This is a genomic window from Symbiobacterium ostreiconchae, from assembly GCF_055396975.1.
The window spans coordinates 2,902,044-3,359,043 of the sequence record NZ_AP042454.1 but is presented as its reverse complement, the minus strand read 5'-3'; the positions used below and the strand labels follow the sequence as shown (position 1 = coordinate 3,359,043).

General features: G+C 69.8%; 424 protein-coding genes, 6 tRNA genes, 1 other RNA gene, 3 pseudogenes and 2 riboswitches (2 of these 436 only partly in view). Of the genes and pseudogenes, 284 read left to right on the top strand and 150 right to left on the bottom strand.

Annotated features, from left to right (window positions below):
• From ACZ5UM_RS16245 to ACZ5UM_RS16235, 3 genes are all read right to left on the bottom strand, one after another.
• Positions 1-648: the 5' portion of a 3-oxoacyl-ACP synthase gene (locus tag ACZ5UM_RS16245; protein WP_464845386.1), read on the bottom strand. 387 nt of this gene lie to the left of the window's left edge; 648 of the gene's 1,035 nt are visible here — the first part of the coding sequence; its start codon is at positions 646-648; the stop codon falls past the left edge of the window.
• A gap of 22 nt (positions 649-670) precedes the next feature.
• Entirely contained in the window at positions 671-2,209 is a 1,539-nt protein-coding gene (locus ACZ5UM_RS16240; RefSeq protein ID WP_464845384.1) for an o-succinylbenzoate--CoA ligase, read from the bottom strand.
• 105 nt (positions 2,210-2,314) lie between these two features.
• Positions 2,315-3,073 (bottom strand): TetR/AcrR family transcriptional regulator, encoded by a 759-nt coding sequence (locus tag ACZ5UM_RS16235; protein WP_464845382.1) that lies wholly within the window; start codon positions 3,071-3,073, stop codon positions 2,315-2,317.
• Between the two features lie 290 nt (positions 3,074-3,363).
• Here ACZ5UM_RS16235 and ACZ5UM_RS16230 point away from each other — a divergent pair, with 290 nt between their 5' ends.
• The 3 genes from ACZ5UM_RS16230 (at position 3,364) to ACZ5UM_RS16220 (ending at position 6,925) form a co-directional block, all read left to right on the top strand.
• Positions 3,364-3,879, top strand: coding sequence for a hypothetical protein (locus ACZ5UM_RS16230; RefSeq protein ID WP_464845380.1), 516 nt, complete (start codon positions 3,364-3,366; stop codon positions 3,877-3,879).
• 57 nt (positions 3,880-3,936) lie between these two features.
• On the top strand, positions 3,937-5,241 hold the full coding sequence (locus tag ACZ5UM_RS16225; RefSeq protein ID WP_464845378.1) for an ATP-binding protein: 1,305 nt from the start codon (positions 3,937-3,939) through the stop codon (positions 5,239-5,241).
• A gap of 703 nt (positions 5,242-5,944) precedes the next feature.
• On the top strand, positions 5,945-6,925 hold the full coding sequence (locus tag ACZ5UM_RS16220) for an S-layer homology domain-containing protein (protein WP_464845377.1): 981 nt from the start codon (positions 5,945-5,947) through the stop codon (positions 6,923-6,925).
• 82 nt (positions 6,926-7,007) lie between these two features.
• Here the strand turns inward: ACZ5UM_RS16220 and ACZ5UM_RS16215 are convergent, their stop codons facing one another.
• Positions 7,008-7,868, bottom strand: a complete 861-nt coding sequence (locus ACZ5UM_RS16215; protein ID WP_464845373.1) for an Hsp33 family molecular chaperone HslO — start codon at positions 7,866-7,868, stop codon at positions 7,008-7,010.
• Between the two features lie 136 nt (positions 7,869-8,004).
• Here ACZ5UM_RS16215 and ACZ5UM_RS16210 point away from each other — a divergent pair, with 136 nt between their 5' ends.
• The gene (locus tag ACZ5UM_RS16210; RefSeq protein WP_464845371.1) at positions 8,005-8,733 is read left to right on the top strand and encodes a MerR family transcriptional regulator; all 729 of its coding nucleotides are present in this window, start codon (positions 8,005-8,007) and stop codon (positions 8,731-8,733) included.
• Between the two features lie 989 nt (positions 8,734-9,722).
• Here the strand turns inward: ACZ5UM_RS16210 and ACZ5UM_RS16205 are convergent.
• Both ACZ5UM_RS16205 and ACZ5UM_RS16200 read right to left on the bottom strand, forming a co-directional pair.
• Positions 9,723-13,160, bottom strand: coding sequence for a pyruvate carboxylase (locus ACZ5UM_RS16205; protein WP_464845369.1), 3,438 nt, complete (start codon positions 13,158-13,160; stop codon positions 9,723-9,725).
• 323 nt (positions 13,161-13,483) lie between these two features.
• A complete protein-coding gene (locus ACZ5UM_RS16200) occupies positions 13,484-14,422 on the bottom strand; it encodes a hypothetical protein (RefSeq protein WP_464845367.1) in 939 nt (312 codons plus the stop codon).
• A 410-nt stretch (positions 14,423-14,832) separates the two neighbouring features.
• Here ACZ5UM_RS16200 and ACZ5UM_RS16195 point away from each other — a divergent pair, with 410 nt between their 5' ends.
• From ACZ5UM_RS16195 to ACZ5UM_RS16175, 5 genes are all read left to right on the top strand, one after another.
• Positions 14,833-16,068: a metallophosphoesterase family protein gene (locus tag ACZ5UM_RS16195; RefSeq protein WP_464845364.1), complete on the top strand. Its 1,236-nt coding sequence runs from the start codon at positions 14,833-14,835 to the stop codon at positions 16,066-16,068.
• Positions 16,065-19,670, top strand: a complete 3,606-nt coding sequence (locus ACZ5UM_RS16190) for an AAA family ATPase (RefSeq protein WP_464845360.1) — start codon at positions 16,065-16,067, stop codon at positions 19,668-19,670. The genes ACZ5UM_RS16195 and ACZ5UM_RS16190 overlap by 4 nt, the downstream gene beginning before the upstream one ends.
• A 15-nt stretch (positions 19,671-19,685) precedes the next feature.
• A complete protein-coding gene (gene addB / locus ACZ5UM_RS16185; RefSeq protein WP_464845358.1) occupies positions 19,686-23,189 on the top strand; it encodes a helicase-exonuclease AddAB subunit AddB in 3,504 nt (1,167 codons plus the stop codon).
• Positions 23,182-27,408 (top strand): UvrD-helicase domain-containing protein, encoded by a 4,227-nt coding sequence (locus ACZ5UM_RS16180; RefSeq protein WP_464845356.1) that lies wholly within the window; start codon positions 23,182-23,184, stop codon positions 27,406-27,408. Before addB ends, ACZ5UM_RS16180 begins: the two co-directional genes overlap by 8 nt.
• Before the next feature lie 184 nt (positions 27,409-27,592).
• Positions 27,593-29,221, top strand: coding sequence for an aspartate:alanine exchanger family transporter (locus tag ACZ5UM_RS16175; protein ID WP_464845354.1), 1,629 nt, complete (start codon positions 27,593-27,595; stop codon positions 29,219-29,221).
• Here ACZ5UM_RS16175 and ACZ5UM_RS16170 read toward each other — a convergent pair.
• Positions 29,151-29,759: a YkoP family protein gene (locus tag ACZ5UM_RS16170; protein ID WP_464845352.1), complete on the bottom strand. Its 609-nt coding sequence runs from the start codon at positions 29,757-29,759 to the stop codon at positions 29,151-29,153. The two genes, ACZ5UM_RS16175 and ACZ5UM_RS16170, sit on opposite strands and share 71 nt — an antisense overlap.
• Positions 29,719-30,480, bottom strand: coding sequence for a polysaccharide deacetylase family protein (locus tag ACZ5UM_RS16165; protein ID WP_464845350.1), 762 nt, complete (start codon positions 30,478-30,480; stop codon positions 29,719-29,721). The genes ACZ5UM_RS16170 and ACZ5UM_RS16165 overlap by 41 nt, the downstream gene beginning before the upstream one ends.
• 92 nt (positions 30,481-30,572) lie before the next feature.
• Here ACZ5UM_RS16165 and ACZ5UM_RS16160 point away from each other — a divergent pair, with 92 nt between their 5' ends.
• Together ACZ5UM_RS16160 and ACZ5UM_RS16155 are read left to right on the top strand one after the other, a co-directional pair.
• Complete coding sequence (locus ACZ5UM_RS16160) at positions 30,573-30,839, top strand: hypothetical protein (protein WP_464845348.1); 267 nt, start codon at positions 30,573-30,575, stop codon at positions 30,837-30,839.
• Between the two features lie 2 nt (positions 30,840-30,841).
• Positions 30,842-31,762 carry a D-2-hydroxyacid dehydrogenase gene (locus ACZ5UM_RS16155; protein WP_464845347.1) on the top strand — a complete coding sequence of 307 codons (921 nt, stop codon included), beginning with the start codon at positions 30,842-30,844 and terminating at the stop codon, positions 31,760-31,762.
• A 66-nt stretch (positions 31,763-31,828) separates the two neighbouring features.
• On the opposite strand, the gene ACZ5UM_RS16150 is transcribed toward ACZ5UM_RS16155, so the two are convergent.
• Both ACZ5UM_RS16150 and gap read right to left on the bottom strand, forming a co-directional pair.
• Entirely contained in the window at positions 31,829-32,014 is a 186-nt protein-coding gene (locus tag ACZ5UM_RS16150) for a hypothetical protein (protein ID WP_464845344.1), read from the bottom strand.
• Between the two features lie 145 nt (positions 32,015-32,159).
• A complete protein-coding gene (gene gap / locus ACZ5UM_RS16145; protein WP_464845342.1) occupies positions 32,160-33,197 on the bottom strand; it encodes a type I glyceraldehyde-3-phosphate dehydrogenase in 1,038 nt (345 codons plus the stop codon).
• A 337-nt stretch (positions 33,198-33,534) separates the two neighbouring features.
• Here gap and lpdA point away from each other — a divergent pair, with 337 nt between their 5' ends.
• The 6 genes from lpdA to ACZ5UM_RS16115 all read left to right on the top strand — a co-directional run bounded on the left by lpdA (position 33,535) and on the right by ACZ5UM_RS16115 (position 41,563).
• Positions 33,535-34,950 (top strand): dihydrolipoyl dehydrogenase, encoded by a 1,416-nt coding sequence (lpdA, locus tag ACZ5UM_RS16140; RefSeq protein WP_464845340.1) that lies wholly within the window; start codon positions 33,535-33,537, stop codon positions 34,948-34,950.
• A 150-nt stretch (positions 34,951-35,100) separates the two neighbouring features.
• Complete coding sequence (locus tag ACZ5UM_RS16135) at positions 35,101-36,105, top strand: thiamine pyrophosphate-dependent dehydrogenase E1 component subunit alpha (protein WP_464845337.1); 1,005 nt, start codon at positions 35,101-35,103, stop codon at positions 36,103-36,105.
• A gap of 4 nt (positions 36,106-36,109) precedes the next feature.
• Positions 36,110-37,093 carry an alpha-ketoacid dehydrogenase subunit beta gene (locus tag ACZ5UM_RS16130; RefSeq protein ID WP_464845336.1) on the top strand — a complete coding sequence of 328 codons (984 nt, stop codon included), beginning with the start codon at positions 36,110-36,112 and terminating at the stop codon, positions 37,091-37,093.
• A gap of 12 nt (positions 37,094-37,105) precedes the next feature.
• Positions 37,106-38,488, top strand: coding sequence for a dihydrolipoamide acetyltransferase family protein (locus ACZ5UM_RS16125; protein WP_464845334.1), 1,383 nt, complete (start codon positions 37,106-37,108; stop codon positions 38,486-38,488).
• Positions 38,489-38,780: 292 nt separating this feature from the next.
• Positions 38,781-40,196: an ABC transporter substrate-binding protein gene (locus ACZ5UM_RS16120; RefSeq protein WP_464845332.1), complete on the top strand. Its 1,416-nt coding sequence runs from the start codon at positions 38,781-38,783 to the stop codon at positions 40,194-40,196.
• Positions 40,196-41,563, top strand: a complete 1,368-nt coding sequence (locus ACZ5UM_RS16115) for an HD-GYP domain-containing protein (protein ID WP_464845329.1) — start codon at positions 40,196-40,198, stop codon at positions 41,561-41,563. Before ACZ5UM_RS16120 ends, ACZ5UM_RS16115 begins: the two co-directional genes overlap by 1 nt.
• A 99-nt stretch (positions 41,564-41,662) precedes the next feature.
• On the opposite strand, the gene ACZ5UM_RS16110 is transcribed toward ACZ5UM_RS16115, so the two are convergent.
• The 4 genes from ACZ5UM_RS16110 to ACZ5UM_RS16095 are packed head-to-tail and all read right to left on the bottom strand — an operon-like array spanning position 41,663 to position 45,695.
• Positions 41,663-42,559, bottom strand: a complete 897-nt coding sequence (locus ACZ5UM_RS16110) for a response regulator (RefSeq protein WP_464845327.1) — start codon at positions 42,557-42,559, stop codon at positions 41,663-41,665.
• Complete coding sequence (locus ACZ5UM_RS16105; RefSeq protein WP_464845326.1) at positions 42,522-42,935, bottom strand: response regulator; 414 nt, start codon at positions 42,933-42,935, stop codon at positions 42,522-42,524. Before ACZ5UM_RS16105 ends, ACZ5UM_RS16110 begins: the two co-directional genes overlap by 38 nt.
• On the bottom strand, positions 42,917-44,968 hold the full coding sequence (locus ACZ5UM_RS16100) for a sensor histidine kinase (RefSeq protein WP_464845323.1): 2,052 nt from the start codon (positions 44,966-44,968) through the stop codon (positions 42,917-42,919). The genes ACZ5UM_RS16105 and ACZ5UM_RS16100 overlap by 19 nt, the downstream gene beginning before the upstream one ends.
• Positions 44,969-44,999: 31 nt before the next feature.
• Positions 45,000-45,695: a response regulator transcription factor gene (locus ACZ5UM_RS16095; protein ID WP_464845321.1), complete on the bottom strand. Its 696-nt coding sequence runs from the start codon at positions 45,693-45,695 to the stop codon at positions 45,000-45,002.
• A 283-nt stretch (positions 45,696-45,978) separates the two neighbouring features.
• On the opposite strand from ACZ5UM_RS16095, the gene hpdB reads away from it, so the two are divergent.
• The 5 genes from hpdB (at position 45,979) to lipA (ending at position 52,408) form a co-directional block, all read left to right on the top strand.
• On the top strand, positions 45,979-48,696 hold the full coding sequence (gene hpdB / locus ACZ5UM_RS16090; protein ID WP_464845319.1) for a 4-hydroxyphenylacetate decarboxylase large subunit: 2,718 nt from the start codon (positions 45,979-45,981) through the stop codon (positions 48,694-48,696).
• A 6-nt stretch (positions 48,697-48,702) separates the two neighbouring features.
• Positions 48,703-48,960 (top strand): 4-hydroxyphenylacetate decarboxylase small subunit, encoded by a 258-nt coding sequence (gene hpdC / locus ACZ5UM_RS16085; RefSeq protein WP_464845316.1) that lies wholly within the window; start codon positions 48,703-48,705, stop codon positions 48,958-48,960.
• Positions 48,961-49,034: 74 nt separating this feature from the next.
• Positions 49,035-50,339: an MFS transporter gene (locus ACZ5UM_RS16080; protein WP_464845313.1), complete on the top strand. Its 1,305-nt coding sequence runs from the start codon at positions 49,035-49,037 to the stop codon at positions 50,337-50,339.
• A gap of 24 nt (positions 50,340-50,363) precedes the next feature.
• Positions 50,364-51,314 carry a 4-hydroxyphenylacetate decarboxylase activase gene (gene hpdA / locus ACZ5UM_RS16075; RefSeq protein ID WP_464845310.1) on the top strand — a complete coding sequence of 317 codons (951 nt, stop codon included), beginning with the start codon at positions 50,364-50,366 and terminating at the stop codon, positions 51,312-51,314.
• 131 nt (positions 51,315-51,445) lie between these two features.
• Positions 51,446-52,408, top strand: coding sequence for a lipoyl synthase (gene lipA, locus ACZ5UM_RS16070; RefSeq protein WP_464845309.1), 963 nt, complete (start codon positions 51,446-51,448; stop codon positions 52,406-52,408).
• Positions 52,409-52,529: 121 nt separating this feature from the next.
• Here the strand turns inward: lipA and queG are convergent, their stop codons facing one another.
• The gene (queG, locus tag ACZ5UM_RS16065; protein ID WP_464845308.1) at positions 52,530-53,660 is read right to left on the bottom strand and encodes a tRNA epoxyqueuosine(34) reductase QueG; all 1,131 of its coding nucleotides are present in this window, start codon (positions 53,658-53,660) and stop codon (positions 52,530-52,532) included.
• Positions 53,661-53,814: 154 nt separating this feature from the next.
• On the opposite strand from queG, the gene ACZ5UM_RS16060 reads away from it, so the two are divergent.
• Positions 53,815-54,330, top strand: coding sequence for an NUDIX domain-containing protein (locus ACZ5UM_RS16060; RefSeq protein WP_464845306.1), 516 nt, complete (start codon positions 53,815-53,817; stop codon positions 54,328-54,330).
• Here the strand turns inward: ACZ5UM_RS16060 and ACZ5UM_RS16055 are convergent.
• The 6 genes from ACZ5UM_RS16055 to ACZ5UM_RS16030 form a co-directional block, all read right to left on the bottom strand.
• Entirely contained in the window at positions 54,314-54,739 is a 426-nt protein-coding gene (locus ACZ5UM_RS16055) for a (deoxy)nucleoside triphosphate pyrophosphohydrolase (protein WP_464845303.1), read from the bottom strand. The genes ACZ5UM_RS16060 and ACZ5UM_RS16055 overlap by 17 nt on opposite strands.
• Before the next feature lie 74 nt (positions 54,740-54,813).
• The gene (locus ACZ5UM_RS16050; RefSeq protein WP_464845299.1) at positions 54,814-55,641 is read right to left on the bottom strand and encodes an energy-coupling factor ABC transporter ATP-binding protein; all 828 of its coding nucleotides are present in this window, start codon (positions 55,639-55,641) and stop codon (positions 54,814-54,816) included.
• Complete coding sequence (locus ACZ5UM_RS16045; protein WP_464845298.1) at positions 55,613-56,467, bottom strand: energy-coupling factor ABC transporter ATP-binding protein; 855 nt, start codon at positions 56,465-56,467, stop codon at positions 55,613-55,615. The genes ACZ5UM_RS16050 and ACZ5UM_RS16045 overlap by 29 nt, the downstream gene beginning before the upstream one ends.
• Positions 56,464-57,231, bottom strand: coding sequence for an energy-coupling factor transporter transmembrane component T family protein (locus ACZ5UM_RS16040; protein WP_043713923.1), 768 nt, complete (start codon positions 57,229-57,231; stop codon positions 56,464-56,466). Before ACZ5UM_RS16040 ends, ACZ5UM_RS16045 begins: the two co-directional genes overlap by 4 nt.
• A gap of 93 nt (positions 57,232-57,324) precedes the next feature.
• Complete coding sequence (locus ACZ5UM_RS16035; protein WP_464845293.1) at positions 57,325-57,936, bottom strand: ECF transporter S component; 612 nt, start codon at positions 57,934-57,936, stop codon at positions 57,325-57,327.
• A gap of 11 nt (positions 57,937-57,947) precedes the next feature.
• Complete coding sequence (locus ACZ5UM_RS16030) at positions 57,948-58,697, bottom strand: nucleoside phosphorylase (protein ID WP_464845292.1); 750 nt, start codon at positions 58,695-58,697, stop codon at positions 57,948-57,950.
• A gap of 449 nt (positions 58,698-59,146) precedes the next feature.
• Here ACZ5UM_RS16030 and ACZ5UM_RS16025 point away from each other — a divergent pair, with 449 nt between their 5' ends.
• Together ACZ5UM_RS16025 and ACZ5UM_RS16020 are read left to right on the top strand one after the other, a co-directional pair.
• Positions 59,147-60,283 carry an HD-GYP domain-containing protein gene (locus ACZ5UM_RS16025; RefSeq protein ID WP_464845290.1) on the top strand — a complete coding sequence of 379 codons (1,137 nt, stop codon included), beginning with the start codon at positions 59,147-59,149 and terminating at the stop codon, positions 60,281-60,283.
• Positions 60,284-60,310: 27 nt separating this feature from the next.
• Positions 60,311-61,249 (top strand): HD-GYP domain-containing protein, encoded by a 939-nt coding sequence (locus ACZ5UM_RS16020; protein ID WP_464845287.1) that lies wholly within the window; start codon positions 60,311-60,313, stop codon positions 61,247-61,249.
• 68 nt (positions 61,250-61,317) lie between these two features.
• On the opposite strand, the gene ACZ5UM_RS16015 is transcribed toward ACZ5UM_RS16020, so the two are convergent.
• Entirely contained in the window at positions 61,318-61,629 is a 312-nt protein-coding gene (locus ACZ5UM_RS16015; protein WP_464845286.1) for a DUF2325 domain-containing protein, read from the bottom strand.
• Positions 61,630-61,821: 192 nt separating this feature from the next.
• Between ACZ5UM_RS16015 and ACZ5UM_RS16010 the strand changes: the two genes are divergently transcribed.
• The gene (locus tag ACZ5UM_RS16010) at positions 61,822-62,046 is read left to right on the top strand and encodes a hypothetical protein (RefSeq protein WP_464845285.1); all 225 of its coding nucleotides are present in this window, start codon (positions 61,822-61,824) and stop codon (positions 62,044-62,046) included.
• An 86-nt stretch (positions 62,047-62,132) separates the two neighbouring features.
• On the opposite strand, the gene ACZ5UM_RS16005 is transcribed toward ACZ5UM_RS16010, so the two are convergent.
• The 3 genes from ACZ5UM_RS16005 to ACZ5UM_RS15995 all read right to left on the bottom strand — a co-directional run bounded on the left by ACZ5UM_RS16005 (position 62,133) and on the right by ACZ5UM_RS15995 (position 65,244).
• Positions 62,133-62,735 carry a DedA family protein gene (locus ACZ5UM_RS16005; protein WP_464845284.1) on the bottom strand — a complete coding sequence of 201 codons (603 nt, stop codon included), beginning with the start codon at positions 62,733-62,735 and terminating at the stop codon, positions 62,133-62,135.
• A gap of 87 nt (positions 62,736-62,822) precedes the next feature.
• Positions 62,823-63,476: a response regulator gene (locus ACZ5UM_RS16000; RefSeq protein WP_464845283.1), complete on the bottom strand. Its 654-nt coding sequence runs from the start codon at positions 63,474-63,476 to the stop codon at positions 62,823-62,825.
• On the bottom strand, positions 63,403-65,244 hold the full coding sequence (locus ACZ5UM_RS15995) for a GAF domain-containing sensor histidine kinase (protein ID WP_464845282.1): 1,842 nt from the start codon (positions 65,242-65,244) through the stop codon (positions 63,403-63,405). Before ACZ5UM_RS15995 ends, ACZ5UM_RS16000 begins: the two co-directional genes overlap by 74 nt.
• Before the next feature lie 290 nt (positions 65,245-65,534).
• On the opposite strand from ACZ5UM_RS15995, the gene ACZ5UM_RS15990 reads away from it, so the two are divergent.
• From ACZ5UM_RS15990 to ACZ5UM_RS15975, 4 genes are all read left to right on the top strand, one after another.
• Positions 65,535-65,759 (top strand): FeoA family protein, encoded by a 225-nt coding sequence (locus ACZ5UM_RS15990; protein WP_464845281.1) that lies wholly within the window; start codon positions 65,535-65,537, stop codon positions 65,757-65,759.
• Positions 65,760-65,762: 3 nt separating this feature from the next.
• Positions 65,763-67,607: a ferrous iron transport protein B gene (gene feoB, locus ACZ5UM_RS15985; protein ID WP_464845280.1), complete on the top strand. Its 1,845-nt coding sequence runs from the start codon at positions 65,763-65,765 to the stop codon at positions 67,605-67,607.
• Positions 67,608-67,905: 298 nt separating this feature from the next.
• A complete protein-coding gene (locus ACZ5UM_RS15980; protein WP_464845279.1) occupies positions 67,906-68,115 on the top strand; it encodes a hypothetical protein in 210 nt (69 codons plus the stop codon).
• Positions 68,116-68,243: 128 nt separating this feature from the next.
• Positions 68,244-69,719, top strand: a complete 1,476-nt coding sequence (locus ACZ5UM_RS15975) for a GGDEF domain-containing protein (RefSeq protein ID WP_464845278.1) — start codon at positions 68,244-68,246, stop codon at positions 69,717-69,719.
• A gap of 35 nt (positions 69,720-69,754) precedes the next feature.
• Here ACZ5UM_RS15975 and ACZ5UM_RS15970 read toward each other — a convergent pair whose 3' ends face one another.
• A complete protein-coding gene (locus tag ACZ5UM_RS15970; RefSeq protein WP_464845277.1) occupies positions 69,755-70,282 on the bottom strand; it encodes a hypothetical protein in 528 nt (175 codons plus the stop codon).
• A gap of 108 nt (positions 70,283-70,390) precedes the next feature.
• Here ACZ5UM_RS15970 and ACZ5UM_RS15965 point away from each other — a divergent pair, with 108 nt between their 5' ends.
• From ACZ5UM_RS15965 to ACZ5UM_RS15915, 11 genes are all read left to right on the top strand, one after another.
• Positions 70,391-71,026, top strand: coding sequence for a YigZ family protein (locus ACZ5UM_RS15965; protein WP_464845276.1), 636 nt, complete (start codon positions 70,391-70,393; stop codon positions 71,024-71,026).
• A gap of 130 nt (positions 71,027-71,156) precedes the next feature.
• A complete protein-coding gene (locus ACZ5UM_RS15960) occupies positions 71,157-72,149 on the top strand; it encodes a peptidoglycan DD-metalloendopeptidase family protein (protein WP_464845275.1) in 993 nt (330 codons plus the stop codon).
• Positions 72,150-72,170: 21 nt separating this feature from the next.
• On the top strand, positions 72,171-74,018 hold the full coding sequence (gene mrdA / locus ACZ5UM_RS15955) for a penicillin-binding protein 2 (RefSeq protein WP_464845274.1): 1,848 nt from the start codon (positions 72,171-72,173) through the stop codon (positions 74,016-74,018).
• A 250-nt stretch (positions 74,019-74,268) separates the two neighbouring features.
• Complete coding sequence (locus tag ACZ5UM_RS15950; RefSeq protein ID WP_464845273.1) at positions 74,269-74,928, top strand: hypothetical protein; 660 nt, start codon at positions 74,269-74,271, stop codon at positions 74,926-74,928.
• A gap of 113 nt (positions 74,929-75,041) precedes the next feature.
• Positions 75,042-75,118, top strand: a tRNA-Ile gene (locus ACZ5UM_RS15945).
• Positions 75,119-75,123: 5 nt separating this feature from the next.
• Positions 75,124-75,198: transfer RNA gene (locus ACZ5UM_RS15940), tRNA-Cys, on the top strand.
• Between the two features lie 85 nt (positions 75,199-75,283).
• On the top strand, positions 75,284-76,012 hold the full coding sequence (locus ACZ5UM_RS15935) for a nitroreductase family protein (RefSeq protein ID WP_464845272.1): 729 nt from the start codon (positions 75,284-75,286) through the stop codon (positions 76,010-76,012).
• Positions 76,013-76,311: 299 nt separating this feature from the next.
• Complete coding sequence (locus ACZ5UM_RS15930; protein WP_464845271.1) at positions 76,312-77,295, top strand: TAXI family TRAP transporter solute-binding subunit; 984 nt, start codon at positions 76,312-76,314, stop codon at positions 77,293-77,295.
• Positions 77,296-77,333: 38 nt separating this feature from the next.
• Positions 77,334-78,968 carry an ATP-binding protein gene (locus ACZ5UM_RS15925; protein WP_464845270.1) on the top strand — a complete coding sequence of 545 codons (1,635 nt, stop codon included), beginning with the start codon at positions 77,334-77,336 and terminating at the stop codon, positions 78,966-78,968.
• Positions 78,965-79,648: a response regulator gene (locus ACZ5UM_RS15920; RefSeq protein WP_464845269.1), complete on the top strand. Its 684-nt coding sequence runs from the start codon at positions 78,965-78,967 to the stop codon at positions 79,646-79,648. The genes ACZ5UM_RS15925 and ACZ5UM_RS15920 overlap by 4 nt, the downstream gene beginning before the upstream one ends.
• 201 nt (positions 79,649-79,849) lie before the next feature.
• Positions 79,850-81,349 carry an SLC13 family permease gene (locus tag ACZ5UM_RS15915; protein ID WP_464845268.1) on the top strand — a complete coding sequence of 500 codons (1,500 nt, stop codon included), beginning with the start codon at positions 79,850-79,852 and terminating at the stop codon, positions 81,347-81,349.
• Positions 81,350-81,437: 88 nt separating this feature from the next.
• Here ACZ5UM_RS15915 and ACZ5UM_RS15910 read toward each other — a convergent pair whose 3' ends face one another.
• From ACZ5UM_RS15910 to hflX, 3 genes are all read right to left on the bottom strand, one after another.
• Positions 81,438-83,987, bottom strand: a complete 2,550-nt coding sequence (locus ACZ5UM_RS15910) for a transglycosylase domain-containing protein (protein WP_464845267.1) — start codon at positions 83,985-83,987, stop codon at positions 81,438-81,440.
• Positions 83,988-84,149: 162 nt separating this feature from the next.
• Positions 84,150-85,058: a histidine phosphatase family protein gene (locus tag ACZ5UM_RS15905; RefSeq protein ID WP_464845266.1), complete on the bottom strand. Its 909-nt coding sequence runs from the start codon at positions 85,056-85,058 to the stop codon at positions 84,150-84,152.
• An 83-nt stretch (positions 85,059-85,141) separates the two neighbouring features.
• Positions 85,142-86,425: a GTPase HflX gene (gene hflX, locus ACZ5UM_RS15900; RefSeq protein WP_464845265.1), complete on the bottom strand. Its 1,284-nt coding sequence runs from the start codon at positions 86,423-86,425 to the stop codon at positions 85,142-85,144.
• A gap of 391 nt (positions 86,426-86,816) precedes the next feature.
• On the opposite strand from hflX, the gene ACZ5UM_RS15895 reads away from it, so the two are divergent.
• The gene (locus ACZ5UM_RS15895; RefSeq protein ID WP_464845264.1) at positions 86,817-89,411 is read left to right on the top strand and encodes a coiled-coil domain-containing protein; all 2,595 of its coding nucleotides are present in this window, start codon (positions 86,817-86,819) and stop codon (positions 89,409-89,411) included.
• Between the two features lie 127 nt (positions 89,412-89,538).
• Positions 89,539-91,551: a transketolase gene (tkt, locus tag ACZ5UM_RS15890; RefSeq protein ID WP_464848403.1), complete on the top strand. Its 2,013-nt coding sequence runs from the start codon at positions 89,539-89,541 to the stop codon at positions 91,549-91,551.
• A 166-nt stretch (positions 91,552-91,717) separates the two neighbouring features.
• On the opposite strand, the gene ACZ5UM_RS15885 is transcribed toward tkt, so the two are convergent.
• The 4 genes from ACZ5UM_RS15885 to ACZ5UM_RS15870 all read right to left on the bottom strand — a co-directional run bounded on the left by ACZ5UM_RS15885 (position 91,718) and on the right by ACZ5UM_RS15870 (position 94,842).
• Entirely contained in the window at positions 91,718-92,710 is a 993-nt protein-coding gene (locus tag ACZ5UM_RS15885) for a sodium:calcium antiporter (protein ID WP_464845263.1), read from the bottom strand.
• 116 nt (positions 92,711-92,826) lie between these two features.
• Positions 92,827-93,486 carry a YczE/YyaS/YitT family protein gene (locus ACZ5UM_RS15880; protein ID WP_464845262.1) on the bottom strand — a complete coding sequence of 220 codons (660 nt, stop codon included), beginning with the start codon at positions 93,484-93,486 and terminating at the stop codon, positions 92,827-92,829.
• Between the two features lie 107 nt (positions 93,487-93,593).
• Positions 93,594-93,860, bottom strand: a complete 267-nt coding sequence (locus ACZ5UM_RS15875) for a hypothetical protein (RefSeq protein ID WP_464845261.1) — start codon at positions 93,858-93,860, stop codon at positions 93,594-93,596.
• A gap of 82 nt (positions 93,861-93,942) precedes the next feature.
• Positions 93,943-94,842 (bottom strand): LysR family transcriptional regulator, encoded by a 900-nt coding sequence (locus ACZ5UM_RS15870; RefSeq protein ID WP_464845260.1) that lies wholly within the window; start codon positions 94,840-94,842, stop codon positions 93,943-93,945.
• 99 nt (positions 94,843-94,941) lie between these two features.
• On the opposite strand from ACZ5UM_RS15870, the gene leuC reads away from it, so the two are divergent.
• The 3 genes from leuC to ACZ5UM_RS15855 all read left to right on the top strand — a co-directional run bounded on the left by leuC (position 94,942) and on the right by ACZ5UM_RS15855 (position 99,402).
• The gene (gene leuC / locus ACZ5UM_RS15865; RefSeq protein ID WP_464845259.1) at positions 94,942-96,366 is read left to right on the top strand and encodes a 3-isopropylmalate dehydratase large subunit; all 1,425 of its coding nucleotides are present in this window, start codon (positions 94,942-94,944) and stop codon (positions 96,364-96,366) included.
• Positions 96,363-96,974, top strand: a complete 612-nt coding sequence (gene leuD / locus ACZ5UM_RS15860) for a 3-isopropylmalate dehydratase small subunit (protein ID WP_464845258.1) — start codon at positions 96,363-96,365, stop codon at positions 96,972-96,974. Before leuC ends, leuD begins: the two co-directional genes overlap by 4 nt.
• 1,375 nt (positions 96,975-98,349) lie before the next feature.
• Positions 98,350-99,402: a hypothetical protein gene (locus tag ACZ5UM_RS15855; RefSeq protein WP_464845257.1), complete on the top strand. Its 1,053-nt coding sequence runs from the start codon at positions 98,350-98,352 to the stop codon at positions 99,400-99,402.
• An 867-nt stretch (positions 99,403-100,269) separates the two neighbouring features.
• On the opposite strand, the gene ACZ5UM_RS15850 is transcribed toward ACZ5UM_RS15855, so the two are convergent.
• Complete coding sequence (locus ACZ5UM_RS15850) at positions 100,270-101,169, bottom strand: DMT family transporter (protein ID WP_464845256.1); 900 nt, start codon at positions 101,167-101,169, stop codon at positions 100,270-100,272.
• Positions 101,170-101,412: 243 nt separating this feature from the next.
• Between ACZ5UM_RS15850 and ACZ5UM_RS15845 the strand changes: the two genes are divergently transcribed.
• The 7 genes from ACZ5UM_RS15845 to ACZ5UM_RS15815 all read left to right on the top strand — a co-directional run bounded on the left by ACZ5UM_RS15845 (position 101,413) and on the right by ACZ5UM_RS15815 (position 110,571).
• A complete protein-coding gene (locus ACZ5UM_RS15845) occupies positions 101,413-103,722 on the top strand; it encodes a hypothetical protein (protein ID WP_464845255.1) in 2,310 nt (769 codons plus the stop codon).
• Positions 103,722-104,927, top strand: a complete 1,206-nt coding sequence (locus ACZ5UM_RS15840) for an ABC transporter ATP-binding protein (protein ID WP_464845254.1) — start codon at positions 103,722-103,724, stop codon at positions 104,925-104,927. Before ACZ5UM_RS15845 ends, ACZ5UM_RS15840 begins: the two co-directional genes overlap by 1 nt.
• Positions 104,924-105,787 (top strand): ABC transporter permease, encoded by an 864-nt coding sequence (locus ACZ5UM_RS15835; protein ID WP_464845253.1) that lies wholly within the window; start codon positions 104,924-104,926, stop codon positions 105,785-105,787. The genes ACZ5UM_RS15840 and ACZ5UM_RS15835 overlap by 4 nt, the downstream gene beginning before the upstream one ends.
• Positions 105,788-105,926: 139 nt before the next feature.
• A complete protein-coding gene (locus ACZ5UM_RS15830; RefSeq protein WP_464845252.1) occupies positions 105,927-107,585 on the top strand; it encodes a spore germination protein in 1,659 nt (552 codons plus the stop codon).
• On the top strand, positions 107,582-108,682 hold the full coding sequence (locus ACZ5UM_RS15825) for a GerAB/ArcD/ProY family transporter (protein WP_464845251.1): 1,101 nt from the start codon (positions 107,582-107,584) through the stop codon (positions 108,680-108,682). The genes ACZ5UM_RS15830 and ACZ5UM_RS15825 overlap by 4 nt, the downstream gene beginning before the upstream one ends.
• Entirely contained in the window at positions 108,675-109,874 is a 1,200-nt protein-coding gene (locus ACZ5UM_RS15820) for a Ger(x)C family spore germination protein (RefSeq protein WP_464845250.1), read from the top strand. The genes ACZ5UM_RS15825 and ACZ5UM_RS15820 overlap by 8 nt, the downstream gene beginning before the upstream one ends.
• A 58-nt stretch (positions 109,875-109,932) precedes the next feature.
• Positions 109,933-110,571, top strand: a complete 639-nt coding sequence (locus ACZ5UM_RS15815; RefSeq protein ID WP_464845249.1) for a lysoplasmalogenase — start codon at positions 109,933-109,935, stop codon at positions 110,569-110,571.
• Between the two features lie 116 nt (positions 110,572-110,687).
• Here the strand turns inward: ACZ5UM_RS15815 and ACZ5UM_RS15810 are convergent, their stop codons facing one another.
• The 8 genes from ACZ5UM_RS15810 to ACZ5UM_RS15775 all read right to left on the bottom strand — a co-directional run bounded on the left by ACZ5UM_RS15810 (position 110,688) and on the right by ACZ5UM_RS15775 (position 118,738).
• Entirely contained in the window at positions 110,688-112,511 is a 1,824-nt protein-coding gene (locus ACZ5UM_RS15810; protein WP_464845248.1) for a S9 family peptidase, read from the bottom strand.
• 76 nt (positions 112,512-112,587) lie between these two features.
• Entirely contained in the window at positions 112,588-113,421 is an 834-nt protein-coding gene (locus ACZ5UM_RS15805) for a cytochrome c oxidase assembly protein (RefSeq protein ID WP_464845247.1), read from the bottom strand.
• 150 nt (positions 113,422-113,571) lie between these two features.
• Positions 113,572-113,892, bottom strand: a complete 321-nt coding sequence (locus ACZ5UM_RS15800; protein WP_464845246.1) for a cytochrome C oxidase subunit IV family protein — start codon at positions 113,890-113,892, stop codon at positions 113,572-113,574.
• 13 nt (positions 113,893-113,905) lie between these two features.
• Positions 113,906-114,532, bottom strand: coding sequence for a cytochrome (ubi)quinol oxidase subunit III (locus ACZ5UM_RS15795; RefSeq protein ID WP_464845245.1), 627 nt, complete (start codon positions 114,530-114,532; stop codon positions 113,906-113,908).
• 1 nt (position 114,533) lies between these two features.
• Complete coding sequence (ctaD, locus tag ACZ5UM_RS15790; RefSeq protein WP_464845244.1) at positions 114,534-116,420, bottom strand: cytochrome c oxidase subunit I; 1,887 nt, start codon at positions 116,418-116,420, stop codon at positions 114,534-114,536.
• A 51-nt stretch (positions 116,421-116,471) separates the two neighbouring features.
• Complete coding sequence (gene coxB, locus ACZ5UM_RS15785; protein ID WP_464845243.1) at positions 116,472-117,500, bottom strand: cytochrome c oxidase subunit II; 1,029 nt, start codon at positions 117,498-117,500, stop codon at positions 116,472-116,474.
• A gap of 174 nt (positions 117,501-117,674) precedes the next feature.
• Positions 117,675-118,040 (bottom strand): DUF983 domain-containing protein, encoded by a 366-nt coding sequence (locus tag ACZ5UM_RS15780; protein ID WP_464845242.1) that lies wholly within the window; start codon positions 118,038-118,040, stop codon positions 117,675-117,677.
• Between the two features lie 5 nt (positions 118,041-118,045).
• Complete coding sequence (locus tag ACZ5UM_RS15775) at positions 118,046-118,738, bottom strand: SCO family protein (RefSeq protein WP_464845241.1); 693 nt, start codon at positions 118,736-118,738, stop codon at positions 118,046-118,048.
• Between the two features lie 235 nt (positions 118,739-118,973).
• On the opposite strand from ACZ5UM_RS15775, the gene ACZ5UM_RS15770 reads away from it, so the two are divergent.
• From ACZ5UM_RS15770 to ACZ5UM_RS15760, 3 genes are read left to right on the top strand one after another with little or no spacing between them, the layout of a single operon-like run.
• Entirely contained in the window at positions 118,974-119,870 is an 897-nt protein-coding gene (locus ACZ5UM_RS15770) for a heme o synthase (protein ID WP_464845240.1), read from the top strand.
• A gap of 20 nt (positions 119,871-119,890) precedes the next feature.
• The gene (locus tag ACZ5UM_RS15765; protein WP_464845239.1) at positions 119,891-120,319 is read left to right on the top strand and encodes a DUF420 domain-containing protein; all 429 of its coding nucleotides are present in this window, start codon (positions 119,891-119,893) and stop codon (positions 120,317-120,319) included.
• Positions 120,320-120,367: 48 nt separating this feature from the next.
• On the top strand, positions 120,368-120,652 hold the full coding sequence (locus ACZ5UM_RS15760) for a hypothetical protein (RefSeq protein WP_464845238.1): 285 nt from the start codon (positions 120,368-120,370) through the stop codon (positions 120,650-120,652).
• Between the two features lie 56 nt (positions 120,653-120,708).
• Here the strand turns inward: ACZ5UM_RS15760 and ACZ5UM_RS15755 are convergent, their stop codons facing one another.
• The gene (locus tag ACZ5UM_RS15755) at positions 120,709-121,641 is read right to left on the bottom strand and encodes a LiaI-LiaF-like domain-containing protein (protein WP_464845237.1); all 933 of its coding nucleotides are present in this window, start codon (positions 121,639-121,641) and stop codon (positions 120,709-120,711) included.
• Between the two features lie 909 nt (positions 121,642-122,550).
• Here ACZ5UM_RS15755 and ACZ5UM_RS15750 point away from each other — a divergent pair.
• The 5 genes from ACZ5UM_RS15750 to ACZ5UM_RS15730 all read left to right on the top strand — a co-directional run bounded on the left by ACZ5UM_RS15750 (position 122,551) and on the right by ACZ5UM_RS15730 (position 130,472).
• On the top strand, positions 122,551-123,771 hold the full coding sequence (locus ACZ5UM_RS15750; RefSeq protein ID WP_464845236.1) for an ABC transporter substrate-binding protein: 1,221 nt from the start codon (positions 122,551-122,553) through the stop codon (positions 123,769-123,771).
• Entirely contained in the window at positions 123,768-125,867 is a 2,100-nt protein-coding gene (locus ACZ5UM_RS15745) for an ATP-binding protein (RefSeq protein ID WP_464845235.1), read from the top strand. Before ACZ5UM_RS15750 ends, ACZ5UM_RS15745 begins: the two co-directional genes overlap by 4 nt.
• Before the next feature lie 3 nt (positions 125,868-125,870).
• Positions 125,871-127,268 (top strand): sigma-54-dependent transcriptional regulator, encoded by a 1,398-nt coding sequence (locus ACZ5UM_RS15740; RefSeq protein ID WP_464845234.1) that lies wholly within the window; start codon positions 125,871-125,873, stop codon positions 127,266-127,268.
• A gap of 3 nt (positions 127,269-127,271) precedes the next feature.
• Entirely contained in the window at positions 127,272-127,508 is a 237-nt protein-coding gene (locus ACZ5UM_RS15735; RefSeq protein ID WP_464845233.1) for a hypothetical protein, read from the top strand.
• A 1,884-nt stretch (positions 127,509-129,392) separates the two neighbouring features.
• Positions 129,393-130,472, top strand: a complete 1,080-nt coding sequence (locus ACZ5UM_RS15730; RefSeq protein ID WP_464845232.1) for a hypothetical protein — start codon at positions 129,393-129,395, stop codon at positions 130,470-130,472.
• Between the two features lie 467 nt (positions 130,473-130,939).
• Here the strand turns inward: ACZ5UM_RS15730 and gltA are convergent, their stop codons facing one another.
• The 5 genes from gltA to ACZ5UM_RS15705 are packed head-to-tail and all read right to left on the bottom strand — an operon-like array spanning position 130,940 to position 136,736.
• Positions 130,940-132,358, bottom strand: a complete 1,419-nt coding sequence (gltA, locus tag ACZ5UM_RS15725) for an NADPH-dependent glutamate synthase (protein ID WP_464845231.1) — start codon at positions 132,356-132,358, stop codon at positions 130,940-130,942.
• On the bottom strand, positions 132,349-132,483 hold the full coding sequence (locus tag ACZ5UM_RS15720; protein WP_464845230.1) for a hypothetical protein: 135 nt from the start codon (positions 132,481-132,483) through the stop codon (positions 132,349-132,351). The genes gltA and ACZ5UM_RS15720 overlap by 10 nt, the downstream gene beginning before the upstream one ends.
• A gap of 5 nt (positions 132,484-132,488) precedes the next feature.
• Positions 132,489-133,346 (bottom strand): sulfide/dihydroorotate dehydrogenase-like FAD/NAD-binding protein, encoded by an 858-nt coding sequence (locus tag ACZ5UM_RS15715; RefSeq protein WP_464845229.1) that lies wholly within the window; start codon positions 133,344-133,346, stop codon positions 132,489-132,491.
• Positions 133,347-133,361: 15 nt separating this feature from the next.
• Complete coding sequence (locus ACZ5UM_RS15710) at positions 133,362-135,710, bottom strand: thiamine pyrophosphate-dependent enzyme (RefSeq protein WP_464845228.1); 2,349 nt, start codon at positions 135,708-135,710, stop codon at positions 133,362-133,364.
• Between the two features lie 6 nt (positions 135,711-135,716).
• Positions 135,717-136,736 carry a 2-oxoacid:acceptor oxidoreductase family protein gene (locus tag ACZ5UM_RS15705; RefSeq protein ID WP_464845227.1) on the bottom strand — a complete coding sequence of 340 codons (1,020 nt, stop codon included), beginning with the start codon at positions 136,734-136,736 and terminating at the stop codon, positions 135,717-135,719.
• A 1,163-nt stretch (positions 136,737-137,899) separates the two neighbouring features.
• Between ACZ5UM_RS15705 and ACZ5UM_RS15700 the strand changes: the two genes are divergently transcribed.
• Complete coding sequence (locus ACZ5UM_RS15700; protein ID WP_464845226.1) at positions 137,900-138,409, top strand: DinB family protein; 510 nt, start codon at positions 137,900-137,902, stop codon at positions 138,407-138,409.
• A gap of 605 nt (positions 138,410-139,014) precedes the next feature.
• Here the strand turns inward: ACZ5UM_RS15700 and ACZ5UM_RS15695 are convergent.
• Positions 139,015-139,317: a hypothetical protein gene (locus tag ACZ5UM_RS15695; protein ID WP_464845225.1), complete on the bottom strand. Its 303-nt coding sequence runs from the start codon at positions 139,315-139,317 to the stop codon at positions 139,015-139,017.
• Complete coding sequence (locus ACZ5UM_RS15690; protein WP_464845224.1) at positions 139,304-139,690, bottom strand: hypothetical protein; 387 nt, start codon at positions 139,688-139,690, stop codon at positions 139,304-139,306. Before ACZ5UM_RS15690 ends, ACZ5UM_RS15695 begins: the two co-directional genes overlap by 14 nt.
• Before the next feature lie 631 nt (positions 139,691-140,321).
• Between ACZ5UM_RS15690 and pflB the strand changes: the two genes are divergently transcribed.
• From pflB to ACZ5UM_RS15665, 5 genes are all read left to right on the top strand, one after another.
• A complete protein-coding gene (gene pflB / locus ACZ5UM_RS15685; RefSeq protein WP_464848402.1) occupies positions 140,322-142,520 on the top strand; it encodes a formate C-acetyltransferase in 2,199 nt (732 codons plus the stop codon).
• Between the two features lie 12 nt (positions 142,521-142,532).
• Positions 142,533-143,303 carry a pyruvate formate-lyase-activating protein gene (gene pflA, locus ACZ5UM_RS15680; RefSeq protein ID WP_464845223.1) on the top strand — a complete coding sequence of 257 codons (771 nt, stop codon included), beginning with the start codon at positions 142,533-142,535 and terminating at the stop codon, positions 143,301-143,303.
• Positions 143,304-143,553: 250 nt separating this feature from the next.
• Positions 143,554-144,219: a 4Fe-4S dicluster domain-containing protein gene (locus ACZ5UM_RS15675; protein WP_464845222.1), complete on the top strand. Its 666-nt coding sequence runs from the start codon at positions 143,554-143,556 to the stop codon at positions 144,217-144,219.
• Between the two features lie 16 nt (positions 144,220-144,235).
• Entirely contained in the window at positions 144,236-145,510 is a 1,275-nt protein-coding gene (nrfD, locus tag ACZ5UM_RS15670) for an NrfD/PsrC family molybdoenzyme membrane anchor subunit (protein ID WP_464845221.1), read from the top strand.
• A complete protein-coding gene (locus ACZ5UM_RS15665; RefSeq protein WP_464845220.1) occupies positions 145,503-148,610 on the top strand; it encodes a tetrathionate reductase subunit A in 3,108 nt (1,035 codons plus the stop codon). The genes nrfD and ACZ5UM_RS15665 overlap by 8 nt, the downstream gene beginning before the upstream one ends.
• Before the next feature lie 150 nt (positions 148,611-148,760).
• On the opposite strand, the gene ACZ5UM_RS15660 is transcribed toward ACZ5UM_RS15665, so the two are convergent.
• Complete coding sequence (locus ACZ5UM_RS15660; protein ID WP_464848401.1) at positions 148,761-149,327, bottom strand: DUF4256 domain-containing protein; 567 nt, start codon at positions 149,325-149,327, stop codon at positions 148,761-148,763.
• 243 nt (positions 149,328-149,570) lie between these two features.
• On the opposite strand from ACZ5UM_RS15660, the gene ACZ5UM_RS15655 reads away from it, so the two are divergent.
• The 3 genes from ACZ5UM_RS15655 to ACZ5UM_RS15645 all read left to right on the top strand — a co-directional run bounded on the left by ACZ5UM_RS15655 (position 149,571) and on the right by ACZ5UM_RS15645 (position 152,127).
• On the top strand, positions 149,571-150,080 hold the full coding sequence (locus ACZ5UM_RS15655) for a DUF2179 domain-containing protein (protein ID WP_464845219.1): 510 nt from the start codon (positions 149,571-149,573) through the stop codon (positions 150,078-150,080).
• A gap of 186 nt (positions 150,081-150,266) precedes the next feature.
• The gene (locus ACZ5UM_RS15650) at positions 150,267-151,286 is read left to right on the top strand and encodes a hypothetical protein (RefSeq protein WP_464845218.1); all 1,020 of its coding nucleotides are present in this window, start codon (positions 150,267-150,269) and stop codon (positions 151,284-151,286) included.
• Positions 151,287-151,449: 163 nt separating this feature from the next.
• Entirely contained in the window at positions 151,450-152,127 is a 678-nt protein-coding gene (locus ACZ5UM_RS15645) for a protein-tyrosine phosphatase family protein (protein ID WP_464845217.1), read from the top strand.
• A gap of 2,625 nt (positions 152,128-154,752) precedes the next feature.
• Here the strand turns inward: ACZ5UM_RS15645 and ACZ5UM_RS15640 are convergent.
• The 3 genes from ACZ5UM_RS15640 to ACZ5UM_RS15630 form a co-directional block, all read right to left on the bottom strand.
• Positions 154,753-155,616, bottom strand: a complete 864-nt coding sequence (locus tag ACZ5UM_RS15640; RefSeq protein ID WP_464845216.1) for an AraC family transcriptional regulator — start codon at positions 155,614-155,616, stop codon at positions 154,753-154,755.
• 190 nt (positions 155,617-155,806) lie between these two features.
• Positions 155,807-156,214, bottom strand: coding sequence for a hypothetical protein (locus ACZ5UM_RS15635; RefSeq protein WP_464845215.1), 408 nt, complete (start codon positions 156,212-156,214; stop codon positions 155,807-155,809).
• Between the two features lie 921 nt (positions 156,215-157,135).
• A complete protein-coding gene (locus ACZ5UM_RS15630) occupies positions 157,136-158,143 on the bottom strand; it encodes a DUF8189 domain-containing protein (RefSeq protein ID WP_464845214.1) in 1,008 nt (335 codons plus the stop codon).
• 361 nt (positions 158,144-158,504) lie between these two features.
• On the opposite strand from ACZ5UM_RS15630, the gene ACZ5UM_RS15625 reads away from it, so the two are divergent.
• The 14 genes from ACZ5UM_RS15625 (at position 158,505) to ACZ5UM_RS15560 (ending at position 173,567) form a co-directional block, all read left to right on the top strand.
• A complete protein-coding gene (locus ACZ5UM_RS15625) occupies positions 158,505-159,440 on the top strand; it encodes a transketolase (protein WP_464845213.1) in 936 nt (311 codons plus the stop codon).
• 1 nt (position 159,441) lies between these two features.
• Positions 159,442-160,449, top strand: a complete 1,008-nt coding sequence (locus ACZ5UM_RS15620) for a transketolase family protein (RefSeq protein ID WP_464845212.1) — start codon at positions 159,442-159,444, stop codon at positions 160,447-160,449.
• On the top strand, positions 160,449-161,594 hold the full coding sequence (locus ACZ5UM_RS15615) for a RuBisCO large subunit C-terminal-like domain-containing protein (RefSeq protein ID WP_464845211.1): 1,146 nt from the start codon (positions 160,449-160,451) through the stop codon (positions 161,592-161,594). The genes ACZ5UM_RS15620 and ACZ5UM_RS15615 overlap by 1 nt, the downstream gene beginning before the upstream one ends.
• Before the next feature lie 15 nt (positions 161,595-161,609).
• Positions 161,610-162,767 carry an extracellular solute-binding protein gene (locus ACZ5UM_RS15610; protein ID WP_464845210.1) on the top strand — a complete coding sequence of 386 codons (1,158 nt, stop codon included), beginning with the start codon at positions 161,610-161,612 and terminating at the stop codon, positions 162,765-162,767.
• Between the two features lie 5 nt (positions 162,768-162,772).
• The gene (locus tag ACZ5UM_RS15605) at positions 162,773-163,720 is read left to right on the top strand and encodes a sugar-binding transcriptional regulator (protein ID WP_464845209.1); all 948 of its coding nucleotides are present in this window, start codon (positions 162,773-162,775) and stop codon (positions 163,718-163,720) included.
• 42 nt (positions 163,721-163,762) lie between these two features.
• Positions 163,763-164,899 carry a sugar ABC transporter substrate-binding protein gene (locus ACZ5UM_RS15600; protein WP_464845208.1) on the top strand — a complete coding sequence of 379 codons (1,137 nt, stop codon included), beginning with the start codon at positions 163,763-163,765 and terminating at the stop codon, positions 164,897-164,899.
• 11 nt (positions 164,900-164,910) lie between these two features.
• Entirely contained in the window at positions 164,911-166,431 is a 1,521-nt protein-coding gene (locus ACZ5UM_RS15595; protein WP_464845207.1) for a sugar ABC transporter ATP-binding protein, read from the top strand.
• 3 nt (positions 166,432-166,434) lie between these two features.
• Positions 166,435-167,427 carry an ABC transporter permease gene (locus tag ACZ5UM_RS15590; RefSeq protein ID WP_464845206.1) on the top strand — a complete coding sequence of 331 codons (993 nt, stop codon included), beginning with the start codon at positions 166,435-166,437 and terminating at the stop codon, positions 167,425-167,427.
• Between the two features lie 33 nt (positions 167,428-167,460).
• Positions 167,461-168,693 (top strand): S-methyl-5-thioribose kinase, encoded by a 1,233-nt coding sequence (mtnK, locus tag ACZ5UM_RS15585; RefSeq protein WP_464845205.1) that lies wholly within the window; start codon positions 167,461-167,463, stop codon positions 168,691-168,693.
• A 21-nt stretch (positions 168,694-168,714) separates the two neighbouring features.
• Positions 168,715-169,800: an S-methyl-5-thioribose-1-phosphate isomerase gene (mtnA, locus tag ACZ5UM_RS15580; RefSeq protein WP_464845204.1), complete on the top strand. Its 1,086-nt coding sequence runs from the start codon at positions 168,715-168,717 to the stop codon at positions 169,798-169,800.
• Positions 169,797-170,498: a class II aldolase/adducin family protein gene (locus ACZ5UM_RS15575; protein ID WP_464845203.1), complete on the top strand. Its 702-nt coding sequence runs from the start codon at positions 169,797-169,799 to the stop codon at positions 170,496-170,498. The genes mtnA and ACZ5UM_RS15575 overlap by 4 nt, the downstream gene beginning before the upstream one ends.
• A 425-nt stretch (positions 170,499-170,923) precedes the next feature.
• On the top strand, positions 170,924-172,441 hold the full coding sequence (locus ACZ5UM_RS15570) for an MDR family MFS transporter (protein WP_464845202.1): 1,518 nt from the start codon (positions 170,924-170,926) through the stop codon (positions 172,439-172,441).
• 160 nt (positions 172,442-172,601) lie between these two features.
• Positions 172,602-173,069 carry an OsmC family protein gene (locus ACZ5UM_RS15565; protein WP_273379974.1) on the top strand — a complete coding sequence of 156 codons (468 nt, stop codon included), beginning with the start codon at positions 172,602-172,604 and terminating at the stop codon, positions 173,067-173,069.
• Between the two features lie 111 nt (positions 173,070-173,180).
• Positions 173,181-173,567, top strand: a complete 387-nt coding sequence (locus ACZ5UM_RS15560; protein WP_464845201.1) for a DnaJ family domain-containing protein — start codon at positions 173,181-173,183, stop codon at positions 173,565-173,567.
• Between the two features lie 91 nt (positions 173,568-173,658).
• On the opposite strand, the gene ACZ5UM_RS15555 is transcribed toward ACZ5UM_RS15560, so the two are convergent.
• The 26 genes and pseudogenes from ACZ5UM_RS15555 to eutS (ACZ5UM_RS15430) all read right to left on the bottom strand — a co-directional run bounded on the left by ACZ5UM_RS15555 (position 173,659) and on the right by eutS (ACZ5UM_RS15430) (position 193,978).
• The gene (locus tag ACZ5UM_RS15555) at positions 173,659-174,150 is read right to left on the bottom strand and encodes a EutP/PduV family microcompartment system protein (RefSeq protein WP_464845200.1); all 492 of its coding nucleotides are present in this window, start codon (positions 174,148-174,150) and stop codon (positions 173,659-173,661) included.
• A gap of 3 nt (positions 174,151-174,153) precedes the next feature.
• Positions 174,154-175,269 carry an ethanolamine utilization protein EutH gene (gene eutH, locus ACZ5UM_RS15550; protein WP_464845199.1) on the bottom strand — a complete coding sequence of 372 codons (1,116 nt, stop codon included), beginning with the start codon at positions 175,267-175,269 and terminating at the stop codon, positions 174,154-174,156.
• Between the two features lie 18 nt (positions 175,270-175,287).
• Positions 175,288-175,587 carry an ethanolamine utilization microcompartment protein EutM gene (gene eutM, locus ACZ5UM_RS15545; protein WP_464845198.1) on the bottom strand — a complete coding sequence of 100 codons (300 nt, stop codon included), beginning with the start codon at positions 175,585-175,587 and terminating at the stop codon, positions 175,288-175,290.
• 16 nt (positions 175,588-175,603) lie between these two features.
• The gene (locus ACZ5UM_RS15540) at positions 175,604-175,888 is read right to left on the bottom strand and encodes a cupin domain-containing protein (RefSeq protein WP_464845197.1); all 285 of its coding nucleotides are present in this window, start codon (positions 175,886-175,888) and stop codon (positions 175,604-175,606) included.
• Between the two features lie 24 nt (positions 175,889-175,912).
• A complete protein-coding gene (locus ACZ5UM_RS15535) occupies positions 175,913-176,464 on the bottom strand; it encodes a BMC domain-containing protein (protein ID WP_464845196.1) in 552 nt (183 codons plus the stop codon).
• Position 176,465: 1 nt separating this feature from the next.
• Complete coding sequence (locus ACZ5UM_RS15530) at positions 176,466-177,809, bottom strand: 4Fe-4S dicluster domain-containing protein (RefSeq protein ID WP_464845195.1); 1,344 nt, start codon at positions 177,807-177,809, stop codon at positions 176,466-176,468.
• Complete coding sequence (locus ACZ5UM_RS15525) at positions 177,806-178,126, bottom strand: EutN/CcmL family microcompartment protein (protein ID WP_464845194.1); 321 nt, start codon at positions 178,124-178,126, stop codon at positions 177,806-177,808. Before ACZ5UM_RS15525 ends, ACZ5UM_RS15530 begins: the two co-directional genes overlap by 4 nt.
• Complete coding sequence (locus ACZ5UM_RS15520; RefSeq protein ID WP_464845193.1) at positions 178,113-179,036, bottom strand: flavoprotein; 924 nt, start codon at positions 179,034-179,036, stop codon at positions 178,113-178,115. The genes ACZ5UM_RS15525 and ACZ5UM_RS15520 overlap by 14 nt, the downstream gene beginning before the upstream one ends.
• A complete protein-coding gene (eutJ, locus tag ACZ5UM_RS15515; RefSeq protein ID WP_464845192.1) occupies positions 179,033-179,884 on the bottom strand; it encodes an ethanolamine utilization protein EutJ in 852 nt (283 codons plus the stop codon). Before eutJ ends, ACZ5UM_RS15520 begins: the two co-directional genes overlap by 4 nt.
• On the bottom strand, positions 179,881-180,486 hold the full coding sequence (gene pduL / locus ACZ5UM_RS15510; RefSeq protein WP_464845191.1) for a phosphate propanoyltransferase: 606 nt from the start codon (positions 180,484-180,486) through the stop codon (positions 179,881-179,883). Before pduL ends, eutJ begins: the two co-directional genes overlap by 4 nt.
• Positions 180,473-181,315, bottom strand: coding sequence for an ATP-binding protein (locus ACZ5UM_RS15505; RefSeq protein ID WP_464845190.1), 843 nt, complete (start codon positions 181,313-181,315; stop codon positions 180,473-180,475). The genes pduL and ACZ5UM_RS15505 overlap by 14 nt, the downstream gene beginning before the upstream one ends.
• A 40-nt stretch (positions 181,316-181,355) precedes the next feature.
• Entirely contained in the window at positions 181,356-181,637 is a 282-nt protein-coding gene (gene eutM, locus ACZ5UM_RS15500) for an ethanolamine utilization microcompartment protein EutM (RefSeq protein WP_464845189.1), read from the bottom strand.
• Between the two features lie 16 nt (positions 181,638-181,653).
• Complete coding sequence (locus tag ACZ5UM_RS15495) at positions 181,654-183,087, bottom strand: acetaldehyde dehydrogenase (acetylating) (protein WP_464845188.1); 1,434 nt, start codon at positions 183,085-183,087, stop codon at positions 181,654-181,656.
• Positions 183,088-183,496: 409 nt separating this feature from the next.
• A pseudogene (locus ACZ5UM_RS15490) lies at positions 183,497-183,748 on the bottom strand (BMC domain-containing protein); the annotation flags it as partial.
• A gap of 35 nt (positions 183,749-183,783) precedes the next feature.
• Entirely contained in the window at positions 183,784-184,443 is a 660-nt protein-coding gene (gene eutL, locus ACZ5UM_RS15485; RefSeq protein WP_464845187.1) for an ethanolamine utilization microcompartment protein EutL, read from the bottom strand.
• Positions 184,444-184,461: 18 nt separating this feature from the next.
• Positions 184,462-185,478, bottom strand: a complete 1,017-nt coding sequence (gene eutC, locus ACZ5UM_RS15480) for an ethanolamine ammonia-lyase subunit EutC (protein ID WP_464845186.1) — start codon at positions 185,476-185,478, stop codon at positions 184,462-184,464.
• Positions 185,479-185,492: 14 nt separating this feature from the next.
• Entirely contained in the window at positions 185,493-186,869 is a 1,377-nt protein-coding gene (locus tag ACZ5UM_RS15475; RefSeq protein ID WP_464845185.1) for an ethanolamine ammonia-lyase subunit EutB, read from the bottom strand.
• Between the two features lie 84 nt (positions 186,870-186,953).
• The gene (gene eutM / locus ACZ5UM_RS15470) at positions 186,954-187,235 is read right to left on the bottom strand and encodes an ethanolamine utilization microcompartment protein EutM (RefSeq protein ID WP_464845184.1); all 282 of its coding nucleotides are present in this window, start codon (positions 187,233-187,235) and stop codon (positions 186,954-186,956) included.
• Between the two features lie 50 nt (positions 187,236-187,285).
• On the bottom strand, positions 187,286-187,945 hold the full coding sequence (gene eutL / locus ACZ5UM_RS15465; RefSeq protein ID WP_464845183.1) for an ethanolamine utilization microcompartment protein EutL: 660 nt from the start codon (positions 187,943-187,945) through the stop codon (positions 187,286-187,288).
• Positions 187,946-187,963: 18 nt separating this feature from the next.
• On the bottom strand, positions 187,964-188,842 hold the full coding sequence (gene eutC, locus ACZ5UM_RS15460) for an ethanolamine ammonia-lyase subunit EutC (protein WP_464845182.1): 879 nt from the start codon (positions 188,840-188,842) through the stop codon (positions 187,964-187,966).
• A gap of 14 nt (positions 188,843-188,856) precedes the next feature.
• Positions 188,857-190,227: an ethanolamine ammonia-lyase subunit EutB gene (locus ACZ5UM_RS15455; RefSeq protein WP_464845181.1), complete on the bottom strand. Its 1,371-nt coding sequence runs from the start codon at positions 190,225-190,227 to the stop codon at positions 188,857-188,859.
• Positions 190,228-190,251: 24 nt separating this feature from the next.
• Positions 190,252-191,733 (bottom strand): ethanolamine ammonia-lyase reactivating factor EutA, encoded by a 1,482-nt coding sequence (locus ACZ5UM_RS15450; RefSeq protein WP_464845180.1) that lies wholly within the window; start codon positions 191,731-191,733, stop codon positions 190,252-190,254.
• A gap of 129 nt (positions 191,734-191,862) precedes the next feature.
• Positions 191,863-192,453: an ANTAR domain-containing response regulator gene (locus tag ACZ5UM_RS15445; RefSeq protein WP_464845179.1), complete on the bottom strand. Its 591-nt coding sequence runs from the start codon at positions 192,451-192,453 to the stop codon at positions 191,863-191,865.
• Between the two features lie 33 nt (positions 192,454-192,486).
• Positions 192,487-192,825, bottom strand: a complete 339-nt coding sequence (gene eutS, locus ACZ5UM_RS15440) for an ethanolamine utilization microcompartment protein EutS (RefSeq protein WP_464845178.1) — start codon at positions 192,823-192,825, stop codon at positions 192,487-192,489.
• A gap of 187 nt (positions 192,826-193,012) precedes the next feature.
• On the bottom strand, positions 193,013-193,399 hold the full coding sequence (locus ACZ5UM_RS15435) for an ANTAR domain-containing response regulator (RefSeq protein WP_464845177.1): 387 nt from the start codon (positions 193,397-193,399) through the stop codon (positions 193,013-193,015).
• Between the two features lie 222 nt (positions 193,400-193,621).
• Positions 193,622-193,978 (bottom strand): ethanolamine utilization microcompartment protein EutS, encoded by a 357-nt coding sequence (eutS, locus tag ACZ5UM_RS15430; RefSeq protein WP_464848400.1) that lies wholly within the window; start codon positions 193,976-193,978, stop codon positions 193,622-193,624.
• Between the two features lie 346 nt (positions 193,979-194,324).
• Between eutS (ACZ5UM_RS15430) and ACZ5UM_RS15425 the strand changes: the two genes are divergently transcribed.
• On the top strand, positions 194,325-194,762 hold the full coding sequence (locus ACZ5UM_RS15425; protein WP_464845176.1) for a hypothetical protein: 438 nt from the start codon (positions 194,325-194,327) through the stop codon (positions 194,760-194,762).
• A gap of 12 nt (positions 194,763-194,774) precedes the next feature.
• Positions 194,775-194,987 (top strand): annotated as a pseudogene (locus tag ACZ5UM_RS15420) (thioredoxin family protein); the annotation flags it as partial.
• A 26-nt stretch (positions 194,988-195,013) separates the two neighbouring features.
• On the opposite strand, the gene ACZ5UM_RS15415 reads toward ACZ5UM_RS15420, so the two are convergent.
• Positions 195,014-195,727 carry a DsbA family protein gene (locus ACZ5UM_RS15415; RefSeq protein ID WP_464845175.1) on the bottom strand — a complete coding sequence of 238 codons (714 nt, stop codon included), beginning with the start codon at positions 195,725-195,727 and terminating at the stop codon, positions 195,014-195,016.
• 173 nt (positions 195,728-195,900) lie between these two features.
• Complete coding sequence (locus tag ACZ5UM_RS15410; RefSeq protein WP_464845110.1) at positions 195,901-197,361, bottom strand: ISLre2-like element ISSyth4 family transposase; 1,461 nt, start codon at positions 197,359-197,361, stop codon at positions 195,901-195,903.
• Positions 197,362-197,695: 334 nt separating this feature from the next.
• Between ACZ5UM_RS15410 and ACZ5UM_RS15405 the strand changes: the two genes are divergently transcribed.
• Genes ACZ5UM_RS15405 through ACZ5UM_RS15390 form a run of 4 tightly spaced genes read left to right on the top strand, consistent with a single transcriptional unit; the run spans position 197,696 to position 201,701 of the window.
• On the top strand, positions 197,696-199,900 hold the full coding sequence (locus tag ACZ5UM_RS15405) for a molybdopterin oxidoreductase family protein (RefSeq protein ID WP_464845174.1): 2,205 nt from the start codon (positions 197,696-197,698) through the stop codon (positions 199,898-199,900).
• 15 nt (positions 199,901-199,915) lie between these two features.
• Positions 199,916-200,572, top strand: a complete 657-nt coding sequence (locus ACZ5UM_RS15400; protein WP_464845173.1) for a 4Fe-4S dicluster domain-containing protein — start codon at positions 199,916-199,918, stop codon at positions 200,570-200,572.
• A gap of 1 nt (position 200,573) precedes the next feature.
• Positions 200,574-201,503 (top strand): dimethyl sulfoxide reductase anchor subunit family protein, encoded by a 930-nt coding sequence (locus ACZ5UM_RS15395; RefSeq protein WP_464845172.1) that lies wholly within the window; start codon positions 200,574-200,576, stop codon positions 201,501-201,503.
• 15 nt (positions 201,504-201,518) lie between these two features.
• Positions 201,519-201,701 carry a hypothetical protein gene (locus ACZ5UM_RS15390; protein ID WP_464845171.1) on the top strand — a complete coding sequence of 61 codons (183 nt, stop codon included), beginning with the start codon at positions 201,519-201,521 and terminating at the stop codon, positions 201,699-201,701.
• A 74-nt stretch (positions 201,702-201,775) separates the two neighbouring features.
• Here the strand turns inward: ACZ5UM_RS15390 and ACZ5UM_RS15385 are convergent, their stop codons facing one another.
• From ACZ5UM_RS15385 to ACZ5UM_RS15365, 5 genes are all read right to left on the bottom strand, one after another.
• Complete coding sequence (locus ACZ5UM_RS15385; protein ID WP_464845170.1) at positions 201,776-201,901, bottom strand: hypothetical protein; 126 nt, start codon at positions 201,899-201,901, stop codon at positions 201,776-201,778.
• Positions 201,898-202,134 (bottom strand): MoaD/ThiS family protein, encoded by a 237-nt coding sequence (locus tag ACZ5UM_RS15380; RefSeq protein WP_464845169.1) that lies wholly within the window; start codon positions 202,132-202,134, stop codon positions 201,898-201,900. The genes ACZ5UM_RS15385 and ACZ5UM_RS15380 overlap by 4 nt, the downstream gene beginning before the upstream one ends.
• An 11-nt stretch (positions 202,135-202,145) precedes the next feature.
• Positions 202,146-204,116, bottom strand: a complete 1,971-nt coding sequence (locus tag ACZ5UM_RS15375; RefSeq protein ID WP_464845168.1) for an aldehyde ferredoxin oxidoreductase family protein — start codon at positions 204,114-204,116, stop codon at positions 202,146-202,148.
• A gap of 180 nt (positions 204,117-204,296) precedes the next feature.
• A complete protein-coding gene (locus ACZ5UM_RS15370; RefSeq protein WP_464845167.1) occupies positions 204,297-205,481 on the bottom strand; it encodes an iron-containing alcohol dehydrogenase in 1,185 nt (394 codons plus the stop codon).
• A 13-nt stretch (positions 205,482-205,494) separates the two neighbouring features.
• A complete protein-coding gene (locus ACZ5UM_RS15365) occupies positions 205,495-205,974 on the bottom strand; it encodes a hypothetical protein (RefSeq protein ID WP_464845166.1) in 480 nt (159 codons plus the stop codon).
• A gap of 339 nt (positions 205,975-206,313) precedes the next feature.
• Here ACZ5UM_RS15365 and ACZ5UM_RS15360 point away from each other — a divergent pair, with 339 nt between their 5' ends.
• Complete coding sequence (locus tag ACZ5UM_RS15360) at positions 206,314-207,318, top strand: cytochrome-c peroxidase (protein WP_464845165.1); 1,005 nt, start codon at positions 206,314-206,316, stop codon at positions 207,316-207,318.
• A gap of 84 nt (positions 207,319-207,402) precedes the next feature.
• Here the strand turns inward: ACZ5UM_RS15360 and ACZ5UM_RS15355 are convergent, their stop codons facing one another.
• From ACZ5UM_RS15355 to ACZ5UM_RS15345, 3 genes are read right to left on the bottom strand one after another with little or no spacing between them, the layout of a single operon-like run.
• Positions 207,403-208,443: an ABC transporter substrate-binding protein gene (locus ACZ5UM_RS15355; RefSeq protein ID WP_464845164.1), complete on the bottom strand. Its 1,041-nt coding sequence runs from the start codon at positions 208,441-208,443 to the stop codon at positions 207,403-207,405.
• A gap of 21 nt (positions 208,444-208,464) precedes the next feature.
• On the bottom strand, positions 208,465-209,649 hold the full coding sequence (locus ACZ5UM_RS15350) for an ABC transporter ATP-binding protein (protein WP_464845163.1): 1,185 nt from the start codon (positions 209,647-209,649) through the stop codon (positions 208,465-208,467).
• Positions 209,646-210,698: a FecCD family ABC transporter permease gene (locus ACZ5UM_RS15345; RefSeq protein WP_464845162.1), complete on the bottom strand. Its 1,053-nt coding sequence runs from the start codon at positions 210,696-210,698 to the stop codon at positions 209,646-209,648. Before ACZ5UM_RS15345 ends, ACZ5UM_RS15350 begins: the two co-directional genes overlap by 4 nt.
• 309 nt (positions 210,699-211,007) lie before the next feature.
• On the opposite strand from ACZ5UM_RS15345, the gene ACZ5UM_RS15340 reads away from it, so the two are divergent.
• The gene (locus tag ACZ5UM_RS15340; RefSeq protein WP_464845161.1) at positions 211,008-212,051 is read left to right on the top strand and encodes a radical SAM protein; all 1,044 of its coding nucleotides are present in this window, start codon (positions 211,008-211,010) and stop codon (positions 212,049-212,051) included.
• 251 nt (positions 212,052-212,302) lie between these two features.
• Here the strand turns inward: ACZ5UM_RS15340 and ACZ5UM_RS15335 are convergent, their stop codons facing one another.
• The gene (locus ACZ5UM_RS15335) at positions 212,303-213,058 is read right to left on the bottom strand and encodes an alpha/beta hydrolase (protein ID WP_464845160.1); all 756 of its coding nucleotides are present in this window, start codon (positions 213,056-213,058) and stop codon (positions 212,303-212,305) included.
• 70 nt (positions 213,059-213,128) lie between these two features.
• Positions 213,129-213,275, bottom strand: coding sequence for a hypothetical protein (locus ACZ5UM_RS15330; protein ID WP_464845159.1), 147 nt, complete (start codon positions 213,273-213,275; stop codon positions 213,129-213,131).
• 237 nt (positions 213,276-213,512) lie between these two features.
• On the opposite strand from ACZ5UM_RS15330, the gene ACZ5UM_RS15325 reads away from it, so the two are divergent.
• From ACZ5UM_RS15325 to ACZ5UM_RS15310, 4 genes are read left to right on the top strand one after another with little or no spacing between them, the layout of a single operon-like run.
• Entirely contained in the window at positions 213,513-215,297 is a 1,785-nt protein-coding gene (locus ACZ5UM_RS15325; RefSeq protein WP_464845158.1) for an L-lactate permease, read from the top strand.
• A 13-nt stretch (positions 215,298-215,310) separates the two neighbouring features.
• On the top strand, positions 215,311-216,042 hold the full coding sequence (locus ACZ5UM_RS15320; protein WP_464845157.1) for a (Fe-S)-binding protein: 732 nt from the start codon (positions 215,311-215,313) through the stop codon (positions 216,040-216,042).
• Entirely contained in the window at positions 216,039-217,523 is a 1,485-nt protein-coding gene (locus tag ACZ5UM_RS15315; RefSeq protein WP_464845156.1) for a LutB/LldF family L-lactate oxidation iron-sulfur protein, read from the top strand. The genes ACZ5UM_RS15320 and ACZ5UM_RS15315 overlap by 4 nt, the downstream gene beginning before the upstream one ends.
• Positions 217,520-218,245 (top strand): LutC/YkgG family protein, encoded by a 726-nt coding sequence (locus tag ACZ5UM_RS15310; protein WP_464845155.1) that lies wholly within the window; start codon positions 217,520-217,522, stop codon positions 218,243-218,245. The genes ACZ5UM_RS15315 and ACZ5UM_RS15310 overlap by 4 nt, the downstream gene beginning before the upstream one ends.
• A 363-nt stretch (positions 218,246-218,608) precedes the next feature.
• Here ACZ5UM_RS15310 and ACZ5UM_RS15305 read toward each other — a convergent pair whose 3' ends face one another.
• Genes ACZ5UM_RS15305 through sufC form a run of 7 tightly spaced genes read right to left on the bottom strand, consistent with a single transcriptional unit; the run spans position 218,609 to position 224,270 of the window.
• Complete coding sequence (locus ACZ5UM_RS15305; RefSeq protein WP_464845154.1) at positions 218,609-218,923, bottom strand: metal-sulfur cluster assembly factor; 315 nt, start codon at positions 218,921-218,923, stop codon at positions 218,609-218,611.
• Between the two features lie 6 nt (positions 218,924-218,929).
• Positions 218,930-219,235, bottom strand: a complete 306-nt coding sequence (locus ACZ5UM_RS15300; RefSeq protein WP_464845153.1) for a bifunctional 3-phenylpropionate/cinnamic acid dioxygenase ferredoxin subunit — start codon at positions 219,233-219,235, stop codon at positions 218,930-218,932.
• 14 nt (positions 219,236-219,249) lie between these two features.
• Entirely contained in the window at positions 219,250-220,650 is a 1,401-nt protein-coding gene (gene sufB, locus ACZ5UM_RS15295) for a Fe-S cluster assembly protein SufB (protein WP_464845152.1), read from the bottom strand.
• Positions 220,643-221,110 carry a Fe-S cluster assembly sulfur transfer protein SufU gene (gene sufU / locus ACZ5UM_RS15290; RefSeq protein ID WP_464845151.1) on the bottom strand — a complete coding sequence of 156 codons (468 nt, stop codon included), beginning with the start codon at positions 221,108-221,110 and terminating at the stop codon, positions 220,643-220,645. The genes sufB and sufU overlap by 8 nt, the downstream gene beginning before the upstream one ends.
• On the bottom strand, positions 221,100-222,332 hold the full coding sequence (locus ACZ5UM_RS15285) for a cysteine desulfurase (protein WP_464845150.1): 1,233 nt from the start codon (positions 222,330-222,332) through the stop codon (positions 221,100-221,102). Before ACZ5UM_RS15285 ends, sufU begins: the two co-directional genes overlap by 11 nt.
• Positions 222,333-223,481, bottom strand: coding sequence for a Fe-S cluster assembly protein SufD (gene sufD / locus ACZ5UM_RS15280; RefSeq protein WP_464845149.1), 1,149 nt, complete (start codon positions 223,479-223,481; stop codon positions 222,333-222,335).
• A gap of 3 nt (positions 223,482-223,484) precedes the next feature.
• Complete coding sequence (gene sufC, locus ACZ5UM_RS15275) at positions 223,485-224,270, bottom strand: Fe-S cluster assembly ATPase SufC (RefSeq protein WP_464845148.1); 786 nt, start codon at positions 224,268-224,270, stop codon at positions 223,485-223,487.
• A gap of 352 nt (positions 224,271-224,622) precedes the next feature.
• Here sufC and ACZ5UM_RS15270 point away from each other — a divergent pair, with 352 nt between their 5' ends.
• The 6 genes from ACZ5UM_RS15270 (at position 224,623) to ACZ5UM_RS15245 (ending at position 228,632) form a co-directional block, all read left to right on the top strand.
• On the top strand, positions 224,623-225,351 hold the full coding sequence (locus tag ACZ5UM_RS15270) for a helix-turn-helix transcriptional regulator (protein WP_464845147.1): 729 nt from the start codon (positions 224,623-224,625) through the stop codon (positions 225,349-225,351).
• 79 nt (positions 225,352-225,430) lie between these two features.
• Complete coding sequence (locus ACZ5UM_RS15265; protein ID WP_464845146.1) at positions 225,431-225,979, top strand: hypothetical protein; 549 nt, start codon at positions 225,431-225,433, stop codon at positions 225,977-225,979.
• Positions 225,976-226,305 carry a hypothetical protein gene (locus ACZ5UM_RS15260; protein WP_464845145.1) on the top strand — a complete coding sequence of 110 codons (330 nt, stop codon included), beginning with the start codon at positions 225,976-225,978 and terminating at the stop codon, positions 226,303-226,305. The genes ACZ5UM_RS15265 and ACZ5UM_RS15260 overlap by 4 nt, the downstream gene beginning before the upstream one ends.
• A 137-nt stretch (positions 226,306-226,442) precedes the next feature.
• On the top strand, positions 226,443-227,099 hold the full coding sequence (locus tag ACZ5UM_RS15255; RefSeq protein ID WP_464848399.1) for a SanA/YdcF family protein: 657 nt from the start codon (positions 226,443-226,445) through the stop codon (positions 227,097-227,099).
• Positions 227,100-227,155: 56 nt separating this feature from the next.
• Entirely contained in the window at positions 227,156-227,791 is a 636-nt protein-coding gene (locus tag ACZ5UM_RS15250; protein WP_464845144.1) for a ribonuclease HII, read from the top strand.
• 79 nt (positions 227,792-227,870) lie between these two features.
• A complete protein-coding gene (locus ACZ5UM_RS15245; RefSeq protein ID WP_464845143.1) occupies positions 227,871-228,632 on the top strand; it encodes a GNAT family N-acetyltransferase in 762 nt (253 codons plus the stop codon).
• Positions 228,633-228,690: 58 nt separating this feature from the next.
• On the opposite strand, the gene ACZ5UM_RS15240 is transcribed toward ACZ5UM_RS15245, so the two are convergent.
• Positions 228,691-229,629 carry a hypothetical protein gene (locus ACZ5UM_RS15240; protein WP_464845142.1) on the bottom strand — a complete coding sequence of 313 codons (939 nt, stop codon included), beginning with the start codon at positions 229,627-229,629 and terminating at the stop codon, positions 228,691-228,693.
• Between the two features lie 155 nt (positions 229,630-229,784).
• Between ACZ5UM_RS15240 and ACZ5UM_RS15235 the strand changes: the two genes are divergently transcribed.
• The gene (locus ACZ5UM_RS15235; RefSeq protein ID WP_464845141.1) at positions 229,785-230,381 is read left to right on the top strand and encodes an NUDIX hydrolase; all 597 of its coding nucleotides are present in this window, start codon (positions 229,785-229,787) and stop codon (positions 230,379-230,381) included.
• Here ACZ5UM_RS15235 and ACZ5UM_RS15230 read toward each other — a convergent pair.
• Both ACZ5UM_RS15230 and ACZ5UM_RS15225 read right to left on the bottom strand, forming a co-directional pair.
• Complete coding sequence (locus ACZ5UM_RS15230) at positions 230,305-231,195, bottom strand: S1C family serine protease (protein WP_464845140.1); 891 nt, start codon at positions 231,193-231,195, stop codon at positions 230,305-230,307. The genes ACZ5UM_RS15235 and ACZ5UM_RS15230 overlap by 77 nt on opposite strands.
• Positions 231,196-231,318: 123 nt before the next feature.
• Positions 231,319-232,920, bottom strand: a complete 1,602-nt coding sequence (locus ACZ5UM_RS15225) for a peptide chain release factor 3 (protein ID WP_464845139.1) — start codon at positions 232,918-232,920, stop codon at positions 231,319-231,321.
• A gap of 149 nt (positions 232,921-233,069) precedes the next feature.
• Here ACZ5UM_RS15225 and ACZ5UM_RS15220 point away from each other — a divergent pair, with 149 nt between their 5' ends.
• The 3 genes from ACZ5UM_RS15220 to ACZ5UM_RS15210 all read left to right on the top strand — a co-directional run bounded on the left by ACZ5UM_RS15220 (position 233,070) and on the right by ACZ5UM_RS15210 (position 234,998).
• Positions 233,070-233,291 carry a VanZ family protein gene (locus tag ACZ5UM_RS15220; RefSeq protein ID WP_464845138.1) on the top strand — a complete coding sequence of 74 codons (222 nt, stop codon included), beginning with the start codon at positions 233,070-233,072 and terminating at the stop codon, positions 233,289-233,291.
• A gap of 63 nt (positions 233,292-233,354) precedes the next feature.
• Positions 233,355-234,386, top strand: a complete 1,032-nt coding sequence (locus tag ACZ5UM_RS15215) for a serine hydrolase domain-containing protein (protein WP_464845137.1) — start codon at positions 233,355-233,357, stop codon at positions 234,384-234,386.
• 153 nt (positions 234,387-234,539) lie between these two features.
• Positions 234,540-234,998, top strand: coding sequence for a GNAT family N-acetyltransferase (locus ACZ5UM_RS15210; RefSeq protein ID WP_464845136.1), 459 nt, complete (start codon positions 234,540-234,542; stop codon positions 234,996-234,998).
• A 36-nt stretch (positions 234,999-235,034) separates the two neighbouring features.
• Here ACZ5UM_RS15210 and ACZ5UM_RS15205 read toward each other — a convergent pair whose 3' ends face one another.
• The 3 genes from ACZ5UM_RS15205 to ACZ5UM_RS15195 all read right to left on the bottom strand — a co-directional run bounded on the left by ACZ5UM_RS15205 (position 235,035) and on the right by ACZ5UM_RS15195 (position 237,558).
• Positions 235,035-235,334, bottom strand: coding sequence for a spore coat protein (locus tag ACZ5UM_RS15205; RefSeq protein WP_464845135.1), 300 nt, complete (start codon positions 235,332-235,334; stop codon positions 235,035-235,037).
• Between the two features lie 12 nt (positions 235,335-235,346).
• Positions 235,347-235,568 (bottom strand): ferritin family protein, encoded by a 222-nt coding sequence (locus ACZ5UM_RS15200; RefSeq protein ID WP_464845134.1) that lies wholly within the window; start codon positions 235,566-235,568, stop codon positions 235,347-235,349.
• 148 nt (positions 235,569-235,716) lie between these two features.
• Positions 235,717-237,558, bottom strand: coding sequence for a methyl-accepting chemotaxis protein (locus ACZ5UM_RS15195; RefSeq protein WP_464845133.1), 1,842 nt, complete (start codon positions 237,556-237,558; stop codon positions 235,717-235,719).
• Between the two features lie 225 nt (positions 237,559-237,783).
• On the opposite strand from ACZ5UM_RS15195, the gene ACZ5UM_RS15190 reads away from it, so the two are divergent.
• From ACZ5UM_RS15190 to ACZ5UM_RS15175, 4 genes are all read left to right on the top strand, one after another.
• Positions 237,784-238,077 carry a hypothetical protein gene (locus ACZ5UM_RS15190; protein ID WP_464845132.1) on the top strand — a complete coding sequence of 98 codons (294 nt, stop codon included), beginning with the start codon at positions 237,784-237,786 and terminating at the stop codon, positions 238,075-238,077.
• Between the two features lie 120 nt (positions 238,078-238,197).
• Positions 238,198-238,644, top strand: a complete 447-nt coding sequence (locus tag ACZ5UM_RS15185) for a MarR family winged helix-turn-helix transcriptional regulator (RefSeq protein ID WP_464845131.1) — start codon at positions 238,198-238,200, stop codon at positions 238,642-238,644.
• Between the two features lies 1 nt (position 238,645).
• Positions 238,646-240,373, top strand: a complete 1,728-nt coding sequence (locus ACZ5UM_RS15180) for an ABC transporter ATP-binding protein (protein ID WP_464845130.1) — start codon at positions 238,646-238,648, stop codon at positions 240,371-240,373.
• Positions 240,370-242,238: an ABC transporter ATP-binding protein gene (locus tag ACZ5UM_RS15175; RefSeq protein ID WP_464845129.1), complete on the top strand. Its 1,869-nt coding sequence runs from the start codon at positions 240,370-240,372 to the stop codon at positions 242,236-242,238. The genes ACZ5UM_RS15180 and ACZ5UM_RS15175 overlap by 4 nt, the downstream gene beginning before the upstream one ends.
• Before the next feature lie 68 nt (positions 242,239-242,306).
• Here the strand turns inward: ACZ5UM_RS15175 and fliN are convergent, their stop codons facing one another.
• On the bottom strand, positions 242,307-243,125 hold the full coding sequence (gene fliN / locus ACZ5UM_RS15170; RefSeq protein ID WP_464845128.1) for a flagellar motor switch protein FliN: 819 nt from the start codon (positions 243,123-243,125) through the stop codon (positions 242,307-242,309).
• Between the two features lie 176 nt (positions 243,126-243,301).
• Here fliN and ACZ5UM_RS15165 point away from each other — a divergent pair, with 176 nt between their 5' ends.
• Positions 243,302-244,507: an MFS transporter gene (locus ACZ5UM_RS15165; protein WP_464845127.1), complete on the top strand. Its 1,206-nt coding sequence runs from the start codon at positions 243,302-243,304 to the stop codon at positions 244,505-244,507.
• Between the two features lie 6 nt (positions 244,508-244,513).
• Here ACZ5UM_RS15165 and mntR read toward each other — a convergent pair whose 3' ends face one another.
• Both mntR and ACZ5UM_RS15155 read right to left on the bottom strand, forming a co-directional pair.
• On the bottom strand, positions 244,514-244,975 hold the full coding sequence (gene mntR / locus ACZ5UM_RS15160) for a transcriptional regulator MntR (RefSeq protein WP_464845126.1): 462 nt from the start codon (positions 244,973-244,975) through the stop codon (positions 244,514-244,516).
• A gap of 38 nt (positions 244,976-245,013) precedes the next feature.
• The gene (locus ACZ5UM_RS15155; protein ID WP_464845125.1) at positions 245,014-245,784 is read right to left on the bottom strand and encodes a metallophosphoesterase; all 771 of its coding nucleotides are present in this window, start codon (positions 245,782-245,784) and stop codon (positions 245,014-245,016) included.
• A 945-nt stretch (positions 245,785-246,729) separates the two neighbouring features.
• On the opposite strand from ACZ5UM_RS15155, the gene ACZ5UM_RS15150 reads away from it, so the two are divergent.
• The 8 genes from ACZ5UM_RS15150 (at position 246,730) to ACZ5UM_RS15115 (ending at position 254,730) form a co-directional block, all read left to right on the top strand.
• Positions 246,730-247,032 (top strand): DUF1294 domain-containing protein, encoded by a 303-nt coding sequence (locus ACZ5UM_RS15150; RefSeq protein ID WP_464845124.1) that lies wholly within the window; start codon positions 246,730-246,732, stop codon positions 247,030-247,032.
• Positions 247,033-247,086: 54 nt separating this feature from the next.
• Positions 247,087-248,232 (top strand): PQQ-dependent sugar dehydrogenase, encoded by a 1,146-nt coding sequence (locus ACZ5UM_RS15145; protein WP_464845123.1) that lies wholly within the window; start codon positions 247,087-247,089, stop codon positions 248,230-248,232.
• Between the two features lie 583 nt (positions 248,233-248,815).
• The gene (locus ACZ5UM_RS15140; RefSeq protein WP_464845122.1) at positions 248,816-250,093 is read left to right on the top strand and encodes a hypothetical protein; all 1,278 of its coding nucleotides are present in this window, start codon (positions 248,816-248,818) and stop codon (positions 250,091-250,093) included.
• 86 nt (positions 250,094-250,179) lie between these two features.
• On the top strand, positions 250,180-250,641 hold the full coding sequence (locus ACZ5UM_RS15135) for an MBL fold metallo-hydrolase (protein ID WP_464845121.1): 462 nt from the start codon (positions 250,180-250,182) through the stop codon (positions 250,639-250,641).
• Positions 250,617-250,892 carry an MBL fold metallo-hydrolase gene (locus ACZ5UM_RS15130; RefSeq protein ID WP_464845120.1) on the top strand — a complete coding sequence of 92 codons (276 nt, stop codon included), beginning with the start codon at positions 250,617-250,619 and terminating at the stop codon, positions 250,890-250,892. The genes ACZ5UM_RS15135 and ACZ5UM_RS15130 overlap by 25 nt, the downstream gene beginning before the upstream one ends.
• Before the next feature lie 65 nt (positions 250,893-250,957).
• Entirely contained in the window at positions 250,958-251,647 is a 690-nt protein-coding gene (locus ACZ5UM_RS15125; RefSeq protein ID WP_464845119.1) for a response regulator transcription factor, read from the top strand.
• Positions 251,644-253,149 carry a sensor histidine kinase gene (locus ACZ5UM_RS15120; RefSeq protein ID WP_464845118.1) on the top strand — a complete coding sequence of 502 codons (1,506 nt, stop codon included), beginning with the start codon at positions 251,644-251,646 and terminating at the stop codon, positions 253,147-253,149. Before ACZ5UM_RS15125 ends, ACZ5UM_RS15120 begins: the two co-directional genes overlap by 4 nt.
• A gap of 96 nt (positions 253,150-253,245) precedes the next feature.
• Entirely contained in the window at positions 253,246-254,730 is a 1,485-nt protein-coding gene (locus ACZ5UM_RS15115) for a GerMN domain-containing protein (RefSeq protein WP_464845117.1), read from the top strand.
• Between the two features lie 116 nt (positions 254,731-254,846).
• On the opposite strand, the gene ACZ5UM_RS15110 is transcribed toward ACZ5UM_RS15115, so the two are convergent.
• Entirely contained in the window at positions 254,847-256,460 is a 1,614-nt protein-coding gene (locus tag ACZ5UM_RS15110; protein ID WP_464845116.1) for a zf-HC2 domain-containing protein, read from the bottom strand.
• Entirely contained in the window at positions 256,457-256,954 is a 498-nt protein-coding gene (locus ACZ5UM_RS15105; protein WP_464845115.1) for an RNA polymerase sigma factor, read from the bottom strand. Before ACZ5UM_RS15105 ends, ACZ5UM_RS15110 begins: the two co-directional genes overlap by 4 nt.
• 109 nt (positions 256,955-257,063) lie before the next feature.
• On the opposite strand from ACZ5UM_RS15105, the gene ACZ5UM_RS15100 reads away from it, so the two are divergent.
• The 3 genes from ACZ5UM_RS15100 to ACZ5UM_RS15090 all read left to right on the top strand — a co-directional run bounded on the left by ACZ5UM_RS15100 (position 257,064) and on the right by ACZ5UM_RS15090 (position 259,167).
• The gene (locus ACZ5UM_RS15100) at positions 257,064-258,560 is read left to right on the top strand and encodes an excinuclease ABC subunit UvrA (protein ID WP_464845114.1); all 1,497 of its coding nucleotides are present in this window, start codon (positions 257,064-257,066) and stop codon (positions 258,558-258,560) included.
• On the top strand, positions 258,529-258,972 hold the full coding sequence (locus tag ACZ5UM_RS15095; RefSeq protein WP_464845113.1) for a hypothetical protein: 444 nt from the start codon (positions 258,529-258,531) through the stop codon (positions 258,970-258,972). Before ACZ5UM_RS15100 ends, ACZ5UM_RS15095 begins: the two co-directional genes overlap by 32 nt.
• 69 nt (positions 258,973-259,041) lie before the next feature.
• Positions 259,042-259,167, top strand: a complete 126-nt coding sequence (locus ACZ5UM_RS15090; protein ID WP_464845112.1) for a hypothetical protein — start codon at positions 259,042-259,044, stop codon at positions 259,165-259,167.
• Positions 259,168-259,292: 125 nt separating this feature from the next.
• Here the strand turns inward: ACZ5UM_RS15090 and ACZ5UM_RS15085 are convergent, their stop codons facing one another.
• A complete protein-coding gene (locus tag ACZ5UM_RS15085; protein WP_464845111.1) occupies positions 259,293-259,979 on the bottom strand; it encodes a hypothetical protein in 687 nt (228 codons plus the stop codon).
• Between the two features lie 343 nt (positions 259,980-260,322).
• Between ACZ5UM_RS15085 and ACZ5UM_RS15080 the strand changes: the two genes are divergently transcribed.
• The 4 genes from ACZ5UM_RS15080 (at position 260,323) to ACZ5UM_RS15065 (ending at position 265,866) form a co-directional block, all read left to right on the top strand.
• The gene (locus ACZ5UM_RS15080; protein ID WP_464845110.1) at positions 260,323-261,783 is read left to right on the top strand and encodes an ISLre2-like element ISSyth4 family transposase; all 1,461 of its coding nucleotides are present in this window, start codon (positions 260,323-260,325) and stop codon (positions 261,781-261,783) included.
• A 459-nt stretch (positions 261,784-262,242) separates the two neighbouring features.
• Positions 262,243-264,858, top strand: coding sequence for an alanine--tRNA ligase (gene alaS, locus ACZ5UM_RS15075; RefSeq protein WP_464848397.1), 2,616 nt, complete (start codon positions 262,243-262,245; stop codon positions 264,856-264,858).
• A 25-nt stretch (positions 264,859-264,883) separates the two neighbouring features.
• On the top strand, positions 264,884-265,453 hold the full coding sequence (locus tag ACZ5UM_RS15070) for a GNAT family N-acetyltransferase (protein ID WP_464845109.1): 570 nt from the start codon (positions 264,884-264,886) through the stop codon (positions 265,451-265,453).
• A 152-nt stretch (positions 265,454-265,605) separates the two neighbouring features.
• Positions 265,606-265,866, top strand: a complete 261-nt coding sequence (locus ACZ5UM_RS15065; protein WP_464845108.1) for an IreB family regulatory phosphoprotein — start codon at positions 265,606-265,608, stop codon at positions 265,864-265,866.
• A gap of 241 nt (positions 265,867-266,107) precedes the next feature.
• Here the strand turns inward: ACZ5UM_RS15065 and ACZ5UM_RS15060 are convergent, their stop codons facing one another.
• Complete coding sequence (locus tag ACZ5UM_RS15060) at positions 266,108-266,545, bottom strand: CBS domain-containing protein (RefSeq protein ID WP_464848396.1); 438 nt, start codon at positions 266,543-266,545, stop codon at positions 266,108-266,110.
• A 100-nt stretch (positions 266,546-266,645) separates the two neighbouring features.
• Here ACZ5UM_RS15060 and ACZ5UM_RS15055 point away from each other — a divergent pair, with 100 nt between their 5' ends.
• From ACZ5UM_RS15055 to ACZ5UM_RS15035, 5 genes are all read left to right on the top strand, one after another.
• On the top strand, positions 266,646-267,332 hold the full coding sequence (locus ACZ5UM_RS15055) for a rhomboid family intramembrane serine protease (RefSeq protein WP_464845107.1): 687 nt from the start codon (positions 266,646-266,648) through the stop codon (positions 267,330-267,332).
• A gap of 11 nt (positions 267,333-267,343) precedes the next feature.
• Entirely contained in the window at positions 267,344-267,778 is a 435-nt protein-coding gene (gene ruvX / locus ACZ5UM_RS15050) for a Holliday junction resolvase RuvX (RefSeq protein WP_464845106.1), read from the top strand.
• Between the two features lie 56 nt (positions 267,779-267,834).
• Positions 267,835-268,134 (top strand): DUF1292 domain-containing protein, encoded by a 300-nt coding sequence (locus tag ACZ5UM_RS15045; RefSeq protein WP_464845105.1) that lies wholly within the window; start codon positions 267,835-267,837, stop codon positions 268,132-268,134.
• Between the two features lie 87 nt (positions 268,135-268,221).
• Positions 268,222-269,277 carry an endolytic transglycosylase MltG gene (gene mltG, locus ACZ5UM_RS15040; RefSeq protein ID WP_464845104.1) on the top strand — a complete coding sequence of 352 codons (1,056 nt, stop codon included), beginning with the start codon at positions 268,222-268,224 and terminating at the stop codon, positions 269,275-269,277.
• A gap of 89 nt (positions 269,278-269,366) precedes the next feature.
• The gene (locus ACZ5UM_RS15035) at positions 269,367-271,043 is read left to right on the top strand and encodes a peptidoglycan D,D-transpeptidase FtsI family protein (protein WP_464845103.1); all 1,677 of its coding nucleotides are present in this window, start codon (positions 269,367-269,369) and stop codon (positions 271,041-271,043) included.
• 16 nt (positions 271,044-271,059) lie between these two features.
• Here ACZ5UM_RS15035 and ACZ5UM_RS15030 read toward each other — a convergent pair whose 3' ends face one another.
• From ACZ5UM_RS15030 to ACZ5UM_RS15020, 3 genes are all read right to left on the bottom strand, one after another.
• The gene (locus ACZ5UM_RS15030; protein ID WP_464845102.1) at positions 271,060-271,848 is read right to left on the bottom strand and encodes an SDR family oxidoreductase; all 789 of its coding nucleotides are present in this window, start codon (positions 271,846-271,848) and stop codon (positions 271,060-271,062) included.
• Between the two features lie 78 nt (positions 271,849-271,926).
• Positions 271,927-272,250 carry a hypothetical protein gene (locus tag ACZ5UM_RS15025; protein WP_464845101.1) on the bottom strand — a complete coding sequence of 108 codons (324 nt, stop codon included), beginning with the start codon at positions 272,248-272,250 and terminating at the stop codon, positions 271,927-271,929.
• Positions 272,251-272,289: 39 nt separating this feature from the next.
• Entirely contained in the window at positions 272,290-273,399 is a 1,110-nt protein-coding gene (locus tag ACZ5UM_RS15020) for an NAD(P)/FAD-dependent oxidoreductase (protein ID WP_464845100.1), read from the bottom strand.
• 299 nt (positions 273,400-273,698) lie between these two features.
• On the opposite strand from ACZ5UM_RS15020, the gene ACZ5UM_RS15015 reads away from it, so the two are divergent.
• The 4 genes from ACZ5UM_RS15015 to ACZ5UM_RS15000 all read left to right on the top strand — a co-directional run bounded on the left by ACZ5UM_RS15015 (position 273,699) and on the right by ACZ5UM_RS15000 (position 274,023).
• Positions 273,699-273,774: transfer RNA gene (locus tag ACZ5UM_RS15015), tRNA-Phe, on the top strand.
• Positions 273,775-273,779: 5 nt separating this feature from the next.
• A tRNA-Ala gene (locus ACZ5UM_RS15010) sits at positions 273,780-273,855 on the top strand.
• An RNA gene (ffs, locus tag ACZ5UM_RS15005) (signal recognition particle sRNA small type) lies at positions 273,853-273,933 on the top strand. Before ACZ5UM_RS15010 ends, ffs begins: the two co-directional genes overlap by 3 nt.
• Positions 273,933-274,023, top strand: a tRNA-Leu gene (locus ACZ5UM_RS15000). Before ffs ends, ACZ5UM_RS15000 begins: the two co-directional genes overlap by 1 nt.
• 504 nt (positions 274,024-274,527) lie before the next feature.
• On the opposite strand, the gene cimA is transcribed toward ACZ5UM_RS15000, so the two are convergent.
• Positions 274,528-276,099 carry a citramalate synthase gene (gene cimA / locus ACZ5UM_RS14995; protein WP_464845099.1) on the bottom strand — a complete coding sequence of 524 codons (1,572 nt, stop codon included), beginning with the start codon at positions 276,097-276,099 and terminating at the stop codon, positions 274,528-274,530.
• 405 nt (positions 276,100-276,504) lie between these two features.
• Here cimA and ACZ5UM_RS14990 point away from each other — a divergent pair, with 405 nt between their 5' ends.
• The 4 genes from ACZ5UM_RS14990 to ACZ5UM_RS14975 all read left to right on the top strand — a co-directional run bounded on the left by ACZ5UM_RS14990 (position 276,505) and on the right by ACZ5UM_RS14975 (position 282,664).
• Positions 276,505-278,295, top strand: coding sequence for a M3 family oligoendopeptidase (locus ACZ5UM_RS14990; RefSeq protein ID WP_464845098.1), 1,791 nt, complete (start codon positions 276,505-276,507; stop codon positions 278,293-278,295).
• Between the two features lie 235 nt (positions 278,296-278,530).
• Entirely contained in the window at positions 278,531-280,171 is a 1,641-nt protein-coding gene (gene glpA, locus ACZ5UM_RS14985) for an anaerobic glycerol-3-phosphate dehydrogenase subunit GlpA (RefSeq protein ID WP_464845097.1), read from the top strand.
• Positions 280,164-281,450, top strand: coding sequence for an anaerobic glycerol-3-phosphate dehydrogenase subunit GlpB (glpB, locus tag ACZ5UM_RS14980; protein ID WP_464845096.1), 1,287 nt, complete (start codon positions 280,164-280,166; stop codon positions 281,448-281,450). The genes glpA and glpB overlap by 8 nt, the downstream gene beginning before the upstream one ends.
• Positions 281,447-282,664, top strand: a complete 1,218-nt coding sequence (locus ACZ5UM_RS14975; RefSeq protein WP_464845095.1) for an anaerobic glycerol-3-phosphate dehydrogenase subunit C — start codon at positions 281,447-281,449, stop codon at positions 282,662-282,664. The genes glpB and ACZ5UM_RS14975 overlap by 4 nt, the downstream gene beginning before the upstream one ends.
• Positions 282,665-282,990: 326 nt before the next feature.
• On the opposite strand, the gene ACZ5UM_RS14970 is transcribed toward ACZ5UM_RS14975, so the two are convergent.
• On the bottom strand, positions 282,991-283,812 hold the full coding sequence (locus ACZ5UM_RS14970; protein ID WP_464845094.1) for a hypothetical protein: 822 nt from the start codon (positions 283,810-283,812) through the stop codon (positions 282,991-282,993).
• 474 nt (positions 283,813-284,286) lie between these two features.
• The gene (locus tag ACZ5UM_RS14965) at positions 284,287-285,561 is read right to left on the bottom strand and encodes a glycoside hydrolase family 18 protein (protein ID WP_464845093.1); all 1,275 of its coding nucleotides are present in this window, start codon (positions 285,559-285,561) and stop codon (positions 284,287-284,289) included.
• Positions 285,562-285,701: 140 nt separating this feature from the next.
• Between ACZ5UM_RS14965 and ACZ5UM_RS14960 the strand changes: the two genes are divergently transcribed.
• A complete protein-coding gene (locus ACZ5UM_RS14960) occupies positions 285,702-286,484 on the top strand; it encodes a ZIP family metal transporter (RefSeq protein WP_464845092.1) in 783 nt (260 codons plus the stop codon).
• 18 nt (positions 286,485-286,502) lie between these two features.
• Here the strand turns inward: ACZ5UM_RS14960 and ACZ5UM_RS14955 are convergent, their stop codons facing one another.
• From ACZ5UM_RS14955 to ACZ5UM_RS14945, 3 genes are read right to left on the bottom strand one after another with little or no spacing between them, the layout of a single operon-like run.
• On the bottom strand, positions 286,503-287,186 hold the full coding sequence (locus ACZ5UM_RS14955) for a uracil-DNA glycosylase (protein WP_464845091.1): 684 nt from the start codon (positions 287,184-287,186) through the stop codon (positions 286,503-286,505).
• Positions 287,187-287,235: 49 nt separating this feature from the next.
• A complete protein-coding gene (locus ACZ5UM_RS14950; protein ID WP_464845090.1) occupies positions 287,236-288,942 on the bottom strand; it encodes a glycerol-3-phosphate dehydrogenase/oxidase in 1,707 nt (568 codons plus the stop codon).
• An 18-nt stretch (positions 288,943-288,960) separates the two neighbouring features.
• Positions 288,961-290,379 (bottom strand): FAD-binding oxidoreductase, encoded by a 1,419-nt coding sequence (locus tag ACZ5UM_RS14945; protein WP_464845089.1) that lies wholly within the window; start codon positions 290,377-290,379, stop codon positions 288,961-288,963.
• A gap of 200 nt (positions 290,380-290,579) precedes the next feature.
• On the opposite strand from ACZ5UM_RS14945, the gene yhfZ reads away from it, so the two are divergent.
• Positions 290,580-291,482, top strand: coding sequence for a GntR family transcriptional regulator YhfZ (yhfZ, locus tag ACZ5UM_RS14940; protein WP_464845088.1), 903 nt, complete (start codon positions 290,580-290,582; stop codon positions 291,480-291,482).
• Positions 291,483-291,529: 47 nt separating this feature from the next.
• Here yhfZ and ACZ5UM_RS14935 read toward each other — a convergent pair whose 3' ends face one another.
• The gene (locus ACZ5UM_RS14935) at positions 291,530-292,072 is read right to left on the bottom strand and encodes a hypothetical protein (protein ID WP_464845087.1); all 543 of its coding nucleotides are present in this window, start codon (positions 292,070-292,072) and stop codon (positions 291,530-291,532) included.
• 148 nt (positions 292,073-292,220) lie between these two features.
• On the opposite strand from ACZ5UM_RS14935, the gene hflK reads away from it, so the two are divergent.
• The gene (hflK, locus tag ACZ5UM_RS14930; protein WP_464845086.1) at positions 292,221-293,141 is read left to right on the top strand and encodes an FtsH protease activity modulator HflK; all 921 of its coding nucleotides are present in this window, start codon (positions 292,221-292,223) and stop codon (positions 293,139-293,141) included.
• A complete protein-coding gene (gene hflC / locus ACZ5UM_RS14925; RefSeq protein WP_464845085.1) occupies positions 293,138-294,052 on the top strand; it encodes a protease modulator HflC in 915 nt (304 codons plus the stop codon). The genes hflK and hflC overlap by 4 nt, the downstream gene beginning before the upstream one ends.
• 402 nt (positions 294,053-294,454) lie before the next feature.
• On the opposite strand, the gene ACZ5UM_RS14920 is transcribed toward hflC, so the two are convergent.
• From ACZ5UM_RS14920 to ACZ5UM_RS14900, 5 genes are all read right to left on the bottom strand, one after another.
• The gene (locus tag ACZ5UM_RS14920) at positions 294,455-294,898 is read right to left on the bottom strand and encodes a GNAT family N-acetyltransferase (protein WP_464845084.1); all 444 of its coding nucleotides are present in this window, start codon (positions 294,896-294,898) and stop codon (positions 294,455-294,457) included.
• Between the two features lie 13 nt (positions 294,899-294,911).
• The gene (locus ACZ5UM_RS14915; protein ID WP_464845083.1) at positions 294,912-297,764 is read right to left on the bottom strand and encodes a DNA translocase FtsK; all 2,853 of its coding nucleotides are present in this window, start codon (positions 297,762-297,764) and stop codon (positions 294,912-294,914) included.
• Positions 297,765-297,892: 128 nt separating this feature from the next.
• A complete protein-coding gene (locus ACZ5UM_RS14910; protein ID WP_464845082.1) occupies positions 297,893-298,702 on the bottom strand; it encodes an ABC transporter permease in 810 nt (269 codons plus the stop codon).
• A 6-nt stretch (positions 298,703-298,708) separates the two neighbouring features.
• The gene (locus ACZ5UM_RS14905; protein ID WP_464845081.1) at positions 298,709-299,485 is read right to left on the bottom strand and encodes an ABC transporter ATP-binding protein; all 777 of its coding nucleotides are present in this window, start codon (positions 299,483-299,485) and stop codon (positions 298,709-298,711) included.
• A gap of 14 nt (positions 299,486-299,499) precedes the next feature.
• Positions 299,500-300,531, bottom strand: a complete 1,032-nt coding sequence (locus ACZ5UM_RS14900; protein ID WP_464845080.1) for an ABC transporter substrate-binding protein — start codon at positions 300,529-300,531, stop codon at positions 299,500-299,502.
• Between the two features lie 345 nt (positions 300,532-300,876).
• On the opposite strand from ACZ5UM_RS14900, the gene ACZ5UM_RS14895 reads away from it, so the two are divergent.
• The 3 genes from ACZ5UM_RS14895 (at position 300,877) to ACZ5UM_RS14885 (ending at position 302,655) form a co-directional block, all read left to right on the top strand.
• Positions 300,877-301,365 carry a PTS sugar transporter subunit IIA gene (locus ACZ5UM_RS14895; RefSeq protein ID WP_464845079.1) on the top strand — a complete coding sequence of 163 codons (489 nt, stop codon included), beginning with the start codon at positions 300,877-300,879 and terminating at the stop codon, positions 301,363-301,365.
• 127 nt (positions 301,366-301,492) lie between these two features.
• Positions 301,493-302,209 (top strand): CBS domain-containing protein, encoded by a 717-nt coding sequence (locus ACZ5UM_RS14890; RefSeq protein WP_464845078.1) that lies wholly within the window; start codon positions 301,493-301,495, stop codon positions 302,207-302,209.
• Between the two features lie 200 nt (positions 302,210-302,409).
• Entirely contained in the window at positions 302,410-302,655 is a 246-nt protein-coding gene (locus tag ACZ5UM_RS14885) for a hypothetical protein (protein WP_464845077.1), read from the top strand.
• 39 nt (positions 302,656-302,694) lie between these two features.
• On the opposite strand, the pseudogene ACZ5UM_RS14880 reads toward ACZ5UM_RS14885, so the two are convergent.
• Positions 302,695-302,766, bottom strand: a pseudogene (locus ACZ5UM_RS14880) (hypothetical protein); the annotation flags it as partial.
• A 296-nt stretch (positions 302,767-303,062) separates the two neighbouring features.
• Between ACZ5UM_RS14880 and ACZ5UM_RS14875 the strand changes: the two are divergent.
• The 16 genes from ACZ5UM_RS14875 (at position 303,063) to ACZ5UM_RS14800 (ending at position 318,646) form a co-directional block, all read left to right on the top strand.
• Positions 303,063-303,578 carry a hypothetical protein gene (locus ACZ5UM_RS14875; RefSeq protein WP_464845076.1) on the top strand — a complete coding sequence of 172 codons (516 nt, stop codon included), beginning with the start codon at positions 303,063-303,065 and terminating at the stop codon, positions 303,576-303,578.
• Between the two features lie 71 nt (positions 303,579-303,649).
• Positions 303,650-304,567 (top strand): ABC transporter ATP-binding protein, encoded by a 918-nt coding sequence (locus ACZ5UM_RS14870; RefSeq protein ID WP_464845075.1) that lies wholly within the window; start codon positions 303,650-303,652, stop codon positions 304,565-304,567.
• On the top strand, positions 304,564-305,469 hold the full coding sequence (locus ACZ5UM_RS14865) for a hypothetical protein (RefSeq protein ID WP_464845074.1): 906 nt from the start codon (positions 304,564-304,566) through the stop codon (positions 305,467-305,469). Before ACZ5UM_RS14870 ends, ACZ5UM_RS14865 begins: the two co-directional genes overlap by 4 nt.
• Positions 305,470-305,641: 172 nt before the next feature.
• Positions 305,642-306,607, top strand: coding sequence for an ABC transporter permease subunit (locus tag ACZ5UM_RS14860; RefSeq protein ID WP_464845073.1), 966 nt, complete (start codon positions 305,642-305,644; stop codon positions 306,605-306,607).
• Positions 306,604-309,027: an ABC transporter permease gene (locus ACZ5UM_RS14855; protein WP_464845072.1), complete on the top strand. Its 2,424-nt coding sequence runs from the start codon at positions 306,604-306,606 to the stop codon at positions 309,025-309,027. The genes ACZ5UM_RS14860 and ACZ5UM_RS14855 overlap by 4 nt, the downstream gene beginning before the upstream one ends.
• A 62-nt stretch (positions 309,028-309,089) precedes the next feature.
• On the top strand, positions 309,090-309,791 hold the full coding sequence (gene sigK / locus ACZ5UM_RS14850) for an RNA polymerase sporulation sigma factor SigK (RefSeq protein ID WP_464848395.1): 702 nt from the start codon (positions 309,090-309,092) through the stop codon (positions 309,789-309,791).
• A 351-nt stretch (positions 309,792-310,142) separates the two neighbouring features.
• Positions 310,143-310,652: a YqeG family HAD IIIA-type phosphatase gene (locus ACZ5UM_RS14845; protein WP_464845071.1), complete on the top strand. Its 510-nt coding sequence runs from the start codon at positions 310,143-310,145 to the stop codon at positions 310,650-310,652.
• Between the two features lie 116 nt (positions 310,653-310,768).
• A complete protein-coding gene (locus ACZ5UM_RS14840; protein ID WP_464845070.1) occupies positions 310,769-311,653 on the top strand; it encodes a shikimate dehydrogenase in 885 nt (294 codons plus the stop codon).
• Positions 311,650-312,294: a prepilin peptidase gene (locus ACZ5UM_RS14835; RefSeq protein WP_464845069.1), complete on the top strand. Its 645-nt coding sequence runs from the start codon at positions 311,650-311,652 to the stop codon at positions 312,292-312,294. Before ACZ5UM_RS14840 ends, ACZ5UM_RS14835 begins: the two co-directional genes overlap by 4 nt.
• A gap of 24 nt (positions 312,295-312,318) precedes the next feature.
• A complete protein-coding gene (gene aroC / locus ACZ5UM_RS14830; protein WP_464845068.1) occupies positions 312,319-313,497 on the top strand; it encodes a chorismate synthase in 1,179 nt (392 codons plus the stop codon).
• Positions 313,498-313,537: 40 nt separating this feature from the next.
• The gene (locus tag ACZ5UM_RS14825; RefSeq protein WP_464845067.1) at positions 313,538-314,068 is read left to right on the top strand and encodes a shikimate kinase; all 531 of its coding nucleotides are present in this window, start codon (positions 313,538-313,540) and stop codon (positions 314,066-314,068) included.
• Positions 314,068-315,162 carry a 3-dehydroquinate synthase gene (gene aroB, locus ACZ5UM_RS14820; RefSeq protein WP_464845066.1) on the top strand — a complete coding sequence of 365 codons (1,095 nt, stop codon included), beginning with the start codon at positions 314,068-314,070 and terminating at the stop codon, positions 315,160-315,162. The genes ACZ5UM_RS14825 and aroB overlap by 1 nt, the downstream gene beginning before the upstream one ends.
• A 4-nt stretch (positions 315,163-315,166) precedes the next feature.
• Positions 315,167-316,096 carry a pseudouridine-5'-phosphate glycosidase gene (locus ACZ5UM_RS14815; protein ID WP_464845065.1) on the top strand — a complete coding sequence of 310 codons (930 nt, stop codon included), beginning with the start codon at positions 315,167-315,169 and terminating at the stop codon, positions 316,094-316,096.
• A 164-nt stretch (positions 316,097-316,260) separates the two neighbouring features.
• Complete coding sequence (locus ACZ5UM_RS14810; RefSeq protein WP_464845064.1) at positions 316,261-317,334, top strand: isocitrate/isopropylmalate family dehydrogenase; 1,074 nt, start codon at positions 316,261-316,263, stop codon at positions 317,332-317,334.
• 58 nt (positions 317,335-317,392) lie between these two features.
• The gene (locus ACZ5UM_RS14805; RefSeq protein ID WP_464845063.1) at positions 317,393-317,791 is read left to right on the top strand and encodes a hypothetical protein; all 399 of its coding nucleotides are present in this window, start codon (positions 317,393-317,395) and stop codon (positions 317,789-317,791) included.
• A 90-nt stretch (positions 317,792-317,881) separates the two neighbouring features.
• Positions 317,882-318,646 carry a stalk domain-containing protein gene (locus ACZ5UM_RS14800; RefSeq protein ID WP_464845062.1) on the top strand — a complete coding sequence of 255 codons (765 nt, stop codon included), beginning with the start codon at positions 317,882-317,884 and terminating at the stop codon, positions 318,644-318,646.
• A 47-nt stretch (positions 318,647-318,693) separates the two neighbouring features.
• Here ACZ5UM_RS14800 and ACZ5UM_RS14795 read toward each other — a convergent pair whose 3' ends face one another.
• Positions 318,694-319,290 carry a DUF3794 domain-containing protein gene (locus ACZ5UM_RS14795; protein ID WP_464845061.1) on the bottom strand — a complete coding sequence of 199 codons (597 nt, stop codon included), beginning with the start codon at positions 319,288-319,290 and terminating at the stop codon, positions 318,694-318,696.
• A 530-nt stretch (positions 319,291-319,820) separates the two neighbouring features.
• On the opposite strand from ACZ5UM_RS14795, the gene ACZ5UM_RS14790 reads away from it, so the two are divergent.
• The 26 genes from ACZ5UM_RS14790 to ACZ5UM_RS14665 all read left to right on the top strand — a co-directional run bounded on the left by ACZ5UM_RS14790 (position 319,821) and on the right by ACZ5UM_RS14665 (position 348,966).
• Entirely contained in the window at positions 319,821-321,182 is a 1,362-nt protein-coding gene (locus ACZ5UM_RS14790; RefSeq protein ID WP_464845060.1) for a PTS transporter subunit EIIC, read from the top strand.
• 15 nt (positions 321,183-321,197) lie between these two features.
• On the top strand, positions 321,198-322,292 hold the full coding sequence (locus ACZ5UM_RS14785; protein ID WP_464845059.1) for a DUF871 domain-containing protein: 1,095 nt from the start codon (positions 321,198-321,200) through the stop codon (positions 322,290-322,292).
• An 80-nt stretch (positions 322,293-322,372) separates the two neighbouring features.
• Positions 322,373-322,565: riboswitch (cobalamin riboswitch) on the top strand.
• Positions 322,566-322,751: 186 nt separating this feature from the next.
• A complete protein-coding gene (locus tag ACZ5UM_RS14780; protein ID WP_464845058.1) occupies positions 322,752-323,759 on the top strand; it encodes an ABC transporter substrate-binding protein in 1,008 nt (335 codons plus the stop codon).
• A 29-nt stretch (positions 323,760-323,788) separates the two neighbouring features.
• The gene (locus ACZ5UM_RS14775) at positions 323,789-324,805 is read left to right on the top strand and encodes a FecCD family ABC transporter permease (protein WP_464845057.1); all 1,017 of its coding nucleotides are present in this window, start codon (positions 323,789-323,791) and stop codon (positions 324,803-324,805) included.
• Between the two features lie 16 nt (positions 324,806-324,821).
• Positions 324,822-325,646, top strand: coding sequence for a heme ABC transporter ATP-binding protein (locus ACZ5UM_RS14770; RefSeq protein ID WP_464845056.1), 825 nt, complete (start codon positions 324,822-324,824; stop codon positions 325,644-325,646).
• Positions 325,647-325,681: 35 nt separating this feature from the next.
• On the top strand, positions 325,682-326,530 hold the full coding sequence (locus tag ACZ5UM_RS14765; RefSeq protein WP_464845055.1) for a cobyric acid synthase: 849 nt from the start codon (positions 325,682-325,684) through the stop codon (positions 326,528-326,530).
• 95 nt (positions 326,531-326,625) lie between these two features.
• Positions 326,626-326,818: riboswitch (cobalamin riboswitch) on the top strand.
• A gap of 314 nt (positions 326,819-327,132) precedes the next feature.
• Positions 327,133-327,618, top strand: coding sequence for an ECF transporter S component (locus ACZ5UM_RS14760; RefSeq protein WP_464845054.1), 486 nt, complete (start codon positions 327,133-327,135; stop codon positions 327,616-327,618).
• A complete protein-coding gene (locus ACZ5UM_RS14755; RefSeq protein ID WP_011196057.1) occupies positions 327,615-328,346 on the top strand; it encodes an AIR synthase related protein in 732 nt (243 codons plus the stop codon). Before ACZ5UM_RS14760 ends, ACZ5UM_RS14755 begins: the two co-directional genes overlap by 4 nt.
• An 82-nt stretch (positions 328,347-328,428) precedes the next feature.
• Positions 328,429-329,445 carry an ABC transporter substrate-binding protein gene (locus ACZ5UM_RS14750; RefSeq protein WP_464845053.1) on the top strand — a complete coding sequence of 339 codons (1,017 nt, stop codon included), beginning with the start codon at positions 328,429-328,431 and terminating at the stop codon, positions 329,443-329,445.
• A 44-nt stretch (positions 329,446-329,489) separates the two neighbouring features.
• Positions 329,490-330,041 carry a bifunctional adenosylcobinamide kinase/adenosylcobinamide-phosphate guanylyltransferase gene (cobU, locus tag ACZ5UM_RS14745; RefSeq protein ID WP_011196055.1) on the top strand — a complete coding sequence of 184 codons (552 nt, stop codon included), beginning with the start codon at positions 329,490-329,492 and terminating at the stop codon, positions 330,039-330,041.
• On the top strand, positions 330,038-330,991 hold the full coding sequence (gene cbiB, locus ACZ5UM_RS14740; protein WP_464845052.1) for an adenosylcobinamide-phosphate synthase CbiB: 954 nt from the start codon (positions 330,038-330,040) through the stop codon (positions 330,989-330,991). The genes cobU and cbiB overlap by 4 nt, the downstream gene beginning before the upstream one ends.
• Positions 330,992-331,003: 12 nt before the next feature.
• Entirely contained in the window at positions 331,004-331,816 is an 813-nt protein-coding gene (locus ACZ5UM_RS14735; RefSeq protein WP_464845051.1) for an adenosylcobinamide-GDP ribazoletransferase, read from the top strand.
• Entirely contained in the window at positions 331,813-332,862 is a 1,050-nt protein-coding gene (gene cobD, locus ACZ5UM_RS14730; protein WP_273378361.1) for a threonine-phosphate decarboxylase CobD, read from the top strand. The genes ACZ5UM_RS14735 and cobD overlap by 4 nt, the downstream gene beginning before the upstream one ends.
• Entirely contained in the window at positions 332,859-333,443 is a 585-nt protein-coding gene (locus tag ACZ5UM_RS14725; protein WP_375221922.1) for a histidine phosphatase family protein, read from the top strand. The genes cobD and ACZ5UM_RS14725 overlap by 4 nt, the downstream gene beginning before the upstream one ends.
• A gap of 491 nt (positions 333,444-333,934) precedes the next feature.
• On the top strand, positions 333,935-334,273 hold the full coding sequence (locus ACZ5UM_RS14720; RefSeq protein ID WP_464845050.1) for a DUF192 domain-containing protein: 339 nt from the start codon (positions 333,935-333,937) through the stop codon (positions 334,271-334,273).
• 195 nt (positions 334,274-334,468) lie between these two features.
• Positions 334,469-335,596, top strand: coding sequence for a glycine cleavage system aminomethyltransferase GcvT (gcvT, locus tag ACZ5UM_RS14715; RefSeq protein WP_464845049.1), 1,128 nt, complete (start codon positions 334,469-334,471; stop codon positions 335,594-335,596).
• A 40-nt stretch (positions 335,597-335,636) separates the two neighbouring features.
• Complete coding sequence (gcvH, locus tag ACZ5UM_RS14710) at positions 335,637-336,023, top strand: glycine cleavage system protein GcvH (protein WP_011196048.1); 387 nt, start codon at positions 335,637-335,639, stop codon at positions 336,021-336,023.
• Positions 336,024-337,382 (top strand): aminomethyl-transferring glycine dehydrogenase subunit GcvPA, encoded by a 1,359-nt coding sequence (gene gcvPA / locus ACZ5UM_RS14705; RefSeq protein WP_464845048.1) that lies wholly within the window; start codon positions 336,024-336,026, stop codon positions 337,380-337,382.
• Position 337,383: 1 nt separating this feature from the next.
• Positions 337,384-338,844: an aminomethyl-transferring glycine dehydrogenase subunit GcvPB gene (gene gcvPB, locus ACZ5UM_RS14700; RefSeq protein ID WP_464845047.1), complete on the top strand. Its 1,461-nt coding sequence runs from the start codon at positions 337,384-337,386 to the stop codon at positions 338,842-338,844.
• A gap of 153 nt (positions 338,845-338,997) precedes the next feature.
• Complete coding sequence (locus ACZ5UM_RS14695) at positions 338,998-339,831, top strand: lipoate--protein ligase family protein (protein WP_464845046.1); 834 nt, start codon at positions 338,998-339,000, stop codon at positions 339,829-339,831.
• A 20-nt stretch (positions 339,832-339,851) separates the two neighbouring features.
• Positions 339,852-341,087 carry a serine hydroxymethyltransferase gene (locus tag ACZ5UM_RS14690; RefSeq protein WP_464845045.1) on the top strand — a complete coding sequence of 412 codons (1,236 nt, stop codon included), beginning with the start codon at positions 339,852-339,854 and terminating at the stop codon, positions 341,085-341,087.
• Between the two features lie 576 nt (positions 341,088-341,663).
• Complete coding sequence (locus ACZ5UM_RS14685) at positions 341,664-342,890, top strand: IS256 family transposase (RefSeq protein ID WP_464845044.1); 1,227 nt, start codon at positions 341,664-341,666, stop codon at positions 342,888-342,890.
• A 303-nt stretch (positions 342,891-343,193) separates the two neighbouring features.
• Entirely contained in the window at positions 343,194-344,387 is a 1,194-nt protein-coding gene (locus ACZ5UM_RS14680) for an amidohydrolase (protein ID WP_464845043.1), read from the top strand.
• On the top strand, positions 344,387-345,523 hold the full coding sequence (locus ACZ5UM_RS14675; protein ID WP_464845042.1) for an amidohydrolase: 1,137 nt from the start codon (positions 344,387-344,389) through the stop codon (positions 345,521-345,523). The genes ACZ5UM_RS14680 and ACZ5UM_RS14675 overlap by 1 nt, the downstream gene beginning before the upstream one ends.
• Before the next feature lie 533 nt (positions 345,524-346,056).
• Positions 346,057-347,337 (top strand): hypothetical protein, encoded by a 1,281-nt coding sequence (locus tag ACZ5UM_RS14670; RefSeq protein WP_464845041.1) that lies wholly within the window; start codon positions 346,057-346,059, stop codon positions 347,335-347,337.
• A gap of 66 nt (positions 347,338-347,403) precedes the next feature.
• Complete coding sequence (locus tag ACZ5UM_RS14665) at positions 347,404-348,966, top strand: hypothetical protein (RefSeq protein WP_464845040.1); 1,563 nt, start codon at positions 347,404-347,406, stop codon at positions 348,964-348,966.
• 277 nt (positions 348,967-349,243) lie between these two features.
• Here ACZ5UM_RS14665 and ACZ5UM_RS14660 read toward each other — a convergent pair whose 3' ends face one another.
• From ACZ5UM_RS14660 to ACZ5UM_RS14645, 4 genes are all read right to left on the bottom strand, one after another.
• Positions 349,244-349,699 carry a hypothetical protein gene (locus tag ACZ5UM_RS14660; RefSeq protein WP_375221511.1) on the bottom strand — a complete coding sequence of 152 codons (456 nt, stop codon included), beginning with the start codon at positions 349,697-349,699 and terminating at the stop codon, positions 349,244-349,246.
• 6 nt (positions 349,700-349,705) lie between these two features.
• On the bottom strand, positions 349,706-350,359 hold the full coding sequence (locus ACZ5UM_RS14655) for a hypothetical protein (RefSeq protein WP_464845039.1): 654 nt from the start codon (positions 350,357-350,359) through the stop codon (positions 349,706-349,708).
• Positions 350,360-350,431: 72 nt separating this feature from the next.
• A complete protein-coding gene (locus tag ACZ5UM_RS14650; protein WP_464845038.1) occupies positions 350,432-350,776 on the bottom strand; it encodes a hypothetical protein in 345 nt (114 codons plus the stop codon).
• Positions 350,777-350,845: 69 nt separating this feature from the next.
• Positions 350,846-351,490: a class I SAM-dependent methyltransferase gene (locus ACZ5UM_RS14645; protein WP_464845037.1), complete on the bottom strand. Its 645-nt coding sequence runs from the start codon at positions 351,488-351,490 to the stop codon at positions 350,846-350,848.
• Positions 351,491-351,747: 257 nt separating this feature from the next.
• On the opposite strand from ACZ5UM_RS14645, the gene ACZ5UM_RS14640 reads away from it, so the two are divergent.
• From ACZ5UM_RS14640 to ACZ5UM_RS14570, 15 genes are all read left to right on the top strand, one after another.
• Entirely contained in the window at positions 351,748-352,701 is a 954-nt protein-coding gene (locus tag ACZ5UM_RS14640) for a ring-cleaving dioxygenase (RefSeq protein WP_464845036.1), read from the top strand.
• A gap of 13 nt (positions 352,702-352,714) precedes the next feature.
• Positions 352,715-353,371 (top strand): alpha/beta hydrolase, encoded by a 657-nt coding sequence (locus ACZ5UM_RS14635; protein WP_464845035.1) that lies wholly within the window; start codon positions 352,715-352,717, stop codon positions 353,369-353,371.
• 266 nt (positions 353,372-353,637) lie between these two features.
• Positions 353,638-355,377 (top strand): GspE/PulE family protein, encoded by a 1,740-nt coding sequence (locus ACZ5UM_RS14630; protein ID WP_464845034.1) that lies wholly within the window; start codon positions 353,638-353,640, stop codon positions 355,375-355,377.
• Positions 355,378-355,380: 3 nt separating this feature from the next.
• Positions 355,381-356,601 carry a type II secretion system F family protein gene (locus tag ACZ5UM_RS14625; RefSeq protein ID WP_464845033.1) on the top strand — a complete coding sequence of 407 codons (1,221 nt, stop codon included), beginning with the start codon at positions 355,381-355,383 and terminating at the stop codon, positions 356,599-356,601.
• 18 nt (positions 356,602-356,619) lie between these two features.
• Positions 356,620-357,036 (top strand): type IV pilin protein, encoded by a 417-nt coding sequence (locus ACZ5UM_RS14620; protein WP_464845032.1) that lies wholly within the window; start codon positions 356,620-356,622, stop codon positions 357,034-357,036.
• A complete protein-coding gene (locus tag ACZ5UM_RS14615; RefSeq protein ID WP_464845031.1) occupies positions 357,020-357,418 on the top strand; it encodes a type II secretion system protein in 399 nt (132 codons plus the stop codon). The genes ACZ5UM_RS14620 and ACZ5UM_RS14615 overlap by 17 nt, the downstream gene beginning before the upstream one ends.
• A complete protein-coding gene (locus tag ACZ5UM_RS14610) occupies positions 357,405-358,016 on the top strand; it encodes a hypothetical protein (protein WP_464845030.1) in 612 nt (203 codons plus the stop codon). The genes ACZ5UM_RS14615 and ACZ5UM_RS14610 overlap by 14 nt, the downstream gene beginning before the upstream one ends.
• Before the next feature lie 21 nt (positions 358,017-358,037).
• The gene (locus tag ACZ5UM_RS14605; RefSeq protein WP_464845029.1) at positions 358,038-359,609 is read left to right on the top strand and encodes a hypothetical protein; all 1,572 of its coding nucleotides are present in this window, start codon (positions 358,038-358,040) and stop codon (positions 359,607-359,609) included.
• A gap of 19 nt (positions 359,610-359,628) precedes the next feature.
• On the top strand, positions 359,629-360,663 hold the full coding sequence (gene pilM, locus ACZ5UM_RS14600; RefSeq protein WP_464845028.1) for a pilus assembly protein PilM: 1,035 nt from the start codon (positions 359,629-359,631) through the stop codon (positions 360,661-360,663).
• Complete coding sequence (locus tag ACZ5UM_RS14595) at positions 360,660-361,217, top strand: hypothetical protein (protein ID WP_464845027.1); 558 nt, start codon at positions 360,660-360,662, stop codon at positions 361,215-361,217. Before pilM ends, ACZ5UM_RS14595 begins: the two co-directional genes overlap by 4 nt.
• The gene (locus tag ACZ5UM_RS14590) at positions 361,214-361,795 is read left to right on the top strand and encodes a hypothetical protein (RefSeq protein ID WP_464845026.1); all 582 of its coding nucleotides are present in this window, start codon (positions 361,214-361,216) and stop codon (positions 361,793-361,795) included. Before ACZ5UM_RS14595 ends, ACZ5UM_RS14590 begins: the two co-directional genes overlap by 4 nt.
• A gap of 90 nt (positions 361,796-361,885) precedes the next feature.
• On the top strand, positions 361,886-362,437 hold the full coding sequence (locus ACZ5UM_RS14585) for an ECF transporter S component (protein ID WP_464845025.1): 552 nt from the start codon (positions 361,886-361,888) through the stop codon (positions 362,435-362,437).
• A gap of 98 nt (positions 362,438-362,535) precedes the next feature.
• Positions 362,536-363,498 carry a P1 family peptidase gene (locus ACZ5UM_RS14580; RefSeq protein ID WP_464845024.1) on the top strand — a complete coding sequence of 321 codons (963 nt, stop codon included), beginning with the start codon at positions 362,536-362,538 and terminating at the stop codon, positions 363,496-363,498.
• 60 nt (positions 363,499-363,558) lie between these two features.
• Positions 363,559-363,888, top strand: coding sequence for a YtrH family sporulation protein (locus ACZ5UM_RS14575; protein WP_464845023.1), 330 nt, complete (start codon positions 363,559-363,561; stop codon positions 363,886-363,888).
• Positions 363,885-364,361 carry a hypothetical protein gene (locus tag ACZ5UM_RS14570; protein WP_464845022.1) on the top strand — a complete coding sequence of 159 codons (477 nt, stop codon included), beginning with the start codon at positions 363,885-363,887 and terminating at the stop codon, positions 364,359-364,361. The genes ACZ5UM_RS14575 and ACZ5UM_RS14570 overlap by 4 nt, the downstream gene beginning before the upstream one ends.
• A gap of 2 nt (positions 364,362-364,363) precedes the next feature.
• On the opposite strand, the gene ACZ5UM_RS14565 is transcribed toward ACZ5UM_RS14570, so the two are convergent.
• Positions 364,364-365,095: an MtnX-like HAD-IB family phosphatase gene (locus ACZ5UM_RS14565; RefSeq protein WP_464845021.1), complete on the bottom strand. Its 732-nt coding sequence runs from the start codon at positions 365,093-365,095 to the stop codon at positions 364,364-364,366.
• 131 nt (positions 365,096-365,226) lie between these two features.
• On the opposite strand from ACZ5UM_RS14565, the gene ACZ5UM_RS14560 reads away from it, so the two are divergent.
• Positions 365,227-365,628: a hypothetical protein gene (locus tag ACZ5UM_RS14560; protein WP_464845020.1), complete on the top strand. Its 402-nt coding sequence runs from the start codon at positions 365,227-365,229 to the stop codon at positions 365,626-365,628.
• A 52-nt stretch (positions 365,629-365,680) separates the two neighbouring features.
• Complete coding sequence (locus ACZ5UM_RS14555) at positions 365,681-366,046, top strand: hypothetical protein (RefSeq protein WP_464845019.1); 366 nt, start codon at positions 365,681-365,683, stop codon at positions 366,044-366,046.
• Positions 366,047-366,054: 8 nt separating this feature from the next.
• On the opposite strand, the gene tatB is transcribed toward ACZ5UM_RS14555, so the two are convergent.
• The 3 genes from tatB to ACZ5UM_RS14540 form a co-directional block, all read right to left on the bottom strand.
• Entirely contained in the window at positions 366,055-366,276 is a 222-nt protein-coding gene (gene tatB, locus ACZ5UM_RS14550; RefSeq protein ID WP_464845018.1) for a Sec-independent protein translocase protein TatB, read from the bottom strand.
• Between the two features lie 46 nt (positions 366,277-366,322).
• Positions 366,323-367,267, bottom strand: a complete 945-nt coding sequence (locus ACZ5UM_RS14545) for an LCP family protein (protein WP_464845017.1) — start codon at positions 367,265-367,267, stop codon at positions 366,323-366,325.
• A gap of 88 nt (positions 367,268-367,355) precedes the next feature.
• Positions 367,356-367,970: a CBS domain-containing protein gene (locus ACZ5UM_RS14540; RefSeq protein ID WP_464845016.1), complete on the bottom strand. Its 615-nt coding sequence runs from the start codon at positions 367,968-367,970 to the stop codon at positions 367,356-367,358.
• A 190-nt stretch (positions 367,971-368,160) separates the two neighbouring features.
• Here ACZ5UM_RS14540 and ACZ5UM_RS14535 point away from each other — a divergent pair, with 190 nt between their 5' ends.
• Positions 368,161-369,120 carry an RluA family pseudouridine synthase gene (locus ACZ5UM_RS14535; protein ID WP_464845015.1) on the top strand — a complete coding sequence of 320 codons (960 nt, stop codon included), beginning with the start codon at positions 368,161-368,163 and terminating at the stop codon, positions 369,118-369,120.
• A 35-nt stretch (positions 369,121-369,155) separates the two neighbouring features.
• Here the strand turns inward: ACZ5UM_RS14535 and ACZ5UM_RS14530 are convergent, their stop codons facing one another.
• The gene (locus ACZ5UM_RS14530) at positions 369,156-369,641 is read right to left on the bottom strand and encodes a flavin reductase family protein (protein WP_464845014.1); all 486 of its coding nucleotides are present in this window, start codon (positions 369,639-369,641) and stop codon (positions 369,156-369,158) included.
• Between the two features lie 310 nt (positions 369,642-369,951).
• On the opposite strand from ACZ5UM_RS14530, the gene ACZ5UM_RS14525 reads away from it, so the two are divergent.
• From ACZ5UM_RS14525 to ACZ5UM_RS14490, 8 genes are all read left to right on the top strand, one after another.
• On the top strand, positions 369,952-371,292 hold the full coding sequence (locus ACZ5UM_RS14525) for a DNA polymerase Y subunit UmuC family protein (RefSeq protein WP_464845013.1): 1,341 nt from the start codon (positions 369,952-369,954) through the stop codon (positions 371,290-371,292).
• Between the two features lie 5 nt (positions 371,293-371,297).
• Positions 371,298-371,546 carry a DUF6504 family protein gene (locus ACZ5UM_RS14520; protein WP_464845012.1) on the top strand — a complete coding sequence of 83 codons (249 nt, stop codon included), beginning with the start codon at positions 371,298-371,300 and terminating at the stop codon, positions 371,544-371,546.
• A 136-nt stretch (positions 371,547-371,682) separates the two neighbouring features.
• Positions 371,683-374,958, top strand: coding sequence for a DNA polymerase III subunit alpha (locus ACZ5UM_RS14515; protein WP_464845011.1), 3,276 nt, complete (start codon positions 371,683-371,685; stop codon positions 374,956-374,958).
• A gap of 175 nt (positions 374,959-375,133) precedes the next feature.
• Positions 375,134-376,666, top strand: a complete 1,533-nt coding sequence (locus ACZ5UM_RS14510; protein WP_464845010.1) for an LCP family protein — start codon at positions 375,134-375,136, stop codon at positions 376,664-376,666.
• Between the two features lie 169 nt (positions 376,667-376,835).
• On the top strand, positions 376,836-377,282 hold the full coding sequence (locus ACZ5UM_RS14505; RefSeq protein WP_464845009.1) for a Fur family transcriptional regulator: 447 nt from the start codon (positions 376,836-376,838) through the stop codon (positions 377,280-377,282).
• 83 nt (positions 377,283-377,365) lie between these two features.
• Positions 377,366-378,376, top strand: a complete 1,011-nt coding sequence (locus ACZ5UM_RS14500) for a metal ABC transporter substrate-binding protein (protein WP_464845008.1) — start codon at positions 377,366-377,368, stop codon at positions 378,374-378,376.
• Entirely contained in the window at positions 378,376-379,155 is a 780-nt protein-coding gene (locus ACZ5UM_RS14495; protein ID WP_464845007.1) for a metal ABC transporter ATP-binding protein, read from the top strand. Before ACZ5UM_RS14500 ends, ACZ5UM_RS14495 begins: the two co-directional genes overlap by 1 nt.
• Entirely contained in the window at positions 379,152-379,961 is an 810-nt protein-coding gene (locus ACZ5UM_RS14490; RefSeq protein WP_464845006.1) for a metal ABC transporter permease, read from the top strand. Before ACZ5UM_RS14495 ends, ACZ5UM_RS14490 begins: the two co-directional genes overlap by 4 nt.
• A 52-nt stretch (positions 379,962-380,013) precedes the next feature.
• Here ACZ5UM_RS14490 and ACZ5UM_RS14485 read toward each other — a convergent pair whose 3' ends face one another.
• The 3 genes from ACZ5UM_RS14485 to ACZ5UM_RS14475 all read right to left on the bottom strand — a co-directional run bounded on the left by ACZ5UM_RS14485 (position 380,014) and on the right by ACZ5UM_RS14475 (position 382,591).
• Positions 380,014-381,309, bottom strand: a complete 1,296-nt coding sequence (locus tag ACZ5UM_RS14485) for a putative glycoside hydrolase (protein WP_464845005.1) — start codon at positions 381,307-381,309, stop codon at positions 380,014-380,016.
• Positions 381,310-381,400: 91 nt separating this feature from the next.
• Complete coding sequence (locus ACZ5UM_RS14480; protein WP_464845004.1) at positions 381,401-382,027, bottom strand: 5' nucleotidase, NT5C type; 627 nt, start codon at positions 382,025-382,027, stop codon at positions 381,401-381,403.
• 66 nt (positions 382,028-382,093) lie between these two features.
• Positions 382,094-382,591 carry an acyl-CoA thioesterase gene (locus ACZ5UM_RS14475; RefSeq protein WP_464845003.1) on the bottom strand — a complete coding sequence of 166 codons (498 nt, stop codon included), beginning with the start codon at positions 382,589-382,591 and terminating at the stop codon, positions 382,094-382,096.
• Positions 382,592-382,809: 218 nt separating this feature from the next.
• Here ACZ5UM_RS14475 and ACZ5UM_RS14470 point away from each other — a divergent pair, with 218 nt between their 5' ends.
• Positions 382,810-383,652, top strand: a complete 843-nt coding sequence (locus ACZ5UM_RS14470) for an SDR family oxidoreductase (protein ID WP_464845002.1) — start codon at positions 382,810-382,812, stop codon at positions 383,650-383,652.
• Between the two features lie 6 nt (positions 383,653-383,658).
• Here the strand turns inward: ACZ5UM_RS14470 and ACZ5UM_RS14465 are convergent, their stop codons facing one another.
• Complete coding sequence (locus tag ACZ5UM_RS14465) at positions 383,659-385,332, bottom strand: methyl-accepting chemotaxis protein (RefSeq protein ID WP_464845001.1); 1,674 nt, start codon at positions 385,330-385,332, stop codon at positions 383,659-383,661.
• A gap of 265 nt (positions 385,333-385,597) precedes the next feature.
• On the opposite strand from ACZ5UM_RS14465, the gene tdh reads away from it, so the two are divergent.
• From tdh to ACZ5UM_RS14375, 18 genes are all read left to right on the top strand, one after another.
• Positions 385,598-386,641, top strand: a complete 1,044-nt coding sequence (tdh, locus tag ACZ5UM_RS14460) for an L-threonine 3-dehydrogenase (RefSeq protein ID WP_464848393.1) — start codon at positions 385,598-385,600, stop codon at positions 386,639-386,641.
• A 25-nt stretch (positions 386,642-386,666) separates the two neighbouring features.
• Positions 386,667-387,845 carry a glycine C-acetyltransferase gene (locus ACZ5UM_RS14455; RefSeq protein WP_464845000.1) on the top strand — a complete coding sequence of 393 codons (1,179 nt, stop codon included), beginning with the start codon at positions 386,667-386,669 and terminating at the stop codon, positions 387,843-387,845.
• 277 nt (positions 387,846-388,122) lie between these two features.
• Positions 388,123-388,833, top strand: a complete 711-nt coding sequence (locus tag ACZ5UM_RS14450) for a diacylglycerol/polyprenol kinase family protein (RefSeq protein ID WP_464844999.1) — start codon at positions 388,123-388,125, stop codon at positions 388,831-388,833.
• Between the two features lie 4 nt (positions 388,834-388,837).
• Positions 388,838-389,464, top strand: coding sequence for a cation efflux transmembrane domain-containing protein (locus tag ACZ5UM_RS14445; RefSeq protein ID WP_464844998.1), 627 nt, complete (start codon positions 388,838-388,840; stop codon positions 389,462-389,464).
• A 176-nt stretch (positions 389,465-389,640) separates the two neighbouring features.
• A complete protein-coding gene (locus tag ACZ5UM_RS14440; RefSeq protein ID WP_464844997.1) occupies positions 389,641-390,837 on the top strand; it encodes a rhomboid family intramembrane serine protease in 1,197 nt (398 codons plus the stop codon).
• A gap of 85 nt (positions 390,838-390,922) precedes the next feature.
• The gene (gene aroQ / locus ACZ5UM_RS14435; protein WP_464844996.1) at positions 390,923-391,381 is read left to right on the top strand and encodes a type II 3-dehydroquinate dehydratase; all 459 of its coding nucleotides are present in this window, start codon (positions 390,923-390,925) and stop codon (positions 391,379-391,381) included.
• Between the two features lie 3 nt (positions 391,382-391,384).
• Complete coding sequence (locus ACZ5UM_RS14430; RefSeq protein WP_464844995.1) at positions 391,385-392,458, top strand: M24 family metallopeptidase; 1,074 nt, start codon at positions 391,385-391,387, stop codon at positions 392,456-392,458.
• Between the two features lie 70 nt (positions 392,459-392,528).
• Positions 392,529-393,086 (top strand): elongation factor P, encoded by a 558-nt coding sequence (efp, locus tag ACZ5UM_RS14425; protein ID WP_464844994.1) that lies wholly within the window; start codon positions 392,529-392,531, stop codon positions 393,084-393,086.
• A 107-nt stretch (positions 393,087-393,193) separates the two neighbouring features.
• On the top strand, positions 393,194-393,592 hold the full coding sequence (locus ACZ5UM_RS14420; RefSeq protein WP_464844993.1) for a CD1247 N-terminal domain-containing protein: 399 nt from the start codon (positions 393,194-393,196) through the stop codon (positions 393,590-393,592).
• 135 nt (positions 393,593-393,727) lie between these two features.
• Positions 393,728-394,690: a stage III sporulation protein AA gene (gene spoIIIAA / locus ACZ5UM_RS14415; RefSeq protein ID WP_464844992.1), complete on the top strand. Its 963-nt coding sequence runs from the start codon at positions 393,728-393,730 to the stop codon at positions 394,688-394,690.
• Positions 394,687-395,208, top strand: coding sequence for a stage III sporulation protein SpoIIIAB (gene spoIIIAB, locus ACZ5UM_RS14410; RefSeq protein ID WP_464844991.1), 522 nt, complete (start codon positions 394,687-394,689; stop codon positions 395,206-395,208). The genes spoIIIAA and spoIIIAB overlap by 4 nt, the downstream gene beginning before the upstream one ends.
• 16 nt (positions 395,209-395,224) lie before the next feature.
• On the top strand, positions 395,225-395,422 hold the full coding sequence (gene spoIIIAC, locus ACZ5UM_RS14405) for a stage III sporulation protein AC (RefSeq protein ID WP_464844990.1): 198 nt from the start codon (positions 395,225-395,227) through the stop codon (positions 395,420-395,422).
• Between the two features lie 43 nt (positions 395,423-395,465).
• On the top strand, positions 395,466-395,852 hold the full coding sequence (spoIIIAD, locus tag ACZ5UM_RS14400; protein ID WP_464844989.1) for a stage III sporulation protein AD: 387 nt from the start codon (positions 395,466-395,468) through the stop codon (positions 395,850-395,852).
• A gap of 11 nt (positions 395,853-395,863) precedes the next feature.
• Complete coding sequence (spoIIIAE, locus tag ACZ5UM_RS14395) at positions 395,864-397,072, top strand: stage III sporulation protein AE (protein WP_464844988.1); 1,209 nt, start codon at positions 395,864-395,866, stop codon at positions 397,070-397,072.
• Positions 397,073-397,076: 4 nt separating this feature from the next.
• Positions 397,077-397,727, top strand: coding sequence for a stage III sporulation protein AF (gene spoIIIAF / locus ACZ5UM_RS14390; RefSeq protein WP_464844987.1), 651 nt, complete (start codon positions 397,077-397,079; stop codon positions 397,725-397,727).
• A 4-nt stretch (positions 397,728-397,731) separates the two neighbouring features.
• The gene (gene spoIIIAG, locus ACZ5UM_RS14385) at positions 397,732-398,364 is read left to right on the top strand and encodes a stage III sporulation protein AG (protein WP_464844986.1); all 633 of its coding nucleotides are present in this window, start codon (positions 397,732-397,734) and stop codon (positions 398,362-398,364) included.
• Positions 398,365-398,368: 4 nt separating this feature from the next.
• On the top strand, positions 398,369-398,959 hold the full coding sequence (locus tag ACZ5UM_RS14380; protein WP_464844985.1) for a SpoIIIAH-like family protein: 591 nt from the start codon (positions 398,369-398,371) through the stop codon (positions 398,957-398,959).
• 120 nt (positions 398,960-399,079) lie between these two features.
• The gene (locus tag ACZ5UM_RS14375) at positions 399,080-399,907 is read left to right on the top strand and encodes a hypothetical protein (protein WP_464844984.1); all 828 of its coding nucleotides are present in this window, start codon (positions 399,080-399,082) and stop codon (positions 399,905-399,907) included.
• Here ACZ5UM_RS14375 and ACZ5UM_RS14370 read toward each other — a convergent pair.
• Positions 399,844-400,707: a polysaccharide deacetylase family protein gene (locus tag ACZ5UM_RS14370; protein WP_464844983.1), complete on the bottom strand. Its 864-nt coding sequence runs from the start codon at positions 400,705-400,707 to the stop codon at positions 399,844-399,846. The genes ACZ5UM_RS14375 and ACZ5UM_RS14370 overlap by 64 nt on opposite strands.
• Positions 400,708-400,919: 212 nt before the next feature.
• Here ACZ5UM_RS14370 and ACZ5UM_RS14365 point away from each other — a divergent pair, with 212 nt between their 5' ends.
• The 13 genes from ACZ5UM_RS14365 (at position 400,920) to ACZ5UM_RS14305 (ending at position 411,392) form a co-directional block, all read left to right on the top strand.
• Entirely contained in the window at positions 400,920-401,321 is a 402-nt protein-coding gene (locus ACZ5UM_RS14365; RefSeq protein WP_464844982.1) for an Asp23/Gls24 family envelope stress response protein, read from the top strand.
• Positions 401,322-401,333: 12 nt separating this feature from the next.
• On the top strand, positions 401,334-401,879 hold the full coding sequence (gene amaP / locus ACZ5UM_RS14360) for an alkaline shock response membrane anchor protein AmaP (protein ID WP_464844981.1): 546 nt from the start codon (positions 401,334-401,336) through the stop codon (positions 401,877-401,879).
• Positions 401,880-401,894: 15 nt separating this feature from the next.
• The gene (locus ACZ5UM_RS14355) at positions 401,895-402,119 is read left to right on the top strand and encodes a DUF2273 domain-containing protein (RefSeq protein WP_464844980.1); all 225 of its coding nucleotides are present in this window, start codon (positions 401,895-401,897) and stop codon (positions 402,117-402,119) included.
• Between the two features lie 21 nt (positions 402,120-402,140).
• Entirely contained in the window at positions 402,141-402,602 is a 462-nt protein-coding gene (gene nusB, locus ACZ5UM_RS14350; protein WP_464844979.1) for a transcription antitermination factor NusB, read from the top strand.
• Positions 402,574-403,536 (top strand): tRNA (adenosine(37)-N6)-threonylcarbamoyltransferase complex transferase subunit TsaD, encoded by a 963-nt coding sequence (locus ACZ5UM_RS14345; protein WP_464844978.1) that lies wholly within the window; start codon positions 402,574-402,576, stop codon positions 403,534-403,536. Before nusB ends, ACZ5UM_RS14345 begins: the two co-directional genes overlap by 29 nt.
• 34 nt (positions 403,537-403,570) lie before the next feature.
• Positions 403,571-404,431: a bifunctional methylenetetrahydrofolate dehydrogenase/methenyltetrahydrofolate cyclohydrolase FolD gene (gene folD, locus ACZ5UM_RS14340; protein WP_464844977.1), complete on the top strand. Its 861-nt coding sequence runs from the start codon at positions 403,571-403,573 to the stop codon at positions 404,429-404,431.
• A 99-nt stretch (positions 404,432-404,530) separates the two neighbouring features.
• Positions 404,531-405,778 (top strand): exodeoxyribonuclease VII large subunit, encoded by a 1,248-nt coding sequence (gene xseA, locus ACZ5UM_RS14335; protein ID WP_464844976.1) that lies wholly within the window; start codon positions 404,531-404,533, stop codon positions 405,776-405,778.
• Positions 405,775-405,999, top strand: coding sequence for an exodeoxyribonuclease VII small subunit (xseB, locus tag ACZ5UM_RS14330; protein ID WP_464844975.1), 225 nt, complete (start codon positions 405,775-405,777; stop codon positions 405,997-405,999). Before xseA ends, xseB begins: the two co-directional genes overlap by 4 nt.
• A gap of 17 nt (positions 406,000-406,016) precedes the next feature.
• Positions 406,017-406,910 (top strand): polyprenyl synthetase family protein, encoded by an 894-nt coding sequence (locus ACZ5UM_RS14325; protein ID WP_464844974.1) that lies wholly within the window; start codon positions 406,017-406,019, stop codon positions 406,908-406,910.
• An 877-nt stretch (positions 406,911-407,787) separates the two neighbouring features.
• Positions 407,788-408,393, top strand: a complete 606-nt coding sequence (locus ACZ5UM_RS14320) for a hypothetical protein (protein WP_464844973.1) — start codon at positions 407,788-407,790, stop codon at positions 408,391-408,393.
• A 2-nt stretch (positions 408,394-408,395) separates the two neighbouring features.
• Positions 408,396-410,342: a 1-deoxy-D-xylulose-5-phosphate synthase gene (gene dxs / locus ACZ5UM_RS14315; protein WP_464844972.1), complete on the top strand. Its 1,947-nt coding sequence runs from the start codon at positions 408,396-408,398 to the stop codon at positions 410,340-410,342.
• An 11-nt stretch (positions 410,343-410,353) separates the two neighbouring features.
• A complete protein-coding gene (locus ACZ5UM_RS14310) occupies positions 410,354-411,127 on the top strand; it encodes a TlyA family RNA methyltransferase (RefSeq protein WP_464844971.1) in 774 nt (257 codons plus the stop codon).
• A gap of 22 nt (positions 411,128-411,149) precedes the next feature.
• Positions 411,150-411,392, top strand: a complete 243-nt coding sequence (locus ACZ5UM_RS14305) for a hypothetical protein (RefSeq protein WP_464844970.1) — start codon at positions 411,150-411,152, stop codon at positions 411,390-411,392.
• 64 nt (positions 411,393-411,456) lie between these two features.
• Here the strand turns inward: ACZ5UM_RS14305 and ACZ5UM_RS14300 are convergent, their stop codons facing one another.
• Positions 411,457-411,618, bottom strand: a complete 162-nt coding sequence (locus tag ACZ5UM_RS14300; protein ID WP_464844969.1) for a hypothetical protein — start codon at positions 411,616-411,618, stop codon at positions 411,457-411,459.
• Positions 411,619-411,661: 43 nt separating this feature from the next.
• A complete protein-coding gene (locus ACZ5UM_RS14295) occupies positions 411,662-412,174 on the bottom strand; it encodes a hypothetical protein (RefSeq protein WP_464844968.1) in 513 nt (170 codons plus the stop codon).
• Between the two features lie 173 nt (positions 412,175-412,347).
• Between ACZ5UM_RS14295 and ACZ5UM_RS14290 the strand changes: the two genes are divergently transcribed.
• The 20 genes from ACZ5UM_RS14290 to ACZ5UM_RS14195 all read left to right on the top strand — a co-directional run bounded on the left by ACZ5UM_RS14290 (position 412,348) and on the right by ACZ5UM_RS14195 (position 435,335).
• Positions 412,348-413,199, top strand: coding sequence for an NAD(+)/NADH kinase (locus ACZ5UM_RS14290; RefSeq protein WP_464844967.1), 852 nt, complete (start codon positions 412,348-412,350; stop codon positions 413,197-413,199).
• A 131-nt stretch (positions 413,200-413,330) separates the two neighbouring features.
• Positions 413,331-413,780: an arginine repressor gene (argR, locus tag ACZ5UM_RS14285; protein ID WP_464844966.1), complete on the top strand. Its 450-nt coding sequence runs from the start codon at positions 413,331-413,333 to the stop codon at positions 413,778-413,780.
• Positions 413,781-413,796: 16 nt separating this feature from the next.
• On the top strand, positions 413,797-415,587 hold the full coding sequence (locus tag ACZ5UM_RS14280; RefSeq protein WP_464844965.1) for a DNA repair protein RecN: 1,791 nt from the start codon (positions 413,797-413,799) through the stop codon (positions 415,585-415,587).
• Between the two features lie 295 nt (positions 415,588-415,882).
• A complete protein-coding gene (gene spoIVB, locus ACZ5UM_RS14275; RefSeq protein WP_464844964.1) occupies positions 415,883-417,256 on the top strand; it encodes a SpoIVB peptidase in 1,374 nt (457 codons plus the stop codon).
• A 110-nt stretch (positions 417,257-417,366) separates the two neighbouring features.
• Positions 417,367-418,149 carry a sporulation transcription factor Spo0A gene (spo0A, locus tag ACZ5UM_RS14270; protein ID WP_464844963.1) on the top strand — a complete coding sequence of 261 codons (783 nt, stop codon included), beginning with the start codon at positions 417,367-417,369 and terminating at the stop codon, positions 418,147-418,149.
• Positions 418,150-418,227: 78 nt separating this feature from the next.
• The gene (locus ACZ5UM_RS14265; RefSeq protein ID WP_464844962.1) at positions 418,228-420,291 is read left to right on the top strand and encodes a sigma 54-interacting transcriptional regulator; all 2,064 of its coding nucleotides are present in this window, start codon (positions 418,228-418,230) and stop codon (positions 420,289-420,291) included.
• Between the two features lie 263 nt (positions 420,292-420,554).
• Positions 420,555-421,628 carry a Glu/Leu/Phe/Val dehydrogenase dimerization domain-containing protein gene (locus ACZ5UM_RS14260; protein WP_464844961.1) on the top strand — a complete coding sequence of 358 codons (1,074 nt, stop codon included), beginning with the start codon at positions 420,555-420,557 and terminating at the stop codon, positions 421,626-421,628.
• Between the two features lie 17 nt (positions 421,629-421,645).
• Positions 421,646-422,722: a butyrate kinase gene (gene buk, locus ACZ5UM_RS14255; RefSeq protein WP_464844960.1), complete on the top strand. Its 1,077-nt coding sequence runs from the start codon at positions 421,646-421,648 to the stop codon at positions 422,720-422,722.
• Positions 422,723-422,784: 62 nt separating this feature from the next.
• The gene (locus ACZ5UM_RS14250; protein ID WP_464848390.1) at positions 422,785-423,561 is read left to right on the top strand and encodes a bifunctional enoyl-CoA hydratase/phosphate acetyltransferase; all 777 of its coding nucleotides are present in this window, start codon (positions 422,785-422,787) and stop codon (positions 423,559-423,561) included.
• Positions 423,562-423,621: 60 nt separating this feature from the next.
• Positions 423,622-424,689 (top strand): Glu/Leu/Phe/Val dehydrogenase dimerization domain-containing protein, encoded by a 1,068-nt coding sequence (locus ACZ5UM_RS14245; RefSeq protein ID WP_464844959.1) that lies wholly within the window; start codon positions 423,622-423,624, stop codon positions 424,687-424,689.
• Between the two features lie 83 nt (positions 424,690-424,772).
• A complete protein-coding gene (gene buk / locus ACZ5UM_RS14240) occupies positions 424,773-425,858 on the top strand; it encodes a butyrate kinase (protein ID WP_464844958.1) in 1,086 nt (361 codons plus the stop codon).
• Positions 425,855-426,373, top strand: a complete 519-nt coding sequence (locus ACZ5UM_RS14235; RefSeq protein WP_464844957.1) for an NUDIX hydrolase — start codon at positions 425,855-425,857, stop codon at positions 426,371-426,373. Before buk (ACZ5UM_RS14240) ends, ACZ5UM_RS14235 begins: the two co-directional genes overlap by 4 nt.
• Positions 426,351-427,571: an endonuclease Q family protein gene (locus tag ACZ5UM_RS14230; protein WP_464844956.1), complete on the top strand. Its 1,221-nt coding sequence runs from the start codon at positions 426,351-426,353 to the stop codon at positions 427,569-427,571. The genes ACZ5UM_RS14235 and ACZ5UM_RS14230 overlap by 23 nt, the downstream gene beginning before the upstream one ends.
• A gap of 97 nt (positions 427,572-427,668) precedes the next feature.
• Positions 427,669-428,310: a stage II sporulation protein M gene (gene spoIIM / locus ACZ5UM_RS14225; protein WP_464844955.1), complete on the top strand. Its 642-nt coding sequence runs from the start codon at positions 427,669-427,671 to the stop codon at positions 428,308-428,310.
• Between the two features lie 154 nt (positions 428,311-428,464).
• Positions 428,465-429,580, top strand: a complete 1,116-nt coding sequence (gene ald / locus ACZ5UM_RS14220; protein ID WP_464844954.1) for an alanine dehydrogenase — start codon at positions 428,465-428,467, stop codon at positions 429,578-429,580.
• Between the two features lie 250 nt (positions 429,581-429,830).
• Positions 429,831-430,715, top strand: a complete 885-nt coding sequence (xerD, locus tag ACZ5UM_RS14215) for a site-specific tyrosine recombinase XerD (RefSeq protein ID WP_464844953.1) — start codon at positions 429,831-429,833, stop codon at positions 430,713-430,715.
• Positions 430,716-430,845: 130 nt separating this feature from the next.
• Positions 430,846-432,042, top strand: coding sequence for a phosphopentomutase (locus ACZ5UM_RS14210; RefSeq protein ID WP_464844952.1), 1,197 nt, complete (start codon positions 430,846-430,848; stop codon positions 432,040-432,042).
• Between the two features lie 358 nt (positions 432,043-432,400).
• A complete protein-coding gene (locus tag ACZ5UM_RS14205) occupies positions 432,401-432,610 on the top strand; it encodes a YgaP family membrane protein (RefSeq protein ID WP_464844951.1) in 210 nt (69 codons plus the stop codon).
• Positions 432,611-432,934: 324 nt separating this feature from the next.
• A complete protein-coding gene (locus ACZ5UM_RS14200; RefSeq protein ID WP_464844950.1) occupies positions 432,935-433,678 on the top strand; it encodes a GerMN domain-containing protein in 744 nt (247 codons plus the stop codon).
• A gap of 124 nt (positions 433,679-433,802) precedes the next feature.
• The gene (locus ACZ5UM_RS14195; protein WP_464844949.1) at positions 433,803-435,335 is read left to right on the top strand and encodes a hypothetical protein; all 1,533 of its coding nucleotides are present in this window, start codon (positions 433,803-433,805) and stop codon (positions 435,333-435,335) included.
• On the opposite strand, the gene ACZ5UM_RS14190 is transcribed toward ACZ5UM_RS14195, so the two are convergent.
• Both ACZ5UM_RS14190 and ACZ5UM_RS14185 read right to left on the bottom strand, forming a co-directional pair.
• On the bottom strand, positions 435,288-436,838 hold the full coding sequence (locus tag ACZ5UM_RS14190; protein WP_464844948.1) for a hypothetical protein: 1,551 nt from the start codon (positions 436,836-436,838) through the stop codon (positions 435,288-435,290). The two genes, ACZ5UM_RS14195 and ACZ5UM_RS14190, sit on opposite strands and share 48 nt — an antisense overlap.
• Positions 436,835-437,614 carry an ABC transporter ATP-binding protein gene (locus ACZ5UM_RS14185; protein ID WP_464844947.1) on the bottom strand — a complete coding sequence of 260 codons (780 nt, stop codon included), beginning with the start codon at positions 437,612-437,614 and terminating at the stop codon, positions 436,835-436,837. The genes ACZ5UM_RS14190 and ACZ5UM_RS14185 overlap by 4 nt, the downstream gene beginning before the upstream one ends.
• A gap of 162 nt (positions 437,615-437,776) precedes the next feature.
• Here ACZ5UM_RS14185 and ACZ5UM_RS14180 point away from each other — a divergent pair, with 162 nt between their 5' ends.
• From ACZ5UM_RS14180 to ACZ5UM_RS14140, 9 genes are all read left to right on the top strand, one after another.
• Entirely contained in the window at positions 437,777-439,069 is a 1,293-nt protein-coding gene (locus tag ACZ5UM_RS14180) for a D-alanyl-D-alanine carboxypeptidase family protein (protein ID WP_464844946.1), read from the top strand.
• Between the two features lie 181 nt (positions 439,070-439,250).
• Entirely contained in the window at positions 439,251-439,589 is a 339-nt protein-coding gene (gene spoIIAA, locus ACZ5UM_RS14175) for an anti-sigma F factor antagonist (protein WP_464844945.1), read from the top strand.
• Between the two features lie 31 nt (positions 439,590-439,620).
• Complete coding sequence (spoIIAB, locus tag ACZ5UM_RS14170) at positions 439,621-440,070, top strand: anti-sigma F factor (RefSeq protein ID WP_464844944.1); 450 nt, start codon at positions 439,621-439,623, stop codon at positions 440,068-440,070.
• A gap of 7 nt (positions 440,071-440,077) precedes the next feature.
• Positions 440,078-440,845 (top strand): RNA polymerase sporulation sigma factor SigF, encoded by a 768-nt coding sequence (sigF, locus tag ACZ5UM_RS14165; protein WP_464844943.1) that lies wholly within the window; start codon positions 440,078-440,080, stop codon positions 440,843-440,845.
• Positions 440,846-440,906: 61 nt separating this feature from the next.
• A complete protein-coding gene (locus ACZ5UM_RS14160; RefSeq protein ID WP_464844942.1) occupies positions 440,907-441,071 on the top strand; it encodes a hypothetical protein in 165 nt (54 codons plus the stop codon).
• Between the two features lie 128 nt (positions 441,072-441,199).
• On the top strand, positions 441,200-441,760 hold the full coding sequence (spoVAEA, locus tag ACZ5UM_RS14155) for a stage V sporulation protein SpoVABEA (protein WP_464844941.1): 561 nt from the start codon (positions 441,200-441,202) through the stop codon (positions 441,758-441,760).
• Positions 441,761-441,956: 196 nt separating this feature from the next.
• A complete protein-coding gene (lysA, locus tag ACZ5UM_RS14150; protein ID WP_464844940.1) occupies positions 441,957-443,291 on the top strand; it encodes a diaminopimelate decarboxylase in 1,335 nt (444 codons plus the stop codon).
• Between the two features lie 190 nt (positions 443,292-443,481).
• Entirely contained in the window at positions 443,482-445,164 is a 1,683-nt protein-coding gene (locus ACZ5UM_RS14145) for an efflux RND transporter periplasmic adaptor subunit (RefSeq protein WP_464844939.1), read from the top strand.
• Complete coding sequence (locus tag ACZ5UM_RS14140) at positions 445,161-446,366, top strand: ABC transporter permease (protein ID WP_464844938.1); 1,206 nt, start codon at positions 445,161-445,163, stop codon at positions 446,364-446,366. Before ACZ5UM_RS14145 ends, ACZ5UM_RS14140 begins: the two co-directional genes overlap by 4 nt.
• An 86-nt stretch (positions 446,367-446,452) precedes the next feature.
• On the opposite strand, the gene ACZ5UM_RS14135 is transcribed toward ACZ5UM_RS14140, so the two are convergent.
• The 3 genes from ACZ5UM_RS14135 to ACZ5UM_RS14125 all read right to left on the bottom strand — a co-directional run bounded on the left by ACZ5UM_RS14135 (position 446,453) and on the right by ACZ5UM_RS14125 (position 448,264).
• Positions 446,453-447,601 (bottom strand): 5-(carboxyamino)imidazole ribonucleotide synthase, encoded by a 1,149-nt coding sequence (locus ACZ5UM_RS14135; protein ID WP_464844937.1) that lies wholly within the window; start codon positions 447,599-447,601, stop codon positions 446,453-446,455.
• Positions 447,598-448,095, bottom strand: coding sequence for a 5-(carboxyamino)imidazole ribonucleotide mutase (gene purE / locus ACZ5UM_RS14130; protein ID WP_464844936.1), 498 nt, complete (start codon positions 448,093-448,095; stop codon positions 447,598-447,600). The genes ACZ5UM_RS14135 and purE overlap by 4 nt, the downstream gene beginning before the upstream one ends.
• A 94-nt stretch (positions 448,096-448,189) precedes the next feature.
• Positions 448,190-448,264 (bottom strand) — tRNA-Val (locus tag ACZ5UM_RS14125).
• A 142-nt stretch (positions 448,265-448,406) separates the two neighbouring features.
• Between ACZ5UM_RS14125 and ACZ5UM_RS14120 the strand changes: the two genes are divergently transcribed.
• The 9 genes from ACZ5UM_RS14120 to ligD form a co-directional block, all read left to right on the top strand.
• Positions 448,407-451,040 (top strand): CBS domain-containing protein, encoded by a 2,634-nt coding sequence (locus ACZ5UM_RS14120; RefSeq protein WP_464844935.1) that lies wholly within the window; start codon positions 448,407-448,409, stop codon positions 451,038-451,040.
• A 5-nt stretch (positions 451,041-451,045) separates the two neighbouring features.
• A complete protein-coding gene (locus ACZ5UM_RS14115) occupies positions 451,046-451,678 on the top strand; it encodes a site-2 protease family protein (protein ID WP_464844934.1) in 633 nt (210 codons plus the stop codon).
• 87 nt (positions 451,679-451,765) lie between these two features.
• Positions 451,766-452,542: a segregation and condensation protein A gene (locus ACZ5UM_RS14110; protein WP_464844933.1), complete on the top strand. Its 777-nt coding sequence runs from the start codon at positions 451,766-451,768 to the stop codon at positions 452,540-452,542.
• Positions 452,539-453,225 carry an SMC-Scp complex subunit ScpB gene (gene scpB, locus ACZ5UM_RS14105; protein WP_464844932.1) on the top strand — a complete coding sequence of 229 codons (687 nt, stop codon included), beginning with the start codon at positions 452,539-452,541 and terminating at the stop codon, positions 453,223-453,225. Before ACZ5UM_RS14110 ends, scpB begins: the two co-directional genes overlap by 4 nt.
• Before the next feature lie 3 nt (positions 453,226-453,228).
• Entirely contained in the window at positions 453,229-453,948 is a 720-nt protein-coding gene (locus ACZ5UM_RS14100; RefSeq protein ID WP_464844931.1) for an HAD family hydrolase, read from the top strand.
• A gap of 83 nt (positions 453,949-454,031) precedes the next feature.
• Entirely contained in the window at positions 454,032-454,724 is a 693-nt protein-coding gene (locus ACZ5UM_RS14095) for a DUF2953 domain-containing protein (RefSeq protein ID WP_464844930.1), read from the top strand.
• Positions 454,678-455,091 (top strand): GerW family sporulation protein, encoded by a 414-nt coding sequence (gene ytfJ, locus ACZ5UM_RS14090; protein ID WP_464844929.1) that lies wholly within the window; start codon positions 454,678-454,680, stop codon positions 455,089-455,091. Before ACZ5UM_RS14095 ends, ytfJ begins: the two co-directional genes overlap by 47 nt.
• A gap of 91 nt (positions 455,092-455,182) precedes the next feature.
• Complete coding sequence (gene ku / locus ACZ5UM_RS14085) at positions 455,183-456,304, top strand: non-homologous end joining protein Ku (protein WP_464844928.1); 1,122 nt, start codon at positions 455,183-455,185, stop codon at positions 456,302-456,304.
• Positions 456,305-456,307: 3 nt separating this feature from the next.
• On the top strand, positions 456,308-457,000 hold the 5' portion of the coding sequence (ligD, locus tag ACZ5UM_RS14080) for a non-homologous end-joining DNA ligase (RefSeq protein ID WP_464844927.1). The gene runs 246 nt beyond the window's last position; only the first 693 of its 939 coding nucleotides appear in the window; the start codon lies at positions 456,308-456,310; the stop codon falls past the right edge of the window.

Genomic DNA, 457,000 nt, shown 5'->3' with positions numbered 1-457,000 from the left:
GTGGCTGGCCGGGTGGCGGGAGCCGCCCGCGGGCACCCGCACGAAACCGTGGAACGAACCGTCCGTGACGGCCGCGGTGGCCAGCACCCGGGCCTTGCCCGGTCCCCGGCCGACCAGCGCCGCCGCCGCGCCGTCGCCGAAGTTGAACATGAAGCGGGAGCGGACGTTGCCGTAGTCGATCAGGTAGGACTCCCGGCTGGCCCCCACCAGCAGGACGTTGCGCAGGGCGGGGTTGGCGATGAGCAGCGACCGGGCGACGTTGAGGGCGATGGGGCAGCCGGCGCTGACGGCTGCCACCTCGAACGCGGTGGCGGAGGAGAGCCCCAGCTCATGCTGGATCTTGGGCGCCGCCATCCAGACGTAGTAGTCCTTGTGCGGGCTGCCGAAGTAGATCACGGCATCGATGGCCGCCGGGTCCACCAGGTCCAGGAGGGGGCGCGCCGCCCTGACGGCCATGTCGGAGACGTGCTCGTCGGGTGCGGCCCGCCGCTTGGCCTTCAGGCCGAACTTGGCCTCGACGACCTCCCGGGGCAGCCCCGCCTGCTCGGCGATGGCCTCCGCCGGTTCCACCCGGTCGGGCATGTAGACGCTGACGCCCAGCAGGCTCACCGCCGGCGGCCCGGCGGAAGCTGTGGTCTGTCTGTCCACGGGTCGCGTCCTCCTTCTTCGTTCACATGTCGCGGGTGATCTCGGCCAGGCGGCTCTTGACCACCTTGCCCGCCGCGTTGCGGGGCAGTTCATCCAGGATGAAGAACCGCCTGGGGATCTTGTACTTGCCGAGCCGGGCGAGGCAGTGGGCCCTGAGCTCCTCCTCGGTGACCGACGCGCCGGGCTCCAGCAGGACGGCCGCATGGGGCACCTCGCCCCACTCCGGGTGCGGCACGCCGAAGACGGCCGCCTCCACCACGGCCGGATGGGTCTGGATCGCCTGTTCCACCTCGACCGGGTAGATGTTCTCGCCGCCGGAGATGATCATCTCCTTCAGCCGTCCGGCGATGGTGACGAAGCCCTCCTCGTCGATCCGGGCGAGGTCCCCGGTGTGGAACCAGCCGTTCCGGATGGCTTCGGCCGTGGCCTTTTCGTTCTGCCAGTAGGCGGTGAAGACGTTGGGCCCCCGGACCGTGATCTCGCCCACGCCGCCCGGCGGCACGGGCTGCCCGGTGGCCGGGTCGACGACCCGCACCCGGTTGAACGGCGCCGGCCGCCCGATGCTGCCGGGCTTCCGGGCGAAGTCGTCCTCCAGCAGCATGAAGACGGTGGGTGCGGTCTCCGTAAGCCCGTAGCCCTGGCCGAACCGGTAGCCCCGCTCCTGGAAGGCCCGGATCAGCGGAACGGGGCACGGGGCGCCGCCGCTGTAGAACATCCGGACGTGGGAGAGGTCGGGCTTCAGCCGGTCGATGGCCTCCAGCAGCCGCTGGTGTACGGTGGGCACCCCGAAGACCACGGTCACCTTCTCCTCCTGAATCAGCCGTACGGCCTGATCCGGGTCGAACCGGTCGGGTACCACCACCCGGCCTCCCGCGAAGAGCGCCGGCAGGGTGAAGAGGTTGATCCCGCCGATGTGGAACAGGGGCAACAGGGTGATGCAGACGTCATCCGCCCGCAGGTCGATGGTCAACAGGTTGTTGATGGCGTTGAAGAACATGTTGACGGAGTTCAGCACCGCGCCCTTGGGCCGGCCGGTGGTGCCGGAGGTGTAGCAGATCAGGAGCGGCCGGTCCCAGGGCTGGGGGTCCCGCTCGCCCGGCGGCTCCAGCCCGCTCGGTTCGGCGTCCAGCAGCCCGGCCAGGTCCGGCAGCGAGTCCGGCTTGGCCGCGGGCGTGATCCGCACGGGCGGCTCCAGGCCGATGCGGCCGGTCAGCTCGGCGGCCGCGGCCGCGTACTCCGCGCTGCACAGGATCCGCCTGGTGCCGCTGTCCCGCAGTTGATACTCCAGTTCGCCCGGCGTCAGCCGCCAGTTGAGGGGGACCAGGACGAGCCCCGCCCGGGACGCCGCCAGCAGCACCAGCAGGTACTCCAGGCGGTTGCCGCTGTAGATGGCAATCCGGCCGCCGGGCTCCAGCCCCAGCCGGTTCCGGAAGGCCCGGCTGAGGCGCACGACCCGGTCGTGCAGGTCCCGGTAGGTCCACCGCTCCCGGCTGCCCACCAGGGCGACCTTGTCGGGGCGCATCCACGCCTGCGCCTCGACCCAGTAGCTGATCTCGTACACACCGCTCACCTCGCATTCGGTTGGGATGGTCATCCGGGCCGGGCTGCGGGGCCGGGGACCTGGGCCCGGCCCGGTTGGCGACTCGGTGTGGGGCCGGGAGTTGGGCTAGGCCCGGGACCCGGCCTCCGGCTCAGGCCCGGGGGCGTCTGCACCCGGGGCGGCGGGCGGGTCGGCATCCGGCGCACCGGGGGAGTGGCCCTCCGATGTCCCGGGCGTCGCACGGGGCTCCCGGGGAAGGCCTGCCGGGTCGATGCCGTGCAGGATGACGGAGACGACGGTCTCGATGACCTCGCGCGGCGGCAGGGTGTTCTCCCAGAAGGTCCAGCGCATGCCGATCATCTGGGCCGCGCCCATGAGGAAGTAGGCCAGGGCCTCGGGGTCCAGCTGCCGCACCTGGCCCCGGGCCATGGCCTGCCGCAGCCCCCGCACGTAGCCCTCGGCCAGCCGCCGGTAGTACCAGCGGTGCAGCTCCGGGTCGACGAACTCGCACTCCCGCATGACGGTGTACAGGTTCCGCCGCTCCAGGACGAACTTCAGGAAGGTCTCCAGGCCCACCCGCTCGGCGTCCCGCCGGTCGATGATGGGGGCCACCGCCTCCTGCAGGGTCCGGCGCAGGTCGTGGCTCATCTTCCGCACCAGCTCGCGGAAGATCTCCTCCTTCGCCGGGAAGTAGAGGTAGAAGGTGCCCTGGGCCACGCCCGCCCGGCGGGTGATCTCGGCGATGGAAGCGCGGAAGAACCCCTGCTCCGCGAACACCTCCTCGGCGGCCTCCAGCAGCCGGTCCCGGGTGAGCTCGCCCCGTTCCCGCGCGCCCGCGGGCCGGCGCTGAGGCGATGGTTCGGCTCGGTTTTGCGACTGCAGCACGTGCGCTCCCTCCCCTGCGGCGACGGGCTGTGAAACTGACGCCTGAATCACATGTCATGTGAAATCCTGCGGTATCACAGCCTTCTGTCGCGTTTATGTACTGACTCCTGACTCAGTCGTCACCAAGCTGTCACAGATTTACGCCGCGAGTGCGGCTTTTCCTTCTAACGAAATGAATGTGAAATCAAGAATTAATCGACACGCGTGACGCGTGTCCCTCCGGCCCGGTCACGGCACTGTCCCAACTCGCCGGCGCCATGGGGAATACTACCGGCGCGGGGGTGTCAGGGATGGACAGGACAGAGGAACTTCTCAGGGCCAGCTTCAGCCGGCTGGAGGGACTGATTGGCGAGGTGAGGGACCTGCGGTACAAGATCAAGAGCGTGCAGGGCGACGTGGAGTCGTTGCGGGCGGCCCTCAAAGGGGGCGGGAGCGGCGGGCCGACAGACGGCGGCGGGAGCGACGCGTCGGCGGACGGCGGCGGTGCGCAGGGCAGTCCCGGCGCTTCCGCGGCCGCAGCCGGCGCGGCTGAGCCCGTGACGGGCGGGGGCGGGCCGGAAGCCGGCAGCCGGTCCGGGACCGATCGGGAACGCCAGGTCGGGCACGGCGAGGGTTCGTCAGCGGCCGGGACGGCGTCCGGGTCTGGCGAGAACGCCAGCGGCCGCGGGACCCCCGGGGGCGGCACCGGCCTGGAGCAGCGGCTGCGCCGGATCGAGAACCGGCTGGAGTACCTGGCGAGCAAGTGGCTGGAACTAGACGAGAAGGTGTACGTCCTGCAGAAAAAGGGCGGGGCGAACGCGGACTGAGGCGAGAGGAACCGGCTTCCTCTCCGGCCAATTCCCCCACAAAGGGGGAGAAACGCCATGGACGACATGGACGACAAGATCTGGCCGCAGCCCGAATCCCTGGTGCTCTACCACGACCTGTTCGCCACCGGGCCCGGCGCGGCGATGGCGGCCTTCCTGCAGGCGCTGCCCCGGGGCGGCACCGCGGCCCGGCAGGCGTACCTGGACCTGGTCCGTGCCCTCTACCAGGCCGGGGACCTGCCGGGGCCCACGGGCGACGCCTGGCAGGACTACGTGATCCACAGCGTCCTCTGCGCCGAGAACGGCTTCACCCGGGCCGCGTCGACCGGAACCGTCAGCCCGCCCCTCCGGGAGGCCGCCCGGTGGGACCTCATGCACCTGCAGGCGTGCTTCCGGCTGTCGGCCGGCCGGACCCGGTCGCTGCTGGGGGATGGCCTGCCGGATGAACGGCTCCCCGCCTGGGCCGGCCGGCCGGATGTGGAGGGTTCGTCCGGCCCGTTTCTTCCGCCCGCCTTCCGGGCGATGGCCCGCCGGCTGGCCCAGGCGGAGGCGTGGGCCGACCTGGTGGACGAGCTGGCGGCCTTCCACCGCGCCCAGGGGTTCGGCGCCGTGGCCCGCACCTGGTTCCTCGCGTGGGACGGCGTCCGGCTGCTGCCGGTGGACGAGCCCGACCTGACCGACCTGGACGACCTGGCCGGGCTGGAGGACCAGAAGGCCGCGGTGCTGGAGAACACCGAGGCCTTCCTGCGGGGAGGACCGGGCCTGAACCTGCTGCTGTACGGCCCGCGGGGAACGGGCAAGTCCTCGCTGGTGCGGGCGCTGGCGCGGCGCTACGGGGAGGCGGGACTCCGCCTGGTGGAGGTGAGCCGGGACAGGCTCGGCAGCCTGGGCGACCTGTACCGCGCCGTGCGCCGGCATCCGCAGCGGTTCGTGCTCTTCCTGGACGACCTCACCTTCGAGACGGACGACGCCGATTACCGGGCCTTCAAGTCGCTGCTGGAGGGCGCGCTGGAGCGGCGGCCCCCCAACCTGGTGCTGTACGTGACCTCCAACCGGCGGCACATGGTGCCCGAGCGCTGGTCCGACCGGCTGAGCCCCGAGGAGGGGGAGGTGCATGGCCAGGATGCCCTGGAGGAGCGGCTGTCGCTGGCGGACCGGTTCGGCCGCACGATCCTGTTCCTGCGCCCGGACCAGGAGCAGTACCTGCGGATCGTCGAGCACCTGGCCGCCCGCAGGGGCCTTCCCATCGGGCGGGAGGAGCTGCGGGAGGCCGCCCGGCGCTGGGCCCTGTGGCAGAACGGGCTGTCGGGCCGTGCCGCCCGCCAGTTCGTGGATGAGCTGGAAGCGAAGCTGCGAGCATGACCGGACCGGCCGCCCGGGGTGGGCGGCCGGTCCGCTCGCGCTCGCCGGCCGGGCAAGGGCGTGGCCCCGGCCGAAGAGGCGGGGAGTGATCGCGTGTAGGGGAATGGCGTCAGCCCCTTGTGGCTGAGAGGACCCATACGGGCTGGCCAGGGATGGCGGGAAGTCCAGGGGGTAGTTGCCCATTGTAACGATTTGCTCCAGTTTTCTTTGACCAAAGACTCTTAACATGCTATGGTAAGGAAAATGCGGCATATGTAGTGACGGTCGTCTGCGTTGAAGGCCTGATGGGCCCGCGGGGCTGTGCAAACGACGGCGCCAGGCCGATGGTCGAAGGCCGCCACCACAGCGGCCGAAGGCATATCCGTTTGGTCTCGAGTTCCAGCGACTTCCGGGTTGTACTGTACCGGGCGGATATGTCTTTGGCTTCCCTGTGGTGGCGGCCTTTCGCTTTGGCGCGCGAAGCGGAGGCGCACATCGCCCGGGATGTTGCAGCGGGATCCTTGCGCAGGACACACGACATCAGATCGGGGGGTTCACCGATGCCCATGAAGGCGAAGCGAAGGTTGTGGTCGCTGTTGTCCTGCTTCGTGGTCTGCGTGTTCGGTCCTGGCCCCTGGGGGAGTCACGCGCCCGCCATGGCGTCGGGCGATGTCACCGTCAGCGCCGCCGTCAACGCCCCGCCGACGGCGCCCCGGTCTCGCCGGTGAAGGCGGTCATCACCTTCGAGTATGATCCCGAGGCGGTGCCCAGCCCCGAGGAGCTGCGGATCTACTACTTCGACACGAGGCAGAACGTCTGGGTGGAGATCGGCGGCGAGGTCAACAGCCAGACCCACACGATCACCGTCCAGGTGGGCCACTTCACCACCTTCGCGGCGCTGATCCCCCGGGTCGAGGCGCCGGCGCTCCCGGAACTGCCCGCGGAGGTCCGGTCCGATCGGCTGACCGCCGCAGGCGCCGCGCCGGCGGGGACGCCGGTGTCGCTGGTGATCAACGGCGAGGCCCAGGCCACCGCCGTCACCGGTGACGACGGGCGGTACGTTCTGGAAGGCAGGCTGGCCGAGGGGCAGAACTGGGTCTACGTGAAGGGCATGGGCGCCCTCGCCTCCCGCGAGTGGCCGGTCGCGTACCGTCCGGCGCCGGTCTACACCGACACCGCCGGCCACTGGGCCGAGGGGGCCATCAACCGGCTGGTCGATCTGGACATCGCGACCGTGTATGGCGCGCCGCTCTTCGAGCCCGGGGCGACGGTGACCCGCCTGGAGTTCGCCGTGATGGTGGCTCGGGCGCTGGGGCTTGCGCCGGTGGACGAGGTGCCCGCCTTCACGGATGCGGCGTCGCTGCCCGATTGGTCGCGGGCCGAGATGGCGGCGGTGGTGGACGCGGGCATCATCCTGGGCATTCCGGACGGTTCCTTTGCCCCCGACGCCCCGGTCACCCGGGCGCAGATGGCGGTGATGCTCGCCCGGGCCTTGCGCCACGCCGGGCTCGACACCAGCCCGGGGGACCGGCGGTTTGCGGACCACGGCGCGATTCCCGCCTGGGCGCTGGCCGAGGTGGAGGCGGCGGCCCGCTGCGGGCTGATCATCGGCTATCCGGATGGCAGCTTCCGACCGGCCGACGGCACCACCCGGGCCGAGGCGGTCACCATGCTGGAGCGGTTATTGGACCAGGTGAGGCGGTAGGCCGCGCAGCCCGGCGGCCTGGAAAGGCGCCGGGCTGTTTCACGTTCTGTGGGCCGAACCGGTGCCGCGTTCTGTGCCTCCGTCAGCGCTCGGGAACCCACGCGGCCATCTCATCGGGGGAGAACGAGTACCGACAGCCGCAGGCATGGCAGACGACTTCGAGGCTGCGGTTGGTCGCGACTGCTTCCCGCAGGTCGGCCGGGCTGAGGCTGCGCAGCATGGGGAGGAACATCTCTCGGGAGCAGCCGCAGGATGCGCGGAGGGGGGCCATGCCCAGCACCGCCGCGTCGCCGGGCAGAAGCTTCGGCCACGCCGTCACCGGGTTTCCCGGGTCCGCCATTCGCGGGTCACACAGCACCTGCTCGATCTCCCCGAGCAACGCATGGTCCGCTCCCGGCAGCAGTTGCGCCATCGCCCCGCGGCAGGCCGCGACCTCGCCGCCTTCGGCCAGTGCCACATGCACCACAAACCGCGTCGTGGTCTGCTCGCTCTGCCGGAAGTAGTGGGCGAGGTCGTCCACGATGTTCCCGTACGGCATGTCGGTGATCCCGCTGAACCCCCGGTACATGCCCAGGTCCCTGATCACCTGGAGTTGCCCGCGGTCGCCGATCAGCCGCTGCAGCGGCGCACCGGCCGCCTCCTCGGCCGGCACCGAGCGCCATTCGTCGCTGAGGTATCCGCGGACGTTCCCGTCGGCGTCGACCTCGGCGAAGATCCGGCAGCCCGGCCGGCTGGTTCCGACCTTCAGGGTCAGCCGCTGCCGGTCCTTCAGCGTGCCGCAGAGCAGTCCGGCCGCCGTTACCGTGGTGGCCAGAGCCTTGCGCAGCGCGGCTCCGTCCACCTGGCCCTGCCGGCAGACCGCCCGGGCGATCCCGGTGGTTTCGGCGAACAGGATCCGGACATTTCGATTGAAGCCCAAGGATTTGATGATATAGTTCTCCATGTGGGAAGGTCCCCTCGCTCTCCCTCAGGGTCGTTGCCACCGAGTATAGAACCTGACGTTGCGTCAGGTTCAAGCCCCGTCCGCACGGGCGCGCACCGGAAGGGAGGCCGGGGCAGACCGAAAGGGGGCAGGGTTCTTGAACCGGCGCGGCTGGAAGATCGGTGAGCTGGCCCGGCGGGTCGGCGTCACGGTGCGGACTCTCCACCACTACGATCACATCGGCCTGCTGTCGCCTTCCTCCAGTACCGAGGCGGGACACCGGGTCTACTCGGACGCCGACGTGCGCAGGCTGCTTTCCATCATCTCGCTGAAGCGGCTGGGGTTCTCGCTGCGCGAGATCAAGGCGCTGCTCAGCGATGCCGCCGAGGATCCCCGGGCGATGCTGCAGGTCCAGCTGGCCCGGCTGGACGAGCAGATCGCGGCGCTGACGGAGGTGCGCGCGCACGTGCAGCGCCTGCACGATCACCTGGAGGTCGGCGGGTCGGTGGCCATCGAGGAGCTGATGGCCGTGGCCCATGCGCTGACGCTGACCGGGAGCCCGCATTTCCGCCGGGATGAGGTCGAACAGGTGCGTCAGAAGTACCTGGGATTGGATCCCGCGGTCCGGCGGGAGCTGTTCGAGACCGGCCGGCGGCTGGTGGCCGAGTTCCGCCGGTACTTCGACGCGGGGATCGCTCCCGACGCCCCCGCTGTCACCGCCCTGGCGCGGCGCTGGAAGGAGGTCACCGGCTCGCTCCTGCCCGCCGGTGAACCGCTGACGCAGGCCGCCGAGCAGTATTATCGGGACAACCCTGACGCCGGGCTGCTCTACGGCATGGACGTCGACTTGTACCGCTACATCAAGCAGGCGGCTTCGCGCGTGTAAATGGGAAGGCGGCCAGGGCGAGGGGGTGGGGGCCAGCATGGAGGTGACCCCGGCTGCACGACCGATCCGGGCGTCGCGCAGGCGGCTCCTGGAGGCACGGCTGCCGGGTTCGGGCGGTTCGCTGCCTGGTGGCAGTCAATGGAGAAGCCGGCGATCACGCAGGGGTGATCGCCGGTCTTCTGGTCTCGCCTTATTTGAACCTGACTTGCGTGCACCGGCCGGAGGGGCCGTCAGCGCGCAAAACCTGCGGTTCGTTCCCGAGCGCCACTTCAGGTTCTGCGCGCAAGAAAGCTCCGGAACCTCGCCCACGCGCAGAATCTGCAGTTCGGTTCGGGCTATCACTTCAGGTTTTGCGCGCAAGAGGGCTCCGGAGCCTCGGCCACGCGCAGAATCTGGAGTTCGGCTCGGGCTATCACTACAGGTTCTGCGCGGGTGAAGCGGGTGGGGGCGTCGTGCACGCGAAAAACCTACGGTTCGATCCCGAGAGCCACTTCAGGTTCTGCGCGCATGGGGCCTCCGGAACCTGGCCGGCGCGCAGAATCTGCAGTTGGGCCTGGACCACCGGTTCAGGTTTTGCGCGCAAGCGGGATGCGGTACGTTGCCCACGCGTAAAATCTGCAGTTCGGCTCGGGCCATCACTTCAGGTTCTGCGCGGCTGAAGCGGCTGGGGGCGTCGTTGGCGCGCAGAACCTGCGGTTCAGTCCCGAGTGCCACTTCACGTTTTGCGCGCGAGAGAGTTCCTGGACCTCGCCCACGCGCAGAACCTGAGACACCGCCTGATCCGACACTTGAACTTCTGCGCGGCTGCGCCGGGCGCTGCCGCCCGCACAGGAGAACCGGCGGGTCCCACGGGACCCCGTCCGCGCCGACCGGGTCATCAGAGGGCTGGCCCACGGAGAGCCGGGTCAGCCACGCCGCGAAACTTGCGCCGGAGGCCGCCGGACGCGCCCTCCGGTTGATCTGCGCCCGCGTGCAGAGGTGAAGCCCGATCACTCTTCGAGCACCACCACCAAGTCCCCGGCCTCGACGCGGTCGCCCTCCTTGACCAGCACATCCTTGATCTTGCAGTCCCGCGGCGCGGTGAGCACGTTCTCCATCTTCATCGCCTCGGTGACCACCAGCTGCACGCCCTTGGCCACTTCGTCGCCGGGGGCGACCAGCACCTTGATGACCTTGCCGGGCATCGAGGCGCCGAGCTGGCACGGGTCGCCCTTCGCAGCCTTCGGGCGCCGCGCACCGACGTCGACCACCCGGTTGTCGGCCACCTCGATCTCCCGGGGGAAGCCGTTCAGCTCGAACAGGACCTCCCGCATCCCGTTGGGCTTCGGATCCCGCACGTCGATCAGCTTGATGATCAGCGTCTTGCCCTTCTCGATCTCCACCCGCGTCTCCTCGCCGGGGCGCAGCCCGTAGAAGAACGTGGGCGTGTCGACCACGGCCGTGTTGCCGAACTCCTCCTGGTGCCGGGCGAGGTCGACCACCAGCCCGGGGAAGAGGATCTCTGAGATGACCTCCCGCATGGTGGCCGGCCGCTCCAGCTTCGCGGAGAGCTCCCGCTGCCTCGCCTCGAAGTCGATCGGGGGCAGCAGCTCGCCGGGCCGCACCGTGATGGCCTCCCGGCCCTTCAGCACGACCCGCTGCAGCTCGGGCGGCCAGCCGCCGGGGGGCTGCCCCATGTACCCGGCCAGCATCTGGACCACCGACTCGGGGAAGGCCAGACTCTCGCCCCGCTCGATCAGCTCCTCTACCGTGCGGATGCCGTTCTGCACCATGAAGAGCGCGAGGTCCCCCACCGCCTTGGAGGACGGTGTCACCTTCACGATGTCGCCCAGGGCCAGGTTGGCCGTCCGGTAGGCCTCGACCACCTCGTGCCAGCGGCCGCCCAGTCCCAGGGAGACCGCCTGCTGCCGCAGGTTGGAGACCTGCCCGCCGGGCATCTCGTGCAAGTACGTCTCGGCGGAGGTGGCGGTGAGCCCCGACTCCCAGGGGGCGTACCAGCGGCGGACCTCCTGCCAGTAGTCCGCGAGCTGCTGCAGGGCGGGGAGATCCAGGCCCGTGTCCCGCTCGCTGCCCTGCAGGGCCGCCACCAGGGTGTTCAGCGACGGCTGGGAGGTCAGGCCGGAGAGGGAGGAGATGGCGGCGTCGGCGATGTCCACCCCGGCCTCGGCCGCGGCCAGCAGCGTCGCCAGGCCCGTGCCGGCGGTGTCGTGGGTGTGCAGGTGCAGGGGCACGCCGACCTCCTGCTTCAGAGCGGAGATCAGCATCTTGGCCGCCCGGGGCTTCAGGAGGCCCGACATGTCCTTGATCGCGAGGATCTGCGCCCCGGCCTTCTCCAGCTCCTTCGCCAGGTCCACGTAGTACCGCAGGTTGTACTTGGTGCGGGCGGGGTCCGTGATGTCCCCCGTGTAGCAGATGGCCACCTCGGCCACCTTGCCGGCGCTGCGCACCGCCTCGATCGCGGGCCGCATGTTGGGCAGCCAGTTGAGCGCGTCGAAGATGCGGAAGATGTCGATGCCCGCCGCCGCGGCCTCCCGGACGAAGGCGTGGACCAGGTTGTCGGGGTAGTTGGCGTAGCCGACGGCGTTGGCGCCGCGCAGCAGCATCTGGAAGGGGATGTTGGGGATGGCCCGGCGGAGCAGGTCCAGCCGCTCCCAGGGGTCCTCCTTCAGGAAACGCAGGGCCGAGTCGAAGGTCGCGCCGCCCCACATCTCCAGGGAGAAGAGCCCCGCGCCCAGCCGGGCGGTGGCCGGGGCGATGGCCAGCATGTCCCGGGTCCGCACCCGCGTGGCCAGCAGCGACTGGTGCGCGTCGCGCAGGGTCGTGTCGGTCACCAGGAGCCGCTTCTGGGACCGGATCCACTCCACCAGCCCTTCGCTGCCGCGCTCCAGCAGTATCTGCCGGACGCCGGGCGGCACCGGCCCCTCTGCCTTCGGCACCGGGACCTGGGTCCGGGCCGGCGGCCTGGCCCCGGGGGGAACCCCCGGCCCGCCGTTGACCACGACGTTTCCAATATAGCGGAGCAGCTTGGTGCCCCGGTCGCGCCGGGGCGGGAACTGGAAAAGCTCCGGCGTATCGCTCACGAAATGGGTGTCGATGTCGCCGGCGAGGAAGCGGGGGTGCCGGACGACGTTCAGCAGGAAGGGGATGTTGGTCTTGACCCCGCGGATGCGGAACTCCTGGAGCACCCGGCTCATCTTGGCGGCTGCCGCCTCGAAGGTCAGCCCCCAGGTGGTGGCCTTCACCAGCAGCGAGTCGTAGTGCGGCGTGATCTCGGCGCCGACGAAGCCGTTGTCGCCGTCCAGCCGGACGCCGGGGCCCCCGGGGGAGCGGTAGACCAGGATGCGGCCGGTGTCGGGGAGGAAGTCGTTGGCGGGGTCCTCCGCCGTGACCCGGCACTGGATGGCGTAGCCGTGCCGGTGGATCTGCGCCTGGGAGGCCACCCCCAGGGCCTCGTCCAGCCGGGCGCCCTCGGCGATGCGGATCTGGGCCTGCACGATGTCCAGGCCCGTGATCTCCTCGGTGACGGTGTGCTCCACCTGAATGCGCGGGTTGACCTCCATGAAGTAGTAGCGGCCGTCGGGCGCCACCAGGAACTCGACGGTGCCGGCCCCCACGTAGCCCACCCGGGCCATCAGGCGCACGGCGGCGCTGCAGATCTCCTGCCGCTGGGGCTCCGTCAGGGCCAGCGACGGGGCGATCTCCACCACCTTCTGGTGCCGGCGCTGGATCGAGCAGTCCCGCTCGTACAGGTGCACCACGTTGCCGTACCGGTCGGCGATCACCTGGACCTCGATGTGCCGGGGCCGCTCGACGAACTCCTCCAGGTAGATGTCACCCGAGCCGAAGGCCGCCTGCGCCTCGGACCGGGCCCGCTCCAGGGCGTCCCTGAGTTCGGCGTCGGAGCGGACCACCCGCATGCCGCGGCCGCCCCCGCCCTGCACGGCCTTGACGATGACCGGGTATCCCACCTCCCGGACGAACGCCATGGCCTCCTTCAGCGAGGACACCGGCTTTTCCGTGCCGCGTGGGAGGGGCAGCCCCGCCTCCTGCGCGATCTGCCGCGCGGCGACCTTGTCGCCGAACATCTCCAGGTGCTCGGGATCCGGACCGATGAAGGCGATGCCCTCCTCCCGGCAGCGCCGGGCGAAGGCGGCGTTCTCCGCCAGGAAGCCGTACCCGGGGTGGATGGCGTCGACCTCGTGTTCCCGTGCCAGCCTGATGATCCCCTCCATGTCGAGGTACGCCTCGACAGGCCCCCTGCCTTCGCCGATCAGGTAGGCCTCATCGGCCTTGTACCGGTGGAGTGAGAGGCTGTCCTGCTCCGAGTAGATCGCCACGGTCTGTTTGCCCAGCTCCGTGCAGGCGCGGAAGATGCGGACGGCGATCTCGCCCCGGTTTGCGACCAGTATGCGGCGAAAGGCTGGCAATTTCCCTCACCCCTTTAACGTATTAAAATGACGCTATTCGCCCTGCTTTGAGGGATTCCTTCCGACTATCGGAGGAAATCGCATTGACGGAATGTTGGGTCGGTTAAGGATATGGAGAGGAAGAAAGACCGGAAGCAACGCCGCTTCCGGTCTTCTGTGGCTGTCTGCCCGCCGTGCTCCGGGGCGTTCAGCGGGTGTCACGGAGACCCGGTGAGGTCGTGTGCCCGGCCGGGTTCCGGGACGGAGCCCGGCGACCGTGAGTACGCAAGGGTCGTCGGGAGTTCCGGCCCGGAACGGGAGGAGCGTCCCCCCTGGGGCGCTCCTCAGTCCTCGGCTGGTGGCTCCAGGGTGGTCCGCAGTTCCACGCGGGCGGACCCGTCGAACCTCGTCTCGTAGACCACGGCGATCTGCGGGACGCCTTGCTTCTCGGGATCGAACACGATCGTGAGCTGTTCCGTTGCCCCCGCCTCGAACAGCCGGGAGTACACCGCCGGGCAGATCCGCGCCGGATCAGGCCTCAGGACGCGGCCGGGATACCGCAGGTGCAGCAGCGAACCGCAGTCAAAGAGCAGGTCGACGCCGGAGCCGCTCTTGTTGGTGAGGGTCGCTGTGGCCCTGTACAGCCCGGATTCCTCCCTCACGGCGACGACCGCGAGGCGGAGGACATCATCCTCGGCAAGGCCCCGAAGCTCTTCGGGCAGCGGATCGCCGGTCCGTTCGCCGGACGGGGGTGCCGTCGGACCGGCCGGTCCGGGTACGGGCGTCCGCACGCCGGGCGGCTCCGGCAGTCGCTTCCCAGGCAGCTCCGGCTGCGGCAGCCGCTCCCCGGACGGATCCGGCTGCGGCAGCGGTTCCCCGGGCGGATCCGGCTGCGCCGGCGGTTCCCCGGGCGGATCCACCGGTCTGGGCGGCACCGCCGGGACCTCCTGTGCGGGAGCGGGGCGGCCGCCGGTCGTGAGCGACTGGTCGGCGCTGGCTTCGCGGGGTTCGGATGCCGCGGTGCCCAACGGTTCGCCGGTGGCGCTCTCCCCGGCGGTCTGCGGCGCATCCGCCTCGGACCGCCGGGCGGAGTCGGCGCGTTCGTTGGCCGCCGTCGGGGCGGACTCCCCGTTTGCCGCCGTCGGGGTGGACCCCCCGGCGGCCCGTTCGGCGGCCGCGGGCGGCCCAGCAGCCGGCTCAGGTGACGGGCCCTGGCCGGCGACGCCCCCGCAGCCGGCCAGCACGATCAGACCCAGCAGCCCGGTGGCAAGCGCCTTGCGCATGGTCCATCCTCCTCTCTGTGAGATAGACGGTGGTTCCTCGCCTGCCCGTTTCCGGCAGGAATCGCCGCCACATCCAGGGAAGTCAACGGGGACGCAACCGCGGAACCCGGAGGAGGCTGCCCAGCCACCGGCCGGAGGCGCTGCCGGACCACTGGCAGATCGCCGCGGCCAGGCATCACCGGGCGCTGGACGACGTGCGCGCCAGAACGGTTGCACCGTCTGGTCGCGGTGGCTGAGCAGCGCGGCATCGCGGTGGGGGAGTGACCGCCTCGACCGGACTGACGTCCAGCCGCCACGGCCGGCGCCCGCCGGCCGGTTTCCATTTCAAATCGCCCCCAAGGATGAAGGAGAACACCCGTTCCGTCTAGAAGCTCTTTGCCAATCCCACCAGAAGATGAGGAGGAGAACGCGTGCGCATCCTCCATACCGCCGACTGGCACCTCGGCCGCACCCTGGAAGGCCGGAGCCGGCAGGAAGAGCACGAGGCGTTCGTGGACGAGCTCTGCGCCCTGGTGCGCGAGGAGCAGATCGACCTGGTGCTGATCGCCGGCGATGTGTTCGATTCCGCCAACCCCCCGGCGGCGGCCGAGGAGCTTTACTGCGACGCCCTGGCCCGGCTGGGCGAGAACGGGCGGCGGGCCGTGGTGGTCATCGCCGGCAACCACGACTCGCCGGACCGGCTCACCGCCGTCCAGGCGCTGGCCCAGCGGCACGGCGCCACGCTCTTCGGCTACCCCTACGATGACCCGGGCGTCTACACCCCCGGGCCGGACCGGGTGCAGCGGGTGGCGGCGGGTCCCGGCTGGGCCGAGCTCACCGTGCCGGGGGTGGACCACCCGGCGGTGGTGTTGGCGCTGGCCTATCCCTCCGAAGCCAGGCTGAAGCAGCTCCTGGCCGACACGCTGGGCGAGGAGGAGCTGCAGCCGCTTTACGCCGACCAGGTGAAGCGCTGGCTGGCGGCCGCAGCCGGCCGGTTCCGGCCCGACGCCGTGCGGCTGATCACGAGCCACATCTACATGGCCGGAGGCGTCGAGACCTCCGACGTCGAGCGTCCCATCCATATGGGCGGGGCGTACGTGGTCCCCGCAGACGCCGTCCCTGCCGGTGCGCAGTACGTCGCGCTGGGCCACCTGCACCGTCCCCAGCAGATCCACGGCGCGGCGGCGGTGACGCGCTACTCCGGCTCGCCGCTTGCCTTTTCCTTCAGCGAGACCGGCTACCGCAAGAGCGTCACCGTCCTGGAGGTGCGGCCGGGCGACGCGCAGCCCTCGCTGCGGGAGATTCCGATTTCGGCCGGGCGGCCGCTGGTGAAGTGGGAGGCCGGGGGGCTGGAAGAGGTCGAGCGCTGGGTGGCCGAGGGCAAGGATCCCACCGCGTTCATCGACCTCACCGTCCACCTGGAACACCCGCTCACGCTGGAGCAGATCCACCGGCTGCGCACGCTGCGGCCCGACATCATCCACATCCACCCGGTGCTCCGGACCGCGGCCGAGGTGGCGGTGTCCGCAGAGCCGGTCGAGCTGAGCATCCGGGAGCAGTTCATCCGGTTCTACCAGCAGGAGCGGGGCGGCGCCCCGCCCGAGCCGCTGGTGCGGCTCTTCCTGGAGCTGGTGAACGATCGGGACGAGGAGGAGGGGGCGGAATGAGGCCGGTCCGGCTGGAATTTGCGGGACTGCAGAGCTATCGCGAGAAGCAGGAGCTCGACTTCACGCAGATCCTGGACGGCGGCCTGTTCGGCATCTTCGGCCCGACCGGCGCCGGGAAGTCGACGATTCTGGATGCGATCACCCTCGCCCTGTACGGCAAGGTGGGGCGGGCCGAGCGCGGCACGATGGGCATCGTGAACCAGGGCGAGAACCGGGTGTACGTGAAGTTCACGTTCGGCCTGGGCGGCGAGACGTACCGCGTCGAACGGGCCTACCGGCGGGAGAAGGAGGGGCCCTCCGCCCGCAGCGAACACGCCCGGCTGGTGCGGCTCACCGCCGGGGCGGACGAGGTGCTGGCCGACAAGGAACAGGAGGTGACCCGCCGGGTCGAGCGCCTCCTGGGGCTGACGTTGAAGGACTTTACCCGGGCCGTGGTGCTGCCCCAGGGCCAGTTTGCCGAGTTCCTGCAGCTCACCGGCAGCCAGCGGACGGAGATGCTCCAGCGCATCTTCGCGCTGGAGCCGTACGGCAGTGGCCTCAACCAGCGGCTGAAGCAGCGTCTGGAGGCGGTGCGGGGACAGCTGGTCGCCGTCCAGGCCGAGCAGGCGGGGCTCGGCGATGCGTCCGCCGAGACCGTGGCTGCGGCCCGGCGGGCGCTGGAGGCGGCGGAGGACGCTCTGGCCGCCGCCGAGCGGGAGCTGAGGTCCGTGGAGGCGGGCTACCGGGACTGGGAGCGGGTCTGGCAACTGCAGCGCGAGCTCCGGGAGGTGGACGGCCGGCTCGCCGGGTGGCGGGCGAGGGCGCAGGAGGCTGAGGCGTGGCGCCGGGAGCTCGGCGCAGCCCGCCGGGCGGAGGCGGTCCGTCCCCATCTGGAGGCCCGGGACCAGGCCGTGGCGCGGGCCCGGGCGGCGGAAGACCAGCTGGCCGCGGCGGAAGCGGCCCTCGCCGGCGCGGTCGAGGCGCTGGCCGAGGCCGAGCGGGTCTACGACGCGGCCCGCCGCAGCCGCACGGCCGAGTTTCCGGCCCTCACCCGGAAACAGCAGGAGCTGCAGCGGGCCCTGGAACTGGAGTCTGGGCTGGAGGCCGCCCGGGCGCAGGTCGAGGACCTGCGCGCGCGCGTCCAGAAGGGGGAGGCGCTCTGCGCCGAGGTCTCCGGCCAGCTGGCGGAGGGCGAGGAGCACAGGAAGACCCTTCTGGCCCGGCAGGACGAACTCCGGGAGGCGCTCCGCACCGTCGAGGTGCCGGCGGAGCTGCGGGACCGGGTGAACGAGGCGCTGCGCCGCCTCGACCGGCTCCGGGAGGCCCGGCGCCTGGTGGAGGAAGGCAGGCGGCGCCTGCAGCAGCGGCAGGCGGAGCGGGAGGCGGCCGGTCGGGCTGCCCGGCAGGCCGGGGCCCTGCGGGAGGAGGCGGCGGGGCGGCTGGCTGACCTGGAACGGGAGGTCGCGCGCCTGGAGGCGGAGCCGCCCGCTGCGGACGCCGACCTGCGGGCGGCGGAGACCTGGCTGGGCAGGGTCGGCGAGCAGATTCGGACGTTGGAGGTGCTCCTGCAGCAGGCCGCCCTGCGCCGGGCCGAGCACGGGGCGCGCGCGGAGGAGGCGGCCCGGGCGCAGCGGGACGCCGCCGGGGCCGAGGAGGCTGAGGCGAGCCTCCGTGCGGCGGCCGAGGCGGCCAGGGAGGCCCGGGATGCGGCACGGGCGGCCGTGGCCGAGGCCCGGCGGCGCGCCCACGCAGCGGCGCTGGTGACCGGCCTGCGGCCCGGGGACCCCTGTCCGGTGTGCGGCTCCCGGGAGCATCCCCACCCCGCGAGCCCCTCGGCGGCCGCGGACCTGGCGGCCGCCGAGGCGGAGCAGGAGCAGCGGGAGCAGGCGCTGCGGGAGGCAGAGCTGGCGCTGGAGCGAGCCGCGCAGGAGCGGCGGAGCCGGGCGGAGCTTGCGGCTGCGGCCGCCCGCCGTGCGGAAGAGGCCCGTGCGGCCCTGGAAGCCGCAGAGCGGCAGGTGGCCGGCGTGCGGAACCAGCTGCCGGAGGTGTGGCGGGAGCTGGGGCCGGACGCGCTGTCGGTGGCCCTGCAGCGAGAGGCCGCCGAGCTGCGGGAGCGGCGGGAGCGGTTCGACGCCTGGCAGGCTGAGCTCAGCCGGCTTCAGAAGCAGCGCCAGGAGCAGGCGGACGCGCTGGCCAGGGCCGCCGCGGAGGTGTCCGGCCTTGAGGCGCGGGCGGAGGCCGCCGCACGCGCGGCCGCCGAGGCGGAAGCGGAGCTCCGCGCGCTGGAGCAGGCCGTGGCGGAACGCCAGGCCGAGTTCGACGCCGCCCGGGGGGACATGGAGCCGGACGCCGTCGAGGCCGCCAAGCGGAAGATCGACGCGGCCGACAGGCGGGCGGAGGCGCTCCGGCAGTCGCTCGCGCAGCTTGAGCAGGAGCTGCAGTCGCAGGAGCGCCAGCTGGAGCAGCTGCGCCGGACCCAACAGCAGTACACGGAGCGGCTCCACCAGCGCAAGCTGGAACTGGCCGCGGCCCGGCAGACCCTGACCGGGCTGGAGGGCGAGTGGCAGCGGCTTTCGGGCGGTGCGCCCGCGGCGGCGGAGCTGGCCCGGGTGGAGGCGCGGCTGCGGGAGCTGGAGGCGAACGAGGCGGCGGCCGCCGCCGCACGCGAGCAGGCCGAGCGGACGCGGAGCCAGGCCGAGGCCGCCCGGGCCGCCGCGCAGCGGGAGGCGGAGCTGGCGGCGCAGCGGGACGGGGAGACCGCCGCCCTGCTGGCCTCGGCCCTGGATGCCGCCGGCTTCGCCGACGGGCAGGAGGCCCGGGAGGCGCTGCGCAGCGCCGAGCGGCAATCCTGGCTCGAATCGGCGATCAGCGCCTACGAGCAGGAGGGCGCGGGGCTGCAGAGCCGGCGGGCCGAACTGGTGCAGCAGCTCGGCGGCCGCACGCTCACGGACGCGGAGTGGCAGGCCTGGGGCGCCCGGCTGGAGCAGGCCCGGGCCGATGCCGAGGCCCGCCGGGAGGAGCGGGCGCGGGCCGCGCAGGTGCTCGAGGACCTGGCCGCCCGGCAGAAGCGCTGGGAGGAACTGGAGGAGCGCCGGACCGCACTGGCGGAGCAGGTCGCCAACCTGGAGGAGCTGCAGCGGGTCCTGCGGGGCAACGGGTTCGTCGATTTCCTGGCCCAGGAGCAGATGAAGCGGGTGGCGGCGGACGCCTCGCGCCAGCTGGGGCAGCTGACCCGCCAGCGGTACGCGCTCGAGCTCGACCGGGACGGCGGATTCCTCGTGCGCGACGACGCCAACGGCGGCGCGCGGCGAGCGGTGACCAGCCTCTCCGGCGGCGAGACGTTCCTGGCCTCGCTTTCGCTGGCCCTGGCGCTCTCGGCGCAGATCCAGCTCCGGGGCCGCTACTCGCTCGAGTTCTTCTTCCTGGACGAGGGGTTCGGCACCCTGGACCCCGAACTGCTCGACGTCGTGATCACCGCCCTGGAGCGGCTGCAGTACGACAACTTCCACGTCGGGGTGATCAGCCACGTGGCCGAGCTGCGGGCACGGCTGCAGCGGCGGGTGATCGTGGAGCCCGCAGAGCCGGGCGGCCGGGGCAGCCGCCTGCGGGTCGAGCGGGCGTAAAAGGAGGTTCGACACATGGGCGTGCGCTTCATCATCGGCAGCGCCGGCTCGGGCAAGAGCCAGCGGTGCCTCGACGAGCTCACCCGGGAGGCGCTGGCGGCGCCCTCCGGCCCGCCGCTGATCCTGCTGGTACCCGAACAGGCCACCTTCCAGGTGGAGCAGGCCCTGCTGGGCAGCGGGCGGCTGAAGGGCATCATGCGGGCGCAGGTGCTCTCCTTCCAGCGGCTGGCCTGGCGGGTCTCCCTGAAGGCCGGCGGCTTTGCCCTGCCGCCGCTCAGCGACCTGGGCAAGCAGATGGTGCTGCGCGCGCTCCTGGAGAAGAGGCGGGAGGACCTGCGCCTTTTCCACCAGGTGGCGGACAAGCCCGGCTTCATCGAGCGGGTGGCCGGCTCCATCCGGGAGCTGCGCAGCTACCGGCAGGGGCCGGAGAGCCTCCGGCGGCAGCTGGACCAGCTGGAGGCGGAGGGGCTGGGCGAGACCAGCCTGGGGGCGAAGCTGCACGACCTGGCCCTGGTGATGGGCGAGCTGCAGCGTTACGTGCAGGGCAGGTTCACAGACCCCGACGAGTACCTGACCGTCCTGGCGGCGCGGCTGGAAGAGAGCCGGCTGCTGGAGGGGGCCGAGGTCTGGGTCGACGGCTTCAACGGCTTCACGCCCCAGGAGCTGGCCGTGCTGGGCGCGATCATGCGCTCGGCCCGGCAGGTCCACATCAGCCTCTGCATCGCGCCCGGGCAGCTCTACAAGGCCGGCGGCCATCACTCTCCGGCCGATCTGTTCCACCCGGTGCTCACCACCTACGACCAGCTGATGCAGCTGGCGGCCGAGAGCGGCGTGCCGGCGGACCCGCCCCTCCTGCTGACGGAAGGGCACCGGTTCCGGGGCGCCCCTGAGCTCGCGCACGTGGAGCGGTACCTGTTCCGCCAGTCCGCCCCGCCCATGCCGGGCGCCCCGGCGCGCATCCGTCTGGTGGAGGCGCAGAACCGGCGGGAGGAGGTGGCGGCGGCGGCCCGGGAGATCCTGCGGCTGGTCCGGGAGGAAGGGCTCCGCTACCGGGAGATCGCCGTCATCGCCCGGAACCTGGACGGCTACGGCGACCTGGCGGCCACGGTGTTCGCCGAGCACGGCATCCCGGCGTTCATCGACCGGCGGCGCACCGTGGCGCACCATCCGCTGGTGGAGCTGCTCCGGGCCGCGCTGGAGGTGGTGGTGCAGGACTGGGCCTACGGCCCCGTGTTCCGGTACCTGAAGACCGACCTCACCGGCGTCTCCCGCGCGGAGATCGACCTCCTGGAGAACTACGTGATCGAGCACGGCATCCGCGGGCGCGCCTGGCAGCAGGCTGAGCCCTGGCAGTACCTGCGCCGGTACACGCTGGAGGAGGAGGACGCCGAGCCCGGGCCGGCTCAGCAGGCGCTGCTGGCGGAGATCCACCGCATCCGGAGCCGGGCGACGGCGCCGCTGCTCGCGTTCCAGCGCCGCATCGAGCGCCGCGGCCAGCAGGGACCGACGGTGCGGGAGCTCACCGCGCACCTCTTCCAGCTGCTGGAGGACCTGAAGGTCGCCCGCCGGCTGGAGGCGTGGAAGGCCGAGGCCGAGGCGCAGGGCGATCTGGAGACGGCCCGGGAGCACGAGCAGGTCTGGGCCCGGGTGCTCGACCTGCTGGACCAGATCGTGGAAGGGCTGGGCGACCAGGTGCTGAGCCCCAGGGTCTACCTGCAGGTGCTGAGCGCCGGCCTGGACGGCCTGAAGCTGGGCCTGATCCCGCCTGGCCTGGACCAGGTGATCGTCGGCACGGTGGAGCGCAGCCGCCACGCGGGCGTGCGGGCCACCCTGATTCTCGGCGCGACCGAAAAGGACTTCCCGCCCCAGCCGGCGGAGGACGCCATCTTCACCGACCGGGAGCGGGAGCGGCTGAAGCAGGCGGGGCTGGACGTGGGCCCCACCAGCCTGGAACGGCTGTTCCAGGAGCAGTTCCTCACCTACGTCGCGCTCACCCGCGGGTCCGACTCCCTCTGGATCAGCTATCCCCTGGCGGACGAGTCCGGCCGGGCGACGGCCCCTTCCCCGGTGATCAGCCGGCTGCGCCGGCTCTTCCCCGACCTCAGCCCCGAGCCCGCCGCGCCCGCGGCGCCGGACGCCGAGGCCGCCGTCCAGCTGGTGGCCACCCCGCGCCAGCTGGCCGCCCTGGTGGCCAGGGCCCTGCGCCGGGCCCGGTCCGGGTACGCCATCCACCCCTACTGGCTCGACCTGTACCAGTGGATCGTCCGCGACCCCGTGCTGCACGGGGAGAGCGCTTTCATCCTCGGCGCCGTGGGCTACGAGGAGTGGTTCCGCCGCCGCGGGGCGCCGCTGGGGCGGGACCTGGCCCGGCTCATCTACGGCGACCGGCTGGTGACCAGCGTCAGCCGGCTCGAGGCCTTCCTGGCCTGCCCGTTCCGCCATTTCGCCGGCCATGCCCTGCGGCTGCAGGAACGGGCGGCGTTTGCGGTGAGCGCGCCGGAGTTCGGCCTGTTCTACCACGCCGCGCTCTCCCTGTTTGTCCGGGAGCTGGAAGCGGACGGGCTGCGGTGGGACGCCCTGGACCCGGAGGAGGCGCTGCGGCGGATGGACAGCATCATCGACCGGCTGGCGCCCCGGCTCCAGAGCGAGATCCTCCTCTCCAGCCCGCAGCACCGCTACCTGCTGAGGGCCATCCGCAGGACCCTCCGGTCCTCGCTGGACTACCTGGGTGAGCACGTGATCCACGGCGAGTTCCGCCCGGTGGCCGTGGAGGTTCCCTTCGGCGAGGAGGCGGACGGCCTGCCGCCGGTCTCCGTGGACCTCCCGGGCGGGGGGAGGGTGCTGCTGCGCGGCCGCATCGACCGGGTGGACGCCCTGGAGGGGCCCGACGGCCGCTGGTACGTGCGGATCGTCGACTACAAGTCCAGCCCGCGGGACCTCAGGCTCGGCGAGTTCTACCACGGCCTGGCGCTGCAGCTCCTGCTCTACCTCCTGGCGGTGGTGGAGGGCGGCGAGCCCCTGCTGCCGGGCACGCGCGTGCCCGCCGGGGCGCTCTACTTCCCGGTCTACGATCCGCTGGAGCCGGTCGATGCGCCGCCCCCGGCCGAGGAGCTCCGCCGGAAGCGGCGAAAGCGGTACCAGGCCCGGGGGCTGGTCAGCGACAGCCCCGACGTCATCCGCGCGATGGACGGCGCCGGGCTGGGGCTCGTCCAGGCGAAGCTCAAGAAGGACGGCGGCGTGTACAAGGGCTCGCCGGTGGCCAGCCCGGACCAGTTCCGGCAGCTCTTCGGCCACCTGCGGCAGGTGGTGCGGGCCTGCGGGGAGCAGGTCCTGCAGGGCGAGGCGGGTGTCGCGCCCTTCCGGCTCGGGAAGGACACCGCCTGCCAGTACTGCCCGTTCAAGCCGGTCTGCCAGTTCGACCCGCTGGCCGGGGCGCAGGGCTACCGGCGGCTGGAGAAGCTGGACGCCCCTGCTGTCTGGCAGCGGGTGGCGGTGGCGGGAGGTGAGGGCGATGTCTGAGGTGCGCTGGACGCCGGAACAGGAGCAGGCGATCGGGGCCCGCGGCACCGACGTGCTGGTGGCGGCGGCGGCCGGCTCCGGCAAGACGGCGGTCCTGGTGGAGCGGATCATCCGGCGGCTGACGGATCCGCGGGACCCGCTGGATGTGGACGAACTGCTGGTGGTCACCTTCACGGAGGCGGCGGCCGCGGAGATGCGGGACCGCATCGGCCGCGCGCTGCAGGCCGCCCTCGCGCAGGACCCCGAGAACCCGCGGCTCCAGCGGCAGCTGGCGCTGCTGGGGCGGGCGGCGATCAGCACCCTCCACAGCTTCTGCCTGAGCCTCATCCGCCAGTACTTCTACCGGCTCGGCCTCGACCCGGCCGTGAGCGTGATGGGCGAGCACGAGGCCCTGCTCCTGCGCCACGAGGTGCTGGACGAGCTGTTTGCCCGGCGCTTCGATGAGGCGGAGGACGGACCGTTCCACGCGCTGGTGGACCGCTACGGCGGCGGCCGGGATGACGAGAAGCTGCGGAAGCTGGTCCTGGCCATCTACGACCACATGCAGGCGCTGCCCTGGCCCGAGGCGTGGCTGGAGGACAGCCTGGCCCGGTTCGACGTGCCGGCGGATGCGGCCCTGGAGGACCTGCCCTGGTGGCCGCCGCTCAGCCGCCGGATCCGGCTGGAGCTGGAACTGGCGGCCGACGCGCTGGCTTCGGCGCGCGCGCTTGCCGGCCGCCCGGGAGGTCCGGCGGCGTACCTCGACGTGCTGGCCGCGGAGGAGGCGGCGATCCGCGCCGCCGCGGCTGCCGCGGACACCGCGTCCTACGACGAGCTGGCGGCGGCGGTGGGGGCCATCGACTTCCGGCGGCTGCCCGGGACCCGGAAGGGCGAGGCACACGAGGCGCTGAAGGAGGCGGTCGGCAAGCTGCGGGAACGGGCCAAGAAGGCGGTGCGCACGGTCCGGGAGCGCTGGTTCTGCCGGACGGCCGGGGCGTGGCTGGAGGACCTGCGGGCCGTCGCCCCCCACCTGCGCACGCTGGGGGACGTGGTGCGGGAGTTCGGCGAGGCGTTCCGGGCGGCGAAGGCCGCCCAGTCCGCCGTGGACTTCAACGACCTGGAGCGGTTCGCCCTGCAGCTGCTCCGGGATCCGGCCTCCGTCCCCGGCCGGCTGATCCCCTCGGACGTCGCCCGGGACCTGCGCGCGCGGTACCGGGAGATTCTGGTGGACGAGTACCAGGACATCAACGGCGTCCAGGACGCCATCCTCACCCTGGTGGCCCGCGACGGGCAGGAGGGGCCGCCCAACCGGTTCATGGTGGGCGACGTCAAGCAGTCCATCTACCGGTTCCGCCACGCCGACCCCGGCCTGTTCATGGAGAAGTACGCGGCATACCGGCCCTGGGCCGGTGCGCCCGACCCCGGCGCGGCCGGCGCCCGCATCGTGCTGGGCGCCAACTTCCGCAGCCGGGATGGCGTGGTGAACGCCGTCAACTTCATCTTCCGGCAGATCATGACCCCACAGGCGGGCGAGCTGGCGTACGACCGGGAGGCCGAGCTGGTCTACCGGGCGGGCTACCCGCCGCTGCCGGGCGGGGTCCCCCACGGAAACGCCGGGGAGCTGGCGGAGGCCGAGACCGCTCTGGAACCCCCCGTGGAGCTGCACCTCATCGATACCGAGGCGATGGCCGGCGAGGAGGCCGGCGCCCGGGCGGGCGACGGCGGCGAAGCCCTGGCCGCGGAGGCGGACCTGGCCGCAGGCCCGGGGCCAGGCGCTGGGGCGGACCTGGCGGACGGCGCGGCCGACGACGACGATGACGCCGACGATCCGGCCGCGCAGGCCGCGGCCGAACTGGCGGACCTGACGGCGACCGAGCGGGAGGCCCGGCTGATCGCTGCCCGCATCCGGGCCATGGTCGACGGCACGGCCGGCCAGCCGCCGGTGCAGGTGTGGGACCGCGGGCTGAAGGCCTACCGGCCCCTGCGCTACCGCGACATCGTCATCCTGATGCGGGCCACCACCGGCCGGGTCAACACGGTGGTCGAGGTCCTGAGCCAGGCCGGCATCCCCGCCTACGGGCAGATGGCCACCGGCTACTTCCAGGCGACCGAGGTGCAGGTCTTCCTCAGCCTGCTGCAGATCCTGGATAATCCCCGGCAGGACATCCCCCTGGCCGCGGTGCTGCACTCGCCCATCGTCGGCCTTTCGGCGGCCGACCTCGCGCGCATCCGGCTGGCCGCGCCCCGGGGATCGTTCTACGACGCCCTGGTGGCGGCCGCACAGGCGCCGGGAGCAGCGCGCGCGCCCGAGGCCGCGGCCGCCGCGGAGGTGCTGCCCGCCGGGGAGGCCGCGGCCGCTCCTGGGGCCGTGTCGGGCGCCGGGGCACTGCGCACCGTGGGGCAGGGCGACGGGGCACTGCGCACCGCGGGGCAGGGCGACGGGGCACTGCACACCGGGACGGCGGGGCTGCAGGCCGTGCTGGCCAACTTCCTCGAGTCGCTGGACCGCTGGCGCACCCTGGCGCGCCGCCGGCCCCTGAGCCAGGTGGTCTGGCAGATCCTCCAGGAGACCCGCTACCTCCATTACGTGAGCGGCATGCCCGGCGGGGCCCAGCGGGAGGCCAACCTCCTCGCCCTGTACGAGCGGGCGCGGGAGTTTGACCAGTTCGCCCGCCAGGGGCTGTTCCGCTTCCTCCGCTTCATCGAGCGGCTGCAGGCCGAGAAATCCGACATGGGCACCGCGCCGGCCCTTGGCGAGGGCGAGGACGTGGTCCGGATCATGTCGATCCACAAGAGCAAGGGCCTGGAGTTCCCGGTGGTGTTCGTCGCCGGGCTGGGCAGCAAGTTCTCCGACCAGGACCTGAAGGGCGACCTGCTGCTGGATCGGCGCCTGGGCTTCGGACCGCAGCTGGTGGACCCCGAGACCCGGGTGAAGTACCCGACTGTCGCCTACCACGCGGTGCGGGAGACCACCCGTCTCGCCAACCTGGCGGAGGAGCTGCGCGTGCTCTACGTGGCCCTGACCCGGGCGCGGGAGCGGCTGGTGCTGGTCGGCAGCGTGGACAAGCTGCGGGCCCGGTGCGCGCGCTGGTCCCGGGGGGCCGGCGCGCCCGGGTGGGCGCTGCCCGAGTCGCTGCTGCTTTCAGCCGAGAACTACCTCGACTGGATCGGCCCGGCGGTTCTCCGCCACCGGGACGGGGAGCCGCTCCGGGAGCTCGCCGCCGACGCCGCCCGGGCGGGGGAAAGCGGCCTGAATCCGTCCGTGGCCGGCGATCCCTCCCGCTGGGCGGTGACCCGCTGGGACCAGGCGTCGCTGCAGCGGCTGCTGGCGGAGACGGCCGGGGACGAGGCGCCGCCCGCCCTGGACTGGGCGCGCGTAGGCGCCGCCCAGCCGCTGGACCGGCCGCTTGACGAACCCCTGGGCGACCTGCTGCGTGCCCGGTTCGGCTGGCGCTATCCCTTCGAGCCGGTGGTTCGCCGGTTTGGCAAGCTGTCGGTCACCGAGCTGAAGGGCTACTTCGATCCCGACGCCGAATCGCCGGCGGAGCAGGTGGTGCCGCCGGAGACGGCTCTGCCGTCGCCGGCCGGGTCGCCGCACGCCCCCGCCGAGGCGGCGCAGACCGCCGCAAGCGCGGAGCCCCGGGGCGCCCGGGCAGCGGCTGCGGAGGCGGCGTCCAGCGCATTCGCCGGCCGTCCCCGGTTCCTGCAGGAGCGCAGGACGCTCTCGCCCACCGAGCGGGGCACCGTGATGCACGTGGTCCTGCAGCACCTCGACCTCACCCGCCCGCTGGATCCGACGGGGGTGGGGCAGCAGCTGGCCGACATGGTGGCGCGGGAGCTGCTCACCCCGCAGCAGGCGGCGGTGGTGGACGTCGAGGCCATCGCCGACTTCTTCGGCTCGCCCCTGGGCAGGCGCATCCTGGAGGCCCGGGACCGGGTCCGCCGGGAGGTGGCGTTCACGCTGGCCGTGCCCGCCGGGGAGGTGTACAGCGACCTGCCGCCGGAGGTCGCCGCCGGCGACGTGGTCATCGTCCAGGGCATGATCGACCTGCTGCTGGAGGAGGACGACGGTTTCGTTCTGGTGGACTACAAGACCGACCGGCGGGAGCCCGAGCAGGCGGCGCTCCGCTACGGGACTCAGATCCGGCTCTACCGGCGGGCGGTGGAGGAGATCCTCGGCCGGCCGGTGAAGGAGGCGTACCTCCACTTCCTGGCCAGCCGCCGGTCGGTCTCCGTGTGAGGACTTCTGTCCGGGCGGCCCCGGAACTGCCGCGGGCTAGCCTGTCCGCCTCCGGGAAAGAATAGGCGGCAGGCGCCCGGGCGCCGGAACTGTAAGGCAGGTCTGAGACAGGAGGATCCCTGCGGGCGTTTAACTCTAAGTGAGGGACGCAGTCCCGATTACGACTGTGGAGGCAGCCCGAACCATGCTGGGTATCCTGCTTGACAATCCGCTTCTGCTTCTCTTCATCGTCGCTGGCATCGGCTATCCCCTGGGGCGCGTCCGGATCGGCGGGGTTCACCTGGGTGTGGCGGCGGTGCTTTTCGTCGGCCTGTTCTTCGGCGCCCTCGACCCCCGCCTGAAGCTGCCGGAGATCGTGTACCAGTTCGGGCTGGCTCTGTTTGTCTACTGCGTCGGGCTCAGCAGCGGTCCCGACTTCATCCGCTCCTTCCGGGGCAAGGGCGTCGGCCACAACCTGTTCGCGCTGGGCATCATCCTGCTGACCGCGCTGCTGCTGCTCATCCCGCACTACCTGCTGCCCTTGCGGCCCGCCGAGACCGTCGGCGTCTTCGCGGGCCTGCTCACCTCCACCCCGGCTCTGGCGGCCGCGGTGGACTACCTGGTGGGCGTCGGGGCGACCGGCGCGCTGACCGATCCGGTGGTGGGTTACTCCATCGCGTACCCGGCGAGCATCCTGGGGGTCATCCTGGCCATGTACCTGGCCGAGCGGCAGTTCCGCATCGACTACAAGGCGGAGGCCCGCTCCCTGAAGGACGTTCCCGGCGTGTCGCCCGACATCACCTGCTGGACCCTGCGGGTCGACCGGCCCGAGGCGGCCGAGCGCACGGTGCGGGAGCTGGTGTCCGCGCACCGGCTGCACGTGGTGTTCGGCCGCATCCGGCGGGGCGAGCACACCGAAGTGGCGAACTGGGAGAGCTACCTGCAGGAAGGCGACCTGGTCACCGCCGTGGGGACGGAGGAGGAGCTGGAGCGCGCGGCCCAGGTCCTCGGCGCCGTCAGCGAGGTGCAGGCCGACCTGGACCGGTCCGAGGTGGACATGCGGGAGGTCTTCGTCTCGAACCCCGAGGTCGCGGGCCGCACGCTCCGGGAGCTGAACCTGACCAACCGCTTCGGGGTGGTGGTGTCGCGGGTCTGGCGCGGCGACCTGCAGCTCCTGCCCTACGCCGACATGCCGCTGGAGCTGGGCGACCGGGTGCGGATCCTGTCGCGGCGGGAACGGCTGCCGGAGGTGGAGGCGTACCTGGGGAACTCGTACCGGGCGATCTCAGAGATCGACGTCGCCGTGCTGGGGTTCGGCATGGCCCTGGGCATCGGGCTGGGGCTGGTGCCGATCCCGCTGCCCGGGGGCATCACCGTCCGGCTCGGGCTGGCCGGCGGTCCGCTGATCGTCGCCCTGTTCCTGGGCGCCCGGCAGCGGACGGGGCCGCTGGTCTGGGGTCTGCCCTTCAGCGCCAACCTGCTTCTGCGTCAGCTGGGGCTGACCATCTTCCTGGCCGCCGTGGGCACGCGGTCGGGCTACGAGTTCGCGCAGATGCTGACCCAGCCCCGGGGGTGGGTGATCCTCGGGATGAGCGCGGCCATCATCCTGCTGGCGTCCTGGGCGATGCTCTACATCGGCTACCGGTGGCTGCGCATTCCGATGGCGATGCTGACGGGCATGCTCGCGGGCATGCAGACCCAGTCGGCGACGCTGGGCTTCGCCCTGGATCAGGCCGGAAACGACCTGCCCACGGTGGGGTACATTACGGTCTACCCGATGGCGATGCTGGTGAAGATTGTCCTGGCCCCGGTGCTGCTCGCCCTGCTGACGTAGCGGGCGGGGCCAGTGCGCGCAGCCGGTCCATGGGCAGGAAGATCTCCCGGGCGACCAGCGCCTCTTCCCGCCTCTGCACGCGGCCGGCGCCCTCGGGGTGGTAGGCCGCGAGCAGCAGGCGCATGTACCAGGTGGAGAGCCGGCTGAGGGGGCCGGACCCCGGCTCGGCCACCGCAAACCCCAGGGCGTCGACGCCGCGGTGGAGCACGGTCAGCCCCCAGAGGCCGGCGGCGGATGCCAGGGAAGGGTCCGACGCCGCCGCCTGCGCCAGGGCGCGCAGGTCGGCCAGCAGCGTGCGCCGGAGCCACAGGATGCGCCGGTGCGGGCTCAGTCCGGCCGTCGCCTCCGCGAGCCGCCGGCTGTCCAGGTGCAGCTCCAGCACCCGGTCGCCGGGGCGCAGGGCAGCCCCGCCTTCCACGGGGATGCCCCGCCCCCGGTAGCGGCGCACGGCGTAACCGAGGACGCCCTCCGGGCGGGCGGGGCGGATGCCGAGGAACTTACGGACCAGGCGATCCCACATTCTGACCAGGCGGCGCATCCGTGAGCCCCCTTCCCACCGGTGCGAGCAGCTCCGGGAGACTGACCAGCGAGAGCCCCCGGCGCCTGAGCCCGGCGATGAGCCGGGGCAGGGCCTGGGCCACCACCGCCGGCGCATCGGGCCGTGAGCCCGGCCCGGCGGCGTCGTGCAGGAGGAGCACCGTGCCCGGCCGGGTCTTCTGCATGGCATCGACGTAGATCGAGTGTGCCGTGGTGGCGCGGGACCACTCGGCCACGTAGAGCGACCAGACCACGGGGATCAGGTTGTGGCGCCGGGCGGCAAGGCCGGTCCACAGGTTGAAGATGCCCCAGGGGGGCCGGTAGAACCGGGGCCGCCGCTGGAGGATGTCGGTGAGGATCCGGACGGTGGCTTCCACGTCCCGGAGGGTGGCGCGCAGCCCCTGCAGGGCCGGCACCCGGTGCCGGTAGCCGTGCACGCCCACCTCGTGGCCGGCGGCGGCCACCTGCCGCACCAGGTCGGGGTAGGCTTCGGCGCGGCTGCCCAGCATGAAGAAGGTGGCGGTGACCCCGAACCGGTCGAGGATCTCGAGGATGCGGGGCGTCCAGACCGGGTCGGGCCCGTCGTCGAAGGTGAGCGCGACCTGCGGCACCGCGGCGGGCAGCCCTCTCAGCACGCGGGAGAATCCCTTGCGCGCCAGCAGGGTCGGCACGCCGGTGTAGCCGAAAAGGGTCAGCAGGAGCAAGGTCATCGGATCGGGCATCCTCGTCCCCCCTCTCCTTCGGAAGATTGTCCCCGGGCAGACAGGAAAGGGTTCATACTCCGGCGAATTTTCAGTCGCCAGGAGGGGTGATGATGCGCGGGGGAGTGCGCGGATTCCTGATCACGCTGGGCGTGTGGGTGCTCCTGGCGCTGGTCCACGTGGCCCTCGAACTGCTGGGGGGCCGGAACCCCCTGGCGGTGTTCGAACGGGATCCCGTCGGGCGGTTCATCGCGATCACGGTCGCCCTCGTGCTGGCGCTGGGCGCGGCCATCGGCGCCGCGTCGCAGCGGCTGCGGCAGCGCCGCGGTTCGCCGGCGGCCGGGGGCGGTGACAAGGAGGGATCCGTATCCACAGGGTAATTGTGATTTACGAGGCGAAGCGGGCGGAGAAGTACGCGGAACTGCTCCGGCATCTGATATCCCATTCGGCCGATTACCAGCTGATTCCTTGCACCAGCCGGGAAGAGGCCGCCCGCGCCATCGGGGAAGCCGACATCCTCTTCGGCTGGCGGATTCCCCCGGACATCCTTTCCGGTGCCCGGCGCCTGCGCTGGATCCAGCAGATGGGCGCCGGGGTGGAGGACCTGATGGCGGCGCCGGTGCCGCCGGGGGTGGTGATCAGCCGCGTGGAGGGGCTGTTCGGCGTGCCCATGAGCGAGTACGCCTTCGCCCACATGCTGGCCCACGCCCAGCAGCTTCCCCGGATCTACGCGGCGCAGGCGGCCCGCCGGTGGGAGCCGTTCCGGGCGGAGACGCTGGCCGGCAAGCGGCTGGGGGTTGCCGGCGTGGGGTCCATCGGCCAGGAAGTCGCGGCCAGGGGCCAGGCCTTCGGGATGGAGGTCTGGGGCCTGGCACGCACGCCGGGGCCGCGGCCGCACGTCGACCGCGTGTTCACGCCCGAAGAGGCCGGGGCCTTCACCGCCGGGGTCGACTATCTGGTCAGCACCCTGCCGGACACGCCGGAGACCCGGGGGCTGATCGACCCGGAGGCGATGAAGGAGGGCGCGCTGCTGATCAACGTGGGCCGTGGCGCGACCCTGGATGAGGACAAGCTCCTGCGGGCGGTGCGCAGCGGCCGCATCCGGGCGGTGCTCGACGTCTTCGCGGTGGAGCCGCTGCCCGAGGACCACCCGTTCTGGACGGAGCCGGGGATCACCGTCACGCCCCACCTGAGCGGGCTGAACCGGCCCGATGCCATCGCGGCCTACTTCGCGGAGAACCTGCGGCGGTTCGAGCGGGGCGAGCCGCTGCGGGGCGTGGTGGACCGCGCCCGCGGTTACTGACGGAAACGGCGGCCGTGGGGAGCCTTCCGGGCTCCGCACGGCCGCCTTTCGCGGCATCTGCGGCATTCAGCGGCTGTCCGCATGATCGGGTTCGGCGGTCTTCTCCCACACGGTGGGCCTGCCCGTGGACGGGCAAGGGCGGAACCGCTCTCCGGCCTGGTACGTCCAGCGGGACCGGTCCTCGCACTGGTAGGTGCCGGATTCGGTCACCTTCTCGCCCGTGCGGCCCCGCGGCGGCTGCCCCTGGCTCACGCAGATCACCCCCCGGGGGTAGTCTGCGCGATTTTCGCGGCGGGGCCGAAGCCCCCGCAGCGGTTCTCCCGCCGGGTGGGATCACCCCGCAGCGGTCGGCCCGCCGGGCGGAATCATCCCGCAGCAGTCCGCCCGCCGGGCGGGATCAGTCGGCCGCGCCCTGCAGGGGAGGCGCCGCGGCCAGCGACGCTGCGACCCGTGCGGCGAGGTCGACGACCCGGCACGAGTAGCCCCACTCGTTGTCGTACCAGGCGATGACCTTGGCCAGGTTGTCGGGCCCCACCATGGTCAGCGAGCCGTCGACGATGGCCGAGTGGGGATCGCCGATGAAGTCGGAGGAGACCAGCGGCTCCTCGGTGTAGGCGAGGATGCCGCGCAGGGGCCCTTCGGCGGCGTCCCGCAGGGCCTGGTTGATCTCCTCCCGGGTGGCCGGACGCTCCAGCTGGGCGACCAGGTCGACCACCGAGACGTCGGGCGTGGGTACCCGCAGGGCGAAGCCGTTCAGGCGGCCCTTCAGCTCGGGGAGCACCTGGGCCACGGCGCGGGCGGCCCCGGTGGTGGTGGGGATGATCGACGCGGTGGCCGCGCGGGCCCGCCGGAGGTCCCGGTGGGGGTTGTCGAGCATGTTCTGATCGTTGGTGTAGGCGTGCACGGTGGTCATCAGCCCGGTGCGGATGCCGAAGGCCTCGTGCAGCACCTTGGCGACCGGGGCCAGGCAGTTGGTGGTGCAGGAGGCGGCGGCGATGACGTGGTGCTCCTCGGGGCGGTAGTCGCCCTCGTTGACGCCCATCACGATCGTCACGTCGGCGTCCTTCGTGGCCGTGGTGATGATGACCTTCCGGGCGCCGGACTGCAGGTGAAGGGCGGCACGCTCCCGCTCCTTGTGCTTGCCCGTCGCCTCGACGACGATATCGATGCCCAGCTCGCGCCAGGGGAGCCTGGACGCATCCCGCTCGGAGACGAGCCGGACCGCGCGGCCGTCGACCAGGATCTCTCCGTCTCCGGCCACCACCTCGGCATCCAGCCTGCCGTGCACCGTATCGTACTTCAGCAGGTGAGCCAGGGTCTCGGCCGGGTACGACGCGTTGACGGCGACCAGGTTGAGGTTCGGGTGGGTGAGCAGTCTGCGGCAGACCATGCGGCCGATGCGCCCAAAGCCGTTGATCGCCACATTGGCCTTCACTTCGTCAAACCTCCCGCCCCGGGGCCCGCGGCCCCGTAGTCCATGCGTGCCATCAGTTTCACCATAGCACCCGAATTGTGATCATGCTAATCGATCATCCTAATTCCTCTGATTGAGCCCGTCTATGGTGCTAGGGCCATGAGCGAGGCGGACCATGGGTAGTGCACCGAAGTGCCTGCATGGCCTTGCAGGTATCTGCAACATTGTGCAGAATCGGAGGACGGGAGGCTAGTCCGAAAGTGCCATTGCTCTGGCACGAAAGTTGCATCTACCCTGTAGCACCTGGGTACGCGCGGGCCCGGCGCCCGTGCGGCCGTGAAAGGGGGCGCGAACTGCCATGAGTCAATCCTTCGACGTCGTCGTCATCGGCGGCGGTCCCGGCGGCTACGTCGCCGCCATCCGCGGCGCCCAGCTGGGCCTGAAGGTCGCCCTGGTGGAGCAGGAGAAAGTGGGCGGCACCTGCCTGCACCGGGGATGCATCCCGACCAAGGCGTACCTGCGCAGCGCGGAGGTGCTGCAGACGCTGCGCCAGTCCCGGGAGTTCGGCGTGGTGGCCCAAGGCGCGGATCTCGACTTTGCCGCGGTCCGGGCGCGCAAGGACAAGATCGTGAGCAACCTGCATAAGGGCATCCAGGGGCTGCTGAAGAAGAACGGCGTGACCCTCTTTCAGGGCCGGGGCGCCCTGGTGCCGCCGTCCATCTTCTCGCCCAACGGACTGGTCTCCGTGATGGTCGGCGACCAGCAGGAGCTCCTGGAGTTCAACAAGATCATCGTCGCCACCGGCTCCCGGCCGAAGACGATGGGGATCCCCGTGGACGCCACGCACGTGATGACGTCCGACGAGGCCCTGGCCCGGCCCGGGCTGCCGGAGTCGGTGATCATCATCGGCGCCGGCGTGATCGGCATGGAGTGGGCGAGCCTCTACGCGGATTTCGGCGTGAAGGTGACCGTGCTCGAGTTCCTGGACCGCATCCTGCCCACGGAGGATGAGGCCGTGGCGGCCGAGCTGCATAAGCTGATGAGCCGCAGGAAGGTGCAGATCGTGACCGGCGCCGCCGTGCTGCCTGAGTCGGTGCAGGTGGCGGACGGGCGCGTGACGCTTCAGGCCCGGGTGGGCGACGAGACCCGCGCGTTCGAGGCCGAGGCGCTCCTGATCGCGGTGGGGCGCGAACCGGTGACGCAGGGCTTCGGGCTGGAGAACCGGGAGCGCGTGACCTACGGTCCGGGCGGCTTCATCCAGGTGGACGGCTTCGGCCGGACCGGCGACCCAGCGATTTACGCCATCGGCGACGTGGCCGGCGGGGGGCTGGCCCACGTCGCGTCCCACCAGGGCATCATTGCGATGGAGCACATCGCCGGGCTGAACCCCGAGCCCTTCGACCCGGCGCGGGTGCCGCGGTGCGTCTACACACGGCCGGAAGTGGCGTCTGTGGGGCTTACCGAGGCCCAGGCCCGGGAGCAGGGCCGGGAGGTGCGGGTGGGCACCTTCCCCTGGCGGGGGATCGGCAAGGCGCTGGTGCACGGCTCGCTGGACGGCTTCGCCAAGATCGTCGCCGACGGCGCCACCGGCGACGTGCTGGGGGTGCACCTGATCGGGCCGGACGCCACCAACCTCATCTCCGAGGCCGGGCTGGCCCTGACGCTGAACGCCTCGGCGTGGGAGCTCGGCCAGGTGATCCGCCCGCACCCGACCCTCGCCGAGATCTTCGGGGAGGCGGCCCTGGCGGTGGAGGGGCGCGCGATTCACATGTAGGCGATTCCCTGCAGAAGAAGCCCGGCCTGCAGGCGGTCGGCGGCGTCCGGACCGGGCGGCACGCGCCCGCAGAGGCGGGGGAGCGGCCGCCGGCTGGTGCAGGCGGTTTCGCTGCAGGGCAGTGAGGACGCATACGGGAGGGGGAGAGCGATGACGGAGGCGACTGTGGCCCGGCACGAGGCCCTGGGCCTGACGGCGGACCAGATGCGCGAGATGTACTACTACATGCTGCTCACCCGCCGGCTGGATGAGCGGCTCTGGCTGCTCCAGCGGGGGGGCAAGATCCCGTTCGTCATCTCGCCGCAGGGGCAGGAGGCGGCGCAGGTAGGTGCGGCCTATGCCTTCCGCAAGCGGCAGGACTGGTTTACGCCGTACTACCGCGATCTGGGCGTCAATCTGGTGGTGGGGGTGACGCCCCGTGAGGTGATGCTGAGCGCCTTCGCCCGGGGGGCCGATCCGGCCTCAGGCGGCAAGCAGATGCCGTCGCACTGGGGCAACCGGCCGCTCAACATCGTGTCCGGATCCAGCCCGGTGACGACGCAGATGCTGCACGCCGTGGGCATCGCCCAGGCGGCCCGGATGCGCGGCGACGACGTGGTGGTCTACACAGCCTGCGGCGAGGGCTCCTCGAACCAGGGCGACTTCCACGAGGCGCTGAACTGGGCGGGGGTCCACAAGCTCCCGGTGATCTTCCTGGTGCAGAACAACGAATACGCCATCTCGGTGCCGCTCACCCAGCAGGTGGCGGGCGGTTCCGTGGCCGCCCGGGGGCAGGGCTACGGCATACCCGGCATCGAGGTGGACGGCACGGACGTGCTGGCGGTCTACGAGGTGGTCAAGGCGGCCCACGAGCGGGCCCGCCGGGGCGAGGGGCCGACCCTGATCGAGGCCAGGTGCATCCGCATCACCTCGCACTCCTCGGACGACGATCAGCGGCGCTACCGGGATCCCGAGGAGATCGCGGCCGTGCAGGCCCGGGACCCCATCCGGAAGGCCCGTCAGTACCTGTTCGAGCACGGGCTCATGGACGAGGCGGCGGAGCAGGAGCTGGAGCGGAGGGTGATGGCCGAGGTGGACGACGCCACCGACTGGGCCGAGGCCCAGCCCTACGCCGCGCCGGAAGAGGCCCTGCGCCACGTGTACGAGGAGGGATGAGCCGATGCCGGTGATGAACCTGGTCGAGGCCGTGCGCGACGCGCTGCGCACCGAGATGCGCCGTGACCCGGACGTCTGGGTCGTGGGGGAGGACGTGGGCCGGAAGGGCGGCGTTTTCGGGGCGACGCTGGGGCTGTACGACGAGTTCGGCCCCCAGCGGGTGATGGACTCGCCGCTCACCGAGTCGGCCATCGTCGGCGTGGGCATCGGCGCGGCGCTCTACGGCACCAAGCCCGTCTGCGAGATCCAGTTCGCGGACTTCATCTTCCCGGCGATGAACCAGATCGTCTCTGAGGCGGCCAAGATGCGCTACCGCTCCAACAGCGCCTGGACGGTGCCGATGGTGATCCGCGCCCCCTTCGGCGGCGGCGTGCACGGCGGGCTCTACCACTCCCAGTCCGTCGAGCAGTACTTCACCAACACCGCCGGGCTGAAGGTGGTGGTGCCCTCCACGCCGTACGATGCCAAGGGGCTGCTGATCTCGGCCATCCGGGACCCCGACCCGGTGCTCTTCTTCGAACATAAGGGGCTCTACCGCGCCGTGAAGGGCGAGGTGCCCGAGGGCGACTACACCATCCCCATCGGCAAGGCCGAGGTGAAGCGGGACGGCACCGACATCACGGTGATCACCTACGGCAAGGTCGTGCACTTCTGCCTCGAGGCGGCGGAGCTGCTGGCGCAGGAGGGGTACTCCGCGCTGGTGCTCGACCTGCGCACGCTGCTGCCGCTGGACCGGGAGGCCATCGTCGCGGCCGCCCGCAAGACGGGCAAGGTGCTGATCGCCCACGAGGCGGGCAAGACTCACGGCGTCGGCGCCGAGGTCGCGGCCATCATCGCCGAGGAGTGCCTCTTCGACCTGGATGCGCCGATCCAGCGGCTGTGCGGCCCCGACGTGCCGGCGATGCCCTACGCCGGGCCGATGGAGAAGTTTTACATGCTGTCGACGGAGAAGTGCCTCGCGGCCATGCGTGAGCTGGCGCAGTTCTAGGCGAGGGGGGTTATGGCCTTGGAAATCACCATGCCGCAGCTGGGCGAATCGGTGACGGAAGGGACGATCAACCGGTGGCTGGTAGCCCCCGGTGACGTCGTGAAGAAGTACCAGCCCATCGCCGAGGTCATCACGGACAAGGTGAACGCGGAGATCCCGGCGCCGGCGGACGGGCGCATCCTCACGCTGGACGTGCCGGAGGGAACCACCGTGCCGGTAGGCGCCCGCATCGCGACGATGGAGGCCGCGGGGGAGGGCGCGGGGGAGGCGCCTGCGGCCGCACCGCCGGCCGCAGGGGCCCATCCGGCGCCGGCCGCAGCATCTGCCGGCGCCGCAGCGCCCGGTGGTGCGCCGCCTTCTGCCGGCGGTACAGCTACTGCCGTGGTCGCCCCGTCCGCCGCCGCACCGAAGGCCGGCGCCGGGCGGTACAGCCCGGCGGTGCTCCGGCTGGCGCAGGAGCACGGCATTGACCTCAGCCAGGTCAAGGGCACCGGCCTCGGCGGGCGGGTCACCCGAAAGGACGTGGAGGCGTTCATCGCCGCCCGGGGTGCGGCCGCGCCTGCAACTGCGCCGGTGACTGCGCCTGCAACTGCGTCTGTGACTGCGCCTGCGGGGGCAGAGGCGCCCGCGCCCGCTGCCGCCCCCGCGCCGTCTTCGGCCCCCGCGGCGGCGGGCGGCGTCGCCGCCGCGCCCGGCGATCGGATCATCCCCGTCGACCCGGTGCGCCGGCGCATCGCCGCCAAGATGGTCCAGTCCAAGCACGAGGCCCCGCACGCCTGGACGATGATGCAGGTCGACGTCACCAATCTGGTGAAACTGCGGGAGCAGGTGGGGCCCGAGTTCCGGGCGAAGACCGGTCGCACCCTGTCGTACATGCCGTTCTTCATCAAGGCCGTGGTCGAGTCGCTCCGGGAGTACCCGATCCTCAACTCCACGTGGGAAGGCGACCGGATCGTCATCAAGCAGGACATCCATATCTCCATCGCCGTGGCGACAGAAGACGCCCTGGCCGTGCCGGTGATCAAGCACGCCGACCGGCTCTCCATCGCCGGGCTGAACCACGCGGTGGCCGACCTGGCCGAGCGGGCGCGGGCGGGCAAGCTGACGCTGGACGACGTGACCGGCGGCACCTTCACGGTCAACAACACCGGCGCCTTCGGTTCGTTCATGTCGGCGCCGATTATCAACTACCCGCAGGCCGCCATCCTGTCGTTTGAGGCCATCACCAAGATGCCGGTGGTGCTGGAGAACGACGCCATCGCCATCCGGTCGATGATGAACATCTGCCTGTCCTTGGATCACCGCATCCTGGACGGGCTGGTCTGCGGCAGGTTCCTGCAGGCGGTGAAGCGCCGGCTGGAGTCGTACGGCCCAGGAACGGTGCAGCTGTATTAGGAGAAGGCGGAAGGACCCGGGGGCCCACCCGGGTCCTTCCTTTTGGGCTGCCGCCTGGCCCCAATGGGGGCAGGAAATCAGATCCATTTGGAGAAGCTGATAATTCGCGGACGAAATTGTTCGGCACAGCAGCGGGCCGGGCTGCAGCGGCCGGTGACGGGGGGGCGGCCGCCCGCAAGGGCCGCCCGGACAGGCAATTTCGCATGAAATGTATGGTAACATAAACTTGGCCCCACGAACATTCTGGTGTGTCGTACAGGCCCCCTGTCAGAGCCGAGGAGGCGTGACGAGCATGCGACACCGATCCGCGCTGGGGCTGGCGCTCGCGCTGACGCTGGCGGTCTGCGCCGGCTGCGGCGGCGTCCGTCCCGCCAGCCCGGGCCCCTCAGCGTCAGCGGACCCGGCGAATGGCCCCGCAGATCCGCTGGCTCCCTGCACCCCCCTCTACATCGTGGGCGACTCCGCAGAGGCCACCCGGTCGTTCGAACTGGAGGCGGAGGAGATCTGCCGGCGCTTCGGCGTGCGCCCCGTGCTGCGCCATCCGCCCCACCTGGCCACGGAGCTGGACCGCTTTGTGTCCGAGGCGCAGGACCAGGCGGACCTGGTCATCATCCCGCCCCGTCACCTGGACCTGTTCATCTCCCAGGGGCTGATCCAGCCGATCGACCCGTGGATCGACACCACCGACCCGTGGTACACCGACATCCTTCCGGTCTACCGCAACCTCTACATGCGGTTCGGCGATCGGTTTTACGGATTTGTGTACGACGGCGACCTCCATCTGCTGTTTTACCGGAAAGACCTGTTCGAACAGCTGAACCTGCCGTTCCCCGAGACGTGGGAGCAGTTTGATGACGCGGCCCGGACCCTGGCGCAGTCGGAGGCGCTTCCCGGCGGAACCCGGTACGGCACCGCGTTCATCGGGCGGGAAAACAAGTCGTACATGTGGTTCGCCCAGCGGTATGCCAGCCTGGGCGGCAGTTATTTCGATGAGGAGATGCGGCCGCTCATCCACGGTGAGCTCGGGGTGAAGGTCCTGAGCGACCTGGCCGCGCTGCAGCAGGAGGTGGCCCCCGAGGCCCTGTACGACTGGGAGGATCTGAACCGGGCCCTGTTTGCCGGCACCGTGCCGATGGCGGTGCAGTTCTCGGACACGGCCCGGTTTTCCTATGACTCCGAGGTCTGGAACTCCCAGGTGGCCGGCCGGCTGGGCTGGGGCGAGGTGCCCGGCGGGGTCGAGGGAGCCCCCAGGGGCGGCATCTTCTTCGGGCGGGTGCTGGTCATCGCGGCCCAGTCCCGGCAGCCGGAGGTGGCGGCCGCGGTGGCCAAGTACGTCACCAGTCCCGAGGTGAGCGGCCACATGATCACCCGGGCCGACACGATCAACGACCCGTACCGGTACAGCCACTTTGCCCATCCGGAACACCAGGTGCTTTTCCCGGACCCTGCGATCGCGGAGGAGCTGTACGCGATCATGCTGCGCTCGCTGGAGCGGCCGGTGGCTGACCTGACCATCCCCGGCGGCTGGCAGTACACGCAGGCGCTCGACCGGGCCGTCCTGAAGGTCTTCCGGGGCGAGGCCGCGGCCGAGGAGGCGTTGCGGGAGGCGGCCGAGGAATGGGAGAACATCACGGAAACGCTGGGGCGCGAGGCGCAGAAGCGGGCGTACCAGCAGTGGTCCGCGTGGGTGAGACAGGGGAACTCGTGATGAAGCGGGGCTCGTTGTCGCTGCAGGTGTACTTCGGGAGCGCGATGTGGGTCGTGTCGATGCTGATCGTCTGGGCCGCGGCGGCCCTGTTCCTCTGGTGGACTGCCGTCCGCACAGAGGGGCAGGTGCGGGCCATGGCCAAGGCGGTCGCGTCCACTCTGGCGGTGACGATCGCCTCCGAGTGGGAGGATACCCCGCACATCGAGACGCCGGTACACCTGGCGTCGCGCGAGCCCGGCGTCGCGTTCGTGAAGGTGCGCTTTCCCAGCGGCAGCCTGCGGTTCAGCGCGGGCGACCCGGCCATCGATCCGGCGCTGGTCTGGGTGGAGCAGGCGCAGGTCCGGTACTTCAACGAGCACCTGGGCACGGTGGAGGTGGCCGTGTTCCGCTCCTTCGGCGCCGACCTGCTGCGGCCCTGGGTGCAGGCTGTCCTGCTGATCACGGTTCTGGCGACGGCGATCACCACGCTGGTCTCCTGGCGGGTGACGGCGCGCATGACCCGTCCGCTGGAGCGGCTGCGCTCGGCGGTGGTGCGCTGGGAGGAGCCGGTGGTCTTTGACCCGGCGGCGTACCAGGGGGTCCGGGAGCTGGAGGAGCTGGCCGCCGGGTTCATGGAGGTGCGGCACCGGGCCCTGGCCAAGCGGGCCGAACTGGAGACGGAGGTTGCGGTCCGCACGGAGGAGCTGGCGCAGGCGTACCAGGCCCTGGAGACCTCGTTTCAGCAGACGGCTGCGGCTCTCGCCAAGGCGCTGGACGCCCGGGACCGCATGACGGCCAGCCACGGCAACCGCACGGCCGAGCTGGCGGGCAAGATCGCCCGGGCCCTGGGCATGAGCAAGGCCGAACAGCGCCGGCTGATTCTGGCGGCGAACCTGCACGACATCGGCAAGATCGGCGTGCCCGAGTCCATCCTGCTGAAGCCGGGCCCCCTTACGGCGGAGGAGCGGCTGCAGATGCAGGAGCACGCGGTGATCGGCGCCGGCATCCTGGGCGAGGTGGCCGGCATGGCCGATGTTGCCGAGGTGGTGCGCCACCACCACGAGCGCTGGGATGGGAAGGGCTACCCCGACGGGCTGATCGGCGAGCAGACGCCGTACATGAGCCGCATCCTCGCGGTGGCCGACGCGGTGGAGGCCATGTGCGCCAGGCGCCGGTACCGCGAGCCGATGGGCGCCGAGGAGGTGCTGGACGAGCTGCGCCGGTGCAGCGGCACGCAGTTCGACCCGGTCATCGTGGAGCGGGCCTGGGACGTGCTGGTGGAGACCGTGCAGGAGTGGTGCCGGGACCGGGAAGGCCCGGGGGCCGAGGGGGAGGCGGCGCAGCCGGAACCCGCCGCGTCGTTCCATGCTGACCGTAATTATGAATAGAAATTCGAAACGGGTAATAATTGGATGGATGGTCTTCTCCTTTGGTGGAGCTGGTGGTGGCGAGCCTTGCGCTGAGGCGGCGGGCCCCGGGGCGTTCACTCAGCGCGGGATGGCCCCGAGCATTGGCGCGAGCAGCGCGGGGTTCCACCAGCCCATGGCGGCCTGGCGGCGCAGGGTTTCCCCTGCGGCCTCCGGGCCCTTTCCTTCGGCGAGCAGATGGGCGAGGCCGTTGGCCAGGGCGACCAGCTGCAGCGCCGTTGACTGCTGCTGGGGCGGGAGCGCGTCGGGCCAGCCCGTGCCGTTCCAGCGCTCGTGGTGGCCGCGCACCAGAGGGGCCAGCCGGGACAGGGGACCCAGGCGGCGGAGGACCTGCTCCCCGTGTTCGGGGTGCGCCGTTACGGGCTCCGCCGCCACGACCTTGCCCAGGTCGTGCAGCAGTCCGGCGCGCGAGACCAGCTCCACCTCGTCGGGCGGCAGCCCGAGCGCCCGGGCCGCTCCCCCGCAGAGGGTGGACACCAGCCGGCAGTGCTCGGCCAGCTCCGGATCCTTCAGCTCGATCAGGGCGAACAGGCTGTTCACCACGTCTTCTGGGCGCTCCAGCTCCAGGAACCGCCGATGGGTACGGAGCAGGGCGCGCACCCGGGCGTACAACTCGGGGCGGTTGACCGGCTTGGTGAGGAGGTCGTCAGCGCCGGCTTCGATGGAGAGGAGGCGCCAGCGGTCCTCGCTGAGTCCTGTGATCATCAGGACGGGGATGTGCCGGGTGTCCGGCGAACGTTTGATCTCGTCGCACACCTCGAAGCCGTTGCGGACGGGGATACGCACGTCCAGCAGTACCAGGTCGGGCCGGTGGGCGGCCACCATCGCCAGAGCGGTTTGTCCGTCGGGAGCGACCGTGGTCTCGTACCCGGCGGCCGCCAACATCTCGGACAACATCCGGGCCGAGGAGGGGTCGTCCTCAGCGATGAGGATCCGTGCGTTCTGACGCGATTCCACGGGCCGATCCTCCCTTCAGATATTCGGCGATCAGGCGGGGCAGCGCCCGGGTGTTGATGGGCTTGGCGATGAAGCCATCGCACCCGGCCAGGAGAGCGCGCCGCCGGTCCTCCTCGCCGGCGTAGGCCGTCAGGGCAACGACGGGGATGGCGGCCGTCCTGGGATCCTCCTTCAGCCGCTGGGTGATCTCCAGCCCGGTCATACCCTTCAGCGCGATGTCCATGAGGATGAGATCGGGGTTGAGGGTCGTCGCCAGGTCCAGCGCCTGCTCGCCGGCCTTGGCCTGGATGACCTCGTAGCCGTGGATGGACAGCAGGTCAGATACGAGCTTCATGTTCAGGGCGTTATCCTCCACGATCAGGATTCGCGCGGCCATTGCGGCTCACTTCCTCTCTGCAGCGGGAGGTACACCTGCACCAGCGTGCCGACGCCCAGCTGGCTGGAGAGCGCGATCCTCCCGCCGTGCATCTCGGCCAGCTTCTTGGACAGCGGCAGCCCGAGCCCCGCACCCTCGTGGCGGCGTCTGTAGCCCGACTCCGCCTGGACGAACTCGTCGAAGACGGTCGTCTGCTCCTCCGGACGCATGCCGATACCCGTGTCCTCCACCTCGATCAGGGCCATGTCCTCGGTCCGCCGCAGCCGGATCCATATGGTGCCCCCAGCCGGCGTGAACTTGATCGCGTTGGAGAGCAGGTTGTCCAGGATCTCTTTCACCCGGGTCGGGTCGGCCTGGATGAGCGGCACGGTCTCGTCGCAGCTTACCTCCAGGGTCAGACCTGCGGATGCGGCCTGGGGAAGCAGCCGCTGCCGGGTGGTTTCGATGAGCTGCTGCAGGGAGACCTCCTGGAACTCCAGCGTCAGGCGGCCCTGCTCGATCCGGGACAACTGCAGGAGGTCGCTGATGAGCTGGAGGAGGTGCCGGCCGGACGAGAGAATGTGCTCCAGATACTCCCGCTGCCGCGTGTTCACGGGCCCGGCGAGCTCGTCTACCAGCATCTCGGAGAAGCCGATGATGGAGTTGAGCGGCGTGCGCAGCTCGTGGCTGATCATCGTCAGGAAGTTGCTCTTCAGCTTGTTTGCCTCGCGCAGCTGGGACACCACCTGCCTGAGCTCCTGGGTGCGCTGGTCGACCTCCGTTTCCAGGGTTGCCTTGGTCTGCTGCAGCTCCAGGGTGATCGCCTGCAGTTCTGCCCGCTCGTCCTCCAGCTGGTGCAGGTAGGTCTCGGTCTTGCGGGTCTGGTCCACCAGGGCCTCGGCCAGCGTGCGGAACGCGGTGTGCAGACTCTGCACCTCCCGGCTGTACAGGACGGGGTGCGGGTCGATCAGCTGGGTGGCCCGCGCCAGGTCGTGGGAGCGGGCAGCCGAGGTCAGGCTGGTGACGTCCCGCTCAAGGCCGATGATCGGCCGGGCCAACCGCCGGGCCATCGCCCGGGCGATCGCGAGGCTGACGAGCACCGCGACGGCACTGAACACGAGCATGAGCAGCTGCGCGCCGCGGCTGTAGGCACTGAAGCTGCTGGGCGGCAGGCCGATGCTGAGGGCGCCGATCACCTCGCCCCTGGCGTTGACAATCGGGTCGGCGGCGATGTAATGCATCTCCTTCCCCACCGGGACCTTTCCATAGTACCGTTGGCCCTGCTGCACGGTGGTTCGGAGCTGCATGCTCTGCTGTCCGCCGGTCTCGATTCGCCCCAGTTCACGGGTAGAGATGTTGGTAGAGACGCGAATGCCCCCGCCGGCCACCGAGAGGAACGCGCCAGGAATGCGTTCCGAAGCCGCACGGGGGACGTCATCGGTATTGTTGAGCAGGATGCCCGCCATCAGCACCCGGTCGAGGCCATCCCGGCGCACCGGGACAGCGACCACCTGGACCAGCCCGATGCTGGTGCACCCCTCATCACCCGGCGTACAGCCCTCAGGCAGGTACAGCCGATCGAGATCGTCCGGCATGTGGGCACCGACGAGGTCCGGGCCGACCAACTCGGTGGTGTACCGGACACGGCCTGTGCGCAGCGCCTCTGCCGCGATATGCTGCCACGGAGCCGGTTGCCCCACCTGCGCATCGGCGGTGTGCGCCAGCACAAGCCCGTCCGGACTGGCGACCAGGCCAAAATCGGCGCCGGGGAGGGCGCGCAGGAGGGGGGCTGCCGTTTCCTGCGCATCGAGAAGACCCGCGGCCGGCTCCAGCCTGGCCAGCGACTCCATGGCCGCCGCCAGCCGGTTCGGCCCCTCGTCGTAGGCGTCCCACGCCACCTGGATGGCGATCTGCATGCGGTCGACGAGGTTGCTCTGGGAGAGCCGGCTGCTGATGAGCGCCGATGTGACCGTGAGCAGGAGCGAGAGGGTCAGAAGGACCAGGGCGAAAGCGGACAGGAGCCTGCGCCGAATGGATGGCAGTCTTTCGTTCATCTGGCTTGCCTTCCCTTGCGGTGCGCGGGGTTCAGCGGCGATGTGGGGTGGGCGAGGGCCGGATGGACTCCCGGAGGGCGTACAGGGCTGCCTCGGTGCGGTTGTTTAACCCCAGTTTGAGCAGCAGGTGGGTGATGTGGGTCTTTACGGTGGACTGCGACACGTACAGGTGCTCGGCGATTTCCCGGTTGGAGAGCCCGGCGCCGATGAGGGCGAGGATCTCCATCTCCCGCTTGGTCAGGGTGCCGTACGCGCCCCGCACCGAAGCCGGTTGCGGCGCTGTGACCGCAGCCGCCGGCGCCGCCGGCCGCTCCTCCGGCGCTACCGCCGCGGGCGGGCATACCAGCCGGAAGATATCCTGGATCATGCGGACGCTCTCCGCGGCGTGCGGGGGGCCGCTCCCCGCCACGACGTACTGCACGGGGGTGTCATAGTCGTCGTCACCCACGCCCACCGGGCTGACGAAGCAGCAGCGCCCGTTGGGGCAGGGGAGGCTCACTGCCTGGCGGGTTCCCACGATACGGGCGATGGCCTGGCGCCGCAGGGTCCAGCAGCGGTTGGAACGATCGGGGTTCACCGTGTTGCAGATGGGCGGCAGACCGGAGGGGACGGTGACCTCATCGCACTCGCTGTCCAGGACGACGAGGGCGAAGTCGTGGTAGCGCGACAACTGATCCTGGACGCGCTGCAGAAGCGTCAGCCAGCGGATCTGCTGCTCGGATGCCATCGGCCCTCCCCCCTTCGCGCAAAGTATAACACATGCCGGTATCCCCGTTCATGCGGGCCTAGGGCGGCAGTACGAAAACCAGACCAGAGGACTAGTCTCGCTGTCAGCCGGCTTAGTCCTTTTCGGTGAGCCGCTTGCTTTTCGTCGATCTTGCCCGGAAAGATCATACTGGTCGTAATCCCCCCGCCGATGCGGCGGGGGGATCGCCATTGGTACGTTCGAGGTGCCGGGGAGACGCAGCCCGCGGCAATACGCTCAGCTTCGAAGGGGGAATAGGAGCTCTATGGGCAAGACCGTGACACTGGCCGAGATCCTGAAGGAGAAGGGCATATCCCTCGAGCAGCGGTACGGCGGTGAGCCGCCGGCCGACATGGTCGACCGGGAAGTCAAGAAAGAGCCCACTCCGCGCGCCAAGAAGCTCCGCGACCTGTACTACCAGACCCTGTCCAGTGCCAACATGGAGTTCCCCTACTGGTACACCCGGACGTACGCCGACAACATCCACGACGTCCCGATCATCCGGCGGGCCAAGGCCCTGAAGGCAGCCTACTCCCACCTGACCCCCATGATTTTCCCGGGCGAGAAGCTGGTGATGGGCAAGACCCATTACTACCGCGGCTCCTTCCCGATGCCGTGGCTCTCTGAGAGCTTCTACGTGGCCAAGGAGGACGAGCTGTACCAGGAGGCCAAGCAGCGGGGCTCCACCTCGGCCGACGAGCTGGTCAAGTGGGGCCAGGGCGGCGGCAACGTAGTTCAGTCCTTCGGCAACGTGGTCTCGTTGGCCGGCAAGTTCGGCATCCGCAAGGAAGAGGTGCCGGCACTTCTGAAGACCGCCCGCTGGTGGGTCGGCAAGTCCGTGGAGGACGAGGCCGCCAAGTACGAGGCCATGGTGCCCGGGTACCCGTTCAAGACGGCGCTGATGCGCTCGGTCATCTGTATGTTCGAGTCCGGCTTCACCCTGCCCCAGGGCCGTGAGGTGACCAACTACTACTATCCGCTGCAGTACGGCCTCGACGGCCTCATCCGGATGTGCGAGGAGAAGAAGGCGGAGGTGGCCGGCGAGTCCGGCGGCGACCTGGTCAGCGGCATGGACCGGCTGTACTTCTACGAGGCGGCCAAGCTGGTGCTCGAGGGCATCCAGGCCTGGATCCTGAACTACGCCAAGGAGGCCCGCCGCCTGGTCGAGGTCACTGAGGATCCGGTTCAGCGGAGGGAGTACGAGGAGATCGCCGAGGTCCTGGAGCACATCGCCCACAAGCCGCCCGAGACCTTCCGGCAGGCGCTCCAGATGCAGTACACGATCCATATCGGCGTGCTGAACGAGGACGCCATCTCGGGCCTGTCCCCGGGGCGCATCGGCCAGGTGCTCTACCCGTACTTTGAGCAGGACATCGAGGCCGGCCGGATCACCGAGGAAGAGGTCCTCGAGCTGCTGGAATGCCACCGGGTGAAGTTCACCTGCATCGACGTGTTCGCCTCGGCGGGTGTCGTCGGCGGTGTGCTGTCGGGCAACACGTTCAACAACCTGGCGGTGGGCGGCCTGACCAAGGACGGCAAGCCGGCCAGCAACCGGCTCGAGATGCTGATCCTCGAGGCCGGCATCACCTGTGCGTGCCCGCAGCCGACGCTGTCGGTCCTCTACGACGAGAAGCTGCCTGAGGAGTTCCTGCTGAAGGCCATCGAGTGCGTGAAGACCGGCACGGGTTACCCGGCGTGGATGAACAACCGGGTCGCGATGGAGTTCATCCTGAAGCAGTACGGGCCGGAGGGCATGAATGTGGAGGAGGCCCGCGCCTGGTCGATCGGCGGCTGCCTCGAAACCTCGCCCGGCTCCTGGATGCCGCTCACCCTGAGGGGTAAGACCTACTGGATCCCGGGCGGCTCTGGCCAGCCCACCTCGGTCGGCGTGCACTTCCTGGCGCTGCCGAAGATCCTCGAGTGCGTGCTCTTCAACGGCAAGGACATGCGGACCGGCGAGCAGGTCTTCGAGCCGCACAACCGCGAGATCGACAGCTACGAGACGCTGGTCGAGATCTGGAAGGACTACTTCGAGAAGGCCATTGATGTCCTCAACAAGTGCAACAACATCCAGCACGACATCTGGCGGAAGAACAACATGGCGGTCTGGCATTCCATCCTGAAGCCCGATTGCCTGGAGCGCGGCAGGCATATCGGCAACGGCGGCTACCGTTACAACGCCACGTTCAACGTCGAGACCTGCGGCACCGCCAACTTCATCAACTCGCTCGCAGCCATCAAGAAGCTGGTCTTCGAGGAGAAGAAGTACACGCTGGAGCAGATGAAGGACGCCATCCTCAACAACTTCGGCTTCAAGACCGCCGAGGAAGTCGGCTCCTACTCGCTGCTGCAGCAGGAGAAGCGGGAGGGCGGCCAGGCCTACGACGACATCCACGGCGACTGCCTGATGGCGCCCAAGATGGGCAACGACGATCCGTATGTGGACGAGATCCTCGCGGCGTACGAGGAGTACGTCTGCGAGGTGCCGCGGCGGTTCCTGTCGCTGTACGGCAAGCCGCTATACGTGTGCCAGATCTCCGTCTCGACCCACGCCCCGCAGGGCGCGGCAACCCTGGCGACGCCGGACGGCCGCCTGGCCGGCACGACGTACGCCGACGCCTCGATGTCGCCGTACCCGGGCACGGACGTCAACGGCCCGTACGCCGTGTTCAACTCGGCAACGGTCTGGGATCACTCCAACTCCCAGAATTCGCAGCTCAACATGAAGGTCCATCCGTCGGCCGTCAAGGGCCTGGAGGGCGCCCGCAAGCTGCTTGACCTGACCCGGTCCTACATGCGGAAGGGCGGCTTCCACATCCAGTACAACATCGTCGACTCCCGTGTGCTGCGGGAGGCCCAGCAGAAGCCCGACGAGTACCGCGACCTGATGGTGCGTGTGGCCGGGTTCACGCAGTACTGGGTCGAGATCGGCAAGGCCATCCAGGACGAGGTCATCGCCCGCACTGAGTACGAAAGGGTGTGATGAAGAGTGCTGCGTAAGCACAACGATTGCCGCAACTTCGTGACCGTTGATGTGAGCAAGGGGATCTGCCGCCGCACCGGCGACCTGATCCTGATCGATACCAACACCTGCGAGCACTTCACCGAACTGCCCAAGTGCAAGAACTGCGCGGCCTACGTGGCAGGCAACGAGGAGAACATCGGCACCTGTAGGGCAGAGGCCACCGAGCACTGGACCTATCCGGAGCTGACGGCGGTCACCTGCGCCTGGTACACGCACAAGTAGGGGTAGCGGAGCCCCGCCGGGGCCGCTGGACGGCGGGCCCGGCGGGGCTCGGCATCACGAGGAGGATTCGAGCCATGCAGACCCAGCTGACTGAGCAGCAGATCCGGCGCACCGGATACATGGTGGTCGCAGCGGCCTTCCTGGCGCTGTTCTGTCTGTTCGGCTTCCGGTCCACGTTCTCCGTGCTGTTGAACCCGATGCGGGAGGCTACCGGCTGGACCACGGCGCAGACCTCGCTCGGGTACTCGCTGATGATGACCGTCTACGCGATCACGGCCTTCTTCAGCGGCGTGATCGTCGACCGCTGGGGGACCCGGCCCGCCTACCTGCTCGGCGCGGTCTTCTGCGCCCTGGGCTTCCTGCTCACGTCGAGGGTGCAGAGCTACGCCGCCTACCTGGCCACCTACGCGATCTTCGCCGGCGTCGGCACCGGCATGCTTTGGGTGTCTTCCACGGTCTCCGTGCGCAAGTGGTACGTCGGCCAGGTGTATGCCACGATGTGGGGCATCGCGTTCGCTGGCGCACCGATCGCCCAGGTCCTGCTGAGCCAGATTGTCAAACAGGTCCTGCAGACCATGGACTGGCGGGCGGCCATGCTGTACCTGTCCGGCGTGGTCTTCGTGGCGCTGATCATCGCCGGCCTGCTGGCCCGCAAGAACCCGGGTGACTACGGGGCTAAGCCCTTCGGGCTGAAGGAGGGGGACACCCGCGCCGCGGCCCGAAACCTGCGGGACTGGACCCTGAAGGAGGCCTTTTCCACATTCGCCATCTGGGGAGCGATCATCGCTTTCCTGACCTCGATGCTCGCCGAGTTCCTGATCTGGAGCCAGATCGTAAGCTACTGGATCATCAACGCAGGGTACGACTCGGCCACGGCGACTAACCTCTACATCGTCATCGGCATCGCCGGCATCTTCACCATGCCGATCATGGGGATCGTGGCAGACCGGCTGGTCTCCCGGACGGGGGACGAGATCAAGGCCCGGAAGCTCATGCTGGTGTTCGCGCCGACCATGGGCGTCGTCGCCTGCCTGTTCCTGTTCGCGTCGGCCCGCTCCATGGTGATGGCCGTAATCGCCTGCATCCTGTTCGCGATCTACTGGGCCATCGAGCCGGGAGGCGTGGCCGGGTACGCAGGCGCTGTCTACGGCAGCAAGTCCATGGGCAAGATCTGGGGCCTTGCCACACTGATCGTCATGGGCATTGGCCCGGCGGTCGGCAGCTTCATGGGCGGTTTCCTCTACGACATCTCGGGCAGCTACACCAACTCGGTGATCTTCGCGCTCTGCGCTTATGTGGCCTCCGCCCTGTTCGCCCTGGTCCTGCCGCGCTCCGCCGGTGCGCCGGAGGCGGCAAAGGAGGTCGCCCCGACGGCGTAAGCACAGGGACACGGGGGTGATGCCATGCAGCAAGAGACTGGGCTCGTTTTCGACATTCAGGGCTACTCGGTGCACGACGGACCGGGTTGCCGGACGCTGGTATTCCTGAGCGGCTGTCCCCTGCGGTGCGCCTGGTGCGCCAACCCGGAGGGCCTGGAGCCGAGGAAACGGCTGATGTTCCTCAATGCCAGGTGCAAACAGGTGGCCAATGGGTGCATGCAGTGCGTGAAGCGCTGTCCGTACGGGGCGCTGACTCCTACGGGCGACAGGGAGAACCAGCTGGCCATCGACCGTGTCCTATGCGACACGTGCACCACTTTCGACTGCGCCAGTGGGTGCCTCTGGGGCGCGCTGGGTGTGGCGGGTAAGGAGATGACCGTCGCGGAGCTCTACCGGATCATCGACCGCGACCGGCAGTACTGGGGTGACTCGGGCGGCGTCACATTTACGGGCGGGGAGCCGCTGCTGCAGCGGAAGTTCATCGTGGCGATCCTGAAGCGCTGTCAGGAGGGCTTCGTGCACACGGCGATCGAGACCAGCGCGTACGTCGACACCGAACACTTCCTGAACGCGCTGCGGTACGTGAACTTCGCCTTCATCGACGTCAAGCACATGGACCCCGAGAAGCACAGGGCCGGGACCGGGGTTTCCAACGACCTCACCCTGAAGAACATCCGCGCCCTAGCGGCCTCCTCCTGGCCGGGACGGCTCGTCCTGCGCATACCCGTGATCGCCGGTTTCAACGACGACATGGAGAACATGGCTGCCGTCGCCGACTTTATGTGGGACGTGGGCCTGCACGAGATCAACCTTCTGCCTTTCCACCGCATGGGCGACTCCAAGTACAGCCAGCTGGGGCTGGAGTACGCCTACAAGGATGTCGATTCCATGCCGCTCGGCTACCTCGCACCCATGCAGCAGATGTTCATGCAGAGGGGCATAGCCTGCTACATCGGTTCCCACACGCCTTTCTAGCTTTGCCGGGCGCGCAGGGGATGCGGCCGCTCCCATGGGCGGCCGCATCCTCTTGCGCACCCGGGCCGGCTCTCCTCACGTTGCGCGTCCGGGCAAAACCGGGTAGACTTTGGGCAAGACGAGGTGAGAGGATGGCAGAGTTCAGGATGGACCCCGAGCTGGAGCTGCCCGTCCTGCCCAGCCGCGCGCGGGCGGATGTGAGCCGGAAACCCGAATGGCTGAAGATCAACCTGCATACCGATCCCGAGTTCGTGGAGCTGAAGCGGCTGATGCGCAGCCAGGGGCTCCACACCGTCTGCGAGGAGGCCCGGTGCCCGAACATCTTCGAGTGCTGGAACCGCCGCACGGCGACGTTCATGATCCTGGGCGACATCTGCACGCGGAACTGCGGCTTCTGCGCGGTCACGTCGGGCAGGCCGACGGGGCTCGACCTGGCCGAGCCGGAGCGGGTGGCCGACGCGTGCGCACAGCTGAACCTGCGCCACGTCGTGGTCACCTCGGTGGCCCGGGACGACCTGAGCGACGGAGGGGCGAGCATCTTCGCCGAGACCATCCGGGCCATCCGGCGCAAGAACCCCGCCACCGGCGTCGAGGTGCTCATCCCTGACTTCGGCGGAAACTGGGACGCCCTGGCCGTCGTTATGGACGCCGAGCCCGACGTGCTCAACCACAACATCGAGACGGTGCGGCGGCTGTCGGACCGGGTGCGGTCGCGGGCCAAGTACGAGCGCTCGCTGGAGCTGCTCCGCAGGGCCAAGGAGATGAAGCCGCACGTCAGCACCAAGTCCTCGATCATGGTCGGCCTGGGCGAGACCATGGAGGAGCTGTACGAGGCGATGGACGACCTGCGCGCCGCCCGGGTGGACATCGTGACCTTCGGCCAGTACCTGCGGCCGACGGCCCGCCACCTGGCGGTGGAGAAGTTCTACACGCCCGCCGAGTTCGAGCACCTGCGGGAGGAGGCGCTGAGGCGGGGCTTCGCCCACTGCGAGTCCGGCCCGCTGGTGCGCTCGTCCTATCACGCCGACGAGCAGTCGGCCCGGGCGGTGGCTCGCCGCATGGGCACCCGCGGCGCCGCACAGACCGGCGACTGAAAGGAATAGAGGGGGCCGTCCCTCACCGCTGGGACGGCCCCGCTGCCAAAGAATGGGCATAGGCAGAGGCGCCGAAATAGGGGCTGCCTCTGCCTGCTATTCTGGACGCAATCTGGCGGCGCTATTCACCGCTTCCCAGCGATTCCAGCGCCGCGCGCAGCTCGACCTGTACCGCCGGATCCGCCTCGTGAACGGCCCGCCGCTGCAGCGCTTCCCGGGCCGGATCCCGGACGGCGGGCGCCAGGCGGGCCAGCCGCCCGAGGGCCCAGGCGGCGTGGGCCCGCAGCACCGCGCTCTCACTTTCCAGGGCGCCGGCCAGCGCCGGCAGGGCGGAGGGATCGCCGCTGTTGCCCAGGGCGATCAGCGCGTTGCGCTGGATGGTGGTCTTGCCCCGCCAGCCCGCGGCGGTGGGCTCGAACCAGCGGCGGAAGTCGCCCTTGGTCATGGCCATCAGCTTGAGCAGGTCGGGCGCGCCGCCCTCCAGCCCGGGCAAGGGCGCGAACTCGGCGTGTCGGGAGGGGCGGGCGCGCCGGTTGTACGGGCAGACGTCCTGGCAGTCGTCGCAGCCAAAGAGCCGGTTGCCCATGACCTCCCGGAACTCGGCGGGGATGATCCCCTTCATCTGCGTGATGTAGGAAAGGCAGCGGTTGGCGTCCAGCTCCCACGCGGTGAGCGCCTGCGTGGGGCAGGCGTCGATGCACAACGTGCAGTCGCCGCAGGCCGGCACCTGGGGTTCGTCCGGCGGCAGCGGCAGCGTGGTGAGCAACTCCCCCAGGAAGACCCAGGTGCCGCACTCCCGCGTGATCAGGTTGGTGTGCTTGCCGAACTTGCCGATGCCGGCCCGCTCGGCCGCCGCCCGCTCCAGGGGCGGCCCGGTGTCCACGTACGCCAGGTGCCGGTGGCCCGGGGCGCGGGCCTCCAGCCATGAGGCGAGCTGCAGGAGCCGGTCCCTCAGGATCTGGTGGTAGTCGAGCCCCCGGCAGTAGCGGGAGAGCCACCCGCGCAGGCCGCCGCCGTCGGGCGGGGGAGGCGCGTCGGGGTGGTAGTAGGCGATCCCGCAGGCGATGATCGCCCGGACCCCGGGCAGCCACCGCTCGGGGTCGATCCGCTCCTCGATGACGGGGTGCTCGTAGGGATTCGGGCCGCGTCCCCGCGCCGCGCGGGCCTCCAGGATCTGCCGCTCCTGCAGGAACGGCTCGGCCGGCGCCACGCCGATCAGGTCGATACCGATCTCCCGGGCGTGTTCCTTCATCTCCGCTTTCAGCTGTTCGAGATCGGGCTGCGTGCCGCGGTCCAGGCGAATCCCCCCTTTCGGGATGTGCCGCGCAGGGGCGGCGTGCTACGATGGTGAGAGGACCGGCCCGCAGGGGGCCGGAAACGCACGGGCGGAAAGGACGTGGGACCGAATGGGAGAACAGGCGCCGAGGCACCGGATTGTCGCCCGGGTGATCGTCACCAACGGGCAGGGCGAGCTGCTGCTTTGCCGAAGCCGGAACGGCAGCGCGTGGGTGCTTCCCGGGGGAACCCTGGATCCCGGCGAAGACCTGCCTGCCGCCGCCGTCCGGGAGGCGGCGGAGGAGGCCGGAGTGGCCGTGCGGGTCGGCCCGCTGGCGTATGTGCAGGAGTTCCGCTCGGCACGGCGCTCGGAGCACGTGGTTGAAGTCGTCTTCCGCGCCGAGGCCGACGCTGACCATCCCACCCCGGCGGCGCTCGGGGGCCGTGCGGCGGAACCCGCCGGGCCCGCCGACCGGCCGTGGCGGGCGTGGCGCATCCAGGACCCGGACGGGCCGGTTCGGTTGTGCCGCTGGTTCACGCGGGAAGAGGTGGCAGAGGAGGCGGACCCCGTTTACCCGGAGGAGCTCCGGGACGCCCTCTGGGAGGGCGGCGGCGCCGTCCACCTGGGCGTCATCGACCTGGATTGACGGCGCGTCCGTTCCGGGCGGCCTCAGCCAGCAGCCGCTCGACCGTCGGCAGGTCGGCGGGGGCCCAGTCCAGCCGGGCCAGGTCGGCCGCGGGCACCCACCGCAGCTCGGCGTGCTCCCGGGACGCGGGCTGGCCGCGGACCAGCCGCGCACGGAAGGTGGTGAGCCGCACCACGATTTCGGGGTACCGGTGGGTCGCCGCGGCGACGACTTCTCCGACCGCGATGTCGCACCCCAGTTCCTCGCGGATCTCCCGGCGCAGCGCCTCTTCCGGGCGCTCGCCGGGTTCAATTTTTCCGCCGGGGAACTCCCAGAGCCCACCCTGCGCCGCTCCCGGCGCGCGGCGGGCACACAGCACCTCGCCCGCCTCGTTCTGGATCACCGCTCCGACCACGTCCACCTGCCGCACGCGTGTCTCACCTGCCCAAGCGCTTGTCCCGGTCCCCGGCCGGGGTCTCTGAACGGATGCGACTCCCCTGCTCCCTACGATGTTTCCCCACTTGCGCGCGCCCGCACCCGCGCCACGAACGCCTCCACGGTGAGGGGCGGGTCGGGGAGGCCCAGCCCCTGCCCCAGCAGGGTGATGGGCGGCGGCTCCAGGCCGGCCCGGCGCAGCAGGTCCGGCCGGCTGAAGATCTCCTGCGCGGTGCCGTCGGCCAGCACCTGCCCGTCCTGGAACACGAGGACCCGCTGGAAGTACCGCGCGACGAAGTCCATGTCGTGGGTGATGGTGATCACCGTGCGCCCCTGCGCCTGCAGCCACGTGACGATGTCGCCGATCTGGCGCACGCCGTTCACGTCCTGGGCGATGGTCGGCTCGTCCAGGATCACCACCGGGGTGTCCATGGCCAGCACGCCGGCGATGGTGACCAGCTTCCGCTCCGCCAGCCCCAGGTCGTAGGGGTTCTGCTGTTCGACCCCGGTGAGGCCCACCCGCGCCAGGGCGGCCTCGGCGCGCCGGCGCGCCTCCTCCGGGCTCAGCCCCAGGTTGAGGGGGCCGAACATGACCTCGTCCAGCACCCGGCTCTTGAAGAGCTGATCGGTAGGGTTCTGGAAGACCAGCCCCACCTTCCGGGCCATGGTGGCGACGGTGGTGGAGCGGGTGGAGACGCCGTCCACCAGGACCTCCCCCCCGGTCGGCTTCAGGAGGCCGTTGAGCAGCCGGACGAAGGTGGACTTGCCGGCGCCGTTCTGCCCGATGATGGCCACCGCACCGGGCGTCACCGTGAGGGTGATGCCCCGCAGCACCTCCACGCCCGGGGTGTAGTGGAAGCGGAGGTCCCTAACGATGATCTCGGCCAAGCCGCTCACCCCCTATCCGCACCGCCTGCTCCACCGTGACCGGGTAAGTGCCGTCCGGCTCCTGCCACCCTAACTCCCGGGCGGCGGCGGTCACGGCGGGCACCGCCACCCCGCGCGCCGTGAGGCCGTCCCGGCTGAACACCTCGCCCGGCGGGCCCCAGGCCAGCACCTGCCCCCGGTCCAGCACCAGCACCTTGTCGGCCCGTGCGGCGATGCGGTCCACCTTGTGCTCGGCCATCACCACGGTCATGCCCTGCTGGCAGAGGTCGGCCACCGCGGCGAAGACCTCGCTGGTGCCTGCCGGGTCCAGCTGGGACGTGGGCTCGTCCAGGATGAGGACCTCGGGCTGCATCACCAGCACCGAGGCGATGGCCAGCCGCTGCATCTGACCGCCGGAGAGGGCGAAGGGGTTGCGGTCCCGCAGCTCCCAGAGTCCGAGCAGGCGCAGTGCCCACTCGATCCGCCGGATCATCTCGTCCCGGGGGATGCCGGCGCGCTCCAGCCCGAAGGCGACCTCCTCGTACACCGTGAACTTCGCCCCCGACATCTGGGTGAACGGGCTCTGGAAGACGAGGCCCGCCTTGCGGCTCACCTCCGCGACCGAGCTGGCGTGCACGTCCAGGCCGGCCACCTCCACCCGGCCGCCGATGGCCCCTTTGTAGAAGTGGGGCACCAGCCCCACCAGCGCCTGGCAGAGGGTGGACTTGCCCGCCTTGTTGGGGCCGACGATGCCCACGAATTCCCCCGGTTCCACCCGGAAGCTGATGCCGTCCAGGGCCAGGTCCGTCTGCCGGGGGTAGCGGTAGCGCAGGTTCTCCACCACGATCACGCTCATGACAGCATCACCCGCCCTGCGATGCCCAGCGCCAGCGCGGCCAGGGCGGCGATGCGCACCGGCCAGGCGTAGCCCGGGATGATCTCGTCCCTGAGGAACGTCAGCTTCCGGTTGGACGCAAAGCCCCGCACCTCCAGGGCCAGGGCCCGCTCCTCCGTGGCGATGAGGGAGGAGGTGACCAGGGGGCCCATCAGCGGGATGAAGGCCCGCAGCCGCACCCAGAGGCTGCCCTCGGTCTCCATGCCGCGGGAGCGCTGGGCGTCGGTGATGCGGCCGGCGGCCTCCACCATGACGGGGATGACCTGCAGCACCGCGATGATCACGTACCCGAACCGGGAGGGGAGCCCCCGGCGCATCAGGGATTCCACCAGGTCCGAGGGCCGGGTGGTCAGGATGAGGATGAGGCTGGAGGCCAGGATGTTATAGAGACGCAGGGTCAGCCGGAGCCCCAGCAGCAGCCCTTCCCGGTAGAAGGTGACGGGGCCCAGCGTCAGCGCCGGGGTGGCGTTGCCCGCGTAGACCAGCCCCTGGACGATGAAGAAGGTGACGGCGATGAGGAGCACGCCGGCGAAGACGGCCCCGGACCGGCGCAGCACCCGGGCCGTGGCCAGGATGGCGAGCGCGGCCGCCAGCAGGAGGGCCGGGGCCAGGTGGCCGGGCAGGACGAAGGTCAGGGCCAGGCCGACGGCGGCGAGGAGGAGCTTGGAGACGGGGTCCAGCCGGTGGACCCAGGAGTCGCCGGGGACGTAAAGGGTGAACTGCACGGAGGTCACCTGCCTGTCACTGCGGCGCCGGGGCTGGCAGAGGGTCAGCCCCGGCGCCGGTCTGCAATGTGGATGGCCCGCAGGGCGGGGCCGTTACAGTCTCTCCACCCGGCCCTCGCCGGCGAACAGCCCCACGAGCCGCTGCGGCAGCGCCTTGAAGATGAGGAAGGAGATGATGACGGTCGCCACCTTGTCCAGGAGGTCGACGACCAGCTCGTCGATGAACGAGGCGATCCAGACCGGCATGCCCCCGTTCCGGAGCACCGTGTACAGGGCGTCGCCCCAGACGTTGCCGGTGGTGCCCTCCCACAGGATGACGTTGATGGGCGTGGAGACCACCGCCGCCGCCAGGGCGACGATGAGGCCCAGCACCACGGCCCGGGAGAAGTTCCGGATCCAGCCGGTCATGGCCAGGTAGCCGACCAGGAGGCCGATGACGATCGAGGTGATCAGGTACCAGAATGAGACCGGGTCGGCGGTGATGCCGAAGATGATGTTGTTGACCGCGCCGGAGATGGCGCCGATCCAGGGTCCGGCCAGCATGCCGGCGAGGACGGTGCCGATGGAGTCCAGCCACAGGGGGAGCTTCAGGGCAGCGGCGAAGAGCTTGCCGACGTAGTTGATGCCCACGGCGACCGGAATCAACACCAGGGAAAGGGTCGTGAACCGGAAAGCCCAGACATTCTTCTTCTGCTGCGCAGCCATAAGCGCACCTCCTAGCCAGTTTCTTCGGTCCACAGCGCGTGAAGCGCCTGAAGCGCCACCCGGATCTCCGCCGTTTCGCCCTGCCGCGCCGCCTCCTTTCCTGCCACCAGGTCGTTGATCCCTTCCTCCAGCCCGCCGTCCGCCGGAACCACCACGTTGAGCACGCTGGCGGCCCGGGCGCCCCGCAGGCGGGCCAGGGTGAGGAGTGTGGCCGTCTCCATGTCGGAGCCGAGGACGCCCTTGCCCGCCCAGAAGCGGGTCAGCTCGTCCTCCCGGTCGGTGTAGAAGCTGTCGTGGCTGCGCACCAGGCCGGCGTGGGCGGTGACCCCCAGGTCCCCGGCCGCCTTCAGCAGCGCGGCCAGGACCGCATGGTCGCTCACGGCGGGGTACGCCGGGGGCACGTACATGGCGCTGGCGCCTTCCTCCCGTACAGCTCCGACAGCGACCAGCAGGTCGCCGACCCGGATCCCCGGCTGCAGCGCCCCGGCGCTCCCCACGCGGATCAGGACCCGCGCGCCCACCCGGATCAGCTCCTCCACCGCGATGGCGGTCGACGGGCCGCCGATGCCGGTGGAGGTGGCGGAGACGGGCATGCCCCGGAAGGTGCCGGTGATGGTGCGGTACTCCCGGTTGCAGGCGATCTGTTCCCAGCGGTCCAGCTGGGCGGCGATCGCGTGGATACGGCCCGGGTCGCCGGGCAGCAGGACGAAGGGTGCGACGTCGCCCGGACGGCACTGGATGTGTGGCTGGCGTTCGACCACGGCGGCTCCTCCCCGACACGAAGAAGCAAGTAGTACCTTCGTAATTGTACCATACTTTACCGTACGCGTATCGCGGCTGCCTGGGCTTGTGCAATCCGAGGGTGACGCCCCGCCGCGGGCTACCATGCGCGGGGCGAGTCGCTCACGTTCCGCGCGCCTGGATGCGCAGACGCGCATCCCGTGTGCGGCTCGGGGGAGATCGCGGGACAGGCGCATCCCCATGCAGGGGGGCGGCGGCCCGGGATGCTGAAGGCGCTGCCGCGGCATGGCGACGGTCTAGCAGGAATAGGAAAAGCAGGTGATGAAGGTTAGGGAGAGAGAAGGATTAGCTCACGATAGTGTATAACACATACATATATGTTTTCGCCTTGTGCTCGCGCAACAGGGGAGGCGGACCGGCATCCTCCGCGATGCGGGGCTCATGTCCTTCCAACCCGGAGGTGTCCGCATTGTACCGGGTCCCGACAACCGACATCCGCGCCGGCATGAAACTGGGGAAGACGATCTTTTCTGCGACTGGCCAGGTGCTGCTGCAAGCGGGAACGGTGCTGAGGGAGTCGTTCATCGGCCCACTGCTTTCGTACGGGATCACGACGGTCTACATCGTCAACGAGCTGGCGCCCGACGTGGAGCCCATGGATGTGGTCTCCGACGAGACCCGGATCCAGCTCAAGGACGAGATGCACAAGACCATGGAGCAGGTGCGGGCAGCCGTCGAGGAGGCGACCCACGCCGGCCTGCGCCACTTCTCGCCCACCATCCAGACCAAGGGCCTCAAGCAGACCATCGACCAGATCATCACGGAGTTGCTGAGCAACCCCAAGGTGGCCGTCAGCCTGCAGGACATCCGGTCTGCCGACCAGTACACGCTCAGCCACTCCGTCAACGTTTGCATCCTTTCCACCCTGCTCGGCATCGAGCTGGGCTTCTCCCTGCACGACCTGCGGGACCTCGCCCTGGGGACGCTCCTGCACGACATCGGCAAGGTGGCGATTCCGCCTGAGATTCTCAACAAGCCCGACCTGCTCACGCCGGAAGAGGCGGAGATCATGAAGCGGCACACCATCCTGGGCTGGGAGCTCCTGAAGAACCAGCCGGAGATTCCGCCCACCGCGGCCGTCGTGGCGCTGCAGCACCACGAGCGCTGGGCCGGGGGCGGCTATCCGCACAACCTGTCGGGCAACCAGATCTACCGGTACGCCCGGGTGTGCGCCATCGTGGACTGCTACGACGCCATGATCTCCGACCGCATCTACCGCAAGGGGCTGAGCCCGGTGATGGCCCTGGAATCGCTCTCGGGCCCGATGCACGGCTTTTTCGACCCGCACATTCTGCTGGCCTTTCTGAACTGCATCGCGCCGTGGCCGGTGGGCTCCATGGTGGAGCTGACCGGCGGGCGGAAGGCCGTGGTGGTCGCCGCCGAGCGCGGCCGCGCCGACCGGCCCCGGGTGCGCGTGGTGCTGGAGCCCGACGGCTCGCGGACGCCGCATCCCTACGAGATCGACCTGTTCCGGGAGCGGCATGTGGAGATCATCCGGGAGCTTCACGAAGACGCCGACCAGTACATGAGGGAGCTGGCTGTATAGCCGCACCGCCCCGGGGAGGGACGTGCTGTGGCGAAAGTGCGACGGGTACCCGTGACGGAGCTGCGTCCCGGCGACCGCCTGGCGAGGGACGTGCTGAGTGATGACGGCCGCATCCTCCTCTCCACCGGGGTGCGGCTTACCCGTGCCTACATCCGCCAGCTTTCCCAGCACGGTATCCAGGCGGTCTACCTGCCCGACACGGCGGCGCCGCAGCCCCCGGCGCCCGAGGTCTCGCACCGGCTGCGGCGCGAGGTCACCCGGGAGCTCAGACAGCTCACCGAACACCTCCGGCAGACCATGCAGCAGGCCGCCACGGCGGTGCAGCTGCCGCGGCTGCAGCTCGACACCAGCGGTATCCGCCGGGCCGTGGTGCAGGTGGTCCGGGAGGTGCTCACCCACCCGGCTGCGGCCCTGCCCCTGCAGGAACTGCGGCAGGTCGACGAGTACACGCTCCTCCACTCGGTGGAGGTCTGCATGCTCAGCACCATGATCGGACGGGCAATGGGGATCCGCGTCAGCGCCCTGGTCGATCTGGCGATGGGCGCGCTGCTCCACGACGTCGGCAAGGTCGGCATTCCGCAGGCGATCCTCAACAAGCCGGACCGGCTCACGCCCGAGGAGGCGGAGGTGATGCGGCGGCACACCACCCTGGGGTGGGTGATGCTGCGGGAGCAGCCCGACCTGCCGCCCGAGGTGGCGCTGGTGGCGCTGCAGCACCACGAGCGCTGGGACGGCCGGGGATACCCTCTGAAACTGGCCGGCGAGCAGATCCACCGGTTTGCCCGGGTCTGCACGGTCGCGGACGTGTACGACGCCCTCACGGCCGACCGCGTCTACCGGGAGGGGATTCACCCTTCCGAGGCGCTGAGCATGATGGCGGGGCCGATGCAGGACATGTTTGACCCCGAGGTGCTGCAGATCTTCATGGCCGCCATCCAGGAGGTGCGGCGGCAGGGAACCGCCTGAGGGAGCCGGTTGCACAAATCGGGCCGCCATCCACGGCAGGATGGCGGCCCTGATGATTTCTTGACATCCTAAGAGGCGGCGGAGCCCGGACAACGCTCCCGGTGCGGGCAGTCCTCACAGTTCTGCAGTGAGGTACAGATCGAGCTCCAGGACCGGCGGGAGAAGATGATCGGCAGCCCGCGCGCCTTCGCCTGCTGCTTGACCCACCGGGCCAAGTTGTGGTTGACGTAGTCGATCAGCACGACGACCATCTCCGTGTCGGCGGGGATGTCGACGCGCCGTTCGTTCCGCCCCTTGACATGCTTGATGGCGCGGAAGCCGAGCTGGCGCAGGTTCTGGTCGATGGAGCCGAGGTGGTCACCGCCGATGATGAGGACCATTGCCCACACCTCCTTACCGTTAAGACGTCAAGCTGCCGTCGCCGGATGCGCCTCAGACTTGTGCTGGGCTCCGTGGCTGGTGTAAGATAGGTGGGTCATCGGTCACGCGACGGCGCGTGCACGCCGCAGGACGGCCGCGGAGGCGATTCTCCGTAGATGAGGGCCGGGCCTGCGGGGAAAGGGGGAGTTCCGGTGGACGTTTGGTCGATCTTGGAGCATGGAGGGGGCAAGACGCTTGCCATCAGCCGCGAGGACGTGCTGAGCAAGCTGCAGGCCCTGGCGGACAGCCGGGGGTCCTGGTACATCGAGCGGCTCCAGGTCAGCGATTCCGACGGAAACCGCTACATACCCGAAGTCGGCGACGACGGCAGCGTCGCGCTGGTGCTGCGGTCGGGTCCTTCCCGCCGCAGGCGCTGAGGCGTGCAGGGAAGCATAACAGGAGCCGGAGCCGGTGCCGCAGCCGCGGCACCGGCTCCTGCCATTCCGCCCCTGCGGGCGCACGCTTACTTTTTCTTCCTGAGCAGACGGTAGATGAGGAAGGCGGCGGCGCCGATGAGGAGGACGGCCAGCACCAGGTCCTGGTAGACGCTGACCCAGCGCGACACCTGGTCCCAGGCGGCCCCCAGGGCCGCGCCCAGCCCGGCCAGCAGCAGGTTCCAGATCGCCGAGCCGATGGCCGTGTAGACGACGAACAGCCCCATGTTCATGCGCACCAGGCCGGCGGGGATGGAAATCAGGCTGCGCATCACCGGCACCATGCGGCAGAAGAAGACGGTCCACATGCCGTAGCGTTCGAACCAGTCTTCGGTGCGCTGCACATCCGCCTCGGTGATGGTCAGCCAGCGGCCGTACCGGCGCACGATCCCGTAGATGCGCTCGCGGCCGAACCCGAGGCCCACGCCGTAGAGGGCCACCGCCCCCAGCACGGAGCCGATCGTCGCCGCCACAACCACCCCGAACAGCGTCAGGCTGCCCTGCGTCGTCATGAAGCCGGCGAAGGGCAGCACGATCTCCGACGGTATCGGGGGGAAGAGGTTTTCAATCAGGATGACCAGGATGATGCCGGGGTACCCGAAGGCCTCCATGATCTCGGTGGTCCAGTCCATGCGCGACCCCTAACTGTGCGAGCCGATTTCGCACCTGATTCTAAGGCACCCCACAGCTTCTGTCAATCACGGAGGCCCGGCCCGCCGCTACGGTTCCACCAGCCCCTGCCGGATCGCGTAGCGCACCAGCTCGGTGCGGTCGTGGATGCCGAGTTTGTCCAGCATGTTGGAGCGGTGCGTCTGCACCGTCTTCTCGCTGATGAACAGCCGGCGGGCGATCTCGGCGTTGGTGAGCCCCTCGGCGATGAGGACCAGGATCTCCCGCTCCCTGGGCGTGAGCGGGCAGGGCTCCTGCGGCTGCCCGGCGACCCGTCCCGGCCTGGAGACGTAGCCCGACACCACGGCCCGGGTCACGGCGGGGTCCAGCACCGCCTGGCCTTCCATCACGGCGCGGATCGCCCCGACCAGGTCGGCGGCCGCAGACCGCTTGACGATGTAGGCGTCGGCCCCGGCGCGCAGGAACTCCAGCACGTAGGGCTCTTCCTCGTGCATCGTGAGGCCGATGACCCGGGTTTCGGGCACGGCCTCCTTGATCTGCTTGGTCGCCTCGATCCCGCTCATGTCCGGCAGCGAGATGTCCATGATCACCACGTCGGGCTTCAGTTCCTTGGTCAGCTCCACGGCCTCCTCGCCGCGGCCGGCCTCGCCCACGAGCTCCAGATCGGGCTCAGATTGCAGCACCATGCGCACGCCTTGGCGCACCATCATGTGGTCGTCGCAGATCAGCACCCGTATTGCCACGCTGCATCGCTCCTTCCACGGGCAGTTCCGCGTACAGCCGCGTTCCGCTGTCGGGGCTGGACTCGACGGACAGTCTTCCCCCGGCCAGGGTCACCCGCTCCCGGATGCCGGCCAGGCCGATGCCCTCGCCCCGCTGCTTGAGGTCGAAGCCCTTGCCGTCATCTTTGACTTCGACGGTCAGCCAGTTGCCCCTGCGCCGCAGCGCAATCAGGATGTGGCTGGCTGCGGCGTGCTTCACGGTGTTGGTGCAGGCCTCCTGGATCAGCCGGAAGACGGTGATCTCGATGTGGTCGGGCAGGCGGTCCGACACCCCCTCGATCTGCACCTCGATCTTCAGGCCCGCGTGTTCATAGCGGCGCACCAGCCAGCGGATCGCCGCCTCCAGCCCCAGGTCGTCCAGAGCGGTGGGCCGCATCTCGTGGATCACCCGGCGCACCTCGGCGAGGCCCGTCTCGGCCATCTCCTTCACGTCCAGCAGCCGCTGCCGCAGTTTCTGCTCGTCCATCGGGTGGCGGACCAGGAAATCGAGGGAGACGACGAGGGCGGTCAGGGCCTGCCCGATCTCGTCGTGCAGCTCGCGGGCGATGCGCTTGCGCTCATCCTCCTGCGCGGTGATGAGCCGGGCCAGGAGCCGGCCGCGCAGCCGCTCCTTTTCCGCCAGCTGGTCGTAAAGCCGGGCCCGGTCGATGGCCAGGCCGATCTGTTCCCCGAGGGCGGTCAGGATCTCCCGGTCGGACGGGCTCAGGTAGCGGGAGGGGGGGACCATCAGCACCATGATGCCGGCCACCTTGCCGTCCTGCCCCAGGGGGATGGTGATGTGCCGGCCGCTGGGGTGGCCCACCTCCGCCGTGGCCCGGACGCAGGCCAGGTCCCGCACCTGCGTGACCAGGGTCTGCCCGCTCAGGTGCCGGAGGCACAGGCAGCGGTCAATGGGGAAGTGCTGCGCCTGCACGCCCACCCGGGCCCACTCCGGGAAGCCGTAGGCCGCGCCGATGGTCCACACGCCCTCGGTGCCGCCGCGCCCTTCCGTGCGCAGCAGAATCCAGCCCTCCTTCACGTGCAGCATCTCCGCGACCAGGCGCAGGGACTCGTCCAGGGCGCCCTGCAGGTTGAGCGGCCGGTTCAGCCGCTCCAGCGTCCGCGAGAAGAGGCGGACGGCCCGCTCGTGCTCCCAGGACTGCCAGGTGACGGCCGCGGAGAAGAGCAGCGAGAAGAGGGCGTGCGTGAGGATCTCCAGGGTGAGGGTGGGGACGGGCAGCGCTCCGATGACGGCCCGCAGGGTGCCGACGGCGAAGCCGAAGAAGAGGAGCCACTGCGGCAGGCCGCGCTTCTCCTCGGTGGTCACCGGGTACGCCAGCCACGCGGAGGCGCCCAGCGCGATCGCGACGACGCCGGTCGCCGTCACCCGGACCGGCTCGCCCCAGGCCACCCCGAGGCCGAAGGAGGCGGCGAGGCACAGCATGCACACCAGGGCCAGGGTCCGCATGACGCCGGCCCTGCGCCCGCTGCGCTCCACCTGACCGCCCAGGAAAGCCAGGGCCGCCGCCGCAAAGGCGATGTCCCGCAGGAGCGGCGCTCCTTCCACGCCCGCCTCCGTCAGGAACATGCCGAGCACGTGGACGGTCAGCACCAGCCAGCCCAGGCCCCAGACGAGCAGGGACCGCTCCTGGGCCTGGTAGTAGCGCCAGAGCAGGGCCCAGCTGACCGCCATGTGAAAGCCCACGCCCAGCGCGACGAGCGGCAGGGTGAGCGCGTCCTCGTACGGCACAACTCTCCCCCCTGACCAGGGATTTGTCTTTTCATTGTAGTCCAATCAATGAAAAGTGAGGGAGGCACAAAAGTGCTATTGCCAAATAGACCCGGCCCGGCGCAGGACCTGTCCCGGATCCGGATACCCGTGCTGAATGTACATGGATATAGGTAGAAGCGCCCCGCCGCGCTAGTGTCATTACCCTATGAGCCTATCCAAAGATGCACCTCTTGGGGTCTTGAATCTACAAGCTTGAACCTGCGAGAATAGGGGTAACGATAACGATTCTCATTAGCGGAGGGGTGCACATGACGCTGGACCAGACGAAGCCCGGTCAGACCTTCCTCATTCGCAGCATTGATGACCCCGACGCCCGGCTGGCTGCCATCCGCTTCGGCATTGCCGAGGGCAGCCGGGCGGCCTGCCAGGCCGTGCTTCCCGGCGGTCCCGTGGTGGTGCGCAAGGGCAAGCAGGAGATGGCGCTGGGGCGCAGCCTCGCCCATCGCATCACAGTCGAGCTGGTGGAGGGATAGGTGATGGCCCAGGCACACTGCCACGGCCCGAATCCCGGCGCGGACCTCCCCCAGCACGCGACCAAGGTCGTCCTGGTCGGCAACCCGAACGTGGGGAAGTCTGCGGTCTTTCATGCCCTGACGGGCATTTATGTTGAGGTTTCCAACTACCCCGGAACCACGGTGGACATCGCGTCGGGCCGCATGGGAGACCTGGGCATCTTTGACACCCCGGGCGTGTACGGCGTCTCCGCGTTCAACGAGGAGGAGCGCGTCGCCCGGGCGATGATCCTTGAGGCGGACATCGTCGTCAACGTCGTCGACGCCGCGCACCTGAGCCGCGACCTGTTCCTGACGCTGCAGCTCATCGACATGGGCTTTCCGGTGGTCGTGGCCCTGAACCTGATGGACGAGGCCAGGGCCAACGGGCTGCAGATCGACGTGGAGAAGCTCTCGGAAGAGCTGGGCGTGGAGGTGATTCCCACCGTCGCCGTCCGGGGCGAGGGCATCGACGCGCTGAAGGCGGCCATCGGGCGGGCCCGGCGCGGCCGGCCCACGCCGGAGGTGGCGAGCCGGCTGCCCGAGGACCTCAGGCCTGCCGACGGGGTGCTCTGGCTGGAGGACGACCCCGAGACCTGCGCCCGCACCGGCCGGGAGGCGCCCGGACTGCGGGAGGAGATCTACCGGGCCCGCCGGCGCCGGGCCGACGAGATCGCCGAGCGGGTCATCTCGGAGGCCGACACGGGCGCGAGTCTCGCCACGCGGCTCGGCCGCCTGGCGCTGCATCCGGTCGGGGGACTGGTGATCCTGGCCGGCTTCCTGTGGGCGATGTACCAGGTGCTGGGCGTTTGGGTGGCCCAGACCGTCGTGGAGGTCACCGAAGGGGTCTGGATGGGCGAGTACTACGTGCCCTGGATGACCGGCCTGGTGACCCGGTTCATCCCGGAGACGTCGTTCCTGGGGCAGGTCCTGGTGGGCGAGTTCGGCCTGCTGACCATGACGGTGGCCTACCTGGTCGGCCTCCTCCTGCCGCTGGTGCTGGGGTTCTACCTGTTCCTGGCCCTGGCCGAGGACTCGGGCTACCTGCCGCGGGTCGCGGTGCTGGTCGACCGGCTCATGAACTTCGTGGGCCTCAACGGCCGGGCGATCATCCCGACCATCCTGGGCTTCGGCTGCGTCACCATGGCGACGGTGACCACCCGGCTCATGGGCACCCAGCGGGAACGGACCATCGCCACGTTCCTGCTCTCGCTGGCCATCCCTTGCTCCGCTCAGCTGGCCGTGATCACCGTCATGCTGGCGCCGCTGGGCCCGGCCTATCTCTTCACCTTCATCGCGGTCCTGCTGCTGGTCTACGGCCTGGCCGGCGTCGTGCTGAACCGGCTCCTGCCCGGCCAGTCGTCGGACCTGCTCATCGACCTGCCGCCGCTGCGGTTCCCCCGTATCAAGAACGTGCTGCAGAAGACCTACCTGAAGACCCGGAGCTTCCTGGCGGAGGCGTGGCTCTTCTTCGTGGCCGGCGCCCTGCTGATCTCCGTCCTGGACCAGACCGGCGCCCTGGCCGCCCTGGCCAACGGCCTGGCCCCGATCACGGAGGGCTGGCTCGGCCTGCCGCGGGAGGCGGCGCAGGCGTTCATCATGGGCTTCGTCCGGCGCGACTTCGGCGCCGCCGGCCTGTTTGACCTGGCGCTGAGCGCCCACCAGACCATGGTGGCCGTGCTGACCATCACGCTGTTTACCCCGTGCATCGCGTCCATCATGATCATCCTCAAGGAACGCGGGCGGCGGCAGGGGGCCGCGATCTGGGTGGCTGACGTCGCCCTGGCCATCCTGCTGGGCGGGCTGTTCCACCGGATCCTCGTCTGGTAGGGAAAGGAGAGATGCCCATGGCCGCGGCCACCTGCGACCCCCGGGGCACGTGCCCCCGCTGCGGTTACGAGAACGGTCCCGGCGAGGTGCGCTGCCTGCGCTGCGGCCAGGCCCTGGCGGTGCCCCGGGGATGCTCGGGGCAGTGCACCAGCTGCCTGATCGGCGCCCTGACGCGGCCTCCCGGACCGCGGGCCGGAGGCGGCAGAACGAAACCCTGACGGGAAACGTCTATAATATTAGGAGAGGATGGCACGCCGAAATCCGGTGCGGGGGGGCGTGAACTGTGGAGACGCTGAGGTTGCTGGTTCTGCTTCTCTTCGTCGCGGTGCTCTACCTGATCTACCGGGTGCACCGGCTGGAACAGCTCCTGAGCGGGCGGATGCCCATGCCCCGGCCGAATCGCCGGGGCGGACGGCCCGGCAAGGTGGTCCCCCTGCTTCGGGAGGACATTCCGCCCGGTCCGTTCGCATCCCGGCCCGGCCCGTCGGATTCCGACCGTGAGCCCTGATGCAGCCCGGCCCGGCCGCCCGGTGCGGCCGGGCCTTTGCGCGCCCGCCGCCCGGCGGGAGCAGGAAAAACGTGCAGGTGCGGCGAATTGCGCGCGAGAACAGCGACGGGGTTCCGGGGGGTGTGGGCATGCCTCGCAGACTGCCGGATGACGTCGCCGCGGTGACCGGCCTGCACTGGAGCGGGCGGATTGCCATGGCGGCGCTGTCCGCTATTGCCGTGGCCGCGGCGTTCTTCGGATGGCTGCTCACACACCGCCCGCCGATGTGGTCGCCGACCTGGTGGTGTGCGGCGCTCGGCTCCGCTGTGGGCCTCGCGCTCACCTTCACCGCCTTCTGGCGCGTCTATACGACCCTGCCCTGGCTGCCGTGGGCCTTTCTCGTCCTGGACGGGGTGGCGGTGCTGCTCTTCTGGACCGACCTGACGTCACCCTTTGGGCCGCTGCTCCTCCTGCTGCTCTCCGCGGTGGTGGCCGGCCGGTTCCGCAAGGGCTACCTGATGCTGCACATCTGGGTGATGCTCGCGGCCCTGGTCGGCGCCGGAGCGCTGGGGACCGACGGGGTCAGCCTGCTCTTCCTGATCTCCGGGCTCGCCGGCGTGATTGCCGTCATCCGGGCCATCTACCTGCGCTTCCGGGAGCAGGCCATCCAGACCGACCACCTCCGGCGGCTGATGGAGCTCCTGCCGGTGCTGAAGGCCCGCGGGGTGGAGGACGTGGTGCAGGCCGCGGTGCGCCACATCGTGCGCGCGACGGGCAGCCGCACCGGCGTGGTGCTGCTCCTGGATGAGGAGGCGCAGGTGCTGCGCCCCCATTACGTCTACAGTGAACCGCCGCTTCCGCCTGAGGAGAAGGAGGCGATCATGAACACGTCCATCGAGGTGGGCGTGGGGCTGTCCGGATGGGTGGCCAAACACGGCCAGGCGATCCTCAGCAACGACGCGGCCCGGGATCCCCGTTCCCTGCTGGTGCCCGGCACCCCGCTGGAGGACGAGTCGATCCTGGTGGTCCCGCTGATTGCGGACGGCCGGCTCTACGGCGTGCTGCGGGTCGACCGCCAGGGCGTGAACCAGTACTCGCTGAGCGACCTGCACCTCCTGGAGCTGATGGCGGCGCACGTCTCCGACGCCATCTCCCGGGCCAAGCTGGAGGAGCGGCTGGCCCGCCGGGATGCGCTCACGGGCGTCTACAACCGGCACTACCTCAACGAGTGGTCGCAGCACGCGATGCAGAACGTGCGGGAGGTGTCGGTGCTGCTGATCGACCTGCGCAAGTTCAAGGAGGTCAACGACCGCTGGGGGCACCTCACCGGAGACCGGGTCCTGCAGCAGTGTGCGGAGCTGATCTCCGGCAGCGTGCGTTCCGGCGACCTGGTGGTGCGCTACGGCGGCGACGAGTTCCTGGTGGTGCTCGCCGACACCAGCCGGTCCGAGGCGGAGATGATCGCCGCCCGGCTGCAGCAGCGGGTGGCGGAGTGGAACGCCCGGCAGGGGGAGGACGAGCCCAAGCTGATCCTGGACATCGGCGTGGACACGGCGCCCCAGTCGGAGTGGCAGCAGCTGCTGGATCGTGCCGACGAGCGCATGTACGCCTGTAAACACAGCTGAGCCGTGACGGCAGGCGCCGTCACGGCTCTCGGTCATCACGGGCCGTCTGCGCTGTCCCCCAGCGCCGCCTGGACCTGCGGAAGGTACCCGGCGGCTGGGGCGCCTTCGATCAGGTCGGCGATGACCTCCGCTAGCGCGGGGATCGCCTCCGCCTGCTCCTGGTTCACCGCCCGGGCGATGGCGAGGTGGGCCAGGGCCAGCACGTAGCCGGCCTCGGCGTCAAAGCCGGGGGCCACCGCCACATCGGTCCGCGCCATCCGGCCCCGGTCATCCCGGCCGTAGAGCGGCCAGAGGAGCCCCTCGGCGTCCAGTGCCGCCAGCTCGTTGTGAAACTGCTCGAACCAGTCCTCGTCGTTTCCGGCCCGGTCCAGCCGCAGGAGCAGCTGCTGGATGCGCCGCGCCGCGAACTCCTTCCCGTCCAGCTCCGCGAGCGTGGCCGCCGCGAGCCCGATACCCAGCCACCAGTACGCCTCGGCCGGCAGCGGCCGCCCGTACGACGCCGCGGCCTGCCTGAGCAGCTCACCGCCCCGGAGCAGATCGATTCCCTCGTGTGATTCCGGCAAGCGCCATCCCTCCGCAGGTGAAGCCATTGCCTATTTAGTCTGAGGCAGGTGTGCGAGGGGCACTCCTAGAATTGTAGCGTGTCCAGTTTCGATGTGAGGGGTGAAGGGGTGTCGTACCGAACGGTGGCCGGCCGCGCCCAGGCCGAGATCGTCATCCGCAAGTCGCGCTTCATCGCCCACGTGGCCCCGGTCGCTTCGGAGGAGGCGGCATGGACCTTTATCAACGAGATCCGCGCCGCGCATGCACAGGCGACGCACAACTGCTTCGCCTTCACCGCCGGAAACGTGCAGCGCATGTCCGACGACGGCGAGCCCAGCGGTACGGCCGGGCGCCCCATCTTCGAGGTCCTGGAGAAGCAGGGGCTGTCGGACACGGCGATCGTGGTCACCCGCTACTTCGGCGGCATCCTGCTGGGCGCCGGCGGGCTGGTGCGCGCCTACTCCCAGGCGGCCGCAGCGGGGGTGGAGGCTGCAGGCGTGGCCGAGGCGCTGCCTGCCGTGGACCTGCGGATTCAGGTGGACTACGCGCTGCTGGGCAAGGTCCAGTACTTGCTGCAGCAGCACGGCGCCCTCACGCTGAACACCGACTTCGGCCAGGAGGTCGTGATCGACTTCCGCGTGCGGGAAGCCGACCGGGACCCCGTGGCCGCGGCCATCGGTGAAGCCTCGGCGGGGCGCATCCACGTCCAAGAGATCGGGACCGCGCTGGTCGGGCCCGACCTGCAGCCGATTCACCGGGACTAGGCTGCAGATGGGGTCCAAAGACCATACCGCGCGGCCGCTGTTCCCGGTATAATGTAAACCGTGTTTCCGTGAGAAGACCTGTTAAGGAGGGCTTTTCTTGCACCTCCCCGCGTCTGTATTACGTCGTCGTGTGTTCGCCACCGCCCTGGCCGCGCTGGTAGCCAGCGGCGTGGGCATGGCCGCCCGCCCTCAGGCGGTGCCGGCTTCCACACCGGAGCCGTCCGAGCCTGAGGACACCGCGGAGGCGGCATATACCCCGGAGACCTTTTACGGACCCCCGGTGCCGGAGGGCGTCGAGGCGCTCGCTGCACTGAAGCGGGCGCCCGCTGCCGAAGCCGAGGCCGCCGGGGCCGAGGAGCAGCAGCCCCGGCCGAAGGTGATCACCTACACGGTGGTCGAAGGCGACACGATCGAGGAGATCGCCCTGCGGCACGGCGTGTCCACAGAGACTCTGCTGTACATCAATGACATGTACGCCGACGATATCCTGCACATCGGGCAGGAACTGCTGATTCCCACGATGGATGCCCTGGTATACACTGTCGTCGAGGGCGATACGATGTGGGGCGTGGCCGACGCGTTCGACGCCGACTTCGACGAGATCGTCGCCGCCAACCCGGACGTGAACGCCGACGCGCTGCAGCCGGGCGACATCCTCTTCGTGCCCGGAGGCACGCCGCCCTCCCGCCGCACGATGGTCGCCAGCCGCGGCGGCTCGCGCACGCCCGCGGCCACGGGCAGCTTCGCCATCTGGCCGGTCTGGGGCGAGGTCACCGACTGGTTCGGCTGGCGCGTCCATCCCGTCACGGGCGTCTGGCACCTGCACGACGGGATCGACCTGAACGCGCCCACCGGCACGCCCGTGGCGGCGGTGGCGCCGGGCACCGTCACCACCGCCGGCTGGCTGGGCGGGTACGGCTACGCGGTGAAGGTGGACCACGGCGACGGGATCATGACGATGTACGCCCACCTGAGCGAGGTCGCGGTCTCCCCCGGCGAGTGGGTGGAGACGGGCGAGATCATCGGCTATTCCGGAAGCACGGGCAATTCCACGGGGCCGCACCTCCACTTCACCGTCCTCGTCTGGGGCGAGCCAGTGGATCCGTGGGGGTGGCTGCCCTAGTTCAACAGGGAGGCGGTGGAGATGCGCAGCGAGCAGAAGCGTGTGCTCGTCCTGCTGGGAGCCATGGTGCTGGCGATCGGCGTGATGGGCGCCCGACTCTACCGTCTGACAGTCGTGGAAGCGGCGGCCTGGACGAGCCGGGCTGTCGCCCAGAACTTCGTTGAGCTGCCTGTCTTTGCGCCCAGAGGGGCGATATACGACCGCGACGGCCGGCCGCTGGCGACCAGCGAGCCGGTCTACGCGGCGATCCTGTACGATCAGCGGCCCGACCATGTGGCCCGGATCCTGCCGGAGCTGAGCCGGCTCCTGGCGGAGGGCGACCCGGCCCTGGCGGAGGAGATCAGCGAGTACGTCATGGAGCGGGTGCGGCTGCACGAGCGCTGGGGCCGGCAGGCGGAGGACCTGGTGATCCGCACGGGGCTCTCGCAGTCCACCGTCGCGACGTTCATCGAGCGGCAGGCCGAGTTCCCGGGGGTGGCGATCGTCATCCAGTCGGTGCGCCGCTACCCGAACGGCAAGGTCGCCGGCAACGTGATCGGGTACGTGCAGCCGATCTCCGAGGAGCAGCTGGAGAGCGAGGCCTTCCAGGGCTATCACCCGGACTCCGTCGTCGGCAAGGACGGCATCGAGCTCTCCTACGAAGCCATGCTCCAGGGCAAGGCCGGGAAGAGGGTGAAGGCCGTGGACCCCGCGGGGAACCCGCTGGGCACGGTGGAAGAGGTGGACCCTGTCCCGGGGCACGACCTCACGCTGACCCTCGACCTCGATCTGCAGAAGGCGGCGGAGGAGGCGCTCGTCAGCAACCTGCAGTGGATCGTGGCCCAGAACGACCCGGAGGCGCAGCCCATCCGGGCCTCGCTGGTGGCCCTGGACGTGAAGACGGGCGCGGTGCTGGCCATGGCCCAGACGCCCAGTTACGATCCGAACCTCTTCATCAAGGCGATGACGGTCGGGCTCTCCGCGCAGGAGTACAACGAGAACATCAACGTCCCCGGCTCCCCGCTCATCAACTGGTCGATCCAGGGCTTCGCCCCGGGCTCCACCTACAAGATGGGCGTGGGCCTCGCCGGCGTCAGTACCGGCGTCATCGGTCCGTACGAGACGGTGCACTGCAATACGACGTATTTCCGCGACCCGACCCGGAAGAACTGGTACCCGGTGGACCAGGGGCACCTGGCGCTCGACATGGCCCTGGCGCAGTCGTGCAACCCGTACTTCTACGAGATCGGCCACCGGCTGGGCATCGACGGGCTGGCCGAGTACCTGACGCAGTTCGGCTTCGGCCGGAAGACCGGCATCGACCTGCCGTTTGAGTCCGCCGGCCTCCTGCCCACCGAGGCGTCCTACGGCGACCGGTGGCAGCCGGGCCACGTCTACTCGGTGGCGATCGGGCAGGGCGACGTGCTGGTCACCCCGCTGCAGCTGGCTGTGTACGCGTCGACCATCGCCAACCGGGGCGTGCGCTACGAGCCCTACCTGGTGCAGGAGATCCGCAGCAGCACCGGCGAGGTGATCCGGCGGCACGAACCGGTGGTGGCCGGGACGGTGGAGGCCCCGGAGGAGGCCTGGCGGCAGGTCTTCGAGGGCATGCGCAAGGGCGGCTCGCACCCGCTGGGCACCGCCTACTGGGTGTTCCAGGACTTCCCCGTTCCGGTGGCGGTGAAGACCGGATCGGCGGAGACGGGCAAGTCGTATGCGGACGCGATCACGGTCGCCTTTGCGCCCATCGACGACCCCGAGATTGCGGTGGCGGTCTTCGTGGAGGGCGGCGCCCACGGTTCGTGGGTGGCGCCGGCGGCCCGGGCCGTCTTTGCATCGTACTTTGACATCGATGACAAGGGACCGGCCCGCATCAACAAGGCGGACTGATCCGCAGGCCCCCGGCCCGGCTGGCCGGGGGCCTCGTTGGTGGTGTGCCAGCCCGGTTGGCCCGGAGGCCTCGTTGGTGGTGCGCCCGGCCGTAATCCGAGTGTGCCTATCGGGTGTTGGCCCTAGTGTCGCAGCCCGGCCCGCCCGCTGGAAATACCGGGCGGGCCGGTTTGACACCGGTGGGCCGGCTAGCTAACATGCAAAACGTAAGGATCAGAAAAGGATGTGGGGAGAGAGGGGAGTCGGACAGATGATGACCGTTGCCAACTCGGTCCTGGTCGTGCTTTCCCTGCTGCTGGGCGGGCGGCTGCTGGCGCACTACGGCAGGCGGAAGCGGCCGCATTCGCTCTGGTACGGGGTCGGCCTGATCCTGATCGCGCTCGCCGCGCTGCCCGAGCTGGTCTACGAGCTGACCGGCCAGGTGCCGGCGGTGCTCTGGTGGCTCTACTGGTCCACGGCCAGCGGCTGCGTGGCCTTCCTCAGCGTCGGCAGTGCCTACCTGCTTTCCCAGCGGTTCGGGCAGATCGTCCTGGCGCTGGCGGCCGCGACCGCCGTCTGGGTCATCGCCGCGACGCTGCTCACGGCCGGCACGGGTCCCGAGGTGGTGGCCAGCGAGGCCTTCCGGTCGGCGCCCACGGCGGCGATCAAGCTGCCCTTCCTGCTGCAGAACATCGGCGGTTCGCTGATCATCCTGGTTACGGCCATCCTCTCGTTCGTTCGTACCCGCGCGGCTTTCGCGCTGCTCATCGCCGCCGGCGTGTTCGTGTTCGCCGTCGGCGGCGGCTCGGCCGGTCTGCTGGCGTTCTCGCAGATTTTCGCCTTCACGCAGACCGCCGGGATCCTGCTGCTTTATGCCGGGGTTTCCCTGTCCCTGCGGCCGCGGCCGGGCGCGGCGCAGAGGGCGGCATGAGGCTGTCGAAAGTTATAGTTGGCGAAAATTACGGGCTTGCAATCTGACCCGAAATCCGGTACGATAAAGTTCCGCGATAGGGATCCGGCCCCGCACGGATGCGGGGCCCTGCTGCGAGGGTAGCTCAGTCGGCCAGAGCACTCGGCTGATAACCGAGAGGTCCCGGGTTCGAATCCCGGCTCTCGCACCAGATCCGGTGGGTTGGCGAAGAGGTAACGCGGCGGTCTGCAAAACCGTTATCCGTGGGTTCGAATCCCACACCCACCTCCAGGAAAAACGGAGAGCAGCGGCCCGGAAACCGGGCCTGGCGGCGCGGTGCAGGGCACCGCGCCGCTCCGCATTGGGGGCAAGAGACATGAACCCGATCCTGCAGTCCCTTCACAGCCGCAAGTCGGTGCGGGCCTACGCCGACCGGCCCATCGAGCCCGAGGTGCGGCGGGCCGTTCTCGAGGCCGCGCTCCAGGCCCCTTCGGCCGGCAACATGACGCTCTACTCGATCATCGAGGTGACCGATCCCGCTCTGAAGGCGACGCTGGCGAAGACCTGCGACGACCAGCCGTTCATCGCCACGGCGCCCATGGTGCTCGTCTTCTGCGCAGACTACAGCCGGTGGTTCGGACTGTTCGCCGCTTCGGACCCGGCCACCCGCCGGCCGTCGTACGGCGACTTCCTGCTCGCCTGCTGCGACGCGCTGATCGCCGCACAGAACGCGGTGGTGGCCGCCGAGTCGCTGGGCCTGGGCTCGTGCTACATCGGCGACATCATGGAGAACTATGAGATCCACAAGGCGCTGCTCGGGCTGCCGAAGTATGTGGCGCCGGTGACGCTGCTCTGCTTCGGCTACCCGACGGAGGAGCAGAAGCGGCGCCGGAAGCCGCCCCGCTTCCGGGTGTCGGACATCGTCCACGAGAACCGCTACCAGGTCCGCGACATGGCCGCGATGATCACCGCCCGCAACGGCGTGGCCGGGGCCGAGCTGGCCCGCTGGATCGACGCCTTCCGGCGGCGGAAGTGGGACTCGGACTTCAGCCGGGAGATGTCCCGCTCGGTCAAGGTGATGCTGGACGACTGGACGGGTGTGTAGCCGGGGCTTGAACCGCCGCACGGGGAGCGGCGGTTTTCTGCTTTCATGGGAACCGCAAGTTTTCGACTTGGGCCCGGAGGCGGAAGTGGAAAAGTGGCGGTTCCGGCGCGGCGATGCGGGCGCCGGATGAGGGCGTCCAGATCACTTCGACGCCGCATGCGGGCGTGCAGAGCCGTGTCGCGCGGCCCCCGGGTGCGGGGGAATCCCTGTCCATTACCCGGATCCGCCTGGATTTAAGAAGGGATGTACCTTTCAAATACCGAAATCTCCGCTAGTGGGACGTGAAAGGGGGGCCCACGGTGCAGCGGAGACGGCTCACCGGCCTGCTCGCATCCGGACTCATCCTGCTGACGGCCGCCCTCGCCGGCTGCGGCACAGCGAAAGAGACGCCACCGCCGGATCCTGCGGCCTACGGAGAGGTCCGCATCGCCACGGCGACCACGGCCGGGGTGTACTACCCGGTGGGGAAGGGCATGGCGGAGCTCTTCGCCAGGGAGATACCCGAGCTGGAGACCGAGGTGCTGGTCACCGGGGGCGGGCCGGAGAACCTGCGGCTGCTCTCGGAGGGGAAGGCCGAACTGGCCTTTGTCCAGGCGGGGGTGCTGTACAACGCGCTGGTGGACCCCGTGACCGGCCCGGAGATGAAGCGCGTCATCAGGGGCATGACCTACCTGTACCCCAACGTGATGCACCTGGTGGTGCGGAAAGACGCGGGGATCGAAGATCCCGCCGGCATCGCGGGGAGCCGCTACATCCCCGGCCCCCGGGAGAGCGCGGCGGAGATCAACTCCGCGGAGATCCTCTCCACTTACGGCGTGAAGCTGACCGACACGCGGCTGTTCTACTACCACTACGACGAGTCCGCGGATGCGCTGATCGCCGGCACGGCGGACGGCGCCATGATTCCCGGCGGGCTGCTGACCCCCTCCGTCGTCCGGATGCTGGAATCGGGAAAGGTGAGGATCCTGCCCGTCGACGCCACGGCGGTGATGAAGCAGTACCCCTGGTATGAGCCGTTCACCATCCCGGCGGGGACGTACCCCAACCAGGAGACGGACGTGGAGACCGTCGCCGTCGCCAACGTGCTGGTGGTGCGGGCGGACCTCCCCGACGACCTGGTCTACCGGCTGATGCAGGTGCTCTACCGCGACCCGTGCGCGCTGACGGCATCGCATCCTGCAGCTGTCCTTCGCCTCGAAGAGGCGATGCGGGGCCAGACCGGGGTGATCGAACCGCACCCCGGGGCGGCCCGGTTCCTGAAGGAGGCCGGGGTGCTGGAATGAAGGGCCGGAGTGCTGGAACGGGGGGCCGGAGTGCCGGCATGAGGCGCTGGGGCGCCGTCGTCGGGCGCTGGGGCGCCCAGGTGCAGAACGCCCTGTGGCGGGGGTCCCTGCAGACGCAGAACATCGTCCTGGCAGCCCTGCTGGTCCTGGTGGTGCTGGCGGCCACCGCGGTGCCGGTGATGTTCCTGATCAGCGACACCCTGGAGCAGGAGATCGGCACCCGCGCCCGCGACATCGCCAGGACTTTCGCCGTGAGTCCGGCCCTGCAGGCGGGGTTCGACAGCGAGGACCCGGTGGCGGCCATCGCCCCCATGGCGGATCGCATCCGTCAGTCCACCGGAGCCGATTTCGTCATCGTGATGGACCGGGCCGGCCGCCGGTACGCGGCCAGCGACCCCTCGGAACTGGGAAAGGCCACGGTGGGCCTTGATTACGGGCCCGCCCTCATGGAGGGGCGGGCGTTCTACGCGCGGGTGCACGAGGGGCGCACGCCGGCCCTGGCGGGCGTCGCCCCGGTGTTTCGGCCCGGCGGCGAACTGGTGGGCATGGTGGCGGTGGGTTTTCAGCTGGAGGCCGTCGATCTCTGGATCCGCAGCGTCGTCCAGCGGGTGGCGCTGGCGGCGGCGGTGGGCCTCGGGATCGGCGTGGTGGGCGCTGTGCTGCTGGCCCGCCACACCAAGGCGCAGATGTTCGGCCTGGAGCCCCGGCAGATCGCGGCCCTGCTGGAGTCCCGGACCGCCATCCTGCAGGCCGTGCGCGAGGGGATCGTGGCGGTCGACGGGGAGGGGCGGCTGACGGTGATCAACGACGAGGCCAGCGCGATCCTCGGTCTGCCGCCGGACGCGGTGGGCCGCCCGATGGCCGAGGTGCTGCCCTCCTCCCGCCTCACGGAAATCCTGGCCAGCGGCGAGGCGGTCTTCGACCAGGAGATGATCGTGAACGACCGCGTGGTGGTGGTCAACCAGATGCCGCTGCGCTACCGGGGCCAGCCGATGGGGGCCGTCGCCTCCTTCCGCGACCGGACGGAGCTGCAGCAGCTCGCCGGGGAGCTGAACGCCGTGCGCCGGTACAGCGACGCCCTGCGGGCGCAGGCGCACGAGTTCCGCAACCGGCTGCACGCGGTGGCCGGGCTGATTGAGCTCGGCGCCCTGGATGAGGCGCTGGAGCTGATCATGCGCGTGCAGGGCCAGGAACAGGACCTGCTGGACCAGCTGGTCCGCACCATCTCCGAGCCGATGATCCAGGCGATCATCCTTGGCAAGTACCACCGGGCGGCCGAGCTGCACGTGCGGCTCGAGCTGGACCCGGCGAGCCGGCTGGAGCGGGCGCGGGCCGAGCTGGGCGTGGAGATGCTGGTGACCATCCTCGGCAACCTGCTGGACAACGCGATCGAGGCGGTGGCCGACCTGCCGGAGCCGGACCGCTGGGTCCGGCTGTACCTGAACGACACGGGCCCCACGGCCGTCATCGCCGTGACCGACGGCGGCCCCGGCGTGTCGCCGGAGTTCCGCAGCCGGATCTTCCAGGACGGCTATTCGACCCGTCGGGGCGGTCGCCGGGGCTTCGGCCTGGCCCTGGTGCACCTCCTGGTGAAGCAGGCGGGCGGCCAGATCACCGTCGAGCAGGATCCCAGCCGCTTCTCCGTGACGATCCCGATGGAGGTGGAAGCGTGATCTCCGTGTTGGTGGTGGAGGACGACTGCACCGTCGCCATGGTCCACCGGAGGGTTGTGGAGCGGGTGCCGGGCTTTGCCGTCATCGGCGTCGCCTACACCGGCCGGGAGGCCATCGAGCGGGTGCTGGAGGATCGTCCGAAGCTGGTGGTGCTGGACATTTACCTTCCGGACGTGCCCGGGCTGGAGGTGCTCCGCCGGATCCGGGCGGCCGGGCTCGGCACGGACGTCATCGTCATCTCGGCTGCGCGCGAGCCCGACACGGTGCGGGAGGCGCTCCGGGCGGGGGCCGTCGATTATCTGCTGAAGCCGTTCCGGGTCGACCGGCTGATCGAGTCGCTGAAGGCCTATCAGCGGCGGCTGGCGGAGCTGGAGCGGGAAGGCCAGAAAGAGGTGAGCCAGGCCGAGATCGACCGGCTGCTGGGCCGGCCCCAGCCCGGGGCGGCCGAGCTGGACCTGCCGAAGGGCGTGGACGCCGTGACGCTGCAGCGCATCCTCCACGTCTTCGACGAGCGGCCGCAGGGCCTCACCAGCGAGGAGGTGGCCCGGGCGGCGGGCGTGAGCCGTTCCACCGCGCACCGCTACCTGCGCTACCTCGCGACGACGGGCGAGATCGACGTGGAACCGCTGTACGGGTCGGTGGGCCGGCCCGAGCTGCGCTACCGCAAGCGGGATCAGTGAGCGGGGCGAAGCGGGCCGCAGCGAAGCGTACCGGTACGGCCGCAGGCGGCAGGGGGCCGGGGCGCCTGCCGGTGGAACTATGAGACAAACGAGCCGTATGGGATCAGCGCGGGGAATGGTGCGAAAATAGGGCGCCTGTGAGGCCGCGTCCAAGGAGGATCCCCAGTGGGGGGAATCTTCTTGGATTGGAGGTCAGGACGTATGGCGGCTACCCCGTCCGCACAGGCAAGTTCCGCACGGAAGAACCTCGACCGCAGGATTCTGTGGCTCGTCATCGCCACGCTGGTCATGGTGGTCATCCTCCTGCTGCCCACGCCCGCATCCCTACCCGTCGTCGGACACCGCGCCCTGGCGATCCTCGCCTTCGCCGTCATCCTCTGGGTGACCGAGGCGGTGTCGTACCCGGTGAGCGCAGCCCTCATCATTGGCCTGATTTCGTTGCTGCTCGGTCTGTCACCCAACCCCGACGCCCCCGGCAAGCTGCTGGGCACCAAGTCGGCCCTGAGCTGGGCCCTGGGCGGCTTCAGCAACTCGGCCGGCATGCTGGTGGCTGGTGCCCTCTTCCTGTCGGTGGCCATGCAGGTCACCCGCCTGGACAAGCGCATCGCGCTGCTGATCCTGTCGAAGGTGGGTTCCCGCACCCGGGCCGTCCTCATCGGCTCGCTGCTGGTGGGCATCGTGCTCGCCTTCTTCGTCCCGTCGACGACCGCCCGCGTCGGCGCCATCGTCCCGATCATGCTGGGCATGGTGGCCGCGTTCGGCATGGAGAAGACGTCGCGGTTCGCCGCGCTGCTCATGATCGCCACGACGCAGGTGGCCTCCATCTGGAACATCGGCGTCAAGACCGCTGCCGCCCAGAACATGGTGGCCATCGGGTTCATGGAGGAGGCCTTCGGCATCACCGTCACCTGGGTCCAGTGGCTGCTCTACGCCGCCCCGTGGGCCGTGATCATGACCGTGATCCTCTACTTCATCCTGCTGAAGGTGCTGCCGCCCGAGGTGGAGGAGATCCCCAACGGTCAGGAGATGATCCGGGAGCAGCTGGCCACGCTGGGTCCCGTGACACCGGCCGAGAAGCGGCTCATCGTCATCGCCGCGGCCCTGCTCTTCCTGTGGGCGACGGAGGGCATCGTCCACCCGCTGGACACCACGACCACCACGCTGGCGGCCGTCGCCATCATGCTGACACCGGGCATCGGCGTGATGAACTGGAAGCAGGCGGAGGAGCTGGTCCCCTGGGGCACCATCGTGATGTTCTGCGTGGGCATCTCGCTGGGCACCACGCTGCTCCGGACCAACGCCGCCTCCTGGCTGGCCGACGCCTTCATCGCCGCCACCGGGCTGAAGATGATGCCGGTCCTGGCGATGATCGCCCTGCTCTCGCTGTTCAACATCGTGATCCACTTCGGTTTCGCCAGCGCCACGAGCCTGAGCTCGACCTTGATCCCGGTGGTCATCGCCATGATGACCTCGATGAACCGGCCGGACGTCCCGCCGATGGCGATGGTGCTGATTCAGCAGTTTGTGGTCAGCTTCGGCTTCATCCTGCCGGTGAACGCGCCGCAGAACATGCTGGCCTACGGCACCGGCACCTTCACGGCCAGGGACCTGATGAAGACCGGCGTGCCGCTGACGATCGCCGGTTACCTGCTGATCCTGCTCTTCGCCGCCACCTACTGGAAGTGGGTCGGCCTGCTGTAAGGGCGCCGGGCGGTGGGTTCCGCGCGGAAGGGGGCTATCCGGGCAGCCTGGACTGCCGGGATAGCCCCGTTCGTTTTCCTGTCCGGGTTCACCGTGCCCCGGGTTCATCATCAGCGGATTCACCGTCGCCGGGTTCACCGTGCCCGGGTTCCTCATCCCCCGGTTCGTCGTCGCCGGGTCTGCCGTGCCCGGGTTCGCCGTCCACCGGCTCGCCGTCCCCCGGTTCAGTGTCCCCCGGTTCCCCGTCGCCCGGTTCTCCGCCACCGGGTCCGCCGTTGCCCGGTTCATCGTCGCCGGGATGACCGTCCCCGGGTTCCTCTTCCCCAGGTGCCTCATCGCCGGGCTCCCCGTCCCCCGGCTCCTCCCACACGACCTGTACCGCCACGGGAGCCGACGGCTCGCCGAGGGTCCCGGAGGCCAGGTCGACGGCCGCCACCCGGTAGTAGTACGTTCCCGGCTGCGTCAGCACGTCCAGGTAGGGGGAGGCGGCCACCGTGGCGACGGTGTGCGCATCGTCCGGCGGCGGGTCGGCCCCGGCGCCCCGCAGGATCAGGAACCTGAGGCCCTCGGCCGGCACGTCGCCGCCCTCCGCACGCCAGGTCAGGTTGACGGACCCGGGCTGCGGACCCGGCGAAGCCGTGAGGTCTGCGATCCGCGGCAGGGCCGGCGCCTGCGGCGCGGGTTCGGCGGGCTGCGGCGGCTCAGGCGCGGGGGGCGTCTCCACCACCCGGGGCGGGCCGCCGTCGGGGCCGGGGAAGGCCAGGACCGGCCGCCCGGCCAGCGCCGCGCCCACCACCTGGCGCCAGAGCGCCGCCGGATACGTGGAGCCGTTCACCTCCGGCGGCAGGTAGTGGTCGGGGTCCACCTGGTCGTAGCCGACCCATACGCAGGCCGCGACGTCGGGGGTGTAGCCGGCGAACCAGGCGGCGCTGTTGCCCGAGAGGCCCTCGAAGGCCGGGTCGGGCGGCAGCTCCACCGAGCCGGTCTTGCCGGCCATGGGCCGGTCGATCAGGGCGCCGGTGCCCGTGCCCTGGGTGACGACCGTCTGCAGGATGTCGGTGACGGCATGGGCGGTCTCAGGCTGCATGGCCCGGCGCACGGTGACGGACCTGCCCCGCAGCGCGCGGCCGGCCGCCTCGACCTTGGTGATGGTGTGCGGCTCCCGCCAGACGCCCCCGTTGGCAAAGGCCTGATACGCCGCCGCGACCTCCAGCGGGCTCACCCCTTCGGCCATCGCCCCCAGGGCGAGGGTGAGGTCCCGGTCGGACTCGGCGAAGGGGATGCCCAGCGCCTCCGCGAACGCCTTCGCCCGCTCGACGCCCACCTGGTCCAGGAGCTTGATGGCCGGGATGTTGAGCGAGAGTCTGGCCGCCTCCCGCAGCGTCACCTCGCCCCGGAACTGAAAGTCCCAGTTCTGGGGCTGCCAGCCGTCGAGGTCCATGGGCTCGTCGACGATGATGCTCTCGGCGGTCAGCCCCTCGTACTCGATGGCCGGCGCATACACGACCACGGGCTTCAGCACCGAGCCGGGGGCGATCCGGCCCTGCACGGCCCGGTTCAGGCCGCCGCCGGGCGGGTACGCCCGTCCGCCCACCAGCGCCCGCACCTCGCCGCTGCGCGGGTCCACGGCGGCGAACGCGGCCTCGATTCCGTCCGGCGCGTGGGCGGGGAAGATGCGGGCCGCGAGGCGCGCCTCCGCCGCCTGCTGCATCGCCGGATCCAGGCCGGTGTAAATCTGCAGCCCCATCAGCGCGACCATCTGGGCGTCGAGCCCGTAGCGCTCCCGGAGCTCCGCCCGCACCTGGTCCATGTACCAGGGGTAGGGGTTGTGCAGGTTCAGATCGCCTTCCGCCACGTTCAGGGGACGGGCCTTCTCCGCCTCCGCCTGCTCCGGGGTGAGGTAGCCCGCGGCGACCATCCGGTCCAGCACCAGGTCACGCCGCTCCCGCGCGGCGTCGGGCTCCCGCAGCGGGCTGAAGCTCTCGGGGGCCGGGGCGATGCCGGCCAGGGCCGCCGCCTCGCCCGGGGTCAGGTCCCGGGCATCCTTGCTGAAATAGAGCTGCGCGGCGGCGCCCACGCCGTAGGTGCCATGGCCCATGTAGAGCTGGTTCAGGTAGAGGCCCAGGATCTCGTCCTTCTCGTACCGGGTCTCCAGGAGCAGGGCCAGGACCGCCTCCTGAACCTTGCGGGAGAGGGTCTGGTGCGGCGTGAGGAAGGTGTTCTTCACCACCTGCTGGGTGATGGTGCTGCCGCCCTCGGCGATGGTCCGCTCCCGCAGGTTGGTGAGCAGGGCGCGGGCGATGCCCCGCAGGTCCACGCCCGGGTGCTGGTAGAAGCGGATGTCCTCCGACGCCACGAAGGCCCCGGGCACGTGGGGCGGCAGTTCCGCCACGTCCACCGGGACCTGGTAGACATCGCCGGTGAGGGGCCCGATCTCGCTGCCGTCGAAGGCGTAGACCATCGACGGCCGGCCGGGCTGAAGCCCCTCTGCAGGCAGCGTGGCGAAGAGGTAAACGGCGGAGCCTGCGCACCAGAGCAGCCAGGCGGCGAAGAGCAGCGCCGCGCCCAGGGCTGCCCGGCGGATCCACGGCCATGGCGTCTTCCTTGGTCTCTGCTGCGCGTTGGCGGGATGCGGCATGGGCTCCACCTCCTTAACGTTAAACCGCGAAGAACCCCGGAGCGCTCCGGGGTTCTTCAGGGCCGATCGCTTGTCGGCTCAGGTCTGCAGGCTCCGGCGCACAAGCTCCGGGAGTTAGACGCAGGCCCTCCGGTTTCGGTTCTGCGGCACGCGGCTCCTGCCCTACGCGCCGGTGGCCGCCCCGGCTTCGCCCGCTTCGGTGACGTTGACCAGCTCGAACCGGACGCCCGGGAAGCGCTCGGCCAGCCGCCGGCGGAGCACCTCCGCCACCCGGCCGTACCCCGGCGCCGTGTACAGCAGGTCGATGTAGCCGTACCGGACCCGGTCGGTGAAGGCGCGCACGAAGCCCACCAGCCGCTCGTCCACCCAGGCCGCCTCCACGGCGGACGAGTTGCGCAGCATGCGCGCGGCCGCCTCCGGCGGCATTGCCGCGCCCGGGAGCCCTTCCCGCTGCACATAGTGGACCAGGCGGGTGCGGACCCCGTCGTACTCCACCCCATCGACCAGCAGGTGCCGGTAGTCGTGGCCGCCGGCGGGATGGAAGGCCTCGCCGTCCCAGACCACGGGGCTGATGCCGGTGTTGCGGAAGTTCACCGGCTTCGCCTTCACCGTCTGCTGCAGGAACCGGTTGAGCAGCGCCCCGTGGGAGACGACGATGACCCGCTGGCCGGGATGGCGGCGGGCGATCTCGGTGAGAATGGCCTCGGCCCGCCGGCCCAGCGCCGCGTCGGACTCGACCCCGGGGATGTCGCTCAGGGCCACGCCCGGCCACAGGATCTCGCGTTCGACCGCGGTAAGGCCCTCCGCAGGGCCCATGTCGCGCTCCCGGAGCCGCCGGTCGGTGACCAGCGTGTGGCCGGTCCGCCGGCAGATCGCCTCGGCCGTCGCCCGGGCGCGGGCCAGATCGCTGCTGTAGACCGCGTCCCACCGCTCCGTCGCCATCCGGGCGGCGACCGCTTCGGCCTGCCGCTCCCCCTCGGCGTTGAGGGGGACGTCGACCTGGCCCTGGGCGCGGCCGTCGTAGTTCCAGTCGGTCACACCGTGACGCACGAGCGCGAGGTAGGTCTTCACGAGGCTGCTCCTTCCTTCCCAACGACAGAATACGGTTCCAGTATAAGTCCGGCGTCCGGAATGGTCAAAACCGGCGCCGTCCGCTACTCCGCCAGCGCCGCCCGCAGACGGGCCGCCAGTCCCTTCTCGAGCTCGACCTTCACGTAGGTGCCGTCGGCCCGGTGCTCCTCGGCCAGCACCTGCCCGCGCTCGTGCACCCACGCCACCCAGGCGGACCGGGCGTAGGGGATGACCAGCTCCAGCACCTCCCGCCGGTCCCGCAGGGCCTGCTGGATCGCCGCCTGCAGCCCGTCCAGGTTCTGGCCCAGCGCCGCGGCCACGGCCACCGCGCCGGGCGTGTGGCGCAGCAGGTGGTCCAGCTCCGCCGGGTCCACCCGGTCGCGCTTGTTGAAGACCACGATCGTCGGCTTGTCCCCCGCGCCCAGCTCCGCCAGTACCCGGTGCACGGTCGCCATCTGCTCGGCCCGCTTGGGGTGGGAGGCGTCGACCACGTGCAGCAGCAGGTCGGCCTGGTTCACCTCCTCCAGGGTCGAGCGGAAGGCCGCCACCAGCTGGTGCGGCAGGTTGTGGATGAAGCCGACGGTGTCCACCAGCAGGTAGGGCTCGCCCTCCGCGGGCTCCACCCGGCGCGTCGTGGCGTCCAGGGTGGCGAAGAGCCGGTCCTCCGCCAGCACGTCGGAGCCCGCCAGGGCCCGGTGCAGGGTGGACTTGCCGGCGTTGGTGTAGCCGGTGAGGGCCACCACCGGCACGGCCGAGGCCTTCCGCTCGGCCCGCAGCCGGTCCCGGTGGGCCTTGATCTCCTCCAGCTCCCGCCTGAGGGCCGCCATCCGGTCCCGGATGCGCCGCCGGTCCACTTCCAGCTTCGTCTCGCCGGGGCCGCGGTTGAACACCGTTGCCGCGGAGCCGGCCTGCCGGGAGAGCTCGATGCCCTTGCCGGTGAGGCGCGGCAGCCGGTACCCCAGCTGGGCCAGCTCCACCTGCAGCTTGGCCTCCCGGGTGCGTGCCCGGAGCGCGAAGATGTCCAGGATGACTGCCGAGCGGTCCAGCACCTGGCAGTCGATGATCTTCTCCAGGTTCCGCTGCTGCACCGGTGTCAGCTCGTCGTCGAAGATGACGAAGTCGAACTCCAGCTCGCGGCGCAGGAGCTCGATCTCCTCGGCCTTGCCCCGGCCGATGTAGGTGGCCACGTCGGGCGCGGGCCGGCTCTGCACCTCCCGGCCGACCACGGCGGCGCCGGCGGTGTCGACGAGCCGCTCCAGCTCGTCCAGCGACTCCGCGGCGCTCCACCCGTCGCGGGAGGCGGAAGGCAGCTCCAGCCCGACCAGGAATGCCGTGGCCTGACGGTCTCGCAGTCGGGTCTCGTTCATCACAGCCACTCCTCGTCTCGAAGTCGGTTCCGGCTCTCCGGGGCCGTCGGTCCGCGGGATCCGGGCGAGGCCGCGGCGGCATGGACACACAAAAAGGCCGCAGCCCCACCAGGGCCGCGGCCGCGCTGCCTTGCGTGATCAGGCACCGCTACCGAGGGCGCGCCGGAGAGGGCTTGTGCATGTGGATCTCGCCGCGCAGACGCATCGCGATCCAGAGCATGACGGTCCCCTCCTTTGCAAAGTCCGGGTCTATTCTACCTCTCTGCCAAAGCGAAAGTCAACGGCTCGCGGGGGCGCCGGCCGAACCTTTCGGGCCGGGCAGAAACTCTCTAACAGGCGAAGGTGCCGCGGCACCGCCCGGCGAATGACCTACCGACGAGGAGGCGACCGCATGGTGAAGCGCGCTGTACGTTCCGGTCTCGTCCTGGTGCTTTTCTCCCTGACCATGCTGCTTACGGTCACGCCCGCGGCGGTGGCGGCCACCAGCCCGGGCGGGGTGGTGGACGACCGGGCCGGCCTGTTTTCCGCCGCGGAGCTGGAGCGGCTGGAAAACGACCTGACCGGGCGCCGTTTCGCCTTCCGGGTGGTCATCCTGGAGGAGGCCTTTGCCGGACCCGAGCCGCCGGACGCGGAGGCCCGCTTCCAGGAGATGGCGATCGAGATGATGGAGCAGGTGCCGCGGGATGCGGTGCTAATTACCATTGCCCTGAAAGAGGGGCTCGTCGACTTCCGGGTCTGGAAGGACGGCGCCGTGCAGTCGGCATTCCGGGAGGCGACCGGGCGGGCATTTGAGGATTCGGTCGACCGCATTCTGGATGCCTTCATCCCGCCGGCCTCGGAAGGCGACATCGCGGGCGCGGTCGTCGCGGCCGCGGCGCGCATTGAATCCCTGGCCGCGGCGCCGGTGCGGCCTGCGCCCAGCCCGGGCGGATCGTCCGCGGTGAAGCCCTCGCCCGGCGCCGGCGGGTCGGCGCCGGTGCAGCCGCCCTCGGGCGGCGGGACCGCGCCGGGCCGGAGCGGCGGGCGCTCGGTGAGCCCGGGCCTCGTGGCCCTGCTGCTTGCGGGGCTGGCCGCGCTGGCAGCCGCCGCCCTGGAGCTGGGGCTCTTCCTGCAGTACCGGCGGCTGCACCGCAAGTGCCTGGAGCTGAGGGATGGCTTCGTGTCGGGGCTGGTGAAGCTGCACGAGCAGGACCTGCCGCTTGCCCGCAACTACGACGGGCCGGAGACCCGCGACCACGTGCAGGCGGCCGCCGCCGCGGCCGACCGGGCCTTTGACGCCTACCGCACCGGCAGCGAAAAGCTGGCCGAGGCCGAGCGGCTGGCCCGCCGGTGGCGGTTCGGCTCGGCCACGCGGGCGCTGGATCAGGTGCACAAGGCCTTCACCCAGGCGGCTGCCGCCAACCGCGAGGCGCAGGAGGCCTACGCGCCCGTCTCCGCGGCCGTGCACGGCTGGGAGGGCGCGGTGACCGAGACGTCTGCCCGGCGGGATCGGGCGGTCGGCGCCCTGGCCGACCTGCGGGGCCGCACCGGCTGGGTACTGGCCCACTTGCAGGAGCGGTTGGATGCCGCGGCAGGGGTGCAGCAGGCAGCGGAGTCCGACCGGACCGAGGACCCGGTGCGGGCCCTGCGGCTCATGCAGGAGGCCGGCGAGGCCTTCGCGGCGGTCGGGGCCGACGTGGCCCGGCTCGCTGAACAGCAGCAGGCGCATGCTGCGCAGCAGAAGGACGCCGGGAAGGCCCGGGCCGAGATCGAGGAGGTCCGGGTGAGCCTCGGGCTGCGGTTCGTGGAGGAGGACCCGGTCCAGGCGCTGGAGCGGGCTCTCAGGCAGCAGGCCCGGGCCGCCGAGCGAATGGCCCTGGGCGATGTGGACGGTGCGCAGGAGGCGCTGGAAGGCGGACAGTCGGCCCTGGACGACGTGCGGGCGATCCTGGCCCGGTACCGGGAGGCCGTGGAGCAGTATCCGGCGAAGCGGCAGGCGCTGGCGGAGGGGGCCGGCTGGCTGGCCGGCAGCCAGGGCCCTGCCCGCGCCGTGATCGAGCAGCTGGCCGCCCGCTACGCGGCCGAGGACTGGGCCGACGTCCGCGACCTGCCGCAGGCCCTGGCCGACCTGGAGCGGCGGGCGCGCGCGGACCTGGAGGAAGCGGGGCGGCTGACGGAGCCGGATGTGCAGCGTTACCTGGAGGCCTACCGCCTGCTGAACGAGCGGCTCGCGGAACTGGCCGCTCTGCGGGAGCGGGCCGAACTGCTGGCGGTGCGCCCGGACCGGCTGGCCGAGGCCGAGGGCGCCGCCCGCGAGCAGCTCGCCCGGGCCGAGCGGGAATGGGCGGCGGCGCAGGAGGTGGTGGCCCGCAACGGGCTTGTCCTGCCGCGCGATCTGGCCGAGCGGTGGAACCGCGTCGACAGCGGGCTCGGTGAGGCGCGCCGCCTGCTGGCCGAGCGGCCGCTGCGGGTCGGCCGGGCGGGCCGGGAGGCCGCGGGCGCGCTGGAGATGGCGTCCGCGCTGCGCCGGTCGGCGGAGGAGCTGGCCCGCCGGGCGGAGGCGGCCCGGGCCCGGCTCCGGCAGGCCAGGACCGAGGCGACCGCAGCCCTGGTCCACAGCCGGTACAGCCCCAGCGCGGCCGCGGCGCTGCAGCGGGCCCTGGATGGTGCGGAGCAGGCGCTGGCCGCCGGCCGGTACGACCAGGCCATCGCCGGCGCCGACGCGGCGATGCGCCATGCCCGGGCGCTGGTGGCGGCCTACCAGCGCCACCTGGCGGAGGAGCGGCGCCGCCGGGAGGCCCTGGCTGCGGCGGCTGCGGCTCAGCTGATGCGGCACAGCAGCGGTTCCCGGGGCGGCTCGGGCGGCTTCGGCGGCGGCTTTGGGGGCGGTTTCGGCGGCGGCCGCAGCTCCGGCGGCGGGGGCCGCTTCGGCGGAGGGGGGACCGCCGGCGGCGGCGGACGGTTCGGGGGCGGCGGCACCTCCGGCGGGGGCGGAAGGTGGAAGTAGGGTTTGCGCATGCTACGGGGGAGGCCAAACTGGCTTCCCCTTCCGCGCGGTTTGGTGGTAAGGTAATGAGGGCAGATGGATCGACCGTCCAGGTAAGGAGGTTTTCGTCACCGTGCAAGTTTCCAGCCTGACACCGGAACTGCGCCAGGCCGCCGTGAACACCATCAAGATGCTCGCGGTGGATGCGGTGGAGAAGGCCAAGAGCGGCCACCCGGGCGCCCCGATGGGCTGCGCCGACATGGCCTTTGTCCTCTGGACCCAGTTCCTGCGCTTCGACCCGGAGAATCCCGACTGGCCCAACCGCGACCGCTTCATCCTCTCCAACGGCCACGGGTCCATGCTGCTCTACGCCCTGCTCCACCTGACGGGCTACGACCTGGACATGGAGCAGATCCAGGCTTTCCGGCAGTGGGGCAGCCGTACGCCGGGGCACCCCGAGTACGGCCACACGCCCGGCGTCGAGGTGACCACGGGCCCGCTGGGCCAGGGCATCGCCCACGCGGTGGGCATGGCGGCGGCGGCGGAGATGCTGGCCGCCCGGGTCAACACCGAGGACTTCCGGCCTGTCGATCACTACATCTACGGCATCTGCGGCGACGGCGACCTGATGGAGGGTGTCGCGGCGGAGGCCGCCGCGCTGGCGGGCCAGTGGAAGCTGGGCCGGCTGATCTTCCTCTACGACGACAACGAGATCTCCATCGAGGGCAACACCGACATCGCCTTCGCCGAGGACGTCCGGAAGCGGTTTGAGTCGTACGGCTGGCACGTGGACCAGTGCGACGGCCACGACCACCAGGCGATCGCGGCCGCCATCCAGCGGGCGCAGGCGGTTACGGACAAGCCCTCGCTGATCATCTGCCGCACGGTCATCGGGCACGGATCGCCCAACAAGGCCGGCAAGGCCTCGTGCCACGGGGCGCCGCTGGGGCCGGAGGAGACCCGGCTCACCAAGGAGGCGCTCGGCTGGCCGCAGGAGCCCGCCTTCTGGGTGCCTGACGAGGTCCGGGCTTTCTTCGCCGAGCTGAAGGCGGAGAAGCAGGGCGAAGCCCGCCGGTGGCAGGAGGGCTTCGAGGCCTGGCGGCAGGCCCACCCCGAGAAGGCGCGCCTCTGGGACGTGCACAAGAACCTCATGGTGCCCGCGGACCTGGACGAGCAGCTGGTGGAGGCGGCCAGGAGCGACAAGCCGCTGGCGACCCGCAAGTACTCGGAGATGGTGATCCAGCGGGCGGCGGCCCTGGTGCCCGCGCTGGTGGGCGGCTCGGCCGACCTGGCGGAGTCGAACCTGACCACCATCAAGGGCGGGGGCGACATCGGCCCCGACGGCCGGATCGACGACTACCACTTCTCCTGGTCCGGCCGCAACTTCCACTTCGGGGTGCGGGAGCACGCCATGGGCGCCATCGTCAACGGCGTCGTGCTCTACGGCGGTTTCCGGGCCTACGGCGCGACCTTCCTGGTCTTCTCGGACTACATGCGCCCGACGATCCGCCTGGCCGCGCTCATGCAGGTGCCCTCGATCTTCGTCTTCACCCACGACTCCTTCTACCTGGGTGAGGACGGACCGACGCACCAGCCCGTCGAGCACCTGTGGTCTCTCAGGATGATCCCGCACGTCACGCTCTTCCGGCCGGCCGACGGCGTGGAGACGGCCATGGCCTGGGCGTACGCGCTGATGGAGGCGAAGGAGCCGACGATCTTCGCCCTGACCCGGCAGAACGTGCCGCTGCTGGAGCGGCCCGAAGGCTTCGCCATCCGGGACGTGTGGAAGGGCGGGTACGTGATCGCCGACGCCGACGATCCGGTTGCCACGCTGATCGCCACCGGCTCCGAGGTGGGACTGGCCCTGGAGGCGCAGAAGCTGCTGGCCGGGCAGGGGATTGCCGTGCGGGTGGTCTCGATGCCCTCGGTCGAGCTCTTCCTGCGGCAGCCCCGGGAGTATCAGGAGCAGGTCCTGGTCGGCCGGCTGGCCGCCATCGAGGCGGGCCGCACCGACGGCTGGTACCGGCTGATCGGCCGGGACGGGCTGGCCATCGGCCACGAGGACTTCGGCGCCTCGGCGCCCGCCGGCGTGCTGGCGGAGAAGTTCGGGTTCACGCCGGCGCAGGTGGCGGCGCGGGTGGCTGAGTGGCTCACTGCATAGCGTGTGGTGGGGAACGCCCCGGCCGCGTCGTCTGGTGGGCGGCACCGGCCCCGCTGCGGTCCGCAGCAGGCCGGTGCCCGTGCATCGTTCCGGCCCAGCCCCCAGTCCGTGCGAGACGAACAGACCCCGGCCCGCGGCGGGCCGGGGTCTGCCGTTCGTTCGGAGCTTATCCTGCCAGGTAGATCATACGGAGACCCACCAGGTAGCCGATCAGAATCAGCCACATCTCCCAGGAGAACTTGAACTTGACCTCACGCCGGGGCAGGGTCAGGGCCACCACCACGATGGCGGAGAGCACCAGACCAACCAGGGCCGAGATCACCTGGCCCGTGGTGCCGGTGGAGAGGATCGGCGTGCTGCCGGCCTGGAACAGGTCGCTGATCAGCAGGATGATCATGTTGAAGATGTTGCTCCCGAGCATGTTGCCCAGCAGCAGGTCATAGGCGCCCATCCGCGCGGTGAAGATGGTGACCGACAGCTCGGGCAGCGAGGTGGAGGCGGCCAGCAGCGTGCTGCCGATGAAGGTCTGGCCCATGCCGGTGATGACCGCAATCTGGTCGGCGGCGCTGCTCAGGAACCAGCCGGCCACCAGAATCGCGGCCGCCGAGGCCGCGAACTTCAGCCAGAGGACGGACAGCGGGGTGGAAGAGGTCGCCTCTTCGGTCTGGGATGCCGCCGCAATCTCCGCCTCCTGCCCCTCCGTGGTGGGGAGCAGGCGAATGATGAGCATGTAGAGCACGGCGATGAGCCACGTGTCCAGGCCGGCGCCCAGGAAGGACGGGGCCGGCTGCGGAGAGAGGATGCTGACGGCGGCGATGCCGCTCAGCAGCATGCCCGTCGCCGCGGTGGTGACGTGCGTCGGCGACACGTTGGAGAGAATGTGGCGTGCCGCGAAGATCTGACCGATCATGATCATGACGATGTTGAAGATATTGCTGCCGAACACGTTACCCAGGGCGAGGTTCCCCGCGCCCATATAGGCGGCGGAGCCGGAGGCGGCCACTTCGGGGAGCGAGGTGGCGCCGGCGAGGAGGAGTGAACCGATAAAGGCCCGGCCGAGTCCGGTTCTCTCGGCCAGTTCGTCCGACGCGTTGGAGATGGCGCGCCCCGCAACCACGATGACGGCGGCACAGATGGCGAACAAGAGCCACGGGTTCAACGCAAATCACATCCTCTGCCGGGAGTTGAGAGACGCAATCCCTGATTCAGTCTTGCCGTGAGCATCTAGCAACAATTCTACCATATACCACCTACCGGCGCGATGCCAGAGGGCGACTACCCTCGCGGCTGCGCGGCGGGCGCCGATCTGAGCGGCACCGGCCGCACGATGCCGTGCAGCAGGCGGATCCGGGCGAGGTGGGCAGCCAGGTAGAAGCCCAGCTGCACCGACGGGCCGACGCCCAGGACCACCGCCACGGTGCCGGCGCCCAGCGGCCCGCCCAGTCCCCAGCCGACCAGGGAGACAACCAGATCGAGGCCGTTCTTCACCACGGCGACGGGAAGCCCCAGCTTGCGCGTGAGGCCGATCATCAGCGAGTCCCGGGGACCCGCGCCGAGGTCGGCGCTGGCGTAAAACGCCGTGCCGACGCCCGAGACCAGGATGCCCGCGGCCAGCATCGCCCAGAGGCCGGCGGCGGTTCCGGGGACGGGCATGCGCTCCAGGATGAACTGGAGGATCGGGCCGAAGGAGAGCATGTTCAGCACCATGCCCAGATTGGGGCGCATGCCGAGGAGGATGTCCAGGAGAATGATGAACGCGCCCAGCACCTGCACCACCAGCCCCAGCGGGACGCCGGTGCGCCCGCTGATCCCCAGGTGCAGGATGTCCCAGGGGCCGGCGCCCAGGCCCGGCGTGATGACGAGGGCATACCCGAAGCACGTGATCACGATGCCGATGTAATACCAGACCAGCCGGAGAACGAGTTGACGCTGCAAGCCCCAACCACCCCATGCACTGCTCTCAGATGCGGTGAACCGAAGACCCCGGCCGCCCACGGCCGGGGTCATTCACTATGATACACGATTTAGTACAGTAAAGTAAATCATGCTTCCCCTTCTTGCCACACGGGACGCCGGAAGAGCGACGCGAGCCAGTTGCGCAGCCGCGAATCCTCCCAATCGCGGCGGAACCAGATGGCGGCGAGCCCGGCCGCGGTCCCCGCGGACCAGATCATGCCCGCGATGCCCACGTAGGGCAGCACGGCCAGCGGCCCCGACTGATACAGCAGGGGGACGGCCCAGACCGCCAGCGCGGCGGCGATGATGTAGGCGCAGTCGGTGCAGATCAGAATCCAGCGCCGATAGTTCATGCGATCGCCTCCCCCAGGGCGCTTTCACCTGTTAAGACGAACGGGAGGCCCGCCGGGTTTCAGGCAGTCGTTGGAAATTTGGCTAAAAGGGCCAAAGTTCCGATGCCAGTTCGAGGAAGGCGTGGGCCGACCGGGGCAGGGCGCGGTCGCGCCGCCAGGCCAGGGCGAGGGTGCGCGTAAGCGGCTCGCCCGCGATGCGGACGAAGACCGGGGACGGACTCAGGCTGCGGTCGGCCGCCATCTGCGGGACCAGCGTGACGCCTAGCCCGGCGGCGACCATCGCCTGGAGCGTCTCGATCTGCGCCGACTCGAAGGCGATGTTGGGCGAGAAGCCCGCGGCGTGGCACGCGGCCAGCACCAGGTCCCGGAATCCGTATCCCGGTTTCATGAGCAGGAAGGGTTCGCGCGCGACGGCCGCAAGGGGAACCGCACATTCCGCAGCGCCGCCGTTCCGGGCCAGGGGGTGGTCGGGCGGCAGCGCCAGCAGGATCGGCTCGGTCAGCAGGGGCTGCCACGCCAGGTCGGGGCTGCCCACCGGCAGCGTCGTCAGCGTGAGGTCCGTCTCCCCCGCCACGGCCAGCTCGGTCAGCCGCTGGGTCGACTCCTCCCGCAGGATGACCTGAATCCCCGGATACCGCTCTCGGTACGCGGTGATCGCCCGCGGCAGCAGGCGGGATCCGGTCATGGGCAGACTGCCCAGCACCAGCCGGCCGGTCTGCAGGCCGATCCGCTCCTCCACCGCCCTGCGGGCGGCCTCCACCTGGCGCAGAATCGCCTCCGCGTGGGGAAGCAGCGCCTCGCCGGCGTCTGTGAGCCGGACCGGCGTCCGGCTGCGGTCGAAAAGCGGCGCGCCCAGCTCCGCCTCGAGCCGGCGGATCTGCTGGCTGAGCGACGGCTGGGCCACCATGTTCTCCTCGGCGGCCCGGGTGAAGCTGCGGTGCCGGGCCACGGAGACGAAATAGCGCAGGTGGTGCAGCTCCACAGGGTCACCTCCATAGGCAATGACTATCATCATCATAGTTATCATATCTTTGAGTTCTGGCACAAGCCCCGGTATATATGGGGGAAAGGGGTGAATGGCATGAGCGGACGGACCATGCTGGACAAGATCTGGGAGCGGCACGTGGTGCGGCAGGAGCCCGGCCGGCCGGCGCTGCTCTACATCGACCTGCACCTGGTGCACGAGGTGACCTCTCCCCAGGCGTTCGAGGGGCTGCGCCTGGCGGGGCGGAAGGTCCGCCGGCCGGATCTGACCCTGGCCACCATGGACCACAACGTGCCCACGACCGACCGGTCGCAGCCCATGACCGACGAGATCGCCGCCCGGCAGATGGCGGCGCTGCAGCAGAACTGTGAGGAGTTCGGCGTGCGGCTCTTCGACCTGCACAGCCCGTACCAGGGCATCGTGCACGTCATCGGGCCGGAGCTGGGGCTCACCCAGCCGGGCATGACGATCGTCTGCGGCGACAGCCACACGGCAACCCACGGGGCCTTCGGCGCCCTGGCCTTCGGCATCGGCACCAGCGAGGTGGAGCATGTGCTGGCCACGCAGTGTCTCGTGCAGCACAAGCCGAAGGTGATGGAGATCCGCGTGAACGGGAAGCTGCCGCCGGGGACGACGGCGAAGGACCTGATCCTCGGCATCATCGGCCAGATCGGCACCGACGGCGCCACCGGCTACGTGATCGAGTACACCGGCGAGGCGATCCGCTCGCTCTCGATGGAAGGAAGGATGACCGTCTGCAACATGTCCATCGAGGCGGGGGCCCGGGCGGGGATGATCGCCCCCGACGAGGTCACCTTCGCCTACCTGAAGGGCCGGCCCCACGCGCCCCAGGGGGAGCTGTGGGAAGCGGCCGTGGCGGACTGGCGCTCGCTGGCCTCCGACCCCGACGCCGTCTACGACCGGGTGGTGGAGTTCGACGCCAGCCGGCTGGCGCCCACCGTCTCGTGGGGGACCAACCCGGGGCAGGTGGCGCCGGTCACCGGCCGGGTGCCGGATCCGGCGGACTTCGCGGATCCCGCCCAGCGCAAGGCGGCGGAGGCGGCTCTGGCCTACATGGGCCTCACGCCCGGCACGCCGATCCAGGACATTCGCATCGACCGGGTGTTCATCGGTTCCTGCACCAACGGGCGCATCGAGGACCTGCGGGCCGCCGCGGCGGTGGTGAAGGGGCGAAAGGTCGCCCCGGGGGTCCGGGCGATGGTCGTTCCCGGCTCCGGCCAGGTGAAGGCGCAGGCGGAGGCGGAGGGGCTGGACCAGATCTTCCGGGAGGCGGGCTTCGAGTGGCGGGAGGCCGGCTGCTCGATGTGCCTGGGGATGAACCCCGACATCCTCTCGCCCGGCGAGCGGTGCGCGTCCACCTCCAACCGGAACTTCGAGGGGCGCCAGGGCCGGGGCGGGCGGACGCACCTGGTCAGCCCGGCGATGGCCGCGGCTGCGGCGATTGCGGGCCACTTCGTCGACGTGCGCGAGCTGCTGGCGGAAGGGGGTGCGGCGCAGTGAGGCCCTTTGTGCGGGAGACGGGTCTGGCGGTGCCGCTGGACCGGGTGAACGTGGACACCGACCAGATCATCCCGAAGCAGTTCCTGAAGCGGATCGAGCGGACGGGCTTCGGCCAGTTCCTGTTCTACGACTGGCGCTACCTGCCCGACGGCTCGCCGAACCCCGAGTTCGTGCTGAACCGGCCGCAGTATCAGGGGGCCACGATTCTGATCGCCGGGCGGAACTTCGGCTCGGGCTCCTCCCGGGAGCACGCGCCGTGGGCGCTTACGGACTACGGCTTCCGGGCGGTCATCGCCCCGTCGTTTGCGGACATCTTCTACAACAACTGCTTCCAGAACGGTCTGCTGCCCGTGGTGCTGTCGGAGGAGGCGGTGAACGAGCTCATGCGGCGCGCGGCCGCGCCCGGCTATCAGCTCACGGTGGACCTGGAGCGGTGCGTCGTGGAGGACGGGGAGGGCTTCCGCGCGGAGTTCGCCATCGACGAGTTCCGCCGGCACCGCATGCTGCACGGGCTGGACGAGATCGGGCTGACGCTGCAATACGAAGATGAGATTGCGGCGTACGAAGCCCGGCGCCCGGCGTGGCTGCCGCGCACGGTGGCGCGGTAGGGTTGGAGCCGGAGACCGCGGCGGAGCCAGGTCAACCGGGACGCCATCGTGGCCGTCGTACCCATGGGCCGCTCGCCGGAAGGCGTGTTCCTGATGCCGCCGGCGCTGCCGGGTGTGAATGCATAGGAGGAGAGGGCGGAGGCGAGCGCCTCCGCCCCTTGTCTTCACTCCTCAGCGCAGGCGGCCGTATTCCACGAGGTGCGAGTTCGCCCGGTGAACCGCGCAAGACGTGTGAGACAGCTCCGGCCGGGCTGTGGGCAGGGGGCGATTACGCAGGTCCGGGCGTGTTCCCGATCTCCAACGAGATGCGCGCGAGCCTCCCGGAACGCGCAGAGTGTGTGAGATACGGAGCAGCGGGACCGGGCCCCGCGTGGCCGCCGGGGCAGCGCCTCCCGTAGGACGCCGGTCGTGCGCCGCGGACGCGCATGTCCGGGGCGGAAGGGGTAACCCGGTGTGTGAAACGACCCGATCCTTGTGCCTGCTGGGGACGAGTCTCCCACGACATGCGCGTTTGGCCGGTGCATCGCGCAGGCCGTGGGAGGATGCTGAAGTGGTTCGGCCACTCCGCACCGACGCGCCCACGCACCACGGGGAATGACGTGGAGACGCGCAAGGCGTGGGAGAAAGCGTCGGCGTGCGAGGCGCAGGCGTGAAGGGGTCGACGCATCGCCACACAGGGCGGTCCCTGCTGGAGCCGGGCCCCTGGTCTTGGTCCAGGATCCGGGCGGGGGCCCACGCGAGTTGCCCCCCGGCTCCCACGAAATGCGAGTTCCGCCCGTGAAACCTGCACATCGTGGGAGAATCGTGCGCGGGGCTCCGGGGACAGGGCGTGAGCCGGTGCGCGAATCAGCACCGGCGATTCCTGCGCGCTCATGCGGCGCCAGCCAGGCCCGGGAAACGCGCAGAGCGTGGGAGGAGGACCGTCGATCACCGAGCCGGCCCGAAGTACCGCAGGTCGCTGCACGCGCCCCTGCCGGGAAACGCCCACGAATTGCACGCCTGCTGCGGAAAACGCGCCGAGCGTGGGAGGATAGGGATGGAAGCGGCCGGCCGACTCGAGAGGGCAGGCCTGTGCGGAGGCGGTATGCGCACAGGTTTCGGTGGGACACTGGATTGCCGGGGGAGCGTGGGCGGCGGCGCCGGATTCCCACGAACGCGCCGAGCCTGGGAAGATCGGAGAGGGTCATCCTTCGGCACACCTCACGGGGACCGACAGCCGGATGCGGGCCTCTCACCGCTGCCTCATGCGACGCGGGGGGCCAGGCGGTCGTGAGGCTTCTGGAACTCGTCCACCAAAACGTGCGCCTTTGATGAAACAGACCGGCTTCCAGATCCGTCCAAGCGGGTGAGAACCGACGGAAAGGGAGGCAGCAACATGAAGCAACCTTACGCAGCCGTTGTCGCAGCGCTGGTCTCGCTCACCCTGGCCGGCTGTTCCGCAGCCGGCGCTGCCGGATCGAACGGGCCAGAGGAGCAGCGGCAGGATGCAGCGCTCCAGCGTGTGGTGGCCGGCGAGGATCTGCCCGCGGCGGAGGGCGCAAGCGATCGCGATCAGGAGGTCAGCGGCGGCACCGGAGTTGACCCGGAACGGCTCACCCACGGCGAAGCAGAGGCCGACGGTGAGGCGGCGGCCCGCGCCGTCGTCGAGGAGTTCGGCCGGAGGCTGAAGGATGTATCCCTGATGGCACCGGAGCACATCGTCGCCGAGAGCATGGAGCAGCACTACGGCGACCTGGTCACCCCCGAGCTCCTGGAGCGGTGGAAGGGCGATCTGGCCCAGGCGCCCGGCCGGGTCGTCTCCAGCCCCTGGCCGGATCGGATTGAGATCGTGAGCGTCGTCCCGCGGGCGCAGGGTGAACATGATGGGGCATACGAGGTCCGGGGCAACATCGTCCTGAAGACGAGCACGGACCTGGAGGATGGGTACTCCGGCAAGCGTGCCATCACCCTCGTGGTGGCCCGGATCGGCGACGCCTGGATGATCACGGACGTCACCCTGGGCGACTACGTTGCCCCCGGGCCGGTGACGTACCTGAACGGCGACTACGGCTTCGTCTTCTCGCTCCCAGAGAGCTGGGAAGGCTACACCATCGTGACCGAGGAGTGGGAGGGCCTTCCCGTAGGCGGCACCGAGCCGGTGACGACCGGGCCGTTGATCCGCATCCGGCACCCTGCCTGGCGTGAGGATGCCCCCCGTCAGGACATCCCCATCATGGTGTTCACCGTGGACCAGTGGGAGGCGCTGGAAGCCGGGGAGTTCCACATCGGCGCGGCGCCGATCGGCCCCAGTGAACTCGGCCGGAACGACGCGTACGTCTTCGCCCTGCCCGCCCGGTACAACTTCGCCTTCCCCGAGGGCTACGAGGAGGTGGAGGAGATCCTGGCGGGCGACCCCCTGCAGCCCACCCAGCCCATTCCGGGGCGTTGAGAAGGCTGTGCGAGGCGGGTGGCCGCCTGTACGCCGGCTGTGGCATCAGGGGCGCGGTGACGTGAACGACGACGCGGGTTGTCGAACGGGGCTGCGGAGAGACGCCGCAACCGGGGGCGCGTGCAAGACGTGAGCGGCCGGCGTTGCGCCCGGCAGCGAGGCGACGGGAGCGCCCGGCACCCCGCCGCAAACCGGAGCGACGAGGGAACCCGCACTCTGTCGGAGACCTGAGCGACGGGGGCGACGGGTGCGCCTCGCCGGAGACCGGAGCGACGAGGACAACTGCCCATGGACGCAGACAGGGGCTGCACCCTTGGAGGTGCAGCCCCATTCGATTGCGCGCTTCAGGCCGCCGACGCCGGAGCAGGCAGACGGAGTCGTATGGACGCCGGATCGAGGGGACTCGCTCCCGTCGCCGGTCCGGGGATCTGTGCCCCAGTTGATGTGGAACCCCACCAGGACCGGCGGGCCGAGTACCTCGGTGCGTTCGGCGAACCCGTAGAGCAGGGCGTCATCGCCCCACTGTCCGCCGGCCGCAGCAGTGCCGTGCCCTCCGCAGATCGGTTGAGCAGGCCGGGGCACTCGCGTATCGTTTCTCCTCCGTCGTGCGTGGTATGGGGTGACAAGGAAAAACGGGAGGGATGGCGACAGTGACGGCGATGCCCAAGAAGGTCATACGGGTCCGGAACCTGGCGGAGAGCCTGGCATTCTACGTGGACACGCTCGGCCGGCCACATCGAGCAGATCTGCGCGACCCGGAGAGTACACGGGCTGTGACGAGCGCAGATCCGGGCGTCCCGCAGGGTCACGCCCTCTGACGGGCGCCGCGGCCTGGCGCGGGCGCGGCCGCCTGAGCCGCACTCACCCTCAGTCCGCCACGGAGGTCGTCTGCGCCTGGTCCGCCGGCACCGTTCCGTACCGCACGTACAGCCCGATGCCCGCGAGCAGCAGGATGCCGCCGACGATGGTGGCCCACCCCGGCTCCTCCCGGAAGAGCAGCCACGCCAGCACTGTGGCCACCACAGGCTCGCCGAGGGTGCTCATCGAGACCGTGGTGGCGCTCACCCAGCGGAGCGCCCAGTTGAAGATCGTGTGCCCCAGGATGGTCGGGATGACCGCCAGCGCGGCGAACAGCACCCACTCCCGCGCCGGGTACGGGGCCAGCGGAATCCGCTGGGGCAGCATCAACAACCACAGGAACGCCGCGGCGAGGGCGTAGACCACCGTGGAGTACAGGGTGGCCGACATCTTCTGCCTGGCGAAGCGGCCGGCGATGGTGTAGCCGGACACCGTCACCGCGCCCAGGAAGGCGAGCACGTCGCCGAACAGGGCCGACCCGCTCACCCGGAAGTCGCCCCAGCCGACCATGACCGCCCCGACCACGCCGATGATCATGGCCACGAGCCCGATCCGGTTCGTCCGCTCCCCCAGCAGCCAGTAGCCCAGCGCCAGCACGATGAACGGGCTGGAGGTAACCAGCACGGTGGAGCTGGCCACGGTGGTGTAGTTGAGGCTTTCGATCCATACGTAGAAGTGGAGCGCCAGCGAGAGGGCGCTGGCGGCGAGCACGAGCCAGTCCCGACGGTTGAGGCGCCGCAGGGCCTCCCGCTCGCGCAGAAGGGCCGGGATGGCCAACAGCACCACCGAGAGCGCCAACCGGTAAAACGAGAGCACCAGGGCCGGTGCTTCCGACAGCCGGATGATGATGGCCGAGCACCCCACGGCCAGCACGGCGACGACCAGACCGAGCAGTGTGAGCAGCGGCAAGGACACGACGCCTCCGTTCCCTCTTGATGCCCCCGGACGGCGGCTCCGCCGGGGCTGCGGTGTCATATTCCCGAAAGTTTAGACCTGGACCGGCCAGATTCCTGCCGGCACCGTGCCCGGGGCGATTGGGACACAATGGGGAGGAAGGCCCCGCACGCCTTGGGACGAGTCTGAAACGACCGACACCGGGGATACGTCTGATGAGGCAGGTGGTCTCCAACCTCGCAGCTAGGAGGCGACGACGTGCGAACATTCTGGCTATGGGTGGCCCTGCTCGTGCTTATGACGGCTCCGCCCGCCGCCGCGGCGGCAGGCGTCAGCCTGGCGGTGGAGCCCGCGTTTCAGGGCTACTTGAAGGAGGGCGAATGGGTCACCGTCTGGGTGGAGGTGCGCAGCGAGGGAGAGGCCGCCGCCGGCGAGGTGGCGGTCCGGACGGCTCCTCCGCCCGGCATGGAGCACCTGCCGCGCCCGGAGTACGCCGTGCCGTATGACCTGCCGCCCGGCGGAAGCGTGCGCCTGGCGGTTGCACTTCCCAACGAGTACAGCTGGCCCGTGACGGTCGGGCTGTACGCAGACGGGCAGCTGGCGGAGCAGCGCACGCTCAGTCTGAGCTGGGAGCCCCGGCACGTGCTGCTGGCCGGCGTGCTCTCCGACGACGAGGCGGCCCTGGCGGCCCTCAGCGGGCTGCGCGGCGGCGACGGCGTCCGGCTGGTGCGGCTGTCGGCGGAGACCCTGCCCGACAGCCCGACCCTGCTGGGCAGCCTGGACCTGCTGGCCATCGCCCGCTACGACGCGGACAGACTGACCGACCGGCAGCTGCAGGCCCTGGAGGCCTGGGTGGCCCGGGGCGGGACCCTGCTGCTTTTCGGCGGCCCGGAGTGGCCGCGTACCCTCGGGCCGCTGCCCGGGAGCCTCCTGCCGGTGGACATTTCCGGAACGGCGGAGGTCCCGCTGGCTCCCCTGGGCGACCTGGCCGGCGTGCCCCTGGAGGGCAGCGGCACCGTCAGCGTTGGGCCGCTGGTCCGCGGCACGGTGCTGATCCGTGCCGGTGAGCCCCTCCCGGGCGGCGGCGCGGCGGGGCCGGGCGGTACCGGGCCGGAGGCGGGCATCGTGCTGGCGGCGTCCGCCCAGGTGGGATCCGGCCGGGTGGTCTATCTGGCCTACGACCCCGCACAGGCGCCGGTGGCCGGCTGGGGGGGCCACCTCGTGCTGCTCGACCGGCTGGTGGGCCTGTCCGCGGGACGGCGGCCGGTGGTGGCCACCGACTGGCGGGTGCAGGATGCGATCCAGCAGATTCCGGACTGGGGGATGCCCGCGGTCTGGCTGGTCGGGCTGGTGCTCGGCGGCTACCTGATCGCCGTGGGGCCCGTCAATTACCTGGTGCTCCGCCGGCTGGACCGCCGGGAATGGGCCTGGTTCACCGTACCCCTGCTCTCCGTGCTCTTCCTCGGCGCTGTTTACGGGATGGGCGCCGGCCGGTTCCAGGGCGGCATCACGCACCTCATGACCACCACCGAGCTGGTGCCGGGGTCCCGGACCGCCGTCCTGACCGGCTACGTGGGCCTGTATGCGCCGGGCCGTCCCCGGCTCTCGGTTCCCCTGCCCGGCGCGGGGCTGGTGCGGCCGCTGAGTACCGGCGCTTTCGTGGGCGGCGCGGAGAGCCGGATCGTGGCCGGGGATCCCCCCGCCCTGGAGCTGGCAGGGCTGACCAACTACAACATGACCGCCTTCGCGCTGGAGCAGCCGGTGACGGTCCCTGGCGGGCTGGAGCTGGTGGACGTGGAGGTCACCGAGTTCCTCGTGACCGGACGGGTCCGGAACACCCTGCCCGTGCGGGTGTCCGGGGTGGAGGTGGCCACCGCCTACGACGTGGTCGGGGTGGGGGACCTCGGCCCCGGCGAGACGTCCGAGCCCTTTACGGCGGGGAGGAAGGCCAGGGTCGCACCCGGGACGAAAGGGCTGATCCCGCTGCCCGGGAGCGGCGCCCCTGACCCCGGCGCCGACCCCCGCCACGAACAGCTCCGGGCGTTCGCCTGGGAATCCGGGCAGGGACGGCTCGGTTCGGGGATGCTGGTCACGGGCTGGACGGACGAGCCGCTGGCCTCGCCGCCGGCGCCCGAACTGGGGCGGCTGGTGACGGGGGCGAACCTGGTCTATGTCTTCCACCCCCTGCCGGTCCGGGCGGACGGCGACCTGCCCCCCGGCGTGGTCCTCGGTCGCCCGGTGGATGCGGAGAGGGTGCCCCTCATCGGGCCCAACGTCTACTACGCGCCCCCAGGCAGCCACCGGTTCGTCGTCGGGCTGCCGCCGTTGGATCCGAAGCAGGTGGCCGAGGTGACGCTGGATCTGCAGGGGCCGGTGCGGGAGGCCGTGATGTCGGTCTTCGTCCGCAACCAGCGCACGGGCGAGTGGCTGCCGCTCACGGAGCAGCGCACGGTGCTGCCCGGCTGGCAGGACTTCGTGCTGCCCGGCGGGGCCATGGAGCTTCGGTATGACCTGTCCGCCGAGGCCGAGTTCATGGCGCCCACGGTGGCCGTAAAGGGGGTGCGGTGATGCTGCGGGTGGAAGGGCTGGTCAAGCGCTTCGGCGACGTGGAGGCGGTGAAGGAGGTCAGCTTCACCGTGGAGCCCGGGGCGATCTACGGCTTCGTCGGCCCCAACGGCGCCGGCAAGACGACCACCTTGAAGATCATCGCGACCCTCCTCATGCCCGACGCCGGCCGGGTGTTCATCGGCGGCACGGACGCGCTCCAGAACCCCGGCGAGGCCCGGGCCCGGCTGGGCTACATGCCCGACTTCTTCGGCGTCTACGACAACCTGAAGGTCGACGAGTATATGCACTTCTACGCCGACTGCTACGGTGTGCCCGCCGCGGGCCGGGACCGGCTGATCGACTCCCTGCTCGCCCTGGTCCGGCTGGCCGACAAGCGGGGGGCGTACGTCGACGAGCTTTCCCGGGGCATGAAGCAGCGGCTCTGCCTGGCCCGCTGCCTGGTGCACGACCCCGAGGTCCTCATCCTCGACGAGCCTGCCTCCGGCCTGGATCCCCGCAACCGGGTCGAGCTCCGGGAAATCCTGCTGGAGCTGCGCCGCCGGGGCAAGACGATCCTGATCTCGTCCCACATCCTGGCGGAGCTGGCGGAGCTCTGCACCCACATCGGCATCATCCACAACGGGCGGATGGTGGCCTCGGGCCCCGTGGAGCAGATCCAGCGGGAGGCCGGCGCCCGGGTGATGGAAGTGCGGCTGGGCGGCCTGCCCCCGGCCGGTGCCGCCGGAGCCGCTCATCGGGGCGGGCAGACGGCGGAAGCTCCGGAGACGGACACGGCGGGCCCGGCGGCAGGCGCGGGGACCGCTGCGCAGCCGGACACGGCCGGCCCGGCGGCGGGTACGGGGACCGCTGCACAGCCGGACACGGCCGGCCCGGCGGCAGGCGCGGGGACCGCTGCGCAGCCGGACACGGCGGGCCCGGCGGCAGGCCCAGCGGCAGGCCCGGCGGCGGGTACGGCGGTGGGCACGGCCGCAGGGGCAGACGAGCGGCTGGCCGCCGCGGCCCGGGTGGCGCGCACGGTGCCGGGCGTGCACAACGTCACCGTGGAGGACGGGGCCCTGCGGGTGGCCCTGGACGACGGCGACCAGGCGGCCGCTTCCTTGCTGTCCACCCTGGTGCAGGCCGGGCTGCCGGTGGTGCACTTCGCCGAGGTCAAGTCGAAGCTGGAGGACGTCTTCATGGCGATCACGGGGGGTGAGGAGCAGTGAGCGCACTCTGGGGCTTCGTGCGCAACCCGGTTCTGCTCCGGGAGGTGCGGGTGCGCATGCGGGGCTGGCGGACGCCGGGGATCATCGTGCTCTACGTGGGGCTCCTGGGGCTCGTGGCGCTCCTGATCTTCGCCGCCTCCATGCGGGGCAACCGCACCGTGGGGTTTGCCCCCGAGGTGGGCGCCGTCATCTACGCCACCCTGGCCATGCTGCAGCTGGTGCTGCTGGTGCTGGCCGTGCCCGGGCTGGCCGCCGGGGCCATCGCCGGTGAACGGGAGCGGCAGACCCTGGACCTGCTCCTGGTGACCCGCCTCTCCGCCGCACAGGTCGTGTTCGGCAAGCTGCTGGCGGCGACGGGTTTCGCCCTGCTGCTGATGTTCGCCTCGCTGCCGGTCTTCGGGCTGATCTTCCTGTTCGGCGGCTTTTCGCTCTACCGGCTGGGGCTTTCGGCGGTTGTCTACGTGGTGACCGTCCTGCTCCTGGGAGCGGTCTCGCTCTACTTCAGTGCGCTGTACCGGCGGACCCAGACCGCCGTGGTCGCGGCCTACGGGGTCGTCACCACCTGGATTCTGCTGTCGCCGCTGTTCGGCGCCCTGACTTACCACGTGTTCTTCGACCTGGAGAACCCGCCGGTGTGGGGGCTGGTGTTCGCCTACACCAACCCGGCGTTCGGCCTGGCGGCGGCGGCCGGCCTGCCGCTGTCGCAGATGACCAGGCTGTATTCGCCCATCCTCACCACCGATGCGGCCCGCGAGGCGATCTGGTGGAAGTACTGCCTGATCGCCCTGGGGCTGATGCTCCTGCTGCTCTGGCGCACGGTGCGGCGGGTGGACCCGCTGCGGCCCGCGGCCCGGCGCTGACGGCGCACACGGCGGCCCTCTGCACACGGCGGCCCCCTGCGTTCCGGCAGGGGGCCGCCGTGTCCGCGCCCACGGGGGCGCCCGCATACGCACCCCCGTCCGTTCAAAGAATACACGCGGCGGGGAGGTGGGTGTGCAGGTGGACCATCAGCTGATCGTACAGTATCTGCGCCGCTGGCAGGTGGCCAGGGCCCACGAGCTGGCCGCAGAGGTCGAGAACTGCGCCGGCGCCGGGCTGTCGGACCAGCTTCAGCTGGCCCTGGCCGCGGAGAAGGCATACATGCCCGTCAGCCCGGCGCTGGCGGAGAACCGGGCCATGGTGCGGACGCTGATGGGCTACAGCGCCGACCTCATGGAGCGCACGCTCTACCTCGGGGCCGACCGGCTGCCCGCAGCCCTGTTCTGCCTCGACGCCATGAGCGAACGGGCGCAGGTAATGACGATTCTCGAGTCGCTGGCGGTGTGGGGCCAGGACCGGAAACTGCCGGCAGACAGCCCCGACAGCCTGCTCACGGCGCTGGAGCAGATGATCCCCAGCGTCATGGTCCGGGGCGTCGGGGTCCTCGGGCAGGTGCTGGAGTCGCTGCTGGCGGGCGACACCGTCCTGTTCGTGGAGGGCCTGCCCTCCGCGCTGATCATGCCCACGGACGGGCCGCCGGGCCGCCAGCCCGACGAGCCCCTCACCGAGCCGGTGGTGCGCGGGCCGAAAGATGGCTTCACCGAGACCGTCTCGGACAACGTCGCGCTCATCCGCCGCCGCATGCGGGACGATCGGCTGCGCGTGGAGCGGCTGACCCTGGGAGAACGGTCGCGGACCCGGGTGGTGCTCTTGTATCTGATGGGCATCGCCACGCCGGAGCTTGTCCAGGAGGTCCGGACCCGGGTCGGCCGCATCCAGATCGACGCGGTGCTGGCCAGCGGCTACATCGAAGAGATGGTCGAGGACGACCCGTTTACCATCTTTCCGCTCCTAAAGGTCACCGAGCGGCCCGACGTAGTCACCGCCGGGCTGCTGGAGGGGAAGGTGGCGCTGCTGGTGGACGGCACGCCCCACGCGGTGCTCATGCCGTCTACGCTGGTCGCCGAGATGCAGTCTGCGGAGGACTACTACCACCGCTGGCCCATTTCCTCGTTCGTGCGGAGCCTGCGGTACCTCTACCTGCTGATCGCCTTCCTGGGCCCGTCGATCTACGTCGCGGTGACTACCTTCCACCACGAACTGATTCCCACCAACCTGCTGATCACCCTGATCGCCGCGCGCGAGGGGGTTCCGTTCCCGGCGGTGCTGGAGGCGCTGATGATGGAACTGACGATGGAAGCCCTGCGGGAGGCCGGCGTGCGGCTGCCCAAGGTGGTCGGCCAGGCCGTGTCCATCGTGGGGGCCCTGGTGATCGGGGAGTCCGCGGTGAAGGCCGGGCTCGTCTCGCCGGTCATGGTGATCGTCGTGGCCCTGACGGCGATCTCCTCCTTCATCATCCCGCTGTACGCGATGTCGCTGGCGGTGCGCGTCCTGCGTTTCGTCCTCATGATTCTGGCCGGCACCTTCGGGTTTTTCGGCATCGTGGTGGGGCTCATGGCGCTCTTCGTCCACCTGAGCAGCCTCCGTTCCTTCGGCGTGCCGTACCTGTCTCCCATCGTCCCGCCCACGGGCGGTGACCAGCGGGACGTGTTCGTTCGTGCGCCCTGGTGGGCCATGCGGCGGCGGCCGCAGTTCATGCCGGCCGTCGACCATCCCCGCGGCGGCCAGGGCAACCGGCCGAGCCGGCCGTCGGCCAGGAAGAGAGGGGGAACCCCGTGACGATACGGATCAGCGGAGGGCTTTACGCGTCGGTGCTCATCGTGACGGAGTTTATCATGCAGTACATGATGCTGCCGCGCGTTCTGCTGGAGAATGCCGGGCAGGAAGCGTGGATGATCATGGTCCTGGTGGGCCTGTACAGCCTGGCCGTCGCCTTTGCGGTCGTGTGGGTCGCGTGCCGCTTCCCCGACCGCGACCCGCTGCGGGCCATCCGGTGCGCCATCGGGCCCTGGGCCACGCTGCCCATCGTCCTGATCTACGCCGCCTTCAACCTGCTGACCTACAGCCTGTCGCTGCACGACGTGCAGACCTTCACCAGCATCCTCATCCTGCCCGACACCCCGGCCTGGGTGCTGGCGGCCATCATGGCCCTGCTGGCCATGTATATCGTGCACCAGGGCATGGAGCCCATCGCCCGCACCGCCTACGGGGTCCTCGTTCCGCTCATCGCTGTCCTCCTCTTCCTGCCGCTGGCGATGGTGCGGGAGATCCGCATCCTGCAGGTCGACCCGTTCCTCTGGAAGGGGCTCGGGGGCGTGGTGACAGGGGCGTGGATCGCGCTTCCGTGGGCGGGGCAGACCATCATCGTGCTGAGCCTCATCCGGCACCTCAGCCCCAGGGTGAACCCGTACAAGTGGACCCTGATCGGGGTGGGGGGGTCGCACCTCGCGCTGGCCGTGTTCGTGCTGCTGATCAGCCTCACCTTTGGCTCGCTGCTGCCCGCCCGCCTGCTGTACCCCGGGTACGAGATGTTCGCGATCATCGCGCTCACCGAGTCCATCGAGCGCATTCAGGCCGGGATCATGCTGCTCTGGCTGTGCGGGAGCCTGGTCAGCATCACCGTGTACCTGTTTACGGTGGTGGAGGAAGCCGCCCTGGCCCTGGGAACCCACCGCAGGGGCTGGATTAACTTCATCGCGGGCGCGGCCGGAGTGGTCTTCGCGCAGACGCTCGAAGGGGGGCTGCACCGGCGGAGCATCGCCCGGGAGCCGTGGTGGATGATCCTCCACATCGCCGCCGCGTGGGCCGTGGTGATCTTGCTGGCGCTCTTCACGCTCCTCATCCGGCGGCGACAGGGGGCGCGTACCAGTGCGTAGACGGTTGCTGTCGCTCGGGCTTCTCCTGGTGTGCGCGACGGTCATGCTTTCCGGGTGCTGGAGCCGGATCGAACTCAACGACATCGGAATCGTGCTGGGCCTTGGGGTGGACGTGGGGGAGCGGGAGGCGCTGCGGCTGACGCTGTACGTCCCGCGGCCCCTGCCGCCCCACCTGGCCAGCGGCGGGGGCGGCAACCAGGAGCCGGTCTGGGTGGTCGCGCGCGAGGCCGACAACTTCGCCGATGCCCTGGCGCTGATCCGGCTCTCCTCCGCTCGCCGGCTCGTCTTCCAGCACCTGCGGGTGGTGCTGATCGGCGAGGAGTACGCGCGCAGGCACGGGATCGGGGAAATCCTGGACGTTCTGGCCACCAACCACGAGATCCGGCTCACGGTGCGGCCGTTTCTGGTGGAGGGGCAGGCGCAGGAGGTCTTCGAGACCCTGCCGCAGCTGCGCAGCTTTCAGCCCTTCAACCTGACCGCGATACTCCAGGCCAAGGGCGGGCTGGAGTGGCGGCTGAAGGACGTGCTGGCGGCCCGCATGTCCGACACCCACTCCGTGTGGATGCCGACGCTCAAGATCATCCCTCGTCAGGCGAAAACGTCGCTGGGGCCGAGTACGACCGTCACGCTGAGCGGCGTCGCGCTGTTCCGGCGCGACTACCTGCAGGTGGTTCTCGACCCCTGGGCTTACCAGGTCATGGCCTGGTTCCTGGGCAACCCGACCGGTTTCACCATTACGGCGCACTGCCCGAACGGTGAGTACGGGACGCTGTCGGCCCGCGTGGTGACCGGCAAGCTCCGCGTGCGCCCCTACTGGCAGGGCGACCGGCCGGCCTTCCGGGTGGAGGCGACCAGCCGGGTCAACGTGACCCGCTCAGCCTGCAGGACCGGTGCAGTGAAGGACGCTGACGTGCGGAACCAGTTGGAGCAGGCCCTGTCCGACGACCTGCGCCAGCGGATCGAGCGCTTCATCGAGATCATGCAGACGCGCGTGGCTGACCCGGTGGGCTTCGGCAAGCACGCGCAGCTGGCCTTTCCCCAGTTCTACAAGAAGATGGAGGACAAGTGGGGCGAGGAGGTGTGGATCGACACGCCTGTGGAGGTGGTGGCGCGGGTCACGATCACGCAGGCGGGGCTTGTGACGGGTCCGGTGCACCCGACCGAAAGGGAGCTGCGGGAGGGCAAACAGTGACCGACGGCGCTGCGCTTCCGTCCCGCTTGTGGTACAATTCGGACGGGAGGTGAGCGTTGTGCTGGAGCCGCTCTCCGTGGCCATCGGCCTTGCCGGGGTGGGGGACCTGATCGCCATCTGGCGGGGCGTCCGCTGGCTGCGGTACGTGTTCAAGCCGGGGACCATGTTCCTGATCATCGCCCTGGCCGCCACCGGATTGCCCGAAGCGGGAACCTTCGGGTACCTGGTGCTCGCGGGCCTGGTCTTCTCGGTCGCGGGCGACATCTTCCTGGTGCTGCCGCAGAACCGCTTCCTGGCCGGGCTGGTGTCCTTCTTTCTGGCACACCTCATGTACATCGCCGCCTTCTCGACCCGGCGGGCGGGATGGGGCCTGCTGGACGCGGCGGTTCTGTCAGGCCTGGCGGTCGTGGGGCTGCTCCTCTTCCGCCGGATGCGCCCGGGGCTGATCCGGGAGGGCGGAGGCCCCTTGCAGGCGGCTGCAGGCCTCTACCTCGCCGCCATCTCGGCCATGGTGCTGGCGGCCGTGGGCACCCGGCTGCCCGGCCTGGTGCTGGGGGCCCTGCTGTTCTACGTCTCGGACGCCATCCTGGCCTGGAACCGGTTCGCCCGGCCTCTGCCCGGGGCGAACCTGGGCGTGATGAGCACCTACTTCGCCGGGCAGTATCTGATCGCGGTGAGCGTGCTGGGCGGCGGGTAGGGTCGGGAAGCGCGCGACAAGAGGCCGGGAGGCCGTACGCGTGCACGGTCTCCCGGCCTTTGGTGTGCAGCCACGGCCGCTCGTCCCGACTCGCCGCCCCGGTGCGCCGTTTCCCGCTACTTCACCAGGTGCCGGATCAGGAAGTCGGCCATGGCGCCATAGCCCTTGAGCTGGTTGGTCCGCTTGGTGAAGCCGTGGCCCTCGTCCTCGAAGACCAGGTACTCGACCTCGCGGCCCATGCTGCGCAGCCGCTCGACCATCTGATCCGACTCGGCCTTCACCACCCGGGGGTCCATGGCGCCCTGGACCACCATGAGCGGGCACTTGAGCTGATCCACGTAGGTGATGGGCGAGCGCTCGATCAGGAACTCCCGGTCTTCCTCGGCATCGCCGAGCCAGGCCTTCATGATCGGCTTCCAGTGCGGCGGTACCGACTGCACGAAGGTGATCAGGTTCGAGGGGCCGCAGAAGTCGCAGGCCGCGGCCCACAGGTCGGGCAGGCGGGTGGCGGCGGAGAGCGTGGCGAAGCCGCCGAAGGAGCCGCCCCAGATGGCGATGCGGTCGCCGTCGATCCAGTCCAGCGAGCGCAGGTACCGGTTGCAGGCCTCGATGTCCTTCAGCTCGGCCCCGCCCCAGTCGCGGTGGATGCGCTTCTGGTAGTCGATGCCGAAGCCCGTCGAGCCCCGGATGTTGGGGGCGAGCACGGCCACGCCCCGGCTGAGCAGGTACTGGTAGAAGCCGCCGTAGTTGTAGCCCGGCCGCTCCTGGGCCTCCGGCCCGCCGTGGATGGAGAGCACGACGGGGACCTTCTGGCCCGGCTCGATCCCGTGGGGCCGGTAGAGCCAGGCGGGGATGCGCAGGCCGTCGAAGGCGTCGATGTGCACCAGCTCCGGCTCCACGAACACCTCGTCGGGGATGTTGCCCAGCATCGACTCGGTGACCCGGGTCAGGCTGCCGGCGTCGACGTCCAGCACGTAGATCGTCGGGGCCTCCTTGTAGGTGGCCATCTGGAGGAAGAGCCGGTTGCGGCTGTCCTTCCGGGCAAACTTCAGGTCCGCGATGACCCCGGCGGGTACCGGAGGCAGGTCGATCCGGCGGCCGCTCTCCCGCTCGACGACGTGCACGACCGAGCGGCCGGCCTCGTTCACCACGTAGGCCAGGAGCCGCTGGTCGGCGTTCAGGGCGCAGCCCTCGACGTCCCAGTCGGCGGTGACGGCGTACGACCACCGCTCCGCGCCCAGGTCGAAGAAGGCGATGCCCTGGAACTCCCGCCCGTCGTTGGTCACGAAGTAGAAGCCCGAGCCGTCCTTCAGCCAGGGGCCGGGGAAGAAGGTCGCCTGCCGGCCCGGGTGGGCGGTGAGGTTGCGGAGCTCGCCGCTGGCGACGTCGATCAGGAGCAGGTCCTGGTCGGTGTTGCCGTAGAACTGGACGGCCAGGATCTTGGACCCGTCGGGTGAGAAGGAGAAGGCATAGCGCAGTCCCCCGCCCGGCGTGAGCTGCCGTGTGTCACCGGTCTCCAGGTCGTACAGGTAGATGTCGACGTCCTGAGGGTTGGCCGCGTTGCCCGAGAACGCCAGGTAGCGGCCGCATGGCGAGAAGCCGGCGATCTGGTACTGGACGTCCGGCCGGTCGGTGATCTTCTCGGGCCAGCCGCCCACCGCATCCATCAGGTAGACCTGGTACTTCTCGTCGCCGTGGTGGTCCGCAATGAACGCGATGCGTGCGCCGTCGGGGCTGAAGACCGCATCTCGCACTGCGTCGTCCGTGAAAAGGGTCAGCTGCCGGGGCCAGCCCCCCTGGCTGGAGACCCGCCAGAGGTTGAACTGGCCGCTGATGTCGCTGATGAACAGGAACGACTCGCCGTCCGGCGCGGGCTGCATCGCCATGATCCGCCGGGTCGCGAAGAACTGCTCGAACCGGTACTGGGGACGCGTGGCCATATGCGCCTTTCCTCCTTCCTGAAGCATCGTTCATAAGACGGTCTGGGGGTTCAAAATGGTTCGATAAGATGAAGGATCAAACTGGGGCGTGCTCCGAACCGGTCTCGGCGGGCAGGGCGCGCCGTTCCTCCCGTGCGACCCAGCGGAAGAAGATGAGGACCCAGGCGAAGATGAAGATGACGCCGCTGGCCAGGTGCATCACGACGCCGGCCGCCTGCTGGTCGGCCATCGGGTCGATGCCGAAGAGGCGGGGCGCCTCCTCGTAGAACGGATACAACACCACGTCCGAGAAGGTGATGACCGCGAAGGCGGCGATCTGGGCCAGCCCGGCCAGGAAGACGTAGGCCATCTGCCCCGGCTCGGAGAGGCGCGGCAGCTCCCGGGTGGGCGAGCAGACGGGCCACCACATCAGGAGCGCGGTCACAACCAGGATGGCGTGCTGCACCGCGTGGAACCAGTGGTAGAGGAGAATCGCCTGATAGGCGACCGGCAGGTGCCAGAGCGAGTAGATCAGGTTGAAGAGCAGCAGCGCCGGCACGGGGTGAACCAGCGCGCGGAGCACCCGCTTCACCCCCGGCCGCCGCAGCAGGGGACGGAGTGCCCACTCGGGAGTGCCGAGCAGGATCAGCGGCGGCAGGATCATGGTGAGCAGGGTGTGCTGGAACATGTGGACGCTGAAGAGGTACAGCTCGGAGATGATGTGGATCGGGGTGCCCTCGCTGAGGTAAACGGTCCAGAGGCCCAGAGAGAAGAGGACCTGCCGCCAGGCGGGCACCGGCGGCCCCCAGCGGTACGCCCGCCGCCAGAGGTTGACCAGCAGCAGGTAGGCGACGTTCAGCAGGATGATCCAGGCCAGGAGGTCGGGGTACCACAGGTCCTCAAAGCGGTGGGCCCACAGGTCGGGGGTCATTTGCTCACCTCCTCCGTGTGCGGGGCAGCCGGCCGGCAGACTCCCGACTGCGCGGCGGCCGGGCTGCAGAGCGGGCGGGGCGATGCCGCCCCGCCCGGACCGCGCAGATTCCTTCAGGCAGACGAGCCGTCTCGTCCACGTCGAGCCTGGTCACGCCAGGTTGATGAACCGCACGGCGACCGTGATCAGGGTCGCCAGGGTGACGCCGACGGCGAAGATGGCCGTGAGGATGCGCGCATCAAAGCGCAGGTGCATGAAGTAGGCGGCCACCAGGAAGAACTTGGCGGCGGAGAGCACGGCCAGGATCGTCACCACCAGCGCCGACATCCCCCGGACGTACAGGATGAGGAACTCGACGGCCGTGATCACTGCCAGGACGGCGCCCACCTTCACGAACGTGGCGGGGGTCGGGTGGGCACGGTGCAACGGGGTGACCTTGGCCCTGCGGCCGGCGGGCAGTCCGGTGTTCACATGCGCACCTCCCCTACTGGACGAACTCGAGCAGGTAGACCACGGTGAAGAGCACGATCCAGACGATGTCGACGAAGTGCCAGTAGAGCCCGGCCACTTCGACGTCGTCGGCCTTGTCGGCGGTGAGCCCGCTGCCGCGGCCGTGGTAGAGCAGGGTGAGCAGCCAGATCACGCCCACCGCCACGTGGGCGCCGTGAAAGCCGGTCAGCGTGTAGAAGGCGGTGCCGAACACGCTGGACGAGAGGCTGAGTCCCGCGTGGTAGAAGTGGGTGAACTCGTAGACCTGAAAGCCCAGGAAGGTGAGCCCCATCAGGGCCGTCACCCCTACCCAGCGCCGGGCCACCCGGCCCTCGTTCCGCTGGGCGGCGTTCACCCCCAGCACCATGGCCAGCGACGACATCAGCAGCACGAAGGTAGAGACCGTCGTCAGTTCGATATTGAAGAGGTCGGCCGGGCCGACGCCCGGCTGGAAGCCCCCCTTGTAGACCAGGTAGCCGACCAGCAGGCAGGCGAAGAAGATCGATTCTGAGGCGATGAAGAGCCAGAAGCCCAGCTTGCGGTTGTCGATGCCGGTGTTGGTCTCGTGATGCCCCCACCCGGCGTGGGCGTGGCTGCGGTGCGCGTGGCCGTGGTGTGCCATCTCAGTCACCCTCCCCCGCTTCGACCAGGGTGCCGCCTTCGCCCTCGAAGGCCCACCCCCAGATGGCCAGCAGCGCGATCACGAACCCCGCCACGATTACCGGTACGGCGTAGGGCAGCCGCATCCGGATGAAGAGCACGCCCGCCGCGGCGACGGTGGGACCCAGCGCCAGAAGGAGGGGCATCAGCGACGGTCCGGGCAGGTGGATGGGCGCCGTGCCCGGCGAGGTGTATTCCAGGGCCTTTTCGCTGCCCTCGGGGTGCTTGTGGAACCAGAAGGCGTCCCGCAGGTGCACGACGGGCACCGTCGCGAAGTTGTAGGCCGGCGGCGGGGAGGGGACGGTCCACTCCAGGGTGCGGCCATCCCAGGGGTCCGCCGGGGCGTCCATCGGCTTGCGCATGGTCACGATGATGTTGGCAATGAGCACCAGGATGCCGGCCGCCAGCACGAACACGCCGATCGTGGAGATCAGGTTCCAGAACTCCCAGCCCAGTCCCGGGGCATAGGTGTAGACGCGCCGGGGCATCCCCAGCAGGCCGAGGAAGTGGAAGGGGAAGGCGAACGTGTGGAATCCGGCAAAGATGAGCCCGAAGCTCCACCGGCCCAGCCGCTCATCCAGGAGCCGTCCGAAGACCTTGGGGAACCAGTGGTAGATCCCGCTCAGGATGGCGAAGATCGTTCCGCCGATGAGCACGTAATGGAAGTGGGCGACGATGAAATAGGTGTCGTGCTGCTGGGCGTTGGACGGCGCGGCGGCGTGCATGAAGCCGGACAGGCCGCCGATGGTGAAGCTGGCGATGAAGCCGATGGCGAAGAGCATCGCCGTGGTGAAACGCACCTGCCCGCCCCACATCGTGCTGATCCAGTTGAAGATCTTCACGCCCGTGGGCACCGCGATGGCCATGGTCGTCAGGGCGAAGATCGAGTTGACCACCGGGCCCATGCCCACCGTGAACATGTGGTGGCTCCAGACGGTGAAGCCCATGAAGCCGATGAGGGCGGTGGAGAAGACCATCACGGAGTAGCCGAAGAGCATCTTGCAGGCGTGGACGGGCAGCACTTCGGAGATGATGCCCATCGCCGGCAGGATGAGGATGTAGACCTCCGGGTGGCCGAACACCCAGAACAGGTGCTGATAGAGGAGCACGCTGGCGCCCCTGGCCACCTCGAAGAAGTTGGCCGCAAACGCCCGGTCGAACATCAGCATGATCAGCGCCACGGTAACCGAGGGGAAGGCGAAGATGATGATGGCCGATGTGACCAGCGTCGTCCAGACGAAGACGGGCATCTTCATCAGGCTCATGCCCGGCGCCCGCATGTTGAGGATGGTCACGATGAAGTTGAAGCCCGAGACCAGCGTGCCGATGCCGAGGAGGAGCAGGCCCAGGGTCCAGATGTCGGTGCCCAGGCCGCCGGTGAACTCCACGGACGTCAGGTTCGCGTAGCCGAACCACCCGACGTCGGGCACGTCTCCGCCGGCGGTTCCCCTCAGCCAGCCGACGTTGATGAAGATGGCGCCGAACAGGTAGATCCAGTACGAAAAGGCGTTGAGGCGGGGAAACGCCACGTCGCGCGCCCCGATGAGCAGCGGCAGCAAGTAGTTCATGAAGGCCGCGAGCAGGGGCATGACGCCCAGGAAGATCATGGTGGTGGCGTGCATGGTGAAGAGGGCGTTGAAGGTCCTGGCCGACACCACCTCAAGGCCGGGCCGCGCCAGCTGCAGCCGCATGACCCAGGCCTCCAGGCCGCCCACCAGAAAGAAGAAGAAGCCGGTAACGCCGTACATGATGCCGATGCGTTTGTGGTCCACCGTCGCCACCCAGGACCAGAACCCCGTCTGGGCGGTGGGACGAGGGATGAACCCCAGCGTCTTCGCAGCGGTCGCCATGCGGTCACAACCTCCGTTTCACCGGGGGATTGGCCGTCGGATCGGATCGCCTCACTTCAGGCTCTGGAGGTACTGCACGATGGCATCGAGGTCTTGCTCCGAGAGCCGGGCGTGGGACGGCATGGTGGTCCCCGGCTTGAAGCCGGCCGGGTTCCGCACCCATTCCTTCAGGTTCTCGTAGTTGTTCTCCAGGAGGCCGGCCGCGATGGTGGAACGCTGACCGACATCCGTCAGGTTGGGACCGACGACGCCCTGGGCGCTGGTGCCGTCCACGGCGTGGCAGGCGAAGCAGTTGCCGGCGGACGACTCGAACAGCTCCCGGCCCCGGGCCGCGGCGGGCGAGAGGTCACCCGGTCCCCGGGCCATGCCCTGCCGCTGCCGCACCCACGCTTCGAACTCCTCCGGGGCCATGGCCTTTACCGTGAAGCGCATGTTGGCATGCGAGTCGCCGCAGAACTCGGCGCACTGGCCCAGGTAGACGCCGGGCTCGTCCGCCTGGATCCAGGCGATGTTGATGCGCCCGGGGATCATGTCGGTCTTGCCGGCGAGCTTGGGCACCCAGAACGAGTGGATGACGTCGTTGGAGGTCAGCTCCAGCCGGACAGGCTGCCCCGCCGGGATGCGCAGCTCATTGGCGGTGACGATGCCCAGGTCGGGGTACTCGAAGCCGAACCACCAGCGGTAGCCGACGGCCCGCACCGTCATCGCGCCGTCGGGCGGCGTGGCGGTGGAGAAGGCCGCCTCCACGGTGGGGAAAGCGACGGAGGTTAGGATGAGGATCGGGATGACGGTCCAGATAATTTCAAGGACATGATTGCCCCGGATCTGCCGGGGCACCTCCGTCTGCCCGGGGCGGGCGCGGAAGCGGAAGACGACGTACAGCAGCACCGCTGTCACCGCGATGCCGATGGCCAGCGCGATGTACAGGGTGTACAGCAGCAGCCCGGTCTGCACCTGAGCGACCGGGCCTTTCGGGTCCAGGGGCGTCTGCGGCAGGGTGCTGCATCCCGCCAGCAGGCCGCCGGCCGGCAGGAGAGCGGCGCCGAGCCGCAAGCCGCTCTGTCTCGTCCACTTACCCACCGATCATCCGCTCCTCATATCCGATTCAGGTTGTAGGCCCAACTCGGTTGGCCAGAGGAGAAACCACCATCCACTGTAGTACAAAAAGACTAGTCTGACAACCCGGCATTGCGCGATCCGTCGGACAAATCCTCCGCCCGTCGCCGCCGTCTGTTCAGGGATCGCCGCCGTCTTTCAACGCCCGCCGCGCCGGAGCCCGGTCATGGCGTGCAGGATCCCTACCCAGGCTCCCTTCATGTTCCGGTAGGTGCCGGTGAGGAAGAGCGCCCCGAAGCCGCACCACAGCATCCACTGGGCCCGGGCACTGAGGGGGGTGAGCGCAGCCGTGATGTAGACGCCCACGGTGACCAGGACCGCGGTGACGCAGTACGCCACCAGCATGGCGCCCACGAAATCCCCTTCTTCGGGTTCGAAGGGGACGCCGCACGCCGGGCAGCGGTCGGCCAGCCCGAAGGCCCCCCGGCCCATCCTGCCGCGGCGGCAGGCGGGGCAGCGCAGGCGCAGGCCGTCCCAGGCGCCGCGGGCCATCGGCCCCAGCACGGCCATCACCTCCCGGACAGCAGCAGGCGGATCTGGGCCATCACCTCGTCGGTGTCCAGGAAGTTGCCCTGGTGGAAGGCCCGGATCCGGCCTTCCGGGTCGACGAGCGCCACACGGCCGCTGTGCTCCACCCGGTAATCGGTCGCCGGCGCGCCGCCGTGCGCGTGTGCATCTCCGTGGTGGTGGCCCGCGTGGATGACCTGGTCCGTCTCCAGTTGCTGGATGCCCACGAGAAAGCCCTTCTCCACGACGGTGCGCACGTGGTCCGGCCTTCCGGTGAGGAAGCGCCAGGAGGCGGTGTCGGCGCCAAACCTTCGGGCATAAGCCGCCAGCTGCTCCGGGGTGTCGTACTCCGGATCGACGGTGATGGAGACCAGGTGGACCCGGTCGGTCAGCCCGGTGCGGGCCAGATCGACCTGGAGCGCACGCATCTGCGCCGTGATGGCCGGGCAGATGTCGGGGCAGGAGGTGTAGATGAAGCCGATGAGGTGGATGCGTCCCGCGAGATCCTCGTCGGTGAACGGTTGCCCGTCCTGATCCACCAGGTTGAAATCGGGCACGTGGCCGAACACCGGCAGGGCAGGCTGGCGGAGCGTCACCCACAGCGCGATGAGTCCGGCCAGCGAGAGCACGACTACGCCGACGCTGAGCGCCAGGCCGATCCGGATGCCGCGGGGCAGGGCGGCGACGGAGGTCATCGGATTCTCCCTCCCGCAAGGTGGGAAGTGCTGGTGAGATGCATTTATTATCCGCCAACTCCGACGATTCCTGCCGCCGGGGCCCACTTCGGCAACATCCACGACATTTTTATCGGGAAAGTGAGAAAAATAGGAGGATTTTGCCGACCGCCCGTCAAACTTCGGTTCACCGACCGGAGCCGTCGGCGCCGGCCGGCCGGACGGGTCCGGGGAGAAAGGCGGGGGAGGCAGCTCCATGTTTGCGCAGGTGCGTGATCGGCATCAGGCCAGCCAGATGGTGCGGGACTACGTTCTGCTGACCAAGCCCCGCATCGTCGTCCTGCTCCTGATCACCGGGTTCGCCGCCATGTGGGTCGCTGCAGGGGGGCCGCCGCCGCCGGGCGTCACCGCGGTCACCATGGTCGGGCTGGCAATGTCCTGCGGGGCGGCCAACGCCATCAACATGTGGTACGACCGGGACATCGACGCCATCATGACGCGGACCCAGCGAAGGCCCCTTCCCGCCGGCCGCCTGACCCCGGCGCAGGCCCTGCGGTTCGGGGTGGTCACCGGGGTGCTCAGCTTCCTGGTGCTGCTGACCGTGAACCTGCTCACCGCGCTCCTGGCCACTGCCGGCCTGCTGTTCTACGTGCTGGTCTACACCATGTGGTTGAAGCGCTCCACGGTGCATAACATCGTCATAGGCGGCGCCGCGGGCGCTGCGCCGCCGCTGGTGGGGTGGGCCGCGGTGACCGGCCGGCTCGACTGGGCCGCCCTGGTCATGTTCCTGGTCGTCTTCGTCTGGACGCCGCCGCACTTCTGGGCGCTGGCGCTCTTCCGCGGCGAGGACTATGAACGGGCCGGGGTTCCCATGCTGCCGGTGGTGCGGGGGGAGCGGGCCGCCAAGTGGCAGATCCTGTTCTACTCTCTGCTGCTGATCCCGTCCGCGGCCCTGCTGTACTGGACCGGCGTCGTCGGCCAGTTCTACCTGTGGACGTCCGTCGCCCTGGGGGCGGCCATGGTCGCCGCTTCGGTGGGCCTGCTACGGGAGCGGCTGCCCCGGATGGAGTGGGCCCACCGGACCTTCGGCTGGTCCCTGCTCTACCTGGCAGTGGTCTTCCTGGCGATGATGCTGGACGTGACCCGGGTCTGAACGGAGGGGAGGAAAGCGCGGTGGACCGAATCCTCGCCCTGCTTCCCACTGTCAACGCCGTCCTGATCTCGGTGAGCGGCCTTTTCATCCTGTGGGGGATCCGGCTGGTCAGGCGGGGGGAAAGGGAGAAACACCGGCGGGCGATGCTGACGGCCACGGGGCTGACGACGCTGTTCCTGATCCTCTACGTCACCCGCGTCTCCCTGGGCGGGCTGTCCACCTTTTCGGGCCCGGCCTGGCTGCGGCCGATCTACCTTGCGATCCTGATCAGCCACTTCACCCTGGCCATCGTGCAGACGCCGCTGGTCGTGGCGGCTCTCTGGCAGGCGTTCCGCGGGGTATTTCCGTCGCACCGGCGCCTGGGCCGGGTGGCGTGGCCCATCTGGGTGTATGTGTCGGCCACCGGGGTGCTCGTCTACGGCCTGCTGCGGTTTCCTTACCCTTCTTAGTGGCCGCACGCGGGCGGCTGTGCGGACGGAGCGCGGGGAGGCGTGGGCATGCGATTCAACCGTCCCGCCCTGGTGGGCGCGGCGCTGGGGTTCGCCCTGGCGATGCCGGCGTTTGAGGTCTGCCTGCTGACGATCCTGCTGATCGACGGCGGCCTGTTGGATGCGATGGTCGCCATCCGGTACTTCTCCCGCCCGCTGAACGTGATCGCCCTGCTGGTCGTCCTGCACGTGGCGGGCGGTCTGATCGGCGCGGCGGCGGGGTATGCGCACGGCCGCATGCGAAGCCCGCCCCGCCTGCGCGTGATCGGCGGCGGCGTGCGCCCCCGGCGCTAAGAAGATGAAGACACAGACGGACCCCGCCCCCTTGCGAGGGGCGGGGTCCTTCCCTGTCAGGATCCGCCGTACGTGACGAGGCGAACGGCGCCCACGCCGCCGGAGACCACCAGGTCGATCGCGTCGACCCCGTCCTGGTACGCAGGCGTCACGTAGTATCCGTTCTGCTTCACGAAGCCGTCGTCGGCGGAGGCGCCGCCGAGACCGGTCTCGATCCGGATGCGTGCCGGCCGCCCTGCCGGCACCCGCAGGACGACCTCGCCGACACCGGCGTCAATCCGGCCCGTGACGGCCCCCTGCCCGGGCAGCGTGATCGACACCTGGCCAACTCCGGCATCCACGTTCAGCTCCGGCACGACCAGCCGGGACAGGTCGAGGTCGCTCTCCCCCACGCCGGCATTGAGGTCCAGGCGGATCGGGAGCCGGTCTGTGAGCACCAGGTCCCACCGGGCCTGGGTGGTACCCTGTGATCGGATCTGTCTCGTCATCTCGGAGTACAGGCGGAAGACGCCCTCGCCGCCTCTGACGCTGTATCCCCAACGGATGTTCTCACCGGGCAGCGGCACCACCGATCCCTGGATGAGGGAATCCGACAGCGGTTCGCCGCGGATCGTCAGCATCGACAGCGAAGCGTCGATCCGGATCTCGGCCGAGGAGATGTCCTCCAGCGGCTGGGCGATGGTGATGGGCTGCCCGGGCTGCGGGGCGACGTGCAGGGGCTGTGTGCCCAGCAAGATGCCGGCGACCAGCGCCAGGGCCACGATGACCGCGACTATCCTGCCCCATCCGCCCCGCTGGCCGAAGAGCATGTCGAGCCCTGCCGCGATGAGCCACACCGGCCAGAGCCGCCAGATGACCTCCCACAGGGACCACTGGATCCAGCCGAAGCTCTGGCCCAGGAAGAAGAGGCCCAGGAAGATGAGGATGAGCGGCCCGACGATGGAGCGCTGCTTCCTCCGCGGCGGGGGAGGCGGGGGCGGGTTGTACATTGACCCGTGCGGCGGCCGGTTGCCGGCCCCGTCGCTGTCCCCCGGGGGGTCTGAGCCTTCTCCGCCGCCCGGGCCGTACGGGGGAACGCCGGATGTGCCCCCGCCCTCCGGCCGGCCGCCGAACGACCTCCCGCCGTCGGTATGGCTGCTGAACGAGGTCCTGTCATCCGCCTGGCGGTCGAATGCGCTCCCGCCGACGGGCTGGTGGTCGGGCGAGTTCCTGCCCTCCGCCGGGCGGTCGAATGCGCTTCCCCCACCGACCTGCCGGCCTGACGAGTCCGTGCCGTCTGCCTGGCGGGCGAATGCGTTCGCGCCAGGCGCGGGGCCGCTGACCTTGGCCCTCCCATCCGATGAATCGCCGAAACCGGCCGTGCCCTCCGGCCGACCGGTTGATGCGGTCCTGCCGGCCTCGGTCCTGGTCGCAGGCCGTCTGTCCAACGGTGACCCGGCCCCTGGACGTCCCGCAGACGCGCTCAGAGTCTCCGGCCCGTCACCGGGCGCGGCACCGGACTCCGGCTGGCCACCGCCCGGCCTCCGGGTCACGGATCGGCGGTGGGCTTCTCTATGGATGACGGTCGGGTCCGGCTGCTCACCTTCCCCGACCGCCGACGTGCGGAAGGGCGTTGTGCGCGGGGGCCGGTAGGCCGGCACCGGCGCGACGGGCGAAGGCGGGGTCGTCGGTTCCGGCGTGGCGTGCGGCTTGCGGTCCAGCTCCGGGCGCTGGTCACGCTGGTCCATGGTCACCTCTCCCCCAGCTTTCAATCTCATCTACAGGATTGGACGCCGGTCTCGTCGGCCCTCCCTTCACACCCGTCAAAATCGGCCGGACACCGGAGCAAGAGGGGTGCCTTCGTGTCATAGGCGCGGGCCCGGTCAGAGGGTAGACTGGGTACGAAGGGAGGGGTATCTGTGGGCCCTTGGCTTCGCAGGCGGGCAGCCCTCGGGTGCGCCCTGCTCACCGTGTTCCTGCTCCCGGCGCTGTTCGCGGGGTGCGCTGGCCGGGAGCCTGGACCTGCCGCCATCGCGGTCCTCCTTGCGGACGATGTGCGCATGGAGAAGGTGGAAGGGCTCAGGGAGGGTCTGGCCGAGCTGGGCTATCCGCCGGAGCGGGTCTCCATCACCGTTTACTCCGCCGGAGGAGACCGCACGCGGCTGCCTGTCCTGGCCGCCGAGGCCATCGCCGCCCGTCCGGACGTGCTGGTCGCCGGCGGCGGCATCGAGGCCGATACTCTTCATAAGAGCGACAACCCGGGGATTCCGGTGGTGATGGCCGGGGTCGCCTCGCCCGTGCGGTGGGGCTGGATTGACTCCTACGCTCGCCCCGGCGGCCTGATGACGGGGCTCGACAACCAGCACGCCGAACTGGCGGGCAAGCGGCTGGAGTTGCTGACCCTGCTGCTGCCCGATGTGCGGCGCGTCCTGGTGCTGTACGATCCGCAGGTGGTCCCGGGCATCCACGCCCTGGAGGTGGTGGAGGACGCCGCCTCCCGGCTGGGCGTGTCGCTGGGCACCGTGGAGGCCCGCAGTCTGGATGGCGCGCTGCAGGGACTGAGCCGCGTCCGCCCCGGCGAGTACGATGCCGCACTCTTCCTTCCCGCATTCGTGCTGGAGTCGGGCGCGGGCGAGATCACCGCCGAGCTGGAGCGGCTGGGGCTGCCCGTCATGGGCGCGCTTGACCTCGGCGGGGAAGCCGGGCTGATGGCCGCGTACGGAAACTCCAACCGGGCCCAGGGAAAGCAGGCGGCACGTTTCGTGGCCAAGGTGCTGGCCGGGGTGAGTCCGGCCACCCTGCCCATCGAGTCCATCGACAACCCCGAGCTGGTGGTCAACATCGACGTGGCGAACCGGCTGGGCCTGACGCTGAGGCCGGAGGGACTGGCCTTCGCCCACGTGCGGGGCGCCCCCGGCTCCGGCGCGCTGCCGGCCGGACCGGCCGGAGACAGTCCTGCGCCGGGTGTACCCGCGGGGAACGGTGCTGCGCCGGGTGTACCTGCGGGGACCGGTGCTGCACCGGGTGTACCCGCGGGGAACGGTGCTGCGCCGGATGTGCCCGCGGCGAACGGCGTCGCACCGGCTGTGCCGGCCGGAGACAGCCGCGCGGCGGGAGAGAGGGAGGGGGTGCGGCGATGACCCGGTGGTTCGGGCACCTGCGGCTGAAGGTGCTGGCCTTCGGCATCGCCATGTCGGTCCTCCCCGTCTCGATCTACGGGTGGTACGGTCTGGCGGCGGCGCGCAGCGCCCAGGTGGAGGTGGTGCAGGCGCAGAACCGGGCGGCCGCGGAGACCGTCGCCGAGGAGCTGGCCCGGTTCGTCGATGGGATTACGACCCAGCTGGAGTTGCTGGCCCGCCTGGACGGCGGCCAGCTGGTCTGGGCGCCGGCGTCTGAACAGAAGCGAGTGCTCTACACGCTGCTCCGGGACACGCCGTATCTCGAAGAGGTCTCGCTGGTGGACGCCGGCGGTGTGGAGGTGGCCCGGGCATCCCGGCGCGAGGTCGTGGCCGGTCAGCCTCCGGCCCGGCACGCCGATGCGCCCTACTGGGACGCCATCACGTCAGGGGAGTCCACTGTGGGGCCGGTCACGTTCGACGACTACGGCAGGCCGCTCTTTACGGTCGGCGTACCGCTCCCCGGCGGAACCGGCGCCCTCATCGCGCGCCCGACCCTGCGGGGGCTGATCGACAGCCTGGCGGCGGTCCAGGCGGCGGGCGCCGTGCGGACCCACGTCTTTGACGACACCGGCCGCCTCATCGGCGACTCGGACTTCAGCCTGGTGCTGGCCGGCTACCGCTGGGAGGACACGGGGGACTCCGGCCTTCCCTACCGCTCGCTGACCGGCGACGACGCCTTCGGCCATGTGGCTGAGGTGCCGGGCCTGAAGTGGCGGGTGCTTGCGGAGACCACCGTAACCGATGCGATGGCCCCCGTGCGGTGGCTCGCCTGGGAGTTTGCCGCGGGCGCGCTCCTCCTGATGTCCGTCGTGGTCGGACTCTCCATCGTGTTCGGGCTCCAGCTCACCGTCCCGCTGGAGCGGCTGGAGGCCGGGGCCATGTGTGTAGGATCCGGCGACCTGACGGTGCGCATCCCCGAGGGCGGCCGTGACGAGCTGGGACGCCTGGTCCGGGCTTTCAATCAGATGACGGAGAAGCTCAGGATTCAGGACGCCAACCTGCGCGCCGAGCGGGATCTGCTGGACACTGCGGTCTCCGCCATGGGCGCGGGCCTGGCCCTGATCGATGCCCGGGGACAAATACTCTGGGCCAACCGGCACCTGCTGGAGTGGTTTCCGGACGCCTGCGTGGGCGGCCCTTGCAGGGGCGTGCTGGGACGTGCCTGCGATGGCGCCGGCTGTGCCCCGGACGGCGAGTACCGGGTTCGGATCGCGGGGCGGGAGCGGGTGCTGCGCTATCAAACGCACCAGATCGCCGGTGCGGGTCCCGACGACCCTGCCCGGCTCGAGGTGATCGAGGACGTCACCGAACGGCGGGCGATGGAGCAGATGGTGCGCCAGTCCGAGAAGCTGGCCGCGGTGGGCCAGCTGGCGGCGGGCGTCGCCCACGAGATCAACAACCCGCTCGCCGTGATCTCGGCGTATGCCGAGGACCTGAGCGACCGCCTCCGGGAAGAGGGGGCGGCGGCCCTGGAGCAGGGGGGCGAGCTTGGGGCCTACCTGGCCCAGCTTCAGGTGCAGGTACAGCGGTGCAAGAGCATCACCGGCAACTTGCTGGACTTTGCGCGCCGCGGGTCCGGCGAACCTGAACCCGTGGATGTGGCCGCCGTGGCCCGGGCGACCGCAGCCCTCGTCCATCCCCGTGCCCGGCGGATTGGCGTCGCGGTGGAGGTGAAGGCTTCCGACGCGCTGCCCGCCGTGCGGGCCTCCCGCGATCAGCTGCAGCAGGTGTTCCTCAACCTGGTCACCAACGCCCTGGACGCCATCGAGGAGGGCGGCGGGAGCGTCGTGCGGATCACCGCCGAAGCGGTGGTCGGCACCGGGGAGGGGGCGGTGCGGGTCGCCGTGCACGACGACGGCCCCGGGATGGACGAGGATACCCTGACCCGGGCCATGGAGCCCTTCTTCACCACCAAGCCCCCCGGGCGGGGAACGGGCCTCGGGCTCTCGACGTGCTACGGCATCGTTACGGGCCTGGGCGGGCGGTTCTGGCTGGAAAGCCTGCCGGGGGCGGGCACCACCGTCTGGTTCGAACTGCCGATCTGGGAGGGGGAGTGACGCATGCGGAGCTATGCCCTGCTGATCGCGGACGACGAGGCCTCGTTTCGTGATCTCCTGGAGCGGCGCCTGCGCCGAAAGGGTTACTTGGTGAAGGCGGTTGGGTCCGGGACCGAGGCCCTGGCGGCCCTGGCGGAGGAGGAGTTCGACGCCGCGATTTTTGATATGAAGATGCCCGGGCTCGACGGGATCGCGACGCTCCGGCGGGCACGGGAGATCCAGCCCTCCCTCCCCGTGCTGATCCTTACCGGACACGGTTCAATCGAGACGGCTGTGGAGGCCATTCGGGCCGGGGCGTACGATTACCTGACCAAGCCGTGCAACCTCGCTGAGCTGGAGGCCATCCTGGAGCGGGCGCTGGAGCGGCGTGCCCTGGAGGTGGAGAACCGAGGCCTGCGGGAGGCGCTGCGCCGCCTGGGCGACGGGCTCGAGATCGTGGGGCGCAGCGAGCCGATCCGCCGGCTGCTGGATCTCACCCGGCGAGTCGCCCAGGGATCCATGCCCGTGCTGATCGAAGGCGAAAGCGGCACGGGCAAGGAGCTGATCGCCCGGGCCGTCCACGTGTGGAGCCCTCGTGCCGCGGGGCCGTTCATTCCCGTTAACGCTGGGGCGCTGCCTGCGCAGTTGCTGGAGAGCGAGCTGTTCGGTCACGCGCGCGGCGCGTTCACCGGAGCAGTGGCGGCGAAGCCCGGCCTGGTGGAGCTGGCCGAGGGGGGCACACTTTTTCTGGACGAGATCGGCGAGATGCCCCTGGAGGTGCAGGCGAAGCTGCTGCGCTTCCTGGAGAGCCACGAACTCCGGCGGGTGGGAGAGACGCGCATCCGCCGGGTAGACGTCCGCATCGTCGCCGCCACCAACCGCCGCCTGCTCGATGAGGTGCAGGCGGGTCGGTTCCGGGAGGACCTGTACTACCGGCTGAACGTGGTCACGCTGCACGTGCCGCCTCTGCGGGACCGGCGGGAGGACATCCCGCTGCTGGTGGAGCACTTCCTGGCGCGCCTGGGCTCGGAGAAGGAGATCGTGCCTGAGGCGTTGGAGATGCTTATGCAGCACGAGTTTCGGGGGAATGTGCGAGAATTGTTCAACTTGGTGCAGCGCGGCGTGATCATGAGTCCAGACCGGTTCATCGCACCGGAGGACCTGGGGTTGGGGACAAGGTCTGCGTCCACGGCAGCCTCTGCGCAGAGCGACAGCGGGCCGGCGGCGTCGGCGCGCTGGAGCGATGTGGATGGCGCCGACGACGAAGCGTTTCCGACGTTGGAGGAGATGGAGCGGGCACATATTGCCCGGGCCCTGGAGCGGACGGGCTGGAACCGGGCCCAGGCGGCCCAGTTGCTCGGGGTGAGCGTCCGCACGCTGTACCGGAAGATCGAGAGCTACGGCCTCCGGCCGGGGGAGTAGGGGGTGGCGGGGCGCTTGTGGGAGCGGCCGCTGACGTACGTGGTGCTCATCGTTCTGCTCCTGAGTGTGGGGATGATGCTGGAGCGGGCGCCGCTGGCCAGTCTGGTGGGGCTGCGGGTGGTCGACTGGATGGTGACCCGGGGCGCGCTGGTGGCGGCCGTCTACCTGTTTTGGCGGCTGGTCCGGGCGTACGAGCGCAGGGTTGGGTTGGAGGCGGAGCGAGACCGCCGCCAGGGGTGACCTGGCGGCGGCTTTCCTTATCTGGGATGATCATCTGCCGGGGGTCTTGCCCACGGTATGCGCGCAATCCTGGTGCAATGCTGCAAGGTGGGTGAGGCTGGACGGCCGGGGGAGGGCTCAGGGCGACCGGGACGGGGTTTGAGGGGCTTGAGGGCACGAGGGGCGGGGGTTGAGCATGGCTGCGGTTGGGTGAGCCTCCCAGGCTGTTCAAATCTGTGCAACGCCGGGTGACGAAACCCGTGAGGCGCAGCGCGTGGGCAGTATCAGGCGAGTCGAAGAAGCCAACCTTGACCCGGACGTGGATGGCGAAGGCGAGCCGCCGCCCGCCGTCCAGGCCGAACACGGGGTGCGAGGATATGTGAGCAGACAGCCAGGTCACCTGCGGCGCACCTGACGCTGCGGTGAGACTCCCACAGACTGCGCGTGGGCCGGGCGCATGCGGAAAATGGTGTGAGGTTCGGCGCGGGGGTTGAGCTGGGAATCTCGCGGCAAGCCGGCCAGGTACGGGATCGGAGGCGCAGGTGTAACGAGGTGCCGCAGGTTCGGAGTGCGGGCGCTGGTGACAGATCCCTGAGGTGGTGTGCTCACCAGCGCCTCAACTGCTTCTGCTGCGATAATCCCACGATGTGCGCGTGTACGTCGTGAAAGCGACCCTTCATGTGAGGATCGGTGCGCAGACTGGGCTTCGGCGACGTGGCGGAACCGCGCGTGCCCGGGGCGCGGGGTGGGGGTCGAGCAGAAATGTGGCCAGGCTCGGGGTAAAGGCGGCGGTGAGTACAGCGCCGAGGCGATTCGGGAGCTTGCGCAGGAGCAAGATCGGTTGCGAAACTCCCACGGTGTGCGTGTATGCGTGGTGAAAGTGGCCCGCCGTGTGAGGATCGGTGCGCAGACTGGCCTTCGGCGACGTGGAGGAACCGCGCGTGCCCGGGGCGCGGGGTGAGGGTCGAGCAGAAATGTGGCCAGGCTCGGGGTAACGGCGGCGGTGAGCACAGCGCCGAGGCGATTCGGGAGCTTGCGCAGGAGCAAGATCGGTTGCGAAACTCCCACGGTGTGCGTGTATGCGTGGTGAAAGTGGCCCGCCGTGTGAGGATCGGTGCGCAGACTGGCCTTCGGCGACGTGGAGGAACCGCGCGTGCCCGGGGCGCGGGGTGAGGGTCGAGCAGAAATGTGGCCAGGCTCGGGGTAACGGCGGCGGTGAGCACAGCGCCGAGGCGATTCGGGAGCTTGCGCAGGAGCAAGAGCGGTTGTGAAACTCCCACGGTGTGCGTGTATGCGTGGTGAAAGTGGCCCGTCGTGTGAGGATCGGTGCGCAGACTGGCCTTCGGCGACGTGGCGGAACCGCGCGTGCACGGGCGGCGGGGTGGGGGTCGAGCAGAAATGTGGCCAGGCTCGGGGGAAAGGCGGCGGTGAGTACAGCGCCGAGGCGATTCGGGAGCTTGCGCAGGAGCAAGATCGGTTGCGAAACTCCCACGGTGTGCATGTACGCGTGGTGAAAGTGGCCCGCCGTGTGAGGATCGGTGCGCAGACTGGCCTTCGGCGACGTGGCGGAACCACGCGTGCCCGGGCGACAGGGTGGAGGTCGAGAAGAAATGCGCCTGGGATCAGGGTGAAGGCGGCGGTGAGCACAGCGCCGAGGCGGCTCGGGAGCTTACGCAGGAGCAAGAGCGGTTGCGAAACTCTCACGATGTGCGGGTGTACGTCGTGAAAGTGACCAGTCATGTGAGGATCCGTGCGTAAACCAGGCTTCGGCGACGTGGCGGAACCAAGCGTGCCCCGGATCGAACCGGAGTCACATGATGGGGGAGAACATGGAAAGCAATCCAATAAAAGGAGGAAAACGTATGATCGGTGCGGAACCTCCTACAGAGGGAGGAGAGCACTGTGGTGAGAGCGCGCAGCGTGATGGAACAGTTCGCGGAGGCAAGGTTGGAACTTCGGGCGCCGATGGAAGTGTACGTGCCGGAGTTATTATGGAAGGACCGCAGCCTGGCGGAGGGAGCCAGGTACCTGTGGGTTTTCCTCCGAATGCTTCGTATCATCGGCAGCAAGTTCACTTTTGCCGACCTGCGCGGCATCACAGGATTGTCTCAGCGGAGTCTCGTCAAGTACCTGGACACGTTGAAGCAGAGAGGATGGCTGGAGTACGTGCGATCAGGGCGAACGGTGGCGGTGCGCCCTTTGTGGCCCGTTCGCTCTGCAGCGCTGAAGCTGCAGGACGACATCTTGCTGGATCGCAGTCTGCCACATGCTGCACGCTGGGTATGGGGAGTGATTCGTGACCTCGATCAGCAGTTCACCTATCAGTTATTGATGGAACGAACCGGGTACTCACGCAACAGCCTGATCAAGTACATCCGGGTCCTTCAGGAAAAGGGTTACCTGGGGGGCACGGTACAGCGCGTGGCGCGGCGCAAGCACTTTTCGTTCGTTGCCGCCAATCCCGCCGAGGCGAGACGGCAGGAAGAACTGGCTCTGTTTGAAAAGGACAAGTCCCGGGTTGAGCGGAAGGCGGGGTACTCCTTTGGCCAGTTCCTGATGGCGCGCAAGGTGGAACTCCGTACCGATACTTACGTGGTGGAGAATGGTGAGCTGAACTGGCTGGAGAACCGCAGAACGGGAGGACGGTTGCAGTACGATGTGCTCCTCCCTGAGTACAAGGTAGCGCTGGAGTTTCAGGGTCCCCAGCACTACCGGGTCACGTCGGTCTTCCCCAGCGAGGATCAGCTGAGGCTCCAACAAGAGCGGGACCAGCTGAAGCGCACCCTCAGCGTACAGGCCGGCTTCAAGCTGGTCGAGATCCACGCGCTCAACCTCAGTTTTGAACACATCGATCAGGTCCTCGCTGAACTGGGTGTGCCCACCCGTCCGGTGCCGGATGAGAAGCGCTACGTCTACCAGGCCCTCCGTCGCTATGCCGATCAGTACCGGTTCAAGGTCCTGCGAGAGGAGCAGATGGTGGTGTAGCGCGGAGCTCCGGTTCGTGCTGTTCCCAGCCGATGAGCCAGGCGAGTTGCTCGAAGCAGCTCATTCCGTCCACCGCGGGCGCGCCGCACTCCGGGCACGTGAGGGCGGGTTCCTTGCGGGTACCCATGTTGACTTGCTCCTTTCATCTGCCGGCTGGACGGCGGCCCCGGACTCACCACTGAGGTCACTGAGGGTGCACCGCACGACGGCCGCAGCTTCGCCGCGCCCGACGGTAAATCCGGACTCCCCCACAAGAGATACCACCGCATGGCGAATCCGGACGCACCACCGGGGATGCGCCGTATCGCGGATCCAGGGCAGTGAGGCGTAGTTCGCGGGGCACGGGAGCACGGTACATCAGGTGCCCAGGCCGATCCGCCCACCCACCATTCTACCTAGCTGCGCCGAAACCGTCAGGCCCCCGGTCCGTGCGACCGGAGGCCCGATCTGGCGCTTTCCGTATCGTCTCAGTCCGCCGCTGCGGCCTGGCGCTTCTCCTCCAGGTACCGGTGGATCGCACGCGCGGCCTTCTGCCCGGCGCCCATCGCCAGGATGACCGTCGCCGCGCCGGTGACCACGTCGCCGCCGGCGAAGACGCCGGGGCGGGATGTCGCGCCCGTCTCCGGATCCGCCACCACACAGCCCCAGCGGTTGGTATCCAGGCCCGGGGTGGTGTTGATGAGGATCGGGTTCGGCGTCGTGCCGAGGGCCAGGATGACCGTGTCGCAGGGCAGGACGAACTCGGACCCGGCCACGGGCACGGGGCTGCGACGGCCGGACTCATCGGGGTCGCCCAGCTCCATCCGGACGCACTCCAGCCCCTTCACCCAGCCCTCCGGGTTTCCGAGCACCCGCACGGGGTTGGTCAGCCAGTAGAACTCGACCCCTTCCTCCAGGGCGTGCTCGTACTCCTCGGCCCGGGCGGTCATTTCCGCCTCCGTGCGACGGTAGACGATCATGGCTTTCTCAGCGCCGACCCGCAGGGCGGTGCGGACGGCGTCCATGGCGGTGTTGCCGGCGCCGATCACCGCAACGCGCTTGCCCACCTTGATCGGCGTGTCGTACTCGGGGAAGCGGTAGGCCCGCATGAGGTTGATCCGGGTGAGGAACTCGTTGGCCGAGTAGACCCCGGCCAGGTTCTCGCCCGGGATGCCCATGAACCTGGGCAGGCCGGCGCCGGTGCCGATGAAGACGGCGTCGTAGCCCATCTCGTCCAGGAGGGCGTCCACCGTGATCGTGCGGCCCACCACCACGTTGTACCGGAACTCGACACCCATCGCCTCCAGCCGGGCCACGTCGGCCTCGACGATCTCCTTGGGCAGCCGGAACTCGGGGATGCCGTACATCAGCACGCCGCCGGGAGCGTGCAGCGCCTCGAAGACCGTCACCTGATAACCCAGCGCCGCCAGGTCGCCTGCGCAGGTGAGCCCGGCGGGCCCGGCCCCGATCACCGCCACCTTCTCGGGGCGCCGCTCGGGCGAAGCGGACGCCACCCAGCCGTGCTGCCGCTCCCAGTCCGCGATGAACCGCTCCAGCCGGCCGATGGCGACGGGCTGCCGGCCGCTGCGGTTCAGCACGCAGCGGGCCTCGCACTGTTCCTCCTGCGGGCAGACCCGGCCGCAGATCGCCGGCAGCCGGTTCACCGCCTTCATGGTCCGGATGGATTCCTCCATCCGCCCCTGGGCCAGCAGACCGATGAAGTCCCGAATCGGGACCGAGACCGGGCACCCCTTCTCACACTGGGGGTCCTGGCACTGGAGGCAGCGGGTGGCCTCGTGCACGGCCATCTCCAGGGTGTAGCCCAGCGGCACTTCGTCGAAGTTGGTGGCGCGGACGTCCGGCGCCTGCTGGGGCATGGGCTGCTTCTTCAGACTGATCATCGCCATGGGGTTCGGGCCTCCTTCGGGGAACGGGGATGGGGCGGCAGCATGCGCAGGCTGGGCGCCGCCTTGGCGACGGCGTGCCCTCCGGCACGGTTGGGACGGCGCTGCTTCACCGCGCTCAGCGTCATGGCCGTCACGCCTCCTTCCCGACCGTGGCGCAGCTGTCCTGGCGCTGGTGCCACCGCTCCAGGGCCTGGCGCTCCTCGGGCCTGTACATCCGGTTGCGGCGGGTGACCTCGTCGAAGTCCACCTGATGGGCGTCGAAGAAGGGGCCGTCCACGCAGGCGAACCGGTTCTGGCCGCCCACCCGCACCCGGCAGGCGCCGCACATGCCGGTGCCGTCCAGCATGATGGGGTCGAGGGATGCGTAGGTTCGGATGCCGTGCGGCCGGGTGACCTCCGCTACGGCCCGCATCATCGGCATGGGACCGATGGCCATCACCACGTCGTAGCCCACCGCCTGGATCTCCTGCTCCAGCAAGCCCGTCACCAGCCCGTGGTAGCCCCGGGATCCGTCGTCGGTACAGGGCAGGAACCGGTCGACCACGGCGCTGACCTCGTCGGTGAGGATCAGCAGGGAGGCGGTGCGGGCGCCGACGATGGCGTCCACCGCCACCTCCGGCCGGCGGGCCAGCGCCTTGGCGATGGTGAGGATCGCCGCGGCGCCAAAACCCCCGCCCACCAGGGCGACCCGGCCCCGTTCAGGAAGCTCCACCGGCGTGCCCAGGGGGCCGAGGAAATCGGCGATGGCGTCGCCCTCCCCGTGCTGCGAGAGCCAGTGGGTGGTCTTGCCCACCTGCTGCACCACGATGGTGACGGTGCCGGCTTCCGGGTCGTAGTCAGTGATGGTGACGGGGATCCGCTCTCCACCCTCGCCGACCCGCAGGATGACGAACTGCCCCGGCCGGGCGGACCGCGCCACCAGCGGCGCATCGATCACGTAGAGGGCCGTCACCGGGGTGAGCTGGCGCTTCTTCAGGATGCGGTACATGCCGGTTCCTCCCTCCTACAGCAGCGGGTGCTCGTGCATCGCCTTCAGGCGCTGCCAGCGGCGGTCGACCTCCGCTTCGATCTCGGCCATGAGCTCCGGGTTCTTCAGCAGGTGCTTCGTCTTGCCCATGAGGCCGGCCCACTCCCGCACCGGCACCCGCAGTCCCAGCGGCTCGGGGTCGTAGGTGATGCGGGTCTTGCCCTTCTCGATCTCGTAGAGCGGGAAGAAGCAGGAGTTGACGGCCGCCTGCAGGATCTCGGTGGTCATCGACTCGTCTGACCGCCAGTTGAGCGGGCAGGCGATCAGGATCTTGCCGTAGGCCGGCCCCACGTTCTGGGCGTACCACTGGGCCTTGGCGGCCTTGCGGATGAGGTCCTCCGGGTAGGACTGGGCCGCGGTGAAGACGTAGGGGATGTGGCACGCCGCCATGATCTGCGGCGTGTCCTTGTGGTGGAACCACTTGCCCGCCTGCTGCGAACCCACGTGGCTGGTGCTGGTCATGTGGCCCAGCGGGGTGGAGTAGGAGAGCTGCGAGCCGGTGTTCATGTAGCCCTCGTTGTCGTACTCCAGCATGATCAGCCGGTGGCCGCGCAGGGCGGTGCCGATGGCCGGGCCCATGCCGATGTCCATGCCGCCGTCGCCGGTGACCATCACGAAGGTGAAATCATCCCGCACCTGGATCTCGCCCCGGCGCTTCCGCTCGTAGAACATCTCCACGAGGCCGGAGAGGGTGGCGGCGCCGTTCTGGAAGAGGTTGTGGATGTACGTCACCCGGTGCGCCGTGTACGGGTAGCCGGTGGTGACCACCATGGCGCAGCCGGTCTGGAAGAGCACCACGACGTCGCCCGAGAGGGCCCGGAAGAACTGGTCCAGCGACGGGAAAATGCCACAGCCGGGGCAGGCGCCGTGGCCCGGGGCGATGCGCGGCGGACGGTTGCGGAAGGCCCAGAGCGGGGCGTGCTCCACCTGCAGCGGGCCGCCGGCGGGATCCTCCTTCACCTGTACCAGCGGGAGCCGCAGGGCGTCCGGGTCCAGCGGCGGCAGGCCGGGGGGCAGCCCCTGGCCGCCTCCGGCGGGGGAGGCGCCGTGGTAATCGAAGGGCACGGCGACCCGGCCGGTCGCGGCGGCCTCCAGGGCCTGCTCGAACAAGGCGCGAGCGTCTGCAGCGTCAAACTCCAGGCCGCCCAGTCCGTAGACCCGGGAGAGGACCAGCGTGCGGTTCTCCGGGTCGTCCTTCAGCGCGGCCTTCACCTCGTGGGTGAGGTTTCCGCCGTAGGATCCGTAGGAGTCGGCCCGGTCCCCGACCAGCACGGCCTTGACGTTTTTCAGGGCCTGGCGGATCTCCGCGGCGGGGAAGGGGCGCAGGACGTTCAGGCTGACCACGCCCACCTTTCTGCCCTCCGCCCGCAGCTGGTCCGCCACGTCCTTGGCGGTCTCGGCGGCGGAGTTGAGCAGGAAGAGCGCCGCCTCGGCGTCCTCCATCCGGTAGAGGTCTACGGTCCGGTACTCCCTGCCTGTGAGCTCGGCCCACTCGGCCCAGAGCGCGGGCAGCACCCGCCGGGCGGCCTCCATCGCCAGGTGCAGCTGGTACTTGTTGTTGATGAGGTCCGGATCGTTCATGTACGGGCCGAAAGTGATGGGGCGCTGGGGATCCAGCGCGTGCGGGAAGTCCGGCCGCTCGCCCAGGAACGCCTGCACCGGCTCCCGGTCGGCGAAGAACCGGACCCGCCGCTTCTGGTGGCTGGTGAAGAAGCCGTCGTAGGCGACGATCACCGGCAGCCGCACGTCGGGGTGCTCGGAGAGCCGCACGGCGATGATGTTCATGTCGTACACGGCCTGCGGATCCCGGGCGAGCAGCACGATCCAGCCGGTGTTGAGGGAGAAGTAGAGGTCGGAGTGGTCGCCGCGGATGTCCAGCGGGCCCGACACGGTGCGAGTGACCAGATCGAGCACCGCGGGCATGCGGGTGCCGGCCTGAACCGGCATCTGCTCCAGGGCGTAGAGGTAGCCGTTGGCAGAGGTGGCGTTGAAGACCCGCCCCCCGCCCACGGAGGCGCCGTAGCAGATCCCGGCGGCGCCGTGCTCGCCGTCGGCCGGGACCATTGCGATGTCGTGCAGCCCCTCCGCCTTCATCTCATCAAGCAGTTCGGCGATCTCGGTGGAGGGGGTGATGGGGTAGTAGCCCATCAGGTGGAAGTTGATCTGACAGGCCGCCAGCGCCGCCATCTCGTTGCCGGACTTGAAACCGACCACCTGGGCGGGGCGCCGGGACGCGTGCCCGGCCTGCCGGTCCTGCGCCCGCGCGTCCGGCCGCCGGGACGGGCCGCCATCCTGCCTGTACACGTCCTTCTCGCGAAGCGCCATGGCGCGCTACCTCCCTTCCGCTGCTGATGCCAGGGGCCCTTCCGCCGCCGCTGCCACGAGCCGGGGTCCGAACAGCGGAACCCGCAGCCGCTCGGCGATGTCGCCGCTCTCCCGCTCCTTGGTGAGCGCCCCCGTGGGGCACTCCTGGACGCAGTGGAGGCAGCCCTTGCAGTACTGGTAGTCGATGCCGATCAGCCGCACGCCGGGATAGCCGTTGATGGTACGCCCGGTGGGCTCCCAGACCAGGCAGAAGTCGGGGCAGACCAGGTCGCAGACGCCGCAGTCGGCGCACAGCTCCCGGTGGAACACGGGGAGGTAGCCCTGCCGGGAGATGCCCATGTTCCTGGCGATGGTGTTGCCCGCCGTGGGCAGGATGCCTCCGACCGGCGCGGTGAGGTACCCGACTGCGGGCCCGGTAGCAGGCCGGGTGACGGCCCCGGTCTGCTCCGGCGACAGGCACACGTCGAACTGGTGGAAACAGCGGTCGAAGGTCCGCAGATTGGCTTCCACCAGGTGGGGGTACTTGCGCTCAAAGGTGTTGCGGATCGCCTGCCGCACCGCGTCCGGGTCGATGACCGCCGCCGCCCGGGAGATCGCCCCGAGCATGGCGGTGTTGACGCGCGTCTTCTCGGCCACGGCTGCGCCGGTGGCGTCGACGCTGATGACCCGGATCCCCCCGACGGGCACCCGCGCCGCGATCTCTGCCGCCGGGGCGGTGCTGTTGACGATAAGCGTGCCGCCCGGCTTCAGCCCGGCGGTGACACCGGGGTCGGTCAGCAGCGCCTCGTGGAAGACGGCCACCAGGTCCGGTTCCCGGACGGGGCTGGTGGTGCGGATCTCCCGGTCCCCCGGCACCAGCCGCACGTAGGACTTGACGGGGGTCCCCTTCTTCTCGGAGCCGTAGGAGGAGAAGTGGGCGCCGTTCAGCCCCATGCCCAACACCGCAGCCTCTGCGAGGATCTGGCCGGCGAGGTGGGCACCGAGGCCGCCGATGGATTCCAGGCGAATCTCGTAACTGCCGTTCACTCGATCCCCACCTTTCTCTGATTACAGCGATTATTTTAGGTGATCGATCCAATTCCGACTGATTACCCGCCATGAGATGTTGGAAGCTGGTGATCAGTGTAACGAACGGGCCGACGGTCGCCTTCGGCACCATGACGGAGGTGGTGGGGAAACCATTCGCCGTGACTTTTTAACAATTCATCGCACAAAAAGCTCAGAGGCACTTCCCGCGCGGGGAGTGCCTCTGGTTTGTGTTGGGGGTTGGTCCACGGCACACGCAGGCGGTGGAGGCGGGTGAGGGTTGAAGCGCGCAGTTTGTGGGCGGTTTGTGGCAGATCGCCGTCGCCGGGGGGATGTTCACCAGAGTGGGCGGCGGCGTGTCTCACACGGGTTGCGAGTTTGGGCGGCGTTTCGTGCAAGACGAGTGAGGCTCCGGGTAGCCGGGCGGGAGGGAGTCGGGGAGTCGCGTGGTGGTGTTCCGGCGCTCAGGGTGGCGGTGGCCTGCTATCTCGAAGAGCGGGCGGCGTGTCTCACACGGGTTGCGAGTATAGGCGGCGTTTCGTGCAAGACGAGTGAGGCTCCGGGTAGCCGGGCGGGAGGGAGTCGGGGAGTCGCGTGGTGGTGTTCCGGCGCTCAGGGTGGCGGTGGCCTGCTATCTCGAAGAGCGGGCGGCGTGTCTCACACGGGTTGCGAGTATGGGCGGCGTTTCGTGCAAGACGAGTGAGGCTCCGGGTAGCCGGGCGGGAGGGAGTCGGGGAGTCGCGTGGTGGCATGTCGGCGCCCAGTGTGGCGGGGGCCTGCTATCTCGAAGAGCGGGCGGCGTGTCTCACACGGGTTGCGAGTATGGGCGGCGTTTCGTGCAAGACGAGTGAGGTTCAGGGTCGTGGGAAGGGAGGGAGCAAGGGGGGTGGTGGGGGCATTCCGGCGCTCAGGGTGCCGGCGGCCTACTGTTTTGGGTAGCGGGCGGCGTGTCTCGGGTTGCGAGTCTGGGCGAAGTATCGTGAAAACCGTGTAAGGATGCCTGCTGCCGACGCAGGGACTACCGGCGCGCAGGGTCACCAGCGCGTGAAGTGTAGAGCGAATTTTCCAGGGATTCTTCACAAGGAGCGCTTCCTGGTAGAATCAAAACCGGACCCGGCGTCGACACCCGGGTCGACAGTCCGGCGACGAGAGGAGGACTGACGATGCGAGACGTGTACAGCCCCGGAGTTCCGCAGGCGTTGGCGGTTCCCTTCGGTATGGTTGAGAATGCGTTCCATCGCCTGGAAAGGCGACTGGAGGGGATGACTGAGGAGGAGTTCCACTTCAGGGGTCCTGGCGACGGGAACTCGACGGCGATGCTGCTCCGGCACCTGATTCTGGTGGACACGACGTATCTACATCTGATCATGGGTCAGGGAGACAAGCTTCCGGAGAACCAGGCGGAGCGCGACCCCTTCCAGGATGCGTACGGAAGGATTCCCGAGGCGCCCGGCGCGACGTTGACCGGGCTGCTCGGGGAGTATCGGGCGCTGATGGACCACGCCCGCGCCTACGTCTCGGGCCTGAAGGAGGAGGACGCGGAGCGGCAAGTGGTGGTTCCGTGGTGGCCCGAGCCCGCAACGCTCCGGTACGTGCTCTGGCACATGGCCAGTCACTCCAGCCATCACCAGGGGCAGATCGCGCGGCTGAGGTCGGTGTACCGCCAACAGTAGTCACTGATGGAAGACCCACGGCGGGCAGATGCTGCATGGCGGATCGGGCACGGGCAGCGAGACACGGCTCGGCGGGCGACGCACGAGCGGCCAAGATGCAGCATGGCGGATGGCGCACAGGCGAAAAAGAAGGTGCCTGGTTGACCGCGCGGGCGTGCGAGAAGCTCCGTGGCGGATAACCCGTGGGCGGCAGGGCCGCTGCGCAGGCGACGGCGCACAGACGGAAGCGATACTGCGGGCAGGATGACCCACAGGCGGCCCGGAGGCTGTGTGCCGCACGGCTCACGGGCGACACAGACACGACACCGTCGCGCCATACGCCAGGGGCACCCCGGGTGGGGTGCCCCTGGTTGCCCCATGTGCACTCGTTCAGAACCTCGGCGGGTAGCCCCAGATCTCGATCTCGATGAAGACCAGCTCTGTGACCTCCGAGGTCGTGATCTTCAGGTACTTCGCCTTGCGCCCCTTCAGGTCGATGGTCAGGCCCTCGGGGCCGAAGCCGCGGCCGTCGTGCAGGTAGACCAGCTGCCAGTTCTCGCCGTCCCCGGAGAGGAGGATCCGGTACCGCGGTGGCCTGTCCCGGAACTCATCGCGGACGATGGGCTTCAGGTCGAAGATGGCGCTGAGGTCGTCAGGACGACCTCTGGGTCGACGCCGGCCTTCTGCAGGGTCACTCGCATCCCGCTGTCGAGCGCTTGGAACTCATACGTGTTGGGCGTGAAGGAGATCTGGCCCTCCCAGGACATCGACCGGGGCTCGCCGGCGAAGAAGGGGCCCCCGTCTTCCAGGGCGGGGAGCGACAGCGGCTGGCACCCGTACTCCGGGTAGCCGGTCAGGTCTCCGTTGGGGTAGTAGCGGATGGTGAAGTCGCCGGCGGGGCAGGTCTGCTCGGGGTTACCCTCCCGCATCCAGGAAATGGGCTGTACGTGCTGGCGTCGCGGTGTACCGGGCCAGCAGTCGGTAAGGCTGGTGCTCCAGCTTGTACGTGACGGGCCCGGCTGAGCTGAGGACTTGATGGTCGTTCAGCTGAAGCTGGGCGCTCTCGCCAGACTGGATATCGGCCCCGAAGGTGTAAGTGCCAGCGCGCAGCACCACGTCGCCCGACCACTCAACCGTGTACTTGGCGAGGCTTGCCCAGTGGTCGGGGCGGTTCTGGCCCCAGCCGTCCGGCGGCGCCTCGCAGGTGGCGAAGTCGACTGCGCTGTTTCGTGCGCCCAGCATGGGCGCTGACTTGGCGGTGAGAGTCCGCTGCGGGCGAGGCAGCACGAGCCCGCTAGCCAAAGGCAAGGGTGTCCGTCGCGAGGCGGAATCTGGAGGAAGCCGGAGGCAAAGCCACGACCCGAGGAACACGAACCTCATACGAGGCTGTGCCGCCTGGGTGAGCTGGCGAACCACAGCAAAACCCGAGGCTGCCAAAGGGCGGTGCAGTAGATGGGGCGGGTGCGGGGCGAAGGTCAGCGTCCTTACCCGGGGAGGTCTGCCGGGAACGCCAGCAACGCTGGTAACCCGGGGGTCGTGGAAAAACACGGGCGCACCACCTCCCCCGGAGGTTTATGCCTGCCCGGATTTGTCCCATTCAGGTTGTCAGCACCCGGCTGCGGAGAGGCGACGCGGCGCAACGCACGGGCTGTCGTCGGCATGCGGCTGCGCAAGAACGGTACGCGCCCGAGGGGCGGGCAGGCGGCTACACCCGCCTGCGGAGGATGGACACAGCCCAATGTGCAGGCGAGCGCCGGCACCCGCCTGCGGAGAGGCGCACGGCCCGTGGTGCGGGTCAGCGCCCCGATCTGATTGAGGGCGGGCGAACCGCGGCACCCTACCTGCGGAACGCAAGCACCACAGGAGGAGGTTGCCCGCGGTGTTTCGCATCGAGTTCGACGACCACCCCGCGTGGGAAGGCTTTATCCCCGGCATGTGGCGGCAGCGGATCGACGTCCGGGACTTCATCCAGCGCAACTACACCCCCTACGAGGGCGACGGCTCGTTCCTCACCGGCCCCACCGAGCGCACGAAGGCCCTCTGGGCGAAATACTTCGCCATTCTGAAGCAGGAGCAGGCGAGCCGCGCCCCCCTGGAGATCGACGCCGGCACCCCCTCGTCGATCCTCGCCTACGGCCCCGGCTACCTGGACAAGGACCTGGAGCTCATCGTCGGCCTGCAGACCGACAAGCCCGGCAAGCGGTCCATCTACCCCTACGGCGGGTGGCGCATGGTGGAGGCGTCGCTGGAGGCCTACGGCGCGGAACCCGACCCCGGGCTGAAGAAGATCTTCACCGAGTACCGCAAGACCCACAACCAGGGGGTCTTCGATGTCTACACCCCTGAGATGCGGCTGGCCCGCAAGAGCGGCATCATCACCGGCCTGCCCGACGCCTACGGCCGGGGGCGGATCATCGGCGATTACCGGCGGGTGGCGCTCTACGGCGTGGACAACCTGATCCGGGCCAAGGAGCTGGAGCTGGCCTGGACCGAGCCGGACACGATGGACGAGGAGACCATCCGGCTCCGGGAGGAGCTGCGGGAGCAGATCAAGGCCCTGCACGAGCTGAAGGAGATGGCCGCCCGCTACGGGTGCGACGTCGGCCGGCCGGCGATGGACGCGCGGGAGGCGGTGCAGTGGACCTACATGGGCTACCTGGCCGCAATCAAGGAACAGAACGGCGCGGCGATGTCCATCGGCCGCATCTCCACGTTCCTGGACATCTACATCGAGCGGGACCTCCGGGCCGGCCGGATCACCGAGCAGGAGGCCCAGGAGCTGATGGACCAGCTCACCATCAAGCTGCGCATGGTCGCCTTCCTGCGCACGCCGGAGTACAACGAGCTCTTCAGCGGCGACCCCACCTGGGTGACCGAGTCCATCGGCGGCATGGGCATCGACGGCCGGACGCTGGTGACCAAGAACAGCTTCCGCATCCTGCAGTCGCTCTACAACCTGGGGCCGGCGCCCGAGCCGAACCTGACGGTCCTCTGGTCCCCCCGTCTCCCCGAGGGGTTCAAGCGGTTCGCCGCGCAGGTCTCCCTCGACACCAGCGCGATCCAGTACGAGAACGACGAGATCATGCGCCAGTACTGGGGCGACGACTACGGCATCGCCTGCTGCGTCTCCGCCATGCGCATCGGCAAGCAGATGCAGTTCTTCGGCGCCCGGGCCAACCTGGCCAAGTGCCTGCTCTACGCCATCAACGGCGGCGTCGACGAGCGGCTGGGCATCCAGGTGGGGCCGAAGCTGCCCCCGCTCACCGGGGAATACCTGGAGTACGACGAGGTCTGGGAGCGGTTCCTGCTCATGATGGACTGGCTGGCGCGGCTCTACATCAACACGCTCAACATCATCCACTACATGCACGACAAGTACTTCTACGAGCGGCTGGAGTTCGCGCTGCACGACCGGGACATCCTGCGCACGATGGCCTGCGGCATCGCCGGCCTGTCGGTGGTGGCCGACTCGCTCTCGGCGATCAAGTACGCGAAAGTGCGCCCCGTCCGCAACGAGCAGGGGATCGCGGTGGACTTCGAGCGGGAGGGGGATTTCCCCGCCTACGGCAACAACGACCCCCGGGTGGACCAGATCGCGGCCCGGGTGGTGGACGAGTTCGCCGCCCGGCTGGCAAAGCACAAGACCTACCGCGGCGCCGTCCCCACGCTCTCGGTGCTCACCATCACCTCCAACGTGGTCTACGGCAAGAAGACCGGCGCGACGCCCGACGGCCGGAAGGCCGGCGAGCCCTTCGCCCCCGGGGCCAACCCGATGCACGGGCGCGACGTCAAGGGCGCCCTCGCCTCGTGCACCTCGGTGGCGCAGATCCCCTATGCCTCCGCGCTGGACGGCATCTCCTACACCTTCTCGATGGTGCCGGGGGCGATGGGGCGGACGCAGGAGGAGCAGGTTTCGAACCTGATCGGCCTGCTGGACGGCTACGCAATCTCCGGCGGCCACCACATCAACGTCAACTGCCTCAACCGGGAGACGCTGCTGGACGCCATGGAGCATCCCGAGCAGTACCCGCAGCTGACGATCCGGGTCTCGGGCTACGCGGTCCACTTCGTGAAGCTCACCCGGGAGCAGCAGCTGGAGGTGATCAACCGCACGTTCCACCAGTGCCTGTAGGAGGCGGTGCGCATGCTGGTCTGCGAGTTCACGCAGCTGGACGTCCCGGCGGCCCGGCGGGTGGGCCGGGTGCACTCCACTGACTCGATGGGCGCGGTGGACGGGCCCGGACTGCGCTTCGTGGTCTTCGTGCAGGGCTGCCTCTACCGCTGCCGCTACTGCCACAACCCCGACACCTGGGACCGGCGGGGCGGGGAGGAGCGGACGGTGGCCAGCCTGGTGGCAGAGATGCGTTCCTACCTGCCCTACATCCGCGCTTCCGGTGGCGGGATCACGGTCACCGGCGGCGAGCCGCTGCTGCAGGCCGATTTCGTGGCGGGCCTCTTCGAGGAGTCCCACAGGATCGGCGTGCACACCGCCCTGGACACCAACGGGTTCGCCCCGCGGGAGCGGGCGGAGCCTGTGCTGGATCACACCGATCTGGTGCTGCTGGACCTGAAGCAGCTGGACCCGGAGAAGCACCGGGCCCTCACCGGCCAGGACAACGCGCTGACCCTGGATTTCGCCCGCTGCGCCTCCGCGCGCGGGGTGCCGCTCTGGATCCGCTACGTCGTGGTACCTGGCTGGAGTGACGCGCCGGCGGACGTGGAGGCCCTGGCGGACTTCGTGGAGGGCCTGCGGGGGGTGGAGCGGGTGGAGCTCCTGCCCTACCACCTGCTGGGCAGGCACAAGTGGGAGGCCATGGGGCTGCGGTACACCCTGGAAGGGGTGGAGCCGCCGCCGGCGGAGACGATGGAGCGCATCCGGCGGCAGCTCACGCGCCGGGGGCTGCCCGTGCGGTGAGGACACGGTTGGTGACAATCTGACAACGTGACAAAATGTCAGGCGTGTATAGGCCGCCGGGGGTGACAAAGTGTCACCCCCGGCGCCGCGCGGCGCCGGCCGGTGCGCGCCCGGAAGGCCGCCTGCGCTGCACCCGGCCAGCCGGGATGCGGTTTTCGCCGCCCCGCCGCCCGCCTGGCGAAGGGTTGGCACGCCCCTTGCTGATATCTGTGGGCGAACTCCATCACATCCAGCAAGGGGAGGGACCACCGTGACAGCACCCGTTCCGGACCCCGGCTCCCGCAAAGAGCCCTACTGGGTGATGGTGATCGACCTGCAGAAGTGCATCGGCTGCGACACCTGCACCGTCTCCTGCAAGGCCGAGAACCGCACCCCGCCCGGCGTCAGCTACAACGTCGTCCTGCAGATGGAGATGGGCGAGTACCCCAACACCCGGCGGGCCTACGTGCCCCGGCCCTGCATGCAGTGCGACAGTCCGCCCTGTGTCGGCGTCTGCCCGGTGGGCGCCACTTACAAGGGCGAGAGCGGCATCGTCGTCATCGACGACGACCGGTGCATCGGCTGCCGGTACTGCATCGCCGCCTGCCCCTACGGCGCCCGGTCCTTCGACTTCGGCGAGAACTACGACGAGATGCTGGGCTACACCGAGGTCCAGGCCCCCGAGTACGGGGTCGAGCGGGGCCCCCGCCGCAAGGGCGAGGCGCCCATCGGCACGGTGCGCAAGTGCACGTTCTGCCTGCACCGCATCAACCGGGGCGAGGAGCCCGCCTGCGTGGAAACCTGCATCGGCGACGCCCGGTACTTCGGCGACCTGAACGACCCCAACTCGGTGGTGGCGAAGCTGGCCGCCAGCCCGCGGGCCTTCCGGCTGAAGGAAGAGATGGGCACCCAGCCGCGGGTCATCTACCTGAAGTAGAGGGAGGGAGCACACGATGTCCGCGCTGACCAAGGAAGAGGCGGCCCTGCGGCTTTCCGAAGAGCAGCCGGCTCCGGAGCCGAACCGGTTCCTCCGGGCCGGATGGTACGCCCTGCTGGTCGTCCTGCTGGTGGCGGGCGGAGCGGCCATCTTCCACCGCACTGTGAACGGCCTGGCCACCACCCACCTGACCTCGATCACCCCGTGGGGCGCGTGGATCGCGTTCTACATCTACTTCGTCGGCCTCTCGGCCGGGGCGTTCCTGCTTTCCAGCCTCATCTATGTGTTCGGCATGTCCCGGTTCGAACGGCTGGGGCGGATGGCCCTGCTCACCGCTCTGGTGGCCATGATCGTCGCCCTGACCTTTGTGCTGCTGGACCTGGGCCGGATGGAGCGGGCGCTCAGCGCCCTGGTCTACTTCAACTGGCTCTCGCCGCTCGCCTGGGAGATGCGCTTCTACGTGATCTACATTCTGCTCCTGGCGGCGGAGCTCTGGTTCGCCATGCGCGTCGACCTGGTCCGGCGGGCGGAGCGGTCCCGGCTGGCCCGGTGGCTCAGCTTCGGCAGCCGGTCCCTGGACACCGCTCGGGATCACCGGATGCTCCGGATCCTCGGCACCATCGGCGTGCCCATCGCCATCTTCGGCGTGCACGGCGGCACGGGCACGATCTTCGCCATCGTGAAGACCCGGGGCATGTGGTTCTCGGCGCTCACGCCCATCGTGTTCATCGTGTCGGCGCTGGTATCGGGCACGGCGCTCCTGGCCCTGCTCTACATCCTGCGGCAGAAGGCTCTGAAGCGGCCCGTGGACGCCGGCATGGTGGCGGACCTGGGCAAGCTGCTGGGCGGCTTCCTGCTGGTGGATCTGGGGCTCCTGTTCTACGAGTTCCTGGTGCCGCTGCTCTCCATGGCGCCGCACGAGACCAGCGTCGTGCACCTCATGATGGAGGGGCCCTACGCCTGGACCTTCTGGATCCTGCAGCTGGGCGTCGGCATGGTAGCGCCGGCGATCCTCCTGATGACCCGCCTGCGGGAGTCCGTGCCGCTCACCGCCCTGGCTTCCCTCATGGTGGTCGTGGGCATCGTGGGCGTGCGGTTCAACATCGTCGTGCCGCCGCTCATCGAGCCCGTGCTGCAGGGGCTGCCCGCCGGCCAGTACTTCCCGAACGCGGTGGAGTGGTGGGCGAGCGCCGGCATCATCGCCATGGGGCTCCTGCTCTTCAGCCTGGCCGCGGACCTGCTGCCCGTGGATGAGGAAGTGCACGAGATCGGAGGGACGGCCCATGACTGAGGATCGCAAGCACCGCCAGGCAGACTCTTCTTCGGCCCTCACCCGCCGTCAGTTCGTCGCCGGGGCGGCGGTAGTGGGCGGTTCCATCGCCGCGATGCCCCTGCTGGGCGGCGGCATCTCCCAGGCCTTCGCTGACCCCTTCGCCAACCGGAAGACCCACGGCGCCGGCGACTTCGGCGAGCCGGCCCCGGCGGAGCGGGTGATCTACACCACGTGTGAGCAGTGCCAGACCCACTGCACCATCAAGGTCGTGCTCACCGACCCGGCGAAGACCGGCGGCAAGGCTTACGTCCGCAAGATCGCGGGGAACCCCTACTCGCCGCTGAACACGGTGCCCTACGACCAGATCCCCTACGACACCTCGCCCTTCGACGCCGCCCGGGGGCACGGGAACCTGGCGGTGGACGGCCGGCTCTTCGCCGGCGGCCGCACCTGCCTGAAGGGGCAGGCCGGCATCCAGACGGCCTACGACGCCTACCGCATCGCGCAGCCCCTGAAGCGGGTGGGCCCCCGGGGCTCGGGCGAGTGGCAGACGATCTCCTGGGAGCAGGCGATTCAGGAGATCGCGGAGAAGCTCCGGCCCCACATCGGCTTCGTCGACAAGGAGCCGGTCATGGCCGACTGGGCGAAGGTGAAGGCCGGCGAAATGACCCAGGAAGCGTTCGACGCCAAGTACCGGGACGTCCTCATCGACACCCGGCACCCGGACCTGGGGCCCAAGTCCAATCAGATCGCCTTCGTCTTCGGCAACCGGGACGAGTTCATCACCCGCATGTTCAACCAGGCCATCGGGACCATCAACACCTTCAACCACGCCGGCATCTGCGGCATCCCCGGGGTGGCGGCCAACGTCCGCGGTCGCAACGGCAGCCAGCTGAAGAAGCGGCAGTATGCGGACCTGGACCACTGCGAGTACCTGATCGCCTGGGGCACCAACCTGGCCGTGGCCAACAAGGGGCCGACCTGGCTGGCGCCCCGCCTGATGAACGCCATCGAGCGGGGCATGAAGCTGGTGGTGGTGGACCCCCGGCTCTCCCGGACGGCGGAGAAGGCGCACCTCTGGGTGCCGGTGAAGCCGGGCATGGACATCGCCCTGGCCTTCGGCATGATCCGCTGGATCATCGAGAACAAGCGCTACGACGAGCGCTACCTGCGCAACCCGGGCAAGAAGGCGGCCGCGGCCGACGGCGAGCCCACGTGGTCCGACGCAACCCACCTGGTGAACCTCTCGCATCCCAACCGGCCGAAGCTGCGGGCCAAGGACGTCGGCCTGGAGGGCGACGCCTTCGTGGTGCTGCAGGACGGCGTGCCCGTCCCGGCCACCGAGGCCATGGACGGTGAGCTGGAGGTCGACACCGAGATTAACGGGATCCGGGTGAAGTCGGCGTTCACGCTGCTGAAGGAGCGGGTGTTTGAGAAGACCCTCGCCGAGTACGCCGAGATGTGCGGCGTGCCCGAGGCGACCATCGTCGAGATGGCCCGGGACTTCACCTCCCACGGCAAGCGGGCCGTCGCCGTCTCCTATCGGGGGCCGGCGATGCACACCAACGGGTTCTACGCGGTCTACGCCATCGGCATCCTGAACTTCCTGATCGGCAACCACGACTGGAAGGGCGGCGAGAACTCCTCCGCCGTGCGGTACGCGGAGACCTCCGGCAGCCGCTACGACGTGTCGAAGGTGGAGGGGGGCTACACCCCGTGGGGCGTGCCCATCACCCGGGAGAAGCAGGTCTACGAGCAGTCGACGCTCTTTGAGCGGGACGGTTACCCGGCGAAGCGGCGCTGGACCTTCCTGGGCGGCAACGCCTGCCACGAGGTGATCCCGTCGGCGTACGACGAGTACCCCTACGGGCTGAAGGCTCTGTTCATCAATCGGATGTCGCTGGTGGAGTCGGCCCCCGGAGGCAACATCCAGGCGGAGATGCTGAAGGACGAGCAGAAGCTGCCGCTGGTGGTGGCCTTCGACCTGGTGATCGGCGGCACGTCCCAGTACGCCGACTACATCCTGCCCGACCTCTCCTACCTGGAGCGGTGGAACCTGGTCACCATCTACCCCAACCAGAACCTGAAGGAGAGCCACATCGAGCAGCCGGCGTGCCACGTGATGGACGGCCCCCGGGCGGTGGAGGATGTGCTCATCGACCTGGGCAAGGCGCTCGGCCTGAAGGGCTTCGGTCCCAACGCCTTCCCGGGCGGCTACAGCCTGGACCGGGCGGAGGACTTCTACCTGAAGATCGTGGCCAACATCGCCTTCGACGAGGAGCCGGTGCCCGACGCCTCCCCCGAGGAGCTGGAGCTGTTCACCCGGTCCCGCCGGCTCGCCCTGGGCGACCGGTTCGACGAGGCGGCCTGGAAGGCGGCGGTGAAGCCGGAGGAGTGGCCGAAGGTGGTCTACGTGCTGAACCGGGGCGGCCGGTTCGCCCCGCCGGACACCGCCTACGAGGGCGAGTGGCTCCGGATGCGCTACGGCGGCCAGGTCAACCTCTACGACGAGGTGGCGGCCCGGCAGAAGTCGTCGTACACGGGCAAGTACTACGACGGCACGCCGATGCTCTGGACGGCGGTGGACTACGCCGGCAACGAGATCCAGGATCCCCTGCCTCTGCAGTTCATCAACTGGAAGTCCAGCCACCTCTCCAACCACCGGACCATCGGCAACGCCTGGCTCCGGGAGATCCGGGAGGAGAACCCGGTCTGGATGCACCCGAGGGACGCGGCAGCCCGGGGGATCCGCAGCGGGGACCGGGTCCGGGTGCGGTCGGCCTCCGGCGTGGTGGAGGCGACGGCCTACGTCACGGAGGGCATCCGGCCCGGGGTCGTCGGCGCCGAGTTCTCCTACGGCCACGAGACCTACGGGGCGAAGGCGGTGGTGATCGACGGGGTGCTGATCCCGCCGGTGTCGGCCTACGGCCACACGGGGTACCAGTTCCGGCAGACGGGCACGGAGCCGACGGGGCTGGCGCCGGGCCGGGGCACGGGCTTCCGGGTGAACGACGTCATCCGCCAGGACGACCACCTGGGTCCCGGCTCCAGCCTGGTGGACGTGCTGACCAACGGCAGCGCCCAGTACGACACGTGGGTGGAGGTCGAGAAGATCTAGGAGGTGCAATGACGGGCCGGCCGACCCTCCGCGCGGGAGGGTCGGCCGGTCTGTGCTCCCTTGTGTGGGGCGCCCGGACGCCGGAACCTGCAGGGCTGTGATCCGTCGTATGAGGCGTCAGCCCCGCACCGATCCGCCGTCCCCGCGGTGCTATACCCGCAGCGAACCCCGGAAGCCCCGGGAAGCGTAGTATGACTCGGCGCCGTTGTGGTAGGTCCAGACCGTGTTGTAACGGCGGTCGCAGAAGATGGCACCCCCGAGCTTCCGGATCTCCGGGGGCGTCTTCACCCAGCTGGACGTCTTCGTGTCGAAGGCGCCCAGCTTCTGCAGCTCCCGGTACTCCTCCTCGGTGAGCAGTTCAATGCCCATCGCCTCCGCCATGCCCACGGCGCTGCCCTCGGGCTTGTGCTGCTTGCGCGACTCCAGCGCAGCCGGGTCGTAGCAGAGGCTCCGGCGCCCCTTGGGGCTCTCGGGCGCGCAGTCGTAGAAGATGTACTCGCCCGTCTCGCGGTCGAACCCCACCACGTCCGGCTCACCGCCCGTCCGCTCCATCTCGTGGAGCGACCACAGCTTCTCCGGGCGGGCCTCCAGCCTGGCCTGCACGTCCGCCCAATCCAGGCCGGGGTGGCGGTGTATGTTCTTCTCGAACCGGGCCTTCAGGGTGCGGAGCAGCGCTTCCCGCTGATCCGGCGCAATCTCGCGGCCTGCCTTGTCCATCACGTTCACACCACCTTCTGCAGAGCCCGGCGCAGTCTTCCTGTGCGCCGGGCGTCACCTTGTGCTGCGCACGGCGCGGCACGAACCCCCGGATAGGGTTTCCGTCCCCGGGATCCTCTGCTGCCACTGCCCCCGGTGGGGGTTCCTGCCATTCTACCGGCTCAGGAAACATGCGTCAACGCCAGCGCGACAGGATGGATGTCCCGGTCCGGCGAAATCGTCTCGCGAAGGGAGAGGAGAGCCGTGCTGGACCTCCTGGTCATCTTCTTCGCACAGGCGACCTACGTGTCGATTACGACGGTTCGGTGGATCATCCTCGTCAAGGGCCGGCGGTTGCTGGCCTCGGCCATCAGCTTCTTCGAGCTCATCCTATACGTCTACGCGCTGGGACTCGTCGTCACGCAACTCTCCAACCCTTTGAAGATCGCCACCTACGCGTTGGGCTACGCCGTGGGCTCGCTGGTGGGCAGCAAGATCGAGGAGCGGCTGGCGCTGGGCTACGTGGTGTTCCAGGTCATCACCGATCGCATTGGACTGGTGGCGCCGCAGTTGCGCGAGCGCGGGCTCGGAGTGACCGACTGGCGGGCGGAGGGCCGCACGGGTGAGCGGGAGGTGCTCATGGTCGTGGCCCGCCGCAAGCACGGCCCCTGGGTGATGCAGCTCCTGGAGGAGCTGGACCCGCACGCCTTTGTCGTGCAGCTTGACGCCGCCGCGTACAAGGGGGGCTTCCTGCAGCGGGTGCTGCCGCACTGAGTGGACCGCGTCAACCGCGAGGCGCCCCGCTGCCGGGGCGCCTCGTCGCCTTGTGCGGGCGGGATCGGCGTGGAACCCGGGCTTTGGACCTGGGCTTGGGATCCAGGCTTGGGACCCGGCTTGGGATCCAGGCTCGGAACCCCGGCCTGTTGGCAGTGGTCTAACGGACCAGGGGGTTGATCTGGCATGAAGAGATGGCTGGTCTGCGCTGCCGTTCTCCTCAGCGCCCTCGGGGTGGGTTGCGCCGGCCCGCACCCCACCGGCGCGCCGTCGCCCCGCGCGGGCGAAGGGGTCGCCGTGTCCGACAATACACCAGCCGCCGGGGAGGGGGAGCAGGTCCCCGCCGCCCCCGCCAGCGCTGCTGCCGCCCAGGGCGAACAGTCTGAGCCTGTGCCGGACGTCGCGGCAGCAATCCTGGCGCGCCTGGAGGGGATGTCACCGACCGAGGCTGCAGGCGTGAAGGACGGGTGGCAGATCCCCGGATGGGCGGTCTATTGCGCCGGCACTGCCGAGGCTCCGGAGGAAGCGGTGCTTGCCTGCCAGTGGGGCAAGGGCTACAACGTGATGAACGACGGCCGGATGCTCTTCTGGCGTGAAGATGGCCTGTGGCGAAGCCAGCCGTTTCCGCTGGAGGGCCTGGAGGGGGTGGGCAACTTCCACGGCCTGCGGCGAGAGGGAGACCTGCTGCAGGTGGTGATGAACGTGGGCGGCGGCCAGACCCGGTTTGTGGCCCAGGTGGGGCTCCAGGTGCACGAGGGCGGGGAGTGGCGCGCGGTGTGGGGGCCTGAGCCGCCCGCACCCGACACGGTGGTCGCCACGGTGTTCCTGCCCTCGCAGGGCATCGACCGGTACACGCGCTTCGTGGGTGTGGGCGGAGCCTCCGTGCGGGAGGACTGGGAGCGGGAGGGCTCGCGGTACGTGCTGCGGGACCGGATCGAGCTGACCCCCGCGGAAAGCGTCGTGGCCGGGTTCGTGCAGGTGCTGCTCATGGAGCCGGAAGCGGAGCGCTGGCGCTCGGCGACCGCCGATGCGTTGGAGACTGCTCTGGAATTGGAACTGCCTTCGAGGCTCAGCGAAGGGTTCACCGTGAGGAGCGTTGGCGACGGCGAGGTGCTGCTCGAAGCGGTCGACGCTGCCGGGGCCTGGCTGGTGACCGTCGTCGAGGCCGATGGCCGCACGATGGTGACGGCGATCAGGCCAGCTTGATCTGCCGATGCCCGCGATTCAAGAAGAGATCCTTGCCTTCCTGATGCATGATGCTGCGCTGCTGCGCGAATCGCAGGCCCCGTCCCCGCTGCGGGATCGGCTGGATGCGGCCCTGCGGGCTGAGGTGGAGGTCCTACGCACTGGTGTGGAGATTGGGCGCCACTTGACTGAAGCGCAGGGGCATATTGAGCAGAGCGGAGCGGAGGTACGTGAGCGAGCGGAGGTACGTGAGCGTGAGCAGCGCGAGGCGCTAGCGGTGATCCGGGCCGCCCGGGAACTGCTCGCCCGGGCGGAGGAGGCCCTGCGCGACGCGGCGGCGGGGCTTGACCTGCCGCTCTACCGGGCGCACCGAGCGGTCTACGCCACCCCCCATCTGCCGCCCATGAACTGCAACTGGATCGACTACGGCCTGCTGGCCGGCCGCAACCCGCTGACCGCGCTGGACGCCGAATGGCTCCTGGCCCGGGGTGTCACCCACGTGCTGGATCTGCGCGAGCCGTGGGAGTGGGCGCCGCCCCGGTTCGGGCAGGAGGCGCTGGACGCGCTGGCGGGCCGTGTGCTGCGCCGGCACATCCCCGTCGTGGACATGGGCCCGCCCACGCCCGACCAGTTCGACGAGGCGGTCGCATTCCTGGAAGAGACCTTGCAGGAGCCCGCCAACGTCGTGTATGTGCACTGCCGGGCGGGCGCCGAGCGCACGGCGGCCATTCTGGTGGCGTTTCACGCCCACCGGCATGGCCTGGGCTACGACGCCGCCCTGCAGGAGCTGCGCCGCCGCCGGCCACTTCTGAACCCCCTGCCGGTGCAGGAGGCGGCTACCCGGCGGTGGCTGGCGGGGTAGCGTGGCAGCATGCCAGTCATCGTGGAGGCCCACCCGCGAGGGTTGGGCCTCTGTCGATTCGGGGAGTGCGCTGCGTTGCTCCGATACGAATGCAGGGCGCAGGGCGGCCGTGTTCTGCGCCTTTCCTCCCAGGTCGTGCGTGATTGACACGACAAACTCGCACATCGTGTGAGAGACCTGGCAGGTGACGGCGGGGGCGACTCTTCCCTGGCCTGCTCCCGGCATCTTCGCCCACTGCGGTGCAAGGCGAAACCGTGCGCCTCCAGCCCGCGTCTTCGCAGGCCATTTTCGCGCCGCATCCTCCTACGCTATGCGCGTTTGGCAGGCCAAACGCGCACTTCGTGTGAGAGACGCAGCAGCGGACGACGCCGTGAGTGCCTCTTCCCCATCCCGATCCAGGCCATCATCGTCCACTTCTGTGTAAGTCGTTCCCGGGCGCCCTGACCCGCGTCTACGCCGGGGCCTTCGCGGCAGCATCCTTCCACGCTTTGCCCGTTTGGCACGGCCAACTGGCATTTCGTGGGAGGAACTTGGGAGCAGGTGACGTTACCGCCGTCTCTTCCCAGGCCTGCTCCCGGCCATCTCCGCCCACGGCGGTGCAAGACGAAGCCGTGCGCCTCTAGCGCGCGTCTGCGCGGGCTTTGCTCGCGCCGCATCCTCCCAAGCTATGCGCGTTCGGCACGGTCAACTCGCACATCGTGTGAGAGACCTGGCAGCGGACAGCGCCGCGGGCGCCCCTTCCCCGGCCAGCTCTGCGTCATTTCCGCCTACTGCGGTGCCAGTTGTGCCTGGGCAGACCAGGCGCAGCGTCACGCCAGGGTCTTCCCGCCGCATCCTCCCAAGCTGTGCGCGTTTGGCAAGTGAAACTGGCACATCGTGTGAGAAACCGGGCGCAGGCGATGCTTACAGCTGCCATTCCTCCAGACTGGCCCACGCTGTTTCCAGGGTCCATCGGGCCGCATGACGCCCACGCTTTGCGCGTTCGGCACGGCCAACTCGCAGATCGTGTGAGAGACCTGGCAGCGGACAGCGCCGCGGGCGCCCCTTCCCCGGCCAGCTCTGCGTCATTTCCGCCTACTGCGGTGCCAGTTGTGCCTGGGCAGACCAGGCGCAGCGTCACGCCAGGGTCTTCCCGCCGCATCCTACCAAGCTGTGCGCGTTTGGCAAGAGAAACTGGCACATCGTGTGAGCAACCGGGCGCAGGCCATGCTTACAGCTGCCATTTCTCCAGACTGGCCCACGCTGTTTCCAGGGTCCATCGGGCCGCATGACTCCCGCGCTTTGCGCGTTTGGCAGGCCAGACTCGCAGATCGTGTGAGAGACCTGGCAGCGGACAGCGCCGCGGGCGCCTCTTCCCCGCCCGGCTCTGCGTCATTTCCGCCTACGGCGGTGCCAGTTGTGCCTGGGCAGACTAGGCGCAGCGTCTACGCCAGGATCTTCCCGCCGCATCCTCCCAAGCTGTGCGCGTTTGGCAAGTGAAACTGGCACATCGTGTGAGCAACCGGGCGCAGGCGATGCTTACAGTTGCCATTCCTCCAGACTGGCCCACGCTGTTTCCAGGGTCCATCCGGCCGCATGCCTCCCGCGCTTTGCGAGTTTGGCAAGAGAAACTGGCACATCGTGTGAGCAACCGGGCGCAGGCCATGCTTACAGCTGCCATTCCTCCAGACTGGCCCACGCTGTTTCCAGGGTCCATCGGGCCGCATGACTCCCGCGCTTTGCGCGTTTGGCAAGCCAGACTCGCAGATCGTGTGAGAGACCTGGCAGCGAACGGCGCCGAGGTCGTCCCTTTTTCGGACAGCTTCAGGCCATCGTGCCCATTGCGATGGAAGTCGTGCCCGGGCGCCCTGGCCCGCGACTTCGCCCGGGTCTTCCCGGCCCCATCCTCGCACGCTTTGCGCGTTTGGCACGGCCAACTCGCATTTCGTGGGAGGAACCTGGCAGCAGGTGCCGTTACCGCCGCCTTTTCCCTGGCCTGCTCCCGGCCGTATTCGCCCACGGCGGTGCAAGACGAAGCCGTGCGCCTCTAGCGCGCGTCTGCGCGGGCCTTGCTCGCGCCGCATCCTCCCAAGCTTTGCGCGTTCGGCACGGCGAACTCGCACATCGTGTGAGAGACCTGGCAGGTGCCGGCGCCGGGGGCGACTCGCCCTCGACCTGTTCCCGGTTCTCTGTGACTGCTGCGGTGTAAGATGTCGCCGGCGGATCGAGTACCACTTCCACGCCAGGATGTTCTAGGACGCACCGTCCCACGCTATGCGCGTTTCGTACGACAGACTCGCACATCGTGTGAGAAACGCGGTAGCAGACGGCTCAGAGGCCGCCTCTTTCCTGGCTTGCCCCAGGCCACCTTCGCGCAGTGGTGTGCGAGCGCACTGGCCCGCGTCCATTCAAGGTCCTTTCCGGCCCCACCCTCCCACGCTCTGCGCGATTGACAACACAAACTCGCACATCGTGCGAGACGAAAAGGGCCCAGTGGGCTCAAGGCGCACGCGTTTCGGCCAGTTGCCATGTCGATCACGCAAGATGCGGACGGTTCGGGCGAAGCCAAGCGCTGCTCCCGAACCGTCCGCACGTGTCTTGCGCGTTCTTCCCCGTCGACTGCCACCAGACAAGTCGCGGCAAACGTTACCGCTTCACGGGAATCCAGATCTCGCTGCGGAACGCCGGGGACGTGGTGTCGTCGCTCTCGTTCCACAGGATCTCGGGTCCCTCTGCCGCCTGGTACCCGGAGGAGGGGAACCACTCGGCGTAAATGCGCGCCCAGGTGTTCTGCAGCGCCTCGGGGAACGGGCCGACCACCTCGAACACGGCCCAGGTGAGCGCCGGGACCTCCAGCGCCTGGAACCCCGGCGGGCAGGGCCGGTCGGTGGCCGCGCCGATCCAGTGGTCCAGCGACCCGCCGTCCTGACGGCCCTCCGAGAAGTTGAGCGAGGCCTGCACGAGGCCCACGGGCTCCACGTTGGAAAGGGCCTTCAACTGCTGGATCCGGTCCATACCCAGGTCCTTCCACATGGCGGCGATCTCGGGGCTGACGCCCTGGTACTGCAGGCGCACGCGGCGCATGATCCCCACGATGCGGAACGCTTCCTTCTCCACGATGCGGTACTGCACGTCGGTGCCCCCTCGTATGGTCAGCTGGAAGGTCATGCGGCAGAACGCCTTCAGGGCGCGCCCCGGCTGCCGGGCCTGGGACGGCGGGATGCCGTGTTCCGCATGGAAGGCCCGGGAGAAAGCGTCGGGCGACTCGTAGCCGAACTTAAGGGCCACGTCTGTCACCCGGGCGCCGGCCGCCAGCTCCTGCGCAGCGAGCGTCAGCCGCCGGCGGCGGATGTACGCCGAGATCGGCATGCCGGCCAGCGCGGCAAACATCCGGCGGAAGTGGTACTCCGAGCAGCCGGCGATGCGGGCGGCCGCCCGGATGTCCACCTCCCGGTCCAGGTGCGCCTCGATGTAGGCCAGGGCGGCGTTCAGGTCTTGCAGCGGATTCACCTCATGACCTCCCTCGCATCCCACCATACCAGGGGCGTCGCACTTCCGCCCGACGGTTGCGTTGCAACCATTGCAGGGTTGCCAGGCGCCCCGCGGCAGGGCAGCGGCCGACGATCTGTGGCTCTGCGTCGGCGCGCAGGTGCCGCCCGGGGCACGTCGAAACCCCTGACGTCCTGACACCGCGCAGGCTCTAGCGCCAGGCCTCGCGGGCAATATGGTCGAACAGCAGCCCGTCCGAGCAGCGCAGCTGCACGTCCACCCACTCACCGCCGACGCGCAGCGCGATGTCCTGCGGAACGCACGGCCTCCCGCCCCGCGCCGGCGCCAGTCTGCGGAAGCGGTCCAGCCGCGCCGCGGTGAGCGCATCCTGCACCGCATGGGGCAGTGCCGCGGCGTCCGTCAGTTCCTCGCGCCGGCCATCTCGGACCAGAGCCACCCCGGAGACCTGCGCGGCGCTCCAGATTCGCCCCCCGACGGGGTACATGTAGACGCCCCCCAGCAGCGCCAGAGCCATCCCAAGCACCAGGGCCAGCCCCGGCACCAGAACCGTTGTGGGCGCCGGGGCCCGCACAGTCGGGCGCGCGGTCATCTTCCGCACCTGTGCCACCTCCGGCAAGACGGCGTGCCCGCCCGGCACGCATCAGGTTGGTTGTCGTTGTCCACGGGTATTCGCCTGGTGCGGTCCCATGACCTTCCTCCAGTGACGGACGACCCGCCTTCCTGAGATGTGCGGTGTGCCGCCGTGGGGCGTGTCCGGACGGCGGGTCGCTTGGACGCTTGTCTGGGAGATCGCCCTCCCTCGGCCTTCCGACGAGACGGGGCGCAGGGCCGGAAGTGCGGCGGATTTCCACTTGGTGCGCGGGTGAAGTGGAAGTCTGTCTCACATCGCCGGCTGTGGAGAGGCGGGCGGGGGAGTGGAATCGCGGCTCAGGCGGTCGCGGGGCCCGAAGTGCGGCGGATTTCCACTTGTTGAGCGGGTGAAGTGGAAGTCTGTCTCACTCTGCCGGCTGTGGAGAGGCGGGCGGGGGAGTGGAATCGCGACTCAGGCGGTCGCGGGGCCGGAAGTGCGGCGGATTTCCACTTGTTGAGCGGGTGAAGTGGAAGTCTGTCTCACTCTGCCGGCTGTGGAGAGGCGGGCGGGGGAGTGGAATCGCGACTCAGGCGGTCGCGGGGCCGGAAATGCGGCGAATTTCCACTTGGTGCGCGGGTGAAGTGGAAGTCTGTCTCACATCGCCGGCTGTGGAGAGGCGGGCGGGGGAGTCGAATCGCGGCTCAGGCGGTCGCAGGGCCGGAAGTGCGACGGATTTCCACTTGCTGGGGCGGCGAAGTGGAAATCTGTCTCACTTCGCCGCCTGCGGAGAGGCGGTGGGCGGGGGAGTGGAAGCGCGAGTCAGCGGGGCGCTGCGCGGAGGAGATGAAGCGCACGCGTGCCGGGGGTCGGTCTGTGGGCGTCGAGCCAGAGACCGGGGGCTGGCCCGGGCATCGTTCCTGCCCGGGCCAGCCCCCGGTCGCGCCGCTCCTACCGCCGCGTGCGCACCGTTGTGTAGATGCCGTTGTCCGTGCCCCGCACGAACAGGTACAGCCGGTCGGCGAAGCGGACGCCGGCCGGCCCGCTGGGCGTGCGTCCCTGTCCGGGCACCTCCGTCCAGCCGGACCACTGCCCCCTCGGGTCGCGCACGTTCAGGAAGATGCCGTCGTTGGTGCCCCGCACCAGCAGGTAGAGGTTTCCCCGGTAGACGACGGCGCCGGGGCCGCTGGGGGTGAGCCCTCCGCCAGGCACCTCCGTCCAGGCGGACCACTGGTTCGGCGTCCGCATGACCGCCCCGTAGATGCGGTTGTCGGTGCCCCGCACGAACAGCCAGAGCGCGCCCACGTACGAGACGATGGCCGGCGCGTCGGGCGTGGCTCCGGTGGGCACCCGCTGCCAGCCCCGCCACTGGCCGTCGTAGCGCTGCACGTAGACGGCGTTGTCCGTGCCCCGCACGGCGAGGTAGAGCGCGCCCTGGTGCACGGTCACGGCCGGGCTGCTGGGGGTGAGCCCGTCGCCGGGCACCTCCGTCCAGCGGCTCCAGCGGTTGCCGGTCAGCCGGTTCTGGTAGATGCGGTTGTCGGTGCCCCGCACGAAAAGGTGGAGGGAGCCCCGGTACGCCGCCGCGGCCGGCGCGCCGGGAGTCCGTCCCTGGCCGGGGACCTCCCACCATTCGCCCCAGCCGGTGCGCCGGCTCATCCGGTTCCAGTAGATGCCGCTGTCCGTGCCCCGCACGAACAGGTGCAGGTCGTTCTGGTAAGTGACCGGCGCCGGCGAGTCCAGGGTGAGGCCCGTGCCGATCCGCCGCCAGTTCGACCAGCCGGAGCGGCTGAGCGGCCCGCCCTCCTGCCGCAGGTTCCACTCCACGTCGCGGCCGTCGTCCCGGTCGTCATCGTCCCGGTCGTTCCAGTCGTTGTTATTCCATCCGGGCGCGCCCCAGGGCGGCCTCTGCGCGATGAGGCCGGGCCAGCCCGGTACAAACCAGGGTGGCTGCTGCATCGGAATCCTCCTCACTGAAGTCCGGTTACTGGCCAGCGTATGCCGTTCCGGTCCGGTTGGCATCCGTTCACCGCGGCGGGCCTGAATCGCGTGCCGCGCGGCGGTTCCATACAAAGTCCAGCCACAGGGCCGGCAAAGACGTCCCATGGGCCCCGGACCCGATGCGAAGTCCGTACCGGAAAACAAGCCCAAATCGCTCTTGCGCGGTAGGTGGAAATAACTATTGATCGTTCCGCCGACCCGCGCTATAAAAACATTGAACAGTTGCACAGGCCTGCACAATTGTTCATGTGGGATGGTTCCCTTTCGGCTCCCGATTTCGGTAAGTTCGCGACAGCGTGCAAGGGGGGCGGTTATCGGCGTGAGCAATCAGGCGAAGTCCCTGACCTGGCAGGACCAGGTCCACCGTGTGGCCCGGCGGATCCGCATGCGCGTGCTGGAGCACACCCTGAACAACAACGGGGGCTACCTGAGCCAGGCGTGCTCGTCGGCGGAGACGCTGGCGACCCTGTACCTGAAGGTCATGAAGCTCGGACCCAGCGAGGCGCCCATGGTGCCGCCGCCGTTTCCGGGCGTGCCCGGTCCCGGGAACAAGAACTATTTCACCGGCGCGGCGTACAACGGGCCCCGCGCACCCCACCTGGATCGTTTCTACCTCTCCCCGGCCCACTATGCGCTGGTGCTCTACGCGACCCTCATCGAGGTCGGCCGCATGGCGCCGGAGGGACTGGCGCAGTTCAACCAGGACGGCAGCACCGTGGAGATGATCGGCGCCGAGCACTCGCCGGGCATGGAGGTCACCTCCGGGTCGCTGGCCCAGGCGCTCAGCCAGGCGATCGGCGTCGCCATCGCCCGCCGTCGCAGGGGCGAGACCGGCCGCAATTGGGTCTTCATGTCCGACGGCGAGTTCCAGGAGGGCCAGACCTGGGAGGCCATGGAGTTCCTCTCCTTCTACAAGCTGGACAACGTGGGCATCTACGTGGACGTCAACGGCCAGCAGTGCGACGGCAAGGTCGAGTCGGTGATGGCCATCGAGCCCCTGAAGGCCAGGCTCGAGGCGTTCGGCGCCCGGGTCTTCCAGGTGGACGGCCACGATCCCGAAGCGCTGGCCGCGCCGGCGGAGCTGGACCCCGATGGCCGGCCGCTGGTGGTGCTGGCCTACACCGACCCCTGCCGCGGGCTCGACCTGCTGCGCAGCAGGGCCCCGAAGCTGCACTACGTGCGGTTCACCGGTCCGGAAGAGTGGCAGCGCTACGAAGCGGAACTGCGGAAGCTGCAGGCGGAGGAGGGGGTATAGCATGGAGCTTCTCAAGCGGGTGCACGCCCAGAACCTGGTGAAGTGGGCGAAGGACAAGCCGGAGGTGGTCGTCCTTTCGGCCGACCTGACCAGTTCCAGCGAAGCGGACCTCTTCCGCGACACGTATCCGGACCGGTTCTTCAGCTTCGGCATCGCCGAGCAGAACATGCTGAGCGTCGCCGGCGGCATGGCCCGGGAGGGGCTCTACCCCTTCGTGCACACCTTTGCCGTCTTCATCTACCGGCGGGCGTACGACCAGATCGCCATGTCGGTGGCCTATCCCAACCTGCCGGTGCGCATGATCGGCTTCCTGCCCGGCATCCTGACCCCCGGCGGGGCGACCCACCAGGCGATCGAGGACATCGCGGTCATGCGGGCCCTGCCCAACATGACCATCCTGGAGACCGGCGATGCCACCGACGTCGAGTCGGTGCTGGACGTCGCACATGCAATCGACGGCCCCGTGTACGTCCGCATGCTCCGGGGCGAGATCCCCCGCCTGTTCGACGCCAGCGAGCCGATGCAGTTCAACCGGGCCCGCGTCCTCAGCCGGGGCACCGACCTGGCGCTCATCACCTCCGGCATCTGCACGGAGGAGGCCATGCGGGCCACCAACGTGCTGAAGGCGCGGGGCGTCTCCATCCAGCACCTGCACGTGACCACCCTGAAGCCCTTCAGCGATCCGACCGTGCTCGAGGCGGTGTCGAAGGCCAAGTACGGCGTCATCACCATGGAGAACCACTCGATCCTCGGCGGCCTGGGCACGGCGGTGGCCGAGGTGATGGCCGAGAACGGCGTCGGCAAGCGGCTGGTGCGCATCGGCATCCCCGACGTCTTCTCCCACGGGGCCAGCCGCCCGTACCTCATGAAGGAACTGGGGCTCGACGCGGCGGCGCTGGTCCGCAAGGTGGAGGAGATGGTCGGCCAGCGGCTGGACATCACCGAGGACGACCTGGCCGCCGTCCGGCTGACCGCAGTCCACAGCGACGCAAAGGCGGAGGCACTGTGATGATGCTGCCAAATCCCACCCTCAACCTGTCAGGCGACCGGTTTACCGTTCACTACCGCATCGCGCTCGACGATGAGCGGGAGGCCCGGGCGTTTGCGGAGGCGGTCTGCGTCGAGCAGACGGTGGAGTTCCCCGAGCCGCTGGTGCCCAGGGGGGACATCCGGCAGAAGATCGTCGGCCGGATCGAGTCGCTGGAGCCCGCGCCGTCCGGCGGTTTCGAGGCGGTGATCAGCTACGCGGTGGAGATCACCGGCTTCGAGCTGACCCAGTTCCTCAACGTGCTCTTTGGCAACACCAGCATCAAGCCCAACATCCGGGTGGAGCGGTTCACGCTGCCGGAGTCGCTGCTGCGCATCTTCCGGGGCCCCCGGTTCGGGGTGCAGGGGCTGCGGGAGTACCTGAACGTACAGGACCGCCCGCTGCTCTGCACGGCGCTGAAGCCCCTGGGGCTTTCGGCGGCCGACCTGGCGAACCTGGCGTACCACCTGGCCCTGGGCGGCATCGACATCATCAAGGACGACCACGGCCTCGCCGACCAGGAGTTCGCCCCGTTTGCGGAGCGGGTGAGTCGCTGCGCGGAGGCGGTGGAGCGGGCCAACCGGGAGACCGGGCGGCGCGCGATCTACATGCCGCACGTGGCCGGGCCGGTGGACACGATCGTGGAGCGGGCCCGGGCGGCGAAGGAGGCCGGGGCCGGCGGGCTGCTCATCTCCCCGGGCCTGGTCGGCTTCGACACCATGCGGCGCCTCGCGGACGACGACGCCCTCGGCCTGCCGATCATGAGCCACCCGGCGCTGCTGGGCAGCTTCGTCACCAGCCCGGTGAACGGCATCTCCCACTTCGCCCTGTTCGGGCAGATCGCCCGGCTGGCTGGGGCGGATGCCTCGGTCTACCCCAACTGGGGCGGGCGCTTCTCCTTCAGCCAGGAAGAGTGCCGGTCGATCGCCGAAGGGGCGGCCGTGCCGATGGGCCACATCAAGCCCATCTTCCCGACCCCCGGCGGCGGCATGAGCCTGGAGCGGGTCCCGGAGATGCTCCGCTTCTACGGCCGCGACGTAATCCTGCTGATCGGCGGCGGGCTGTTCCAGGCCGGCCCCGACCTGGTGGCCAACTGCCGCGACTTCCTGGCGACAGTCTCCGCGTAGAAAGGGGAGTGAGCCATGCCCTACCGCCTGCTCGGTCCCGACGATCCGGCCCTGGCGGCGCTGGACGAGGCGCTCAGGGCGCACCCGGAGTGGGAGGCCAGCCTGACCATTGTGCCCTGGGCCGAGTACCGGGACAGGCTGATGCAGACCCTGACAGCGCCCGCGGCCCCCTACGAGGCGGTCTTCGTACCCGGCCACGTCTGGGTGCCCGAACTGGCCGACGCGGGCCTGCTGGCCGCCCTGGACCCGATCCTGGACCGGCTCCCGGAGCTGGTGGACCGCTACCAGCCGGACGACATCCTGCCTGCCCTGGCCCGGGAGAGCCGCTTCCGCGGCGCCCAGTACATGCTCCCCCTGTTCACGGACGGCCATCTGGTCTTCTTCCGGGAGGAGGAGGCGGCCCCCGCCCCCGATCCGGCGGTGCCGCTGATCGCCCCCCGGGACATCCCGTGGCTCGCGGGGCGGGGCCACCGGCCGCCGGAGCGCTACGGCCTGGCGCTGAAGGCGCATCCCAGCGAGATCCTGCTGGACTGGCTCCCCTACCTGTGGAGCGAGGGCGGCGACGTGCTGGATGAGGACGGCCGCCCGGCCTTCGGCGGCCCCGCCGGCGTCCGGGCGCTGGAGGCCTACTGCGCCCTCAGGGAGTACTGCCCGCCCGACACCGACCAGTACGGCAACGCCGAGATCGCGTCCCTGCTGCAGCAGGGGCGTGTCGGGATGGCGGCCTCCTGGGGCGGCCAGGCGGCGGCGATCATGCTGGCGCCGGGGGCGGCGGGCGCCGCCGTCTACCGGGTGGGCACCTATCCCGAGCCCTGGAACGGCACGTGGGGCGTCGCCCTGCCGGCCAACCTGGCGCCTGAGGTGCAGGAAGGGATGCTCTCCGTCCTGCTGCAGGCCATGGGCCCCGAGACCGACCGGGCGGTGACCCGGGTCGCGGGCAGCCCGGTGCGGCAGTCCAGCTACAGCCCCGCCGAGCTGGCGAAGTACCCCTGGCTGGCGGCGCAGCTGGAGATGGTGAAGCGGGCAAGAACCCTGCCCGTGCATCCCCGGGTGGGGGCCTTCCTGGGAGCGCTGTATGCGGCGGTGCACGACGCCTTCACCGGGAAGTCCCGTCCCCGTGAGGCGCTGGCTGCGGCCGAGTCGGCCGTGCGCCGGGCGCTGCAGGAGGGTTAGCCGCCATGCAGGTGCACAGCGAGGCGGACCTGAAGGTCCTCGTGGCCTGGATGTACTACGACGAGGGGCTGACCCACGAGAAGATCGCCCAGCGGCTCGGCATGTCCCGGGTGGCCGTCACCCGGCTGCTGCAGAAGGCCCGCCGGGAAGGCATCGTCCAGATTCAGATCACCCGGCCGCTGCCCGTGCAGTTCCGGATGGCCAGGCAGCTGGAGGAGGCGTTCGGCCTGAAGCGGGCCATCGTCGTCCGGTCGTATCCCGAGCACCGGGTGACGCTGGACGCGCTGGGCGGGGCGGGGGCGCAGTACCTGCAGAGCCTGCTGTTCCCCGGCTGCCGGCTGGGGGTGGCCTGGAGCGAGACGGTGCGGCGCATCATCCCGTACGTGCAGCAGGTGAAGCAGCCCGTTCAGGGCACCATCAACGAGCTGGTGGGCACCCGCACCGTGCAGACCAACCCGTTCAGCGTGAGCGGCCAGCTGGCCAGCGCCCTCGGGATGCCGCTGGAGACCCTGCCGGTCCCGGTGGTGGTGCAGAGCCCGGCGGCGCGCGACGCCATCCTCAGCGAGGCGTCCATCCGGACCGCCATGGAGCATGCCCGGCAGTGCGACATCGCCATCGTCGGCCTGGGCGACGTGGGGCCGGAGTGCACCCTGGTCCGCACCGGCCACCTGACGGCCGAGACGGTGGCCGAGTTCCGGGAGCGCGGCGCGGTGGGCGACATCCTGATGCGCTTCTACGACCAGAACGGCGAGTACGTCCCGGGTCCCCTGGAGTCCTGCATCATCTCCCTGGAGTGGGAGGACATCAAGCGGCTGCCGCACATCATCGCGATGGCCGCCGGCCCGCGGAAGGTTGATGCGATTCTCGGCGCCCTCCGGGGCCGCCTGATCCACAGTCTGATCACGGATACGGATACTGCCCGGCAAGTCCTCGAAAAGGCCGGTGTCAGTTAAATCACAGGGTTCCGATCTTCAAGTGTAGGAGGGTGTTGACACATGAGACGGTACCTGGCTGCGCTCCTGTCCCTGATGTTGATTGTGGGTCTGACCGCGTGTTCCAAGCCGGCCTCCGATCCCGGTCCCACCCCGGCGCCCTCGTCCGGCGGTCCTTCCGAGACTGCGGGCGAAACGAAGCTCGAAGGGGTTCCCGAGGCGCTGACGGCCAAGCAGATCCGCGTGGCCGTGGTGCGCAACCTGGCCTCCGACGACCACACCAAGCAGTTCCTCGACGGCGCCCGCACCGAGGGTGAAGCCTTCGGCTTCGTGGTCGACACGTTCCTCTCCGACGGCGACGACTCCCGCATGCAGGAGCTGGTCGCCCAGGCCATCCAGAAGGGCTACGACGGCCTGATCGTCTCCCACGGCAAGGTCGACTACTCGTACGACATGCTGAAGCCCGCCCTGGACAAGGGGATGAAGGTGGTCACGTTCGACACCATTATCGACAAGAACGGCGAGACGCTGCCTGAGATCACCACCACGTTCCAGGACGACTTCAAGCTGGCCGAGCTGTCGCTGGAGGAGGTCGTCGCGCTGTCCAAGGACGGCCAGCCCGTGCGGGTGCTGAAGCTCTGGATGGCCGGGTTCCCGCCGCTGGATCGGCGCCAGACCGTCTACCAGCAGTACGAGGATGCGGGCAAGATCGTGACCCTTGAGACCGTCGGCGTCTCCAACTTCCAGGATGTGCAGGGCGACATCGCCGCCAAGGTGGGCGCGCTGCTGGCCAAGTACCCGCCCGGCACCGTCGACGCCATCTGGGCCTGCTGGGACGAGATGGCCAAGGGCGCTTACCAGGCCCTGATCGAGAACAACCGCACCGACATCCCGATGATCTCCATCGACATCTCCAACCAGGACATCAACCTGATGCGTGAGCCCGGCAGCCAGTGGCTGGCCACCGCGGCCGTGGACCCGCACCTGATCGGCGTCGTGAACATGCGCCTGCTGGCCAAGAAGTTCGCCGGTGAGCCCACGCCTGTGGAGTACAACCTGGAGGCCATGCTGGTCAAGCAGGAGCAGCTGAAGCCGGAGACCAACATGGCCAACCTCCACGAGGTCGTGCCGGGCTGGGGCAAGTCCGACGCCTTCAACGAGCCCTGGATGGATACGCTCCGCGCCCACTACGCCAAGTAGCGTGATCCGTGATGAGCCAGCCACAGCTGCACACAGTGGCGATGGAGTCCATCTCCATCGAGTTCCCCGGCGTCAAGGCGCTCTCTGACGTCAATTTCCACCTGCGGAGCGGCACCATTCATGCCCTGGTCGGGGCCAACGGCGCCGGCAAGTCCACGCTCATGAAGGTGCTCTCCGGCGCCTACAGCCACTACACCGGCAAGATCTTCGTCGACGGCCAGGAGGTCAGCATCCGGACGCCGCGCGACGCCAAGAAGCTCGGCATCCAGATCGTCTACCAGGAGGTGGACACGGCCCTGATCCCGCACCTCAGCGTGGCGGAGAACATCATGCTGGACGTGCTGGTCAACAGCATGGGCCGGAGACAGTTCGTCAACTGGTCGCAGATCCACCAGTCGGCGGAGCAGGTGCTGCGGCGGCTGAACATCGACCTCGACACGCGCACCCTGATCCAGGACCTGAGCCTGGCGCAGAAGCAGATGGTGCTGATCGCCCGGGCCATCGCGGAGGAGACCCGGTTCCTGATCCTGGACGAGCCCACGGCTCCGCTCAGCAACACGGAGACCGAGGAGCTCTTCCGGGTGGTCGAGGACCTGGCGTACAACCAGGGCGTCGGCGTGGTCTTCATCTCGCACCGGCTGCCGGAGTTGTTCGCCATCTGCCGGGAGATCACCGTCATGCGGGACGGCACGGTGGTCACCAGCCGTCCCATGGACGGACTCACCACCAACGACGTCGTGGAACTGATGCTCGGCCGCAAGTTCGAGGAGAACTACGCCAAACGGCCGGTCGAGATCGGGGACACGCTGTTCGAGGTCAGGGGACTCACCGAACTGAACGGCGCGGTGACCGACGTGAGCCTCACGGTGCGCAGCGGTGAGATCGTGGGCGTGGCTGGTTTGGTAGGGGCGGGCAAGACCGAACTGTGCAAGACCATCTTCGGTGCCTTGCCCGCCCGCTCCGGGCAGCTGCTGCTCAGGGGCAAGCCGCTGAAGGTCACCTCTCCCCATGCCGCGGTGAAGCAGGGCCTCGCCCTCGTGCCCGAGGAGCGGCGCAAGGAGGGGGTCCTGGTGGAGGAGTCGGTGGTCACCAACCTCACCGCCGCCAGCCTGGAAAACTTCACCGGCGCGTTGCAGTTCATCCGCAAGCAGGCGGAGCGGGCCGTCGCACGCAAAGTCATCGCAGACCTCAAGGTGAAGACCCCGAGTGAGGAGCAGAAGGTCGCCTACCTGTCGGGCGGTAACCAGCAGAAGGTGGCCGTGGGCAAGTGGCTCATCGCCGACGCCGACATCTACATCTTCGATGAGCCCACCAAGGGCGTGGATGTCGGCGCGAAGCGGGAGATCTTCGACCTGATCGGCCAGCTTGCGGCCATGGGGAAGGGGATCATCTACGCGTCGTGTGAGCTGTCCGAGATCCTCGCGATCACCGACCGCACCTACGTCATGTACGACGGCCGGATCGTGAAGGAGCTCCGGACGGCGGAGACCACCGAACAGGAAATCCTGTACTGGTCGACAGGGGGCAAGTGATCCATGCAGGCAAAGACCGAGACCACCCGCGGCACGCTGGGTGCCCAGGCTCTCAACTTCATCACCAAGTGGGGCACCGTGATCACGATCGTCCTGCTCCTCATCTTCTTCTCCCTCGCGTCACCGTCGTTCCTGACCGTATCCAACCTGATCACGATCCTCCGGAGCATCTCGATCGTCACGGTGATCGCCGTGGGCGTGACCATCTCGCTGACGGTCGACGGCTTTGACCTCTCCGTCGGCACCGTGGCGACCCTGGCCGACGCCCTGGTCATCTCGATGTTCGTCTGGTACGGCTGGTCGACGCTGCCGGCCATTCTGGTGGCCCTGCTGGGCTCGCTGGTGGTGGCGCTGGTCAACGCCACGCTCATCGTCAAGGTCCGCATTCCCGACCTGCTGGTCACGCTGGCCACCATGTTCATCTTCGAAGGCGTCGCGCTCACGTACACCGGCGGCGGCTCCATCAGCCAGGGGATGCCCCGGCTCGACGGCACGCCGACCTTCGGCGTCATCCCCGGCTCGTTCCGGCTGATCGGCCAGGCCCCCTGGATCATCATCATCATGCTGATCGTGGTCGCCGTCGTGCACATCTTCCTGAACTACACCAAGCACGGCCGCTACCTGTACGTGGTCGGCGGGAACCGGGAGGCGGCCCGGCTCTCGGGCATCCCGGTCAACCGCTACCGCACCCTGGCGTACATCCTGTCGAGCCTGCTGGCTGCCCTGGGCGGCATCATGCTGGCGGCCCGGCTGGGTTCGGCGCAGATCAACGCCGGCGCCGGCTACCTCATGCCCTCGGTGGCCGCGGCCTTCATCGGGTTCTCCGTGGCGGGCCAGGGGCGGCCCAACGCCATCGGCACGTTCCTCGGAGCCGTCCTGGTGGGCGTGCTGGAGAACGGTCTGGTGATGCTGTCGGTTCCGTACTACTCGATGAACATCGTGAAGGGTACCGTGCTGGCGCTAGCGCTGGCGATGACTTACTTCCGCAAGAAGTAGGTCTGAAACGACACGGCACGGGAGGTATTGAGGATGGCGAAGTACGACCAGTACTTCCTCATGAAACCCGAAGACGTCATCGACTATGTCAGGACGCAGCTGGACGTGTTTGACCCCGATGCCGAGCTGGAGTGCAGGGAGATCGGCGACGGGAACCTGAACTACGTCTTCCGGGTGTGGGACCGCAACTCTTCCAAGTCCCTGATTGTGAAGCAGTCCGGCGACACCGCCCGCATTTCCGACGAGTTCAAGGTGTCCGTTGACCGCAACCGCATCGAGGCGGAGGCGCTGATGGTGGAGGGCCGGCTGGCCCCCGGGCTGGTCCCGAAGGTCTACAAGTACGATCCGGTGATGAACTGCACCGTCATGGACGACCTGTCTGACCACCAGATCATGCGCACGGCCTTGATCAAGCACGAGAAGTTCCCGCTGTTTGCCGACCACATCACCACCTTCATGGTCAACACCCTGCTGCTGACCTCCGACGTGGTGATGGACCACAAGGAGAAGAAGGACCTGGCCCGCAGGTTTGGCAGCCCCGACCTGTGCGAGATCACCGAGGACCTGGTCTACACCGAGCCTTTCAATGATTACAAGGGCCGGAACAAGGTCTTCCCGCCCAACCTGGAGTGGGTGAAGCAGAACATCTACGCCGACCAGGAGCTGCTCTTCGAGGTCAGCAAGCTCAAGTTTGACTTCATGACCAAGGCCCAGGCCCTGATTCACGGCGACCTGCACACCGGTTCGATCTTCGTCCGGCCCGATTCGACCAAGGTGATCGATCCGGAGTTCGCGTACTACGGGCCGATGGGTTACGACACCGGCAACGTGATCGCCAACCTGCTCTTTGCCTGGGCCAACGCCGACGCCACCATCGCGGATGAGGCCCGGCGGGCGGACTACACCGGCTGGCTGGAGCAGACCGTCCGGGACGTCGTCGACCTGTTCCGCGCCAAGTTCTTGAAGGCCTGGGACGAGAATGTCACCGAGGTGCTGGCCCGCACGCCAGGGTTCAGGGAGTGGTACCTCGAAACCGTCATGGCGGATACCGCGGGCGTGGCGGGGCTCGAGCTGTGCCGCCGCATCATCGGCCTGGCCCAGGTCAAGGACATCACGTCGATTGAGGACCCGGACAAGCGGGTGCGGGCCGAGCGCATCTGCCTCACCACGGCGAAGGCGTACATCAAGAACCGCGGCCGGTTCCAGACGGGCGCGGACTACGTGGAGGCGTTCAAGCGGGCCATGGCGCAGTTCCCGCGGCAGTGACGGAAAGAGGGGAGTGGCGGCATGACGCAGGGTAAGCAGATCATCCCCGTGGCGCTTGACGACGCAGACAGCGCCCTGGTGATCGTCGACCAGACCCTGATTCCCAACGAGACCAAGTACCTCCGGCTGAAGACCCAGCCGGAGATCTGGGAGGCCATCCACACGCTCCGGGTGCGCGGGGCGCCCGCCATCGGGATCGCGGCGGCCTACGGCGCCTATCTGGGCGTGAAGGGCTCGGCGGCGTCGGACTTCGACAGCTTCTACGCCGAGTTCAGGAAGGTGAAGGAGTACCTCGCCTCCTCCCGCCCGACGGCGGTGAACCTGTTCTGGGCGCTGGACCGGATGGACGCGTGCGTGCAGCGCAACCGGGAGCGGCCGATTGCGGAGATCAAGGCGGCCCTGCGCGCCGAGGCCGATGCCATCCGGGAGGAGGACATCCGGGCCAACCGCGCCATCGGCGAGTACGCCCTGTCGCTGCTGCAGCCCGGCATGGGGATCCTCACCCACTGCAACGCAGGTGCGCTGGCTACGGCAGCCTACGGGACGGCCCTGGCCCCGATTTACCTGGGCCAGGAGCGGGGGTACAACTTCAAGGTGTTCGCGGACGAGACCCGGCCGCTGCTGCAGGGCGCCCGGCTCACCGCCTACGAGCTCATGCAGGCCGGGGTCGACGTGACCCTCATCTGCGACAACATGGCGTCGATGGTGATGAAGAACGGCTGGGTGCAGGCGGTCTTCGTCGGCTGCGACCGGGTGGCCGCCAACGGCGACACGGCCAACAAGATCGGCACCTCGGGCGTGGCGATCCTGGCGAAGAACTACGGCATTCCGTTCTACGTCTGCGCGCCCACGTCCACCATCGACCTGAACTGCAAGACCGGCGCCGACATCGTCATCGAGGAGCGCAAGCCCGAGGAAGTCACCGAGATGTGGTACGCCAAGCGGATGGCGCCGGAAGGCGTGAAGGTCTACAACCCGGCCTTCGACGTCACCGATGCCGAGTTCATCACGGCGATCATCACCGAGTTCGGGATCGCCCGGCCGCCGTACACCGAGTCGCTGCAGGAGCTGTTCCGGCGCAAGGAGGCGGCGGAAGGCCAGGCATGAGCGGGCAGACGGCGATGCGGTTCATGGACGAAGCGGAAGCGAGACGGCTGATGGTCGACATTGGCCGCCGGATGTACCTGAAGGGCTTCGTCGCGGCCAACGACGGCAACATCAGCGTGAAGGTCGGGCCCGATACCCTGCTGGTGACGCCCACGGGCGTCTCGAAAGGGTATATGGACGAGGACATGATGGTGAAGGTGGACCTGGAAGGGCGGGTGCTCTCCGGCGGGCGGCCGTCCTCGGAGCTGCCGATGCACCTGCGGGTGTACAAGGAAAACCCGGAAGTGATGGCCGTGGTGCACGCGCACCCGCCCGTGGCCACCTCGTTCTCCATCGCCGGGATGGCCCTGGACCGCCCGATCCTGACGGAGGCCATCCTGAACCTGGGCGCGGTGCCGCTGGCGCCGTACGCGACCCCGGGAACGCAGGAGGTTCCCGACTCCATCGCCCCGTTCTGCCGCACGCACAACGCGGCGCTGCTGTCCAACCACGGCGCGGTGACCTGGGGGAAGGACCTCCTGGAGGCGTGGTACCGCATGGAGTCGGTGGAGTACTACGCCACGATCCTGATGTACACGGGCAACATCATCGGCCGGAGCAACGAGCTCTCCTGCACGCAGGTCTCGGAGCTCGTCAAGATCCGTGAGCGGATGGGCATCCGCTCGGGCGGCGTTCCGGACTGCAAGCCGGACGACTGAAAGCCTGACACGCTTTCTCCCTCTCACCCTCTCTGTGTCCCCTCTCTGTGTCTCTGTGGGCGACCGGCCCGCACGCCCTTTGCGGCGTGCGGGCCGGTCGCGCTCTATGCATCTTCTCCTCTGACGAGGCCGGTGAAGTAGCTGGCCGCGGCGGTGAGCGCACAGCCCAGCCCGAGGAAGAACCCGACGACCACCGCGAAGGGCATCTCGGTCTTCAGCGCCAGACCGGCGAACAGGCAGAGGCTGGAGCCCAGCAGCCACCCGGCAGTGCGGTTACGCCCATTCGATCCCCCCCGAGACCCATCGATATGCGCACGGGGGGTGGGGATGCATGCCAGAGAGCGCCGGAGGCGCGGCGCACGCGCCGCGGCGTAGCGCCGGGCCGGTGCGCGTCGTCCCAAAGGGCAGGGGGAGGGGGTGCCCGCGTGCGCAACCGCCGGATGCTGACCGTGTTCGCCCTGATGCTTGCCAGCTTCCTCACCGCCGTCGACGTCACCATCGTCGACACGGCCATGCCCCGCATCGTCGGATCGCTGGGCGGCTTTGCGATGCTCACCTGGCTCGTCTCGGCCTACATGCTCACGTCCACCGCCACGATGCCGGTCTACGGCAAGCTGGCGGACATCATCGGGCGAAAGAAGACGTTCACGATCGGGGCGGTCATCTTCGTCACCGGGTCTGCCCTGTGCGGCGCCGCGCAGTCGATGGAAGCCCTGATCCTCTTCCGCGCCCTGCAGGGGCTGGGGGCGGGCGCCATGCAGCCCACCGTGCAGACGATCCTGGGCGACATCTTCAGCCCGGCGGAGCGGGCGAAGGTGCAGGGCTGGTTCTCCGCGGTGTGGGGCTTCTCCGCCCTGGCCGGGCCCCTGGTGGGCGGGCTGATGGTGGACTACCTGACCTGGCGCTATCTCTTCTATATCAACCTGCCCCTGGGCGCCCTGGCCCTGTTCATGGTCTGGCGGTACTTCGACGAGCGGGTCGAGCGGCGAAAAGTCCGGGTGGACTACCTGGGGGCCGTCACCCTCACCGGCGGCATGGCCCTGCTCCTGCTGGTGCTGCTGACGGGCGGCAGCCAGCTCCCCTGGGCATCGCCGCAGATCGTCGGGATGTCGGCCGGCGCAGCCGTACTCCTCGTGCTCTTCCTCTGGACGCAGGTCCGGGCCCTCGACCCGATCCTGCCGCTGCGGCTCTTCCGGATTCCCGTCATCGGCTGGGGCAACCTGTCCTCGCTCATGGTGGGCGGGGTGATGTACGGCACGTCCGTCTACCTGCCCATCTGGGCGCAGGGGGTGCAGGGGTACTCGGCCACCCGTTCCGGGGCTTCGCTGCTCTGGCTCTCCATCGGATGGCCCATCGCGGCGGTGCTGGGCAGCCGGCTGATCGTGCGCATGGGGGTGCGGCCTTCTGCCCTCCTGGGGCTCGCCCTGAACCTGGCCGGCGCCGCCGGGCTGGTGGTACTGGCACGCACGCTGGAGGAGATCCCCGAGGTGCTGCTGGCCCTGGTGACCTTCGTGATCGGCGCCGGTATGGGCTTCTCCACCCTGGCGTTCATCCTGGGCATCCAGTCCGCGGTCGACTGGGCGCACCGGGGGGTGGCCACCGCATCGTTCCAGTTCATCCGCACCCTGGGCGGCATGATCTGGGTCTCGGCGATGGGCGGCGTGATGAACACGGACCTGCTGGGGCGGCTGCAGCGGATCCCCGGCGTGGCCGCGCGGACGACGGCCGAGGCGGGGCAGTGGGCGAACCGGCTCCTGGATCCAGCTGAGCGGGCAGCCCTCGGTCCGGAGCTGCAGGCGGCCATGCAGGAGGCCCTGGCGGCGGCCCTGCGGAACGTGCACCTGGTCATGCTGCTGGCCGCCTTCCTGAGCCTGGCCGCGGCGCTGCTCATCCCCAACCTGCGGTTTGCGCCGGAGCGGCCGCAGGAGAGTCCGGCTGACTAGGGCACATGTGCCTGCGGAACGGCTGGGTTCTCTAGACTTTTCGCCTGCACAGAATGATGAATTGTTTCCCTCCGAAATAGGGTGGCAAAGCCATGCGCAACTGGTCGTGAACGGGGTAACATAAGACCGGGTATGAACATGTTGCCCGGAGGTGTTGCAGGTGACAGCCACCATGGACAAGCCGCAGCTCGTGACCGTTCGCTGCCGCGGCACCTGGGAGCCGAAGGTCCGGACAGCCCTGAGGGTCCGCCGGTTCGAGCCCTTCTACTCGGACGAGCCCGTCGCGCTGGGCGGCGACGACACGGCGCCGAATCCGATGGAGTACATGATGGCCGCCCTGAACGGGTGCGTTTCGGTCATGATCGCCGTGATCGCGGCGGAGATGGAGTTCAAGTACGAGGCCGTGGAGCTGCTCGCCGACGGCGTGCTCGACGTGCGCGGCCTGATGGGCGTGCCGGGGGTGCAGCCGCACTTCACGGAGGTGCGCCTGACGGTGAAGATCAAGACCGACGAACCCCGGGAGCGGCTGGATGAGCTGAAGGAGAAGGTGGAGGCCCGCTGCCCGGCCGCAGGCCTGATCAACGCGGCCCGGGTGCCGTTCCACTCCACCTGGGAGTACCTGGTGTAGTGCAGACAAGCCGAGCCCCCCGAGCGCGCTGGCAGCCGGGGGGCTTTGCGCGCACCGGCAGGCGGATGCGCCCGAGTGTCGAATGCTATCCTGGTGAGGAGGGCGAGGGCAGTGCAGGACGACAACGCACGGAAGACGCCCCCGCCGCCGAAGTTCTCGGCGGAATGGCTGGACGAGATCATCACGGAGGCCATGCGCAGGGGCGAGTTCGACAACCTGCCGGGCAAGGGCAGGCCGCTGGACCTGGAGAAGGACGAGCCCGATCCGTACGCCAGGGAGGGCTCGTGGGTGGTCAACAGGATCCTCCGGGAGAACAAGGCGGCGCCGCTCTGGATCGAGCTGGAGAAGATGATCCGGGAGGACCGGGAGTGGCTGGCCACCCACCCGAAGGATCACCCCGACCGGCCGGCGCGCATCCAGGAACTGAACGAGAAGATCATGCTTTACAACCTGAACAAGCCGCGGGGCGTCGTGGACAAGCCGCGGTACCGCGAGTGACCCCCTCGCGCCCGAGGGGAAGCCGTCCTCCGAAAACAGAAGGGGCTGTCGCCCAGTCATCCCCCATGACTCGGACGACAGCCCCTTCGCGCTACCGCTGGCCGCGATCGCCGGAGTCGTTGCCGCTTTCCAAGGCCCGTTTGAGCTCGGGCAGGTTGCGCAGCGCCTCCAGCCCCTCCCCGGTCACGGCGGACACCGGGTAGTAAGGGGGCCTGACGCCGATGGTCTGCAGCAGCCGCCCGGCCCGGTCCGGGTCGGCCCCGGGCAGGTCGATCTTGGTAATGATCCCCCGCACCGGCTGGTCCCGCCGGCGCATCTGCACCAGCGACTCCCGCAGGACGCCTGGGATCCGGGCGGTCGCGTCCTGCAGCACCCAGATCGCCTCGGCCTCGGGGGCGGTGCTGACCAGCGAGTGGTAGAAGAGGGGTCGCTGGCAGAACTCGCCCGGGAAGTCGATGGCGAAGGGACCGTACTCGATCGCCTGCGTCTTCCGGTAGACCAGCGGCTGTCCCATCAGCGCCTGCAGCAGGGTGGTCTTGCCGTACCCCGTTCCGCCGACGACGATAATGGCCCGCTTGCGCATGCACTAAGAGGCCTTCTGCGTCTCGCCGGTGTTCTCGGCGCTGGCAAACTTGGACGCGATGGGCATGGCCACCAGGAGGGCAGTGATGCCTGCGACCAGCTTGCCGACGATCATCGGGAAGATCATCTCCGGCTCCACGCCGGCGGTGAAGCCCAGGTGGTCGCCAAATGTGAAGGCGGCGCTGACGGCGAAGGCAGAGTTGAGGATCTTACCCCGGTTGTCCATGTCCTTCATCATGTTGAACATGGGGATGTTGTTGGCCAGGGTCGCCACCAGGCCCGCCGCGGCGACCTCGCCCATGCCCATGGACTTGCCGAGGGCAGACAGCGGCTTAGCGAAGGCCTTGGTGATGAACTTGACCATCGGGAAGGCGCCCGCCAGGACGATGGCGATGGAGCCGACGATCTGCACGCCCTCCCAGATCGGGGTCATGCCCGGGATGATGACGATGCCGGTCAGGGTCTCCCAGATGATGGCGGCCAGCGCAATCGTGATCATGATGACGACGCCCTTGCCGAACACCTGGAACCCGTTGATCATCTTCTCGGGGATCCGCCAGAGCCCCAGGGCGATTAGGCCGGCCACGATCGCGACCGGGATCATGTTCATCACGAGGAACCCAATGGACCAGCCGGCCACGAGTCCGCCGGCGATACAGCCGATGGGGATGGTGACGAAGCCGGCCAGCATGCCGGTGGCCAGGAAGCGCCGGTCTTCAGGCTGGATGATGCCCAGGGCGACCGGGATCGAGAACACGATGGTCGGGCCCATCATGGCGCCCAGGATGAGGCCTGCGTAGAGGCCGGCATCCCGGCTCAGCGCCAGCTCCATGGCCAGGGGGTAGCCGCCCATGTCGTTGGCCAGCAGCGTGGTGGCGAACATGGCGGGGTCAGCGCCCAGGGCTTGGTAGACAGGCACGACCACGGGCCGAAGGACATCGGCGAGCACGGGGGCGATGGACACCACGCCGAGCATGGCCAGGGCCAGCGGTCCCATGGCGTTGATGCCGTTCTCGAACTCCTCGCCCAGGCCGTACTTGTTGCCGATGATCCGGTCGATGGCACCCAGGACCATGAAGATCATCATGATCCAGATGATTACCGTGTTAATCATGCTCATGGTCAATCCCCCTTCCCACTACAGCCTCTGATCCGAGATCTGCCCGGCTCCAGGGTGCGGCAGGATCATCTCGACTTCCTCGTGGGGACGCGGGATCACATGCACGGAAATGAGCTCGCCTATGCGCTGTGCGGCCGCCGCACCAGCATCGGTGGCGGCTTTCACGGCGCCGACGTCTCCCCGGACCATGACGGTGACCAGTCCTCCGCCGACAAGGACCTTGCCGATCAGGCGGACGTTCGCCGCCTTGACCATGGCATCTGCCGCCTCGATGGCGCCGACCAGCCCCTTGGTCTCAATCATCCCGAGCGCTTCCATGGTTCACTGCACCTCCTTACCTGTTTTCTCCCAGCTCAGCGAGCACTGCCTGGACGACCTGCTCCTGCTGCTCGCCGGTGAGCCCCGGAGCGAACTCCGCCACAATCCCCCGAACCCGGTCGCCGAGCGACTGTTGCCCGGGTTCGGGCGCCGGCGGGCCGTGCCGGATGTGGAAGCCAAGTGCCATGATGAGATCCCGGGCGCCGGGCGTGATGATGGCGTCCGGCGGGACCTCCAGGCAGTGCACGCCCTGGTAGTGGAGCGAAAGGATCTCCTGCGGCGTTACCAGCCGTCGCTTCATACCGGAATCCCTCCCTCCGGCTTGTCACAGGAGCGTCTTGATCAGGTCGGCGTGCAGGTTGGGGATCACGACCTTGTCCACCAGCATGCCGGGCGCGAGCGTGTTGATGCCGGCGTCGATGGCCGCCTGCACGGCGCTGACCTCGCCAGCCACTACGAAGTAACCCTTCCCGCCGTATCCGATGCCGGGGCGGATCTCCAGCAGGGAAACCTGGCTCGCCTTCACCGCCGCGTCGGCTGCCACGATGGCGGAAGCGACGGTGAAGGTCTCCACTGCGCCCACGGCCCGCAGATCGCGCAGGTCGTGCAGCCCGGTGAGATGGAAGGCGGGGAGGACGGACGGATGCACGTTGGGCAGGAGCAGCTGGTCGGCCAGGAGGTCGCCGGACTCCGTAACCCCGGCCTGCATCGAGGCGCGCACCGCGCCGACGTCGCCGCCCACGATGGTGATGTACTTGCCGGGGCAGATCGTCCGGCTGACGAGCAGCTCCACCTCAGCGGCCTTGACCATGGCATCCGCGGCGCGCACCCCGGTGGGAAGACTCAGGGTTTCGATCATGCCGATCGCGAGAGCCACGTTACTCACCTCCCGGCTCAGCCGCGCAGGCGATGCGAATCGCCTGGCCCGTGATCTCGACGACGGTTCCGCTGACGCTGGCGTGAACGGCCGCGCCCAACTTGCCCTCCGGCGGCCGGGCGATCACCTGGCCGGCGGACACCCGATCGCCGGCGGCGACCACAGGCTCGGCCGGCGCACCGATGTGTTGCAGGAGCGGAATGCGCACTTCGGAAACGGGCACGGTGGCCTCGACCAGCGGCGCTTTCCGGTCATACTGCGCCACGCCGAGGCGCTCCTTTACCCGCTGGGAGGCGACCATCCGCTGTTCCTGGAACGGGTGTACGCCCCTTTCGGGGGTAGCGCCCTTCTGGTACCGGATGCCCTGCCCTGCCAGTTCCTTCTTGATCCGGATGACGGCCTGGCGGGGCATCAGCAGTTCGGGACAGGCAAAGGCCTCGCACAGGCCGCACTCACAGCACAGATAGGCCCCCATCAGGACCTCCGGGTCGTTCAGGCCGTAGTTCGTGTGCAGCATCGCCTTGTGGGGCATGATGTGATGGCCGAGGAGGTAGCGCGGACAGAGTTCCGTGCAGAAGTGGCACTGGATGCACACCGAGGTTTGCCGGATATCGACCTCCTCCGGGTGCATCAACCGTTCCGCCCACCGCAGGTCCTTCGGGAGCACGATCACGCCACCGGTCCGCTTGGTGACCACCTCGTCGGGTTTGGCCAGGTGACCCATCAGGACGCCGCCCACCATGATCACGTACTCGTCCACCGTGGGGCCGCCGGCCAGCTCCAGCAGGGCGGCCACCGGCACGCCCACGGGCACCATGACGGACACGGGCCTGCTCACCGCTCCCGCGACCGTCAGGTACTTCATGGTGACCGGCTGCCCGTGGTCGACGGCCCGGGCGACGTTGATCAGCGTCTCGACGTTGTTGACCACCACCCCGACGTCCAGGGGGATGCCGCCTGCAGGCACGACGCGACCGGTGACCTGCTGCACGATGATCTGCTCGTCGCCCGCCGGGTAGAAGTCGTTCAGCGGGAAGAGCTCAATCCCCGCCCGGGCGGCCGGCTCCGCAAGGGCTGCCCGGGCTTCTCTGTACTTCCCCTTCAGGGCGATCACCGCGCGCTTCGCCCCTGTGGCCTCGCGCGCCAGCTCCAGCCCTCGGACCAACTCTTCTGCATATTGCTCCATCAGTGCCTGGTCGGCGTAGAGGAGGGGCTCACACTCCGCACCGTTGGCGATGAGCCATTCGGCTCGGCCCTTCAGCTTCATGTGGGTCGGGAAGCCAGCGCCGCCGGCACCGACGACACCTGCATCCGCCACACGCTGCAGGATGCTCTCGGCGTTCATTCACCGGCCTCCTCTCCGTTGGCGGCTCCTGCGCCGGGCGGGCGCACGGTCTTCTCCCATTCGACGGTGTCCACGATGGCGACCACCACCGCGTCGATCGGGGTCTCATCCCGGTCCGTGGCCTTGCGGGCCGAACTGCCGCTGACCACCAGCACGGTCTCGCCCACGCCCGCGCCGACCCGGTCGCCGGCGACAAAGGTGCTGCCGCTGGGGCTGCCGTCGACCTCGATGGGCTGAACGATGAGCAGCTTGAGGCCGGTTAGCGCCTCCTCCTTGCGAGTCGCCCAGATGTTGCCGATGACCCTAGCCAGTCGCATGTGTGTCCCCCCCATCTGGGCCTACCAGCGCCACGCCGTGGTGGCGGCACAGATCGCGCGCAAGCGGCGTCACGATCGCCCTGGCCGCAACGAGGACGCTCCGCGCCCCCCGCTTGACGGCCGCTTCCACATCAGCGGCGGTCACGAGTCTGAGCGGCGCCGAAGGCGGCTCCACGCCCGAGGACGCACCCGCTCCTGCGGCCCAGGCCGGGGCTGCCATCCACGCTGCGGGCGCCGCCGGTCCGGGAGCCGGCTCCGAGACCGCGGACAGGGGCGGGGCCGGGGCGGATCCGGAGGCCGGCGCTGGAGGTGCCACCTGAGTGCCGGCCTGGCTCAGGCAGGCCCGGACCATGTCCCCGATGGGGACGGTCAGCACGCCGAAGGTCCGCAGCCGTTCGATGTGGCCGAGCAGCATGGAGCGGTACGGCAAGTTGGCCGTGTTTGGGACGGCGGAGTCCGGACACACGACGATCCGCCGGTTCATCAGCAGGGCCGCCGCCAGCAGGTTGGTCGCCGGACTGTCACGGATGCCCAGCGCCCACTTGGCCGCCGTGTTCTGCGTGAGGACCGGCACCGCGACGGCGTCGGCCCAGAAGACGGCCTCATAGATCTCCTCTTCAGATGGTTCATTGACCATCTGGCCGGCCGCGGACAGCTTCTCCAGTCGGGCGGCGCCCAGCACGGTGCGCGCAGAAGGGGTGCACAGAACGCGTACCTGTGCTCCGGCCGCCCTCAGTTCGCCCGCTACCGCGACGGCCTCGTCCAGGTTCTGATCACCGCCTGTGTAAAGCAGCAGGACTTTGGGGCCCCGCGTCCTCTCGGGGTGCGACCCGGGGTCGGACGCGTCGCCCAGCCGGAGCTGTTTCAGAACTTCCCGGGTGATCTGCCGGATCAACTCCTCGTCGATCATCGATGCTCACCTGCCTCCGCAGCAGCCAGAGCGATCCCCAGAGGTGTGACGAGCAGCGGCTCGTCAGGCTTGATCACGGTACGCCCCAACTCCTTCTCCAGGACCCGGTCGAAGCCGGTGAGTTTGGCGGTGCCGCCGACGACGACGACCGTCGTGACGTCGAAGGGAGCGATGTGCCGCTCGACGATGGAACTCACCTTCTGGATCACCGGCGTGACCAGCCGCAGGATCTCCCGCTGTCGGGAAGGATCCTTTTTCATTTCCTCCGCCTGTTCGAAGGGGATTTGGTGGGCGCCGGCCACGACCAGGGTGAAGTGGGTGCCGCCTGTAGGCTCGTCGGCGGTGTGCACGACGCGGCCGTCCCGGAGGACGGCGATCCCCGTGGTGCCGCCGCCCACGTCCACCACCGCGCCGTTGGTCAACCCGAGGACGCGGTTGGCCGCGTCGACCTCATCCACCATGGTGAGGATCTCGAACCCGGCGCCTTCCGCCACGTACTGGTGGGTCTGGATGTCCCGGTTCCCTGTGCCTGGCGGATACGCAGCCGCCCCGTAGAGCAGTTCCTGCCCCAGCCGTTCTTCCAGCTGGGCCTTCAGCCTGCGCACGATGTTGACCGCGGACACGAAATCCACGACGAGCCCGTCGCGCACCACCTCGGCGAAGGTGTAGGCGGCGTCCACCGGGTTGCCCAGGGCATCTGCCACCGTGAGCGCCACGTATGCTGTCCCCAGGTCGATGCCGGTGTACAGCGTCCCGTTCGGCGGCGGGGGCGTCTCCCCCATGCGGCGGGTCAGGGCGCCCACCATGCGGTTCGCACGCTCCAGCAAATCCGAGTGACGATCGGTCATGCCTTGACTAACACCACCGTGTCTCCCGTACGCAGGCCAGCGGCGTTGGCCTCGTCGGTGTCGATGTGGAATTCGAGCTGGTAGTTGGGGCTCACCCGCACCAGCACGTCGCCGAAGACGGTGCGGCGGGGGCCTTCCGTCGCTGCCACCCACACGATCTCGCCGTCGGACACGCCGAAGCGGGCGGCATCTTCGGGCGTCATATGGATGTGCCGCTGGGCCAGGATCACCCCCGACGTGATCGTGACGGACCCGGCCGGGCCGATCAGCGTCAGCCCGACGCTGCCGTGGTGCCGGCCGGACTCGCGCACCGGGGGCTGTACGCCCAGCGCGATCGCATCGGTGGCGGAGATCTCCACCTGTGTGGCGCCCCGCGCCGGACCGAGGACACGGACCCCAGCGATGGCCCCCTTGGGGCCCGCGATCAGCACCCGCTCCCGACAGGCGAACTGGCCGGGCTGGCTCAGGGGCCGGTCTGGAGTGAGCGCCGCGCCTGGGCCGAAGAGGGTCTCCACGTGCTCCGGCGACAGGTGCACGTGCCGGGCCGAAACCCCGACGGGGATGCGGCCCTCGCCGGGGTTGGGCCGGTCACCGCTCACCACCTGTGGTTCCCCCTTTCTCCGCGAGGTGTTGCATCATCAGGATCCAGATGGCGCTGGAGAGCCGGTTCAGGGCCTGGATGATGTCCAGCCGCTCCGGCGGCGAACCCTCCTGCCAGAACGCCTGTACCGCCGCCAGCTCGGTCTCCCGCACCTGCGTGCGGAGCAGGTTCAGCCAGAGCATCATCTCCCCGTGCTCGACCACCGGCGGGGTGTGCGAGACGCCGAAGTACTTCTGCGGGTAGTGGGACCGCTCGCGGAGCTGGGAGGCGTCCAGGCCGAAGAGGTGGATCGGCGGCAGCGGCTCATCCATGACCTCCGCACGGACCATCTTCCGGACGTAATCCAGCACCTCGCCCAGGTTCCGGTCCAGTTCGGCCCGCCCTTCCTTGCGCGCGCAGTTCTGGGCCAGCAGGACGTAGGCTTCGAGGCTGTCCAGCTTGCCGCGGAACCGGATGCGCGGGTGGGTCTTGGGCACCATGAGCTTTCCGCGCAGGTGGGTCAGCTCTTCCGGCTTCGTCTGCGGGGTGAAGGTCTGCTGGACCGGAGCCTGCGCAGTCGCCGGCGCAGGGGTGCCGCCCGGGGGAGCAGCACCCTGGGCCGATGTGGGTTCGATGGGGGCGCCGGCGGGCGCAGGCGGGGATGCAGCCACCGCGGCCGACGAGGAGAGGGAGGGGCAGGCAGGCTCGCCGAAAATCAGCTTGATGCGGCGCTCCTGGAGGAACTGCCGCGCCGCGGGGGTGATCAGCGTGCCGCGGGGAACGGTGATGGACTCGATCTCCCCGCGCTCGCGGATCAACTGCCGCAGCTCGAGTTCAGTCAGTGCAGCCACGGGCTTCACCTCTCATCCGCGCAGGGGAGCGCGGACCGCATTACCCCTTCTGGGGAAGGATCATCTCGACGTCGCCGTGCGGCCGCGGGATCACGTGGACAGAGATCAGTTCGCCGATGCGCTGCGCCGCTGCTGCGCCGGCGTCGGTGGCCGCCTTGACGGCGCCCACGTCGCCACGCACCATCACCGTGACCAGGCCGCCGCCGACCAGCACCTTGCCGATCAGCGTCACGTTGGCGGCCTTCACCATCGCGTCAGCAGCCTCGATCGCAGCCACGAGTCCCTTGGTTTCGATCATGCCGAGGGCAAGAACTCCGGTCATGCCATTTCCTCCTCAGTTAGCGGTTGTTGAGCTGAGCCAGCACGGCGCGGACGATGCGTTCGATGTCCGTTTCCTGCGGCGGTGCGCAGCATCCATCCGGCTCACGGATCCCGTAGGCGAGCCGCTTGATGTTGATGAGATTGAGCGGGCCGACGTTGTCGGAGGTTGCGCTGCCGCCCCACGTGCCGGATCCCAGGGTGAGCGCCGGGGCCAGTCCGGTGGTCACGCCCACCGCGCCGTGGGTGGCCGGGGTGTTGACCACGATGCGGAAGACGGGCTTCTCCATGGCGAACGCCATGATGACTTCCTCGTTGCGGGAGTGGATCGCCAGCGTGTGCCCGATGCCTCCCAGGTTCAGCAACTCGATGCAGCGCTCGCAGCCGGCCCGCCAGTCGGGGGCGGTGTAGAAGGCGAGAATGGGGGAAAGCTTTTCCCGGGAGAGCGGATACTGGGGCCCCACGCCCTCCAGGGGCGCCACCAGGACCCGGGTGCCCGGGGGCACATCGATGCCGGCCATCTCCGCGATTCGGGTGGCCGACTGCCCGACGATGGCCGGGTTGACGACCCCGTTGGGCCGGAAGGCCACCGCCGAGAGCCGGTCGACCTGCTCCGGCGACAGGAAGTAGCCGCCCTGGCGCCGGATCTCGCTCATCACCTGCTCGGCGATGGGCTCGTCCGCGATCACGGCCTGCTCAGACGCGCAGATCGTCCCGTTATCGAAGGTCTTCCCGGCGATGACGTACGAGACGGCCCTCGGCACGTCCGCGCTGCGCTCGATGAAGGCCGGCACGTTGCCGGGGCCGACGCCCAGCGCCGGGGTGCCAGACTGATAGGCAGCCTTCACCATCGCTGATCCGCCGGTGGCCAGGATCAGGGAGACCTTCGGGTGGCGCATCAGCTCGTTGGTGGCGGCCAAGTCCACCGTCTCCAGGCACTGGATCAGCCCCTCGGGCGCCCCGGCCTCCACCGCCGCCTCGGCGACGACGCGCGCCGCCTCACAGGTGCAGCCGATGGCGCGCGGGTGCGGGCTCATGACGATGGCGTTGCGGGCCTTCACCGCGATGATCGCCTTGTACATGGCCGTCGAAGTCGGGTTCGTGGTGGGTATCAGGGCGGCGATAACCCCTACCGGCTCGGCGATCTCGACGACCTTGGCCGCCTCGTCGCGCCGGATGACGCCGACGGTCTTCATGTCCTTGATGTAGTTGTACAGATCGCGAGTCGCCAGGAGGTTCTTGATGGTCTTGTGGTCGACTACACCCATGCCGGTCTCCCGGACCGCCATTTCAGCCAGGCGCACCGCAGCCTGTTCGCCCGCCTTTGCCATGGCGGAGACGATCCGGTCGATCTGCTCCTGGGTGTAGTGCTTCAGTTTCTGCTGGGCCTCCCATGCCTGCTCCACGGCGTCGCGCATCTGCTGGATGGCCAGCAGATCTCTGTCCAGTTTCACGCTATTCACCGTCCTTCGGTCCGATGGCCTCACGGATCGCGTTCAGGATCTGCTCCTTTGTCCCGTCCCGGATCTGTGCGCGGCTCAGGCTGATCGACGGAAGCGCCCGAGCGACGCGGCGCAGGATGGCCACCGAGAGATCCGACAGGTGGCTGACCCGCTCAAGCTCTTCCATGTCGGGCAGCAACCGGCGGAGTTCAGCCAGGGCCTCGTCGTCGCCGGTCGGGCCAGGGGCTGCGCCCCCTGACTCAGCGTCAGGCGCCGGTGCCGGGTCCTGCAGCGCCGCAGCAGGGGGATCCGGTCTCCGCTCCGGCTCCGGACCGGGTTCGGGGTCGCGTGCCGGCGAGGGCCCCGTTCCGGGTCCTGGCTCCGGAGGGGAAGGGTTCGGGCCGAATCCCTCCATGTCGGCTACCTCTTCGTGCGGACGGGGGATGACGTGACACGCGATCACCTGGCCGACGCGGGAGGCCGCCGCCACCCCGGCGTCCACCGCAGCCTTCACGGCCCCCACATCCCCCAGCACCTGGACGGTCACCAGCCCCCCCTTGACGAGGGTGCAGGAATGAAGCCGGACGTTGGCCGCCTTGACCATGGCGTCCGCCGCCTCAACCGCCGCGACCATGCCGCGGGTCTCGATCAATCCCAGCGCGTCAATCGCCATGCGTCAATCCTCCCTTCGGTCTGCCCTCAGGGGAATCAGAACCGCTTGGGATACCGGGCGACCTCCATCACCGTCGCCGCGAAGGCGTCGCAGGCCGCCTTACAGGCCGACTGCGTGCCGGTAAGGTGCGCACCGGCGAAGTTGGTCTCGCTGGGCGGGCCGAAGAAGTTCACCATCTTGACCTCGGCCGCCTTGAGGGCGGCATCGACGGCGTACATCGCCTCGATCGGCGGCGCAATCAGGTAGGCCAGCGGCGAACCGACAGGAATACCGCACTCCTTGGAGAGGTAGGTGCCGGTCCGGCTGATGGTGTAGGCATAGAAGGTGATGCCGCCGGCCTCGTCAGCGGTCCAGAAGCAGCAGTCCTCGCTGTTGATCAGGTCGATGGCTGCCTGCAGGCCCGCCTTCACCTCGGCCGGATCGGGTCCCGCCAGCATGCCGATGAACTCGCCCGACAGGGGACCCGAGGCGTGGGCCGCGCCGGCGTAGAAGGAACGGGCGTAGACCACTTCGACGTCCGCCTTCTTGGTGGCCTCGTCGACGGCGGTGTAGCCGACGTCATCGATGTTCAGCGTGATCATGCCCAGCGAACGGTGGTGCGGCTTCAGCGAGAGCTTCTCGGCCATGTCCGCATGCACGTTCGGAATGAGCTTGACGGCCAACACTTCGGCGCGAACCGGAGCAAAGCCGTACATATCATCCTGCCTCCCTTCTCACTGGACAGATAGCTTCGTGCCGCTCGCCTGGTTGTCGTAGATGCGCTTGGCGAAGGCCGCCGCGCTGGCGCCGGCTTCGGCCGCCGGTGTCCCACCGTCGTGGATGTTGGAGATCACCGACCGGTCGGACTCCACGGTGCCGTGGCGGGGCCGCCAGCACATGTAGCACGACATCGACTTGGCGGTGACCAGGCCGGGCCGCTCGCCGATGAGTTCGACGACCACGTCGGGCTCCAGAATCTGGCCGATGTCGTTCATGATGGCCACGCGGCCGTACTTGACGAACACCGGGGTGCCCACCGACAGCCCGAAGTTCTTCAACCCCTGGACCAGGGCGGCCAGGAAGTCGGCGGCGTTCGCCTCGATGGCGGCGGAGCTGAGACCGTCGGCGATGACGATCTGGACCTGGGGCCGGTGGATCGCCTTCGCCCGGAGCAACTCGGCGCTCTCAGGGCTCAGCCGCCGCCCCTTGTCCGGAAAGGCCAGGAAATCCTCCTTGGACGTGGCGGTGGACTGGAGCGGCAGCCAGCCCATCCGCGCAATCAGTTCGGGGCTGACCTCGCCCATCACGGCGTCCTCTGCGGCCGCGTGGTCAGCGCGGAAGCGCAGGTACGGAATGGTGCGGTACCGGGGACCCGCACGGCCGATGCCGATCCGGGCGGGGGTGGAGGCCTTCAGCCGCTTCAGGGCCTCGGGGTCGCACGGGTTGTCGATGAAGGTGCGCTCCCGGAGGTCGTAGGCGCAGATGTCGTCGAGGAAGTCGTCTTCGGTCTCACAGTTGCACCCCTGTGCGTCCGCGGGGATCCTGCAGCCCTTCCCGACCATCCCGGCCACCGGCTGTGTGCCCTGTGCGGCCTGCTCGGCCATGAGGGCCCGGACGGAGGCGGGGATGCATCCCCCGTCGGTCGGAGCCGAAGCGGCCGGCGCGGAGGCAGGGGCAGGGGTGCCGCGGCTCCGGCCCAGCTCGGCAAGGACGGCTTCCACGACCTTCTGAACCAGCTCGTCACGGACCATTTCGGCATCCCTCCCTATCTGCCCATGCACAGGAAGATGGTCGGATCGCCCGCGCGGGCGGTCAGCCGCCCGTTCTCATCCAGCAGGCCCATCTCCCTGCACCAGCGCTCGAACTCCGGCGTCGGCCTCCGGTTCAGCAGTTCGCGCAGGGTGACGTCGTCGTGATACGACGTGTCCTGGTACGCCAGCATGCAGTCGTCGTTCTGCGGGACGCCCATGTAGTAGGTCGCACCGGCGAGGGCGAGCAGCATGATGGCGTTTTCCTGATCGTTCTGATCTGCCCGCACGTGGTTGGTGTAGCACGGCGCCATGCCCATCGGCAGACCCAGCAACTTGCCCATGAAGTGGTCCTCCAGGCTGCCCCGGATGATCTGCTTGCCGTCGAAGTGGGTCTCGGGGCCGATGAAGCCGGTGACGTTGTTGACCATGAAGGGGCTGTACCGGCGCCCGAAGGCGTACGTGCGGGCCTCCAGCGTCTGCATGTCGACCCCATGGTGGGCGCCGAGAGAGAGTTCGGAGCCCTGGCCGGTCTCGAAGTACATGAGGTTCGGCCCGGGCGAACCGCCCCGCTTGCGGATCATGTCGAGCGCCTCGTCCAGGAGCGCCGCGCTGATGCCGAACTCCTCGTTGCATTTCTGCGTGCCGGCGATGGACTGGAAGAACATGTCGGCGACCGCGCCCTGTTCGATCGCCTTCATCTGTGTGGTGATGTGCGAGAGCACCACCGTCTGGGTGGGAACGCGATACCGGTGCTTGATCTCCTGGATCGCGTTCATGATCCGGATGGTGTTCTCCACCGAATCATCGTTGGGGTTGATGCCGATACAGGCGTCGCCCGAGGTGTAGGAAAGACCCTCCAGAACGGATGCGGTGATGCCCTCGATGGAGTCGGAAGGATGGTTCGCCTGAATGCGGTAAGAGAGCGTGCCGGGCAGACCCAGCGTGGTCTCGCAGTGGGTGACCACGTGGATCTTGCTGGCGGCGTACACCAAGTCCATGTTGGACATGAGCTTGGCGACGGCCGATGCCATCTCGCCAGTGAGGGCCCGGCTGACGCGCCGGATCATGTCACCGGTGGTCTCGTGGCTCAGGATCCACTCCCGGAAATAACCGACGGTCCAGTGCTTGATCTCACCGAAGATCTGCTCGTTGATCTGCTCCTCCTGGACACGGCTCACCTCGTCGATCTCAGGGGGGATCGCCGGGTTGGCTCGGATCTCGCCCAGGGACACTTCGGCCAGCACACGTTTGGCCGCAACCCGCTCCGCGCTCGATGTGGCGGCGATTCCGGCCAGGACGTCGCCAGCCTTCTCTTCGCCGGCCTTGGCGAGGACGTCTACCAGATCCCGAAATTCGTACGTCACGCCACGAAGCCGCGTCTTGAGCTTCATCCGTTCTTGCCTCCTCTCAAGTCGCGCGGCCCTGGGGAGCAGCCCGGAAGGGGGAAGCGCGGTTCCCCCTTCCGGGCGATGGGACTAGGACTTCTGGGGCAGGATCATCTCCACGTCGCCGTGCGGCCGCGGGATGACGTGCACCGAGATCAGCTCCCCGATCCGCTGGGCGGCAGCGGCGCCCGCGTCCGTGGCGGCCTTAACGGCGCCCACGTCACCGCGGACCATGACGGTCACCAGACCGCCTCCCACCAGGACCTTGCCGATCAGCGTCACGTTAGCGGCCTTCACCATCGCATCTGCGGCCTCGATCGCAGCTACCAGGCCCCTGGTCTCGATCATGCCCAAGGCGATCATCGCACTCATGCTCGTCCCTCCTCACGCTCGTGCCTGCAATCGGTCAGCGGCTGATGGTCCTAGTAACGTTTCGGATACCGGGCGACCTCCATCACGGTGGCGGCGAAGGCGTCGCACGCAGCCTTGCAGGCCGACTGGGTGCCCGTGAACTGGGCGCCGGCGAAGTTGGTCTCGCTGGGCGGCCCGAAGAAGTTGGTCATGCGCACCTCTGCGGCCTTGGCGGCCGCGTCGACCGCGTACATCGCTTCGATGGGCGGGGCGATCAGGTACGCCAGTGGCGAGCCGGCGGGGATGCCGTTCTCCTTGGAGAGGTAGGTGCCGGTCCGGCTGATGGTGTAGGCGTAGAAGGCGATCTTGCCTTCCTCGTCGGCCGCGTAGAAGGTGCACTCGCCGCTCTCGATCAGCTCGATCGCAGCGTTCAGACCGGCCTTCACCTCAGCAGGATCGGGCCCCGCCAGCATGCCGATGAACTCGCCCGACAGCGGGCCTGATGCGTGGGCTGCACCCGCGTAGAAGGAGCGGGCGTACACGACCTCCACGTCTGCCTTCTTGGTGGCTTCGTCCACCGCGGTGTAGCCAACATCGTCGATATCGACCGTGAGCATCCCCAGCGAGCGGTGGTGCGGTTGGAGGTTCAGCCGCTGCTTCATGTCCTCGTGGAGGTTAGGGATGAGCTTGACGGCCAGGACCTTGGCCTGAATGGGCTTGAACCCGTACACGGAGGAACCTCCCCTCGCCTAGAGGTTGGCCAACTTGGTGCCGCTGGCCTGGTTGTCGTAGATCCGCTTGACGAAAGCCGCCACGGCAGCGCCGGCCTCGGTGGCAGGCGTCCCGCCGTCATGGATGTTGGAGATCAGCGACCGGTCGGACTCGATGGTGCCGTGCCGCGGGCGCCAGCACATGTAGGCGGACATCGACTTGGCCGTCACCAGACCCGGCCGCTCACCCACCGCTTCGACCACGACATCCGGCTGCAGGATTTCGCCGATGTCGTCCATGACCGCGACCCGGCCGTACTTCACGAAGAACGGCGTCCCCACGGACAGGCCCAGGTTCTTCAGGCCCTGCATCAGCGCGGGCAGGAAGTCGCGGATGTTGGCCTCGATGGCGGTGGAGGACAGACCGTCGACGACGATGACCTGCACCTGCGGCCGCATCTGGCACCGCTCCCGGATGATCGCCTTGGCCTCCTCGGAGAGCCGGCGGCCCAGATCCGGGCGGGTCAGGTACTCCTCCTTGTCACGCACCATCGTCTGCACGGTGAACAGGCCAAGCTCGTCCAGCAGGTTCTGGTCCACTTCCAGCATGACTGCGTCGCGGGCGGCCGCATGGTCTGCCCGGAAGCGCAGCCAGGGCTCGGTCAGGTACCGCGGGCCTGCGCGCCAGATGCCGATGCGGGTCGGGGTGGCGAGCTTCACCCGCATGAGCCCCTCCGGATCGGCAGCGTGCGGGACGTAGCAGGTCTTGCGGATGTCGATGTCCGCCAGGTCGCGCAGCCCTTCACCGTCATCGACCGGTGCAGGTTGGGCCGCCTGCGCGGGGGCTTCCGTGCCCTGGTTCAGCCGCGAAAGGACCTCGGCGACGATCTTCCGCAGTTCGGCTTCCGTGTAGGCCATTCGTATCTCCCTCCTTACTTGCCCAGGAAGACGGACAGGTCGCCAGCGCGCTCGGCCAGCCGGCCTTCGCTATCCAGGAACCCCATCTCCTGACACCAGGCGTGGAACTCGGGTGCGGGCTTCTTGCCGAAGGTCTGGCGCAGGGACGCACCGTCGTGGTAAGCGCCGCACTGGTAGTTGAGCATCGGGTCGTCGCCCATCGGCACGCCGATCAGGTAGTTGACGTTGGCCGCGGTCAGCAGCACGGCTAGGTTCTCAATGTCGTTCTGGTCGGCCTTCATGTGGTTGGTGTAGCAGACGTCGCAGCCCATGGAGATGCCGGTCAGCTTGCCCATGAACACGTCTTCCAGGCCGGCCCGGATGACCTGCTTGGAGTCGTACAGGTACTCAGGCCCGATGAACCCGACCACGGTGTTCACGATCAGCGGCTGGTACCGCCTGGCGAGGCCGTAGCACCGGGCCTCGAGCGTCACCTGGTCCGCGCCGTGGTGCGCGTCGGCGGAGAGCTCGGAACCCTGGCCGGTCTCGAAGTACATCAGGTTAGGCCCCTTGGCACTGCCGTACTTGCGGACCAACTCGAGCGCCTCGTCCAGCATCTCAACCGTGACGCCGAACGCCTCCATCGCCTTCTGGGAGCCCGCGATGGACTGGAACACCACACCGACTGGCGCTCCGTCACGGATGCACCGCATCTGGGTCGTGACGTGGGCCAGCACGCTGTGCTGGGTCGGGATGTTCCACTTCTGGATGAACTCATAGACCGCCCAGAGCAGCCGGGAGACCGATTCGGGATCGTCGTTCACCGGGTTGATGCCGATCACGGCGTCGCCGATGCCGTAGGAGAGACCTTCCATGATCTGGGGCATGATGCCGTCGATTGAATCGGTCGGGTCGTTGGGCTGCAGGCGCATCGCGAGTGTGCCGGGCAGACCGATGGTGGTGTTGCACTGCACGATGTTCCGCATCTTGCTCGCGCCGTAGATCAGGTCCAGGTTCGAACAGAGCTTGGCCACACCTGCCACCATCTCGGACGTGAGCCCACGGCTGATGCGCTGAATCTCCATCGCGTCGGCCCTGTCCGACAGGATGTACTCCCGGAGCTCCGCCACGGTCCAGCTCTTGATCTCGCGGTACACGTGTTCATTGACCGCGTCCTGAATGACCCGGGTGACCTCGTCTTCTTCGTAGGGAATGACCGGGTTGTTGCGCAGGTCTTCGAGCGTCAGGTTTGCGAGGACGTGCTTGGCGGCGATGCGCTCCGCGTCCGACTCTGCGGCGATGCCGGCCAGCACGTCGCCGGAGCGGAGTTCGTTGGCCTTGGCGAGCACCTCCTTTACGGACCCGAACTTGTAGACCTGTCCGCGCAAGGTCGTCTTCAGGATCATCCCTTTCCCTCCTTAAGCCGTGGTTCAGTTATGAAATACCAAGCTCTTCACGACCACGGGGACGACGATGCCCCCGTACATCGGAGCTCCGATGTCGATGTAGTCGCCGGTCTGGCTGCGGATCTGGTCGATGCAGATGATCGGGTAGTCCGGCGGCAGGAACGTGGAGAGGCTGTGCCCGAGCACGCTGCCGATGTTCTCCTCCAGCACAATGATGACGGGCAGACCCCGCTCCACCAGGGGCCGCACGCCTTCCGCCAGCCCGGCGGCCAGGTTGCGGACCTGATCAAACCGTGGGTGGTGAAGGCCAGGGAACGTCACGGCCACCGGCTGGTCCAGTCCCTGACCTTCTGAGGTGAACCAGGAAAGTCCCTCGCGCACGGAGGCGGCGATCCGGTCGGCCGGGGCCAGCGGGTCGAGATTGGGCGGCTTGACCATGGGCACATTCTGGAGCGGGAGGAGCCCGTCGGCGTGCAAGAAGATCGTCGAGCCGCTGAGCTCCAGCACCTCCATGCCTGCGCCGATCACCGTGGCGTACACCGTTTCAGGGGGCTCGCGCAGAGCGAATGCCTGACAGGTGGGTCCGAGCCGGAGGGCGTCGGCGAGCATTGGGCCGATGTCGCCGTAACGAATCACGTCCCGCAGGGAGCGACGCTCGGTGGAGGCGTATAACTCTCGCCCGGTGCCGCCGGAGAACGTGACGACGTCGGCCCGGATAGGGGAGGAGGGCGGAGACCCAATAACCAGGGCCCGGGCCAGGTCGGAGTCGGCCCTTCCCTCGATGAGCTCGTGCAGAGCCTGGGTCATCCCCGTGCAGAGGGTCCAGAGCTGCTCCGGGTCGGCGGGTTGTCCCACGTCAACCCGCAGCCCCAGGATACCGGCTGCCTCGCGGGCGGGGGGTGAGACCCCGACCACACGGGCGGAGGTGGGATCGATCCGGACCAGCCTTCCGCCGACGTGGGCGCAGACGGTGGCCTCCACTTCGCCGCCCACGAAGAGCACCCCGTTGGTGGTGCCGCCGCCGACGTCCAGGTTGAGCACCCGCAGGTTCTCCTTGTTTGAAAGGGCTGCCGCACCGCTTCCCCGACCGGCGAGGATGGCCTCCAGCTGAGGCCCTGCTGTGGCCACCACGAAGCGACCGGCGTCCCCGGCAAGCTGCTCCACGACGGCCCGGGCGTTCTCCCGCAGGGCCGATTCGCCGGTAATGATCACCGCACCCGAGTCGATGTTGCCCCAGGTCAGGTTCGCCTGCCGGAGCTGCTCTCTGACCCAGGCAAAGATGGCGTCACTGTCCAGCAGGGTTTCGTCCAGCAGCGGCGTGAAGATGACCGGGCTGCGGTAGAGCACCTCGCGGTGCGTGATCTCAACGGATGCCATGGCGTGTACCCCGCCCAGCCGGGCGGTGGTCAGCCGGCTGACGACCAGGCAGGTAGAAGTGGTGCCGATGTCGATCCCGATGCTGGTCAGTACGTCGCGTACGGGCTTCTCGCAGCTTGGTCTGGGCATGCGCGGCGATCCCCCCTCCCGTTTGGAAAAAACACAAGGACCCACTGCCCTCACGTGCGGTGAGGGCGGTGGGCCCCGTTGCCCGAATGCGGACGCCGTTGTCCGCCCGATGTGCACTTGGATAACCCCTCAGAACGAAAGCGAGCGGAGCGACCGGTCCTGCAGGACCATCTCGGCCACCTCGCCGAGCGGCCTGCGGCTGTTCATGCTCAGACTGCGCAGGTGCCGGTACGCTTCGGCTTCACTGATGTGGAGGTCCTCCATGAGGATGGCTTTTGCCCGCTCGACCAACCGGCGTTCAGCCAACCGGCGCTGCGCGGCGTCTGCCCGCTTGCGCAGGGCGTTCAGCTGCTGCCGCTGGCGCACGACGGCCAGAACGGTCAGCCCGAGTTGGTCGGGATCGACCGGTTTCAGCAGGCAGGCGGCTGCGCCGCCCAGTACCATGGAACGGAGGACGGGAAGACCGGCGGGCTCAGCCAGCAGGACGAGGGAAGTATGCGGCCACGAGAGAAGTTCGTCAGCAACCCTGAATCCGTTGGGGCTGCGGAGGTGAATGTCCAGGATCAGGACTTCGGGAGTGAGGGACTGGACGAGTTCGTATGCGGCGGAGCCATCCCCCGTCTCTGCCAGAACGGGGATGTCAGCCCGCCTTAACGCCTCGACGACCAGCTTGCGCTGTTGCCGGTCTTCTACAGCCACAACGATTCGGACTGAACGCATCGACACTCCCCATCTCGGTCCAACACCGACTCCCTACGAGCGTGTGATTATGCTCGGAGTGAACTTGAGCACCTCTCCCAGCATTTCGTTGACAGCCCGCAGTCCGGCCTCCACACTGGCGACATCCCCGTAGATCACGACTGCACCGCTGAACCGATCGAGGAACGCGATGCCGACGGGGGCGGCCTTGGTGGCCACGTCGCCGGCGATAATCGCGCCCTCGCCCGGCGTGATCGTCAGGATGCCGATAGCGCCTACCCGGTCAATGCCGAGACGCTCACACAACTCCGCGGTGGGGTGCGCGATGAGGTGAGCGAGCGTAACCTGCTTTCCGGGAACGTACTCCTGGATGATCCGCTGCCTTTCCTCCACAGCCGCACACCCCCAGGCACGGGTACTCTGGCGAGTGTACACGAAAGTACAGTGCCGGTCGGATAGGGTACAGACCTTTTTCTACACGTGTGACAGCAATCCTTCTTGCGTGCAGTAGACTAGAAGTCGATTTTTCGAGCTTGCCCCCTGCGAGCATCGAAGCCGTGCTCACTGAATCGGCGGTCAGTTACCCGCGGAGCACGCGGCCCATGAGTACCATCTCAGCTACCTGACCGAGTGGCAGCCTGCTGTTCATGCTGAGCCGGCGCAGGCGATGATACGCCTCGGCCTCGTTGATCCGAAGTTCCTCCATGAGAACCGCCTTCGCCCGGTCCACCAGCCTGCGATCCGTCAGGCGGCGCTCGGCCGTTTCCATCCGTTTGCGGAGCGCCTGGACTTCCCTGCGGTGGCGGGCCGCGACGAGGGCGGCCAGTGCGACCTGTTCGGGGCAGACGGGTCTGAGAAGACAGGCCGCCGCCCCACCCTGGGCCAGTCTGTGCAGGAGGCTGAGGCCCTCGGGGTCTGAGAGCAGGATCAGGGAGATGTCGGTCGACGACAGCACCGTTTCGGCCATCCTCCCGCCTCTTGGGACCCGCAGATGGGCATCCAGAATCATCAGGTCCGGAGTCAGGCAGCGGCTGAGTTCGTACGCGGCTTGGCCGTCGCCAGTGTCGGCTACCGGTCGGAGGTTCACTGCCCTCAGCGCCGCTACGATCCGTTGGCGTTCTGATCGGTCCTCCAAAGCGACGAGCAGACGCACTGTGTTCATGCCGAGCCTCCAACAGGGCAGGGGGTTCTAAGAGCCCGTGATAGTGGCCGGAGTGAACTTCAAGACCTCCCCCAAGATCTCGTTGACTGTTCTCAGCGCCGCTTCCACACTGGCGACGTCACCGTACATCACCAGTGCACCGCTGAAACGGTCGAGGAAGGCGATGTTCACTGCCGCGGCCTTGGTGGCCAAGTCCCCCGCGATGATCGCACCCTCTCCCGGTGTGATGGTCATAATTCCGATTGCACCTGCGTGCTCGATCCCGAGTCGCTCGCACAGCTCCCGGGTCGGGTTCGCAATCAGGTGCGAGAGCGTGACCTGCTTCCCGGGAACGAATTCCTGAATGATCCTCCGCTTGGTTTCGCGCTCGTCCAGGGCGTCGATCACCTCCCCGACGGCAAACGGTGGCGGCCGGCGAGTAGATGCCATCTTCAGGCGGCCGAGACGAATCAGGGAAAAGTGTTAGGGTTATGCTACCATACCGTGCTCGATGGCGCATGAGGCAAAAAGATTAGTCCGATCGCACACCCCCGTCCCGCAATTGCAACTGGCATTCGACAGAGGGATCGCATTCCCCTACAACTGTGCACGCAAGTATCCCGTTCCCCGACGCGGCTGTGGCTGACCTGTGGCGCAGGGGGAAGGAGGTGGGCTCGCGAGCACGAAAAAGGAAACCATGAAGAACGGGGCTCCCCTGCTGCGACGGGGAGCCCCGGAGGAGGTACACGGAGTGACCATGCTGACCGCTGCCCAGCGCCGGCAGGTGCGGACCCTGTTGGCGGAGCACCTCCGGGCGCCGGTGCAGGTGCTTTTTTTCTCTGCCGCTGCGCACGATCCGGCCGCCGCCCCGCTCAGGGAGCTGATGGCGGATCTGGTGCGCCTTTCGGACGGGAAGATCCAGGCCATGGGCCGGACCGGGCGGGAGGGGCAGGCCGAGGCAGCCCGCTTCGGCGTGGACCAGGCGCCCGCGCTGGCGCTGCTGGACGGCGGCGGCAACGACACCGGCGTGCGCTTCTACGGGGTGCCGCTGGGCTACGAGCTCATGGTCCTCCTGGAGGACCTGATCGACCTCTCCCGCGGCGAGACCCGCCTGCCGCCCGCCGCCCGGGCGCTGGTGCGCGCGGTCGACCGGGAACTGGTCATCCGGGTCTACTCGACCCCGACCTGACCGCAGTGTCCCCGGGCGGTTCGCCTGGCGCACATGGCGGCGATGGAGAATCCCCGCATCCGGGCGTACGCCGTGGATGCGGCCGAGTTTCCCCACCTGGCCCGGCAGGATGGCGTCCGGTCCGTGCCCCTGACCGTCATCGAGGGGCCCGGGAAGGTCGTCCTGGCCGGGCTGTACCCCGAGGCGGAGTTTCTGGCGGGGCTGCACAGGGCGGCCCGGCGGTGAGCGGACCGGTGAGGCCGCGCGGGCGACTACCCGTCCTGGCCTGTGGTCTGGCCCGCCGCGGCCTGCACCGCCTCGATGACCTCCTGGTAGGAGCGGATGCGGAGCACCTCGCCGTTCACCAGGAAGGCCGGCGTGCCCTGAACGCCGGGCGTGGTGTAGCCCTCGGTGCTGTCGGCCAGCACCTTGTCCCGGTGGGTTCCCTGGTCCATGCACTCGTTAAAGGCCTTCGTGTCGAGCCCCAGTTCACGCGCGTAGGTCTTCATCGCGTCCCGGGTCCACTTCTGCCCGTGCGCCGGCTGGTTGGCGAAGAGCAGGTCGTGGAAGGCCCAGTAGTAGCCCTGGTCCGCCGCGCACTCCACCGCCTCCGCGGCGTTGAGAGAGGTGTCGGCCGGATCGATGACCAGCATGTGCTTGCGCACGTAGCGGGCGGTGCCCTCCGCCACCAGCTGCTCGATGTCATCGCCCAGCGCCAGGTGCGAGTCGCGGCAGTGCGGGCAGCGGAAGTCGCTGAACTCCACGAGCTCCACCGGCGCGTCCGCGCTCCCCAGGACGTTGCGCGCAGCCCCGCGCTCCTGGTCGGTGAGGATCGTGTCCGGAATGGTGATCTCGCCGAGCCGGCGAGCCGTGACGTTGCTCGCCACGATCAGCGCCGCGGTGACCACGACGGCGACACCGCCGACCCACCACAGGCTCCTGTCCTTCTTCCGGCTGAGGGGACCTCCCCTCTTGGACTTGGCCATCGGAACGTCGCTCCTTTAGGGTGATATGCCCCATTGTAATAGAACATTGGGATGATATACAACCGCTAACTAACAGAAGGGTCTGTCAAGTGAAAGTGGGTACGTCGCACTTCCAAAAGTGTTCTGTATGATTTTGGTTCATGAATTGGCGCCGAATGCGTCTGTTGCCTCTTCTACTTGGTGAAGCCGGCGGCCGCCCTCAGCATCCGAGAGTATCCGCCGCTGGCGTTCCGACCGGCATACAAGATCGGCATGCGCCCGTGGCGGACTCCTTCAATGCCCCGCCCCACGGTCTCCACGACCCGGTGCCGCACCTTTTCCCGAACTGCAGCCAGTGATTCGAGTCCCAGCTGGCGTTCCACCATCTCCACGGCCCCACGCAAAGTGCCGTGAAAGTAGGCGGCCAGCACGTGCATCATCGCCTTCAAGCCCCTCTCGGACCAGCTCCGGCCGACCTTCCGCAGCCGTGCTGAGTACCGCTCCACCGCCCCTTCCGCTGCACCCAGGCCGCGTAACCCCTCCACGCTGACGCCCCGCTCTTGAAGTCGGACGCGGTAGTCCCGTATCGACTCCGGCATCGTCCTGAGGTCGGCCACCAGCCTGCGGATCTCTCCACGACGCTTCGAGTCGGTCTCAGCAGCACGCGCTTCCTCCAGTACCGCCAGCAATCCTCCGGCGTCGTTTGCCTCCAGCGCAGCGTTCGCTCGTTCCAGGAGCCGGGGCTGGTGGCGCAGCACGTGGTTTAGCTCCTGCTTCAGGTGAAACCGGTCGATCTGGTACAGCGCCTTCGGAAACCACGTCACGCCCTCCCGAATCCACCGGGCCCGGTCCCCGTTGATGATCACCCACGTGTCGCTGAGATCGTACTCCCTCTCCAGAAACTCGCTCAACTGCTCCCAGCTGTCCCGTCCGCTGTCGGGAATGAAATCGCGGCGGTTTACCAGCCTGTACTCCGTACCAGCCGGGGTTCGCTCTACCCAACCCTCATGAATCACGAACAGCCGCACTTCCGCCTTCTTGCCGCGCTGACGACCCGGCCAGAATCCATCCGCCTCGATGTACAGGAAGCGGACTTTGCGGGTCCCCCCTTCGGTCACCTGCCGCTGCTTCTGCGCTGCCGCAAGGGCCATTCCCGTCTCGATGCTCCACTGCCGGATCGCCTCGTGGCTGACGTAAACCTGACAGTCCCGCCGCCCCAGCTCTGCTGCCGCACCCCGAAACGATCCGGCCGTCACTGCAGCTTCAACCGCATCTGCCCTGACCGATTCACTCACCCGCTGCCGCTTCGCGATCTGCAGCACCTCATCCAGCAGAAAGACAAAGCGCTTTTCCTCCTGGTCCCAGTAGTAGCGGCGCTTGAATGTGATCGGGCCAAACTTGGTCATGAGGGTGCGGGACCGCATCTCTTTGAACACATACCGCTGGGCGTCCCGGTTTTCATACAGCAAAGTGTCCACCCGCGAGAGTGCCTCAACCAGCACTTCGCGGAAACACTCCACTACCTGCTGCCAAACACCACTTTCAAGTTCCTCAAAGGAAAAGCCGTTGTCTGCACGAATCTCAACCATGACGAGAGATGACCCTCCCTGTGTTGGTGTTTGTTTCCCAGCAACAACACTTTTGGAAGGGGCCATCTCTCGTCCTGCTTTTTTCAGCAGAAATGTTGTGGCCTACCCACGAAAACTTTACTCACACCTAACAGAACGTGCCCCCTTGTACCTCCGTTCGGGTCTGCCGATCGGAGGTTTTCGCGTCCGCGTAGTGCTTTCGTCCTGGGCGCGCGCCGCCGGCAGCGCCCGCCGCAGCGGGCTCAGCACAGGCAGTGACGGATATCACCGGAACGCATCGGGTGCCGGCTTGAAATTGCGGTGGCCCAAAACTTGTCCGTGTGGTCTCTGGGGCGGAAACCAACCCCTCCATACAATCTGAAGTAGGAACTTTTTCTGCCGTGCAAAGGGGGAAGGTGGCATGACAGGCGGGATCAACCGCCGCGCGTTCCTGAAGCTCTCGGTGGCCGCCACCGCAGCGCTGGGGGCCGCCGGCGCCGTCACCGCCGGCGATTCCCGCAGCTACGTGGGCGGCGGCTTCGCGCCGGGGCACGTGGAGCCGGACACCTGGACGTACTCCACGTGCGGCTTCTGCGGGACCGGCTGCGGCATTGAGATCGGCACCAAGGACGGCATTCCCGTGGCGATCCGAGGGACCCAGGGGTACCCGGTGAACGACGGCCTGCTCTGTGCCAAGGGCATTTACCAGTGGAAGACGATCACGGCGCCCGACCGGGCGAAGTACCCGCTGATCCGCAGGGACGGCAGGCTGGAGCGGGCGAGCTGGGACGAGGCCCTGACGGCGATGACCGGTAAGCTGAAGCAGCTCCTGGCCGACCACGGTCCGGAATCGATCGCCTGCTACAACACCGGCCAGCTCTGCATGGAGGAGTTCTACACCCTCGGCAAGCTGATGCGTGCCGGCTTCCGTACGCCGAACCTGGACGGCAACACCCGCACCTGCATGGCCTCGGCCGTGGTGGGCCACACCCGCTCCTTCGGCACCGACGGCGCCATCGGGGCGTACGCGGACATCGAGGCGGCCGAGGTCATCCTCATCGCCGGCTCCAACATGGCCGAGTGCCACCCGATCCTCTTCGGCCGGGTGGTGAAGGCCGTGGAGAGGGGGGCCAAGCTGATCTGCGTCGACCCCCGGCTCACGCAGGTCAGCCGCCTCGCGACCATCAACCTGGCGATCCGGCCCGGCACCGACGTGGTGCTGCTCAACGCAATGGCCCACGTCATCATCCGGGAAGGGCTGATCGACCGGGCCTACATCGACGCCCACACCACCGGCTACGAAGCGCTGGAGCAGCATCTGCAGAAGTACACGCCCGAGTACGCCGCCGGGATCTGCGGCGTGCCCGCCGGGGACATCGAGGCGGCCGCCCTGCTTTACGGCCGCGCCGAGCGCTCCCTCTCCATGTGGGTGATGGGCATCAACCAGTCGGTCAACGGCACCATCGCCAACAACTGCTTCCACAACCTCAACCTGATCCAGGGCAAGATCGGCAAGCCGGGTTGCGCCTCCTTCTCCATCACCGGCCAGCCCGCGGCGATGGCCTCCCGGGAGGTGGGCGGCTCCTCCACGTACCCCGGCTACCGGGCCATCGGCAACCCGGAACACCGGGCCGAGATCGCCGCGCTCTGGGGCGTGGACCCGGCGACCCTGCCGGACAGGTCCCCGTCCATCACCGAGATCATCGATGCCATCCTTGAGGGTCAGATCAAGGCGCTCTGGGTGATCTGCACCAACCCCATCATGTCGCTGCCGGACCAGAACCGGGTGCGGAAGGCGCTGGAGAAGCTGGAGCTGCTGGTCGTGCAGGACGCCTACGAAACGGTGGACACCGCCGCGTACGCCCATATCTTCCTGCCGGCGGCGCTCTGGGCGGAGAAGAGCGGCATCATGGTCAACTCCGAGCGGCGGCTCAACCTGCTGAAGCCGGCGGTCGCACCGCCCGGCGAGGCCCGCACCGACTTCGATATCTTCCTCGCTGTCGCGGACCGCATGGGCTTCGGCCACCTGTTCCCGTACCGGACGACCGAGGAATGCTTCGAGGAGATCAAGCGGGTGACGAAGGGGCGGCCCAACGACTACTCCGGGGCCACCTATGCCCGCATCGAGGCCAGCAAGGGGCTGCAGTGGCCCATTCCCGACGAGCGCTCCGCCGGCACTCCCCGGCTCTACGCCGACGGCCGGTTCAACACGCCGGACGGCCGGGCCGTGCTCTGGGCGGTGGATCCGGTCGAGCTGCCCGAGGTGCCCGACGGCGAGTACCCCTTCAACCTGAACAGCGGCCGGGTGCAGGAGCACTACCACACCGGCACCAAGACCCGCAAGGTCCCGGAGCTGAACGATCTGGTGCCCACGGCCTACGTGGAGCTCAACCCGAAGGACGCCGAGGCGCTGGGCGTCCAGTACGGCGACCGGGTCCGCATCGAGAGCCGGCGGGGGGAGATCGAGGCGAAGGTGGTCGTCACCTCGCAGGTGGCGCCGGGATCCTGCTTCGTGCCGATGCACTTCAACGAGGGCCCCGTGAACCGGCTGACTGTCTGGGCGGTCGACCCGTTCTCCAAGGAGCCCAACTACAAGCAGCAGGCCGTGCGCCTGCGCAGGGCGTAAGAGGGGGATCCGCAGATGAGCACACAGCTTGGTTTTCACGTGGACATGGAGAAGTGCATCGGCTGCAAGGCGTGCGAGGCGGCCTGCAAGGACTTCTACCGGCTGCCGCCGGAGATCCGCTGGCGCCGGGTCCGCTCCTTCGAGATGGGCGAGTTTCCCCGGGCGATCCGGGTCCACCTGACGCTCGCCTGCAACCACTGCGAGGACCCGGCGTGCATGAAGGGCTGCCCGGTGGAGGCGTACACCAAGCGGGCGGATGGGCTGGTGATCCACGATCCCGCCGCCTGCATCGGCTGCCAGTACTGCACCTGGACCTGCCCCTACGGCGTGCCCCAGTTCGACCCGGAGCAGGGCGTCGTCTCCAAGTGCAACGGGTGCTACCAGCTGGTGGACCAGGGACAGATGCCCCGCTGCGTACAGGCCTGCCTCACCGGCGCGCTCAGCTTCGGCGAGGTGGCGGCGCACGAGGCGGAGAAGCGCGAGGCCGTGCGGGAGGCGCCGGGCTTCCCCGATCCCGCGGTCACCCGGCCCGCCACCCGGTTCGCCTGGCCGAAGAAGGGGCCGCAGCCCGGGCGGCAGGTGCGCGTCGCGCCGCCCCGGGAGGCAGAAGCCGGCGCCGCCGCGGCGGGGGTTGGCGCCGGGGATGCGGCCGGTGCAGGGGAGGTGAGGTAACATGGCCGCGTGGCTGCACGAAGCGCAGTACAGCCTGGTGGTCTTCACGGTGCTGATCCAGCTGGCCGTCGGGGGCCTGTGGGTGCTGGTGGCCGCCGACCTGCGGCCGGTCTCCGCTCCGGACGCCAGCGGGGCGCATCCTGCCCGCCTGGGCAGCCTCCTTCTGGTGTCGGCGGCCGCCCTCGGCCTGCTCTTCTCCACGACCCACCTGGGCCGGCCGATGCTGGCCGTCCGGGCCCTGCGGCACTGGGAGAGCTCGTGGATGTCCCGGGAGATCTGGGCGACCGGCCTCTTCTTCGGGCTGATCGCCCTCTACACCCTGCTCTCGTGGTGGCGGCCCGGCGCCGCGGGCGCCCGGCGGAGCATCGGCGCCCTGGGCGCCGTCGCCGGCGCCGCGGCGATCGTCACCCAGGCGATGATCTACCTGATCCCCGGCCGTCCCATGTGGAACCACTGGTCCACGGCGGCGCTCTTCTTCGGCACCGCCCTGACCCTGGGGCCGCTGGCGATGGCTGCCCTGCAGGGCGGCGCGGGAGGCGGCCGGAGCCGCCTGGCGATCGGGATACTGGCCGGATCCGCCCTGTACGGCGCCGGGCTGGCGGCCAGGCTCAGCTACCTCTCATCGGGCGCAGCCGCGGCGCTGGCCACGCCGGGGGCCGCCGGCAAGGCGGCGGTGGGCGCGGAGACGGTGAAGACCGCCCTGCTCACGGGCTACCAGGTCGTCGCGGCCAACGGGACCCTCCTGGGCCTGGAGATCGCCCTGGCGATCGGGGCGCCCGCCGCGGCGGGCGCGGCGCTCTGGCTGCTGGGCCGGCGAAACGGGAGCCTGCGACTGGCGAGAGGGCTCGCCGCCTGCGGCGCTGCCCTGGCGCTGCTGGGCCACCTGGCGGGCCGGGCGCTCTTCTACCTGAGCGGCCAGCCCTGGTTCTAGAGGGGAGGACGACCGATGAAGACGACACGGCGAAGCGCCATCCTGGCGCTGTTTGCGGGCGCCCTCGCCGCCCTTGCGGCCGCGGCGGCCCGGAAGGGGCTTCCCGGGGCAGGCGCTGCGGCCCGCCGGCTGGCCGGACCGGCGCTGCCGCAGGCGAAGGTGGAGATGTACGGGTACACGGAAGTGAACCTGAGTTAGCCGTGGGCACGAGAACCGGGCTCCGGGCGCCAGGAAGGCGGCCGGAGCCCGGTTCTTGTCGTTCTCGGATATCTCTACTCGAGCTCGTAAAACGTGATCGGGCAGCGGAGCTGTACGGGCAGTTGCGTGAAGCGGCTGCGCAGGAGCACCCAGCGCCGGTGGCCCACCCGGTCGATGTTGCCCCTTGGTAGAAGGTTCATCCCCCCGCCGCGGGGGAGAGGAGGTAGACTTCGTCGCCGTCCTTCAGGCGGGTGCGCAGCCCGGCGCGCTCGCCGTTTACGTACACCGCCGCCTGCAGGAGCGGCCCGGAGCCGGGCAGCCCGAGGGCGGCGGCGGCCTTCTCCAGCGCCTCGGCCACCGTCGCCGCGTCCACCTCAATCTGGCGCCGCCCGGCGTCCAGCCGCAGGGTGCCGAAAAGCCGCACCGTGACCATGCCCTCACCCCTTACCGGATGCCGAGCCGGCGCAGCAGGGAAGGCTTCGGCACGCCCTCGGACGTCCAGCCCCGCAGCCGGTAGTACTGCCGCTTCATCGTCTCCAGCGGCACCTTCGTGCGGGGGTCGCCAGGCACCTGCTCGACCGCCTTCAGCCGCTCGGGCAGGTCGTCGTCGGCGGCCGTCACGCCCAGCCGGGTGTTGACCAGCCGCTCCAGGTTGTAACCCCGCTCGCCGATCAGCTTCAGGCGGCCCAGGTCCATCTTCAGGCCGGTCACCGCCTCCAGGGCCCGGGTGAGCGGCAGCCCGGGCAGGTGGACGGGCATCCAGCGCAGCCAGAGGATGAGCGCAACGGGGCCGCCCGTCCAGGGCAGCAGCTTGTTCACCGCCCGGGTGAGCCAGCTGTTGGGCCGGTTCAGGAGGGCCGCCGGGAACACGTCGTACGAGCTGAAGAGGCAGTTGCCCGCGGCGGAGATCGCCTCCATCAGGTCCTGCATGAGGATGGTGAGGGCCGCCTTGGCCCGGGGGGTGTGGGGGTCCATCTCGAGCCCCAGCCCCTCCAGCACGGCCAGGTAACCGGCGTTCAGGTGGCAGCCGCCCCGGTTGGAGACGGCGTACCCGAGCCCCTGCCCCACGGCGGCCCGGGGCTCGTAGGCGGGCAGTTCGAGCCCCTTCACGTGCATGGCAAAGCCCGTCCCGCCGAAGCGCTCCGCCAGCCGGCGGGTGCCCTCGGCCAGCAGGTCGCCGATGCCCCGCCGGTGTGCGATGTCATCGAAGAGCCGGGACAGGTTCTGCACCTCGCCGAAGCGGAGTCCGTTTTCCCAGAGCCCCTTCTCGTTCAGCTCCATGGCGAAGGCAATCGTACCGCCGGTGGAGATGGCGTCCATGCCCAGCTCGTCCAGCTGGTGGTTCCAGCGGATGATCTCCGCCAGGTCGGCGTTCTCCAGGTTGGGGCCCAGCAGCACGATGGTCTCCAGCTCGGGCCCCTTCACCCTGCGGCCCTTCGGGACGGCGCGTTCCGTGCCGGCAGCGGCCTCCGGCGCGCCGGGCTGCGCGCCCGGTGACGGCAGAGCCGCCTCCTCCGGCAGGATCACCTCCCGCCCGCAGTGGACGGGGCAGCCGGTGCACCCGCCGTTCCGGACCAGGTGCTCCTCGGCCAGCGTCTCGCCGGAGACGGCGTCGAACTGCTCGAACTGCCCCCGGCTGAAGTTGCGGGTGGCCAGCATCCGGTGGGCCTGCATCCCGGCGAGCAGCCCCGCCGTGCCCAGCCGGGGAAGCTGCCGGCCGGTGATGGGATGCGCCCGCAGCTCCTGCACCCACGTCTTCTGCAGCTCCCGCCACCGGTCCGGGCTGGCCACGGGCACCACCTGCCGGCCGTGGGCCACCAGGGCCTTCAGGTTCTTGGCGCCGAACACCGCGCCGACGCCCGCCCGGGCGGCCATGCGGTCGTCGCTGACCAGGCCCGCGTAGCGCACCCGGTTCTCGCCCGCCGGGCCGATAACCAGCTTGCCGGTCCGGGGCGGGAGCGCCGCCTGCGTCTGGCCCGTGGTCATGCCCCAGAGGTGGGCGGCGTCGTGGAAACGGACGCCGTCCTCCGCGATCTCCACCCAGACCGGCGCTTCCGCCCGGCCGGTGATGACCAGCCCGTCGCAGCCGGCCTTCTTCAGGTGCAGCCCGAAGGAGCCGCCGCAGTTGGAGGAGGTGAGCAGCCCCGTGAGGGGGGAGACGGTGGAGACGTTGAAGCGGCTGGCCATGGGCGCGCCGGTGCCGGTGAGCGGCCCCGTGGTGACGACCACGACGTTCTCCGGCCCGAAGGGGTCCAGGGGGCCGGTGATCAGATCCGCGAGAATCCGGGCGGCCAGCACCTTGCCGCCCAGGTACTTCTCCCGCATCTCGTCCGGAACCGGGTACTCGCTCACCTGACGGGTGGTCAGGTCGATGCTCAGCATGCGCCCCATGTAGCCGCCCAGCCGCGTGGGCATCCGGTGCGCCCCCTTTCCTGCGGAACCTCCCGTGTCTCGCTGCCCGCGGCGCCCGGCGTCGGGCTGCATCCCGACGGGCCGGGAGATCCGTCTATTTGCCAGAAACGGCTTACGCGCTGAGGAAGAAAGCCCGGCGGGAGGCTGTGTGACCGGGGAGCATCCCGGCGGGCAGACGCCGGCTCAGAAGGCCTGCCGGAGGATCTGCATCACGTCGTCCAGCCCCGCCTCCTTGGGGTTCATCAGCAGGGCGCCGTCGTTGATCGCCGTGCGGGCGATGGCCGGCAGGAGGTCGTCGGTGACGCCCGCGTCCCGGAGGCGGAGGGGGAGGCCGCAGGCCTGGTGCAGCCGCTGGGCGAACGCCCGCACCACGGCGATGGCCTGCGAGCCGCGCCCGGCCGCCGGGGTGGCTGCATAGAGCTCCGGCCCTGCCAGCGCCAGCAGCAGCCGGCCGTAGCGCTCGTGGACCACGTCGAGGTTGTACTCCATGACGTGAGGCAGCAGGATGGCCATGGCGTCGCCGTGGGCGACCCTGCCGATGGCGCCCACCGCATGGCCGATGGCATGGACCAGCCCCACCATCGCGTTGGAGAAGGCCGCCCCGGCCATGAGGGCCGCGTTGGCCATGGCCAGCCGCGCCTCGGTGTCGCGGCCGTCCGCCACGGCCCGGGGCAGATAATCCCGGATCAGCTCGATGGCGGCCCAGGCGTAGGCGTCGCTCAGCGGGTTCCGCTGGATCGACGTGTACCCCTCGATGGCGTGGACCAGCGCGTCCATGCCGGTGGACGCGGTGATGCGCGGCGGCAGCGAGCGGGTCATGCGCGGGTCCAGCACGGCCAGGTCCGGCAGCAGGTGGTGCGAGACGAACTCCATCTTCACCTGCCGCTCCGGGTGGGCGATCACCGCCACCAGGGTCGCCTCGGACCCGGTCCCCGCCGTGGTCGGGATGACGGCGAAGGGCACCCGCCGCACCGGCTGCAGGATGTCCGCGCCCATGTACTCGATGATGTCGTCCGTCTCCTGGCCGATCAGCACCCGCAGCCCCTTGGCGGTGTCGATCACCGATCCGCCGCCGAGGGCGATGATCGAGTCGCAGCCGGCCTCCCGGAAGACCCGCCCCGCCGCGTTGACCACGTGCACCGACGAGTCCTGGGGGATCTCGGTGAAGCGGGCGGCGATGGTGAGGTCCGATCGCTGCAGCACGTCCTCCAGGATGCGGACCAGCCCCACCTCCACCAACTGCGGGTTGGTGAGGAGGATGGGGCGTCTGGCATTGAGATGCGCCATCTCGTACGGCAGGTTCTCCAGCGCATGTTCGCCCGAGAGCACCTTGACCGGGTTGTAGAACTCATAGTACCGGGGCAGCACGGCAGGCACCTCCTCAGTCGGCCAGCAGGGTGCGCAGGTAGACGCGCAGCACGGACACCTCCCGCCGGGGAACCTGCTGCATGATCCGGCGGGTGATGTGTGCGGGGAACAGGTAGGCCTCGGTGACGAGCATGACGCGCACCACCGACATCGCGAAGGTCAGGTCGCCCTTCATGGTCATGCGGCGCTCGGCATAGGCCTGCCCGATGGACTTCAGGCCCAGGAAGACCGGCAGGGCGCCTTCGATGTGCTTGAACTGAATGACCAGGTCGGCGTCGTGCGCGGGCTTCAGGCCGAGGAAGCGCAGGCGCCCCTTTTCCTTGGCCAGGCTCATCGCCGGGCCGTCCCGGGCGATCTGCAGCGAGAGCCGCTGCCCCTCGGGCCAGCCGGCCACCTCGGCGGCCACGCGGCTGTCCAGGCGGGCGCAGGCGCAGATGCCGCGGCCCAGGAACCAGAGCAGGATGCGGAGGAGGAGCGCTTTGCACGAGCGCACGGGCGACCGCCCCCTTCGGCACATCGTTGCATGATAGGTATGTCAATTCGGTGGCGTGCAGCCGGAATCCTGTACGCGGCGGGGCGACCCGGCCCACAGGGACGGCGGTGGACCGCCTCGGGTCCGGAATGTAGTCCCTTCGCGCGGTCAGGCGCGCGTCGCACCAGTTCATGGCAATCCCGCAAAGCCGCACCGGACGCGGGTTTGCGGAAACACCCCAGCCATAACTCGGGATTATGCCTGATATTAACATTACGACCTTGTGCTTAGAAAGATTCTAGTTTATCGTGAGATTACAAGCGGCATACGCCGCGCAATCATGCAGAGGAGGATGCAGGCATGTTTCGACGGACGCGCATGATCGCGCTGGTCGGAGCCCTCGTCATGGTCATGGTTGTCGGCTGTAGCTCGAGCTCCGGCAGCAAGTCGACGGGTGAGCTCACCGAAGTCCGCCAGGGCAGCTTTGCCACCATCGTCGCGGCGCCCGAAAACCCGGACAACCCGTCCACCCCTGAGAAGATCGAGCTCGGCAAGATGCTGTTCTTCGACCCCCGGCTCAGCAGCAGCGGCGTGATCTCCTGTGCGACCTGTCACAACCTCTCCCTGGGCGGCACGGACCGCCTGCCGACCTCGATCGGCCACGGCTTCCAGAACACCCCGCGCAACGCCCCGACGGTGCTGAACGCGGCGTTCTTCCAGAACCAGTTCTGGGATGGCCGCGCTCAGGGTCTTGAGGAGCAGGCCAAGGGCCCGATCCAGGCGCCCGGCGAAATGAACATGCCCGCCGACATGGCCGTGGAGCGCATCAAGTCGATCCAGGGCTACCACGAGTACTTTGAGAAGGCCTTCCCCGGCGAGGAGGATCCCATCACCTTCGACAACATCGTGAAGGCCATCGCCGCCTTTGAGCGCACCCTGATCACGCCCAACGACGCGCTCGACCGCTACCTGCGGGGCGACAAGAACGCGCTGTCGCCGCAGGCCATCCGCGGCATGGAGACCTTCGAGCGCATCGGGTGCACCTCCTGCCACGCCGGCCCGGCCCTCTCCAGCGGCGCGATGATGAAGTTCGACTGGGGCAACGACGCCGGCAAGGCGAGCTGGACCAACGACCCGAAGGACGAGAAGTTCTTCCGGGTGCAGACCCTGCGCAACGTCTCGCTGACCGGCCCGTACTTCCACGACGGTTCCGTGGAGACCCTGGAGGAGGCCGTGACCATCATGGCCCGGGTGCAGCTGGGCTATGACCTCAGCGACCAGGAGCGGGACGACATCGTCGCCTTCCTGAAGTCGCTGGTGGGCGAGATGCCGAAGGTCGAGGTGCCGACGCTGCCGGCCCACTAAACGGCAACGAGCCTGTGCCTGAGCACACGAAGGGGCTGTCCCCTGTCATCGACGGGGGACAGCCCTCCTCGCGCGCGGCGGGGCTCAGGGATAGAGCCACTCCACCAGTTCTTCCAGGCCGTCGACGAGGCCGGTGCTGGCCGAGTAGAAGGAGCGGGCGGGCACCAGCCGCACGTTGCCGCTCTGGACCGCCTTCACGGTCTCCATCCCGGGGCTCTCCATGAGCTCCTGGAAGGACGCCTCGCCCTTCCCGAGCACGTCCACCAGGAGCAGGTAGTCCGGGTCGGCCTGCATGATCTGCTCCACGCCGGCGGGCATCGAGCGGGTGAGGCCCAGCCGGTCCGCCGCCGGGACCGCCCCGGCCCGGAGAATCAGCTCGTAGCTGAGGCTGTCCGGGCCGGCCATGAGCGGCCGCGTGGCCTGGTTGGAGATCATCAGGACGGTCGGGGGGTTCTCCATCTCGGGCACCCGGCGCTCGATTTCGGCCAGCCGCCGGTTCATGTCGTCGATGAGCTCCCGGGCCTTCGTCGCGGACTCGGGCCCCAGCGCCTCGCCGATCGTCAGCATGTTCTGTTGGAAAGCCTCGATGGAGGACCAGTCGGAGAAGGAGAGCAGGGGCACGCCGGCCGCCTCGAACACGGCGATGGCATCCTTCTCCGCCCCCAGCCGGCCGGTGAGGAGGATGAGGTCGGGTTCGTACGCCAGCACCTGCTCCGGGTCGAGACTGGCCCCGTCGATGATGGTGTTGGGGACCATGCTGGCGAGGTGGGCGTGGTTGCTGAGCGCCGGGTTCAGGGCGTTCCGGCCGATCAGGACGATCCGCTCCGGCCCCGCGAGCTGCAGCGCGATCTCGGCGACGTTGGTCGAGAGGGCGGCGATGCGCTGCGGGACCTGCACGGCCCCGCCGGGCTCGGTCTGCTCTGCCGGATCGGATTGGCCGGACCCGGCGGGCTCCGGTGAAGGCTGGACGGGCTCACCCGAGGCGGGCGCCTCGGGCTGGGCAGGATCGCCGCCGCCCGGGGCGGGGCGGCCGCCGCAGGCGGCCAGCAGCAGCAGGCTGATCAGCAGCGCCGCCGCGTTCCTGAACCGACGGGGTGCGCCTGCGCGGGATGCAGTCAGCTTCATGGTCCACAGTACCTCCCCTTGTCACGAAGCCAGGATGTGTTCCAGGTCGGCGGGCTTATGGGGCACCAGGTCCGTCAGCAGCAGGGTCTGGGTGCGGGGTCTCGGCCCCACGGGCAGGACCCTCCGGCCCGCCAGCAGCCGCTCCAGGGCGGCGTTGGCGGGCCCCAGGGGCACCGGCGCCGCCAGGATGAGATCGGCCTGGTCCAGCCAGCCCGCGGCCTCCTGCAGAGTCCCTTCCGGGATCTGGTGGAAGGACGGGTACGTCAGCACCGGCAGGCCCAGCGCGCGGGCCAGTTCGGCGTCGGGATCCCGCTCCTCCACGGGGCCCGCCGAGACGCGGGCCCCCCGGCGGTACAGCTCCGCCAGCGCCGGGCCCGCCGTGCCGCCGCCGGCCAGCACGTGGATGCGGCGGCCCTCGGGCGCTTCCTCCGCATCATCAAAGGCGACGACGTGCGGGGTGCCGGTGAGCGGGTCCGGCCGCACCATGGCGGTGACGCCATAGGCCTCCTTCAGGTTGGCCGGGGTCAGGACCTCTTCCGGCCGGCCCATGGCCAGCACCCGGCCCCGGGCCAGGAGGACCAGCTCGTCGCAGTAGCGGGCGGCGAGGTTCAGGTCGTGCAGGACGGCGATGGCCGTCATCCCCTCCCGGCACAGCGCGCGGACCAGGTTGAGGGCACGGAGCTGATGGCGCAGGTCCAGCGCGGAGATGGGCTCGTCCAGGAGCAGCACGCGGGGCTCCTGCGCCAGGGTCTTGGCGAGGAAGGTCATCTGCCGCTCGCCGCCGGAGAGGGTGGTGACCGGCTGCTCCGCCAGGTGCAGGGTGCCGGTGAGCGCCATGGCGCGCCGGGCGGCCTCCTCGTCGCGGCGTCCCTCCAGGCTGAAGCGTCCCAGGTGCGGGTGGCGGCCCATCATGACCACTTCCCAGGCCGGGAAGGCGAAGTCGATCTGCGTCTCCTGCGGCAGGTAAGCCACCTGCCGGGCCAGCGCCCGGGCGCCCATGCGGGCGACCGGCGTGCCGCTCAAGATCGCCTCCCCCCGGGTGGGGGTGAGCAGCCCGGCCATGATGCGCAGCAGGGTCGACTTGCCCACGCCGTTGGGCCCGATGATGCCGGTGAAGCGGCCTGCGCTCCCGGTCAGGCTGACTGCGTCCAGGATCAGGCGGCCGGCCACCTCCAGGCTGACCGCCTGAACGGCGATGTGGCTCATGGCGTCGCTCCTTTCCTGTCGCCTCGCAGCACCAAGTACAGGAAAAACGGCGCTCCGATGAGCGACGTGACTACGCCCACCTGGATGGTGACGGGGTTCCAGGCCAGGCGGGAGATGGTGTCGGCAATGATCAGGAACCCTGCGCCTCCCAGCGCACTGGCGGGCAGGAGCAGGCGGTGGTCGGGGCCGGCGACGAGCCGGATGCTGTGGGGGATGACGAGGCCCACGAAGCCGATGATCCCGCTCACCGCCACCGCTGCGCCGGTGACGACCGAGGCGATGGCGAGCAGGATGCCGCGGGTGCGGGCCACGTCGATGCCGGAGGTCCGGGCGTGGTCGTCGCCCAGCAGGAGCATGTTCAGATCCCGGGCGAAGGCCATGAGCAGCAGGCATCCCAGCAGGATGGGCCAGGCCACCAGGTAGACGTGCTCCCAGGTGCGGGCCTCCAGCCCGCCCTGCAGCCAGTAGATGATGCCCCGGAGCTCGTTCTCGTTGGGGGCGTTGGCCACCATCAGGCTGATCACCGCGCTCAGGAACGAGTTGATGCCGATGCCCACCAGGAGCAGCGTGCCCGCGCCGGAACGGCGGCTCCGGGTCCAGACGAGGAAGACGACGATGACGGCCAGCATGGCGCCCGCGAAGGCGGCGGCCGGCATGAACCAGCGGCTGACGCCGGCCCAGCCGAAGTAGATGGCGCCGACGGCCCCCAGCGCTGCGCCGCTGGAGACCCCCACCACCCCCGGCTCGGCCAGGGGGTTGCGGAACAGCGCCTGCATCACGACGCCGGAGACGCCCAGCGCGGCGCCGACCAGCCCGCCCACGAGGATCCGGGGCAGCCGGATCTGGTCCACCATCAGCAGTTCACGTTCCGTGAAGGGGATGCTGGTCGTGATCCCGATGCGCTTCAGGAGGATGGCCGCCGTGTGGTCCCAGGGGATGCTCACCGGGCCCAGGGCCGCAGACACGATGACCGCGCCCAGGAGGAGGAGGAAGAGGATGAGCAGTGCGAGGAAGAGGCGGCGTATGAGCGGTTTGGGACGGGTCGACAAGCAATACACCTCCTCGGAGCCATACACCTATTGTTCGGATTCTGTTACATCATCGTCAATAAGCCTATCGGTCAGGTGCATCCCCGAACTGTGCCTTTAGGTCCCCGCCGGAGGGACGCAAAAATGGGGAGCCGCGGCCCGCGCGTCTCTCCTGCGCGTTCCCGTGTCCGAATGGGCTCAGCAATGTAGCAGAAGATTCGAGCCTGCGAGGGAGGGCCTACTGCCGGAGGACCATGGACGGGGCGGGAGCGCGTGGTTTATGCTATTTATATCTAGAGTCATTCTAAATTGAAAGAGGTGGGACGTCCAGTGCGCGAACTGCCGAAGGTGGACTTCAACGAACGCCCCCTCATCGTGATCTGGGAAGTGACCCGGGCCTGCGCGCTGGCCTGCCGGCACTGCCGGGCCGAGGCCATCCCCCGGCGCGATCCGAACGAGCTCACCTTCGAAGAGGGCTGCCGCCTCATCGACCAGGTGAAGGAGCTCGATCCCCCGCTGTTCGTGCTGACCGGGGGCGACCCGTTCATGCGCAGGGACCTGCCCGACCTGGTCCGGTACGCGACCTCCATCGGGCTCCGGGTGTCCAGCAGCCCCAGCGGCACCCGGCTGGCGAACCTGGAGAACATGCGGCGCTGCGCCGAGGCGGGCCTGCAGCGGGTGGCCTTCAGCCTCGACCACGCCGACGAGGAGGCCCACGACGCTTTCCGCGGGGTGAAGGGCTCGTACCGGTGGACCATGGAAGGGATCGCCTCCGCCCGGGAGGCCGGCCTGGTCGTCCAGATCGGCACGACCGTCTCCCGGCACAACTGGCGGGTGCTCGACCGGATCGCCGAGAAGATGGAGGAGATCGGGGTCGCGCTCTGGTCGCTCTTCTTCCACATCCCCACCGGGCGGGGCCAGATGGCGGACATGCTGACGGCGGAGGAGAACGAGGAGGTGCTGGAGTGGCTGGCGGAGTACAGCCGCACCGCCCCGTTCCCCATCAAGACCACCGAGGCCCCGCACTGGCGGCGCGTGCTGCTGCAGAAGGGCATGGAGATCCCCGTCCAGGGCGTGAACGACGGCAAGGGCTTCATCTTCATCTCCCACACCGGCGAGGTCAACCCCTCGGGCTTCCTGCCCTGGAACGCGGGCAACGTGCGGGAGACGACGCTCGCGAAGATCTACCGGGAGTCGGAGGTTTTCCGGGCGCTGCGCGACCCCGGCAGGCTCAAGGGGCGCTGCGGGGCCTGCGAGTACCGGGAGATCTGCGGCGGCTCCCGGGCCCGGGCCTTCACGGTGCTCGGGGACTGGCTGGAGGAGGACCCGGGCTGCAGCTACGTGCCCGCCGGGTATCGCACCGCGGCGGTCTAGGCCGGTGTTCGCATCCGCCGGTGGCCCTCCCCGTCCGGCGGCGCCGGGCATGACAAAGGTGCTGTCCCCCGGTCACCTGAGCGACCGGGGGACAGCACCGTTTCGTGTCCAGGCGAATCCGACTCAGCGCCGGGCATTCTCCGGCTGGCGGCGCGACTGCCGCCGCTGCACGGCTTCCGCAATGGCAGCGGCCAGGTCGTCCGGCCGGGTGCCCGGCGCACCGGACGGCGCCGGTTCCCGTGCCGAGTGCGTCAGCTGTGCTTGCGGATGAACGCCAGGGTCCTTTCGAGGATGAGCTCCTTGTCGTTGTCCAAGGTGGCCACGTGGTAGGAGTTCTCCAGCCAGAGCAGCTCCTTGTCGGTGCTGGAGATGCCGTTGTAGATGAGCTCGCCGTTGAAGACGGGCACCACGTGGTCCTCCCGGGACTGGACGATCAGCGCCGGGCACTTGACCCGGGGCAGCAGCATCTCGGCCACGGCGCCGATGGCGATGAGGTGCTTGATGGCCGGCACCGGGGTGACCGGGTATGCCAGCTCCTTCACGCCCTCGGCCTTGATGTCGCTGCCGATGCCCGGCAGCTCGGCCGGCGCGTCCGGGTTGAAGGCCAGCGCGGCCAGGTCAGGCGCATTCATCCTGAGCGCGGCGTTGATGGGGACGATGCCGGCGAATCGGTCCGGATACTGCCCCGCCGCCCAAACGGTCAGGGCGCCGCCCATGGAGAGGCCGGTCATGAAAAGGACGTCGCAGCGCTCTTCCAGCCACCGCATCGCCGCCACGATGTCCGCCGTCCAGTCGGAGGCGGTCGATGCGGCCATGTCGGCCGGGGTGGTGCCGTGACCCTTCAGGCGGGGCATGGCCACCGTGTACCCCGCCCGGGCGATGCCCTCCGCCAGGAAGCGCATCGACTGGGGGGAGCCTGTGAACCCGTGGGAGACCAGGACGCCGGTGCGGCTGCCGACGCTGTAGAGCGGTTCTGCGCCGGGGAGAACCTGAACCGTGGCTGTCATGCCGGAACCACTCCTCTCTCGGGCATTTTCCTGCGCATCTTCGCTTCTCGAAGGGTTCCGGCAATTCCTGCTACTCGCGGTCAACTCCTTCCGTCGGCACCAGTCGGGCCTGGGCCGGCAACCGCTCCAGGTCGGCGCCCACCAGGTCGATCCGGAGGCCCTCCAGGAACCACTGGCACTTCCCGATCATCTGGCCCCTGGCGTACTCCCGCCGCATGCAGAGCGCCTCCGTCCCGCCCAGGTCCACCGCGCGGATGTCGGCCAGCGTCTCCCCGGGCGGGGGCCAGGGTGGAACCGGTAATGTGACAAGGATAACAATACAAAAAAGGAGGAATTACACGATCCGTGGCCAATATGGATGGTCTGATGGCCTGACCACCTGGCCGCGGGTCCGCGGGCGCGCACGCGGCTGCCCACGGGCCGGGGGGCGGGCCGACCAAAGGGAGGGATTGTGGTGCCGTCTGGCGCACTGGCCTTTCTGGCCGTCAGCCCGATCCTGACCGTGTTCCTGTTCCTGGTTATCCTGCGCTGGCCGGCGCGCCGGGCGATGCCCCTGGCGCTGGCTGTGGCGGCCGTGGTCTCCATGACCGTCTGGAAGGTGAGCGGGGTGCAGGTGGCCGCCTCCGTCGCCCAGGGGGTCGTGGTGGCCCTGGACATCCTGTTCATCGTCTTCGGTGCGCTGCTGCTGCTGGCCACGCTCCGGGAGAGCGGCGCGGTGGCCACCATCCGGCGGGGGTTCATGGACATCAGCCCCGACCGGCGCATCCAGGCGATCATCGTGGGCTGGCTGTTCGGCAGCTTCATCGAGGGGGCGTCGGGCTTCGGCACACCCGCCGCCGTGGCCGGGCCGCTGATGCTGGCGCTGGGCTTCCCGGCGTCGGCCGCCGTCATGGTGGGCCTCATCATCCAGTCGACCCCGGTGACCTTCGGGGCGATCGGCACGCCGGTGCTCGTGGGGGTAAGCACCGGGCTGAACACCGAGATCGTACAGAACTACGTGGCGGCTTCGGGCTTCGGCCAGTGGACCGAGTACCTGGGTCAGATCGCGTGGCGGGCGGCGCTCCTGCACTTCGCCGCCGGAACCCTGATTCCGCTGTTCATCAGCAGCTTCCTGACCGGCTTCTACGGCGAGCGCCGCTCCTTCGTGGAGGGCCTGAAGGCGTGGCGGTTCGCCCTCTTCTCCGCCTTTGCCATGACCGTTCCATACCTCCTGGTGGCCTTCTTCCTGGGGCCGGAGTTCCCGTCCCTCATCGGCGGCCTCGTGGGCCTGGCCATCGTGGTGACCGCGGCCCGCAAGGGCTTCCTGGTGCCGGCGGAGGTCTTTGACTTCCCGGCGCGCTCCCGGTGGGAGAAGGACTGGATGGGAACCATGGAGGGCGAGGTGGGCCAGGAGCGGCCCGGCATGACCCTGCTCAAGGCGTGGCTCCCCTACGTTCTGGTGGCGGGCCTGCTGGTGCTGACCCGCGTTCCCCAGGTGGGGCTGAAGGCGCCCTTGAACAACATCGTAATCGCCTGGCCGAACATCTTCGGCACCAGTCTGTCCGCTTCCGTGACGCCGCTTTACTCCCCCGGCTTCATCTTCATCCTGGTCTCGCTGCTGGTGGTGCTGCTCCACGGGATGAAGGCGTCCGAGGTGAAGCGCGCGTGGTCGTCAGCCTTCCGGCAGGTGCTCGGGGCCGCGCCGGCGCTCCTCTTCGCGGTGCCGATGGTGCGGGTCTTCATCAACTCGGACGGCGGGGCGTCGGGCCTCGCGTCGATGCCCATCACCCTGGCCACCGCCGCCGCCAGCGCCGCCGGCGCCGCCTGGCCGCTGTTCGCCCCCTGGATCGGCGCGCTCGGGGCGTTCGTGGCCGGCTCCAACACCGTCTCCAACATGATGTTCGCCCTCTTCCAGTGGGGCGTGGCGGACCAGATCGGGGCCATCCGCGAGGTGGTGGTGGCCGTGCAGGCGGTGGGGGGCGCCGCCGGCAACATGATCACCGTGCACAACGTGGTGGCGGCCGCGGCGGTCGTGGGCCTGGCCGGCCAGGAGGGGTCAATGATCCGCAAGACCATCATCCCCATGACCTACTACGTGCTGCTGGCCGGCTCGCTCGCCTACATCTGGAACTACGGGGTGGGGCTGAACCTCGGCAGCCTGGTGCTGGCGGGGCTGCTGCTGGTGGGCTTCGGCATCCTGGTGCGCGCCCGCACCGCCGCTCCTGGCCTGTCAGGGGCAGGCAGCGCCCGCGGCGCCTGAGGGGATGGCCGGCATGCGCGTCTCACTGTTCATCACCTGTCTGGCCGACCTGCTCTTCCCACAGGTCGGCGTGGCCACCGTACGGCTGCTCCGCCACCTGGGGGTGCAGGTGGACTTCCCTGAGGGGCAGACCTGCTGCGGCCAGTCCCTGTGGAACAGCGGCTTCCGCGCCGAAGCCGCGGCCCTGGCCCGGCGGCATCTGGCGGCGTTTGCCGGCAGCGAGTACATCGTCGCCCCGTCGGGCTCCTGCGCCGGCATGGTTCACCGCCACTACGAGGAGCTCTTCCGTGACGAGCCCGCGCTGCGGGAGCAGGCCCGGCAGGTGGCGGCGCGGACCTACGAGCTCTCCCAGTTCCTGGTGGAGGTGCTGGGGGTGGAGGACCTGGGCGCCACCTACAAGGGCCGGGCGGTGTACCACAACGGCTGCCACATGGCCAGGGTGCTGGGGGTAAGCGACCCGCCGCTGCGCCTGCTCAGGCGGGTGCGGGGGCTGGAGCTGGCCGAGATGGAGCGGCAGGATCTCTGCTGCGGCTTTGGGGGCACCTTCAGCATCAAGCAGCCGGAGATTTCGGTGGCCATGGCCGATGAGAAGATCGAGTACCTGAACGCCGCGGGCGCCGACCTGCTGGTGGGCGCGGACCTGGGATGCCTGATGCAGCTGGAGGGCCGCCTGCGCCGCCGGGGCTCCCGGGTGCGGGCGCTGCACCTGGCGACCCTGCTGGCCGAGGGGGTGGGTCTGGTATGAGCGTCTCGCCCTTTGCGGAGCGGGTCTCCCGGGCGCTGGCCGACGCCCGCCTGCGGGGCGCCCTGCGCTTCACCACGGACCGGCTTTTCCGCATGCGCCGCCAGGCCATGGAGGTGCTGCGGGCCTCCGCGGAAGAAGGGCTCGCCCTGGGCGACTTCGAGCGGGTACGGGCCCGGGCGGCGGCGATCCGGCAGCATGCGGTGGCGCATCTGGACTACTACCTGGGCCAGGCGGCGGAGCAGATCCGACGGCGCGGCGGGCAGGTCTACTTCGCCCGCACCGCCGACGACGTGGGGCGGGTGGTCCTCGCGATCGCCCGCCGCCGCGGCGCCGACCTGGTGGTCAAGTCGAAGTCGATGGCCTCGGAGGAGGTCCACCTGAACCAGGTCCTGGCTGGGGCGGGCATCGAGGCGGTGGAGAGCGACCTGGGCGAGTACATCGTCCAGCTGGCCGGCGAAACACCCTCGCACATCATCATCCCTGCCATTCACAAGACCCGGGAGCAGGTGGCCGAGCTTTTCGGCCGCTTGGTGGGGCAGGTGCTGCCCACCGACACGCCCACCCTGACGGCCGTGGCCCGCCAGGTGCTGCGGGAGAAGTTCTTGCGCGCCGGAATCGGCGTGAGCGGGGCCAACTTCGTCGTGGCCGAGACGGGAACGCTGGTGCTGGTGACCAACGAGGGGAACGGCCGGCTGGTCACCTCGGTGCCGCCGGTCCACGTGGCCATCGTGGGGATCGAGAAGGTGATCCCGACCCTGGCGGACCTCTCGCCCCTGCTGGCGGTGCTGGCCCGCAGCGCCACCGGGCAGCAGATCACCACCTACACGCACCTGATCACCGGGCCCCGGCGGCCTGATGAGCTCGACGGGCCGGAGGAACTCCACGTCATCTTTCTGGACAACGGCCGGTCCCAGATCCTCGGCAGCGAATACGAGCAGGTGCTCACGTGCATCCGCTGCGGGGCCTGCCTGAACGTCTGCCCCGTCTACCGGCAGATCGGCGGCCACGCCTACGGCGGCGTCTACAGCGGCCCTATTGGCGCCGTGCTCACGCCGCTGCTGGGCGGCCGGGAGGAGTGGTCGGACCTGCCGGTGGCCACCAGCCTCTGCGGGGCCTGCCACGAGGTGTGCCCGGTGGGGATTCCCCTGCACGACCTGCTGGTGCGCCTGCGGACGGAGAACGTGGCCGAGGGCCGCACTGGCGCCGGGGAGCGGCTGGCGATGCGGCTCCTGGCCTGGACCTGGAGCCGGCCGTGGGCCTACCGGCTGAGCGCCCGCATCGCCCGGTGGGTGCAGCGGGGGCTGTTCGGCGGCGACGGCTGGTCCGAGCGGGGGCCGGGCCCCCTCGGCGCCTGGGCCGCCGGTCGGCAGATACCGGTGCTGGCCCGGCAGTCCTTCAGAGAACGCTGGCGGGAGCTGGTGGCGGAACCCGTGCGGCCTGCGGCGGCGCCTGCTCCGCCGCGGGAGGTGGGGCGGCCATGAGCGATCACGAGTTCCTTTCCGCCCTGGCCCGCCGCAAGGGCCGGCAGCGGCCGTTCTCCGGACCCCCGGGCTGGGACAGCGGCCCGTCGCTGCCCGTACCCCCTCCCGACCGGGGCCTGGACGCCCTCTGGGAGCGGTTCGCCCGCGAGCTGGAGAAGCTGGGCGGCACGCCCTACCGGGCCGCCTCGCTGGCGGACGCGCGCGCGTACGTGGCGCGGGTGGCGGCCGGGGCGGCGGAGCGGCTGGCGGCTCCGGCCCCGGGCGGCGAGCGCCCGCTGGTGGTGGCCTGGGACGATCCGGTGGTGGCGTCGCTGGAGCTGGAGGACGCGTTGGGGGAAGCAGGCCTGGACCTGGCGGTCTGGGGCGGGAGCAATCTGACCGGGGGCCAGCAGGCCGGGGCGAAAGAGCTGGCAGCCCGGGCCGTGGTGGGGATCACGGACGTCGACTGGGCGGTGGCCGAGACGGGCACGCTTCTGCTGGGGTCCGGACCCGGGCGGGGGCGCGTGGTCAGCCTGCTGCCTCCCGTCCACGTGGCCGTGATCCGTCCGGCCCAGCTGCTGCCTTCGCTCGCAGAGGCCATCAGGCGGGTGGGGCAGGCAAAGGAGCTGCCTTCCTCCCTGGTGCTCATCACGGGTCCCAGCCGCAGCGCCGACATCGAGAACGACCTCAGCATCGGCGTCCACGGCCCCGGCTCCGTGCACGCCGTGCTGCTGCCCGAGTAGGCCGGTGCGTTGCCGGGGCCCGGAGATGGATGCCATCAAGGCTGCCTTGGGCCAGTAGCCCGGGCGCAAGCTGATGAAAGGGCCGTCCCATTCGGTTGGGACGGCCCCTCTCTGCTGGGCGGGTTACAGTGCTGCCGGCAGCACCTCCAGCACCTCAAACAGGGTGCCCCGCATGAAGACGTTGAAGCCGTACCGGGTGGTCCAGGTGCGGCCCTTCCAGCTCGCTCCGGGTGGGCGTGCCGGTGAGTGTGCCGCGCACGAATGTCCCGCAGCCGCCGGTCCGGGAACCCGCGCCCACGACGCGGTGCCAAAATCGAAATGGCGGCTCCGCCAACCTGGGCGGAACCGCCAGATGAGGGGCTGTCACAGCAGCCCCATCTGCCGGGCCTTCTTCAGCCGTTCGCTCATCCGGTCCGGCGTCCAGGGCGGATCCCAGACCAGCCGCACGTCCACCTGGTTCACGCCGGGGATGGACTTCAGCGCGGCCTCCGCCTGCATCTGAATCAGCGGCCCGACCGGGCAGCCCTGCGACGTCAGCGTCATGTCGATGCCGACGTTGTTGTCCTCGGTGATCTCCACGTCGTAGACGAGCCCCAGGTCCACGATGTTGATGCGCAGCTCGGGGTCGTTGACCCGCTCCAGCACCTTGAGGACCTGCTCCTTGGTGATCTGTGCCACCCGACCTCACACCTCCACCAGAATATCGTTCCCCTGAACCACCACCGGGTAGGTCTCCACCGGGGTGACCGCCGGGAGGGTGAGGGCCTTGCCGGTCCGGATGTCGAACCGGGCCCCGTGCAGGGGGCAGGCCACCTGGTCGCCCATCACCTGGCCCTCGCAGAGCGAGGCGTCCGCGTGGGTGCACGTGTCGTCGATGGCGTAGTATCCGTCGTCCAGGTGGAAGATGGCAATAGGATGACGCTTCACCAGCACCCGCTTGCACCCGCCGGGGGGAATCTCGCCGAGCTCTGCGACCTTGACCAGGGCCATGACGATGTGCCTCCTTAGCCGACGGAACCCTCCATCTCCATCTCGATGAGCCGGTTCAGCTCGACCGCGTACTCCATCGGCAGCTCCTTGGCGAAGGGCTCGATGAAGCCCATCACGATCATCGCCAGGGCCTGCTCCTCGGAGAGGCCGCGGCTCATGAGGTAGAACAGCTGCTCCTCGGAGACCTTGGAGACGGTGGCCTCATGCTCGATGGTGACGTTCTGGTTCTTGATGTCCATATACGGGATGGTGTGGGACTCGGACCCGTCGTCGAAGATCAGCGCGTCGCACTCGACCTTGACCTTGGCCCGCTCGGCCTGCGGCTCCACCAGGATGTGGCCCCGGTAGGTGGTGTTGCCGCCCTCCCGCGAGATCGACTTGGACGTGATGCGGGACGAGGTGTCGGGGGCGAAGTGGTAGATCTTCGCGCCGGCGTCCTGGGTCATGCCCTTGGACGCGACGGCGATGGAGATGACGTCGCCACGCGCCCGCGGCCCCATCAGGTAGATGGCCGGGTACTTCATCGTCACCTTGGAGCCGATGTTGCCGTCGACCCACTCCATCACCGCGTCCTCGTAGGCCACGGCCCGCTTGGTGACGAGGTTGTAGACGTTGGTCGACCAGTTCTGGATCGTGGTGTAGCGGCAGCGCCCGCCCTTCTTCACGATGATCTCCACGACGGCCGCGTGCAGCGAGTCGGTGGAGTAGATGGGGGCGGTGCAGCCCTCGACGTAGTGGACGTTGGCCCCCTCGTCGACGATGATGAGCGTCCGCTCAAACTGGCCCATGTTCTCGGTGTTGATGCGGAAGTAGGCCTGCAGCGGGATCTCCACCGTGACGCCGGGCGGCACGTAGATGAAGGAGCCGCCCGACCAGACCGCCGTGTTCAGCGCCGCGAACTTGTTGTCGGTCATCGGCACGACGGTGCCGAAGTACTCCTTCACGATGTGCGGGTACTCCCGCACCGCGGTGTCCATGTCGCAGAAGAGGACGCCCTGCGCCTCCAGGTCCTTGCGGATGTTGTGGTAGACGACCTCCGACTCGTACTGCGCCGAGACGCCGGCCAGGAACTTGCGCTCCGCCTCGGGGATGCCCAGGCGGTCGAAGGTCCGCTTGATCTCCTCGGGCACCTCGTCCCAGGAGCGGCCCTGGCGGTCGGTGGCGCGCACGAAGTAGTGGATGTTCTGGAAGTCGATCGCCGAGAGGTCGACGCCCCAGGTCGGCAGGGGCTTGGCGTGGAAGACCTCGAAGGCCTTCAGCCGGATCTCCCGCATCCACTCCGGCTCGTTCTTGAACCGGGAGATCGACTCCACGATCTCGCGGGTCAGTCCCTTGTCAGACTTGAAGACGTAGTTCTCCGGGTCGCGGAACCCGTATTTATACTCACCGACGATGTCGCGCGGCTGGCTAACCATTCGTGTCCCCTCCTTCGTACTCCCTCATTCCCTCTTCCAGGCAGTGCCAGGCGAGGGTCGCGCACTTGATGCGCACGGGGAACTTGCTGACGCCCGAGAGCGCCTGAATCTCGCCGAGGGCCTTGTAGTTGCCCTCCTCGCCCTGAATCATCCTGTAGAAGCTCTGCATCAGCTCCTGGGCCTCTGCCAGCGTCTTGCCCTTCAGGGCGACCGACATCATGGAGGCGCTGGCCATCGAGATGGAGCAGCCGCGCCCGTTCCACTTCACGTCGTCGATCCGGCCGTCTGCCCCCAGGCTGACCTGAACCTCGATATCGTCGCCGCAGGTGGGGTTGTGCAGGTGCTTCTTCAGCACCGCGCGCTCCACCGCGCCCTTGTTGCGGGGCTTCTTGTAGTGATCGAGGATGACCTGCTGGTACAGCGCGCTCAGGTTCACCGGATGCCGAGCCTCAGACGTCATAGCCGAAGAACTCCTTTGCGTGGAGGAGGGATTCGACCAGCCGGTCGATCTCCGCCTGGGTGTTGTAGATATAGAAGCTCGCCCGGTTCGTGGCCGGCACATCCAGGATCTCCATGAGCGGCTGGGCGCAGTGGTGGCCCACCCGGATGGCGACCCCGTCGGCGTTGAGGACGGCCGACAGGTCGTGGGGGTGGATGCCCGCCACGTCGAAGCTGATCAGCCCCGCCCGGGGCTGCCGGGGGCCGAAGAGCCGGATGCCCTCGATCTCGGAGAGGCGGTCCCACGCGTACTCGGTGAGCGCCTTCTCGTGGGCGTAGACGTTCTCCATGCCGAGCTCGCTCAGGTAGTCCACGGCCGCGCCGAAGGCGATGAAGTCTGCGATGTTCGGGGTGCCGGCCTCGAACTTCGCCGGCGGCTCAGCCCACTTCGCACCGGTCAGGTGAGCCTCGGAGATCATGGACCCGCCGAAGTAGGTGGGCTCCATCTCCTCCAGCAGCTCCATCTTGCCCCAGAGGAAGCCGGTGCCGGTGGGCGCGAGCATCTTGTGCCCGGCGACGGCGATCCAGTCCGCATCCCAGTCTACCACGTTCACCGGCATGTGCGGAACCACCTGCACGGCGTCCACCGCGACCTTCGCCCCCACCTGGTGCGCCTTGGCGACCATCTCCTTCACCGGGTTGAGGGTGCCCAGCACGTTGGAGGCGCCGGAGAAGGCCACGAACCGCACGTTGCCCTCCGCCAGCAGCTGGTCGTAGTGCTCCTGGTTCAGGGTGCCGTCGGGCAGCAGTTCAATATACTTGATCTGCGCCCCGGTGGCCTGGGCCGCCTGCTGCCAGGGCAGCAGGTTGGAGTGGTGCTCCATGCCCGAGGTGACGATCACATCCCCCGGCCGCAGCCGACGGCGCAGCCAGCCGTAGGCGATCATGTTCAGGGCCTCGGTGCCGTTGCGGGTGAACACCACCTGATCGGGCGAGGGGGAGCCGATGAACCGGGCGATCTTCGCCCGGGCCCCTTCGTAGGCCTCCGTGGCCCGTTCGGCCAGGGTGTGGATGCCGCGGTGGACGTTGGCGTTGTAGCCCTCATAGTATGCAACAAGGGCCTGAATCACCTGGCGCGGCTTCTGCGTGGTCGCTGCATTGTCCAGGTAGACCAGGGGATGGCCGTTCATCTCCTGGTGGAGAATCGGGAAGTCCTGCCGGATACGGGCCACATCCAGGGCCAATTAGCTCACCTTCTCTCCCATGAGGCGGATCATCTCGTCACGCAGTTCCTGCACGGGGATCTGCTCCAGCACCGGCGCCAGGAAGGCCATGACCAGCGTCCGCACGGCCTCCTGCCGGGTGAGGCCGCGGGACATGAGGTAGAACAGCTGCTCCTCGTCCAGCTGGCCCACCGTGGCGGCGTGGCCGGCGCCCTCGACCTCGTGCTCGTTGATGATCAGGGCCGGAATCGAGTCGGCCCGGGCCTTGTCGGAAAGCACCAGCGCCTGCTGCCGCTGATAGGTCGATGCGTGCTTGGCGGCCGGGTTGATCTGGCCGTTGCCCCGGAAGACGGTGTGGGCCCGGCCCGAGAGCACCCCGCGGCCCAGGATGTCCGAACGGCTGTAGGAGCCGTTGTGGACCTGGGAGGCGACGATGTCCTGGTGCTGCCGGCCGGTGGCAGCGAAGACGACCTTCAGGTTCGATTCGGCGCCCTCGCCGGCCACGTCGTTTACGATCTCGGACCGCACCAGGCCGCCGCCGAACTCGCCGCCGACCCAGTCCAGGCCGGCGTCCCGGCCGGTCAGGCCCCGGCGGAACGTGAACGCCCAGGCGTCCTGGGAGTGGTTCTGCAGGTAGCCGTACCGCACCCGGGCGCCCTGCAGGGGGAAGACCTCGACCACGTGGACGCTGAGGTAATCGCCGGCGCCCTCGTACCGCTCCAGGAGGGTGACCTGGGCGTTGTCCTCGGCGATGACCAGCGTGTGCAGGTACTGCGCCTCGCCGTCGCGCGCCTCGTAGATCACCTCGAGCGGCTCTTCCACGACGACGCCCCGGGGCACGTAGAGGAGGACGCCGCCGTTCAGGTGCGCCGCCTGGGCGGCGGTCAGCAGGTTCTGCTCCATCGGGAACAGCTTGCCCAGGTACTGCTCGATGAGCTCCGCGTGCTCGGCGGCGGCCTGGGTCAGCTCGGCGAAGACGACGCCCGCGGGCACGCTGCCCTTCAGGGTGACACGGGCGGTCGCGGGCCGGTACTGGAGCACGTCCAGCCCCTCCAGCGAAGTGCGGCGCCAGGCCTCATCGGTCTTGGCCGGCAGCGAGAGCGTCCCGGTGAGCGACTGAGCGGCCCTGCGCCGCTCCTCCAGGAAGCGGGGTTCGGTGACCGTGGGCATGCGCTACTTCACCCCCGCCTCGGCCGCCTCGTCCACAATCCCGAGTTCAGCCTTGATCCAGTCGTAGCCCTTCTTCTCGATCTCCAGCGCCAGCTCGGGGCCGCCGGTCTTCACGATGCGGCCGTTCATCAGCACGTGCACCACATCGGGCTTGATGTGGTCCAGAATGCGGTGGTAGTGCGTGATGACGATGGCGCCGAAGTCCGGGCCGCGCAGGGAGTTGACCGCCTTGGCCACCACCTTGAGCGCGTCGATGTCGAGACCGGAGTCGGTCTCGTCCAGGATGGCGATCTTGGGCTGCAGGAGGGTCATCTGCAGCATCTCGTTGCGCTTCTTCTCGCCGCCGGAGAAGCCCTCATTCAGGTAGCGGCCGGCGAACGACTCGTCCATCTCCAGCAGCTGCATCTTCTCGGCGAGCATCTCCTGGAAGTCCCAGACCGAAATCTCCTCCCCGCGCACGGCGTTCACGGCCTGGCGCAGGAAGTTGGCGACGGTCACGCCGGAGACCTCGAAGGGGTACTGGAACGCGAGGAAAAGCCCGGCCTTGGCCCGCTCGCTGACCTCCATCTCCAGCAGGTTCTGGTCGCCGAGCATCACCGTGCCCTCGGTGATCTCGTAGCGGGGGTGGCCCATCAGCGCAAAGCCGAGGGTCGTCTTGCCGGCGCCGTTGGGGCCCATGATGGCGTGGATCTCGCCGGGCTTCACCTCGAGATCGAGCCCCTTCAGGATTTCCTTGTCATCGATGCTGACGTGCAGGTTCCGCACAACAAGCGGGACGCCAGTGGTCACGATCGCACTACTCCTTTCACACACTTGAAAATGCAGGTTGAGGTTGATTGGCCGAGCGGCGTGCAACCGGCCCCCGGCGTTACCGGTCCCCGCATTCCCCGGGACCGAGAAAATGGCCGCAACCTATCCACTTGTTTTGCACTGTGGATACAGTGTAAAATAGGATGCAAGCCGTTTGCGGCCGTGGTGCAGGCTCACGCCTCATTGTATGGACCCGATTTACACCGTGTCAATAGTGTTATCAGGTCCATTCCGAGATTTTTAACCAAACTGTGTCGTAAGTATAGACGTGCGATGCTGCCATCGGGTACGGACGGTGACCCGGGCAGCAGGACTGGGGAGGGGGGAGAACTTGGAACGGGATCCGCAGAAGATCAGTGCGGTTCTTGCCGATCCAACCCGGTACAACATCTATCAGTATGTGCTGGTCGCGCCCGACCCGGTATCGGCGGCAGAGGTGGCCCGGCGGTTCGACCTTCATCCCAACGTTGCGCGCATGCACCTGAACCGGCTGGCCGAGGTGGGGCTGCTCAGGCAGCGGACGGAGAAGACCGGAAAGGGCGGGCGGCCCAGCTACGTATACGAACCGTCCGGCAGCGCCGTTTCCCTGACCACCGTGCCGCCCCGGGACTTCCAGCTGCTGGCGGACCTGCTGGTGCAGTCGCTGGCGCTCCTGGGCGAGGGCGGGAAGGAAGCGGTGGAGCAGATCGGCCACTCCTTCGGCCGCCGGCTCGGGCAGGAGGCGCTGGCCAAGCTGGCGCCGGCCCTGAATGCGGCCAACGGCGCGACAGGGCCCCAGGCCCTGCTGGAGGCGTGCGCGATGGCGCTGAGCCGGCTGGGCGTCTCGGCCCGGGTGATCAAGGGGCCCGGTGACCGGCCCAGCCTGGTACTGAAGTCGTGCGGCTTCCACGAGGTCGCCTCGGCCCATCCCGACCAGGTCTGCCATCTCTGCAAGGCGATGGTCGAGGGCGTGGCCGAGACCTGCGCCGAGGCCCCGCCGGCCGTCACCCAGGCGGGAACCGTACCCCGGGGGGATCTGGAGTGCGTCTATGAGGTAGACGGCCTGATCCGCCTCGAGTAGTCAGTTTCATGACCGAGCGCCCGCAGGCCGGTGTGGGGACCCGCCTGCGGGCGACGACGCGCACAGGGGGGAGCAGCGGGTGAGGAAAGGGTCGAGCGGGCGGCGGCTGCCGGCGGCGCTGGCGGTGATGCTGGCGATGGCGCTGCTGCTCGGGTCCGGGCAGCCGGCGCTGGGGCACGCCATGGACCTGTTCGGCCACGTGTCGGTGGACGAGCAGGGCACGGTGGTGGCCCGGCTGGTCGATGTCTACGGCGGGCTGGTGGAAGGACAGCGGGTGGAGTTGTACGCCAGGCCGCAGGGCGGCCGGGCAGGCGCACCCGTGGTGATGGAGGAGGTCTCGCCGGGCACCTACCGGGGGCGGGCGGTGCCCGACCGGGCGGGGCCGTATGAGGTCGTCATCGACCTGCCGCTGGGGGGCGACCTGCACCGGATCACCCTGCAGGTGGAGCCGGGTGTGCCCGTGCCCGAGCAGTACCTGATGATGGATCAGATTGAGCCGCTGCTGTCCTGGACGCGGCTGCTGTTCGCGGCGGCGGCGGTGGTTCTGGTGGTGGGTTCGGTGATCGCCTGGCGCCGCAGGCCCGCCGGCCCGGAACCGGATGTGGCGGGAGGAGGCGTGGCGGAGTGAGGCGATGGGCGATCGCGCTCGTGCTGGCGGCCCTGGCGCTGGCGGGATGTGGTGGGCAGCGGAGCGAGGCGCCGAAGCTGTCGGTGACCGCTTCACAGGAGGACGGGGCGCTGGTGGTGCACGTCAAGACGGAGAACTGGCAGGTGGGCAAGGACGGCCACGTGCACATCTACCTGAACGACGGCCCCGAAGCCATGATCTACGGGTATACGTATCGGGTCCCGGATATTGAGCCCGGAGAGTACAAGATCCACGTGGAGCTGGCGAACCGGCGGCACGAACATATCGGCGTTTCGGAGACCATCTACTTCGAAGTGAAGCCATGACGGAAAGGCCCGCAGCCGAGACGGTGTCGGCTGCGGGCTGCTCTGTATATGGAAATCCCGCGAAGGTGAACACGCGGGCGCCGCAGAACGTCCAATAGACGGCGCGTGGCGCGAAAGGGGGGCAGCGGGTGCGGCGGATGTGCAAGTTGGGCAGGCGCCTGGCGGCCCTCGCGGCGCTGGGCGCGGCCCTGGTGCTGCTGATCAACGCCCTGGTCTACTTCCCCGGCCGCAGCCGCATCACGACGGCGGAAGCGGCACAGCCTGCGCAGGTCGCGCTGGTGCTGGGCGCCGGCGTGTCGGCCGGCGGCCACCCCACCCCGATGCTCCGGGACCGCCTGGAGACGGCCCTCACGCTCTACCAGGCGGGCAAGGTGCAGAAGCTGCTGCTCTCCGGCGACCACGGCCGGCCCGACTACGATGAAGTGAACGCGATGCGGCGCTATCTGGAGGAACGGGGCGTGCCCCCGGAGGACCTGTTCCTGGACCATGCCGGGTTCGACACCTACGACTCCATGTACCGCGCCGCCGCGATCTTCCAGGTGGAGGACGCCATCGTCGTCACCCAGGCCTTCCACCTGCCGCGGGCCCTGTGGATCGCGGAGCGGCTGGGGCTGAAGGTGCAGGGGGTGCCGGCCGACCGGTTCCGGTACGGGGTGGAGCGGGCCTACGCCGCGCGGGAACTCGCGGCGCGGGTGAAGGCGTTTGGCGAGGTGGCGGTTCGGCGTCCGCCCGCCTTTCTGGGCCCGGCCATTCCCATCACCGGCGACGGCCGGGCGACCCACGACCAGCCCTGAGCGGAGGTGCGGTGGTATCGGCCCGCAGGCGAGAGCAGCGGAGGAGGTGCGGCGGGATGGCGGACCTGCGGCTGGAGCGCGTGCTCTGGCGGCACGGTTTTCAGGTGATCGGGGTGGATGAGGCCGGCCGCGGCCCCCTGGCCGGTCCGGTGGTGGCGGCGGCATGTATCCTGCCGGCCGACGTTTCCCTGCCGGGGGTGAACGATTCCAAACGGATGACCGAGCGACAGCGGGAGGCCGCCTTCGCCGCCGTGCAGGAGGCGGCCGTCGGCTGGGGCCTGGGCATCGTGGAGGCGGCCCGGATCGACGAGGTCAACATCCTCCGGGCGACGTTCGAGGCGATGGTCCAGGCGGTGGAGGCCGCCCGTGCCATGGCTGCGGCCCGCCTGGGCCGCGCCGCGGCCGCCGCCCTGCTGGTGGACGGCAACCGGCCGATCCCCCAGTGGTCCGGCTGGCAGCGGCCGGTGGTGGGCGGCGACCGCAAGTCGCTCTCCATCGCCGCCGCGTCGGTCCTGGCCAAGGTGACCCGCGACCGCATGATGGTCGAATACGATGCCCTCTATCCCGAGTACGGGTTTGCGCGCAACAAGGGGTACGGGTCGAAGGAGCACTGGGACGCGCTGGAGCAGCACGGGCCCTGCCCCCTGCACCGGCGCACGTTCATCGGCCACAGGCAGCTTCGCTTCTTCTGATCGGCCGGGGCAAATGGCGCTTTCGCCGGATGGGCTGCAGGGTCCCCGTGTGGTATCCTGGAACGCGGGAGGGGTGGCCATGCCCTATGAGCTGCGAGACCTCTCGCCCGCCCTCGCCTACGCCCGGAGCCAGCCGGAAGCGGGATTCGCACTGCTGAGGTCGCTGCAGGGCGGCCTGCGGCCGGGTTTTGCCGCGATCGTGGACAACCCCGAGCAGGTGAGCGCCATCATGCTGGTCAGCCGCCCGGACTGGCGGCGCGGCGGCCCGCTCATCACCCGCATCCAGCTGGACGCCGTGGCGTCGGCCGAGGCCCTTCGCCTGCTCGCCTGGATGCCGCCCGCCGCGCAGGTGTGCGTCTGCACCTACCGGCCTTGGCTGCAGGAGCTGGTGCAGGGCTCGCTGGAAGCTGCCCGGTCGGTGCAGCACGTGATCTGCATCGCCGACCGGCAGCAGTTCCGCCCCGACCCGCGGGCGGAGATGGCCGTCGAGATCGGCCCCGCCGAGGTAGGCCGGTACGGCCTGGCGGCCGACCTCCAGCTCCGGGAGGGGGACCGGCTCTTCGGCGTCGTGCGGGATGACCGGCTGCTGGCCTGCGCGGCGATGGGCCTGCCGGAGGACGGGTATGTGCCTGTGCGGTACCTGTTCACCCAGCCGGCCGAGCGGCGCCGGGGCTACGGCTCCGCTGCACTCTCGGCCGCCGTGCAGGCCGGGCTCGAAGCGGGCCGCGCGGTGCTGTGCCGGCTGCCCGTGTCGGAGCTCCCGCTGCTGCACCTCGCCGCGCGCCTGGGCTTTGCACCGGTCTGCCGGGAGTGGAGCGCGGAAGGGCGGGCGAGGCCTTGAGACCCGGAAATCCATGTAAAGAGCGGCGCAGTCCTGGCCGGATGCGCCGCTTTTCTCATCAAAGCCCGGTGAGGATCTGCTCCCGCCTGCGCCGGATGTCCTCCAGGTCGTCCCGGACCCGACGTTCCTCCTGTTCGAGCAGTTCCATCAGGTGGTCGACTTGCGTCCGGGCCTCCTCAATTCGCTTTTTGGCCTGGTTGATGCGGTTCAGGATCGCGAAGTCGACGAAGAAGTTGTCGAAGAAGTAGTCGGCGAACCGGGCGAAGCCGCTGAGCTCCAGCGGCGGCAGGTTCACGAACGAGCCGACGTCGGCCAGCTCCCGTCGGAAGACGTCGAGGTCGTGCCGGGCGGCCTGCAGCGCCGCCTGGGCGTCATCGAGCCGCGAGTGCTTGACCATGGTGGAGAGCCAGCCGCCGCCGAACATGTCCCACGCGCCCCACGCCTGCGCGGAGCCGAGCAGTTCGGCGACGCGGGCGAGCCCGGCCTGCGCCCCGATGCCCGCGTTGCGCGCTTCTTTGATCTCGCGGGCGCGGGCGCGCACCTGTGCCTCCTCTTCGTCCAGCGCGAGCAGCTGGTAAGCGGCGGGCCCCTGCTCCTCCCGGATCCGGCGCTCCTTCTCTGCCAGCAGGGTCCGGAACTCTTCCTCCGCGCCGGCCAGCTCGGCGGCCTCCTTCCGAATGGCCTCCAGATCCGCCCGCAGCTCTTCCGCATGGCGGCGGGCCTCCTCATAGCGCACCAGGGCCTCCGCGGCCTCCCGCCGCTCCCGGTCCAGCCGCTCGACCCGATCGGTGAACAGCGTGGCGAGCAGGGAGCCGAGCGAGCCCGACTCCAGCCGCTCCACGTCACGCTGTTCCTTGGCCAGCTTTCGCTTCAGCTCTTCCGCTCTGGCCGCCGCGCGGCGGTACTCTTCTTCCACCCGGGCGGCCTGCCGATCCAGCTTCTCCTTGCGTGCCTGACGTTCGGCGGCTGCGGCCAGCCGCCTGTTCAGCTCCTCCATGTGGCGCCGTCCCCCCTCTCGCCATAAAGATGATGCTACACCGGCAAACGGTTCGACGCAACTTCGCCGGGGAACCGTCTAAAGGAGTTCCTGCAGAAGGTGTGGAAATTCCCACAACTGGGGCGGGCGCCTCGGGCCGCCTGCCTTAACGGGAGGTGGCGGAGACGCTGAAGTTCTGTGCTGCCTGCGGGGGCGGGCTGGAGCTGCGGTTCGTGCCGGCGGAGGGGAAAGAGCGGCTGGTGTGCCGCGCCTGCGGCCGCATTACTTACCTGGATCCCAAGATCTCGGCCTGCACCGTGCCGGTGCTGGGCGGCCGGATCCTGCTTGCGCGGCGGGGCATCGAGCCCGCGCGCGGCCGGTGGGTGTTCCCCGGGGGCTACATGGAGCGGGGCGAAACCGTGCCCCAGGCCGCGGAGCGGGAGACCTTCGAGGAGGTCGGCCTCCGGGTGCGGGCCACCCGGCCGGTTGGCATCTACTCCTACCCCGACTCGGTCGTCGTGGTGATCGTCTACCACTGCGACGTGCTGGGCGGTGAACCGGCGCCCAACAGCGAGACGCTGGAGGTGCGGCTCTTCGCGCCCGAGGAGATCCCGTGGGACGAACTGGCCTTCACCAGCACCCGGGACGCCCTGCGCGACTTCATCGCGCAGCGGGCACAGGGCTGGCCGCCGCGCCTCAGCGCCGCGCCGGCGCCGGCAGCTCGGCCACCCGGACAGGCACCTCCAGGAGACGCCCGCCCCGGAGCACGGTGAAGGGGACCGTGGCGCCGACGGGGGTCCTGCGGACCTCGCGGCGCAGGGCCTGCACCGACGGGGTGGGCACGCCGTTCACGGCGGTCACCAGGTCCCACGCCCGCAGGCTGGCGCGCGCGGCCGGGCCGCCGGGCTCCACCTCAGCGACCAGCACGCCGCGCTCGGGCAGGTCCAGCGCCCGGGCGAGCACCGGGTCGATCACCTCGGTCGTCCCGGCCAGGCCGACGTAGGGGTGCTCGGCGCGGCCCGTCCGGCGGAACTGCTCCACGACCTGCAGCACCTGCCAGGACGGGATCGCAAAGCCGATGTTCTGCCCCCTGGCCAGCACCAGCGTGGGGATGCCGACCAGCCGGCCCTGCAGGTCGACCAGGGCGCCCCCGCTGTTGCCGGGGTTGATGGCGGCGTCGGTCTGGATGAGGCCGTCCAGTCCGCCGATGATCCGGTCGACGGCGCTCACGACGCCCGTCGTCACGGTCCAGCCGAAGCCGTAGGGGTTGCCGATGGCGACCACCAGCTGGCCGGGCACGACGGACGCCTCGCCCGCCAGATCGATCCGCGCGCCTGTCGGCGATTCGGTCTGCACCAGGGCCAGGTCGTACAGCGGGTCCGCAGCCACGACCCGGCCAGGCCGGGTGACGCCGTCGGCGAACGTGATGGCCGGCGCGGGGTTCTCGCCGACCACGTGGGCGTTGGTGATCACGCTCTGCGGGTCCAGCAGGACCCCGGAGCCCTGCCCCCTGCCGGCTCGCACCTGGACGACGCCGGGGCCCACCTGCGACGCGACCTTTGCGAAGGGTTCCTTGTGCCAGTTCATCGGCAGCACCACCTTTGATCATCGCTGCTCTTTTGACCAACTTTGACGTTTTGCGGATACGGCGGGGTGGCGCCGCGGGCAGGAGAAAGGGCGCCGCCCCCGCTGCGCGGGGGCGGCGCAAGGTCAGGATGGCCGGGCCGTCGCCTGGAAAGTCAGGCCCGGGTTCTGCTCCACGACGTAGCGCATCGACCATTCGTTGCGGAAGAGGAGCACGTTCCTTCCGTCCCGGTCGGTGACGGGCAGGTTATCGGTGCCCCAGAAGCGGCGGGGCTGGTAGCCTTCACCCTCCACCCAGCGGGCGATCTCATAGGGCAGCCGCTCCAGGGTCACTTCCACCCCGTACTCGTGCTGCATCCGGTACTGGAAGACCTCGAACTGCAGCTCGCCCACCGCACCCAGGATCGGGTCGGGGTGGCCGGGCTGCGTCGCGTAGAAGACCTGGATGGCGCCTTCTTCCGTCAGCTCGTCCAGGCCCTTGCGGAAGTGCTTGGACTTCATCGCGTCCTTGAAGCGGACCCGGGCGAAGTGCTCGGGGGAGAAAGAAGGGATCCCTTCGAACACCACGGGTTCGCCTGTGCACAGGGTGTCGCCGATGCGGAAGATGCCGGGGTCGAAGACGCCGATGATGTCGCCGGCGTAGGCCTCCTCCACGATCTGCCGGTCCTGCGCCATGAACTGCTGGGGCTGGGAGAGCCGCACCTTCTTGCCCAGCCGCACGTGCTGGACTTCCATGCCCCGCTCGAAGCGGCCCGAGACGATCCGCATGAACGCGATCCGGTCCCGGTGGGCGGGGTTCATGTTGGCCTGGATCTTGAACACGAACGCCGCGAAGCGCGGCTCCTCCGGGTCGACCAGCCGGTCGCCCGCCAGGCGCGGTTCGGGGGAGGGCGCGAGCCTCAGGAAGTACTCCAGGAAGGACTGCACGCCGAAGTTGGTGAGCGCCGAACCCCAGAACAGGGGGGAGAGGTCGCCGCGGCGGAACCGGTCGAAGTCCCAGGGGTCGCCGGCGACGTCCAACAGTTCGATGTCCTCGGTGAGCTTCCGGTGCAGGTCCTCACCGAGCAGGTCCGTCAGCGCCGGGTCGTCGACGCCGGCGGTCTGCACGCGGGCCTTGGTCTGGCCGTGGTCCCGGTTGTCGAACAGCTCCACCTGCCGCTTCTGCCGGTCGTAGACGCCCCTGAAGGTGGAGCCCATGCCCACGGGCCAGTTCATCGGACAGGTGCGCATGCCCAGCACGTCCTCGATCTCCTGCATGAGGGCGAAGGGATCCTTGCCCTCCCGGTCGAGCTTGTTCACGAAGGTGAAGATGGGGATGCCCCGCATCTTGCACACGTGAAACAGTTTGATCGTCTGCGGTTCCACACCCTTGGCGGCGTCGATGAGCATGACGGCCGAATCGGCGGCCGCCAGCGTGCGGTAGGTGTCCTCGGAAAAGTCCTGGTGGCCCGGCGTGTCCAGGATGTTGACCATGCAGCCGTCGTAGGCAAACTGCATGACGGAGGAGGTCACCGAGATGCCGCGCTGCCGCTCGATCTCCATCCAGTCCGACGTGGCGGCCCTGGCGGCCTTCCGGCCCTTGACCGCGCCTGCCAGCCGGATCGCGCCGCCGTAGAGCAGGAGCTTCTCGGTGAGCGTGGTCTTGCCGGCGTCGGGATGCGAGATGATCGCGAAGGTCCGCCGGCGGCGGATCTCGGCGGAGAACGGGCTCTGGTTGGTCGCAAGCATGGGTCTCGATCCGCCCTTTCGCACAACAAAGTGCCGTGCGGCATCCGGTGCGGCACGGCGATGGTTTTCAATACAACTTGTTTATTGTACGGTGACGGGAAGAGAGCGTCAAGGTCTGCGGGGCCCCCAGGTGGACCCGGTTCTCCCGGTTGGTCCCGGCGGGCGCCCTCGTGTGCGGGGTGAGCCTTTCGCTGGAACTGATCCTGTTTGTCACGGGACTGGGCGGTCTTGACGTGGACGACCTTCTGCTCAACACCCTGGGCGGTCTGCCCGGCTGGTTGGCCTGCAGGTTGCTGGGGCGGCGGTTGCGGGCCGCGCAGCCCCGGCGACCGGCGCGGCGGGGCCGCCGCGTCGAGCCCGGAAACGGCTGACCGGGCCGCGGAGAGCCGTGGGCGGCCACGCTGGACCCGGCCGCCTCCGACCGGCTCCTGCAGGTGGTCGCGGACGCGCGGGAGCGGCTGGGCGTGCCGGCGCTGCAGGTGGCGGTGGTGCAGGGCGGTGAGCTGGTCTGGACGGGCGCCGTCGGCTGGGCCGACCCGCCGGCCAGGCGGCCCGTGACGGCGGAGGACCGGTTCCACATCGGCAGCGTGAGCAAGCTGTACACCGCCGCCCTCATCCTGCGGCTGGCCGAGGCGGGCATGCTCTCGCTGGATGACCCGGTGAGCCGGTTCGTCCCCGACATGCCCGACGGGGACCGGATCACCGTGCGGCAGCTGCTGAACCACACCAGCGGGCTTGCCAACTACACCGAGAACATGGGCTTTAACCTGAAGACGGTGCTCCTGCGCCGCCGGTGGCGTGTCGAGGAGTTGCTGGAGGTCATCCGGCAGCAGGCGCCCCGCTCGGCAACGGGAACCGAGCACTACTACTCCAACAGCAACTACGTGCTCCTCGGCCGCATCGCCGAGGCGGCGGGAGGGCGGTCGTTTGCCGACCTGCTGCACGACCAGGTGCTCGGGCCCCTGGAGCTGACCAACACCTTCGTGACCGCCGGCGAGGCGCGCTCCCTGGGCACCGTGCGGGGGTACGATGTGACGGTTCTGGGCACCGGCCGGCTGGGGATCAAGCTGGACATGGAGCGGTTCAGGGCGCCGTTGGAGACCTCGGCCTTCGCCGCCGGCGCCGTGACGGCCAGCGCCGCCGACGTGGCCCGGTTCACCTACGGCCTCCTGGGGGGCCGGGTGCTGGCTGATTCCACACTCCAGTCCATGCTGACCTTCGTGGACGCCCCTGACGAGGACATGCCCGCGCAGACAGGGTACGGCCTGGGGGTACGGCGTCTGGTCATCGGCGGCCAGGAGATGGTGGGCCACACCGGCACCCTCCCGGGGTACAGCAACGTGGCGCTCTACTCCCCGGCCCATGACCACGCCATCGCCGTGCTCTCCAACCTCTCCATGTCGGAGGTCACCGATGTGCTTGCGGAGGTCCAGGCCGTGCTTCTGGAGCCTCCCTCAGCCAGGTGACCCGCGGGGACGCCGCACCGGCACCGCAGCCCCGGGGGCGCTCCGCAGCGGGCCGTCAGGGGTGAGATCCGACAGCGCGTGTGGACGGCCGCTGCATCCCGCCGTTTACGCTGGACGAGTTGCGTCAGCCCGTCACGAGAGGAGATGGTGGCCATGTTCAGCCGGATCCGACGCGCCAGGCCGTCCGAGGCCGGGGCGCTCTCTGCCCTGGCGCTGCGCTCCAAGGCGTATTGGGGCTACGACCCGGACTTCATCGCGCAGTGTCGGGAGGACCTCACGGTGACCGAGGCGATGATCGCCGCCCACGACGTGTTTGCTGCGGAACACCGCGGCAGGCTGCTCGGGTTCTACGTCCTGAAGCCAGGCCCGGCAGACGAGGGTGCCCTGGACTTCATGTTCGTCGACCCGACGGCCATCGGCCAGGGGATCGGCCGGCAACTCTGGCGCCACGCGGTGCAGCAGGCCGCAGGCCATGGGTACAAGGCGCTCCGCATCGACGCCGACCCCCATGCGGAGGGGTTCTACCGCAAGATGGGCGCGGTGCGGGCGGGGGAGGTGGCCTCCACCGTCGACCCGGGGCGGATGCTGCCCCTGATGCGGTACCGGCTGTAAACCAGAAGCCGCCCCTGCGGGGCGGCTTCGCCGCGCTTACCCTTCCAGCACCTCCCGGGCGTCCTTCAGGGCTTGCCCGACCAGTTCGTCGGGCGTGGCGTGGGCCTTGTACCACCCGCGCTCGATGGCCAGACGGGTGCAGCGTTCATGCTCGGCCAGGGCGTCGGTGAGGTGAGTGGTCAGGAGGCGGCGCAGGTCGGGGTTGGTGGTCTCCAGAACGGCTGTGCAGTAGGCCATCGCCTTCAGCTTGGCCGCTGTGAGCAGACCTTCTGCGATTACCCGGTCCTCGGGCTTCATGCCCATGGCCTCGCCGATCGCGCTGATCACCGTCGACACCGTGCATCCCTCCTATCCGCCGAGTCCCCGGGCCCGGCAGAAGTCATGCAGGGCCCTGACGTGGGCCTGGCCCGTCTGCAGGCAGGCGGTGAGTTGCTGGCGCAGGTCGGGGTCGCTGACCATCGCCAGCATCGACTTGGTCTTCTGGACGTCGCCCGACTCCAGCCGGATCAGCTCGTTGAGCACCAGCATTTCGTGGGTGGTCACGTCCCGGGTCTGGGTGGGTGTGCTCAACCTGTCAGCTCCTTTCGCGTGCGGATTCCCGCGGTGGCGACCCGTCGCCGCGCGGCGCGGGCCATCACCCGGGCGCTGCACCTAGTATGCCGACATCGGGGACGGAAAAGCCGCCGCTTTCGGTGCGGCGGCTTTTCGATGCATGCGCTCAGACCTTGAAGCGGCCGATGTGCTCGCTGAGCTCCGAGGCCAGGTCGGCCAGCTGCTTGGCCGAGTGCGTGATCTGCTCGATGCCGGCGGTCAGCTCTTCCGTGGAGGCCGCGACCTCCTGGCTGGAGGCGGCCGTCTGCTCGGCCGTCGCCGCGATGGACTCGAAGGCCTCCGTCACGAGCCGGGCGTTCTCGGCCATCTGCTCGGTCGCGGCGGTATGCCCGCCGGAAATGGCCGCCACCTCGTCGATGGCCTTCTGGATGGACTGGCTGACCGAGACCAGATGCCCGGCGGCCTCGGAAATCGCCGCCACGTGGCCGGTGGTCTGCTCGACCATCCCCACGATCTCCTGCAGGGCGCGCCCGCCGTCCTCCGCCAGATGAGCGCCCTTCTGCACCTGATCGCTCACCTCGGTGATGCCGCTGACGGCCCGGGCCGTGGCGGTGCGGATCTGCTCGATCAACTGGGCGATGTCGCCGGCGGACGAGCCCACCCGTTCCGCGAGCTGGCGGACCTCCTCGGCCACCACGGCGAACCCCCGCCCCTGATCGCCGGCGCGGGCGGCCTCGATGGCTGCGTTGAGGGCGAGCAGGTTGGTCTGGTCGGCGATCGCGGTGATGGTGTCGGTGATCGCCCCGATCTGACCCGACAGGTCGCCCAGCTGGGCCACCAGCGCGGCCGACCGCTCGACGCTGCTCCGGATGGCCTGCATGGCCTCCACGGACTCATCCACCACCCGCTTGCCGGCGTGCGCGGTGGAAAGGGTCTGCTCGGCGATCTCCCGCATCAGCGCCGATTTCTCGGCCACGTCAGTGAGATTGGCCATCATCCGCTGGGCGTCGGCGGCCACGCTCTCGGTCTGCTGCGCCTGACGCTGCGCCCCGGCCGCGATCTGGGCGATGCCGTCCTGCAGCTCGCGGACCTGCTGCAGGCTGGTGGCCGCGGCCTGCGACTGGACGCTCGTCCCCTGCGCGATCTGGCTCACCGCGGCCGCGACCTGCCGGGACGATTCGGCCATGGTCCCGGTGGTGGTGCGCAGCTCCTCGGCCCACCGGGTCGCCTGGCGCCCGGAATCGGCGATCTGGCTGATGAGATCGCGCAGGCCCGTCAGCATCGTGTTCACCAGGGCGGCCAGCATCCCGATTTCGTCCTGCGACTGGATGTTCAGTTCCGGCACGGTGAGGTCGCCGCCCGCGACCCAGCCGGCCACGTCGGCCACGCGGTTGAGCGGGCGAGCAATCGAGCGCGTCAGCGTCATGGAGATCACCACCGCCAGCACCAGGCTGACGCCGGCCAGGGCGCCGGCCGCGTACTGCATGCGCCGCAGTTCCTGCTGGGTGGCGAGCATGACCTGTTCAGCCTGCTGGTCCACGTACTGCGCGATCGCGTTGGCGGCATCGACATAGTCCGCGAGGAGCGAGGTCAGCGTGCCCATGGCCTGGCGGGCGCCCGTGGGCTCCATCTGGAAGATGCCCTGGGCCTGCGCGTCGAAGCGCTGACCGGCGTCCCGCAGGTCGGCCACCAGCTTCAGGGACTCGTCGCTGGCTGCGGTGACCTCCAGGTCGTAGATGATGGCCTGGGCATCGGCGAGGTAGCCGAGGTACTCCGTATGCGCGTCGGGCATGCCTGCCGCATATCCCAGCACGGCCTGCGCCTGGCCGCGGACCGCCGCCTCCAGGCGGGCGGTGTGGATCTGCGCGATCCGCAGGTCGTTGGCCAGCAGGTCGTACCGCTGCTGCTGAATGAGCAGAGCACGGAAACTGAGGCCGGCAGCGAGAAGCATGAGGAGGATGACGCCGGAGAAAGATGTCGCAAGTTTTCTTCCGATGGTCCAGCGCATGGTTGATGAGCCTCCAACCGATCTAGGGTTTATCAGCCATAATTGGATATCCGCTGGAAATGACCTTCATCAAAATGTTCTGCATCCAGGAAAGTTCACCTTCTTGAGCACTTGGAGCCCCGTGTCGAGACGCAGGCACCTCCACTCGGCGGACCCGATTGAATTGGCAAAGTTTATTGGGTTATAGTGTTTATAGGTCTAGCTTGACTGGAGGAGGCCGACCGAGTGACACCGGAAGAAATGTGGCAGCTGGTAGAGCGACGGCGGCGACGGTTCGTGGCGACCCTGGTGTCGGCCGCCCTGCTGATGGTCGTGGGCGCTTCTGCGATCGGCCAGATCTTCGGCGACCGGTATGGGATGATCACCCTCCTGGTGGTCGTGATCGGCGCTCTCCTCTTCATCTGGCGGGACTGGCGCTGCCCGGCGTGCCAGAAAGGCCTGGGAGTCGAGTTCCGGCCGCGGGTCTGCCCCAACTGCGGCGCACGGCTCGCACCCCCGGATTCGCCCCCGGAAGCGTAACCCGAAAAGCGGTCCCTGCGGGGACCGCTTTTCGCGCGCTTGCAAACCGGGCGGGGCCGTCGTATGATTTAGTTCTGTATCGAACGTTCGATGGCGAACGAGGTGAACCGCTTGCCGCCCTTGCGCTCTGAAATCGGTGAGCTGTGGCACCGGCTGAACCGGGAGATGCGCGTCGCGCTCAACGACGTGTTCCGGGAGTCGGCCATGCCGCCCCCTGTCTTCTTCATGCTCCGGGAGATCGCGCGCGAGCCCGGCATCACCGTCTCCGAACTGGCCCGGCGCGTCGCCATGGTGAAGAGCCACGTCTCGCGCACGGTCGACCACCTGGCCCGTCGGGGATACGTCCGAAAAGCGTCGGACCCCGCTGACCAGCGGCTCATCCGGCTCTATGCCACGCCTGCCGCCGGCCCGGCCCTGGAACACACGGCGCGGGAGCTGCAGGCCGCCTGGCAGGCCGTGGCGGCGAACGTGCCCGAGGAGGAGCTGGCCGCCGTGGAGCAGGGAATGCGCATTCTGCTCCGTGCACTGGAACGCTACCTGGCCACCCGGGAAGGAGAGAACGCCTGACGTGATCAAGCTGCTCCGCTTCCTGAAACCGTACGCGCCCCTTGCCGCGCTCACCCTGCTTCTGGTGTTCCTGCAGGCCGTGGCCGAGCTCTACCTGCCGACGCTGATGGCGGACATCGTCGACGTCGGCATCGTCCGCGGCGATACCGGGTACATCCTGCGCATGGGCGGCCTGATGCTGCTGGTCGCCCTGGGCGGGGCGGCCGTCGCCGTGCTGGCCAGCTACTGCTCCAGCCGGGTCACGATGGGCCTGGGCCGAGACCTGCGCCAGGCGGTGTTCCGCCGGGCGCAGGGGTTCTCGCTGCACGAGTTCGACCGGCTGGGCACCGCCACGCTCATCACCCGCACCACCAACGACATCACCCAGGTGCAGAACGTGGTGATGATCGCCCTGCGCATGATGCTCTTCGCGCCGATGATGGCCATCGGCGGGCTGATCATGGCCCTCTCCAAGGACCGCACCCTGTCGCTGGTGATCGTCGTCGCCCTGCCCGTGCTCGGGGCGGCCATCGGCGCGGTGGCCGCAAAGGCCGTGCCGCTGTTCCACGCCATGCAGCAGAAGATCGACCGGCTGAACCGGGTCGTCCGGGAGGGGCTGACCGGCGTGCGGGTCATCCGGGCCTTTAACCGGGTGGCGTACGAGCAGCGGCGGTTCGTCGACGCCAACCGGGACCTCACCGAGACCGCGATTCTGGTCAACCGGCTCATGGGCGCCCTCATGCCGATCCTCATGCTGATCATGAACCTCACGGCCATCGCCGTGGTCTGGTTCGGCGGCATCCGGATCGAGGCCGGCCGCATGGAGGTCGGCGACCTGATGGCCTTCATCCAGTATGTCATGCACATCATGTTCTCCACGATGATGCTCTCGATGATGTTCGTCATGCTGCCCCGGGCCTCGGCCTCGGCCGTGCGCATCAACGAGGTGCTGGACGTGGAGCCGGCCATCACCGACCCGCCGGATCCCTACGTGCCCGATGGGGTGCGGGGCGAGGTGGAGTTCCGGGACGTCACGTTCCGGTACCCCGGCGCCGAGCGGCCGGCCCTGGAGTCGGTCTCCTTCCGGGCGCTTCCGGGTGAGGTGACGGCGATCATCGGCGGCACCGGCGCCGGCAAGACCACCCTGATCAACCTGATCCTCCGCTTCTACGACGTGCAGGAAGGCGCCGTGCTGGTGGACGGCGTCGATGTGCGCCAGTGGCGTCAGGCCGACCTGCGCGCCGCCATCGGCTACGTGCCCCAGCGGGCGATGCTCTTCAGCGGCAGCATCGCGGACAACATCCGCTTCGGCAAGCCGGACGCCAGCGACGAGGAGGTGGCCCGCGCGGCCGCCATCGCCCAGGCCGACGGCTTCATCGCCGAGATGCAGGACGGGTACGACACCGCCATCGCCCAGGGCGGCACCAACGTCTCCGGCGGCCAGAAGCAGCGGCTGACCATCGCCCGGGCCCTGGTGCGCCGCCCGGCGATCTACATCTTCGACGACAACTTCTCCGCCCTGGACTTCCGCACCGACGCCCGGCTGCGCGCCGCCCTGAAGCCGGAGATCGCCCGGTCCACCGTGTTCATCGTCGCCCAGCGGGTGAGCACGGTGATGGATGCCGACCGGATCATCGTGCTGGACCAGGGCCGCGTCGCCGGGATCGGCACCCACCGTGAACTCCTGCAGAGCTGTGAGATCTACCGGGAGATCGTCGCCTCCCAGCTCGCCGAGGAGGTGCTGGCATGAGCGCACGGCACGGACCTGGGCGCGGCCCCCGGCACGGTCACGGGATGGGCCCCGCGATGGCGATGGCGGGCGAGAAGCCCCGGGACTTCCGAGGCACCCTGCGCAGGCTGCTCCGCTACCTGCGGCCCCGGCTCTGGCAGCTGGGCCTCGTGTTCCTGCTCACCGCCCTCAGCACCCTTTTCAACATCGTGAGCCCCCGGATCATGGGCCGGGCGACCACCCTGCTGTTGGAGGGGATGCTGGCCCGGCAGGCCGGCATCCCCGGCGCCGGGGTGGACTTCGGCGAGATCGCCCGCATCCTCGCGCTGCTGGGAGCGCTCTACCTGATCAGCGCCGGATTCGGCGTGGTGCAGCAGTTCGTGATGGCGGGGATCTCCCAGCGCACGGTCTACGACCTGCGCAACCAGGTCAACGAGAAGCTGGCGCGCCTGCCCCTCAGCTTCTACGACCGGCAGACCCACGGCGAGGTCCTGAGCCGGGTGACCAACGACATCGACACGATCGCGGCCACCATGCAGCAGAGCCTGACGCAGCTCATCTCCGCCCTGGTCATGCTGGTGGGCGTCGTGGCGATGATGCTCAGCATCAGCCCGGTGCTCACGCTGGTCACCCTGGTCTCGCTGCCGCTGTCGGCCATCGTCACCGTGGGGGTGGCGCGCCGGTCCCAGCGCTACTTCAAGGCCCAGCAGGCCGCGCTGGGCGAGCTGAACGGGCACGTGGAGGAGACCTTCACCGGCCATCAGGTGGTGAAGGCGTTTGGCCGGGAGGCCGAGGCGGCAGCCGAGTTCGACCGCATCAACCGGCGGCTGTACGAGGCGGGCTGGAAGGCGCAGTTCGTCTCGGGCATCATCATGCCGCTGATGGCCCTGGTGAACAACCTGGGCTACGTGATCGTCGCGGTCGTCGGCGGCATCTTCGTCACCCGCCGGGTCGTGCCCATCGGCGACATCCAGGCGTTCATCCAGTACGCCCGCCAGTTCAGCCAGCCGATCACGCAGACGGCCAGCATTGCCAACATCATCCAGTCCACCATCGCCGCGGCCGAGCGGGTCTTCGAGCTGCTCGACGAGGCGGAGGTCGTCCCGGATCCGGAGGCGCCGGCGCGCCTGGACCAGCCCAGGGGGGAGGTCCGCTTCGAGGACGTCCGGTTCCGCTACAGGCCGGAGCAGCCGCTGATCGAGGGGCTGAACCTCACGGCCCGGCCCGGCCAGGTGATCGCCATCGTCGGCCCCACGGGCGCGGGTAAGACCACCCTGGTCAACCTGCTGATGCGCTTCTACGAGCTGGACGGCGGCCGGATCACGGTGGACGGCGTGGACATCCGCCGGCTCCGGCGCGGCGACCTGCGGGGCCTCTTCGGGATGGTGCTGCAGGACACCTGGCTCTTCCACGGGACGATCCGGGAGAACATCGCCTACGGACGGGAGGGGGCCACGGAGGAGGAGATCGTGGAGGCGGCCCGGCTCGCGCACGCGGACAGCTTCATCCGCGCCCTGCCCGACGGGTACGACACCGTGCTGAACGAGGAGGCCTCCAACCTCTCTCAGGGCCAGAAGCAGCTCCTCACCATCGCACGGGCCTTCCTGGCCGATCCCGCCATGCTGATCCTGGACGAGGCGACCTCCTCGGTGGACACCCGGACGGAGCTGCAGATCCAGCAGGCCATGCAGTCCCTCATGCGGGGGCGCACGAGCTTTGTGATCGCCCACCGGCTGTCGACCATCCGTGACGCCGACCTGATCCTCGTCATGGACCACGGCCGCATCGTGGAGCAGGGCACGCACCGGGAGCTGCTGGCCGCGGGCGGCCACTACGCCGACCTGTACTACAGCCAGTTCGCCGGCGGCCAGAGCCTGACCGGGTGACGAGAGACAGCAGCGGGCGGTGCCCATGGGGGCACCGCCCGCTAAGAATGCGGTTTGCGTGTTCGCGCTCAGGAGGCGGCCGCGTGGCCGGGCAGGTCGGACTCGACGATCCGGATGCCGTACTTCTCGCCGATGGCGATGACCTCCGCCTTCATGGCCGGCAGTCCGTTCACCTTCACGTCCAGGGGCTCGCTGGCCAGCCGGTCCAGCGTGATGACCGACCCCGGCCCCATCGACAGGACGTCGCCCAGGGGCAGCCGGACCTTGCCCAGCTCGACGCTCAGGGTGAGCTCGATGTCCAGCAGCACCCCCCGCAGGCCGGGCGGGATTCTGGCGGCGAGCCCTGCGGCGGCGGCGCTAGCCTGGGCCGCAGGCGAAGCTGCGGTCCCGGGCGCAGCGGCTGCGGCCGGCGCCCCGGCTGCGGCCGGCGCCCCGGCTCCGATGGACGCCCCTGCTCCGGTGGGCGCCCCGGCCCCGGTCGGTGTCCCGGCCCCGGTCGGTGCCCCGGCTGCGGCGGGCGCGGCCCCCGCCGGCCCGGACGGGGCAGGGGCCTCCGCAGGGCCGGACTCCGGCGCCCCCGCGGAGGGACTGATGGCCACCGTGCCGGGGGTGATCGCATCCGGCTGGTTCGCCGCTCGCTTGGCCGCGCGCGACGCGGCGACCGCAGCCTCGAGTTCCGCCTGGGTCACCGGTCCCAGGTCCTGCGCGGACTCGAAGCTGTCCGACCCGGCCTCTGCGGCCTGGGCGGCGGCTGCAGCCGGGGCGCCGGCGTCAGGCGCTTCCTGCTGGGCCGCCTGCTTGGCGGCGGCCTCCTTCTCGGCGTTGTCTGCGGCCAGCAGGCTGGCCACCAGCGCGTCAATCTCGCTCTGCGACAGCTTGTTGGCCAAGGCGGCTCTCTCCTCTTCCAACATTTGAGATCTTTCTCTTCTTCGACTGTGCCGGACCGGTTCCCTTCCGGTCCTGCGCGCTGTTCGCACAGCCTGTAGACATTCCAGGGATTCGGGTCTATAGTCAACTCATCGAAGCCTGCTCACTATCACACGGAAAGAAGGCGCCTTCGAACATGGAGTCGTGGCAGAAAAACGTGGTGGTGCTCTGGGCCGCGGTCTTCATCGCCGCAGCGGCCTGGACGATGGTGATGCCCTTCATGCCGGTCTTCCTCAGCGATGACCTGGGGGTGGGCGTGGGCGTGACCGTCTGGGCGGGGCTGCTCGGCGCGGTCAACTCCGGCTTCTCGGCGCTGACCGCCCCGATCTGGGGCGCCCTGGGCGACCGCTGGGGCCGCAAGGCGATGATGATCCGGGCCGGGGTTTTCCTGGGCACGGCCTACGTGCTGATGTCCTTCGTCCGCAACCCCTACGAGCTGCTGGGTGTCCGGGTGATGATCGGCGCCCTGACCGGGTTCATCCCCACCGCCACGGCGCTGGTGGCCACGACCACCCCGGAGCGCCACATGGGCCGCGCGCTTTCGGTGGTCGCCACCGGCAACCAGGCCGGGTCGATCCTGGGGCCGATGCTGGGCGGCTTCCTGGCCGACCTGATCGGCATCCGCAGCACCATGGCCCTGGGCGGTATCGCCGTGTTCGCGGCGACGCTGCTGGTACTGGCGGCGGTCAGGGAGCAGTTCCAGCGTCCGGCGCACCAGCAGGTGCACCTGCTGGGCGACATGCGGCAGGTGCTGCGGGGCGGGCCGCTTCCGGCGCTGCTCGCCACGACCGTCCTGATGATGGCCTCCCAGGCGGCGATGGAGCCGATCCTCATCCCCTACATCCGGGAGCTCCTGGGGGCCGGCAGTCCCAACTGGATGGCCGGCGTCATCTACTCGGTGCCGGGCCTCGCGTTCGTGCTGGCCGCGCCGTCATGGGCCAAGCTGGGCGAGCGGTGGGGGTACGTGACCACCGTGACCCTCGGCCTTGCGGGCGGTGCGCTGCTCACCCTGCCGCAGGCCATCGTGCGGAGCGGCATGGCGATGGGCCTGTTCCGGCTGGCGGCGGGTCTCTCCCTGGCGGCCGTCACGCCGGGCCTGTCCGCACTCATCGCAGCCACGGTGCCTCGGGAGCAGCGGGGCAAGGCGTTCGGGCTGAACCAGTCGGCGTTCAACGTCGGCGCCATGCTGGGGCCGCTCCTGGGCGGCGTGATGGGCGACCGGGTGGGAATCCGCTGGGTCTTCCCGGCCACGGCGCTCGTGCTGCTGCTCGCCGCGGCCTGGTGCCGGACCTTCGTGCGGGCGCGCATCCGGGAGCGCCGCGAGCCGCAGCTGACCGCCTAGCCGCCGTCAGGCTTCGGCCTGCTCCCGGGCCGCTTTTTCCGCCTCTTCCCGGGCCTGCCGGCGCCGCCGGTGGGCGGCCAGGGCCTCCCGGACGTCCTCGTTCTCCTGCAGGAAGGACGTCAGGTCCTGAATACAGCGCACGGTGGACGGGCTGACGTGGTGCTCGATGCCCTCCACGTCCACCTCGATCTCCTCTTCCGGCACGCCGATGGTGCGGAGAAACTCCGTCAGCATGGCGTGCCGGTCTTTCATCTGTTCACCCAACAGTTCGCCCGCGGGGGTGAGGACCAGCCCGCGGTAGCGCTCGTAGTGGATATACCCCGCCTCCGCGAGCTTCTGGACCATCTTCGTGACCGAAGACGGCTGCAGGTTCAGCTCTTGGGCGATGTCGCTGACCCGGGCATAGCCCTTCGACTGGATCAGCTCGTAGATCTTCTCCACGTAATCTTCCATGCTCGGGGTTGCCATGGCCATCCTCATTTCGCGGAGCCTTTTGTGTCTTTATCTTAGCATAGACCGTTGCCTGCGGCCATGTCCCCGCCCTGGGGGAAGAGGTTCACCGGGGTGAAGTCCACGGCGTCGCAGGCCACCAGGCGGTAGCGCACGGTGCCCTGCAGCCCCTGGTAGGCGCGGTGGGGCGCGTTGGGCCCGTGGAGGTGGCCGTAGACGCAGAGCAGAACGCCGCCCCATTCCTCCAGCAGACGGGTGAACTCCGTCGGCGCGTGGTCGTCGGCCACCGGCGGGTAGTGGAGCATGACGATGTACCGGTCTGCCCCGGCCTTCCGGCCCGCCTCCAGCGAGAGCCGCAGCCTTCCCACTTCGCGCCGGTAGATCTTCTCGTTGTGGGCGGGGTCCTCATGCCACGTCCGGTCGCCGGGGGTGATCCACCCCCGGGTTCCGCAGACGGCCACCCGCCCGTCCACTCCCGGCACGGAACCATCCGGCAGCAGCACGGCGTCATTCTGGATGAAGGATATGGTGCTGAGCGGCAGCGCCCGCAGCTTCTTCAGCGATTGCCACCAGTAGTCGTGGTTGCCCTGGATGAGCAGCTTGCGGCCGGGGAGCCGGTCGATCTCCTGCAGGTCCGGCAGCGCCTCGTCCAAAGTCATGCCCCAGGAGATGTCGCCGGGGACGAGGACGTAGTCGTCGGGGCCCACCGTGGCCTCCCAGTTCTGGAGCAGGCGCGCGGCGTGACCGGCCCAGCGGGGGCCGAAGATGTCCATGGGCTTGTTGACGGCCAGGCTGAGGTGGGGATCGCCGATTGCGTAGATGGCCACGGGGGAACCTCCTCATTGAGCGGTGGGCTGTGAGTGGTGGGCGGTGAGAGGGGCTATGGGTGGTGAGTGGTGGGCGGTGGGAGGGGCTGTGGGTGGTGAGTGGTGGGCGGTGGGAGGGGCTGTGGGTGGTGGGTGGTGGGCGGTGAGAGGGGCTGTGGGTGGTGAGTGGTGGGCGGAGGGAGTTGGCGGTGGGCTGTGAGTGGTGGGCGGTGAGAGGGGCTGTGGGTGGTGAGTGGTGGGCGGTGAGAGGGGCTGTGGGTGGTGAGTGGTGGGCGGAGGGAGTTGGCGGTGGGCTGTGAGTGGTGGGCGGTGGGAGTGGCTGTGGGCTGTGAGTGGTGGGCGGTGAGAGGGGCTGTGGGTGGTGAGTGGTGGGCGGTGAGAGGGGCTATGGGTGGTGAGTGGTGGGCGGTGGGAGTGGCTGTGGGTGGTGAGTGGTGGGCGGAGGGGAGTGAGTCAGGTGCGCGGCCGCCGCTGGCAGTGGTCAGCAGTGAGTACGCGGTGAGAGGGGAACGGGGCCGGGCTGGGAGTCAAGGTTCGGTGTTGCGGCCGGGGGATGTGAGACGGGAGCGCCCCCCGCAGACGGCCGACGGTGAAGCCCCGCCGGCTGTGCGTTTCACCGGGGGCGGCCCGAGGACGGCGTCCCACGTGTCCAGCCGCACCGTTCGCCGCAGTTACGGAGCAACCGTCCACATCCGCGGCCCAAATCTCACCTCTCACACCGCTTAACTCTTACATCTAACATCTAACATCTCACATCCCACATCCCACATCCCACATCCCACTTCCCACTTCCCACTTCCCATCCCGCTTCTCACCTCTCCATTCTCGTTGCTCACTTCCCGTTTCCAGTCCTGCCTCTCACCGCCCACCGCCAATATCTCACCTCTCCCGCATCTCACACCCGCTTACGTCACCGGTTGACTGAGTCTTAACGTAGCGAAGGGGGTGGCGGCCGTCAAGGGATGGAACCTGACCTGGCCGGCGCTGGCAGGGGCGGCGCTGCTCCTGTTCAACCTGATCGTATTGCTGACCTACGCCTGGGACAAGCTCCGGGCCCGCCGCGGGGGCCGGCGGGTGCCGGAACGGACGCTGCTCTGGCTGGCGGCGCTGGGCGGCGGGGCTGGCGCGCTGCTGGGCGTTTACCTCGTGCGGCACAAGACCCGAAAGGCCAGGTTCGCGGTCGGCGTGCCGGTTCTGCTGGCAGCCCAGGTCGGGATGGCCGTCTGGCTGGCGCAGCAGCTGCGGTGAGGAACAGGAGGGGAGGCGGGGCCTGTGGAAGAGTTGCGGATGGGAGGGTCTGACTTGGGCGCCGTTGTACGCGGCGTGATCTCCGTGCTGTTGCTGTTGCTGCTGGGATGCAGCCCGGCGTCCGGACCGGGGGAGGGCTGGCCGCAGATCGGGCTGCAGAAGGTGGTGGACGGGCTGGAGAGGCCGCTCTACGTCACCCACGCCGGGGACGGCAGCGGCAGGCTGTACATCCTGGAACAGCCGGGCCGGGTGCGGGTGCTGGAGGACGGCCGCCTGCTGGAGACGCCCTTCCTCGACCTGACCGACCGGGTGCTGAGCCGCGGGAACGAGCAGGGGCTGCTGGGGCTGGCTTTTTCGCCCGACTTCCGGGAGAGCGGCATCTTCTACATCCACTATACCGGCCGGCCCGACGGGCGCACGGTGCTGTCCCGGTTCCGGCTGCGGGACGGCGACCCCCGCCGGGGCGACGCGGCCTCCGAGGAGGTGCTGCTGACCGTGGAGCAGCCCTACGCCAACCACAACGGCGGCGCGCTGCTCTTCGGCCCGGACGGTTACCTCTACCTGGCCCTCGGCGACGGTGGTTCGGCGGGAGACCCGGAGAACCGGGCCCAGAACCTGGACAGCCTGCTGGGCAAGATCCTGCGGCTGGACGTCTCCCAGCCGGGTCCCTACCGCATCCCGCCGGATAACCCCTTCGTCGGGGGGCAGGGCCGGGAGGAGATCTGGGCCTACGGTTTGCGCAACCCCTGGCGGATCAGCTTCGACCGGGCCACCGGCGACCTGTACATCGCGGACGTGGGGCAGAACGCCATCGAGGAGGTCAACTTCCAGCCCGCCGGCAGCCCGGGCGGCGAGAACTACGGGTGGCGGGTCTGGGAGGGCTCCCGGCGGTACGCGCAGGGCGAGGCACCCGGCGCTGTCTTTCCCGTGGCCGAGTACACCCACGCGGAGGGCGGCTGCTCGATCACCGGCGGCTACGTCTACCGCGGGCAGGCCATTCCCGCACTGGTGGGGATCTATCTGTATGGTGACTACTGCACGGGGTACATCTGGGGCCTGAAGCAGCAGGACGGCCAGTGGCAGACCGGCCGGCTGCTGGACACGTCGCTCAACATCACCTCGTTCGGCGAGGATGAGGCCGGCGAGGTCTACGTGGTCGACCGGCGCGGGGCGATCTACCGCGTCGTCGCCGAGGACTGACGGCGGACGGACGCACCGCTGCGGCACACGGCGCATCGCCGAGGCAGAGCGGCGCATCACGGTGGCGCAGAGCGGCGTATCGCGGAGGCAGAGCGGCGCATCACGGTGGCAGGGCGGCGTAATGCCGAGGCCAAGCGGCACAGCGTCCGAGGCGAAGCGGCGCATCGCCGAGGCAGACCGACGAATCGCGGAGGCAGAGCGGCGCATCACGGTGGCAGGGCGGCGTAATGCCGAGGCCGAACGGCACAGCGCCCGAGGCTGAGCGGCGCGTTGCGGTGGCAGACCGACGAATCGCGGAGGCAGAGCGGCGCATCACGGTGGCAGAGCGGTGTACTGCCGAGGCCGAGCGGCACAGCGTCCGAGGCGAAGCGGCGCATCGCCGAGGCAGACCGACGAATCGCGGAGGCAGAGCGGCGCATCACGGTGGCAAAGCGGTGTATTGCCGAGGCCGAGCGGCAGAGCGCCCGAGGCAGAATGGCACCGCGCCGCGGTGGACTTTGCACGCAGGGCAACGGCGCCGGGGCATGCACTGCCCGGGCGATTTGGACGGCGCGGCGCCGGCTGCGCCGGGGAGGTGGTTCCCGTGGAACGGATCCGTACCGTCGTCACGCTGGCACACCGGCTGTGTGGGGAGGGCGACCTCTGGCCGGGGTTCGCGCTCCCGTCCATCCCGATTCTGCTCTATGACGCACGCGAAGCCTGGCTGATCGGCCACCCCGCCCCGCCCGAGGGCTACCGGCCCGCCGGGGAGGTGGCAGGCCGTCCGGTGCACGCGGGTCCCGTCCGGCCCGACATGGCGGGCAACACCGCCATGCCCGTGGCCGGGCACCTTACCGCTTTGGTGAACCTCGCGGACCGGCCCCCGTCCGACGACGCGGCCCTGGCGCGCCTGATCCTGCACGAGGCGTTCCACGTGTTCCAGCAGGTGGCCTTTCCCGCCCTGCCCCGGATGGACCTGGCGGGCATGCAGGCCATGGCCAGCTACCCGGAGAACGATCCGGCCAACAACGCGATGGCGGTCGTGGAGAACCGGCTCCTGGCCCGCGCGCTGGAAGGAGACCGCACCGCCGTGGGCGCCTTCCTGTCCATGCGCCAGCACCGCCACCGGCACCTGGTCCGCATCGACCGGGGGGACGCGGCCGTGTACGAGCAGACCGCCGAGTGGGTGGAGGGGACGCCCACCTACGTGGAGGTGTGGGCCGGGGCGCCGCTGGACGAGCTGGCCGGGCGGCTGCTGTCCTACAACGTGGGCGGCCGCCACGCCGCTTACCGGCGCTTCTACGACACCGGTGCGGCCCAGGCGCTCGTGCTGGACAGGATGGCTCCCGGCTGGCAGGCGAGGCTCGCGGCGGTGGGCGGGTCGCTTCAGCAACTCCTGGAGGAGAGCCTGGCCGAGCCGCTGCCGCCTGTCCACCAGGTGGTGGTGGCCGAAGGGCTGGCGGCCCTGCTGGAGGCGGAACAGGAGGCGGAGGCGCAGCGGCAGAAGCGGATTGCGGCGCTGCTCCGGGAGCTGGAGGAAGGTCCCGGCGTGGCGGTGGAGATCGCCCTGCCGCCCGAGGTGAAGGGGCTCATGTGGGATCCCACCAACCTTCTGAACATCTCCCCCGGCCGGAGGCTCCACACCCGGTTCTGCGGAGCCGTGGGCCCCGACGGGCTGCGGGTGACCATCCATGCGCTCTGCCTGGAGGAGTGGGGGGAGGCGGGACGGCGGTTCCGGCTGCGGTTGCCCGGGCCGCCGCCCGTGGAGCAGGGCGGGCGGCTCAGGATAGAGGGCGAGGCGCTGTCGGTGGACGCGCCCGGCGGATACGTCGAGGAAAAGCCAGGCCTGATGCGGGTTCAGGTTCGGCTGGCGAGCCGGTGAGGACGTGCCGCGGCGGCGCGTGCGGGGGCCTGCGCCGCCCTGCGCCGCCCGGCGGATCCGAGACGGCCTCACGGGGGGGGGGAGGCGTGCCGCGCCGGTCAAGGCGCGGCGATCGCGGCGAGGAGGGGGTTGCAGCCGTGCGGGTGGAGCGGGTGTCCACACACATCTGGGCTGTCTCTGTCTGGGTACTGGTCCCGGTCAGGGTGTGGCTGGTGGTTGCCGAGGACGGCGTGACGCTGGTGGACGCGGGCCTGTCCTTCATGGCGGGCGGGATCCTGCGGGCGGTGGACCGCCTCGGGGCGGGGCCCCTGCGGCGCATCCTGCTGACCCACGGCCACAGCGACCACACCGGGGCAATTGCTCGGATCCTGCGGGAGCGGGCCGTGCCCGTCTACGCTCATGCCCGGGAGATTCCGTACATGACGGGGCAGTTGCCGTATCCCCGCCGGCGGGCGGCCGCCGTCACCGTCGCGCCGGGTGTGGCGGAGCCCCTGTCGGAGGGCGCCCGGGCGTCCTGGCCCGGGTGGGCGGGCTCCGGCCCTACCTGACGCCGGGCCATTCGCCCGGCCACGTCGCGTACTACCACGAGCAGGACCGGGTGCTGCTCGCCGGGGACCTGTTCACGTCCCGGCGGGGGCGGATCGGCCGGCCGATGGCCATCTTCACGGCCGACATGGCCGAAGCGGTGCGCTCCGCGGCTATCGTCTCGGCGCTGCAGCCCGAGCGGCTGGAGGTCTGCCACGGCGGCCCCGTGCTAAACCCGGGCGAGCAGATCGACCAGTACCTTGGCGCAGGGTAGACCGGCCCCGAACCGTGCGATATGCTGGCACTGGCGAGAATGCACCCGGCAGGAGGTGACGCTGGATGCCCCACATCCTCGTCGTGGACGACGAGCCGGGCCTGGTGAAGGGCCTGCGGCTCAGCCTGGAGCAGGAAGGCTTCCAGGTGACCACCGCGTCCGACGGGCGGGAGGCGCTGAACAAGTTTCGGGCAGGCGACTTCGACCTGATCGTGCTGGACCTGATGCTGCCGGAGGTGGACGGGCTCACCGTCTGCCGGGAGGTGCGGGCCGCCGGCATGACACCGATCATCATGCTCACGGCCAAGGCCGACGACATCGACAAGATCCTCGGCCTGGAGCTGGGGGCGGACGACTACCTCACCAAGCCCTTCAACACCCGGGAGCTGATCGCCCGCATCCGGGCCATCCTGCGGCGGGCCGAAGCCCCGTCCCGGCAGGAGCAGACCGGCAGGGTCGCCGTGGGCGATCTGGTGCTCCACACCCGACAGCGCCGGGCGGAGGTGGCTGGCCGTCCCCTGGAGCTGACGGCCCGGGAGTACGACCTGCTGGAACTGCTGGCCCGCCACCCCGGGGTGGTGTACACCCGCCAGGAGCTGCTGGACCTGGTGTGGGGCTACGACTTCGCCGGTGACGAGCGCACGGTGGACGTCCACGTCCGGCGCATCCGGGAGAAGCTGGAGGCGGATCCTTCCCGGCCCCGCTACCTGCGCACCAAGTGGGGCGTGGGCTACTACCTGGAGGCCGAGCCGTGAGGCGGCCGGACCACTGGCCGCTGGCCGTCCAGCTGGCCCTGGCCTTCGCCCTGGTCACGGTCCTGGCCCTGGGCGGCAGCGGGGCGCTGCTGCTCTACCAGACCGGCGCCCGGCTGATGCAGGAGCGGGCCGACTCGGTCCTGGCCTGGGGACAGGCCGCGGCGGGGCTGGCGGCCGAGTACTGGGCGGATCCCCAGGAAGGCATGACGCTGGCGCTGTACCGCTTTCACCAGCAGAGCGGCATCCGACCGGTGGTCGTGGACCGTGAGGGGGTCGTCATCGCGGACATCGCGACCGACACGCCCCTCCTCGGGCAGCGGCTGACGCATCCCGAGGTCCGCCGGGCCCTGGCCGGTGAGACCGCTACGGGCACCCGGCGGCTGCCCACGGGCGAGTGGGTCATGTACGCCGGCATCCCGGTGGTCGTCGGCGAGGCACAGAGAGGCGTCGTGCTGCTGGCGGCGGAGATCGGCGCCGTGCGGGACGCGCAGCAGGACCTGCTCAGGCAGCTGGCGTGGGTGGCCGGCGCCATGGCCGCGCTGTCGGTGGTGCTCGGCGTGCTGCTGGCGCGGTACCTCACCCGCCCGCTGGTGCGGCTGCGGGAGGCGGTGGCGCGCCTCGCCCGGGGCCGGCTCGACACGCGGGTCGTGCCGGGCGGCAGCAGCGAGCTCAGGGATCTCGGCCAGGGCTTCAACCGCATGGCCGAGGAGCTGGGCCGGCTGGACCAGCAGCGGCGGGCGTTTGTCGCCGACGCCTCTCACGAGCTGCGCACGCCCATCGCCGCGATCCGGGCCCTGGCGGAGCCGCTGCTCACCGACCGCCCGCTGGATCCGGCGGTGTACAAGGAACACCTGACCGACATCGTCCACGAGTGCGACCGGGCGGGCCGCCTGGTCAGCTCGCTCCTGCAGCTCGCGCGCCTCGACATGCGGGCGGAGGCGCGCAGCCAGGCGGGCAACACGGCCGAGCCGGTCGACCTGCGCCGCACCGTGGCGGAGGTTGTGCACGCCCTGGAGCCGCTGGCCGCCGAACGGGGCGTGCGGCTGGAGCTGCTGCCCGGCCCGCCTGTGCCCGTGCGGACGGAGCCGGAGCTGGTGCAGACCGTCGTGGGCAACCTGGTGGAGAACGGCATCAAGTACACCCCGCGCGGCGGCGCCGTGCAGGTGGCCGTGGGTACCGGCCCGGCGCCGGCCTTGCAGGATGCCGGCGCGGAGACGTCAGGACCGGCCGCCGCGGAGGCCGTCGACCAGGCCGGCGCCGGCCGTTCAGGCCGCATCGCCTGGGTCGCCGTGACGGACACGGGCATCGGCATCCCGCCCGAGCACCTGGCGCACATCTTCGAGCGCTTCTACCGGGTGGACAAGGCCCGGTCGCGCGCGACCGGCGGCGCCGGGCTGGGACTGGCTATTGCGGCCGAGGCGGCGGCCCGCCTGGGCGGCCGGATCCTCGTGGCGTCCCGGGTCGGCGAGGGCAGCCGGTTTACGCTGACGCTGCCGGTTTAATCGGTGCGTCATACTTTCGTAACAACTTGTCATCTGGGGGTCATACTTGACCGGTAGACTCGGCAGTGAAGATCACCCCGAAAGGAGCAGATACGCATGAAGAAAACCGGTCGAATGGCCCTGGCCCGGGCGCTGCCCCTGGTGCTGGCCGTGGCCGTGACGGCGTCCGGCTGCGCCGGTGTGAGTCCGCAGCAGGCCCCCGAGGGCGAGGCGCCGGTCTCCCCGTCCGTGCAGGTGGATCCTCCCGTGCAGTCCCGCACGGTGATCGTGTTCTACCCCGACTGGCAGGTGCAGCACCTGATCCCCGAGCAGCGGCAGGTGCCCGAGGGCGGCGCCGCGGAACTGGCGACCCGGATCGTGGAGGAGCTGCTGGCCGGCCCGGCCGATCCGCACCTGAGGCGGCCGTTCCCGGAAGGGGCCCGGCTCCTGGAGCCCGTCAGGCTGGAAGGCGGAACGGCGACGGTGAACCTGAGCGAGGAAGTCGGCCAGGTGCAGGGTTCTGCGGCCGTGATGGCCCTCGTTCACGCCCTCCGTCTGAGCCTGGCCGAGGTCCCCGGGATCGAGGAGATCCGGATTCAGATCGACGGCAAGTCCGAGGGCGAGCTCGGCGGCATGGTGGTGGATACGAAGAGCCCGTACCTCTACCTGTATCCGGTGTTCCCGAACCCGGAGCGGACGCAGTACTTGCAGGACCGGGCCGACCAGGGGCTGGACACCTGGCGGCTGGACCCGGCGAAGGTCGCCCGGTTTGAGGGCCGGATGTTCGGCTTTACGGCCGCGGAACTGGAGCGCGCGACCATCCGGCAGGACGGGGACCGGGCCGAGGCGTTCGTCACCCGAGACGGCACGACCTACGCCTTCGTGCTGGTCCGCAACCCGGCCGCCGGCGGCAACGGGGTCTGGACGATCGACAGCCTGAACCCGATGCAGTGGCACGATTACGATTCGCTGCCGGTTGATGTGCGGGCGATGGTGGACCGGTACGCGGCGACCACCGTCGGCGCCACGGCCTCCCACCTCGACCGGCTCTACCTGATCGCCTCCGTGGAGGAGGGCGAGGTGCGCATCACGTCCGCGGCGGCCGGGGAGGATCAGCTGGTGGTCTCACTGGCGGAGGAGGGCGGCAGGCAGATCTCCATCGCCTCCGTGCCGGCGCCCGGCGCCCATCTGGAGCCCGTCTTCCGCTGGACTTCGCCCCCCAAGGGGCCTGCCGCCCAGTACACCGACCCCGAGCTCCTGCCCCGCCTCTACACCCTGGACGGCACCGGTGAGGCGCGCGCCAAGCTGACCGGGGACGCGGTCATCGCCTCCGCGGTCAGCGAACCCGGCCGCATTACGGTGAACGGCTACGCCCGGCACCTGTTCGAGGCCAACGTTGTGGCCCGCCTGCTGGACGGACAGGGGCAGGAAGTGGCGGTCGCCTTCACCACCGCCGCCGCGTCGACGTGGAACTGGGGCGAGTTCACCATCGTGCTGGAGCACGACCTGCAGCCCGGCGAGTACCGTCTGGAGGTGGGCGACTACAGCATGCGGGACGGCGCCTGGCAGCCGCGGGCGGTGGAGTATGTGACGGTGAAGTGAGCGGGGGCCACTGATCGCCAACGACACGAAGAGCCCTCCCGGCGGAATCGGGAGGGCTCTTTTTCGCGGTGAATCCGGCTGGCAGCCCTGGTCGTGCAGTGCGCGGCATTTCCCGTTCACCTGACCCCGGGCGCCGTCCACGTCTCGTCGAGCACCAGCGTGGCCGAAGGGTGCACGTAGCGGACGATGATCCGCTCCGACCGGCGGAAGGACTCGGGCAGTTCGTTCCACCACATGGCCCAGACCCGGATCCGTTCCTCGTTCGCGCGGATGTCATCGCGGCCCGCGGCCCCGCCGAGGTTGGTCATCACCTCGCGGGCGTCGTTTTCGATTTCGAACCCCGGGCCCAGAGCCGGCGGTTCGCCGGGCTCAGCCGTCTCCAGCGGCAGGCGTCCGCCCATCCGGAGGGCGGAACGCACGTACGGCGGCTCCCGCCTGGGCGTGCGCTGCTCGATGCCGACGCCGCTGTCGGTGGCGAACCGCGCCACCAGTTCGCTGTCGTAGAACGGCAGGCTCACCTGGTCCGCCGGGTCCATCTCCCCGTCCCGGGAGGACGTCCGCTCCCGGTATTTGGCCCAGTTCACCGGCCACTCCAGCACCTGGTCCGTGACGAAGGTGATCCCCTGCAGCCGCAGCCCCACCGGCGCAGGCCACTGGTTCAGGCCGTCGTAGGTGATGGTGAAGCGGTAGCGCCCCGGTTCCCCGACAGGCTGCGCGGCGTACCGGCCGTGCAGTTCCTGTTCCCCGATGATCAGGGTGGCGTGCAGCACAGGGTCCCGTTCTCCCTGAGGGAGGGTGATCGTGCCCGTGAGCCGGGTCCGCCCGATGCCGACCTCCAGCGCTTCCAGGGCGAGCGTCCGCCCGAGCCACGTGTGCTGCCGGGGCCAGGGGACGACCTCGGGCGCAGGCTCCCGGAGGTAGTCGTCTTCCCAGGGAAGGCGGATCCGGAGCTCCGCCCACATGGTCGCGCCGACGCCCGTCCGCTGCGGGCCGGTCCTGGGATCGATCCGCATCCACGGGCGGAGCACCAGTTCCACGTGCGTCCCTCCGGGCTCCGGGTCGATTCCGTTGAGGATCAGCACGGCGTGGAACCCCTCCGCCGAGAATCCGCCCCAGGTCGCGAGGTGCCCCCAGTCCGTGCCGCCGTGGGTGAGGACCCGGTCCTGGGTCCCGTCCAGCAGATACGCTTCGGTCGGGAACCAGTACCCGCCCTCCGGCGCCGTGACGGTGTACAGGAGGTAGACCTGCCGCCCGCTGTACCAGGCCTTCTCGATGGTCACCGCGGCATCGGTGCGCGGGATCCGCTCCGTGACCCCGACGTCCAGGACCAGCCCGTGCGAGGTGGCCCGCTCCCAGCCCGGGATCGCCCGCCTGGCCAGCTCCTCGGCGCCGGAGACCCGGGCCGGGATCTGCTCCCGTTCCCAGTGGCTCCGGCGCCCGAGCAGGTAGCTCAGCGTGCCCGTGGCGACCATCAGCAGCACCACGGCGGCCAGCCCGGCAGACAGGATGCGCTGAAGCCGCCAGAAGAACGCCCGGGCCGGGCGCTCCAGCCGGGGAGGCTCGGCGGGCGCGGGCGGGGGTTGGGGAGCCCTTGTCTCCCGCAGCCGCTCCCGGCAGGCGGGGCAGCCGTCCGCATGCTGCTCCAGGAGCTGCCGGGTCACCGGCGACAGCAGGTCCTCGGCGTAGAGCGGCAGCAGGTCCTCGGTCAGGGTGCAGAGGTCGATGTTCAACGGGCGTGCCCCCCTTCCAGCTTGAGATACGTCTCCTTCAGCATCCGGCGGGCCCGGAAGCAGGTGACCCGGGCCCAGGTCTCCGACCCGCCCAGCACCTGGCCGATCTCGGCGTAGCGCAGCCCCTCGTACTCCCGCAGGACCAGGGCCTCCCGGTAAGGCTCGGGCAGGGCCGACAGCGCCCGGGCCAGGCGGCGGCGTTCTTCGCGGGCCTCCGCGACCTCGTCGGGCGGCGCATAAGGGGCGGCGGGCGGATCCGCGGGCGGCTTCCGGCTCTCTTTCGCCAGGCGCTTGCGGTACTGGTTCCGCGCGATCGCGTAGAGCCAGGTGGTCAGGCTGCTCTCCCTGCGGAACCGGGGGAGGGATAGGATCGCCTGCAGAAACGTCTCCTGGGTCAGCTCCTCCGCCACGTCGGGGTCGCCGGTGAGGGCGGCCAGGAACCGGTAGATCGGCTCGTGCAGTTCGGTGTACAGATCTTCCAGCCGGTCCGCCACGGCCGCCGCTCACCTCCGTCCGTGAAGTTAGTACCGAAAAAGGGCACTTTCGTTACACCGAATTCAGCGCCTTTTGCTGAGAAGGCGCCCCGGAAAGGAGCCGCACCGCATGTCCGGCGAGATCGTGATCCATGGGGCCCGGCTTCACAACCTGAAGAACATCACCGTCCGCATCCCTAAGAACAAACTGGTGGCCATCACCGGCGTGTCGGGGTCGGGGAAGTCGGCGCTGGCCCTCGACGTGCTGAACCGGGAGGGGCAGCGGCAGTACTGGGAGGCCCTGGGATGGGTCGCCTACCAGATGGGCCGTCCCCCGGTGGACCGCATCGAGGGGCTCACGCCCACGGTTGCCGTCGACCAGCGCCCGGTGAACCGCAGCCCCCGCTCCACCGTGGGCACCGAGACGGAGATCTACACCTTCCTGCGGGTGCTGTTCGCCCGGGTCGGCCGGCGGCCGTGTCCGGCCTGCGGCCGGGAAATCCCGCCGCCCTATGTGGGGACAGACTCAACGGAGCGGGGCGGAGGGGCCGCGGAGATCCGCCTGGCCGGCGGGGAAGAGGAGGTGGAGCGGCTTCCCGTCGGGGAGGCCGTGGCGGTCCTGGACGAGGAGGGCGAGACGGATGGCGGCGCGGCTGCCGGGGAGACCTTTCCGTGCCCCCACTGCGGCGCGCCCGTCCCCGTGCTGACCATGGGCCACTTCTCCTTCAACAAGCCCTCCGGCGCGTGCCCCACCTGCACCGGCCTGGGCACGGTGGACCAGGTGGACGTGGACCGGCTCGTGGACTTCACGAAGAGCCTGCTTGACGGCGCGGTGGAGGGGTGGAGCGAGGCGTACGCCCGCTACCAGGCCGGGGTGCTGCAGCGGGCTGCGGCCTACTACGGCCTGGATCTGGACGTAAGCCGCCCCATCGCCGAGTACGGCCCGGCGCAGCGCGACCTCCTGCTCTACGGCGTGGGGAGCCCGCAATTCCGCCGCCATTTCCGCGACGTCGCCCCGCCGGAGACGGTCAAGGCCGGCCGCTTCGAGGGCGTGGCCACCGGCTTCATGCGCCGCTACGCGGCCCGCATCGCGGACGCCAAGTACCGGGAGAAGATGGAGCGGTTCATCCTCAGGCGCCCCTGTCCCGACTGCGGGGGCACCCGCCTGCGGGCCGAGAGCCGGGCGGTAACGGTGGCGGGGAGGAGCATCGTGGACCTGGCCCGCATCCCGCTCACCGACCTCGCATCCTGGGTGGAATCCCTCAGGGAGGCCGCCGAGCGGGGGGATCTGGGGCCGGGCGCCCGGGACTGCGTCCTGCCCATCGCCGCCGGATTGCAGGAGCGGCTGCGGCGGGTGCTGCAGGTCGGGGTCGGCTACCTGACCCTGGATCGGCCGATGCCAACGCTCTCGGGAGGGGAAGCGCAGCGGCTGCGGCTGGCGACGCTTCTGGGATCGGAGCTTTCGGGCGTCACCTACGTGCTGGACGAGCCCACCACGGGCCTGCATCCACGGGACACCGCGGCGCTCGTGGCGATCCTGCAACACGGTGGTGGTCATCGAGCACGACCTGGACGTCATTCGGGCGGCCGACCACGTGATCGACCTGGGCCCGGGCGCGGGTCGTGACGGCGGCCGCGTGGTGGCCGCCGGGACCCCCGCGGAGGTCGCCCGGGCGGCGGGGTCGGCCACGGGGCGCTTCCTCTCGGGGGCTGAGGTCCTCCGGGCGCCGGCCAGGCGCCGTCCCGGCAATGGGGCGTTCCTCACCATCCGGGGCGCCCGGGCCCACAATCTGAAGGACATCACCGTCCGCCTACCCCTGGGCATGCTGGTGGCCGTCACGCACGGCCTGGTGGACGCCGGGCACACCGTGGCGGTGGTGGAGCACAACCCGGACGTGATCCGGGCGGCCGACTGGGTGATCGACCTGGGACCGGAGGGCGGCCGGGAAGGCGGGTGGCTCGTCGCCGAGGGCACGCCGGAGCAGGTGGCGCGGGTGGAAGGGTCCCATACGGGCCGGGTGCTGCGGGCCCTGCTGTAGGGTCGGCGTTCCCTCGACCGCGGTCCTGGATGGGTCGACGAGGCGTGGCACCTCGGCGGCACCTGCCTCGTGGACGTCCGGCACGCGCACGCGGCAGACCTGTGGGCAGGGCGCGTGGTCTCGGTGCGGGGGCTCGACGGCGGCACGTCGGACGGGCGCCAGGTCATCATCGTCCGCCTTACGCCCGGCGCCTGATGTGCCCGAGGGCGATGAGGCCGAGGACCAGCCCTTCTGTGCGAGCCACGCCGTCGCGCCGCAGGCGATGAGCAGGCCGGCGCTCACCAGGGCTCGGGGCCACTTCATGGGATGTTTTCTCCCCCTCAGTCGAAGAACATCTCCGGGTCTGCCCACGTGGCGTAGTCGCTGAGCGGGATCTCGAAGGCCAGGGTCGTCCGGAACTGGCCGGGGCCCTGGTAGGTCGCACGGTAAATGATCAATCCGCCGCCCCGCCGGTAAACGATGAACAGCCCCGGTCCCTCCCGGTCGAGGATCACGTCCAGCTGCCCCATCTGCACCCACTCGGAGAACAGATAGGTCCGGGTGCCGTCCGGCTCCTCCACGTAGACATGCCAGGGGTGGCCGTCGTCCCAGGCGAACTCCTTCTCGTCCGGCAGCCAGAAGGCGTTGGTCGTGACCGAGGCCCGTTCCTCGACGCCGTCGTTGTCCAGATCGGCGGTGAGAACCTGGTGGTATTCCCATCCCGGCTCGCCGCCCACCGCCGGCGGGTAGGCCGGGTTGATCAGGCTGACCTCCCGCTCCTCAGGGGACAGCCGCTCCGCCAGCTGCCGGTTGCGGGACTCCAGTTCCCTGACTTTAGCTTCAAGCTCCGCCACCCGGGCCTCCAGCTGCCGCTTCTCGGCCTCCAGCCGTTGGTTGGCGGCCGTGAGCGCTGCCACCTCTTCACCGGCAGTTTCGCCGGGCAGGCCTGCCCCGGGCGCGGGCGGCGAACTGCAGCCGGCGAGCCCCACCGAAACGAGCAGCATCCCAACGAGTACGAACTTGGCCATCCGCATCGGACTCATTCCCCCCTTTCGTCCACCAGAACGAACCAGGCGGCCAAATCGTTACGGGCCCGGTTCCGCCGCCAGAGGGCCCTGGCGAGTCCCGCTACTCACTGCCCATAGCCAGTCCCGCCGCCCACATCCCACTCCTCACCGCTCACCGCCAGCCCCACCGCCCACATCCCACGGCTCGCCGCCCGTAACCAGCCCCACCGCCCACATCTCACTGCTCACTGCTCACCGCCCACCGCCAGCCCCGCCGCCCACCGCTCACGGCTCACAACCCACGTGTGAGTAAAGTTTTCGTGGGTAGGCCACAACATTTCTGCTGAAAAAAGCAGGACGAGAGATGGCCCCTTCCAAAAGTGTTGTTGCTGGGAAACAAACACCAACACAGGGAGGGTCATCTCTCGTCATGGTTGAGATTCGTGCAGACAACGGCTTTTCCTTTGAGGAACTTGAAAGTGGTGTTTGGCAGCAGGTAGTGGAGTGTTTCCGCGAAGTGCTGGTTGAGGCACTCTCGCGGGTGGACACTTTGCTGTATGAAAACCGGGACGCCCAGCGGTATGTGTTCAAAGAGATGCGGTCCCGCACCCTCATGACCAAGTTTGGCCCGATCACATTCAAGCGCCGCTACTACTGGGACCAGGAGGAAAAGCGCTTTGTCTTTCTGCTGGATGAGGTGCTGCAGATCGCGAAGCGGCAGCGGGTGAGTGAATCGGTCAGGGCAGATGCGGTTGAAGCTGCAGTGACGGCCGGATCGTTTCGGGGTGCGGCAGCAGAGCTGGGGCGGCGGGACTGTCAGGTTTACGTCAGCCACGAGGCGATCCGGCAGTGGAGCATCGAGACGGGAATGGCCCTTGCGGCAGCGCAGAAGCAGCGGCAGGTGACCGAAGGGGGGACCCGCAAAGTCCGCTTCCTGTACATCGAGGCGGATGGATTCTGGCCGGGTCGTCAGCGCGGCAAGAAGGCGGAAGTGCGGCTGTTCGTGATTCATGAGGGTTGGGTAGAGCGAACCCCGGCTGGTACGGAGTACAGGCTGGTAAACCGCCGCGATTTCATTCCCGACAGCGGACGGGACAGCTGGGAGCAGTTGAGCGAGTTTCTGGAGAGGGAGTACGATCTCAGCGACACGTGGGTGATCATCAACGGGGACCGGGCCCGGTGGATTCGGGAGGGCGTGACGTGGTTTCCGAAGGCGCTGTACCAGATCGACCGGTTTCACCTGAAGCAGGAGCTAAACCACGTGCTGCGCCACCAGCCCCGGCTCCTGGAACGAGCGAACGCTGCGCTGGAGGCAAACGACGCCGGAGGATTGCTGGCGGTACTGGAGGAAGCGCGTGCTGCTGAGACCGACTCGAAGCGTCGTGGAGAGATCCGCAGGCTGGTGGCCGACCTCAGGACGATGCCGGAGTCGATACGGGACTACCGCGTCCGACTTCAAGAGCGGGGCGTCAGCGTGGAGGGGTTACGCGGCCTGGGTGCAGCGGAAGGGGCGGTGGAGCGGTACTCAGCACGGCTGCGGAAGGTCGGCCGGAGCTGGTCCGAGAGGGGCTTGAAGGCGATGATGCACGTGCTGGCCGCCTACTTTCACGGCACTTTGCGTGGGGCCGTGGAGATGGTGGAACGCCAGCTGGGACTCGAATCACTGGCTGCAGTTCGGGAAAAGGTGCGGCACCGGGTCGTGGAGACCGTGGGGCGGGGCATTGAAGGAGTCCGCCACGGGCGCATGCCGATCTTGTATGCCGGTCGGAACGCCAGCGGCGGATACTCTCGGATGCTGAGGGCGGCCGCCGGCTTCACCAAGTAGAAGAGGCAACAGACGCATTCGGCGCCAATTCATGAACCAAAATCATACAGAACACTTTTGGAAGTGCGACGTACCCGCTTTCACTTGACAGACCCACGGCCCACCTCTTCCTTGACAGCCCCCTACACACGTTTGTATAATCGCTGGTAGTCCAACCCGAGGACGGGGAAGACGGATCCCAGAGGCCACGCACCAGAGAGGGCGCCCCGCTGGCTGAAAGGGCGCCTGCGCAGGCGGGATTCCGCAGCCACCCCTGAGGGGCCCACCGAGGCGGAGCTTCCGCGGTAGGCTGGGACGGCCGCCATGCCGATATCACTGGAGAGAGATGGCCGCCGGGGTCCCGGCGGTCAAGCAGGGTGGTACCGCGACGGCAGCAAGCCCTCGCCCCTGACGCACCGCAGGCGTCGGGGCGGGGGTTGTCAGTTTTCAAGGGGGGTTCTCCACACCATGCCCAAGTACATGACGGGCGACGAGATCCGTACGGCGTTCATCGAGTTCTTCAAGTCGAAGGGGCACGTCCACGTGCCCAGCTCATCCCTGGTGCCGCACAACGACCCCACGCTCCTCTTTACCAACGCCGGGATGAACCAGTTCAAGGACGTCTTTCTCGGCCTGGAGAAGCGGGACTACGCCCGGGCCGTGACGGCGCAGAAGTGCGTGCGGGCCGGCGGCAAGCACAACGACCTGGAGGAAGTCGGCTTCACGGCCCGGCACCACACCTTCTTCGAGATGCTGGGCAACTTCAGCTTCGGCGACTACTTCAAGGAGGAGGCTCTGGCCTACGCCTGGGAGTTCATCACCAGCCCGGAGTGGCTGGGCCTGCCCAAGGAGCGGCTCTGGGTCTCCATCTACAAGGACGACGACGAGGCCTTCGACGTCTGGCACAACAAGGTGGGCGTGCCCGCGGAGCGCATCGTGCGGCTGGGGGAGAAGGACAACTTCTGGCGCATGGGCGACACCGGCCCCTGCGGCCCGTGCTCCGAGATCTTCTGGGATATGGGGCCCGAGTACGCCTGCGACCACCCCGACGGCTGCGCCATCGACACCTGCGGCTGCGACCGGTGGCGCGAGTTCTGGAACAACGTGTTCATGCAGTACAATCAGACCGCCGAAGGGCTGGTGCCGCTGGAGCGGACCGGCGTGGACACCGGCCTCGGCCTGGAGCGGATGGCCACCATCATGCAGGGGGTCTGGTCCAACTGGGAGATCGACCTCTGGCAGCCGATCTTCAACCGCATCAGCGAGCTGTCGGGGAGGAAGTACGAGGACGGCCCTGAGGCGGTGCCCTTCCGGGTGATCGCCGACCACGCCCGCTGCTGCACCTTCCTGATCGCCGACGGCGTGCGGTTCAGCAACGAGGGCCGGGGCTACGTGATGCGCCGGATCCTCCGCCGGGCGGTGCGGTTCGGCCGGAGCCTCGGCTTCAGCGAGCCCTTCATCTGGAAGGTGGCCGAAGCCGTCGCCGACGTGATGGGCGACGCCTACCCCGAGGTCCGGACGCAGCTGCCCCTCATCCAGGATGAGCTGCGCCGGGAGGAGGAGCGGTTCCTGCGCACCCTGGAGCAGGGCATGGCCCGGCTGGAGGAGATTCTGCGCCACATGCGGGAGGAGGGCCGGTCCGTCGTCTCCGGGCAGGACGCCTTCGTGCTCTACGACACCTACGGCTTCCCGCTGGATATCGTGCGGGACGTGGCCCGGGAGCACGGCTTCACCGTCGACGAGGAGGGGTACTGCGCCGCCATGGCCGAGCAGAAGGCCCGCGCGCGGGCGGCCCGCGACGTCTCTTACGTCACCGAGGCCCAGACCCGGATTGCGGGCCACCTGGAGGGGGTGGCGCCCACGGCGTTCGTGGGCTACACCGACCTCACCGCCGAGGGCCGGGTGCTGGCCGTGTTCGACCAGGAGGGCAACCCCACAGGCGCCGGCGAGGGCTCGGCCGTGGTGATCGTCCTCGACCGGACGCCCTTCTACGCCGAGGGCGGCGGCCAGGTGGGCGACACCGGCGAGCTCGTCGCCCAGGGGCTGCGGGTGGAGGTGGAGGACTGCCGCAAGCTGCCCTCCGGCCACTATCTGCACTACGGCACCGTGCAGCAGGGCTTCCTGGAGGTCGGCCAGCAGGTCACCGCGCGGGTGGACGCCCGCAAGCGGAAGGACACCCAGAAGAACCACACCGCGACGCACCTGCTGCACAAGGCGCTGCGGGAGGTCCTGGGGACCCACGTGCAGCAGGCCGGCTCGCTGGTGGCCCCCGACCGGCTGCGCTTTGACTTCACCCACACCGGCCCGATGACGGACGAGCAGATCGCCGCGGTGGAAGCCATGGTCAACGCCGAGATCGAGGCCGCCGAGCCGGTCACCTGGACCGAGATGCCCCTGGACGAGGCCAGGGCCCTGGGGGCCATGGCCCTGTTCGGCGAGAAGTACGGCGAGGTGGTCCGGGTGGTCTCGGTGGGCGACGGCTGGTCCCGGGAACTCTGCGGCGGCTGCCACGTCAGTAATACCAGCGAGGTCCAGTACTTCAAGATCCTCTCCGAGTCGGGCATCGGCGGCGGCGTGCGCCGCATCGAGGCCGCGACGGGCGCCGGCGTGATCCGGCATCTGGAGGAGGCGGAGGCCAGGGCCCTCGCGGCGCAGGAGCAGCTGCGCAGCCGGGTGAAGGAGCTGGAGAAGGAGCTGGAACAGCTGCGTGCGAAGCTGGCCGCCGGCGAGACCGACAGCTTGGTGGAGCGGGCGCAGGAAGTCGGCGGCATCAAGGTCGTCGCGGGCACCGCACCGGTGGCCACCATGGAGGACCTGCGGAACATGACGGATACCATCCGCGCCAAGCTGGGCTCCGGGGTCGTCGTCCTCGGGGCGGTCACCAGCGAGGGCAAGGTGAACCTGGTCGCTGCCGTGACCAAGGACCTGGCGGGACGGGTGCACGCGGGCAGACTGGTCAAGGAGGTGGCCCAGATCTGCGGCGGCGGCGGCGGCGGCCGCCCGGACATGGCCACGGCCGGCGGCCGGAACCCCGAGCGGCTGGGTGAGGCGCTCAATGCCGTGCCGCGCTTGCTGGGCGCGCAGCTCGGCCTGTAACGCAGCTCCCCGAGGAGGAAAGACCATGGCGGGTGTGATCTGGGGCCAGAAGGCGGGCATCCGGCCGCTTCGTCCCCGGGATGCCGGTGCCCTGTACCGGTTCATGACCGACCCCGAGGTCGCCCACCTGCTGTACGAGGAGAAGTCGGGGCCGGTTCCCGGCCCCGCGCTCCTGGCCTTCAACCTGTGGCTCAACTCGCTGCTGCCGCGCCCGGAGTGGGCCATCGTGGATGAACAGGAACGCTTCATCGGCGTGGTGCGGCTGTGGCGGGTGAGCCAGCGGAACCGGTCGGCCATGCTGACCATCTTCATCGGCGAGCGGAGCTGCTGGGGCCGGGGCTACGGGACGGACGCCCTGCGGCTGGTGCTGCGGGAAGCCTTCGGCCCGATGGACCTGCACCGGGTCGAACTGCACGTCTTCGATTTCAACAAGCGTGCCATCCGCAGCTACGAGAAAGCGGGCTTCGTCCACGAAGGGGTCCGGCGCCAGGCTCTGCGCCGGGGCAGCCGCTACCATGACATTCTCGTGATGGGCATCACCCGGCGGGAGTTCTTCGCCCGGGAGCAGGAGCGGGCGGCCAGCGCCCGCGAATAGCCGGATGCCGGGCGGAGGGAGACTACCGCCGACGCCGGGAGCGCCTGCGGCCCCGGTTCCGGCCCAAGAGGATTCATGCGATGCCAGAGAGAATACGCTGTGCAAACGCAGGCTTACAGCGCGGGTCCATCCTGTAGGAAGGCGGTGTTCCCATGCCAGGAACCAACGACAAGACCGTATACTGGCGGAGCCGGCCGGAAGACCGGAACCCGGGTGAAGTGCTGCAGAAGGTGTACGCGGCACTGAAGGAGAAGGGATACAGCCCCATCGACCAGATCGTCGGCTACCTGCTCTCCGGGGATCCGACGTATATTACCAGCCATATGGGTGCACGGAACCTGATTCGCCGCATCGAGCGCGACGAACTGCTGGAGGAACTGGTACGCAGCTATCTGGAGAAACTCGAGGACTGAGGCTGTTACGGCAGACCGAGCGGGGCGCCCACCTGGGCGCCCCGTTTTGACCTCTCCCGTCACCACTCCGCCCCGCCGTGGCCGTGAACCACGACCGGGTGGTCGCACAGCGAGCGCTTCCGGCCGTCGTCGCGATGGCGGCCAGGGTATGTCCGCCGGGCGCGACAGGTGAAACGGGCCCACACGCGCCGGGACGCCCCCCGGGTGCAGGGGGCGTCCCGGCGCCGTGGTCCCGCACCGCTCAGTGCGCGGGCTGCGAGGGCTCCGAGATGGAGGAGAGGGCCTCTCCGGCCTCGTCGACGTGGATGCGCTCCGTCGCCAGGTCGCCCAGCGCCACCACGCCCACCAGCCGGCCGTTGTCGACCACACAGAGACGGCGGATCTGCTTCTCCGCCATCAGGTCGGCGGCCTCATGGGCATCGGTGTCGGGGCCGGCCATGATGGCGGGGGTGGTCATGCATTCCCGGGCGGTCGTGGTGCGGATGTCCCGGTTCGCGGCCACCGCCCGCAGCACGATGTCCCGGTCCGTGATCACCCCGGCTACCCGGTCCCCGTCGACGACAGGGACGAAGCCGCAGTCAACCTCTGCCATGATCCGGGCCACCTCGGACAGCGGCGTGTCCGGCGTGCAGGTACGTACATCGGTCGTCATCAGGTCGCGCAGACGCAACAGATACACCTCCGGCATTTGTGGCTGCCCTTAGAGTGATTCTCCGGCCGGTGAGATATGCTATTGCCAAACCGGCGCCGGCGCGGTACACTCCCGGGGGGAATTGGCTTTGGTCCTGCCACTGCGTGACAGTCCAGCGGTTCGCCGCCGCCCGTGGGTCAACTGGACCCTGATCGCCCTGAACCTCTCCATCTTCCTCCTGGAGGTCGGCAGTCCGGCGACGGGACAGTGGCTCGTCGGGAACTTCGCCCTGCGGCCGACGGCCCTGCTCAACCCGGCCGTCTGGCTCGCCACCGGGGGATGGCCGCTGGTGACGCTGTTCACCTCGGCCTTTCTGCACGGCTCCTGGGGCCACGTACTGGGCAACATGCTCTACCTCTGGATCTTCGGCGACAACATGGAAGACCGCCTGGGGCACGGGCGCTACCTGCTGTTCTACGTCCTCTGCATCGCCCTGGCCAACGTCGCCCACGCAGTGGCCAACCCGACCTCGCCGATCCCGACGATCGGCGCTTCGGGCGCTGTGGCCGGCGTGCTGGGGGGCTACATCCTCAGCTTCCCGCGGGCGCGGGTGCTGGCCCTGGTGCCCATCGGGGCTTTCGTCCCTGCCGTCCGGGTGCCGGCCTGGGCCTTTCTGGGGCTCTGGTTCCTGGTGCAGCTGGCCAGCGGACTGGCGCCCATCTGGCTGCACGACCTGACCCAGACGGTCGCCTTCTGGGCGCACATCAACGGTTTCCTGAGCGGCGTGGCTCTGGCGCAGCTGCTGGCGCCGGGGAGGGAACCGGCGAAGAGCTGAGGTGAGCGTGGATGCGCATTGGCGGGCTGGATGTCGGCGACAAGACGATCGGCGTGGCGCTGTCCGATGAGTTGGGCCTCACGGCGCAGGCGCTGGAGGTCATCCCGCGCCGGTCGCTGGAGCAGGACCTGGCCCGCCTGGGGGAGATTGCCCGGCAGTACGGCGTCGAGCGCTGGGTGGTGGGCATGCCCCGGAACATGAACGGGACCTACGGCCCCCGGGCTGAGCTCACCCGGACGTTTATCCAGCGGCTGGCCGAGCACAGCGGCCTGCCGGTGGAGGCCTGGGACGAGCGGCTGTCCACCATGGCGGCGGAGCGGGTCCTGCTGGAAGCCGACGTCAGCCGGGCCCGGCGGCGGAAGGTCATCGACAAGATGGCCGCTGCCGTGATCCTGCAGGGGTATCTGGATGCCCGGGGTGCGCGCCCGCCGGAATCTTTGGTTTGACAGGGCCACCGGGCTCCGTTAGAATGAGGAATATCTTGGGGATCGGAGTGATTGCCATGAGCCACGATCACGGGCACGAGCACGATGACGAGATCATCATCCTGACGGACGAGGAAGGCAACGAGCACGAGTTTTCCATCGTTCAGGTTATCACCGTCGACGGCAAGGATTACGCCATCCTGCTGCCCATCGAGGACGGCGAAGAAGGCGACGAAGCGGTCATCATGCGCATCGACGAGGAGGACGGCGAGGACGTCCTGGTCGAGATCGAATCCGAGGAGGAGTTCGACCGGGTCGCCGATGCGTGGGAGGAAATGCTGGACGACGAGGAGTTCGAAGAGGAGTCCCAGAAGTAGCCACCCATCGAGCCCTCCGAACAGGAGGGCTCTTTCTTGTGGCGAATAGTGCAAGTATTGCAGTCTACCCCGGAAGGATGGATGCGTTTGTCACCTGCAGCGAAGGTCGCCCGACTGGCTCTCGCCCTGCTCGTCCTGCTCGCTGTGCTTGCAGGCGCTGCCTACGGCGCCCTGCAGTGGGCGCTGGCGCGCCTGGAGCCCGCCGACCCGCGGGGTGAGGCCGTGGAGGTCGAGATTCCGGCCGGGGCCACCACCACCGATGTCGCGGCCATTCTGGCGGAACACGGCATCATCCGGGATGCCGCCGTCTTCCGCTACTACGTGCGGTACCGGGAGCTGGACGGCCAGATCGTCTCGGGCCGGTACGAGCTTTCGGCCGCTATGTCCGCAGACGAGATCCTGACCAAGCTGGTGAACGGCGACGTCATCGTGCGGCGCTTCACGATTCCCGAGGGGCTGACGGTGGCGATGATGGCCGACCTGCTGGAAGAGGCGCAGGTGGTGGAGCGGCAGGCCTTCCTCGACGCCGTCGCGGCCGCCGCCGCAGAGAACCCCTACCTGCCCGCGGGCGCGGAGCTGGTCCAGCCGATGGAGGGGTACCTGTTCCCTGCCACGTACCAGTACCATTCGGGCATCACCGCGGAGGACGTCGTGGCCATGCTCACGGAGCGGTTTGAGGCCGTCTGGACCCCCGATCTCCTGGCCCGTGCCGAGGAGATGGGGCTCTCGGTGCACGAGGTGGTCACCCTGGCTTCGATCGTGGAGACGGAGGCCCGGGTGGCCGCGGAGCAGCCGGATATCGCCGGCGTCTACCTGAACCGGCTGGCCGTGGGCATGCCGCTGCAGGCCGACCCCACCGTCTACTACGCCCTGGGGCTTCCCCGGTCCGAAACCCTGCTGTACGAGCACCTGGAAGTCGATTCGCCCTACAACACTTACCGCTATCCCGGCCTGCCGCCCGGGCCCATCGCCGCGCCGGGGGAGGGGGCCATCCGGGCCGTCCTGTACCCCGCGGCACACGGGTACTACTACTTCGTCGCGAAGAACGACGGCTCCGGCGAGCACTACTTCGCCGAGACCTATGAGGAGCATCTGGAGAACATCGAACGGGCGGAGGCCAACCTGGCTGCCCGGCAGCCCTAGCCGAGGCGGGCCGGTCCCCGGCCGGCACATGGAACATAATGTATAGCGAAGAACACCTCGGGAGATCATCTCCAACGAGGTGTTCTTTCGTGCGTATACGGATGGTCCGGCGTATGTTCGTGCTCAGCGTGGGCGCCCTTCTCTGCCTCAGTGCGCTGGGCGTGCGGCTCTTCCACCTGCAGATCCTGCAGGGACCGGCGCTGACCCGGCAGGTGTTCAGCCAGCGCACCGAGCGGCTGCCCCTGCAGATGCGCCGCGGCGTGATCTACGACCGTTACGGCGTGCCGCTCACCGATCCGCAGTCGACCTGGGGGCTGGCCGTCTTTCCCCGGCTCTTCGGCGACCCGGCGGAGGTGGCGCCGGTGCTGGCCGAGGCCCTGGGTGAGGAACGCGCGGCGGCGGTGCTGGCGTACGTGCAGCGGCACCACGAGGCGGCCTGGGTGATCGAGGGGCTTTCCGCCTCGGCCGCCGAGCGGGTGCAGGGGTACATCGAGGCCGGTCAGCTGCCGGGCGTCGCCGTGGGCCCCACGGGGTGGCGCTACGGCCCGGGTTCCCTGGCCCGCCACGTGGTGGGCTTCGCCAACGCCTCGGGCGGCTGGACGGGCCTGGAGCTGGCCTACGATGACGCCCTGCGGGGCGAAAACGTGCCCTACCTCGTGGCCAGCTACCACGGGCGCGGGGGTCCGCTGTTCGACGAGCCGGTGCAGGTGGTGCAGCCCCGGGATCCCGACGCCAAGGAGCCCCACGACGTGCACACCAGCCTGGACGCCCGCATCCAGGCGGCGGTGGAGCTGGAGATGGACCGGACGCCCCACCCCGACGGGGGGCCCCTCCGGGCCGCGGTGGTGGTGATGGATGTGGCCACCGGTGAGCCACTGGCCATCGCCTCCCGCCCCAACTTCGACCAGGCCCGCTTTGCCGCGGAAGATCAGCTGCGCAACCGGGCCCTGACGCCGTATGAGACCGGGTCCGTGTTCAAGCCCCTCGTCGCGGCCGCGGCGCTGGAAGCCGGCGCCGTCTCGCCCCAGGAGCTGATCGAGTGCAGCGGGACCTACCGGCTGGGCGACCGCACCTTCCGGGACGTCGCCGGAACCGTCACCGGACCGGTGACGCTGCGGGAGGCGATCGCCCGCTCGTGCAACACCGCGTTCATCCGCATCGGGTACGAGCGCCTGGGCGCAGAGCGGCTTCTGGAAGCGGCCCGCCGTTTCGGGCTCGGTGAGCCGACCGGGGCGCTGCCCCCGGGGTTCGAACCGGTGGCGCCCCTGCCCGATCTCCGTTACGGCGGCGACGTGGCGCAGCTGAGCTTCGGCCAGGGCGGCCTGCGGGCGAGTCCGCTGCAGGTGGCGCGAGCCTACACCGCCATCGCCAACGGCGGGGTGCTGCACCCGGTCCGGCTGGTGTCCAGCGTGAAGACCAGCGACGGCGAGGTGCTCTTCCGCCCGCGGGCGGCCGCCCCCCGCAGGGTGATGAGCCGCGAAACCGCCGCCGAGCTGCAGGAGGCGCTGCTGGCGGCGGTCGTTCCCGGGGGCGGCGGGACCGGAGAGGCGGCGTGGCTGGAGGACGTCGGCGCCGCAGGCAAATCAGGCTCCGCGGACACGATGCTGGACGGCCGGCCGGTCACCCACGCCTGGTTCGCCGGCTGGTTCCCCGCCCGCAGGCCGCAGTACGTCGTGGTCGTCCTCATCGAAGACGGACAGGCGGGCGGCGCCCACGCCGCGCCGCTCTTCCGGCGCATCGCCGAGGCGATTCTGGCGCTGGACTGACGGCGGCCGGTGAAGCCTACAGGCTCAGGGTCATGCCCCCGTCCACGTGAATGGCCGAGCCGGTGATGTACGAGGCCGCTTCGCTGGCCAGGAAGGCGACGACCTGGCCGAACTCCTCCAGACGGCCGTAGCGGCCGACGGGGATCCGGCTCCACGTCTCCCGGCGGACTTCCTCAACGGTGCGGCCGGTGCGGGCGGCGATCCCCTGGTCCAGAGAATCGACCCGGTCCGTGTGAATCCGGCCGGGCGCCACGGTGTTCGCGGTGATGCCGAACGGGGCGACCTCACGGGCCAGGCTCTTCATCATGTTGGTGACGGCCGCCCGCAGCGAGTTGGAGAGGATGAGATTCGGAATGGGCTCCTTGACGCCGCTGGAGGTGATGTAGATCAGCCGGCCGAAGCCCCGCTCCCGCATGGAGGGGATCGCCGCCCGGCTGAGCCTCACCGCCGGCATGAGCAGGGAGTCGAAGGCCGTCTGCCAGGCGTCGTCGTCGAAGTCGAGGAAGCCGCCGGCGGGCGGACCGCCCGCGTTGGCGACGACCACGTCCACCCGCTGAAACTCGCCCAGCGCGGCCGACACGAACCGATCCAGCTCTGCCTTGCGAGTGACGTCTGCCGCCAGCGCCAGGACCTTCCGACCGGTCTCCTGGCGAATCTGTTGGGCTGCGGCGGCGATCGCTTCTTCGCTGCGGCTGCAGATCGCGAGATCACATCCTTCCCGGGCCAGGGCCATGGCCGAGGCAAACCCCAGCCCCTTGCTGGCGCCCGTTACCCAGGCTACCCGACCTTCTAACCCAAACTGCACCCAAGACACCCCTTTCCTCATATCGGGACAATAGAGAGCGGGAGCACGCACCTGCTGACAGGCGACGGGCTCCCGTGTTTATGAGCTTCCTTCGACGTGCAGCATCTCCCGGGCCGCCTGAAGCGCGGCGAGTTTGGCGGTCAGCATCTCGATGTCGCTTTCCAGAGATGCCAGCGCCCGCTCGGTGGAGTGCAGGACTTCCTTCAGCGAGGCGACTTCCTGCTGGATCGCCTTCTGATGATCCGGTGAGAGGAGCGTCAGCGTCGCCAGGGTCTGTTCCAGGCTGGCCTGGTTCGCCAGCAGGATCTCGCGCTCGGCCTTCTTGGCGATCAGCTGTTGCTCGACCTCTTGGATCTTGCTCGCAAAGAAGCCGACCGCATCGAAGAATGGAATATCTGGCATAGTCCCCTCCGGGTAATGGTCATCCGCTGTTCCTTCATTTTACACCGGCTGGCGAACCCCGTCTACAGCCGCGGCGCCCCGCAGGTAGCCGATGGAAGCCCTCCAGCCCAGCACCCGGGCCACCCAGGCGAGCTCGGTCATCCGCTTGAGCCACCCCGGCAGCAGCCCCCGGAGCATCAGCGAACCTACGATGCCCACGGCCCTGCCCTCGCCGACATCGATGAGCAAGCCTCTGCTGCGCAGCGGTGCGGGCGCGCGGCCGGAGAGGTGGGCAGCCAGGGCCCGGCCCTGCTGAAGGGCGAACTGGGCCGACGGCGTGTGGCCCGCCGCGCAGTCGCCGATGACGTAGACGTCGGGCAGCGGGGTGCGGAAGCCGGGCCCCACGATGGCCCGGCCGGCCCGGTCCGTGGGCAGGCCGAGCGCCGCGATCAGCGGATGCGCCCGCACGCCGCAGGCCCACACCATGAGTCCGAACGGCAGCGCCGTGCCGTCCTGCAGGTGCGCCAGACCAGGCGTCACGCGCGACACCGGGGCGCCGGTGATGACGTTCACGCCGAGCAGGCCGAGCCGCCTGCGCGCGGCGCGGGCCAGCCGGGCCGGCAGCCCGGGAAGGAGGGAGGGGGCCGCCTCGACGAGCGTGAGGGAGCGCGCCCCCGGGCGCCGCAGGGCCAGGTGGGCGGCGAGCTCCACGCCGGTCAGCCCGCCGCCTGCGATGACAAGGGGCTCGTCCGGCGGAAGGGCGGCCAGCCGGTCCCGGATGGCCACGGCGTCCTGCAGCCCCCGAAGCGTCTGGCAGTGCTCCCTGACGCCGGGGACGGCGAAGTCGTGGTCCACACTGCCCAGGGCCAGCACCAGGCGGTCGTAATGCACGGGGCCCGCGGTGGTCTCGAGCCTCCGGGCCTGGAGGTTGCCCCCCAGCACCTCGGCCCGCAGGAAGCGCACGCCGTCGATCTGGTCGAAGGGGAGGAGGATCGATTCGGCGCTGCGGCTGCCTGCCGCGACCTGATGGCTCTCGACGAGCATGGTGTGGTACGGGTTCTTATCGATCAACGTGATGGGCGTCTTCCGATCGTACCGGCGCAGCTGGCGCACGAAGGCGAGACCTGCGTATCCGCCGCCCACCACGAGAACAGAGCGTGCCTGCTGCATAAGCAATGCCTCCCGCCAAGGATTGTGAACCGCTTCACAACCAGCGTACGCCAACGGTGTGGGATTGTCAACATCATTGTTGAAAAAGTCCTGGCTCGGCGTGATGATCCTGCAGGCAGAAAAGGTCCCGTTGACAGCGGGGCACAGATCTGAAAGAATCTCGGTAGACGATCGTACGCCACTGCTGAGTGGATCCGTTCGGATCGACGAAACCAGCGCTGCCGGAAATTCGGACTTGAACTCGCGCCCGGTGATGCGGTAACATATAAACTCGCCAGGCAGTGATGCCGCGGCGCCACGGCCCGGTAGCTCAGTTGGTAGAGCACGCGACTGAAAATCGCGGTGTCGCCGGTTCGATTCCGGCCTGGGCCACCACAGATGGGGCTATAGCTCAGTTGGGAGAGCGCTTGAATGGCATTCAAGAGGTCAGGGGTTCGACTCCCCTTAGCTCCACCAGTCCGCTAGCGACCCTGCGGAAACGCGTCAGGGCCGGAAGGCAGCAGCGCACCGTCGGGTCGCTAGGTGGACAAACCGCAGATGTGGCGGAATTGGCAGACGCGCACGGCTCAGGACCGTGTCGGGTAACCACTCCCGGTGGGAGTTCGAGTCTCCCCATCTGCACCATCCGCGAAGAACCGACCCCGCCGCTTGCGGCGGGGCCGGTTCTTTTTGCTGGTGCGTCCGCCCTGATGAGGTCATGGCCGTCCATCACGGGTTGTTCGGCTTCGCTGGTGACGAGGCGGCGGCGCTCCTCTTTGTTCGACCTGGTTGGTGACGGGTTGGCGCCGCTCTTGTCTGTTCGGCTTCGTTGGTGACGAGGCGTCGGCGCTCCTCTTTGTTCGGCCTGACTGGTGACGGGTTGGCGGCGCTCCTGTCTGTTCGGCTTGGCTGGTGACGGGTGGCGCCGCTCCTCTTTGTTCGGCCTGGCTGGCGATGGCGTACCCGATCCGGTCAAGGGTCGGCCGCCACGGGATGGGGCCTCCTGCGAAAGGCAGGCGCCCTTCATCACCAGCGAATGCGAACAAACGGTATGGCCATGGGGAGCACCATGCCACCCCCGCTCCGACCCGGCCCCGGCCCCGCCCAGACCCTGCCCCGGCCCGGGCCCGGCCCGGGTCAGGGCGCCTGTCATCCCTGGGCTGCCGCGGCCGGGGTACGCACCCCGTTCCGGAACACCAGGAAGTAGGCAAAGCTGTCGGTGAGCGCCTGCCAGGACGCCTCCAGAATGTTCGTCGAGGCGCCCACCGTCGACCAGCGCTCCTCGCCGTCGCCGGATTCGATCAGCACCCGCACGACCGCGCCGGTTCCCTGGGAGCCCTCCAGCACGCGCACCTTGTAGTCCAGCAGTTCCATCTTCGCCACTTCCGGGTACACCTCGGTGAGCGCCTTGCGCAGCGCGCGGTCCAGGGCGTGCACCGGGCCGTTGCCCTCCGCGGCGGTGTGGACCACTCGGGCGCCCACCCGCAGCTTCACCGCCGCCTCGCTCTCGGCCGGGCCGCCGGAGCCCCCGGTGACCATCAGCTTCACCCCGAGCACCTCGAAGGGGGGCTGCCCCTTGTAGGTGAGCAGCGCCACCGAGGCCTCGGCGCCCTCGTACTGGAACCCGCGGTTCTCCCGCTCCTTCACCTTCTGGATCAGCTCGGCGGCTTCAGCCGGAGTGAGCTGGTCGCCGAAGAACGCCAGCACGTTGGAGCGGCCGCCCACGTCGGAGACCAGCACCCGGCGCTCGTTGCCCACTGTCTCCGGGGGAAGGTGCTCGTACATGGCCGGATCCTTCAGCAGCGCGCTCACGTGCACCCCCGCCTTGTGGGCGAAGGCGTTGCGGCCCACGAAGGGCTGGGCGTCCCACGGCGGCAGGTTCGCCACTTCGCTCACGAAGCGGCTGGTCGCCGTCAGTTCGGCCAGCTTGCCCTCGGGGAGGCAGCGGATGCCCATCTTCAGCTCCAGGTTGGGGATAATGGCACAGAGGTTGGCGTTGCCACAGCGCTCGCCGTAGCCGTTGATCGTCCCCTGCACCATGGTCGCCCCGGCCTTCACCGCAGCCAGGGTGACCGCGACGCCGAGGCCGCTGTCATCATGCGCATGGATGCCCAGCCGCACGCCGGGCAGCTCGGTCGCCACACGGCGGACGATGTCGGCTGCCTCCTCGGGCAGGGTGCCGCCGTTGGTGTCGCAGAGCACCACCCAGTCCGCCCCGCCGGCCACTGCCGCCCGCAGGGTGGCCAGGGCGTACTCGGGGTTACGCTTGAACCCGTCGAACAGGTGCTCCGCGTCGTACACGACTTCCCGGCCCTGCTGCTTCAGGTAGGCCACCGACTCCCGGATCATCCGCAGGTTCTCTTCGAGAGTGGTGCCGAGTCCCCGGGTGACGTGGTAATCCCAGCTCTTGCCGAAGATCGCTACGACCTCCGTGCCGGACTCCACGAGGGCCCCCAGAGTGGCATCCGCTTCGGGCCTGTTGCCCGCCCGGCAGGTGGATCCGAACGCGACAGCCTTCGCGCCCCGCAAGGGCCGCTCCCGCAGGAGACGGAAGAACTCGCCGTCCTTGGGGTTGCTTCCCGGCCAGCCGCCTTCGATGTACGGGATGCCGAGGCCGGCGAGGCGGTGGGCAATCCGGAGTTTGTCCTGGCTCGAGTACGAGATGCCAGCCCGCTGGGACCCGTCGCGCAGGGTCGTGTCATACAGGGTGACAGCCAACAACCTCATTCGACCTCCTCAGGGCAAAATCGAGAAGCCCCCGTCCCTGTGTCGGGACGGGGGCTTCCAAGCCACCGCGGTACCACCCGGACTTGCCGCGCAGAGGCGGCCGCCTTTGCCGGCACCGTGACCGATGCCGCCTCCCGCTAACGGGGGAGGACCGGCCACGCCTACCCCTGGCGGGGCTCGGGTGGCGGCTCGAAGGGGATGTTCGCCGGAGCCGCCGTGCGGACCTCGCAGCCAACGGCCCGCTCTCTGGGACGGTCGGGAGTCCGGGTACTCGTCCTTCTCATCGCCTGCAACAATCATAAGTATTTACCGACCAATTTAGCCGCAGGGAATCGACCTGTCAAGTCCGAATCTCCAAGAGGTATCCTGCGAACGCTTCGGAGGGAGGACGGGTACATCGTGCAGCAACGCCTGAACCAGACGTGGGACCTGGATGTCTTCTTCCCCGGGGGCAGCGCATCCCCCGAGTTCAAGCAGTTCCTGGACGACCTGGCCGAGGACGTATCCGGTCTGAAGCAGCGGCTCGAAGCGACGAAGGTGCCTGCCGCCGCCGCGGAGCTCGACGGGTGGAAGGCGCTGCTCGACGACTTCCAGAATCTCACCCGGCGGCTGCGCCAGGCGGGCGCGTTCGTCTCCTGCCTCTCGGCCCAGGACATGGCCGACGAGGGGGCAAAGCTGCTCCAGGGCCGGGTCACACAGATCCGCGCCGCGATGGGCAGCGCCACGACCCTGTTGGACCACCAGCTGACCCAGATGCCCGAGGACGTGTTCGAGGCGCTTGTGCAGCGGCCCGAGTTCGCGGAAATCATCCATCCCCTGCGTGAACGCCGGGCCCGTGCGGCGATGCTGATGGATCCGCAGCGGGAGTCCCTGGCCGGCGACCTCGCCGTGGACGGGTACCACGCCTGGGGCCGTCTCTACAACGAGGTCGTGGGGCGCATCCGCATCCCCTGGGAGGTGGACGGCCGGACTGTCCACCTGTCGGCGGGGCAGGCGGCGAACAAGCTCCACGACCCTGACCGGTCGGTGCGGGCCGGGCTCTTCGCCCGGTGGGAGAAGGCCTGGGGCGAGCAGGCCGACCTCATCGGCGCAGCCCTGAATCACCTGGCCGGCTTCCGGATTCAGCTGTACAAGCACCGGGGCTGGGACTCGATCCTCGCCGAGCCCCTGGAGAACAACCGTATGAAGGCCGAGACGCTGGAGGTCATGTGGGAGGTTATCGACCGGAACAAGGGGATCTTCGTCGAGTACCTCAACCGCAAGGCCCGGCTCCTGGGGCTGGAGAAGCTGGCCTGGTACGACGTGGACGCCCCGCTGGGCGGCGCGGCCGCGAAGATCTCCTACGACGACGCGGCGGACTTCATCGTCGAGCACTTCGGCCGCTTCTCGCCCGATATGGCGCAGTTTGCCCGGAAAGCCTTCGAGGACCGCTGGATCGAGGCCGAGGACCGGCCGGGCAAGCGGCCCGGCGGCTTCTGCACGTCCTTCCCGCTGAGCCGCCAGTCCCGCATCTTCATGACCTTTGCCGGTACGGCGTCCAACGTGGCCACCCTGGCCCACGAGCTGGGCCACGCCTACCATCAGTCGGTGATGAACGACCTGCCCCAGCTGGCGCAGGGATATGCCATGAACGTCGCCGAGACGGCCTCGACCTTCGCCGAGCTGCTCGTGAGCGATGCGGCGGTGCGTGCGGCACAGAGCGATGAGGAGCGGCTGCCGCTCCTGGCCGACAAGGCCGAGCGGGCCGTGGCCTTCTTCATGAACATCCACGCCCGCTTCCTCTTCGAGACGCGGTTCTACGCCGAGCGGGAGAAGGGGCTGGTGCCCACGGCGCGGCTGAACGAACTGATGGTGGAGGCCCAGAAGGAGGCGTACCGCGGCGCCCTTTCGGAGTACCACCCGCACTTCTGGGCGTCGAAGCTGCACTTCTACCTCACCGCGCAGCCCTTCTACAACTTCCCCTACACGTTCGGGTTCCTGTTCAGCTCCGGCGTGTACGCCCGCGCGCTGGAGGAAGGCCCGGCCTTCGCCCGCCGGTACGTCGATCTGCTGCGGGATACGGGGCGGATGCGGGTGGAGGACCTGGCCGCCAAGCACCTGGGCGTCGACCTGACGAAGCCGGACTTCTGGCAGGCGGCCGTCGACGTGTCGGTCGCGGACGTCAAGCAGTTCCTGGCCCTCACCGAATAGCGCTGACGGGCCGCCACCGCACAGGCTTTGGCACGTTCGGACTATCCCGATTAGGTCCTTCGCCTCCTGCGGAAGCGCCCGGGGCTGTCGTACAATGGCCGCGGAACACAAAGCGAAAACGGTTCCGGCCGCTGTGCCGGAACGCGGGCGCTGAGACGCGGAGAGTCGCCCCACCAGGGCATGCCCCACCGGGTATGCTCCTGGTGGGGTTGTTCGCGAAAGGGGGAGCGGAACCGTGCTGCAAGCCATCGTCATCGGCGGCGGAGCCACAGGCGCCGGCATCCTGCGGGATCTGGCCCTGCGCGGCATCAGGGCCGCGCTCGTGGAGCAGGGCGACCTGGTGCACGGCACGTCCAGCCGGTACCATGGCCTCTTGCACAGCGGCGGCCGTTACGCCGTCAAGGACCCGGAATCGGCCCGGGAGTGCGCCGTGGAAAACGAGATTGTCCGCCGGATAGCGCCGTTTGCGGTGGAGCCCTGTGGCGGCCTGTTCGTCCGGTTGGAGCAGGACGATCCCGCCTACGCCGCGCAGTGGGTCCGCGCGTGCAGGGAAGCGGGCATCCCGGTGGAGGAGGTGGACCTGGCCAGGCTCCGGCAGGAGGAGCCCCTGCTGGCCCCCTCGGTGCGGGAGGCCTATGCCGTGCCCGACGCCTCGGTGGACGGCTGGCGCCTGGTGCAGGGGAACGTGGCCGCGGCGGAGGCGTACGAGGCCCGGGTGCTGACCTACCGGCGGGTCGTCGGGCTGCTGATGGAGGGCCGCCGCGTGACGGGTGTCCGCCTGCTGAACGTGGCCACGGGCGAGGAGGAGCGGCTGGAGGCGGAGCTCGTCATCAACGCCGCGGGGGCCTGGGCCGGGCAGATCGCGGCGATGGCCGGCGCCCCGCTGGACGTGGTGGCCGACCGCGGGGTACTGCTGGTTTACCACGGCCGGCTCACCAGCCGGGTCGTGAACCGGCTCCGCAAGCCCGGAAACGGCGACATCTTCGTTCCCACCGGCAGCGTGACCCTTCTCGGCACCACGGCCACGCCGGTCCCCGATCCCGACGACATCACCGTCCCCCCCGAGGAGGTCGAGGAGCTGAAACGGCTCGGAGCGGAGATGCTCCCGATGGCGGCCACGGCCCGCATCCTGCGGGCGTTCGCCGGGGTGCGGCCCCTCTTCGGGGCGCGCGCGGGCAGCAGCACGCGCGAGATCTCCCGGGGCTTCGTGGTGCTGGATCACGCGGCCGAGCACGGCGTCGCAGGGCTGATCTCGGTGGTGGGCGGCAAGCTGACCACCTACCGGCTGATGGCCGAGAAGGTGGTGGACGTGGCAGCGGCCCGCCTGGGGGTGACGGTCCCGTGCCGCACGGCGGAAGAGCCGATCCTGCCGCCGCCCGACCCGGACGCCGTCCGGCGGCTGGTCCACCTGGTGGGCCGGGACCTGGCGCAGGCCGTGGCCGACCGGCATCCGGCGTCGCTGCCGGAGATCGTCGGGGCCATGGAGCAGCCCGGCGGCCGGCAGGTGGTCTGCGAGTGTGAGCAGGTGACCGCCGGCGAGCTGGTCGGCACGGCCCGGCAGCTGGGGTCGCCCTCCCTGGGCGACCTGCGCCGGCGGACCCGGCTGGGCATGGGCACCTGCCAGGGGGGGTTCTGCGGCTACCGCGCGGCGCTGCTGTTGGTCCGCGAGGGGATCGCCGGCCCCGAGCAGACGCCGGCGCTGCTGGCCCGGTTCCAGGCGGAGCGGTGGCGCGGGGTGCGGGGCGGCCTGGGCGGACTGGAGCTCCGGGCGGCAGAGCTCAATTACGCGCTGGCCCGGGCGCAGCTGGCCATGGAGCCCCTGGCGTCCGGGGGGACGGACACGACGCTGCAGTTGGGGGGTGCGGGCCATGACTGAAGTGATGATGGGTGCGCCCCGCTTTCGCGGCCGGGTGCGCCGCCCGCAGGTGCTGATCATCGGCGGCGGGCTGGCGGGCATGACCGCTGCGCTGGCCGCCCGGCGCGCCGGCGCCTCGGTTGCGGTGGTGGCCGAGGGCGCAGGGGTGCTGGAGCTGGCCTCGGGCTGCATTGACCGTCTGGCCGTGCCGGTGGATTCGCTGCCCCGGGAGCACCCGTACCGCCTCCTGGGCATGGAGGCCGTGGATGCAGAGCTGGACTTCTTCCAGAAGGCGATGGCAGAGGCGGGCTGGCCGATGGAACAGGGCGGCGGTACCCCCGGCGACGGAGCCGGCGGAGACGGGGCGTACGTGGTTACGGCGCTCGGCGCCCGGCGTCCGACGTGGCTGGTGGGTCCCGGAATGGCCGCGCCGCCCCTGGGCCGGCCGCTCTGGGTGGTGGGGTTCCGCGGCCTGCGGGACTTTCACCCGGCGGTGGTGGCGGCGGGCCTGCGGCAGGCCGATCCGGCCGCGCCCGTCCTGTGGGGCGAGGCGGAGCTTCCGGGCTCACCCGACGAGGTCCACCCCGTTGCGCTGGCACGCCGGCTGGAGGACGAGGGCTTCCGCCGCCAGGTCGTCGAGCGGGTGATGCAGATCCGGCCCCGGGAACTGGCCGACGGGACGACCGTGCTGTTCCCCGCCGTGCTGGGCCTGTCGGGCGCGCGTGCGGTTCAGCAGGCGTTTGCCGAGGCGCTGGGCATGCGGGTCACCGAAGTGCTGCTGCCCCCGCCCTCGGTGCCGGGACTGCGGCTGGCGGAAGCCCTCCGGCGGGCGCTGCACCGGGCCGGCGTCGATGTCGCCCTGGGCGCCCGGGCCGTCGAGGCCAGGCGGGACGGCGGTCGCATCCGGCAGGTGGTCACGGCCGGACCCGGCGGGCGGATTACCTACGAGGCGGAGGCCTACGTGCTGGCCACCGGCGGCCTGCTGGGCAACGGCCTCACCGCGGAGGGCCGGGAGGTGCGCGAGCCGCTGTTCGGTCTCCCGGTGGCGGTTCCGGCAGGGGAGTGGGCCGATCCCCGCTTCCTGCCTGCGGACGGCCACGCGTTCATCCGAATCGGGGTGACCGCCGACCAGCGGCTGCAGCCGCCCGGATTCTCCAACCTGTTCGTCTGTGGGCGCGCCCTGGCCGGGTACGACCCGTACGCGGAAGGATGCGGCGGCGGCGTCGCCGTGGCCACCGGCGGGGTGGCGGGCCGGGAAGCCGCGCGGCTGGCGGTGCGAGCAGGAGGTGAACCGCGGTGATCAACGAGTACGATGCGTGCCTGAAGTGCACGGTCTGCGAGATGCACTGCCCGGTGATCCGGGTGGCGCCCGAGTTCCCGGGTCCGAAGAACGGCGGCCCGGGGCTGGCCCGGCTGCGGGCGGCCGGTGAGGTGGCCGAGCTGGATCATCTGGACCTCTGCCTGGGCTGCCGCACCTGCGATACGGTCTGTCCGTCGGGCATCCGGCCGGCCGAGCTGATCGCCGCGCCGAAGATCGAGCGGGTGAGCCGCCAGGGGCTGCGCCTGCGGGAGTGGGTTCTCACCCACACGACCCTCTTCGGACCGCTGGCGGTGCGCATGCCGGGGCTGACCAATGCCGTCCTGGCCAACCGGCCGGTCCGCTGGACGATGCAGAAGGTGCTGGGCATCGATGCCCACAAGCCGATGCCCAAGTACGCGAAGGGTTCCTTCCGCTCGTGGTTTGCGCGCCGCCTTTCTCCGTGGAAGGACCGCCCGGCGCCCAACGGTAAGGTGGTCTACTTCCACGGCTGCTCGGTGCAGTTCATGGAGCCGCACATCGGCCGCCATGTGGTGGAGGTGCTGGAGCACAACGGCTTCGAGGTGGTGCTGCCCCGGCAGAAGTGCTGCGGGCTCCCGCTCATCGCCAACGGCGACCTGAGGGAGGCGGCCGGCAACGGCCGGTTCAACCTCCAGCACCTGCGGGAGTGGGCGGAGCAGGGCATTCCGATTGTGGTCAGCTCCACCTCCTGCTCCCTGACACTGAAACACGACTACGCCCACGTGCTCGGGCTGGATGGCGCAGAGGCCGTGGCTGAACACGTCTACGACCTCTCCGAGTTTCTGATGGCGTACCATGAGCAGGGGCTCCTGCGCACCGACTTCCGCCCGATGCAGGAGCGCCTGCCCTACCACCAGCCGTGCCACCAGCGGGCGCAGGGCCTGGGGCTGCCGGCCGTGGACCTCCTGAACCTCATCCCCGGGGTGGAGGCGTGGAACATCGATGCGGGATGCTGCGGCTCCGCGGGAACGTACGGGTTCAAGGAGGAGAAGTACGGCGTCTCCATGAAGGTGGGCGAACCGATGCGGGACGCGCTGATCACCGTCGGAATTCCCCGGGCCGTGTCCGACTGCGAGACCTGCCGCTGGCAGATCGAGTACCAGGCCGGCGTTCAGGCCGTACATCCCATCAGCGTGCTCTGGGAGGCTTACGGCCTGGGCGACACGGGCAGGTGACGGGCGCGCGGGGATGCCCGCTGGGGTGCGTGGAGGTATGGGTTGTTCGGCTTCGCTGGTGATGAGGGCCGGCGGGTGGCCGTCCCCGGTGGTCCTCCCGGCTGGCCTGCCCGGGCTGGCAGCACGCAGTCTGGCTGCCGGTGCCGATTCAGCCTCGATGAGACCGCCGAGGTCACCGGGCCTGTGCCCGGAAACGCCCGCCCCCGCCGCTGGAAAAGCGGCGGGGGCAATTGGATCTCCGATCAGGCGCGGTCCATCATCCCGGAGGAGCAATCCGAGATCCTGCCAGATGCGGACCTGCCGGACGGTGCTTCCGTCCCCTCGCATCAGGCTCCGTTTTGGCTGCTTTCCCTCCGGATGATCCAGCTGAGCCATGCGAGGTAGCGGTGGAGGTAGCGTGTGGCGACGCCGTGGAAGCCCAGGAGCCAGCCGCCCAGAGACCCGTGGAGCCGGTCCAGCGCGCTGAGCAGGCGGCGCTCCTGCGGGTTCCGGCCCGCGAAGGAAGAGCGGCAGATGCTCACCGGAAAGCCAAGGCGGCGGCACACCTCATCGTAGGGGCCACGGCTGGCAATCAGGACGCTCGCACCCGGCGCGAGCATCCGGGAGAGATGGGGCATGAGCGATTCCGCCGTGGGTTTGCCGTTGCCCGCGATCTGCATGGCGAACTCGTTTCCGTTGGTCGCCAGCAGCACCCGCGTGGGGCGCGCGTCGATGCAGTAGCGGAAGACCGGCGCGCCCGGTACGCATCGGGCCCGGCTTTCGGGCCCGTCTCCGAAGGCGCTGGTGTCGCCTCGCTTCAGGCGGCCCCATCGGCTGTAGTAGCTCCCCGGTCCGGTGGAGGAGCGGCTTCCCTTTTCGGAATAGGGGACGAAGGCGTGGCCGAGGGCCACCGAACCCTGGACTGGCGCCTCCTCTTCGCCGCACAGCGCCTGTATGAAGAGGTGTCGCCAGCGGAAAGCGGTGGTGAGGTGAACGCCCAGTTGGACCGCGACCCGGCGGAGCGGGATGGCGGCCGTCATCACCTGCTTGTGCAGCTCCCACTCGGCTCGCTTGCGCAACCGCGCCTCCGGCGTCCCCGTGGTGGGGTTGAAGCTGCGGCTGCACGCCTTACAGGCGTAGCGCTGAACGCGTGTCCCGTCCTTCCGCACGAAGGAACCCCTGCCCACCACCCGGGCGTGGCCGCAGTGGGGGCACGCCGGCCTTGCACCGGCCGCGGCCGGCGCAGTTGGCTTGAGGTGGGGAGGCGGATTCGCGGATCCCGGTTCCAGCCGGCAGAGAGGGACAGCCGCCATGGAAAGAAGGAACCCCCTGGAATGGAAGTTGTTCCCATTATAGGCGAACAACTGTTTCTCTGTCAAGCCCCGAGACGAGCGTGAGTTCGGGGCGGCGACCCGCGGCCCGCCCATCGCCAGCGAATGCGAACAGCCCATATAGGCGGGGACCCGGGTAGAGGGCAAGATGGGCGAGGGCCCGCTGATCGCACGGCCCGCACGTGAACGGGCCGAACGCACAGCCCGTACGGGCGTGAACCCGGGACACCTGCCGGGGGACGCGACGGAGCGAACGCCCCCGTGCAGACAGAACGGCCCCTGCGCCGCAAGGGGCACAGGGGCGTCGGGGCTTCAGCGCAGGCGCCGGACCCGGAAGTTGTCCTGCAGGAGCGGCAGGTTCTGCGGGAAGGGGTTGCCCAGCACCCAGTAGCTGACCCCGCGCAGGCCGTACTCCTTCACCGTGTCGAACTTCGCCTGCAGGCTGCGGGCGTCCTCGAACCAGACGATGTGCTCGTTGCCCTGGGCGTCCCAGTAGGTGTAGAAAGGCGACTGGGCGTCCTCGTCGTACTGGATCCAGGCCCCGACATCGATCGCCCGGTTGGTGGCGGCCACGGGGGAGAAGGTCTCGGCCCGGGTGACGCCGCGTTGGTACGGCAGGCGCCAGTCGCGGCCGTAGGTGGGAATGCCCATCAGGATCTTCTCCCGGGGGATGGCCGTCACCGCGTAATCCAGCACCTGCCGGACCTGACGCAGCGGCGCGATAGCCATGGGCGGGCCGGTCACGTAACCCCACTCGTAGGTCATGATGACCACGAAATCGCAGACCTCGCCATGCACGGGATAGTCATGCGCCTCGTAAAGCAGCCCGGGCTGCCCGGCCCAGACCTTGGGCGCGACGGCCGTGGAGAGGCTGCGCCCCTCCGCGTGCAGCCGGGGCCGGAGCCGGCGCAGGAAGTTGTTGTACGCCTCCCGGTCGGACGGGTAGACGTATTCGAAGTCGACGTTGAGACCGGCGTACCCCTGCACCCGGAGGATGATCACCAGCTCGTCGATGGCCCGCTCCACGGCCGCCGGGTTGTTGAGGAACGCGCTGGCCAGGTCGGAGCTGAACGTCGACCCGCGGAAGTTGGTCAGCGTCAGCAGGGCGGCGGCCCCGCCCTGGTGGGCGGCGTCGATGAAGGACTCCGCCCTGGGTGGCACGACGTCGCCATCTTCCGTGATGGCAGCGCTGAACATGGAGATGTACGTGAGGTAGGGTGCCGCTTCCGCGGTGGGGGCCACGTTGCCGGTGGCCAGGTTGGCCTGGTAGGCGTTGGCTTCGATGACCGGCCGGGTCCCCCGGGGAATGACCAGGCTCTGCCCGGGGTAGATGAGGTTGACGTTGGTGAGGCGGTTCTCCCGGGCGATGGCATCGACGGTGGTGCCGTACTGGGCCGCGATGCGCCAGAGGGTCTCTCCGGGCCTCACGACGTGGCGGCGCTCCGTCGGGATCAGCAGGGCCATGCCGGGAACCAGGCGGTTGGGATCGCGCAGGCCGTTCAGGGCGGCCACCTGCTGCACGGTGACGCCATAGCGGGTGGCGATCTGCCAGAGTGACTCGCCCGGCCTGACAACGGCTATCTCCATCGGCTTCACTCCCTCGCACCCATCCTATGCCTCCGAGAGCCCGAGGGTCCGCAGGGGGCGGGGCGTGCGGATGACCAGAACGTGCTGTTTCGGACTACTGGTCCATCGTGGTAAGATGCATCCGGGAGGTCGGTTAACCGATGGAGCTATTTATGCAGGCAGATCCCATCGTCCTCGGCCTGTTGGCCAGCCTGGCGGCCGGCCTCGCGACGGTGCTCGGTGCGGTCCCGACGCTGATCACACGGTCGATCTCTCCGCGCATTCAGGACGGCATGCTCGGCATGGCCGCGGGCGTGATGCTGGCGGCCACGATCTTCAGCCTGCTGGTTCCCGCGATGGAGCACGCCGGCGGCGGGCTCAGGGGTGCGCTGGTGGCCGGACTGGGCCTCTTCCTCGGCGGGGTCTTCCTCGACCTTGTGGACCGCTACTCCCCGCACCAGCACTTCATCAAGGGGCCGGAGGGGGGCGCCGCCAGCTCGTCGCTGCAGCGCATCTGGCTCTTCATCATCGCCATCACGATCCACAATTTCCCGGAGGGGCTGGCTGTCGGCGTCGGCATCGGCAGCGGCGACCTGGGAAGCGGACTCAGCCTGGCCATGGGCATCGGGCTGCAGAACATCCCCGAGGGCATGGCGGTGGCCCTGGCCCTGCTTTCCGAAAAGTACACCCTGGGCCAGGTCTTCCTGATCACCCTGCTGACCGGCCTGGTCGAGCCGGTGGGCGGGCTGCTGGGGGTCACGGCGGTGACGCTGGCCCATCCCATCCTGCCCTGGGCCCTGGCCTTCGCCGGCGGCGCGATGCTGTTCGTCATCAGCGACGAGATCATCCCCGAGACCCACGAGCGCGGCAACGAGCGCACAGCGACGTACATGCTGCTCCTGGGATTCGTCATCATGATGCTGCTGGATACCACTCTCGGGTAGCCGCCGGCACCCGCAGCGCTAGGAGAGTTCGTCCACCAGGCTGCGGGCCCGTGCGAAGATCTCCTGCCACATCACCGGGGTGAGCACCCCGGTGTTTGTGTTCTGCCGGCTGGGATGGTAGCTGCAGAGCAGGACGGGCAGGCCGGGCGTGCGGTACTCGGCGCCGTGGCGGAACACGGGCCGGCCCAGGTCGTATCCCTGGGCGCGCCGCAGCCGCACGTAGGTGTCGAAGGCGATCCGCCCGAGGGCCAGCACCACCCGCACCTGGGTGAGCAGCGCAAGCTCGGCCTCCAGGTACGGCCGGCAGGCGGCGAGTTCGGCGGCGCTGGGCTTGTTGTCAGGCGGGGCGCAGCGCACGACGTTGCTGATGTACGCCCCGGTGAGCCGCAGGCCGTCATCGCGGCTGACCGACTCCGGCTGGCTGGCGAAGCCGAACTGGTGCAGAGCGCCGTACAGCCAGCGGCCCGAGTCGTCGCCGGTGAACATGCGGCCCGTACGGTTGGCCCCGTGGGCGCCCGGCGCCAGGCCGAGGATGAGAAGTCGTGCCTCCGGGTCGCCGAAGCCGGGCACGGGGCGGGCCCAGTACTCCTGGTCCCGGTAGCGCCTGACGCGCCGCTGCCCCACCTCGGCGCAGTAGGCGCGGAGGCGGGGGCAGTGTTCGCAGGCGACGACGGCCGTATGCAGTTGATCCAGGCTGTGCACACGGGACAGGTCCAACGGCGGATTCAACGGCTTATGCGGATTCAACGGCTTATGACGGTTCATGGAGCACAGGTTCTACAGAGGCCGCCCGGCTCCCTGCCGCCGCCGGGCCGGCGCCACCGGGGCGGTGCCTGTCCGCCAGGGCCAGGTAGGCCTCCAGTTCGGCAGCCCGCCTCGGCTCGCTCCATCCGAGCAGATCGGCCATGATCCGCGCGGCCTCGGGCGCCGCGGCCCTGCCCTGATCGTCGCTGAACAGCAGGAGGGCCGACCGGCGGTCCATGAAGTCGCTGAGGGTCATGGCCATCTCCTGCTCCACCGCCAGGCGCACCTCGCCCCGGAGGGCGGGGGTGCCGGGCGCCAGGGGCTGCAGCCAGGCCTCGTCCTGCTGGCCGTAAGCGAGCAGGGTCTGCATGCCCTTGCCGTAGAGCCAGGCGATGCGGTCGGTGATGGCCCCCGGGATGCCGGCGGCGTCGTACTCCCGGATCATCCGGTCCCGGAAGGCGCTGTATGTGGGCGCATCCACGTCCGCGCCCGGCAGCGGCACCTCGGCGGTCCGCCGGTTGTCGCCCAGGTCGCGGCCCAGCTCCCGGGCCACCTGCGCCATCACCCGGTTGCCCATCTGCCGGTAGGTGGTCAGCTTTCCGCCGACGATGGTGAGCAGCCCCGGCCGGATGCGCCAGACCTCGTCGTGGCGCGACGTGTCCCGGGGCGTCTTCCCCGGCTGGGCGATGAGCGGGCGCACCCCCGCCCACGTGGCGAGGATGTCGTTGTCGGTGATGTCCGCCTCCGGGAAGGCGTGCTGCACCAGGTGGAGCAGGTGGCGGACGGCGGCCTCGTCCGCTCCGGGGCGGTCGATGTCGCCGTCGTACGGTACGTCCGTGGTGCCCACGTAGACGTACTGCCAGCGGGGGATGGCGAACCCCATCGTGCCGTCGGGGAGCCGGAGCGTGACGGCGCCTGCGACAGGCAGCCGCTCCGCCCGGAAGAGCAGGTGGATCCCCTTGCTCAGCAGCAGCCCCTTGGGCCCCTTCAGCGCATTCTGGGTCAGGGTCTGCTCGGCCCACGGACCCGTGGCGTTGACCACGACCCGGGCCGAGACGGGGAAGGCGTCTCCGGTGAGTTCGTCCTGAAGGTGCACGCCGACAACCCGCTCCCCCTCGCTGCGGAACCCTGCTGCACGCACGTGGTTGGCCACCGCGGCGCCGAACTCGGCGGCCGAGCGGGCGTTTTCCATGGTGAGCCGGGCATCGTCGGTGATGTACTCGCCGTAGGCGATGCCGCACTTCAGCGGCTCCCGGAGTCCCGGCGCCCAGGTGAGCACCGTCTCCGCGTCTACCAGCCGGTGCTGCTCGGCCGGCGTGACCCCCGCAAGCCAGTCGTAGAGGGAGAGGCCGGTGCGGTAAAAGAGGGTGCTGTCGCCCTGGAAGATGGGGAAGAGGAAGGGCAGCGGGTGCACCAGGTGCGGGGCGATATGGCGGAGCACCGCCCGCTCCCGGGCGGACTCCCTCACGAGCCGCACTTCGCCGTGCACCAGGTAGCGCAGCCCGCCGTGCACCAGCTTGGACGAGCGGCCGGAGGTGCCGTGGCCGAAATCCGCCTTCTCCACCAGCGCCACGTTGAGGCCGCGCAGGGCGGCATCCCGGGCCAGGCCGGCCCCGGTGATGCCTCCGCCGACCACCAGCAGGTCAAAGGTCTCTTCAGCCATCCGCCGGAGCGCCGCCGCCCGGCCCGCGGGGCTGAAGGGATGCAGGGTCATGGTCACCATCTCCTTCCGCTACGAACGGGGCAGGAGTGTTCCCGGGTTCATGATGCCGTTGGGGTCCAGGACCTGCTTCAGCCGCTGGAGCAGGGGCCAGGCGGTGCCCAGCTCCTCCGGCACCCAGCGGGCCCGCAGCTTGCCGATGCCGTGATGGTGACAGATGGTGCCGCCGCACTCCCGGGTGATGGCCATGACCCGCTCCCAGACCGACCAGTAGACCCGCTCGACCTCGGCCGGGTCCCGGGGCGGCTGGGCGCCGAAGATGAAGTAGAGGTTGGTTCCCTGGATGTAGCTGTGGGAGGAGTGGCCCATGATCACCAGCAGCTCGGGCACCTCCGCCTTCAGCCTGGTTGTGACCTGTTCGTAGATGTCGGCGATGCGGGTCCAGGGGGCGGCGACCTCGATGGTGTCGACGATGATGCCCATGCTGATGTACTGGTCGAACTCGTGCACGTCGTTGCGCCGCTCCAGCCACAGCTCCACCGGCCGCTCGCCCATGGGGCGGCCGCCGCCGGCCCGCACGATCTCGTCCAGCGCCGCGCCCTCCACCTGGGCGTAGCCCGCCGGTCCCTCAGAGAGCAGGATCAACAGCGCCTCCTCGCCCGGCAGGGTGTCCTGCAGAAGCCGCGCGGCCTCCACGAAGTCGATCAGCCGCACCACCGCCGGCTTCCACCCCGCCTGCATGAACCGCTGGATAATCGCCAGCCCCTGCCGCATCGAGGGCACGGCGTAGCCCTGCATCCACCGGTCCTCGGGCTTGGGGAAGAGCTTCAGCGTGACCTCGGTGATCACGCCGAAGGCCCCCTCGGACCCGACCCAGAGCTGGCGCAGGTCGGGGCCGACCGCCCGGCGGGGCAGGTACTCGACGCGCATGACCTCGCCCGAGGGGAGCACGGCCTCCAGCCCGGCCACCATGTCCTCGATGTTGCCGTACTTGGTCGAGAACTGCCCGGCGCTGAAGGTGGCCACCAGGCCGCCCACCTGGGCGACGTCGATGGACTGGGGGTAGTGGCCGGTGATGAAGCCCCGCTCGTTCACCCAGGCCTCCAGATCCGCCAGGAAGACACCGGGCTGCACCGTCACGGTCATGTTCTCCGCATCGAGGCGGAGGATCCGGTTCATGTCGCCCAGGTCCAGCACCACGCTCTCCGCCTCGGGCACGGCCCCGCCGGTTACGCCGGAGCCGCCGCCGTATGGCACGACGGGGATGCCGCGCGCGTTGAGCCACGCCAGGGCCCGGGAGACCTCATCGGTGCTGCGGGGCCGCAGGACCAGGCGGGGGAGGACGGGCTCCGCCCCGACGACCCGCTGCACCAGCCGCAGGGGCCACGTATCCACCGACCGTTCCGCCAGCCGTTGGGGATCCGTGATCACCCGGTCCTCGCCAAGCAGCGCCGTGAGTTCCTGCACGAGGGTCTGCGCATCCAGCGTCATGGCGTCACTTCCTTCCTCGATAGTCCCGCTGGCAGGCTTCCGCAAAGCGTACAGAAACCTGTACGATCTCACAAACTCAAATTGCCCGAATCGCGGATCGCCACATAGAGCCTTCGCCGTTGCGTGCGAAAGTTCCTTCTTCTAGACGACCCCCCCGGATGCCCTGTCCATGTTATGCTATGTGCGGGAGGTGTGAGTCCGTGCTTCACCGGTACGGTTCGGTGGCTGTGGAGCTGGCACGGCGGCTCGCGGCGCACCGGGTGGGAGACCGGCTCGCGTCGGTGGGGGAACTGGCCGCCGAATTCGGGACGGGCCGCGGCACGGTGCAGGCGGCGATCAAGCTTCTGACCGACGAGGGCGCCGTGGAACTGGAGCGCCGCGGCAGCCTCGGCTCGTTCATCGCGAAGCTGGACTACCCGAAGCTGATGGCCCTCGCCGGGCTGGAGACCGTGATCGGCGTCATGCCTGTAGCCTACTCGCTCCACTTCGCCGGGCTGGCCACGGGGCTCACCCGCATTTTTGCCGGCGCCGGGGTGCCGCTGGTGCTGGCGCAGGTGAGGGGCGGCAAGAGCCGCATCCAGCTCCTGCGGTCCGGCCGCTGCGACTTCGCCATCGCCTCCCGCATGGCGTGGGAGGCGGAGGCCGCGGCCGGCGACTTGCAGCTGGTGCTCTCCTTCGGGCCGGGCACGAGCGTCGGGGAACACGTGCTGCTGGTCCGGGAGGACGCCGAGGGCATCGCCGACGGCATGCGGATCGGCGTGGATCCCGCCTCGCACGACCACATGCGGCTGGCCCTGGATGAATGCCGGGGCAAGGCGGTCGAGATGGTGGAGATCTCCTACGCCCAGGCGATGTCGCTGCTGCTCACCGGCCAGATCGACGCCACCGTGTGGGACGGCGGTGCGCCGCTGCTGGCCCCCGGCCTGAAGCGGCTGCCGCTGCGCAGCCAGGCCGCCAGGGAGGCGGCGGACACCGAGGCGGTGCTCCTCACCCGGGCCCGGGATGCGTCACTGGCGGCAATCCTGCGCGCCCGCATCCGGCCGGAGGCGGTGGTCGCCATACAGCGGCGGGTGCTGGCCGGTGAGGAACTGCCCTCTTTCTGAGTGCGCCCCTGGCCGGCACAGGTCGGCGGAGCGGCTTCGGAGCCGCTTCAATGTACGCCCGGTTCCGGTGGCAGCGTGAGCCGGCGGTCCTCCTCGGGGGCCGGATCCTGCTCGCCGCCCTCCGGCCGCGCCGCGGCGGGTCCGGCTGCAGGAGGCTGCGCGGACGGCCTTACCCCGGCCTCCCGCTGGGCCTCCCACTGCTGGATGGCCTGCTCCAGGAGGGCGATATGCAGCGTTGTGTAGGCTTTCTGCCGCTGGTGGATGTAGAAGCCCAGCAGGACCAGGGTGCCGAAGAGCATCCAGGTTGCGAAGATCTGCCAGATGGGCAGCTGATGCAGCACTTCCTGCAGCCGGGAGCTGACAATCAGGCCGAAGAAGGGAATGGCGGAGAGCGCCAGCGGGATGATTCCGATGCCGCTCTCCTCCTTTCGCGCCCAGGCCAGCATGAGGAGCCGCTCCTGCTGGGAGAGGCGGGCGTAGTAGTCGGCGATGGCCCTGACGTGGTCCAGCCGGCGGATCGGGCCTGGCGGCGGATCGGGATGCTCCCGCCGGATCGCCTGGTAGAAGCGGTCGACGTCCCCCCGCAGCATCACCTGCACCTCCTGCGCCGTAGTATGCCCCCGGGGACTGCGGCGCCGAATGTGAGTTGGCGTGAACCATTTGGGGGGGATCGTGCATCCTTTCACTGGACGCTTGATAGGGCAATCGTTAACATGTGAACAAAGGGGGTTGCAGCGAGTGCGAGTGATACGGAGGGCTCTCCTGGGGCTGCTCTTGGTGGCCCTGCTGGCCAACCTGGCCCTGACGACGTGGTTCCGGGTGGAGGAGCACGAGTCGGCCCTGGTGCTGACGATGGGACGGGCGACCCGGCAGGTGGAAAAGGGCGTGCACACCAAGCTGCCCTGGCCGCTGGAGACGGCGGTGGTCCTGCCCACCAAGCAGACGCAGGAACTGCAGTTTGGCTTCCGCGAGCGAAACGGCAGGGTCGAGCTGGTGGAGGACGAGGCGCTGATGATCACCGGCGACGAGAACCTGGTGTGGGCGGATCTGCTGGTGGAGTGGCGCATCCAGGATATTGAGCATTACCTCTTCGGCGTGGAAGACCCGGAGCGTCTGCTTCGCAACGCCACCGCCGCGGCGCTGCGGTCGGTGATGGGCACCACCGGCCTCGACGTGGCGATCACGACGGGCAAGTTCGAAATCCAGGAAGAGGTCGAGCAGCAGCTGGTCGATCTGATGAACAGCTATGGCGCAGGCATCATGATCATCGATGTGAAGCTGCAGGACGTGGAGCCGCCGCAGCAGGTGTCCGCCGAGTTCAAGGCGGTCACGGACGCCCGGGAGGCCCAGCAGACCAAGATCAACGAAGCCGGCAAGTACGAGGCCGAGCGGATCCCCGCCGCCCGTGCGGAGGCGAGGCAGCTCCTGGAGCGGGCCGAGGCCAACAAGCAGGCCCGCATCAACCAGGCCCTGGGTGACGTCGCCCAGTACAAGGCCCTCTACGAGGCGTACAAGGCCAATCCTGAGGTGACCCGGGAGCGCCTCCTGCTGGAGACCCTGGAGCAGATCCTGCCCGGGGCCGACATCGTGATCGTGGATTCGAGCGACGGCACGATCAAGTACCTGCCCATCATGCCGGGAGGGGGTGGCAGCCAGTGAACCCGCAGCGTGAGCCCATCGAACTGAAGCTCGAGGTGAACCCGGGCGAGGTCAGGCGGCTGCTGGTCTGGATCGCCGCCATCGCTCTGATCGCCGGCGCCCTGAGCCAGGTGATCTTCGTCCGTGAGGACCAGTACCTGGTGGTCCGTTCCTGGACCGGCGTGGTGCAGCGCGTGGTGACCGAGGCCGGGCCAACGTACAAGATCCCGCTGCTCCAGTCGGCCCAGACCCTGCCCAAGTACCGCATGGTGCACGACAGCAACCCGGCCGAGCTGCTGACCGCCGATCAGAAGCCCATTATCGTGGATCACTACACGGTTTGGCAGATCACCGATCCGCTGCTGTTTGTGCAGAATACCCAGACCATCGCGCGGGCCGAGCAGCGTATCGACGCGGCGGTTTACTCCACCGTGCGCGGCGTGCTGGGCCGGCTCAAGTTCGGCGAGATCATCTCGGAGGGCGAGTCGGCCCGCGGCAACCTGAACACCGAGGTGACCCGCCTGGTCAACGAGCAGCTGGCCAACTACGGCATCACCGTCCACGACGTGCGGCTGAAGCGCACCGATCTGCCTCCGCAGAACCTGGAGTCGGTGTACAACCGCATGAAGTCGGAGCGGTCGAAGATCGCGCAGGACTACCTGTCGCAGGGCGATGAGCAGGCGGCCATCATCCGGGCCCGCACCGACAAGGAGGCGACCCTGATCGTGTCGGAGGCGGCCCGCCAGGCGGCCGAGATCGAGGCCGAGGGCGAGCTGGAGGCGGCACGCATCTACAACGAGGCCTTCGGGGCTGATCCGGAGTTCTACTCGTTCTACCGGACCCTGGAGTCGTACAAGACGACCCTGAACGGCAAGCCGACGATCGTGATTCCCATCGATTCGCCGTACGCCCGCCTGCTCATGGGCGAGTAGGGCCGGTAGAGGGGCTGGTCGCGTTCGCACGGGCCGTCTGTTACGGTATCGACTATATGAGCAGGGCGGTGCCTGAGGGGGCACCGCCCTTGTCTTGGGACGTATGGGGTTGTTCGCACTGGCTGGTGATGGCCGGCGGGTGCAGGGGTTGTTCGCACTGGCTGGTGATGGCCGGCGGGTGCAGGGGTTGTTCGCACTGGCTGGTGCCGACCGCCGGGTGTCTGGGCTGTTCGCACTGGCTGGTGCTGACCGCCGGGTGTCTGGGCTGTTCGCACTCGCTGGCGGCGGAACAGATCGGCGGGTGTACCGGGCGGCGCCAGGATAGTCCGGCGCCATCACCAGCGAAGCCGAACAAGGGGTAGGGGGCCCGCGCGCATACCCCCACCCTGTCCGGTGAACGGCTCAGTCTTCCAGCACCTTTTCCATGTGCACGTGGGGGATGCCGGCGTCCAGGAAGACCTCGGGCGAGGTCGTGCGGTACCCGAGTTTCTGGTAAAACCCTTCGGCATGGGTCTGAGCGCCCAGCACGAAGCGGGTGAACCCCATGCTCCGGCCGATTTCCTCCAGGGCCTCGACTACCGCCCGGCCGTAGCCCCCGCCCCTGAACGGCCGCAGCACCGCGATGCGCTGCAGCTTGCCCGTCCGCTCTCCGTAAGGGATGATGCGCCCCGTGGCCACCGGGCGGCCGCCGGGGCCGAGGGCGAGCACGTGGGCGGCGGTCTGGTCCAGGGCGTCCAGTTCCTCCTCGGGCGGCACGTTCTGCTCCTCGATGAAGACCGCACGCCGGATCGCGAAGGCCGCCTCCAGTTGCTCCGGTGTCGTCACCTTCACGGTGCGGATCGCCATCACGATCACTCCCTCACTCGGTCGGCTGCCCGGGGTCGCCCGTCCCTGACCGGTTGCCGAACAGCTCGTGCCACCTGGCCATGGTGGCCAGCACTTCCCGGGGCTTCGACCCCTGGTGCGGGCCGATCAGCCCCATCTCCTCCAGCTGATCGATCAGCCGCGCGGCCTTGGTGTAGTTGCACCGCAGGCGCCGCTGCAGCAGGGAGACCGAGGCGTGGCCGTGCTCGATGATGATCCGGGCCGCCTCAGGCAGCGCTTCGTCGACGGCGGAGGGAGCCGGCCCGTTCGGTTCCTGGGCCGCCTGGCCACCGGTCCCGCCGTTGCGGCCCTTCCTCCCGCCGTTTTCCAGGGGCACCTCCTGGGCGGTGTACTCCGGCCGCCCCTGGGCCTTCACGAACTGGACCAGCTTCTCCACGGACGCCTCGCTGATGTAAGCCCCCTGCGCCCGGATGGGCTTGGAAAGGCCGGCGGGATGGTAGAGCATGTCGCCCCGCCCCAGGAGCCGTTCGGCGCCGGTGGTGTCCAGGATGACCCGGGAGTCTACCTGGGACGACACGGCGAAGGCGATGCGGGAGGGGATATTGGCTTTGATGAGGCCGGTGATCACGTCCACCCGGGGCGACTGGGTCGCGATGACCAGGTGCATGCCGCAGGCCCGGGCCATCTGCGCCAGCCGGCAGATCGCGTCTTCGACGTCGGCCGGCGCCACCATCATGAGGTCGGCCAGCTCGTCGATGAAGATGACGATGTAGGGCAGCGGACGGCGGGGATGCGCCGGGTCGGGGCCGGGATCCACCGCGACCAGCCGGTTGTACTGCTCGATGCTGCGCACGCCCAGCGCCGCGAAGAGCTCGTAACGGGACTCCATCTCCTTCACGGCGCCCTTCAGGTACCCGGCCGCCTTGCGGACGTCGGTGATGACCGGGGCCATCAGGTGGGGAATGCCGTTGTACATGGAGAGCTCGACCATCTTGGGGTCGATCATCAGCATCTTGACCTCATCCGGCCTCGCCTTGTACAGCAGCGAGCAGATGATGGTGTTCATGCAGACCGACTTGCCGGAGCCGGTCGCACCGGCGATGAGCAGGTGGGGCATGCGGGCCAGGTCGCCCACCACGGGGCGACCAGAGTTGTCCTTGCCCAGCGCCACCGTGAGCTTGGAGGTGGAGGCCAGGAACTCCGGCGACTGCAGGACCTCCCGCAGGGGCACGGCCAGCCGCTCCTTGTTGGGCACCTCGATGCCCACGGCGGACTTGCCCGGGATCGGCGCCTCGACCCGCACGTCGGTTGCGGCCAGGGCCAGCGCGATGTCGTCGGCCAGGGCGGTGAACTTGTTCACCCGCACCCCCGGCCCCGGCTGCAGCTCATAGCGCGTCACCGCCGGCCCGAAGGCGAAGTCGACCACCGTCGCTTCAACGCCGAAGCTGGCCAGAGTGCGCTCCAGCAGCGCCGCCCGCTCCAGGATTTCGTCGTCGGAGAGCCCCCTCTCGGTCTCAGGAAGGGGCAGCAGCTCGAGGGAGGGGAGGTGGTAGGGCTCCGCCGGGACGCCACCGTCGCCGGGCTCGTGGGGCAGGAGGGCCGACGGATAGCTGGTGCCTGGATCCTTCAGGCCCAGGGACGCCTGTTCGGCGTCGGTCAGTTCAGGAAGGCGGAGCGGCGGGGGCGCCGCCGGCCCCTGCAGCCCGGGCAGCGCCGTGACGGCCACCTCATCGACCGCGGCGGCGTCTCCGGCGTTCGTGTCCGCCGCAGGGACGACGATATCGCCTTCAGCGTTCGGATCCACCCCCGTGACTGCGGTGTCGCCCCGGGCGTCCGTGTCCGGCATCGTGAGGACGGTGTCGTCCAGGGCGGCCGTGTCCGCCATCGTGAGGACGGTGTCGTCCAGGGCGTCCGTGTCCACCGCCGTGACGCCGGCATCGCCTCCGGCATTCGTGTCCGTTGTCGGAACCACGGTGCCGCTTCCGGCTTTCATATCCACCCCCGTGACGCCGACATCGCCTCCGGCGTTCAGATCCACCGCCGTGACTGCGATATCGCCTCCGGCCTCCCTGTCCGGCGCCGTGACGACCGTGTCCTCCCGGGCGCCTGTCCCCGCCTGGGGCACCGAGTCGGGGGCCGCCGCAGCGCCCTCGCGGCCGCTGCTGCCCGCCGCCGGACCGGGCCCTGCCGCCGGCGGTCTGTCGGGACCGGCTGTGCGCACGCGGACGGTGTGCTCCATCCCCGCCACGATCGGCCGGGAGCGCGGGTTGCCGAAAAGGGGCGGCGGCAGCGGGGGCGGCAACCGCCCGGGGGACGGTTCCGGCCAAGCGGTGATCCGGGCAGCGTCGTCCCGGCGTGCCGCGGACCCCCGCCCGAGCGACTGTCCCTGCACGGGGGCCTGTCCCCGCACGGGGGCCTGTCCCCGCAGAATCTCCTGTCCCCGCAGAATCTCCTGTCCCCGCAGAATCTCCTGTCCCCGTGGAAACTCCTGCTCTCGCGACTCTCCCTGCGGAATCCCCCGTCCCTGCTGGAGCTCCCGACGAAGCGGCGCAGCCGCTTCCCGTCCGCCCGCAGGGGGCCAGTCGTCCGGCAGGGCGTTGTACTCAGGGCGCACCGCATTGGGCGTGCGTTCGAAGGCTTCCGAGCCGCTCGGGTCCCACTCCGGCAGCGTCTCGTCCGCGGCGCGGCGCGTCCCGGCACCGGCGGGGCGGTCCGCCCCTGTCCCGAGCGTGACCAGCAGCAGCGCGGCAACGCCCGCGCACACGGCGACGGTCGTCCAGATCCCGGCCCGGCCTGTCCACCAGAGCAAGAGCCAGATGCAGAGGCCGAGGCCGAGGATCACCGCGGCCCTCCGGCCCACCGATTGCGAGCGGTTTCTGCGACTCAAACCGGAGCCCCCCAGTCTCCAACCAGAGGGCGGAGCCCGTGCGGCTCCGCCCCCTGGACTCGTCTCCGATCGTTGCTGTGCCACGTTACTTCTACGAATGGGCCGGACTCTCCTGCCAGCCGGGCGGGTCAACTCCGCATCGGCAGGTGCAGGAGCCGGGAGACCAGCCGCTCCGCCCAGGTCACCGCCAGGTAGAGGAGGGCCGACATGACGGCCAGGATCACCACCGAGGTCATCACCAGCTGCATCTGGAAGACCTGGCCGCCGTAGATGATCAGGTACCCCAGGCCGGCGCGGGCGGAGAGGAACTCGCCCACAATCACGCCGACCAGCGTCAGACCGATGTTCACCTTCAGGGCCGCCATCAGGGTGGGCAGCGAGGCGGGGATGACCACCTTCCGCAGGATCTGCCCCCGGGTGGCGCCGAACGTGCGCATCACCAGCACCTGGTTGGCCTCCACCTCGCTGAACCCGCTGTGGAGCATCACGATCGTGACGATGACCGAGATGGCCACGGCCATGCCGTAGACCGAGAGCGTGTGGCCGAGCCAGATGTAGAAGATAGGCCCCAGGGCGATCTTGGGCAGGGCGTTCAGCACCACCAGGTAGGGGTCCAGCACCGCCGCCAGGGCCGGCCACCACCACAGGGCGATCGCGATCCCCATCCCCAGCGCCATGCCGATGGCGAAGCCGGCCAGGGTTTCCTGGAGCGTCACGCCCACGTGGACCCAGAGGGAACCCGACGCCGTCATGCGGACCAGAGTCTGCCAGACTGCGCTGGGCCGGCTGGTGAGCATGGGGTTCACCCAGTAGCGGGCGGCCGCCACCTCCCACAGCAGGAGGAAGACGAGCAGCAGCGCGGCCCGGGCGGCCGCCACCGCCCACCGGCGCCGCCGCAGCGCTTGCCGGTAGCGGGCGAGAAGCGCTTCATCGGACACTGCAGTTCACCTCCCCGGGGGATCCAGCTCGGCCCAGATGCGGTGGAAGTACCCCCCGTACTCGGGGGCGCTTCGGGCCTGGAACGGGACGGGCCGCTCGGGACCGGCGAAGCGGACCTCATGTACCGATTTCACCCTGCCCGGCCGCCGGGACAGGACGATGACCCGGTCGGACATCGAGATGGCCTCGGAGATGTCGTGGGTCACCAGCAGGACGGTCTTGTGCTCGGCCTTCAGCAGGCTCCACACCTCGTCGGCCAGCATGAGCTTCGTCTGGAAGTCCAGGGCGGAGAAAGGCTCGTCGAGCAGCAGGATGTCCGGGTCGATGGCCAGGGTGCGCACCAGGGCCACCCGTTGCCGCATGCCGCCCGAGAGCTGGTCCGGGTACGCATCGGCGAAGGCGCTGAGACCGGTCTTCTGAAGCAGCCGGCTGACCCGGCCCCGGGCCCGGCCGAGGTCCTGCCCTTGGACCTCGGGGCCGATGAGGCAGTTTTCCCTGACCGTCCGCCACTCGAACAGGTAGTCGCGCTGCAGCATGTAGCCCACCCGCTGGGACGGGCCGGTGACCGGCTCGCCGTCCAGCAGCACCCGGCCCGCGGTCGGCTGCAGGATCCCGGCGATCAGCGACAGGATGGTGGACTTGCCGCAGCCGCTGGGGCCGACGATGGAGACGAACTCCCCCGGGTACACGGCGAGGCTGACGCCGGCCAGGGCCTGCGTCGCCCCCCGGGGGGAGAGGTAGGTCAGCCAGACCTCTTCCAGGGCGATGCGGGGACGGTCCATGTGTCCGACCTCCTCTACTTCACCTGCTCAACCGCCTCCTCGGCAAACTGGTTGGTCGCGATGGCGTCGAACGGGGCCCGCTGGTGCGGCTCCAGCACGCCGCCCGCGATCATCAGGTCCTGGAGTCTTTCATAATCCTCGGGCTTCATGACCGGCGTCCGCACCCATCCACCCTCGTCCCGGTACCGCTGGATGGAGGAGGCCAGGATCTCCACGTCGGTCCCTTCGAAGAACTGCGCCACCTCCTGGGCCACGGTCAGGGGATCGGTCTCGAAGATGTACTTCTGCGCCCGGTAGATGGCGTTGGTGTACCGCTGGATCACGTCGGGGTGTTCGGCGATGAACTTGTCGGTCGCCAGGAAGGCGGTGTAGGGCATCTCACCGTAGTCGGCGCCGAGGTAGGAGACCAGGTAGGCGTGGCCTCCCTGCACCAGTTCACTCACACTCGGCTCGAAGACCTGTATGTAATCCCCCTGGCCGCTCAGGAAAGCGCCCACCATGGCCGGCGCCGCCAGGTTGTCGATGTAGTCGAGGTCGGTGTCGGGATCCAGCCCGTGCTGCCGCAGGATCGCCTCGGCCACCAGCTGCGGCATGGAGCCCGGCCGCCATCCGATGATGGATCTGCCCCTGACGTCCGTCCAGGAGAACTCGCCCTCGGGCTTCTCCCGGGCCAGGAGGAACGAGCCGTCGCGGGCGGTGAGCTGGGCGAAGATCTTCACCTTGACCGGCGAATCCTGGTTGTGGACGAAGACGGCCGTCTCCGGCCCGACCATGGCGATGTCAGCCGTCCCCGCCAGCAGCGCCGCAACGCCCCGGTCAGATCCCTGCGCCGTGGACGCCACGACCTCCAGCCCTTCCTCCTCAAAGAACCCCTTGGCCTGCGCCACGTACTGCGGGGCGTAGAAGATGGAGTGGATGACCTCGGTGAACCGTACGGTGAACTTCTCCTCCTTGGGCGCCGAACGCGGACTGCATGCGGCCAGGAGCGCCGCCGCCAGCAGGATCGCAGTCCACGCGCGGGCCCGCCGGAATCTGCGGTCGCGCATCTGCTGTTCCTCCCTCTGTTCTCCGCCCACCTGCGGGGATGAGCGGGCGATTCCCCATCACGGTATGCAGAGGGCAGGCGATGGGTCCACGCGGCGGTGGGCCCGCGGCCACTGCATCCCAGGCGCGCAGCCGCCGCGGGAAGCGGTCGGGGCGGATCCGGAGGGGCCGAAAGCACGTCTAAGGCTTATGTGTGAACGCGGGCAGCCGGGGCCCCGGGGCGGCGCGGGCCACTGGCGCGGCGCAGTACCGTCGGACACACTAGCAGGGAGACGTACGTCGGTTGCAGAAACCGGAAGGATCGGGTTCCTGCGGGGACCCGGCTGATGCAGGAGGGATACGCAGTCGTGTTCGGCTTCTTTGGCAGGAAAAGACAGCCGCTGACCGTGGCGGCGCCGCTCGCGGGTGAGGTGAAGCCCGTCACGGAGGCGCCCGACCCGGTGTTCGCGGAGAAGATGATGGGCGACGGTTTTTGTGTCTTTCCCGACGTCACCAACGGCGCGACCGTGGTGAGCCCGGTGGACGGGGAGGTGGTCAACCTCTTTCCGACGGGGCACGCGGTGGGCATCCGCACGCCCGATGGGCTGGAGGTGCTCGTGCACATCGGGATCGACACGGTGAAGCTCCAGGGCCGGGGCTTCCGGGCGCTGGTCTCGCAGGGCGACAGGGTTAGGGCCGGCCAGCCGCTGGTCCGGGTGGACCTGGCCGACATTCAGGGCGAGGTGCCCTCCCTGGCCACGCCGGTGCTGTTCACGAACCTGGATGAGAAGCGCGCCTGGCGGCTCGAGCGCGAGGGGGCGGTGGAGGCCGGAGCGCCGGTGGCGACCGTGGAGTAGCGCGTCGCCGGCGGCCGGTGAGGCGGAGTTCGTGGCCCAGATCCGGTCGTTGGCAGGCCCGCGATCGTTTTTTGAAGTAGGAAATCATCCAGACCGTGCCGTACCTCATCTGGTGAGGTGAGGCGCAGTGACGGCTGAACGATTCCTCCGGGCTTACAACCGCATCGATGACTACCTGCGCGGCCTGCTGGACGTCGACCGTTCCCGGTACGGCTTCGCCAGCGTGGTCGACCAGGCGTCCAAGCGGTACAGCGTGATCCGGCGCTATGCGGATGACCTGAAAGAGTTCGGCGCACTGCGCAATGCCATCGTCCATGACAGGGACTTCCCCGTCCGCATCATCGCAGACCCCCGGCCCGAGGTGGTGGAGGCCATCGAGCGGCTGGCGGACACCATCATGGATCCGCCCCGGGTATACCCTCTGTTCCGGCGGGAGGTCCGGCGGCTGGCGTGGGACGATTCCATCGCCAGACCGCTCCGGTGGATCCGCGAGTACCACTACACCCAGTTCCCGGTCTTCCGGTACGGCCGGTTCGCCGGGCTGCTGACCTCCCGGTGCGTGGCCCAGTGGCTGGCCGACTCGGTGCACAACGGCGGCGTCGAGTTTGACGGGGTCACGGTGGGCGACGTGCTCCGGCATGACGAGTACAAGGGGCGCAGGGTCGCCTTCGTCGCCCGGCACGCCACCTGGTACGACGCGGTGGAGCTCTTCTCCCCGGCGAAAGGGAAGCGGAGCGCGTCGCTGGAGGCCATCCTCATCACGGAAAGCGGTCGGGAGGATGAGGAGCTTCTGGGGATCATCACCCCGCGGGATCTGCTGAATCCCCCGGCAGGGCTGTACTGAATCCCGAGGCCGGAACGTGTTCAGCCCCGTCGCCTGCGAGGCGCCGGGGCTGCGTCTGTCCTGCTGCGGCAGACGGATTCCCGAGGCGTTGCGAAAGATTGCCGGAACTCAGACACCGAAGAATGCGTCATACCTTGCGAGGACCGAGCGCCGGTGGTACCCCGTGACGCGCCCCGGCGCCGGGATCAGGGGGGAGTTGCTTGAGCCGCCAGACCAAGTGGCTGCTGCTGGCCCTGCTCGTGGTGATCCTTCACAGCATCTACATGGCCGCACAGGTGGGGGCATGTCCGGGAGGGGGCATCACCTGCCACTACTTTCCCTGGGGATTCCTGAACGCGGAGAGCGCGGGGACGTTTCTGATCCGCGAGCTCTGGTTCGCCGGTGCGCTCCTGGTCTTTTTCGGCCTCTCCCTGTTCGACGACGAACGGAGAGTGGGATCGGGGTGACCGCGCAGGCCCGGTGCCAGGCCTGCGGCTCCGGTTCGCTCACCTGTATCCCCGCTCCCGCAGGTGGGCCTCGACGAACGCCAGGACGGTCCTGCCGATGCCCTGGCCGCGGGAGGAGGGCTACAGCCAGACGAGCCCGGGAGCAGCCCCCGGATTCTGCATCGTGCACGGTGCAGCCCGGGGGCTCACCGCGCGGCGGGGGATCAGCCGCTCTGCATGATCAGCGCGGCCTTCCACGTCCGGCGCGATTCTTTGAACCCGTTGCTCCGCCAGATCGAGCGCCGCGCGTCCTCACTGCGGTTCGCCGGTGGATTGAATGGACGGAAAGTATCGACAATATATTCTGACTCGTCTATCATCATCAACAGCCCCGGGGCAGACGCCAACAGCATACGGAGGGATGTGCAGTGATGAGGAAGCGTGTGCGGGTCGCGGTCCTGACCGCGGGCCTGGTTCTGCTCATGGGGTCCACCGCGCTGGCGGACACGGGGGTGAAGATGCCGCAGGCCGACATGAGCATGTTCATCGAGGACACGGTGTACGAGTACACCCGGAATCCGAATGCGGATGTGTCCGCCCTGGCCAGCACGAAGACGGTGACGATCGTCCGGTCGTTCAAGAGCCTGGTCGGCCTTACCGTGGCCAAGCACTACTCGACAACCACCTGGACGTACGGCGGCGGCACCCTGTACAGCAGCCCGCGCGGGATCGATGTCGACTGGTGGACCGCCCCGCTCAATAACTACAAGAGCCATTCCAAGAAGTGGGACTGGTACACCACGGGCAAGGGCGGCACCGGCCGCTCCAACACCCAGGTCGTGTTCGTCTTCGGCGTGCCCACCCCGTGGGGGCCGGTGGGCAGCTCCTATTCGAGCCGCATCTACACCACGGTGAACGGATCCGGCGGCTACAGCTACTTCTAGCTCTATGAGGGCCGGGGCCCCGCCCCAGAGGTGAGGCCCCTGGACAAAGGCACAGGAGGGCGGTTGCACGGATGCAGGCACTTGACCTGGTGACCGAGGACCTGTCGAAGCGGTTCGGCGAGCGCTGGGCGCTCAGGCAGCTGAGTTTTGTGGCGAGGCCGGGGTCCGTCACCCTGCTGGCGGGACGCAATGGCGCCGGCAAGACGACCTGGATGCGCGTGGCCACCGGCCTCGCGCACCCCTCCTCTGGTGCGGTGCGGTTCGGCGGTCTGCCGGCGGGCCGGGTGCGGGAGCGGTTGGCGGCGGTGTTCGACGATGCCCCGGTGTATCCCCTGCTGAACGGGGAGGAGAACCTGTACCTGCTCTCGGGCGGGTGCTCGCCGCGGACGGCTGAGGCCCGGGCGCTGCTGGGCGAACTCGCGATGGAGCCGCTGCTCCGGATGCGAGGCGACGGGTTCTCGTTCGGCCAGCGGAAGCGGCTGGCCGTGGCGGCCGCCCTCCTGCGCCGCCCGTCGTGGCTGCTGCTGGACGAGCCTTCGGTCGGGCTCGATTCGGGGGCGTGGGAGCTCGTGGCCCGCGCCCTCCGGCGGCTCGCGGCGGAAGGCGCCGTCATCGTCGTGACGGGGCAGGACCTCCGGAACCTGGAGGAGCTGGCCGACGAGATCGTGGTCATCCGCGACGGGACGGCCGTCTTCTCGGGCAGCCGGACCGACCTGCAGCGCCGCCACCCGCCCAGCGTCCGGGTGCGCACCCCGGCCGCCGACCGGCTGCGGGCGCTCTTCCCGCAGGCGGCCCTGGTGGCGGAGCGGCCCGTGCCCTGCCTGGAGATCCCCTGCGTCAGCGCCGCCGAGGGCGAAGCGGTACTGGCCCGGCTGCGGGCCGCGGAGATCCCCCTGCAGTCGCTGGAGCTGCGGGCGGCGACGCTGGAGGAGAGCTTCCGGCAGATGGGGCTCTATGATGACGCGTACGGGGAGGAGGTGGCGCGGTGAGCGTGTGGCCGATGCTGCGGGCCGAGGGCCGCCTCGTGTGGAGGGGCCGCTGGGTCGTGATCCTTACCCTCGTGCTGGTGGCCTGGGCCCTGTGGGGAGGGCCCTTCGGCACCTATCGCTATGCCCTGCGCAGCCAGGAGCGGATCGAGGCGCTGCGCGCGGCCTACCAGACGGAGGCGGCGGAGTTCCTCGTGGACGAGGCGCTCAAGGCTGACCTGCAGGCGACCGTGGCCCTGCTTCACCCGGCAATGGGCCCCAACTACCTGCTGGCCATCCTGGCCGTGCTGGGCACGATGGTGTTTCCCATCTGGGGTGCGCAGCTTGTCGGGGGGGAGTTCCGGCACCGCACCGCCAAGGTGCGGGCGGCGCACGCCGGCTGGGCCCGGGTGGTGGCGGCGAAGGTGGCGTGGCTGCTCATCCTGAGCGCCGGGCTGGCCCTGCTGTTCACGGGGATCGGCGCCGTGAGCGGGCAGGTGACCTGGCGGGCGGTGCAGCAGGCGATCGCGCTGGCCGGCGACGTGGCGCTGCCCCCGCCGAAGGCATCCGTGGTCACGCAGCTCCTGGCGACGGCGATGGGCCTCTTCTTCTACGGCCTCGTCGGGCTGCTGGCCGCCCAGCTCACCCGCAGCTCCCTGGCGGGCGCCTTGGCCGGGCTGGGGCTGCCCTACCTGGAGGCGTTCGTCATCGGCACCCCGTCCTGGGGGTGGCTGCTGCCCCGCATCGCCTACGGCAACCTGATGGTGGGTCAGTTTGTCTACCTGCCCGGGGGGATGGTGGGCGAGCCCGTAGCCCTGGTTCCCGCCCCGGCGCCCTGGGCCTCGTGGGCAGTGTTCGCCGGCTGGATCGCCCTGGCGGGCTGGGCGGTGCTGCGCGTGAGCCTGCGGCAGGAGATCGGCGGATAGGGTCCCGATCGAGAGGCCGTACGGCACGGCCCGTAACCCGGGAACGGGGCCCGTTTCCCCCCTCGGCGGTGTTCGGCTTGATCCCGCATGAACCGCTGGCCCCGGCGGAAGCGTCCTAACTTGTACGATCACATGAACATGCATAAGGCCGAATGGCACTGGGGGCGCAATCTTGCGGGGTCGCAAGCTGGTCGCAACGGTCGGGTGGGAGATGGCGGGCATCGCTCTCTTTGTACTGTTTATTGTCCTGATCGCCACCCTCCCGCCCTTTGAGGTGACACCGGATCCTGACCGTCTTCTGGGCTACACCATCCACATCGACACGGGCCAGTGGGGCCAGACGCTGCGCGATTACCTGCATACCCTCCGGTCCGGCTCGCTCGGCACCAACCGCCGGGGGCACGACGTGGCCGGGCTGCTCCTGCCGCGCATCGTGAACACCCTCAGGCTGGTGGCCATCTCCCTGGTGTTTGCCCTCCCGCTGGGGATGGTCAAGGGACTCCGGGACTTCCAGGCGCTGCGGAGGCGGGGCGCCTCCTTTGGACCGCTGCTCACCGGTCTGCTCCAGGGGGTACCCGACTTCTTCCTCGTGATGCTGCTCCAGATCGGGGTGGCGCGGGTCTTCCAGCGCACCGGCTTCCGTCTGCTGCCCGTGGCCTGGGATGCGGTGCGGCCGGTGGCCAGCATGGTGCTCCCGGTCACGTGCCTCGCGCTGCTTCCCCTGGCCGCGGTGGCCCGCATCACCGCGCAGGCGATGACCAGCGTCTACGAACAGGACTACATCCGCACCGCCCGCGCCAAGGGGCTGCCGGAGCGGGTGGTGGTGTACAGGCACGCCCTGGCCGGGGCGCTGGTGCCGATCCTGGACGCCATGCCGGGCGTGCTCACCGTCGTCTTTTCCAACGCCCTCGTGGTGGAGCTTCTCTTCCACTACCCGGGCGTGACCAACCTGCTCCAGGACGCCGCCAGCCCACCCAGTCTGCTCTTTGACCTGCGCAAGCCGCTGCCGCCCCCCGACGTGCCGGTGCTGGTGGCTGCCGGCGCGTCCCTGGGGCTGATCTTCGCCCTGCTCTACGCCGCGGTCTCGGTTCTGCGCAGGGTGGCCGACCCGCGGCTGAGGGGGCGTGATCTCCCATGAGCGCCGCACAGAAGGGGTACCGCCTTCCGCTCGTGGCAGGCGGGCTGCTGGTCGGCCTGCTGCTGCTGGCGGCCGTCTTCGCCGATCAGATCACCGCCGTCTCGCCCCACTACTGGGACGCCCGGAGCAGCATCCTGGAAGGCAGGCCGCCCTTTCCGCCGGGCCCCGGCCACCCGCTGGGGACCGACGAGTGGGGCCGCGACGTCTGGAGCCGTGTGGTCTACGGCACCCGGTGGTCGCTGCTCTTCGCCGCGCTGGTGACCGCCGGCCGGATGCTGATCGCGCTCGCGGCGGCCTTCACGGCGGTGTACGGCCCCCGGCGCGCGGGCTGGCTGGTGGACAAGCTGTACGTGATGACCACCGCGATCCCGCCCCTGGTCACCTACCTGCTCCTGCTGTCGTCTCCGGTCAAGAACACCGCCGGGCTCTGGCCGAACGTGGCGCTCACCGTCTGCGTCCTCACCCTGGTGGAGTGGCCCCGGGTCGCGGTGACGCTGAAAGGCAGGCTCGAACAGCTGATGGCCGAGCCCTTCGTGGAGGGGGCCGTGGCCGTCGGCGGGAGCCGGTGGCACATCTTCCACATCCACCTGCTGCCTCACCTCTGGCCGACCCTGCTCCACCTGGTGGCCGCCGAGATGGCCCGGGCCCTCTCGGTGATGGCGCAGATGGGCGTCTTCGGCATCCTCTTCGGCGGCGGGATCATGATGGTGGGGGACGCTCGCAACACGGAACGCTGGTTCCAGATCACCGGGCTGCCCGAGTGGGGCTCGCTGCTCAGCGACGGCCGGCTGCAGATCCTCTCCCGGCCCTGGATCTCCTTCCCGCCCGCGGTGGCGTTCCTCATCGCCGTGACCGGCTTCACGCTGCTCTCCCAGGGGCTGGAGGGGCTCAACCTCCCCGTCGCCCGGATCCGGGAACGCACCACGGGGCGGCTCGCGCCCGTATGGCGCTGGGCGCTGGCGGCCCTGCCGCTCCTCGGCCTGCTCGGGTACTACCAGGGCCTGCCGTGGGACCGCGAGGCCGGAATCCACGCCCTGGCGGCCCGCCAGGCCGCGGCGCTTTCCGCCGGGGATGCGGAGGGGTACGCAGGGACCGTGGCGCCCGGGGATGACGCGCTGCGGGCGGACGCCCGCCTGCTGGCCGCCGCGCTGGCCGCGGAGCCGGTGGAGTCGGTGGACGTGGTGATGGAGGACATCCGGCTGCGGGGGGCGCGGGCGCAGGCCCGCCTCACCATGACGGTCACGTTCGCGGACAGGCCGCCGCTGCAGGTCAGCCGGCCGGTGGACCTGGTGCGCCGTCTGGGCACTTGGTACGTGGAGGATCGGGGGCTTTACACCCTGCGCGGCTACCACGTGGACGTCACAGCGGCCTACGACCCGCTGGATCCCTCGGTGAAGGCGGTCAGCCGGCGCCTGACGGTGCACTTCCTGGCCACCGCCGCGGATCACGCCTACGCCCGCGTGCTGGACCTGTTCCCGGACGCGGCCTCCGCCAAGCGGCCGGAGATCCGGCTCTACGAGAGCCACGAAGCCTTCCTTGCGGCGGTGGGCGCCGCGGCTCCGCCGGATGCGCTGGCCTGGTACACCCCGGGCGACCCGCTGCGGCTCTCGCCGGAGTACCTGCGCGGGTTCATGCGCTGGGAGACGGAGCATATGCTGGGTTTCGAGTTCGTCAAGTACCTCTCCGGCGCGGCGTCCCCGCAGCAGACCGTCGATCCGGTCGCCATGGGGCGCTTCGAGCTCAGTACCGCAGGAGACAGGCCCTACATCCCTGATGTGCGCAAGCTGGTCGGCACGCCGCTGCCCGATCTGCCCGCGCTGTTCAGCACCCCGGTCCAGTCCCTCGGCTCTTCGGGGCAGTGGACCTACGCCGCGGCGGCCGCCGAACTGGTCCGGTTCCTGCAGCACCGCCTTCCTTCGGAAGAGCTGCAGGGGCTTGCGCCCGGCAGGGGCTGGAGCCTGGGTTCGCTGGCGGAACGGCTCGGACAGACGCCGGAGGCGCTTGCCGCCGAGTTCGAGGCCTTCCTGTACCGGCAGCTGCAGGCCGCGTCGGTGCTGAACATCCCGGCTGCCAGCGGCCGGGTGCCCGAGGGCCTGCCGGATGCCATCGCCCGGCGGGCGGAGGCCGCGTCAGCCGGGGACGAGGAAGCCTGCCTCCGCCTGACCTCCCCCGCGCACCGGGCCGAGTGGTCGGCGTGGCTGGCCGCCGCCCGCCGTTCAGGGCTGGTGCGGTACGACGCGCTGCTGCTCGAATGGGACCGGAACGAAGGCACCGCCCTCGTCCTGGAGCGGCTGCAGTTCCGTGACGGCCGCATCGTGAGCGGGGTCGTGCAGCAGCGCTGGGCACAGGAGGAAGGCGGCTGGGCGGTGGGGCCGGCGGAATCGGTGTGGCGCGGTCCCGCCGGGGAACGGAGTCAGTAACCGGTCAAGCCGCTGGCGCATACCCTATCCCCCACAGGAGGGGAGGGGTTGCCGTGCTCGCGATGCTCGAACCGCTGGCTGCGGCCATCGTGCGCAGCATGCTCCTGCTGGCCGGGTTCGTGGCCAACTCCAGCACGTTCCCACAGCCGCTCAACGAAGAGGAGGAGGCCAAGTACCTTTCCCGGCTCCAGAAGGGCGACGAGGAGGCTCGTGCGGTTCTCATCGAGCGGAACCTGCGGCTGGTCGCCCATATTGTGAAGAAGTTTGATAACACCGGCGAGGACGTGGATGACCTCATTTCTATTGGCACCGTCGGCCTGATCAAGGCCATCGGGACGTTCAAGCCCGACAGGGGCACGAGACTGGCTACATATGCGGCGCGCTGTATTGAGAATGAAATCCTGATGCACCTGCGCAGCCTGAAGCGGGTGCGGGGAGAGGTGTCGCTCTACGACCCCATCGGGGTGGACCGGGAAGGCAACGAGATCACGCTGATCGACGTCCTCGGCTCCGATCCGGACGTCGTGCCCGACCTGGTGGGCAAGCGGCTGGACGAGTCGAAGCTGCGCGAGAAGCTGAAGAAGCTGGGGGGCAAGGAGCGGCAGGTGCTGGAGCTGCGCTACGGCATCTCCGGCGGGCCGCGCAAGACCCAGCGCGAGATCGCGCGCATGCTGGGCATCTCGCGGAGCTACGTCAGCCGCATCGAGAAGAAGGCGGTGATGAAGCTCTGCAAGGAGCTGTTTGAGGAGGGTTACGGGGGTTGAACCGGCGAAGGGCCCGGCTGCGATCGAGCCGGGCCCCTGCCGCGGGTGCACAGCTGCCGCGCGCCTGGCCCGGCGGCCCCAGCACCCGCGAATGCGGACAACCGCGATGGCTCCGGATGGCGCCCACCCGGGGGCCCTCAGCCAGCACCAACGAATGCGAACAACCGCGATGGCCCCGCGGCGAGGTGCCGACGCCCGGCACATGGATCGTCCCGCCGCGGACCGCCGTCAGCCCCGTGGCGGTGCGGATGGCCCCGGCCCGTGCAGGGGTGAGTCCGCTCCGCCGATGAGGGCTTTCGTGGATCGTCCTTCCTGTGGTAGAATGATCCCCTGAGCCTGGAGGTGTAACCGTTGGGCGCCCTGAGACCGCAGGAGTACCACAGCTCCATCTTCGAGATCGATCTGGACAAGCTGCAGCGGATGGGAAAGCGGGCCATCATCCTGGACCTGGACAACACTCTGGTCCGGTGGAACGACCCGACGCCGACGCCCAAGCTGCTCGCATGGCTCGACGCCGTACGGGCGCATGGCCTCAGCCCCTGCATCGTCTCCAACAACAGCGGTCCCAGGGTGAGCGAGTTCGCCGCCAGGGCCGGCGTCCCGTTCGTCTCCAGCGCCACCAAGCCCAGCACGAAGGGGTTCCGGCAGGCCATGCGCCAGCTGGGGGTGGAGCCCCACGAGACGGTGGTGGTGGGCGACCAGCTCTTCACCGACATCCTGGGGGGGAACCGGGCCGGCGCCTACACGATCCTGGTCGTGCCCATCGACCGGCGGGAGTTCATCGGCACCCGGCTGGTGCGCCTGATCGAGCGCCGGGTGCTTGACTACTTGTTCCGGCAGGGTCAGCTGACCCCGAAGTAGACCCGGCTGGCCGCAGGCCAGCCGGTCTGCCTATAGTTGGCAGGTCCCGCCCGGGGATCCGCCGAATGGAGTAAGACGAAGCGACACCCGCCGGCAGGCGGGGAGGGGGGACCGGGATGACGCAGCGTCGGAGCACATCGCTGGGACCGGGGCGGATACTGGGCATCATCGGACACCCGGTGGCGCACTCCGCCTCACCCGCGATGCACAACGCCGCATTTGCCGCACAGGGGATGCACGCCATGTACGGAGCGTTCGATGTGCCGCCGTCGCAGCTGGAGAAGGCCATCGCCGGCATCCGGACGCTGGGGCTCCTGGGCGTGAACGTCACCATCCCCCACAAGGAGGCGGTGATGGCCTACCTGGACGACGTGGCCCCCACCGCGCGCCAGGTGGGCGCGGTCAACACCATCGTCAACCGGGGCGGGCGGCTGATCGGATACAATACCGACGGGTGGGGGTTCCTGCTCAGCCTGGAGGAGCGGGGGATCAGGCTGGCGGGCCGGAGCGCCGTCGTGCTCGGGGCGGGCGGCGCCGCCCGGGCGGTGGCGCTGCACCTGGGCATGGCCGGCGTGGCCCGGCTGACGATCATCAACCGCTCCCGCTCCCGGGCCGAGTTCCTGGCCGCTGACCTGGCGCGGGCCAGGACGCCGGTGCGGGCCGACGTGGCTGAGCCGGGTTCCGGGGAGGCCCTTGCGGCGCTGGCCGAGGCGGGTCTGGTGGTCAACTGCACGCCCCTGGGCATGGACCCCGACCGGGAGTCCACGCCGCTGGAGGATGTGAGCATCCTGCCCGGTGGCTGCGTGGTGTACGACACCATCTACCGGCCGCTGGAGACCCGCCTGCTGCGTGAGGCGCGCCGGCGGGGGCTCATGACGATCAACGGCCTGGCCATGCTGGTGCACCAGGGCGCCTGCGCCTGGGAGTACTGGTTCGGCCGGCGCGGCCCGGTGGACGTCATGCGAACGGCCGCCATGGCGGCGCTGGAGGAGCAGTCATGAGCGGGCCGGCTGCCCTTGCCGCCCTGCTGGGCGTGGCCCTGGGGGCGGCCCTCGGATATCTCGGGGTGCGGCTCTCCCCCCGCTGGCTGAACGGGCCCGCGCCCCCGTGGCTCTCCTGGGGCCTCGTGGGGGCCACCGGCGCCGCCGGGGGGCTGCTCGGGCTTTTCCACCTGCTGTCGGCCTACTTCTGGCACCAGCTGCTCCTGGTCGCCATCCTGCTCCTGGCGGCCTATGTCGACCTGCGGGAGCGCATTATCCCCAACGAGCTGGTGCTGTTCGGCCTGGTCGCCTGGCTGCCGGCGATGCTCCTCTTCCCCTACGACGGGAAGACGTGGCTTTCGGCGCTGGGGGGCGGGGCGGCTGCCTTTGTGTTTTTCTATCTCCTGGCTGTGCTGGTCCCCGGCGGCATGGGCATGGGCGACGTGAAGCTCGCCCTGGTGATGGGGCTCTTCCTGGGGGCCGGCTGGGTGGCCATGGCGCTCATGCTGTCCTTCATCCTGGGCGGGGTCGTCTCGGGGGTCCTGCTGGCCACCCGGAAGATCGGGCGCCGGGGGCACATTCCCTTCGGCCCGTTCCTCGCCGCGGGCGGGCTGATCACCGTGCTCTGGGGAACGCAGATCTGGAACTGGTACGTGGGATGACGGGGGAAAGGGGGCGGGCCCACCATGCTGCGGTACATGACAGCCGGCGAATCGCACGGGCGTGCCCTCGTGACCATCGTCGAGGGGCTGCCCGCCGGCGTGCCGGTGGATCTGGCGGCCATCGACCGCGACCTCGCCCGGCGACAGTCGGGCTACGGGCGCGGCGGCCGGATGAAGATCGAGCAGGACCGGGTGCAGGTGCTCTCAGGGATCCGGCACGGCAAGACGATGGGCAGCCCGGTGGCCCTGCTGGTGGAGAACCGGGACTGGCTCAACTGGACCGAGGTGATGTCGCCCACGCCGGTCGAGGCCTATCGCGACCCGCGGGCGGCGCAGAAGGTGCGCACCCGGCCGCGGCCGGGCCACGCGGACCTGGCGGGGGCGCTGAAGTACGATCACGCCGACCTGCGCAACGTGCTGGAGCGGGCCTCGGCCCGGGAGACGGCCATGCGGGTGGCCGCGGGGTCCCTGGCCAAGCAGTACCTGGCGCCGTTCGGCATCCGGGTGGCCGGGTACGTGCGGGCCATCGGGCCGGTGGAGGCGGAGATTCCCGCCGGGGCGGCGCTGGATGAGATCGTCGCCCGGGCGGAGGCGAGCCCGGTGCGCTGCCCCGACCCCGACGCCTCGGCCCGCATGGTGGCCGAGATCGACGCGGCGAAGCGGGACGGCGACTCCCTGGGCGGCGTGGTGGAGGTGGTGGCCGCGGGGCTGCCGCCGGGCCTGGGCAGCCACGTGCACTACGACCGGAAGCTGGACGGCGCCCTGGGCGCGGCGCTGCTTTCCATTCAGGCCGCGAAGGGGCTGGAGATCGGCGATGCGTTCCAGAGCGCCCGGAGCCGGGGCTCACAGGCGCACGACGAGATCGGCTGGAGCCCCGAGCGGGGATACTTTCGGTACAGCAACCGCGCCGGCGGGCTGGAGGGCGGCATGACCAACGGGATGGACCTGGTGGTGCGCGTCGCCTTCAAGCCCATCGCCACGCTCTACAGGCCCCTGCGCTCGGTGGAGATCGACACGCACGCCGAGGCCGTGGCGGGCATCGAACGGTCCGACGTCTGCGCCGTGCCGGCCGCGGCGGTGATCGCGGAGTGCGTGACCGCCTTCGAGATCGCCCGGTTCGTGGCCGAGAAGTTCGGCGGCGACTCGCTGGAGGAGGCCTTGCGCAACTTCCGCGGGTACCTCGGGCAGATTGCCCGGCGCTGATGCGGGGCGCGGGTGGGCGGAGCCGCAGGGGGGCGGTGCCGTGAACATCGTGCTGGTGGGGCTGATGGGCTCCGGGAAGAGCGCCGTGGGCCGGCTGCTGGCCAGGAGGCTGGGCCGGCCCCTTGTGGATACGGACGCGCTGGTGGAGGCCGCGGCCGGGTGCTCCATCGCCGAGATCTTCGCCGCAGAGGGCGAGGCGGGTTTCCGGCGGCGGGAGGCCGAGGCGGTGGCGCAGGCCGCCGCCGGCGACAACCAGATCATCGCCACCGGCGGCGGGGCGGTGCTGCGGCCCGAGAACCGGGAGGTCCTGCGCCGGAGCGGCCTGGTGATCTGGCTGGACGCCGACCCCGAGGTGCTCTACCGCCGTGCCCGGGCCCAGGGGCTGGCGCGCCGGCCGCTGCTGGCCGGGCCCGACCCCATGGGGCGGCTGCGGGAGCTGGCGGACGCCCGGCGCCCGGCCTACGCCGAGGCCGCGCACGTGCGCATCCGGACCGACGGCCGTTCGCTGGAGGACGTGGTGGCAGAGATCGTGGACATCGCGGAGAAGATGGAAGAAAGGGGATTGCCCTAGTGGCCGAGGTTTGGGTGGAGTTGGGCGAACAGCGGTACCCGATACACGTCGGCGCAGGGCTGCTGGCGGAACTGGGCAGGCTGGTGCGTGACCGGCTGCCGCAGGCCCGGCGTGCCCTGCTGGTGACCGACGCCAACGTGGCGCCCCTGTACGGCGAGGCCGCCCGCGACGCGCTGGAGCAGGCGGGCATCGCCACCTCGCGGGTGACGGTGCCGGCCGGCGAGGCGTCCAAGTCGCTGTCGCACGCCTTCAGCCTCTACAGCAGCTGCGTGCGGGCGGAGCTGGACCGCACCAGCGCCATCGTGGCGCTGGGAGGGGGTGTGGTGGGGGATCTGGCCGGGTTCGTGGCGGCCACCTACCTGCGGGGGATTCCGTTCGTACAGGTGCCCACCACCCTGCTCGCGCAGGTGGACTCGTCCATCGGCGGCAAGACCGGCGTCGACCTGCCCCAGGGGAAGAACCTGGTGGGGGCCTTTCACCAGCCCTCGCTGGTGGTGGCGGACGTGGCGACCCTGAAGTCGCTCCCCCGGCGGGAGCTGGTCGCCGGGATGGCGGAGGTCGTCAAGTACGGCGTGATCCGGGACGAGCCGTTTCTGAAATACGTAGAGGTACAGGTGGGCAACGTGCTGGCCCACGATCCCGAGGTGCTGGAGCGGGTGGTGGAGACCAGCTGCCGGATCAAGGCCGAGGTGGTGGCCGCGGACCCGCTGGAGCGGGGGGTGCGGGCCATCCTGAACTTCGGCCACACGGTGGGACACGCCCTGGAGGCCGCGTACGGCTACCGCTGGCTGCACGGGGAGTGCGTGGCCGTCGGCATGGTGGCGGCGGCGGCGATCGCCGAGTACAGCGGCATCGCGAAGGAGGGGCGGCTGCAGCTCCGGCTCCGGCGGCTGCTGGAGCGGCTGGATCTGCCCACCGCGCTGCCGGAGGGCATGGACCCGAAGGATCTGGAACCGTATCTGCGCAGGGACAAGAAGGTGAAGGCTGGCGTCATCCACTGGGTGATGCCCGTGAAGGCCGGCGAGGTCATCGTGACGCCCAACGTGACGCCCGATGCCATCCGGTGGGCCCTGGAGTCGCTGAGGAGGGAATGAACCGATGAAGTATCTGCTTTCGTATGCGCCGGAGGTCCGCGAGGCCCTGGAACGGAACCGGCCCGTGGTGGCCCTGGAGTCGACCATCATCAGCCACGGCATGCCTTACCCGGAGAACCTGCAGATGGCCCGGGAGGTGGAGGAGATCATCCGCAGCCAGGGCGCGGTTCCGGCGACGGTGGCAGTCATCGGCGGGCGCTGCAAGGTCGGCCTCACCGAAGAGGAGCTGGAACTGCTCGCGACCTCGCCGGAGGCCGTGAAGGTCTCGCTGCGGGACCTGCCGGTGGTGCTGGCGCGGAAGCAGCTGGGGGCGACGACCGTCGCGTCCACGGCGACCATCGCCGCGGCGGCGGGCATCGAGGTGTTTGTGACCGGCGGCATCGGCGGGGTGCACCGGAAGAGCCCGGGCGACACGGCGGAGATGTGGGACGTCTCCGCGGACCTCACGGTGCTGGGCCGCACCGACATCACGGTGGTCTGCGCGGGCGCCAAGTCGGTGCTGGACATCGGCGCCACGCTGGAGGTGCTGGAGACGCTGGGCGTGACGGTGCTGGGCTACCAGACCGACCGCTTCCCCGGCTTCTACACCCGCGACGCCGGCTACGGGGTGGACGCGCGGGTCGACACGCCGGAGGAGGCCGCGGCGATCATCCACGCGCGGCAGCAGACCCGCATCCCCGGCGGGGTGCTGCTGGTCAACCCCGTGCCCGAGGAGCACGCCATGGACCCCGACGAGGTGGAGCGGCACATCGCGGACGCGCTCGCGGCCATGGCGAAGGAGGGGGTGGCCGGCAAGGCGGTGACCCCGTACCTCCTGGCCCGGCTGAAGGAGGCGACGGGCGGCCGGGCGCTGGCCACGAACATCGCCCTGGTGAAGCACAACGCCCGGGTCGGCGCGCAGATCGCCGCCGCACTGAAAGCGCAGGCGAAGTAAGGCCGTGGAAACCCCCGTTCAATCGACCTGAACGGGGGTTTTTCTGCGCTTCCATTCCTGTGGGGAATGACAGGAATAGAACATCGTTCTGCACCGTGGAACGATTGGGGCTTAACAGGAGCGGCAAAGGCGGATAGGATTGTAGCGGAAGGGGGCTGAGATCGATGGAGCGCGTGCCGACCATCGTTGTACTGGAAGGAGACCAGACCGGGCAGGAACTGCTGGAGGAGGCCGTCCGGCTCCTCAGCCCTGATGTGATCGGTCTGCCTCTGCGTTTTGTCCGTTATGACCTGAGCCTGGAGAACCGGCGGGCCACCCGCAACCGGGTTGTCTACGAGGCCGCCGCGGCCATGCGGGAGGCCGGGTACGGGCTGAAGGCCGCCACGATCACCCCGGAGGGCCGGGACGACGTGGGGTCGCCCAACGCCATCCTGCGGCGGGAGATCGACGGCACGGTCATCCTCCGCACGGGCCGGGCCCTGCCGGGCGTGGAGACCATCGGCCGCATTACCGCGCCGATCGCCGTGGTGCGCATGGCCACGGAGGACGCGTACGAGGCCAGGGAGTGGCGCGAGGGGGAGGGCGACGAGGAGCGGGCGTACCGGACCACCTACATCTCGGCCCGCAACTGCCGCGCCACGGCCGAGTTTGCCTTCCGGCTGGCCCGGCAGATGGGCGGGGTTGTGTTTGGCGGGCCGAAGTGGACGGTCTCGCCCACCTATGAGGGGCTCCTGAAGGAGGCCATGGACGAGGCGGCCAGGCGCCACCCCGACGTGCCCTACGACCCGCAGCTGATCGACGCGGCCTATGCGCTGCTCATCGGCCGGGCGACCCGGCCGCTGGTGATTCCGTGCCTCAACCGGGACGGCGACATCCTGTCCGACCTGGTGCTGGCGCTCTACGGCTCGATTGCGGGTTCCGAGTCGCTGCTGATCTCCTTCGACGAGGCGTTCCGCCCCCGGGTGGTGATGGCTGAAGCGCCGCACGGCACCGCGCCCAGCCTGCAGGGCAAGAACGTCGCCAATCCGCTGGCGATGCAGCTGGCCGCGGGCGCGCTGCTGAAGCAGATGCCGGATCCTGCATACCAGCGGGCCGGCGCCGCCATCCAGGAGGCCTGCCTGGAAGCCGTGGCCGCGGGCGTCCGCACCGGCGACCTGGGCGGCACCGCGAAGACCACGGAGTTTACGGAAGAGGTCATGCGCCGGCTCAAGGACAAGCTGGCCGTCGCGGCCCGCTGAGCCGCGCACCCCGCCGCTGCCGCCGGAATAGGCTGGTGAGCGCGAGGGGGGAGCGGCCATGTATGTCACCCACGGCGACACGATCGTGATCCGTTCGGACCGGCCAGGGCGGTTCGGGACCTCCTCGCGGCTCGGGCCCCGGGACGAATGGGGCGACGGCCGCCGGGATCCGTTTTCCGCCCGCTACGGGCGGCAGCCGGGGTACCCGTCGCACCGGCCGGACGCCGACGACGCTGCCCGGCTGCAGGCGCTGCGGGAGCGCATCGACGTGCTGGAGGACCGGGTGAGCCGGCTGGAGGCGCGCCTCGCCAGGGCCGCCGAGGACGGGAAGCGCCCGTGGCGCACCGACGGGCACCGGCCAGGCGGCGGCGGCGCCCCTCCGGTCCGGGTCACGCTGCAGGCCGGCGGCGGCGCCCACGCCAGCGTGGGGGAAGTGCGGCTGATCCAGCACGGTTGATGGTTGATCAGCGCCTCTGCCGACGGACAGGAAACGCCCTCCTCCGGACGAATCTCTCTGTGAGATTTGTCCAGTGAGGAGGGCGATGCAGTGCGGAGACAGGGTCTGACGGGTTTTGTTGCGGGTTTTGCGACCGCCGCCGTGCTCTTCGGCGGCCTGGCCGCGGGGGCGGCGGCCTACGAGCAGCAGATCACCGTCCACTTTCGCCCGCTGCGCTACGTGTTCGACGGCGTGGAGCGCACGCCGCCCGCAGGGGAGAGCGGCTTCATCTACCGGGACCGCACCTACGTGCCGCTGCGGTTCATGGCGGAATCGCTGGGCCGGCCGGTGCAGTACGACGACGGCACGATCTACGTCGGCGCCATCCCGGGGGACCTGCCCGAGGTCTGGAGCCGGCTGACCCAGCAGGGCGAGGGCAGCTACAAGGTGCAGCACTTCCCGCGGCACGCCCTGAACCTGCAGGGGGCGGAGATGCCGGAGGCCAGCGTGGTGACGGTGATCGCCGCGGCGGAGGACGCGGACGCCAAGCGGGGGACGACGACGCAGGTCTGGGCGGACTACGACCTGCCCGAGGGCGTCCAGCGCATGGCGGGCACGCTCTACGTGCCGTTCCACTACTTCGGGGCGGAGGGCGAGCGCCGGGTTGGTCGGATCGTCGTGCTCAACCACCTGAACCAGGCGATCTACACCAGCCCGGACCTCACCACCCGGTCGGAGCCCATCCCGTTTGACGTTCCGCTCACCGGCGTGACCAAGGTGCGGATCGTGGTGACGCTCCACCCCTATGAGGGGGTGCAGGTGGGCGACCGGCTGACGGCGGCCCAGCTGGGCATCTCCCAGCTGCGGTTCGAATAGGCGCAGGAGGGGCGGGGGCGCCCGGCACCCCCGCCCCCGGCGTTTCCCTACCACTCGTCACCGGGGCCGAACGGCTTGTCGTGCTTATCCTCCTGGGGAATGTCGAGCCCGGGGACGGTGACGACCTCCGAATGGTCCGGGCAGCGGAGCCGCTTGGGCGTGACGTCCTCCGCGTGGACCTTCAGCCACTTGCGCCGGACCACCTTGGCCCGCACCTTGATGACCGACTTCTCCAGCAGCTTGGAGAAGGTGCCGTCGTGGTTGCGGTCGACCAGCTTGTCAAACTCGCCGGCGACGATCGCGTCCTCGATCTCGCAGTCGTCGCCGTCCCGGCTGCCGGGCACGTCGATAAAGAGGTGGAAGGGGATCTCGACCGTGCAGTGACGCACGTCGCCACAGACGCGGTTCAGGCCGCCCTTGCGGTCCCATTCCTTCGCCGTCTTGTACGTGATGTTCTTGATCAGGCGGCCGTTGATGATGACCTTGTCGCAAACGGCGGCGCAGTCGTCGATCTCGATCAGCTTGTGAATCTCATCGATCTTGAAGGCCGGTGGGGTCAGCGGGATCTCGCTTACAACCAGCACTTGTGCCGTGTTCGTGCTGACCACCACGGGGGTCTGAATCACGTAGCCGTTTTCCTTCAACCCGTCGCGACCTCCTTTGGACCGTGCCGGTACACCCCATCTTATGCCCCGGCGCCCGGTCAGGTCACATAACGCGGGTTTTGGTCAACCGGGTGCGGCGGCGGGACGGGTCCGCACAGCGTGCTTGCACAATCCGTCCTCCGTGCGGAAGGGTTTTCCGTTCCGGGGCCGAAACTCAAAGACCAGGGATGGCGCACGTGCAGCGTTTCCCAACCACGTCATCATGGGAGCAGACGAGCGCATGTGGTCTGAGCTCACCTTCGGGCATCCTACGGGAAGAAGTCTGCGTCCGCGCCGGATACATCTGAAACCGTGACGAGAGATGGCCCTCCAGTATCGGCCCTGTGCCACGTCCGCGTGTCCGGAGGGACTGCCTCTCGTCTTGCTTTTATCAGACCGGCTGCGCGCAACAGGGCCCTGCGGGCCCGCCCGGGGCGGCACGGCCGTTCCGGCGGCGGGCCCGGGCAACCAGGGGAAGGACGAGCGCCGTGCTCGCCTGACATAATCCTTGTTGAGAAGGAGGAGGTACCGTGTCACGCGAAGAGAGGATCGCCGCTGAACTGCTCGGGAAACTGGGTGGCCGGGAGAACGTCGCTTCCATGGAGTGCTGCATGACCCGCCTCCGGATCGACCTGCGCGACCAGGCCAAGGCGGACCTCAAAGCCGTGCGGAAGGTCGAGGGCGTCAAGGGGGTCGTCCAGACCGGCGGGCAGGTGCAGGTGATCTTCGGTCCGGGCCTGGCCCAGAAGGTGGCCGAGGCCGCGGCCACCGCCACCGGCGTCTCGGTCGGTGAGGCGCCGCCGGTGCCGGGCGAGGCGGCCCGCCTGGGGTCCAAGGACCTGCTGCGCAAGATCGCCAACGTCTTCGTGCCCCTGATCCCCGGCATCATCGCCGTCGGCATGATGATCGCCCTCAACAACGTGCTGCAGAAGGCCAACATCATCACGCCGGAGACCACGATCGCCGGCTACAGCGTGGTCGGCATCCTGAACCTGCTCGGCGGTACCTTCCTCGGGCTCCTGTCGATCCTGGTCGGCCACAACGCCGCGCGGGAGTGGGGCGGCCCGCCCGTGATCGGCGCGGTCGGCGCGGCCATCCTGCTGGGCGGCGGCAACGGCGCCGCGCTGACGGCCCTGAACATGGTACCCGGCCGCGGCGGCCTCATCGGCGCGCTGATCGCCGGCGCCTTCCTCGGATGGCTCTACCGCCGGATCCAGCGGGTGATGCCCGAGACCATCAACATCATCGTCACGCCGTTCCTGACCCTGCTCGTCGGTGGCCTGATCGTCGTCTTCGTCCTGCAGCCGGTCGGCGGCGTGCTGGCCGACTGGATCACCGCTGCGGCGACCTGGCTGATCGGCGTGGGCGGCCCGATCGCCGGTTTCCTGCTCGCCGGCACGTTCCTGCCGCTGGTGATGCTGGGCATCCACCAGGGGCTCACGCCCATCCACATGCAGCTCATCGAGACCCTCGGCAACACGCCGCTGCTGCCCATTCTGGCCATGGCCGGCGCCGGTCAGGTGGGCGCCGCGATCGCGGTCTACGTGAAGACCCGGGACGCCGACCTGCGGCGGGTGATCATCGCCGCCTTGCCGGTGGGCTTCCTGGGCATCGGCGAGCCGCTGATCTACGGCGTGACCCTGCCGCTCTTCCGGCCCTTCATCGGCGCGTGTATCGGCGCCGGCTTCGGCGGCGCGGTGATCGCGATGGCAAAGGTCGGCGCCCTGGCGATGGGCGTCTCCGGCATCCTGCTGACCCTGCTGGTGGACAAGGTCGCCATGTACCTGCTCGGCCTGGTGGTCTCCTACATCGCCGGCTTCATCGCGACCTGGCTGCTGGGGTTCGACGAGTCGCGGATCGCCGAAGCCGAGTCGTTCACCTTCGGAGACTGATTGGGGGACGGCGTCATGCCCGACTGGGGAGTCTCTGTCTACCTCGGCGCACCGGACGTGCCCGAGCGGCTGCCCGGGTACCTGGATGCGGTGTCGGCGAGAGGGGGCAGGGAGGTCTTCACCTCCCTGCACATCCCCGAGGTCCCGCTGGCGGATGCCCTGGCGCAGCTCCGCCACCTGACGGCCGAGGCCGGGCGCCGGGGGATGGCGGTCGTGGCCGACATCGCCCCCGGCGCGCTGCGGCAGATGGGCGCCGGGCCGGAGGACCTCTCTGCCCTTCAGGAGATGGGCCTCTCCGGCCTGCGGCTGGACTACGGTTTCGATCCTGAGGAGATCGCTGCCTTCACCCGGAATCCGCAGGGGCTGCGCATCGTGCTGAACGCCTCCACCGTGGATCCCGCGTTCCTGGAGCGGGTGATGGCGGCCGGCGCCGATCCTGAGCGGCTGGAGGCCTGCCACAACTACTACCCCCGTCCGGAGACGGGCCTCTCCCGCGACTCGTTCCTCCGCAGCTCCGGCTATTTCAAGGCCCACGGGCTGCGGGTGGCGGCGTTCATCGCCGGCAGCGGCGAGAAGCGCGGCCCCATCGGGGAAGGGCTGCCGACCCTGGAGGAGCACCGCCGCGCCGAGGCCGGTCTCGCCGCGGCGGAGCTGCTCGGCTCCGGGGTGGTGGACACCGTGCTCTTCGGCGATCCCTGGGCCACGGAGGCGGAGCTCGACCGGGTCGGCGAGGTGGTGGCCGCGGGCGGCCGGCTGCTGCGGGTGCGCCTGGTGCCCGGCCTGGACGAGTTCCAGCGCGCAATCGTGCTGGACAGGCCCCACCGGAACCGCGCGGACGCCGCGGCGCTGGTCATCCGCTGCGCCCTGTCCCGTTCGTACGCGGCCCAGGGCCCGGCCGTCGCGCCCTTCAACACGGCGGCCCGCCCGACGGGCGCGGTCACCATCGACAACCAGGGTTACCTGCGCTACTCCGGCGAGCTGCAGGTGGCCCTGGCGGACCTGCCGGCCGATCCGCGGGTCAACGTGGTGGGGCACGTGGTGCCGGAGGATCTGCCTCTGCTCCGCCTGATCGGCCCCGACGATCCCTTCACGTTCCGTGCGGTGAACTGAGGGGTGCTTCCTGCAGCCCCTGGCGAGGCGGCGTTCCCGCTTGCCAGGGGCTGCAGGTTCGTCTATACTGAAAGAAACTCCATACTGGAACAGCGGCAGGTGCTCCCGGTCCGCCGGGCCGGGAGTTAAAAGGGAAGCCGGTGCAAGTCCGGCACGGTCCCGCCACTGTAACGGGGAGCCGCCCCCATCTCATGCCACTGGCCGTCAGGCTGGGAAGGCCGGGGGAGGGCGTTGATCCGAAGTCAGGAGACCTGCCTGTCGCTGCAACGTCGCTCAGCCTTCGGGTGAAAGGGGGGGACGTTACGCGTCGCTATATGCCGTGCTGTCGCGGTTCCCCCTCTGGGTAAGTCCAGAGGGGGTTTTCGTTATCGTGGGCGCCTGGGCCCCTGTGGGCACGGCGGGCGCCCGGCTGCTCCTGACCGGTGATCTGCACGAAGCTCATGCAGGAGGTACACCATGATGAACAAGAATCGGCTCGGATGGCTTCTGATCCCTGTGCTTCTGCTGACCCTGCTCGTCGGGTGCGCCGGCAAGTCGCCCGGGGGCGGGTCCGGCCCCGCCGGGCCCTCGTCCGGCCCGCAGGCCGGCGGTTCGCCGTCCGACGCGCCGCCGTCCGCCGGGGAGGAACCGACGGGCGAGCAAACCGCCTATCCCATCACCCTGATCGACGGCGCCGGGCGGGAGGTCAGCCTCGCGGCCGAGCCCCAGCGCATCCTCTCCCTGGGCCCCTCGGCTACCGAGGTGGTCTTCGCCCTGGGCCGCGGCGACCGGCTGGTCGGCCGCACCGACTGGTGCAGCTTCCCCGATGCGGCCCTGGAGGTGCCGTCGGTGGGCTCCCTCTTCCCGCCGGACTACGAGCGGATCCTGGCGACCGAGCCGGACCTGGTCGTGATGATCGAGGGCTCGGTGGACGTGCGGGAGCGGCTCGAGCAGGAGTACGGCCTCACCGTGTTTGTCTACGCCCCGGCGACCTTTGAACAGCTCTTCGCCCAGATGGTCACGCTCGGCGAGGCCCTGAACGCCCGGGAGGCGGCCGAGGCGATGGTAGCCGAGATCCGGGGCGAGGTGGAGGCGATCGAGGCGAAGACGGCGTCGGTGACCGAGCGCCCTGTGGTCTTCTACGAGGTGTGGCCGGATCCGCTTTCGACCGCCGGCCCCGGCTCCTTCATCGATGACATGATCCGGATCGCTGGCGGCATCAACGCAGCCGGTGACGCCGACAGCGCCTGGCCGCCCTTCTCCGTGGAGGAGTTGCTGGCCGCGGACCCCGATGTCATCGTGACGGGCTCGCCGGAGATGGCACAGGACGTCCTCTCCCGCCCGGGCTGGGAGTCGATCAAGGCGGTCAGGGAGGGCCGGGTTGTCGGCGTGCCCAACGAGGACATCGTGGTCCGGCCCGGGCCGAGGCTGGTTGAGGGGCTGCGCTGGTTCGCCGAAACCCTGCATCCCGGCCTGTTCGGCCAATGACGGGCCGGAGAGCCCGCGGCCGCAGGGTCATGGCCCTCGTGACTGTGGCCCTGCTGGCCGCGGTGGTGGCAGCCGGGGTGCTGGGGTCGGTGCGCATCCCGCCTGCCGATGTGGTGAAGATCCTGCTGAACGGGCTGGGGGCTGACATCCCGGGCTCCTGGCCCCGCACCTGGGAGGCGATCCTGTGGGACGTGCGCTTCCCCCGGGTGGCGATGGGGGCCCTGGTGGGTATGGGGCTCAGCGTGGCCGGGGTCGCGTTCCAGGGGCTGTTCCGCAATCCGCTGGCGGATCCGTCCGTGATCGGCGCCTCGGCCGGCGCGTCGCTGGGCGCCGCGGTGGCCATCGCCTTCTTCGACGGCCTGGGCCTGCTGCCCGGCCTCTGGCGGCTGGGGCCGGTCCCGCTTTTCGCCTTCGGCGGCGGCATCGCCGCCGTGGTCCTGGCCTTCCGCCTGGCGACGCTGGGGCGGCGGACCTCCACGGTCAGCCTGCTGCTGGCGGGCATGGTGGTGAGCACCATCGCCACGTCCCTGGTCTCGCTGATCATGTTCTTCACCGACTCCCAGGCGCGCGACGCCATCGTCTTCTGGCTGATGGGCGGCCTCTCCGGGGCCAACTGGCGGAAGGCGGTCTGGCTGCTTCCCTACCTGGCAGCGGGGCTGGGCCTGCTGCTCTGGAACGTGCGGGAGCTGAACGCCTTCCTGCTGGGTGAGGAGGCGGCGCTCTCGATGGGCGTCGACGTCGAGCGGCTGAAGCGGCGCATCCTGGGCGCCGGGTCGCTGCTCACCGCCGCGTCGGTGGCCTTCTGCGGGATCATCAGCTTCGTGGGGCTGATCGTGCCGCACCTGGTGCGGCTGCTGGTGGGGCCCGACCATCGCTGGCTCATGCCGATCTCGGCGGTCACCGGCGCCCTGGTGCTGGTGACGGCGGACACCGTGGCCCGGTCGCTGCCCTGGGTCAGCGAGCTGCCGGTCGGCCTGGTGATGTCGCTCCTGGGCGGGCCGGTCTTCCTGGTCATCCTGCGGCGGCAGCTGCTGCCCAGGTCGTGAGAGGAGGTGGACGCGCATGCTGCGGGTCGAGTCCGTGACCGCCGGCTACGGCGGGGCGCCGGTCCTGAAGGGGCTGGATCTCCGCGTGGACAGGGGCGAGTGCCTGGCCGTGGTGGGCCCCAACGGCAGCGGCAAGTCCACCCTGGTCCGGGCCGCGACCGGGGCGCTCGTGCCGACGGAGGGCCGGATCCTGTTGGAGGGCCGGGATCTGCGCGGGCTCCAACCCCGGGAGGTGGCCCGGGTGCTGGCCGTGGTGGCCCAGGACACGGCGGTGGGGTTCGACTTCACCGTCGAGGAGGTCGTCGCCCTGGGACGGACGCCCCACCTGGCGCCCCTGCGGGGCGAGACGCCGCTCGACCGGGCGGCGGTGCAGGAGGCCATGCGGCAGACCGGCACGGCACCGCTGGCCGACCGGCTGATCACGGCGCTCTCGGGCGGGGAGCGGCAGCGGGTGATGGTGGCCCGGGCCCTGGCGCAGGAGCCGCGGCTGCTCATCCTGGACGAGCCCACGGCGCACCTGGACATCGCCCACCAGGTGGAGATCCTGGACCTGGTCCGGCGGCTCAACCGTACGGAAGGGCTGACGGTGATGGCGATCCTGCACGACCTGAACCTCGCCGCGCTCTACGCCGACCGGCTGGTGATGCTGAAAGACGGCCGCTGCTGGGCCGACGGGCCGCCGGCGGAGGTGCTCACCGAGGCCAACATCCTCGCCGTGTACGGCAGCCGGGTGAAGATCGTGCGCCATCCCGCCACCGGCCAGCCGCAGGTCATGCTGCTCCCGCGGGAGGCTGCGGTGCCGGCCCGTCCGCTGGAGCCGGCCAGCGCCGGCAGCGACTAGTCCCGGGGAGATCTTGCGGGCGAGGTGGCGCTGTCATGGCACGTTCGTTGATGTTCCTGGGCACCGCATCCAGCGTGGGCAAGTCGACCCTGACCGCGGCCTTCTGCCGCATCCTCCGCCAGGAGGGCTTCCGGGTGGCGCCGTTCAAGGCGCAGAACATGTCCTGCGCCGCGACGGAGATCGAGGGCGGGCTGCGCATCAGCGTGGTGCAGGCCCTTCAGGCGCAGGCGGCGGGGGTGGCCCCCCGGGTGGAGATGAACCCGGTGCTGCTGCTGCCCCGGACGGAGTTCCGCTCCGAGGTGATCGTCAACGGCCGGTCGCTGGGCGAGATGGCCTGGCAGCAGTACACGGCCGATCTGCACACTGTGGCCCTGCAGGCGGTGCGGGAGGCAATTGCCCGGCTGGAGGCAGAGTTCGAGGTGATTGTGGCCGAGGGGGCCGGCTCGCCGGTGGAGGTGAACCTGCGGGACCGTGACCTGGCCAACATGAAGACCGCGGAACTGCTGGACGCCGACGTGCTGCTGGTGGCCGACATCGACCGGGGCGGGGTGTTCGCCTCGATCGTGGGCACCCTGGAGCTGCTGCCCCCGGCCGAGCGGGCCCGGGTGAAGGGGCTGGTGATCAACCGCTTCCGGGGCGACGCCTCGCTCTTCGAGGACGGCGTGCGCTGGCTGGAGGAGCGCACCGGCCTGCCGGTGATCGGCGTGATTCCCTACCTGGCCGACCTGGGCCTCGATGAGGAGGACTCGGCGGGCCTGACCGATGTGAGCGCCCCGGCGCCGTCCGCTGCGGCGCGGGAGGGGGCCCTGGACCGGCTGGCCGACCACGTGCGCCGGCACGCCCGGGTGGACCAGGTGCTGGAGCTGCTTGCCCGGCAACGGTGACGGGCGGGCGCTCCGGTGCGGCGAGGTGCCGGACGCAGGGAACGACCCATGCGGGTTCTGGGCACAACAGCGTGCCGGTTTGGGAGGGCAACTGCATAGAGGAAACAGCGGCAGGTGCTCCCGACCCTGCGGTCGGGAGTTAAAAGGGAAGCCGGTGCAAGTCCGGCACGGTCCCGCCACTGTGACGGGGAGTCGCCCCTCGGGATGTGCCACTGGCCCGAAGGCCGGGAAGGCGGAGGGGCGGCGAGGATCCGGAGTCAGGAAACCTGCCTGCCGCGCTGGCGCTGCTCGACCCTCGGGTGAAAGGGTGAGGCGTTCGCATGGCTGTCCATGCGTTCGATCTGTCATTTCTTTCCCTCGGGCTGAGCCGGGGGTTTTCTTTATCGGTCTCTCGGTCACAGCGCGGTGCCTGAGAGGCCGGGCACAACGGCGTGCCCCTGGAACACCTGACGACGACCAGCGGAATCGGAGCACCAAAGCATCGGAGCACAGTAGCCTGCCGGACTGGCACCGGCGAAAGCAGGGCGCAACGAGGCGCCGTCGAGTACGGGCACAACGGCGTGCCCACCAAGCGATTGCTACTGGGAAGAGGAGGTCTGCTCGTGCTGCTGGCGAGGACAAACACCCTGGTGAGGCTCGGAACCCTGCTGGCCCTCAGCGTGCTGGGCGCCTACATCAAGTTGGGGCCGAGCTCCATCGCCTTCGACGCGATGGCCGGCTTCGTGGCTGCGCTCCTCATGGGCCCCGCGGCCGGCGCCCTGATCTGCGGTCTGGGGCATGTGGCCGTGGCGGCCGTCACCGGCTTTCCGCTCACCCTGCCGTTTCATCTGGCCACCGCCGCGGCCATGGCCGGCGTGGGCTGCCTGGGCGGGCTTGCAGCCCGGCGCTTCGGTCTGGTGGCCGGCGCGGCGGCGCTGGTGGTGGCCAACGGCATCCTGGCACCGGCCCTGCTGGCTCTGCTGCCAAACCCGCTGGGGCTTGGTCTGTTCGCGGCCCTGGCCCTCCCGCTCACCGTCGCTGCGGGAGCCAACGCAGCCGTCGCGCTGCTGGTGGTGCTGGGCCTGAGGCGGGCGGGGTTCGAGGGATGAGGTGGCGGGACCTGACCCTGGTGGACCTGCCGTGCGGCGGCCGGCTGGTCATCGCCTGCGATGCCGCCGGCGGCATCGGGCCGAAGGAGCGCGACGTGATTCGGGTGGCCGGGTACGTCATCGGGCGGTTCACTGCCCGGGTGGCCCTCATGGATCTGCTCGCCGCCGGCGCGCAGCCGCTCCACCTGGTGAACAACACCTGCGTGGAGCCTGATCCCACCGGGCGGGAGATCCTGCAGGGCATCTGCGACGAGGCGGCCCTGGCGGGCCTTTCCGCCGACCAGATCAACGGCTCCTTCGAGAAGAACATTCCGACGGTCCAGACGGGCCTGGGGGTGACCGCCATCGGTTACCTGGCCCCGGGCCGGTCGCTGCGCACGGCGCGGCCGGGCGACCTGGTCGTCGCCATCGGGCGGCCGAAGGTCGGGGCCGAGGTACGGCTGGATGACCCCGAACTGCCCGATCTTCCCCTGGTCCGGCGGCTCGCCGGCGACCCGCTGGTGCACGACCTGTTGCCCGTGGGCTCCCGTGGGATCCGCGCCGAGGCGGAGGATCTCGCCGCCAGCGCGGGGCTGGAGGTGGAGTGGGCCCCGGCTGAAGCGGGTTTCCCCCTCGGGAAGTCGGCGGGTCCGGTCACCTGTCTGCTGGTCGCGGCGGCGCCGTCGGCCCTGCAGGGGCTGGCCCTCACGCTCACCCAGCCGTGGGCGGTCGTCGCGCAGCTTCGATAGGACGATGGTTGGCGGATCTGCTTACCAGCCCTCAGCGGCATCTTCATTTAAGTAGAACAGTGGACTTACGGAGGTACATCCCATGAAGAAGCGTTCGCTGGCAGCCCTCATGCTTTCCCTTCTGCTCGTGGTCGGCATCCTGACAGGCTGCGCAGGCCGCCAGACGGCGGTGAGCCCGGACAGCCCGCCCGCAGCCCCGGCGGCTGAGTCGAGCGACCAGCCCGCAGACCGGGCGGCCGGCACGGGGAGCGCCGGGCAGGCCGAACCCCGGCAGACGGCCTACCCCCTCACGATTACCGACGGCGCCGGCCGGCAGGTGACCATCGCCGCCGAGCCGAGGCGGGTGATCTCCGTCGCCCCCTCCAACACGGAACTGATGTTCGCGCTCGGCAAGGGCGACCTGCTGGTCGGGCGCTCCGACTGGGACGACTATCCCCCCGAGGCGCAGGAGATCGAGTCCATCGGCGGTTTCTACTCGCCCGACTACGAGAAGATCATCTCGCTGGAGCCCGACCTGCTCCTCCTGACCAGCGGCTCCGTGGAGGCGCGGGAGAAGCTGGAGAACGATTATGGGCTCACCACCTTCGTGCTGAACCCCTCCAACTTTGAGGAGCTGTACGAGGGGATCCTCGCCCTGGGCCAGGTGGTGAACGCCCAGGAGGCCGCGGAGGCGCTCGTGGCGGACATGCAGCGTGAGGTGGAGGCCATCGCCGGGAAGGTCGCGCTGGCGGAGAACAGGCCCGTGGTGTTCTACCAGGTCTGGCACGATCCCATCACCACCGCCGGCCCGGGCTCCTTCATCGACGACATGATCCGCATCGCCGGCGGCACCAACGCCGCATCCTTCGCCGGCGAGCCCTGGCCGGTTATCTCGCTGGAGGAACTGGTATCCGCAGACCCCGACATCATCGTCACCGCGTCGGAGGCCGCGGCCCGGGAGGTCCGGGAGCGGCCTGGCTGGGAGTCGATCGCGGCGGTGAAGGAAGGCCGGGTGCTGGGGCTGCCGGATGAGAACATCGTGGTGCGCCCCGGCCCCCGCCTGATTCAGGGGCTCCAGTGGTTCGCCCGGAATCTCCACCCGGAGCTCTTCGAGCAGTGACCGGGCCGATGGGGCGCTTTCCCGAAGGGAGCGAGGCGATGCGCATGGCGGGTGTGATTCTGGTGCTGGGCGGCGCGCGGAGCGGCAAGAGCCGCTGGGCGGAGCATTTGGCTTCGCCGTTCCGGCGGGTGGTCTATCTGGCCACCGGCCGGGCGGGCGATGCGGAGATGGCCGACCGCATCGCCCGGCACCGGGCGAGCCGTCCGGCCCACTGGCGCACGGTGGAGGAAGAGCTCAGGCCGGCGGCCGCCCTGGCGCAGGCCCTGCACGAGGCGCCGGCGGATGCGGTGCTGCTGGACTGCGTGACCCTGCTCATCTCCAACCACCTGCTGCAGGGGGAGGAGGGGTTCGAAGCCCGGGCCCGGCAGGAGCTGGCGCAGCTGCTCAGCCTGACCCGTGAGCGCGGCGCGCTGCTCATCGCTGTGTCCAACGAGGTCGGGGCGGGGCTGGTGCCCGAGCACCGGCTCGGGCGGCTCTTCCGCGACGCCCAGGGGCGGCTGAATCAGTGGCTGGCGCGGGAGGCGGACCAGGTCTACGCCTGCGTGGCCGGTATCGCCGTCGATCTGAGGCGGATCGGTACGGTGATCCCGGAGTGAGCGTGGCGGAAACGTTTCCCGCGGCGCCCTGGTACCTGCCGCTGGCGGCCCTCGCGGTGGACGCGGCGGTGGGCGATCCCGCCCGGCTGCCCCATCCGGTGGCGCTCATGGGCCGGGTGATTGCGTGGGCCGAGCCGCGACTGCGGCGGACGCGGCTGCCGCTGCGGGCGGCCGGGGTGCTGCTGGCCCTCCTGCTGCCGGTCGCGGCCTGGGGCCTCACCTGGGGGCTTATCCGGCTGGCCGCGGCCCTGCATCCCTGGCTCGGTGTGGCCGCCGAGGTCTGGCTCCTCAGCACCTGCCTGGCGGCCCGCTCTCTGGCCGATCACGCACTGGCGGTCTACCGCCCGCTGAAGGCCGGGGACCTCAGCGAGGCGCGGCGCCGGGTGGCGCACATCGTCGGCAGGGACACGGCCGGGCTGGACGCCGCCGAGGTCACCCGGGCGACGGTGGAGACGGTGGCCGAGTCCACCTGCGACGGCGTGATCGCGCCGCTCTTCTGGGGGCTGGTCGGCGGCGCGCCGCTGGCGATGGCCTACAAGGCCGCCAACACCCTGGATTCGATGGTTGGCCACCGGAACGAGCGCTACCTGGAGTTCGGCTGGGCCTCCGCCCGGCTGGATGATCTGGTCAACCTGGCGCCTGCCCGGCTCAGCGCCCTGCTGCTGGCCCTGGCCGGCCTGAGCCCGAAGGCCCTCCGCATCGCCCTGCGGGACGCGCCGCGCCACCCCAGCCCCAACAGCGGCTGGCCGGAGGCGGCGATGGCGGCCCTGCTGAGGGTGCAGCTGGGCGGCCTCAACCACTACGGCGGGAGGCCGGAGCGGCGGGCCCACATGGGCGATCCGCTGGAGATGCTGCAGCCGGGTCACATTGTGCAGGCGGTGCGGTGGATGTGGCTGGCGACCCTGCTCGGGACGGGCCTCGGGGCGCTGACGCTCTGGTTCTTGGCGTGAGGGGGTGACCGGGTGCGCATCGCGCTCTCCTTTCTGACCCGGATTCCCATGGGCCGACTTGAGACCCCGGACTACATGCGGGATCTCGGCCGCGCGGCGGGGTTCTTCCCCCTGGTGGGCCTGCTGGTGGGGGCCCTCTGCCTGATCGCCTGGCTTGCGGGCAGGCTGCTCTTCGGGCCTGCCGTGGCGGGCGTCGCGGCCGTGGCCGCGGGCCTCGGCGCGACCGGTGCGATCCACCTGGACGGCCTGATGGACGCCGCCGACGGGCTGCTCTCCGCCCGGAGCCGCGAGCGGATGCTGGAGATCATGAAAGATTCCCGGGTCGGCGTGATGGGCGCAGCGGCGGGAGCCCTGGCCCTGATGCTGCGGTGGGCCCTGCTGCTGGAGCTGACACCGCCGCGGGCAGCAGCCGCCCTGCTGGTGGCCCCGGCCGTGGGGCGGATGGTGATCCCCCTGGCGGCGGTGCGCTGGCCGCCCGCCCGTGCCGAAGGGATGGGCGCTGCCTTCGGCCGGCACGTGGGCGGGGCGCAGCTGGCCGGGGCGCTTCTGGGCGGCCTCACGCTGGCTGTCGGGGTGCCGGGGCTCCTGGCGTGGTGGGGGCAGAGCCCGGCAGCCCCGCCGGGCCTGACGGCAGCCGTGACGGTCTCCGCCCTGCGGGGGCTGGGCGCGTGGCTCGCCGCCCTCGGGGTCGGTCTGGCCGGCGGGCGGTGGCTCTCGCGGCGACTCGGCGGCCTGACCGGCGACATTTACGGAGCCTTGTGCGAGCTGGCGGAACTGGCGGCGATCGCCTGCTTCGCTCTGCAGACAGGGAGGTGGACAGGATGATGACCCTGCACGGCGGCGACCTGGCTGTGGCGCGGGCCCGCTGGGGCGAGCCGCCCGGGGGTTTCTGCGACTTCAGCGCCAACATCAACCCGCTGGGCCCGCCCGCGGGCGCGGTGGCCGCGGCGCAGGCGGCCCTCGCCGGAATCGCGCACTACCCCGAGCCATTCGCCCGCCGGCTGCGGGCCGCCCTGGCCCGGCGTCACCAGGTGGACGAGTCGATGGTGCTGGTGGGAAACGGCGCGGCGGAGGTGCTGTACCTGCTGCTCCGCCTGGCGTCAGGCTTCCGGGTGGCACTGCCCGAACCCGGCTTTGCGGAGTACGCGCGCGCCGCCCGGGCTGCAGGGGCCGAGCTGCTGCCCGTCGCGCACGACCGCACCGATCCGCCGCCCCAGCTGCGGCGGGGGGACTGGTGGATCATCTGCAACCCCCACAATCCCACCGGCCACCTGTTCACGCCGGAGCAGCTCCTGCGGGCGGCGGAGCGGACGGAGGCGACCCTGCTCATCGACGAGGCCTTCATCGACCTCACAGCCGCGGGCGAGGCCGGCTCCGTGATCGCCCGTGTGCCCCACCGCTGCAACCTGGTCGTGGTGCGGTCGCTCACGAAGTTTTTCGCCCTGCCCGGACTGCGGGTCGGGTATGCGGTGGCCCCGCGCTGGATGGTGGCCGAGTTGGACGCGGCGCGCGACCCCTGGAGCGTGAACAGTCTGGCGCAGGCCGCTGCGCTCGCGGCCCTGAGCGATGAGGCCTACGCCGCCCGCACCCGGCACTGGGTGGCCGTGGAACGGGCCTATCTCGCCGAGCAGCTGGCGAGCCTGCCGGGGTTTATCGTCTATCCGCCATCTGCCAACTTCGTGCTGGTGCGGGCGCCGCTGCCCGCCCACGAGATCCAGCGGCGGCTGGGACCCCGGGGTGTGCTGATACGCGACTGCCGCTCCTTTGCCGGGCTGACGGAGCATCACATGCGGCTTGCTGTGCGCACCCGGCCAGAGAACCGGCGGCTGATCGCCCTGCTGCGCAGCATCCTGGAGGAGGAGGCGCCGTGACCTGCACCCTCTTCCTGGTGCGCCACGGCGCGACGGCTGCCAACGCGGAAGGGCGGTACGTCGGATGGGAGGAGCACCCGCTCAGCGCAGACGGGCTCGCTCAGGCGGAAGCGGCTGCGCGTTACCTGAGCCGGTTTCGGCTCACCGGCATGCGCACCAGCGACCTCATGCGGTGCCGCCAGACCGCCGAGCGGATCGGGAGGGCCACGGGGCTCACGCCCGCGCCCGACCCAAGGCTGCGGGAACTGAACTTCGGGCGCTTCTCCGGCCTGACGTACGAGGAGATCGCCCGGCAGTGGCCCGAGGAGCTCGCCGCCTGGCTGGCCGACCCGGAACACGCGCCGCCCCCGGGCGGGGAGAGCCTGGCGTCGCTGCGGAGCCGGGCCCTGGCCGCCCTGCCCCGGCAGGACGGGGCCGTCGTGGTCACACACGGCGGTGTGATCCGCACGGTGCTTGCCCACCTGACCGGCAGGGGGCTCTGGGACTGGCGGGTTCCTCCCGGCGCGATGGTCCTGCTCCGGTGGGACGGCGAGCGGGCCGTGGATGAGCCGCGGGTCTGGCGGCCGGAAGCGGGGGAATGACGGGCACAACGGCGTGCCCGAACGGGCAGTGATCCGGTGCGGCGGCGCAACGGGGCGCCTGCCGCACCAGAGGCACAACGAGGTGCCGCGCTGCGGGTACAACGGCGTACCTGGATGAGCCATGCCGGGCACAGTGATGTGCCCGGCATGGCTCCATGCGCAGCGTCGTCACGACGCCGGGACCAGCACCGGCGGTGCTGAGATCAGTCACGCTCATGGCAGGAAATGGAATGACGTTCACCGAACACTTCGCTGTACGCCACCGCCAGACCCCAACCGCCCGCCGCCCGCCGCCCAGCGCGCACCGCCCACCGCCCACGGCGCACCGCCCACGGCGCACCGCCCACGGCGCACCGCCCACGGCGCATTGCCCACTGCTCACCGCCCACCGCGCACCGCCCACGGCCCACCGCCCACCGCTCACCGTCCACAGCCCACAGCCCACAGCCCACTGCTCACCGCTCACCGCTCAAAGGGGAGGTCGACCGCCTGTGATCGTCCGCAACCTCACCCGCGGCCTCGCCCTGGGCGACCGGATCCGCCGGGCCGACACCTTCCGGCTGCGCCTGCTCGGCCTCATGTTCCGCCCGGGGCTGGAGCCGGGCGAGGGGCTCTGGCTGGAGCCCTGCTGCCAGGTGCACACCCACTTCATGCGCTTCCCCCTGGACCTGCTCTTCCTGGACGCGGAAGGGCGGGTCCTGCGCGCGCTGGCGTCCTTTCCCCCGTGGCGCATCAGTCCGGCCGTTCCCGGAGCCCGGGCCGTTCTGGAACTGCCGGCCGGGGCGATGGGGGAGACCCGGCCGGGGGACCTGGTGAGGGCTTTCCCATAGCAGGAGTATTGGTTGCCCGCAGGGAATACTGTTACCGGCAATCCCCACAAGAGGTCTGCGAGTGGACCGGCGGGGACAGAGCGCACAGCGGGCCGAAGCCCGGGTGCAGGGGCTGTCCCCGTTTTGCACGCTCCCGAGGGGAGTAGCCCCCCTGGCTCGTTGGCCAGACTATGCAAGCGAAAGCGAGGTGTGGTGGTGAACGAGTCGCTGAAACGGACGCCCCTGTACGAGCTGCATCTGAAGCTGGGCGCGCGCATGGTGCCCTTCGGCGGCTGGGAGATGCCCGTGCAGTACTCCAGCGTCATCGAGGAGCATCGGGCCGTGCGTGAGGCGGCGGGCCTCTTCGACGTGTCGCACATGGGCGAGTTTGAGGTGAGGGGGCCCCAGGCCCTGGACCTCATCCAGCTCATCAGCACCAACGACGCCGCCAAACTGGCGGTCGGGCGGGTGCAGTACGCGCTCATGTGCTACGAGAACGGCACGGTGGTCGACGACATCCTCATCTACCGCCTGGACGAGCACCGCTACTGGCTGGTGGTCAACGCCGGCAACACCCGGAAGGACTGGGAGTGGATCAACACCGCCCGGGAGCGGGCAGGCCTGCACAACCTGGAGATCCTCGACCGGTCGGATGAGATCGCCCTGCTGGCCCTGCAGGGGCCGCTGGCTGAGGAGATCCTGCAGCCGCTGGCGACGGGCGTCGCGCTCTCGCAGATGGCCCCCTTCAGCCTGGCGCAGAACGTGACGGTGGCCGGCGTGCCCACCCTGGTCCTCTCCCGCACGGGGTACACCGGCGAGGACGGCTTTGAGATCTACGTCAAGGCGGAGAACGTCGCCCAGCTCTGGGAGGCCCTGCTGGAGGCGGGCGAGGAGAAGGGGCTCCTGCCCTGCGGCCTCGGCGCCCGCGACACGCTCCGGTTCGAGGCGAAGCTGCCGCTCTATGGCCACGAGATCAGCGATCAGCACAACCCGCTGGAGGCAGGCCTGGGGTTTGCCGTAAAGCTGAAGAAGGGCGTGGATTTCATCGGCCGGGAGGCCCTGCTGAAGGTGAAGGAGCAGGGGCTCACCCGCAAGCTGGTGGGCCTCGAGATGATCGACCGGGGGATTCCGCGGCAGGGATACCCGGTCGCCGTGGGCGGCGAGGTGGTCGGCGAGGTGACCACCGGCAGCTTCTCACCCACGCTGGAGAAGAACATCGCGCTGGCCTACGTGCCCGTTGCCCACAGCGAGGTGGGCACGGAAGTGGAGGTCATCATCCGGGGCCGGCCCCTGAAGGCGCGGGTCGTCGAGACCCCCTTCTACCGGTCGCCGCACAAACGATAACCGGCAAGGTTGAGAATTACGCACAGGGAGGACGCGGAACATGGCGAACGTACCGGCGGATCTCAAGTACTCGAAGGAGCACGAGTGGATCAGGGTCGAAGGCAACATCGGCATCGTGGGCATCACCTGGTTCGCCCAGGATCAGCTGGGCGACGTGGTCTTCGTCGAGCTGCCCGAGGTGGGGCGTGAACTGAAGCAGAACGAGCAGTTCGGCGTGGTGGAGTCGGTCAAGACCGTTTCGGACCTGTACTGCCCGGCCTCCGGCAAGGTGGTGGAGGTCAACACGAAGCTGGAGAGCTCGCCGGAGCTGATCAACCAGGACCCCTACGGCGAGGGCTGGATTCTGAAGCTGGAGCTCTCGAACCCGGCCGAACTGGACAACCTGCTGGATGCGGCGGCTTACGACGCGTTTACCAAGGAGGGCTAAATGCGATACGTCCCGATTACGCAGGCCGATAAGGCGGCCATGCTGCGGGAGATCGGCGTCAGTTCCACCGAGGAGCTCTTTGCTGCCAACATCCCGGCGGAGGTACGCCTGAACCGGCCGCTCAACCTGCCCCCGGCGCTCACCGAGATGGAGCTGCTCGCGCACCTCAGGGAGCTGGCTGCGCAGAACGCCCACACGGGGGAGTACGCCTGCTTCCTGGGCGGCGGCGCGTACGATCACTACGTGCCCGCCGTGGTGGACGCGGTCCTGCGCCGGGGTGAGTTCCTCACCGCCTATACCCCCTACCAGCCCGAGATCTCACAGGGCGTGCTGCAGGCCATCTACGAGTACCAGTCGCTGATGTGCGAGCTGACCGGCATGGACCTGTCCAACGCCTCCATGTACGACGGCGCCTCGGCGCTGGCCGAGGCCGCGGGCATGGTCGTCAACCAGACCGGACGGTCCAAGATGCTGATCGCCCGTTCCGTCAGCCCGCAGTACCGGCGGGTCGTGCAGACCTACCTGCACGGCATCGGCATCGAGCTGATCGAGGTGCCCCTGGACGGCGTGACGGTGGACCTCAACCGGCTGGAGGCCCTGATGACCGAGGAGGTCGGCGGCCTCCTGCTCCAGACGCCCAACTACCTGGGCTACCTGGAGAAGGTGCGGGAGATCGAGGCGCTGGTGCACGCGAAGAACGGGCTCTTCGTCGTCGCCGTCGACCCCATCTCCCTGGGCCTCCTGGAGGCCCCGGGCAGCTACGGCGCAGACATCGTCGTGGCGGAGGGCCAGGGGCTCGGCGTGCCGCTCTCCTACGGCGGGCCGTACCTGGGCATTCTGGCCACCCGCGACCGGTTTGCCCGCCGGATGCCCGGCCGCATCGCCGGCGCCACGGTGGACAACCGCGGCCAGCGGGGCTTCGTGCTGACGCTGCAGGCGCGCGAGCAGCACATCCGCCGTGAGAAGGCCACCTCCAACATCTGCACCAACCAGGCGCTCATCGCCCTGGCTGCGACCGTCTACCTCGCGCTGGTGGGCAAGGAGGGGCTCCGGGAGGTCGCAAACCTGTCGCTGCAGAAGGCGCACTACGCCGCGCAGCAGATCGCGCAGCTGGCCGGCTGGCGGCTGGCCGGGGACGCCCCCTTCTTCAAGGAGTTCACCGTGCTGGCCCCCGCCTCCGCCGACGCGGTCAGCCGGCGGCTCCTGGCGGACAGGATCCTGGGCGGCCTGGACGCCGGGGCGGACTATCCGGAACTGCTGGGCGGCGGTGCGGTCAGTGCGCTCACGTTTGCGGTGACCGAAAAGCGGACCCGGGCGGAGATCGACCGGCTCGTGGCCGCGCTCGGGGAGGTGAAGTAGGATGGGCCTCGTGCCGCTGCTCTTTGAGAAGTCGACGCCGGGCAAGCGGGCGGTCACCTTCCCCGCGCCGGATGTGCCGACGGTGGAGCTGAGCGAGGCGATTCCGGCGGACCTGATCCGCCAGACCCCCGCGGCCCTGCCGGAGCTCTCGGAGATTGAGGTCGTCCGCCACTTCACGCAGCTGAGCCGGCTGAACCACGGGGTGGACGTGGACTTCTACCCGCTGGGCTCCTGCACGATGAAGTACAACCCGAAGATCAACGAGGAGGCCGCCCGCATTCCGGGCTTCGCCCTCACGCACCCGCTCCAGCCCGCGGAGACGGTGCAGGGCAACCTGAAGCTGCTCCACACGCTGGAGAGCTGGCTCTGCGAGGTCACCGGGATGGACCGGATGACGTTCCAGCCGGCCGCCGGCGCGCACGGCGAGCTGACCGGCATCCTGCTCATCCGGGCGTACCACGAGTCCCGGGGCGAGGGCGAGCGGAATGAGGTCATCGTGCCCGACTCGGCCCACGGCACCAACCCGGCGACCGCGGCGATGGCGGGCTACCGGGTCGTGCCGGTGAAGTCGCTGCCCGACGGCTCCATCGACCCGGAGGACCTGCGGCAGGTCGTCGGGCCCAGGACGGCCGCCCTCATGATGACCAACCCGTCCACTCTCGGGCTCTTCGACCCGCACGTCAGGGAGATCACCGAGATCGTCCACCAGGCAGGCGGGCTCTGCTACTACGACGGCGCGAACCTGAACGCCATCATGGGCTACGCCCGGCCGGGCGACATGGGCTTCGACGTCGTCCACCTGAACCTGCACAAGACCTTCTCCACGCCGCACGGCGGCGGCGGCCCCGGCAGCGGTCCGGTGGGCGTCAAGTCCCACCTGGTGCCCTTCCTGCCGGTGCCGGTGGTGGAGAAGCAGGGCGACCGGTACGTGCTCGACTGGGACCGCCCGCAGTCCATCGGCAAGCTGCACGGCTTCTGGGGCAACTTCGGCGTCGTGGTGCGGGCCTACGCCTACGTGCTGGCCCACGGCCCGGCGCTGAAGGAGGTCTCGGAGCACGCGGTGCTCAACGCCAACTACGTGATGGCGCGGCTGAAGCCGTACTACGAGCCGTACGTCGACCGGTACTGCATGCACGAGTGCGTGCTCTCCGCCCGCACCCTGAAGCAGGAGACCGGCGTCAAGACGCTGGACGTCGCGAAGCGGCTGCTGGATGAGGGGCTCCACCCGCCCACGATCTACTTCCCGCTGATCGTGGAGGAGGCCCTGATGATCGAGCCGACGGAGACGGAGGACAAGGCCACGCTGGACCGGTTCATCGACGCGATGATCCGCATCCACGAGGAGGCCAGGTCCAATCCGGAGCACGTGAAGTCCGCGCCGCACAAGACCCCGGTCGGGCGGCTGGACGAGGCGCTGGCGGCCAGACGGCCAAACCTGCGCTACCGGGCAAACCCGAGCTGATCCGGAGCGGGTGGGGATGCCGCAGGGCACGCCCCACCCGCTTCTCCTCAGGGGGCGAAGGGCTGCCGGCGCGAGGGGGCCTGCAGATCCCCCGTCGGGCGGCGGGGCCCCCGGGCGCTGCGGAGTTCTGAAGTCACGGCGGTGGGGTCACATATGGCGCTGAAGGAGACAAAATGGCGACTGCTGGACACCGGGCACCGGCCCGGACCCGAGAACATGGCGATCGACGAGGCCATCGCGGCGGCCCACGGGCGGGGCGAGGTGCCGCCCACCCTGCGCTTCTACGGCTGGAACCCCCCGGCGGTCTCCATCGGCTACTTCCAGTCGATGCTGGAGGAGGTCGACCTGGACGCGGTCCGCGCCGGCGGCTACGGCTATGTGCGGCGGCCCACCGGCGGGCGGCTGATCTTCCACCACATGGAGCTGACATATAGTGTGGTGATCCGGGAAGAGCTGCTGCCCGGCGGGGTGGTGGAGACGTACCGGGAGATCTCGCAGGGGCTCCTGGCCGGGATGGCGGAGCTGGGCGCGCCGGCGGAGCTCTCCGGGGGCGACCGGGATCCGCGCCGCGCGGATCCCGACGGCTTTCACACCGCGTGCTTCGACACGGCTTCGGCTTACGAACTGCAGATCGGGGGCCGGAAGGTGGCCGGGTCGGCGCAGACCCGGCGCGACGGGGTGATCCTGCAGCACGGGTCGATCCTGCTGGATATCGACGTGCCGCTGCTCTTCCGGCTGATGCGGCTGCCGGAAGGCGTTTCGGCGGAGCGGCTCATGGCCCGGTTCCGGTCCAAGTCGATCACCCTCGCCGAGGCGCTGGGGAGGCCGGTGACCTGGGAGGAGGCCCGGGACGCCTTCACCAGAGGCTTTGCCCGCGGGCTGGGGCTGACGCTGACGCCGGAGCGGCTGACCGCGGCCGAGGAAAAAGAGGCGCGGGTCCTTGTCGGAACCAAGTACGGATGTGATAATTGGAACATGAGAAAATAGCGCAGGGGGCGGCACACTGAATGGAAGCGTTGAAGCGGTACGATCCGGAGGTCTACGCGGCGATTCAGAAGGAGGTCGAGCGGCAGCAGCGGAACATCGAGCTGATCGCCTCGGAGAACTTCGTGCCGACGGCGGTGCTCGAGGCGGCGGGCAGCGTGCTCACCAACAAGTACGCCGAGGGCTACCCGGGCCGGCGGTACTACGGCGGCTGCGAGTTCGTCGACATCGTGGAGAACATCGCCCGGGAGCGGCTGAAGGCGGCCTTCGGCGCAGAGCATGTGAACGTGCAGCCCCATTCGGGGGCCAACGCCAACACCGCGGTCTACTTCGCCTTCCTGAAGCCGGGCGACACGGTGCTGGGCATGAACCTGGCCCAGGGCGGCCACCTGACCCACGGGTCGCCGGTGAACTTCAGCGGCAAGACCTACAACTTCGTGCCCTACGGCCTCGATCCGGAAACCGAGCGGGTCAACATGGATGCCGTGGCGGAGCTGGCCCGGCAGCACAAGCCGAAGCTGATCGTCGCCGGCTACTCGGCCTACCCGCGGGTGCTGGACTTCAGGCGGTTCCGGGAGATCGCCGATGAGGTCGGCGCCATCCTGATGGTGGACATGGCGCACTTCGCCGGCCTCGCGGCCACGGGCTACTACCCGAACCCGGTGGAGCACGCCCACGTCGTCACCACCACGACCCACAAGACCCTGCGCGGCCCCCGGGGCGGCGCGATCCTCTGCAAGAAGGAGTTCGCCAAGGAGATCGACAAGGCGGTCTTCCCGGGGATGCAGGGCGGCCCCCTGATGCACATTATTGCGGCCAAGGCGGTGGCCTTTAAGCAGCTCTCCGACCCGGACTACAAGGCGTACTGCGGGCAGGTGGTGAAGAACGCCAAGGCCCTGGCGCAGGCGCTGGTGGAGCGGGGCTACCGGCTGGTCACCGGCGGCACGGACAACCACCTGATGCTGGTGGACCTGCGGCCCAAGGGCATCACCGGCCGCGACGCCGAGCACCTGCTGGACCGGGTGTCGATCACGGTCAACAAGAACGCGATCCCCAACGATCCCGAGAAGCCGATGGTGACCAGCGGCATCCGCATCGGCACCCCGGCCATGACCACCCGGGGGATGAAGGAGGCCGAGATGGTCCAGATCGCCGACCTCATCGACCGGGCCATCGCCCACCGGAACGATGAGGCGGAGCTGGACCGGATCCGGGCGGAGGTGCACGAGCTCACGGCCCGGTTCCCGCTGTACGCGTAACCAGTGCGGTGCGGCGCGCCGGAGGGGGATTTCCTTCCGGTGCGTCTTTTCTGTTATGCGTTGATGTTGTCGGGGTTTGCACTCGTACTACTCGATAGTCTGTGCGAGTGTGAACTTTGGGATATTAATGACTGTCAGACCCGTGGACGCGGGACTACCTGCGTTTACGGGTCTTGGCTATTCTTAGTTACCGCATGCAAGTTCGGGAGGACTTAGGCGTGAAAGCGCCGGATCATATAGGGGAGCGAATCAATAATACGTCGAAAGAGAAGAATATAGGAAGTCGATGTCTTGTTTCTCTACGAGGTGAGCAGAATGCAACACGTCATCAGAGTGCCTGCGACGTTAGACCTGCCGCAAGTTGCTAAGTTTTCTGTTTCGATGGCAGAGATTTCTGAGGCGGATAAGTACCTGATAGATTATTCCCGTTTGTCGACCGTCAGGCCGTTCGTTAGAGTCCAAAGTAGTGGTGTAAATTCCCCGGACCTTCCGGTGGGAGGGGCTGCTTGACATAAGTGGCCACCTTTGGGTTCCATGCGAAGTAGGAGCAATACATCGCAAAGGGGGAACCCGCAGGTGACCAACTTTAGGATCGCATTGGAGGAGCTTCTGCGCAAGTCCGGTGTGGACGACGTGGATTTCCTTCGGGAAGGAGTTCGGGTGCTGGCTCAGGGTCTCATGGAACTGGAAGTATCGCAGCAGATTGGCGCTGAGCGGTACGAACGGTCGTTTGAGCGCAGCAACTACCGCAACGGCTATCGGGAACGTCAGTGGGATACGCGGGTCGGGACGATCGATCTGCAGATCCCCAAACTCCGGAAGGGGTCCTACATGCCAAGCTGGCTCGAACCTCGCCGACGGGCCGAGAAGGCCTTGGTGGCTGTGGTTCAGGAGGCTTACATTCAGGGGGTCAGCACCCGGAAGGTAGATGAGTTGGTGCAGGCCCTGGGGATGACCGGCGTGAGCAAGAGCCAGGTCTCCCGGCTTTGCGCCGAGTTGGACGAGGTGGTTGAGGCCTTTCGCAACCGACCGTTGGAAGGGCGCTACCCTTACGTTTGGCTGGATGCCAAGTACGAGAAGGTTCGGGAGAACGGCAGGGTCTCCAGCATGGCCCTGGTAATCGCCATGGGTGTACGAGAGGATGGCGAACGGGAGATTCTGGGGCTAGACGTGGGTCCCAGCGAAGATGGGGCCTTCTGGACCGCGTTTTTGCGGCAGCTGGTCGCTCGGGGCCTCAAGGGCGTGCTTCTGGTGATCAGTGATAACCACGTCGGTCTGCGTGAAGCGATCCGAACCGTGTTCAGTGGCGCCAGCTGGCAGCGCTGCCGGGTTCACTTCATGCGGAATCTGCTCGGCTATGTGCCCAAGAACCTGCAGTCCATGGTGTCGGCTGCTGTGAGGACCATCTTCGCACAGCCGGACCAGCAGCAGGCAGCGAGGTCTCAGCTAGCCGTTGTGGTCGCGAACCTGCGGAAACAGTTCCCCCGGGCGGCCCAACTGCTGGAAGATGCCGAGGAGGACATTCTGGCTTACATGGCCTTCCCGACTGAGCACTGGCGGCGACTGCACTCCACGAACCCCCTGGAACGGCTCAACAGAGAGATCGGCCGGCGGACGGAGATCGTGGGCATCTTCCCCAACAGAGAAGCTCTGATCCGCCTGGCCGGAGCCGTCATGATCGAGCAACAGGAAGAGTGGATGACCGCCCCACGAAGATACTTCAGCCAGGCGTCCATGGCGAAACTGTATGCCCATGACCCGAGCCTCGGCCGTCCTGAACTTTTGCCGCTGAGTGCCGACTAGAGCAACTACAATGCTGGAACCCGATTTACACCACTTGACGGGACTTGATCCTCCTGTACGGGACATCATCCGCCGGTGCGTCTTTTCTGATCGCCTTCGGTGTTGGCTGCTTCGTCAGAGGGCATCCAGGGAGAGCCAGCTGGACCCGCGACCGAGAAGCCAGAGCGCGTGCCGCCCACAGCGAAGCAGAACAGAGCGGATGGCTGGCTGGCACATCCCCCGGCAGCTGCCGCGACGCGGCAGGTATGATTAACGCCGCGAAGAATTATCTCCACCATGAACTCCAGCGAGAGGAGGACCATGGTGCTTGCAATCACCAACGCGCGGATCATGACCGTATCCGACGGCGTGATCGAGTCCGGTACCGTGCTGGTCGACGACGGCGGCACGATTGCGGCGGTCGGCGCCGAGGTAGCCGTTCCCGATGAAGCGGAGGTCATCGATGCGGGCGGGCGCACACTGACCCCCGGCCTGGTGGACGCTTTCAGTCACCTGGGGCTCATCAACGAGGGGCTCGGCTGGGCGGGGAACGACGCCGAGGAGGCCACTGACCCCAACACCGCCCACGTGCGGGCGCTGGACGGCATTTACCCCTTCGACCGGGGCATCGCCGAGGCCCGCACCGGCGGCGTCACCACGGTACACGTGGTTCCGGGTGGCAGCAACGTCCTCGCCGGCCAGGCCCTGGCCATCAAGCTGCGCCGGGCGGCCGTGGCCGACGACCTGATCCTCCGCCACCCCACCGGTGTGGCCGCCAGCCTGGGCGAGCGGCCGAAGGCGACCTACGGCGGTGAGAAGCGGATGCCCGCCACCCGCATGGGCATCGCCGCGGTCCTGCGGGAGTCGCTGGTGAAGGCCCAGCAGTACAAGCCCGAGAAGGAGCGGGACCTGCGCTGCGAGGCGCTGCTGCCGGTCCTGCGGGGCGAGCTGCCGCTGCTGGTGCAGGCCCACCGGGCGGACGACATCATCACCGCCCTGCGGATCGGGCGGGAGTTCGGCATCCGCGTCGTGCTGCTGGGAGCCACCGAGGCCCACCTGGTCGCGGACCTGATCGCCGAGGCCGGCGCAGCCGTGGCGGCGGGGCCCTCGCTGGCGGGCCGGGGCCGGCAGGAGACCCGGGACGTCGGCTTCCACCTGCCGCTTACCCTGCACCGGCACGGCGTTCCGACTGCAATCGTCACCGGCCACCCGCAGCTGGATCAGCCCTACCTGAACATCGCCGCTGCCCTGGCGGTGCGGGAGGGCTTCACCACTGAGGAGGCGCTGCGGGCGGTCACCCTGACCCCGGCGGAGATTCTGGGCGTGGCCGACCGGGTGGGGAGCATCGCCGCCGGCAAGGACGCCGACCTGGTGCTCTGGGACGGCGACCCGCTGGAGCTCACCACCCGTGTGGCCTGGACGATGGTGGAGGGCCGGATAGTCTACGCGGACGACCAGGTTCACGGTGGGAATGCGGGTCCGCAGGACGGGCGGCGGCACGGGGAGGTGCGGTTCTGATGGCCAAGCTTGCGATTACCGGCGCGACGATCTACCCCATCGTCAGCCCGCCCATGGAGGGCGCGACGCTCCTGGTGGCGGACGGCAAGATCCTGGCCGTGGGGCGGGTGGAGATCCCGTCCGACGCGGAGATCATCGACGCCCGGGGGCTGCACCTGCTGCCCGGCTTCGTCGATCCCCACACCCACGTCGGCCTCTGGGGCGAGGGCGACGGGCCCCCGGCCTACGACGGCAACGAGTGGACCGGCAGCACCACCGCGCAGGTCCGGGCGCTGGATGCCGTCAACCCGTTCCACATCTCCTTCGCCGACGCCCGGGCTGCAGGGGTGACGACGGTGCAGACCCTGCCCGGATCCGGCAACCCCATCGGCGGCGAGATGGTGGTCATCAAGACCCGGGGCCGCACGGCCGACGAGATGGTGCTGCGCCAGCCGTCGGGCCTGAAGGGCGCCCTGGGCGAGAACCCCAAGCGGCTGCACGGCCAGCACCACAAGCGGATGCCGGCCAGCCGCATGGGGGTGGCGGCGGTCATCCGCCAGTACCTGGTCCGGGCGCGGGAGTACGACCCGCAGAAGGGGCGGGACCTGGGGCTGGAGCTGGCCCGCCGGGTGCTGGACCGGGAGATCCCGCTCCGGCTGCACGCCCACCGGGCGGATGACATCCTGACCGCCATCCGCATCGCCCGGGAATTCGACGTCGACCTCTCCATCGAGCACTGCACCGAGGGCTGGATGGTGGTGGATGCCCTGGCCGAGGCAGGCTACCCGGTCACGCTGGGGCCGATGCTCGGCGGCCGGTCCAAGGTGGAGACCGCCAACCTGACCTTCCGCAACCCGGGCATCCTGGAGAAGGCCGGGGTCCACGTCTCGCTGATGACCGACCACCCCTTCGTGCCCATCGCGCACCACCGCATCCAGGGGGCGCTGGCGGTCCGGGAGGGCATGAGCGAGGCCGGCGCCCTGCGGGCGATGACCCTGAACCCGGCCGAGATGCTTGGCGTCGCCGACCGGGTGGGGTCCCTGGAGCCGGGAAAGGACGCGGACTTCGTGCTGTGGAGCGACCACCCCTTCCGGGCGCGGGCCCGGGTGCTGGCGACCTACATCGAGGGGCGCGTGGTATACCAGGCGGAGTCGTAGAGAAACCAGTACAGACCAGCGAACCTGCGCGCTGGTCTGTACGTTATGGCTTATGGCGGCGCCTCGTTGAAAGGGAGGAGGTGTTCGCATGAGCGAGTTGCGAGAGTACCTTTTTTGGCTGGTGCTCCTCCTGACGCTCCTGACGAAACTCCTCTCCGCTAACTTCTAGCGGGTGAGGATCTCACCCGCCAGAGTAGCCTCCAACGGCGCCGCCGGGCCCGGTGTGCAAACACCGGGCCTTTCTATTCTGCGCCAGACTCGCCATGCCCAAACCAAGTGCACCGTCAGGGCAGACCGTGCGCGCACGTGCGGTGCAGCGTCGTCGGGTGGGCAGCGGGCACACCCGGCGACGCTGCGCGTAACCTCTCTGACGATTCACCGTTAAGATGGGTGGACGTACCAAACGGAGACGCCAGACGGGCGCGCCGGCCCGGGCAAGCTGAAAGAGGAGGTTCCGATCGTTGCGCCGACTTCTGATCACAGCAGTGCTCCTTGTCACCCTCGCCGCGACTTGTGTGGGTGACACCGCGCCTGTGGCGGCCATCGGGACGCACGTGCAGCCGCTGGACTCCACCACCGTCCGGCTGGCCGAGGAGCGCATCGAGATCCAGGTGCGCCGCGCAGAGGAGACCAGGGCCGGTATCAGCAGGTCGGGGCGGGGCGGGTACCGCATCTGGTTCCGCTTCGAGCCCGAGGCGGATGAGCAGATGCTGGTGGGATTCCCGCTCTGGTTCTACGACCCGGAAGGGAGGGTCCACGGCGCCCGCCTGGAGGACCTGCGGGTGGAGATCGACGGCCGGGAGGTGGATGTGGAGTACCGCCCGTCCGCACACGAGAAGCAGGACCGCGAGGGCGGTGCGCAGAACTGGGCGGTCTTTCCGGTGACGTTCCGGGCCGGCCGGCCGCTGGAGATGGTGGTCAGCTACACCATTGCCGTTGACCCCTATTGGGGCGACAGCAGCGGCCTGGCCCCCTTCTGGATCTCCTACGTGCTGCGCACCGGCGCCTACTGGGCCGGACCGATCGGGCGGGCCGAGGCGGTGCTCACCCTGGACAGGCCGATCCGGCGTGAAGACATCCGGGTGGAGGAACACCGGGGGATTGCCACCACACCCGGCTGGGCCCTGGAGGACGGGGCCCTCCGCTGGGTCTGGGAGGACGTGGAGCCGGACTTCGACCTGCACGTGGTATTGGAGAACGTGTACTGGCTCGACGCCGCACAGGAGATCAGGGCGCTGCTGGAGGCCGCAGACGGCGATCGGGAGACGATCATCCAGGCCTGGTGGAAAACCATGGATCTCGTGAATTCGGCAGGTCCGCCCCTGCGCGGCGGGGTCGCGCCGGCCGACGCCGCGGCCGACCTGATGCCGGCCCTGCTCAGGGCGGGCACATCGCTCCTGCAGGCGCGCCCGGGAGATGTCTTTGTGTCGGGCTGGCGCCCGTGGCTGCTCCCCGGCCTGGCCGGTCGCCCGTGGTCCGGGGAGGCACAGGATGCGATCGGCTCGTTCCTGGCCGTTGCGATGCCCGCCTCGTTTCGCTCGGAAGCGGAGGCTCGGGAGTGGGTGGCGACCAGCGCCGGGGAGGTGCTGACCGCCGGGCAGGTCGACGAATTGGTCGACCAGGCGCTCACCCGGGTCCAGGACTCGGGGGATACAGAGGGACCCCGGACGCCGGAGTCCGGCGCAGGTGAGGCTCCTTCAGCGGGGGTGCCCGAGTCCGGCCCCTGGGAATCCGGGGGCTGGATCATCGGTCTCGGCCTGCTCCTGGCGGCGGGCGGCGGCGTCCTCCGCGTGAGGCGGCGGCCCGGCGCCTGAAGGTATGGAGGGTCCGCCAGCTTCCCTGCGTCCATCTGGCACGAGCCCAACAGGAGGTGACGGCAATTGCGCCGGTTCTGGATCGCGCTGCTCCTCGTCCTTGGCCTCTCCGCAACCTGCCTGGGTGACAGCGCACCCCTGGCCCCCGTCGGGCCCCACGTCCAGCCGCTGGACTCCACCACCGTCCGGCTGGCGGAAGAGCGCATCGAGATTTTCCTGCGCCGCGACACACGGCACGATGCCCGTCTCAGCACCAGCGCGGTGGGCGAGTACCGCATCTGGTTCCGCTTCGAGCCCGAGGCGGACGAGGCGATGATGGTGGGTTTCCCGCTGTTCATCTTCGACCCCGAACAGGCGATCTTCGGCGCCCACATCGAGAACCTGCGGGTGGAGATCGACGGGCGGGAGGTGGCCACGGAGGTCCGCGAGTCCGCTGTGCACCAGGACGCCGATGCCGGTCCCGTGAAATGGGCGGTCTTCCCGGTCACCTTCCGGGCGGGCCAGCCGCTGGAGATGGTGGTCAGCTACACCATGAATGTGCTGCCGTACGGCAAGGGCTACGGCGCGCCGCTCTGGGTCGCCTACGTCCTGCGCACCGGCGCCCACTGGGCCGGGACGATCGGCCGGGCGGAGGCGGTACTGGCCATGGACCGGCCGATCCGGGCGGAGGACATCCGGTCGGAGGAGAACCCCTTCCGCATCACGACCCCCGGCTGGGTGCTGGAGGACGGCGCCCTTCGCTGGGTGTGGGAGGACGTGGAGCCGGACTTCGATATCCATGTGGTGCTGGAGAACCCCTACTGGCGCGACATGGGGGTGGAGATCCGGGAGATGCTGCAGGCAGGCATCGCCGACCCTGCGGCGCTGACCGCGGTAATCGAAGCCACCCGCAGCCTGGCCGAGGCCGGGAACATGGGCATGAACTCCTCCCTGCGGGACGGCAGCCTGCCCGGCGAGGCCGCTGACCGGCTGCTGCCGGATGTACTGGCCGCGGCCGAGTCGTTCCTGGCAGAGCATCCCGACGACGACGAGGTCCGGGTGCAGTACCTGCTCCTCTTGCGGGAGACGTCGCTGCCGCTGGTGTGGGAGTCGGCCGACTGGGTCTGGCGGGTGCGCAGCGAGGACCACCTCGCCCTCTTCCTGCGGGAGGCGGTCGCCCACGGCATGACCGACCGGCTGTACGTGCAGCGGTGGCGGCCGTGGGCGGAGGAGGAGCTGGCGGGCTACCCGTGGCGTCCCGAGACCCAGGACGCGATCGCCGCCTTCCTGACCGAGGTCATGCCCGGGACGTTCGCTTCGGAAGACGCGGCCCGTGCCTGGGTTGAGGCCAACGCCGGGGAGGCGCTGACGCCTGAGCGGGCTGACCGGCTGGCCGCGGAGGCGGTCCGGCGCGCGGCCACGGCCGGAAGCGGCGCGGCGCAGCCGCCTGCGGCCGATCCGGCCGACCGGCCTTCGCCGCCGGCCGGGGAGACCCCTGCGCCCGGGGCCGCGGAGCCCACCGATGCCGGGGCCCGGCGCGGCTGGGCACCCGCTGTCGAGGTTGCCGTCGGCGCGGTGCTGCTCCTGGCGCTGGGTACGGTGGTCGTCCGCCGGCGCCGCCGGAGCGACGGCGAGGCGCGGAAGGGATGAGGATGGAGGGGGCCGCGTGCACGGCTGGGTTGACCGCCCTGCCCTGGCCGGCACAGCCAGGCTCCGGCAGGGAGCCGCCCTCCGTGTACCGAATTGACTACAAATGACTTGGAATTGCAGGCTTGTTCGGTCAGAGTGCCGTTGAGCCGGGGATTGCGTATCCAGGGTCTGGCCTCACCGGAAAGGTACTCGGCAAAACAGCGTACCGCTGGCGTAGAGGAGCGCGCCTGAGCGTGCTCCTCTTTTTGCCCTCTCAGGCGCTGCCGGCCGGTGCGGATCAAACGAAGAAGCGCAGAATGGCGAACGTGATGCCCAGAGAACCCGCCAGCCAGAACGGCCAGACCACCGGCCACGGCACCCTTCGCGTCGCCCCCAGCCGGTCCGCGAGCAGCGTCCCCACATAGAGGGAGCCAAGCATCGCACCCGGCGGGAACCAGCCGATCGTGAGGAGGGTGAGCAGAGCACCCCAGGCCAGCGGGGCCCAGGGCGAGCGGATCCGCTGCCGCAGCGCCCACTCGCCGATGGCGATGAGCACGGCCCAACCGAAGAGGCCGGCCGCCAGGAACGTCAGCCCGAGCAGGGCCTTCCCGCTGTTCTCATCCAGCGGGGAAAAGGATTCGACCCGCAGCAGCCAGTCGACGAACAGGCCGGCGCTCGCGGCTCCGGCAGCCCAGAACGCGGCGGGCCGCAGGCGCAGCCTTTCCAGGGAGAACCCCATCCCATGGTTCAACATGTCGCATCACGCACACCCTTCGTCCAGCCGGAAGTCCCGGATGATGGTTCGTCCGGCGTCGTCGGTTTCAAACCACACGGTGCCCACTTTCACGATCAGGTTGATCTGACCGGCCAACCACACCACGAACGGCGCCTTGCCGTCGGCGTCGGGCTGCGCCGGTTCGATCGTCGGCACGCAGTACTCGTCGAATGCGGTGACGCTGGCCAACTCAACGCCCGTCACCTCGTAGGGCCACGGGGGGATGGCTTCCAGGAAGGCTCCGGCCACATCGGTCGAGGCGAAGTACCGGGGCAGCTCATCCTCCAGCCGGTACGCCGCCGCGATCTGCGCGGCGTGCAGCACCGCCTCCGGAGCCTCAGGGTACACCAGGTCGCTGCCCTCCGGCACAAACCGCTCCTCCACGATGGCCACGCTGCCTTGCTCCAGGTTCAGCGCGTACCGGCGGATCCGGGTGTGGCGCGCCGGGTCGCCCATGTCCCACTCCACCAGGAGGGCCCCGTCCTCGGTAAAGGACGCGCGGTGCGCCGGGGTGGTCTCCGCGTGCTTCAGCCCCCAGCCGTAGAGCCGGTCGTGGGCGAAGGTGCCCGACCGCCGGACGAAGGCCTGGATGCCTACGGCTGTCTGGCCGTCCTCAAACCGGCGCCACTCCAGCAGCACGGCGCGGGGCTGGCCAGGCAGGCTGTGCAGCGAGACCTTCCGCTCCCATCCGAAGGTCTCCCAGGTGAGGAGCTATTCACCCTGCGCGTCGTAGATCTCCACGGGGTCGGTGGTCCACGTATCGGTGAGGCCCCGGATCCACTCCGGCGCGCCGTCCCCGTCCAGGTCCGCCGGGACGGCGCCGGCCACGGGCGGGTCCTCCGCGCCGCCGGCCCCGGCCGGGTCGTCCGCAGCGTTGTCAGGCCCGGCCGGATCCTCCGGCATCTGGGGATCAGCCGTCTGTCCCGGGTTTTCGGTCCGGTCCGTGGGCGCAGCCGCGGAGGGGTCGGGCCCTCCGGCGCTGCAGCCGCTGACGAGCAGCGCGGCGATCAGGAGCCAGGGCAGGATCCGCGGGTGAACGCGGTGTCGCCGGTTCATCGCGCTGATCACCTCCTGCCCGGTACAACGGGACACCCGGCGCCGGGGTTACGGCCCCCTCATCAGGGATCACGCAGGCCTGCGGGCGAGCACCATCCAGTGGCAGGGGGCCGTCTGCCGCCAGCGGGAACCGCCGAAGCCAGCCTCGTGGAGCAGTTGGTCCAGGTCGCCGACCAGCGGGTAGTCCTCCTCGTCATCCCAGCGCTCGCCGATGGCCTCCCTGGCCGCGGCCAGCGCCGCCGGGGAGGCGAACAGGATGTCCACCAGGCAGAGCGCCCCGCCGGGTTTCAGCACCCGGGCAAGCTCTCTGCATGCCGCGAGGCGGCCTGCCGGCGGGACCTCGTGGAAGGCGAAGCTGGAGATGACCACGTCGAACTCGCCCGAGTCAAAGGGAATGGCGTTGAAGTCCCCGACCCGCAGGGTGAAGCCGGGGTGCTTCTCCCGGCAGGCGCCGAGCATGGCGGGCGACGGATCCACCCCAGAGACGCGGACGCCGCGCCCGCGGAGGCGGGCGGCGAAGGCGCCGGTCCCGATGCCCACGTCCAGCACCGACATCCCCGGGGCGACGGGCACCTGGTCGGCGGCGATCCGCAGGGTTTCGGCGTAGCCGGCCAGCGGGCCTGCCTCAGGACCGTCCTGTCCCGCCAGATCCAGATCGTAGGTGCGCGCCCAGCGGTCGAACAGGGCGCGGCCCTCTTCGGGGGTGCGCGGCATTTGCAAGGTTCCTCCTTCGGAGATCTGAGACGGGCGATGCAGATCCTTTCGCCGGCTCAGGTGCGGCACCGTGCGGGAATCCTCGGAGCAGAGCGGTCGAGGAAAACTCTCCGGTCGGCGGAACCGGCGAGCACCCCAGGCGCCTTCCGGACGGCTGTCCAGGCACACGGACACCCCTGCACGGCGCATGGGCGTCCCCCTTACGCCGATCTAAACGTCATAGATATGAAAGTTGCCCGAGCGAGGGAGGGATCGGGGTGCAGCTTACCGGTTTTCACCACCTCACGGCGATGACCGCCCGCATCCGCGAGAACCGGCGGTTCTACACCGAGGTGTTGGGTCTGAGGCTGGCCAAGCGCACCGTCAACCAGGACGACGTGCGTGCTTACCACCTGTACTACACCGACGGCGCCGGGAGCCCCGGCACCGATATCACGTTCTTTGACTGGGACATCCCTCCGGAGCGGCGAGGCACCCGCTCGATCGTGCGCACCATGTTCCGCGTGAACGGGCAGGAGTCCCTGGCCTGGTGGCAGCGCCGGCTGGCGGACGCCGGCGTTCCGGTCGGCGAGGTGATCGACTGGGCCGGGCGGCCGACGGTGCTCTTCGAGGATCCCGAGGGGCAGCGGCTGGCCCTGGTGGACGACGGCGGACAGGGGCCTGACCCGGTCATCTGGGAGCGGAGCCCGGTGCCGCCCGATCACCAGCTCCGGGGCCTGGGGCCCATCGTGCTCAGCGTGCCCGAACTGGGGCCCACCGCCGCGAGCCTGATCCAGGTGCTGGGGATGCGGCGGGAGCGGGAGCTGGCGTCGCCGGAGGATCCGAAGGACACCCTGCACGTCTTCAGCATGCATGAAGGCGGCCCGGCCGCCGAGCTGCACGTGCTGGTGCAGCCCCGTCTGCGCATGGCGCAGCAGGGGGCGGGCGGCGTCCACCACGTGGCCTTCCGCACCCCCAACGAGCGGGAGTACCAGGCGTGGCTGCGGCGGCTGAACCAGCTGGGCATCCGCAACAGCGGCCCGGTGGACCGGTTCTGGTTCAAGTCGCTCTACTTCCGGGAGCCCGGCGGCATCCTGTTTGAGATCGCCACCGACGGCCCGGGCTTTGCCATCGACGAGCCGCTGGAGGCGCTGGGCGAGAAGCTGATCCTGCCGCCCTTCCTGGAGCACCGGCGGGCGGAGATCGAGGCCAACCTGAAGCCGATCGACTGAGGGGGGCGGGCCTGTGCTGCGATACGATCAGTACATCCCGGCCGGCGCCCGCGACGGCGCCCCGCTCTTCGTGCTGCTGCACGGCCGCGGCAGCCACAAGGGCGACCTGATGGGCCTGCAGCCCTACCTGCCGCCCTCCGCCCTGGTGGTCACGCCCGAGGCGCCCTTTCCGGGTGCCCAGTGGGGCTATGGACCGGGCTGGGCCTGGTACCGCTTCCTGGGCGGTGCGAGACCGGAGCCCGAGTCGTTCCGGGAGAGCCAGCGGGCCCTGGCGGAGTTCCTGGCCGGGCTGCCCGGCCGGCTGCCGGTGAGGCCCGGTCCGGTCATCCTGGGCGGCTTCTCCCAGGGCGGCGTGATGAGCATGGCCTACGCCCTGCTCCATCCCGGCGCGGTGTCAACGGTGGTCAACTTCAGCGGCTTCCTGGCCGAGCATCCGGACGTGGAGGTCACCCCCGAACGGGTGAAGGGCACCCGCTTCTTCTGGGGCCACGGGGAGCTGGATCCGGCCATCCCCCACGCCCTCGCCCTCGAGGGGCAGAAGCGGCTGCGGGCTGCAGGCGCCGACCTCACCGCCCGCACCTACCCCATGGGCCATTCCATCTCGCCGGAGGAGCTGGTGGACGTGACCGCCTGGGTACAGCAGGGCCTGCACCCGGGCCCCGACAAGTGAACAGAACCGCGGCGCCGGCTGACGAATGGGCCACGCACCTTCCCCAGGTGTGTGGCCCATCGCCATTCCCCTTTGGAACAGGTGAACGGCCTTCTGCGTAGCACGAAAGTTCCATACGGCGCGAGGTGCGCCTACACGGCCCAATGCAGGTCCGCACGGAAATGTTTCATCTGTTGCTATGATTGACCCCCGAAATTACGCCTCAGTATGCTCATTGTAGGAATAATACATCCACTCGATATTTCGCGTTCCGGGAGGTGCGGGCCATGCGGCGGCGGGAACGGCTCGGGGAGTTCCTGGTGCGGCGGGGGGTCATCCGCCCGCAGCAGCTGCAGGCGGCCCTGGACCAGCAGGTCCGCACCGGCGCGCTGCTGGGGGAGACCCTGGTGGAGATGGGGTTCGTCGCCCGGGAGGCGCTCTTGCAGGAACTGGCGGCCTTCTACGGCGTTCCGTTCGTCTCCCTGCGGCTCAACCCGCCGGACCCGGCGGCCGCGCGGCTGGTGCCGGCCCGGCTGGCGCACCGGTACCGGCTGATTCCCACGGCGCGCACCGGCGACCGCCTGACGGTGGCCATGGCCAACCCGGCGGACATCGCCGCGGAGGACGAGGTCCGGGCCCTGACCCGGCTGGAAGTGGAGCCGGTGCTGGCGGACGCGGACGAGATCGCGGAGGCCGTCGGGCGGATCTTCGACCTGATGCACAACGCCGAGCTGGCCGTGCGGTACCGGACGGCCGCCGCCCGGGAGAAGCCTTCCCAGCCGGAGGCGGCCGTCTCCATCGATGACGGCCCGATCGTGGGCCTGGTCCAGAGCCTCCTGATCCAGGCCGTCCGGGCCGGGGCCAGCGATCTGCACCTGGAGCCCCAGGAAGGCGAGCTCAGGGTCCGGTACCGGGTGGACGGGGTGCTGCACGAGGCCATGTGCCAGCCGCTCTCGCTCCATCCGGCCGTGGTGGCCCGGGTGAAGGTGCTGGCCGGGATGGACATCGGGGAGCGGCGGCTGCCCCAGGACGGCCGTTTCAGCCTGTCGGTGGACGGCCGGTGCTACGACTTCCGGGTCTCCACCCTGCCCAGCATCCACGGGGAGAAAGTGGTGCTCCGGATCCTCGACAAGAGCGGGGGCGTGCGCCGGCTGGACGAGCTGGGTTTCACCACGGGGGATCAGCGGCGCATCCAGCGGCTGCTGGCGCAGCCCTACGGGCTGTTCCTGGTGGTCGGCCCCACGGGAAGCGGTAAGTCCACGACCCTCTCTGCCGCCCTGTCGCACCTGGATGCCACCGCGATGAACATTGTCACCGTCGAGGATCCGGTGGAGTACCGGCTGCCCGGCATCTGCCAGATGCAGGTGAACGTCCGGGCCGGGCTCACCTTCGCCGTCGCGCTCCGGCACATCCTGCGCCAGGACCCCGACGTGATCATGGTGGGCGAGATCCGCGACCGGGAGACCGCCGAGCTGGCGGTGCAGGCGGCGCTCACCGGCCACCTGGTGCTGAGCACCCTGCACACCAACGATGCGCCCGGCACGGTGGCCCGGCTGCTCGACATGGGGATCGAGCCCATCCTGCTGGCCTCGGCGCTCAGCGGCGTGCTGGCCCAGCGGCTGGTCCGCCTGCTCTGCCCGCACTGCCGGCAGCCCTACTTCCTGCCCCGGGAGCTGCGGGTGGCCGAGGGCTGGACGGTGGAGAAGGGCCAGCCGCTCTACCGGCCGCCGACCGGCAGCGACCGGCCGTGCCCGCACTGCCGGATGGGCTACGCCGGGCGCACCGTGATCTCGGAGCTCATGGTGGTGGACGATGCGATCCGCAGCCTGATCCTGCAGCGGGCCGACACGGGCCTGATCCGGGAGGCGGCCGTGGCCGGGGGGATGCGGCCGATGCGGGAGGACGGGCTCCGCCGGGTGCTGGCCGGCGAGACCAGCCTCGAGGAGGTCCTGCGGGTGACCCGCAGCAGCGGCGACGAGTCCTGGACGGCCCACACCCCCGAGCACGCCCTCATCCTGGGGGGATGACCGATGCGGACCTACGCCTACCGGGCCCGCAGCCTCACCACCGGCAGGCAGGTGCGGGGCACGGCCCGGGCGGGAAGCCCCGCCGACCTCATGGAGCAGCTCCGCCAGGCGGGTTACGTGCCACTCTCCATTCGGTCGTCGGGCTGGGCGGACCGCCTGAGCCGGCTGCTCAGGCAACTGGAACCCCTGCAGCCCAGGGACCGGGCGGTCTTCTACCGGCAGATGGCCACCATGCTGCAGGCGGGGCTGCCGGTCACCACCGCCCTGGAGGTGCTGACCCAGCAGGGCCGGGGCGGCGGCGGCGAGGCAGCCGCCGCCGTGCACCGGGAGCTGGTGCGGGGCGCGCAGCTGGCCGAGGCCATGGAGCAGAGCGGCGTCGCCTTTCCGGCGGTGCACATCAGCCTGGTGCGGGCCGGGGAGCTCTCGGGGCGGCTGGCCGAGGTCCTGGACCGGCTGGCCGGCGCCGAGGAGAAGGACGCCGCCCTGCGGGGCAAGGTACGCGCCGCCCTCCTCTATCCATCGGTGGTCCTGGCGGTGGCCCTGGCCGTGCTGACCTTCATGGTCCTGGTGGTGGTGCCCTCGTTCCTCTCGATCTTCGCCGACCTGCAGGCAGAGCTGCCGGCGCTCACGCAGGGGCTCCTGGCCTTCCTGACGGTCCTGCGGCGGCACGGGCACCTGGTGGTGCTGGCTCTGGCGGCGGTGGGTTTGGGCCTCCGGTTCCTCGGGCGCACGGCAGGGGGCCGGCGCCTGCGGGACCGGTGGCGGCTGCGGGTCCCGGTGCTCGGGAAGCTGCAGGGCCTCCTGCTCCTGGGGAGCCTCGGGCGCACCATGGCGATGCTGCTGGGGAGCGGGCTGCCGCTGCTGCAGGCCCTGGAGGCCGCGGGCGACGCCCTGGGGAACGCGCTGTACAGGAGCGTGCTGGCGGACGTGGGACAGGGGGTCAACCGGGGGGAGAGCCTGGCCGATTCGATGGCCCTCACGGGCGCGATCCCGGCGTTTGTGGTCGAGATGGTCCGGGTGGGGGAGCAGTCGGGCGCCCTGGAGGAGATGTTCGCCAAGGTCGCCGAGTCCTACGACCGGCAGGCCGACGAGATGGTGGCCAACCTGACGGCCCTGCTGGAGCCGGTGATGCTGCTGGTGGTCGGCGGCATGGTGGCGTTCATCCTCATATCGCTGTTCCTGCCGATTCTGACCCTGCTGAATGCCGTGGACACTGCTTTCTAGGACGGGAGGAATGCGGACATGCGCGCACGGTGGCGGCGGACGAGAAGGGACGAGGCGGGCTTCACCCTGATCGAGCTGGCGATTGCGCTGGCGGTTCTCGGGATCCTGGTCGCGATTGCGGTCCCGACGTATCTGAGCGTGCGCAACCGGGCCTACGACGCGGAGGCGAAGCAGCACCTGGGCGAGATTCGGACCCTCGCGTGGACTTATTACCTGGAGAAGGGCGATTGGACGGGTACGGACCTCTCAACGTTTGGCGTCCAGCACACGGCGACGCAGAACTGGGAGTTCAGCGTGTTGGACGGCGATAAAGAATCGATCGTGATCTGTGCAAAGCCCGTCTCCGGAGCGCCCTTCGAGAATCGTGTCTGGCGTCTGGAGCTGGACAGTGAGGGCTCCGCGACCCTCGAAGGACCCGATGCGACCTGCGACTAGCCGGGTTCTGCGCGGCCGCCGCGGCTCCATCCTCCTGGAGGTCCTGCTGGCCGGCCTGGTGCTGAGCCTGGCGGCGGCCGCGGTGCTGACGGCCATGCTGGGCGCAGGCAGGTCGACCCGCCGGGCCGGGGCGTACAGCGCGGCGGCGGCCCTGGGCCAGGCGGTGCTCGCGGAGATCCGGCTCTACCCCGCCGGCGACCAGCGGCTGGAGCCGGGGGAGTGGGACTGGTGTCCGCCGGACTGCCCCGAGCGGGTGGACCGGGTGGCGGTCGCGGTGTCGCAGCCGGGCCACCTGCCGGCCGGGGTGCGGCGGGTGACCGTGTCGGTCTACCGGGCCGGGATGGCCGAGCCGGTGCAGGTGGTGAGCTATGTGTATCCGTAAGCGAAGGGGCGATGCCGGGCTGACGCTGGTGGAGCTGCTTCTCGGGATCGGACTGGCCGGGCTGCTGGCCGCGGCGCTCGGCGGCGTCCTGGCCCGGGCACAGACGCTGGACATGCAGGTCCGGCAGCAGATGACGGTGCAGCAGTGGGGGTACATCGTGCAGGACCGGCTGGAGCGGGAACTGCCGCTGGCCGGCCTCCACCTGGACAGTGCGGCGGGGGAGGAGGCGTTCCCGCCGCTGCCGGCCGCGGCGGGGGAGGACTGGTCGCGCGCGGTGGCCATCCAGTACCGGCCGGAGCCCGGCAGACCGGTGCGCCGGGTGGCCTGGTACTGGGCGGAGGGCAGGCTGTGGGAAGCGGTGGACGGCGGGGAGCCGCGGCCCGTGACGGCCGGGGGCGTGCGCGTGGAGGACCTCTCGATCTCGTACTTCACGCATGAAAACGTACGGCTGGACCCGGCGAACCTGCAAGAGGCCCGCTGGCGGGCGCAGGTCCGGCGCATCGGCCTGCGCCTGACCCTAACCATGGAGAATGCCGCCGGCGCGCCCGCGCGCTACCCGGTGCGGCTGGCGGTGGTCATGCCGAACGCGTGCCGCTGAGGCGAAAGGGGTGACCGGGCGATGGGCCGGCTGACGGCGCAGCGGGGCGGCGTGGGCCCCGTTCTCCTGGTGGTCCTGGGCCTGCTGGTGCTCCTGGGCTGGGCGGTGGTCGGCGCCTCGGCCGGTCACGCGACCCGGGCGGCCCAACAGGCGCGGCGGGTCATGGCCGGAGAGCTGGCGCACGCGGGCGTGGCGGCCGCGCAGGCGCGCCTGGATGCCCGCGACCCGGCCATCCTGTCGGGTCCGGTGGCGTTCTCCGGGCAGGAGGCCACCGGCACCTACCGGGTCGCGGTCTCCCCCAGCGGCCGGGGCACCTTCATCGTGGAGAGCGTCGGCGATTCGGGCGGCGTAGAGAGAGCGATACGGGCAGAGCTGGCCCCGCCGCCCGAATCGTTCGTCGCGCTGGCCGGCGGCTCGGTCACCGTCAACTACGAAAACCTCATCGAGCTGGGGAGCACCCTGCGGATCCGGGGCGACATCAACGCCCACCGGGACGTCAGCCTCAAGATCGGCAACGGCGCCCTCAGCATCGGCTTCCTGGAAGTGGACGGCGATGTGAGGGCCGGGCGGGATGTGGAGATGGAGGCCGCGTCCACCGTGCTCCTGGCGACGGCGGGCGCCCGGGTGAAGGGCAGCGTGTCGGCCGGGCGCGACCTCCGCTTCGTCACCCGTGCGGGCCTCCTGCTGACGCACTCGTACATCACCGTCGACGGCCCGGTGACCTACGGCGGGACGAAGACGCACGAGAAGAAGGGCGGCCTGGGGACGCACGACCTGAACCTCAACGGCCCGGTGCGGCAGGGCGGCGGCGTCACGCCGCCCGCCGCGGAGCGGGCATCGGCCGACGTGGACTTCTACGAGGCGCTGGTGGCGGACCTGGAGAGGCAGGGCGCCCTCCGCACGGTGCCGGCGTCTCAGGCGTGTACGGTGAACCGCCCGACCCGGGTCCGGGGCAACCTGGACTGCTTCCGGCTGCGGGTGGAGGACGGCGCCGTGCTGGTGGTGGACGGCCGGCTGGACGCCTTCACCGCCGACATCTCCGGGCTGGTCTACGTGCGGGGCGGTGCGGCGCCGAATCCCAACGGCCACGTGAAGGTGAACACGCTCACGCTGCTGGAGCTGATCCATTCGCCCTTTCCGACCGGGGGAAGCGGCGTGCTGGCGGCCACCGGCAACATCGAGGCATCCGGTTCGAAGCTGGCGGCGCTGCTCTCCCTGGGCCCTGACCGGAAGGGGGTCCTGCAGATCCTGGCCCTCCGCACCGGCGACGGCGACGGGAACAACGACGTGAAGCTGGGCATCGGCGGCCTGGCCGACGCCCTGGGCGGCCGCTCGGCGGCGCCTCTCCTGCTGTACGCCGGCGGTGACGGCGACATCACGGTGCGGTACGCCAACATCGCCGATGCGATCGCGTTCCAGACCCTGCCGCTGATTCTGGTGGCCGGCGGCGACATCGCCATCGACGCCAGCGGGCTGGCCGACGCGCTGGGCACGCTCACCCTGGAGTCGGTGCCCGAGATCTGGCGGGAGGTGCCGCCCTTCCTGCAGGGGACCGGGCGGGCCCGGGTGGTCTCCTGGGAGTGGCTGAACTGAGCCGGGGAGGTGGAGACGGGTGGATCGGCGGTTGCGCTGGTGCGGCATCGATGTGGGCAGCCATTCCCTGCACCTGGCCTGCCTGAGGGCGGAAAACGGAGGGGAGCCCGCGTGGCTCACCGCCACGGCCCCGGCGCCGGGGCCGTGGACCGACGGGCGCCCGGCGGACGGCGGCCTGGCGGCTGCGGTCCGGTCGGCCGCCGGGTCCCTGCGCGGGGTCCGGTGGGGCACGCGCCTCCGCCCGACCCAGGCGGCGGTCTCCCTGCCCAGCCGCGCGCTGGTGGTGAAGGCCGTGAAGCTGCCGGCGCTGAAACCCGCTGAACTTCGGGCGGCGCTCTGCCTGGAAATCGAGCGGCTGCGGCCGGCGGTCCCGGCGGAGACGGTGGCCGACTGGCTGCCGCTGGCGGTGCCGGCAGCCTCCCGCGAGAGCGGGGACGCGCAGGGCTGCCTCCTGCTGACGGCGCGGCTGTCGGCGGTGAAGGCCGTGGCCGCGGCCGCGCGCGGGGCCCGGATGCGGCCCGCGGCGGTGGAGCCCGAGCCCGCCGTCCTCTTCCGGCTGCTCCGGCTGCTGGCCGCCCCAACCGACCGCGGCGAAGACCCGGCCCGGGTGCTGATCGACCTCGGGGCGGGGGGCACGCGGCTCGTGGTGGCCCGCAGCGATGCGCTCCTCCTCTTCCGGGAGATCCCGGTCGGGGGGAGGGACCTGACGGCGGCCCTGGCGGAGGCGCGGCAGGTGCACCCGGAGGAGGCGGAAGCGCTGAAGTGCACCGCGTATCAGGAGGCCGGCCCGATGACCGACTTCGGCGCGGCGTGGGAGCGGCTGGCCCGCGAGGTAGAGCGGTCGCTGCGGTACGTGGAGCGGCAGCACGGGCTGGAGGGGTACGGCGGGCTCCACCTGGTGGGCGGGGGCGCCCGCTGGCCCCTGCTGCGCCGGGAGCTGGAGCGGGTGGTGGGCGTTCCGGCGCAGCCGTCCGTCGCCCTGCCCGGCGGCCCGGTGCCGCCGGACATGGCCTGCGCCGCAGCCCTCTGTCTGTGGAAGGAGGGGACGCCGTGACCCGCATCAACCTGCTCAGGCCCCGCCTGCCCTCCAGGGAGCTGCGGGCGCTGCGGCTGCACGCCGCGATCGCGCCGCTGCTGGCCCTGCTGCTGGTCCTGAGCCTCGGGGCCGCTGTGCCCCTGCGGCAGGCGGAGCGGGCGGCCCGGGCGGACCTGTCGTCCGCGGAGGCCGAGCTCTCGGCCCTGGCCGCAGAGGTGGAGCGGTGGCAGGCGCTGCGGCAGGAGACCAGCCAGCTGCGCGCGCGCCTGGCCGCCCTGGATGCGGTGCTCCCCGAAGGCAGGCGGTTCAGTCCGCTGCTGGAGGAGGTCGCCGACGCCTTTGCCGGCCACTGCCGCGTGGAGCGGATCGCCCTGAGTCCCCAGGAGGGCCTCAGCCTGCAGGGCCGGGCCGGCAGCTACAGCGCGGCGGCGGACTGCGTGGAGCGGCTGCGGGCGCTCCCGGATCTCGCCGGGGTGGTGCTGCAGTCCGCGGAGTGGACCCACGCGTCGGACCCGGTGGTCTTCCACGTGGCCGGTGCGCTGTGGCCGGAGGGAGGAGGCGGGCAGCCGTGACGAGCCCCATGCTGCGGCGTCTGGAGCTTCTGCGTGGCGTGAACGCCGCGCTGGCCCTCTGTCTCGCGGCGGCGCTCATCCTGCTCGTCCGGCCTGCGTGGCAGGGGCGCGAGCGGGCCCTGGAGGACCTGGCCCGGGCGGAGGAGGCGGCCGCGCGCCAGCGGGAGATCGCCGCCTCCGCCCCGGCCGCTGAGGCGGAACGGGCCGGCGTGCTCGCCGAAGTGGCGGCCCGCGAAGCCGCGCTGGCGCCGGACGGCGGCGATATGGCGGCGGTTCGGGCCGTGGCCGAACTTGCCGGCGAGGAGGTGCACCTGAAGCTTCTCCTCCCGGGTGAGCCGCGTCCGGCGGCCGCGGCAGACCAGCCGGAGGCCGCGCGCTACTGCGAGCTTCCCCTCCGGCTGGAGGCCGAGGGCGCGCGCGAGCCGCTGGCGCACTTCCTGCGGGCGCTGGAGGACGAGGTGCCCGGTCTGTATCTGAACGCCGTGTCGCTCCACATCAGCGATTCGGCGGCGGGCCGCTGGAACCTTAGCGTGACCGGATGCCTGCTTCTGCGCGGGCCCTGTGACGGACTTTGGTGACAAGAAGCCCCGTGACAACGGACCGGCGAGTGTTTATACTGTTAACAAACCCATATGGGCGTCACCACTTCTAAAGGAGAGGGATGCACCATGAATCTGTCGGTCCGTAAGATGACGGTGGCCGGCGTGCTCGGCGCCGTCTCCGCTGTGATGGGTTTGGTTCCCGGTCTCGGCTTCATTCCCTTCCCCACCGGCCAGGCGATCACGATCATGCAGATTCCCGTCGTCCTGGCCGCGATCGCCGAAGGTCCCGTGGTCGGCCTGTTCGTCGGCATGATCTTCGGCCTCAGCTCCTTCCTGCGGGCGACGAACCCGGCGTTCGCGGATCCTCTGGTGGCGATCCTGCCCCGGCTGTTCATCGGCGTGTTCGCGGCGTACGCCTTCGCCGCCCTGCGGCGCCGGAACCTGACGCTCGCGCTGGGCGCCGCCGGCGTGGTGGGCACGCTCACCAACACCGGGCTGGTGCTGGGGATGATCCTGCTCCGGGGGTACTGGCCGCCGGAGGTGGTCTGGACGGTGGCGGCCACCCACGCCCCGCTGGAGCTGCTGGTGGGCACGTTCGCCGTCGTGACCGTGGGGCTGGCCCTGCACCGGGCAGGATTCATCCGGGTCGCGTACCAGAGCTCCGGGCGACATCTCTAGAGCGAATGGCGGCCGCCCTCCCCGCGGGAGGGCGGCTGTTTGGCTGTTTTCCGGCTGGCGGGCGCCAGTGGACTTCTCATGGAAAGGACGTGCGGGCAGTGGCGAATCCAGTGTGGCTGAGCGGGATTACGGACGTGCCGGGCATCCGGGTGGGGCATGCCCACGACCTGGAGGCGCTCACGGGGGTGACGGCGGTGCTGGCGCCGGCCGGCGCCGTGGTGGGGGTGGCCGTGGAAGGGTCGGCGCCGGGGACGCGGGAGACCGACCTCTGCCGCCCCGGCAACCTGGTGCAGCAGGCCCACGCCGTGCTGCTCTGCGGCGGCAGCGCCTTCGGCCTGGCGGCGGCCCACGGGGCGATGCGCTGGCTGGAGGAGCGGGGAATCGGCCTGCCGACGGGATATGCCACCGTGCCCATCGTGCCGGCAGCCGTGCTCTACGACCTGGGCATCGGCTCGGCGCAGGTGCGCCCTGACGAGGCCATGGGCTACGCCGCCTGCGAGGCGGCCACCGAGGGGCCGGTCGGGCAGGGCTGCGTCGGCGCCGGGGCGGGGTGCAGCGTCGGCAAGGCCCTGGGGATGGAGCGCGCCACCAAGAGCGGCATCGGCACCGCCTGCCTGAAGGTGGGCGAGGTGGCCGTCGGGGCGATTGTGGCCGTGAACGCCTTCGGCGATGTGCGCGACCCGGCCACGGGCCGCATCCTGGCCGGGCCCCGGGGGGAGGACGGCACGTACCTGGACACGACGGCCCTGCTGCTGCAGGGCGCGGCCGGCCGGCCGATCGGCGAGAATACCACCATCGGCGTCGTGGCGGTGGGCGGCACGCTGTCCAAGGAGGGCGCCAACAAGGTCGCCCGCATGGCCCACGACGGCCTGGCGCGCACCATCTCGCCCATCCACACCATGTTCGACGGGGACACGATCTTCTGCCTGGCCACCGGCGGCCCGGAGATCGACGTCACCGCGGCCGGCGCCGCCGCAGCGCTGGCGGTGGAGCAGGCGGTGCTCAACGCCCTGCGGCACGCCAAGGCCATGGGCGGGCTGCCCGCCGCGGCGGGCGACTAGCCGCCGCCGGTTCTGGACAGGGCGCCGGGGGCGTACTCTCCCCCAAAGGGGGATGGGACAATGGATGACGGCTTCGCGGCCAAGCTGCTTTCCAACTTCCTGATCGCCCTGGGCGTGACCCTGGGGGGCTCGCTCTCGGGCGCCGCCGCGTCGCTGCTTTCCGGCGGCCACCCGCTCGACCGGCTGCGCTACCTCTCCGAAGACCTGCGCCTCTGGGGCATTCTGGTGGCCGTCAGCGGTTCGTTTGAGCCGCTCCGCCACCTGGAGCAGGGCCTCCTGTTCGGACAGGGCCGCGCGCTGTTCCGCCAGGTCGTGGCCCTGGTGGTCGCGATGGCGGGCGCCAACGTGGGCTACTTCCTGATTCAGACGGTGGCGGGGCGGCGGCCGTGAGCCGGTGGCAGCGGGCGCTTCCCCTGCTGGCGTCCTTCGCCATGGGGTTCTCCGTGGCGATCTGGCTGCTGCCGGTCCTGGCGGGGCCGACGGTGCAGCGGCTCCGGCTGGAGCGGGACTTCTGCCTGGCCCAGGTGGAGACCCTGGAGGCGGAGGTGGCCAAGCTGCAGTCGGCGGAGCGGAGGCGGCCCGTCGTCTGCCAGGTCGCCCGGGTCCGGGCCGAGGTCGACGGGCCGGACGAGCGCGTGGGGCTGGAGGCCGCGAGGCGCATACAGAAAGAGCTGGCGGCCGAGCAGGTCGGCCGCCAGCTGGAGAATGTCTCCCCGGTGCTCCTGTACGGCCGCTACAACGGACGGCTGATGGAGATCGACGGGGTCACGTACCAGCTGTCGGTGCAGGCGCTCCTGATCGGCCCCGAGCTGATGCTGCTGGGCCGGGTCGAGCCGGTGGAGAAGGGAGCGCAGGAGGAGTAGGGTCAGAACCGGCACCGGGCGTGCGGGCGCAGGGTGCTGCGCCGCTCCATGGTGCCGTCGCGAAACCGCGGCAGGTGCTGCTGCAGCACGGCCAGGGCGTCGGCGAAGCCGGTGAGGGGGAAGTAGGGCGAGCCGTGCCGCTCCAGGTACCGGGCCAGGCTGCTCTTGGCAAAGACCCAGTCCGCGAAGCTGGCGCCGTAGATGTCGCTGTACCCGTCGCCGATGTAGACCACGCGGGCGCCGGCTTCCTTCAGGCGGCGGACCACGCCCGCCTTGCAGCAGCCGCACCGGTCGCAGGCGGGGTTGGCGTTGGGCCATTCCAGGCGGCCCCGCTCCACGTAGCGGTTGGCGAAGACCGGCAGGTGGCCGAGCCCCTCCCGGCCGAGGATGCGGTCGATGTAGAGCGTGAACCCGTCGCTCACCACGGCGAGGGGAATCCCTTCCCGCTCGGCCCAGGCGGCGAAGGCGTGGAACCCGGGGTCGATGGCCACCTGGTCGGCCAGGGCGGCCGCCTCATCCCGGTCGACGCGCGCGAAGGAGGCCATCCACAGCTCCCGCGTGCCGGCCTCGCCCCGCGCATACCGCTCCAGGAGGGGGAGCGGGTAGGGGGCCAGGGTGTCGCAGATCAGGTCGCCGACGTCGACGACGGAGATGGTGTAATCGAAGTCGGTCAGGATCACGAGGGGGGCGCCCAGGGCCCGGTTCCAGAAACGCTGTTCCAGATTGTTCGTCATAGAAGTGCGGTCGATTGCCCTCCTCCGGCGGGCGCAGTCGCCCACCTTTTCTTAAACGACAGATGTATTGTATCATGAGAAGTAAGCACAGCAGGAAAGGCTTTCCAGATGCCGTAAGGAGGGATGGGTAGGTGCGCCGGCTGCTGTACGTCCTCGCTGCCCTGCTTCTGGCGACGGGGTCCCTGGGGCTGGCCCTGCTGCCGCGGCTCGCCCCCGACTGGCTCGCGTTCGGGCTGCTGGGCGCCTGCTTCTCGGGAACCGGCGCGGCCGGCTGGGTGCTGGGCGGCGTCGCAGCGGGCGAGTGGCCCCGGCTGCGCGCCGGGTGGTTCCTGCTGCCCGCCGGCATCCTGGGGGTGGCCGTCAGCGCGCTGGAGGAGGCCCAGCTGCCCCTTCTCTGGGCCGCCGGTGAGGCGCTGACGGGGCTCGTGCTGCTCGTCCCCCTGTTCCCCCGCCGCGGCGACCCGGAGGCCGGATCGCGCCCGCGCGGTCCGGTCCAGGCTCCGCCCGTGGCCGGCCGCCAGGAAGGCCGCTGAGGGCATGAACGCGCCTGCTCCCCGGCCAGACTAAGGCCGAGGAGGCGATGGCATGGGCAAGACGGTGGTGGGTCTCTTCAGGCACAGCGGCGACGCTGACCTGGTGGCGGCCCATCTGCGGGAGACGTACGCTTTGGAGGCGGACCAACTGGACGTGATCGGCGAGGCGGAGCTGCGCGCGGATGGCGGATCCCGGTTCGGCGGGACGGACGCGTGGCTGCTGGCCGCCTTCACCGGGATCGGCCTGGACGACCCGGCCAGCCTGGACCCGGTGGCCAGGCGCTGGGGCGACCAGGTGCGGGCGGGTCACACCCTGGTGGTGGCCCGGTCCGAAGACCCCGACCAGGCGGTGGAAATCGCCGGCGAGATGCGCCGGGCCGGTGCGGACCGGGTGGACCTGCTCGGGGATGCGCCCTGACCGGCGCGTTAGCGCTCGTCCTTCGGCTCCTTCGCCTTTTCGATGTTCTGCCGGACCTCATCGGAGGCGGCCCGGGTCACCTCGGAGGTGATGGACTGGGTCGCCTTCTTGAATTCGCGGATGGCCTGGCCCATGCTGCGCCCCAGCTCGGGCAGCTTGTTGGGCCCGAAGACCACCAGCGCCACGATCATGATGACGAGAATCTCGGTGAATCCCAGGTTGCCGAACACGGCGATGTCTCCTTCTGTTCCTGCATGATCACTCTGCAGGTCTACTTTACCGCCCGGCGTCCGGCTTGTCCATAGTCCGCGGCGCCAGCCAGGATTCCCGCAGGCGCGCGATCCCCTCGGCATCCGGGAGGAAGTACGAAATCGGCCCCACGTACGCCGCGTAGCCCGGCAGGGTCTCCATGACCAGCGCCCCGGTCTGGTACGCGTGGATGGCCACCGTGGCCAGGCGGAGCTGTTCGGAGAGGGGCAGGTTGGTCTCCACGTGCTCGCCGGCGGTGCGCAGGAGCGCAGGCAGGCGCGGCAGGTTCGCCGGCTGCAGGGCCCGCCGGGCTGCGGCCCGCAGGAAACGCTGCTGCCGCCTGATGCGGCTGAGGTCGTCGCCGGCGGCATCGCTGCGGAAGCGGACGTACTGCTCGGCCCGGTCTCCGTCCAGCACCTGGTGGCCCGGCTGCAGGTCGATCACCAGGTTGTCGTCGGGGTCGACGTAGCGCATCGGCGCCTCAATGTACATCGGCACGCCGCCGATCAGGTCGACCAGCCGGCGGAACCCTGCCAGGTTGACCTTCACGTAGTGCGCGACGGGCAGGCCCAGCAGGTCCGAGACCGTGCGGGTCGCCAGGTCGGGCCCGCCCCAGGCATAGGCGGCGTTCAGCTTGGCCTCGCCCACGCCCTCCAGGATGACGCGGGTGTCCCGGGGGAGCGACAGCACGCGGAGCGGGCCGCCGCCCACCCGCACCAGCAGCATGGTGTCGGAGCGGCCGGGGTCGCCGGGCCGCTCATCCACCCCCATGACCAGCACATAGACCGGTTCGGTCCGGTCCGCCGCGTCGCCCTGCGCGGCGGAGCCGGGGCCGATCCCCATCTCCACACGTTCGCCCTCGGCGGCAGGCCCTTCGGGCGCACGCGGGGCCGTGAGCCATCGCCATCCCAGGGTGGCGGCCCACAGGATGCAGAGAAGCCCCAGGGCCGCGCCCGCGCGGAAGCGGCGCATCGACCGGCCTCCTTTTCAGTGGGATAATCTAGATATCCCCCGGGAGCCGGCCGCACACGCCGCTTCTCAGGCTGGAGATTTCTGGGCCTCAGTTCTCCTGCACGTGCAGGACTTTGTAACCGTGCCGCTCCAGGAGCTCCACCAGCGGGCGGGACGTGTGGGTCTCCACCCGGACGATGATCTGGTACTGGTCGAGGACGGAGGAGCGGAACGTGGCCAGGTTCCGGATGTCGATCCCGGCGTTGCGGATGATCTCGGCGATGCGCGCCAGCTGGCCGCGGCGGTCGGGCACCACCAGGGTCAGGCGGATGGTTCCGGAGTTCACGCCGAGCATGTCGGCGAAGGCCTTGAAGATGTCGTGCTCGTGGATCACGCCGACCAGCCGCTCGCCCAGGACGACCGGCAGCAGGGGGACGTCCCGCTGGAACATGATCTTCGCGGCGGTCTCGACCAGGTCGTCGGGACCCACCGTCACCGGGTCGGGCACCATGAAGTCCTTGACCGGGCGGGGCAGCGCTTTCTCCCGCCCTTCGCGCATACAGGCCTCGTAGATGTCGGTCAGCTGGATGATGCCCACCAGCCGGTCGCCCACCACCGGCAGGCAGTCATACCTCTTGGTCTGGATGATCTCGTAGGCCCGCTGCAGCGTGTCGTCCGGCGAAACCGTGGTCACGTCCTCAGCCATGACGTTGCGCACGATCATCGGAACCAGCCCCCTCTCGCCCATTCCGGGTATTGACGCACGATAGAGAATTGGACACCGCCCGCCGCTGTCCCTGTCGGCAGGGGGAAAAGGCGGGGGAAGGCCCGCAGCGGCGCGCAGACCTCGCCCGGGGAGCAGCGGGGATCGGCGCCGGCTGGCGGGATCGAACACGGGTTGCGGAGGTGCGCACATGCGGTTTGTGGTGGAGCCCGCGGCCGCGGGCCTGCGCCTGAGCCAGTACCTGTTCGACCGGCTGAAGCTCTCCCGCACCCTGGTGCGGAAGGCCAAGGCCAGCGGGGGCATCCTGGTGGACGGGCGGCCCGCCCGGACCAGCCTGGTGCTCGCCGGCGGCGAGGTGGTGGAGGTGCGGGTGGCGCAGGAGGGGCGCGTGGAGCCGGAGCCGGTGCCCATCCACGTGGTCTACGAGGACCCCTGCCTGCTGGTGGTGGACAAGCCGGCGGGCATGGTGGTCCATCCGGTGCGGGACTACGTGTCGGGCACGCTCGCCAACGGCGTGGCCTACCACCTGCTGCAGTCCGGCAGCGACCCCGTGGCGCGGCCGGTCCAGCGCATCGACCGGGAGACCTCGGGCCTGGTGCTGTTCGCGAAGGAGCCGGCGGTGGCGGGGAAGCTCGCGCGGGAGCTGGAGCGGCAGAAGTTCGAGCGGCGATACATCGCCCTGGTGGAGGGCGTGGTGGCCGCAGATGCCGGGACGGTGGACAGGCCGATCCGCCGGGTCTGGGGACATCCGGTCGCGCGGGAGGTGGCGGAGGGGCCGCGTACGCCCGAGCAGGAGCGGCTGCTGGCAGAGGCGGCCGCGCAGGGCCGCACACTGCGGGACGACTGGACGGCTGCGGGCCAGCCGGCCGTCACCCACTGGCGGGTGCTGCGCCGCTGGCCCGCGGCCACGATGCTGGAGCTCAGGCTGGAGACGGGGCGGACGCACCAGATCCGGGTGCACATGGCCTGGCTGGGCCACCCGTTGCTGGGGGACGAGCTCTACGGCGGGAGCCGCCGGCTCATCGGCCGGCAGGCCCTGCACGCGGCCGGCCTGGCCTTTGCCCACCCCGTGACGGGCGAGATGATGCGCTTCACGTCGCCCCTGCCGCCAGACCTGGCGGATCTGGTGGCCCGGCTGGATAGGGCATAGCGGGTGTGCTCGCAGGGCGAGGCACACCCTCTTCTTCAGTCGGCGACCGCCGTGTACCGCCCGCGGAAATAGCCCAGCGGCTTGCGGGTGCGGCTGCCGGGGTTCAGCCGCTCCACCTGTCCGATGAGGATCGTGTGGTCGCCTGCGTCGACCCGCTGCACGGTGCGGCACTCCAGCAGGGCCATGGCGCCGGGCAGGATGGGCGCCCCGTAGAAGCCCCGGGTGTAGTTGAGCCCGGCGAAGCGGTCGGTGCCCTTGGTGGCGAACCGGTTGGCCAGGTCCACCTGGTCGCCGCCGAGGATGTGGACGGCGTAGCCCTGCGCGCCCACGACCCCCTCGTAGCAGCCGGCGTTCTTGTCGATGCAGAACAGGACCAGCGGCGGGTCCAGGGAAACCGAGGTGAAGGAGTTCACCGTGAGCCCCACGGGCGTTCCGTCGGGCGCGGCCGCGGTGACGACGGTCACGCCGGTCAGGAACTGGCCCAGGGTGTCACGAAACGTCCGGCTGTCAAACGATGCCATGTCTGAGCCCCCCACGCTGTGATGGCGCGCGTCGCCTCGTGCGGGACGCCTTCCTGCCGGAGCGGCGTCTGTGTTTGTCGCACGAGTCTGACGTATGAGTTTAGACCCGCAAGGGGCGGGCGGCGATGCGGGCATCCGCGCAAGTGGATTCCATCCCATTCCCTGCCTGCGGTGATGGATTTCATGTCCTCTTGACTTCTCTGGCGGCCGCGACTAGAATAAACGTACGTCACGAACGCACGTTTGGCGATTATCTGTTCGATTATCGGCAGTCGTAATAATCAACCCGTAAAGCGGCGGAGGGATCGGCATGCAGTGGGTCTGCTGGGTGGAGATTCAGGGTCTCTACGCCGCTGCCGCCCGGGAGGCGGGACTGGTGGAAAAGGGGCGGCCGGTCGCGGTCCTGCGGGGAGGCAGGGTCTTCGACGGCTGCCGGGAGGCGTTTGCGGCCGGACTGCAGCCGGGCAGTCCCGCCCGCCAGGTGCTGCGCGACGTTCCCGGGGCAGCCGTGGTGGAGTGGGCGGATGTGGACGCCGCCGCCTGGGCCCGCGCCTTCTGGGACCGCTGCCTCGCCCACACGCCCTACGTCGAACCGGTGGAGCCGCACCAGGTGCTTTTGGGCCTGCCCCTGCCCGACGATCCGGGCGGCCCGCCGGGCGGCCGGGCGCAGGGCGCGGAAGGCGGCCGGGGGCAGGCGGCGGACCGGCGGCTGCAGGCGGAGCTGAAGGCGCTGGCGGAGGCGGCCGCGTCCTTCGGCTTTGCCGCCTTCGCCGGCGCCGGTTCCTCCCGCGTGGTGGCCCGTGCGGCGGCCCGGGCCCTGCGGGCGGAGTTCCTGGGGCGGCGGCCCGGCACGGCCCCGCAGCGGCTGGAGGGCGCGCAGGTGATCGCCCCCCGTCACGCGGGCGGACTTGTCATCGTTCCCCCCGGCGCCGAGGCCCGCTTCCTCGCCCCGCTGCCCGTCGGCCTTCTGCCCCTCCCGCCCGAGGTGCAGCGCCGCCTGCAGCAGCTGGGGATCACACGCATCGGCGAGGCGGCGCGGGTGAGCGAGGACGAGTGGGCGCGGCAGCTGGGGCCGCAGGGGCGGCAGGTCTCCCGCTGGAGCCGGGGCATCGACCCGGAGCCGGTGAAGCCCGCCTGGCCGCCCCGGCGGCTGGCGCGGCGGTCGGAGCTGGGCGGCGTGCGGGACCGGGACCCGCTGGAGCGGGAGCTGAGCCGGTCGGCCGCCCTGCTGGCCGCCCAGCTGGAGCGGCAGGGCGAGGGCTGCCAGCAGGTGGGGCTGATCCTGGAGCTGGCCGACGGCCGGGTGCTGCACGCCGAGCGGACCCTGCCCCGGCTGCGGCACACCGCTTACCCGATCCAGCAGGGGCTGCAGGCCCTGCTCGCCCAGGTGCTGGACGGCCTCGGGGAGCCGGTGGAGATCGCGGCGGTCACCGCCGAGGTGGGGCTGATCGGCCCCGTCGACTGGCGGCAGATGGAGCTGTGGGACGACCGGCTGCTCCGGGAGCGGCGGGAGCGGATCGAGGGGGCGCTGTCCCTGCTGCACCAGCGCTTCCCGGCGCGGGTGGTCGGCCTGGGGATGCGCACCCCGACCTCCTGGAAGGAGCAGATGCTCCAGTATACCGACCCCTACCGCTGGCCGCGAAAGGCGTGATGGCCGTGTCCCGCATCCTCAACCGGCCGGTGGAGGTGACCGCCGGCCCTGACGGCCGGCCCGCCGCCTTCCGCTTCGCCGGCGGGCGGGAGCGGGTGTGCGCGGTGCTGGACACCTGGATGGAGACCGGCCGCTGGTGGGAGCAGGAGCCCGCCCTGATCGCCTACCGGGTGGCCACCGAAAGCGGCGGCGTCTTCGAGCTGAACTTCATCCCGCAGGAGCGGCGCTGGCTGCTCTACAAGGCGTATGACTGAGCCGGGGAACCCTGCCCGGGCGTGCCGGCGACTTGACTGGGCGGTGCGCAGGGGATAGAATGAGTGTGCGTGACGAACGCATGTTCGATCTGTGAAAGATTCGGGAAGCCGAACCTGCAGGAAGGAGCGCACGCCCATGTCCTTCGTCCACCTGCACGTGCATTCGCCGTTTTCCTTCCTCGACGGCGCCTCCCGGCTGGACGACCTGATCGCCGAGGCAGCCCTGCACGGGATGCCGGCCCTGGCCCTCACCGACCACAACAACGTGTCGGGGGCGGTGCGCTTCCAGCGCAAGGCGCTGGAGGCGGGCATCCAGCCGATCCAGGGGGCAGAGCTCACCCTGGAGGGCGGCTACCACCTCACGCTGTTGGCCACCGGGCCCAGGGGCTACGCCAACCTGAACCGGCTGATCACCGCCGCCCACCTCGGGCAGGAGCCCCGCGCGACGCCGGGGGCGATGTTCGCCCTGGCCCCGGGCCACGACCGGCTGCAGCCGGCGTGCCCCCTGTCCGCCCTGAGCCACGACACCGACGGGCTGATCGCGCTCTCGGGCTGCCGGCGGGGCGAGATCCCCTCCCTGATCCTGCGGGGGCGCCTCGCCGAGGCGGAGGCGGCGGCGAGGCGCTACGCGGCCTGGTTCCCCGGCCGCTTCTACCTGGAGCTGCACGACGAGCGGCTGCCCGGCGAGCAGGCCCTAAACCGCGCCCTGCGGGACCTGGGCGAGGCGCTGGGCCTGCCGCTGGTGGTCACGTCCAACGTGCACCACCGCACGCGCGAGGAGTTTTTCGTGCACGACCTGCTCACCTGCGTGCGCACGCTCACCCGCATCGACCAGCCCCACCCGGAGCGGCCGCTCAACGACCAGCGCTACCTGAAGCCGCCGGAGGTCATGATCGAGCGCTTCCGCGACTTTCCGGAGGCGGTGAAGAACACCCTCGCCATCGCCGAGCAGTGCCGGCCGGTGCTGGACCTGGGCGCCCGGCTCCACCCCGAGTTCCAGACGCCCGACGGCTCGCACCCCGCGGCGTACCTCACCCACCTGGTCTACGACGGGGCGGCCCGCCGCTACGGGCGCATCACCGAGCGGATCCGCCGCCGGCTGGAGCACGAGCTGACCATCATCACCCGGCTGGGGTACGAGGACTACTTCCTGCTGGTCTGGGACGTGGTCCGCTTCGCCCGGGAGCGGGGGATCCGCTGCGCCGGCCGGGGATCGGCCGCCGACTCGGCGGTGGCCTACTGCCTCTTCATCACCGACGTGGATGCGATCGAGCGCGGGCTCTTGTTTGAGCGCTTCATGTCGCTGGAGCGGGCCCAGAAGCCCGACATCGACATCGACTTCGACGCCCGCCGGCGCGACGAGGTGGCCGCCTACGTCTACCGCAAGTACGGCGCCGACCACGTGGCCTCGGTCTGCACCTACAACACCTTCCAGGCCCGGTCGGCGGTGCGGGACCTGGGCAAGGCGATGGGCTTCCGGGAGGCGGAGCTGGATTATCTGGCCAAACGGATCCCCTGGCACGCCGGGGCCGACGAGATCCTCACCGTCATGGCCCGCTACCCCGAGCTGCGCCAGTCGGGCATTCCCTGGCACAAGTTCGAGCAGCTGGTGCAGGCGGCGGAGCGGATCGCCCGCTTCCCCCGCTTCATCGGCACCCACCTGGGCGGGCTGGTCATCTCCCGCCGGCCGCTTTTGGAGGTGACGCCGCTGCAGATGGCGGCGAAAGGCCAGGTGGTCTGCCAGTTCGACAAGGAGTACGTGGAGGACCTGGGGCTGGTGAAGCTGGACCTGCTCTCCCTGCGCACCTTCACCGCCATCGACGACGCGGTGCGGGCCATCGGCGACATCGACTACGAGCAGATCCCCCACGGCGATGCGGCCACCTACGAGATGCTGGGCGTGGGCGAATCCATCGGCGTCTTCCAGCTGGAGTCGCCGGCGCAGCGGGCCTTGCAGGCGCGGCTGAAGCCGGACCGGTTCGAGGACATCGTCGCCTCGGTGGCCATCATCCGGCCCGGGCCCATCAAGGGGAACATGGTGGAGCCGTTCCTGGCCCGCCGCCACGGGAAGGAGGAGGTCACCTACCTGCACCCCAAGCTGAAGCCGATCCTCGAGAAGACCTACGGCGTGGTGCTCTTCCAGGAGCAGGTGATCGAGATCGCCACCGCGGTGGCCGGCTTCACCCCCGGCGAGGCGGACCAGCTGCGCCGGGTGATGACCCACGCCCGCAACCGGGAGGACATGGAGGCCATCGGCAGGCTCTTCCGGCAGAAGGCGGCCGCGGCCGGGGTGGATCCGGCGGTGGCCGACACCATCTTCTCCTACATTCAGGGCTATGCCTCGTACGGCTTCTGCGAGGCCCACGCCGCGGCGTTTGCCAACACCGCCTACAAGACCGCCTACCTGGTGCGCCACTACCCGGCGGAGTACTTCGCCGCGCTCCTGTCGGCCCAGCCCATGGGCTACTACCCCATCAACACCCTGGCGGTGGAGGCCCGCCGGCGGGGGGTGGGGCTCCTGCCCGTGGACATCAACCGGTCGGAGGCGGCCTTCACCGTGGAGGAATGGACCCGGGAGGCCTGGGAGGCCTTCTGGGGGACGGAGCCCTTCGCCCCCGAGCACCCGGCGACGGGCAAGGCGATCCGCATCGGGCTCCGGGCGGTGAAGGGGGTGGGAGAGCCGGCGGCCGCGGCGATCCTCGCGGCCCGGGGCGACGGGGAGTTCCGGTCGCTGGCGGACCTGGTGCGGCGGACCGGGGGCGCCGTGCCGCGGGGGCCGCTGGAGGCGCTGGTGCTGGCCGGCGCCTTCGACCGGCTGCACCCCAACCGGCGGGCGGCGCTCTGGCAGGCGGCCCGCCTGCTGGAGGCCGAGCGGATCCGGCAGGAGCGGGGGGCGGCGCAGGCCAGCCTGCTGGATGCCGCGGTGGGCCACCCGTCCGGCCGCCCGGTCTGTCACGGGGGCGTGCGGACCGGTGCAGATGCATGGGCAGAGGCGCCGCAGCCGCCGATCGCCGACTTCAGCGCCGCGGAGCGCTATCTGAAAGAGTACGAGCTCACCGGGCTGATGGTGCGTACGCACTTCATGCGCTTCGTGCGGGAGCGGCTGGCCCGGGAGGGGTACCTCACCGCGCAGGAGGTGCGGCAGCGCCGGGCGGGGGAGCTGGTGAAGGTGGCCGGGCTGCCCGTCTGTCCGCACCGGCCGCCGACCCGCTCGGGCAGGATCGTCGTCTTCCTGTCGCTGGAGGACGAGACCGGGCTGATCGACCTCACGATCTTCGAAGACGTCTACCAGCGCTACGGCCACCTGATCTTCACCGACCCGCGGCCGCCGCTGGCCGCGCTCGGGCGGGTCGACCGGCGGGGCGGGCACGTGTCCGTCACCGTGAGCCGGATCCGGGCGCTGGAGGCCTGACGGCCGTTCCTGCGGTCCGCGCAGCGGCCGCCCCCAGAAAAAGGAGGGGCGGCCGCTGCGCGCGCGGAACCTTATCCCTGCATTCCGACGTCCAACTACGGTAGGTCACCCTGCGGCCACATCATCGCCTGTGCGATCGTAAGACGAGTAAACTTCGCAACGAGGAGGGCGGCCCGTGCGCAACTCATCGAAGAAGTCCACACGCAAGCGGTGGCACTGGTTGATCCCTCTCCTGCTGGTTTTTGCCCTTGCCGCCGCCATCCGGGCCGTGGCGCTCCATCGCCCGTTTGACTCGCCGGCGGCTGCCGACCCCGGCAAATCCGACGCCGCGGATCCCGGCAGCGGCGTGTCCGAGGAGTTGCCTCCTCTGCACACCCTGCCCTCCGACCTGCAGACCTTCCTGGTCATGGGCGTTGAAAGCTGGGAAGGGGAGTGGGGCAGATCGGACTCGATGGTGGTGGTTTCGTACCATCCGCGCGCGCAGCGCATCGCGATGCTCTCCATTCCCCGTGACCTGTGGACCTACATCCCGGGCCGCGGGTACGACAAGATCAACCACGCATACGCCTACGGCGGTCCCGCCCTGTCGGTGGACACGGTGGAGCGGCTGCTGGGGATGGACATCGACCACTGGATCTCCATCTCCTTCGACGGGTTCGTGGAGGTCATCGACGCCGTGGGCGGCGTCGAGGTGAATCCGCCCAAGCCGCTCTACTACCACGATCCCTCGGATCGCCGCTTCGGCCCGGACGGGCTGATCATCGACATCCAGGCCGGCCCGCAGGTGATGGACGGCCTCACCGCGCTGAAGTACGCCCGGTTCCGCGCGGACGAGGAGGGCGACATCGGCCGCATGCGGCGGCAGCAGGAGATCATCCAGGCGGCCATGAAGAAGGCGGCTTCGCCGGCCCTCTTCACCAAGGCCCCGCAGCTCATCTCGGCCCTTTACCACACCATCGGCACCGACATGACGGTGGGCGACATGGTGAAGCTGGCGGCCACCGGGCGGCAGGCCCTGAACAAGCCGCCGGTCACCGGCACGATCGAGGCGGACGAGTACTGGATTGACGGCATCTTCTACTTCGGCGCCGACCTGGTGAAGCTGCGGACGGCGGCCTACGAGCTGCTGGTGGGCGAGCCCCCGGATGAAGACTTCCTGGCGCAGGCCCGGGCGGACAACCAGGAGTACCAGTCCATCCTCCAGCGGGAGGTGGCCCGGTCCCAGGCCGAAGCGGCCGCCCGCGCCGAGGAGGAGGCCGAAGGGGAGGAAGGCGAAGCCGCCGGCGGCGGTGAAGGCCAGGGCGAAGACGGCGGTGAGGGGCAGGGCGGTGTCGCCGGTGGCGGAGAGGGCGCTGACGAAACCGGAGGCGGCGCCGACGGGACGGAGGACGGCTCCGACGAGCCCGGCGCCGGGCCGCCCGCCTACTGGGCCTCGGTCCACGTGGTGGACGCCACGGGGCGGGGCGGCGCCCGCAGGTACGTGAACCAGCTGGAGGCGGCCGGGCTGCAGGTCTGGGGCGTGCACGAGAGCCCGGCGGTGCTCTCGATGACGCTGGCGCTGGTGCGCAACCCGGACGTGGACGAGGCCGCCGTGCAGCAGGCGCTGGCCGGCGTGGTGCCCGGCGTCGTGGTCCGGATGGCCCCCGACCCCACCGCCGCGGTCGACATCGACCTGGTGATCGGCAGCAGCGCCATGGGGCTGGAGTAGACGAGAATACGCGTGCACAGGACCAGGGTCCCGCGCCCTGGTCCTTGTGTTTGGGCAGCCCGGAGACGCCGGGCCGGCCGCGGCCCGCATGTCGCCCGTTGACAGCGCGCCCTGAGACGGATACACTCAAATAGGAATTTTACTGGATCGGATCGGGGGAGGGCGCCGGATGCGGGTCGAGGAAGTGCTGCAGCGTCTGAAGGAGATGGGGTGCCGGCTCACGCCCCAGCGCCGGCTCATCGTCGAGGTCCTGCTGAGCGCGGGCGAGGACGCGCTCACCGCCGACGAGATCTACCAGCAGGTGCGCCAGACCTACCCGGAAATCGGGCTGGACACCGTCTACCGCAACCTGCGCCTGATGGCGAGGCTGAACGTGGTCTCGGAGGTCAAGCTGACGGGCCGGACCGCGCAGTACTCGCTGAACAGGGAGCTGCACAACCACAACCTCGTGTGCCTGGAGTGCGGGGCCGAGATCCCCCTGGGCCACTGCCCGATCAAGGAGCTGGAGGCGGTGGCGCTGGAGCAGCACGGCTTCGTCATCTCCGCCCACCGCATCGAACTGTTCGGCTACTGCCCCGCGTGCGCCGGCGGCGCAGACAATAAAATTCCTACTTGACAACCGCCGGGGCGGGAGGCAGAATGCCGGAGTGGGGGGCAGCACGGGCCGTGTTTCGCGGCAAGGAGGAGGACTGCGTGAGGATGCGCCGACGGGGATGGTTCGCGGTACTGGCGCTGACGATCGTGCTGGTTGGCGGCTGCGGCGGAGCGGACGGCGCGCGGAAAGCGTCGCCGGCTTTCGCGGATGACGGCCGGCTCCGGGTGGCCACCAGCATCTACCCGATCTACGAGTTTGCACGGGCCGTGGGGGGCGACCGGACCGACCTGGTCAACCTGGTTCCCCCGGGAACGGAGCCGCACGACTGGGAGCCCTCGGTGGGCGACATCCGCACCCTGAACGCGGCCCAGGTCTTCCTGTACAACGGGGCGGGTTTTGAGCACTGGGTCGACAAGGCGCTCGCCTCGCTGGACAACCCGGACCTGCGGGTGGTGGAGGCCAGCGAAGGGTTTGCCCTGCTGGAAGCCGCCGGGCACGGGCACGGCCACGAGGGCGAACTTGTACACGATGAACATGACGCTGACCACGCACACGAAGACGCCGACCACCACGCTCACGATCACGGGGACCTGGATCCCCACATCTGGCTCGATCCCACCGGAGCGGCCCACATCGTGGCGCGGATCCGCGACGCCCTCGCGGCCGCCGATCCCGGGAACGCGGAGGTGTACCGCAGCCGCGCCGAGGCCTACCTGGCGGAGCTAACGGCGCTGGACGAGGCGTTTGCCGCCGGCCTCGCCCGGTGCGAGCGGCGGGTCTTTTTCACCACCCACGCGGCGTTCGGCTACCTGGCGCATCGCTACGGCCTGGAGCAGCATGCCATCATGGGGCTGTCCGCGGAGGCCGAGCCGACCCCCAGGGCGCTGAAGGCGGTGGTGGAGGCGGCCCGGGAGCATGAGGCGGAGTACATCTTCTTCGAGACGCTGGTCAGCGACAAGGTCGCCCGGGTGGTCGCCGACGAGATCGGCGCCGAGGTCCTGGTGCTCAACCCCTTCGAGGGGCTGACGCCGGAGCAGATCGCCGCGGGCGAGGACTATCTGTCGGTCATGCGGCAGAACCTCACGAACCTGCAGAAAGCGCTGGGGTGCCGGTGATGGTGACGACGAATCCGGTGATCGAGGTGCGCGACGTCAGCTTCGGCTACGGGAAGGACCTGGTGCTGGACCGGGTGAGCCTGACGGTCGCGCGGGGCGAGTACCTGGGGCTCATCGGCCCCAACGGCTCGGGCAAGACGACCCTGCTCCGCCTGATCCTGGGGCTCCTGCCCCTCACCCGGGGCGAGATCCGGCTGTTCGGCACGCCCGTGCAGAGGTTCCGGGACCGCTGGCGGGTGGGCTATGTCGCGCAGAAGGCTGCTTCCTTCAACTCAGCCTTCCCGGCCACGGTGGAGGAGGTGGTCTTCACGGGCCTTGCGGCCCGGCGCGGGATCCTGAGGCGGTTCACGCCTTCGGACCGGCTGGCCGTGCGCCAGGCCCTGGACCGGGTGGGGCTGCTCCCCTTCAAGGACCGGCTGGTGGGCCGGCTCTCGGGCGGCCAGCAGCAGCGGGTCTTCATCGCCCGGGCCCTGGTCAGCCGGCCGGAGCTGCTGATCCTGGACGAGCCCACCGTGGGGGTCGACGCCTCCGCGGAAGGGCAGTTCTACCGGCTGATCCGCAGCCTGCGGGCGGAGATGGGGCTGACGGTCATCCTGGTCTCCCACGACATCGGCGCGATCTCGCATGAGGTCTCGGCGCTGGCGTGCCTGAACCGCCGGCTCTTCTACCACGGCTCGCCGGCGGACTTCGGCACGGAGGAGCAGCTGTGCGAGCTGTACGGCCACGAGGTGGTCCGCATCCAGCATCACCATCACCCGGGGGAGGGCGACCGCGCATGATCGAGATGCTGTCGCTGGCCTTCATGCAGCGGGCCCTGCTGGCCGGCCTGGTCGTGGCCGTGGTGGCGCCTTCCATCGGGCTGTTCCTGGTGCTCCGCCGGCTGGCGCTCTACGGCGACGCGCTCTCGCACGTGACGCTCACCGGCGTTGCCGCCGGCATGCTGACCCGGACCTACCCCGTGGCCACCGGCCTGCTCTTTGCCGTGGCCGCCTCGCTGGGCATGGACTGGCTCCGGCAGTCGTACCGCAAGTACAGCGAGATGGCGGTGGCCATCGTGCTGGCCGGGGCCCTGGCCCTGGCGGTCATCCTGCTGTCGCTGGCCGCGGGCAGCACGGGGGAGATGCTGGCTTACCTGTTCGGCTCCATCGTCACGGTGAGCCGGACCGATGTGGTGGTCGTCAGCGTGCTGGGCGCGGCGGTGCTGGGCTGCCTGCTGCTGCTGTACAAGGAGCTGCTGGCGACGACGTTCGACGAGGAGTACGCCCGGGTCGGCGGCCTGCCCGTGCGGGCGGTGAACCTCGTGTTCTACGTGCTGGTCGCGCTGACCGTGGGCCTCACCATGCGGGTGGTGGGGGCCTTGCTGGTCTCCTCGCTGATGGTGGTGCCGGTGGGGGCCGCCCTGCAGGTGGCCCGCTCCTTCCGGGGCGCCCTGGCGCTGTCGGTGGGTTTCGGGGTGGTCTCCGTGCTGGCGGGGCTGACCCTGGCCTACGTGCTGGACCTGGCCCCCGGCGGCACGGTGGTGTTCACCGCGGTGGTGATCCTGCTCCTGATTCTGGCGTACAAGCGGCTGCGCCGCATCGAATAGGGAAGAACGAAAGGAGCCACCCTCCGGTGCGGGGGTGGCTCCGCCGCGCGCCTCAGTCCTCGAAGGAGACGTCGCGGGTGTACTTGTTGGAAGGATCCCAGAGCATGAACGAATGAATGCCAAGGTCTTTCAGCGCCTGCACCTGGGCCATCACCTCGGCCGGGCCGTAGGGGATGCCGCCCAGCGAGAAGTCCTGGATCCAGGGACGGTGCTTTTCGATGGGCAGCCCCTCCGTCCGCTCCAGGGCCCGCTGCATGGAATTGTACACCGTCTCGTACGGGGCGGCGTTGGGGTTCTCCAGCCCGTAGGTCCAGGGCGCGTAGTGGGAGGGGTAGACCATCGGGGCGACGTAGTCGACGATCTCGGCGACCTGCCGGTAGTCCTGGCCGATCTGCATGTCGTCGCCCTCCGCCACCGAGGTGGTCAGGCCGAACAGGTCGGCCCCGACCACGACCCCCAGGGGCTTGAGCTCGGCCATCGCGTAGCGCAGGAAGTCGTTGATGGGCTTGGTGCGCTGCTCCGCCGTCGTATCGTGGCCGTTGTAGCCCTCCCGCAGGTGCTCGGAGTAGCGGATGTAGTCGAACTGGATCTCGTCGATTCCCGCGGCGATGGCCTCCTTGGCCACATCGACGTTGTACTTCCACACGTTCTCGTTGGCCGGATCCATGAAGGAGTAGGCGCCGCCGTCAAACCCCGGGATCGCCCACTCCGGCCGGGCTTTGTAGAGCCACTGGTCGTTCATGACGACGATGCGGCCGGCCACCCAGAAGCCCCGTTCGTGGGCCTCCGCGATGAACCCGGGGAGGTCGGCGATCTTGCGCATGTTCGCGCCGATCTCCTGGGCCAGGGGGATGTCCGACTCCCAGGAGAGGTAGCCGTCCTCGGCCTTCAGGTCCAGCACGATCGTGTTGATCCCGGCCGCCTTGGCCCAGTCCAGCAGCGGCCAGACCAGGTCGGGCGATCCCGCGTACCAGCCCGAGAGGTGAAGCCCCCGCACCGGGTTCGGCATCTCCCGTGCAGGCCTCACCGGATCGGCGGGCGCCTCGCCGGCCGGCTCTTCCCCGGTCCCGGGCTGACCGGCGCCTCCCGGAGCCGTGCTCCCGCCCGGTGCCGGATCCGGGCCGGGATCGGGCGCCGTCCCCGGGTCGGTGCCGCCGCCCGGATCGGCCGTGCCGGGATCGGTGAGGTCCTCCTCACCGCCTCCCGGTCCGGTCACGGAACCCACCGGCAGCTGGCCCGAGGGTCCGGGGCGAGCGGGGCTGCCGCCCAGCGGAGAGGAACAGCCGGTGACGACGAGCGAGGCGACCAGAACGGAATGAACAACGGCAGAAATCAGTGGTTTGCGCATGAGCCAGCCTCCGGTTTCGGTCCTTGATACTCCTTAGACGAAGCCCGGGGCGCTTTCGTTTACACGTTGTGAGATTGAGGGGGTAGCAGTTTTACACAGTGGACGGAGGGTCGTGCGCACCCTGGCCGTACGCCGGCTGCAGGGCCCACTGCGCGGACGGCTGGCGGCTGACCCCCTGCTGACGGGCCGCAAGCCGCCGGATGAGCCGCTCTGCTTCCGCCCACGAGTGTACGCGGTAGCAATCGTGGAAATGACGGTTATAGGGATAGTCCATCATGATGCGGATGGCCGGGTGGTTGGCCAGGTTCTTGGGCGCGTCGTCGAACATGAAGTCGCCCCGGACCAGGTCCTTGCGGTGGGTGATCACGATGTTGCCGCGGGGCACCATGGGCAGGTGCCGGCGCACCCACGCGATCTTGTCTCCGGCCGCCTGCCGGGGGCTGGCCGTGACCACCACCAGCTCGCAGATCGCCGCCAGTCGCTCCAGGGACTCCACGCATCCCTCGATCGGCTCCAGGTCCGCGAAAAAGCCCGGGCGGTTCAGGTAATGGTAGATGCGCTTGCCGCACTCCGGCTTGACGAACTTCTCCCAGTCCCACGAGGTGATGTCTTCCGGACGCAGGTTGTCGTGGTAGTCCCGGTTGTAGACGGCCAGCCATTTCTTCATGAGGTTGCAGCAGATGCCGTCCAGGTCGAACAGCAGGATCGGCCTGGCCACGCGTGCTTCACCTCCGCGGGGTCGTGCTTTGATGAGTATGCCCGGGAAGGTGACAGCAGCCTTCTGTCAACCTCTGGCATGCCGGCGCGCCAGCCGGAGCCGCCGCCGCTCCTCGCCCTGTTCGAACAGGCGGCGATCCTCGTCGGTCTCGATGGCCAAGGGCGGCACGCGCGTCGGCCGCCCGGTTTCCGGATCCAGCGCGACGAAGGTGGCAAACGCGGACGTGGTGTGGCGGCGTTCGCCCCGGGTCGGCGACTCCGCGTACACGTCGATGCCGATCTCCATGGAAGTGCGGCCGGTCCAGGTCACTCGGGCCTTCAGGATGCAGACCTCGCCGATGTGGACGGGCGTGTGGAAGTCGACGGAGTCAAACGACGCGGTGACGCACGGGTTGCCGGCGTGGCGCATCGCAGTGATGGAGGCCGCGATATCCATCAGGTGCAGCAGCCGTCCGCCCAGCATGTGGCCCAGCGGGTTGGCATCGTTGGGCATGACGATCTCCGTCATCTCACAGGCGCTGAGGCTGGCGGGCTTGGGCTGAAGCGAAGGCGGTGTCCGGTGCATCGGGGATGTTCACCTCATCCAGATAGAAGTGGTCCAAAAGGTCTAGAGGCTGCCCGTAGGGATCAGGCAGATCCGCCGCGAAGGGCGAGTGGGGAAATCCGAGATTGACCCAAAGTAACTATTCAGTAGAATTGAGAATACAGAACTGGTTCAGGGTCCAAGGATTTGGTTGGGATGGGATGGGGCATCCTGCAATACGGTGAAGGGGAGGAACACACATGGCAGAGGTTCTGGTGGTCACCGGCGCCGGGGGCATGGGAATGGCCATCGCCCGCCGCCTGGGGCCGGGCCGGCGCGTCCTGCTGGCCGACTACGCGGAGACCGTGCTGGAGCGGGCCGTCCAGCAGCTTCAGGCCGAAGGTTACGATGTACACGGCAGGCAGACCGATGTGTCGGACGCGGCAGCGGTGCGAAGCCTGGCCGACGCGGCGGCAGAGCTCGGCACGTTCCGCATCCTCGTCCACACCGCCGGCGTCTCGCCCGTGCAGGCGCCGCCCGAACGGGTGATCGCGGTGGACGTGGTGGGCACCGCGCTGGTGCTGGACGAGTTCCTGCGCCTCGCGGGCCCCGGGAGCGTAGCGGTCTGCGTCGCGAGCATGGCGGGGGCCATGGCCACACTGCCGCCGGAGGCCGAGCACCTTCTGGCGACCACGCCCACGGCGGAGCTGGCCGGGCTTCCGCTGCTCGATCCCGCCAGGCTGGACAGGGGCGCTGCGTACAGTATTGCCAAGCGGGCGAATCAGCTGCGGGTACAGTGGGCGTCGCTGCAGTGGGGGCGCAAGGGCGGGCGCGTCGTCTCGGTCAGCCCCGGCATCATCTCGACGCCCATGGGTCAGGAGGAGCTGAGCGGGCCTTCCGGCCCGATGATGCGGGCCATGATCGCCGCTTCGGGCACGGGTCGCGTGGGCACGCCGGACGACATCGCCGCTGCCGTGGAGTTCCTGGTCAGCCCCGCCGCCTCGTTCATCACGGGCACGGACCTGCTGGTGGACGGCGGCGCCGTGGCCGGCGTGCGCTTCGCCCGGGCCCGGGAGGAACAGCGCATGGTCGGCGACGACTGACGGCGGCTAACCTGAGGCGATCACGGCCGTCAGGGCATCGGCCGCGCCCCGCAGCCGGTCCACGTTGGTGTTGATCTGCGCCACCACGTCGGAGAGCGCATCGGCCACCTGCGCCACCTCTTCGGCGACGGAGGCGCTGGTGGCCGCCGCCTCCGCAGCGGTGCGGGTGCCCGCCGCGAGCTGTTCGGCCGTGGCCGCCATCTGCTCGGCGGAGGCGGAGTTCTCCTGCGCGATGGACGTCAGTTCGGCGAGGGCTTCGGCCAGCTGCCGGCTGTATCCGGCCAAGTGCTCCGCCTGCGCCGTGATGGCCGTCATCCGGTCCGCCGTGAGGCCCACGGTCACCGCCAGATCCTCCAGGTTCCCGCCGGTCGCGGAGGCGAGGGCCAGGCCGTCCGCAGCCAGCTCCCGGGCGCTGCTCATGGCCGACTGGGCCAGGGCGACGCCTTCCTGGACCTGTCGGATGAGCCGGCCGATCTCGGCCGCGGCCTGGCTGGAGTGCGCCGCCAGCTTCCCCACCTCGTCCGCCACCACGGCGAAGCCCCGGCCGGCGGCCCCGGCGCGCGCGGCCTCGATCGCGGCGTTGAGCGCGAGCATGCGGGTCTGCCCGGCGAACGCTTCAATGGTCGTGACCACCTGGTCGATCTGCGTCGAGTGGCCGGCCAGCTGGACCATGGCGTCGGCAGCGGCCTCGGTCGCCCGGGCGAGCTGGCCCATGGTCTCGGCCGACCGGCGGATGGAGCCGCGGCCGGTCTCCACCGCCTCCCTGGCGGCCTCCGCTTCCGCGGCGACCTCCCGGGCCAGTTCCGTGATCGCCGCGGCGGCCTCGCGCACGTCGCGGCTGAGGGCCAGCGCGCTGTCGGTGCGGGACACCTGGCTGTGCGCCCCTTCGGAGACGGTCGTGACGGATGTCGCGAGCTCCCCGAGCGCGGTGTGGCTCTCCCGCGCGGCCGTGCTGGACTCGCTGCTGGCCCGGGTCAGCCGTCCCACGGTCGGGCGCAGCCGGCTCTCGATCTGCCTGTCGGCCTCGCTGCCGGCCCGGGCCAGGTCGGCCACCGCCGCGGTCAGCTGGTGCGTGGTCTGGCGGGCCTCGGCGACCACCGCGTCGAGCCGGCGCAGGACGTCCTCCTGCGCGGCGGCCTCCGCGAGCGCCTCCAGCAGCTGCCGGGACCGCGCGGCCACCGCGTACGTCCCGATCCCGACCAGGGTGAGCATCACCCCGTTGACCAGGCCGATGCGCGCCACCGTCATCGAGGGCGGGACCTCCGGAGGGTGCAGGAGGAGCACCGCCGTCCACCCGGCCAGGGCGAGGAGGGTGCCGTAGGCCGAGACCCACCGCTCGACGTACAGGCCGGTGAGCACCGGCAGGAGGAACCAGATGCCCGTGTGCTGGTTGGAGCCCGGCACCAGGAAGGCGATGCCCACGAGCACCACGCCGAGCGTACCGATCTGCACGAACTTCTGCGCCCGGGGCCAGCGGCCGGACCGGACGAGCAGGGTGACGGCGCACAGGAGGACGGCCGAGCCCGCGGCCCAGAGGAGGAACGGACCCCGGGGAAGGCCGGTGCGCGAGGCCAGCGGCAGCATGGCGCCGACGACCAGCAGGAGACTGATCCAGAGGATGCGGTTGACCGTGCGGTTGGTTGCCTGCTCGTAGCTCACCAGCCGTGCTTTCAGACCCATAGAGGAGCCCCCTGTGCATGAATAACTAGATATTTCGACCTATACGCTCTCGAATGGTGGTGAATTGGCTTCGGCGGCGGCGAATTCCTTCTAACGCTGTGAAAGTTCATCTCGCTAACAGTGTTCAGGGCGCGAGAAGCCGGGCGCGCACACAACCTTGCGGCGGCTCGCGCGCCTGATATACAGTAATGAGTGGTAGCCATCAAACTTCCCTGCGGCATCCAGTCCGGCAGGGGAAAGAAGGTGGGCAGCCGTGGCAGAGACGATGCGAGCTTTGCGCAAAATGGAAGCTGGTCCTGGAGCGACATTGCAGGAAGTTCCGATCCCGACCATCGGCCCCCGCGACGTCCTGGTGAAGGTGCGGGCGGCCTCCATCTGCGGCACGGACTACCACATCTACACGTGGGATCCCTGGTCGGCGGGCCGGGTGAAGCCGCCCCTGACCATCGGCCACGAGCTGGCCGGTGAAGTGGTGGCCGTGGGCAGGGAGGTCACCGCCTGCAAGGTCGGCGACTACGTGTCGGCGGAGACCCACATCGTGTGCAACCGGTGCCCCCGCTGCCAGATGGGGGAGTACCACCTGTGCGAGAACACGCAGATTCTGGGTGTGGACACCGACGGCGTATTCGCGGAGTACGTCTCGGTGCCGGAACAGAACATCTGGGTGAACGACAAGGACATCCCGTTTGAGCTGCAGTCGATTCAGGAGCCGCTGGGCAACGCCGTGCACACGGCGCTGAGCGGCGAGCTCACCGCCCAATCCGTGCTGATCACCGGCTGCGGCCCCATCGGCATCATGTCGGTGCCCGTGGCCAAGATGGCCGGCGCCGAGATCGTGATCGCCATGGACATCAACGAGTACCGGCTGCAGATGGCCGGGGAGCTCGGCGCCGACGTGCTGATCAACCCCACGAAGCAGGATCCGGTGGAGGTCGTGCGCAGCTACACCCGCGGCTACGGCGCCGACGTGGTGCTGGAGATGTCGGGCAACCCCACGGCCATCCGCCAGGCGCTGCGGGCGGCGCGCAACGGCGCGCGCATCTCGCTGCTCGGGCTGCCGAGCCGTCCGCTGGAACTGGATCTCTCGGCCGACGTGATCATGCGGGGACTGGTGCTGCAGGGCATTACCGGCCGCCGGATGTGGCAGACGTGGTACCAGGTGCGGTCGCTCTACCGCGCCGGCCTGGCCGAGCGGCTGCGGCCGCTCATCACGCACCGGCTCCCGCTGGAGCGCATCGACACCGCCATGGAGCTCATGGGCTCGGGCCAGTGCGGCAAGGTCGTGCTGATGCCCGACCTGAAGGCCTGATTTCCCGCAGAGGAGGTCATCGCGGATGGCTCTGACGGACTTTCTTGTGGAGGAGCTCAACAGCCTGAAGCAGGCGGGGCTCTACCGGCCTCTGAAGGAGCTGCAGTCGCCCCAGCGCCCCCGCTCGGTCATCGACGGGCGGGAGGTCATCAACCTCTCCAGCAACAACTATCTGGGTCTCGCCGACGACCCCCGCCTGAAGCAGGCGATGATCGAGGCGACCGAGGCCTACGGCGCCGGCTCCGGCGCGGTGCGGACCATCATCGGGACGATGACGATCCACAACCAGCTGGAGGAGAAGCTGGCCGAGTTCAAGCACGTGGAGGCCGCCGTCGTCTTCCAGTCGGGGTTCACCTGCAACTCCGGCGTGATCCCGGTGCTGGTGGGCGAGGGCGACGCGGTCATCTCCGACGAGCTCAACCACGCCTCCATCATCGACGGCTGCCGGCTGTCGAAGGCGAAGATCCACCGCTACCGGCACGCCGACATGGACGACCTGGCGCGGGTCCTGAAGGAGACCGACGGGCAGTACCGGCGCCGGCTGATCATCACCGACGGCGTCTTCTCCATGGACGGCGACATCGCGCCCCTGCCGGACATCGTGGAGCTGGCCGAGAAGCACGGCTGCATGACCTACGTGGACGACGCCCACTCCTCCGGGGTGCTGGGGAAGAACGGCCGCGGGTCGGTGAACCACTTCGGCCTCGACGGCCGGGTGACGGTGCAGGTGGGCACGCTCTCCAAGGCCGTGGGTGTACTGGGCGGCTACGTCGCGGGTCCGCGGGCCCTGATCGAGCTGCTCTGGCACAAGGGCCGGCCGTTCCTCTTCTCCACCTCCCATCCGCCGGGCGTGGCGGCGGCCTGCCTGAAGGCCATCGAGATCATGGAGCAGGAGCCGGAGCGGATTGAGCGGCTGTGGGAGAACACCCGCTACTTCAAGCAGCGGCTGAACGACCTGGGCTTTGACACCGGCAAGTCCGAGACGCCGATCACCCCGGTGATCGCCGGCGACGAGGTGAAGGCGATGAAGCTCTCCGACCGGCTGCTGGAGGAGGGCGTCTTCGCCCAGGGCATCGCCTACCCGACGGTGCCGCGGGGCAAGGCCCGGGTGCGCACCATCGTCACCGCCGCCCACACGAAGGAGGATCTGGACGAGGCCCTGGCCGCCTTCGAGAAGGTGGGCCGGGAGCTGGGACTGATCTGAGCCGTGGGCCGTCGGCGGTGAGCGGTGCGAGGCCGCGAGCGGTGAGCGGCAAGAGCGTCCCCGGGACGCCGGTTGGGCGGCGTCCCGGGGACTTCTTTGCCCCGGGCCGGGGGATGAAACCGATCGATGGCGGGCGCCGCAGGGATGGACCCTTCTCGGTCCTCGTTCCCGGCCTCAAGACTTGCGGCGGACGCGTGGTTGGTATACCTTACAATCATCGCATGTCTTAACTAGACGACCGGGCCCCTTTACGACGCCAGCCATCGGGGGAAGATCTATGCTCACTGACCTCGCCGCAGGTTTCGGGAAAGTGCTGCTCTACTACAGCCTCTGTGCCACCGGGGCCCTGATTCTGCGGCGCACCGCACGGGTGCCCGCGGAGGTGTTCCGTAAGACCCTGCACCTCATCCTCCTGGGTTCCCTGTTCGTGTTCATGTACGCGTTCACGACGTGGACGGCCTCTGTTACCGCGGCGGCCGTGTTTGTGCTGGCCGTCTACCCGGCGCTTGCCCTGGGGGAGCGCATGCCGGGATATGCCCACCTGCTCACGGAGCGCAAGGCCGGGGAGATCAAGCGCAGCCTCGTCGTGGTGTTTGCTATGTACATCACCCTTGTCCTGGTGGGATGGGGCTGGCTGGGAGAGCGGTACCTGGTCGCGGCGTCGGTGCTGGCCTGGGGCCTGGGCGACGCGGCGGCGGCGCTGGTGGGCAAGCGCTTCGGGGCGCACTTCATCGAGGGAAGACTGGTGGAAGGGCGCAAGAGCCTGGAGGGCACCCTGGCGATGTTTGCGGTGTCGTTTGTCTCGGTGCTGGCCGTCCTGCTGGCCCACGCCCCCGGGGGCTGGCACGGGGCCGTGCCCATCGCCGCGGTGACGGCCGCGGTGTCAGCGGTCGTGGAACTGTACACCAGGAACGGCATGGACACGATCACCTGTCCGCTCGCCGCGGCGGCCGTGCTGATCCCCCTGGTGCAAGTGTGGGGGGTGTGAGGCGGTGAACGGGAAAAGCGGCGAGCGCACCCTCCTGGCCTCGGTGCTCCTCAGTTCACCCGGCCCGGTCGTCGTCGGCGCGGGGCTGCTGGTGGGCCGCTCGTCCACCCAGCTCGCAGATTTCATCCGCCGTACGGCCGAACTCGCGGCCATCGTGGTCTCATGGGCGGTGTACCGGGCGCTGCGCCGGCAAGGGGAACCCGATCCCGCCCGCAGGCACCGGCTGGAGCGCGCCGCGAACGGGTCCGTCGGCCTGGCGATGTGCCTCTCGGGGGCGGCCATGCTCGGGCTGGCGGCGATGGGCTCGGGCCCGGAGCGTGGCAACGTGATCCCGGGGCTGGTCATCGCCGTGCTGGGCGTGTTGACCAACGGCTGGTTCTGGCTCCGCTACCGCACGCTCGACCGGCGGGAGCCCAGCGCCATCCTGGCGGCACAGAGCCGGCTCTACCGGGCGAAGACCCTGGTGGACGGCTGCGTCACCGCGGCGCTGGCCACCCTGGCGCTGGCGCCGGCGTCCCCTGCCACCCAGTACGTGGACCTGGGAGGTTCGGCGGCGGTCTCAGCCTATATGGTGATGAGCGGGATCCAGGTGGTCCGCACCGCCGGCATCCCCGCCGGACGGCGGACCTGACGCCGCCGCCCCGGGGCGCCCGGGCGACGCGGCGCCGCCGCACGGCGATGCGCGGGGCGCTCACGCCCGGCGGCTGACCTTTCGGCTGGAGGTATCCCCATGCCCGATGGTGAATCAAGTGGAATGTCTTTGCGGGCGATGGCAGAGCCAGCCGTCGTCCGAGGCGGAGGTGGGTCGTGAACTACGCTGCGTATGTGAGGATGGTCGGCGGCGGGCTGGAGGAAGCGGGTTTCCGGCCGGAGGCCGTCCCGGAGGAGCTGCAGGATCGCCTGGCGCTGGTCGTCTCTCGGGCTGAGGCCTGGGGGCGCCTGCTGATCGCGCTCGCGGCGGAGCCGAACCGGGCCGGCCCGGGGGAAACGGAGGCGCTGGTGCGCGCCTGCGGGGCGTGGATGCGGGCCGGGCAGGGCGAGGCGGCGCGGCACATGATCCTCGTCTTCCCCTTCGACCGGGAGGTCGGGGAAGAGGAAGCCGAGGCCATCGTCGCCCTGCAGGAACGCGACCCCGACGACCGCTGGAGCGTCATCCCCTGGTGCGCCGACCTGGAAGTGGGGCTGGTGGACCAGCACACCGGGTTCCCGCCGGTGGACCCGGCCGTGGCCCGCATCCTGACCGAGGTGCCCGAGGAGCCGTCCCGTCCGTCCGTGCAGCACAGGCCATCGTACGAGGTCCGGCGCACCTGGCTGGGCCTGGACCGCTTCCCGGCCACCCGGGTGATCCTGGCCCTGACCGTCGCCTACTACCTCTGGACGGTGTGGATGAGCGGCGGCCTCCTCCGGCTGGTCAGCGGGCCGGACACCATTTCCCTGGTCCTCTGGGGGGCCAACTACAGCCTGCTGACGCTGGGGGCGCAGACCCAGCAGTGGCGGCTCGTCAGCCACCTGTTCCTGCACGGCGGGGCGATGCACCTGGCGTTCAACATGTGGGCCTTCTGGCACGTGGGCCGGTACTGCGAGCTGATTTTCGGCTCGGCCCGGATGCTGTTCATCTACTTCGTGGCCGGCGTGGCCGGGGGCGTGGCTTCGGTGGCCCTGCGCCCCGGGCTGGTGGTCAGCGTCGGGGCCTCGGGCGCCATCCTGGGCCTCATGGGCGCACTCATCTACTTCGCCACCACCGTCCGCAATCGGCGCGTGGACTGGCAGGGGCTGCTGGCGCCGGTGGCCATCAACCTGCTGTTCGGCTTCGTCTACGGGCGGGTGGACAACTACGCGCACATCGGCGGCCTCGTGGGCGGACTGCTGGCGGCCTTCATCGCCGGCGCGCCGGGCGAGCGCTACGGGTGGCGCCAGGTGGCCGCACCGGTGCTGGGCGGCCTGGTGCTCCTGCTGGTGACCGGCATCCTGCCCCTCCGGCACATCACGACCCTGCTGCCGTAGAGCCGGCTGCGCCCCTCCTCTTGCGTGCCTGTGCAAATTTCTGGTACGATAATGCAGGTCTAGTTGGGGAGGAGGCCGACACCCCATGGTGCGCATCCTGGTCATCCACGGCCCGAACCTGAACCTGCTGGGCACCCGCGAGCCCGAGGTCTACGGCTCCACCACCCTGTCAGAGATCGACGCCATGCTCTCGGAGCTAGGTGGTGAACTGGGGGTTGAGGTGGAGTCGTTTCAGTCCAACCACGAGGGCGCCATCATCGACGCCATTCACAGCGCCCGGGGCCGGTTCGGCGGCATCCTGCTGAACCCCGGGGCGTACACCCACTACTCCGTGGCCATCCGCGATGCCATCGCGGCCGTGGACCTGCCCGTGGTGGAGGTGCACCTCTCCAACATCTACAAGCGCGAGCCGTTCCGCCACCGCTCGGTGATCGCCCCGGTGGCCGCAGGGACCATCACGGGTTTCGGAGCCGAATCGTATCGGCTCGGGCTCCGGGCCCTGGTGCACCTGCTGCAGGGCGACCGCGCACAAAGGAGGAACTGAGGCATGACCCAAGCGCGCCTTGCGCGCCTCAGGGCCGCGTTGGAGGAGAAGGGCCTGGACGCCGTCCTGATCGCCAAACCCCACAACCGGGCCTATCTCAGCGGCTTCACGGGGAGCGCCGGCCTGCTGCTGATCTCCGGCGACAGGGCAGCGCTGATCACGGACTTCCGCTACGTCGAGCAGGCCGCGGCCCAGGCGCCGGACTTCGAGGTCGTAAGGGTGCAGAGCACGAACCAGGCCGCGCTCGCCCGGCTCGTGGACGAGTGGGGGCTGAAGCGGCTCGGGTTCGAGGGCGACTTCCTGACGGTGGACGAGCACCAGGATTACCAGCAGGCCGTCGCCGGGTGCCAGTGGACCTCGGTTTCGGGGCTCGTGGAAGAGCTGCGCATGATCAAGGACGAGAGCGAGATCGAGCGCATGCGCAAGGCCGCGGCGATCGCCGACGAGGCCTTCGCCCAGATCCTGCCGCTCATCAGGCCGGGGGTGCTGGAACGGGACCTGGCGACCGAACTGGAGTACCGCATGAAGAAGCTGGGCGCGGAGGGCGTGGCGTTTGAGACCATCGTCGCCTCGGGCGTCCGCTCGTCCCTGCCCCACGGCACGGCCAGCGACAAGCCGCTGGAGACCGGCGACCTGGTCACCTTCGACTTCGGCGCCGTTTACCAGGGATACTGCTCCGACATGACGCGCACCGTCATGGTGGGGGAACCTACAGATAAGCAGCGCGAGATCTACGGCATCGTGCTGGAGGCGCAGAAGCGGGGCGTGGCGGCCTGCCGCCCGGGCATCACGGGCAAGGAGCTGGACGAGGTCTGCCGCGCGTACATCGCCGAGAAGGGGTACGGTGACTATTTCGGCCACGGCACGGGGCACGGCGTCGGCCGGTTCATCCACGAGGGCCCGCGGATCAACCAGCGGGGCGGCGACGTGGTGCTGCAGCCCGGTATGGTGGTCACGGTGGAGCCGGGCATCTACCTGCCCGGCTGGGGAGGCGTCCGGATCGAGGACATGCTGCTGGTCACCGATTCGGGGGCTGAGTCCTTCACCCATTCGCCGAAGGAGCTCCTCATTCTCTGAGGTCCAGTGTGTATTCGCCCCCGGGGCGTAAAAATTCTGGCGCTTAGCGTTGAGCGGAGGGAACTGCACAGTGATTTCGGTTAACGATCTTCGGAACGGCATGACCATCGAGCTGGACGGCACCGTGTACCAGGTCATCGAGTTCCTGCATGTGAAGCCCGGCAAGGGTGCGGCGTTCGTGCGGACGAAGCTGAAGAACGTCCTCACCGGGACCACCATCGAGACCACCTTCCGCGCCGGCGAGAAGGTGGCCCAGGCCAACGTGGACCGCCGGGAGTACCAGTTCCTGTATGCGGACCAGGGCGTGTGGGTCTTCATGAACACCGAGACCTATGAGCAGGTGGAGCTGACCCGGGAGCAGATCGGCGACGCGCCCAACTTCCTGCTGGAGAACATGATGGTCCAGATCGCCTACTGGAACGGCCAGGTCATCGGCGTCGACCTGCCCAACACGGTGGAGCTGAAGGTGGTCGAGACCGAGCCCGGGTTCAAGGGCGACACGGCGACGGGCACCTACAAGCCGGCCAAGCTGGAGACCGGCTACGTGGTGCAGGTGCCGCTGTTCATCAACACCGGCGATGTCATCAAGGTCGACACCCGTACGGGCGAGTATCTGTCGAGGGCCTAAAGAGGGTGAGGTCTGCGCGGGGTGCGCGTGCGCGCACCCCGATTTGTTTTCCGGTCAACCCGGGCAGACTATCGCGCGGGACTGCCCGAGGAAGGAGGAGTTCTGTCATGCAAGACCTTCGTTCCCGCGTCGCTTATCTGCAGGGCCTCGCCGAGGGGCTCGACATCGACGTCGACAGCGCCCACGGCCGTGTGCTGGCCGGCGTGATCGATGTGCTCGGCGACATCGCGGAGGAGATCGAGGAACTCACCGAGTTCCAGGGCGACCTGGCCGAGTACGTGGAGGACATGGACGACGACCTGTCGTCGGTGGAGGACGAGGTGTACACGGACAGCGAGATCGTCTTCATTCCCGACGACGGCGAATCGGAAGGCGTGACCGTCGTGACCTGTGCTGAGTGCGGCCAGCCGGTCGGGGCCGCAGCCGGCCGGGTGGGGGAGGCCGAACTGGAGGTCACCTGCCCGGTCTGCGGGTGCAGGATGGAGGCCCACGAGGCGCGGGAATAGCGCACAGGCAGGCCGCGCGGGGCTGTCCCGCGAGCGAGACGCTCGCCGGGGCGGCCCCGCTTTATTGCCCGCGCGGTGGACACATAACGGGGGACAGGCCGGCATAGCATCTCTCAGCAGGGAGGGGGACGAGCGATGCTGCCGGAGGGATTCGAGCGTGAAATCCTGACCTGCGTGTCTCCCCGCCTGGGTGAGCTGCTCCGCCGGTCCGTCCCGGCCCTGCCGGGTCCGCTGGAGGAGATCCGCATCCGCCAGGACCGGCCGCTGCAGCTGATCTTCCCCGGCGGCGACGCCTTCGTGGCCCCGGACGGCCGGCTGACCGCGGACCCCGGGGAGGCGTTCCGGCCCGACGGCGAGGACCTGCAGCGTTCTTTCCAGCTCATGGCCCAGGGATCGGTCTACGCCTGGGAGGAGGAGGTGCGGGGCGGCTTTCTGACCCTGGAAGGGGGCCACCGCGTCGGGCTCTGCGGCCGGGCCGTGACGGAGGCCGGCCGCATCCGCACGCTGAAGCAGGTGGCCAGCCTCAATATCCGCATCGCCCGGGAGGTGCCGGGCGCCGCAGACGGCCTGCTGCCGCACCTGGTGCGCGGCGGCCGCTTCCTCTCCACCCTGCTCATCTCCCCGCCCCAGGCGGGCAAGACCACCCTGCTCAGGGACCTGGTCCGCCAGCTCTCCGCGGGCGTGCCCCGGCTGGGGCTCCGGGGCCTGAAGGTCGCCCTGGTCGACGAGCGCTCGGAGGTGGCCGGCTGCGTGCGCGGGGTGCCCCAGCGGGACGTGGGGCCCCGGACCGACGTGCTGGACGGGTGCCCGAAGGCAGAAGGGCTGATGCTGATGATCCGGGCGCTCTCGCCGCAGGTGGTCGCGGCGGACGAGATCGGCCGTCCGGAGGACGCGGCCGCGGTGATGGAGGCCCTGCACGCGGGGGTGGCGGTGCTGGCCACCGCCCACGGGTCCGGGCTGGCCGACGTGCGCAGGCGGCCCGCCCTGGCAGAGCTGCTGAAAGCCGGTGCCTTTGAGCGGGCGGTGCTCCTCAGCCGCAGGCGCGGGCCCGGCACCGTGGAGGCCGTCCTGGATCCCGCCCGGGAGGTGGTGGCATGACGCTGAAGCTGGTCGGCGCCGCGCTCACGGTGCTGGCGCCCTCGTGGATCGGCTTTCAGATCGCGGCCCGCTACGGGCGCCGTCCGGCGGAGCTGCGGGCCTTCCAGAACGGGCTCTCCGTGCTGGTGACCGAGGTGGAGTACGGGGCCACACCGATGCCGGCGGCCCTGCGCAGCGCCGCCCGGGCGGCCGGGCCGGTGGCCGGGGCGATCCTCGCCGACGGGGCCCGGCGCCTGGAGGCGGGGGGCGGCATCACGCCCGGCGAGGCCCTGGCCGCGGCCCTGGAGGCGCACCGGGAGGGCACCTGCCTCACGCCGGCGGACGAGGAGATCCTGGCCGCGCTGTTTCCGGTGCTGGGGGCCTCGGACCGGCAGGACCAGGTGCGCCACCTGCGGCTCGCCCTCGACCGGCTGGCCGCCGCCGAGGCCGGGGCGGCGGAGGAGCGGCGCCGCTACGAGCGGATGTACCGCTACGTGGGGGTGCTCACGGGCCTGGCCCTGGTGCTGATACTCATCTAGTTGGAGGGTGAGCCTGGTGGACGTGCAGCTCCTGTTCCGCATCGCCGGGGTCGGCATCATCGTGGCGGTGATGGCCACCGTGCTGAAGCAGGCCGGCAAGGACGAGCAGGGCCAGATGGTGACGCTGGTGGGCGTGCTCGTGGTCCTCATGATGGTGGTCACGCTGCTGGGCAAGTTCTTCAACCTGGTGAAGGCCACGTTCGGCATGTACTGACGGCCCGGCGGGGAGGCCGCGGGCGGCGCGGGGGGAAACGCCTGTGGAGATCGTGCAGATCGTCGGACTCGGCCTGCTGGCGGGCATGCTGATCAGCCTGCTCAGGCAGCACAGACCGGAGCTGGCCATGCAGCTTTCGATCGCGGCAGGCGTGATGCTCTTCGTGCTCATGATGGCCAAGGTGCTCCGGGTGGTGGAGGTCATCCAGTCGCTCGCCTCCCGGGCGGACCTGGAGCAGGCCCATATCGACACGGTGCTCAAGATCATCGGCATCGCGTACATCGCCGACTTCGGGGCGCAGGTGCTCGCCGACGCCGGGGAGAAGGCCGTGGCCACCAAGGTGGAGATGGCGGGCAAGATTCTCATCATGCTCCTGGCGGTGCCGATCCTCCTCGGGGTGCTGGACGCGATCCTGAATCTGCTGGGCTAGGGGTGCGGAGTGTGAAGCACGCGCGGTGGTGGTGGGTGGTCCTGCTCCTGCTCTGGGTGGCGGGTCCGGCGCCCCCGGCTGCGGCCGCCGGTGCGGCGCCCGCGGCGGGCCAGGGGCTGGCGGATCCGCAGGGGCTGCTGTGGGAACAGGCCGCCGCCCTGGAGACCGGCGCCATCGAGCGCTTCCTGGAAGAGGTGAACCGGACCTGGGAGGGCTACGGGCCCCAGATCAGCCTGAGCGACTTCCTGCGGCTCTACAGCGGGGACGAGCCCCCGTCGCTTTCGGTCGGCGCCATCCTCCGGGGGCTGCTCCGCTACCTGGTCCGGGAGGTGCTGGCCAACGCGGACCTGCTGCTGAAGCTGGTGGTGCTGGCCGTCGCCGCGGCCATCCTCGGGCAGATGCAGGAGGCCTTCAACGCGGACGCGGCGGGCAAGGCGGCCTACTGGGTCATCTACCTGGTGCTGGTGGGGCTGGCGCTCACGGGCTTCGGCCTGGCCGTGGCGACGGCCAGGCAGGTGATGGAGAGCCTAAACGCCTTCATGCTCGCGATGCTGCCGACCCTGCTGACCGTCCTGATCGCCCTGGGCGGCGCCGCCACGGCCGCCATCTTCCAGCCGCTCATGGTCACCCTGCTGAACCTCACCAGCAGCATCATGGTCACGGTGGTCTTCCCCCTGGCCTTCCTGGCGGCGGTGCTGGACATCGTCTCGGGGCTGCACGAGAAGTACCGGCTCTCGAACCTGGCGGACCTGCTGCGGCAGGGCGCCACCGTGACACTGGGGCTCACCGGTACGGTCTTCCTGGGCACCGTGGCTGCGAAAGGGGCTGCAGGCGCCGTGGCCGACGGCCTCTCCGTGAAGGCGGCGAAGTTCGTCACCGGGTCTTTCGTCCCCGTCATCGGCAAGACCCTGGCGGACGCCACCGACCTGATCGTGGGCTCCTCGCTGCTGCTGAAGAACGCGCTGGGCATGCTCGGGGCCACGGCCATCTTCTTCATCGTCGCCTTCCCGCTGCTGAAGATCCTGAGCATCTCCTGGGTCTACCAGGTGGCCGGCGCCCTGGTGCAGCCGGCGGGGGCGGGCGAGATCGCCCGCATGCTGACGACGATGGCCCGGTCGCTGCACATGCTGTTCGCCGCCGTGGGCATGGTGGCGCTGATGTTCTTCATCTCCATCGTGGTGATCGTGGGTTCTGCCAACGTGGCGGTGATGGTGAGGTGAGGCCGTGGCCGCGCTGACCGCGTGGGTGCGGGGCCTGGTGCTCCTGGTGGTGCTGGCCTCGCTGCTGGAGATGCTCCTGCCCATGGGCGGCATGAAGCGCTTCGTGCGGCTGACCATGGGGCTGCTGATCATGCTGGGCATCGTGCGGCCGGTCGTCGCCCTCCTGGGCGGGCAGATCGACGTGGATCCGGGCGCCTGGGTCCAGCCGGCGGCGGCGCTGCCCAGCGTGGACGAGATCATGCAGGAGGCGGAGCGCTTCCAGGCGCGCTCCCGGGCGATGCTGCTGGAGGAGGTGGAGGAGCGGATCCGGCGTGCCGCGGAGGACGCGGCCCGGTCCGTGGAGGGCGTGGCCGGGGCGACCGCCGCAGTGGCGCTCGCCGGGGGGCCGCAGCTGGAGGCGGTGCAGGTGGAGCAGGTGACCGTCACCCTCCTGCTCGGGTCCCGGTTCGGCCAGGTGCGCCCGGTGGCGCCGGTCCGGATCGGCGGGGAGGAGCAGGCCGCGGGGAACGGTTCCGGCCCGCGCCTCCGGCCGCCGACGCCGGCGGAGCTGCCGCTGGCGGAGGCGGTGCGGCGGCAGGTGGCCGAGCAGCTGGGCATCGCGGATGTGGGGCAGGTAACCGTGTGGATCGAGAGCGCCGAAGCGCCGGGGAGGTAGTGGCATGGGAGAGCAGAAGACGCCGGGGAAGGGCCCCGGCGGGCCGCTGGGCTGGCTGGGGATGGGGCTGACGAAGGAGCAGGCGAAGCTGGTGCCGCTGATCGCGGTGCTCCTCTTCATCGGCATTCTCATGCTCCAGTCGGGGGAGTTGTTCGGGGTGGACTCGGGGAGTTCGCCGGCCGACCCGGCCCCGGGCGCTTCGCTGGTGGGACCGGTGCAGGAGGAGGATGAGCTGACCCGGCTGGAGCGGCAGAAGGCCGCGGAGCTGGAGAGCATGCTGAGCCAGATCGAGGGCGCGGGGCGGGTGCGGGTCATGGTGACCCTGGCCGCCGGCCCGTCGATCCAGGTGGTCAAGAACACGACGGTCGACCAGTCGACCACGACGGAGGAGGCGGCCGACAGCTCGACGCGCCGGACCGAGTCGATCAACACCCGGGAGGACCATGTGTTCACCCGGAGCGGCTCGGCGGAGCAGCCGGTGATCGCCCAGACCAGCGCTCCCGAGATCGCGGGGGTGCTGATCGTGGCCGAGGGCGCGCGGGACGTGCGCATCCGGGCACGCCTCCTGGACGCCGCGATGGTCGCGCTGAACATCCCCGCCAATCGCATTCAGGTGGTGCCGGCAGATGGGAGGTAGCGCTGTGTTTGTGGTCAAGCGGGGTTCGGACCTGATCAGGTTCGCGGTCTTCCTGCTGGTGGTCGCGTCGCTGGTCTGGTATGTGGTGAGCCGGTTCGGGGAGTGGCGCTCGGCGGACGCCCGCAGCGGCCCGCCGATGCTGGCGGACGGCCCGGGACCCGTCCTGGGGCCGGAGCGTGACGACGCCGCGGCGGAGGCGATGCTCCCTGCGGAGGCGCCGGCCCTGGCGGAGGCCGCCGACGGGGCGGACTACTTCGCCGAGTACCGCATCGAACGGGAGCGGACCCGGGGCGCGCTGGGGGACCGGCTGCGGGAGGTGATGGCTTCGGAGGGCGCCTCGCCGGAGGTGCGCCAGGAGGCGGCGGCGCAGTACCTGGAGCTGGGCCGGCGGGCGGCCCTGGAGAGCCAGGCCGAGTCGCTGGTCAGGGCCCGGGGCTTCCGGGACGTCATCGTGCACCTGGCCGAGGGATCGGCGCAGGTGGTGGTGAAGACCGAGAGCCTTTCGCAGCAGCAGGTGGCCCAGATCATCGACACGGTGAGCCGCATCACCGGCGTGCGGGCGACGGCGATCACCGTCATGGCGCGGGCCGACTGACGCGGCAGCGGCGCGGCGAACCGTTGGCCGCGGGACGGGTCATGTTCTAGAATAAGTGCGTATGAACAGGGGCACCGCCGCCGTGCGGCCGGTGCGCCCGCTGTGTGCAGGAGGAACCGTATGCGCACTTCGTTCTTGCAGCAGCTGCTGGAGTGGCTCCGTGGGGAGCCGTGGGTGCTCGCGGTCTGGGTCGACAGCCGCCTGACCGCCCCGGGCTCCGGTGACGTGGATGAGGTGGCCCTCCACCTGGCGGTGGAGGGACCCTTCGCGCAGGCGGCCGGCGCCTGGGCGGCTTCGCTGCCGGATCTGGCGTACACCGGCCCCGAGCCCCACGGGTGGACCCTGATCACGGCCGACGGCGTGGAGTGGCGCCTCTGCCTCCACGGCGCGGGGGACGATGTGGGCGCCAGCCACCTGCAGCCGGTGTTCGACCGCCGGGCGCCTTCGCCCCCGGCCGGGCCCGCGGCGCGGGAAGGGGACCGCGTTTCCGCCCCGGCCCAGCCAGACCTGGCGGCGATGGCGGGCGGCTTCTGGCGCGACCTGTACCGGGCCGGCCGGGCCATCCGGGCCGAACGCCCGCTGACCGCGCACCACTGGCTGTTTGCCTGCGGCGGCCACCTGGTCGACCTGTACCGCGCGGCCCTCGCGCCGGACTCCGGCGGGCGGGGATGGATCGGCGCCGACGAGGTCCCCGGGCTGCTGAGGGCCCTGGAGCCGGTGCGCGAGGCCCTCAGCGCGCCGGTGGAGTGCCGGGCCCAGCGGCGGGCCGCACACCGGCTGGCCGAGACCTTCGAGGGGCTGGTGCTCCCGCTCTGCCGGCGGGTCGGCGCGGCCTACCCGATGGCCCTGCGCACCCTGGCCTTCCGGAGCCTGGAGCCGCCGGGTCAGTCGGCGGATGCTTCGGGACCGGGCAGCGGGACCGGCTCGGGGAGCGGGACGAAGGTGTAGCCCGCCTCCCGGAGGGCGCGGATCAGCGCGGGCAGGACGTCGAGGGTCTGCCTGCGCTCGTGGATCAGGATGATGGCCCCCGGCCGCACCTGGGCCATCACGTTGGCGACGATCTGGTCGGGCGCCTCGGCCAGGGCCCAGTCCCGCGAGTCCACGTTCCACAGCACGGTGGCCAGCCCGTGCCGGGCTGCGGTGTCGCGGATCTGCCGGTTGTGCTCGCCGTACGGCGGGCGGAAGAAGCGGACGGGGGCCCCCGCGGCGTCCTCCAGGGCCGCCTTCGAGTGGACGATCTGCGCCGCCGCCTCCTCGGGCGGGAGCTGGGGGAGCCGGGGATGGGAGACGGTGTGGGTGCCGAGCTGGTGCCCCTGCCCGATCACCTCGGCCGCCAGGGGGAGCTGCCGGCTGCCGGTGACCCAGAAGAACACGGCGGGCACGTCCTCGGCGGCGAGCACCTCCAGAAACTGCCCGGTGAGGCCGCTGGGGCCGTCGTCGATGGTGAGCACGACCTGCCGCGCCTCGGTGGGCAGCCGGTAGACGGGATCGGGGGAAACGCTGCCGGCGTGCGGTTCGGCGCCGTGCCCGGGCGGTTCCCCGGGCGGCGCAGGCGCCGCCTCCGGCGCGTCGGCAGGCACGTCCGGGGCCGGCGAAGGGACGGGCGGCCCGCCCGCCGCCGGCGGCTGGACAGGCGGTCCGGTCGCTGCCGCCGCGGGGCTGTCCGGAATCGGCTGCACGGCCCCGGCCCGGGCCAGCAGCGTGATGATCAGCAGCGCCTTCGCCAAGTGGGAGAGGAACGCACCCATGCGCTTCCACCTTCCGCCGCCTTCCTTATTCACGAAATATAACGAAAAGGCAGTCGGAAAGGTTGCGCAAGGACAGGCGCCGGACATGTCGGTGACAGCCCCTGGCAATCTGTGCTACTATGAGCATGGCGGGCGACCAGCCGTTCCCGTGGCTGTATGCCGATGGCAGCGGACTGGTATACTACATAATGTGCGGCGGAGGCGAGGTGCGGATGACCCTGGAGGATAAGCCGAACAAGGAAGGCGAACCGCAGGTCGAGTCCTCGATACGCATCGCGGATGACGTCGTGGGCGTCATCGCCGGAATCGCCGCGCTCGAAGTGGACGGGGTCGCCGGCATGAGCGGCGGCTTCGCCGCCGAGGTCGGCGAGCGCATGACCGGAAAGAAGAACCCCTCGAAAGGGGTGAAGGTCCAGCTCGGGGAAAAGGAAGTGGCGATCGACCTCTACATCGTGGTGGAGTTCGGCGTGCGCATCCCCGAGGTGGCGCAGAAGGTCCAGCAGGCCGTGAAGCGGGCCGTGGAGTCGATGACCGGGTTGGAGTGCGTCGAGATCAACATCCACGTCCAGGGCGTGTCGTTCAAGGAGCCCGAGGACGACTATCGCGTGCGGTAAGGGGTGCTGCCCGTGGGGATCATCGACCGCGTTGTGCTCTCGATCTATACGTTCTCGTTGGCAATCATCTCGGGCCTGATGATTCTGGTGGCTATCGCCCCTGAGTGGCTCCAGGTGCACGTCTGGCTGCAGGAGCTGCTCCTGACCGGCCGCGGCCGCGTGATTCTGGGGTTGGTCGGCGGTGCGTTCTTCGTGGTCTCCGTCCGGCTGATCGTCTTTGCGTTCTCCCGTCAGGGGGGCGGCCGGCCGGTGGTTTACGAGTCGTCCATGGGCGAGGTGCACGTCTCTCTGGGCGCCGTGGAGTCGCTGGTGAAGAAGACGGCCCGCTCGGTCAAGGGCGTCCGCGACATGAAGGCGGTCATCACCCACGGCGAGGACGGCCTGCACGCCCACCTGATCGGAACCGTCTCGCCCGAGGTCTCCATCCCCGAAGTTTCCGAGGAGATCCAGTCCACCGTGCGGCAGTACGTTCGGCGCGTGGTCGGCGTGGAGATGGCCGAGGTGCGCATCGACATCGAGAACATCGCCACCGACGGCCGCACGCGCCGGCTGGATTGATTGGGGGGCCATTCAGTGAAGTGGGAATGGCTCAAGGAGGTCGCGGCGGAGCACCGGTACAAGATCATCGGCGGGGCGGGCGGCTTCCTCTTCGCCCTGCTGGTGGTCTGGTTCGGCTGGTGGGCCCTGTTTATTCTGTTTTGCACCGGGATAGGTTACTGGATAGGCAAGCGCATGGACGAGGGGCCGGAGTCGCTGGTGCAGATCTTCGAGCGTCTGCTGCCGCCGGGCCGGCGGTGACGATGCAGGAGGAGACGGGAGTTGAGCAGGAGAAAGGCAAGAGAACTGGCCCTTCAGGCGCTGTTTCAGATGGATATCGCCGGGACCGACCCGGAGACGGCGGCGGACCAGGCGCTCACCCGGGAGGTGGAGCCCGACTGGGTCCCGGGTCGGCTGCCGGAGGAGTCTGCGGCATTCGCCCGCCAGCTGATCCAGGGCGCGTGGCGGCACCGGGAGGAGAGCGACGCGCTGATCGCCCGCTGGGCCCGCGGCTGGTCGGTGGAGCGGATGGCGGCGGTGGACCGGGCGATTCTCCGGATGGCGGTATATGAGATCGTGCATCGCGATGACGTGCCCGACAGCGTGGCCGTTGACGAGGCGGTGGAGCTGGCCAAGGCCTTCTCCACGGCGGATTCGTCGCGCTTTGTCAACGGGATTCTGGGCTCCGTCATCCGCGGTTTGAAGGGTGCTGCCAGTGCAGACGAGACTGTTTCTCGGGATTGACACCAGCTACTACACGTGTTCGGTGGCGCTGGTGGATGAGGCCGGGCGGCTGCTGGAGGATCAGCGCCGCCTTTTGCCCGTTGCGGAAGGCCAGCGGGGGGTTGCCCCCCACGAGGCCGTGTGGGCGCACCTGAACGCCCTGCCCGAACTGGCCGGGCCGCTGCTCCGGGAGCACGGGCGCGCCGTGGCGGCGGTGGCCGCTTCCGTGAAGCCCCGGCCCGTCGAGGGGTCGTACCTGCCCCCCTTCCGGGTGGGAGAGGGGTTCGGCCGGACGCTGGCCGCGGCGCTGGGGGTGCCGTTCTACGCCACGACGCACCAGGAGATGCACATCCAGGCGGGCCTCTGGTCGTCGGCCGACCCGCCCCGGGGCGAGCAGTTTCTGGCGGTGCACCTCTCGGGCGGCACGACCGAGCTGATCCGGGTGACCCGGCGGCCGGGCGGGTTCGATGAGGAGCTGCTCGGCGGCACCCAGGACCTGCACGCGGGGCAGTTCGTCGACCGGGTCGGCGTCGCGCTGGGGCTTCCTTTCCCCGCCGGGCCGCACCTGGAGCGGCTGGCGGCGGAGGGCGAGCCCGACCGGGTGCGGCTGCCGTCCGCGGTCCGGGGCTACACCCTCTCCTTCTCCGGCCCGGAGACCGCGGCCCAGCGGCTGGTGGGCCGCGCGGCGCCGGCGGACCTGGCCCTGGCTGTCCTGCACACGGTGGCCAAGAGCGTGGAGAAGTGGCTGCTGCACGCCATGGAGCAGACGGGACTCCGGGAGGTGCTCATCGTCGGCGGCGTGGCGGCCAACCAGATCGTGCGGGGCCGCCTGCGCAGGCGGCTGGAGCACCCCGCCGTGGGCGCGCGCCTGGCCTTTGCCGAGCCCCGGTTCAGCACCGACAACGCGGTGGGCACTGCCCTGCTGGCGCGGGCGTGCCACGGCGTGAGGGCATAGAGGCACACACCAAACGGGAAACGGAGGCGATCACGTGACCGCAGGGATCATCGACGGCAAGCGGATTGCGGCCCAGGTGCGGGAGGAGGTGGCCCGGGAGGTCGCCGCCCTGAAGGCGGAGGGGCTCACGCCCGGCCTGGCGGTGGTGCTGGTGGGCGACGATCCGGCCAGCCAGGTCTACACCGCCAACAAGGAGCGGACCGCCCGGGAGCTGGGCATGCACTCGGTGCTCCACCGGCTGCCCGCTACCAGCACCCAGGAGGAAGTGGCCGATCTGGTCATGCAGCTGAACCGGGATCCGAACATCCACGGCATTCTGGTGCAGTCGCCGCTGCCCAAGGGACTCGACATGGACGCGGTCATCCGGCTCATCGATCCGCGGAAGGACGTGGACGGCTTCCATCCGGAGAACGTGGGCCGGCTCTGGACGGGGCAGGACGGGCTGGTGCCCTGCACCCCGGCGGGGGTCATGCGGCTGCTGGACGCCTACGGCGTGGACCCGAAGGGGAAGCACGCGGTCGTGGTCGGCCGTTCCAACATCGTCGGCAAGCCGATGGCCGCCCTGCTGCTGGCGCGGCACGCGACCGTCACCATCTGCCACTCCCGCACGCCGGACCTGGCGGAGACCTGCCGCCGCGCCGACATCCTGGTGGCGGCCGTGGGCAAGCTGCAGATGATCACCGCGGCGTACATCAAGCCCGGCGCGGTCGTCATCGACGTGGGCATCAACCCCGTGCCGGGCTACAAGAAGCGCATCCGGGGCGACGTCGACTTCGACAGCGCTTCCGAGGTCGCCGGCCTCATCACGCCGGTGCCCGGCGGGGTGGGCCCGATGACCATCGCGATGCTGATGGCCAACACGGTGAAGGCCGCGCGGATGCAGACCGGCCGGTAACGGCCTGTGCCGCCGCAGCCCGACGTCCCGGCCGGGCGATCCAGATCCGCCTGCCGGGTGATCGAGGCGCCCCTTCCGGGCGCATGAGGAGGCGATGGGTTGGAATCCTTCGCGACGCCGCTCAGCGGGCGCCGGCTGCTCACGGTCAGGGAACTGACCCGCTACGTGAAGGGGCTGCTCGATGCGGATCCGCTTCTGCAGTCGGTCTGGGTGCAGGGGGAGATCTCCAACTTCAAGTGGCACCACTCGGGCCACATCTACTTCACCCTGAAGGACGAGGTCGCCCAGATCAAGGTGGTGATGTTCCGCTCCTATGCGAACCGGCTGCGCTTCCGGCCCGAGAACGGTATGCAGGTCATCGTCCAGGGGAACGTGACGGTCTTCGAGCGCGACGGCGTGTATCAGCTTTACGCCGCTGCCATGGAGCCGTACGGCCTGGGGGCGCTGCACCTGGAGTTCGAGCAGCTGAAGCGCAGGCTGGCCGCGGAGGGGCTGTTCGACGAGGCGCGGAAGCGCCCGCTGCCCCGGCTGCCCCGCGCGGTCGGGCTGGTGACCGCGCCCACCGGGGCGGCGATCCGGGACATGATCACGGTCTCCCGCCGGCGCTTTCCCGGCATCCGGCTGGTGCTGGCGCCGGCCCTGGTGCAGGGGCCGGGCGCGGCGGAGAGCCTCATCCGGGCGCTCGGCCTGGTGGCCCGGGTCCCCGAGGTCGACGTGGTCATCATCGGCCGGGGCGGCGGCTCGCTGGAGGACCTGTGGGCGTTCAACGACGAGGGGCTTGCCCGGGCGATCCGGGCGTGCCCCGTGCCCGTGGTCTCGGCGGTGGGCCACGAAACCGACTACACCATCGCCGATTTCGCGGCCGACCTGCGGGCGCCCACGCCTTCCGCCGCGGCGGAGATCGTGGTTCCGTCCCGCTCTGAGCTGCAGGGTCTGGTGGACGGGCTGCGGATCCGCCTGGCGACGGCGGCCCGTCGTGCGGTGGAGCGGCGGCGCATCCGGCTGCGGGCGCTGGCCGAGCGGCCGGTGCTGCAGCGCCCCGAAGGCCGGCTCCTGCAGGACCGGCAGCGGCTGGATAACCTCGCACGGCGGCTCGAATACCTGGGCGGAAACCTGCTGGCCGCCCGGCGGCGGGAGCTGGCCGGCCTGGCCGGCCGGCTGGAGGCCCTCTCGCCGCTGGCGGTGCTGGCGCGGGGCTACGCGATCGCCCGCACCGAGGACGGCCGCGTGGTGAAGGAGGCGGCCGGGCTCCAGGCAGGCGACCGGCTGGATGTGCTCCTCTACAGAGGATCTGTGCGGTGCCAGGTGGAAGAGATACACCCTGAGGCGGGGGAGGCGGCGAAATGACGCGGGAGCTCACTTTCGAGCAGGCCATTCAGCGGCTGGAAGAGGTCGTGAAGGAGCTGGAGAGCGGGGACCTGCCGCTGGAGCGCGGGCTCGAGCTCTTCCAGGAAGGGGTCGCCCTCACGCGCCACTGCACGGCTCTTCTGGATCGGGCGGAGGCCCGGATCGAGCAGCTGCTGGAGCGCGACGGCGAGGTCGAGGCCCTTCCTTTTGAGCCGGAATGATGTAGGGGGACGAAAGGTTGAAGCGCGAGTTTCAGCAGTACATGGCCACGAGGCGGGAGCAGGTGGAGGCGGCGCTGGACCGGTACACCGCCCGGCTCGACGCCCCGCCCCGGCTGGTGGAGGCCATGCGTTACAGCCTGCTGGCCGGCGGCAAGCGGCTCAGGCCCATCCTGGTCATCGCCGCGTCCGAACTGTTCGGGTTGGAGGCGGCGGACGTGATGCCGGGCGCCTGTGCCCTGGAGATGATCCACACCTATTCCCTGATCCACGACGACCTGCCCTGCATGGACGACGACGACCTGCGCCGGGGCAGGCCCACCTGCCACAAGGTCTACGGCGAGGCCATGGCTGTGCTCGCGGGAGATGCGCTGCTGACGCACGCCTTCGCCCTGATGGCCGAACAGGGCGATGTCGCGCGCGTGGGGCCGGCGCGGGCGATGCGGGCCACAGGCGAACTCGCCCGGGCCGCCGGGGCGGCGGGCATGGTCGGCGGGCAGGTGGAGGACCTGGAGTGGGAGGGCCGCCAGGCGGATGAGGCGCAGCTGCGGCGGATCCACTCCCTGAAGACCGGCGCGCTGTTCCGGGCCGCCGTGCGCATGGGCGGCATCCTCGCCGGCGCCGGCGAGGCCGAGCTGGAACGGCTGGGGCGCTACGCGGGGCACTTCGGCCTCGCGTTCCAGATCTGGGACGACGTGCTGGACGTCGCCGGCGACGCCGCCCTCACCGGCAAGGGCGTGGGACGCGACGCGAGGCTGGACAAGTCGACCTACGTCTCCCTGCACGGCCTGGAGGGCGCGCGCCAGCGCGCCTACCGCGCGGTGCGAGAGGCGCTCAGCGAACTGGAGCCGTTCGGCCAGGCAGGCTGGGTGCTGCGGGCGCTGGCAGAATCTGTGGTTGACCGTGTCGCCTGACGGGTGCTATGATTCTTATCTGCAGAAGGGCGTTCACTCACGTTATGGGTGGCGCAGTATCCTAGTCAGTACTACCTTTTCCGAAGGCGGGCCTAAAAATCCGCAAAGGGCACATCGATGACGTCCCTGGTGCTGGCCGCCGATGCCCAATCGGGGGCTGGTGCTGGGGATTCAGCCAACCGGACCGCAGCGGTCCGGCGCTGCCGGAATGAGGGCGACCCGCAATGGCATGCGGGCCCCGTCCCTCTTTCCGTGGAGGCCTGCACAGGCGGCGGTCGCGCCAACAGGAGCGATGCGGCTGCGGTGCAGTGAACACCTGCATGCGGTACCGAAACATGGCGAGGTGCTGTGTGTAGCGTAGCCTGCCTTGAGTGGGCGTGGCGGATGCGGCAGTGGGCCTGCGGGCCCGAAACCCCCCGTCGGACGCCGGCCAGCAGATGGCGGGGGCGATGGCCGCTGAAACCACGCCTGCAAAAGAGGCTAGGAAAAGGTGTGTTGTCGAAGAAAATTCCTAGGCTGTTCGCAAGAGGTCTGGCAAGGATTGTAGTGCGGTCTAAGTGGCAATCCAGCCCTGCCGGTGGTGACACGGCAGCTTGGCCATAAAGGGAAACCGCCGTGGCGGCGACGCTGCGGAGGCCATGGGGAAAGCCTGCTGGACCTAAGCCGCAAGATTTACTTGCCAGGCTGCCACCCATAATCTTCTGTATACGAAAGGGCGGGTACCCCATTGGGGATCCGCCTTTTTCCCGCGCGCACGCTGGCGTTGTGGCCCAATAGGTGGTATGGTAGTATCGGAATAACCACGTGGTTTGGGGATCCGGCGCGGCCCCTCAGGGTGCGCCACCCATAGTTTGTACTTCAGGAGCGTCTGTCAAACATGGCGAAAGAGCCTCCTCCATCACCTGGATGGCGACGCGCTGTCCGGGTCGGCGTACTCTCTTTTCTACTGGCCGTCGTCGTCAACTGGGGTTCAAACCTGGCGCTGCACCGGGTCCATGCCATCATCGCCTTTCTGGTGGTCCTGCTGCTGATCGTCGTCAACATCGTCTTTGACATTTTGGGCACCAGCGTGACCGCCGCGGAGCTTCCGCCGTTCAACGCCATGGCGTCGAAGAAGGTGCCGGGTGCGCGGCAGGCGCTCTGGCTGGTGCGGAACGCGGACGCGGTGGCCAATTTCTGCAACGACGTGGTCGGCGACGTGGCCGGCGCCGTGACGGGCGCCGCGGGCGCGACGGTGGCGCTGCGGCTCTCCCTGGTGATGCAGGGCCAGAGCTGGACGGAGCAGGTTCTGAACCTGGTGATCGTCGGCGTGATTTCGGGCCTCACGGTGGGCGGCAAGGCGGCGGGGAAGACGTTTGCCATCGAGAAGGCCACGACGGCCGTCATGGCGGCGGGGCGGATGATCTACTGGGTAGAGCAGATCACGGGCCGCTCCTTCACGGCCGGCCGGTCCGTGAGCAACGGGCGAAGGAGGAACTCGTAGCGATGCACCTGCGGGACCTTACGGGTCCGGAGCAGCTGAAACGGCTGACTCCCGCAGAACTGGCCGAGCTGGCGGCCGAGATTCGGCGCGTCATTCTGGAGACCGTGGCAGCCAACGGCGGTCATCTCGCCCCCAACCTGGGTGTCGTCGAGCTGACCCTGGCGTTGCACATCGTATTCGACAGCCCGCGCGACAAGATTCTGTGGGATGTATCGCACCAGAGCTACGTGCACAAGCTGCTCACCGGCCGCCTGCACCAGTTCCATACCCTGCGCCAGTACGGCGGCATCGCCGGCTTCACCGACCCGCGCGAGTCGGTGCACGACCACTTCCACTGGGGCCATGCCTCCACGTCGATCTCCGCGGCGGTGGGGCTGGCCAAGGCGCGCGATCTCGCCGGGGAAAACTACGAGGTGGTCGCGGTCATCGGCGACGGGGCGCTCACCGGCGGCATGGCCTTCGAGGCGCTGGACCACGCGGGCCACGACAAGACCAAGCTGATCGTCGTGCTCAACGACAACTCGATGTCCATCGCCCCCAACGTCGGCGGCATCTCCAACTACCTGGCGCGCATCCGCACGGGCCCTTCGTACCAGCGGGTCAAGCACGACGTGGCCGAGGCGCTGCGCCAGATCCCCCTCATCGGTCCGCAGGCGCTGGAGCTGGTCGACCGGCTGAAGGAGGGCGTGAAACACCTGCTGGTGCACAACATGTTCTTCGAGGACCTGGGCTTCACGTATCTGGGGCCGGTGGACGGGCACAACCTCACGGCGCTGGTGGACGTGATGCGCCAGGCGCGGGCCTACCCGGGTCCGACGGTGGTGCACGTGGTGACCACCAAGGGCAAGGGCGTGCCGTACGCGGAGGAGCTGCCGGACAAGTTCCACGGCGGCGGCCCGTTCGACGTGGCCACGGGGCGGACCGGCCCGGGCGCGGTCACGTACAGCGAGGTGTTCGGGCGAACGGTCTGCAAGCTGGCGCAGGCGGACGACCGCGTCTGCGCGATCACCGCGGCGATGCCGGATGGCACCGGGCTCAGCGGGTTCGCCCGGCAGTTCCCCAACCGCTACTTCGACGTGGGCATCGCGGAACAGCACGCCGTGACCTTCGCCGCCGGCCTCGCCAAGGGCGGCATGCGGCCGGTCTTCGCCGTCTACTCCACCTTCCTGCAGCGGGCCTACGACCAGGTGATCCACGACGTCGCGCTGCAGAAGCTGCCGGTGACGCTGGCCATCGACCGGGGCGGGCTGGTGGAGGACGGCGCGACGCACCAGGGCGTCTTCGACGTCGCCTATCTGCGGGCGATCCCCAACATGCTGGTGATGGCGCCCAAGGACGAGAACGAGCTGCAGCACATGCTCTACACCGCGCTCTGCCACGACGGCCCCGCAGCGCTGCGCTACCCCCGGGGGAAGGCGCAGGGGGTGCCGCTGGACGACACCTTCCGGGCGCTGCCCATCGGCCGGGGCGAGGTGCTGCGGGAGGGCACGGACGTGGTCCTGGTCGGCCTCGGCACCATGGCGCCGGTCTGCCTGGAGGCGGCGCGGCTCCTGGCCGGGAAGTCGATCTCGGCGATGGTGATCAACCCCCGGTTCGTCAAGCCGCTGGACGCCGAACTGCTGCTCACGGCCGGCCGGCAGGTGGGCGCCGTGGTCACGGTGGAGGAAGCCTGCCTGGCGGGCGGCTTCGGCTCCGCCGTCCTGGAGCTCTACGCGGAGCACGGGGTGGACGCCCGCGTCACCCGCATGGGCATCCCGGACGAATTTGTCGACCACGGCAAGCCGGCCTACCACCTGGACCGGTACGGCCTCACGCCCGAGGGCGTGGCGCGCCGTGCGGAGCAACTGCTGCTGCAGATGCGCTCAGACCTGGCGGCCCAGCCGGCCCGGCGCAGGCGGGCCGTGCGCCGGCTGAGCGAGGTCAAGGCCGCGGGCAACGAGGAGTCCTGAGGAGCGGTCATATGGCAGGAGAACGGCTCGACGTGGCCCTGGTGACCCGGGGCCACTTTGCTTCCCGGGAACGGGCGCAGGAGGCCGTCGCCGCCGGCATGGTCCGGGTGAACGGCCAGGTGATCACGAAACCGGCCCGCAGGGTGGGCCCGGACGACCGGATCGAGGTGGCCGGCGACCCCATCGGCTACGTGGGGCGGGGCGGGCTGAAGCTTCAGGGCGCTCTGGACCGCTTCGGCATCGACCCGGCCGGGCGGGTCTGCCTGGACGTGGGCGCCTCCACCGGCGGCTTCACCGACTGCCTGCTGCGGCGGGGAGCCCGGCGCGTCTACGCCGTGGACGTGGGCCGGGACCAGCTGCACCCGAGCCTGCGGGCGGACAGCCGGATGGTCGCGATGGAGGAGACCGACATCCGCGCGGTGGAAGCGCTGCCGGAGCCGGTGGCCCTGGCGGCGGTGGACGTCTCGTTCATCTCGCTGACGCTGGTGCTCCCCGCGGTGGTCCGGCTTCTCGCGCCGGACGGCCAGATCGTCGCCCTGATCAAGCCGCAGTTCGAGGTGGGGCCGGGGGGCGTCGGCAAGGGCGGCATCGTGCGGGACCCGGCGCAGCACCGGCGTGCGGTGGACCGGGTGCTGGCGGCGGCGGAGGCGCTGGGCCTGGCCTGCCGGCAGGTGATCGAATCGCCCATTCTCGGCACGGAGGGCAACCGGGAGTTCCTCGCGTGGCTGGTGCGGCCTGCGGATTTGGGTCCGACGGGAGGAACGGCGGCGCCGGACCGGGAATGATGAGGGTGGGGAGGTGCATGGTTTGGAGGTCGAATGCGCACACTGCGGCAATACGAAGCTGGCGCAGATTCCCGGGCAGTGGACGCCGCTGGCCCTGAATGAGAAGAACCAGCCTTATCCGGGACCTGCGGTGCCGGTGGTCATGCTGGGCTGTCCGAAATGCGGCTACATCCAGATGTTCAGCCCGCAGGCGGTCAAGCCGAAGCCGTTTCCCGCGCGCCCCGAACAGCAGCAGACGCCCAATCAGGGTTCGCAGGCGCAGTAAGGTTGCAAGGTTGCGCGACGAGGCCCTCCCGGTCCATGCGGCCGGGAGGGCCTCTGCGCGGCCGCTAGATGCCGCCCGGAAACGGCGTGGTGGCCACCGTGGTGTTGGGGATGAACGAGTTGAACCCGGAGGCCTTCGTGGCCGGGAAACCCTTGCCGAACTTGCCGAACGGCTTGCCGTAGAAGGGCTTGCCGTAGAACGGCTTGCCGATGAACCCGTAAAACATCACGATCCCCCCGGGTCAGCCTATGCGGGACCGGCGCGGGCGGTTACGGCGCCTGGGGCGCGGAGGCGGTCAGCAGGGGGGCGGCGGCGGCCGCGGCCTGCAGCGGGTCGAAGTAGCCGATGCCGGGCAGGTACCCGCTGGGGCCCGTGACGGCGCTGGTGCCGGGGGCGGACTGGGCGAGCGGCACGGCTCCCGGTGCGGGCTGCGCCGGCACGACCAGGGCCGCCCGGATCGCGAAGGGGTTGGGAAAGCCCCAGGGCAGCGGGCAGGGCGGCGGCGTCGGCAGCGGATGCGGACCGCCGGGCAGGGCGGGCGGCGCCACCGCAGTCACCGGCACCGTGGCCACGCCGGGGACGGGCGTTCCCCGGCCGCCCTGGACGCCGGCGGCGCCGAGCAGGGCGGGGCCGGGCACGGGCAGGATCGGGGGCGGCCAGGGAAGGGGCGCCAGGGCAGGGCCCGGGACGGGGGCGGCCGCGGGCGCGGGGTATGTACGGGCGGTCGGCCTCCCGGGCTCCGGCAGCGGCGCGGCGGACGCAGGTGCGGGCTGGGCGTGCATGGGAAGCCTCCTTTCGGCGGCGTACACGGGTGGATGCCGTGCACCAGTCTACGCAGAGCCGCCCGCCGGTGCTACCGCGGGCCCCCGGGGGACCTGGCAGCGGCAAGAGGAAGGATGAGGAAGGAAGCGAATACTACTCAAAGATGTCTGCCCGCAGGGGAGGCCGTGCCTGCATGCGGAAAGTCGCGCTCGTCATCAACGTGGACAAGCCGATGGCCGTGACGACCGGTGAAAGGATCCTGCAGCGGTTCGAAGCCAGTGGCACTGCCGTGATGCTTCACCCCGCGGCGGCGCAGCGGCTGGGACGTCCCGACCTGGAGGTGCCCCAGGGGCCGCGCTGGGCCGAGGCGGAGATGACCATCGTTCTGGGCGGCGACGGCACCCTCATCCGGGCGGTGCAGCAGGTCGCGCCGTACGGCGTTCCGGTGCTGGGCATCAACACGGGCCACCTGGGATTCCTGACGGCTTTCGAGGGCGGCGATGCCCTGTCGGAGCTGGACCGGGTCCTGGCGGGGGATGTGCTCCTGGAGGAGCGGCTGATGCTGGAAGCGACGGTGCTGCGGGACGGGCAGCCGCTGTCGGTGATGCCCGCGCTGAACGACGCCGTCATCTCCAAGGGCCCGCGCGCCCGCATGGTCCACCTGGAGGTCGCGGTGGGCGAGACCCAGGTGGCCCGCTATCCCGCGGACGGCGTCATCGTCGCGACGCCCACCGGCTCCACCGCCTACTCGCTCTCGGCCGGCGGCCCCATCGTCGAGCCTACGGTGGACTGTCTCATGATCACGCCGATCTGCCCCCACACCATGAGCGCCCGCTCGATCGTGGTGGGGGCGGACGTCGCGGTTGCCATCCGCGTCGTGGCCAGCCCCGGCGAGGTGGGCCTTTCCGCCGACGGCTCGGACCCGTTTCCGCTGATCCCGGGCGACGTGGTGCGGGTCGTGCGAGCGCCCTACACGGCCCGTCTGGTCCGGCTTCCCGGCTACTGCTTCTACGATGTGCTCAGGCAGAAGCTCTCCGGCACGTAGCGGATGCATGCGTGTATATACAGGAAAAGCGGATGAATATGCAGGGATTGACGGGGCCCTCATCGAATTGGCAGGGAAATGGCCGCCGCTTCAGCGTCGGTGCGGTCCATCCCTAGGGCGAGGTGACACGTGTGAAGGCACGTCGACAGGCCAAGATTCTGGAACTGGTCAGGACGCGGGTGATTGAAACGCAGGAGGAGCTGGCGGCGGCGCTGGCCGCGGAGGGCATTCCGGTCACCCAGGCGACGATCTCACGGGATATCAAGGAACTGCAGCTGAACAAGGTCCCGACGCCGGACGGCCGCTACCGCTACGCGCTGCCCGAGGAACCGGGCGCGGGGGCGTGGGACAAGCGGCGCCGCATCTTCCGGGAGGCGGTGCTGACCATCGACCACAGCGGGAACCTGGTCGTCATCAAGTCGCTCCCCGGCACGGCGCAGGGCGTGGCCGCGGCCATCGACCACCTGGGCTGGCCGGAGATGATCGGCTCGGTGGCCGGTGACGACACCGTGATCGTCGTGGTGAAGCCGGCGGAGGCGGCCGCGGAGATCGAGGAGCGGCTGAGAGGCCTGATGCGCTGACGAGGAGGGGCGGCGAGTGCTGGTCGAAATCGCGATCGAACAGTTCGCCCTGATAGACCAGGTGCGCCTGCAGTTCACGGAAGGCATGAACGTGCTGACCGGCGAGACAGGCGCCGGCAAGTCGATTATCCTGGATGCGGTGCAGGCCGTGCTCGGCGGCCGCACATCGCCCGACGTGGTGCGGACCGGTGAGGAGAAGGCCGTCGTGGAGGCCGTCTTCGACCTGGCCGACGCCCCGGAGACGCTGGAGGTCCTGCAGCGGATGGGGGTGCCGGTGGACGAGGACGGCCTGCTGGTCGTGCGGAGGGAGATCGCCCGCAAGGGCCGCGGCCTCATCCGGATGAATGGGCGGACGGTCACCGCGGGCATGCTGCGGGAGGCGGCCCAGGGGCTGGTGGACCTGCACGGCCAGCACGAGCACCAGTCGCTGCTGCAGACCGAGAAGCACCTGGACCTCCTGGACCAGTACGGCGGGTCGCTGCTGCAGGACGCGGCGAAGCCGCTGGAGCTCCTGGACCGGTACGCCGGCCTCGACCTGGCGGAGATCCGGGCGCGGCTGGGCGAGGTCGTGGCGCAGATCCAGGCGGTGCAGGCGGAGCTCCGGGAGCTGCTCGGCGACGAGCGGGACCGCGCCCGGCGGGAGGATCTGCTGCGCTTCCAGGTGGAGGAGCTGAGGGCCGCACAGCTGCGGCCCGGCGAGGAGGAGGAGCTGGAGGCCGAGCACCGGCTGCTGGCCAACGCCGAGCGGCTGCAGCGGGTGGCCGGCCAGTCCTACGCCCTGCTCTACGACGGCCAGGGGGGCCAGGCCAGCGCCGTGGACCTGCTGGGGCAGGTGAAGGCCGAGCTCGAGGACGCGCTGCGGCTGGACCCCGGTCTGGCGGAGGCCCTGGAGATGGTGGCCTCGGCGCTGGTGCACGCCCAGGAGGCGAGCCACCTGCTGGCGGATTACCGGGAGCGGGTGGACCTGGATCCGGAGCGACTGGCGCGGGTGGAGGCGCGCCTGGACCAGATCCGGACCCTGAAGCGCAAGTACGGCGACACCGTCGAGGAGATGCTGGAGTACCTGGCGCAGACCGAGCAGGAGCTCTCGCGCCTGGAGCACAGCCAGGAGCTGATCGACGAGCTGAAGGCGCGGGAGGCCGCGCTGGGCCGGGAGGCCGAGTCGCTGGCCTCGGCGCTGAGCGAGGCGAGGCAGGCGGCAGCCGCCCGGCTGGGTGAGCAGGTGGCCGGGGAACTGGCTGACCTGGGCATGCCGGCCGCCCGGTTCGTGGTGGCGGTGGAGCGGCCGCCGGAGCCCAGCTACCGCGACGTCACGGCCCGCGGATGGGACCGGGTGGAGTTCCTCTTTTCGCCCAACCCCGGCGAGCCCGTGAAGCCGCTGGCGCGCATCGTCTCGGGCGGCGAGATGAGCCGCATCATGCTGGCGCTGAAGGCGATCCTCGCGCGCGTGGACAACATTCCGAGCCTCGTGTTCGACGAGGTCGACACCGGCATCTCCGGCCGGGCGGCGCAGGCGGTGGGCGAAAAGCTCGCGCGCATCGCCGCGGACCGGCAGGTGCTCTGCGTCACGCACCTGCCGCAGGTGGCCGCGATGGCGGACCGCCACTTTCACATCGAAAAGGAGACGGCGGAAGGCCGCACGACCACGCACTGCCGCGTGCTCAGCGATGAGGGCCGCGCGGAGGAGATCGCCCGCATGATCGGCGGCGCTGAGCTGACGGAGCACACCATGGCCGCGGCGCGGGACCTTCTGCGCGCGGCCGGGCAGTGGAAGGCGGCGCGCCGCGCGCAGGCGGCTTCGGTATGAGCCGGTGTTGCCGGTTTCCGGTCGGCAAGGTGACCGACGGCGATAACGGCAGGAAGCGGCGGCCGCAGCGCCGTCCGCATCCGATCACCGGAACCCGCTTCAGAAGCGAAGCGCGGGGCGCGACAGCGCGCAGCGTCGGCGCGGCCAGGTTGCATAATCGGGCGTTTACGCGGGTAACTTAATGTGCACAGAGGCGGCGAGGTCAACTACGCCGCCAGTTCTCTTAGAGAAGTGGGAGAAACATGGGAGAAGGGGTCCGCCCTGGGGAAGAGAAGCTTCAGGGAGGGACGCCCCGATGTCAACCCGGGAGAGGTGGCGGAGGGCCGCCGGCCTTCTGCTGGTCGTCCTGATCCTTTCCATCTGTGCGACCCCGGAGTTCCGAACCTTCGTCTCGCTGCCCGACCACCTGCGCCTTCCCCAGGGCCACGCCCACGAACTCTCGCTGGGCATCCCCTTCAGCACGGCCGTTCCCACGGCGGGCCAGGGGCTCGCGGTGGAGCGCGGCGAACCGCTTCAGCTGGCTGCTGAGCAGACGGGCCGGTACACGCTGGACGTGAAGCTGTTCGGGCTGATCCCCATCCGGCGGATGACGGTGGACGTCGTCCCGGAGATCCGGGTGGTGCCCGGCGGCCATTCCATCGGCGTGCGGCTGCAGAGCCACGGCGTGCAGGTGGTGGGCTTTGCGTCCATCCAGGATGAGGAGGGGCGCGTGCACCAGCCGGGACGGGCAGCCGGGCTCCAGGTGGGCGACACCATCGTCGCCATCGACGGCCGGCCGGTCCGGGGCGAGGACCACGCGGTCCACCTGTTTCAGGAGGCCGGGCGGCGGGGCCGTGAGATCAGCCTGACCATCCAGCGGGGCGACGAGCGGCTCGAGCGCACCGTGAAGCCGGTGAAAGAGAAGGACACCGGCCGCTGGCGGGTCGGGCTCTACATCCGCGACGGCGCCTCGGGCGTGGGAACGCTGACCTTCTACCATCCGCCCACCCGCAAGTTCGGCGCACTCGGCCACGTGATCGCCGAGGGCGAGAGCCGGCGCCCGTTTGCATTCGCCCAGGGACAGATCACCGCGGCCGACGTGGTGAAGATCCAGAAGGGAAAGCGGGCGGCGCCGGGAGAGAAGATCACCAGCCACCCGGAGGCCGGCGGGCGGCTGGGCACGATTGAGAAGAACACGCCGTTCGGCATCTTCGGGCGGCTGCACGTCCCGCTGAAGAACCCCCTCTACGAGGAGCCGCTGCCCGTGGCGATGGCCAGCCAGGTCAAGGAGGGGCCGGCGGAGATCCTCACCGTCGTCGACGGCCAGAAGATCGAGCGGTTTCAGGTCGAGATCGTGCGGCTGATCCGGCAGCCGACCGCCGAGGGGAAGAACATGATCGTCCAGGTCACCGATCCCCGCCTGCTGGAAGCGACCGGCGGCATCGTGCAGGGGATGTCGGGCAGTCCCATCATCCAGGACGGCCGGGTGGTCGGGGCTGTGACCCACGTCTTTGTGAACGACCCGACGCGCGGGTACGGCGTGCTCATCGAATGGATGCTGCAGGAAGCCGGCATCCTCCAGGCTGAGAAAGATGACGACGCCAGTCTCCGGGAGGTACACCCCTCCCGGAGCTTGCGCGCGGGAGGGGCGCGGGTGCGGCCCGGCGAAGAGGCCATTGTCCGCTGGTAACGGTTGTGTAACAACGATGTGTGTATAGTTATAAGATATCGGGCCTCCGCTTGTCGTTGTGGGGGCACTTCCCCGGGGAAGTCTGGCTAAGGGTTGGGGGTTGAATCAAAATGTCATCGGACAAAATTCGGATCCTGGTCTGCGACGACAACCGCGACTTCTGCGCGCTGCTGAACGAGTACTTTGCTCTGCAGCCGGACATGGAAGTGGTGGGCGTGGTGCACAACGGCCTGGACGCGCTGTCGGCCATTCAGGAGCGGCGGCCGGATGTGGTTCTGCTGGACATCATCATGCCGTACATGGACGGCATCGGGGTGCTGGAGCAGCTGGCCCGGCGGGAGCTGGAGCCCAGGCCCAGGATCCTGATGCTGTCGGCGTTCGGGCAGGAGGCCATCGTGCGCCGGCTGCTCGCGATGGGCGCGGACTACTACGTGGTCAAGCCGGTGGACCTGGACCTGCTGGCCGCGCGGGTGCGTCAGCTGGTCGCCGGCGATGCGGCCGCCCCGCGCGCGCTGCGGGCGCCGGCCGCCGCGCCGGCCCGCGGCCGCACCCTGGAGGAGGTGCACGAACTTCTGCAGGCGCTGGGGATTCCGCCGCACCTGAAGGGCTACCGGTACCTGGGGGATGCGATCCTGCTGGTGCTGGACCAGCCCGAACTGCTGGGCGCGGTGACCAAGGGGCTTTACCCGGCCGTCGCCCGCCACAACGGGACGACCGCCAGCCGGGTGGAGCGGGCCATCCGCCATGCCATCGGCATGGCCTGGGAGCGGGGGCTGGAACGGCTGCAGCAGCTGTTCCGGCACAGCGGAGGGCAGCGGCGCACGAAGCCCAGCAACTCCGAGTTCATCGCCGTGGTGGTGGACCGGCTGCGGGCGGGTTCCGTGGCCAGCTGAGTCCGCGCCGCTGTATGCAGGGAACTGCGTTCCTTCGGACGAAATGGTCTGCAGGAGACTGCAGCAGGGGTGTGGCGGATGCTGAACGTGGTGATCATCGGCGCGGGGAAGGGCGGAGCGTCGCTGCTGCAAGCGCTGCTGAAGATGTCGCGGCGGGTGCGCGTGCTGGGGGTCGCCGACCAGCGGCCTGACGCCCCGGGCATGGCGCTGGCGGCGTCCAGGGGCATCCCCACCACGACGGATTTCACCGGGCTCGTCTGCCTGCCCGAGGTGGATATCATCGTCGACGCGACCGGCCAGCCCGGCATCGACGAGGAGATCCGGCGCCTCAAGTGGCCCCGGGCCGTGATCATCGAGGGGCTGGCCATGAACCTGATCCTCAGCTTTGTGGAGCAGAGCCAGCGGCTGCTCCGGGCCCTGGAGGAGAAGGAGCTGGAGCGGGACGTGATGCTCGACTCCACCCATGACGCGATCGTGGCCGTCAACGCGGAGGGCGTCGTCACCCTCCTCAACCGCTCCGCAGAAAGGCTGCTGGGCGTAAGCCGCGCCCAGGTGCTGGGCCGCAGGGCTGAGGAGGTCATTCCCAACACCCGGCTGCACGTGGTCCTGGCGACGGGACAGGCGGAGCTGAACCAGCAGCAGGAGGTGGGCGCCACCACCATCATCACGAACCGGGTGCCCGTGCGGAGCAAGGACGGGCGGGTGGTCGGGGCTGTCGCCGTCTTCCGCGACATCACCGAGGTGAAGGCGCTGGCCGAGGAGATCACCGGGCTGCGGGAGATGAAGGTGCTGCTGGAGGCGATCTTCAACTCCACGCAGGATGCCATCTCGGTGGTGGACGAAAACGGCATCGGCTGGATGGTCAACCCGGCCTACACCGCCCTGACGGGCCTGAGGCCGGAGGAGGTCATCGGCAAGCCGGCGACGGTGGACATCGACCCGTCCCAGGAGTCGATGCACCTGCAGGTGCTGCGCACCGGCCAGCCGGTGCGGAACGTGCCCCTCCGGGTCGGCCCCCGCAAGCGGGAGGTCGTGGTGAACGTGGCGCCCATCCTGGTCGACGGCCAGATCAAGGGCTCGGTGGGCGTGATCCGGGACGTCTCCGAGATCGCCCGGCTCTCGGCGGAGCTGGAGCAGCACCGGAAGCTCATCCGCCGGCTGACCTCCACGTATACCTTCGACGAGATCATCGCCGACAGTCCGGTGATGCAGCAGGCGGTGGAGCAGGCGCGCAGGGCGGCCGAGACCCCGGCCACCGTCCTTCTCCGGGGGGAGAGCGGCACGGGCAAGGAGCTGTTCGCCCACGCCATCCACAACGCGTCCAGCCGCCGGCGGGGACAGTTCATCCGGGTGAACTGCGCCGCCATCGCCGAGTCGCTCCTGGAGTCTGAGCTGTTCGGCTACGCCGAGGGCGCCTTTACCGGGGCCCGCAAGGGCGGCAAGCGGGGGCTGTTCGAGGAGGCGCACGGCGGCACGCTGTTCCTGGACGAGGTGGGCGAGCTGCCCCTGGGGCTGCAGGCGAAGCTGCTCCGGGTCCTGCAGGAGAAGGAGATCGTGCGGGTGGGCGAGGCGAAGCCGGTCAAGGTGGACGTGCGGGTGATCGCCGCGACCAACGCCCGGCTGGAGGACATGATCGCCAAGGGCACCTTCCGGGAGGACCTGTACTACCGGCTGAACGTCATCCCCATCCTCATCCCCCCGCTCCGGCACCGGCAGGAGGACATTCCCAAGCTGGTTGCGCACTTAATTGAGAAGTTGAACAAGGAGTACGGCCGCAACGTGCGGGACATCGCCCCGGACGCGCTGCAGGTTCTCCGGGAGTACCACTGGCCGGGCAACGTCCGGGAGCTGGAGAACATCATCGGCCGGGCGATGATCGCGATGACGGTGACCGACACGGTCATCGAGCGGCGCTTCCTGCCGCCGCTGGGCACCGCGCCGGTTCCGGAAGCCCGGGAGGCGCAGGAGGGGGAGGCCAGGTCTGCGGTGCGGCCGCTGTTCGAGGTGGTGGCCGAGGCGGAGAAGGCCGCGCTGCTGCAGGCCCTGAAGGAGACCAAGGGCAACAAGACCGAGGCCGCGCGCCGGCTGGAGATCGCGCCGCGTACGCTGTACTACAAGCTCGAGCGATATGGTCTGCTGTGAGTCCGGGCGGGGCCTCGTGGCCCCGCCCGGCGCGCGCGGCGTCCACGGCGATTGCAGAAAGTTGCAGGCATCATTCTGCAGACAATTGCAGGATCCTGCGCAAGCAGCGGCGGAAGAAAGAAATAGGGGGGCCGGTCTGCCTGCTGTCCGTGCGGGTTCCGGCGATCCCGCAGAAGGCAGCGGCTGTGGCATGAAACTTGCGATGGTTGTGGATAGCGACGGGCAGCGGCTTCGTCCGGCTCCGGTCATGGGGGGCGGCCATCGTGGGTGTCTTCGAGCGCATGGTTCGCGACGGACACGAGCAGGTGGTGTTCTGTTACGACAAGGCCACGGGGCTCAGGGCGATCATCGCGATCCACGACACGGCGCTGGGCCCGGCCCTGGGCGGCTGCCGCATGTGGCCCTACGCCACCGAGGAGGAGGCCCTGGAGGATGCGCTGCGTCTGGCGCGCGGCATGACGTATAAGTCCGCGGCTTCGGGGCAGAACCACGGTGGGGGCAAGATTGTCATCTGGGGCGATCCGGCCACCGAGAAGTCGGAGCCCCTGTTCCGTGCCCTGGGCCGTTTCGTCGGAACGCTCAGGGGCCGCATCATCACCGGGACGGACGTCGGCACCGACAAGGCGGACTTCGTCTGGGCCCGGCAGGAGTCGCCCTGGTTCGTCGGCCTGCCGGAGGAGGAGGGCGGCTCCGGCGACACGGCAGTGCTCACCGCCTACGGGGTCTGGCAGGGCATGCGGGCCTGCGCCCGGTTCCTGTGGGGCGAGAGCACCCTGCGGAACCGGCGGGTGGCCCTGCAGGGCCTGGGCAAGGTCGGGAGCCGGCTCCTGGCGCACCTGCTGGCCGACGGCGCACAGGTGGTGGTCACGGACCTGCGCCGGGAGCGGGTGGAGGAGGTCTGCGCCGCCCACCCCGAGGTGGCGGGCGTGGAGCCGGAGGCCATCTACGACCAGCCCTGCGACATCTTCTCCCCCAGCGCCCTGGGCGGCGTGCTCAACGACGAGACGATCCCGCGGCTCCGCTGCGCGGCGGTGGCCGGTTCGGCCAACAACCAGCTGGCCGAGCCCCGCCACGGCGACCTGCTGCACGAGGCGGGGATTCTGTACGCGCCGGACTACGTCATCAACGCCGGGGGCCTGATCCAGGTCGCCGACGAGATCCTGGGGTTCAACCCGGAGCGGGCGCGCCGCAAGACCGCCGCGATCCACGATCTGCTCCTGCAGATCTTTGCCATCAGCCGCGACGAGCGGATTCCCACGTACCGCGCGGCCGACCGCCTGGCGGAGCAGCGCATCGAGCGCGTCGGCCGGCTGCGGGGCATCTACATCCCGGAGTGAGAGGCAGGTGAAGCAGGGTGCCCGGTGAGGTCTTCCGCATTCTCGCCATCAACCCGACGGCGACCACGACACGCATCGCGCTGTTCGACGACGAAGAGGAAACGCTCGCGGCGGACCTGGCGCACGACCCTGCCGAGCTGGCCCGCTTCGAACGGGTGTGGGACCAGTACCTGTACCGCAAGGACCGCATCACCGCCCACCTGCAGGCCGCGGGCATCCCGCTGGACAGCCTGCACGCGGTGGTCGGCCGGGGCGGGCTTCTGAAGCCCGTGCCCGGCGGGGTCTACGCGGTGAACGGCGCCATGCTGGACGACCTGCGGGTCGGCGTGCAGGGCGAGCATGCGTCCAACCTCGGGGGAATCCTGGCGTACGGCATCGCCCATGCGCTCTCGATCCCGGCCTATGTCGTCGATCCTGTTTCCACGGATGAGATGCGCCCCGAGGCGCACATCACGGGCGTGCCCGAGCTCAGGCGCACGAGCCTGGCCCACGCCCTCAACATGCGCTGGATGGCCCGCAAGGCGGCCGCGGCCCTGGGCAAGACATACGATGAGAGCAATCTGGTGATGGCGCACCTCGGGGCCGGCATCTCGGTGGCCGCCCACCGGCAGGGGCGCATGGTCGATGCGACCAATGCCCTGGAGGACGGTCCCTTCGGGCCCGAGCGGGCCGGCCGCCTGCCGGCCGGCGACCTGGTGCGCCTGTGTTTCTCCGGCCGCTACACCGAGCGGGAGCTGATCCGCAGGCTGACGTCCGGCGGCGGACTGATGGCGCACCTGGGCACCCGCGACTGGCGGGAGGTCGAGGCGCGCATAGCCGGCGGGGACCCGGACGCGCGCCTGGTCTACGAGGCCATGGCGTACCAGGTGGCCAAGGAGATCGGCGCGATGGCGGTGGCGCTGCGCGCCAGGGCCGACGCCATCGTGCTGACGGGCGATCTGGCCCGCTCGGCGCTGCTCACGGGCTGGATTGCGGCGCGGGTGGAGTGGATCGCCCCCGTGCTGCGCTTCCCGGGCAGCGAGGAGATGCGGGCGCTGGCGGCCGGGGCCCTGCGTGTTCTTCGGGGTGAGGAGGAGGCCAGAACATACGCATGATCACAGCACTGGACCAGTTGATTCCGGCCGCCCGGCGCGCGGTGGGCGACGACCCGCCGACGATGGCGGTGGCGCAGGCAGATGATCCACACGTCGAGGAAGCCGTGTCCGAGGCCGAACGGCTGGGCCTGGTGAGGGCCCTGCGCATCACCCGGGAGGACCCGGCCGAGGCCGCACGGGAGGCGGTGGCGGCGGTGCGCCGGGGAGACGCCCGGCTCCTGATGAAGGGCCTGCTGCAGACGGCGGAGCTGCTCCGGGCCGTCATGGCACGGGACACCGGGCTCAGGACCGGCCGCTCGCTCTCCCACGCCTGCGTCCTGCAGGTTCCCGGGCTCCCCCGGCTGCTGCACATCAGCGACATCGCCCTCAACATCGCGCCGGACCTCAGCCGCAAGGCGGACATCGTGCGCAACCAGGTGGCGGTGGCGCGGGCGCTGGGGCTTCAGCGGCCGAAGGTGGCGGTCATCGCCGCGGTCGAGAACGTGAACCCCGACATGCCCGCCACGGTCGACGCCCGGGCCCTGCAGGAGATGGCAGAGCGGGGGGAGCTGGGCGACTGCGTGGTGCAGGGGCCGCTCGCCCTGGACCTGGCGCTGTCGGCCGAGGCCGGCGCCGTAAAGGGCGTCGCCGGTCCGGTGGTGGGGGCGGCGGACGTGCTCATCATGCCGAACCTGGAGACGGGCAACGTCCTCTACAAGGCGCTCATCCACCTGGCCGGGGCCTCCTCGGCGGGCATCGTGGTCGGGGCGCGGTGCCCCATCGTCCTGCTGTCCCGGTCCGACCCCGCCGCTTTCAAGCTGAACTCGATTGCACTGGCGGTTCTCGCCGCCTCTGCATAGCGGCTCACCCCGCGACTCCCACGAGCATGGGTCAAGCACCATCACAAAGGAGGTCATCGCATGGGCATCTTTGAGCAGATGGCGCAGTACGGGCACGAGCAGCTGGTCTTCTGCTACGACAAGTCCACCGGGCTCCGGGCGATCATCGCCATCCACGACACGACGCTGGGGCCGGCGCTGGGCGGACTCCGCATGTGGCCGTATGAGCGGGAGGAGGATGCCGTAACCGACGTGCTCCGGCTTTCCCGGGGCATGACCTACAAGAACTCCGCCATGGGGCTCAACCTGGGCGGCGGCAAGGCCGTGCTGTGGGGGGATCCGCGCACCGACAAGAGCGAGGAGCTGTTCCGGGCGTTCGGCAAGTTCGTCGAGAGCCTGGGCGGCCGGTACATCACGGCGGAAGACGTCGGCACCACGGTCGAGGACATGAACTTCGTCCTGATGGAGACGGACCACGCCTGCGGCCGGGCGGAGGTCTCGGGCGATCCGTCGCCGGTCACCGCCTACGGCGTGTTCATGGGCATCAAGGCCACGGTCAAGCACGTGTTCGGAACGGAGGACCTGAAGGGCAGGAAGGTGGCGGTCCAGGGGCTGGGCAAGGTCGGCTTCCACCTCTGCGAGCACCTGCATGAGGCCGGCGCCCAGCTGATCGTCACCGACATCGATCAGGAGGCCGTGGAGCGGGCGAAGAAGCAGTTCGGCGCCACCGCAGTGGCCCCGGACGAGATCTACGGCGTGGAGTGCGACATCTTCGCCCCCTGCGCGCTGGGCGCGGTCCTCAACGACGAGACCATCCCGCAGCTGAAGTGCCGGATCGTCGCCGGCGCGGCCAACAACCAGCTGAAGGAGCCGCGGCACGCCGACATGCTGAAGGAGCGGGGCATCCTGTACGCGCCGGACTTCGTCATCAACGGCGGCGGCGTGATCAACGTGGCCGAGGAGTACCATCCGCAGGGCTACAGCCGCGAGCGGGCGCTGAAGCGGGTGTCCACCATCTACGACAAGCTGCTGCGCGTCTTCAAGATCGCGGAGGAGCGGAACATCACCACCGCCGCGGCGGCCGACGTGATGGCCGAGGAGCGCATGCAGAAGATCCACACGCTCAACCGGATCTACCTGGCCGAGTAAGCCTGGGCGGGCCGGAGGGGGCGAGGCTTCCCCTCCGGCCTCCGCACGGCGACCCGGAGGCAGCGAAAGGACGAGGAACGGACTTGCACGATCGCCTGCTGATCATCAACCCGGGCTCGACCTCGACGAAGATCGCCGTGTTCGACGATGATACCCCGCTGTTCACCGAGACCCTGCGCCACAGCGCAGGGGATCTGGCGCGCTTCCGGAACGTGGCGGCGCAGTTCGCTTTCCGCCGGGACCTGATCCTGGAGGCGCTCGCCAGCCACGGCGTGCCGCTTTCGTCCCTCACCGCCGTGGTGGGGCGCGGCGGCCTCCTGCGGCCGGTGCCGGGGGGCACCTACCGGGTGAACGCGGCCATGATGAAGGAGCTGGCCGAGGCGCGCTACGGCGAGCACGCCTCCAACCTGGGCGCTCTGCTGGCCCATGAGATCGCGCAGGCGGCCGGCGGCGTGCCGGCCTTCATCGTCGATCCCGTGGTGGTGGACGAACTGGAGCCCGTCGCCCGGCTCACCGGGCTGCCGGAGATGAACCGGCGGTCGACGTTCCACGCCCTGAACCAGAAGGCCGTGGCCCGGCGCGCGGCGGCCGACCTGGGGCGGCCCTACACCGACGTCAACCTGGTGGTCGTCCACCTGGGCGGCGGCATCTCCATCGGCGCGCACCGGCGCGGGCGGGTGATCGACGTGAACAACGCCCTGGACGGCGAGGGGCCGATGTCGCCCGAGCGCGCGGGCACCCTGCCCAGCCTGGCGCTGGTCCACCTGGCCTTCTCCTGGAAGCATACGCTCCGGGAGATCGGGCGCATGCTGGTGGGCCAGGGGGGACTGGTCGCCCACCTGGGCACCAACGACGCCCGGAAGGTGGAGGAGCGGATCGCCGCCGGCGACGAGGCGGCCCGCAACGTCTACGAGGCGATGGCCTACCAGGTGGCCAAAGAAGTCGGCCGGGCGGCGGTGGCCCTGGAGGGCCGGGTGGACCGCATCGTGCTCACCGGCGGGCTGGCCCATTCCAGCCTGCTGACGGGCTGGATTGCGGAGCAGGTGGCGTGGATCGCCCCGGTGGCGGTCTACCCCGGCGAGGACGAGATGGCCGCGCTGGCCGCCGGGGCCCTGCGGGTGCTGCGGGGCGAGGAGCCGGCCGGCACGTATGAGGAGGCAGGCGAGTGAGGCTGATCAGGCAGGAGGAGATCTACCGCGGCCGGGTCTTCACCGTCCGGCGCGACGTGGTGGAGATGGACGGAAGGGCGCGCACCTGGGACGTGGTGGCGCACCCCGGCGCGGTGGTGGTGCTGCCCGTGGACGGCGACGACCTGCTGTTCGTGCGGCAGTACCGGCACGCGGCCGGAGAGACGCTTCTGGAGCTGGTCGCGGGCACGTGCGAGCCGGGCGAGGACCCGGCGGTCACCGCCCAGCGGGAGCTGCAGGAGGAGGCGGGATTCCGGGCGGGCCGCCTGACCAAGCTGGCGGAGTTCTTCAGCGCGCCGGGCTTCTGCTCGGAGCTCCTCCATCTCTTCGTGGCGGAGGAGCTGACGCCCGGACGGCTGCCCATGGACGACGACGAGCAGATCGAACTCGTGCGGCTGAGCCTGGATGAGGCTGTGGACATGGCCCTGGCCGGCGAACTGCGGGATGCGAAGACGCTGGCGGGGGTGCTGCTCTATGCCCGGCACCGGGGACGCTGACCGGCTGCAGATCGTCTACGCCGATCTGCACGTGCACCTGGGCTGGGCCGGCGATCCCGGCGGCGCGGTCAAGATTGCCGCCGCGCGGGACCTGACGCTGGCCAACATCCTGGCGGAGGCCAGGGACCGCAAGGGGCTCGGCCTGGTCGGGGTGATCGATGCCGCCACCAGCGGCGCCCTGGAGGACCTGGAGCGGCTGCTGGAAGGCGGGCGCGTGCAGGAGCGCCCCGGCGGCGGCCTGGCTTACGGCGGGCTGACGCTGATCCCGGGCGCCGAGGTCGAGGTGGTGCACCGGGGCAGGCCGGTCCACCTGCTCTGCTACTTCCGGGGTGTGGAAGGGCTCCGCGCCTTCGCCCGGTGGCAGGCGGACCGGGTGAGGAACACCCGGCTCTCCACGCAGCGGCACCACGGGACCACCGCAGCGGATGTGGTCGAGGCGGCGGCCGCGCGCGGCGGCGTGGTGATCCCCGCCCACATCTTCACGCCGCACAAGGCCGTCCTGGCCGCGGCGCCCGCAGTGTCGGAGGTGATCCCGCCCGACCTGTGGGCGGCGGTGCCCGCGGTGGAGCTGGGCCTCTCGGCGGACACCGCGCTGGCCGACGAGCTGCCCGAGCTGAGCCGCTTTCCCTTTGTCACCAACTCCGACGCCCACTCCCTCGGCCGCATCGGTCGGGAGTACAATCAGCTCCTGCTCCGGGAGCCCTCCTTCGACGAGTGGCTGCGGGCCCTGCGGGAGGAAGGCGGGCGGCGGATCCTGGCCAACTTTGGCCTGGACCCCCGCCTGGGGAAGTACCACCGGACCTTCTGCCTGGACTGCGGGCGGAAGGTGGAGGGGGATCCCCCGGTGCTGCGGTGCCCGGCCGACCCCGCGCACCGGGTGGTGCTGGGGGTGCTGGACCGCATCCGGCATTACGCCGCCTGGCAGGAAGGGCGCTTTGCCCGTGCGGCCCGGCCGCGGCCGCCGTACGTGCACCAGGTGCCGCTCAGTTTCGTCCCCGGGCTGGGACGGCGCGGGCTGGAGCGGCTGCTCGCCGCCTTCGGCACGGAGATGGCGGTGCTGCACGAGGCCGCCGACGATGAGCTGGCGGAGGTGGTGGGGCCGAAGCTCGCCCGGCTGGTGGTCCTGGCCCGGGAAGGCCGGCTGGCCATCGAGTCCGGCGCCGGGGGCATCTACGGGCGGGTCAGCTTCGTCGAGTGATCGCCGCCGGGCGACCCGGCGGCCGGAGCCGAGCGACATAATTGCCCCGCCTGTCCCATAGACTCCGGGTGAGTCTTGCGGGCAGGGGTGGGGCAGCATGCAGGTGTACGAGGCGTGGCGTGAGAACCTGGAGGATCTTCTCCTGGAGCGGGGCGGGCTGGTGCTGCTGCACAGCGTCCTGTTCGTCGTCGGGCTGCTCTTCGGGGCGCTGGCCCTGCGGAGCCTGGAGGTGGAGACCCAGCTGGAGCTGGCCCGGCAGCTCTCGGGCGCCCTGCAGGCGCTCAGGGACGGCCATGACCCGGCCGCCGGGGCGCTGGTGCGCGCGGCCCTGTTCCGGCACGCCCGCACCCTGCTGCTGATGTGGGTGCTGGCGATCTCGCTGATCGGGAGCGTGGCCGTCATGGCCCTGCCGCTGGTGCGGGGGTTCACCTCCGGTTTCGCCGTGGCCTACCTGACGGCCGAGATGGGTTCCCGGGGGGTGCTGCTGGCGGCGGTCGGGCACCTGCCCCAGACGGTGCTGGAGGTTCCCGGGACCATCCTGGCTGCGTCGGCCTCGGTGGGCTTCGCCGTGCAGGTGATCACCTCGTGGCGGGTGCGGCGGCGGCTGTCGGGGTACTACGCGGCGCTGGCCCGGTACTCCGGCACGCTCCTCTCCGCCGGGGCCCTTCTGGCCGCGGCCGCGCTGGTGGAGGGGTACGTGACGCCGCACCTGGTGCGGATGGTCATGGACCTGCTGTGATGTCCCACTCTTCCCAATTGGGGGCCGCCTCGGTCTTGTCCGGATTGCGCACACATGGGATAATTTCGTAGAGAATCTAGCTTCCATGGTTTCGCCTGTGAAACCAGGGGTTGACTACTGGCGCTGCGCGCCGAACGCGGAAGGAGCGAGAGCAGTGAAGGTTGGCGTAGTGCGCGAGTTGAAAGCCTACGAGAACCGGGTGGCCATGACCCCCGCCGGTGTGATGGCCATGGTCAGGGCCGGTCACGAGGTGTTCGTGGAGCACGACGCGGGGCTGGGCTCCGGCTTCGATGACGCCGAGTACGTGGCGGCGGGCGCAAAGATCCTGCCGACCAACGAAGAGGTCTGGGCCGCCGCCGACATGATCGTGAAGGTGAAGGAGCCGCTGCCGCCCGAGTACGAGCTCATGCGGGACGGGCAGATCATCTTCACCTACCTGCACCTGGCCGCCGAACCGGAGCTGACCCGGCAGCTCCTCGACCGGGGCAGCATCGCCATCGCCTATGAAACGGTGCAGCTGGCCGACCGGTCGCTGCCGCTGCTCACGCCCATGTCCGAGGTGGCGGGGCGGATGTCCGTCCAGATCGGCGCCCACTTCCTGGAGAAGGCCCACGGCGGCCGCGGCGTGCTCCTGGGCGGCGTGCCCGGCGTCGCGCCCGGACGGGTGGCGATCATCGGCGGCGGCACGGTGGGCACCAACGCGGCGAAGATCGCTGTCGGCATGGGCGCCCGCGTGACGATCCTGGACATCAGCGCCGACCGGCTCCGTTACCTGGACGACATCTTCGGGTCCCGGATCGAGACCCGGATCTCCAACGAGTACGAAATCGCCCAGGCGGTGGCCAGGGCCGACCTGGTCATCGGCGCCGTGCTGATCCCCGGCGCCAAGGCCCCCAAGCTGGTCACCGCGGAGATGGTGCAGCAGATGGCGCCCGGTTCCGTCATCGTCGACGTGGCGGTGGACCAGGGCGGTTCGGTGGAGACCATCGACCGGGTGACGACGCACCAGGATCCGACCTACGAGCGCTACGGCGTGGTGCACTACGCGGTGGCCAACATCCCCGGCGCGGTGCCGCGCACCTCGACCCTGGCGCTGACCAACGCCACGCTGCCCTACGCGCTGAAGATCGCCAACCTCGGCTGGAAGGAGGCCCTGCGGCGGGATCCGGCCCTGGCCAAGGGCGCCAACGTCGTCAGCGGCCACGTCACCTATCCGGCCGTGGCGCAGGCGCACGGGCTCGCGTACCGCGAGCTGGAAAGCCTGCTCTGATTCCGCACAGTCTGCCAGGCCCCGCATCGTTGCGATGCGGGGTTTTTCGCGCCGGCGGGAGGGTCATAACCGGGGGCCGGTCGTCATAAAGTGACGGTGCGGGAGGCGTGTCGGGAGGGGGCTCGCAGAGAGGCCGCAGGAGGGGATGGGCAGATTTCCGTGGAATTGACAAAAAAGGTCAGGTTCGACGCATAATCCGCCCCGATATGCGAGAGAATGATTACCACTAATGGCGCGAAGGGGATGCAACATGAACAACTTGATCCATGAGTTCATCAACTACCTCAGCGTGGAGCGGGGCCTTGCGACCAACACGCTGGAATCGTATGGCCGTGACCTGCGCCAGTACTACCAGTATCTCGGGGAGGATCAAGTCGACCTGGACGCCGTCTCTCGCACGACCATCATCAACTACCTCATGTACCTGCAGAAGCAGGGAAAGGCCACCGCGACCATCGCCCGGCGGCTGGCGGCGCTGAAGGCCTTCTACCAGTTCCTCGTCAGGGAGAAGCGCATCAAGACCGACCCCACCGCCAACCTCGAGTCGCCGAAGCTGGAGAAGCGGCTGCCGCGGGTGCTGACGGTCAGCGAGGTGGAGCGGCTGCTGGCGCAGCCGGATTCGTCCCAGCCGGCGGGGCTCAGGGACCGGGCGATGCTGGAGCTGCTGTACGCCACGGGCATCCGGGTGTCGGAGCTGGTCTCGCTGAACGTCGAGGACGTGAACCTGGAGACGGGTTACATACGCTGCACCGGCAAGGGGTCGAAGGAGCGCATCGTGCCGCTGGGGTCCCTGGCCATCCAGTGGGTGCAGGAGTACCTGCAGAGCGGCCGGCCGAAGCTGGTGAAGGACCGGGACGAAAAGGCGCTGTTCGTCAACCATCACGGCAACCGGCTGACGCGCCAGGGCTTCTGGAAGATCGTGAAGAAGTACGCCGAGGACGCCCGCATCGACAAGGAGATCACCCCGCATACCCTGCGCCACTCCTTCGCCACCCACCTGCTGGAGAACGGCGCGGACCTGCGGTCGGTGCAGGAGATGCTGGGCCACGCCGATATATCGACCACGCAGATCTACACCCACGTCACCAAGGGCCGGTTGAAAGAGGTCTACGCACGGGCGCATCCCCGGGCCTAGGCGGCCGCCGGGGCGCAGAGACGGGCACAGGCCGGCGCGATCGGCGGGCCTCCGGAAGGAGGCCCGCTTTTCCCTGCCCTTTCCAGGTGGTATAGTGGGAGGAGAGACTCCAGGCAAAGGAGACAGGTACATGGCAGCAGTCCGACGAGTCGTGTTGATCGTCATCGACAGCGTGGGGATCGGCGCGATGCCCGACGCGGCCGAGTGGGGCGACGCCGGGTCGAACACCCTGGGCAACCTGGCCAGGCGGCGCGGGGGCCTTCCCCTGCCCAACCTGGGCCGGCTGGGGATCGGCAACCTGACGGAGGTCGAAGGCACGCCGCCGGCGGCCCGTCCGGCCGGCGCCTATGGCCGCATGGCGATCGCCTCGCAGGGCAAGGACACGATGACGGGCCACTGGGAGATGGTGGGCATCCGGCCCGAGACCCCGTTCCGGACGTATCCCGAGGGCTTCCCCGAGGATCTGATCGCCGAGTTCTGCCGCCGCGCCGGGCTGGAGGGCGTGCTGGGCAACAAGGTGGCCTCCGGCACGGAGATCATCAAGGAACTGGGCGAGGAGCACCTGCGCACCGGCTGGCCTATCGTGTACACCAGCGCCGACTCCGTCTTCCAGGTGGCCGCGCACGAGGAGCGGTTCGGGCTGGAGCGGCTCTACGAGGTCTGCCAGATCGCCCGGGACCTGCTGCGGCCGCCGCACCGGGTCGGCCGGGTCATCGCCAGGCCCTTCGTGGGCACCGACCGGACCAACTTCACCCGCACGGCCAACCGGCACGACTACGCGCTGGAGCCGCCGCGGATGCTGCTGGACGAGGTGAAGGACGCGGGGCTCTCGGTGCTCGCGGTGGGGAAGATCAGCGACATCTTCTCGGGCCACGGGGTCACCCGGAGCCTGCCCACCAAGTCCAACGCCGACGGCATCGGCAAGATTCACGAGTGCATCGACCGACAGGAGCCCGGCCTCGTCTTCGCCAACCTGGTCGACTTCGACATGCTCTACGGCCACCGGCGGGATGTGGAGGGGTACGCGAAGGCGCTCATCGAGTTTGACGACGCCCTGCCGGGCATCATGGCGAAGCTGGGCCCCGACGACGTGCTGGTGGTCACGGCCGACCACGGCAACGACCCGACGCATACGGGCACCGACCACACCCGGGAGTACGTGCCGGTGCTGATCTGGGGCCAGCGGATCCGGCCGGGGGTGAACGTCGGGACCCGCGCCACCCTCGCCGACCTGGGCGCCACCGTGGCAGACCTGCTGGGGGTGCCGGGCACGGGGTACGGCGAGAGCTTTGCGAGGGAGATCCTGGTGCAGGGGACTTCCGCGTAAAGGCCTCTGCGTGCAGATACTGGCGAAGAGATATCGATCCAGGTGACACTGGGCAGGTGGCGGGAGCGCCCCGGGCGGGGCGCTCCTTGCCGCGTCCGGAGGCGATGTGCGGGCGCCGGTGCAGTGCCGCAGGAGGTCGTCGTCACCCGGGCGGTGCCGGAACCGGGGAGGACAGCGTCTGCGGAAAGGCGCCCTTCGCCGGAGATTGTGCGAAGAGCGCGATGAGTAGGGGGAAAACGGTCAATAGGGTGAGAAATCGATCAGCGCGCCGGCCGGCATACCCTGGCAACCGGATAGGATGCCCATACGGGTATTGGTATAATGAGATCGAGTACGGGGCAGAGGAGGGCCGTAGCGGATGAAAGCAAACGTCTGCGGTGTCGACCGGGTTATTCGGATTGGAGCGGGCGTTGTGGCGGCCGTCGCAGGGTTCAGCCTTGGAGGAACGCTCAGCTACGTGCTTTACGCGGTGGCGGCGCTGATGCTGGTGACCGGCGCCCTGGGTTGGTGCGGGCTCTATGCGCTTCTGCGGGTGAGCACTTGCGGCGCGCAGAAGACCGGCTCGTAGGGAGTGTCCGCAGCACGGTGGAATCGGGTGTTCACGCAGGGCAATCCCGCGCGGCAGGGATTGCCCATCTTTGCGCGGACATCGGCGCGCTGTACCCGGGCTGCGCCCCGTCCCGTGCCCTTCTTCGGCGCTGTCGCGATCTCGGGCACGCCGCAGCACCGCTCCGACGTCATCCGGTACGACTGTCCGGGACTTGTGAGCCGCCTGCAGCCTCGCGGCAGGCCAGGTTTCGGCACGGACCACGTGCGGATCATCGGCTTGCGCCAGCACCGGCGTAACCGCGGACACCGCCCCTGCGTTATATCGGTCGGGAGGTGGCGCGGCATGAACCGGACTGCGCGGGGCAAGGCTGCGGTGGCCGGCGTGCTCGTCTTGCTGTTCTGGGTAGCGGCGTGCAGCCCACCGGGCTGGGTGGCGCCGCAGGGTGACGAGGGTCGCGGTGAGCGCGTGGCGGATCTGGAGGCGGAGTTGCAGCGCTACCGGGAGCAGGTGGAACAGCTGAGCGCCCGCGCGGACGAGCTCGCCGCAGAGCTGGATGCGCTGAAGCGCCAGGAGGAGCGTCGGCTGGCCCGGGCCCGGGAGGGGCTGGATTTCACCCACGGGCAGCACCCCGGGCAGGTGGTGACGGTCTACTACTGGGACGATCTCAACGGACCGGACACCCTCCAGCCGGTGGAGGTGCTGGTTCCCGCCGAGCAGCACCCGCTGCGGGCGGCCGTCGAGGCCTGGGTGCGGGGTGCGCCTGCGTACGGTCTGCACAGCGGCCTGGGGAGCTATCCGGAGCTTCTCGGCTTCAGCGTGGAGGACGGGGTGGCGTATCTGGACTTCGATGCACGCTTTGGCGACTTTCCCGGCGGTTCCGCCTGGGAGCGCGCGCTGAAGATCAGCCTCACGTACACCGTCACGGAGATCGAGGGCATCGAGGCCGTGGTGGTGACGGTGAACGGAAAACCGGCCATGCTGCACGGCGATATCTGGGACACGCCGCGGCAGCGCTGGCCGCTGGACGAACGGGAGAGGATGGCCGACCTCATCCGGTACGACGGCCCGGGACGTCCGCTTGAGTAAAATGGGCACTGTAAGCACCGAGGTGATCCTCCCCTCGCAGCCGCCGCCGTCGAGTTGGCCCGCTGAGTCGATGAGGCGAAACTTCCCGGACGACTCCGTCGTCAACCTTGGCGGAGGTGAAGAGATGACGCCGAGGCACGTGTTGAGGCGGACCTTCACCGGCGTGCTGGCCATCCTGCTGACCGGGTGCGCAGCGCTCTCTCCCGCGCCCGGCAGCCGCCCCGGACCGGACGGCGGCGCGGTGCCGGCGGACGGGCCGGAGACGCCGGTTCCGCAGGCCACGGACCCGGAGGGGCCGGCCGGGGGAACATCTCCCGGAGGCGACGGCCCCGCCGCCGGAGGGGATGGACCGGCAGACGCCGGCAGCAGCCCGGCCACGCCCGCCGGCACGGAGGCGGAAGGCCGGGACGGGGCCGGCGAGGAGCTGACCATGCTGGACTGCCTGCGACGGTTCGGCCTGGCCGAACTGGGCACAGCCGTGGAGCAACTGGTGCAGGGGCTGCCCGACGACGAGCGGTGGCGGTGCGTCGCCCGCACGGCCCGGTTCGATCCCACGTACCGGGCTTGGGTGGCCTATGAACTCCTGATTTCCGGCCTGGAGCGGATCGACACCGCGCTCCCCGGCTACCAGGCCTTTGCCCGCACGACGGAACTGCACTTCGAGGATGCCCGCACCGTGCCGGCGCCGGAGGGCTGGGCGCTGCTCGACGCACTGCCTTCACCCAGCGGCCGGTACGTCGCCGCGCGCCTGGCGGACGGCGGCGTGGGCTGGTGGGCCGTGGACGGCAGCGGGCAGGAGCGGTACGACGTCGACGGGTACGACCTGATCTGGCACCCGGAGGAGGACCAGCTGGCGTTCCTCAGCGACGGCAGCCGGCTGCACCTGGTGCGCCCGGCCGGCCCGGTCGTCCACCAGGTCTTCGAGGCGCCGGCCGGAGCCCCGGTCCGGTTCCCGTACTGGGCGCTGCAGGAGTGGTGGCCCGCCGGCTCGGACCGTGCCTATCCCCCCGGCACGGTGATGGTCCTGGCCGACCCGGAAGGCGAACCGGAAGGGCTGGCCCTGCGCCCGGACGCCGGCCGGTGGGAGCGCTTCCCGGCCAAGCAGATCTTCGCGCCGGGCAGGGAGGTCGTCTTCCCGGCCTGGCTCACCCAGCCCTGGAACGCCCGGTCCGGCGACTACCTCCACGTGGACCCGGAATGGGCGTGGGTGGCGCATCCCAACCGCGGCGGGTCGCCGTACCAGCTCTACCGGGTGCCCGAGGATGCCGAGCCCGTCTTCCTCACCTGGAGCCCCGAGGCGCGCTTCCTGGCCGTCGTGGAGCGCCGGAACGGGCAGCTCACCGCACAGGTGGTGCGGGCCTCCGGCGACTACCGGGGGGAGCATGTCAGCCTCCCGCTGGAGAATGGGCACTTCGCCATCTGGGACGACGGGGTCACGACCTTCACTGCGGCGGGTCGCACGGTGGCCGCGAAAAACCACCTGACGGGCGCCGAGCGCACCTGGCAGGTGGAGAGAGACGTCCGCAGTATCCGGCTCGGACGGCATGAGCTCTGGGTCGTGCTGGCCGAGCGGGTGGTGGTGGTGCCGTTCGCGGAGCTGGCTGCCGTCTCAGCGGCGCCAGGTGCGGAGCATAAAGCCGACGCCGCCCAGAAATAGCGCCAGCGGCAGCCCCAGGGCCACCGTCCACGCGGCGGCGGCCGGCACCTGCAGCCACGGCCGGCCCGCTGCTGCCCAGAGCGGCAGGGCCGTGGAGACGGTGAGTCCAAGGGTCCGGGCCAGCGAGAACCAGGCGTTCGACTGCACGGCCGCCGAGCCCCCCTGCTCCACGCGGGGGGCGCCGGCGGCTTCAGGCTCCTCGGGCTCCTGGTCGGCGGTCGCGGCCGCCGCGCCGAAGCCGCCCATCAGCCCGAGCAGCAGGCCCAGTTCGGTCCACCCCAGCAGCGCCAGGGCCGCGGAGGCGGAGAGCCCCGCGGACAGGCTGCCCACCGCCACGGAGAGGGCCACCAGCAGGGCGGAGGGCACCAGCAGGGAGGTGAACTTCGCCGCCACCAGCTTCGCCGTCGGCACGGCCGCCAGCCGGTACAGTGCGATCGTCACCCGCTCGTGCGAGAAGACCTTGGCCACCCAGTGGCCGAAAGCGTTGAACCAGGCGAGCAGGGAGAGCCCGCCGACCGAGCCCACGAGCCCGGCCATGGGCGCGCCGCCGGCAGCCCGGCCGGCGAACCAGACGCCGACGACCCCGGCGAGGAAGATGAGGAGCTGCGTCCGGGCCATCCTGGAGCGGGCCAGCTGCAGCCACTCCCGGGAGAGCACCGCGCGCAGGACGCCGTCCCCCAGCGGCAGCCAGTACGACCGCCCGGAACGCACGGTGTCCTGCTCGCCGAGTTCCAGAACCCGGTACAGGCCGTCCCGGTAGTGGCTTTCCACCCACTGGGGGCGGACCAGGAGGGCCAGCGCCAGCACCAGCCCGGGGAGACCGGCGACGGCCGCCAGTGCCGTCAGCACGGCCCGGCGGGAGGTGCGCATGACCAGGGCGAGCTCGGTCGCGGTGCCCCCCTGGCTGAGGTAGATCATCGCCGCGGTGATCATGGCGATGGTGAGCACCCCGAAGAAGGTATTGCCGTGGCGCATCGACTGCGGATGGTAGCGGCTCCAGAAGGTGAGGAGCAGCAGCCCGGCCAGGTGGGCGAGCATCCCCACGGCCAGGCCGGTGAGCCACAGCGCCGCCAGCGCGTACCACCGCCCCGGCGGAGGGACGATGGCCGAGTAGGCCCAGGCCCAGAGCAGGGTGGTCCAGGCCCGGGTCGGCACGGCCTCGATCACCCGCCCCAGCAGGAACGCCAGCGGCCGGGCCGGGGTGATCTGGAAGAGCGGGACCAGCAGCCCCTGGTAGAGCTGGGTCTGCCCCCGGGAGAAGCCGTACATGATGCCGAACCAGGTCATCTGCGCGCCCATGAGGGTGAGCGCGCCCAGCAGTCCGGCCTGCGACGCCTCCGGCGCCACCGCGGGCGCCCGGCGCACGACGAAGAAGACCAGGAGCCCCTGGAGGGCGACCCAGATGACCCCCGCTTTCATGCGGGAGAAGCGGAACAGCCGGTTCCAGCTGGCCTGCCACCCCGAGCGGGCGACGGCCAGCGAGAGCGAGACGATGCCGTTCACCGCAGTTCACCTTCCGGCGTTTCGGCCTCCTCCGGCAGCTCGTCGCCGGTGAGGGCCAGGAACGTCTCCTCCAGGTTGGCGCCGGGGATGCCGGCCTGCCGGGCCAGCTCGGCCGCGGTGCCCTCGGCGATCAGCCGGCCCCGGTGGATGAGCCCGATGCGGTCCGACAGCTCCTCGGCAATGGAGAGAATGTGGGTGGTCAGGACCACGGCCACGCCGTCCCGGGCCCAGGCGCGGATCAGGTCCTTCACCTCGCGGGCGGCCCGGGCGTCGAGGCCGTTGGTGACCTCGTCCAGGAGCAGCACCCGGGGGCGGTGCAGCAAGGCCGTGGCGATGGCCATCTTCCGCTTCATCCCCAGCGAGAAGTCCCGGATCAGCCGGTCCGCCTGGGCCGTGAGGCCCATCATCTCCAGGAGCTCCTCGGCGCGGGCCCTGCCCTCGCGGCGGCTCATCCCGTACAGGTCGGCCATGAACCAGAGAAACTCCCGGGCGGTCAGCAGTTCGTGGAGGATCGGCGTGTCGGGCACGTAGCCGATGGTCCGCTTGGCCGGGCCGGGGTCCTGCCACACGTCGCGCCCGTGGATGAGCACGCGCCCCGACGTGGGGGGCAGGAGGCCCACCATCATCTTCATGGTGGTCGTCTTGCCCGCACCGTTGGCGCCGAGGAAGCCGAAGATCTCGCCGGGCATGACGGCGAGGTTCAGCCCCTGCACGGCCGGGTGGCCGTTGTAGGACTTCGTCAGGTTTTCCAGCAGGATTGCGGGCGGGGCAGCCACGGTCGTCCTCACTCCGGTTTCACATGCTTGCTACTATAGTTTCGGACGACAGCCGCCAGCGGCAGGATTCGGCCCGCATTTCCGGGTTTACGGCCGAGGCGCGCAAGTGCGGATGCGCCCAGGGCAGACTAGCAGCAGAGACTCTTGGAGGAGGCATGACCCATGTGGAGAACCTGCATGCGCTGCTGGGCCGCCCTGCTGTGCGCCGTCCTCGCGCTGTCGGCGGCCGCGCCTCAGGCGAGGGGCATGGAGCGCTGGCCACCGGCGTCCGACGTGGAGGACGGCGACCACGTGCTGCGGGGCCGGCTGGCGGACGACCTGTATGAGGCCGTAGAGGCGACCGCCGCCGCCGAGGCGGCCGGTGAGGACGCGGTGAAGATCTCGTCGCCGTCGGCGGTGCTGATGGAGCCGCTGAGCGGACGGGTGATCTACCAGAAGAACGCGCACGAGCGGCGCAACCCGGCCAGCGTGACCAAGATCATGACGCTCATCATCGCCTTCGATGCCCTGCGGGAAGGCAAGGTGAACCTGAAGGACCCGGTCACGATCTCGGAGGAAGCCAAGCGGCAGCCGGGCACCACGATCTTCGCCGACGTGGGCGAGACCTTTGCGCTGGAGGAGCTCCTGCTCTCGGTGGCGGTGGGCTCGGCCAACGACGCCGCGGTGGCCGTCGCCGAGCACGTGGCCGGCTCGGTGGAGGCCTTCGTCAAGCTGATGAACGCCAAGGCGCAGGAGCTGGGGATGAACGACACGCACTTCGTGAACCCCACCGGGCTCCCGGCGGAGGGGCACCTCAGCACCGCCTACGACATCGCCCTGATGAGCCGGCACGCCGTGCTCCATTACCCCGAACTGGTGAAGCTGACGGCCATCTACGGCGCGGAGCTGAACGTGCCCTGGCGGAAGAACGGGCCCAAGTTCCAGCTGTGGAACAACAACAAGCTGCTCACCTGGTACCCGGGGGCGGACGGCCTGAAGACCGGGTGGACCCAGGCAGCCGGCTACTGTCTCGCTGCCACGGCCGTGCAGAACGGCACCCGGATGATCGCCGTGGTCATGGGCGCCGAGAGCGCCAAGACCCGCAACATCGAGGTCGCCCGGCTCCTGGACTATGGCTTCGCCAACTACACGGCGGTGGAGATCGCCCCGGCCGGAAAGAAGTTCGGCCCCGTGAAGGTCGCCCGGGGCTCCGTGGCGGCCATCGAGCCGGTGCCGCGCTCGGCGTTCGGGGTGAGCGTGCCCAAGGGGTCCCAGGACAAGGTGAAGTGGGAGGTGAAGCTGCCCCGGCAGGTCGCGGCGCCCCTGGAGAAGGGGCAGGCCGTGGGTGAGATCGTGGCCACGCTGGACGGCCAGGAGGTCGGCCGCATGGAGCTGGTCGCCCCCGAAGCGGTGGGGAAGGCCAACCTGTGGCAGTCCGTCGTGCACACGGTCCGGAACATCTTCAGCTTCGACTGAATGGGCAGCGGCAGGCCCGCCGGCGTGCAGGAGCCGGCGGGCGTTTTGCGCGCATTGGGTCGAATCTTGTCGACCGAAAGATGCCATCGCAGGCAGGAACTGGCGGCAAACGGGAAGAAATTGCCTGCACCATGCGCGGCCACCTGCGGGCCGTGCAGAGCAGGAAGGAGCGTGGCCGGCCATGTCATCTCTGGAGTACGAACTGGTGGGGCAGAGCCTCATCGTGCGGCTCTCCGGCGAGCTGGACCTCGTGGCGGCCGCCCGGTTCAAGGAAACGGTCGAGGAGCTGATGGACCGGCGACCCGTCCGGCACCTGTACGTCAACCTGGCGCGCGTGACGTTTGTGGACAGCGCCTTTCTCGGCGCCCTGTTCGGGCGGTACCGGCGGGTCAGCCGGGAGGGGGGCCGGGTGGGCGTTATCGGCGTGCCGCCGCAGGTGCGTTCGGCGCTGGAGCTCTCCGGCGTCTTCCGCACGATGGAGGAGTTTCGTTCCGAGCAGGAGGCGCTCTCCGCCGGTTAGGCGGGGGCAGTGCACGAGAGGGGGCTGTGTGATGGTCACGCAGAACCGGGTGATCCTGGAGCTGGCGGCGATTCCCGAGAACGTCGGCGTCGCCCGGCTCATGGCCGCAATGGTGGCCGCCCAGGCGGATTTCACCGTCGCCGAGGTCGACGAGGTCAAGCTGGCGGTCTCTGAGGCCGTGACCAACGCGATCGTCCACGGCTACCGGGGGGACAGCCGGCAGATGGTCCGCATGGAGGCGGCCCTGGAGGACGGCGAGCTGGTGATCACGGTGACCGACAGCGGCCGGGGCATCGAGGACGTCGCCCTGGCCATGCAGCCGGCCGTGACGACCGACCCGGAGCGGATGGGCCTGGGTTTCTCCTTCATGGAGGCCCACATGGACCAGGTCGAGGTGACGTCGCAGGTCGGGCAGGGCACCCGCGTCGTGATGCGGAAGCGGCCTGCGCCTCGGGACGTCGCCTCCCTGAAGGGCAGCTGATCGGGCCATGGCACAGGAGAGCACCCTGGAAGAGCGGGGCTGGCCCGATGACGAGGTCAGGCGGCTGGTGGCCCGGGCCCGGGCGGGGGACAGGGAGGCGCGGGACCGGCTGGTGGAGGGGAACCTCCGGCTGGTGCGGTCGCTGGTCTCCCGCTTCAGCGCCTCCGGCGCCGATCCCGAGGACCTGTTTCAGATCGGCTGCATTGGCCTCCTGAAGGCCATTGACCGGTTCGACCTGAGCTATGACGTGCGGTTCAGCACCTACGCGGTACCCCTGATCATGGGCGAGATCCGCCGCCACCTGCGGGACGACGGCCCGATGCGCGTCAGCCGCAGCCTGAAGCAGCTGGCGCAGCAGGCCCGGCGCGTGCGGGAGCGGCTGGCGGCCGAGATGGAGCGCGATCCCACGGTCGCCGAGGTGGCCGAGGAACTGGGCGTCTCCCCGGAGGAGGTGGTCGAGGCGCTGGACGGCGTGCGCCCGCCGGCTTCGATTCACCAGACGGTGCACGAGGGCGACGGTGACCCGATCTACCTGCTGGACCAGCTGGCCGCCGACGACGGGCAGCGGGAGGGCGTCTGGCTGGACCGCGTGGCCCTGCGGGAGGGGCTGAACCAGCTGGACGAGCGGGAGCGCACGGTGATCCTGCTCCGGTTCTTCCGCGACAAGACCCAGACCGAAGTCGCGTCGATCCTGGGGTGCAGCCAGGTTCAGGTCTCGCGCCTGGAGCGGCGCGCACTGGAGCGGATCCGGAACTACGTGAACGCCGCCACCTGACGGGGCCCGTGGGTTACGGCACGGGCGGTTGGGGAATCGTAGTCCCTGAGGTGGGAGCGACATGCGTACGGTTACCCCGGAAAGCCGGGTGTGGTGGGGCATCGTGCTGGCGGCGATGCTGTTGGCCGCGGGCGCGCTCAGCACCTGGTACTGGTACTCCTCCCGTCCGCAGCCCCCACCGGCGGGGGCGACGCTGGTGGGCCCGGGGGCGGGCGGGCCCGCATAGCGGGGCGGCGAAGCGTGGGATGCTAGGGGTCCCGGGGGCCGCACCGGCAGCGGCCCGCCCACGGCTCGGCTGACGGGACCGCCTCCGGAGGCCCCCGGTGCCGTTTCCGACCCCCTCGCCCGGGAGGGATGCATCTGAAGCCGCCCGTTCGCGTCATTCTCCTGACCGATGGCGACCACGCCGCGCGGCGCGTGGCGGAGAAGGCGGCGCAGCGGCTGGGGCTCCGCTGCATCTCGGCCTCCGCCGGCAATCCCACGCCGCTGAGCGGTCCGGAGCTGGTGGCCCTGATCAAGCAGGCCGTGCACGACCCCGTGCTGGTCATGGTCGACGACAAGGGGGACCCCGGCACGGGTCCGGGCGAGGAGGCCCTCCGGTACATCTGTGAGCATCCCGACATCCGCGTGCTCGGCGCCGTGGCGGTGGCCTCCAACACCCGGCAGGGGCGGGGGGTGGAGGTGGATCTCTCCGTCGACCGCCACGGGCGCGTTCTCGCGGGGCCCGTGGACAAGGACGGCGCGCCCCGCCGGAAGGGGCGGCTGCGCGGCGACACGGTGGACATGCTGAACCGGCTGTCGGTCCCGGTCATCGTAGGGGTGGGCGACCCCGGCAAGATGGACGGGGCCGATGACCTGGAGGCGGGATGCGAGATCACCACCCGGGCGATCACGGAGATCCTGGAGCGATCCTGATGCCGCAGCGATCGCCGCTTCGGCGCGATCCCAGGCCCGGGCGCACTCGGCGCGCCCGGGCCTCTGTCTGCACGGGAACCCCGCCGTCGGCGCCTCGGCCCGGCGTTGACAGTGTACGGAATGGGATGCTATTGTGGGGAAAATTTAAGGGGCGGTGATCACGACCGGCCGACGTCCCGGGAGGGAGTTCTGTACGATGCACTTCTACGGTACCGCGTCCCGCAACGAGAAGGGGCGTCTCACCATCGGCGGCGTAGACGTGGCGGATCTGGCGAGGGAGTTCGGCACGCCGCTGTACATCATGGACGAGGAGCTGATCCGGCAGAACTGCCGGGAGTACGTGGAGAGCTTCCGGCAGCACTACCCCGACTTCGATGTGGCGTACGCCTCCAAGGCGTTCCTGTGTACGGCCATGGCCGCGCTCGTGGCGCAGGAGGGCCTGTCGCTGGATGTCGTCTCCGGCGGGGAAATCGCCACCGCCCTGCAGGCCGGGTTCCCCATGGCCCGCACCTACTTCCACGGGAACAACAAGACGGCCGACGAGATCCGGCTGGCGCTGGACGCCGGGGTCGGCCGCTTCGTGGTGGATTCGCTGCACGAGCTGCACCTTCTGAGCCGCCTGGCCGGCGAGCGGAACGAGACGGTGCGGATCCTGCTCCGGGTGACCCCCGGGGTCGAGGCGCACACGCACGAGTACATCAGCACGGGTCAGCTGGACTCGAAGTTCGGCATCCCCATCGAGGGTGGCCTGGCCCTGGCGGCGGCGCGGGAGGCCCTGCGCACCCCGGGCGTCGAGCTGACGGGCTTCCACTGCCACATCGGGTCGCAGATCTTCGACCTGGCGGGCTACCGGGTCGCCGCCGAGCGGATGCTGGCTTTCGCTGCGGCCGTCCGGGCGGAGACCGGCTTCACGCTGTCGGAACTCAGCCTGGGCGGCGGGCTGGGCGTCCGGTACGTGGAAGGGGACCGGCCCGTCCGGCCGGCGCAGCTGGTGGCGGTCCTGGCTGAGGCCGTGCGCACGGGGGCCGCCGGATACGGCCTGCCGCTGCCGAGGCTGATCGTCGAGCCCGGCCGGTCCATCGTCGCCGAGGCGGGCACTACCCTCTACACGGTGGGCACCATCAAGGAGATCCCCGGCGTGCGCACCTACCTTTCCGTGGACGGCGGCATGGGCGACAACATCCGGCCCGCGCTGTACCAGGCCCGCTACGAATGTGTGGTCGCCAACAAGCTGGACAGCGAGCCCGGCAGAATCGTCACCGTCGTCGGCCGGTACTGCGAGTCGGGTGATGTGCTGCTGACCGACGTCCCGGTCGCGGCCGACGTCGCGCCCGGCGACCTGCTCGCCGTCTTTGCCACCGGAGCCTACAACTACAGCATGGCCTCCCGGTACAACCGCTTCCCGACGCCGCCCGTGGTGTTCGTCCGCGGCGGGCGGGCGGACCTGGTGGTGCGGCGGGAGTCGTTTGCCGAGATGGCGGCCTGCGACCTGCTGCCCCCGCGCCTGCAGGCCGGCGCCCGCGGGCAGTAGGGGCGCCGGAACCGCTGCTGCGAGCCTGCTACATTCTTGCCCGCGCGTGCATGGGGCGCGCCCTGCTTCACGGGCATGAGCAGGGGCGCCCCTTGTGCCTTGTCTCCCGTTCCGGCGCAGGAAACGGGAACCAAACGGCCCGGTTTGTCTGTCTAAGTAATGATAGGTCCGCACAATGAGGTGAGCCAGATTGAGGCGGAAGGTTATTGCCATCGTTGTGGTGCTCGCGGTGCTGGGCGGAGGAGTCTGGTTTGGCTACCAGCGGTTCTTCGGCCAGCGTGCCGCCGTTGATGTCATGGCCGAGGGGCCGGAGGGCGCTCCCGTGGTGCAGGTCGAGCCCGTCTCCCGGCGCATGCTGGTGCAGGAGGTCTTCTCCCCGGGCACGGTGCAGGCCGGCAACCTGCAGGAGTACAAGGCCCCGCTGAACAGCCCGCGGGTGACGATCCTGGTGGAGGCCGGGCAGACGGTGGAGGAGGGACAGCTGCTGGCCGAGCTGGACGCCACCGAGCTGCAGGAGGAGGTCAAGACGAAGGAGCGCGATCTGCTCCAGGCGCAGCGGGACCTGCAGGAGCTGCTGCGGCAGATGGAGAGCGCGCCCCTCATGCTGGAGCGGAACCTCCAGGAGGCCCGGCGCCAGCTCATCGAGGCCCAGAACAACCTGGCCCGGGTGAAGGCCGGCGGCGGCGAGAGCACCGCCGTGAAGCAGCTGCAGGAGCAGATCGCCCAGCTGAAGAGCCAGGTGGCGGCCGCACAGCAGCCGGTGGAGGAGGCCCGGAAGAACCTGGCGGCCGCGGAAGCCGCGTACATGGCCAACCCCGCCGACGCCCAGGCGGCGCAGCAGTACCGCGCGGCGGAGGAGGCCTACCGTGAGGCCATGCGGAAGAGCCAGGAGACCGTGCAGGAGACCGCCGAGAAGCTGGCGGAGGCCGAGGCGGAGCTGGCCGCGCTGCTGGAGGGCGGCCAGGGCGAGGCGGACCACGAACTGAGCGTCAGGCTGGCCGAGATCCAGGTCAGCCTCGCCGAGGTGGCGGTCAGGGAGGCCGAGGCGGCGCTGCAGCGCGGCCCGGACATGGGCCAGGTCGAACTGGCCCAGGCGCGGGTGGAAGCCGCGCAGGCCACGCTGGATAAGCTGCGCGCCAACCTGGAATCGACCCGCATCGTCGCCACCGCGCCGGGGACCGTGCTGAGCGTCCACGTGAAGGACGGCGACCCGGTGCAGCAGGGCGCGCCGATCGTCCGGGTGGGCGACATGGAGCGGATGGAGCTGATCGGCCAGGTGGAGGCCGTGGACCTGGACAGCCTCGAGCCCGGCCAGCCGATCATGGTCACCTCGGCGCTGCTGCCGCTGGCCAGCTTTGAGGGCGTGGTGACCCGCATCAGCCAGCAGACGGCGCAGAGCAACGACTTCTACGGCGGTCCGTACTACATGGGCGACAGCGTGACGTTCGAGGTGCGGGGCGAGGTCATGAACGTCGACGGCCGCCTGAAGAGCGGCATGCAGGTGGAGATGCGCATCCAGACCGCACAGCGGGACGACGTGATCGTGGTGCCGCTGCTCGCCGTGCGGGAGGAGGCCGGCCAGGCTTTCGTGCTGGTGGTCAGGGACTATACCGTGGAGATGCGGCCCATCCAGACGGGCCTGGTCACCAACCGGGAGGTCGAGGTGCTTTCGGGGCTGGAGGAGGGTGAGATGATCATCACCTCCCCGTTTGGGCTGGTCCAGACGCTGCAGGACGGCGACCAGGTGCAGATCCAGGTCATGCCGGGCATGGGGCCGGACATGGGGCCCGGCATGGGCCCCGGGGGCCGGCCGATGCCCGGGCGGGTCCGGGTGGTGCCGCTGGGTCTCCTGATGGGGGGCGCGGCGCGATGAACCTGCTGGAAACCTTCAGCGTCGCGCTTTCCGCCCTCTGGGCCAACAAGCTGCGCTCGGCGCTGACCATGCTCGGCCTGATCATCGGCGTCGGTTCCGTGATCGCCATCATCGCCATCGGCCGGGGTACCCAGAAGGCGATCGCGGAGGAGCTGGACGCCCTGAACGGCGGCGTCTTCCAGCTCATGGCGGCGCCGAGCTGGTCGCCCGACGGACAGCAGACCGCGAGGCTGCGCATGTTCACCGAGGATGACATCGCCCTCCTCAAGGAGGCGCTGCCGGAGATCGACGTCATCGACCCGCAGGTGGGGATGGGCGCGATGATCACCTTCCACCGGGAGACCGGCTGGGACTGGCTCCGCGGCGCGGGCACCGACACGGCGTCGCTGATGAACATCGAGCTCGCCTCCGGCCGCTGGTTCACCGAGGAGGAGATCGTCCGCGGCGACCGGGTGGCGGTGGTCGCCGCCAACCGGTTGACGTACTTGCTGGGGGAGGGGGTCGACCCCCTGGGGATCGAGCTGATGATCAACGGCTACCCCTTCCGGGTGATCGGCGTCATCGCGCCCAACACGGGCATGCTCTCGCAGCTTCTGGGCGGCCAGGGCGGCGACTTTTACGTTCCCCGCAGCTACATCACCCGCGTCACGGGCCAGAACAGCTACGACCACCTGACCGTGCGGGTGCGTGACGGCTACGATCCTGTCGAGGTGAAGGACCTGGCGGTGAAGGTGATGGAGCGGGTGTACCCGGGCACGGGGTACCAGGCCCACATCTGGACCGACTTCATGAGCGGGTTCGACCAGGTCATTTCGATCGTGACCGGGGTGATGGCCGCGATCGCCGGGATCTCCCTGGTCGTCGGCGGCGTGGGCATCATGAACATCATGATGGTCTCGGTGACGGAGCGGACCCGGGAGATCGGGCTCCGGAAGGCCATCGGCGCCCGCCGCCGGGACATCCTGATGCAGTTCCTGGTGGAGGCGCTGACCCTCTGCCTGATCGGCGGCGGCATCGGCATCCTGCTGGCTGCGGGTCCGGTGATGATCGCGGGCAACTACCTGGACACGCCGCTCAGCCTGGATCTGTACGCGATCGCGCTGGCGCTGGGCTTCTCGGCCGCGGTGGGCCTGATCTTCGGGGTGTACCCGGCCGTGAAGGCCGCGCGGATGGATCCCATCGAGGCGCTGCGTTTCGAGTAGGCGTCCCGGGCGGCCGGTTTCAGGCGGTTCTGTGCGGAGACGCGGAAGGGGCGGTGCACGACCTGCACCGCCCCGTATTCTTTGGCTCACGATCCCGCCCCGCCGCCACCCCCTGCACGGCCGGCGATCGCCGCCTTGGCCGCCCTGGCCCGCGCCAGGGCCTCGTCCGCGGTCGGGGCCAGCACGTTCAAGTGGCCCATCTTCCGGTGCGGCCGGGCCTCCCGCTTGCCGTACAGGTGCAGCTTCACGTGCGGGTCGGAGAGGGCTGCGCCCACGTGCAGCGGGAAGTCCTCGCCCATCACGTTCACCATGCAGACGGGGCTGAGCAGGTCCACGGCGCCCAGCGGCAGGCCGCACACCGCCCGGATGTGCTGTTCGAACTGGGACGTGGCGCACGCATCCTGCGTGTAGTGGCCCGAGTTGTGGGGCCGCGGGGCCAGTTCGTTCACCAGCAGGCTGCCGTCGGGGAGGCAGAACATCTCCACGCCCAGCAGCCCCACCAGCCCGAGGCCCTCGGCGATGCGCACCGCCAGGTCCCGGGCGGCGGCCTGCGTCGCCGCATCGACCCGGGCCGGGACGATGGAGTACGCCAGGATGTTCCGTTCGTGGATGTTCTCCGCGACCGGGAACGCCTGCACCTGCCCGGACTCGTTCCGGGCGACGATGACCGACAGCTCGCAGGCGAAGGGGATCAGCCGCTCCAGCACCAGCGGGCGGCCGGCAAGCGCCGCGATGGCCTGCTCCGCATCCTCCGGCGTCCGGATCAGCGCCTGCCCCTTGCCGTCGTAGCCCATGGTGGCGGTCTTCAGCACCGCGGGCAGGCCGATGGCCGCCAGCGCGGCCGGGAAGGCCTCCGCCGACGGCACCGGGCGCCACGGCGCGACGGGAATGCCCAGCCGCTCCAGGGCCTGTTTCTCGTGCATGCGGTTCTGGCAGGTGCGGAGGATCCCGACCCGGGGGTGGACCGGCCGACGTCCGGCCAGCCGCTCCAGCACCCGCGCGTCGATGTTCTCCCACTCGTAGGTGATGACGCTGGCCACCTCGGCCAGCGGCGCCAGGGCGTCAGGATCGTTCAGGGCGCCGACGATCACCCGGTCGGCCACCGGGGCGGCGGGACAGTCGGGGTCCGGGTCGGCCACCGCGACGCGGTAGCCCATCGCCCGGGCGGCCAGGGCGGACATGCGGGCCAGCTGTCCCCCGCCGACGATGCCGACCACCTCACCGGGCAGGATCATGGCTGGCTCTCCTCCACCTGCTGCCGCATGAAGGCCCGGTACTCCTCCAGCGTCGCCGCGAGCTCCGGGCTCTGCAGGGCCAGGATCTGCGCCGCCAGCAGCCCGGCGTTCTTCGCCCCGGCCTTGCCGATGGCCATCGTCGCCACCGGGACGCCGCCGGGCATCTGCACGATGGAGAGCAGCGAGTCCAGCCCGTTCAGGGCCGAGGACTTGACCGGCACGCCGATCACCGGCAGGATGGTCTTCGAGGCGGTCATGCCCGGCAGGTGCGCCGCGCCGCCGGCGCCGGCGATGATCACCCGGATGCCCCGCGCCGCCGCAGACTCGGCGTAGGCGAACATGGCGTCCGGCGTGCGGTGGGCCGAGACGACCTTCATCTCGTAGGGTACGCCCAGTTCGTCCAGCACGTTGGCCGCTTCCTGCATGGTCTCCAGGTCGGAGCGGCTGCCCATGATGATGCCCACGAGCGGTCCGGCTTTCTCTTTCTGCGCCATCGCATGCTGACCCCCTGTTCTTCAGTCCCTGCGCAGTGGGTGAAAGACGACCGTACAACGAGACAGCGGCCCGAGTGGGCCGCTGCCAGCCATCTGGTGGGCGGTACTGGGATCGAACCAGTGACCCCTTGCGTGTGAAGCAAGTGCTCTCCCGCTGAGCTAACCGCCCAGTGCCTGCTCATTATACCGCAAGCCCGTTCGGCGTGCAAGGCCAAATGGCAGTTTCTGCAGGGTTTGTGACCGCAGCAGCCGAATAGGTGACGATCAGGATCAAGCGCATCCCTCGCGCTCCCGGGAGATCAGGTACGATCATGCAGATCATCGTTCCGCACACCAACACCGACCTCGATGCGATCGGGGCTGCCATCGGCGCCCAGGTGCTGTACCCCAGGGCCCAGATCGTGCTGCCGGGCACGGCCAACCCGATGGCGGCGGAGTTCATCTCGCTGCACCGGTACAACCTGCGGGTCCACCGGGTGAAGGACATCGACCTTTCGCAGGTGCGGCGGGCGATCGTCGTGGACACCGCCGACGCCGCCCGCCTGGGCCCCCTGCGGGCCCTCCTGCCGCAGGTGGAGCTGCACCTCTACGACCATCACCCGGCCGAGGCCGACGACCTGCAGGGCCGCCTGGAGGTGCGCGCACCCGTGGGGGCGACCTGCACCCTCCTCGCGGAGCTGATCGAGGAGGCCGGGGCGCCGCTCACCCCGTTCCAGGCCACCGCCCTGCTGGTGGGCATCTACGCCGACACCGGGTCGCTGAGCCTGCTCGGCACCACTGACCGTGACGCCCGGGCGGCAGGCTTTCTGCTCTCCCGCGGCGCCAGCCTGCAGGCGGCGGCCCGCTTCATGGAGGTCTCGCTCTCGCCCGCCCAGCAGACCCTGCTGCAGCAGCTGCAGAACAGGGGCCGCTGGGTGAACGTGCGGGGCGCCCGCATCCGGCTGCTGGTGGCCGAGGTGCCGGAGTACGTGGGCGGCCTCAACCTGGTGGTGCACCGGCTGATGGAGCTGGAGCCCGTGCCGGCCCTGTTTGCGGCGGTCCGCATGGACGACCGGGTGCACCTGGTGGGCCGCTCGTCGGTGCCCTGGGTCGACGCCGCCCGGGTGATGAGCCGGTTCGGCGGGGGCGGCCATGCCGCGGCGGCGTCCGCCGTCGTCAAGGGCCAGTCGGTGCAGGAGGTGGCCCTCAAGCTGGAGGAGGCCCTGCCCGAGGGCGTCGAGCGGCCGCTCATGGCGCGGGATGTGATGTCGGCCCCCGTAAAGACTATCCTGGCCGGGAAGCCCATCCGGGACGCCGAGCGGCTCATGCTGCGCCACGGGCACACCGGCCTGCCGGTGGTGGACGAGACCGGCCGCGTGGTGGGCGTCGTGTCCCTGCGCGACGTGGAGAAGGCCCGCCGCCACGGACTGGAGCACGCGCCGGTGAAGTCCGTGATGAAGTCCCGGGTCATCGCCGTGCATCCCGATTCGCCCATCGATGAGGTGCAGGAGCTGATGATCGAGCGGGACATCGGCCGGGTTCCGGTGGTGGCCGACGGGAACCTGGTGGGGATCATCACCCGGTCGGACATTCTCGGGCTGATCTACGGCGCGCCGGCGCCCCGCTGGCACCGGCGGCTGTACGCGGCCCCGGAGATGCCCAAGGACCTGCGGGATGAGGCCGTGCGGATGGCCCTGGAAGCGGTCGAGGCCGCCCCGGCGGGGATCCGCGCGCTCCTGCGCACCGCGGGCCGGGTCGCGGAGCAGGAGGGGGTGGCGGTCTACGCCGTCGGCGGATTCGTGCGCGACCTGCTCCTCGGCCGGCCGAACCTCGACTTTGACATCGTGGTGGAGGGCGACGGCATCGCGTTTGCCCACACCCTGGCCCGGGAGCTGGGCGGCCGTGTCCAGGAGGTGCCCCGGTTCGGCACTGCCCACATCTACCTGGACCCGCAGGATCCCGACCTGCCGTCCCGCATCGACGTGGCCACCGCACGGCGGGAGTTCTACGAGCACGCCGCCGCCCTGCCCCGGGTGGAGCACGCCGACCTGCACGAGGACCTGTACCGGCGCGACTTCTCCATCAACGCCCTGGCGATCCGCCTGGGCTCCGCCGGCCCCTCGGGGCTGATCGACTTCTTCGGCGGGCTGCAGGACCTGGCGGCGGGGCAGGTGCGCATCCTGCACACGCTGAGCTTCGTGGAGGACCCGACCCGGCTGATCCGCGCGGTGCGCTTTGCCCACCGCTACGGCTTCCGGCTGGAGCCCGAGACGGAGAAGTGCGCCCGCGCGGCCATCGCCCAGGGCTTCCTGGGCCGGGTGAGCCGGGAGCGGCTGCGCAACGAACTGCTGCTCCTGCTGCAGGAGCCCGGCTGCGGCGGCGCGCTGCAGATGCTGGCTGATCTCGGGGGGCTGGAGGCGATCCTGCCGGGGGTGGCCCTGACCCCGGAGCTCCTGGCCCTGGTGGATGCGGTGGACGGGTTGCCCGAGGCGGAGCCTGAGCTCAGCGCCCGCAGCAAGCCCTGGCTGGTGAAGCTGCTGGTGCTCATCCACCGGCTTCCCCTGACCCGGGGCGCGGCCCTGGTGAAGCGGCTGCGGCTGAAGCGGGCGGAGTCGCAGTGCTGCCTCCAGGTGCTGGCGGGCTGGCGCATCGCCCACGACCTGGTGAGCGCCCCCCGGCCCGATCCGGCGGCCATCGTCGCCCGCCTGCGCGGCTGGCCCCCGGAAGGGCTGCTGCTGCTCCACCTGCTGGGCGGGGGCGACCGGGTGGCCCGGTTCTGGCGGGAGTGGCGCCACATCAGGCTCGCGATCACCGGGGCTGACGTGCAGGCGCTGGGCGTGGCCCCAGGCCCGCGTGTCGGCCGGATTCTGCAGCGGGTGCTGGCTGCCCGCCTTTCGGGTCTGGCCCCCGACCGGGAGGCCCAGCTGGAGCTCGCCCGCCGCTACGCTGCCCAACAGGAGGAGTGAACCGCTTGGCACTGCCCAGTCTTCAGCAGATCGTGATGCTGATCCCCGGCGTGGTCATGGGGTTTGCGTTTCACGAGTTCGGCCACGCGCTGGTCGCCACCTGGTTCGGCGACGACACGCCGCGCCTGCAGGGCCGGCTCACCCTGAACCCGCTGGCGCACCTGGATTTCTTCGGCACCCTGCTGCTCCTGCTGGGCGGCTTCGGCTGGGCGAAGCCGGTGATGGTGAACCCCGCCCGGCTCCGGCCGCGGGTCCTGGGGGACATCGCGGTCTCCCTGGCCGGGGTGGCCATGAACTTCATCCTGGCCCTGATCTTCGTCGTGCTCACCGCGCTGGCGGAGACCGGGCGACTGGGATGGCACCACCCCGTGCTGACCCAGACCCTCTTTGCTGTCGCGACCATCAACGTGTTCCTGGTGGCGTTCAACCTGCTGCCCATCCCCCCGCTGGACGGCTTCCGGGTGGTGGTGTACGCGTTCCCGCCGGGGGCGCACGAGCTGGTCGGCACCCTGTACCGCTTCGGCCCCCTGATCCTCATCTTCCTCTTCATGACGGACCTGGTCGACCTGACGCCGGTCTACGACGCCGTCTTCCGGGCCGTGATCTGGGTGGTGGCGCCGCTGCTGCAGCTGCTGTGACATTGCCAGGAATGCCAAAATGCATGTAAGATAAAGGGGTTGTACGAACTACGGGTCCGCGCCGCCGGGAGAGAGGGGGGAACGGGTGTGGAACGCTCCACCAGGTCCGAGCCGTACGTGGTTCACCTGGCCAACTTCGAAGGTCCCCTCGATCTGCTGCTGCACCTGATCCGCCGGGAAGAGATGAACATCTACGACATCCCCATCGCCCGGATCACGGAGCAGTACCTGGCCGCCATTCAGGACCTAGCGGATCTCGACCTCGACCGGGCCAGCGAGTTCCTGGTGATGGCGGCGACGCTGCTGCGCATCAAGTCGCAGATGCTGCTGCCCAAGCCGCCGCGCATCACGGCGGAGGAAGAGGAGCCGGCGGAGGAGGAGGATCCGCGCGCCGCCCTGGTGCGTCAGCTGGTCGCCTACAGCCGGTTCAAGGAGGCGGCGGAGCTGCTGCGGGAGCGGGAGCGGGAGATGCTCCGGGTCTACACGCGCGGCCTCTTCGTCGAGGAGCCCGCCGGCCCGCCGGCGCTGGAGGGCATCGACCTGGCCGACCTGGTCAGGGCGTTCCAGGAGATCCTGAAGGAAGAGTGGAACTGGCGGGAGGTGCCCCGGGAGGAGATCCCGCTCCGGGAGAAGATCCGGGAGATCCGCTTCCGCCTGGCCCGCGCCGCCGGCGGCGTCCGGTTCCGGGACCTCTTCTCCCGGGGCGGCAGCCGCCTGGAGGTGGTCGTCACCTTCCTGGCCCTGCTGGAGCTCATGCGCCAGCGGCAGGTGCGGGTGGTGCAGCGGGAGCTCTTCGGGGAGATCCTGGTCCTGCCGGCGGACCCGCCGCACCATGAGGCCGAGGGAGGCCATGAGGACGGATGATCTGGAACCATGGCAAGATGATCCTGGAGGCGCTGCTGCTGGCTTCGCCGGAGCCGCTCACGATCAAGCGCATCGCCGAGGTGATCGGCCTCGACGAAAAGGACGCCGCCCTGCTCATGGCCGACCTGCAGAAGGACTACGAGGCGCCGGGCCGCGGGCTGGCCATCCGGGAGCTGGCGGGCGGTTACGTGCTGACCACCCGGCCGGAGGCGGCCGAGTACGTGGAGCGGCTGCTGCAGCCCCGGTCGCGGGGGCTCTCCCACGCCGCACTGGAGACGCTGGCCATCATCGCCTACCGTCAGCCCATCACCAAAGCGGAAATTGAGGCCGTGCGGGGGGTGAAGGTCGACCGGGCCCTGGAGACGCTGCTGGAGCGGCGGCTGGTCGCCGACATCGGGCGCAAGGAGGCCCCGGGCCGGCCGATCCTCTACGGCACCACCCCCGAGTTTCTGAAGTACTTCGGGCTGAAGGCGCTCAGCGAGCTGCCGCCGGTGGAGATCGACACGTCGGAGCCGGGCCTGATCCTGCCCACCGGGGCGGCGGCCGGCGCCGGAGCGGAGGACGGGGAGCCGCCCCGGGAGGTGCAGCCGTCGCTGTTCGGAGGGGAGGTGCACCCGGGGCAGGGGGCGCCGTCCGGGGGCAGCGGGGGGCCGGACCACGGGGAGCCGGGGGAGGAGGAATAGCGGTTGGGTTTCACGGGACACGCCTTCGTGGACTGGGATGACACGATCGCGGAAAACATCCGCTACTTCCGGGAGGTCGAGGCGCAGACCAGCCGGCTCGTCGCCGACCGCACCGGGTTTGATTGCGCGGAGGTCCAGCGGCGCGGGGCCGAGCTGGACGTGGTGGTCGCCCGGCAGATGGGCCTGGTGAAGGAATCGCTGGCCGCGGCCTGGGTGGCCTGCTACCGGGAGTTCGCCAGCCGGGCGGGGCGGCCGGCGGATCCGGAGGTGGAGGCCGAACTGCGCCGGCTGTGCGCCATCCCCTACGAGACCCGGCAGGAGCTGCTGCCCGGGGCGGCGGAGACGCTGCGCTGGCTGTACGAGTCGGGGTTCGAGGTGACGATCTGGACCGCGGGGGAACTGCACATCCAGCAGCGGAAGATCCGGGAGTCGGGGCTCGTGGGCTGGATCCACCGGCAGGCGGTGGTGCTGGAGAAGACGCCCGAGCGGCTGAGGGCGTACATCGGCGACCGCGACCCGGGCCGCTGCTTCGTCGTGGGCAACTCCCGGCACTCCGACATCCGCCCCGCGCTGGCGCTGGGCATCACGGCGTATCACGTGGACGTGGAGACGTGGGCCTACGACCACCTGGAGGTGGACGAGGAGGATCCCAACTACCACCGGCTGGCGCACATCGGCGAACTGCCGCGCCTTCTGGCGCAGCGCTTCCGCCTGGCGGTGTGAGCGCCGGCCGGCGGTATGGCGCCTGCGCAGATTGGTAAGACTCACCTCGGCAGCGCGGGCAAGTGTGCCGGGGGTGGATGAATATGGGCTGGCTGATCGCCGCGGGCTGCCTGGCTGCGGCGATTCTGCTTCTGGGGCTGGTGCCGGTGAGACTGCACCTGCGGCTCAACCAGGCCGGTCTGCAGGCGCAGGTGTTCGTGGAGCTGCGGGTGGGCTGGCTGCGGCTCACGCGGGCGGTGGCCCTCGGGGAGCGGGCGCGCCGGAGGGCCGAGCGCGTCCGGCGCAGGCTGGGCCTGGGCAGGCAGGACCTGCGCGAGCTGCTGGCGGCTTCGCTCCCCGGGCTGCGCTACCTGGGCCGGGCCACCCGGTGCGCCCGGTTCCGCGTGCGCGTGGAGGTGGGCGGCTTCGACCCGTGCGACTCGGCCCTGCTCGCGGGCTTCGGCTGGAGCGCCGTCTACGGGCTGCTCGCGCAGCTGGGCCGGTGGGTCGTGCTGGAGCCCGGCGGGGTCGCGGTGGCCGTGGTCCCCAGCTTCCATCGGCCGGTCCTGCGCACCGACGTGGACTGCATACTGCAGGTGCGGCTGGGAAAGGCTACTTGGGCAGCGGGCATGGTGCTGCGGGAAGCCGTGCGGCGCAGGGCGCGGCTTACCCGAATCCTGCAGCGTCAGCGGAGGAAAGGGGACAGGAGCGGTGGCCGAGCACCCGATTCAGGGCCTGATGAAGACGGCCATGGAAAGCCTGAAGAGCATGGTGGACGTGAACACCGTCATCGGTGACCCGGTGGAGACGCAGGACGGCACCGTCATCGTGCCGGTCTCCCGCGTGACCTTCGGCTTTGCGGCAGGCGGCTCGGAGTTCGGCCAGGCGCAGGAGGGGGAGCCCGGGCACGACCATCCGTTCGGCGGCGGCAGCGGGGCCGGGGTGTCGGTCAGCCCGGTGGGCTTCCTGGTGGTGGGCAGGGACCAGGTCCGGATGCTGCCGGTGGACGGCGGGCAGCCGGTCCACCGCATCATCGACCTGGCGCCGCAGCTCATCGACAAGCTGAAGGCCGTGATGCGCAGCCGTGCGGACGACGGGCACGTCGAGCCCGGGGGCGAGGGCGCCATCGGGGCCGACGGGACGCCGAACACTACCCTCACCTAGCCTTTTCCGGGGCCGGGCGGCACTGCGCCCGGCCCCGGCGCGCGGCGGGCGGAATAGGCCGGATGGCGGAGGCTTACGCTAGGAACGGGGGGTGGACGTCCTGCGTGCCATGTGGAAGGGGACCATCAGCTTCGGGCTGGTGACGATCCCCGTGAAGCTGTACGCCGCGACGGAGTCGAAGGACCTGCGCTTCAACCTGCTCCACGAGCCGTGCCAGACGCCCATACAGTACCGGAAGTACTGCCCGAACTGCGACCGGGAAGTGGAGAGCGGTGAGATCGTAAAGGGCTACGAGTTCGACCGGGGGCGTTACGTCACGCTGCGGGACGAGGATTTCGAATCGATCCCGCTGGCCGCCCGGCGAACGCTGGAGATCGTGGCCTTCGTGCGGCTGGAGGAGATCGATCCGGTCTACTTCGACCGGACCTACTACCTGGAGCCCGGCGAGGGCGGCGCCAAGGCCTACGCCCTGCTGCGCCACGCGATGGAGGTGACGGGGCGGGTCGCCGTCGCCCGGGTGGTCCTGCGCGCCAAGGAGTCGCTGGCCGCGCTCCGGGTGTTCCGGGACGGCGTGCTGGCGATGGAGACGATGCACTTTCCGGACGAGGTCCGGTCGGTCGCGGGCCTTACCGGCATCGCACAGCCGGAGCTGCGCCCGCAGGAGATCGAGATGGCCACGGGCCTCATCGAGTCGCTGACCATGCCGTTTGCGCCGGAGCGTTTTGAGAACGAGTACCGCAAGGCGCTGTTGGCGCTGATCCAGGACAAGATCGCCGGAGCGCCGCCCGCGGCGCCCGGTCCGGCACCGGAGCAGGGGCGGGTCGTCGACCTGATGGAGGCCCTGCGCGCGTCGATCCGGGCCGCGGAGGCGCAGCGGGCGGGCGGGGGACCGTCGGCCGCCGGGCCCGGGCCTGCTGACGGTGCGCCGGCTGGACCGGAGGGTCCGGCGCGGCGTGCCATTCCCGGGCTGCCCGGCCGGACCGCGCCGTCCCCGCCGGACCGGGGCGCTGCGGCCGTCCCGGGGGTCCCGGACGCCGGGGGCGCTCCCGGCGCCCCGTCCACCGCCCCGGCGCCCGGGGTGCCGTCCGCCGTCTCGCCGCCCGGGGTGCCGCCCGCCGGCCCGGCGCCTGCCGCCCCGCCCGGCGTACCGCCGGCCCGCGGGGCGCAGCAGGTGGACGTCCGGCCCGGCGATGCGGGGCCCGGGGGGCCGTAGGCGGTGGACTGTCCCTTTCCGCCGATGCTGCTGGAGCGGGCCGACGCCCCCTTTGCCGACGCCGGCTGGCTCTACCAGGTCAAGTGGGACGGCGTGCGGAACCTGACGCTCGTGGAGGGGAAGCGGGTGCGGCACTGGAGCCGCAGGCTGCGGGACCGGACGGCCCGCTTCCCCGAGTTCGACGGGCTGGCGGCCGCCCTGGGCGGAAGACGGGCGGTCCTGGACGGCGAGATCATCGTGCTCAGGGACGGCCGGCCCAGCTTTCCGGCCGTCCTGGAACGGGACCTGGCTTCCGGGCCGGGGGAGAGCCGCACCGGCCGCCGTGCGACCCTGGTGCTGTTCGACCTGCTGGAATGGGACGGCGAAGCGCTCTGCCACCGGCCGCTGGAGGAGCGGCTGGCCCTGCTGGAGCAGGTGGTGCCGCCCGACGAGGCGTGGCAGGTGGTTGCCTCCTTCCCCGGAACCGAGGGTCCGGCGCTCTTCGCCGCCGCCGTCGCCCAGGGGCTCGAGGGGGTGGTGGCCAAGCGGCTGGGCAGCCGGTACGTGCCGGGGAGCCGCAGCCGGGACTGGCTGAAGGTGAAGCGGCGGTCCGAGATGCTGGCCGTGGTCGTCGGCTACACGGCCCCGGCCGGCCGGCCGGGCGGCCTGCTGCTGGGCGCCTATGACGAGGGGCGGCTCCGGTACATCGGCCGGGCG

Excerpts from the sequence above, each read along its gene's own strand:
- ACZ5UM_RS15605 (WP_464845209.1), top strand. The coding sequence starts at position 162,773 with ATGCAGGTGCACAGCGAGGCGGACCTGAAGGTCCTCGTGGCCTGGATG.
- ACZ5UM_RS16225 (WP_464845378.1), top strand. The coding sequence starts at position 3,937 with ATGGACGACATGGACGACAAGATCTGGCCGCAGCCCGAATCCCTGGTG.
- ACZ5UM_RS16005 (WP_464845284.1), bottom strand. The coding sequence starts at position 62,735 with ATGGACTGGACCACCGAGATCATGGAGGCCTTCGGGTACCCCGGCATC.
- ACZ5UM_RS15455 (WP_464845181.1), bottom strand. The coding sequence starts at position 190,227 with ATGATCCTGAAGACGACCTTGCGCGGACAGGTCTACAAGTTCGGGTCC.
- ACZ5UM_RS14555 (WP_464845019.1), top strand. The coding sequence starts at position 365,681 with ATGGGCAAGACGGTGGTGGGTCTCTTCAGGCACAGCGGCGACGCTGAC.
- ACZ5UM_RS15360 (WP_464845165.1), top strand. The coding sequence starts at position 206,314 with ATGTTTCGACGGACGCGCATGATCGCGCTGGTCGGAGCCCTCGTCATG.
- ACZ5UM_RS15175 (WP_464845129.1), top strand. The coding sequence starts at position 240,370 with ATGAGCGCACGGCACGGACCTGGGCGCGGCCCCCGGCACGGTCACGGG.
- ACZ5UM_RS14535 (WP_464845015.1), top strand. The coding sequence starts at position 368,161 with ATGCGGTTTGTGGTGGAGCCCGCGGCCGCGGGCCTGCGCCTGAGCCAG.
- ACZ5UM_RS14245 (WP_464844959.1), top strand. The coding sequence starts at position 423,622 with ATGGGCATCTTTGAGCAGATGGCGCAGTACGGGCACGAGCAGCTGGTC.
- eutJ (WP_464845192.1), bottom strand. The coding sequence starts at position 179,884 with ATGACCGATCGTCACTCGGATTTGCTGGAGCGTGCGAACCGCATGGTG.
- nrfD (WP_464845221.1), top strand. The coding sequence starts at position 144,236 with ATGTCCGCGCTGACCAAGGAAGAGGCGGCCCTGCGGCTTTCCGAAGAG.
- aroQ (WP_464844996.1), top strand. The coding sequence starts at position 390,923 with ATGGTGCGCATCCTGGTCATCCACGGCCCGAACCTGAACCTGCTGGGC.
- ACZ5UM_RS14120 (WP_464844935.1), top strand. The coding sequence starts at position 448,407 with ATGCAGATCATCGTTCCGCACACCAACACCGACCTCGATGCGATCGGG.
- ACZ5UM_RS14785 (WP_464845059.1), top strand. The coding sequence starts at position 321,198 with ATGCCCGACTGGGGAGTCTCTGTCTACCTCGGCGCACCGGACGTGCCC.
- ACZ5UM_RS15525 (WP_464845194.1), bottom strand. The coding sequence starts at position 178,126 with ATGCGACTGGCTAGGGTCATCGGCAACATCTGGGCGACTCGCAAGGAG.
- ACZ5UM_RS15085 (WP_464845111.1), bottom strand. The coding sequence starts at position 259,979 with ATGGCCAAGTTCGTACTCGTTGGGATGCTGCTCGTTTCGGTGGGGCTC.
- alaS (WP_464848397.1), top strand. The coding sequence starts at position 262,243 with ATGACGGGCGACGAGATCCGTACGGCGTTCATCGAGTTCTTCAAGTCG.
- ACZ5UM_RS14695 (WP_464845046.1), top strand. The coding sequence starts at position 338,998 with ATGGCGCTGAAGGAGACAAAATGGCGACTGCTGGACACCGGGCACCGG.
- mtnA (WP_464845204.1), top strand. The coding sequence starts at position 168,715 with ATGACGCAGGGTAAGCAGATCATCCCCGTGGCGCTTGACGACGCAGAC.
- sigF (WP_464844943.1), top strand. The coding sequence starts at position 440,078 with ATGGCACAGGAGAGCACCCTGGAAGAGCGGGGCTGGCCCGATGACGAG.
- ACZ5UM_RS14290 (WP_464844967.1), top strand. The coding sequence starts at position 412,348 with ATGCGGAAAGTCGCGCTCGTCATCAACGTGGACAAGCCGATGGCCGTG.
- ACZ5UM_RS16100 (WP_464845323.1), bottom strand. The coding sequence starts at position 44,968 with ATGAACGAAAGACTGCCATCCATTCGGCGCAGGCTCCTGTCCGCTTTC.
- ACZ5UM_RS14840 (WP_464845070.1), top strand. The coding sequence starts at position 310,769 with ATGACGCAGCGTCGGAGCACATCGCTGGGACCGGGGCGGATACTGGGC.
- ACZ5UM_RS14470 (WP_464845002.1), top strand. The coding sequence starts at position 382,810 with ATGGCAGAGGTTCTGGTGGTCACCGGCGCCGGGGGCATGGGAATGGCC.
- spo0A (WP_464844963.1), top strand. The coding sequence starts at position 417,367 with ATGTCATCGGACAAAATTCGGATCCTGGTCTGCGACGACAACCGCGAC.
- ACZ5UM_RS14485 (WP_464845005.1), bottom strand. The coding sequence starts at position 381,309 with ATGCGCAAACCACTGATTTCTGCCGTTGTTCATTCCGTTCTGGTCGCC.
- ACZ5UM_RS15255 (WP_464848399.1), top strand. The coding sequence starts at position 226,443 with ATGTGCAAGTTGGGCAGGCGCCTGGCGGCCCTCGCGGCGCTGGGCGCG.
- ACZ5UM_RS14530 (WP_464845014.1), bottom strand. The coding sequence starts at position 369,641 with ATGGCATCGTTTGACAGCCGGACGTTTCGTGACACCCTGGGCCAGTTC.
- ACZ5UM_RS16180 (WP_464845356.1), top strand. The coding sequence starts at position 23,182 with ATGTCTGAGGTGCGCTGGACGCCGGAACAGGAGCAGGCGATCGGGGCC.
- ACZ5UM_RS15630 (WP_464845214.1), bottom strand. The coding sequence starts at position 158,143 with ATGCAGCAGCCACCCTGGTTTGTACCGGGCTGGCCCGGCCTCATCGCG.
- ACZ5UM_RS14495 (WP_464845007.1), top strand. The coding sequence starts at position 378,376 with ATGGTGACGACGAATCCGGTGATCGAGGTGCGCGACGTCAGCTTCGGC.
- ACZ5UM_RS15385 (WP_464845170.1), bottom strand. The coding sequence starts at position 201,901 with ATGAACCTTCTACCAAGGGGCAACATCGACCGGGTGGGCCACCGGCGC.
- ACZ5UM_RS15245 (WP_464845143.1), top strand. The coding sequence starts at position 227,871 with ATGCCCTATGAGCTGCGAGACCTCTCGCCCGCCCTCGCCTACGCCCGG.
- leuC (WP_464845259.1), top strand. The coding sequence starts at position 94,942 with ATGAGCGGACGGACCATGCTGGACAAGATCTGGGAGCGGCACGTGGTG.
- ACZ5UM_RS15045 (WP_464845105.1), top strand. The coding sequence starts at position 267,835 with ATGAGCCACGATCACGGGCACGAGCACGATGACGAGATCATCATCCTG.
- eutC (WP_464845182.1), bottom strand. The coding sequence starts at position 188,842 with ATGGCCTACACGGAAGCCGAACTGCGGAAGATCGTCGCCGAGGTCCTT.
- ACZ5UM_RS14540 (WP_464845016.1), bottom strand. The coding sequence starts at position 367,970 with ATGATCGTGCGCAACGTCATGGCTGAGGACGTGACCACGGTTTCGCCG.
- ACZ5UM_RS15875 (WP_464845261.1), bottom strand. The coding sequence starts at position 93,860 with ATGAACTATCGGCGCTGGATTCTGATCTGCACCGACTGCGCCTACATC.
- ACZ5UM_RS15310 (WP_464845155.1), top strand. The coding sequence starts at position 217,520 with ATGAGCGATCACGAGTTCCTTTCCGCCCTGGCCCGCCGCAAGGGCCGG.
- ACZ5UM_RS14465 (WP_464845001.1), bottom strand. The coding sequence starts at position 385,332 with ATGGGTCTGAAAGCACGGCTGGTGAGCTACGAGCAGGCAACCAACCGC.
- ACZ5UM_RS15445 (WP_464845179.1), bottom strand. The coding sequence starts at position 192,453 with ATGCGTTCAGTCCGAATCGTTGTGGCTGTAGAAGACCGGCAACAGCGC.
- ACZ5UM_RS14295 (WP_464844968.1), bottom strand. The coding sequence starts at position 412,174 with ATGCACGCCCAGCCCGCACCTGCGTCCGCCGCGCCGCTGCCGGAGCCC.
- ACZ5UM_RS14500 (WP_464845008.1), top strand. The coding sequence starts at position 377,366 with ATGCGCCGACGGGGATGGTTCGCGGTACTGGCGCTGACGATCGTGCTG.
- ACZ5UM_RS15760 (WP_464845238.1), top strand. The coding sequence starts at position 120,368 with ATGCGATTCAACCGTCCCGCCCTGGTGGGCGCGGCGCTGGGGTTCGCC.
- ACZ5UM_RS15315 (WP_464845156.1), top strand. The coding sequence starts at position 216,039 with ATGAGCGTCTCGCCCTTTGCGGAGCGGGTCTCCCGGGCGCTGGCCGAC.
- ACZ5UM_RS14945 (WP_464845089.1), bottom strand. The coding sequence starts at position 290,379 with ATGACGCTGGATGCGCAGACCCTCGTGCAGGAACTCACGGCGCTGCTT.
- ACZ5UM_RS16215 (WP_464845373.1), bottom strand. The coding sequence starts at position 7,868 with ATGGAGAACTATATCATCAAATCCTTGGGCTTCAATCGAAATGTCCGG.
- ACZ5UM_RS15390 (WP_464845171.1), top strand. The coding sequence starts at position 201,519 with ATGAAGACGACACGGCGAAGCGCCATCCTGGCGCTGTTTGCGGGCGCC.
- ACZ5UM_RS14810 (WP_464845064.1), top strand. The coding sequence starts at position 316,261 with ATGGAGCGCGTGCCGACCATCGTTGTACTGGAAGGAGACCAGACCGGG.
- ctaD (WP_464845244.1), bottom strand. The coding sequence starts at position 116,420 with ATGGCGACCGCTGCGAAGACGCTGGGGTTCATCCCTCGTCCCACCGCC.
- ACZ5UM_RS14645 (WP_464845037.1), bottom strand. The coding sequence starts at position 351,490 with ATGCCGCGCACCCCCGAAGAGGGCCGCGCCCTGTTCGACCGCTGGGCG.
- ACZ5UM_RS15915 (WP_464845268.1), top strand. The coding sequence starts at position 79,850 with ATGGCGGCTACCCCGTCCGCACAGGCAAGTTCCGCACGGAAGAACCTC.
- hpdA (WP_464845310.1), top strand. The coding sequence starts at position 50,364 with ATGCAGCAAGAGACTGGGCTCGTTTTCGACATTCAGGGCTACTCGGTG.
- ACZ5UM_RS14300 (WP_464844969.1), bottom strand. The coding sequence starts at position 411,618 with ATGTTTTACGGGTTCATCGGCAAGCCGTTCTACGGCAAGCCCTTCTAC.
- ACZ5UM_RS15715 (WP_464845229.1), bottom strand. The coding sequence starts at position 133,346 with ATGTACCGCATCCTGAAGAAGCGCCAGCTCACCCCGGTGACGGCCCTC.
- ACZ5UM_RS15210 (WP_464845136.1), top strand. The coding sequence starts at position 234,540 with ATGTTCAGCCGGATCCGACGCGCCAGGCCGTCCGAGGCCGGGGCGCTC.
- ACZ5UM_RS15610 (WP_464845210.1), top strand. The coding sequence starts at position 161,610 with ATGCCCTACCGCCTGCTCGGTCCCGACGATCCGGCCCTGGCGGCGCTG.
- ACZ5UM_RS14420 (WP_464844993.1), top strand. The coding sequence starts at position 393,194 with ATGCAAGACCTTCGTTCCCGCGTCGCTTATCTGCAGGGCCTCGCCGAG.
- ACZ5UM_RS15745 (WP_464845235.1), top strand. The coding sequence starts at position 123,768 with ATGACCCGGTGGTTCGGGCACCTGCGGCTGAAGGTGCTGGCCTTCGGC.
- ACZ5UM_RS15595 (WP_464845207.1), top strand. The coding sequence starts at position 164,911 with ATGAGCCAGCCACAGCTGCACACAGTGGCGATGGAGTCCATCTCCATC.
- ACZ5UM_RS14900 (WP_464845080.1), bottom strand. The coding sequence starts at position 300,531 with ATGCGCGACCGCAGATTCCGGCGGGCCCGCGCGTGGACTGCGATCCTG.
- ACZ5UM_RS15240 (WP_464845142.1), bottom strand. The coding sequence starts at position 229,629 with ATGGAGGAGCTGAACAGGCGGCTGGCCGCAGCCGCCGAACGTCAGGCA.
- ACZ5UM_RS16165 (WP_464845350.1), bottom strand. The coding sequence starts at position 30,480 with ATGCCCGATCCGATGACCTTGCTCCTGCTGACCCTTTTCGGCTACACC.
- ACZ5UM_RS15720 (WP_464845230.1), bottom strand. The coding sequence starts at position 132,483 with ATGACGCTGAGCGCGGTGAAGCAGCGCCGTCCCAACCGTGCCGGAGGG.
- xseB (WP_464844975.1), top strand. The coding sequence starts at position 405,775 with ATGACGCGGGAGCTCACTTTCGAGCAGGCCATTCAGCGGCTGGAAGAG.
- purE (WP_464844936.1), bottom strand. The coding sequence starts at position 448,095 with ATGGCGCAGAAAGAGAAAGCCGGACCGCTCGTGGGCATCATCATGGGC.
- ACZ5UM_RS15195 (WP_464845133.1), bottom strand. The coding sequence starts at position 237,558 with ATGCGCTGGACCATCGGAAGAAAACTTGCGACATCTTTCTCCGGCGTC.
- ACZ5UM_RS15700 (WP_464845226.1), top strand. The coding sequence starts at position 137,900 with ATGCGAGACGTGTACAGCCCCGGAGTTCCGCAGGCGTTGGCGGTTCCC.
- ACZ5UM_RS15125 (WP_464845119.1), top strand. The coding sequence starts at position 250,958 with ATGCCCCACATCCTCGTCGTGGACGACGAGCCGGGCCTGGTGAAGGGC.
- eutM (WP_464845189.1), bottom strand. The coding sequence starts at position 181,637 with ATGACCGGAGTTCTTGCCCTCGGCATGATCGAAACCAAGGGACTCGTG.
- ACZ5UM_RS15225 (WP_464845139.1), bottom strand. The coding sequence starts at position 232,920 with ATGCTTGCGACCAACCAGAGCCCGTTCTCCGCCGAGATCCGCCGCCGG.
- ACZ5UM_RS14690 (WP_464845045.1), top strand. The coding sequence starts at position 339,852 with ATGGAAGCGTTGAAGCGGTACGATCCGGAGGTCTACGCGGCGATTCAG.
- spoIVB (WP_464844964.1), top strand. The coding sequence starts at position 415,883 with ATGTCAACCCGGGAGAGGTGGCGGAGGGCCGCCGGCCTTCTGCTGGTC.
- ACZ5UM_RS15620 (WP_464845212.1), top strand. The coding sequence starts at position 159,442 with ATGGAGCTTCTCAAGCGGGTGCACGCCCAGAACCTGGTGAAGTGGGCG.
- ACZ5UM_RS15540 (WP_464845197.1), bottom strand. The coding sequence starts at position 175,888 with ATGAAGCGACGGCTGGTAACGCCGCAGGAGATCCTTTCGCTCCACTAC.
- ACZ5UM_RS15795 (WP_464845245.1), bottom strand. The coding sequence starts at position 114,532 with ATGGCACACCACGGCCACGCGCACCGCAGCCACGCCCACGCCGGGTGG.
- ACZ5UM_RS16230 (WP_464845380.1), top strand. The coding sequence starts at position 3,364 with ATGGACAGGACAGAGGAACTTCTCAGGGCCAGCTTCAGCCGGCTGGAG.
- ACZ5UM_RS14205 (WP_464844951.1), top strand. The coding sequence starts at position 432,401 with ATGAAAGCAAACGTCTGCGGTGTCGACCGGGTTATTCGGATTGGAGCG.
- spoIIIAA (WP_464844992.1), top strand. The coding sequence starts at position 393,728 with ATGCTGCCGGAGGGATTCGAGCGTGAAATCCTGACCTGCGTGTCTCCC.
- ACZ5UM_RS15230 (WP_464845140.1), bottom strand. The coding sequence starts at position 231,195 with ATGAACTGGCACAAGGAACCCTTCGCAAAGGTCGCGTCGCAGGTGGGC.
- ACZ5UM_RS14365 (WP_464844982.1), top strand. The coding sequence starts at position 400,920 with ATGACCCTGGAGGATAAGCCGAACAAGGAAGGCGAACCGCAGGTCGAG.
- ACZ5UM_RS14620 (WP_464845032.1), top strand. The coding sequence starts at position 356,620 with ATGCGCGCACGGTGGCGGCGGACGAGAAGGGACGAGGCGGGCTTCACC.
- ACZ5UM_RS16135 (WP_464845337.1), top strand. The coding sequence starts at position 35,101 with ATGACGGAGGCGACTGTGGCCCGGCACGAGGCCCTGGGCCTGACGGCG.
- ACZ5UM_RS16060 (WP_464845306.1), top strand. The coding sequence starts at position 53,815 with ATGGGAGAACAGGCGCCGAGGCACCGGATTGTCGCCCGGGTGATCGTC.
- ACZ5UM_RS14755 (WP_011196057.1), top strand. The coding sequence starts at position 327,615 with ATGAGGTGGCGGGACCTGACCCTGGTGGACCTGCCGTGCGGCGGCCGG.
- sigK (WP_464848395.1), top strand. The coding sequence starts at position 309,090 with ATGCTCGAACCGCTGGCTGCGGCCATCGTGCGCAGCATGCTCCTGCTG.
- lysA (WP_464844940.1), top strand. The coding sequence starts at position 441,957 with ATGCACTTCTACGGTACCGCGTCCCGCAACGAGAAGGGGCGTCTCACC.
- ACZ5UM_RS16015 (WP_464845286.1), bottom strand. The coding sequence starts at position 61,629 with ATGGTCCTCATCATCGGCGGTGACCACCTCGGCTCCATCGACCAGAAC.
- ACZ5UM_RS14135 (WP_464844937.1), bottom strand. The coding sequence starts at position 447,601 with ATGATCCTGCCCGGTGAGGTGGTCGGCATCGTCGGCGGGGGACAGCTG.
- ACZ5UM_RS14935 (WP_464845087.1), bottom strand. The coding sequence starts at position 292,072 with ATGCTGCGGGGGGACGTCGACCGCTTCTACCAGGCGATCCGGCGGGAG.
- ruvX (WP_464845106.1), top strand. The coding sequence starts at position 267,344 with ATGCGCATTGGCGGGCTGGATGTCGGCGACAAGACGATCGGCGTGGCG.
- ACZ5UM_RS15070 (WP_464845109.1), top strand. The coding sequence starts at position 264,884 with ATGGCGGGTGTGATCTGGGGCCAGAAGGCGGGCATCCGGCCGCTTCGT.
- ACZ5UM_RS14210 (WP_464844952.1), top strand. The coding sequence starts at position 430,846 with ATGGCAGCAGTCCGACGAGTCGTGTTGATCGTCATCGACAGCGTGGGG.
- ACZ5UM_RS14575 (WP_464845023.1), top strand. The coding sequence starts at position 363,559 with ATGGATGACGGCTTCGCGGCCAAGCTGCTTTCCAACTTCCTGATCGCC.
- sufU (WP_464845151.1), bottom strand. The coding sequence starts at position 221,110 with ATGACGTCTGAGGCTCGGCATCCGGTGAACCTGAGCGCGCTGTACCAG.
- ACZ5UM_RS14950 (WP_464845090.1), bottom strand. The coding sequence starts at position 288,942 with ATGACCCTGCATCCCTTCAGCCCCGCGGGCCGGGCGGCGGCGCTCCGG.
- ACZ5UM_RS15165 (WP_464845127.1), top strand. The coding sequence starts at position 243,302 with ATGGAGTCGTGGCAGAAAAACGTGGTGGTGCTCTGGGCCGCGGTCTTC.
- ACZ5UM_RS16125 (WP_464845334.1), top strand. The coding sequence starts at position 37,106 with ATGGCCTTGGAAATCACCATGCCGCAGCTGGGCGAATCGGTGACGGAA.
- mntR (WP_464845126.1), bottom strand. The coding sequence starts at position 244,975 with ATGGCAACCCCGAGCATGGAAGATTACGTGGAGAAGATCTACGAGCTG.
- ACZ5UM_RS14450 (WP_464844999.1), top strand. The coding sequence starts at position 388,123 with ATGCTCACTGACCTCGCCGCAGGTTTCGGGAAAGTGCTGCTCTACTAC.
- ACZ5UM_RS16045 (WP_464845298.1), bottom strand. The coding sequence starts at position 56,467 with ATGAGCGTGATCGTGGTGGAGAACCTGCGCTACCGCTACCCCCGGCAG.
- ACZ5UM_RS16130 (WP_464845336.1), top strand. The coding sequence starts at position 36,110 with ATGCCGGTGATGAACCTGGTCGAGGCCGTGCGCGACGCGCTGCGCACC.
- ACZ5UM_RS14230 (WP_464844956.1), top strand. The coding sequence starts at position 426,351 with ATGCCCGGCACCGGGGACGCTGACCGGCTGCAGATCGTCTACGCCGAT.
- ACZ5UM_RS15375 (WP_464845168.1), bottom strand. The coding sequence starts at position 204,116 with ATGCCCACGCGGCTGGGCGGCTACATGGGGCGCATGCTGAGCATCGAC.
- ACZ5UM_RS15400 (WP_464845173.1), top strand. The coding sequence starts at position 199,916 with ATGAGCACACAGCTTGGTTTTCACGTGGACATGGAGAAGTGCATCGGC.
- ACZ5UM_RS15020 (WP_464845100.1), bottom strand. The coding sequence starts at position 273,399 with ATGCAGCAGGCACGCTCTGTTCTCGTGGTGGGCGGCGGATACGCAGGT.
- gltA (WP_464845231.1), bottom strand. The coding sequence starts at position 132,358 with ATGGCGATGATCAGTCTGAAGAAGCAGCCCATGCCCCAGCAGGCGCCG.
- gcvPB (WP_464845047.1), top strand. The coding sequence starts at position 337,384 with ATGGGCCTCGTGCCGCTGCTCTTTGAGAAGTCGACGCCGGGCAAGCGG.
- ACZ5UM_RS15755 (WP_464845237.1), bottom strand. The coding sequence starts at position 121,641 with ATGTACAACCCGCCCCCGCCTCCCCCGCCGCGGAGGAAGCAGCGCTCC.
- aroC (WP_464845068.1), top strand. The coding sequence starts at position 312,319 with ATGCTGCGGTACATGACAGCCGGCGAATCGCACGGGCGTGCCCTCGTG.
- ACZ5UM_RS14455 (WP_464845000.1), top strand. The coding sequence starts at position 386,667 with ATGGCTCTGACGGACTTTCTTGTGGAGGAGCTCAACAGCCTGAAGCAG.
- ACZ5UM_RS15520 (WP_464845193.1), bottom strand. The coding sequence starts at position 179,036 with ATGATCGACGAGGAGTTGATCCGGCAGATCACCCGGGAAGTTCTGAAA.
- ACZ5UM_RS15660 (WP_464848401.1), bottom strand. The coding sequence starts at position 149,327 with ATGGACAAGGCAGGCCGCGAGATTGCGCCGGATCAGCGGGAAGCGCTG.
- eutC (WP_464845186.1), bottom strand. The coding sequence starts at position 185,478 with ATGGTCCGTGACGAGCTGGTTCAGAAGGTCGTGGAAGCCGTCCTTGCC.
- ACZ5UM_RS14095 (WP_464844930.1), top strand. The coding sequence starts at position 454,032 with ATGGGCTGGCTGATCGCCGCGGGCTGCCTGGCTGCGGCGATTCTGCTT.
- ACZ5UM_RS15810 (WP_464845248.1), bottom strand. The coding sequence starts at position 112,511 with ATGGCCACGCGTCCCCAGTACCGGTTCGAGCAGTTCTTCGCGACCCGG.
- ACZ5UM_RS14140 (WP_464844938.1), top strand. The coding sequence starts at position 445,161 with ATGAACCTGCTGGAAACCTTCAGCGTCGCGCTTTCCGCCCTCTGGGCC.
- eutH (WP_464845199.1), bottom strand. The coding sequence starts at position 175,269 with ATGAGCATGATTAACACGGTAATCATCTGGATCATGATGATCTTCATG.
- ACZ5UM_RS16080 (WP_464845313.1), top strand. The coding sequence starts at position 49,035 with ATGCAGACCCAGCTGACTGAGCAGCAGATCCGGCGCACCGGATACATG.
- eutM (WP_464845184.1), bottom strand. The coding sequence starts at position 187,235 with ATGAGTGCGATGATCGCCTTGGGCATGATCGAGACCAGGGGCCTGGTA.
- ACZ5UM_RS15330 (WP_464845159.1), bottom strand. The coding sequence starts at position 213,275 with ATGCGGCGGGAGTACGCCAGGGGCCAGATGATCGGGAAGTGCCAGTGG.
- ACZ5UM_RS15320 (WP_464845157.1), top strand. The coding sequence starts at position 215,311 with ATGCGCGTCTCACTGTTCATCACCTGTCTGGCCGACCTGCTCTTCCCA.
- ACZ5UM_RS15080 (WP_464845110.1), top strand. The coding sequence starts at position 260,323 with ATGGCCCCTTCCAAAAGTGTTGTTGCTGGGAAACAAACACCAACACAG.
- glpB (WP_464845096.1), top strand. The coding sequence starts at position 280,164 with ATGACTGAAGTGATGATGGGTGCGCCCCGCTTTCGCGGCCGGGTGCGC.
- ACZ5UM_RS14905 (WP_464845081.1), bottom strand. The coding sequence starts at position 299,485 with ATGGACCGTCCCCGCATCGCCCTGGAAGAGGTCTGGCTGACCTACCTC.
- ACZ5UM_RS14960 (WP_464845092.1), top strand. The coding sequence starts at position 285,702 with ATGGAGCTATTTATGCAGGCAGATCCCATCGTCCTCGGCCTGTTGGCC.
- ACZ5UM_RS15590 (WP_464845206.1), top strand. The coding sequence starts at position 166,435 with ATGCAGGCAAAGACCGAGACCACCCGCGGCACGCTGGGTGCCCAGGCT.
- ACZ5UM_RS14805 (WP_464845063.1), top strand. The coding sequence starts at position 317,393 with ATGTATGTCACCCACGGCGACACGATCGTGATCCGTTCGGACCGGCCA.
- ACZ5UM_RS15300 (WP_464845153.1), bottom strand. The coding sequence starts at position 219,235 with ATGGCCCTGGTCAAGGTCGCAGAGCTCGGCGAGATTCCCCCCGGCGGG.
- ACZ5UM_RS14610 (WP_464845030.1), top strand. The coding sequence starts at position 357,405 with ATGTGTATCCGTAAGCGAAGGGGCGATGCCGGGCTGACGCTGGTGGAG.
- ACZ5UM_RS15250 (WP_464845144.1), top strand. The coding sequence starts at position 227,156 with ATGGCGGACCTGCGGCTGGAGCGCGTGCTCTGGCGGCACGGTTTTCAG.
- pflA (WP_464845223.1), top strand. The coding sequence starts at position 142,533 with ATGCTGGTCTGCGAGTTCACGCAGCTGGACGTCCCGGCGGCCCGGCGG.
- xerD (WP_464844953.1), top strand. The coding sequence starts at position 429,831 with ATGAACAACTTGATCCATGAGTTCATCAACTACCTCAGCGTGGAGCGG.
- ACZ5UM_RS15975 (WP_464845278.1), top strand. The coding sequence starts at position 68,244 with ATGCCTCGCAGACTGCCGGATGACGTCGCCGCGGTGACCGGCCTGCAC.
- ACZ5UM_RS15910 (WP_464845267.1), bottom strand. The coding sequence starts at position 83,987 with ATGCCGCATCCCGCCAACGCGCAGCAGAGACCAAGGAAGACGCCATGG.
- ACZ5UM_RS14160 (WP_464844942.1), top strand. The coding sequence starts at position 440,907 with ATGCGTACGGTTACCCCGGAAAGCCGGGTGTGGTGGGGCATCGTGCTG.
- ytfJ (WP_464844929.1), top strand. The coding sequence starts at position 454,678 with ATGGAAAGCCTGAAGAGCATGGTGGACGTGAACACCGTCATCGGTGAC.
- ACZ5UM_RS15695 (WP_464845225.1), bottom strand. The coding sequence starts at position 139,317 with ATGCGGGAGGGTAACCCCGAGCAGACCTGCCCCGCCGGCGACTTCACC.
- lpdA (WP_464845340.1), top strand. The coding sequence starts at position 33,535 with ATGAGTCAATCCTTCGACGTCGTCGTCATCGGCGGCGGTCCCGGCGGC.
- ACZ5UM_RS14180 (WP_464844946.1), top strand. The coding sequence starts at position 437,777 with ATGTGGAGAACCTGCATGCGCTGCTGGGCCGCCCTGCTGTGCGCCGTC.
- ACZ5UM_RS14320 (WP_464844973.1), top strand. The coding sequence starts at position 407,788 with ATGGCGAAAGAGCCTCCTCCATCACCTGGATGGCGACGCGCTGTCCGG.
- ACZ5UM_RS15335 (WP_464845160.1), bottom strand. The coding sequence starts at position 213,058 with ATGACAGCCACGGTTCAGGTTCTCCCCGGCGCAGAACCGCTCTACAGC.
- ACZ5UM_RS15475 (WP_464845185.1), bottom strand. The coding sequence starts at position 186,869 with ATGAAGCTCAAGACGCGGCTTCGTGGCGTGACGTACGAATTTCGGGAT.
- ACZ5UM_RS15990 (WP_464845281.1), top strand. The coding sequence starts at position 65,535 with ATGACGCTGGACCAGACGAAGCCCGGTCAGACCTTCCTCATTCGCAGC.
- ACZ5UM_RS16200 (WP_464845367.1), bottom strand. The coding sequence starts at position 14,422 with ATGCGCAAGGCGCTTGCCACCGGGCTGCTGGGTCTGATCGTGCTGGCC.
- ACZ5UM_RS14920 (WP_464845084.1), bottom strand. The coding sequence starts at position 294,898 with ATGGCGATCCGCACCGTGAAGGTGACGACACCGGAGCAACTGGAGGCG.
- ACZ5UM_RS16170 (WP_464845352.1), bottom strand. The coding sequence starts at position 29,759 with ATGCGCCGCCTGGTCAGAATGTGGGATCGCCTGGTCCGTAAGTTCCTC.
- ACZ5UM_RS14565 (WP_464845021.1), bottom strand. The coding sequence starts at position 365,095 with ATGACGAACAATCTGGAACAGCGTTTCTGGAACCGGGCCCTGGGCGCC.
- ACZ5UM_RS15950 (WP_464845273.1), top strand. The coding sequence starts at position 74,269 with ATGATGACCGTTGCCAACTCGGTCCTGGTCGTGCTTTCCCTGCTGCTG.
- sufD (WP_464845149.1), bottom strand. The coding sequence starts at position 223,481 with ATGCCCACGGTCACCGAACCCCGCTTCCTGGAGGAGCGGCGCAGGGCC.
- ACZ5UM_RS15405 (WP_464845174.1), top strand. The coding sequence starts at position 197,696 with ATGACAGGCGGGATCAACCGCCGCGCGTTCCTGAAGCTCTCGGTGGCC.
- ACZ5UM_RS14965 (WP_464845093.1), bottom strand. The coding sequence starts at position 285,561 with ATGGAGATAGCCGTTGTCAGGCCGGGCGAGTCACTCTGGCAGATCGCC.
- spoIIAB (WP_464844944.1), top strand. The coding sequence starts at position 439,621 with ATGGTCACGCAGAACCGGGTGATCCTGGAGCTGGCGGCGATTCCCGAG.
- ACZ5UM_RS14675 (WP_464845042.1), top strand. The coding sequence starts at position 344,387 with ATGGCCAAGCTTGCGATTACCGGCGCGACGATCTACCCCATCGTCAGC.
- ACZ5UM_RS15100 (WP_464845114.1), top strand. The coding sequence starts at position 257,064 with ATGTCCGGCGAGATCGTGATCCATGGGGCCCGGCTTCACAACCTGAAG.
- ACZ5UM_RS14780 (WP_464845058.1), top strand. The coding sequence starts at position 322,752 with ATGAACAAGAATCGGCTCGGATGGCTTCTGATCCCTGTGCTTCTGCTG.
- ACZ5UM_RS14430 (WP_464844995.1), top strand. The coding sequence starts at position 391,385 with ATGACCCAAGCGCGCCTTGCGCGCCTCAGGGCCGCGTTGGAGGAGAAG.
- ACZ5UM_RS14650 (WP_464845038.1), bottom strand. The coding sequence starts at position 350,776 with ATGAACCGGCGACACCGCGTTCACCCGCGGATCCTGCCCTGGCTCCTG.
- lipA (WP_464845309.1), top strand. The coding sequence starts at position 51,446 with ATGGCAGAGTTCAGGATGGACCCCGAGCTGGAGCTGCCCGTCCTGCCC.
- ACZ5UM_RS16035 (WP_464845293.1), bottom strand. The coding sequence starts at position 57,936 with ATGGCTGCGCAGCAGAAGAAGAATGTCTGGGCTTTCCGGTTCACGACC.
- ACZ5UM_RS15805 (WP_464845247.1), bottom strand. The coding sequence starts at position 113,421 with ATGACCCCCGACCTGTGGGCCCACCGCTTTGAGGACCTGTGGTACCCC.
- ACZ5UM_RS14195 (WP_464844949.1), top strand. The coding sequence starts at position 433,803 with ATGACGCCGAGGCACGTGTTGAGGCGGACCTTCACCGGCGTGCTGGCC.
- mtnK (WP_464845205.1), top strand. The coding sequence starts at position 167,461 with ATGGCGAAGTACGACCAGTACTTCCTCATGAAACCCGAAGACGTCATC.
- ACZ5UM_RS15770 (WP_464845240.1), top strand. The coding sequence starts at position 118,974 with ATGTTTGCGCAGGTGCGTGATCGGCATCAGGCCAGCCAGATGGTGCGG.
- ACZ5UM_RS15855 (WP_464845257.1), top strand. The coding sequence starts at position 98,350 with ATGAAGCAACCTTACGCAGCCGTTGTCGCAGCGCTGGTCTCGCTCACC.
- ACZ5UM_RS15350 (WP_464845163.1), bottom strand. The coding sequence starts at position 209,649 with ATGAGCCACATCGCCGTTCAGGCGGTCAGCCTGGAGGTGGCCGGCCGC.
- ACZ5UM_RS16105 (WP_464845326.1), bottom strand. The coding sequence starts at position 42,935 with ATGGCCGCGCGAATCCTGATCGTGGAGGATAACGCCCTGAACATGAAG.
- spoIIIAG (WP_464844986.1), top strand. The coding sequence starts at position 397,732 with ATGGGAGAGCAGAAGACGCCGGGGAAGGGCCCCGGCGGGCCGCTGGGC.
- ACZ5UM_RS16175 (WP_464845354.1), top strand. The coding sequence starts at position 27,593 with ATGCTGGGTATCCTGCTTGACAATCCGCTTCTGCTTCTCTTCATCGTC.
- ACZ5UM_RS15710 (WP_464845228.1), bottom strand. The coding sequence starts at position 135,710 with ATGGCGCTTCGCGAGAAGGACGTGTACAGGCAGGATGGCGGCCCGTCC.
- ACZ5UM_RS16190 (WP_464845360.1), top strand. The coding sequence starts at position 16,065 with ATGAGGCCGGTCCGGCTGGAATTTGCGGGACTGCAGAGCTATCGCGAG.
- ACZ5UM_RS15555 (WP_464845200.1), bottom strand. The coding sequence starts at position 174,150 with ATGCGCAAGCGGGCCATTATCGTCGTCGGCGGAACGGGGTACGGCAAG.
- ACZ5UM_RS15925 (WP_464845270.1), top strand. The coding sequence starts at position 77,334 with ATGAGGCGCTGGGGCGCCGTCGTCGGGCGCTGGGGCGCCCAGGTGCAG.
- sufB (WP_464845152.1), bottom strand. The coding sequence starts at position 220,650 with ATGGTTAGCCAGCCGCGCGACATCGTCGGTGAGTATAAATACGGGTTC.
- ACZ5UM_RS15840 (WP_464845254.1), top strand. The coding sequence starts at position 103,722 with ATGCTGCGGGTGGAAGGGCTGGTCAAGCGCTTCGGCGACGTGGAGGCG.
- ACZ5UM_RS14775 (WP_464845057.1), top strand. The coding sequence starts at position 323,789 with ATGGCCCTCGTGACTGTGGCCCTGCTGGCCGCGGTGGTGGCAGCCGGG.
- ACZ5UM_RS15665 (WP_464845220.1), top strand. The coding sequence starts at position 145,503 with ATGACTGAGGATCGCAAGCACCGCCAGGCAGACTCTTCTTCGGCCCTC.
- spoIIM (WP_464844955.1), top strand. The coding sequence starts at position 427,669 with ATGCAGGTGTACGAGGCGTGGCGTGAGAACCTGGAGGATCTTCTCCTG.
- ACZ5UM_RS16120 (WP_464845332.1), top strand. The coding sequence starts at position 38,781 with ATGCGACACCGATCCGCGCTGGGGCTGGCGCTCGCGCTGACGCTGGCG.
- ACZ5UM_RS15650 (WP_464845218.1), top strand. The coding sequence starts at position 150,267 with ATGAAGAGATGGCTGGTCTGCGCTGCCGTTCTCCTCAGCGCCCTCGGG.
- ACZ5UM_RS15410 (WP_464845110.1), bottom strand. The coding sequence starts at position 197,361 with ATGGCCCCTTCCAAAAGTGTTGTTGCTGGGAAACAAACACCAACACAG.
- ACZ5UM_RS14525 (WP_464845013.1), top strand. The coding sequence starts at position 369,952 with ATGCAGTGGGTCTGCTGGGTGGAGATTCAGGGTCTCTACGCCGCTGCC.
- spoIIIAB (WP_464844991.1), top strand. The coding sequence starts at position 394,687 with ATGACGCTGAAGCTGGTCGGCGCCGCGCTCACGGTGCTGGCGCCCTCG.
- ACZ5UM_RS14605 (WP_464845029.1), top strand. The coding sequence starts at position 358,038 with ATGGGCCGGCTGACGGCGCAGCGGGGCGGCGTGGGCCCCGTTCTCCTG.
- ACZ5UM_RS15395 (WP_464845172.1), top strand. The coding sequence starts at position 200,574 with ATGGCCGCGTGGCTGCACGAAGCGCAGTACAGCCTGGTGGTCTTCACG.
- ACZ5UM_RS15530 (WP_464845195.1), bottom strand. The coding sequence starts at position 177,809 with ATGAACGCCGAGAGCATCCTGCAGCGTGTGGCGGATGCAGGTGTCGTC.
- ACZ5UM_RS15380 (WP_464845169.1), bottom strand. The coding sequence starts at position 202,134 with ATGGTCACGGTGCGGCTTTTCGGCACCCTGCGGCTGGACGCCGGGCGG.
- ACZ5UM_RS14505 (WP_464845009.1), top strand. The coding sequence starts at position 376,836 with ATGCGGGTCGAGGAAGTGCTGCAGCGTCTGAAGGAGATGGGGTGCCGG.
- ACZ5UM_RS16115 (WP_464845329.1), top strand. The coding sequence starts at position 40,196 with ATGAAGCGGGGCTCGTTGTCGCTGCAGGTGTACTTCGGGAGCGCGATG.
- spoVAEA (WP_464844941.1), top strand. The coding sequence starts at position 441,200 with ATGCATCTGAAGCCGCCCGTTCGCGTCATTCTCCTGACCGATGGCGAC.
- ACZ5UM_RS14375 (WP_464844984.1), top strand. The coding sequence starts at position 399,080 with ATGCGCACTTCGTTCTTGCAGCAGCTGCTGGAGTGGCTCCGTGGGGAG.
- ACZ5UM_RS15450 (WP_464845180.1), bottom strand. The coding sequence starts at position 191,733 with ATGCCCAGACCAAGCTGCGAGAAGCCCGTACGCGACGTACTGACCAGC.
- ACZ5UM_RS15615 (WP_464845211.1), top strand. The coding sequence starts at position 160,449 with ATGATGCTGCCAAATCCCACCCTCAACCTGTCAGGCGACCGGTTTACC.
- ACZ5UM_RS14660 (WP_375221511.1), bottom strand. The coding sequence starts at position 349,699 with ATGTTGAACCATGGGATGGGGTTCTCCCTGGAAAGGCTGCGCCTGCGG.
- ACZ5UM_RS15435 (WP_464845177.1), bottom strand. The coding sequence starts at position 193,399 with ATGGCCGAAACGGTGCTGTCGTCGACCGACATCTCCCTGATCCTGCTC.
- ACZ5UM_RS14630 (WP_464845034.1), top strand. The coding sequence starts at position 353,638 with ATGCGGCGGCGGGAACGGCTCGGGGAGTTCCTGGTGCGGCGGGGGGTC.
- ACZ5UM_RS15895 (WP_464845264.1), top strand. The coding sequence starts at position 86,817 with ATGGTGAAGCGCGCTGTACGTTCCGGTCTCGTCCTGGTGCTTTTCTCC.
- gcvH (WP_011196048.1), top strand. The coding sequence starts at position 335,637 with ATGGCGAACGTACCGGCGGATCTCAAGTACTCGAAGGAGCACGAGTGG.
- addB (WP_464845358.1), top strand. The coding sequence starts at position 19,686 with ATGGGCGTGCGCTTCATCATCGGCAGCGCCGGCTCGGGCAAGAGCCAG.
- ACZ5UM_RS14870 (WP_464845075.1), top strand. The coding sequence starts at position 303,650 with ATGCAGGCACTTGACCTGGTGACCGAGGACCTGTCGAAGCGGTTCGGC.
- ACZ5UM_RS14250 (WP_464848390.1), top strand. The coding sequence starts at position 422,785 with ATGGCGGTGGCGCAGGCAGATGATCCACACGTCGAGGAAGCCGTGTCC.
- ACZ5UM_RS14490 (WP_464845006.1), top strand. The coding sequence starts at position 379,152 with ATGATCGAGATGCTGTCGCTGGCCTTCATGCAGCGGGCCCTGCTGGCC.
- ACZ5UM_RS15415 (WP_464845175.1), bottom strand. The coding sequence starts at position 195,727 with ATGGCCAAGTCCAAGAGGGGAGGTCCCCTCAGCCGGAAGAAGGACAGG.
- eutM (WP_464845198.1), bottom strand. The coding sequence starts at position 175,587 with ATGGAAGCGCTCGGGATGATTGAGACCAAGGGGCTGGTCGGCGCCATC.
- feoB (WP_464845280.1), top strand. The coding sequence starts at position 65,763 with ATGGCCCAGGCACACTGCCACGGCCCGAATCCCGGCGCGGACCTCCCC.
- cobD (WP_273378361.1), top strand. The coding sequence starts at position 331,813 with ATGATGACCCTGCACGGCGGCGACCTGGCTGTGGCGCGGGCCCGCTGG.
- ACZ5UM_RS14835 (WP_464845069.1), top strand. The coding sequence starts at position 311,650 with ATGAGCGGGCCGGCTGCCCTTGCCGCCCTGCTGGGCGTGGCCCTGGGG.
- ACZ5UM_RS14625 (WP_464845033.1), top strand. The coding sequence starts at position 355,381 with ATGCGGACCTACGCCTACCGGGCCCGCAGCCTCACCACCGGCAGGCAG.
- hflX (WP_464845265.1), bottom strand. The coding sequence starts at position 86,425 with ATGAACGAGACCCGACTGCGAGACCGTCAGGCCACGGCATTCCTGGTC.
- ACZ5UM_RS14200 (WP_464844950.1), top strand. The coding sequence starts at position 432,935 with ATGAACCGGACTGCGCGGGGCAAGGCTGCGGTGGCCGGCGTGCTCGTC.
- ACZ5UM_RS14265 (WP_464844962.1), top strand. The coding sequence starts at position 418,228 with ATGCTGAACGTGGTGATCATCGGCGCGGGGAAGGGCGGAGCGTCGCTG.
- queG (WP_464845308.1), bottom strand. The coding sequence starts at position 53,660 with ATGAAGGAACACGCCCGGGAGATCGGTATCGACCTGATCGGCGTGGCG.
- ACZ5UM_RS15115 (WP_464845117.1), top strand. The coding sequence starts at position 253,246 with ATGAAGAAAACCGGTCGAATGGCCCTGGCCCGGGCGCTGCCCCTGGTG.
- ACZ5UM_RS14475 (WP_464845003.1), bottom strand. The coding sequence starts at position 382,591 with ATGCACCGGACACCGCCTTCGCTTCAGCCCAAGCCCGCCAGCCTCAGC.
- ACZ5UM_RS14615 (WP_464845031.1), top strand. The coding sequence starts at position 357,020 with ATGCGACCTGCGACTAGCCGGGTTCTGCGCGGCCGCCGCGGCTCCATC.
- ACZ5UM_RS15775 (WP_464845241.1), bottom strand. The coding sequence starts at position 118,738 with ATGACCTCCGTCGCCGCCCTGCCCCGCGGCATCCGGATCGGCCTGGCG.
- ACZ5UM_RS15935 (WP_464845272.1), top strand. The coding sequence starts at position 75,284 with ATGAACCCGATCCTGCAGTCCCTTCACAGCCGCAAGTCGGTGCGGGCC.
- ACZ5UM_RS16160 (WP_464845348.1), top strand. The coding sequence starts at position 30,573 with ATGCGCGGGGGAGTGCGCGGATTCCTGATCACGCTGGGCGTGTGGGTG.
- hpdB (WP_464845319.1), top strand. The coding sequence starts at position 45,979 with ATGGGCAAGACCGTGACACTGGCCGAGATCCTGAAGGAGAAGGGCATA.
- ACZ5UM_RS14545 (WP_464845017.1), bottom strand. The coding sequence starts at position 367,267 with ATGCGCCGCTTCCGCGCGGGCGCGGCCCTGGGGCTTCTCTGCATCCTG.
- gcvPA (WP_464845048.1), top strand. The coding sequence starts at position 336,024 with ATGCGATACGTCCCGATTACGCAGGCCGATAAGGCGGCCATGCTGCGG.
- ACZ5UM_RS15065 (WP_464845108.1), top strand. The coding sequence starts at position 265,606 with ATGCCAGGAACCAACGACAAGACCGTATACTGGCGGAGCCGGCCGGAA.
- ACZ5UM_RS15025 (WP_464845101.1), bottom strand. The coding sequence starts at position 272,250 with ATGCCAGATATTCCATTCTTCGATGCGGTCGGCTTCTTTGCGAGCAAG.
- ACZ5UM_RS14310 (WP_464844971.1), top strand. The coding sequence starts at position 410,354 with ATGGCAGGAGAACGGCTCGACGTGGCCCTGGTGACCCGGGGCCACTTT.
- ACZ5UM_RS14855 (WP_464845072.1), top strand. The coding sequence starts at position 306,604 with ATGAGCGCCGCACAGAAGGGGTACCGCCTTCCGCTCGTGGCAGGCGGG.
- ACZ5UM_RS14370 (WP_464844983.1), bottom strand. The coding sequence starts at position 400,707 with ATGGGTGCGTTCCTCTCCCACTTGGCGAAGGCGCTGCTGATCATCACG.
- ACZ5UM_RS15740 (WP_464845234.1), top strand. The coding sequence starts at position 125,871 with ATGCGGAGCTATGCCCTGCTGATCGCGGACGACGAGGCCTCGTTTCGT.
- ACZ5UM_RS15575 (WP_464845203.1), top strand. The coding sequence starts at position 169,797 with ATGAGCGGGCAGACGGCGATGCGGTTCATGGACGAAGCGGAAGCGAGA.
- scpB (WP_464844932.1), top strand. The coding sequence starts at position 452,539 with ATGATCTGGAACCATGGCAAGATGATCCTGGAGGCGCTGCTGCTGGCT.
- mrdA (WP_464845274.1), top strand. The coding sequence starts at position 72,171 with ATGCGCAGCGAGCAGAAGCGTGTGCTCGTCCTGCTGGGAGCCATGGTG.
- eutL (WP_464845187.1), bottom strand. The coding sequence starts at position 184,443 with ATGTACGGCTTTGCTCCGGTTCGCGCCGAAGTGTTGGCCGTCAAGCTC.
- ACZ5UM_RS14585 (WP_464845025.1), top strand. The coding sequence starts at position 361,886 with ATGAATCTGTCGGTCCGTAAGATGACGGTGGCCGGCGTGCTCGGCGCC.
- spoIIAA (WP_464844945.1), top strand. The coding sequence starts at position 439,251 with ATGTCATCTCTGGAGTACGAACTGGTGGGGCAGAGCCTCATCGTGCGG.
- ACZ5UM_RS14765 (WP_464845055.1), top strand. The coding sequence starts at position 325,682 with ATGGCACGTTCGTTGATGTTCCTGGGCACCGCATCCAGCGTGGGCAAG.
- ACZ5UM_RS15600 (WP_464845208.1), top strand. The coding sequence starts at position 163,763 with ATGAGACGGTACCTGGCTGCGCTCCTGTCCCTGATGTTGATTGTGGGT.
- ACZ5UM_RS14515 (WP_464845011.1), top strand. The coding sequence starts at position 371,683 with ATGTCCTTCGTCCACCTGCACGTGCATTCGCCGTTTTCCTTCCTCGAC.
- ACZ5UM_RS16095 (WP_464845321.1), bottom strand. The coding sequence starts at position 45,695 with ATGGCATCCGAGCAGCAGATCCGCTGGCTGACGCTTCTGCAGCGCGTC.
- ACZ5UM_RS14750 (WP_464845053.1), top strand. The coding sequence starts at position 328,429 with ATGAAGAAGCGTTCGCTGGCAGCCCTCATGCTTTCCCTTCTGCTCGTG.
- dxs (WP_464844972.1), top strand. The coding sequence starts at position 408,396 with ATGCACCTGCGGGACCTTACGGGTCCGGAGCAGCTGAAACGGCTGACT.
- cobU (WP_011196055.1), top strand. The coding sequence starts at position 329,490 with ATGGCGGGTGTGATTCTGGTGCTGGGCGGCGCGCGGAGCGGCAAGAGC.
- tdh (WP_464848393.1), top strand. The coding sequence starts at position 385,598 with ATGCGAGCTTTGCGCAAAATGGAAGCTGGTCCTGGAGCGACATTGCAG.
- pflB (WP_464848402.1), top strand. The coding sequence starts at position 140,322 with ATGTGGCGGCAGCGGATCGACGTCCGGGACTTCATCCAGCGCAACTAC.
- ACZ5UM_RS15355 (WP_464845164.1), bottom strand. The coding sequence starts at position 208,443 with ATGAAGCTGACTGCATCCCGCGCAGGCGCACCCCGTCGGTTCAGGAAC.
- ACZ5UM_RS14815 (WP_464845065.1), top strand. The coding sequence starts at position 315,167 with ATGAAGTATCTGCTTTCGTATGCGCCGGAGGTCCGCGAGGCCCTGGAA.
- ACZ5UM_RS14770 (WP_464845056.1), top strand. The coding sequence starts at position 324,822 with ATGCTGCGGGTCGAGTCCGTGACCGCCGGCTACGGCGGGGCGCCGGTC.